Source organism: Kribbella polygonati (genome assembly GCF_050320105.1).
Taxonomy (GTDB): domain Bacteria; phylum Actinomycetota; class Actinomycetes; order Propionibacteriales; family Kribbellaceae; genus Kribbella.
Window position 1 is genome coordinate 5,299,304 of the sequence record NZ_CP190129.1, and the last position, 453,006, is coordinate 5,752,309.

Genomic DNA, 453,006 nt, shown 5'->3' on the forward strand with positions numbered 1-453,006 from the left:
GACGCCCGGTCCCTGCAACTCCTGGCGCATCAGGAGCTGCGGGGCGAAGTACCCGGTCTGCGGGCCGTAGACCGCGATCGGGTTTCCGGACTGCGTGTGTGCGCCGGAGACGAGGAGCGCGTTCGACATTCCCTTCTTTCCGAAGCCTTCCGGGAAGAGGCCTTTGTCGAAGATCCCCTTCAAGGCCTCGGACCCCGCGGGCGCGGGCTTCGCGGCCGCCGTCTTGTTCGCGGTCTGGTCGATCACCTCGGGTTCGGCGGTGACCGAGCCGCGGTCCGGCATCGCGCGACCGGGCGGGTTCGGCCCGGTGGTCCCGTACGGGAAGGTCGTCCCGTTGTGCACCGTCGTACTGGCCTCGGGGTCGTTCTGCGAACGGAACGACTCCCACACTTTGGTGCCCTCGGCAACGCCGTACTTCACCTGCGCGTCGAGCAGCGCCAGCGCCGACGTGACCTCGGAGCCGCCGCCGGTGCCGAAGATGCCCGCGACCACGGCCGCGGTGGCGACCACGTCGGTCACCTTCCAGTGCGGCGTCGGCCACTGCAGACCGAGCGCGACGTACTCACCGGGGTAGCCGATACCGACCGTGTCGATGTAGTGGTTGACGCCGTCGACCCAGGCCTGGATGTCCTGCTGCATCTTCACGCCGTCGGCGCCGTACAGCTTGGCGGCGTCGTCGAACTGGCGCTGCAGATCGGCCTCGGTGTACGGCGCGGTCCGCCAGAACTCCTGCTCGAACTCGCGGTTCGCCGCGGCACCGCCCGCGAACGGCGTCAGCTGCCCGCGGCCGAGGTGCCGGAAGACGTCCATCACGAACAGCCGGTCCTGGGCACCGGCGTACCCGGCTCCGAACATCGTCCCGAGCCGCGTGGTGCCGGTGATGTGCGGGATGCCGCGGGACTTGTCGCGGACGATCGTCACGTCGCTGCGCGGGTGGATCGTGCTTGCCACGTCGTCCGGCCGCACCCCGAACGACGAGTCGTCGTAGTACGGCGCGAGGCCGTCGTCGGTGATGCCCTGCGAGTTCCAGACCAGGTCCTGGTACGGCTTCAGGCTGTCGCTGAAGTGCGGCGGACGGACCCCCAACGCCTTGAAGGCAAGGAGATCCGTGAACGTCGCGCTGCCGTTCTGGCCCGGCGGCAGGATGTCACGACATTGCCCAAGGCAATAGTCCGTGGGGTCGGCGGCAACGGCCTGCGGCGCTGCCTGGGTCGGTGCGGGCAGGGCGGCGAGAACGGCGACGACAGCGGCAACGGCTGCCGAGGCACGAAGGCGGGTGCGGAGTGCGGGGCGGGGCACGGTCCCTCCTCAGGTCGGTAAAAGTGAGAATGACTCACGAGTAGCTTCAGGTCAATAACTTGCCACCGACAGACTCTCGCCAATTGCGGTCCGTGACCACTACGCTCAGCAACACCATGAGCATCCACGATCGCTATCGATTGAGTGTGGTGATCAACGCCAGGGGGACGTACACCCCGTTGGGGGTGTCCCGGAGCTCTGACGGTGTCGCGGCTGCCGTCGCCCAGGCGCTGCCCGAGTTCTTCGTGCTGGACGAACTGCGCGACCGGGCGAGCGAGGCGATCGCGCAGATCACCGGCGCACAAGCGGGGGCCGTCGTGCACTGCGCCGCGGCCGGGATCACGCTCGCGGTCGCCGCCACGATGACCGGCGGCGACCCACGCCGTACGGCGGCGCTGCCGGACACCACCGACATGCACAACCGCGTCGTACTGCCGGCCTGTCACGTGGTCGACTACGGCCACTCGAACCTGCAGGGCATCCGGCTGTCCGGCGCCCAGGTGGACCTGGCCGGCGACGAGGACAGCTGCACGCTCGCCGATCTGGAGACCGAGCTCGACGGGCCGGACGTCGCCTGCCTGATGCTGGTGTCGTCCCGGCTGACCCGGGGCGAGCCGATCGACCTGGCGGCGGCGATCAAGGCCGCGCACCGGCGCGGCGTACCGGCGATCATCGACGGCGCGGCGCAGTTCCCGCAGATCGCGGACCTGCTCGCCACCGGGGCAGACCTGGTGCTGGTCAGCGGGCAGAAGTACCTCGGCTCGCCGACCGCGGGGCTGGTCGCCGGGACCTGGCCGCTCGTGCAGGCCGTGCGGGCCCAGGACAACGGCATCGGGCGGGTGATGAAACCGACCAAGGAAGCGATCATCGGCGTACTCGCGGCCCTCGAGGAGTGGCAGGCGGTCGACCGGGTGAAATGGCAGGCGGACGAACGCGCCAAGGTCGACGCGTTCGTGGCCGCGGTGTCGCGGATCCCCGGGGTCGTGGTCACGGCCGAGCCGGACCCGACCGGCCTGCAGGTGTCCCGGGTGTTGCTGAAGGTGGAGGACGCCAAGCGCGTCGCCACCGAACTCGAGGCCGGGTCGCCACCGATCTACGTGATGACCGACCGGGTGGCCGACGACGAGCTGATGCTCGAGCTGGTCCCGCTGGACGCGGACGAGATCGCGGCCGTCCTGGCCCGGCTCTGGGCGGTCCTCACCTGACAACGCGAAGGCCCGGCACAGGATATTCTCTTGTGCCGGGCCTTCAGCGTGCTCAGTGCTGGTACGACTTCCCGTCGGTACGACGCGGGCCGCCGTTGCCGCGACGTGGGCCGTTGCCGCCACGGCTGTCGTGGCCGCGCCCCGGACGGTTGCCGCCGAACCGCTTGCCACCCTTGCTGAAGCGCTGCGGCTTCGGCGCCGGAAGCTTCACCGGGAAGCCGGACGGCCTGCTGCCGCCGGTCAGCTCGGTGACCAGCTCGTCGCCCGGACGGGCCCGGACGGGCTCCGCCTTGACCCCGGCGGTCTCGGCCATCCGGATCATCCCGCGCCGCTGGTGCGGCAGCAGGAGCGTGACGACGGCACCCTTGCCGCCGGCCCGCGCCGTACGGCCGGCGCGGTGCAGGTAGTCCTTGTGCTCGGCCGGCGGATCAGCCTGGACGACCAGGCCGACGTCGTCGACGTGGATACCGCGGGCCGCGACGTCCGTTGCCACCAGGACCGGGACCGAGCCGTCCTTGAACTGGTCGAGCGTCCGGTTCCGCATGCCCTGGGTGAGGCCGCCGTGCAGCGCCGCGGCCATCACGCCACGGTCGCGCAGCTGCGTCGCGATCCGGTCGGCGCCCAGCTTGGTGCGGACGAACACGATGGTCCGGCCGTCCCGGCTGGCCAGCTCGGCCGTCAGCGACTGCTTGTGCGCCGGCTCGATCACCAGCAGGTGGTGCTCCATCGTGCTGACCGAGGCCTGACCGGACTCGGTCGAGTGCTGCACCGGGTCCTTCAGGTACGTGCGGACGATCTTGTCGACGTCGTTGTCCAGGGTCGCGGAGAACAGCAGCCGCTGACCCTCGGGCGGGGTCATGTCGAGCAGCGTGGTGACCGCCGGCATGAAGCCCATGTCGCACATGTGGTCGGCCTCGTCGAGTACCGCGATCTCGACGGCGCCGAGGTCGGCCGCGCCCTGCTCGCACAGGTCGATCAACCGGCCGGGGGTGGCGATCAGCAGGTCGACACCGCGGCGGAGCGACTCGATCTGCTTCGGGTAGGGCAGGCCGCCGGCGATCAGCTTCAGCGACACGTTCATCACGTGCGCCAGCGGCTCGAGCGCGTCGTGCACCTGCATCGCGAGCTCACGGGTCGGGACCAGGATCATGCCGCGCGGACGGCGCGACTCGGTGTGGCCGCCGGCCAGCCGCATCAGCGTCGGCAGACCGAAGCCGAGCGTCTTGCCCGAACCGGTCTGGCCGCGGCCCAGCACGTCCTTGCCGGCCAGCGCGTCCGGGATCGTCGCGGCCTGGATCGGGAACGGCGAGGTGATGCCGTCCCGGGCCAGCCGCTGGACCAGCCGCGGGGCGAGCCCGAGGGTGGCGAACTGGTTGTCCTCGGCAACGGTGCCGAGGTCCTCCACCGGCTCCGCGGAACGGATCGGCTCCCCACGCCGAGCCTCCTGCGAAGCCCGCCGCACGAACGGCTTCTCCTCCCGCCGGTACGACGGCTTGTCGTCCCGGTTGAAGCGCGGGCGCTCGTCCCGGCCGTACGACGGCTTGTCGTCCCGGCTGTACGACGAACGGTCCTCGCGGTTGTACTGCGGCCGGCTGTCGCCACCACGGTCATCACGGCGGAACGGCTGCTTCTCACCACGGTTGTAGGACGAACGGTCGTCGCGGTTGAACCGCGGACGCTCGTCCCGGTTGTAGGACGGACGGTCGTCACGGTTGTACCGCGGCCGGCTGTCGCCGCCACGGTCGTCACGACGGAACGGCTTGTCGCCACCGTTGTAGGACGAACGGTTGTCGCGGTTGTACTGCGACCGGTCGTCGCGGTTGTACGACGGACGGTCGTCACGGCTGTACTGCGGACGGTCGTCGCGGTTGGGGCGCTGGCCGCGGTCGGCGCGGGGCTGCTCGGAGCGGTAGCCCTTCACGGGGCGGTCCTCCCGGGGTGCGTCGTACGTCGGCTCCGCGGCCATCCGCTCGCCGTACGACTGGTTCTGGTGCTTCTTGTGCCGGGGCTTCTTGTTCCGCCCGTCGGCGGATTCGGCGTCGAACTGGTGGTGCTGGGTCACGCAAACTCTCTCTCGTATTCACGGACGAGGGGCGCCGGATCGCAGCCGCACGTGAGCGCCGGTCACGAAAACATGACCGGACTACGTACTCAGCAGGAGACGGGCATCGACCTGCGGGTGCTATCGCGTTGCACCCATGTCGCCGGAGTCTTCAGCGGATGCTGAAACCGACGGGTCGGAGCGCCTGGGAACATCTCTGGTGACGCGACGCGCGCACCGACACCAGAAAAGTATAACCGATCGTGACGACCACTCCGACCAGCAGACCAGCCACCGCACTGGTCCCGTCCCACACTTCAAGCGTGCTTGAGTGTTTGGAGCACCGATCTAGGGTGGCGGTATGTCGGAGGAGAACGTTCCGAGCAAGGAGCACTGGCTCTCGATCGGGGAGATCGCGCAGCGGTCCGGAGTGGCGGCGTCGGCATTGCGGTTCTATGAGGACCAGGGCCTGATCGCGTCCCGCCGTACCGCCGGCAACCAGCGGCAGTACCAGCGCAGCACGTTGCGCCGGATCGCGTTCGTGCAGGCCGCGCAGCGCGTCGGGCTGGCGCTCGCCGAGATCAAGCACGCACTGGACTCGCTGCCCGAGGACCGGACGCCGACCCGGGCCGACTGGAGCAAGCTGTCGAAGTCGTGGCGCAGCCGTCTCGACGAGCGGATCGCCGAGCTCGAGCGCCTCCGCGACGACCTCGACACCTGTATCGGCTGCGGCTGCCTGAGCCTGCAACGCTGCAACCTCTACAACAAGGATGACCGCCTCTCCACCCGCGGCCCCGGCGCCCGCCTCCTCAACGTCGGCATCCCCGGCGAGAGCTAGGCCCTAGGACAGCAACCCGCGGTCGACCACCTCGACCAGCAGCTCGGCGGCGGCGATCGCGTCGTACGCCGGGTCCCGCAGCGACTCGGCCACGATCGCGTCGATGCCCCCGCCGATGACCAGCGCCGCGGACCGGGTATCCGTGGCCGCCGCGAGCCCGCGGGCGGCCCGGGCCGTGGCGACGAGCTGTGCGACGGCCGCCCAGCGCGCCTTCGCGTCAGCGACCGGCGCCGCCGACGTCACCGCCTCGACCAGCATCCGCACCTGCCGCGGCTGCTCGTGCAGATGCCGGACCATCGACCGGATGTACGCCGCCACGCCGTCCGCCGGCCCAGCAGCCTCGACCGCCGCACCGACGACCGCAACGACCGCGGACACCACGTGCTCGTACGCGGCGTCGACCAGCGCCTGCTTCGACCGGAAGTGATAGAGCACGCCCGCCTTCGTGATCCCGGCCTGCTCCGCGATCCGCCCGAGCGACGCCGCGGCGTACCCCTCCTCGGCCACCAGGTCGATCGTGACGTCGACCAACTGGGCCCGGCGCGCCTGCTCGGTGAAGGTCAGGTTCCGGCCGCGGGCTGAGGACATGCCCTCAACTTACCGTATGGTTGGATCACTCACCGATCGGTTAGGAGAGGTCATGCGACGGTTGGGCCACTGGAACAACTCGGCGGGCTTCGAGGACTACCGGCGCACGTACGACGCCGCGATGCGGGACCTGCCGGCGCCGGCGGAGACCCGCGACGTCGAGACGTCGTACGGAACCGTGCGGGTGTACCGCTTCGCCGGCGCCCCCGGACCTGCCCCACTCGTCCTGCTCCCCGGTACGTCGTCGGGCACGCCGGTCTGGGCGGACAACCTGAAGTCGCTGCGCGCGATCGCCGACGTCTACGCGCTCGACCTGCTCGGCGAACCCGGGATGAGCGTGCAGACCGCGCCGATCCGCTCCGGCGACGACAAGGCGGCCTGGCTCGACCAGACGCTCGCGGCGCTCCCCGAACCACGATTCAACCTGCTCGGGCTGTCGATCGGCGGCTGGACCGCGATGAACCTCGCCGTACGGCGACCGGACCGGATCGCGACCGTCACGACGCTGGACGCGGCCAACGTGTACGACGGGATCCCGCTCGCGATCGTGGTCCGTTCGCTCCCGGCGACGGTCAAGTGGTTGCCGCGGGCCTGGCGGAACAGCCTGAACTCGTACATCGCCGGCGGCAAACCGGTGCAGGACGTGCCGATCGCGGACATGATCGAGTCCGGCATGAAGAACTACACGATCCGCCAGCCGCCGCCGCAGCGGATCACCGAGGAGCAGTTGACCGGGCTGTCGATGCCCGTCCTCGCGATCATCGCCGGGCGCTCGGTGATCCACCGCCCGGCGACGGCCCGGCGGACCGCCGAGCGGGCGCTGCGGCACAAGACGGTCGCGTTCTACCCGGACGCGTCGCACGCGATCAACGGCGAGTACCCGGAGCGGATCTCGGCGGACCTGCGGGCGTTCCTCATAGCTCCGCCGCTATGACCGGCATAGAAGGGTCCGCGGGAATCGCGGGTTATCCCCAGGGTTTCGCGGGAAGCGATGCGCAACCGGCAGAGTTCTTGGCAGCATCCGAATGTGGCGATCGGTAATCCGCCCGTCGCTATCCGCCACCGATTTCGGAGTGAGGCCTCCATGTCGTATCGCCGTATCCTGTCCGGTCTCGCGGGGCTCGCCGCCGCCGCGCTGGCCGTGCCCGCGCTCGCAGCGTCCCCCTCGACTGCCGCGCCCACGAACGTGTCCACTGCCGCCTCCCGTGCGGCGTACGTCGGCTCGCCCCAGGACGAGGCCGCCAGCAAGGCGTTCTACGACGCCGTGATGAAGTCCGCCCGCGCCAAGATGGCCAAGCAGACCGCGAAGGGCCGGAAGGTCACCGCGGTGACCGTGACGTACGCCGTCGACGCGCCGACGTTCGCGTCCCAGATCGCCTCCAGCGCACAGATCTGGAACTCGTCGGTGAGCAACGTGAAACTCGCCGAGGGAAGCAACTACGACTTCTACTACACCGAAGGCAACGACTCCCGCGGCTCGTACGCGTCGACCGACGGCCACGGCAGTGGATACGTATTCATCGACTACGCCCAGGCCGAGCAGTACGACAAGACCCGGATCGTCGCCCACGAGACCGGCCACGTCCTCGGCCTCCCCGACCACTACTCCGGCCCCTGCTCCGAACTGATGTCCGGCGGCGGCCCCGGCCCGTCCTGCACCAACCCGTACCCGGACAGCACCGAACGCTCCAAGGTCAACCAACTCTGGGCCAACGGCTTCAACAACACCGCCACCCCCTTCCACCTCTCCAAGTAACCCACCAACCTCCGCCCCGGAGCCGCCCGGCAGGGGACGGCCCCGGGGCCGGAGCCCTACCCTGAACCATGCGCAGATGGGTGGGGGCCGCCGCAGTCGCCGGGCTGCTCGGTGTCACCGGTTGCGGCGTTCCCGCAGGCGGCGTGATCGGGCTGACGGTGGACAGCACCGGACAGCCGGTCGGCGTCGTCCAGCTGTGCGAGGGGCACATCGACGGTGCGACCGTCTAACTTCAGCGACCGGGAGCTGGCTGCTCTGCGGCCGGACACCGTGGTCGTACCGCCGACCACGGCGGGTTCGGAGACCAACGAGACCTGGTCGTTGGCGAGGTTCCAGGCGAAGGCCTGCGACGCCTGGTTCTAGCGGGCTGGGCCTGTCGAGCCGCGGACTACCAGTTCGGGGCGGAAGAGGAACTCGGTGTGGGGGGTGGTGTGGCCGCGGACCTCTTCGAGGAGGGACTGGACGGCGGCGAGGCCCATCGCCTGGACGGGTTGGCGGATGGTGGTCATGGGTGGGTCGGTGAACTCCATCATCGGGGCGTCGTCGTAGCCGACCACCGAGATGTCGCCAGGGACCGAGAGGCCGCGCTGGCGGGCGGCGCGGATGGCGCCGAGGGCCATCATGTCGGAGCCGCAGACGACCGCGGTGACACCGGCGTCGAGCAACTGCCGGGCGGCCGCCTCGCCGCCCTCGACGCCGAACATGCTGAGGGCAACCATCGGGTCCAGGTCCTCGTCGGACAACCCGAGCTGGGCCTTCATCGACGTACGGTAACCGGCCAGTTTCCGCTGGACGACGAGAAACCGCTCCGGCCCGGACGCGAACCCGATCCGGCGGTGGCCGAGGGCAACGAGATGGGAGACCGCGAGCTCCATCGCGGCGTACTCGTCGGACGACACGAACGGCGCCTCCACCGACGGCAGCCAGCCGTTCACGAACACCACCGGCAGCCGGCGTTCGACCAGCGCCTGGTACCGCTCGTGGTCGGCGCCGGTGTCGGCGTGCAGACCGGAGACGAAGATGATCCCGGAGACGCCGCGCTCGAGCAGCATCTCGACGTACTCCTCCTCGGTCGCGCCGGACGGGGACTGCGTGCACAGCACCGGGGTGTACCCGCGCTGCGACAGCGCCGACTCGATCACCTGCGCGAACGCCGGGAAGATCGGGTTCATCAGCTCCGGCATCACCAGCCCGATCAGCCCGGCCGACCGCCGCCGCAGCCGCGCCGGCCGCTCGAACCCGAGTACGTCGAGAGCGGTCAGCACGGACTGTTTCGTGTCCTCCGCGACGCCGGGCTTCCCGTTCAGCACCCGGGAGACCGTCGCCTCGCTGACCCCCGCCTTGGCCGCGATGTCCGCAAGCCGCGCTCTACTGCTCACGCGGGAACTGTACAGAGGCGAGGCTGACATTTCAGCAAGATCCTGCAAGAACTTGCAGACTGCGCGCCGGTGTCCACTCCGTGAACAGAATGGACACATCACACGCCACAAACCTTGTCAGGACGAGTGGCGCCGGGCGAGGATAGGCGGACTCCCCCGCCCGGAGGAGAACCTTTACTCGGATCGTCCGGCACGTTCCTGCCGGTGAAGGGAAGTACAGTCATGGCTACTGTGTCGTTCAAGGCGGCTACCCGGGTCTACCCCGGTTCCGACACCCCCGCCGTCGACAAGCTCAACCTCGAGATCGAGGACGGCGAGTTCATGGTGCTCGTCGGCCCGTCGGGTTGCGGCAAGTCCACCTCGCTCCGGATGCTCGCCGGCCTCGAAGAGGTCAACGAGGGTTCGATCTACATCGGCGACCGCGACGTCACGCACCGTCCGCCGAAGGAGCGGGACATCGCGATGGTGTTCCAGAACTACGCGCTCTACCCGCACATGTCGGTCGCCGACAACATGGGCTTCGCGCTGAAGATGCAGGGTGTCTCCAAGGAGGACCGGGCCAAGCGCGTCGGCGAGGCCGCCAAGCTGCTCGGCCTGGAGGAGTACCTCGACCGCAAGCCGAAGGCGCTCTCCGGTGGTCAGCGTCAGCGCGTCGCGATGGGCCGCGCGATCGTCCGTAACCCGCAGGTCTTCCTGATGGACGAGCCGCTGTCGAACCTCGACGCCAAGCTGCGGGTGCAGACCCGTACCCAGATCGCCGAGCTGCAGCAGCGCCTCGGGGTCACGACCGTGTACGTCACGCACGACCAGGTCGAGGCCATGACGATGGGTGACCGGGTCGCGGTCCTCAAGGACGGTCTGCTCCAGCAGGTCGACACCCCGCTGAACCTGTACGACAACCCGAAGAACAAGTTCGTCGCGGGCTTCATCGGCTCGCCGGCGATGAACTTGCTCACCGCCAACATCGCCGAGGGTGGCGCGCAGGTCGGTGACTACACGATCCCGGTCCCCCGCGACGTACTCGCCAAGGCCGGTAGCGACAAGACCCTGACCGTCGGCGTTCGCCCGGAGGCCTTCAAGGTCGCCGACGAGGGCCTGCCGGTGAAGGTCGCCGTCGTCGAGGAGCTCGGCGCCGACGCGTACCTCTACGGCACCTCCGAGCACGACGGCGAGAGCCAGCAGATCGTCGCCCGCATCGACGCCCGGATGGCCGTCGAGAAGGGTTCCACGGTCCGCCTGGCCGCGGTGCCGGAGAAGCTGCACCTGTTCTCCACCTCCACCGAGGAGCGGCTCACCGCCTGATCCTCGGCAGTACCTCTACCGGCCTCGGGTGGCTTGTCCACCCGGGGCCGGTGGCTTTTCCAGCCGATCCGCCGGGTCCATATTGGTCTGCTTGAGCAGGTAGTGCGGGCGCTTCTTGGTCTCGTAGTAGATCCGGCCGATGTACTCGCCGATCAGCCCGAGCATCACCATCTGCAGTCCGCCGAGGCCGGTGATCGCCGCGATCAGCGTGACGTACCCGGGCATGTCGACCCCGTGCAGGATCGCCGCGACGAGGACCCACACGGCGTACCCGGCGGCGACCGCGGTGAGCAGCAGGCCGATGTAGATCGCGGCCCGCAGCGGCTTGTTGTTGAACGAGAGCAGCCCATCCAGGCCGTACTCGAGCAGCCGCCGGAAGGTCCACCGGCTCTTCCGGTCCGCCGCCGCCTGCACGTTGTCGTACTCGAACAGGATCGACTCGAACCCGATCCAGGCGAACAGGCCCTTCGAGAACCGGTTGTACTCGTTCAGCTCCAGCAGCCCGTCGACCGCACGCCGGGACAGCAGCCGGAAGTCGCCGACGCCGTCCATCAGCTCGACGTCGGCCCACTTGTTGATCAGCCAGTAGTACGCCCGCGAGAACAGCGTCCGGGTGGCCGGGTCGCCGGTCCGGTTGCGGCGTGCGATCACCTGGTCGAACCCGCGCTCGTACTCCTCGAGCATCCGGCCGATCAGCTCCGGCGGGTGCTGCAGGTCGGCGTCCATGATCACCACGGCGTCACCGGTCGCGTACCGCAGGCCCGCGAGCATCGCGGCCTCCTTGCCGAAGTTCCGGCTGAACGAGAGGTATCTCACCGACTCGTCGGTCGCTGCCAACCCGACCAGGGCCTCGAGCGTCCCATCAGCACTACCGTCGTCGACATAGACGATCTCGTAGGGACGACCGGTCCCGGCGAGCTCCCGGCTCAGTGCCTGATGGAACCGGGAGATCACCTCGACCTCGTTGTAACACGGCACTACCAGACTCAAGCGCATCGTTGTCCCCGCCCGCCGCGTCCGTAGTCGATGGTGCGATTCTTGTCCAGACCAGTACAACCCGCTAGCTTTGGCGGCCGAACGATCGGAACGAAGGGGCGGCCAGTGGTTTCCGAGGACGCTGTCGAACAACAGGCCCCACGGGGGCGTTCGGCATTACTCCCTGCCGGCGTCGCCGCTGTCGGGGTGGCGGCGGTGTTCGTCGCCTCCGGAATCATCCGCGGTACCTATCCCTTCGGTTCGCTGTCCCGCAGTACCAACGATCTTGGCACGCAGTACGTCCCCTTCTTCGCCCACCTCTGGGACGTCCTGCACGGCCAGGCCCAGGGTGACCTGCTGTTCAACTGGCAGAGCGCGTTCGGTGTCGGCTTCTGGGCCGACCTCGGCGTCGACCTCGGCAGCCCGCTGTCCCTGCTGGTGGGCCTGTTCCCGCGCGACCGGGTCGACCTCGCTGTGTTCGTCATTACCACTCTCAAGCTCAGCCTCGCCGCCGCCGCGATGGCCTACGCGTTGCTCAGGATGCGTCCGGGCCCTCGGTGGGTCGCGGCGATGCTGGGCATCTCGTACGGCGTCTGCGGCTGGGCGCTCGACGACGGATCCTACGTGCCGATGTGGCTGGACGGCCTGATCGCCCTGCCGATGTTCTTCCTGGTCGCGGAATGGTCACTGCGCCGCACCAACCGGATCCTGAGCGTACTGGTGGTCGCCGTCTTCTGGCTGTCCAACTTCTACACCGCCTACATGGCAACGTTCGCGGGTGGGATCTACCTGATCGCCCGGTTGCTGAGCAGCGATCTCAGCTGGTCGCTGCGGCTCCGGTCGCTCGTCCGGCACGGCGTGTCGTTCGCGCTCGGGATGGGCCTGATCGCGCCCATCCTGCTACCGATCGTCCTCACCAACCGCGCCGCAACGCCGTCCCCGTCCGGGATCTTCCACCCGTCCGCGATCGACGTGTTCCTGTCCCGGCTGCTCCCGCTGACCGAAGGCGTCGGCAAGACGGCCAGCCTGTACGTCGGGACGCTCGCGCTGCTGCTCGCGCTGACGATGCCGTTCAACAGGTTCGTGCCATGGCGGTCGAAGATCGTCTGGGTGATCACGATCGTCGGCGTCGCGCTGACGATCCGGTGGGGGCCGACGCAGCAGTTCTGGCACGCGTTCGACACCCCGAACGGCAGCCAGTACCGGGAGGCGTTCGTACTCTGCGGTCTGCTCGTCGCGGTCGCGTGGATCTCCGTCGCGCACAAGCTGCCCGGACCGCTCGCGCTGCTCGGCGGCGGTGCGCTGCTCGCGGTCATCGCCTACGTGTCCGACGGCAGCCCGCTGCTGAAGGAACACTGGCTGACGGCGCTGGGCGTTTCCGGAGCGGTGGCTTTGGTTGCGTTCGGCACCATTTGGCTGCTGCGCCGCAAGCCCGGCCCGCGGCGGCTGCCGGTGGCGGCGGCGTTCGGCGTACTGCTGGCGGTCGTCGCGCTGGAGGCGACGTGGAGCGCGGTCGTCACCGACGAGTACCGCGGGAAGATGCTGAGCGTGTCGGCCGCGGCGTGGGGCGATCCGCAAACCGCGCAGTACAACGCGGTCCGGGCAGCCGGCGACTGGCCGACGTACCGGACCGAGCCCGGAACGGCGACCGTACCGAACGACCCGATGCTGCTGGGTGGGCAGGGCGCCGGGCTTTACAGCAGCCTGTTGCCGTACTCGGTGAACCAGATGATGACCAGCCTCGGGTTCGGCTGGTCCGGGTACGGGCGGGCCTCGCGGACCCTCGACAACCCGGTCACCGACGCGATCTTCTCGGTCGGCCGGCGGATGCGGCTGATCGGCGGCAACCCCGACGTCAGCAAGGCGACGGTGCCCCCACTGGTGACGGTACGCCGCCGGCTGGACCCGGCGGTGCCCGTCGACACGAACGCGCCGAACGCCTACCTGGCGCAGGAGCGGCTGCTCGGATCGACCGTTTACGAGGTGCCGGACTACAAGGGCACCCGCTTCGCGACCGGCGACGTGAAGCTGGTCGCGGCGTGCGCTCCGACGAGTACGGCGTACCTCTTCATGCCGCGCGTCGGCGGCCGGGCGCGGCTGTCCGGCGGCGACTGGCGCGAACTGAGCTCGACGCGCCGCCCCGGGATCAACACCAGCAGCGCGATGGTCAAGCTCGGCACGGTGCCGAAGTCCGGGACCGTGCTGATCGAGGTCAACTTCGGCGAGGACCCGCAAGGGATTCCGCCGCACAACGCGATCGGCTGCCTGAGCCCGCCGGCGCTGGAGAAGGCCGTGACGGCCTTGCGTACGACGGGAGCCACGGACGTGCAGGCCGGCGGGCACTCGCTGCGCGCGACCTTGCCCGCGGGAAGCAAGGGCTGGGCCGTCATCGGCGTACCCAAGATCGACGGCTGGTCCTGCAACGCCGGCGGCAAAGACCAAGCCCCCAACGACTTCGGCGGCCTGATGGCCGTCCCCCTCACCAACGGCACCACCCACCTAGCCTGCACCTACACCCCACCCGGCCTCCGCCGAGGCCTAGCCATAGCCGCCGCAGCCGCCGCACTAACCCTCGCCATCACCGGCCTAGGAGCCGCACGCCGCCGTCGCCGCACCAGCTGATGTGAGTTGCCCCCCGCGCGGGTGACTGCTTAGCGGGTGTGGTCCGTGAAGCTGGCCGTGGTGGGGTGGCGGATGTGGTCGACCCCCGCGTGCTCCGCAGGCGCTCCGGTCGCTCCGCTCCCTCCCGCACCCACTACGCGCGCTCCCACCCACCCACCGGCTCAGCGCCGGCATGCAGCCCGCTACCGCGGGCGAGTTGCGAGCTGCCGCTCGCGGGCGACTGCTTGGCGGGCGCACTACGTAAAGCCACTGGTGGTGGGTAGCGCGGGATGTGCGCTGCAGGCTGCGAGCGACGGCGCGCCGCCGCGCGGAGGTGGTGCCCGGCGCAGGCGGTGCCCGGCGCAGGTGGTGCCCGGCACGGGTGGTCGACCCACCGCGTGCTCCGCAGGCGCTCCGGTCGCTCCGCTCCCTCCCGCACCCACTACGCGCGCTCCCACCCACCCACCGGCTTAACGCCGGCATACTGCCCGCTACCGCGGGCGAGCTGCGAGCTACCGCTCGCGGGTGACTGCTTGGCGGGCGCACCATGTAAAGCCGCTGGTGGTGGGTGGCGCGGGACGGGAACTGCAGGCGGTGAGCGCTGGCGCCGCCGGGCGGAGGTGGTACCCCGGCGCAGGTGGTGCACGGCGGAGGTGGTGCACGGCGGAGGTGGTGCACGGCGGAGGTGGTGCACGGCGGAGGTGGTCGGCCCACCGCGTGCTCCGCAGCGCTTCCCACCCACCGGATTGGCGCCGGCCTTCGTGCCCACTACCGCAGGCGAGCTGCCGCTCGCGGGCGACTGCGTAACCACGTGAAGCCGCTGGTGGTGGGAGGCGCGAGACGTGAGCTGCAGGCGATGAGCGCCGGCGCGCCCGCCGGGCGTAGGTGATGCCCCGGCGGAGGTGGTGACCCACCGCGTGCTCCGCGGGCCGCTGGTGGTGGATGGCGCCGGGTTGTGAGCTGGAGCTCGTGAGCGCCGGGGCGGTGCGGGCGTAGGGCCTGCCCGGCGTACGTGGTGCCCGGCGTACGTGGTGCCCGGCGTACGTGGTGCCCGGCGTACGTGGTGCCTGGCGGTGGTGATGCCCGGGCGGAGGTGGTCGGTCCGGCGGAGGTGATGCCCGGCGTAGGTGGTCGGCTCGGCGCGGGTTACTGCATGGCGGGCGTGGTTTGCGAGACCGCGGGTGGTGAGTGGCGCGGGTGGCTCATGGATGGGTTCTGCCCGCGTGCGAGACGAACGGCTCGCGGCGGGATCATGCGACGAGTTGCGGGTTCTGTGGTCGAATCAAGGTCGTGTTCATCGACGGCCGGCTAATGGGTGCCACGGATGTCGTCAGTTACGCGTGACCCCCACCAATCTCATTGCTCCTGGGGCCGTGGTGGCTCTCGCGTTCGTTGCGTGGGTGGTGCTGAGGCTGCACCGTTTGGACCGGCAGGGTTTGGGCGGCCAAGCGGCGAGGTTGGCGCGGACCTGCCTCGTGCTCTGGTTCGGCGGTCTTCTACTGGTGACGCTCGGAGGCCGACCGCACGATCCTGCCGGGGGCAACTACTTCAACTGGGTGCCATTCGCAGCGCAGAGTGCCGCCCCGGCGACCGAGAACCTTGTGAACCTGCTGCTTTTCGTCCCGGCCGGTCTGTTGCTCGTGTGGGTGGCGAGGCACGCGTCGGGAAGCCGTCTGCTGCTGATGTCGTCGGTTGGCTCGCTTCTTCTGTCGTTCTTGATCGAATGCCTTCAGACCTTCACTCCGTTGGGCACCGCCGGAGACATCACAGATGTGCTCCTGAACGTCACAGGTTGCACACTCGCCACAGGAGTCAGCATCAGCGTCCGTCACGCTCCGGCTTGACGGTGGGCGGGACTGTGCATGGGCCGTGGTGTCTTGCGACAGGCTATGGCTTGTCGCCCGACCCCACAGCTTGTTCGCAGTCCCCAGCCCGCTCACCTGGTACCTCCACCTGCGGCGCCTCACTCACCACCCGCGGCTTCACGTAGCACCTGCGCTCACATGCGAGCGCAGGTGCTAAGCGGGTGGGTGGCGCGCGCAGCAGGTGCCGGAGGGAGCCGAGCGCCTGCGGAGCGCGCGGAGGGGGCTGAGCAGCTCCAGTCACTTGAGTACCCCCAGGTGGTATGTGTTCGGTACTTGCGTTCGATACCCAGAGGGGGTAACTTCGTCTGCGTGGAGATACCCCCGAGGGGTAGCTGGGCGAGAAGAGGGACGAGATGACCGGCGAACACGTGCACGGGTACACCGCCAAGAAGGACAGCCACCTCAAGCGGTTGCGGCGGATCGAGGGGCAGGTTCGTGGATTGCAGCGGATGGTCGAGGAGGACCAGTACTGCATCGACATCCTGACCCAGGTGTCGGCGGCGACCAAGGCGTTGCAGTCGTTCTCGTTGGAGTTGCTCGACGAGCATCTGTCGCACTGTGTGGTCGAGGCCGCGCAGAAGGGCGGGCCGGTGGCCGACGAGAAGGTTCGTGAGGCATCCGACGCCATCGCCCGGCTCGTTCGTAGCTGAGCGTCTCCACCCAACCCAACCCGTTTCGAGCAAGGAGCGTTGATATGAGCACCACTACCACCTACTCCGTGTCCGGCATGACCTGCGGTCACTGCACTTCCGCGGTGACCGAAGAGATCAGCAAGCTGGTGGGGGTCCAGGAGGTGCGGATCGATCTCGTCGCGGGTGGTACCTCCGCGGTGCACGTGACGAGTGCGGACGCGCTGGACGAGGCCGCCGTACGGGATGCCGTCGACGAGGCGGGCTACGAACTGGCGGGGTCGTGAACCGGGCCGCCGCGCTCCGGCTCGGCGCGTTCGCCGGTGCGCTCGCGCTCGCCTTCGGGGCGGCGTTCGGCATCGGGTCCGCGGTCGACCCGATCGCGGCGGCCGGCGACACCTCCGCGGCCCCCGCGCACGGAGAGGAGATGGGTGGAATGGAGCAAGGCTCACACGGCGGGCACGACGCCGGCGGGCAGGTGCCCGGGCTGGCGGTGTCCGACCAGGGGTACACGTTCGCGCCGGTGAAGACGTTCTTCACCGGGCAACAGAAGACGGAGTTGCGCTTCACGATCCAAGGACCGGACGGCAAGCCGGTCACGAAGTACACGAAGACCCACGAGAAGGACCTGCACCTGATCGTCGTACGGCGGGACCTGTCCGGGTTCCACCACGTGCATCCGGTGCTGGCGGCGGACGGGACGTGGAGCATCCCGTTCACGTTCACCGCGGGCGGGACCTGGCGGCTGTACGCCGACTTCCAGCCGGCCGGGCACGACGGCACGATCACGCTCGGTACGGACGTCAACGTCACCGGGATGTACGTCCCGGTCCCGGTCGCCGAACCGGCGAGCGTGTCCAGCTTCGACGGGTACGACGTGACGCTGGCGGGCACGCCCGTCGCGGGCAAGGAGTCCGAGCTGACGTTCAAGGTCAGCAAGGACGGCAAGCCGGTCACTGACCTGCAGCCCTACCTGGGCGCCTTCGGGCACCTGGTGTCGCTGCGCGGCGGCGACCTGGCCTACCTGCACAACCATCCGGCCGAGCACGCCGAGCCGGGCGCGAAGGGCGGTCCCGAGATCAGGTTCGCGACCACCTTCCCGACCGCGGGGACGTACAGCCTGTTCCTGGACTTCCAGCACGGCGGCACCGTCCACACCGCGGAGTTCACGGTGAAGGTGGACTCGACCGGTACGACGATCACGCCGCCGGCCGCCGTACCGACGCACACTGGAGCAGAGGAGGCACACGAGCATGAGCCAGTCCGTTGAGCTCATCATCGGCGGGATGACGTGCGCCTCCTGCGCCGCCCGCGTCGAGAAGAAGCTGAACCGGATGGACGGCGTCACCGCGACCGTCAACTACGCCACCGAGAAGGCGAAGGTGACGTTCGCGGAGGACATCTCCACCGAGGACCTGGTCGCGACGGTCGAGCAGACTGGGTACACGGCGGCGCTGCCGTCGCCGGCCGTCGAACCGTCCGCCGAGGCACCGGACGAGCTGAAGCCCCTGCGGCAGCGGCTGACCGCGAGCATCGTGCTCGCGGTCCCGGTAATCGCGTTCGGGATGATCCCGGCGCTGCAGTTCGACTCGTGGCAGTGGGCGTCGCTGACGCTGGCGTTCCCGGTGGTGACGTGGGCGGCCTGGCCGTTCCACAAGGCCGCCTGGACGAACCTGCGGCACGGCGCGGCGACGATGGACACGCTGATCTCGCTCGGGGTGGTGAGCGCGTTCCTGTGGTCGCTGTACGCGCTGTTCCTCGGCTCGGCCGGTGCGCCCGGGATGAAGATGCCGTTCACGCTGATCCCGTCCCGGGGCGGCGGCGCCGAGGAGATCTACCTCGAGGTCGCGGCCGGTGTCACGACGTTCATCCTGGCCGGACGGTACTTCGAGGCACGGGCGAAGCGCCGCTCGGGCGCCGCGCTCAAGGCACTGCTCGAGCTGGGCGCGAAGGATGTCGCCGTACTGCGGAACGGGACCGAGACCCGGATCCCGGCCGACCAGCTCGTCGTGGGTGACGAGTTCGTCGTCCGGCCCGGCGAGAAGGTCGCGACCGACGGCGTGATCGTCACCGGCAGCAGCGCGATCGACGCGTCGATGCTGACCGGCGAGTCGGTGCCGGTCGAGGTCGGCGCCGGGGACGCGGTCGTTGGTGCGACCGTCAATGCCGGCGGCCGGCTGGTGGTGCGGGCGACCCGGGTCGGCGCGGACACGCAGCTCGCGCAGATGGCGCGGCTGGTCGAGGACGCGCAGAACGGGAAGGCCGCCGTCCAGCGGCTGGCCGACAAGGTGTCCGGGATCTTCGTGCCGATCGTGATCGGGCTCGCGCTGGCGACCCTCGGGTTCTGGCTGGGCAACGGTTCGCCGGTGGGGGTCGCGTTCACGGCCGCGGTCGCCGTACTGATCATCGCCTGCCCGTGTGCGCTGGGCCTGGCCACGCCGACCGCGTTGATGGTCGGTACCGGCCGGGGCGCGCAGTTGGGCATCCTGATCAAGGGGCCGGAGGTGCTGGAGTCCACCCGCCGGGTCGACACCGTCGTACTCGACAAGACGGGCACGGTCACCACGGGCCGGATGGAGCTGGTCGACGTACTGCTGGCTCCCGGTCAGGAGCGGTCCGAGGTACTGCGGTTGGCCGGGGCGCTCGAGCACTCGAGCGAGCACCCGATCGCGCAGGCCGTGGCGCGGGCCGCGGCGGCCGAGGGCAAGCTGCCCGAGGTCGAGGACTTCGGGAACGTCGAAGGCCTCGGTGTGCAGGGCATTGTCGACGGGCACGCCGTACTGGTCGGGCGGACGCGGTTGCTGGAGGAGTGGAGCCAGCACCTGCCTTCCGACCTGGCGCACGCGAAGGAACATGCCGAGGCCGAGGGCAGTACGGCGGTCGCGGTCGGCTGGGACGGCGAGGCACGAGCCGTGCTGGTCGTCGCGGACACCGTGAAGCCGACGTCCGTGGAGGCGATCCGGCAGCTGCGCGAGCTGGGGTTGCGGCCGGTCCTGCTGACCGGCGACAACGAGGCCGTCGCGACGAAGGTGGCCAACGAGGTCGGCATCGACGACGTGATCGCCGAGGTACTGCCGGCCGGCAAGGTCGACGCGGTGAAGAAGCTGCAGGACGAGGGACGCGTGGTGGCGATGGTCGGTGACGGCGTGAACGACGCGGCCGCCCTCGCCCAGGCGGATCTCGGCCTGAGCATGGGCACCGGGACCGACGTCGCGATCGAGGCGAGCGACCTGACCCTGGTCCGCGGCGACCTGCGGGCGGCCGCGGACGCCATCCGGCTCTCCCGCAGCACGCTCCGCACGATCAAGGGCAACCTGTTCTGGGCGTTCGCCTACAACGTGGCCGCCCTGCCGCTCGCCGCGGCCGGCCTGCTGAACCCGATGCTGGCCGGCGCCGCGATGGCCTTCAGCTCGGTCTTCGTGGTGTCGAACAGCCTGCGGCTGCGACGCTTCAAGCCGCTCACCTGAGCCAGGCCGTCGCGTCACTCGGAAGCCTGCCGCCGTCGAGGGGGATGCTGGAGATCAGCACCTCCTCGTACGGCGGCAGGTCCACTGCGTTACCGCTCAAGTTGGTAACGCAGGTCAACCGCTCCCGTCGGAACACCAGCACATCGTCCGCAGACTCGACCCAGGACAGACTCCCGTCCCCGAGCAACTCCCGCCGCAACCGCAGTCCGGTGCGGTACAGGGCCATCATCGAGTTCTGGTCGTCGAGCTGGGATTCGATCGTCAGGTTCTTCCAGTCCCGCGGCTGCGGCAACCACGGCGTACCGTCGCCGAAGCCGAACGGAGGCTCCTGCCCCGACCACGGTAGGGGCACCCGGCAACCATCTCTCCCCCGGTCGGCGCCGTGCGACCGGCGGAAGATCGGATCCTGGAGTACGTCGTCAGGCAGGTCCTCGACCTCGGGCAGACCGAGCTCCTCGCCCTGGTAGACGTACAACCCGCCAGGCAGCGCCATCGCCAGCAGCGCGGCCGCTCGGGCGCGGCGTTCGCCCAGCACCAGATCCGTCGGTACGCCGTGTTTGCGGTCCTGGTGCGAGAACGACGTGTCGGATCGCCCGTACTTCGTCACCGGACGGGTGACGTCGTGGTTCGAGAGGACCCAGGTCGGCGGGGCGCCGATCGGGACGTGGGTCGACAGCGTGAGGTCGATCGAGGCGCGCAGTTCGGCCGCGTCCCACGGGCGGGACAGGAAGTCGAAGTTGAACGCGGTCTGCAACTCGTCCGGGCGCAGGTACAGCGCGAACCGCTCCTGGTCCGGCATCCACATCTCGCCGACGAAGAACCGGTCGTCGTACCGGTCGGAGATCCGCCGCCAGCCGCGGTACACCTCGTGGACGTCGTCGTGGTCCGTGTACGACTCCGCCGTACTGCCGAGGTCCTTGAAGAGTACGGCGGCGCTGTCGATGCGGATGCCGTCGACGCCGCGGTCCAGCCAGAACCGGAGGATGTCGTGGAACTCCTCGACGACCTCGGGGTTGCGCCAGTTGAAGTCGGGTTGCTCCGGGGCGAACAGGTGCAGGTACCACTCGCCGTCGGCGACCTGGGTCCAGGCGGGCCCGTTGAAGATGGACTGCCAGTCGTTGGGCGGACCACCGTTCTTGCCGGGGCGGAAGAGGAAGCGGTCGCGCTCGGGTGAGCCTGGTCCGGCGTGGAGCGCCTGTTGGAACCAGTCCTGCTGGTCCGATCCGTGGTTCGGGACGATGTCGACGATGGTCCGGATGTTCAGCGCATGCGCCTCGGCGATGTAGGCCTCTGCCTCGGCCAGGATCCCGAACGCTGGGTCGACGGCCCGGTAGTCCGCCACGTCATACCCACCGTCGGCCATCGGGGACGGGTACCACGGGTTCAGCCAGATCGCGTCGATGCCCAGGTCGGCGAGGTACGGCAACCGCGCCCGCAACCCGGCCAGGTCACCGATCCCGTCCCCGTTCCCGTCCGCGAAACTCCGCAGGTACACCTGATAAATAGCAGCCCCACGCCACCATTCGCCGGCCATAGAACTCCTTAACCCTTGAGGCTTCCGGCGGTGAGGCCGGACATGATGTTTTTCTGGAAGATGAAGAAGACGAGGATGGTGGGCAGGCTGGCGATGACCAGCGAGGCGATCAGGACGTTCTGGGGCATTTGGGCCGACAGGGACGCGATGCCTACGCTGATCGACATCTTCTCGGTCTCCGGCAGCACCAGGAGCGGCCAGACGAAGTCCTTCCAGACGGTGACCACCGACAGGATCGACACCACACCGATGATCGGCCGGGAGATCGGCAGCACGATCGACCACAGGATCCGGAACGCCGACGCACCGTCGATCTCGGCCGCCTCCAGCAGTTCCTTCGGGATCGAGTCGAAGAAGCGTTTCAGTAGGAACACGAAGAACCCGTTCGCTGCCGCCGGCAACCAAATCGCCCACGGGCTGTTCAGCAGGTCCAGGTGCAGCACCGGCACGTCCTTCGCCACCAGGTACATCGGCAGCAGCAACACCATCGGCGGGATCATCAACGTCGCCAGCATCGCCCCGAGCACCAGCTTCCCGAGCACCGGCCGCAGTTTCGACAGCGCGTACGCCGCCGTCACGTCAACGGCAAGCGTGAACAGCCAGGCGCCCCCGGCGTACAGCACGGTGTTCTTCAGGAACACCCCGAGCTGCAGCTGCTCCCACGCGTCGGCGTACACCTGGACGTCCAGCGTTTTCGGAAAGAAGCTCGGTGGGATCTGCGCGAGTTCGTCGGGTGATTTGAGGGCGCCGGTCACCATCCAGTAGAGCGGAAACACGAACGCCCCGGTGAATCCGGTGACAGTGAGCGTGAGGACCGTCCAGTAGACGATCCGGCCACGCGGGGTGCGGAGCGTGAGGGGTGATACCAGGGTTCTCATCGTTCGGCCTCCTCGCGGGACACCCTCAGGTAGATCGCGGAGAACACGAGCAGCACCACCATCAGCATCAGACCGAGAGCGGACCCGCCGCCGAAGTCGCCGAAGTTGAACGCGTACTGGTACATCAGGTACGCCACCGTGACGGTCGCGTTCTCCGGGCCGCCGCCGGTCAGCAGGTACGGCTCGATGAAGACCTGCATGGTGGCGACGATCTGCAGGAGCAGCATCACCAGCAGGATCAGCTTGGTCTGCGGGATCGTCACGTGCCGGACGCGCTTCAGCAGTCCGGCGCCGTCGAGCTCGGCGGACTCGTACAGCTCACCCGGGATGCTCTGCAGCGCGGCCAGGTAGATCAGCGTGCCGGTGCCGAGGTTCATCCAGGTCGACACGATCACCAGGCTGATCAGCGCGGTGTTCGTGGAGTCGAGCCAGCTCAGCGGCGGGATGTGCACGACGCCCAGCGCCTGGTTGAACAGGCCCGAGCCGGGGTCGTAGAACCACTTGAACAGCAGTACGGCGACCGCCGGCGGGAGCATCACCGGTAGGTAGACGACGAACCGCAGGTAGGCCTTCGCGTGCCTCAGCTCGTTGAGTACGACGGCCAGCACGAACGGCACGGCATACCCGATCACCAACGCCAGCCCGCTGAACACCGCCGTGTTCAACCACGCGGCCCCGAACGCCGGGTCCGCGAACACCGTCGTGAAGTTGTCGAACCCGACCCACTTCCCCGGATCCACGAAGTTGTTCTGCTGAAAGCTCAGCACAATCTCCCGCACCATCGGATACCAGGAGAACAACCCAAAACAAATCAACGCCCCACACAAGAACCCATAAGCCGTCAGATTCCGCCCAACCACCCTCCGCAGAGCACCTGCCCCGTCGTGGGCCGGAGGGTCGCCGAAGCCCACCCCTGTCCCCATCCCCGGCACCCCGGAACCCGCTGCCTCCGGCACCCCGGCACCCATCCCCTCCGGCACCCCGGCACCCATCCCCTCCGGCACCGCAGCACCCGCCGCTTCCGGCACCCCAGCACCCGCCGGTTCCGGCACCCCAGCGTCCGCCCCTTCCGGCGCCCTAGTAGCCGCCGCCGGCGGCCGTCCGCTTCCACCGCCCGCCGTCTCCGCGGAGCGGGGACGGCGGGCGGTTGTACTGGTGTCGTCGACCATCAGGTGTTCTTCGCCAGGATCTTGTTGGCCTTGGATTCGGCGTCGTTCAGGAGCTTGTTGATGTCGGCGTCCTTGCGGGTCAGCACCGCGGACATCGCGACGTCGAGTACGGCGTACAGCTCCTGCGCCTTCGGGGGCTCGAGTTTGTTGGTGATCTTGCTCTGGGCCTCGACGTACGGCGTGAAGTTGTCGACCGGCACCGTCGCGTACTGCTTCCGCAGTGCGTTGATCTGCTGCCCGGGCGCACTGTCGCCGTACAGATCCGGAATCGGCAGCCCCACCGGACGCCCTTGCTCCTTGGCACGCGCGTAGTCGAACTGCCCGTGCCCCGGCGTCAGCTCGTGGAACTCCAGCCACTGCAGCCCCGCCTTGATCTTCTCCGGCGACGCCTTCGGGTTGAACATGTACCCGTCGCCACCACTCAGCGACGACTGCCCACCCGACTCCGGTACGGCGGTCACCCCGTAGTCCTCGAACTTGCCCTTGAAGTCGTTGTTCACCGACTGCACGACGTCCGGCGCCCCGATCATCATGCCGAGCTTGCCGCCGCCCATCATGCGCATCAGGTCCGCCCACTGCAGCAGCTGCTTGCTGCCCATGGAGTTGTCGTCCCAGCGCATCCGCTTCAGGTTCTCCAGCACCGCCTTGCCCTGGTCGCTGTTGAACGCCGCGGTCTTCCCGTCGTCGCTGACCATCGACCCGCCGCGCGCATACAGCTCCGCGGCGAAGTGCCACCCGCCGGTGTTCCCGGCCGAGTACTCGCCGTACCCGACGTACCCCGGCCCGAGCGCCGCGATCTTCTTGGCGGCCGCCCGTACCTCGTCCCACGTCGTCGGCGGGTTCGCCGGGTCGAGTCCTGCCTGGGTGAAGAGCTTCCGGTTGTAGACCAGGCCCATGTTGTAGTTGTTCCGCGGCAGCCCGTACGTCTTGTCGCCGTCCTTGAACACGCCCATCACGTCCGGGCGCAGGTCCTTCACCGCGCCGACGCTGCCGACGTACTGGCTGATGTCAGCGGCCTGCTTCTTCTCGATGATCTTCCGTACGTCGGTGTAGTAGACGTAGAACACGTCCTCCTGCGTCCCGCCGGCCAGCTTGGCCTGGAACGTGTCGGGGTTGATGCAGGGGAACGCGTCCTTGCCCTGCACCGTGATGTTCGGGTGCGCCTTCTGGAACGCGGCGACGTCGGCCTCCCAGGCCTCGCGCTCCTTCGGGTTGCTCTTCGGCGGCTCGCAGCCGACCGTGATCGTCACGTGACCGCCGGCTGTGTCCCCCGCCGGCTTCTTGTCGGTCCCGCAGGACGCGGCCACCAGCCCGAGTCCCATCACCAGCAGCAGGCTGAGCCCGCGACGCGTTGTGGTCATGTCCACCCTCTCCCTTTCCGGTGCCGTCACCGTAGGGAACTGGATGCATGAGCGCAATACTTCGATTTGAAGTTGCAAAAAATTGACTGCCGAACGCCGCCTTACGTCCGAGCGCGGGCGGTGGAGGCGCGGACGACGAGCTCGGGCTCGAAGAGCAGCTCGTCGGCCGGTACGGTGGCGCGCTCGATCAGCGCGACCAGCATGTCGACGGCGGCCCGGCCCATCGCGTCGATCGGCTGCCGGACGGTGGTCAGCGGCGGGTCGGTGCAGTTCATCATCGCGGAGTCGTCGTACCCGATCACCGAGACCTCGTCCGGGACGGACAGCCCGGCCCGGCGGACGGCGCGGATCGCGCCGAGCGCGAGGATGTCGCTGGCGCAGACGATGCCGGTGACGCCGGCGTTGACCAGCTTGGTGGCCGCCGCGTGCCCGCCCTCGAGCGAGAACATGCTGTGCTCGACGAGCTCCGGATCGGTGTCTTCCGCGGCCAGGAAAGCGTCCAGTTTCCGGCGCGACGGGATGTGGTCGCGCGGCCCGAGGACCATGCCGATCCGCCGGTGGCCGAGCGCGCGCAGGTGGCCGATCGCCATCTCGGCCGCGACATGGTCGTCCGACGAGACCTGCGGGAAGCCGAGGTGGTCGACGGCGGCGTTGACCAGTACGGCGGGCAGCTTCCGCTCCTGGATCAGCTCGTAGTGCTGGTGCGGCGCGTCGGCCTGCGCGTAGAACCCGCCGGCGAACACCACGCCGGACACCTGCTGCTGGAGGAGCAGGTCCACGTAGTCCGCCTCGGACACGCCGCCGAGCGTCCGGGTACAGAGCAAGGACGTGAAACCTTGCTGCGCGAGGGCACCACCGACGACCTCGGCGAACGCCGGGAAGATCGGGTTCTGCAACTCCGGCAGCACCAGGCCGACCAGCCTCGCCCGGTCGCCGCGGAGCTGGGTGGGTCGCTCGTACCCGAGCACGTCCAGCGCGGTAAGCACCGCTTCCCGGGTGGCATCGGAGACGCCGGGCTTCCCGTTCAGGACCCGGCTGACGGTCGCCTCACTGACGCCGACCTTCTTGGCCACCTCTGCAAGTCGTCGAGTCATGGCGCAAACTCTACGCCAGATCACGCAAGTTCTTGCAAGAGCTTGCGCGCCCTCCCTGAACCCTCAAGATTCCTGACAGACTGGTGGGCGTGCCTCGATTCGTCGCCACCCGCCCGGACACCGGTCTGCTGTCGCTCCCGTGGGACATCCCGCTGGAGGACTGGCCCGAGGACCAACTGGTCGCGCTGCCGCGCGGTATCTCGCGGCACGTGGTCCGGTTCGTCCGCGTCAACGGCAGCGTGTATGCGATCAAGGAGGTCCTCGAGCACCTGGCGATGCACGAGTACCGGCTGCTCCGCGACCTCGAACGCCTGGAGGCCCCGTCGGTCGAACCCGTTGGTGTGATCACCGACCGGGTGGACCGCGACGGCGAGCCGATCGACTCGATCCTGATCACCCGGCACCTGCAGTTCTCGCTGCCGTACCGCGCGCTGTTCTCGAGCACGCTCCGCCCGGACACGGTCAACCGGCTGATCGACGCACTGGTCGCGCTGATCGTACGGCTGCACCTGCTCGGCTTCTTCTGGGGCGACTGCTCGCTGTCCAACACGCTGTTCCGCCGCGACGCCGGCGCGTTCGCGGCGTACCTCGTGGACGCCGAGACCGGTGAGCTGCACCAGGACATCTCCGACGGGCAGCGCGCGCACGACCTCTACACGGCCGAGATCAATCTCTTCGGCGAACTCCTCGACCTGCAGGAGGGCGGGCTGCTCGACGAGTCGATCGACCCGCAGGAGACGGTCGAGTCGATCCAGAAGCGGTACGAGGCGCTGTGGGCGGAGCTGACCGCCCCGGAAGAATTCGCGAACGACGAGATGCACCGGCTGGACTCGCGGATCCGGCGGCTGAACGAGCTCGGGTTCGACGTCGCCGAGATCGACATCATCACCGACTGGGACGGCAGCCAGGTCCGGATCCAGCCGAAGGTCGTGGACGCCGGGCACCACTCGCGGCGGCTGCTGCGGCTGACCGGGCTGGACGTCGAGGAGAACCAGGCCCGGCGGCTGCTCAACGACCTGGACTCGTTCGCGGCCGCCACCGACCAGCAGAACGAGGACGAGGAGATCGTCGCGCACCAGTGGCTGACCGAGGTGTTCGAGCCGGTCGTCCGGTCGGTGCCGCGGAACCTCAGCCGCAAGCTCGAGCCCGCGGAGATCTTCCACGAGGTGCTCGAACACCGCTGGTTCCTGTCCGAGCAGGCGGGGCACGAGGTCGACACGATGGAGGCGGCCCGCTCGTACGTGAACGACGTACTCGCGGCGAAGCCCGACGAGAAGTTGTCGCTGCCGACGCCGACGTTGCCGGAACCTGACTGACGCGTGCAACGTTCGGGTCCTCGCCGGCGTGATGTGGGTGTGGAGATACCCGACTTCGACGAGTGGGTCGCTGACCGCGGCGCGGCGTTGCTGCGGTTCGCGTACCTGGTCACACGCGACCACAGCCGCGCGGAGGAGGCGGTCCAGGACGCGTTGATCGCGGCGTACTCGCGGTGGTCGCGGATCTGCCGCGCGCAGGACCCGGAGGCCTACGTACGCCGGTCGATCGTCAACGCGGACATCTCCCGCTGGCGGCGCTTCTTCCGCCGCGAGACCCCGACGTCGGACACCGGTCCCGCCGGCGCGGCGCCAGATCCCGCCGACGCCCAGGCGGAACAGGACGCGGTGTGGGCGCTCTGCGCGACCTTGCCGGCGAAACAACGGGCAGCCGTCGTACTGCGGTACTACGAGGATCTCCCGGACGCGGAGATCGCCCTGATCCTGGACTGCTCGCCCGCCACGGTCCGCTCACAGATCCACCGTGCGCTGGCGTCGTTGCGCACCGCCATCGGGACCGAGGAGGTCACGCGCTGATGGAACGACTCATCGCCGACAGTCTCACGAAGCACGCCGCCGACGCCCCGACCGACGACCACCTCCTGGCGGGCATCCACGCCCGCCTGCACCGCCGCCGTACCCACCGCGCCATCGGTGCCGTCGTCGTCGCGGCCGCCGCCGTCGCTACCGCGATCACCGCGTCGCACGGCATCACGCAGCCCCCGCCCGCCCACGAAGCACCGGCTCCCGGGTGGCGCTGGGAGTCCTTCAAAACCGTGGAAGTCCAGGTCCCGTCGAGCTGGACGCAGTACATCTCTGGCCCCGCGCCGTGCACGTTCATGGCCAACTCGGCCGTTCCTTCCATCGGCCGGGTGAACGGGTGGTCGGCAAGCCGCGAGTACACCTGCCGCACGCCCGTCATCCCACTCGCCCAACGGCAGCCGTACCTCTGGTTCGACGACGTACAGAAGCCAGGCATCAAGCGGTACGACGGCGGTTGGACCGAAGAGACCCGCGCCATCGGTGGCGTGAAGCTCAGCGTCCTCACCAAGGACGACGCACTCCGCCAACGCGTCCTGAACTCCGCGCGAAGAATCACCGACACCGACTACTACGGCTGCAGCCCGACGAAACCCACCGCCGGCCCGACCGCCACGCCGACGTCGCGCGTCACCACGGCCTCGATCTGCGAGTACTGGCACGGCTCCCTGATCGCGAGCTCGAACGTCCCGTCCGCGACGGCACCCGCCCTCGGCACCGGGCTCCGCGCCCTGAACCAGCCCGTGGATCCGGGCCCGCTGCCAGGGTGCGTGGACCCCGAGCCCCGCGAGTACGTCGTCCTGCTGCACACCGGCGACCGGACCTGGCCGGTCCACCTCTCCTACTCGACCTGCGTCCGCGACCGACCTCCCGTCCTGAACCTCATCCAAACCGGCGCACACCACCAACTCCAGCCGGCCACCGGCTTCGACCCAGCCAAACCCATCACCTCGATCCCCCGCTGACTACTTGATCCCTGAGGTGGAGAAGCCGCTGACGAAGCGGCGTTGCATGAAGAGGAAGAGGACCAGGACGGGGAGCACGTACATGACGGCGCCGGCGGCTACCAGGTTGTTCATCGGGAGGCCCTTGTCGTTCACGTAGCCGGTGGCCATCGCGACGGCGAGCGTCGTACTGTCCTGGCTCAGGAACATCGCCGGGCCGACGAAGTCGCCCCACGCGTGGGTGAACGACAGGATCACGCTGGCCGCGATCACCGGCCAGGACTGTGGGAGGAAGATCCGCCAGAAGATCCCGACGTACCCGCAGCCGTCGATGATCGCCGCCTCCTCCATCTCCCGCGGGATCCCGGCGAAGAACTGCCGGAACAGGAAGATCAGGAACGCGCTGCCGCCGAGTCCCCACGCCACCCACGGCCAGTACGTGTTGACCATGTGCAGCTTGGCGAAGATCAGGTACGTCGGGACCAGCGTCACGATCCCGGGCAGCATCATCGTGGCGAGCAGTACGACGAACAGCTGCTTCTTCCCCGGCGCCGTCAGCCGCGCGAACCCGAACCCGACCCACGCCGAGCTCAGCGTTGTCAACGTGGTGCTGATGAACGCGATGGTCAGCGAGTTCTGCGTGGCACCGATGAAGTTCACCTGGCTGATCGCGTCGGTGTAGTTCGCGAACCGCGGCGTGGACGGCCACCAGCTCGGCGGGAACGACGCCATCTCGGCCGGCGACTTCAGCGAGGTCGACACCAGCCAGAGGATCGGGCTGAGCATCACCAGGACGACGGCGAGCAGCACGATGTAGAGGGCCCAGCGGTAGGTCCGCGTCATTTCTTCCCCTCCGGCTCGACGGTGTAGAACACGGTCCGGGCGCTGACCTTGATGATCACCAGCGTCACCACCAGGATCACCGCGAACAACATCCACAACATCGCCGACGCGTACCCGAACCGGGAGGCGCTGAAGTACTGCGCGAAGACGTGGATCATGTAGAGGTAGTTGCCCTGCGGCACGGTCCCCGCCCCGCTCAACGACCCGGACGACAGCAGCAGCGGCGCGAACGACTGCAGCGACCCGATCATCCCGGTGATGACCTGGAACAGGATCACCGGCGACAGCAGCGGCACCGTGATCCGCGTGAACGACTGCCAGTACGACGCACCGTCGACCTGCGCCGCCTCCAGCAACTCCCGCGGAATGTCCTGCAACCCGGCGAGCGAGATGATCATCGACCCGCCGCAGCCCCACAACACCAGCGCGTACAGCACGTAGCGCGCGTTCGGGTCGACAAGCCAGGTGATCGGATTGGCGCCGAGCTTGTCGAGGATGCCGTTCGCGGCACCGGCATCGCGGTCGAAGATCAGCCGGAACGTCAGCGCGGCCCCGACCGGCGGCACGACCGCAGGCAGATAGATCAGCCCACGCAGCAGCCCGCGGCCCCTGATCGGCTGGTTCAGCATGACGGCCAGCAGCAGCCCGGCGAGAATCGACAACGGGACGGTGACCAGCGCGAACAGCCCGGTTTTCCCGAGCGAGCTCAAGGTCAACGGGTCCTGGAAGATCTCCAGGTAGTTGTCGAAGCCGACGAAGTGCGTCCGCGGCGACAGCCCGTCGGAGTCGGTCAGACTCAGCCAGAACGCGTACCCCAACGGGAACACCGTCAGCGCCACGAACCCGAGGATCCAGGGCGCGACGAACAGGTAGAACGTGCGCGCCTTGCGGAGCTTCGGCGGCTTCTTCCGCCGGTCCGCCGCCGTCGCCGCGGGTGCAGCGCGACGGCGTACCTCGGTCAGCGCCGACGTCACCGCAACCGCTTCTTTCCGTCCGCGAGCTGCGCGTTGATCTCCGAGTTCAGCGTGTCCGCGAACTGCCCGATGCTCGTCGGCCCTTTGATTGCCTTCGGCAACTCGCGGGTGATGATCGCGTTGATCGCGTCCTGCCGCACGTACGGCGTGTACGAGGTGACCGAGAAGTGCTCCTTCTCGGCCATCTGGGTGTCGTACGCCTGCTTCTGGTACGGCAGCTTCTGCGGCATCAGCTTCTGCAGCGACTTCAGCGGCGGGATGCCCCAGCCGCCCGAGGCCCGGGCCTTGGCGGGATCGCCGGCCAGGTACCACTCCATCACCGCCCAGGCGGCGTCCTTGTTCTTCCCCGCCTTCGGCATCCACAGGCCGGTCGCGCCGAAGCACGGGCTGACCCGCCGGCTGGTGTCGAACTGCGGCGCGGGCGCGAACCCGGCCACCTTCGCGGACTTCGGGTCACCGGCGAACAACCCGCCCAGCCAGTAGCCGCTGAGCGTGGCCGCCATCCGGCCGGCCTGGAACGTCGGGCCGTCCCAGCCGTTCGGGTCGGGGTTCAGCACGGTCGGGCCGATGCCGGCCTTCGCGTAGTCGAGGTACCAGGTCAAGGCACGCTGCGCCTCGGAACTGCTGAAGTCGACGGACGCGAGATCGTCGGAGGTCAGTTTCCCGCCGGCGAGGTCGGTCAGCCAGGTGAGCTGGCCGAACAGGCCGAGCCCGTTCGGGTTCAGCCCGTAGACGCTGACCTTCGCGCCCTGACGCTTCACCAGTCGCTTGCCCTCGTCGAGCAGTTCGTCGAGGAGCAGCGGTGTCGTCGCGCTCGGCCGGGTCACCTTCGACGCGTCGAACAGCGCGCTGTTGTACCAGATCGTGCAGTCCTGCGAGTAGTCCTTGGCGAACCCGTACCGCGGGCCTGCGCCCTGCTTCTCGCCGTCGTACCGCCAGACGTCGTTCACCGGGTCGATGTCGTCGGCCTTGATCAGCGTGCTCTTCGCGAAGTACGGGTCCAGGTTCTCCGCGACCTGCCGGGCAACCAGGTACGGCGTCTCGGTCGCGCCCATGCCCCGGACCACGTCCGGCGGGTTGCCGCTAGCAAGCATCGCGGTCAGCTTGGTCAGGTCGTACTCGACGGTCTTCACCGTCAGGCCGAGCGCCTGCGACGCCGCCTTCGCCTCCTTCGGGCCGAACTCGCCTGACTGGGACATCACCGTCACCACACCCTTGGCGCCGGAACCGGTGCCGGTGGCGGCCGGCGTGTTCGTGGAGGAGGCGGGCGAGCAGCCCACCGCCAGTGCTCCGCCCGCGGCCGCGCCGCCGAGTGCCAGGAACCGGCGGCGGGACAGCCCCGGGGTCGTTGTCGTCATGGCAGAACCTTTCAATCGGAAGCGTCTGGATCGAAGAGCCGGCAGACCGGGCCGGAGGAGGGACCGGCCTGGTCCGCGAGCGTCTCGCTGTCGTCTTCGGGTCGGTAGCCCAGCTCGTGCCGGGCGGAGGTGATGTCCCAGTAGTTGCGGGCGTTCGCGGACACGCCGAAGTGCACGCCGAACCGCTCGCGGGACTGGAGCGCCGCGAGCATCAGCCGCCCCGCGTCGTCGTCGGACAGCCACTGCGCGAGATAGCGGCGTTCGTCCGGTGGCCAGCCGGTCAGGCCGAGCCGCAGGCAGGTGACCGAGGCACCGGTACGGTCCGCATGCATCCGGCCGAGCGCCTCCAGCACGACCTTGCCCAGCCCGTACGCGCAGCACGGACGCGGGTCGAGCTGTGGATCGACCGGCCGGTACCGCGGCCGGTTGTACTCCCCTGCGGCGTGCAGGGAACTCGCCAGCACGATCTTCGGTACGGCGTGCTTCTCGGCAGCCTCCAGCACGGCCTGGGTCGGCCGGACATTGGCGGCGTACACGCTGTCCCAGCTCTGAAAGGGACTGCTGTTTCCCGCGAGGTGCAGGAGAACATCCGCACCGGCCACGGCGTCGTCGGCCGACTCGGGATCGCCGATGTCGGCCTGGACCAGCTCGCCGTGCAGGCCGGCCCGCGACCGCGGAACAGCGCGGTCGACGAGCCGGACCCGGTAGTGCTTGCGCAGCCACGGCGAGACCACCGTGGCGACTCGCCCCAATCCACCCGTGACCACCACCAGCGGTGCACTGCTCGGCTCAGCGTCCATGTCGTTCGTCCGGTCGCCAGGTCCCGGGGCGATCCCCGGGGCTGTGGCCGAAATTGTTCGAGTAGTTCCCCATCTGTGTCAATAGTGTGAACACAGAATGTCAGTTTTGTTGACTCCGGCGTGCCGTACCACCGATACTCGACGTCGTGGCTGCGAAGGACACCGGATCTCTCCGGGCGCTACGGCGCACCAACTCCGAACGGATGCTGTCCGCGCTCATGGAGCACGGCGCACTGCACCGGGCGGAGCTGGCGCGGATCTGTGGCGTGTCCCGGACGACGGTGTCGACGATCACCGCCGACCTGATCCTCGGCGGCGTGGTGATCGAGGTGAACGGCGACCAGGCCGCGCGGGCCGGGATCGACGCGTCCGAGGTCGACGGCCGGGCCCGCGGCTTCCTGCGGGCGAACCCGGCGGCCGGCGCGGCCGCCGGTCTGGACTTCACCCTCGAGCGGGTCTGGTGCCACGTCACCGACCTGTCCGGCGCGACGCTCGCCAGCGACGGCGTCCGGGCGGCGCCGGACACACCCTGGCAGGAGCGGCTGACCGCCGGGCTGACGCTGCTCGACGCACTGCTCACGCAGGCAGGCCTGGAGCAGAGCAGCCTGGTCGGCGTCGCAATCGGCGTACCGGGTCCGCTCGACCTGCAGACCGGCGTGGTCGGTCCGTCGTTACCGGGGCAGGCCTGGGCCGGGGTGAACGTCGCGGCCGAGTTCGGCCGGCACCTGACCGTGCCGGTGCTGGTGGAGAACAACACCCGCCTGGAAGCGGTCGCGGAGTTCACCTGGGGCGCCGGCCGCGACCTGGCCGACGTGCTGTACGTCGGGCTCTCGACCGGGATCGGGTCCGGGATGCTCGTCGACGGCAACCTGCACCACGGCGGAGCGCGCGGTGGCGGGGGCGAGATCGGCCACCTGTCCGCGGACACCTCCGGCCCACCGTGCCCGTGCGGGAATCGCGGCTGCCTGGTCCAGTACGCGTCACTGCAGGCCGTGCTCGCAAAGCTCGAGCCGGCGCTCGGCGCGGACGCCGGCCTCGACGAGCTGCTCACCGCCGCGGCGGACGGACAGCCGGAAACCTTACAAGCGCTCCGTGAAGCCGGTGAGCTGACCGGCCGGGTGCTCGCGAACATCTGCAACCTGCTGAACCCGGCCCGGATCATCGTCGGCGGCGAGCTCGCCCGGGCCGGCGACCTGATCCTGGAGCCGATCCGCGGCACCCTCCGGCGGACCGCGATGTCGCTGACCCGGGACGCCGACGTGGTCGCCGCCGAGCTCGACCTCGGCGCCCGCGCCGGTGCCTCCGGTGCGGCCGCCCTGGTGCTCCGGCAGACCGACCAGCTCGTCGCGGCCCTGCTTGCCGCGCCCGACCGCCAACCGAATGAGGCCGTGTGAAGATCGTCGGATATGAAACGTTCCTGGTGGCGCCGCGGTGGCAGTTCCTGCGCGTCGACACCGACGAGGGGATCAGCGGGTGGGGTGAGCCGATCGTCGAGGGGCGTGCCGAGGCCGTGCAGGGTGCGGTCGCGGCGCTGATGGAGTATCTGGTCGGTGCGGATCCGCTGCGGATCGAGGAGCACTGGCAGGTGATGGCCAAGGGCGGCTTCTACCGCGGCGGCGCGGTGCTGTCGAGTGCGCTGGCCGGGATCGACCAGGCGCTGTGGGACATCAAGGGCCGGTTCCACGAGGTTCCGGTGCACGAGCTGCTCGGTGGGCCGGTCCGCGAGCGGGCGCGGGTCTACACCTGGGTCCACGGCCGCGACAACGCCCAGTTGGTGGACGAGGCGCAGGCCAAGGTGGCGAAGGGTTTCACCGCCCTCAAGCTCAACCTGTCCGAGGCGCTGCCGCCGATCCCGTCCGCCGCGCAGCTGCGGGCCTCGGTGAGCCGGGTCGAGGCGCTCCGGGACGCGCTCGGCGACGGCATCGACATCGCGCTGGACTTCCACGGCCGGTTCAGTACGGCGGCCACCCGGCAGATCCTGCCGCTGCTCGAGCCGCTGCTGCCGATGTTCGTCGAGGAGCCGGTCACGCCGGAGTACTCCCGCGACCTGCGCCGGATCGCCGAGTCGACCAGCATCCCGATCGCGATCGGCGAGCGGCTGTTCTCCCGCTGGGACTTCCGGGACGTCATACCGACCGGCATCGCGGTCGCCCAGCCGGACATCTCGCACGCCGGCGGCGTCTCCGAGGTCCGCCGGATCGCCGCGCTCGCCGAGACGTACGACGTGAGCGTCGCGCCGCACTGCCCGCTCGGGCCGATCACGCTGGCCGCCAGCCTGCAGATCGACTTCGCGATCCCGAACTTCCTGATCCAGGAGCAGAGCCTCGGCATCGAGTACGGCGGCGGCAACGCGCTGCTGGACTACCTGGTCGATCCGGAGGTGTTCGCGTTCACCGACGGGCATGTGCGGCGCCCGACCGGTCCCGGGCTGGGGATCGAGGTCAACGAGGAGGTCGTCCGGGCGGCGGCCGCGGAGCCGCACCGCTGGCGCTCCCCTGTCCTGCGGCACGACGACGGATCGTTCGCGGAATGGTGACCCCGCCGATGGGCTGGAACAGCTGGGACTGTTTCGGCACCACCGTGACCGAGGACGAAGTACTGGCCAACGCGCAGGTCATGCACGACCAACTGCTGGCCTTCGGCTGGGACACGATCGTCGTGGACATCGCCTGGTACGACCCGACGGCGCGGTCGCACGGCTACAACGAGAACGCGCCGGTCGTGCTGGACGATCACGGCCGCCAGTTGCCGGCGCCGTCGCGCTTCCCCTCGGCCGTCGACGGCGCCGGCTTCGGGCCGCTGGCGGCGAAGGTGCACGCGCTCGGGCTGAAGTTCGGGCTGCACATCATGCGCGGGATCCCGCGGCGGGCGGTCGAACTGGACCTGCCGGTGTACGGGACCGAGTGGACGGCGCGCGACGTCGCGGACCACGGCCACGTCTGCGCGTGGAACCCGGACAACCTCGGGCTCGACCACGACCACCCCGGCGCACAGGCGTACTACGACGCCCAGGTGGCGCAGTTCGCCGCGTGGGGTGTGGATTTCGTCAAGGCCGACGACATGCTGGCGCCGTATCACGACCGGGAGATCGCGGCGTACGCGCGGGCGATCGAGCGGAGCGAGCGGGACATCGTGCTGTCGCTGTCGCCGGGGACCCAGTTGTCCACCCATCACCTGGACCACCTGCGGACGAACGCGACGATGTGGCGGATCTCGGACGACCTGTGGGATCGCTGGGAGGACGTGCACGCGCAGTTCGCCCGGCTGGCGCGCTGGTCGCCGTTCCAGCAGGACGGCGGCTGGGCGGACGCGGACATGCTGCCGCTCGGCCACATCGGCATCCGCGCCGAGCGCGGTGACGACCGGATGAGCCGGCTCACCGTCGACGAGCAGAAGACGCTGCTGACGCTCTGGGTGATGGGTCGCTCGCCGTTGATGATGGGCGGCGACCTGCCGACGACTCCGCCGGAAACCCTTGCACTGTTGGCGAATCCGGCGCTCGCCGAGCTGCTCCGGTCGTCGTCCGACGGCCGGGAGATCATCCGCGAGCCGCTGGACGACGGCGAGCTGATCGTCTGGACCGCCCAGGGCAGCGACCGCTCGTATGCCGCGCTGTTCTGGACCGGCGCCGGACCTCGAGAGGTGACGCTGCCCGCCGAACTCCCCGCTCCCGCGCGCGACCTGTGGACCGGTACGCCGACCACCGAGCGCGCGGACACCGTGCCTGCACACGGCGTCCGCTGGCTCGAACTCAGCGCACCGCTCTGAGCGAGGGCCTACTTGTTGTAGACGACCCACAGCTCGTAGTCGTCACCCGGGAACGCCGAGCCGTTGATGCACTTGTACTTCGTCCACTTGGTGCCGGCGGCACCGGCGGCGTGGCAGTCGGACTGCCAGAAGAAGTCGCCGACGTACTCCCAGTTGTCGGAGGCAACGACCGTCGAAGTGGCCGGGGCGGCCGGTGCCGCCTGGGCCGCGGGAACCGCGAAGCTGCCCGCCGCGAGCGCGCCACCGGCCAGGACACCGTAGAAAACCCTGCGAATGCTCATGATCCGTACCTTTCGTGGTGGTTGGCGGAACACTTCGAGCATGTCGACCGGACCACGAGATCCGCACCTGCTTTCGGGCAACCCCGAAAGGACTATTCGATGAGGGCCGAAAGCAACCACTTCGACAGCGGCGCATCGCCCAGTTCCTGAAGGTCTTTCACCCAACGGGCCTCGGCGATCTCCGCGGAAAGGATGGTGGACTCCGAGGGGGCGAAGGCAGTCAGAATCGTGAGTGTGTCGTGTTTGCCTTCGAGGGTGGTGACGGTGCTGCTCAGGGTCGTGAAGTCGGCCGGACGGACGCTGAGGCCGAGTTCTTCGTGGACCTCGCGGGCGGCTGCTTCGGCCGGGGTTTCCCGGGTGGGTTTGTAGCCGCCGCCGGGGAGCGCCCAGCGGTGGACGTCGGCGTACAAGTGCCGGACGACCAGGAAACGGCCGTCCGGTAGTCGCAGCAGAGCTTTCACGCCGAAGGTGGTGGGCCTGCGCAGGCGCCACCACAGCTGGAGGAACGGCGATCCCGCGCGGAGCAGGATCGCCAGGGCGTGTCTCCCTATCCCGCGCCGTAGCGAGCAGGTGCTCGGCGGAGTGCCTCGGCGAGCGGGAGCGGAGGGGTCGATGTGGTTCATCGTTCCCTTCGCTCCCGCTCGGCGAGGTGCCCGCCGGGTGCCGCGCAGTAGGCGTGGGATCGGGAGACACGCCCACGGACGCGCATCAGCGCGGGGGCATGCGGAGGGCGCCGTCGAGGCGGATGACCTCGCCGTTCAGGAGCTGGTTGTCGAGGATGTGCCGGACGAGTGCGGCGTACTCCGACGGTTTGCCGAGGCGGGACGGGTGCGGGACCTGCTGTTCGAGGACCGTCCGGGTCTCCTCCGGGAGGCCGGCGAGCATCGGGGTCTCCATCGTGCCCGGGGCGATCGTCAGCACCCGGATGCCCTTGTCGGCGAGGTCGCGCGCGGCGGTCAGCGTCAGCGCGACGATGCCGCCCTTGCTGGCCGCGTACGCCGCCTGCCCGATCTGCCCGTCGTACGCCGCGATCGACGCGGTCATCACGATCACGCCGCGGTCGCCGTCCGCGGCCGGCTCGGACGCGATCATCCGCTCGGCCGCGAGCCGGAGGACGTTGAAGGTGCCGATCAGGTTGATCTCGATCACCTGCCGGAAGGTTGCCAGCGGCAACGGGCCCTTCCGGCCGACGACCCGGCCAGGCGTCGCGACCCCGGCGCAGTTCACCGCGACCCGCAACGTCCCGAGCGCTGCGGCGGCATCCAGGGCGGCCGTCACCGCGGCCTCGTCGGTGACGTCGGTCGGCGCGAACACCACCCGGTCGCCGAGCTCCTCCGCGATCGCCTTGCCCGCCGACGACGGCAGGTCGACGATCACCACGCCGAGCCCGTCCGCCGCCAGCCGCCGTACGGTCGCCTCCCCGAGCCCCGAACCTCCACCGGTGACCAGAGCGACGTCGGACGGACCAAACTTCATGAAGCGCTCCTCAACAGGTCACGGCTGATGACAAGCCGCTGGATCTGGTTCGTACCTTCGAAGATCTGGGTCACCTTGGCCTCACGCATGTACCGCTCGGCCGGGAACTCCCGGGTGTAACCGTACCCACCGAGCACCTGGACCGCGTCGGTGGTGACCTTCATCGCCGCGTCCGTGCAGACCAGCTTCGCGATCGCGGCCTCCCGGGTGAACGCCCGGCCCAGGTCGCGCCGCCGGGCCGCGTGCAGGTATGTCGCCCGCCCGGACTCGACCGCCGCGGCCATGTCCGCGAGCAGGAACTGGACGCCCTGGAAGTCCGCGATGGACTGCCCGAACTGCTGCCGCTCCTGCGCGTACGACGTCGCGAGGTCGAGCGCCGCCTGCCCCAGGCCGACCGCGCACGCGGCGATCCCGAGCCGGCCGGAATCGAGCGCGGACAGCGCGATCCGCATCCCGTCGCCCTCCGCGCCGATCAGGTTCGCCGCCGGGACCCGGACATCGTCGTAGTTGACGAGCGTCGTCGTCGACCCGGTCAGGCCCATCTTCCGCTCGGGCGCCCCGAAGCTCAGCCCGTCGACGCCGGCCGGGACGTGGAACGCGGAGATCCCGTGCTTCCGGTCGTCCGACGTACGGGCGAACGTGGTGAAGAAGTCGGCGTACGGACCGTGGCTGATCCAGGCCTTCGTGCCGTTCAGGACGTACGAATCCCCGTCGCGGACGGCGCGGGTGGTCATCGAACTGATGTCGGACCCGGCCTGCGGCTCGGACAGCGCGTACGCCCCGAGCAGCTCGCCGCCGACCATGTCGGGCAGCAGCCGCGCCTTCTGCTCGTCACTCCCGAACGTGGCCAGCCCGTACGACGTCATCGTGTGCACCGAGACGCCGACGCCGACCGACATCCACGCGGACGCGATCTCCTCGAGCATCTGCAGGTACACCTCGTACGGCTGCTCGGCGCCGCCGTACTGCTCCGGATAGGGCAGGCCGAGCAGGCCGGCCTTGCCGAGCGTGCGGAAGGCGTCCCGCGGGAACGCCTCGGTCTCCTCGGCGTGCGCGGCGTGCGGCGCCAGTTCGTGTTCGCACAGGTCCCGGACCAGGGCGAGCAGGTCAACGGATTCGTCAGTGGGCAGGAGCCGGTCGACGGCCATCAGGAACCCCTCTCAACAGCTGACGAAATGATACTCCAAACGATACTGACGCATCTAATCCAGTATCGTTCTATGCTGTCTCGATATGACAACAGTCGTTCCGGGCCGACGTACCCGCCGGCAGTCCGAGCTGCTGGACCGGCTCCTGTCCCTGTTCCTCGAGCAGGGGTTCAGCCGGTTCACCCTGGACGACCTGGCCGCCGAGCTGCGCTGCAGCAAGACGACCCTCTACGCGTTGGCGCCGAGCAAGGAACAGCTCGCCGTCGAGGTGGTCAAGCACTACTTCAAGAATGCCACCGCGCAGGTGGAGTCCGCGGTGGTCCGGCAGACCCGGCACGACCGGCGGATCGCGGCGTACCTCGGCGCGGTCGCGGACGCGCTCCGACCGGCCAGCCGGACCTTCCTGGACGACGTGGCGACGTTCGCGCCGGCCCGGTCGGTGTACGAGCGGAACACCCGGATCGCCGCCGAGCGGGTCCGGCAGCTGATCGAGGACGGCATCAACCACAAGACGTTCCGGCAGGTCGACATCGCGTTCGCGGCCGAGATGATCGCGCACACCATGCAGGCGATCCAGCGCGGCGACATCGCCCGCCGTACCGGCCTGAACGACGCCGAGGCCTACCGCGAACTCGCGTCCTTCGTTCTGCACTCCCTGCGGCTCGACTGAACCACCCTGCCCTCTAGGGTGGGAAGCCGTCCTCTTGCTGCCATCTCGTGCATCAGAGCCGTACGCCCCGGAAGGCTGATCACCATGAAATCTCTCCGACGAACCGCGGCCGTGGTGGCGGCCGCCGCTCTCGCCCTCACCGCCGCCGCACCGGCCGGGGCAGATCCGGTGAAGCCGCCCCGCCTGTCCGCCAAGGCGATCACCGCCACTCTGAACGACCAGATCCACACCGCGGGTACGGCGTGGATGACGAAGCCGGACGGCACCGTCGTGGTGTCGTACGACTCCACCGTGACCGGCACGAAGCTGACCAAGCTGACCGGCCTGACCAAGCAGCTCGGCACCAACATCAAGATGGAGAAGCTGCCCGGCAAGCTGCAGAAGTACATCAGCGGCGGTATGGCGACGTACGGCGGCAACTACAAGTGCTCCGTCGGCTTCAACGTGCAGCGCCGCGGGAAGTACTACTTCCTCACCGCCGGCCACTGCGGCAAGGACGCGGCCCGCTGGTACCAGGACCAGAACCACGCGGTCTACACCGGCGCTGTCTGGAACGCGACGTACCCGTACCACGACTACGCGCTGGTTGTGTACCGGACAGACATCAAGACGAAGCCCCCGGGCGGCAGCGTGTACCTGTACAACGGCCACTCGCAGGACATCACCAAGGCGATGAACCCGGGTCTCAACCAGCTGGTGTACCGCTCCGGCGCGACCAGTGGCCTGCACAGCGGCCGGGTGACCGGGCTCAACGCCACGGTGAACTACGGCGACGGCCGGGTGGTCGGCCTGATCCGGACGAGCGTCTGCGCCGAGCCGGGCGACTCGGGCGGCCCGCTGTTCTACCGGCAGTACGCGTTCGGGCTGACGTCCGGCGGTTCCGGTGACTGTACGCAGGGTGGCGTGACGTACTTCCAGCCGGTCGTGCAGGCGCTGAACGCGTACGGGGTCTACATCTACTGATCCAATCCCGGGCGCAGGTTTCCCCTACGCTCCGAGATTGCCTGAATACTCAGGGAGATACTGGGTAGGACTCGTCACGGTTGAAGTCAAGGACGCCCCGCCCCGAAGGCGTCCTCATCGTGAGGAGGCTGAAACCATGTTCCCACTCCGCCGTACCACCGCTCTCCTGGCCGCGGCCGGGCTTGCTGCCGCCGGACTCCTGGCAACGCAGGCCTCGGCCGCACCGGTCAACCCGGCCACACTGTCCGCGGCCGCGATCACGTCCACACTGGCCGAGAACGCGACGATCCCGGGCACCGCCTGGGAGACCGACCCGAACGGCCGGATCATCGTGTCGTACGACAGCACCGTCACCGGCGCGAAGCTGGCGCAGCTGACCGGTGTGACCAAGCAGTTCGGCAGCCGGATCAAGCTCGAGAAGATGTCCGGCAAGCTGACCAAGTACATCGCCGGCGGCGACGCCATCTACGGCGGGCAGTACCGCTGCTCGCTCGGCTTCAACGTCCGCAGCGGCAGCACGTACTACTTCCTGACGGCCGGTCACTGCGGCAACATCGCCTCCAGCTGGTACTCGAACTCCAGCAAGACCACGCTGCTCGGTACGACGTACGGGTCGAGCTTCCCGGGCAACGACTACGCGATCGTCAAGTACAGCACGTCGTACACGAACCACCCCGGGACCGTTGACCTGTACAACGGGTCCTCGCAGGACATCACGTCCGCCGGCAACGCGACGGTCGGCCAGTCGGTCAAGCGCAGCGGCAGCACCACCGGCGTGCACAGCGGCACCGTCACGGCGGTCAACGCGACCGTCAACTACGCCGAAGGCACCGTCACCGGCCTGATCAAGACCACCGTCTGCGCCGAGGGCGGCGACTCCGGCGGCGCCCTCTTCGCTGGCTCGGTAGCCCTCGGCCTCACCTCCGGCGGCTCCGGCAACTGCTCCTCCGGCGGCACCACCTACTTCCAGCCCGTCACCGAAGCCCTCTCCCGCTACGGCGTGAGCGTCTACTGATCCACACCCCTGCGCCCCGGCCCCACCCGGCCGGGGCGCAGCCAGGTAGTCAAGCCACAGGCACAGACCAGACCTCGACGGTCAGCTCCTGCGCCTCCTCCAAGCCTTCGTCATGCAGGTGGCTCCAGGAGATGTACCCGGCCGAGCGCAGGTATCCCTCGACGATGCTCCTCAGCGGAGTTGGTACGACGGGAACGTTGAACGGCAGCCGGTCCGCAGGAGCAGATGTCGTGTTGGGCCACAAACCAGGCATTTGACCGGTACTCGGCCAGGAAGTCCACCGGGTCGAAGTGAAGTGGCTCCTCGCCGACCTCGGCGATCTGTTCCAGCAGGCCGGGTGCGGTCACTGGTGCTCGATGGTGGCGAGGTCGCGGGTGGCGTAGTGGTGGTGTTCTAGTTCTTCGTCGAGGAGGACGTGGAGGCAGGTGAGGGTGGTCAGGGGTTCGTCTGCCCAGGGTGGGCCTTGGCGGGGTTCGGCGAGGACGGCTGGGGTGGCGTCGGCCAGGAAGGACTGGACGGCGGCGGCGCGGTCCTTGCGGAGGGTCAGGATTTCGGCGTACGTCGGGGTGGCGGCGGGGTCGAGGCCCAGCGGGGTGGGGTCGGTGAAGTCCGCGATGTCGGTGAAGGCCACGCCCCAGGGGTGGTACTTCGTCGACTGCTGGGCGGCGCCCAGCCAGGCGTCGGTGACGAAGACCAGGTGGCGGAGGGTCTGGGCGAAGGTCCATTCGCCGTCGACCGAGATGCCGGTGGCGCCCTCGGGGAGGGTCGCGACGTGGTCGTACGTCTGCTGCCAGGAGTCCTGGAGCAGCTGCCAGGCTCGGCGCAGGTCGACGACGTCGGTCGCGCGGCGGAGGGCGCGGGCCGGCTGGCGGCGGACCAGTTCCGCCTCGACGAGTGGGGCGATCTCGACGCCGTCGATCGTCAGGCCACTGAGGTCCGCGCCGTCGATCGAGGCGCCGGTGAGGCGAACCTCCCGGAGCACGGCCCCGGTCAGGTCGACCAGCCGGAACCGTGCGTCGTTGAGGTACACCTGACGGAAGCTCGCGCTGTTGAGGCGCACCTGGCTGAAGTGCGCCCCGCTCAGGTCGGCCTGTTCGAAGTTCTCCATGAACGCGACGGTAGAGCAGGTTCCGGACGGTTCGCGTCCGGAACGGGTCAGCCGCGGCGGCGGGAGATCTCGTACAGCGTGACGCCTGCCGCGATGCCCGCGTTCAGCGACTCGGTGGCGCTCGTCATCGGGATCGAGACGATCAGGTCGCAGTTCTCCCGGACCAGCCGGGCCAGACCCTTGCCCTCGGAGCCGATGACCAGCACGATCGGCTCGGTCGCGGCCTCGAACTCGGGCAGCTCGACCGCACCGTTCATGTCCAGGCCGATCACCAGCAGCCCGGCGTCCTTGTACGACTTCAGCGCCCGGTTCAGGTTGCCGGCCCGGGCGACCGGGATCCGGGCCGCGGCGCCGGCCGACGTCTTCCACGCCGACGCCGACATCGACGCCGTACGGCGCTCCGGTACGACGACGCCGTGCGCGCCGAACGCGGCCGCCGACCGGGTGATCGCGCCGAGGTTCCGCGGGTCGGTCACGCCGTCGAGCGCGACGATCAGCGGCACCTCGCCGGCGTCGTACGCCCGCTGTGGCAGGTCGTCGGGGTGTGCGTACTCGTACGGCGGGATCTGCAGCGCGACGCCCTGGTGCGCGCCGCCCGCGGTGACCCGGTCCAGCTCGGAGCGCGGCACCTCGAGCACCGAGACGCCGGTCTCGACCGCGACCAGCAAGGCCTCGCGCAGCCGGGCGTCCCGTTCGGTGCCTTCGGCAACGTGCAGCGCGGCCGCCGGCACACCGGCCCGGAGCGCTTCGACGACCGGGTTCCGCCCGTACACCCACTCGACCGTCGAGTCGGCGTCCTTGCGGGCCGGCCGGCGGCTGCGCCCCTCGCGTTCCTTGGCGCGCTCGGCCGCCTTCGCCCGCTTGTGCGCCGGGTGCTTGACCCGGTCCACTGCCTTCGGCGTCGGGCCCTTGCCCTCGAGACCGCGGCGAACCCGGCCACCGGAACCGGCCGTCGGGTTGCCCCGCGGCTTCTTCCGGATGGCTCCCTTGCGCTGACTACTGCCTGGCACGTCAGATTCCTTCGGTAGATACCAGTGACCAACGCGGTCCCTGGGGGGTGTCCTCGATGACGACGCCGAGCGCCTTCAACTGGTCGCGGACGGCGTCCGCGGCGGCGTAGTCCTTGCGGAGCCGGGCGGCCTGGCGCTGCTCGAGCAGCGCCTTCACCAGTCCGTCGACAACCTCGGTCAGCTCGTCGCTGCCGCCGGTGCGCGACACCCACGGCTCGGCCAGCGGATCCAGCCCGAGCACGCCGAGCATCCCGCGCACCGCCGCGAGCGCCTCGCGCAACGCCTCGGAGTCGCCGTCGGCAACCAGCTTGTTCCCGTCGCGGACGGTGTTGTGCAGCACGGCGATCGCCGCCGGCGTACCCAGGTCGTCGTCCATCGCGGCGACGAAGTCGGACGGCAGCTCGGCCGCCGGCCCGGCCCCGCCGGTCACCTCGGCGGCCCGGTCGACGAAACCTTCGAGCCGCTGGAAGCTCTTCGCCGCCTCGTCGAGCGCCTCGAACGAGAACTCCACCACCGACCGGTAGTGCGACTGCACGAGGTAGTAGCGCAGCTCGATCGGGCGGACCCGCTCGACCACGTTCCGTACGACGGCGCTGTTGCCCATCGACTTCGACATCTTCTCGCCGGCCGTGGTGACCAGCGCGTTGTGCATCCAGAACCGGGCGAACCGCTGCCCGACCGCGGTCGACTGGGCTAGCTCGTTCTCGTGGTGCGGGAACCGCAGGTCCAGCCCGCCGCCGTGGATGTCGAACTCCTCGCCCAGGTACTTCCCGGCCATCGCGGAGCACTCGATGTGCCAGCCCGGGCGACCGCGGCCCCACGGCGCCGGCCAGGACGCGGTCCGCGGCGTCGCCTCGGTCCAGCCCTTCCAGAGCGCGAAGTCGCGCGGGTCCCGCTTGCCGCGCGGATCCGCGTCCTCGGCGGGCTCCATGTCCGCGATCTTCTGGTGCGAGAGCTCGCCGTACGCCGGCCAGGACTTCACGTCGAAGTAGACGTCGCCGGACCCGTCGGGCGCGACGTACGCGTGGCCGCGCTCGATCAGCTGCTCGATCAGCTCGAGCATCTCCGGGATGTGCCCGGTGGCGCGCGGCTCGTACGTCGGCGGGCGGCAGCCGAGCACGTCGTACGCCCAGTGCAGCTCGCGCTCGAACTCGTACGCGTGCGCCCACCACGGGACGCCGCGCTCGGCCGACTTGGCGAGGATCTTGTCCTCGATGTCGGTCACGTTCGCGATCACGGTGACCTCGAACCCGGAGCGCTCCAGCCAGCGGCGCAGGACGTCGAACACCACTTCCTTGTAGATGTGCCCGACATGCGGGGCACCCTGCACCGTCAGCCCACAGTGGTAGATCCCGACCTTGCCCGGATGGACCGGTTCGAAATCCCTCACTGCTGCCGTTGCGGTGTCGTACAAGCGAAGTGTCACCGGTCAAGGGTAACGGGAAGTGGCACCCGTCCTTGACAAGATATCCACAGCACATCTCCGGGAGGACGGGTCAGTGTCGAACCAAGGGCCGTACGGGCCGCCACCAGGGCAGTACCCACCGCCACCGCAGCAGTACCCCTACCCCGGTCCGCCGCCGCAGCAGCAGCCGTACCCCGGACCGCAGCAGCCGTACGGCCCGCAGTACGGCCCGCCGCCCGGACCGCCGAACTGGGGTCCGCCTCCCGGCCCCGGGTTCGGCTTCTCTCCGCAGCCGCCTAAGAAGAAGCGGAGCAAGGCCCCGTTCATCGTCGTACCGCTCGTGCTGCTGTTCGGCGCCGTCGGTCTGTTCGTGGTGAGCTCGATCCTCAAGCACAACGGCGACGACACCTACACGCAGCCGGAGCCCACCACCTCCTCCGCCTACCCGACCGAGCCCGCGACGACCTCCGCGCCGGCGACCACCCACCCGACGCAGCCCGCTCGCACCACCACGACGACGACTCAGCCCAGCGCCACCCGGACCACCGTCGCCCCGCCGTCGGACAACGTGATGGTGACCAAGAACCGGGTCTACAAGTCCGGTGTGATGAAGTCGGTGAGCTGCCGCGAGCCCGGGTACCGCCCGACCAGCCTCACGAACGCGCGCAAGTACTACGCCGCGGTCCTGGTCTGCCTGAACCGCGCCTGGCCGCGGCAGGTGCAGTACGCCGGGGGGCGCTTCCGCCCGCCGAGCCTGATGATCTTCGCCGGCTCCGCGACCAGCCCGTGCGGCGGCGGCAGCGGCGCCGGGATCTCGTTCTACTGCCCGACGAACCAGACGATCTACATGGAAGCCGGCACGGACGTCACCTTCTGGGGGAAGAACGGCAACATCTCGTACCAGAGCGACTGGGTGCGGATGAAGATGGCCGACACGGTGGCACACGAGTTCGGGCACCACGTGCAGAACATGGTCGGCATCCTGACCGCGTCGTGGAACCTCCGGTACGCGTCGTCGAACACCAAGGCGCTCGAGATCAGCCGCCGTACCGAACTGCAGGCCAGCTGCTTCGGCAACGTGTTCCTGGGCGCCAACCGGTCCACCTTCGGGATCACCGGCGACAAGAAGTACCAGCTCCAGTGGCTGCACTCGCACCAGGGCGACGAGTACGGCGTACAGCCCGACCACGGCAGCCGTGCCGTGTACCCGCTGTGGACCAACGCCGGCTGGACCAGCCGGAGCCCGGCGTCCTGCAACACGTTCGTCGCGCCCGCGTCGTACGTTCGGTAAATGATGACCGAACGCAAGGTGTAAAGGGTTGATTTCCTCCGAAGTCGGGTAAGACCTCCGCTGAGCGCTTTGTCCGCCCCTCATCTCGCTCTGGAGGAAACCGTGAAGTCCGCCCTTTTCACGGGTGTCGCCGCGACCCTCGGCCTGCTCTTGGCCTCGGTCGGCTCCGCCCAAGCAAGCAACGCCCATCAGCCCACCGCGCAGGCTCGCCAGCACGGCGTCACCGTTGCCGGTGGCGGCTACATGGGCTGGACACAGAACAAGACCACGACCAGCACCGCGGCGTCGCCGATGAGCACCACCGCGGTTGTCGAAGGCATCGACGTCTCCGCCTACCAAGGCAACGTCGACTGGTCCTCCTGGTGGAACCAGGGCAAGCGGTTCGCCTACGTCAAGGCGACCGAGGGCACCTACTACACCAACGCCTACTTCGCCCAGCAGTACAACGGGTCGTACAACGTCGGCATGATCCGCGGCTCGTACCACTTCGCCAACCCGAGCGACTCCAGCGGTGCAACACAAGCCGCGTACTTCGTCGCGCACGGTGGCGGCTGGTCCAGGGACGGCAAGACCCTGCCGGGCACCCTCGACATCGAGTACAACCCGTACGGTGCGACGTGCTACGGGCTCAGCGCATCCGCGATGGTCAGCTGGATCCGCGACTTCACCAACACGTACAAGGCCAAGACCGGCCGCGACGCGGTGATCTACACCAACTACGACTGGTGGAGCCGTTGCACCGGTAACAGCACCGCGTTCAACACCACCAATCCGCTCTGGGTTGCGCGTTACTCGTCCACTGTGGGCACGCTGCCGGGAGGGTGGCCGTTCTACACCTTCTGGCAGTGGACCTCGTCGCCGCTCGACCAGGACCACTTCAACGGCGACTACAGCCGGCTGCAGGCGCTCGCCAACGGCTAAAAGGGTTGCGGCGGTCGCATAGTCTCGATCGGTGAGCTACTCGCTGCCGATCGAGACCGACCGCCTGACCCTTCGACGCTACGTCGAGAACGACTACGACGACCTGCTGAAGCTGCAGTCCAACCCGGACGTCACGCGTTTCCTGCTGTACGACGTACGGACGCCCGAGCAGGTCAAAGAGGCCCTCACCGGCAGGTTGGCCGATGTCCCCATGGACACCGACGGTCAAGCGCTCACCGTCGCAGTGATCCTGCGGGACACCGGCCGGCACCTGGGCGAGGTCACGCTGTTCCTGAACAGCACCGAGCAGCGCACCGGCGAGATCGGGTACGTCTTCCACCCCGAGTCGCACGGTCACGGGTACGCCGCGGAGGCCTCGGTGGAACTGTTGCGCCTCGGGTTCGAGGAGCTCGGCCTGCACCGGATCATCGCCCGGCTGGACGCCTGCAACACCGGCTCGGTGAAGCTGTTGCAGCGTCTCGGGCTGCGCCAGGAGGCGCACTTCGTGCGGAACGAGTACCTGAAGGGCGAGTGGACCGATGAACTGGTCTTCGCGATGCTCTACACCGAGTGGGACGACCGCTCGTAAAATTCTTTCCATTATGCTGGGGGTTGTGGTCCTCAGTACCGGCGCCGTGCCGAGCCAAGCTGTGAAGGTTGCTTCGGAGCGCGCGATCGCGTACCGGAGCTGGACGTCGACCGCGGACTTCCTGGCCGGCCAGCAGTCTGGCACAACGGTCGCCGACGGCACCCTCACGTTCGGTACGTCGACCGGCACCACGTCGTACGTCGACCCGTTCGGCGACGGCACCGCGAAGTCGTACGACCGGGCGAGCTGGGTGTCGCCGCCGGTCAGCACCGGCTTCGGGCTGACCGAGCTGGTCGCGTCCTGGAATGCCACCACCCCGCCCGGCACCTGGGTCGAGGTGTCGCTGGCCGGTACGACGAACCTCGGCACGGCCACCAAGTGGTACGTGCTCGGCCGCTGGTCGGGCGGCGACGACACTGCTGCCGGCGACATCCACCGCACCTCGGTCCCCAGCCAGGGCGACGCGGACGGATCCGTTGCCGTCGACACCTTCCAGGCCGCGACCGGCAAGTGGCTGGACCGCTGGCAGCTGAAGGTCACGCTGTACCGGCTGAGCGGGACCACCCAGGCCCCGGTGGTTCGGTCCGTCGGCGCGATGGCGTCGGCGCTGCCGTCCGACAAGAAGGTTGCCGCGAGCCCCCTCGGCGGCGCGGAGGGCGTCGTACTGAACGTTCCGACGTACTCGCAGGAGACACACGTCGGCCAGTACCCGCAGTGGGACGGTGGCGGTGAGGCCTGGTGCTCGGCGACCTCGACCGCGATGGTGCTGGACTACTGGGGCGCCGGTCCGACGGCGGCCGAGACCGCGTGGGTGGATCCGTCGTACACCGACCCGCAGGTGGACCACTCGGCGCGTTCGGTGTTCGACTACGCGTACGACGGGGCCGGCAACTGGCCGTTCAACACGGCGTACGCCGGGTCCCGCGGCGTGGACGCGTTCGTCACGCGGCTGCGGTCGCTGACCGAGGCGGAGCAGTTCATCAAGGCCGGGATCCCGTTGATCGCGTCGCTGTCGTTCAAGAAGGGCGACCTGCCCGGCGCCGGGTACGGCACGAACGGGCACCTGATGGTGATCGTCGGGTTCGACCAGGCCGGAAACGTGATCGTCAACGACCCCGCGTCGCATCTGATCGCCAGCAACGACCAGGTGCGCACGACGTACGACCGGACCGCGTTCGAGAACGCCTGGGTGCCACACTCGGGCGGACTGGTCTACGTGGTGCATCCGGAAGGCACTGCGCTGCCGGCGCCTTCTGATCCGCAACACAACTGGTGAGACGACAGAGCCCGCCACGCCGGGGCGGCGTGGCGGGCTCTGTTCTTCGAGAACTCAGCGGGCGAACAGTGCGCCGGTCAGGTTCGTGGTGAGATTGCGGAGCGAGTCCGGCAGGTACTGCAGGTGCCAGCCGCCCGGGCCGCGGTACCACGGGAAGCCCTCGTCCTCCACGCCCGGTGTGGTGTCGGTGGCAACGAGTGCGTCGATCCAGCGTTCCGAGCCGCCGAGCACGACGGCGTACGGCAGCGCCCGCGAGCACAGGTCGACCGCCTGGTCGGCCGGGAGCTCGCTGACGTCCATCTCCAGCAGCTCACCGCGGATCGCGGCGACCTGGCCGAGCACACGGCCGGCGGCCGGGGCCTTGGCCGGCATGTAGCGGCCGATCACCAGCAGCCCGACACCGACCAGCGTGATCGCGAGCCCGAGCAGACCCCAGGTCGACAGCAGCGCCAGCAGTACGGTCGCGATGACGCCGACGACGGTGGTGCCGATGCCGATCGTCGCCCACAGCGAACGGGTCCGGTCCGGGCGCTCGGTGAACCAGCCGCGCTTCACGACACCGTCGTACAGCGCGTCCTGGACCTGGTCGAGACCGGCGCGGACCTGCTTGCCGAGCTCGGAGACCAGCACCGAGTCGGCGTCGCCGAAGATCGCCCGGATCAGGACGTTCTCGTACCGGTGCAGCTCCTCGGCGGGCGCGTTCGCGACCCGGCGCAGCTCCCAGTCGCCGCGGGCGTACTCGCTGCGCTTGTCCAGCTCGATGATCGTGATGTGGCCGCGGACCGCGAGGTCGATGATCGTCGCGGTCACGTCGACCGGGTCGATCCGCTCGTCGATCAGCGTGCCGACCTCACCGGGCCGCAGGTCCGACGGCGGCGTGAAGTCGATCCGCGCGTCGGTGCCCAGGCTGAACAGCGACGCCGGTACGACGCGCCGCGGGTCCACCTGGTCGCGGCCGCGGAGCCGGTACAGCACGCCGAGCGCGATCGCGCCGAGCAGCAGCACCAGCAGCGCGGTGATCAGCTGCGCGGCGTCGGTGGAGAAGGCGCGCTTGAAGGTGTGCCGGTACTCGACGATCGTGTTCGCCGCGATCTGGTCCTTCGGGAAGCCGACGATCATCCGGACCGTGTTGCCCGGCGGCAGCGCGGTCTGCTTGAACGTCGGGCCCGAGGTCTCGCCGATCTGCGCCAGCGAACACGGGACGTTGCTGTTCACCGGGCCGGCGAAACAGGCCACGTGCGTCACGTCCGGGACGCTGAAGACCGTGTTCACCTCCTGGATCGGGATGCTGATCCCGGTCAGCGGCGCGAACTGCACCTCGGTGCCGTCCAGCGTCTTCGAGACCGCGCCCTTCACCGTGTACGTGAAGTCGAGCTCCGTCGTACTGCTGGTCACGTCCGGGACCGCGATCGAGGTGACGTCGCCGTCCGTCTTCACCTCGGTCTTCTTGTCCTGGCCGCCGGCCTTGACCTGCAGGTCGCCGATCTCCTGGACGTGGTCGATGTCGTTGTCCAGGTGGTCACGGGTCACCACGAACCGGGTGAAGGTCCCGTTCACGTTGCTCAGCTTCCAGGTCTCCGAGACCCGGAGCAGGCCGTCGCGCTCGACCCGGACCTGACTGTCGTAGTTGGTGACCACCGGGTCGGCGGTCGCGCTGCTTCCGGCCGCGGCACCGGTCCCGGCCGCGCCCGCGGGGACAGCGGACAGGCCGAGCAGGCCGAGGGCACACAGGGAGAGCCCGAGGAGACGTAGACGCATCGCCCAATCACACCGTAGAGAGAGGGTCAGGTTGACACCGGGCACCCTAGCGTCCGCCGGGTGTCAGGCACGCAACGGGGGACCCCAGCCGCGGGCAAAGTTGAGCCCGCACTCCGGTAGCGTCACGGGGGTGTCAGGCAACCAATGGGGACCACCGCCCGGTCAGCAGTACCCGCCGCAGCAGCCACAGCAACCGTGGCAGCAGGGGCCCGGGTACGGCGGAACACCGCCGCCTGGCCGTCCGCCGTACCAAGGGCCGCCGCAGGGACCGCCGTACCAGGGTCCTCCGCGGCAGGGGCCTCCTGGTTACCCAGGGCAACCATTTCCGGGGCAGCCGCAGCAGCAGTTCGGCTGGGGCGCCGCGCCTGGTGGACCACGGCCGCCGAAGAAGAAGGGCCGTGGCCCGCTGATCGCCGTACTGGTGGTTCTTGGTGTGCTCGTGATCGGCGGTACGGCGTTGAAGGCGCTGTCGTCGGCGTTGAAGCACAACAGCGACCCGGTGTCCGAGCCGAGCATCACGACGACGTACAGCCCGACGCGGCCGACGGAGCCGACCGAGGCGCCCTCCACGCAGGGCGAGCCGACCACCACGCAGTCCACCACCCAGCCGACCCGCCCGACGGCCAGCCGGCAGACGACGACCACGTCGAAGCCGACCAACCCTGGCCCTTCGGACAGCGATCTTGTTGTGAAGAACGCCCTGTACAAGGCCGGTGTGATGTCGTCTGTGCGCTGCAAGGAGGCCAGTGCACGGCCCAGCAGCGCAGCCGGAGCCAGGGCGAACTACAAGAACCTGCTGGGCTGTTTGAACAAGGCCTGGGCTCCGATGGTCGCCAAGTCCGGCGGACGGTTCCGTGCGCCACACGTGATCACGTTCAGCGGGTCTGTGTCGTCGCCTTGCGGTACCCACTCGGACGCCAACCCGCCGTTCTTCTGCGGTACGAACGACACCATCTACATGAACCTCACCGAGGACACCGGCAACTACAACCGGTACCCACAGAGCTATCAGAAGGTGTGGGCGCGGATGTGGATGCTGCACCAGATGGCCCACGAGTACGGGCACCACGTACAGAACAACATGGGCATCCTGCAGGCGTACGCGCGGATCCGGTACGAGCGGCCGAACTACGCGATGGAACTCCAGGACAGTCGGCGGCTCGAACTCCAGGCCTCCTGCTTCTCGGACATCTTCATCGGCGCCAACAAGAACAGCTACCCCGTCACCGGGCAGGCGCAGTTCCAGTGGCGCTGGCTGATCGGCCACGTCACCGACCTGAACAACGACCACGGCGACGCCAACAACCACCAGTACTGGGCCCTCCGCGGCTACAACGCCCGCGACCCACGCGTCTGCAACACCTGGTCCGCTTCGGCCGGCAAGGTCCAGTGAGAGCACGGTCCGATCACTCCTGCCGAACCAACTGCCGGGCGACCTGCCGAACTAGCTAGCCTGGTGGGTCCGGATCGCGCAGAGTATGTGCCGGGGGAGGCGGCTTCGGCGCCCCACCAACGAGCTACGCCAAGCAAGGTCGTGAGGAGCATCGATGTCGGACAACTGGAACCAGCCCCCGGGGAGCGACCCGGCTGAACCCCAGCCGGACCGCCCACAGGAGCCCGTTCCTGACCACCCCACCACCCCAGCCCCAGGCACACCCAGCCCCGCCGGCCCCGGCACAGGTGAACCTGGCACAGGCGGCCCTGGCGACCCCGGCACAGGCGGACCTGGCGGCCCCGGCGGCCCGGGGACGTCCGGCCCCGGTAACTACGGCCCCGGCCAGAACAACCCCGGCGCACCCACCCAGTACGGCCCCAACACCGGCAACCCCGGCGCGGGCACCTCTGGCGTAAACGGTCCCGGCAACCCAACCCCTGGCGGTCCAGGCGGGTCCGGGGTGGGGAAGCCTGGGTCTGGGGAAAGTTGGTTTTCTCGGCGGGGGCCTGAGGCTGGTGGTCAGGACGGGGCTGCTGCTTCCGGTGGGGCCGGGGGTGGGCAAGGTGCGTCCGGTGGGTGGTTCGGGGCGCGGGACAACGAGCGCGGTCCGCAGGCGCCTGCTTCCGGTGAGCAGCCGACTGGTGGGGACGGTCAGGGTTCCAGTTGGTGGAGTGGCGACAACCAGGCCAAGCGCGAGTTCCAGAACCCGGGTCAGCCCGACACCCAGCCCAACAACTGGTTCGACGGCGGCTGGGACCCCAACCGCCGCGAACATCCCGACCAGCCAGACAACCAGTCCTCCCCCAACCGCCCCACCCCGGGTCGCCCCGCAGGCGCGCCGGCCCCGGGCCAGTACGGTCCAGGTCAGTACGGTCCGGGCCAACCAGGCCCCGGCGCTCCGACCTCCGGCCCATACGCCCCCGGTCAGCCAGGCCCCGGCCAACCAGGCTCGGGTCAGGTTGGCCCTAGCTCCTTCGGCCCTGGCCAGGCAGGCCCTGGCCAGGCAGGTCCCGGTCAAGCGGGTCCCGGCCCCGGCTCGTCCGACCCTGGTCAGGCAGGTCCCGCTCAGGCGGGTGCCGGCTCATTCGGCTCCGGTCAAGCGGGTCCGGGCTCCGGGTCGTTCGGGCCTGGGCAGCCGGGTCCGGGTCAAGCGGGTCCCGGCGGGCCTGGGGCCAGCCCGTTCGGCACGGGTCAACCTGGTCCCGGCGGCTCTACCTCCGGCTCGTACAGCTCCGGCGTACCGGGTCCCGGCCAGCCGACCTCGGGTCGGCCCGGCGCAGGTCAGTCCGGCGCAGGTCAGCCCGGCGCGGGTCAGCCCGGTGGTGGACCGTTCGCGCCTGGTCAGTCCGGGCCGAGCCAGGCCGGGGGCGGGCAGTCCGGGCCTGGCCAGGCCGGTTCTGGGCTGGGGGGTGAGGAGGCTTGGCGGGCTAATCCGGATTGGGCTCCTTCCAAGCCGGCGTGGTCGCAGGGCGAGCCGGGTGAGACTGGTTCGGGTACGTCTGACTTGTGGCAGCCGAATCAGGGGCAGTCCGGGACGAACGGGCCGGACCCGTGGCAGCCGCGGCCTTCCTGGTCCGAGCCTGTGGAGACCGGCGCGGGTCAGCCGGACGGTTCGTCCGGCGCCGGTACGTCCCCCGGCAACAGCTCCGGCTCGTCGTCCGCCGGCACCTCCGGTAGGTCGGCTGACGGCAACTCCAGTACGTCGCCCCTCGGCGTCTCCGGTACGTCGCCCGTCGGCAACTCCGGTACGTCGGGTGACGGCAGCGCTCGTACGTCGGGTGACGGCAGCGCTCGTACATCGGGTGACGGCAGCGTCGGTACGTCGGCTGACGGCCCCGCGGGTGGTACCCGCGGCGGGTCGTCTGCGGGCGGGTCTGGGCAGGGCGCGTCGTGGGGGTCGCAGGCCGGTGAGGCGGGTGGCTCACAGGGCGGTGGCTCACAGGGCGGTGGTGATCAGGGCGGTGGTGATCAGGGCGGTGGTGATCAGGGTGGTGGGTCTTGGGGTAACCAGTCTTGGACGCTGCAGACCGGGGGGCGGACGCAGTCTGAGTCGAGTGCTTGGCAGGCGTCGCCTTCGCAGCAGGAGGGGCCGCGGCAGTCAGGGCCGCATTCTGAGGGGTCTTATCTGTGGGGCGCGCAGGGAAACCAGGAGCAGCCGGCTTCGCCTTGGAGTAATGCGTTGCCGCCTCAGGGACAGCAGGGCGGGCGGCACTCCTCGCAGGGCGGGCAGGGAGCTCAGGGCGGGCCTGGCGGTGGCCAGATCGGGCCGATGGGGCAGCCTGTGCAGCAGGCGCCTACGTGGCAGTATCCGCCCATTCCTATTCCGCAGCCGCCGGGCGGACGCCGTCGCAAGAAGAAGCGGCTGACGCGGCCGTTGCTGATCGGGATCGTCGCGTTGTCCGTCCTCGTGCTCGCGACCGGGATCACGTTGATCGTGCGGAGTGTCGGTGGTGGCGACGCGGAGGCGAAGCAGACCCCGACCGCCCCGGCGTCGACGACGCCTTCGGAGTCGCCGTCCCCGACGCCTTCGTCGCCGACGCCGACCGGTCCGCGGGGGCCGACGGTGGACGAGGTGGTGAAGGGGAGCCGGCTGTACACGATCGGCCCGGTGGCGGCGTCGAAGTGTGTGGAGCCGGCGTTCGCGCCGGTGACCGTGCCGGCCACGCAGCAGTACTACACCCGGCTGATGCTGTGCCTGAACCGGACCTGGTGGCTGGCGATGAAGAAGGCGAACCTGCCGTTCCGGAGCCCGAAGGCGGTCGTGTACGTCGGCAAGCTGTCGTCGCCGTGCGGGATGCAGCGCAGCGTCCGGGCGGCGTACTGCCTGGCGAACGAGACGATCTACCTGCCGTTCACGGTCGACAGCGTGAACTACGCGAAGAACCCGGTCTACGCGCGGGCGATCATTCTGAACACGTTCGCCCACGAGTACGGGCACCACGTGCAGAAGCTGAGCGGGATCCTCGCGTCGTCGCTGACCCGGCAGAAGAGCATGAACGCGACGCAGCAGCTGACCGAGAGCCGTCGGCGTGAGCTGCAGGCGACCTGCCTGGGCGCGGTCTACCTCGGTGCGAACGCCCAGTTCACCCCGATGTCCGGCCCGTTGCTCGCGAACTGGAGGCTGCTGATCGCGCACATGGGCGACGACTACGCCGTACCGCGTGGGCACGACCACGGCAACCGGGTGAGCAACTACCAGTGGTCGATCGCGGGCTACAACAGCAAGCAGCCCAACTCCTGCAACACCTTCACCGCCGCGCCCGTACGGGTCAACTGAGACAAAAAGAGCCGGCCCATCACGACGATGGGCCGGCTCTTGGCGCGTCTTAGCCGAACAGCCGCCGCGCGTTGCTCAGCGAGCCGCCGAACGACGTGACGAAGTTGCTCAGCGACTCCCCGATGTTCGACAGGTGCCAGTTCTCCGGGCCGGAGTACCAGCCGATGCCCTCGTCCGGGTCGTCGTCGTCATCGGTGGCCGCGATCTCCTGCGCCCACTTCTCGGTCAGCCCGAGTACGGCGGCGTACGGCAGGCACCGGGACGCGAACTCGAGCCGGCTGCCCTCCGGCAGGTCCGCGGAGGTCTCGTTGGCCAGGTAGTGCTGCAGACCGAACACCCTGCCCAGTACGGCGGCACCGCGCGCGGTACGGGCCGGTGCGGCCTGGCCGACCAGTGCGAGCACCAGCCCTGCCGCCATCACCGCGAACCCGACCAGGGCGAACTTGCTGACGATCGCGAGCACGATCGTCAGTACGACGCCCGCGCCGAGCAGCACCACGCCCGCCGTGGTCCAACGGTTCCGTACGGCGTCCGGGCGGTTGTTGAACCAGCCCTGCGTGACGACGTCGGCGTACAGCTGCTCCCGGACCAGGTTGAGCCGCGGCCGGAGCGAGTGCCCGAGGGCGGACACCAGTACGGCGTCACCGTCCGCGAACACCGCGTCCAGCAACGCCTTCTCGTACGCGAGCAGCTCCGGACCGCCCGGGTGCAGCCGCTTGAGCTCCCAGTCCAGCTTGCCGAAGTGCGAGTCCCGCGGCTGCTCGACGATCGTCAGGTAGTTGCGGACGGCAAGGTCCAGCAGGGTCGCGGTGATGTCGACGACGTCGGCCGACTCGTCCACCACGGTGCCGACCTGGCCGGGCCGGATACCGTCCGGCGCGGCGAACTGCGGCCCGTCGGCGCCGTCCAGCACCGGGCGCTCCGGCGCACCGTGGCCGACCTTGGCGGCGTCCCGGCCGCGGAAGAACCACAGGCCGACCGCGCCGAGCAGCCCGATGCCGAAGATCAGGATCGCGAGCCCGCCGGTGGTCGAGTCGACGGTGAACGCCCGGCCGAGCGACCACGGCGTCGTGTACTTCGCGTTCGGCTGCACCGTGGCCTGGTCGCTCAGCCCGGTCAGGAACGTCACCCGCCCGGCCGCCGGTACGCCGTTCTGCTGGATCTCGAGCTCGGCGGACTCCCCCAGCTGCGACGTCGTACACGGCATGCTCGACCCGGTGCGCCCGGCAAAGCAGGTCACCCAGGTCGCGAACGGGACGCTGATGTTCAGCTTGGCCTGGGGGATCGACACACCGAAGCCCTGCACGACCGGCCAGCTCACCTCGCGGCCGTCGACCGAGTCGGCGACCACGTTGCCGACGGTGTAGTTGTAGACGATCTGGGACTTCCCGGAGACGTTCAGCGTCAGCTTGCGGCCGTCGTCGACGCTCTGGTTCTGGAAGCCCTGCGCGGGCTGCCCGTTCACCGTCGCAGAGACGTCCTTGAGGTCGTACGTCCGGTCCCGGTCGGCGTCGGCCCGGACCCGCGTGGACAGCGTCCGGCTGAACGTCGTACCGCCGGGAGCCAGGTCCACGGTCTCCTTGACCTGCAGCTGGCCGTCCTTGGTCAGGGTCGCGTCCGCGGTGTACGCCGTGATCTGGTCGTCCGCGGTCACGGCGGCCTGGGCGGACACCGGGCTGAGGGCAACGAACAGGCCGGCGACCGGGGCGGTCAGGGACATCAGGAGGGCAGCCGGAAGGAGGCGGCGCTTCGGTGACATGGGTCGAGGGTAGTCTCGTGCCGGTTCGTGCAGCGAACCCGACAGACCGCGTGACCCGACCACAGGGAGGCCAAGAGCTGTGAGCAGCCCGTACGGCTACGGCGGCCAGCAGCAAGGCCAGTCACAGGGCCAGCAGCAGGGCCGCCCGCTCGGCCCGCCGCCCGGCGTCCTCCCGCCGCCGCAGTCCGCACCGTGGCCCCAGCAACAGGGTCAAGCGCCGTACCAGGGCCAGTTCCAGGGCCGGCCGTACGGCGGTCCCGGCCACTTCAACGGGTTCCAGCCGCCGCCCCGGCGGGACAGCTCGTTCCGCCTGGTACTGCTCGGCTTCTCGCTCCTCGTGGTCATCGGCATCGCGGCGGCGATCATGGCGATCGTGCTGTGGACCGGCGGCAGCACCTCCACCGCGTCCGGGCCCGTCGAGCCCAAGATCACCGGCCCGTCGATCGTGCCGACGCCGACCACCAACCCGGAGAAGGGCACCGCCGAGGACTTCCTGCTGAACGCGGACGTCTACCGGACCGGCCCGCTGCAGGAACAGAACTGCAAGTCGGCCGACCTCGGCAACGGGGGCCTGGCCGCGCAGAAGGTGTACTACCAGCGCCTCTTCAAGTGCCTGAACGACGCCTGGCGCCCGGTCTTCCACGAGCTCGGCCAGGACAAGCCGGACCCCGGGCTGGTCGTCTTCGACAAGCCGGTGCAGACCGCGTGCGGGAACTTCGAGCCGCTGTCCGGCCGGGTCCTGGCGTTCTACTGCTACGGCAACCAGATCATGTACGTCGACGTGAAGCAGATGGACAAGGCCTTCGGTCCCAAGGAGGACCTGGCCTACCTGATGACGATCGCGCACGAGTACGGGCACCACGTGCAGGGTGTGACCGGCCTGTTCTACGCGCGGGCAGCGTACCTGCAGGACCACCCGGACCAGAAGCTGGAGAGCTCGCGGCGGAACGAGTTGCAGGCGTCCTGCTTCGGTGGCGTGTTCAGCCGGGCCGTGGCGAAGACGTACCCGTTGACCAACCGGCTGGACGAGTTCAAGGAGCAGTCCAGCAACAGCTTCGGTGAGTCGCCGGACACGCCGGAGGACGAGCGTACGCACGGTCTGGCCACCAGCCAGGGGTTCTGGATCCAGAACGGGTTCAACGTCGGCGCGAACAAGGCCTGCGACACCTTTGCGGTATCGGCGGATCTGGTGAAGTGACTGGGCGCCTGGTCGGGGGCCGCTACCTGTTGGGGGAACCGCTCGGCGCGGGCGGCATGGGCTCGGTCTGGCGTGCCCACGATCAGCAACTGGACCGTACGGTCGCGCTCAAGCGGGCGCACGCCGGTGTCGACGACCAGGACGGGCGACGGCTGCGGCGCGAGGCCCGGACCGGTGCCCGGCTGCACGATCCGCATGTGGTGACGATCTTCGACGTGGTCTCCGACGGCGACGAGCACTGGCTGGTGCTGGAGTACCTGCCGTCGCGCAGCCTGGACGAGCTGGGGCGGTTGCCGGTCGACCAGGTGGCGCGGATCGGCGCCCAGATCGCGTCCGCGCTCCGGGCGGTGCATGCGGCCGGCATCCTGCACCGGGATCTGAAGCCGGCGAACGTCCTGGTCACGGCCGACGGTACGGCGAAACTCGCGGACTTCGGGATCTCGCAGCGGCTGTGGGCCGACGCGACGCTGACCGACAGCACCTCCGTCGGTACGCCGACCCACCTCGCCCCGGAAGTGGCTGACGGCAACGATCCGACGACGGCGTCCGACGTCTTCTCACTGGGCGCGGTGCTCTACAGCGCACTGGAAGGCCACTCCCCCTTCGGCACCGACCCGAACCCCTTGGCGGTACTGCGTCGTTCCGCGCGCGGTGAGCTCGACCCGCTCAAGCATGGCGGCGAGCTGACCCCGCTGATCACCCGCATGCTCGCGGTAGAGCCGTCAGAACGCCCCACCATCGACCAGGTCCTCCAAGAACTGGGCCACACGCCGCCGCCCCGTCCCCGCAAACGATGGGCGATCCCCGCAGCCGCTGCAGGCGTCGCTGTAGTAGCAGTCCTGGGCGTACTGATCGGGAAGGCTGTCCCGGATCCTTCGAAACCCTCCAGCGCACCAACAACCACAACCTCGTCAACACCAACAACCAGCCCCGTCGGCAACCCCCTGACCGTCGACCCTTGCGCGTTGATCGATGAGGCCTCCCTGAAGAGCTTCGGCGAGACCACCCTGGAGCCGGACTACGGCAACTTCGACCGCTGCGACGTGGTCGTGACCGGCAAGGGCGACCAGGAGGCCGACGTACGCGCGGAACTGAACCTGCCCGGCACGGAGACGGCGAGAGGCGACGTACAGAAGTTCACCGGCAACCTGCGGACCGTGACCCGGGAGAAGTCCGGTGGCGACAGCTGCGAGCGACTGCTGGTGCTGTCCGACCGTACGCAGATCCTGGTGGTCGCCAAGCACACGCACGGGTCCGGGATGAATGTCTGCGGGATGGCAGAGGCCGTTACGCAGAAGGCAATCGGCGTACTGCGGGCCGGCCCGATCCCCCGCCGTAAGACGCCGTTGCCGGCCAACTCGCTGGCGTACGTCGACGCGTGCACGTTGCTGGACAGCAAGGCGCTCAAGCTGATCCGGGGTGTCGACGCGTCCCAGCCGGACAGGTCGTTCGGCAACTGGAGGTGCGGCTGGGACAGTACGACGACCGACCTCGAGGTGGACCTGTACTTCGACCGGAACCAGCCGGGCTCGACGGACGGGCAGCCGCTGAAGATCAGCGGCCGGTCCGCGATCCTGTCGAACGAGAACGACGGCCCGGGCACGTGTGCGGTGGTGATCACGTTCCGGGAGTTCGTCGACGCGGACGGGCAGGACCAGGAGGAGCTGGTGACGATGTCCATCGCCGGTACGGCGAAACCCGTCACGCTGTGCGGATTGGCGACGAAGCTGGCCGAGGCAGCCGGCCCGAAGCTCCCGAAGGCGTGACGATGGACGCGATCCGCAGACTCCCCCAGAACCAGCGCAGCCTGGCAAGCGGCGTACCCGACGCACAGCCTGGCACCATCTTCGTGCTGAGTGTCGAGGGCGGCGTCAGCGCGGACCCAGGTGCGCACCGGACCATCCTGTTCGGGCGGAACCGGTCAGAGGTGCACGTGTCGGTCGGAGAGGACGACCAGCGCGTCAGCCGCATGCACGGGTCCATCAGCTACCGGGGCGGTCAGTGGTGGGTCGCGGTGACCGGACGGCTGCCGGTGCGATTCCCCCGCGAGCAGATGCTGTTCGGCGGCGAGGACCCGATGCCACTCGCTCCGGGTTACACGCCGCTGTTCGTCCAGGGCACCAGCGGTCGCGAGCACCTCTTGCAGGTGTACGTCGTCGGCGACAGCGGCAGCCGCCCCGTACTGCGGCCACGTGACCCAACGCAGCCCCCGCGCACCTGGCAGCTGTCCCCGCCGGAGAAGCTGGCACTGATCGTGGTCGGCCAGCGGTACCTCCTGCACGACCTGCACCCGTTGCCGATCTCCTGGCGACAGGCCGCGGACCAGCTCGCGGAGCTGCGGCCCGACGAGAACTGGACGGCCAAGCGGGTCGAGCACCTGGTGTCGAACGTACGCACCCGCCTGTCGCGGGACGGCGTACCCGGGCTGACCCGTGAGGAGGTCGGCGAGCCGGTCGGCAACGCCTTGAACGACAGCCTGTTCCGCGCGCTGCTGCTGACGACCACGCTGGTCCCGCGGGACCTCGACGTACTGGACGACTGAGCTCGGGAGGGGTCCCCGGCGACCGGCCTTACCTTCACCGCATGTTCAAGAGTCGTGACAACGCGGTCAACGTCCCGGTCTAGCTCAAGCGGTTGATGGACACACCCACGTGTTCGCTTCTGGTTATCGAACTGGTAACTGAGCGGCGTATTATCCGCCCGTGACGTTGCGACGCGGGGAGTTGGCGACGGCCGCGCGGACGTTGGTGGACGTGCTCGAGGAGACGGCCAGCAGATACGCCGACGAGCCGGCGCTGGACGACGGCAGCGTCAGCCTCAGCTATCGCGAGCTGCTGGCGCAGACCGGCAAGTTCGCGGGCCGGCTGACCGCGGCCGGGATCGGCCCGGGCGACCGGGTCGGGATCCGGATCTCGTCCGGCCACAACGACCTGTACGTGGCGATTCTCGGCACCCTGCAGGCCGGCGCGGCGTACGTCCCGGTCGACGCCGACGACCCGGAGGAACGCGCCGAGCTGGTGTTCGGCGAGGCGGACGTCGCGGCGACGGTCGGCGACGACCTGGCGCTCACGCTGACCCGCCCGCAGCCGGACCCGATCGACAACGACGCGGCCAACGGCGCCTTCGACTACCCGTACTCCGCACGGATGGATTCCTCGAGTACGACGGAGGCCAAGGGCAGCGGGCCGGAGCCGACCGACGACGCGTGGATCATCTTCACGTCGGGCTCGACCGGCGTACCGAAGGGGGTCGCGGTCACGCACCGCTCGGCTGCCGCGTTCGTGGACGCCGAGGCCCGGCTGTTTCTTCAGAACGAGCCGATCGGGCCGGACGACCGGGTGCTGGCCGGGCTGTCGGTGGCGTTCGACGCGTCCTGCGAGGAGATGTGGCTGGCCTGGCGGCACGGCGCCTGCCTGGTGCCCGCGCCGCGGTCGCTGGTCCGGACCGGGATGGACCTCGGACCATGGTTGGTTGCCCAAGGCATCACCATCGTGTCGACCGTGCCGACGCTCGCGGCGCTCTGGCCGGCCGACGCACTGGACCAGGTCCGGCTGCTGATCTTCGGCGGCGAGGCCTGCCCGCCCGAGCTGGCCGAGCGGCTCGCGGTCGACGGCCGCGAGGTCTGGAACACGTACGGCCCGACCGAGGCGACCGTGGTCGCCTGTGCCGCGCAGCTGACCGGCGAGGGGCCGGTCCGGATCGGGCTTCCGCTGGACGGCTGGGACCTCGCGGTAGTGGATGCCGCGGGCAACGAAGTCGCCGACGGCGAGATCGGTGAGCTGATCATCGGCGGCGTCGGCCTGGCCCGGTACCTCGACCCGGCCAAGGACGCGGAGAAGTTCGCGCCGATGCCGACGCTCGGCTGGGAACGCGCGTACCGCAGCGGCGACCTGGTCCGCTCGGACCCGCTCGGCCTGCTGTTCCAGGGCCGCGCCGACGAGCAGGTGAAGCTCGGCGGCCGGCGGATCGAGCTCGGCGAGGTCGACGCCGCCCTGCAGGCGCTGCCGGGGGTGACCGGCGCCGCGGCCGCCGTACGGAACAGCGCGGCGGGCAACCAGCTCCTCGTCGGGTACGTCGTACCGGAGGATCCGGACGCGTTCGACAACGCGAAGGCCACCGAGCGGCTGCGGGAGGCGCTGCCCGCGGCGCTCGTACCGCTGCTCGCGATCGTCGACACGCTGCCGACCCGGACGTCCGGCAAGGTCGACCGGAACGCCCTGCCCTGGCCGCTGCCCGGGATGGACAGCGACGGCCCCGCGGCCGAGCTCAGCGGTACGGCGGGCTGGCTGGCGGAGCGCTGGACGAAGGTCCTCGGCGCCAAGGTCACCGGGCCCGACAACGACTTCTTCCTGCACGGCGGCGGCAGCCTCGCGGCGGCGCAACTGGTGTCGGCGCTGCGCGAGCAGTACCCCGAGGTGACGGTCGGCGACATCTACGAGTACCCGCGGCTCGGGGCGCTCGCGGAGCGGCTCGACGACTTCCAGCCCGCGGCGCAGGAGCCCGTCGAGCTGCGCGAGATCCGGCCGACGCCGCGCGGCACCCAGCTCCTGCAGACCGCGCTGACCCTGATCCTGCAGACCGTCGTCGGCGTCCGCTGGCTGGTCTACCTGTTCACGCTGAACAACCTGCTCGCCACCCTGATCGACCCGCTGCCATGGGCGAGGACCGTGTCGTGGTGGTGGATCCTGGCCGGCTGGCTGCTCCTGATCAGCCCGGCGGGCCGGATGGGCATCGCAGTGATCGGCGCCCGGATCCTGCTCCGCAACCTCAGCCCCGGGACCTATCCGCGCGGCGGCAACGTGCACGTCCGGCTCTGGGCCGCGGAGAACCTGGCCGACGCCGCCGGTGCCGCGAACCTCGCCGGCGCCCCCTGGATCACCTACTACGCCCGCGCGCTCGGCGCGAAGATCGGCCGCGGCGTCGACCTACACACGCTGCCGCCGATCACCGGCATGCTCACGATGGGCCGCGGCGCCTCGATCGAACCGGAGGTCGACCTGGCCGGCTACTGGACCGAGGGCGACCAGCTGCACGTCGGCCCGGTGTCGGTCGGCGCCGACGCGGTGGTCGGGTCCCGCAGCACGCTGCTGCCCGGCGCCGAGATCGGCCGGAGCGCCGAGATCATGGCCGGCTCCGCGGTCTCCGGCAAGGTCCCCGCGAACGAGCGCTGGTCCGGCTCCCCCGCGGCCCGGATCGGCCGCGCCCGGCACCCGTGGCCGGACCACCGGCCGAACCGCGCGCCGTGGTGGGTGGCGGCGTACGGCGCCCAGTCCGCGCTGATGTCGCTGATCCCGGTCGCCGGTGCCGTGGCCGCGTTCGCCGTCCTCGGCCGTTCGGTCCGGGGTACGTCGACGCTGCAGCAGGCGGCGCTGCACGCGCTGGCCGCGGTCCCGCTGATGACGGTCGTCGGTTTCGCGACGATCGCCGTACTGACCCTGATCGGCGTCCGGCTGCTCGGGATCGGCATCAAGCCCGGGCACTACCCGGTCCGCAGCCGGATCGGCTGGCAGGTCTGGGCAACCGAACGGCTGCTGGACTCGGCCCGCACGCTGCTCTTCCCGCTGTACGCGAGCCTGCTGACGCCCTGGTGGCTGCGGGCGCTCGGGGCGAAGATCGGCCGCGACGTCGAGGCGTCGACGGTGCTGCTGCTGCCGAAGATGACCACGGTCGGTGAGGGCGCGTTCCTCGCCGACGACACGATGATCGCGTCGTACGAGCTGGGCGGCGGCTGGCTGCACGTGGCCGGCGCGAAGGTCGGCAAGCGCGCGTTCCTCGGCAACTCCGGGATGACCGCGCCAGGGCGCTCGGTCCCGAAGAACGGCCTGGTCGCGGTGCTGTCGGCGGCCCCGAAGAAGTCCAAGGCCGGTACGTCGTGGCTCGGCTCGCCGCCGGTGAAGCTCCGCCGGCAGGCCGTCTCGGGCGACCAGAGCCGCACGTACAACCCGCCGTACAAGCTGAAGGTCGCTCGCGCGCTGGTCGAGCTGTGCCGGTTCGTGCCGATGATGTGCACGGTGCTGATCGGGCTCGGCGTGCTGTTCGGGCTGCAGGCGCTGGACATCTGGCTCGGTCCGTGGCTCGCCGTGCTGCTGTCCGGCGCGGTGATCCTGGCCGCCGGCGCGGTCGCGGGCGGGATGGCGACGGTCGCGAAGTGGCTGATCGTCGGCCGCACCCGCGCCGTCGAGTACCCGCTGTGGAGCTCGTTCGTGTGGCGCAACGAGGTGGTCGACAGCTTCGTCGAACTCGTCGCCGCGCCCTGGTTCGCGAACGCCGCCGCCGGTACGCCGGTGCTCAACCTCTGGCTGCGGTCACTCGGAGCGAAGATCGGCAAGGGCGTCTGGTGCGAGACGTACTGGTTGCCGGAGGCGGATCTGATCACCCTGGGCGACGGCGCCACGGTGAATCGCGGTTGTGTGCTGCAGACGCACCTTTTTCATGATCGAGTTCTCTCCATGAACACAGTCACCTTCGGGCCCGGGGCAACTCTCGGCCCGCACGGCATCGTCCTCCCGGCCGCCGGGATCGGAGCAGGGGCTACCATCGGCCCGGTGTCTCTCGTGATGCGTGGTGAAGGTGTTCCAGCGGGTACACGCTGGGCTGGGAACCCGATCGCTCCCTGGCAGGGCTGATGGTTGACCGCTATGTGCCCAGCCATGGAAACCCCGGCTACAAGGTCGAGTCGTACGACCTGGAGCTGGACTATCGGGTCAGCAGCAACCGGCTGAGCGGCAAGGCGACCATCACCGCCTTCGCCACCGAGCCGCTGACCCGCTTCAGCCTCGACCTGTCCGGCCTCCGCGCGTCGAAGGTGGCGGTGAACGGCCGCCGCCCGCAGCGTTTCAGCCAGCGCGCCGGCAAGCTCTACGTGACCGCGCCGATCCCGGACGGCGCCGAGTTCTCGATCGACGTCCAGTACGGCGGGAACCCGAAGCCCGAGGACAGCCCGTGGGGCGAGCTCGGCTGGGAGGAACTCACCGAGGGTGTGATCGTGGCCAGCCAGCCGAGCGGCGCGGCCACCTGGTTCCCGTGCAACGACCACCCCGCCGACAAGGCGCACTACCGGATCTCGATCACCACGGACTCGCCGTACCAGGTGGTCGCGAACGGCCGGCTGGTGTCCCGGCGGGTGAAGGCCAGCCGGACGACCTGGGTGTTCGACCAGGCGGCCCCGATGGCGACGTACCTGGCGACCGTGCAAATCGGGCGGTACGACGAGGTCGACCTGGCCACGTCCCCGGTGACGATCCGCGGGGTGCTGCCGGGCGGGCAGATCCGCGAGTTCCGGCAGGACTTCGGGCGCCAGCAGGACATGATGAAGCTGTTCTGCCGGCTGTTCGGACCGTACCCGTTCGGCGGGTACACGGTCGTGGTGACCGACGACCCGCTGGAGATCCCGCTGGAGGCGCAGGGCATCTCGGTCTTCGGCAGCAACCACGTGGACGGGCGGCGCGGCTCCGAGCGGCTGGTCGCGCACGAACTGGCACACCAGTGGTTCGGCAACAGCCTCACCCCGTCGAACTGGCAGCACATCTGGCTGAACGAGGGCTTCGCCTGTTACGCCGAGTGGTTGTGGTCGGAGGAGTCGGGCGGGCTGACCGCGGACCAGCAGGTCGCGAAGGCCCACAGCCGGCTGAAGGGCCTGGAGCAGGATCTGCTGCTGTCCGACCCGGGGCCGGAGCTGATGTTCGACGACCGGCTCTACAAGCGCGGCGCGATCACCCTGCACGTACTGCGGAAACACCTGGGCGACGACGCGTTCTTCGAACTGCTCCGCACCTGGACGAAGACGCACCGGCACGGGTCCGTGAGTACGGCGGAGTTCGTCGCGCTGGCGACGACGTTCAGCCCGGACGAGGACGCCCTGCGGAAGCTGTTCGCCGCGTGGCTGGACTCGTACGACCTGCCGCCACTGCCCCGGAGGCGGTGAGCCGATGAGCGTCGGGTGGGAGTTCTACGGCGGTACGGCGCTGATCCTGCTGATCGTGATCGTGGCCGGTCGCCGGCTCCGCCGCCCGGGCTCGCCGAAGGGACCCACCTGGCGCAACATCGCGATCGGCGCGGTGCTGTTCGTGCTGGCCGGCGGCTTGTACGCGTTGCCGCCGCACAACGTCGTGTTCGCCGTACTGGCGACGGTGCTCGGCTGCGGGTTCTTCGTGATCGGCATCGCGACGCTCGGCGGCGGGTACTTCGGGTTCCTCGGGGCGGCGGCGGCCGGGATGGCGGCGGTGCCGTTCCTGATGACGCCGACGCCGTTGGTGCTGTCGCACGTCGGCCGGGTCGTGACGTGCAAGGTCCGCGGCTACGACGGCACCGGGGTGCAGTCGTTCACCGCGGACTGCCCCGACGGGCACAGCCACGACATGAGCAGCGGCGACTACAAGCATTTCCCGAACGGCCAGGTCCGGCTGATCGTCGACCCGCACAACGTGCTGCCCGCGCAGTTCGACGGGCCGCTGCACGTCACCGCCAAAGTCGTGTCGAGCATCCTTCTGCTGCTCGGTGCCGCGGGCATCGTCGTGGCCGCGGCGATCACCAACCGGCGGCGGCACGGCGAGGTCCCGCACGTCGTCAACCCACGCTTCAGCTCCGGCCCGTAGGGCGTCAGCCCCGCTTCCGCACGATCAGTACGTCGATACCGTCGAGGATCCGCTCCAGCCCGAAGGCCACGTCGTCGTCGTGGACCTCGTCGGTGTACTGGTCGCCGGCCATCAGCCCGGCCAGGATCGAGTACCCGAGTTCCTGCAGGCGGGGCTCCAGGAACCGGGCCACCGCGGCCGGCTCCACGGGGGTGGTGGTGCTGTCCTGTACGTCGCGCCGAGCAGCGGCGGTCCGCCGGGCGTACCCGTCCAGCAGGAGCCCGCACGACAGGCTCTCGGCGGGGCTCAGCCCGGCGCCGGTCAGCACTCTCAGGATCGCCTCCGCCCAGCCGAGCAGGTTCGGGGTCATCGGCGCGCCACGGATCGGGAGATCGCAGAGCCAGGGGTGTACGTCGCAGCGATCGACCATCGCCCGGGTCCAGCCGGTTGCGCCCGCGCGCCAGTCGGCGGCGTGCAGGTCGGGCGCCGGCCCCCAGGCGGCGTCCGCGAGCAGGACCAGCAACTCGTCGCGGGATCTGACGTACCGGTAGATCGCGTTCGCGGTCAGGCCGAGCTTCTGGGCGAGCTTGGGCATCGACAGCGCGGCGAACCCGTCGGCATCGGCCAGTTCGAGGGCGGCGTCGACGATCTGCTCGACGCTCTGGGTCGGCTTCCGGCCGAGCCGGTGCGACTTGGCCGGCCGGCCCCAGGCCAGTACGAGCCCCGGCGGCAGCTGCGATTCGTCGGACGGCATCAGGGCCGGCTCCTCCCGGATTGACTTCGTGTGTACCTTACACTTTATATTAGTGTGACCCACACACGAATACAGTCGAAGGAATGTGAGCGAGTTATGCGACAGCAGGATCAGCACCACCGGCAGCGCCGCCGACTCGGGGCGCTGGTGATCACAGCGTTGCTCACGAGTTCGGTGGCCGCCTGCGGCGGAGTGGCCGAGGCCGACGGTCGCCGTACGGCGGAGACCCCCACCGTGGTCTCCACCGACGAGGGCGCCGTCCGCGGCACGCTCACCGCACAAGCCCGGCTCTTCCAGGGAATCCCGTACGCCGCTCCGCCCGTCGGCAAGCTTCGCTGGGCATCGCCGCAGCGCGCCGCGTCCTGGCGCGGCGTCCGGGACGCCACCAAGCCCGGGAACCGATGTGCCCAGGCCGAGGGGCTGATCGACCCGGCGAGCACCACCGAGGACTGCCTCTACCTCAACGTCACCACCCCACTCGGCAGCGACGGCCGGAAGCTGCCGGTCATGGTGTGGATCCACGGCAACGGCTTCATCAGCGGAGCCGGCAGCCTGTACGACGCGCAGCAACTCGCGAACAGCGGTCAGGTCGTCGTGGTCAGCCCCAACTACCGGCTGGGTATCTTCGGCTTCCTCGCCCATCCGGCGCTGGACCACGCCCGAGCGCGTCAGCTCTCGGGCAACTTCGGCCTCGAAGATCAGCAGGCCGCGCTGCGGTGGGTGCAACGCAACGCGGCAGCGTTCGGCGGCGACCCGGGCAACGTCACGATCTTCGGCGAGTCGGCCGGCGGCACCAGCGTCTGTTCCCAGCTGGCCGCGCCCGGCTCAGCGGGCCTGTTCCAGAAGGCGATCGTGCAGAGTGCCGAGTGCACCGGAAGGAACTGGTCGCCCGGGCCGCCGACCTGGTTCCCGCTGCCGCGCTCCGAACGTGAGCAGCACGGCCTCGAGGTCGCATCCAAGCTCGGCTGCTCCCGCCCGGCGGCCGCCGCGGCCTGCCTGCGGTCCAAGTCCACCGAGGAGCTTGCCAAGTGGTCCGACGACGGGGTCGGATCGGGACCCACCGTCGGCGGCGGCATGCTGCCGATCAGCCCGGAACGCGCCTTCGCCACCGGCCGCTTCAACCACGTCCCGATCATCCAGGGCACCACCCGAGACGAACACAACCTGTTCACCGCGGCCATCGAAACCGCGACCGGTCAGGTCACGACCCCCACCAGCTACCGGGAGCAGATCCACACGCTCTTCGATCCGGCCGACGCGGCACGGGTCCTGGCCCGCTATCCCGTCGGCAAGTTCCGATCCGCCGGCGAGGCGTTGTCGGCCGTCGTCACCGACTGGGCGTGGGGCTGCCCGGTTCTCGCCCGGGATCGCGCACTCGCCGCACACACGCCGCTCTATGCGTACGAGTTCGCCGACACGACCGCGCCGTGGTTCACCACGCTCCCGAAGCCGAACTTCCCGACCGGCGCGTTCCACGGCGCCGAACTGCAGTACCTCTTCAACGACGAGCAGCTCCCAGGCCCGAGTACGCCCGCACAGAAGCAACTCGCCGCGACGATGATCAGCTACTGGACTCAGTTCGCACACACCGGAAACCCGAACGGCCCGAACCAGCCCCGCTGGCAGCCCTTCCAGGACAAGGACCACGTCCAGTCCCTCGACTCAACAGCCATCGCCCCGGCCGACCTAGCCCAAGAACACCAGTGCGCCTTCTGGACCTCCATCACCCCGTAGTGCCCCCGCGCACTCCGCGCGCTCGTCGAGTCGTGAGATTCGGCGGGCGCCGCGCCGCATTCGGCGACCTCGATCCACGACTCGGCGTAGCCCCGGGAGGGCGCTAGGTGGTGCGGGCGATCTCGGCGGCGGCCTTGACGAAACGCTCGGTGAGCGGGGTCCGGGTCGCCCACGCGGCCCCGGTCCACCAGGTGGCGGCGCGGCCCGGGAGCGGCACCAGCCGGACCTCGGGCGGCGCGATCCGTTCGGCGGTCTGCGGTACGACGGCCGGCCCCGCGCCCGCGGCGGTCAGCGCGAGCACGGTCTGCAGATCGCCGGCCTCCTGGAGTACTTGCGGGTGGCAACCGAGTTCGGCGTACAGGCTGTTGATCTGTGCGGTCAGGCCCGGTCCGCGGGCCGGCGTCAGGCGGACGAGCGGCCGCGCGTCGATCCAGCTGACCAGGTCCCGCGGGAGGTCCTGATCGGCCGGTACGGCGAGGGCCAGGCGGTCGCGGCGCAGCCGGAGATGCTCGAGGCCCGCGGGCACCGGCAGGCGGACGAACCCGATCTGCAGGCTGCCCGCGAGCAGGCGCTCGCACTGCACGGTCGACGGCAGGTCCTCGAGCGAGATCGTCACCCCCGGCCAGCGGCTCCGGAACAGCGCCACCGCCCGCGGCGCCAGCTCGATCCCGGACAGGCCGAAGCCGATCGCCAGCGATCCAACGACGCCGGACGCGACCTGCGCGGCCCGCCGCTCGAAGGCCTCCGAGCGGTCCAGCAACTCCAGAGCGTCAGCAAGCAGCAGCTCCCCCGCCGGGGTCAACCGGGCGCCGTGCCGGCCGCGACTGAACAGCACCGCGCCGACCCGGCGCTCCAAGACCTGGATCTGCTTGGTCAGCGCGGGCTGGCTGGTCGACAGCTCGGCGGCCGCAGCGCCGAAGTTCCGCAGGCGGGCGACCGTGACGAACGCCCGGAGCAGCCGCAGATCCATAACGTCAGGATATGGAATCCGCGCAAACAGTGATTGGACGTCATGGATGGACCGGCGTTTCGATAGCTGTATGACGACCTTCCGCGCAGCCGTGGTCCAGTTCGAGCCGACCCCCGACCAACCGGCCGCCAATCTCGGCACGGTCGAGCGGCTGGCGCGGGAGGCGGTGGACGGCGGTGCCCGGCTGGTGGCCTTCCCGGAGCTGTGCCTGCTCGGCTACTGGCACCTTCGCAACCACACGCGCAAGCGGCTGCACGAACTCGCGGAGCCGGCCGACGGTCCGCTGGTCACCCGGGTGCTTGCCCTGGCCAAGGAACTCGGCGCGGGGATCGGGGTCGGGTTCCTGGAGGAGTCGGACGGGGTGCTGTTCAACGCGTACGCCGTGTGCCTGCCGGACGGGCGGGTCCACGTGCACCGGAAGCTGCACGCGTTCGAGCACGAGGCGATCGCGAGCGGGTCGGCGTACACGGTCTTCGACACGCCGTGGGGGTTCCGGGCCGGGGTACTGATCTGCTGGGACAACAATCTGGTCGAGAACGTCCGGATCACCGCGTTGCTCGGCGCAACGGTCCTGCTCGCGCCGCATCAGACCGGCGGGACGAACTCCCGCAGCCCGTACGGCATGAAGCCGATCCCGCTGTCGGTCTGGGAGCACCGGCTGACCGACCCGGGTGCGGTCGAGGGCGCGTTCAACGGGCCGAGCGGGCGCGAGTGGCTGCTGCGCTGGCTCCCGTCGCGTGCCCACGACAACGGCCTGTTCGTTCTCTTCAGCAACGGAGTCGGCCGGGACGACAACGAGCTCCGCACCGGCAACAGCATGATCCTCGACCCGTACGGCCGGATCGTCGCGGAGACCCCCGTCCCCGCGGAGGCAGTCGTCACCGCCGACCTCGACCTGTCCCTCGTCCCACTCTCGACCGGCCGCCGCTGGCTCCGCGGCCGCCGCCCCGAGCTGTACGGCCTGCTCACCGAACACCTGGGCAACGAACTCAACCCCCGCGCCGCTCGCTTCTCGAACGCCCCGGTCGAACTCCACGCTCCGCTCCCCCAGCACCGTGCCGAGGAGGCGTGACCGCACAGTGCCCATCAACTGCCGCCGGCCGACACGGCGGGGGGTCAGTAGACCAGGGCGCTGGCCGACATCGCGGAATCAGTAGACCAGGGCGATGGCCGACACGGCGGGTCAGTAGATGAGGGCGGTGGCGTGGGCGAGGATGCCTTCGCCGCGGCCTGGGAAGCCTAGGCCGTCGGTGGTTGCGGCGCTGACCGATACCTCGGCGTCGCAGGCGGACGAGAGGACTTTCTCGGCCTCTTCGCGGCGGGTGCCGATCCGCGGGCGGTTGCAGACGACCTGCACGGTGACGTTGCCGATCTCGAACCCGGCGGCGCGTACCCGGCGGGCCGCTTCCGCCACCAGCGTGACGCCGGCGGCACCGGCCCATTCCGGCTCGGACGTGCCGAAGTTCGACCCGAGGTCACCCAGCTTGGCCGCCGTGAGCAACGCCGTACAGATCGCGTGCGCCGCCGCGTCGCCGTCCGAGTGCCCCGCCAGACCGGCCGGCTCGTCGGGCCAGTGCAGGCCGGCCAGCCACATCGGACGGCCGTCCTCCAACGGATGGACGTCGACACCGTTGCCGACGCGCGGGATCTTCACGACAGCCGCCTCTCCGCGAGCAGCGCCTCTGCCAGCAACAGGTCCTGTGGCCGGGTCACCTTGAAAGCGTCCGGCGACCCTTCGACCGTCCGCACGGTGACCCCCATCCGCTCGCACATCATCGCATCGTCGGTCACCCCGGCGTCCGCCCCGGCCGCATGCGCACGCCGCAGTACGTCGGGCGCGAACCCCTGCGGCGTCTGTACGGCGACCAGCGTCGACCGGTCAGGCGTGTCGACGACCTCGCCGCCCGGGCCGACCACCTTGATCGTGTCGGTCACCGGCACCACGGGTACGACGGCCTCGGCCCCGTCCCGCACCGCCGCGACCACCCGCTCGATCGCGTCCGCGGGAACGAACGCCCGGGCCGCGTCGTGCACCAGGATGCAGTCGATCCCGTCGACCGGCAGCACGTCCAGCGCCGCCCGCACCGAATCGGGCCGCTCGGCACCGCCGGCGACCACCAGCAGCCGGGCGTCACCGACGTACGGCGCCAGCTCCTTGCCGACCGTCTCCTCGGAACCGGGCGGCACCGCCACCACGAAGCAGACGAGGTCGGCGGCGGACGCTGCCTTCAGGCCACGCACCGCGTGGACCAGCAGCGAATCGCCACCGACCTCTCGAAATGCCTTCGGTGTCTCACCACCAAGCCGCAGCCCCAGCCCGGCCGCGGGAATCACGACCGCGCTACTCATGCAGGTTGCGACTTCAGGAAGCGAGGACCTCGTCGAGGATGGCCTCGGCCTTGTCCTCGTTCGTGTGCTCGGCCAGCGCCAGCTCGGAGACGAGGATCTGGCGAGCCTTCGCCAGCATCCGCTTCTCACCGGCGGACAGACCGCGGTCACGCTCGCGGCGCCACAGGTCGCGGACGACCTCTGCCACCTTCAGCACGTCACCGGAGTGCAGCTTCTCCAGGTTCGCCTTGTAGCGACGCGACCAGTTGGTCGGCTCCTCCGTGTGCGGTGCGCGCAGCACGTCGAAGACGCGCTCCAGGCCAGCCTGATCCACGACGTCACGCACGCCGACGAGATCGAGGTTGCACGCGGGGACCCGGACGACCAGGTCGTTCTGAGCGACGATCCTCAAGACCAGATAGGTCTTGTCCTCACCTTTGATCTGACGGGTCTCGATGTCCTCGATGACGGCCGCTCCGTGATTGGGGTAAACAACCGTCTCGCCGACTGTGAAAGTCATGTGTGAAGTGCCCCTTTCCAAGATCTATCCTACCACGCGGTCGCTGGTCCGGTTGGGGCGTTTGCGCTGGTCAGGGCCCACTTCCCGCCTTGACAAACGGTCTGGGGAATGCTTCGTGCGCGCGTGTGCCGTTGCCTCGGACATCGGTGATCAGGATCCCGGCGTCGGGACCGCGACGGCCGAGGGCTACGCTTTGGGGCGCCGGAGGCCGCTGCCTGACGGTGTCCGCAACAGCTCCAGAGTAGTCCGCAGTTGTCCGCACACAGTGCTGAATCAGCTTGCACGAGAGGGATTCCAGTGCCGATCACGTTGTCCTCGCGGTTCGCCCGGCGCGCCGCGCTGGCGGGTGCCGCCGTCACCCTCAGTCTCGCGCTGGGGGCGTGCAGCGCGAGCTTCGACGCCCCGACCCTGCAGCCGTACCAGGCCGCCGAGGGTACGAACGTCGAGAGCGGTCAGATCAAGGTCCGCAACCTGCTCGTGCTGGCCGACTCCGAAGGCAAGGGCGAGCTGCACGGCGTCATCGTGAACGACGGCGGCGAGGCCGACACCCTGGTCGGGTTCGCACAGGCGCCGGCCGGCACCCAGGACGGCCAGGACGGCAGCTGGCAGGCCGGACAGGTCACCTTCGCCGGGATCAAGGCCCCGGTCGACCTGGCGCCGAACTCCGCGCTCCTGCTGCCCGGCACCACCGCCGCCGAGGCCTCCGCCCCCGGTACTGCGACCCCGGCCACCCCCGGCGCATCGGCGACCCCCGGCGCGAAGACCACGCCCGGCGCGACGGCCACCCCGGCGGCCCCGACCGAGACCCCGACCGCTACCACCCCGGGCGCCGAGGACAGCGGTCCGGCGATCGTCGTCACCGGCGCGAAGCCGGGCCAGATGGTCAACGTGACGATCACCTTCGGCACGGCCGCACCGATCTCGGCGTACGTCCCGGTCCTCGCCGACGACCACTACTCGCCGACCCCGCCGCCGGCGCAGTAACCACCTGTACAGAAACGGGCCGCCCCGGCGCGGGACGGCCCGTTCTGCTGCGGTACGGCGAGCCGGTGGCCGAGGCGCGCCGTACCGGAGCTGTCAGTTCTTGCTTGCGGACGCCGCCTTCGACAGGCCCGGGATGACCTTGTCGAGCACCCACGGGACGCTCAGCACGCTGACCGCGCTCATCCCGGAGATCACCTGCTGGTCCTGCAGCGGGTACGCGCCGCCGTTCTTCACGGCCTTCAGCGACGAGTAGACCGGGTCGGCCAGGAACTTCTGCGTCCCGATCCCGTCCACGTACGCGATCAGCACGTCGGCGTCGACGTCCGCCACCTTCTCCTTGCTGATCGTCAGCGAGAACTCCTTCTTGGAGTTGGTCTTCTCCAGCGCCTCGACACCGGGCGCGTTCTTGAAGCCCATCTCGTTCAGGATCTGCACCCGCGGGTCGCCAGGCATGTAGATGTAGTTCTCGGCGCCGAACGAGCCGACCGTGATGGTCTTGTCCTTGAACTCGGGGTGCTCGGCCGCGACCTGCTTGATCTTGTCCTGGATACCGGTGATCAGCTTCTCCGCGTCGGCCTTCTTGCCGAGCGCCTCGCCGACCAGCAGCGTCTGGTCCTGCCAGGTCGTCTGCCACGGCGCCCCGGGGTACGCGACGGTCGGCGCGATGTCGCTCAGCGTCTTGTACGTCGCCGCGTCGAACCCCTCGTACGGCGCCAGGATCACGTCCGGCTTGAGCGCCGCGATCTTCTCGAACGGGTACTTGTCGCCGGTGTCCAGCAGCGTCGTCTTCGACTTGTCGAACTTCGCCGCGTCCCACGCGGTGACGCCGTCGGCGGTCTGCCCGTAGGTGACCTTCGGCATCCCGACCGGGGTCTCGCCGAGCGCGTAGACCACGTCCTGCGCGTTCCAGCCGAGCGTGACGATCCGCTCCGGCTTCTTCGTGATGGTCGTCTCGCCGAACGTGTTCTTCAGCGTGACCGGGAACCCGGCGGACGACGTACCGCCCGATCCGACGGCCGCCTTGTCGTCGCCGCTGCCGCACGCGGCCAGCGAGGTCGTGGCGAGCAGCACCGTCGTGACGGCACTGACGACCTTGGTTCGGGACCAGGACATGAGTGACTCTCCTTAGCTTGCCTCAACTAAGGAGAGCCTAAGCTAACCCGATAGGTCGTCGCGACCCGCGGGGGTGTGACTCAGGACTCGAACTTGTACCCCAGGCCACGCACGGTGACCAGGTGCTGCGGGTTCGACGGGTCCTTCTCGAGCTTGGAACGCAGCCGCTTCACGTGCACGTCCAGCGTCTTGGTGTCGCCCACGTAGTCGGCGCCCCAGATCCGGTCGATCAGCTGGCCGCGGGTCAGCACCCGCCCGGTGTTCCGGAGCAGCATCTCGAGCAACTCGAACTCCTTCAGCGGGAGCCGGATCTCGGTACCGCCGACCGTCACCACGTGCCGCTCGACGTCCATCCGCACCGGCCCCGCCTCCAGGGTGTCCGGCAGCAGCTCGACGTCCTGGCCACGCCGCAGTACGGCGCGCACCCGGGCCAGCAGCTCGCGCGGGCTGTACGGCTTGGTCACGTAGTCGTCCGCGCCCAGCTCGAGCCCGACGACCTTGTCGACCTCGGTGTCCTTGGCGCTCACGATGATCACCGGGACGTTGCCGCGGCTGCGCAGCGCCCGGCAGACCTCGGTGCCGGACAGGCCCGGCAGCATCAGGTCGAGCAGGACGATGTCCGCACCGGCGCGGTCGTACTCGTCCAGCGCGTCCGGCCCGGTCTCCGCGACGGCGACCTCGAACCCTTCCTTGCGCAGCACGTACGACAGCGCGTCGCTGTAGCTCTCTTCGTCTTCGACGACCAGCACTCGGGTCACGAAGCTGTCTCCTTTGCGATCTGACCTGACGGGGTAGGCGTCAGGTTTACGGCCGCCTCCTCCTGCACGGCGGAGTCGGTCTGGCCCGGTGCGGGTTCGAACCGCAACGGGAGTCTCACGGTGAAGGTGGAGCCCTGGCCCTCGACGCTCCAGACCCGGACGTCGCCGCCGTGGATCGAGGCGATGTGCTTCACGATCGAGAGGCCGAGCCCGGTACCGCCGGTCTCCCGGCTGCGGGCCCGGTCGACCCGGTAGAAGCGCTCGAAGATCCGTTCCAGGTCGCTGCTCGGGATCCCGACCCCCTGGTCGGACACCGTCACCTCGACCAGGTCGCCGATCGGGTGCGCGGCGACCGCGACCCGGGTGCCGTCCGGGCTGTAGTTGACGGCGTTCTCGACCAGGTTGCCGATCGCCATCGCCAGCTGGTCCTCGCTGCCCAGCACCTCGAGCTCGGGCTCGGTCTTCACGACAATCTTGATGTCGCGGTCCTCGGCGTCGATCCGGCATCGGTCCACCGCGGTCTCGATGATCGAGTTGACGTCCACCGGACCCGGGTTCTCCAGCGGGTCGTCGCCCTGCAGCCGGGACAGCTCGATGATCTCCTTCACCAGCCGGCTCAGCCGGGACGCCTCGATCCGCATCCGGTCCGAGAACCGCTGCACCGCCTCCGGGTCGTCGGACGCCTCGGACACCGCGTCGGCGAGCAGGATCAGCGCGCCGACCGGGGTCTTCAGCTCGTGGCTGACGTTCACGGTGAAGTCCCGCCGGATCGCCTCCAGGCGGCGCTCCCGGGTCCGGTCCTCGACCAGCACCAGGACCAGCTGGCTGCCCAGCGGCGCTACCCGGGCGCTGACGTACTGCGTGGCGCCGAGCCGGCCGCGGACGATCTCCAGGTCCTGCTGGCGGATCTCCCCGTCCCGGCGGACCATCCGGACCATGGTCAGGATGTCGTCCACGACCAGCCGCTCGCCGCGGACGATGCCGAGCACGTGGGCCGGGGCGCTGGCCTGCAGGACCTGGTCCTCCGGGCCCATCACGACCGCCGAGGACCGCAGTACCGACAGCACCGTGGCGACGCCGGCCGGGACGATCGGCTCCGGGGACTCCGGGATCTTGCGCTGGGCCCGCTCGGAAAGCATCATCGCTCCGAGCGAAAGCAGGGCCAGGGCCGCGCCGATGACGCCGCCCAGCACCGCAGCCAGCGTGGGGTCCACGGCAACGATGCTACGCGGGCAACCAGCAGGGAAAGACCGAATGAGCACCGGATGACCGGGACACGACTCAACTGTTCATCAGGCGTTCACCACTCGTCGCCGTCCGGCAACCTCGACGGCATACGGTCACCGATGGGCGGGTACCTTGCTGATGCCCCGCCGCGGCACCGGACACCACAGATCGGATTCGAACACCATGCGTGACAGCTACCACGAGCAGCTCGACGACATCCTCGCCGAGCTCGAGCGGATGACGAGGACGGTGTCCACCGCCGTACGCCGCTCGACGGCCGCCCTGCTGGAGGCCGACATCCGCAAGGCCGAGGAGGTCATCGCGGCCGACATCCAGCTCGATGCCGCCGGCGAGGGTGTGGAGGAGAAGGTCTTCGAGCTGATGGCGCGGCAGTCGCCGGTCGCCAACGAGCTCCGGATGCTGGTCGCCGCACTGCGGATGGTCGCCGACCTGGAGCGGATGGGCGACCTGGCCGCGCACGTGTCGAAGATCGCCAGGATGCGCTACCCGGCGCCCGCGATCCCGACCGAGCTGCACGACGTGATCGAGGACATGGGCTCGGTGGCCGGCAAGATGGTCGACGCCGCCGGCGACGTGATCGCCTCCCGCGACGTCGAGGCGGCCGGCAAGCTCGAGGCCAGCGACGACGAGATGGACAAGCTCCGCTCGAACCAGTTCCGGCTGATGATGGACGCCGACTGGCCGCACGGCGTCGAGGTCGCCGTCGACATGGCGCTGCTCAGCCGGTACTACGAGCGCATCTCCGACCACGCGGTCGCGATGGCCCGCCGGGTCGTGTACCTGGTCACCGGCGAGCTCCCGGTCGCCGTCGGCGGCACCGCGGCCGGCTCCGGCGCCGGCGCCTCGGCGCCGAACCCGAACGGCAACGACTGACCAACCGATCACGGCAGGCGCCCCCGGCTCGTTGCCGGGGGCGCCTGTTTGCGTTCAGCGGGCGATCGCGATGTCCGCCTGGAGTGGCCTGCTCGCGGTCAGCGACCAGGCCGAGCGGTTCTCGAAGCCCGGGTTGTGAATGTCGAGGTTGACGCCCTCGAGATGGTCGAAGTTCACGAACAGGCCCGGGCTGGTGACCGCCTGCCTGGTACAGATCCCGAACTGGATCGACACCGACGGCTTGCCCTTCACGAAGTCGGTCACGTCGATGCCGCCCTGGTGGTCGGAACCGTTCAGGTAGAACCACGGCCAGTAGTCGCCCGCATCCCGGCTCCAGATCAGCTGCCCGTCGATCCACAGCTGCTTGAAGATCTCACCGAACCGCGCCTGCTCCGGATCCGCGTGCCAGAACGAGATCTCGTAGCGCGGCTGCCCCGGCTTCACCCGGACCTGCTGGGTGGCGGTGGCGCAGGTGTTCGCCGGGATCGGCCCGTTCGGCACGGTGAACGTGAGCCAGCCGTTGCCGTACATCGCGCGGTTGTCCGGGCCGATCTTCACGGAGTTCCCGCGCGGCCCCTGGACCGGTACGTACGGCTGGCCCTGGTACCGGGCGTACGCCGTACCGATCGCGTTGAAGATCCGGGCAGGCCGGTCGATCGAGTAGATGTCGATGTACGGCTGCATCGTCGGGTAGTTGCGGGTCAGCTCCCAGTCCCGGTTCTGCTCGAAGCCGCCGTTGCGTACGACGACGCCGCGGCCGGTGACGTCGTCGATGCTCCAGTCCAGCGGCCACCAGCCGACCCCGCGCTGGTCGAACAGGCGGAACGTGACCTTGGCCGACGTCTTGCCCTGCAGCGCCGCGGTCAGGTCGACGGTCGTGGTGAGCCAGGTCTCCTTCGGATCCTCCTCGACATCGGCCTGCCAGACCACCTGATCGTCGACGAGCACCTGCTTGAACTGGTACCCGCGGAGACCGCCTACATCGGGATCCCTGTGTTTGAAAGTGATCGAGCGCGGCCCGTTGCCGGAGACAACCATCTGCTGGGACGCGGCGGCGTAGCTCCCGTCGACGGTCGAGGTGAAGTTGCCGACACTGAGGCTCAACCGGCCGTTTCCGCTGTGGCCCCAGTAGTCCCAGCTCGGCTGCTGCAGGTCGATCCGCACCGGGGCGCCGTACGCGATGACGCCGTCGAGACGGCCGTCCTGCAGGTACGGCGTAGCCCGGCGCATCACGTCCGCGACGTACCGCTCGTCGGGGTGGATCATGCCGTCGAGGAATCTGCCGGTGTAGACGAGGAGGACCAGGCTCAGGCCGGCGGGCCGCAGTACGTCGAGGGACGAGTCCAGGCGCGGTTCGAGCCAGGTGGGGTCGATCGAGTTGTTGACGTAGCCCGTGTACGGGAAGATCACGCCGTCCAGGGCGCCCTTGATCTTGTCGGCGGTGGCTGGGGTGATGTCCCACGAGTAGAGCGTCACGTACCACTTGAGGTGTGGGTTGACCGCGTTCATCGCGGCGCGGACCTGGCCGAGGTACTCCTTGGTGAACAGCGTGCTGTTGGCGCCGACCAGGAAGTCGTCGATGCCCCACGACTTGATGTTCGGATACGTCAGCGAGAGCTTGCCGAGCTCGGTCGCCCAGCGGATGTAGTCGGTGTTGAACGGCCGCGAACACCTGCCGTCGAGATGCCGCGCGGAGTTGAGGAAACACTCCGACGGCGGCACCAGGTACACCATGACGTCGATCCCGGCCCGAGCCGCGGCCGGCGCAAACTCCAGCCGCAAATCGTCCCAGTCGGTCGCCTTGTCCCAGATGCCGAACGTGTACATCGTCGCGTGCAGCTGCCGCAGCCGGCGAATAGTCGCCGGCGTATCGATATGCCGGAACCCGTCCGCCCGCGGCGCGGCCTCCCGGATCTTCGCCTCAACCGTGTTCCCACCCTCCATCGCGGACAGGAACGGCTTGGAAGTTCGGATCGCCTCCCGCGGCGGCCCGGCACTGGCCCGCGGCACAGCAACCGGAATCAACAACAACACAACCAGCAAAACCCAGACACGACGCATCATTCCGTCCTCCAGAGCGGTGGAATACGGATATCTACAGCATTCTGAAACTATATCCCGTAAATAAGAGATTAAGACCCAGCCCGCCCCACGGCAAGGCCTCACCCCCACCCAACCAACAGACGCACCTAACGGCCGGGGCCGTGAGTAGAACCCTCCGTTCCGCCGGGGTGCGCGGAAGCCCCGCGGGGTGGAGGCATCGGCGAACGGCCGTCGTGCACAGGACTACGGAGGCGCCTTCGGTGCGGAGGCGTAGTCGATCGCCTCAGTGATAGACTTGACCTGGAGTCAAGTTGGTCGCAGCGGAGCATGGGGAGTCAGTCCCAGCGGTTCATCGCCGGATGCTTCGACTGAGGTGGACGATCCGGGTTCGAGTCCCGGCGCCCTCGTTGGAGGGACGTAGCTCAAATGGCAGAGCCCCACTTTTTCGTGAGGGGCGGTCCGCACGGCGGTCCGCCCCTCGTCATGTGTCGGCCAGTACGACGCGCATCGCAGCGGTGAGCTCGGCGCTGGTCAGCCTGAGGGCGGCGTAGTGCCGTCGGGCCTTTCCCGCAGCTTTCCGCTCGAGCTGATGCCGGTTCAAGATGCCAGGTTCCTCGGCAAGGACGTCTTCGATGACGAGCTTCGCCCACAGGCTCCGGCTGAGAGAATCGCGCAGAATGACGTTCGCCTGCCGTCCGAGGGACTTGGTCACTGCCAACGTGAGGATCAGCTCGGGGTGGCCGAACTCCACTCGATCGCCCGCCGCGATCCCCGCGAGGGACTTCTTCGCGATCCTCACCCATCCGGCCTCCGCCGTTGGCGTCCAGAGCGCGACCTTGTCGACCAACGGCTGATGCGCTCGACCACCGCTGTGGATGGTTGCGTTGCGCATCAGCCGAATCGTGTCGATCTGGATGATGCTGTCCCCGTCGAAGGTTCTCCCGCTGGCCGCCTCGATCGCATCGTGCAACTGCGCGAGTACCGCGTTGCCTGCGCTGGACGGTGCTCTCCCATCACGAATCAGGAGTCCGACGCACGTCTTGAGGAAATCCTCATGCAACGCGAGGGCGTAGGGAACGCTCATCGCACCGAGATGCGTGTCGGCGGACTGCAGGATCGTCCGTGCAGCCTCAGTCCGGAGGTTGAAGCGGCGGATATGCGCCACCCGCGGGAACACATCCGGCAGCAGGGTGTCCGACCCCTCGGTCAACTGCAGCAGATGCGAAGCCAGTTGAGCACCGGCCAACAGTCCCATCATCGCGTTGCTGGCCTCTTGACGCTGAACCTCGAACGCCCGGTATTCAGCGAACTGCACGATTCCGCGTTCCACGTGTTCCCTTCCACCCCAGAAGGCAACATACTTAGCAGGTTCCGCCTACATTCTGTAATCGCATCGGAGGCCGGGAGCGGGCTGCTTGTGCTCGGTACAGCCGGCAACAGACAGCCACGCCGCAGGCGCGACCTTTCAACCTCACCACCTAGGTCTGCGCCAGTGCCTCGGCCCGGCGGCCACCCCACGCGCACCCGGCGAAGCCGGCAACAGACAGCCACGCCGCAGGCGCGACCTTCCAACCTCACCACCCGGGCCCGCGCCAGCACCCGGCGGCGGCCACCCCACGCGCACCCGGCGAAGCCGGCAACAGACAGCCACGCCGCAGGCGTGACCTTTCAACCTCACCACCCAGGCCCGCGCCAGTGCCCCGGCCCGGCAACCACCTCACGCGCACCCGGCGAAGCCGGCAACAGACAGCCGCGCCGCAGGCGCGACCTTTCAGCCTCACCACCCGGGCCCGCGCCAGCACCCCGGCCCGGCGGCCACCCCACGCGCACCCGGCGAAGCCGGCAACAGACGGCCGCGCCGCAGGCGTGACCTTTCGGCCTCACCGCCTGGGGCTGCGACGGTGCGTCGGACCAGCGGCCACCCCTTGCGCGCCCGGCGGAGCCGGGAAGAAGGCAGCCGCGCCGGAGGCGTGTTCTTGGTGGTCGGCGCGGCTGGGGGTTGGGGTTAGCGGCCCTGGTTTTTGACTGCTTCGATGGCTTCTTGGGCGGCGGTGGGGTCGAGGTATTCGCCGCCGGGGGTGACGGGCTTGAAGTTGTCGTCGAGTTCGTAGTAAAGGGGGATGCCGGTCGGGATGTTCAGCCCGACGACGGTTTTCTCGTCGAGGTTGTCGAGGTGTTTGACGAGGGCGCGGAGGCTGTTGCCGTGGGCCGTGACGAGGACGGTCTTGCCGGCCCGGAGGTCGGGGACGATGGCGTCGTACCAGTACGGGAGCATCCGCTCGACGACGTCCTTCAGGCACTCGGTGGCCGGGAGCAGTTCCGGCGGGAGGGCGGCGTACCGGGGGTCGCCGGCCTGGTCGTACTCGGAGCCGCGTTCGATGGCCGGCGGCGGGGTGTCGTAGGAGCGGCGGAACAGCATGAACTGCTCCTCGCCGAGCTCCTCGAGGGTCTGCTTCTTGTCCTTGCCCTGCAGGCCGCCGTAGTGCCGCTCGTTCAGCCGCCAGGAGCGACGTACGTCGATCCACTGGCGCTCGGCGACCTCGAGGGCGATGTTCGCGGTGCGGATCGCGCGGCGCAGGACCGAGGTGTGCAGTACGTCGGGCAGCAGGTCGCGGTCGCGGAGCAGTTCGCCGCCGCGCTGCGCTTCCTCGACGCCCTGGGCGTTGAGGTCGACGTCGACCCAGCCGGTGAAGAGGTTCTTGGCGTTCCAGTCGCTGTGGCCGTGGCGGAGCAGGATCAGGCGATAGGTCATACCCGCATGTTATCGAGGCTCCAGCCAGCCCTTGAAAGCGTCCAGGTTTCGGGTGGATTCGCCGCGCGACACCCGCCATTCGTACTCGCGCCGGATCGACGTCGCGAACCCGAGCTCGAGGATCGTGTTGAACGACGAATCGGCGTACTCCAGCACCGCCCCGAGCAGCCGGTCGACCTCACTCGGTGTGATCGCGTGCAGCGGCACCCGCCCGTCCAGGTGGATGTCCCCGAGGTGGTCGACGGCGAACGCGACGCCGTACATCTTCAGGTTCCGCTCCAGCAGCCACCGATAGACGGCGGCATGGTTCTCGTCCGGATGCCGGGCGACGAAAGCATGGACGTGGACCGCCTGCGGCCCGACCGACAGCGTCACGCCCGTCTTGAGCTTCCGTTCCCCGGGCAGCTCCGCGGCGAAGACTCCCGGCTCGCTCTCGGTGAACTCCAGCTCGTTCTCGGTCAGCACCTGCCGGATCACGTCCGCCGCCGACACCCTCACCCAGCCACCTCCGCCGCCATCGTGTGCGCTGAGGTCCGGTACGCCGCCAGCGTCCTGCGCGCGGTCAGTTCCCATCCGAACCCTTGTGCATGGGTGACCGCCGCGCGGCCCATGGTCTCGCGGACGGCCGGATCCGTCGCGATCCGCGCCAGCGCGTCGGCGAAGTCGTCGACGCCGTGCCCGTGTACGAGGTACCCGGTCCGCCCGTCGAGGACCGCCGTACTCAGGCCACCCACCGCCGCCGCGACCACCGGCGTACCGCAGGCCTGGGCCTCCAGCGCGACCAGCCCGAAGGACTCCGAGTACGACGGGACGCACACGACCGAGGCCGCCCGGTACCAGGAGGCCAACAGCGCCCGCTCCATCGGCTTCACGAACCGGACGACGTCGTCGATGCCCAGCGCCCGCGCCAGCTCCGCGTGCGACTCGGGGTGCTCCATTCCGTTCCCGGACGGCCCGCCGATGATCGCCACCACCAGCCGCGAGCGCAGCCCCGGGTCCCGCGACAGCATCCGCGCGGCCGCCCGGATCAGCAGGTCCGGCGCCTTCAACGGCTGGATCCGCCCGACGAACGCCAGTACGACGGCATCCTCCGGCAGCCCGACCTCACGCCGGGCCGAAGCCTGCGAACCGGGGTGGAACAGCGCCAGGTCGACGCCCGGGTTCACCACCCCGACCTTCGCCGGCTCAGCTCCGTACAACGAGATCAGCTCGCGCGCCTCGTCGTCGGTGTTCGCGAGCAGCCGGTCCGCGGACTCGACCACCTGTTCCTCGCCGATCAGCCGGGCCGGCGGCTCCGGTACGTCGTCCTCGGCCAGGCTGGCGTTCTTCACCTTCGCCATCGTGTGCATGGTGTGGACCAGTGGGACCGCCCAACGATCGCGGGCGAGCAGGCCGACCTGGCCGGACAACCAGTAGTGCGAGTGGATCACGTCGTACCAGCCGGGCTCGTGGATCGCCTCGGCGCGCAGCACCGCGCGGGCGAACGTGCACAGCTGGGCGGGCAGCTCGTTCTTGGTCAGGCCCTCGTACGGGCCGGCGGCAACGTTGCGGACCGTCACGCCGGGCAGCAGTTCCACCCGGGCGGGCAGCGCCGACGCGGTCGCGCGGGTGAAGACGTCGACCTCGATCCCCAGTCCGGCCAGCTGCTTGGACAGCTCCACGACGTACACGTTCATCCCGCCGGCGTCCCCGGTCCCGGGCTGGTCGAGCGGCGACGTGTGCAGGCTGATCATCGCGACCCGCCGGATCTGCGAGACGGGGGTTTCGGTCACCTGGTCAGGGTATCTCCGGGACTTCCGCGGCCAGACCGGTGTCCGCGGCCGTCCAGCTGGCGAGCAGCCGGAGGTTCTGCTCCGACGTCGAGCCGGGCTCCACCGTGTACGTCACCAGCAGCTGATCCGGGTCCCCGGGCAGCTGCAGCGTCTCGTAGGACACCGCGATCTCGCCGACCACCGGGTGGTGCAGCAGCTTGGCCCCGTACGTCTTGTCCTTCACGTCGTGCCGCGCCCAGTACTCGCGGAACTCCGGGCTGTGGATCGACAGCTCACCGACCAGCTCAGCCAGCTCCGGGTCGTCCGGGTGCCGCCCGGCGTACATCCGCAGGTAGTCGACGCTCTCCTCCGCCACCTCCTCCCACGCAGGGTAGAAGTCCCGCAGCGCCGGGTCGAGGAACACCATCCGCGGCACGTTCGGCTGCTTCTGGTCGAACCCGTTCAGCGCGGCGGCCAGCTCGTTCCACGCCAGCACGTCCATCCGGTAGCCGAGCACGAACGCCGGTACGTCGGTCATCGAGTCGAGCAGCCGTTGCAGTCCGGGCCGGACGCGTTGCGTCGTCGTACGGCGGCGCTTCCGGCGGACCGGTTTCGCCAGTACGGCAAGGTGCTTCCGCTCGTCGTCGGTCAGTTTCAGTACGTCGGCGACCGCGTCCAGGATCTCCTGCGAGACGTTGTCGGTGCGGCCCTGTTCGAGGCGTACGTAGTAGTCCGCGCTGACGCCGGCCGCCTGCGCGAGCTCCTCGCGGCGCAGGCCGGGCACCCGGCGTCGCCCGCTGTACACCTTGATGCCGAGCTCCTCCGGCCGCACGCGCGCCCGCCGGGTCTTGAGGAACTCGCTCAGCTCCGCACGACGATCCATGCCCTCCAGTATCCAGACCGGCCGGATCCCCAACCTGGTCCTGCCAGAACCAGGCTCAGCAGACACCTGGGTAAGCCGCGGCGACCGCCCCAGGATCGATGCCATGACCAACTTGAGCATTCGCAACGCGGTAGTCACCGGCGCGGCCAGCGGAATCGGCGCCGCGATCGCCACCCAGCTCGCCGAGGCCGGCGCCTCGGTCGCCCTGGTCGCCCGGCGGCAGGACCGCCTCGACGACCTGGCCGGCAAACTCGGCGACCGTACGTTCGGCGTCGGCATCGACGTCACCCGGCAGGACTCGGTGGACGCCGGCGCGGCGAAGATCCACGAGCGGCTCGGCACCGTCGACCTGGTGGTGAACGCGGCCGGCGTGATGCTGGCGGCCCCGATCGCGGACGGCCGGCTCGACGACTGGACCCGGATGATCGACACCAACGTCACCGGCGTACTCCGGCTGATCCACGCCTTCAGTCCCGACCTGATCAAGGCGGCGGGCGACGGCCGTACGGCGGACCTGGTGAACATCTCGTCGATCGGCGCGCACGCGATCTTCCCCGGGTACGCCGTCTACGGTGCGACGAAGGCCGCCCTGACCCAGCTGTCGGCGGCCCTCCGCGCGGACCTCTCGCCGTACGACGTCCGCGTCACGAACGTCGAACCGGGGCTCACCGACACCGAGCTCGCCACCCACCTCGACGACTCCGGGCAGGACCTGATCGCGTCGATGAACGAACAGATCGGGCCGCTGCACGCCGACGACATCGCCGACGTGGTGACGTTCGCGGTCAGCCGGCGGCGCGAGGTGAACCTCCGCCAGATCATCGCCCTGCCGACCCGCCAGGCCTGAGCGCTGGTGGACCTACCACCACCACGATGCAGGGACTCGGCCCACTGTGCTCACGGCCGTTCGCCGAAAGCATTGAGACATGCGTACAGCCCTTGCAGAAGTCAAGTCCTGGCATCGTCCGTTGATGCTGATGGTGCTCGCCATGGCCGGTCTGGTCCTGACGTCCGGGGTCGGGCTCGCGGTCGACCACCGGGAGATCCTCAACGAGTCCGTGTGGCTCAAGCCGTTCAAGTTCGGCATCTCGTTCGTCCTGTACGGCGCCACCCTGGCGTGGCTGCTCTCCAAGCTGCGCAAGGCGAAGCGCTTCGGCTGGTGGACCGGCACCGTGTTCGCGGTCACCGGAGTCGTCGACGTCGGCTTCATCGCCGTACAGGCCGCCCGCGGCACCTTCAGCCACTTCAACGCCACCGGCGACACCTTCAACCAGGTCGGCCAGCAGGTCTTCATGTCCGGCGTACTCGGCCTGTTCGGCGCCAGCCTGGTGGTGGCGATCATGCTGCTGTTCCAGCGCGTCGGCGACGCCCCGCTGAACCGGGCGATCCGGGTCGGTCTCGGACTCGCCGTCGCGGGCATGGCGCTCGCGTTCTACCTGGTCGGGGCGAACGGGCAGCGTACGGAGGTCAAGGACGCGTACGGCCACGAGGTGACGCTGGCCGGCAGCCACGGGATCGGCGTCGAGGCGGGCGGTCCGGGTATGCCGTTGACGCACTGGAGCACGGTCGGCGGCGACCTGCGGATCCCGCACTTCGTCGGGCTGCACGCGATCCACTTCCTGCTGATCGTCCTGCTCGCACTGCACTTCCTCGGCCGCCGGATCACCTGGCTGCGGCCGGAGCGGGTACGGGCGCGGCTCGTCGGCGTCGCTGCCTTCGCGTACGCCGGTGTGATGACGACCGTCGCGGTCCAGGCGTTCCGTGGCCAGTCGCTGATCCACCCCGACGGACAAACCCTCGGAATGTTCGGTGGCTTCATGGCGATCAGCCTGGTCGCGCTCGCGGCGGTCGTCGCGGCAGCCCGGCGGCCGGTGAGACAGCCCGTCGAGCCGGTGCAGGCGTTTGAGAAGCTTGGGGTATGACGACTCGTCCTCTTGCCGTGGTGACCGGTGCTAGCAGTGGGATCGGGGCCGCGTCGGCGCGGCACCTCGCCCGGGAGGGCTTCGAGGTGATCTGCGCCGCGCGGCGGCTGGACCGGATCGAGGCGCTGGCCAAGGAGATCGACGGCCGTGCGGTGCGGTGCGACGTGACGTCCGCCGAGGACGTCGCCGCGCTGGCCGCCGCGGTCGGGGACGAGCTGCAGGTGCTGGTGAACAACGCGGGCGGCGCGTTCGGGCTGGAGCCGGTGGCCGAGGCGGACCTGGACGCGTGGCGGCGGATGTTCGAGGTGAACGTGATCGCGGTCGCCGCGGTCACCAAGTCGTTGCTCCCGGCCCTCATCGCCGGCCGCGGCACGATCGTCGTGATGGGTTCGACGGCCGGTCAGGTCGCGTACGAGGGCGGTGGCGGGTACGTCGCCGCGAAGCACGGCGCGAAGGCGGTCGTCGACACGCTCCGCCTGGAGCTGTACGACCAGCCGGTCCGGGTCACCGAGATCGCGCCCGGCATGGTGCAGAGCGAGGGCTTCGCGCTGACCCGCTTCAACGGCGACCAGTCCAAGGCCGACGCCGTGTACGCCGGGGTCCGCGAGCCGCTGACCTCCGACGACGTCGCCGAGATCGTCGCCTGGATCGCCACCCGCCCCGCGCACGTGAACATCGACCGGATCACGGTCCGCCCCCGCGCCCAAGCCGCCCAGCACAAGGTCCACCGGGAGCAGTAGATCCAGCGTCAGAAGAACTGCCAGGTGCTGTGCCACCTCAGTCGGGAAGAGCTGACAAGTGCTGCACCACGTCAGATGAGAAAGCTCGCAAGTGCCGTGCCACCTCAGTCGAGAAGACCTGACAAGTGCTGCACCACATCAGATGAGAAGCTCGCAGGTGCTGCGCCACCTCAGTCGGGAAGAGCTGACAAGTGCTGCACCACATCAGATGAGAAGCTCGCAGGTGCTGCGCCACCTCAGTCGGGAAGAGCTGACAAGTGCTGCACCACATCAGATGAGAAAGCTCGCAGGTGCTGCGCCACCTCAGTCGGGAAGAGCTGACAAGTGCTGCACCACATCAGATGAGAAAGCTCGCAGGTGCTGCGCCACCTCAGTCGGGAAGAGCTGACAAGTGCTGCACCACATCAGATGAGAAAGCTCGCAGGTGCTGCGCCACCTCAGTCGGGACGTGCTGACGAATGCTGCGGCCCCATGAGGTGATGGCGGCTGCAGGTACTGCACCGCCTGCTCTGGCAGGCTCCGCTCCAGCAGTCGTTCGTTGCTGTCCGGCGGCACAACACCTGGCATTTCTTGCCGCTCCGCGTGAGAGATCACCTGGGCGGTTACTTTCCATCCACGCCCGCCACGGCCCCTCTGCCCAGGGCGCTACTGCTGCTCTTCAGGCGGATCAACACTTGTCGGCTCCTCCGACCTCAGTGCGTCGGCACCTGACAGCTCTGCACACTCGATGCTGACCGGCGCCTGCGAGCTCTTCAGCTTCAAGCAGCACAGCACCTGTTAGTTCTTCCCGGCGGAGTGCAGCACGTGTCAGCTCTTTACCCGATGCATCGCAGTAGCGGGCAGTTTTTCTCGTGAGCGGACTCACCACCGGCTTGCTTGCAATTGCAAGCACCTTGCTAGCACACTGGGTACATGGCCAAGTTGAGTGATCGGGCGGCTGGGGCGGTGGGCTCCCTCGGGGAGTACCTCGCCGAGCAGCGGCGGCACGCGCAGTTGTCGCTGCGGCAGTTGTCCGACCTGGCCGGAGTGTCGAACCCGTACCTCAGCCAGATCGAGCGCGGCCTGCGGAAACCGTCGGCCGATGTGCTGCAGCAGCTCGCGAAGGCGTTGCGGATCTCCGCGGAGACCCTGTACGTACGGGCCGGCATTCTCGATCCGGACGAGAGCCAGGAGGGCAAGCAGCCCTCCGGTGTGGTCGACGCCGTCCTGCTCGACCCGGCGTTGAACGAACGGCAGAAGCGAGTGCTGCTGGACGTGTACGCGTCGTTCGTCCGCGAGAACACCCCCACTGCTGACTGACAAGACACCCCGAGGAGCAGCCTGATGGCTACCCGTACGCCCGTTACCCCGTTCTACGCGATCGCCGGCGCCGGCGACCTGGCGGTCGAGAAGGTCCGCGCCGTCGGCGTCGACGTGACCGCCCGGTTCGCGAAGCTCGACCAGAAGACCCTGCAGGCCGAGCTGACCAAGGCGCAGACCGAGCTGGCCAAGCGCTTCGAGGCGATCGTCGCCGACGCCCGGACCGCCCCGGCGAAGCTCCGCGAGCTGCCGAAGACCGCGCAGACCGGTCTCACCGTCGTTCTCGGCCAGGCCGAGGAGACGTACGAGGACCTGGCCGGCCGCGGCAAGGACCTGGTCGAGCGGATCCGCCACCAGCAGGCCACCGAGGACCTCGAGGCCGCCGCCAAGACCACGGTGAGCAAGGCCAAGGCCACCCGCACCACCGCCAAGAAGACCGCGCAGACCGCGTCCCGCAACCTGAAGGCGACCGCGACCAGCGCCCGCAAGACCGCGAAGGCCGCCGCCAAGGCCGCCGAGTCCGCGGCCGACAAGGTCGGCGACTGATTCGCGACCGAGTGTGACGACTCCCCCACTTCGGGGTGAATCCTGTGACCGGGCGGTCCCCAGCTGCGCTCGAGCAGCGGTGGGCCGCCCGGCTGTCGGTTAGGCTCGTAGCATGAGCATCTGGCAAAGCCTGATCCCCGGATTCGCAGATCCGCTGTCGGTGATCTGGTGGGTCCTGATGGCGATCAAGCTGGTCGCCCTCGCCGACGCGGCCTTCCGGCCACGGGCGGTGTTCATCGCTGCCGACAAGCTCACGAAGCCCGGCTGGGTGCTGATCCTGGCCGTGTTCGCGCTCAGCCAGGTGTTCCAGGGCTGGCTGAGCTTCTTCGGCCTGATCGGCATCGTCGCCTCCGCCGTCTACCTCGTCGACGCCCGCCCCGCCCTCCGCGCCGCCACCGGCCGCGGCCGAGGCGGCTGGGGCGCCCTCCGCCGCCGCCGGGGGCCGCGCCCCCTCTGAGTACGACAAGAACTAACAGGTACTGCGCCGTCCCGGGCGACAGCTAACAGGTCCTGTCCCATCCCGGGGAACAGCTAACAAGTGCTGCACGCTCCAGAGTGGGAGCTGACAAGCGCTGCGCCTGCCGGAAGGCACAACAGCCCGCCGATCCGTAGGTAATCCTCTACACTAGGCATGTTGACGTAGAGGATTTCCTACGGAGGAGGTGTGCGGTGCCTACTAACGAAGAACTGCTCGACGAGTTGCCCGAAACCTTCCGCTATTCCGAAGCCATTGAACGGATCAGTGAACGCCAGCTCCGCAGCCTCATCACCCACGGCCAGATCACTGCGCTGGCTCGCGGGCTCTACCGCAAGAACGACTGGCTAGGTGACGACGACCTGATCGAGATCGCGTCCAGATCACCGCAGGCGACACTGTGCCTGCGCTCCGCCCTAGCCCGCCACGACCTGATCGACGACATCCCGGCAGAGATCGACATCGCGATCCCGCGCGGAGCCTGGACACCAGAAACGACCGCGCCGGTCAGATGGCGAAGCTTCGATCCCGCCACCTTCGCCATCGGCCGAGACTCCCTCGACATCGGGGCCGGCCGGAACATCGGGATCTACTCCGCCGAACGCAGCATCATCGATGCCTTCCGGCTACGCCACCTCGACGGCCCGGACCTGGCCAACGAAGCACTCAAACGCTGGCTGCGCGGGGGAGGACAGCCATCGGAACTCCTGCGGCTGGCGAAGATGTTCCCTCGCACCCTGACACCACTGCGCCACGCCATGGAGATCCTCCTTTGAACCGTATCTCGCGAGGCACACCGGCCGGCGACGCCTATCTCGATCTCAAGAATCAGGCCCAGCGAACCCGCCGCACCACCCAAGAACTACTCCAGCTCTACGTTCTCGAAGGCTTCCTCGCGCGCCTGGCCGCCAGCCCGGTCCGCGACAACTTCGTCCTCAAAGGCGGTGTCCTGCTCGCCGCGTTCGACACCCGCCGCGCGACCAAAGACGTTGACCTCGCAGGACGCAACCTGGCCAACTCCATCGACGCTGTGCTGAAGGTCGTGCGGTCCGTGCTCGGCGTCGCTCACGACGACGGCATCGAGTTCTTCCCCGACACCGCCTCCGCAGACGTGATCCGCGACGAGGACCAATATTCCGGTGTGCGCGTGCACGTTGATGCCCAGCTGGCCAGCGCCCGCCTGCCCTTCCATGTCGATGTCAACGTGGGCGACCCGATCTGGCCCGCTCCGACAACGGTCCAGGTGCCCCGCCTTCGCGGTGGCGACCCGATCCGGATCGCCGGCTACCCCCTCCACATGGTCCACGCCGAGAAAATCGTCACCGCCGTCCAGCGAGGCACCGCGAACACCCGCTGGCGCGACTTCGGCGACATCTACACTCTGGCCAGACGTCATCCGATCAGCGGCTCCGACCTGCAACGGGCCATCCAAGAAGTCGCCCACGGCCGCGGCGCGACCCTGGCCCCGTTGGCAGATGTCCTGGACGGATACGCGAGGATCGCCCAGACCAGGTGGGCAGCCTGGCGCCGTCGCAACACCTCACACCAGCTGCCCGAGCAGTTCGTGGACGTCCTCGACGACGTGCTCCGATTCGCCGAGCAGCCTCTACGTGCGAACGTCGACGGCCTCGTATGGGATCCACACCTGGCAGTCTGGCGGTAGCGCGAGCTCGTCATCGCGAACTGCGCTGACGACCACCAACCAGCGAGCAGTGCCGTTATCAGCTCGGCAGGCCGGCAGGTGGTCTCCCGCTGACCAGCAGCGCCTGGCAGTCCTGCCCATCACCCGCCACAGCGCCTGTCAGCTCTTCTGACCTGCGGCACAGCACCTGTCAGCTGTTCTCGTGGTTACGAGCGGTACACGATCACCTTGTCGCCGACGTTGACCTCGTCGAAGAGGATCTTGATCTTGGCCAGGTCACGTACGTTGACGCAGCCGTGGGAGGCGCCGTTGTAGCCGCGGGCCGCGAAGTCGGACGAGTAGTGCACCGCCTGCCCGCCGCTGAAGAACATCGCGTACGGCATCTTCGAGTCGTACAGCGTGGACACGTGGTTCCGGCTCTTCCAGCCGACCGTGAAGCTGCCTTCCCGGGTCGCGGTCTTCACCGCGCCGAACCGGACGTCCATCTGCATCTTCACGACGCCGTCGACGACGTACCGCAGTTTGCGGGTGGTCTTGTCGATGCACAGCGCCACCCCGGTCGCGCAGCGCGGGTCGAGCTTCTTGCCGTCCACCACCGGCGCCGGCGGGTACAGCTCGGCCTGGGTCGGCTCGTGGGTCGCCTTGACCAGCTGGTCCAGCGTGTTCTGGTCGAGGTACCCGAGCTGCGGAATGCCCTTGGACTTCTGGAACTTCTTCACCGCGGACCGGGTCATGGTCCCGAAGTCGTCGTCCTGGTAGCGCTTCTCGAGCAGCTTCAGCTGCACCAGCCGGGCCTCGACCTTGCGCACGTCCTTCCCGCTGGAGCCGTTCTTGTACACGGCCTTCGGGTAGATCGGCAGCTCGCCGCTGATCTCGAACGGCGTCGCGCGCACGTCCGCGGTGTTCGCGGTCGCGGTCATTCCGGCCCCCATGAGTGCCGCGATCGCCCCGCCGACGACCAACGAGGTGAGCAGCTTCCGAACGATCAGCCCGCGCATCAGGCCCCCTTTCCTACACTCGTAGGACGTCCCGACCACCGAAATTGTTGGTCCCTCAGGGTACCGGAGGAATCGCTCATGGAGATCGTGCTGAGCACCGCGGACATCACCACGGTGCCCGCGGACGCGATCGTGAACGCGGCCCATCACGCGCTCCGCGGCGGGGGCGGCGTGGACGGGGCGATCCATCGCGCGGGCGGCCCGGAGATCCTCGCGGAGCTCGTCGAGCGGTACCCGGACGGCACGCCGACCGGTACGGCGGTGTGGACCACCGCGGGCGCGCTCCCGGCGTCGTACGTCATCCACGTCGTCGGGCCGAACTACGTCGCGGGCCAACGGGATCCGGCGCTGCTCGAGTCCTGCTACCGCAACGCGCTGCTGGTCGCGGACGAGCTCGGCGTCGCGACGATGACGTTGCCGGCGGTCTCGGCCGGGATCTACGGCTGGCCGGCCCGCTCGGCCGCGGAGATCGCCGTACGCACGCTCCGGCGGACGTCGACAAAGGTGTCGACGGCAACGTTCTGCCTGGTGGAACCCCGGCTGTACAAGGCGTTCCAGAACGCGACAGCGGCCGAGGAGTAGCTCCCCGGCCGCTGTGGCGATCTGTCAGCTCACTTGCTGTAGACGACGACCTTGTCGCCGACGTGCACCCGGGCGAACACCCAGGCGATCTTGCTCTTGTCGCGCACGTTCACGCAGCCGTGCGAGGCGCCGTTGTAGCCGCGGGCGCGGAAGTCCGACGAGTAGTGCACCGCCTGGCCGCCGCTGAAGAACATCGCGTACGGCATCTTCGAGTGGTACAGCGTCGAGACGTGGTTCTTCGACTTGCGGTAGACCTTGAAGACGCCGTTCCGGGTCGGGGTCTTCATCGCGCCGAACCGGACGTCCATGATCTGCACCGGCTTGCCGTTCACCAGGTAGACCAGCTTGCGGGTCTTCTTGTTGATGCACAGCACCCGGCCCCGGGTCATGCACCGGCTGTCCAGCCGGTACTTGCGCATCACCGCGGCCTGGCTCACGGCGGTGCTTTTCGCGGCCGCCGGGGCGGCCGACGGCGGCAGGCCCACCGGCTTCGGCGCGGTCGTCGAGCTCTGCGCCGACCCCGCGAGACGCGGTGCGGCCTCGGCCGCGGTGGTCGCCGAGAGTGCTCCGGCGCCGACGAACGCGGCAGCCGTCAAGGTCGCGCCGAGCTTACGCAGAATGCCCATGATTCCCTTGTCCTTCCCCCAAAGAGTGCTTCCACAAGACAGACGTCGCTACTTCACGTCTGGTTGGTAACGAATCAAAACTTTCTTTCCCCCGGCCGGCCCCCACCGCCGGCCGAGGAATGGTGTATCACATCCGGATGTATCTCCACCGCATCCCGTGACCGACCGTTTCCGGTTCGTGTCCTGGGCGGCTCAGCTCTTGGTCTTGCGACCCAGCTTGGCGCGCTCGATCTGGGTCAGCGCGACCTTCCGCATCCGGATCGCGTCCGGCGTGACCTCGACGCACTCGTCCTCGCGGCAGAACTCCAGCGACTGCTCCAGCGACAGCTTCCGGGCCGGCACGAGCTTCTCGAACTCGTCCGCGTTCGAGCGGACGTTGGTCATCTTCTTTTCCTTGGTGATGTTGACGTCCATGTCGTCGGCGCGCGAGTTCTCGCCGACGATCATGCCCTCGTACACCTCGGTGGCGGGCTCCACGAACATGGTGCCGCGCTCCTGCAGGTTGATCATCGCGTACGACGTCGCCGCACCGGCGCGGTCGGAGACCAGCGAACCGGACGGGCGGGTACGCAGCTCGCCGAACCACGGCTCGTACCCCTCGAAGACGTGGTGCGCGATGCCGGTGCCGCGGGTGTCGGTGAGGAACTCGGTCCGGAACCCGATCAGGCCACGGGCCGGTACCAGGAACTCCATCCGCACCCAGCCGGTGCCGTGGTTGGTCATCTGCTCCATCCGGCCCTTGCGGACCGCGAGCAGCTGCGTGACCGTACCGAGGTACTCCTCCGGGCAGTCGATGGTGAGCCGCTCGACCGGCTCGTGCCGCTTGCCGTCGATCTCGCGGGTGACCACCTGCGGCTTGCCGACGGTCAGCTCGTAGCCTTCGCGGCGCATCTGCTCGACCAGGATGGCCAGCGCCAGCTCACCGCGGCCCTGCACCTCCCAGGCGTCCGGACGCTCGGTCGACAGCACCTTCAGCGACACGTTGCCGACCAGCTCACGGTCGAGCCGGTCCTTGACCAGGCGGGCGGTCACCTTGGTGCCCTTGACCCGGCCGGCCAGCGGCGAGGTGTTGGTACCGATCGTCATCGAGATGGCCGGCTCGTCCACGGTGATCAGCGGCAGCGGCTTGGGGTTGTCCGGGTCGGTCAGGGTGTCGCCGATCATGATCTCCGGGATGCCCGCGATCGCGACGATGTCACCCGGACCGGCCGAGTCGCCGGGGACCCGCTCGAGCGCCTCGGTGACCAGCAGTTCGGTGATCTTGACCTTCTGGATCGTGCCGTCGTGCCGGTACCAGGCGACCTGGGAGCCCTTCTTCAGCGTGCCTTCGTGCACCCGGACCAGCGCGAGCCGGCCGAGGAACGGCGAGGCGTCCAGGTTGGTCACGTGCGCCTGCAGCGGCGCGCCTTCGGTGTACTCCGGCGCCGGCACGTTGGCCAGGATCGTCTCGAACAGCGGCTCGAGGTCCTCCGAGTCCGGCAGGCCGCCGTCGGCCGGCTGGTTCAGCGAGGCGCGGCCGGCGCGGGCCGACGCGTACACCACGGGGAAGTCCAGCGCGCTCTGGTCGGCGTCGTGGTCGAGCAGGTCCAGGAACAGCTCGTACGTCTCGTCGACGACCTCGGAGATCCGGGCGTCCGGGCGGTCCACCTTGTTCACCACGAGGATCACCGGCATCTTCCGGGCCAGCGCCTTGCGGAGCACGAACCGGGTCTGCGGCAGCGGGCCCTCGGAGGCGTCCACCAGCAGCACGATCGCGTCCACCATCGACAGCCCGCGCTCCACCTCGCCGCCGAAGTCGGCGTGGCCGGGGGTGTCGATGATGTTGATCGTCATCTGCTCGCCGTTGGCCATCTTGTGCCGGACGGCGGTGTTCTTGGCGAGGATCGTGATGCCCTTCTCACGTTCCAGGTCACCGGAGTCCATCGCCCGCTCGTCGACGTGCTGATGGGCACCGAACGCGCCGGACTGCCACAGCATCGCGTCCACGAGGGTGGTCTTCCCGTGGTCGACGTGGGCCACGATCGCGACGTTGCGCAGGTCGTTACGGACAGGCATGAGGAAGCGCTCCAAGCAGTCAGAGGGTTCTGGCGGTGGCTACGGCTGGTTTCACGTGCCACTCGACACAGGGCGCAGCAACGACATCTTACCTGTTCACCGCTCGCGTCCAGAAAACGGGACAGCCTTTGACTTTTGTTGACTGGACGTCCAGTCTATAGACGGCGCCTGGGGAGGGGCCGTAACCACGGGGGGTCAGCCCCGAGGCGCCGGGCACACAGGGGTGTGGGGGTTGCCCGGCGCTTCAGGGCCCTGACCAGTGCGAGGAGACCGGTGCCGCGTTCGGCGAGCGTGAACCAGGAGGCGCGGGAGCGGTCCCGCGAACGGATCCTGGCCGCGGCCCTCGAGGTCTTCGCCGCGAAGGGCTACGAGGCCGCCTCGATCTCCGAGATCACCGCCGCAGCGGGCGTCTCCCGCGGCCTAGTGTCGTACTACTTCGCCACCAAGGAGCAGCTCGCCGCGGAGCTCCTGGACCGCTGGCTGGACGGCATCGCGGGCATCCTGTCCATCCAGGGAACTCCTGATGAACGTCTGGCCGGCATCATCGACGGCGCGCTGACGGCCGCGGCCGGCACACTGCCGATCCAGCGGCTCGCGATCAGCCTGATGATGCAGCCCGGCACACACGACGTGTTCGCCCGCGTCGAGGACGCCAAGTCCGAACGCCTGTCGCTGGTCGAGGACGCGATCCGGGACGTGTTCGCCGCCCGCGGCGCCGCCGACCCGGCCGTCGAGGAGATGTTGCTCAGAGCAACGTTGGAGGGCGTGACCGTGAAACTCGCGATCTACCGCGAGACCTTCCCACTGGAGGCCGTCCGCCGCCGCCTGTACGCCGGCTACTCGCTGCCCGCGCCGGCGGCACCGCTCCCCTTCGCGTCACCGGCGGTCGATCGCCTCCGCGCCAAATGAGCCGGGCGGAGTCCAGTCGAGGATCCGGGCCGCGTTCCGCAACGCCGCTCGCGGCGGGGTGAGACGGAGCATCGCGTTCCGCAGCCATTGACCGCGGCCGAGGTGCGATCCGGTCCGCCCCATCCACTGCGATCTGTTCACCAGCTTCTGCGTACGCCGATACCTGGCCTCCTCGTACTTCGCCAGGCCGGCCCGCAACTGTCCGGGCCGGACGAGCAGCCCGAGCGACACCGCGTCCTCGAGCGCCGAGTTCGCGCCCTGCCCCAGCGTCGGCAGCATCGGATGCGCGGCGTCGCCGATCAGGACGACCCGTCCGTCGGTGTACCTGGGCAGCGGGCGCTCCAGCACCCACACGTCGTGCCGGATCACCTCGCCGGTCGCCTCGATCATCCGCCGTACGTCGGGAGCCCAGTCGGCGAAGTACTCCCGCACGGCCCCCACCTCGTCGGCGATCACCTGCCCGCTCGGCATCGCGACGTACCCGTACCAGTAGACCTCGTCCGGGCTGATCCGCAACGCCCCGAACTCCGCCCGCGGACCCCACACCATCGCGTACCGATCGTCCAGCGTGCGGTCCGGCGCGGCGGCTCGCCAACAGCTGAAACCGCTGTATTTCAAGGCGTTCCCGAACAGGATGCTCCGGGTCACGCTCCGCAGGCCATCCGCCCCGACCACCAGATCGGCCTGCGCTTCGTGGACGCCGTCGGCCGACTCCCAGAAGACCCGTGCTCGCTCACCGCCCGGCGTACCCGCCTGGACCGCGGTGACCCGGGCTCCGGTCACCAGCTCCGCGTCCTGCACCCCGGTGACTGCGTCGTGCAAGCGCTGCCGGTGAATCCCCAGCATGAACGTGCCGCCGTCGTCCGGTGCCCTGAGCAGCCATTCGCCATCCCACCGCCGGGTCCCGACCGGCCGAAGGCGGTACCCGTTCCGCTCGATCGCTTCCCCCGCCCCGATTACCTGAGCCGCCCGGAGCCCGTTCGCAGTCACGGCAAGCCCCGCACCGACCTCCCGGAACTCCGGTGCACTCTCCACCACCCGCACCCGCCACCCCGCCAACCCCAGCGCGGCAGCCACCGCCATCCCCCCGATCCCACCACCGACCACGATCGCCTCATCCACACGACCACGATAGAAACGCCCGCCGCCGCACGCATACGACAACGGGCGTATCTCTAAGGCCTCCCTCGGGCGCACAACGCACTCGACCGGACCTCCCGGAGGAGAAGAAGGAGAGGAGAGGAACAAAGAGAAACAACAAATAATAAAAGAACAAAAAGAAGTTTACAATTGGTTTGGCGGTAGTCACCTTCGGTGCTCACCGAGAGTAAGTGGATGGAGTGGTCAGGTTCCTAGCGGCAACGAGCCGAACGGTTGGTTGGAGTCCATCAAGCGAACTGTCTGAGCAGTGGGTGTGACGTCAAGCCGGAACAAGTCGAGTGACGGCTCACCTGCGGCTTGCCAACGTGCATGCATCGCCTCCACCTGCCCCCAGAGGTCAACGGGACCTGCCGTTCGCACCCGCCAGCAGCCGTCGGCCTGGGGAATCAGGGCCGAAAACGCCCGCCTTCCCTCGTCAATGAGGTAGTTGACCATTGGACCGTCGCCCTCGCTGATACCAATGACCTGGGCATCGGGAACAGCCAACTGCGCGAGGTAGGCGCAGGTCCAGTTCACCACCTGATCGAGAACCTCGGGCCCGATCGGCGTCGCGCGCTCTTCAGGTGCCGACTCGCTCAGCCAATCGAAGAGATCATCGGACAGCGGCGGCCGGTCGTGCGGACGTGCGGGCATGAACGAATCCGTCGTACCGAGGAACCTGCCTTCCGCACGGCCCTTCCCGGTCACTTCGAGACGTACAAGACCCGCTGAAGCATCGAGCCAACCGGTCATGGTTGTGAGAATTGATCCACCTGGGCGTGTCTGCTCGAGCCAGGCGACAGGGATTCGCCGCACCGAGCAGGTCGCAATCACTCGGTCGTACGGCGCCGACGCCGCACAACCGTCGAGGCCATCGCCAACCACCAAGTCTGGCGCGTATCCGGCGGCCCGCAGGGCATTCGCAGCACGAGCAGCCACGACAGAGTCGTATTCGACTGACGTAACGAGGTCACCGCCGAGCCGCTCGCTCAACAGGGCTGTCGAGTAGCCCGTCCCGGTACCGATCTCCAGCACCTTGGCGGTGTCGTCAACCTGGAGTTCTTCGAGCATTCGCACAACCAAGCCCGGCATCGTCGAGGACGAAGTGGGAACACCCGCGACGGGTAACTGCGTCCGTTCAGGGGTGATCGCCCGGTCGAGCTGAGTAACCCAGGTTTCGTCCTGGTAGATCAGCGCCAGTGATTCCTGCTCTGCCGCTACCACCGGCTCCCAGAGGGTCCCTTCCGGCCCGTCGACGGGCCGGAAGAACGAAGGAAGGAAGGCCTCTCGTGGGACTGCCTCCACTGCGAGTCGCCAAGGCTGCGTCCGTAGATCGCCGGCGTGAACGAGGGTCTCGACGAGCCGGCGCCTCTGCTCGATCGATTGCACGAACGAATCACCGGCACTCATCGGACATCTCCCTGCAAGAGGTCTGCCATCGCGGCAACCATAGGTTCGCCGGTCTCGTCTTCCAGCCAGGCCCACTGCCCGTTGGGGTTGCACTCGAGGAACACCGGTTCGCCTTCCTTCGTCAGAGCGAAGTCGAAACACCCGAAGGCCAGCCCGAAGCGTTTCAGATAGGCCCGCATCGCCGCGATCAGATCAGGAGCAGGCCTGACGACGGTGTAGCTGAGCTGGCCATAGTCGTACCGCCAGTCGATCTGCATCGGATCAGCGGTCTCGATCCGCACGCAGAATGCCTCGTCGCCGATGACCGTGGCTCGCAGGTCGGCCCGCTTGTCGACGCAGCCTTGGAAGAGGTGCATCGTCGAACCGACAGAGTCGTCCAGCTCGTCAGCGATGACCTCACGGACCCAGATCGAAGCCGCCTGGCCGTCATCGGTCTCGTACTCACCGACATACAAGGGCTTGTAGATCGTTGGCTGCCGGGCAACGAACTCCCGCGCATCGGCCGGATCACTGGTGATCAGCGTCGGCGGGACGTCGAATCCCACCTCGACGGCGGCGGCGAGTTGCACCGGCTTGTACTCCGCATCGCCGATCGCGTTGGGATGGTTGACGTACCGGCAACCAGGGAGTGAGGCCAGGACGCCGCCCAAGCCGAACCGCGCCTGCGCCGCAGCGAACCGCGCCGCCTGGGGCTCCAGCTGTGCAAAGGAGAAGGTAGTCGGACGCCGATAGTACAAGGACCGGACTGTGTTGAGGGCAACTACTCGGCTCGGGGTCGTCAACCATCCGAGGAGTCCGCGGGCATCATCCTGGTCGCCGATGTACGCCGACATCGACAACCGATCGGGGAAGTCGCTGGGATCGAACCGAGCGACCGGTACGCCGCGCCTGCCAAGCTCCGCGATGACGAGATCGGCATGCGCGTCATCAATCTCGGTGACGACCACGACCGGCCGATCCGTGTCTGTCATCGGCCGCTCAGTCCAGCTTGGTGTCTTGCTCGTGGTCGGTGTCACCACCGGGCCGCGAACCGTCCTTGCGGTTGCCGGTCTTGGTGCCCCGCTCCGTACCGCGCCGTGACCTCGAATGCTTTCCCGGCGCCATCACGATCGTCCCGTCAGGTGTCGCATAGCAGCCGAGCTGCGTCTTCGGGTCCAGGCCGACAGCCATCTCGTCGACCTGGTCTATCGACAGGAAAGGCTCCAGACGGGACAGACCCCACGGTCGCGGACATGACACGACTCGTCGGTCAACGGCAGGTCCAAGCGGAATGCGATCTGCGTATCGATACATTTCAGCTTCCTTTCCTCATGATGTGCTTGTGTCCATCAGCGAGAGCCGAACTCAGGTCCGATGACAGCTGGGGCGACTGCTCAGGTATCGGCTCGCACCGCAGCCGGCGCCCACGCAGTCCCCGGATGCGCAGCTGGATCACGTTGGCGTACTGCGCCGCAAGCGCTGCCGGCGCAACGTGTTCCTCGATCAGGTGATCACCGAGCCAGAGCTGGACACGCCAATCCTGCTGATCGTCGGCCACTGCCTTCTCACCTGGCCGGCTTTCGGCTGCTGCGGTCAGCCGTTGGCTCCAACGCATAGACGCTGGCCCCCGTTTGATCCCGGACAGCTCGCACGCGAGCCTCCGGAGTCGGCCCAAGATGTTCGAAGCTCGGTACGACCACTCCGGCCGCCTCATGCCGCTTGATTGCCTGAATCAGTGACTCGAACGCGCCGTTCCCGGGCTGCTCCCGGTAGGTCACTCCGAGCACATACCCCTCTCGGTATGCCCAGCCCGCCATCCGTCCGGTCAGCTCGATCTCGGCAGCCGGCATGCCTTCAACTCGCAGGAAGCCGAGCATCAACGGGCGCATGACCATGACCACCCGAAGCCGTCCGTCAACACGTGCTCGTCAACCGTCACAGGATCCTCCACTCACTGAACGTCAGATTCGGAACGCTCAGTGCAACTGTGCACTCCCAGCGAGCTTGTGTCAACCAAGCAACCAAGATCTTTGGTTCACGCAAGAGGTATTGTCAGTTCGGTGAGAGTCAAGTCCCTTGACCTCAAGCACGTGGGAGGAATCGAGACGTGGCGCACGCCTATCAACAGGTGCTGGAGGACCTGACCCGCGCGATCTACGCCGGCACCTATCGCCCGGGCGACTTCCTGCCGACGGTGCGGGACCTCGCCGACGAGTACGGGATTTCGCCGTCGACCGGACGCCAAGCCGTGAACGAACTCCAGCGCATGGGCCTTGCCTACTCCGGCTACGTCAACGGCAAGCGCGGCGTGATTGTCAGATCTCGCGGTCGCACAGACTTCCACGCCACCGATGCGCTGCGGGCGGGGCGGCCCGGATCCGGAACCGACGCATTCACCGAGAACGCCCGCCGGGCGCGCCGAGTCCCTACCAAGCGATTCACAATGGTCATGCGCGTGCCGCCCGCACATGTCGCGCGGCGTTTGGGCCTACCTGCCGACACGATCGTTGTCGAACGAACGACGCTGCAGCTACTCGATGGGGAGCCATGGTCACGCGAACGAAGCTGGTACGCGCCAGATCTGGCAGCAAAGACCGGGCTCGACTCACCACACGACATCGAAGAAGGCACGATCCGGCGCCTGGCTGAACGGGGATTCCAGGAGACCGCGCACCGCGACGAAGTGACCGATGCGGCCGCCAACGAAGACGACTCGACGGATCTTGGCGTCATACTCGGCGCTCCACTGCTCGTGCAAACGCGAACCGCAGCGACTGACACGCGAGTCACGCGTGTGACGCAGACAGTACGGCTGGGCGGTCGAAACCGGCTGATCTGGGAGACAGGAAGCGACCGAGGAATCGACGCGATTCGTCGGCAACTCTCCGAAGGCTCTCAGCTGACAGACGGAGACGACGACGGGCCCAGCGACGGATACGGCGAGGCCTGAGTCATGATGTTTACCTTGGTCAGAGCGATGTCCGACGACGCAGAGCCCGTGGCGGAGTTGCTGACCGAACGTGCCGCATGGCTGGCCCAGCGCGGTATCGCGCAATGGTCGAAGAAGGATCCTGCACGCGATACTGCGGCGACGATCGCCGCCGGTGAGACCTGGCTGCTCCTCGACGGCGCCCGCCGTCCCGTCGGCACGATCACCCTCAGCACGCGCGCCGACCACGATTTCTGGAGCCGATCTGAACGCAGCGTTCCCGCGCTGTATGCGTCGAAGATCGCCACCCGGATCGACTGCGCCGGGCAGGGACTCGGACGACTTCTGCTCCACGCAGGCTTCATGTACGGACGTCGCCGCGGGCTGTCGATCCTGCGATGGGACGTCTGGCGCACCAATCGGCAGCTCCAGAAGTACTACCGCTCACTCGGAGCGAGCCTCCTTCGCGTCGTCGTAGTGCCCGGACGATCCAGCGGCGCATTGTTCGAGTGGAGGGCAATGGACCGGGCCGTCTGGGCGGCAGGCTCGCCGAACCTCATCACGATCCAGGCGCCGGAGGGCGAGCTACGTCAGATCGACGCGATCACCGAGCACAGCGCCGTACGTCTTGGGGCAGATGCTTGGGACCGCCTCCAGTCAGCTCGCCCGACTCATGTCCACCGGACGCTCGACCTGAAGTACGCGGCATCCGGCGAACCACTTGCCATTGGCCCGGTCGACGCCGCGCCATCGATCCTGCACCATGCAGGAGACACGTGGCGGGTCGGCCAGACAGCCATGACAGGATCGGTTCTCGACAGCCTCCGCCCGGGGCTGCTCTATCGAATCACGCACGCGGGCAGCGAACCTGACTGCCGCGTCGTACTGCGAGGCGACCTGATCCGGGCGGCCCAGATCGCCTCGACCTGAGGTTGGCTGCTAGCCGAACGCCACCTGGTTGGGGCGAACTTCGCCGACTCGGATGCCACCGCCGTACAGCGGGTAGGCCGCCTGCTTCTCGATGACCTCCTGGTCGAATCCGAGTCGACGGACCGCAGCTGCGATCACCACTGACGACGCCCTCGAAGCGCCGTCTTCCAGTTTGACCGCGATTCCGCGTCCGTCCGGCAGCCCAACGGCGTACACGCCCTCGGCGCCGATCTTGCAGAGTAGGCCGGGCACGGCACGCATCAGGGCGGCTTCGTCGCGCCTGCTCCCGCTGGCGTATTCGGGGTATTCGCGGAAGGCGTTCGCGATGCGACCCTCGTGGGTGTCGGCGGGCGACGCGGCGAAGAGGCCGAAGGAACGGGCGAGGCCGGCGAGGCTGATCGCCAGCAGTGGCGCTCCGCAGCCGTCGACGGCAACGTGCGCCACCTTTTCGCCCGCGGTGTCCTCGATCGCGGTGCGGATCGCCCGCTGGAGCGGGTGATCCGAGGACCGATAGTCGTCGTGTCCCCAGACGGCGTCCGGGCTCTGCTCGCGCGCCGGGTCGTGGATCGGCCAGCCGTTATGGACACAGGTCGCGATCATTGCGGCGTGCTTGCCCGAGCAGTTCATCGTGATGCGCTCTTGGGCGTGACCAGACCGAACCCATTCATCCCGGGCCTGGTCGTCGTACGGGTACGACGCCGGGGTACGCAACGCCGACTCGTCCAGGCCGACACTCGCGAGGATCTCCCGTACGCCGTCCAAGTGGAACTGCTCGCCGGAGTGGGACGCTCCGGCGAGGGCGAGGAGTTTGCCTTCGAGCGGGAGGCCGTTGCGGAGCATGCCCAGGGCCTGCATGGGTTTGTTGGAGGAGCGGGGGAACATCGGCTCGTCCACGATGCCGGCGGACCACTCGACGGAGCCGTCCGGGTTGGTCACCACGACGGAGCCGCGGTGGTGGCCTTCGACGAAGCCGCTGCGGACGACGTCGGCCAGGATCACAGGTTCGGTCACGGCTGAACTGTACAGGCGCAAAACACCCTGTTGCGAATGATCCAGCACACCTTTCGCCGCCCAGGAGCATCTCCCATTCGAACCGGGGTGTATTACCTCCTGCAGCCAGCCCAGGCGCCTGGCCCATCACCCCCTCCCCCCGGGGAAGCCTCGTACCATCCGCCGAGCCGACCGTGACAACCACGCTCCCGGGCGATCGCCCGGCGCCAGGACGGTGGGGGCCAAGTACCGGACGCGCACCCGCCGAAGGCGGCAGAGGACGGCCGCCGCGAAGCGGCGACCTTTCGCCGACCTCCGGTCACGGTTCGGGTTTTCGGGGGGTGAGGTCTTGTCAACGATTATTCCAATGGTTAGTTTAACCGCCACCCAAATCCTCAGGGTTGAACAGAAACCCTCAGGAGCCAACATGCTGGAGGGTCACGCGATGACGATGGACACACGGCTGGGACGGCGTGGATTTCTCGGACTGGGACTGGCGGCCGGCGTCGTCACGCTGACGGCCTGCGGAGCGGACAACAAGACCGCGACCGCCTCGGGCGACGCGGAGGCCGCCGACCTGGTGATGACGGTGTGGGGCGGCGAGAACGACAAGACGACGTACCAGAAGCGGATCGACCTGGTCACCCAGAAGTACCCGAAGCTGAAGATCACCCTGCAGCTGATCCCGAACGACGGGTACGCGCAGAAGGTGCAGACGATGATTGCCGGCGGCAAGGGTCCGGACATCATGCAGGTCGCCGAGAGCGTCAACGTGTACTCGAGCAAGAACCAGATCCAGCCGCTCGACGACCTGGCGGGCAAGGCCGGTCTCGACCTGGAGAAGCGGTTCGGCTCGATCGGCAACTTGTACTCGTACCAGGACAAGGTCTACGCGATCCCGGACCGCTCCGGCGCGATGATCGTCTTCTACAACAAGGCCCTGTTCGCGGCCAAGGGCATCAAGGCGCCGAGCGCCGACTGGACCTGGGACGACGCGCTGTCGGCGTTCAAGGAGTTGACCGTCCCGGGCAAGCAGTGGGGGTACGCCGGTTCCGGCTGGTGGGCGCAGTGGTGGAGCTTCGTGTACCAGAACGGCGGGAAGATCATCGATGACAGCGGCAAGCCCGCGGTCGCCTCCGACGAGGTGGTCGAGGCGCTGCAGTGGGCCGGCGACCTGGTCTTCAAGCACGGCGTGGTCCCGACCCAGAAGGACTACGCGAACATGGGCGCCGACGTCGGCGGCGACCAGGCGTTCGCGAACGGCAAGGTCGCGGTGAACACCACCGGCTTCTGGGGCATCGGCGGCCTGACCAAGTCGAAGATCGAGTGGGACATCGCGCCGCTGTGGAAGGGCAAGCAGCAGGCGGTGACCGCGTTCGGCAGTGGCCTGGCCATCTCCCGGACGGCGAAGAACCCGGCCGCTGCCTTCAAGGCGATCGACTTCCTCACCTCACCGGACGCGCAGCAGCAGATCATCGCGACCGGGCAGGACGTGCCGGCCAACCTCGACGTACAGAAGAGCGATGCGTTCCTGAAGCCGTCCTGGATGACCAAGCCGGTCGACATGAACGTGTTCGGCGAGTCCAGCGGCTTCGTCTACCGGGCGCCGTTCATCCCGCAGTGGAACGAGATGCAGAAGGCGTTCGACGACGGGCTGGCCGACTTCTGGCTCGGCAAGCAGGACGCCCGGACCGCGCTGACCGCGATCCAGAAGCAGCTCGAGTCCATCGTCAAGCCCGCCTGATGTCGAGGCTGCGCCGTCGCGAGGCGCTCTGGTTCTACCTGTTCGCGTCGCCGTGGATCATCGGCTTCGTGGTCTTCCTGCTCGGGCCGATGATCTCGTCGGTGTACATCTCGATGACCGACTGGGACTCGTTCACACCGCCGAAGTGGGTCGGGCTGCAGAACTACACCCGGCTGCTCACCGACGACCCGGTGTTCTGGAAGGCGTTGTGGAACACGTTCTACTACGCGGCGATCTCGGTCCCGCTCGGACTGGTGATCGGGCTGTGGCTGGCGAACCTGCTGCACAAGCAGGTTCGCGCCCGCAAGCTGTTCCGGACGCTGATCTACCTGCCGACGCTGGTCCCGCTGGTCGCCACCGCGATGATCTTCAAGATGGTGCTCGCACCGTCCGGCCCCTTGAACGACGTACTCGGCCTGTTCGGCATCCCGGGACCGTCGTGGCTGCTGGAGGCGGTGTGGGTGAAGCCCGCGCTGATCCTGCTGTCGGTGTGGGGCGCCGGCGGTGCGACCGTACTGTTGCTCGCGGCAATGAAAGGCATCCCGCGGGAGCTCTACGAGGCGGCCGAGGTGGACGGTGCGTCGCCGATCCGGCAGTTCTGGAGCATCACCGTCCCGCAGCTGACGCCGATCATCTTCTTCAACCTGATCATGGGGCTGATCGGCGCGTTCCAGGTGTTCTCGCAGGTGTACATCCTGACCAAGGGCGGCCCGAACAACGCCAGCCAGACGATGGTGCCGCTGCTGTTCGACCAGGCGTTCAACTTCTACCACCTGGGGTACGCCTCGGCGATCTCGTGGTTGTTGTTCGCGGTGATCCTGGTGTTCACCCTGCTGGCCTTCCGTACCGCCCGTCGCTGGGTGTTCTACGAGACCGAGGTGAGGTGATGCGGGCTTTCCGCGCGACGCCGTTCAGCTACGGGACGCTCGTCCTGGTGTCCGCCGTCCTCTGTGTACCGCTGGTGTTCGTGGTGTCGATCGCGTTGTCCAGCGACCAGACGGTGAACGCGAACACCTTCACGATCCTGCCGCGCGAGTTCCACTGGGAGAACTTCACCCGGGTGTTCGGCACCGAGCTGCCGATGCAGCGCTTCCTGCTGAACTCCGTGATCATCTCGGCCGGCGCCGTCCTCGGTCAGGTGCTGTCCAGCGGGCTGGTCGGCTACGCGTTCGCGCGGTTGCGGGCGCCGGGCAAGAACGCGCTGTTCATCGTGGTGATCGCGACCATGATGATCCCGTCCCAGATCACGATGATCCCGCAGTTCATCCTGTTCAAGGACCTCGGCTGGGTGAACACGTACCTGCCGCTGATCGTGCCGAACTTCTTCTCGAACGCGTTCAACGTGTTCCTGGTCCGGCAGTTCGTGTCCCGGCTGCCGAGCGAGATCGACGAGGCCGCGATGGTCGACGGCCTGGGCTTCTTCGGCATCTACCGGCGGATCATGCTGCCGATGCTCGCCCCGGTCCTGATCGCGATCGGGATCTTCACGCTGACCGCGACCTGGGGCGACTTCATGGGCCCGCTGATCTACCTGAACGACGAGTCGAAGATGCCGCTCGCACTGGGCGTGCAGTACATCACCAGTACGTCGCAGGCGCTGCAGTCGCCGCCCTGGAACCTGGTGATGGTCGGGTCCATCCTGCTCACGCTGCCGATGATCCTGGTGTACTACCTGGGGCAGCGGTACCTGTACGAGATGGACATCAGCGGCGGAAGCGCAGGGGTCAAGTGACAGTCTCATTGGATGCCCGCGGCATCACCATCGACGGTACGCCGCGGGTCGTGCTGTGCGCATCGTTGTTCTACTTCCGGCTGCCGCGGGAGCAATGGCAGGAACGGCTCGAGCAGGTACGGCGATCCGGGTACACCTGCGTCGACGTGTACCTGCCGTGGAACTTCCACGAGCTGTCCCCCGGCCGCTGGTCGTTCGACGGCCGCCGGGACGTCGCGGCCTTCCTCGACCTCGCGGCCGAGAGCGGGCTGTACGCCATCGCCCGGCCCGGTCCGTACATCTGCTCGGAGTGGGACGGCGGCGCGCTGCCCGCGTGGCTCGGGCTCGACCCGGCGCTGCGCGTGCGCCAGAACGAGCCGCGGTACCTCGCGCAGGTGATGGCCTGGTTCGACCAGGTGCTGCCGATCCTGGCGGCCCGTCAGTACGGCGCGGGCGGCTCGGTGATCATGGTGCAGCTCGAGAACGAGCTGGACTTCTTCGACTGTGCGGATCGGCCGGGGTACATCTCCGCGTTGCGGGACAAGACCGTTGCTCACGGCATCGACGTACCGCTGATCGCATGTTCCGGACAGGGCGATCTGTACGGCGCGACCGGCGACGTCGAGGGCGTCATACCGGCGTGCAACTTCTATCCGGACGACGATTCGCCGTTCGTGGAGGAGGAGGTACGGCGGTACGCGCGCCTGCTCGCCGCTCGTGATCTCCCTCTTCTCGTCACCGAGACGAACCGGCGACACCGGACGCTACGTCGGTTGCTGGCCAGTGGTGCTTCGCTGATCGCGCCGTACCTGCAGTCGTCGGGGTGGAACTTCGGGTACACGCCGTCGACGGGGAACTGGGGGCGGCCGGGGAACTTCATGAGCCACGGGTACGACTTCGGGGGTTACGTGTCGTCGACCGGCGTGGAGCGGCCGGAGTACGGCGAGGCGCAGGTGCTGGCACGGGTACTGCAGGCTCTCGGGCCGCGGTTGGGTTCGGCGACGGTTGGGGAGCCTCTCGAGGTGGTCGCCGACTTCCCGACGAGTTCGTCGCATTCGGTGCTGGAGCTGGACGGGGGCGGGCGGCTGGTCGCCGTACCCAACCTCGGTGCTGCGGACGGGTGCGCGACGGTCGCCGGGACGAGAGTCGCGGTGGGCGCGGATTCGTGTCCGTTGATGCTGCTCGACCTGCCGCTGGGCGAGACGACGCTGCGACTCGCGTCGGCGGATCTTGTGGACGCTCGGGACGGCCTGCTGTTCTGCTCGTCCGTGCCGGTGACCGTGATCGTTGGCGACACCAAGGAAGAAGTTCCGGTCGGCGCCACGCGGATCGTCGAAGGCACGACGGTGACCGTCGAACCGCCGCCCGAGATCGCTGAGCCATCGGTCCCCAGGCAACAGGGGGCGACTGTGCGGCGACGTGCCTCGGCCCCGCCTGCGATCCCAGCGGGGACGTATGAGGTGCCGCCGTCGCTGGAGGCGCTCGGGGTACACCGTGGGCGCGGGACGTACACGGCGACCACCGAGCTGACCGGCGAACTGCTGCTGGTCGGGGCCGCCGACATCGTCGATCTGTCGATCGGCGGCCGGGTGCACACGTTCGCGGGCTTCGGGGCGACCGAACGGATCGACGTCCGCGGACTCGCGGGCGAGCTCCGCGCGACCGTCGAGATCTGGGGCCACGCGAACTTCGACGACGTACGACTGCCGTCGATGCGGCTCGGAGCCCTGCGCGGCCTCGGCACGCTCTGGAACGTCGTCGAAACACGGGACATCTCCGCACTCTGGACCGTCGACGGCCACTGGGCGGGCGACCCGGCGCCGCTGCGAAATCTGGCCGGCTGGAGCAGCACCCGCATCGGTACGCCGATCAGCTACACGCGACGGATCGACACTGACGGACCGGCCGCGCTGCACCTGGACGGCGTCCGCGCCCCGGTCGGCGTGACCGTGGACGACGGCGTACCGCTGACCGTCCACCGCGAGGACCCGTGGGTGCTGCTGCCCGCGGGTACCAAGCAGATCTCGGTGACGCTCTCCCACGATCCGAGCGGCGGCGGACTTCACGCGGAGCTGCTCACGCTCAGTCCGATCGGTGACTGGACGTGCACGGCGCAGGACGACGAACTGCTCACCGAGTTCGCCGGGCAGCGCGAGGAAGGTGCCGAGGTCGACCTGCCGCTGACGCTCCGCCCAGGCGAGGAGGCGTGGCTCGACCTGGCGCTTCCAACGTTGGAGAATGGGGCGCTGATCCGGCCCGCGGGCACTCAGGTCCGGATCACCGGGTGGGCGTCCGGAGAATGCCTCGGCCGTGTCTGGCTCGGTGACCGGCCGGCGTTCTCCGGCGGCGATCCCGACGTACTGTGGATCCCGCCGGGATGGACCGGGCTGACGCTGCTGGTCCAGGGCACCGCCGGGCCCGCCGTACCGGAGCTTCGGAGAGTCGTGATCGAGAGCCACTAGAGGAGGACAGTTGCCGCGGCAGACGTCTCGGGACCTGCGCAACGAGAGCCGGTTCGAGGTGCTGCACGCGCTGTTCGCCCTGGGGCCGTCGACCCGGCAGGAGATCGCCCGGCACACCGGGCTGAGCACGGCGACGGTCGCCACGCTGGTCACCCAGTTCCTGTCCGAGGGCGTGCTGCGGATCGCGACGGTCGAGCAGAACACGGTGGGCCGCCCGTACGAGCGGCTCACCATCGACCCCGACCGCGGGCGGATCCTCGGCATCGACGTCGCCGAGACGTACGTCGACGCGACCGTGTACGACGTACTGCTGCAGCCGCTCGGGCAGAGCCAGGTCCCGCTCGACGAGCACCAGAACGGGCAGGCGTACGTCGTCGACGGCATCGTCCGCGCGATCGACGCGGCGGTTGCGAACGGCGGCATCCGGCGGGACCAGATCATCGGCGCCGGGGTGAGCATGCCCGGGCAGGTCCGCCCGGACGCCGGCGTCTCGGTGTTCGCGCCGAACTGGGACTGGCACGACGTCACCATCGAGGCGCTGCTCGCGGAACGACTCGGGCTGCCGGTGTACGTCGACAACCCGCTGAAGGCGGTCGCGCTGTCGGAGCTGTGGTTCGGCGTCGGGCGGACCGCGAAGAGCATGGCCGTGGTCAACCTGGGGACCGGGGTCGGCGCGGGGATCGTGATCGACCGGGCGCTACTGCGCGGCGAGGCGAACAACGCCGGTGAGTGGGGGCACACCCTGCTCCAGCTGGACGGGCGAGCCTGCCGGTGCGGCCGGCGAGGGTGCGTCGAGGCTTACCTGGGGGTGTGTGGGTTGCAGGCCACGCTGGCCGAGATCGCGCCGGATCACGCGGCGCTGCGGGAGGCGCAGCAGCGCGGATTCGTGGACGCGGTCGCGGACGGGCTGGCGCGGAACGACGAGGCGCTGGTGGAGCTCGCCCGGCGTACGTCGCACTACCTCGCTGCGTCGCTGGGTGACCTGGTGAACCTGCTGAACATCTCGCACATCACGCTCACCGGCTGGACCACCTCCGCCCTGAGCGCCTGGCTGATCCCCGCGGTCCGCCTGGAACTCCCGGACCACGTCCTACCGGGTTCCCTCCCCGATCTGACCGTCGAGGCCTCCCAAGTCCCCGGCAACCCCGTCGCCCTGGGCATGGCCGCCTTCACGTTGGAACAGTTCCTTCGCACCCTTGGCCTGGCCAGCAAGGCAAGCCTGCCCACCACCGGCCGCCGCCTGCGCGCGTAGGTCTTACAAACGCGAGCGGACGTGAAGACCGACCTCGGGGTCCACCAGGAGTTCTTGGGTGGCGGTGACAGTGGGCTGGTCCTCGGCGACGATCTGCAGCTCGGCCTCGGGGTCCACGTTGCGCTTGACCAGGGCGAGAGCGATCGGGCCCAGCTCGTGGTGACGGGCCGCCGAGCCGATCGAGCCGACCCGCTTCTCGCCGGCGCGGACGGCGTACCCGTGGGCCGGTAGGTGATCGACCGACCCGTCCAGGTGCAGCAGCGCCAGCCGCCGCGGCGGCCGCCCGAGGTTGTGGACCCGCGCGACAGTCTCCTGCCCGCGGTAACACCCCTTGTTCAGATGGACGCCGACCCCGAGCCACCCGAGCTCGTTCGGAATCGCCCGCTCGTCCGTGTCCAACCCGAACCGCGGCTGCCCGGCGGCGATCCGCAACGCCTCGTACGCCCAAACCCCCGCCGCCGGCCCCTCGAGCCCAGCCAGCTCCGCCCGCGGCAAGAACACCTCATGCCCACCGAGCGAATCCTCGCCACTCCGACTGAGGTGCTTCTCGTCCGCAGTCCCGGGCCGCCAGATGATCGCGTACTCATCGCTCACATCCGCAATCTCGACGCGCGACATGAACACCATCTTCTGCAGCCACTCCACCAACGCCTCGGCGGCACCCGGCTCGGTGTGCAGCCAGAACGTCTCCCCGTCGTCCACGCCGTACATCACATGCTCGACATGGCCCGTCGGCGACAGCAGCAACGCCGTCGTGGACGTCCCCGGCTTGAGCCCCTCGAAGTACTGCGTGGTCAGCGCGTGCAGCCAGGTCAACCGATCCGGCCCGGTGATCGTGACGACGTCACGGTGCGAGAGGTCCACGAACGCCGTACCCGCGACCAGCGCCCGTTGCTCGCGCAGATCCGAGCCGTAGTGCGCGGCGACACCGGCATCGAGTCCGTCCGCCTCGACGGCGCCGGGGCGGTCCAGCAGGGGGCTGCGGTTGCGTGACATGTCACCAGAGTACGTCCTTCGGCGTACACCGAAGGACTCCCGCCGTGGGATGTGGACAGACCCCCTCTACGTCCAGTGTGGAGACAACACACCATCGAGGGGAGCAAGGGCGATGAGCGACAGGCGATTCCGGTTCGGCGTGGTCGGCAGCCCGCGGACCGGTGCAGAGTGGACGACGACCGTACGCCGGGCCGCCGAGCTCGGGTACACGACCGTACTGATGCCGGACGGCCTGCAACTGCCGTCGCCGTTCCCGTCGCTGGCGATGGCCGCCGCGGTCGCGGACATCCGGGTCGGTACGTTCGTCGTCGCGGCCCCGTTGCGTACGCCGCGGGCGGCCGCGTGGGAGGCGCACACGCTGACCGTACTCACGGACGGCAGGTTCGAGTTCGGCATCGGTACCGGGCGCCCCGACGCGGAGCAGCAGACCGCGGACATCGGCCTGCCGTGGGGTTCGGCGAAGGAACGCCGCGACCAGGTACGCCGGACCCTCGACACGCTGCGGGAACTCGACGGTGACCGCCGTACGCCGATCATGCTGGCCGCGGGTGGACCGCGGGCGCTCGCACTGGCCGCCGCCCGCGCCGACATCGTCTCGCTGGCGAAGGACGCGATGACACCGCGCGCCGAGGTCGCCCAGCTGGTCAAGGACCTGCGCGAACTGGCCGGAGCGCGGGCGGACGACATCGAACTGGCGATGAACCTGTTCGCGGCCGGCACCCGCGAGCTGCCGCCGTGGACGAAACGCGCGGCCGGGGTGGACCCCGAGGTGCTCGAGGCCGGCGATTCGTTGATGCTGCTCCGCGGTACGCCGCAGGAGATGGCGGACGAACTGCAGCGCCGGCGGGACGAGTTCGGGGCGTCGTACATCACGGTCAACTCGACGTACCTCGAGGACCTCGCACCGGTCGTCGAGCTGCTGCACGGGACATAGCGGACGCCCAGGCCATCACAATGTGCGCCCGCGCGGAGTTCCCCGCCTGGAGCGGCGCCGGGGCGGCGATTGTGATGGCCTGGCGGTCCGCACGCAGCACTGCCCGCCGGGCTGTGGCTCCGGCGGGCAGTGCTTGAGGGGTGGGACAGATGGTCTACGCGTGGGCTTCCGCAACAGCAGGCGGGGCCGCCTCGCCGTGGGTGTCACCGGCGGCGAACGCGACCTCGTCGAACGGGTCGTTGCCGGCGAACACCCGCTTGGCCTGCTCCTTGTCGAACTCGCCGACCCAGTGGCCGACCAGCACGGTCGCGACCGCGTTCCCGGCGAAGTTCGTCAGCGCCCGCGCCTCGGACATGAACCGGTCGATGCCGACGATCAGACCGACCCCGTCGACCAGCTCCGGCCGGTGCGACTGCAACCCGCCGGCCAGCGTCGCCAGTCCCGCACCGGTCACACCGGCGGCGCCCTTCGAGGCCACGATCATGAACAGCAGCAGCGAGATCTGCTGCCCGATCGAGAACGGTGTGTTCATCGCCTCGGCAATGAACAGCGACGCCATCGTCAGGTAGATCGCGGTCCCGTCGAGGTTGAACGAGTACCCGGTCGGCACGGTGATGCCGACGACCGAGCGGTCCACGCCGAGATGCTCCATCTTGCCGATCAGCCGCGGCAGCGCGGTCTCCGACGACGAACTCGACACGATCAGCAGGAACTCCCGGCCGAGGTACCGCAGCAACTGGAAGATCGAGACACCGGTGACCGCTCGAAGAATCGCGCCCAGGACGACGATCACGAACAGCGCGCAGGTGATGTAGAACGCCACCATGATCTTCAGCAGGCTGACCAGTGCGGTCGAACCGGCCGCTCCGACGACGCCCGCCATGGCGCCGAATGCCCCGATCGGTGCGGTCCACATGATCATCGACAGGATCTTGAAGACCAGTCGCTGGATGTGACCGATACCGATCAGGATCGGCTGGCCCTTCGAGCCCATCGCCTGCAGCGCGAAGCCGACGAGCAGGGCGACCAGCACGGTCTGCAGGACCTGGCCCTCGGTCAGCGACGACAACAGCGACTTCGGAATGATCCCGAGGATGAAGTCGGTCGTCGTGGTGTGCGCGCCGGCAGCCTGCTTCTGGCCGGACTCGCGCAGCTTGTCGGTCAGGTTCAGCCCGGATCCGGGCTGGACGATGTTGCCGACCACCAGGCCGATGGCGAGTGCGACCGTCGACATCACCAGGAAGTAGACGAGCGCCAGGCCACCGACCTTGCCAACGCTGGCGGCCTTTCGCACCGAACCGATGCCGAGCACCAGCGTGCAGAAGATGATCGGGCTGATCAGCATCTTGATCAGGGCGACGAAGCCGGTCCCGAGGGACTTCAGTTCGACGCCGAAGTCGGGGAACAGCAGGCCGACACCGATGCCGAGCAGGACGGCGACGATGACGGCGATGTAGAGAAAATGGGTCCGGTCGTTGCGGACCGGCGTCGGGCGGGGTTCGGTCGGGCTCGACATGGTGGGACTCCTGTATCGGCCGGCGGGAGGGGTGTTGTCGGGTAACTGTGACGTGACGCACAGGAGAAGCGCGCATTTCGTTCATATCGTTCGCGGTGCACACTGTTCGCCATGAAGCACAGGCCGTGGGAGTTGCGTCGCCAGGTCTTCTGGCTGCAGACCGTCACGGTCACAGTACTCATTGCGATGTCCTGGATCGTGATGGTGAGCCGTTCCCGCGCCCAGGCCCTGCGGGACGCGGCGGTGAGCGGTCTCCCCGCGCCGGGCTGGTGGGAGCTGCTCCGGGTCGACCTGCGGTCGATGCTCGGGATCGCCAGCCTGATGCTCGGGATCGCGATCGCCGGCAACGCGCTCGTCACCTGGCGGGTACGCCGGGCCACCCGGGGCGTGGGGACGCAGTCGCTCGCGCGGATGCTCGACTTCTACGAGGGCGTGCTGCACGCCGCCCGCGAGGGGCTGATCCTGCTCGACACCGACGGCCGGGTCCAGCTCGCGAACGACGAGGCGCTGACGTTGCTCGGGCTCCGCACCGTCGTACCCGGCACGCCGTTGGAGGACCTGCACCTCGGCGCCGCACTGGCGGAACTCCTCGCGACCGGGCGGACGGCGTACGACGAGCTGCACCTCGGCGCGCGGGGCGTCGTGGTCGTGAACCAGCAGCCGTCCGGACGCGGACGGATCGTCACACTGCGGGACCACACCCAGTTGCAGCGGCTGCTCGGCGAACTGGACGCCGTACGGAGTTTGGCGGAATCGCTGCAGGCACAGAATCATGAGGCGTCGAACCGGCTGCACACCGTGGTCAGCCTGATCGAGATCGGCAAGCCGGAACGGGCCCGGGAGTTCGCGGTGTCGGAGTTGCAGTTCGCGCAGGCGATGACGGACCGCGTGGTCGGTACGGTCGGGGACCCGGTGCTCGCATCGTTGCTGTTGGCAAAGTTGTCGCAGGCGCAGGAGCGCGGCGTCGTACTCACCCTCGACCTCGGCCACGAGGCGCTGAACACCCGGCTGCCCGCGCAGGACGTGGTGACCGTGGTCGGAAACCTGCTGGACAACGCGATCGAGGCCGCGCGCGGCGGTCCGGCGCCGCGGAAGGTCGAGTTCCGGGCGGCGACGACCGCGGACGCGGTGGACCTGATCGTGACGAACACCGGCGCCGAGCTGGGGTCGGTGGAGCTGGCGCACATGTTCGAGCGCGGCTGGACGACGAAGGCCGAGCCGGGACACGGGCTCGGGCTCGTCCTGGTGCGCAGTACGGTCGAGCGGTGGCAGGGTTCGCTCATGGTCGATCCTGATTCCGAGCTGGACGAAGTACCCGCGTTGACCGTGCGGGTACGGCTGCCGCGGGCGGTGAGCGCGAGTGCCTGACCTACGCGTACTGGTCGTCGAGGACGACCCGGTCGCGGCGGAAGCCCATCGCACGTACGTCGACCGCCTGCCCGGCTTCACGTGCGTCGGCGTCGCCGGTACGGCGGGGCGCGCGCTGCAGGTGCTTGCCCGCGGGGGCCTCGACCTGGTGCTGCTGGACATGAACCTTCCGGACGGGCACGGGCTGGACATCGTCCGGCGAATGCGCGCCCTCGGCAACCAGACCGATGTGGTCGCGGTGACGTCCGCGCGGGAGGTCGCGGCGGTCCAGGCGGCAGCCCGGATCGGGGTTGTGCAGTACGTGCTGAAGCCGTTCGCGTTCGAGACCCTGCGGGACCGGTTGACGGCGTACGCACGCCAACGGCGGGCCGCCGCACTCGGTCAGGTCGTCGCGGACCAGGACGAGGTGGACCGGTTGTTGCACCCGGCAACCGTCTCGTCGGTGCCGAAAGGCCTGGCCGGCGGGGTGCTGGACCGCGTCGTACAACTGCTGGCCGACCGGGAAGGGTGGACCGCGGAGGAGGTGGCGACGTCGCTCGGTACGTCGCGGATCACCGCGCGGCGCTACCTCGAACACCTCGCCGACCAGGGCCAAGCCCTCCGAACCCAACGCTACGACGGCCGAAGCGGCCGCCCGAAGGTCGAGTACTCCTGGGTAGCAGAAAGCTAACCGACAAGACCAACTGCCGCGCGCGGCTGGGGTGCCTGTGCAGGACCAACCGCAGCACGCGGCTGGGGTGCCGGCGGAGGGCCAGGTGCCGCGCGAAGGTCAGGGGTGCGTGCGCCGCGTCGGCTGCCGCGCGGGTCAGGTGCCGGGCGGCTCAAGTTCCGCGCGCGGGGTCGCGAGAGAGAGGTGGTTATTGGTGTTGGTGCTGGCCCGCTGTCGTGCGTGGGTCAGCTGCGGACGAGGGTGGCCCAGAGGTGGGGCTGGAGCGCCTGACCTTCGGCCGCCATGTCGTACGCCCAGAGCAGCTCGCCGTTCACCAGACCGTACAGCCGGTGCCCGGCGGTGACCTCCTTGGCGGAGGTGGTGCGCGCCACCACGTCCGTCTGCAGCTCGATCTTGGCGCCGTCGATGTCGCCGTACCAGATCTCCGCGATCCCCGTCGGATGCGCCAGGATCACCTCGAGCTTGTTGTCCGGCTGCGGCCGCCAGAACCCGGTCTCCACCGCGAGCGGACGCTCCTTGGTCCCGTCCTCGCCGACCACGAACGTCTGGCTGACGTAATGCAGATACGGCTTCCCGTTGTGCGTGAAGTCGATCTGCTGCCCGAACTCGAACTTCTCGATCGTCGGATAGTCCCCGTGCCCGCGCCCTTCCCACCGCCCGACCAACCACGCCAGCGGCATCAGATCGGGATGCAGATCCTGCGGAATCTCAAACGCCATGGGACCCACTCAGCCCGCGTTACGGCCGCGATACAGCCGATAGACGACAAACGCCGAGAACCAGCCCATGAACACACAGACCAGAATCAGCAACGTGGTGAACACAACATGCAACACCCCCGCAGTCTAAAGCACCCCCCCACCCCACCCCCATTCCCCCACCACGTGACATCCCGCACGCCCCCACCTCAAGCACCAAGCCCCACGGCACAACCTCAAGCGTCATGTCCCACGCCACACCTCCCGCGCCCCACACCCCCACGCCCTGTCCCCGATACCCGTCCCCGACGCACGTCCCGCACGCACGTCCCGCATGCCCCGTCCCGCATGCCCCGTCCCGCATGCACGTCCGCATGCACCGTCCCGCATGTGCGCCCCCGGATGTACGGCCCTAGGTGCGAGATTCCCACCGCCCGACGCTCCCGGAGTACGGGCTCCCCTGATGCGGGTTCTGTCGCAGGCCCCGCGGTGCGGCACCCGTGGTGCGGTTTGTGGCATAGACCCCCGCGCGGCATCCCGGACGCGTACTCCCGCAGACACGGCCTCCCACCGCGCAGCACCCCGTCGTACGACAGCCCGGCATATGGCCCCCCGTGGTGCGCGTTCCGTCGCAGGCCCCCGCGATGCGCCACCCGTGGTCCGGTCCGTGGCGCAGACCCCCGCGGCATCCCGGACACACAATCCCGCAGACACGGCCCCGCACCGCGCAGCACCTCGTCGTACGGCCCCCCGTGGTGCGCATTCCGTCGCAGGCCTCGCGGTACGCCGCCCGCGGTGCAGTTCGTGGCGCAGGCCCCCGCGCGACATCCCGGACGCACACTCCCGCAGACACGACCTCCCACCGCGCAGCACCCCGGCCTACGGCCTCCCGTGCCGCGGTGTCCGTGGCTCGGGTTTCCGTGGTGGGCGGCGTCGGTGGGTGCATGTTTTGTACCGGCATGGCCAAGGTGCACCCGCAGTGCGGCGTCCCACGCTCGGGCCTCGAGGCGTGGCCTCCCCGGTGGTGGGGGTAGCCCCCGTCGTGCGGCATCCGGGTGCTGGCTCCCGCAGGTGCGGGCTCCCACCGCAGCACCCGTCGTACGGGTCTCGTCACCCGGCCCGTGGTGCGGCATCTCAGGTGCGGGCTCCCGCCGACGCGGGGCTCTCACAGCTGCACCCCCGTCGTACGGGTTCCGTGGCCGGCCATGGTACGGCGTCCGGGTGCGGGCTCCCGCCGACGCGGGCTCCCACCGCGACCCCCGGGTCGTACAGGACCCCGACGCACGGCCCCGTGGTACGGCGTCCGGGTGCAGGCTCCCGCAGATGCAGGCTTCCACCGCGACGCCCCCGTCGTACGGGACCCCGTGCGGGAACCGGGGTGTGGGACAGCCCCGTTCGCGCAGGGTCCTGTGGTACCGGGTCCCGCGGTGCCGGGTCCGTGCGCAGGCTCCCGCAGATGCGAGCTCCCACCGCGAAACCCCGTGGTACAGGATCCCGTGGCCGGCCCTGTCGTGCGGTGTCGCGGTTGCAAACTTCCGTAGACGGGGCTGCTACGGCGGCGCTCCCGCCGTATGGGTCCTGTGGTGCAAGGTCATGTCGTGCAGGCTCCGTGGCACCGCATCCCGGGTACGGGGTCCCCTGGTGCGGGTCCCGTGGTGCGGGTCCCGTGGTGCGGGTCTCGTGGTGCGAGGGCCGTGGCGTGAGTCCGGTGGTTTAGATCCTGTGGCGCCTGGGTCTTCTGGTGCGGGTCCTGTGGTGTGGAGAGGTGGTGCCGGGGTTCGGCTACGGTGGCGGGATGTCTCGTTCGTTGGTGGTCAAGTTGACTGCGGGGGCGGAGGAAGCGGAGCGGGCCAATCAGGCGTTTACCGTGGCCGCCTCCGCCGTGGCCGCTGGGGCGACGGTTTCGCTTTGGCTCACCGGCGAAGCAGTGTGGTTCGCCGTGCCTGGCCGTGCCGATTCCTTCGAACTCCCTCACGCGGCCCCGCTCGCCGATCTCCTCAGCGTGGTCCTCGAAGGCGGTCAGCTCACCGTCTGTACCCAGTGCGCCAAACGGCGCAACCTCACCGAAGCAGACGTCCTCCCCGGCACCCGTATCTCCGGCGCCCCCACCTTCACCGAAGAGATCCTCACCGAAAACACCCAAGCAATCGTCTATTGACGAGGTAGTGCGCTGGGGGCACAACAGTTCGTCGAGTCGCGGGATTCGGCGGGCGACACGCCGTGGCCGGCGACCTCGATCCACGACTCGCGGCCGCGCATTCCAGCCAAATGCCACGACTCGGCGATCGGACTCGCGTGTGGTTCGCTGGGTTCGCGGGACGCCTCGATCTGCTGTCCAGCCGGCACCGGTCGGTGAGCCTCTCGGCGGCGGCAGGTACTCGCGCATGGCATACGAGCGCCCACATGTGTCAGAGCCGGTCGACCGCTGAGATTGTCCGTTCGCCCTGGCGTGCAGCAGGCGAGCGGACGATTGAGAGATGGAGCATGCGAATGGGCCCGAGGTGGGCAGTCGCGTCGAGCCCCTAGGGGCGGACTTCCACGCGCTCGGGTTGAGTTACTGAAGCACAGGCCACCGTCTCGCCGGTCCGGCGCGTCTGTTCCCGATCAGGCCGGCCGGGCTGGCATCGCGCGACAGCCAGTCGCAGCATCCTCAGCGAACGGTGTTGCTGCTGACGCCCTCAGCCCGCACAGGCCAGCACCGCAGACAGGTGGTTGGCGTCTGCGGTGCTGGACGTGCTGGGCGGGTGCTGGGGGTGGTGGGTGGGCAGGTGTTGGGGGTCGCGGTGGGGGTTAGCGGCTGCGGCCGCCGTCGTCGCCTCGGCCTCGGTCGCCTCGGTCGGTGGTGCGGTCGCGGGCTTGCTGGCCGGCGGTGCCGGGGCGGTCGTTGGAGGTTACGCCGGCGTCGGCGCTGGTTGCTCCGGATGCGTGGGCGTGGCCCTTTGAGGTTTTGTCGGCCAGGTGGGCGACCTCTTGGGGGGAGATGTTCCGGCCGGGTGAGTGTTCCTCGCGGGTGCCGTCTAGGAGGGCGTCCTCGGCGTGGCCGTCGGGCTGGCGGCGTTGGGGGCCTTGCTGGTTGCCTTGGCCCTGGCCCTGAGAGGCACCTCCTTGGCCGGGTGCCTCTGCTTCGGCCTCGACGGCGCTTTGCGTGGCGGACGCGGCCTGCTGCATGTTCGGGCCGCTCCGGCCGGGCTGCTGGGGCTGTTGGCCGTCGGCGCCCTGCTGGGGTTGCTGGCCCTCTGGGCCTTGCTGCTGTTGGCCTTCGGTGCCCTGCTCGGGTGCTTGGGACTGCTGCGTGGGCTGCGCTGTCTGTACGTCGGCCTGCTGGGCGTCTACCTGAGGAGCCTGGTCGGATGTGGGCTGCGGGTCCTGGCCGAAGTCTGCCTCGTCTTGGGCCAGGTTGGTGTCGCGAGCGGTGCCGGTCGCCTGCGGGTCGGTGCCTTGCTGGGCTACGTCGGGGTTGTCCTGGCCGAGGTCGTTGTCGACCGCGGTGTCGGTGACGTAGGGGTTTGTGCCGTCCTGGCTGACGTCCGGGGCGTCCTGGTCGGCCGAGGTGTCGGTGGCCTGCGGGTCGGTGCCGTCGCGGTCCAGGCTGTTGTCCGCCGCGGTATCGGTGACGTACGGGTTCGCGCCGTCCTGGGTGAGGTCCTGGTCGGCGGAGGTGTCTGTGACGTACGGGTCGGTGGTGGATTCCGGGCCGTTGGTGTCCAGGTCGGTGTTGAGGTCCGCGTTCTGGTCCTGGGCGTCCGCGGCGGGGGTGTCCAGTTGCGGGTTGTCCGTCACGTACGGGTTCGACTGGTTGTTGGGGTCGAGGGACGGGTCGTTCGCGTCGAGGGCGGGGGCGTTGGCCCGGTCGGTCGTGTCCAGGGCCGGGTCGTTGCCGTCCACCCCGGGCTCGTTGCCGTCGACACCCGGTGGGTTGCCGTCGACGGCGGGTTCGTTCGCGTCGACCGCCGGGGCGTTGGTATCGACAGCCGGGGCAGCGTTGGCGTCGACCGCGGGGGCGTTGGCCGGGTTGTTGGTGTCCAGGGACGGGTCGTTCGCGTCGAGGGACGGGTTGTCGGCGCGGGCGTTCGACGGGTCGTTCGGGTCGAGGGCCGGGTCATTCGCGTCGAGGGCGGGAGCGTTGGCCGGGTCGTTGGTGTCGAGGGACGGGTTGCGGTCGGGGTCGGTGGCGTCGGCCGCGGCGGCGTTCGCCTGGTCGTTCGTGTCCAGAGCGGGGTCGCGGTTGGGGTCGGTGGTGTTGGGGGCGGTGTCCAGGTCGCTGTCGGGGGCGGCCTGTTGCTGGTCGTCCGCCTTGTCGGACTGGTCGCGCTCGTCCTGGTTCTCCTGGAGGTCGCGCAGTTCCTCGGCGGCGACGGCTGCGCCGGCGGCTGTTCCCGCGGCGGCGGCCGGGTCGACACCGCGGCGGGACTCGTCCTCGGTCGTGCGGTCCTGCTCCTCGCGCCGGTCCCGCTCGGCCCTCTCACGGTCCGCCTCGGCGCGCTGCTCTTCGCGGCGCTCGACGGCGTCGTCGACACCGTTGCCGTCGCGGTCGTTGGCGTTGTCGTTCTGCTGGTCGATGCGTTCGTCGCGGTCGACGTTGTCGTCGACATGGTTCCGGTCGCGGTCGGTCCGGTCCTCGACCCGGTCGTCGATGCCGTCGCGGTCGCGGTCGTTATTGAGGTCCTGGTCCAGGTCTCGCTGCAACGTGTCGATCCGCTGCTGTTGCTCCTGACGCTGGGCGTTCAGGTCGCTGATCCGGCGCTCGTTGTCGTTGACGGACGCCTGCAGCGACGACACCTCGGCGGCGCGGGCGCGCTGCTGCTGGTCGACGCTCTGCATCGCACGGTCGACCCGAGGGTCGAACCGCTGTGCGTTGCGGATCTGCTCGATGCCCGAGCGCTGCCGCTGCGATCGGTTCAGCCTGGACCAGAGGTTCTGCGACAGGCGGCGGCCGGAGCTGGCGATACGCCTCAGGTCCGCTCCGGCCTGCCGGAGCGCTCCGAGGATCTCGTCGAGGTGCTCGTCACCGGTGTGCGTCATCGACATGGTTACGACACCTCACTGGCATAGACGGAGTATGCGAAGCCGGCCGCGTCTTCGTCGGGGCCGGGCTGGGATGCGTACAGGTGGAACTCGGCGCCCGGTCGGAGCCAGACGGCCAGGTGCCGGCGGCGGCCGCGCCACTCCGGCGGGATGCGCACGTCGTCGCCGGGGCCGACATACACGGGCGGTCCCCAGAAGTGCCGGGCCAGTTGGAGCTGGGCGGGCCAGTGCAGGTCGAGGCTCTCCTCGGCGAGTGGGACCTCGGACGGGCCGATCTCGTACGCCGACCAGCCGCTGCGAGGGCTCTCCGGCAGCACGGCGTCGGGAAGCACGAGCATGACGGTCTCGCGCTGGGTGACCAGGCCCCAGGTGAAGCGGTCGGGATCGATGTCGCCCGGCGCCCACGGGCGCCAGCCGGTGGCAGCGGTGACGCGGTCGACCATCGCGCGGATCGCCTCCGCACCGGTGGCCGGTGGACCCCAGATCGATCGCCAGTCGCCGACCTCGGCCAGGTCCGCCATCGCGCGTTCGTCGTCGTCGGACGACCGCTCCTGCGTCTTCACGCCGCCACACTCCCTTCGTCAAGTTGACCCAGAGTATGCCCCGATCGGTACCACCGAGAGCCGCCGATCGCAGACCTGTGGACAACTGGTTCCGGGTACGCCGTTCGCGAGCAGTAACCGTCGTACGCCGTTCATCCGTCTCCGGCTGGGTTGTAGTGGAACCATGAAGCTCCCAGCACCACCGACGTTCTCGTCGCCGCTGCACCATCCGCGGGTGGCGACCGTCATCGGCCGCTGGCTCGGGACGACCGTGGTGGTCTGTTTTCTCACCGGTCTCTACAGCCACTTCCTCCAGGACACCCCGAGTTGGCTCCCGGTCCCGAGCCGCCCGGCGAACCTGTACCGCGTCACCCAGGGCGTCCACGTGATCAGCGGCACCGTCGCCGTACCGCTGCTGCTCGCCAAACTCTGGACCGTCTACCCGAAGCTCTTCGCGAAGCCGGACCTCAACCTGGCGAAGCTGATCGAGCGGCTGTCGATCCTCGTGCTCGTCTCCTCAATGGCGCTCGAACTCTTCATCGGGTTCGTGAACACGCTGCAGTGGTACCCGTGGCCGTTCCCGTTCCGCCAGACGCACTACGCGCTCGCGTGGATCATCGTCGGCGCGCTGCTCGTCCATCTGGCGGTCAAGCTCCCGCTGATCCGCGCCAACTGGCGGCGTACGCCGGAACGCCGGCCCGAGTCGCTCCCCGCCGAGACCACCGGGCTCACCCGCCGCGGGTTGTTCCGCACCGTCGCGGGCGCGGCCACGCTGGTCGGGATCACCACGGCCGGCCAGTCCGCGACGCCGCTCGGCTCGGTCGCCGTACTCGCACCGAGGAAGCCGAACATCGGCCCGCAAGGGCTGCCGGTGAACCGTACGGCGGAAGCGGCCGGGGTGACCGGGATCGGGGCGGACTGGCGCTTCACGGTCGTGGGACCGCGGCAACTGTCGTACAGCCTCGACGAGCTGCGGAACCTGACGCAGAGCCGGTCCGCACTGCCGATCGCCTGCGTCGAAGGGTGGAGCCAGGGCGCGAGGTGGGAAGGGGTCCGGGTGCGGGATCTGCTGGAGCTCTGCGGAGCGCCGGCCAGGTCGCGGGTCCGGGTTGTGTCGATGGAGAAGGGCGGGTTCTATGGGACGAGCGAGTTGCCGGAGGAGTTCGCGGCGGATCCGTTGACGTTGCTGGCGTTGCGGCTGAACGGTGTTGAGCTTGCCTTGGACCACGGGTTCCCGGCGCGGATCATCGCGCCTAATCGGCCGGGGGTTTTGCAGACGAAGTGGGTTCATCGGCTGGAGGTTGTCGCATGAAGGTGCGAATCGGTCTGGTGGCCGTCGGCGTTCTGATGGCCCTGTGGGGTGGTTGGGAGCTGCTGCAGAGCGTGGACGTGCGGGGGTTGGTGCGGTTGCCGTTGTGGCTGGGTGGGGCGGTAGTGGTGGATGACTTCGTGCTCGCTCCACTGACGGTTGTCGTCGGGTGGTTGGTGGTGCGGTGGTCGCACAGGCCAGGGGCGCATCGGACGGTCGGGGTGGTGCGGACGACCTTGTTGTACGTCGGGATCACCAGCCTGATTGCCCTGCCGCTCATCGTCAGGCAGGGCACCGGGGCGAACCCGACCGTTCTTCCCCGCGACTACCTCCGCGACTGGCTATTGCTGGAGGCAACGATCGTGGTGGTCGGCGCGGTCGCCTACTTCACGTTCAGCAGGGTGCGGGCCTCGTCGGGAGACATCGGCGGACGCTGAGCCAGGGTCGCCAGCGCCGCGGCGCGTTCGACCAGTTCGGCGTTGTGCGTGACCGGTACGCCCTTCGCGAGCGTGAGCGTGTCCTCCATGCCGACGCGGAGGTTGCCGCCCTTCGACAGGGCGGCCAGCGCGACCGTCAACGACGTACGGCCGATGCCCGTGGCGGACCAGGACGTGACGGCGTCGGGCAGGGCGTTGACCGCGGCGACGAGGGCGTCCGCCGTACCGGGCATGCCGCCCGGCACGCCCATCACCAGGTCGCAGTGCACGCGTCCGCCGTACGGCAGGCCGTACTTGTCCAGCAGCCGGTGCAGCGCGGCGACATGGCCGAGGTCGAACAGCTCGAACTCCGGGACGACCTCGCGCTCCTGCGTCAGCTGGAAGAGCTGGGTGACGAACGGCCACGGGTTCATGAACACGTCGTCGCCGAAGTTGACCGTTCCCATCGTCAGCGAGCAGGAGTCCGGCGCGGCGTCCAGCACGCGCAGCCGGTGCTCGTACGGATCGGCGACGGCGCCGCCGGTCGACAGCTGCACGACCAGCGCGGTGTTCTGCCGGATCGCGGCGACCGTCTCGGTCAGCAGGCCCAGATCGAGGGTCGGCCGGCCGGCGCTGTCGCGGATGTGGATGTGGATCATCGCGGCGCCCGCGGCCTCGCAGCGCTTCGCCGTCCCGACCAGCTCGTCGAGCGTGGTCGGCAACGCCGGGCAGTCCGCCTTCGCGGTCTCGGCACCGGTGGGGGCAACAGTGATCAGAGTCGACGCCATGGACGAATCCTGCCAGATCGGGTCTCGAAACGGATATTTGCCGGTCAATGGGTCCTGTGACCGGATGATCTCCTGCACGAGACAATACAGCCATGAGAGCCGTGGTACAGCGAGTCAGTCAGGCGTCGGTCAGCGTGGACGGCGAGACGGTCGGGGCGATCGACGGGCCCGGACTGGTGATCCTGCTCGGGGTCACGCACGACGACACCGTCGAGAAGGCGGCGGCGCTGGCCGCGAAGATCTGGACGCTGCGCATCCTCGAGGGCGAACGTTCGGCCGCCGACGAGCAGGCGCCGATCCTCGCCATCAGCCAGTTCACTCTGTACGCCGACACCCGCAAGGGCCGGCGCCCGTCCTGGAGCGCGGCCGCTCCGGGGCCGGTGTCCGAGCCGCTGTACGACGCCTTCTGCGCCGCACTGCGGGACCTGGGGGCCAAGGTCGAGCGCGGGATCTTCGGCGCCGACATGAAGGTTGCCCTGACCAACGACGGGCCGGTCACCCTGATTCTGGACGTATAAACGGAACCGGCCCCCGGATCCGTGCGGGATCCGGGGGCCGGTGCTCTGGGTCGGTGAGGTTCGACTCAGCCGTGTTTCAGAGGGTGTCTGCCGTGATCAGCTGACGACGCCGGCGGCCGAGTGGCCGACGACAACCTTGGTGTTCAGGCTGTAGACGTCGATGACCAGCGCGTTCACCGCGATGTAGCGCTTCTGCCGCAGGACCTGGTTGAAGGTCAGGCGGGCGATACCCGGGATGTCCAGGGTCTTGTTCTCGCCGGTCGGAACCGCGTAGGTCTTGTTGCCGACCTTGATCGAGGCGATCGTCGAGGACGAGCTCACGCCGGCCTTGTTGTCCTTGGTCTTCCACGCGGAGGCCGAGGACTCGATGGCGCCGATGGACAGGTTGCCAACCTTCACGCCCGCGACGTGCGAGGTGAAGTTGATGTACGACTTGTCCGCACCGATGGCGCCGTTCTTGGTGGTGTAGACACCGCCGACGTAGGCGACCTTCGGGATGTTCAGCTCGCCGACCGCGACCCGGACCGTCTTGCCCTCAGTGCCCTGGCAGGTGGTCTGGAGCGAGGTGGCGTCGGAGACGACCAGCTTGTCGGCCGTGGCCTTGGTGCCGTACGCGTCGCCGATCACCAGCGCGGTGGCCGGCTTCGAGATCTCCGCACGGGTCTTCAGCACCGCGACGTCGACGCCCTGCGGGATGAACTGGTTCTTCACCGTCGCGTGCAGCACGACAGCCTGCGCGTACGAGTAGATGCCGGACGCGGTCTTCACGCCGCCGACACGGTTCAGCACGATGTAACCGAGGCCCGGAACGGCGACCTTGGTGTTCGGGCCGGGGTTCAGCAGCGACGGCACCGAGATCGCGCCGATCTTCACGCCCGCGAAGGTGGTGCTGCCGGTGTAGGACAGCTGGCCCTTCGAGTACTTCGACGTGGTGGTGGTCTTCACGCCGGTCAGCGTGAGCAGGTTGCCGACCTTGACGTCGGCGGCGGTCGCGGTGCTCACGACGCCGGTACCGCTGGCGTTGTTGAACCCGTGCGTGTCGGTCTTGACCGTGCGCGCGATGGCCTGCCCGTTCACGTTCGCCGCGGCGATGTCGTTCTTGTCAGCCTTGTTGGCGTCCGTGGTGCAACCGAACTTGCTGATCACCTGCGGGCCACTGTTCGCCAGCCCGGATTCGACATCGGTCCCGTACGAGTAACCGCTGTAGCCGAAGACCGGCGAGGCGGACGCGGAACCAGACGTCAGCGCAATCGTAGAAGCCACGCCGACAACCGCGGCAGCACCGACGGCAGCGAGCTTCTTGTATCCGATGCGGGGTCGCATTGACCCCTCCTCCCTGAGTGATGACGTGACCCGAACTGCGGGTCAGGACACAGACACAACTCAGCCGATTGCGTTAGGTGACGAGCCGACCCCGCTCCGAGATCAAACCGTTACATTGCCGCCCGAATTCGCGGGTGACCCCGTAACCCGGATGCGATGCCGGTGAAATCCCTGCCCGGCAAGGAGTTCCGGGCATGCCGAAGGGCCCGGACGCGCAAGGTCCGGGCCCTTCGGTGCTTACTTCAGGGTGGGCCACCGTCTGGTGGGGGTGGCACCTTGTGTAACGAGCAACTGCTCAGACAGTGACGGCCACTTCCGCGACCTCGCCGTACTGGGCCACGACCTGACGGTCGACCGGCTGCGCCTTCGGTGCCAGCGTGCGCAGCGTCCAGCTGCCCGGCGCCGCGAAGAACCGGAAGTGCCCGGTGGCCGAGGTCGGGACCTCGGCGGTGAACTCACCCGTGCTGTCCAGCAGCCGTACGTACGCGCCGCCGACCGGCTCCTCGCCGCGCAGCACCTGGCCCTGGATCACGGCCTCCTTGTCGACGTCGACGCCCTTGAGGTCGAGGCCGCCCTGCTTCGCTCCGCACATGTGTCAGGCCTTTCCGGGTTCGTCGCCGAGGGCAACGGGTACGCCGACCAGCGAGCCCCACTCGGTCCAGGAGCCGTCGTAGTTCTTCACGTTCTGCTGGCCGAGGATCTCGTGCAGCACGAACCAGGTGTGCGCCGAGCGCTCGCCGATCCGGCAGTACGCGATGGTGTCCTTGCCGAAGTCCACGCCGGCGTCGGCGTACAGGGTCTTCAGCTCGTCGTCGGCGCGGAAGGTGCCGTCGTCGTTGGCCGCCTTGCTCCACGGGATGTTCGCCGCGGTCGGGATGTGGCCCGCGCGCTGCGCCTGCTCCTGCGGGAGGTGCGCCGGGGCGAGCAGCCGGCCGGCGTACTCGTCGGGGCTGCGGACGTCGACCAGGTTCTTCACGCCGATGGCCTCGCCGACCTCGTCGCGGAACGCCCGGATGCTCAGGTCCGGCTCCTTCGCCGCGTACTGGGTGGCCTCGCGCTTGACGACCTCGTCGGTCAGCTCGCGGCTGTCCAGCTCCCAGCGCTTGCGGCCGCCGTCGAGCAGCCGGACGTCGCCGTGTCCGTAGAGCTTGAAGTACCAGTACGCGTACGCCGCGAACCAGTTGTTGTTGCCGCCGTACAGCACCACGGTGTCGTCGTTCTTCACGCCACGCTCGGACAGCAGCGCGCTGAACTGCTCCTGGTTGACGAAGTCGCGGCGGACCGCGTCCTGCAGGTCGTCCTTCCAGTCCAGCTTGATCGCGCCGGCGATGTGGCCGGCGTCGTACGCCGAGACGTCTTCGTCGACCTCGATCAGGACAACGCCGTCGTCGTTCTTGTGCTCCTCGACCCAGTCGGCCGAGACGAGCGCGGATTCCCTGCTCATGTGGTGCTGCCTCTCAGTTGGTAGCGGTGGATGGCGTACGAATGCGGTGGATCAGCAGATAGGCCTCGCAGCCGAGGCAGAGCCCGACGGCCGCGTTCACGAACGCGGCGACCAGGGCGAATCCGGTGGCGACCACTCCCAGCACCGTGGCGCCGGTCAGGTACCCGACCAGGCCGACGACCGCGAAGACCAGGCCGACCAGCTGGGCGAACCGCGGCGGGGCCGCGTCCTCCAGCTCCTTCGGCTTGCCCAGCCGGGGCCGGACCAGCCGCTTGAACAGCCAGCCGTACGGCGATGCCTGGACGCCGAACGCGACCGAGACCGCGAACACGACGGCCTGGACCGCCAGCGGCCAGGGGTTGTTCAGGATCAGCGTCAGCGCCAGGACCACCGTGGTGATCGCGGCCGCGAACCGGAGACCGCGTGGATCGACCTGCTGTGCCGCCTGTTGTTCGGACATGACGACTCCCGGTGAAGGAGGATGTCGAGCCGGAACCCGCCCGAGTGTGCGGGAGACGACGTACGCGGAACCGTGCTCAGCGACCGGTTCCGCAGCGCTCGGGACGCCGCCTGGTCAGCGGCGTCGACACAGCGATGAGCGCACCCGGCAGTTGTCCACTGCCCTGCGCTTCGTCAGCCATGTCGTGTAAACCACGTGTCGAGAGTACGGAACCTGGGCGGGCCCGCTACCGTTGGTCCCATCTAGTGAGACAACTGATCACATTCTGGATCAGCGCCGGACGACGTTGGTCTCGGCCACCTTGTCGTGCAGGGCCTGCTTCTTGTCGTCCCACAGCGGCCACAGCTCGTTCAGCAGCGCTCCGAAACTGAACAGGGTGCCTACCAGCGGGATCGCGCTGAGCAGACCGATGCCCATGTACAGGCCGTACCGCTTGAGCACCGCGCTCCCCGGCGGGTTGCCTGGTACGTCGCGGAGCCGGACCGCGATGCCCAGCGCCATCTTGCCGGGCGTAGCGCCCTTCTTGGTGAGGAACAGGTACTCGTAGACGAACGACACCACGAGGCTGATCAGCGTGGCCGGGATCATCCACTTGTAGATCTCTGGCGGCAGGGTGGTGCTGGTTGTCGGCGTGCCGGCGGCTGCCCGGTCCAGGGTGTCCTGGAAGTAGGTCCAGAGCACCTTGGAGTACTGGTAGATGAAGTAGCCGGTCAGCGGGAGGCCGATGATGCCCGCGATGATCCCGTCGAGGATGCGGGCGAACACCCGGCGCCACCAGCCGGAAAGCAGCTGGCCGTCCGGGGTGGTGTGAACCCGCTGGCCCGGGTACCCGTAGCCGGCCGGCTGACCGTGGCCGTACGGCTGGTGCGGGGCGCCGTACTGAGGCTGGCCGTACTGCTGGCCGTACTGGGGTTGCCCGTACTGCGGTTGCCCGTACTGGGGCTGGCCGTACTGCGGTTGCCCGTACTGCGGCCGGGCCGGTGGTGGCTGGTAGCCCGGGATGCGCTGGCCGTACCGGGGCTGGTCCTGCTGCGGGGCCTGTTGCGGCTGCGGGCCTCCGTACACCTGGCCGTGCTGCGCGGGCTCGCCGTACTGCGGGAAGTCCCGCTGCTGGCCGAACTGGCTCTGGTACGCCGGTGGGCCCTGCTGCGGGCGACGCTGATCCGTCCAGGCTGTGCCGTCCCAGTACCGCTGCTGGGCCGGGTCCTCGGGGTCGTCGTACCAACCTGCTGCTTGAGAGCTCACCGGGAAAGTCTTGCCTACGTCCCGGGGCGTTGGCCATCCGGTGGCACGTAACGGACGATGTCAGCTCGGCTGGCGGTCGATCGCGGCGGCCAGGGCGGCGATCACGTCCGGCTTCCGGGGCGCTCCGCTGGCGCGCTTCACCACGGCTCCGGTCGCGTCCAGGATCAGCGTGGTCGGCGTACGGAGGATGTCCAGCCGGCGGACCAGCTCGAGGTGCGACTCGGCGTCCAGCTCGACGTGGCGCACACCGTCGACCATGCCCTCGACCTCGGCGAGCGTCCGCCGGGTCGCGCGGCAGGGCGCGCAGAACGCGGACGAGAACTGCAGCAGCGTCGCGCGCTCACCCAGCTCCGCACCGACCTCCGCGGCCGTCACCCGCTCCACGTCGTCCTCGCTCTTCCCCCGAAACCGCCCGTCCACCCACGCTTTGAGCACGCTGAGAACCACACCGGCGACTATTGCGCCGGCCAGCACCCACAGCCCGAGACTCACAGCTACCCACGGTACGACGCTCTGTTCACGTTTCAACCGCCCGTTTCACGTACTGAGAAGCTCCTGCACATCACCAGCGAGCCTGTACCCCGAACGGCCGGTCGGCCACGGCAGGCTGTCCTCCCCGTCCCCTGGGTACCGCGGTACGACGTGAAAGTGCAGGTGGTCGACGCTCCGACCGGAACCGGGCCCACTGGCGTTCAACAGACACACCCCTGTCGCACCCAGCCGCTCCACAATCCTCTGCGCAACCCGCTGCGCCAGGTCGATCACCTGTGCCAGGTCCTCCGCTTGCACGTCGAGTACGCCGGCCGCGGTGTGCCGACGCGGTACGACGAGGGTGTGCCCAGGAGCGATCTCCTCGCCCGGGAGCGGGAGGAACGCGACCGCGGCGCGCTCCCTGGCGATCCAGCGGGCCGAGTCCGCGGAAATGAGTCCGCAGAAGACGCAGGCATCCATCTGGTGATTGTGCTCCGGTCTAATGGGGGTGTGGAGAGTGGAGTGACGGTGCGTTCGGGGGTGGTGGTGCCGGAGGGGGAGTTGGCCTGGCGGTTCTCGCGGTCCAGTGGGCCCGGTGGGCAGTCCGTGAACACCACGGACAGCCGGGTGGAGCTGAGCTTCGACGTGGCCGGTACGTCGGCGTTGAGCGACGTACTGAAGACGCGGGCGCTGGAGCGGCTGCGGTCGCGGCTGGTGGACGGCGTACTGACGATCGCGGCGTCGGAGTACAAGTCGCAGTTCCGCAACCGGGAGGCTGCCCGCGAACGGCTGGCGGAGGTGCTGCGCGAGGCGATCGCCCCGCCGCCCCGCAAGCGCCGCCCGACCAAGCCGAGCAAGGCGTCCGTACGCCGTCGCCTGGACGACAAGAAGCGCCGCGGCGAGACCAAGCGCCTCCGTGGCCGGCCGAACGACTGATCGGCCCCTTCGGCTGGTTACGCTTGCGGGCGTGCAGGAAACGGGGAGCGGGGAAACCGGGGAGCCGGAGGAGCTCCCGGAGTTCCAGGATCTGAAGGTGCGCGGCCGTTCGGTCAAGACCTGGTCGATCGGCGCCGGCGCCGTACTGCTGGCGGTCGCCGCCGCGTTCGGCGGGCTGAAGAAGGCCGGCGACGAGACGCCGCAGGTGGCCGCCGGGACCGCGGTCGACGCCGGGCAGTACGAGGTGACGATCCAGCGCGCGGTCATCGTCAAGGACCTGAAGCCGCTGTTCACCCCGGACCCGGGCGGCGTCCTGCTGGCGGTCGTGACCAAGCTGAAGGTCACCGACCACACCGGTACGACGCCGTCGCTGGACATGATCCGGCTGATCGGCGTCCCCGGCGTGAAGGACACCGCCGGACCGCTCGGCTCGACCAACCTCCGCGACGCGACGATGAACCCGGTGCTCACCCCGGATGCCACCGAGGACGTCGCGTTCGTCTGGCAGCTCCCGAAGGGCACCAAGCTCCCGACCGAGGTCAACCTGACCGTGCAGGGCTACGAGCACGTGGACGAGTCGCTCCTCGACCACCACGAGAAGTGGATGCCGGACAAGATCGTCGCGGACAGCACGGTCAAGGTGAAGGACAACCGCAAGTGAAGGGCCGCACGCTCGCCAACCTCGGGCTGACGATCGCCGTGCTGGTCGCGATCGTCGCGCTCTACCGGTGGACGCCGGACCAGAAGGACATCCAGGACCCGACTCCGGTGAAGGGCATCGTCGGGCGCGCGGTGCAGACGCCGCGGTTCGACCTGACCGTGAACGACGTACGGGTCGGCAAGAAGCTCCGGATCCCGAACTCCTCGCCGGACCGGGACTCGCTGACCGACTTCGTGGTCGTCGACGCGACCGTCGTGGCCACCCGCGAACCGATGCACATCCTGGGGGTGAAGATCCGGTCCGCGGACGGCGTCACCTACCTGGGTTCGAACCGCAGCGGTCTCGACCAGGTCGACCTGACCGGGTCCGAGTTCTCCCCGGACATCCCGGTCCGCGGCTCGTTCGTGGTCGAGATGCCGGCCGACAAGGTGCCGGGGGCAATGTTCCTGGTGATGGAGAAGTCGATCCTGAACGACCTCGAGCCGCAGGTCACCGTCCCGCTCGGCAACGCCGCCCCGAAGGTCGAGGACGTCGTGGCCCTGACCGATGCGAGCGACCAGTGAGCGGCGCGCGCCGGGCCCGGCGCGGCTGGTTCCGGAAGAACTCGATCGCGCTCGGCGCCCTGGTCGTGGCGATTCCGCTGGCCGGCTGGTGGACCACGCACAGCGACTACAAGTCCTGGTACGACGGCGAGCCGCGCGATCCCGTCCAGGTCGCGGCGGGCGGTACGGCGTACAACGGCGCCACCTGGTACGCCGCCGGCGTCGAGCAGGACCCGCAGCCGCTACAGGGCGGGCACAGCTCCGAGGACAAGCTCCCGCCGGACACCACCCGGATCCGCGTGTACTTCCGGTTGCAGGTCGACAAGCTGTCCGCGCTCGACGGCCTCGGCGGTTGCTCGCTGCACCTCCGCGCACCGGACGGCCGCACGTGGGACGAGACCGTGGTCGCCGACGACTACCAGGACCGTCCGACCGGCTGCACGGGCGGTACGGACGACGAACCGGCGAGCTGGCGGGGTGCCTCCGCGCAGTACTACCTGAAGCCGACGGCGGGGAAGCCGTTCGAGACGGTCGCGATCTTCGTCGTACCGAAGTCGGTCGCCGGCAGCGTGCAGCCGACGATCACGTGGGCTACGAAACTCCCTCAGTACCTGGCATTCCCGAGGTAGCGGCGCCCAGGTCGGTGACGCCGTGGTCGCCCGCGGGCTGCTCGTGGACGGCACGGGTACGCGGCCCGAGGTACCCGGCCAGGCCGCCGATCATCCGGTCGTACGCCGCGGCGAGCAGGCTGACCTGCAGCATGATCTTCAGGCCGTCCGTGAGCAGGCTCAGCGGTTCGTCGACGACCTGCCAGAACTGCAGCGTGTGCGGCCCGAGGACCCAGAGCTTCAGCGCGATCCACACGCCACTGGCCGCGAACGTGACCGCCGCCCAGGCCAGGAAGTACCCGAGCATCGGCCGCAGCCCCGAACGCACGACCAGCCGGAACGCCTGCACCACCGGGATCCAGCGTTCCTTCCAGTCGGCCACCACCGAGTTGCCGGCCACCCGGACGATCCGCGGCGTCTGCTGCCAGCGATGCGTGATCCGGTCGAACCGCCAGCGCACCTTGTCGGGCTTCTGCACGACGCGGCCGTAGATGACCGCGGTCATCGTGATCCACATCAACGGCAGTACGGCGGCACTCCACAGGTCACCGATGCCCGCGGCGACAAAGCCGGTGACCGCGTCCCACACCTCGCGGACCTGGTTGACGTCGAGCACATGGTCGAGCACCCAGGTGTACCCGTCCTGCAGCCATTGCCAGACGACGCGCTGCTTCAGCCAGGTCATCGGCGGCGGGATCACCGAGGTCGCCTGGTACACGACAACGAAGATCCAGAGCGCTTCGAGATACGTGACGAACAGCTTGCGGACCGGGCCCTCTTTCTCCTTCTTCCACTTCTTGAACACGAAGCGGAGCAGGTACGCCGTGACGCCGAGGCCGATGAACAGCCAGGTCGACAAGGACTGCAGCCCCTCGGACTGCTGCGGGGCCACACCGCCGGTAAGAACGTTCGCGACGGTGTCGTTCACCTTCTTGACCGCAAGCTGGTACTCGTAGTTGAGCGCTTCGTTCTGCAGGAACTTGTAGGCCGCGTAGAACGCCAGGAACGGCAAGAGAGCGGCAGCCACCGCATCGAGGGGCTTGTGCTCGCTACCAGGCTCCATGCCGTCCGGCGCGAGCATGCCCTCGGCAACAGCACGCCTGTGGAACGGCAGGTCGCTCCGCAACACCAAGAACATCGTCACGTACATCGCCAGCGACACGACGACGAGCAACGCCAGTACGGCGATCCCGGCCGCCTCAGCCTTGGCCCCTGCCTGTACGGCGACCCACTGCAGGCCCCGGTGCACCAACTGCGCCACCAGGAAGACCGCCGCCAACCGCGGCCAGGCCTTCCCGAACAGGACCCCCGCCCGCCCCACCGTAGTGAGTAGCGTCCCCGACTCCATCGCCACGGCGACGAATGTACCTCGCGAGGAGTCCTGTCAGCCGACAGTCCGGTCAGCCGCCGGCGAAGGGCGGCAGGGCGTCGACGAGTGCGCCCGGCTTCAACCGTGTACTGGCGTCGGCCCGCTCGCCGTCCAGGAGGAACGTGCAGATCGACAGCACGCGCGCCAGCTCCGGCCGGTCGCTCGACACGGTGCTGACCAGATCGCCGATCGAACCCGCTTCTGCGGTCGCCGACGCGCTGCCGGCCGCCGAACGTGCGGCAGCGAAGTACCTGATGGTCACTTCCGGCATCTGATCCGCGCCTCACTCATCGGTTAGGTCTTCCGCTATTATGTCATCTTGCTGTTGCGAACCAGTGTGTCCCAGGCCCCCGGCAACGACGCCGTTGGGGCCTGACGTGCACTATCAGCACAAGGAGACGGCGTGAGCACGTTACTTCTGCTGACGAACGCGCTGCAGGCCTCCACCGAGGTGCTGCCGTCGCTCGCCCTGCTCCCCCACCAGATCCGCATCCTCCCGGCCGAGGTCGCCGCACTCGTCGACGCCCCGGACGCGGACGCCGTGCTGCTGGACGCCCGGCGCGACCTGGTCGCGGTCCGGAGCGCGTCGCGGCTGATCCGCACGACCGGCATCGACGTACCGCTGATCCTGGTCGTCACCGAGGGCGGCCTGACCGCGGTCAACGCCGACTGGGGCGCGGACGACGTGCTGCTCGACACCGCCGGCCCGGCCGAGATCGAGGCCCGGCTGCGGCTGGTGATCGGGCGGCTCGCGGCGACCCGGAACGACGAGCCCGAGTCCACGCTGATCCGCAGCGGCGACGTGGTCATCGACGAGGCGTCGTACACCGCGAAGCTGAACGGGCGGGCGCTCGATCTGACGTACAAGGAGTTCGAGCTGTTCAAGTTCCTCGCGCAGCACCCGGGCCGGGTGTTCACCCGCGAGCAGCTGCTGCAGGAGGTCTGGGGCTACGACTACTTCGGCGGCACCCGGACCGTCGACGTGCACGTACGGCGGTTGCGCGCGAAGCTCGGGCCGGAGCACGAGGCGCTGATCGGGACGGTCCGCAACGTCGGGTACCGGTTCGTCGTACCGCCCGCACCGACCACGCGGGAACCGGCGGACGCGCAGGTCTAGAGGAAGAACTTCAGCAGCGTGAAAGCGAGCCCGGCTGCGGGCAGAAGCGCCACGAGCCGAGAGCCGAAGCCCTGCTTGAAACCGGCGAACAACGTGCCGATCGTGATCGGCACCAGCATCACCAGCATCGTGATGCCGGCCGCGTGCACGCCGACGTGCGACTGGAACGTCAGGACCCACCCGACCACGAACGCGAACGCCAGACCGAGCCAACTGGTGATCTGCACCGGGCCGTCCGCGCTGCGATGACCCCGATGCGACGCGCGAGTGGCCCGCCGGTGCGAGGTCGGAGCAACGTGCGCCATCGCTCACCTTCCGTAAGTGCCTGAGTACGCAAGGTACCAGGGACTTACGGCGGATACGAAAAGGGCCGGTGCGTCGCCGCACCGGCCCTTCCGGTACGCCGGTCAGGAACCGAGCGAGATCCGGTCGGTGGCGACCGGGGTGTACGGGTCGTGCGCGCTCAGGTAGTTCGCGAACGCGTCGATGTCCAGCCCGCCGAACACCTTGTTGGCGGCGGTGGTGAAGGCCGGGAAGCCGTCGCCACCGTCGGAGAGGAAGTTGTTCGTGACGATCCGGTACGACGTACCGTCGACGAGCGGCTGCCCGCCGATCTTGATCGAACCGGCCACGACCTTCGAACCCGCCGCGGCGGCCGGGTTCCAGGTGTAGGTGATGCCCGCGACCTGGAGCACCTTGTACTTCGGGGCGTCCGGGCCGTTCACGCCGGAGAACTGCTGCTCCAGCAGGGCCTTGATCTGCGTCCCGGTCATGTCCATCGAGACCAGGAAGTTGTTGAACGGCTGCACGGTGAACGCCTGCCCGAAGGTGACCGCGCCGGCGTTCGACGCCAGGTCGGCACGGATCCCGCCCGGGTTCATGAACGCCGCCACCGGCGTCTTGCCGCCGGACACCACCGACGGGTCGGCGAGCTGCGCGTCCGCGATCAGGTTGCCGAGCGGCGACTCCAGCGAGTCGTCGTTCGTACGCACCACCGACGGGGTGCTGAGGTGGCCGATCACCTTGCTCTCGATCGGCGCGACCAACGCCTTGTACTTCGCGATCAGCTTGGCCGTCTTCGGGTCCTGGACGACGTCCTGGGTGACGATCTGGTTCTGCGCCAGGGTGTTCGTCCGGTCGACGTCACCGGTCGCGTTGTCGATGCTCAGCCGGACCTCGGTGACCAGCCGGCCGAACGACGAGGCGCTGGTGACCAGCCGCGGCTTGCCGGCCTTGTCCGGCAGCGAGCAGTTGTACGCCTGGTGGGTGTGGCCGGAGATGATCGCGTCGATCTCCGGGTCCAGCCCGGCGTTGATGTCGACGATCGGGCCGGAGATCCCCGGGCAGCTGTTGTACGCCTTCGGGTCGGCCGGGAACCCGCCCTCGTGCAGCAGCACGACGATCGACTTCACGCCCTTCTTCTTCAGCTCCGGGACCAGCGCGTTCGCGGTCGCGACCTCGTTCTTGAAGGTCAGGCCCTCGACACCGGACTTGGTCACGATGTTCGGCGTGTTCTCCAGCGTCATACCGATGAACGCGACCTTGTTGCCGTCCTTGAACGACTTGATCGTGTACGGCGCGAACAGCGTCTTCTGGGTGTTCGTGAAGAACACGTTGGCGCTCAGGTACTTGTACTTCGCCCCCTCGAACGGGTGCTTCGGGTCCGGGCAGGAGTTCTGGTTGTTCTGCCCGTCGCCGTCCGGCAGGCAGCCGCCGGTCTGCATCCGGAGCAGCTCGTGCCAGCCCTCGTCGAACTCGTGGTTGCCCACCGACGCAGCCTCGAGTCCCATCCCGCTCAGCGCTTCCACCGTCGGCTCGTCGTGGAACGCCGCCGACAGCAGCGGCGAGGCACCGATCAGGTCACCCGCGGCGACCGTCACCGAGTCCTGCCCCTTGGCCTTGGCCGCGGCCCGGAGCTCCTTCAGGTGCGTGGCGAGGTACGCCGCACCGCCGGCCGGGATGCCGTTGATGTTGCCGCCCGAACCGGTCGCCGGCTCCAGGTTGCCGTGGAAGTCGTTGATCGCCAGCAGCTGGATCTGCGAGTGCGTCGGCTTCTTCGCCTGTACGGCGGTCACCTCGGGCGTGGCGGCGGACTGGGTCGCAGCCCCTGCCTGGCTGAGGGATCCCCCCGCGGCAAAGGCAAGCGCCACGGCCGTCCCGGCGGCGAGCAGACCAGCAGCGCGCCGTCCCCCCAGCCGTGCTCTGTCTCGTGCCATGTCGTTCTCCGTGTTCGTGGTTGATGAGTCCGCTGAAGTTACCTGAGCAGCAAACCCTCTTTCCAGGACCTGAGAATGAACTCAGCTGAACCTTTTACTGTGTTCCGGTGACTCTTGAAGCCGTTCCCTCCCCGTTGCCCCCGGCCACCGCCGCCGCCGTCACGGAACTCGCCCGTACCGCAGCAGAAAGCGACGGCGTCCACCCGCTGTCCGAACGCACCCTGTTGCACCTCGACGGCGAGCATCCCGGCGACGTCCACGTCCTCGCGTACTCCGGCGAGCCCGGCACCATCGAGGTCAGCGGCCTGCAGAGCGCCCGCAACCTCACCGGGTACGCCTCCCTGTCCCCCGACGGCTCCGCCGAACTCGTCGTTGGTGTCCCCTACCGCCGCCAGGGCTTCGGTACGGCGCTCCTCCGGATGCTGCTCGACCACGGCGGCGCCCGTACCCGCGTCTGGGCCCACGGGCGGCTGCCTGGAGCGGACGAGCTCGCCCGGCGCCTCGACCTGGAGGTATCACGTGAGCTGTACTTCCTCCGCCGTACCAGGGCTGCTCTGCCGGCACCCGTGTGGCCGGACGGGATCGCCGTACGCACGTTCGTCCCCGGCCAGGACAACGCCGCCTGGCTGGAGGTCAACGCCGCTGCCTTCGCCGGCCACCCCGAACAGGGCAGCTGGACCGCCGCAGACCTGGCTGAACGCCTGCAGCAACCGTGGTTCGACCCAGAGGGCTTCTTCCTGGCCGTTTCGGCAACCGGCGAGGTAGCCGGCTTCCACTGGACGAAGGTCGAGGACGGCGTGGGCGAGGTCTACGTCGTCGGAGTCTCCCCGTCCTTCCAAGGCCAAGGCCTAGGCAAGTCCCTCACCCTCCAAGGCCTCCACCACCTCCAGAACGACCGAGGCCTCGACGAGATTGTCCTCTACGTAGACGGCACCAACACCCCCGCCCGCACCCTCTACACCACCCTCGGCTTCACCACAGCCGCCCTGGACGTCCAGTACGCCCCTCACCCACAGTGACCACCATCACAACCGATTCCGCCACCCCTCCGCGTCATAAACCCCCACCCCCACCCGTCCCCCCATCAACCAGGAGCCGCCCGAGCCTCTAACCCCCCAGCCGAGCGGCTCCTGGCCTTATCCACAGCTGCACCTTTTGACATGGCCCCCGCCCCGACACCCCGGTTACGATGCGTGTCAACTACGGAGGGCTGACACTCGTGACACACCGCAACAGGCCAACCCAAGCACTCCTGGCCTGCCTAGCCACCACCACACTCCTAACCGCCTGCACCACCCCCAGCCCCAAAGCCGCCCAACCCAACACAGCCCCACCACCGGCCTCGGGGACGCCGACAGGCTCAGCCAACGAGACGCCGTCGTCTCCTGGACCGACGGCCACGGGGAGCAGTCCTTCCACGAACGGCCCGACCGCTCCGCCGACTCGTCCGCCGTCAGCGACGGGCCCGAGCCTCGCAGCCGGCGAAGCCTTCATCGGGCACTACGTCGCCCTGCTCAACTATGCATACGCAACGGGCGACACCGGCCCGATGATGGCAGCAAGCGACAAGGGCTGCATCGGTTGCAAGGGAGTATCCGATTACACGAAGAAGTACAACGCAAGCCGCGGGACTCTCGCCGGCGACTACAACGACCGTCTGATCAGCGTCAAGGAGATCTACCGCGGTAAGTCAGGACGCCTCGGCGGCTCCGCGACACTCAAGACGGGTTCGTACACCGAACGAGACTCGCCCAGCGCATCCCCGGTCCCGCAGGGGAACCTCACCGGGACGATGGAGTTCACTCTCTCAGCGAGCGGTGGGAACTGGGTCATGTACGAGATGGAAATCAAGGAATGAAGTCGGCCTTCGTTCGCTGCGCGGGTGCCTCGCTCGCGACGTTGACGGTCGTGGCCGGTATCTCCGCGGCGGTACTCGCGTCGGTCGAAGCGAGCGACGCGAGCGCGAGTCCGGTCGCATCGGCATCCAAGACGAAGGCCAAGCCGCTGCCGACCGTGTCGGGACGGGGCCGGCGGTGGGGCTCATCGTTCGATGGCTCGACCACTCAGAACGGCAGGAACAACGTGCGTGACGACACAGAGACCCGGCACGCTCCGCGTCACAACTCTGACACGACTGCGGCGAGCAACAAGCATCATCCGAAACGGCTACCCGAACGGCCGGTGGACCCGCGCGAAGAGTTGCGGATCAACACCGGCATCTGTGGACGTATGCAGCCGGACGGGACCGTTCCCGGTCCCACTCGGTGCCAGCCGGGTGGCGACGACAAGCGTCTGACCAGGCAGAAGATCATCCCCACGGTCGTGATCCCGCGCCCGGAGGACATCACCTGGGAAGAGGTGCGATCGGAGACGAAGAACGTCGTATTTCCTGGGCTCTCGGTGAAGGTGCAGCCGAAGGGTAAGACGTTGGTGAATATGGCGACGATCGTCTACACCGACGACAGCAAGGTGTCGACGACGACCGTGACACTGCTCGGTTTCCCCGTTGTGGTCGAAGCCACGCCGGTCAGCTACACCTGGGACTTCGGCGACGGCTCCCCGGCAGTCACCACGAGCACCCCGGGCAGGCCGTACCCGTCGGCCGACATCACCCACAAGTACCGCAAGCGCCAAGGCGTAGGCATCACCGTCACCACCAACTACGCCGCCCGCTTCAACGTCGCCGACACCGGCTGGCAGTACATCGAAGGCACCGTCCCCATCACCGGCCCCACCACCCTCCTCCAGGTCCGCGAAGCCGTACCGGTGCTGGTCGACCCAGGGCGGTAGCGGCGAGCCGTGACGCAATTCCTCCGGTTGGCTTTGCACGCATCGTCGGCCGCGGCCCCATCACAGTACTGCCCTTCCGTGGGCGCGGACACGCGCCCACGTCCACGACTGCGCCCTGTTGACGTCAGAGGGACCAAATTTGTGACATATCGCAAGAGGCCACAATTCACGCTAGCGGTCTGTTTCGCCATCACTACATGCCTAACCGCCTGTGCTGGACACGGTCCCGCGGCCAGCGAATCAAGCGATGCTTCGCCCTCGACTTCCTCAACGGGACAGACGGCCTCCACGACGGGGTCTGCAACCCCGCCGGCCGCATCGGCGGTTTCGACTACCCCACCGCCACGACCGGCAGCCGCTGAGGGGCTCACGCTTGCAGCAGCCGAGCAGTTTGTCCGCTACTACAGCGACCTGCTGAACTACGCTTCCGCGACCGGCGATACGGCCCCCATGCTCGACGTCAGCGAAAAGGGCTGCGTGAACTGCAAGTCGTACGCGGATTTCGTCGCGAAAGCAAATGCAGCAAACGGGCTGCTTCAAGGTGACTACCTTGAGAAGATCACTGGTGTTCCCGAGGTCTTCCGCGACAAGAGCGGACGCATCGGCGGGTCGGCAACTCTCACCGTCGGCGCATATGTCAGTCGGAATTCAAAGAATGCATCGCCAATCAGGCTGAAATCCACGAAGTACACGCGAGAGTTCGCGCTTTCCCAGCAGGGTGGCAATTGGATCATGTACGAGATGGAACTCAAGCGGCAGTGAGGTCGGTTCTCACCTCGCTCGGGCCGCAGGTCGCTAGCTGAGCGCCGACCTCAGGTGGTTGGTGAGGTGGGTGTGGGCTTGGCGGGTGGTGCCGGGGAGGGTTAGGAGGTTGGTGTGGCCGTGGGGGAGGGTGGAGTGGTGGATGTGGGTCAGGGGGTTGCCGGCGGCGGCTAGGGCTTGGGCGTATTCGCGGCCTTCGTCGCGGAGGGGGTCGAAGCCGGCTGTGGTGAGGTAGGTCGGGGGGAGGCCGGTGAGGTCTTCGGCGCGGAGGGGGGAGACGATCGGGTCGGGGCGGAGGGTGGGGTCGGGGGTGTACATGTCGCGGTACCAGATGATGTCTTCTTCGGTGAGGATGAAGCCCTCGGAGAAGAGGTCTCGGCTGGGGCGGCGGGCTACCAGGTCGACGGCGGGGTAGAGGAGTACCTGTAGGGCTGGGTGGGGGAGGTCGCGGCGGACTGTTTGCTGGGCCACGACCGCGGCCAGGTTGCCGCCGGCGCTGTCGCCGCCGACGGCTATCAGGTTCGGGTCGACACCGAGGTCATCGGCGTGGTCGACGGCCCAGGTGAAGGCGGCGATCGCGTCCTCGGCGGCGGTCGGGGCGGGGGCCTCGGGGGCCAGGCGGTAGTCGACGGACAGGACCCGGATCCCGGCCTCGGCGGCGATCGAACGGCAGACCGCGTCGTGGGTGTCGAGGTCGCCCACCACCCACCCACCACCGTGGAAGAACACCAGCAGCCCACGGCCGATCCCGTCCCGGGATCCTCGGCCGGCCCGTGCACCAGAACCGGGTCCCGCCGCGGCCGGGGTGGACCGACCGGCGGGGCCTGCGGCTGCGGTCGAGCTACCGGCGGCTGTGGTGGGCGCGGGGCGGCCGTCGGCTCCGGGGGCTGTGGCGGGGTCGCTGGCGGCTGTGGCGGGGCCACCGGCTGTGGTGGGCGCGGGGCGGCCGTCGGCTCCGAGGGGTGGGGTGGCGGTACCTGCTGCGGTGGGTTCGGTGGCAGGTTGGGCTGCGGTGGGGGACGTGCCGGTGATGGTTGGTGAGGGGGTGGTGGGTGGGAGGGGGCGGGGGGTGTAGAGGCGGGCGCCTAGTTGGCCGGCGGTGCCTCGGACGGTTAGGTCGGTTACTCGTTGTAGTTCGGGGGGTGTGCCGGGGATGAGTTTGCAGAGTTGGCGGAAGTGGGCGCGGGCGGTGGCGGCGTCGGTCTTGGTTGTGTGGGGCAACAGGTTGTCGAGGCGCAGGAGGAGCTGGATGTCGGGGTCGAGGGTGTTGCCGTCGATCTGGATCGGTGCGCCGGCGAGGCGTCGGCGTCCGGCGGGGGGCAGCGCGTACAGCGGGGCCAGTGCGTTCGCCTGTACGGCGTTCAGCGCGGCCCGCAGTGCCGAGGCGTTCAGCGTGTCCCGCAGTACCGAGTCCAGTCGTAGGTTCACGAGGAGTGACGCTAGCAAGTGCGTCCGGCAGGCAACGAAAACGTCACATTCGGCAACGCGCGGACGGCTACCCGTTGTTCATGAAACGGTGCGATCCTTGTCGACGTGGCTGGAGACTTGCTGGCGTCCCACAACCGGGAGTACGACGTAGAACCGCCGTACGACATCAGTGCGGCCGGCGACCTCCCGTCGGACCGGTTCTCGGACCGGGAGCTGAGCTGGCTGACGTTCAACCAGCGGGTCCTGGAGCTCGCCGAGAACGACCAGATCCCGCTGCTCGAGCGGGCCAAGTTCCTCGCGATCTTCGCCAGCAACCTGGACGAGTTCTACATGGTCCGGATCGCCGGCCTGAAGCGCCGGATCGCGGCCGGGGTCGCGGTCCGTGCGGCCAGCGGACTGCTGCCGCGGGAGGTGCTGGACCGGAGCCTGGCGAAGAGCCGCGAGCTGATGGACCGGCACGCGGAGACCTGGCGGAAGTCGGTGCAGCCGGCGCTGACCGAGCAGGGCATCGACATCCTGCGCTGGGACGAGCTGGAGCACAACGAACGCGAGGACATGACCCGGTTCTTCCGGGACCGGATCTTCCCGGTGCTGACGCCGCTGGCGGTGGACCCGTCGCACCCGTTCCCGTACATCTCCGGCCTGAGCCTGAACCTGGCGGTCGTGGTCCGGAACCCCGACACCGGCGGCGAGCACTTCGCCCGGGTCAAGGTGCCGCCGCTGCTCCCCCGGTTCGTGAACGTCGCGGACGGCCGGTTCGTGCCGCTCGAGGACGTCATCGCCACCCATCTGGGGCAGCTGTTCCCGGGCATGGAGGTGATCCAGCAGCACACCTTCCGGGTGACCCGCAACGAGGACCTCGAGGTCGAGGAGGACGACGCGGAGAACCTGCTGGCCGCCCTGGAGAAGGAGCTGCTGCGCCGCAGGTTCGGCCCACCGGTCCGGCTCGAGGTGGAGGAGTCGATCGACCCGCAGGTGAAGGCGCTGCTGCTGTCGGAGCTGGGCGTCACCGAGGCGGAGGTGTTCGAGCTCCCGGGCCCGCTGGACCTGCGCGGCCTGTTCGCGATCGCCAGCCTGGACCGGGCGGAGCTGAAGTACCCGGCGTTCGTGCCGTCGACGCACCCGCACCTGTCCGAGGTGGAGACGTCGAACCCGGCGGACATGTTCCACGCGCTCAAGCAGCGCGACGTACTGGTCCACCACCCGTACGACTCGTTCTCGACGAGCGTGCAGCGCTTCATCGAGCAGGCCGCGGCGGATCCGCACGTGCTGGCGATCAAGCAGACGCTGTACCGGACCAGCGGCGACTCGCCGATCGTGGACGCGCTGATCGACGCGGCCGAGGCCGGCAAGCAGGTGCTGGTGCTGGTCGAGATCCAGGCGCGCTTCGACGAGCAGGCGAACATCAAATGGGCCCGTCAGCTCGAGCACGCCGGCTGCCATGTCGTGTACGGCGTGATCGGCCTGAAGACGCACTGCAAGCTGTCGATGGTCGTCCGCGACGAGCCGGACGGTCTCCGCCGGTACGCGCACATCGGCACGGGGAACTACCACCCGAAGACGGCCCGCCTCTACGAGGACCTGGGCCTGCTGACCAGCGACAAGGTCGTCACCGAGGACGTAGCGCTGCTCTTCAACCACCTGTCCGGCTTCGGCCGCAGCGCCGGCTACCGGCGGATCCTGGTCGCTCCCCAGTCGGTACGGCGGGGCCTGCTCGAGCGGATCGACCGGGAGATCCAGCACCACCACGCAGGCCGCCCGGCGCGGATCCGGATCAAGGTTAACAGCCTGGTCGACGAGGCGTTGTGCGACGCGCTGTACCGGGCGTCGCAGGCCGGCGTACCGGTGGACCTGTGGATCCGGGGCATCTGCACGCTCCGTCCCGGCGTTCCCGGGCTGTCGGAGAACATCCAGGTCCGCAGCATCCTCGGGCGGTTCCTCGAGCACAGCCGGGTGTTCCTGTTCGAGAACGGCGGCGAGCCGGAGGTGTGGATCGGTTCCGCCGACCTCATGCACCGGAACCTGGACCGCCGCGTCGAGGTGCTGGTGCAGCTGAAGGAGCCGGACCACGTGACGGAGCTGGGCGACATGTTCGACCTGGCGTTCGACGACGGCACCGGTTCCTGGTGGCTGCAGCCGGACGATAACTGGCTCCCCCGCTTAACCGCGCAGGACGGTACGCCGCTCCGGGACCTGCAGGAGCGGTTGATCCGGACCCGCGGCCGACGTCGCGCGATCGATCCGGTCAGCTGACCCCTAGGGTGTTCGTATGAGCAACCCGGCGACCGTTATCGCCGCGGGTGGTGTCGTCTGGCGGGAACGCGGCGACACCCGGCAGGTGCTGCTGGTGCACCGTCCCCGGTACGACGACTGGTCGCTGCCCAAGGGCAAGCTGACCGCGCACGAGCACGTCCTGCTCGGTGCGCGGCGGGAGATCGAGGAGGAGACCGGGCAGCGCGTGGTGTTCGGCCCGCCGCTCGGCACGCAGCGGTACGCGATCCGCAAGAACGGCGGTACGGCGGAGAAGCTCGTGCACTACTGGTCCGCCGTACCGGTCGACGACGGCGCGTTCGAGCCGAACGACGAAGTGGACGAGATCAGCTGGCTGTCCGTCGACAAGGCCCGCGGCAGGCTGAGCTACCCGCGGGACGTGGACATCCTGGACGCGCTCGAGCACGTGGTGCCGGTGGTCGCGACGGTGGTCGTCGTACGGCACGCGGACGCGGTGAAGCGGAAGGACTGGGACGGCAAGGACACGCTCCGTCCGCTCAGCGGCACGGGTACGGCGGTGGCGGAGCGGCTGACCGGAGTACTGCAGGCGCTCGGCGCGGACCGGATCATCAGCAGCGACGCGGAGCGCTGCGTCGCGACGGTGATGCCGTACGCCGCCTCGATCGACCGTCACATCCACCTGTGGCCGGAGCTGTCCGAGCGCGGGTACGACGCGGACCCGGACGGCCTGCGCGGTCTGGCGGACCGGGTGTGGCGCCCGGGCAAGGTGACGGTCATCTGCTCGCATCGGCCTGTCCTGCCCGCGCTCTCCCGGGAACTGGGTCTCAAAGTGGGCAAGTTCGCCACCGGCTCGTTCCTGGTGGCACATCGGCTGGCGGACGGCAAAACCGTCACCGAACGCTTCAGCGCTCCCTAGCGACACGGCTCGGTGACGATCCCGGTACGGCGGACGGGGCGTCCGGGGGACACTGGAGGTGACGGGTATGTTCCTACCCGAGGAACCGGCGCCCCACCGGGTGCCGGTCTGAGGAGAGGTTCGGGGCGCACCATGACGATGATGCGAGAACTGACACTGATCGGGATCCGGATGGAATCGCCCAACCGGGCCCCGGTGATGATGCTGCGCGAGACCGAGGGCTACCGCTACCTGCCGATCTCGATCGGCTCGGTCGAAGCGACGGCGATCGCGTACGAGGAGCAGGGCCTGCGTCCGTCGCGCCCGCTCACCCATGACCTGATGCGGGACCTGATCCAGGCGTTCGACGTGCACATCGAGGCGGTCGAGATCGTCGAGCTCCGGGACGCGGTGTTCTACGCCGAGCTCGTGCTCGCCAACGGCGCCCGGGTGTCGGCCCGGCCGAGCGACTCGGTCGCGCTCGCGGTCCGCCTGGGTACGCCGATCCGCTGCACCGAGGAGGTACTGCGGGAGGCCGGCGTCGCCACTCCCGAGGAGGAGCAGGCCGAGCTGGAGCGCTTCCGGGAGTTCCTGGACGGCGTGGCCCCGGAGGACTTCTCCAGCTGACACTGTCAATTGGTCCGACCAATGATGTGACCGGCAAGTTATCAACGAGGCGCCGACGGTGGCATGACGGCGTACTACCGTATGCCTGTCCGGGCAACTTGTGCCGCGGGCCGTGGGGGAATCGATCGTTCACGGGATCGATGCGCTGAGCGTTACCGAAACGTGAGAGAGAAGCCGTTTACATCTACCGAGAGTGACGGCTCTTAACTCAGTTCACCTATTAGCCGCCTGTCGGCACGCCAGCCGTCGCACACGCTACCGGAACCGTTCACCGCTCGTTCACCAGCGACGGACCGCCGCGTCACCTCGTCTCCCTACCGTCTGTGGAAGTTCAGAAGTCTGATTCCCGCAGAAGGGCAACACTCTCGTGTCCGTCAATCGCCTGTTCCGCGTCGGCTCCGTCGCCGTGGCTTCCATCGGCGTCCTGGCGCTCAGCGCCTGTGGCAGCGACCCCCAGTCGTCCGGCTCGTCCTCGCCGTCGGCAGGGTCGTCGTCGACCACCGCCGGGGCCGACTGCCCGAAGGGCACCCTGAATGCTGAGGGCTCCACGGCGCAGAAGAACGCCATCGAGGAAATCATCAGCAAGTACAACGAGAAGTGCGCCGACGTCACGGTGAACTACAACCCGACCGGTTCCGGCGCGGGTATCAAGCAGTTCAACGCGAACCAGGTGGACTTCGCCGGCTCCGACTCGGCGCTGAAGCCCGACGAGATGACCGCGGCGACCAAGCGCTGCGGCGGCAACCCGGCGATCGACCTGCCGATGGTGGTCGGCCCGATCGCGATCTCGTACAACGTCGACGGCGTGTCCAAGCTGGTCCTGGACGGCCCGACCGCGGCGAAGATCTTCGCGGGCACGATCAAGACCTGGAACGACCCGGCGATCGCCAAGCTGAACTCCGGCGTCACGCTGCCGTCGGCTCCGATCTCGGTGTTCTTCCGCTCCGACGAGTCCGGCACCACGGAGAACTTCACCAAGTACCTGAAGGCCGCCGGTGGTGGCGCCTGGACCAAGGACCCGGCCAAGAAATGGACCGGCACCGGCTCCGGCAAGGAGAAGTCCTCCGGTGTGGCCGAGGCCGTGAAGAGCACCAAGAACTCGATCACCTACGCCGAGTGGTCGTACGCGGTCGACAACAAGCTCGGTATCGCGCAGATCGACAACGGCTCCGGCGCCCCGGTCGAGCTGTCCGCCGAGTCCGCCGGCAAGGCGCTCGCCGCGGCCAAGCCGGCCGACCCGACCGGCAAGGACCTGGGGCTGAAGCTCGACTACACGACCAAGGCCGCGGGCACCTACCCGATCGTCCTGGTCACCTACGAGATCGCCTGCACCAAGGGTCTTCCGGCCGACAAGACCGCGATGGTGAAGAGCTTCCTGAGCTACTTCGTCAGCGCCGAGGGCCAGTCCTCGCTGACCGACCTGAACTACGGCCAGCTGCCGGCCGAGGTCCAGACGAAGGTCGTCGCCGCGATCCAGGCGATCAGCTGATCGCGAAGCAGTACTGATGCGAGCCCCGGCCGATCCGAGTCTTCGGAGGCGGCCGGGGCTCGTGCCACTGAAGAGACCCGACGGCACACGTCACGACCGAGGCGCTTGGAGCACCATCGATGAGTAGTCCAGACGGCACGGCACCGCCCGACCGGCCGGACGGCACGGCCGGCCCGGCCCCGCGATTCGGAGAGCTGGCGGCCGAACATGCCGAGCACGAGGAAACACAGCAGTCCACCGAGGTACTGACCGAGTCCGGCGTCGAGAGCACGGAAGGTACGCCGGCCACGCCCACCGCGAACGCCGACGACGACCGTGCCCTGGCCCTCGGCCCGGTCGGTCACCTGGGCGACCGGTTGTTCGGCGGGCTCGCCCGCGGCTCCGGCGGCCTGGTGGTGCTGATCGTCGCTTTCGTCGGCGTCTTCCTGCTGGCGCTGGCGATCCCGGCGCTGGCCGGGGACAAGAGCAACTTCCTGTTCTCCCGGGTCTGGAACCCGGGCGGCGACGACCCGCAGTTCGGCATCGCCGCGCTCTTCTACACCACGGTGGTCAGCTCGATCATCGCGATGCTGATCGCGGTACCGATCGCGGTCGGTGTCGCGCTGTTCGTCACGTACTACGCCCCGAAGCGGCTGGCGTCACCGGTCGCGCACGCGGTCGACCTGCTGGCCGCCGTACCGTCGATCATCTACGGCCTCTGGGGCATCCTGTTCTTCGCGCCGATCCTGCGCCCGGTGATCAACGGGATCTCCGACGCGCTCGGCTGGATCCCGCTGTTCAAGGCGCCGGCCGGCGGCGACGTCGGCGTCGTCTTCACGGCGTCGGTCGTCCTGGCGATCATGATCCTGCCGGTGGTCACCGCGATCAGCCGGGAGATCTTCGCGCAGACGCCGATCGCGCACCGCGAAGGCGCGCTCGCGCTCGGCGCCACCAAGTGGGAGATGATCCGGATGGCCGTGCTGCCGTACGGGCGCTCCGGTGTGGTCAGCGCCTCGATGCTCGGTCTCGGCCGGGCGCTCGGTGAGACCGTCGCCGTACTGATCATCCTGTCGGTGCCGAACGCGAACGACCCGTGGAACTCGTCGATCTTCGCCGGCGGCGAGACGTTCGCGTCGAAGATCGCCAACAACGCGGCGGAGTTCGACTCGCCGGAGAAGACCGGTGCGTACATCGCGGCCGGTCTGGTGCTGTTCGTGGTGACCTTCCTGGTCAACTCGCTCGCGCGGATCATCGTCGAGCGCAGCGCTCCGGGCGGGCGGCGGACCCGCCGCAACCGGCGCGCCGGTTCGTCCCCTGCTGCCGAAGGAGCCGGCTCATGACCACCGCGACAGCCGACAAGGCGGCGTACGACGGCCGGGCCCTGGACCTGACCGGCAAGTCCGGTGCGCGGGCCTTCAAGAACACGCTCGCGACCGTGCTGATGGTGCTGGCCTTCGTACTGGCGATGATCCCGCTGCTGTGGATCCTCTACACGGTCGTCACCAAGGGCTACCACCTGCTGCTGAACGCGGACTGGTGGAACCAGTCGCAGCGCGGCATCACCGTCCGGCGCGAGGGCGGCGGCGCGTACCACGCGATCATGGGCACGCTGATCATGGGCCTGATCACGGCCGTGATCGCGGTACCGATCGCGATCCTCGGCGCGGTCTACCTGGTCGAGTACGCGAAGGGCACCCGGGCCGCCCGGGTGGTCAGCTTCATGATCGACATCCTCACCGGTGTTCCGTCGATCGTCGCCGCGCTGTTCATCTACGCGGTCTGGATCACGGTGTTCGGCTTCAACCGGGTCGGTTTCGCGGTGTCGCTGTCGCTGGTGCTGCTGATGCTCCCGGTCGTCCTGCGGTCCACCGAGGAGATGCTGAAACTGGTACCGGACGAGCTGCGGGAGGCGTCGTACGCGCTCGGCGTCCCGAAGTGGAAGACGATCCTGAAGGTCGTCGTACCGACGGCGTTCGGCGGCATCGTCACCGGCGTGATGCTCGGTCTGGCCCGGGTGATGGGTGAGACCGCGCCGCTGCTGATCCTGGTCGGCTACTCGAAGAACATCAACCTGAACCCGTTCAGCGGCTTCATGGGCGCGCTGCCGACGATGATCAACCAGGACCGCAACGACATGGCCCTGCAGCCGGCCAACGACCGGGTCTGGGCGGCGGCACTCACGCTGATCCTGCTGGTCCTCGTCCTCAACCTGCTGGCCCGGGTGGTCGCCCGGTTCAGCGCCGTCAAGTCGAAATAGCGAGAGGTTCCCTTTCCGTTATGGCTAAGCGCATCGAGGTCAGCGGCCTCAACGTCTACTACGGCGACTTCAAGGCCGTCGAGGACGTGTCGATGACGATCGAGCCCCGCTCGGTCACCGCGTTCATCGGCCCGTCCGGCTGCGGCAAGTCCACCTTCCTGCGGACCCTGAACCGGATGCACGAGGTGATCCCCGGTGCCCGCGTCGAGGGCAAGGTGACGCTGGACCAGCAGGACCTGTACGGCAACGGGGTCGACCCGGTCGCGGTCCGCCGCGTCGTCGGCATGGTGTTCCAGCGGCCGAACCCGTTCCCGACGATGTCGATCTTCGACAACGTCGCGTCCGGGCTGAAGCTGAACGGCGTCAAGGACAAGAAGAAGCTCACCGAGGTGGTCGAGCAGTCCCTGCAGGGCGCCAACCTGTGGAACGAGGTCAAGGACCGGCTGGACAAGCCCGGCGCGGGCCTGTCCGGCGGTCAGCAGCAGCGGCTCTGCATCGCCCGGGCGATCGCGGTCGAGCCCGAGGTGATCCTGATGGACGAGCCCTGCTCGGCCCTGGACCCGATCTCCACGCTGGCGATCGAGGACCTGATCGAGAAGCTGAAGGACAAGTTCACGGTCGTCATCGTCACGCACAACATGCAGCAGGCGGCCCGGGTCTCCGACCAGACCGCGTTCTTCAACCTGGCCGCGACCGGCAAGCCGGGCCGGCTGATCGAGATGGCTCCGACCAAGCAGATCTTCTCCAACCCCACCGAGAAGGCGACCGAGGACTACATCACCGGCCGCTTCGGCTGATCCGTACCGTTACGGCCGCCGCGACGCCCTGTCGTGGCGGCCGTTGCCGTTTCCGGGCCCCGGAGTGGGGGCATGACTGCGAACCTGCGGAAAAGATAGGCTGCGCTGATTCCACGACGTTCTCAGAAGGGAACCGCGGTGAGCACACCGACGCCACCTCCCGGCGACGACCAGAACAACCCGACCGGACCGGAGGGCTACCCCGGCCAGCAGCCGGGTCAGTACGGCCAGCCTGGTCAGCCAGGTCAACCGGGCTACGGCCAGCAGCCAGGTTACGGTCAGCAGGAGCCTGGCGGCTACGGGCAGCAGCAGCCCGGTGGCTATGGGCAGCAGCAGCCTGGTGCGTACGGCCAGCAGCAGCCCGGCGGGTACGGGCAGCAGCCTGGCGGCTATGGCCAGCAGCCTGGCGGCTACGGTCAGTACCCCGGTGGCAACGGCTACGGCAACGTCACGCCGCCGAGCAACACGCCGAAGATCCTGTCGATCATCGGCATCGTCTGCTGGTTCTGCTGTTCCCCGGCCGCGATCGTCCTGGGCTTCGTCGCGCAGGGCAAGTTCCGCGAGCAGGGTCAGTCCGACACGCTGGCGCGGGTCGCGTGGATCGGCGGCATCGTCGCGCTGGTCATCGGCATCATCAGCACGATCGTCCGGCTGCAGAACCAGTAGCCGGTACGGCGGGCGGCAGGTGTCGCCCGCCGGTCAGACCAGGTTGCGCGCGACGCCGTACACGATGAACAGGGCGACAATGCCGTAGACAGTCCAGTCGGCGGCCCGGCGGCTCATCCGCAGCCGCGGCAGTTTGACCAGGTGGAGCGACTCGAGCGCCCAGACGAGCACCTGGTAGCCGACGGCGACGCCGATCAGCGGGCCGAGCACGAACACCACGGGGTTGAAGTGCCAGGCGCCGCCGAAGTCGCCGCGGAGCATGGCCGCGGCCATCCGCGTCGACCCGCAGAGCGGGCAGTTCAGGCCGGTGGTCGCGTGCAGCACGCACGGGATGCCGATCCGCTGCCCGGACAACTGGTACACCCCGGCCAGCAGGAACCCGCCGACGCCGACGGAGGTCAGGCCCCACACCCGGCGGTCCAGCGGCTGGACCGGACCGGTGGGCCGGAGGACGACGCTCTGCGAGACGCTCACGACCCAAAGGTATCTCTCGAACAGGTGGATCCGTCGGCGGATCTGATCCGTCCGACGACTAGCCTGCAACTCACTCCTCAACGCACCATCGCCAGAAGGGATCGTCGTGAGCACTCCGACGCCACCACCGGGTTACGGCCCGCAAGACCCCCAGCAGCCCGGTCAGCCGGGCCAGTACGGGCAGCAGCCCGGACAGGGTCAGTACGGTCAACAGCCCGGACAGCCGGGACAGTACGGCCAGCAGCCCGGGTACGGGCAGCAGCAGCCGGGCTATGGGCAGCAGCCGGGTTATGGCCAGCAGCCTGGGCAGTATGGGCAGCAGCCTGGGTACGGTCAGCAGCCGGGTTACGGGCAGCAGCCCGGGTACCCGCAGCAGCCGGGACAGTACGGGCAGCAGCCCGGCTTCCCCGGTCAGCCTGGTCAGTACGGGCAGGCCGGTTACGGGTACGGCGGTGCGCCGTCCGGTGAGCTGGCGAGCTGGCCGCTCCGTGTCGGCGGCTACCTGATCGACGGATTCATCGTCGGCATCCCGAGCGGTATCGGCAACGCGCTGAGCAACAACTCGAGCACCGGCGTGAGCATCATCAGCCTGATCCTGTCACTGATCAGCCTCGGCCTGTTCGTCTACAACCGCTGGATCCAGCAGGGCCAGACCGGCCAGACGTGGGGCAAGAAGATCGTCAACATCAAGCTGGTCGGCGCCGACACCGGTCAGCCGCTCGGCATCGGCAAGACGATCCTGCGCGACATCACCCACATCCTCGACGGCCTGCCCTGCTACCTGGGCTTCCTGTGGCCGCTGTGGGACGAGAAGAAGCAGACCTTCGCGGACAAGCTCAACCACTCGTACGTCGTCAAGGTCTGACCGCAACTCCTGGACGCCGCGGCCCGCAACTGGCCGCGGCGTCCTGCTTTCCCAGCAGAACGGACCTCTCGAATGAGCGCTTACGGACAGCCATACGGCCAACAGCCTTACGGGCAGCAGCCGTACGGACCTTACGGGCAGCCTGGTTACGGATACGGGCCGCCGATGCCGCCGATGGCGGACTGGTTGCCGCGGGTGGGCGCGTCGTTGATCGACGGGCTGGTCTCCGGGATCCCCATCCTGCTCGGGTACGGCGCGATGATCGGGACGGCCATCAGTCAGTCGGCCAACGATTCCGCGGACGACTCGATGCCGCCGCTCGTGGGGGTCGTCTGCCTGGTCGGCTTCGCGGCCAGTCTCGGGCTGGGCCTGTGGAACCGGGTCTTCCGCCAGGGCAAGACCGGCCAGAGCATCGGCAAGAGCATCCTGCACCTCCGCCTGGTCGACTCAGCAACCGGCCAGCCCATCGGAGCCGGCCGCGCCTTCCTCCGGGAGTTCCTCAGCGGCATCTTCAACAACGCCTGCTTCCTGGACTCGCTCTGGCCCCTCTGGGACGACAAGAAGCAGACCTGGCACGACAAGGTCGTCAACACCTACGTCGTGCAGTCAGTGTGACCGTAAGAGGCCCGCGCAGGTGACTGCCCACAGGACGCTGGTGAAAGTGCCGATGATGAAGCGTTCTGCGACGGCCTGCGGGGTGACGGAGGCCGGCTGGTCCGGGCTGCGCAGCTCTGGATACCTAGCGAGGCCCTTGATGGCCAGCACGATCGCAATGCCCTCCGGCCAGCCCGCCACCAGCGACGCGTAGACGGCCAGCCGTTCGAGCGCACCGATCAGAGCGCCGCCACGCAGCACCTCTCCAGCTTTCTGCGTGGATTGCGCGTGTGTACTGCGCCTGTCCGCCAAAGCCAGCACAGACGTCGTCAGCGGCCCTCCCCCGGCCACCGCGAGCCCTCCGGCGACCAGGAGCAGCACGTCCCACCAGTGCTCCGCCCAGCCGGCCACACCGTTGCTGACGAGCAGCAGTACGCCGACAGCCGCCAGGCAGGCGAGCATGACGCCGCTGATGACGATCTCGGGGTTGGACCCCGACTTGGGGATCCACGCCAGTACGGCGAGAACGAGCGCGACCGCGGTCAGCGAGAGGACCAGGGCCGTCACGCAGCGACCCCGTGGTGGAGGAGGTCCGCGGCGAGCACCCGGCCGCGCTGCTCCTCGGCATACCCGGCCGCTTGGGCCCGTTGGGTGACTGCCGACTGGCTGATGCCGAGTTTCACGCCGATCTCCCGCCTGGTGAGTCCTTCGGCCAACAGGTCGGCCACGGCCCACCCGCGCTCGCTACGGCGCCGCAGTACGGACGCCATCAACCACAGCACCGTTTCCACCTGCTCCGCGCTGTGTGGGTCCGCTCCGACCACGTTCACGTGGTGCGGGCTCGACTTGGCCCGCGTCACCGCCTCCCGGGCGAACACGAACGCGTCCCCGCTGCCGGCCCTGGTACTGCGCGGCAGCGGTTCGCTCACCTCGCCGACACCGAGGCCGACGTACCAGCTGTCCGACCGCAACAGCTCCACGATCACGTCGACGGTCGCCCGGGCCTCGTCCAGCACGCCCTGCACCTCGTCTCCGGCGGTCCGCTCGAACTTCCGCAACAACCCGGTCCGCCGCGGCCGGTGGTTCAGGGCGGTCAGTAGCTCGGGTACGAGATCACTCGTGCTTCGGCTGCCCCGCTGATCTACCGTGAGAACGAAGACCATCACCGCACCTCCTTCCGACGGGTTAAGGCTACAACCTTATTCACGCAGAGTGAAGGCCAAAACCTGAACCGATTCACCCCGATCACTCCCCGTATCCGGCCCGGGAGGCCGGGCCGGACCGGGGCCGCGGTCAGTCCGCGATCGGCAGGTAGAGCTTCTGGTCGGTGGAGCGGAAGGTATCGGACATCTCGGCGAAGCCGGCTTCGATGGCTTCGGCCGAGGTCAGGCCGCGTTCCTCGGCGTACTTGCGGATGTCGGCGGTGATCCGCATCGAGCAGAACTTCGGGCCGCACATCGAGCAGAAGTGTGCGGTCTTCGCGGGTTCGGCGGGCAGGGTCTCGTCATGGAAGGAGCGGGCGGTGTCCGGGTCCAGCGAGAGGTTGAACTGATCCTCCCAGCGGAACTCGAACCTTGCCTTGGACAACGTGTCGTCCCAGGCCTGCGCACCGGGGTGGCCCTTCGCCAGATCGGCCGCGTGGGCCGCGATCTTGTACGTGATCACGCCGGTCTTGACGTCGTCGCGGTCCGGCAGGCCGAGGTGTTCCTTGGGCGTGACGTAGCAGAGCATCGCCGTACCCAGCCAGCCGATCTGCGCCGCGCCGATCGCCGACGTGATGTGGTCGTAGGCCGGCGCCACATCAGTTGCCAACGGCCCCAATGTGTAGAACGGCGCCTCGCCGCACAGCTCCTCCTCGAGCCGTACGTTCTCCGCGATCTTGTGCATCGGCACGTGCCCCGGACCCTCGATCATCACCTGTACGTCGTGGTCCCAGGCGATCCGGGTCAGCTCCCCCAGCGTCCGCAGCTCGGCGAACTGCGCCTCGTCGTTCGCGTCCGCGATGCACCCGGGCCGCAGCCCGTCGCCGAGCGAGAACGTCACGTCGTACTCCCGCAGGATCTCGCACAGCTCCGCGAAATGCGTGTACAGGAAGGACTCCTGGTGATGCGCGAGGCACCACGCGGCCATGATCGACCCGCCCCGCGACACGATCCCGGTGATCCGCCGCGCGGTCAGCGGCACGTACCGCAGCAGGACGCCGGCGTGCACGGTCATGTAGTCCACGCCCTGCTCGCACTGCTCGATCACGGTCTCGCGGTACACCTCCCACGACAGCGCCGCCGGATCGCCCTTCACCTTCTCCAGCGCCTGGTAGAGCGGGACCGTACCGATCGGCACCGGCGAGTTCCGCAGGATCCACTCGCGGGTCTCGTGGATGTTCTTCCCGGTGGACAGGTCCATCACCGTGTCGGCGCCCCACCGGGTCGCCCAGACGAGCTTCTCGACCTCGTCCTCGATCGAGGAGGACACGGCCGAGTTGCCGATGTTCGCGTTCACCTTCACCAGGAACTTCTTCCCGATGATCATCGGTTCGCTCTCCGGGTGGCAGCGGTTCGCCGGGATCACGGCCCGGCCGCGGGCCACCTCCGCCCGGACGAACTCCGGCTCGAGCCCTTCCCGGACGGCGACGTACCGCATCTCCTCGGTGATCGTCCCGGCCCGCGCGTGCCCGAGCTGGGTCAGCCCGGTGCGACCGGCGATCCAGTCCCGCCGCAACGGCGGCAGACCGGCCTGTACGTCGATCCGCGCGGACGCGTCGGTGTACGGACCCGACGTGTCGTAGAGGTCGAAGTACTCGCCGTTGGTGAGGTTGACGCGCCGCGCCGGTACGCCGAGCTCGCCGCGATAGATCTTCTCCGACCCCGAGATGGGACCGGTGCTGACATTGACCATGCTGCTGCTCCCTACGCCGGAATTACCCGGACAGGTTCTGCGGTCGGCGGCGCCGGCCAGGTCAGATTCCTGGGTCCAGCCGCCCTCTCAGCCCACTACGGTGCGAGCTCCCGCGGTCTCTAGTTGTCAGCGCCCACCATAATCGGGTCATGCGAGACCTCGTCTACCCACCCGTCATCGGCTTCGCCAAGACCGCCTTCTTGGCCCTGGATCTGAAGATCCGCCGGACCGGGACCGAGCACGTCCCGCAGACCGGCGGCGCACTGATCGCGATCAACCACATCAGCTACGTCGACTTCATCCTCGGCGGGTACGGCGCGGTGCCGGCGAAGCGGCTGGTCCGCTTCATGGCCAAGGAGGTGCTGTTCCGGAACCGGTACTCCGGTCCGCTGATGCGCGGCATGCACCACATCCCGGTGGACCGCGAGGCCGGCGCCGCGTCGTACCGGACGGCCGTCGACTACCTGCGGGCCGGCGAGCTGGTCGGGGTGTTCCCGGAGGCCACGATCAGCCGCTCGTTCGAGCTGAAGGAGTTCAAGTCCGGCACGGTCCGGATGGCGGCGGAGGCCGGCGTACCGGTGCTGCCGATGATCCTGTGGGGCACCCAGCGGATGTTCACCAAGGACCACCCGCGGGACTTCACCCGGCACCGCCCGATCTCGATCAGCATCGGCGCGCCGCTCACCGTGACGCCGGACGACGACCCGGCGGAGGCGACCGCCCGGCTGCGCTCGACGATGGCCGGGATGCTCGACGAGAGCATCCGCGGGTACCCGGAGCAGCCGGAGGGCGCCTGGTGGCTGCCGGCCGCGTACGGCGGCGGCGCGCCCACCCCGGAGGAGGCGGAGCGGCTGGACCGGGAGGAGCTCGAGCGACGGGCCGAACGGCGGAGGAGCTCTTGACCCTCGGGGCGGATCGAGGGTACGAAGAGCATTCGTTGACGTGACAGGCACCTGGGGGGTACCTGGTCGGCGGGCTGCTGCCGCGGCCCGCGTACTCGAGCAGGCGGGGGCAGGGAAGTGTTCGATTCACCGGAAGAGCTGCATCTTTTCGAGCCCGGTGCGCTGACGCCTGCGCCGCACGTGGCCGAGCACATCCCGGACGCCGGCGCGTACTTCGTGGACTGGGCGACCCGGGACCTGACCGACGACCGCGCCCGCGAGATCGAGTCCGCGGTCAACGGCCGGCGCAACCAGAACGGCTGGTTCCCGCTGGAGACCCTGGACAGCATCGGCAGCAAGGGCTTCTGGCGCGGCCCGCTGACCTACCTGGCGCGGATGACGGCCGACGACCCGCAGATCGTCCAGGAGTGGGCCACGGACGGCCTGCCGGACGAGCAGAGCGCCAGTATCGAGGCCACCGTCGACCACCTGCTCCACCAGCAGGGGCACGCGGCCGCGGCCACCTGGGCGGTCGCCGTACGCCCGCGCACGTTCTTGGACGCAGAGGTGCTCGGCAGCCGCCTGCTGGCCGCATGGGAGTACAACCTCGGCTCCATCCGCGCTAGGGACGTCGCCAAGGCTGTACGCCGCTGGAACCGCTAGCTAGTGGAACTGCGGGATGATCAGGTACAGCCCGTAGAGCACAGCCGCGAGACAGGCCGCGAAACACAGCGCAGCAACGCCGGTGTCCACGAACGACGGCTGCCGCTTCTCGTCGATCGCTACCGCACGCCGCGACATCGCGGTGACCCCGAACGCGAACAGCACCGCCAGGCCGACACCGAAGATCAGGCTGACCAGTGCGACCTCACCGAGGGCGCTCCAGTTGATGTGCATCGCCGTACTCCTCTCAGGCCGCCGCGGGCGTGGTCGCGGCGGGGGTCGAGCTCGGGTACTCGTTGACGTTGTCCGAGGTCACCGGGCGGCGCCGGGAGGCCGCGTAGATCGCGCCACCGGCGGCGATCGCCAGTACCGCGATGATCGCGACGCCGAGGTTGCCGGAGTCGGCCACCTCGCCGGCCAGCGCGCCGACGATCGCGGCAGCCGGCAGGGTCAGCAGCCAGGCCACGGCCATCCGGCCGGCGACCGTCCAGCGCACCTCGGCGAGCCGCTTGCCGAGACCCGCGCCGAGGATGCTGCCCGAGCAGACCTGCGTGGTGGACAGCGGGAAGCCCAGGTGCGACGAGATCAGCAGCACCGACGTGGAGCTGGTCTCCGCGGAGAAGCCCTGCGGCGACTCGATCTCGGCCAGGCCCTTGCCCATCGTCCGGATGATCCGCCAGCCGCCGAGGTAGGTGCCGAGCGCGATCGCCGTACCGGCCGCCAGGATCACCCAGATCGGCGGCCGGGCGCCGGAGTGCAGGCTGCCCGACGTGATCAGCACCAGCGTGATGACACCCATCGTCTTCTGCGCGTCACCGGTGCCGTGCGCCAGCGACACCAGCGACGCGGACGCGATCTGGCCGGCGCGGAAGCCGTCCTCGACCGACTTCTTCCGGGCCCGGGCGGTGATCTTGTACGCCAGGAAGGTCCCGAGCAGCGCCACCACACCGGCCACGATCGGGGCCGCGACGGCCGGGATGATGATCTTCTGTACGACGGTGCCGAAATGTACGGCGCTGCTCCCGGACGCGATCCAGGTGGCGCCGATCAGCCCGCCGAAGAGCGCGTGCGACGAGGAGCTCGGCAGGCCGACGTACCAGGTCATCAGGTTCCAGAGGATGGCGCCGACCAGGCCGCCGAAGATCACCGGGACGGTCACCTTGGCGTCGTCGACGATGCCGCTGGAGATCGTCTTGGCCACCTCGGTGGAGATGAACGCGCCGACCAGGTTCAGCACCGCGGACACCGCGACCGCGACCTTGGGCTTCAGTGCGCCGGTGGCGATCGACGTCGCCATCGCATTTGCTGTGTCGTGGAACCCGTTGGTGAAGTCGAACACCAACGCGGTGACGATCACCACGACGACGAGGAACGACAGGTCCATACGCGATCACTTCCCCTGGGCGGACGATCAGCAGCCTTGATCGACGGTAGGCCTGGTGAGTGAATTTGAAATGAACCGGTCCAGGGAATTTACTCCAAGACCAGATGGACCAGGCCGTAGACGAGGGCGGCCACGATGCCGGCGGCAGGGATGGTCAGGACCCAGGCGGTGACGATGCCCTTGGCGACGCCCCAGCGGACCGCGGACAGCCGCTTGGTGGCGCCGGCACCCATCACCGCGGAGGTGATCGTGTGGGTGGTCGAAACCGGGGCGTGCAGAGCGATCGCCATCACGTACAGGACCAGGGCCGACACCGCCTCGGAGGCGAACCCGCGGGCCGGGTCCAGGTGGATGATCCGCCGCCCGAGGGTCCGCATGATCCGCCAGCCACCGGAGTACGTCCCGAGCGAGATCGCGGTCGCCGCGGCGAACTTGACCCACAGCGGAATACCGTCGCTGTGCTGCGCGTGGCCGGTGGTGACCAGCGCGAGGAAGATGACGCCCATCGTCTTCTGCGCGTCCTGCAGACCGTGCCCGAGCGCCATCGCGGCGGCCGACACCGACTGCGCCATCCGGAAGCCGCGTGTGGTCTTGCCCGGATTGCTGCGCCGGAAGAGCCAGAGGATCGCGACCATCAGCAGGAACGCACCGGTGAAGCCGACCGCGGGCGACAGCACCATCGGGATGACGACCTTGTCGACGATCCCGGACCACAGCACCGTGCTGGTCGAGGCCAGGCCGGCGCCGACCAGCCCACCGATCAGCGCGTGCGTCGAGGAGCTGGGCAGACCGAAGTACCAGGTGATCAGGTTCCAGGTGATGGCACCGATCAGGGCCGCGATCACGATCACCAGACCGTGCTTGCCGCTCGGCGCGGTGATGATGCCCTTGCCGATGGTGTCGGCCACCTCGGTACCGGCCAGCGCGCCGAGGAAGTTGCAGGCCGCCGCCATCGCCAGCGCCACCCGCGGGGTCAGCGCCCGGGTGGACACCGAGGTCGCGATCGCGTTCGCGGCGTCGTGGAAGCCGTTGGTGTAGTCGAAGGCCAACGCGATGACGACGACGGCGATGACGAGCGTGAGCTCCACGCTCAGCTCTCCTTGACGGCGATCTGCTCGACCGTGTTGGCGACATGCTCGAACGCGTCGATCGCCGCCTCCAGCAGGTCGACCACGGTCTTCAGCTTCATCACGGTCAGCGCCTCGTAGTCGCCGCTGAACAGCTTCGCGATCACCCGGCGGTGGACCGCGTCGCCGGTGTTCTCCAGCCGGTTGATCTCGATCCAGTACTCGGCCAGGTCCTTCATGGTGCGCAGCCGCGGCATCGTCTCGGCGGTCAGCTGGGCGGCCCGCTGGAGCACCTCGATCTGCTCGGCGACCTCCTCCGGCAGCTTCTCCAGGTTGAAGAGGTGGATGGTGTCGACCGCCTCCTCCATGAAGTCCATGACGTCGTCGAGGTCCGAGGCCAGCCGGTAGATGTCCTCCCGGTCGAACGGCGTCACGAACGTCGAGTTGACCCGCCGGATGATCGAGTGCGTGGTCTCGTCGGCCGCGTGTTCCGCGTCCTTCATCTGGGCGGCGATCTGGTGGCTGGCGGACAGCCCGGTGCCCGCCGTACTGCCGAGCAGCTCCGCCAGGATCCGGGATCCGTCCACGAGGTGGTTGGCGGACTCGGTGAAAAGGTCGTAGAACGTCGGGTCGTTCGGACGCAGACGTAACGGCACTTCAAGCTCCGGGTGAACGAGGGACAAACCGTGAACATGCTAGGGGGAACGGACCGCTGACGCGGCATCCGGCCGGGTCAACGTATCGCGTCGTTATGAACTGGCCTTTCACATCATTCACGATAGGTGACCGATCGGTTTCACCGGGTGAGTACGGCGTACAGGTCGAAGAGCCCGACGACGAGCACCAGACCGGCCGCGACCCGGAGCACCTGCTCGTGCCCGAGGTGGTGCACGGCACCGCCCTTGGACCGCCGGTAGACGGCGCTCACCGCGGTCCAGCAGCCCAGGGAGAGCACCAGAACGACGATTCCGAGACCGGTCCGGACCTCTGACGACCCGTGGCCGGAGGCGAGCAACAGCGTGCCGTTGGCAATCAGTCCGAGGGCGGTACGGCGCCACGCGAGCAACGTCCGCTCCGGCTGCCGTCCTGGATCCGGTGTGCTCATTCCCACACTCATCGCCAGAGCGAGAACAGCAGCCCGATCAGGCCGACCGTCGCGATCGTTGCCCCCAGCATCAGCGGCAGCCGGCTGGCCGGCAGCGCACCGCCGCGACGGATCGCGGTCAGGTTCAGCTGCCAGCGCCGGAACGCTCCGGCGGTGGTGACGATTCCGGTGAGGACCAGCACGATCCCGATGATCCGGGCCGGCCAGCGGTCCGGGCCGAGGTCGAGGAACTGCACCGCGGACAGGCCGCCGGCGTAGCAGGCGAGCGCGGTCCGCAGGTACGCCAGGTAGGTGCGCTCGTTCGCGAGGGTGAACCGGTAGTCGGGCTCTTCTTCCTCACTCATTCGCAGCTCACGAGGCCGTAGTCCTGTTTGAGGGTCAGCACACGCCGCACGCTACTCGTCAGCTGCGCGGCGAACAGCTTGTCCTGCTGGGCCTTGGCGACCAGCGCGTTCACCATCGTCGCGGTCAGCCCGGACTCGGCGTTGATCACGATGTCGCCGCCGGCCGCCACGAACCGGGTCGCCCGCTCGCCGGCCGGGACCGCCTTCACCTCCGCGGCCGAGCCGACGTCGTCGGTGATCACCACGCCCTGCCAGCCGAGATCGCCGCGGATCATGCCCTGGATCACGGTCGGCGAGAAGACGGCCCGGTTCTTCGGGTCGATCCTGCTGTACGTCACGGTCGACACCATCACCATCGACGTACCGGCCTTGATCCCGTCCGCGAACGGCTGCAGGTCCGCGTCACCGCGGACCGTGACGTTGTCGACCACGCCGGCCGCGAAGTCGGTGTTGCCGCGCACCCGGCCCAGGCCCGGGAAGTGCTTCACCGAGGTCGCGATCCCGGCCTTGCGCATGCCCTGGACGAACGCCGTGACGCCCTGACCCGCCTGCTGCGGCGTGTCGCCGTACTCGCGGTCCAGTTGGCCGACCGGCGCGTTCTGCGACTTGAGCGACGCGGGTACGACGTCGGCGACCGGCGCGAGGTCGACGTTGACGCCGGCCTGCTTCAGCTGACTGCCCCAGTCCTGGGCCTGCGCGGTGAGCTTCGAGCTCGACCAGGTGCCCTGGACCGTCGCGGCCGGGATGCGGTCGAACCCAGGGCCTTTGAGCCGCTGGATCTTGCCGCCCTCCTGATCGGCCGCGACGAACGGGCGGACGCCTTCGACGGTGGCCGCCGACCGCACCGCGGCCATCGCCGTACGGGTGCTTGCCAGGCTGCCACCGTTGCCGACCAGGAACACGCCGCCGGACTTCTGCTGCTGTACGACGGCGCGCTGGGCGGAGGTCATACCGGTGCCGTCGATGCCGGTCATGATCAACTGACCGGCCTGCTCGCGGAGGGTGAGCGCCGTGAGCTTCTGGTCGACACAGCTCGGCGCTTGGGTCGGCGTCGGTGTTTGGGTCGGGCTCGGTGTGTTCGCGGTGGGTGTGGTGGCCGGGCTGCCCGGTTCTTCGGTCACCGGGACCGTCGACGACGGGACGGTGCTCGGTCCTGCTGTCGGTTGGGAGCCTTTGCCGCCGCAACCGGCGACGACGAGTGCAGTCAGCGCGATCAGCGCGACCGGGCGTCTCATCTCAGCTTCGCTCCCACGCCGCGCGGTCCACGGTGTCACCCGAGTGCCGCGCCAGCGTCGCGCACACGTCGTACAGCTGCTCGACCTGCTCGGGGGTGAGCGCGTCGAAGATCGACGTCCGTACCTCCTCGACGTGCCCAGGAGCCGTGTCGACCAGCTTCTGCCGGCCGAGCTCGGTGAGGATCGCGACCTGCCCGCGGCGGTCGGACTCGATGCCCTCGCGCCGTACCCAGCCGTTCTGCTCGAGGCGGCTGACCGCGTGCGAGAGCCGGCTGCGGGAGCCGAGCGTCGCGACGGCCAGTTCACTCATCCGCAGGCGGTTGCCCGGCGCCTCGGACAGCCGGACGAGAATCTCGTAGTACGTGTGCGGAATGCCCGCGTCGCGCTGCAACTGCTGCTCGATCCGGCTGCTCACTACGCGCTGCGCCGCGATGTACGCACGCCACGCCTGCGCTTCCGTCTGGTTCAGCCACCGGGGTTCCGCCATCCCCGCAGCGTATCCGCAGTACGGCGGCAGCACAGATCAGCATGCCGACGACCGCGAGGACACCGATCGTCTCGCCGAAGATCAAGAACGCGAACAGCATCGTGGTCGGTGGAACGAGATAGAGCAGCGAGCTGATCCTCGTGGCACCGGAGAGCTTGAGGTTCACCAGGTACAGGCCCCAACCACCGCCCGTCGCCAGCAGAACCAGCCAGACGACAGCACCGTAGAAGCCGGGCTCGCTCGGCACCGTCAGCTTGTTGGTCGACGCGGCCAATGCGGTGAACAGGACCGCCGAGGTGAGGCTCTGGATAGCCAGAGCCTCGAGCGAGCTCGTACTGGGACGGCGTTTCCGCTCGAGGCACGTGCCTCCGACCAGACCGAGGAGGCCGCCGATCGGTACCAGGAACAGCATTGGCGAGCCGTGGCCGGCGCCGAGGTCGTCGGCGACGACGAGGCCGACGCCTACGAGACCGAGGACCAGGCCGAGCCACTGGCGACGGTTCACCTGTTCGCCGAGCAGCGGCCCCGCGACGGTCGCGATCAGGATCGGCTGCAGCGAGCCGATCAGCGCGGTCACCCCGGCGGTGATGCCGTGGTCGATCCCGGTGAAGATCAGGCCCAGGTAGACGAACTGGGTCAGGAACGCCATCCACACCTGGGTCGCCAGGTCCCGCCGGGAGATCCGCGGCCGGCGTACGGCGAGGATCACTACCGCGAGCGCGCCCGCGACCAGGAACCGCCAGGCGAGCAGGTCGAACGCGTTCGTGTACTCCGTTCCCCAGCGCGCGCCGATGAAGCCGCAGCTCCAGAACACGACGAAACCGGCGCCGGCGGCCAAGCTCAGTACCTTCATGTCCAGGACAGTAACCACACCGGTCGGTATACTGTCAGTATGCTGGACCGGCAGATGAGACTGCTCGTGGACCGACGCGTGCCCGCGGCGCCGCGGCTGACACCCGCGGGCGAGCGGATCCTGGCGGCCGCCTCGACCCTGTTCTACGAGCAGGGGATCCGGACCGTCGGCGTCGACGCGATCGCCGCGGCCGCGGACGTGACCAAGAAGACGCTGTACGACCGGTTCGGCTCGAAGGACCGGCTGATCGCGGCGTACCTGGAGGAACGGGACCGGACCTGGCACCGGTTCCTCGACGACCAACTGGCCGAGCGGAACCCGGCCACGCCCGAGGCGACGATCCTGGCGCTGTTCGCGGCCCTGACGGACTGGCTGGCCGGGTCACGGAACGGGTGCGGCTTCATCAACGCGAGCGTCGAACTGGCCGCGCCTGACCATCCGGCGATGCCGGTGATCGTCGGCCAGAAACAGTGGCTGCGCGCAGAGTTCGAGGCACAGGCACGGGCCGCCGGATTCGCGAATCCAGCTGAGCTGGCCGACCGCCTGCTACTGCTCCACGAGGGAGCGCTCGTCAGCTACCGGGTCGCAGCAATGACCACGGCACCAGAGGTAGCAGCCCGAGCAGCATCCGACCTCCTCACCAACTGGCCCCACCAACCACCCCCGCACTGAGTCCCACCCAACCGCCCAACTGCCGCCCACTCAGCCGTCGCCCGCCCAGTTGCCGGCCGCGAGGCGCCGAGTTGCCAGACGCCCGTTGCCGGCCACTCAGCCGTCGGCCGCCCAGTCGCCGGGACGCTCAACTGCCCGGTCGCTCAGCCGCCAGGCACTCAACCTCGGCCACCGCCCAGTTGCCGGCGCGTTCAGTTGTTGCCCTCGCGTGAGGCGATGATCGCGGCCCGGCGCGCGAGCCGGTGACTGCGGCGGATCTCCGCCTCCCGGAGCCGGCGCCGGTCCTCGTCGGTGACCGGCTGCACCTGCGGCACCGCGCGCGGCTGCCCGTTCTCGTCCACCGCCACGAACACCAGGTACGCCGACGCGACGTGCACCTGCGGTCCGACCGCGTCCCACCGGTCCGCGGTGATCCGCACACCGACCTCCATCGAACTGCGCCCGGTCCAGTTCACCTGCGCGCTGAAGTGCACGACGTCACCGACCCGGACCGGAACCAGGAACACCATCTCGTCCATCGACGCGGTCACCGCCGCACCACCGGAGTGCCGCGCGGCGACAACGCCCGCGGCCGAGTCGACCAGCGTCATGATCACCCCGCCGTGCACGGTACCGAGCAGGTTGGTCTCGTTCTGCGCGGTGATGTGCGACAGCGACAGCCGCGTCTCCGAGGTCGGCCGCGACGCCGGGCTGCTGGACATGCGCATTCTCCTTGGGACTTTCCTGCCGGGACATTCCTGCCGGACTCTCCGGTACGACTGCCGCAGCGTATCCGGCCGGTTGTCCACAGGTCCCGATCGGCGGTTCCAGGCGAGCCCGATCCTCGTACCTTCTCTGCCGACTTCCCCCGCAGCTCCGCCGATCTGGAGGCCAGCGATGCCCGTCGACACCACCGAACATGCCCACGGCAACGACTACTGCCACGACCGTCCGGGCCTCCCCGACCCGATGCTGCCACCGCTGACCCGGCGGCAGGCCGACCGGATGATCCAGCTCGCACTGACGGCGGCCGCCGAGCTCGGCGTGCCGCTCACCTATCGCGGCGACGCCGCGCTGGTGCCGGCGGCGAGATCCGCCGGCGAACCGGTGCTCGGGATCAGCAATCTGGCCCGCGTCGTCGCCCACTTCGAGGAGGACCGCTGGCCCGAGATCGTCGCGGACCACGTTGCCACGATCATCGGCCAGTTCCGTGCGGGCGCACCGGCGCCGCCGGACGATCCCGAGCGTCAACTGATCCAGCGGATCGTGGCTCGCGACGCGTTGCCGGCCGACTGGTCCGCAGACCGGCCGGACTTCCTGCCCGGGCTGGTCGCCGTGCCGTCCACGGTCGACGACGGCCTGATCACCATGTTCCTGGAGCCTGACGACCTGTCGGTGAGCCCGCCGGACGCCGACCGGTTCGGCCTCACCAATCTCCGCCGGCTCCAGGACCAGGTGACGTACCTCGACAACCATGACATCCGGATCGCGTTGGTCAGCGGGAACGGGTACGCCGCCTCCCGCGCGCTCGTCCTCGACACTGTGCTCCGCGAGAGCCTGCAGGTGCAGCACGCGCCGTACGGCGTGCTCGCCGCGCTTCCCGCCCGCGACGCGCTGATGCTGCACGTCATCGAGGACCTCAGCGTGCTCCCGGCGCTGGGCCTGATGCTGAATCTCGCGGCCCGCTGCTACGACCGCGATCCGGGTCCGCTGTCTCCGGAGGTCCATCTGGTGACGCCCGAGCTGGTCTGGCACCGCGCCACCACTCCACTGACCGATGGCTTGCGGGTGCGGCCGTCGGCCGAGCTCGAAGCGCTCGCGCGTCGGCTCGCGATCCGTGAAGAGACCCGCTGATCTCAACCAGTTGGAGGTGTGAAATGACCAGGCCAGTCGGCATAGCGGATCCGCGAGATCTCGCGGACCTCGCCAAGCGTGCTCCATTCGTCCTTGCCGAGCCGGGCGAGCGGACGGAGCCGATGGACGTCCGGATGGTTGCCGTCCAGCATGGCGGCGTCGATCGCGAGATGCCGGACCTGCCCGATGACCAGCGTGCAGTCGCCGATCGGCAGCGTGGTGTGGAGCGTGCACTCGAGCGCGACCGGCGACTCCGCGACCCGCGGTACGGCGATCGTCCGGGACGGCTCGGCGGTGACGCCGATCGCCTCGAACTCCGAGACTTCCGGCGGGAAGTTCGTCCCGGAGGCGTTCACCTGCTCGTAGAGCGGTTCGGCGGCGAAGTTGACCACGAACTCACCGGTCGCCTCGACGTTGTTCAGGCTGTCCTTGCGGCCGACCGAGGTGAACTGCACCATCGGCGGCTGCACGGACGCGACCGTGAAGAACGAGTGCGGCGCCAGGTTCAGCACTCCGGCGGCGGAGCGGCTCGACACCCACGCGATCGGCCGCGGGACGACCACGGAGTTCAGCAGTGCATAGAACTCCCGGCGCCCGGCGCTCTCCGGATCCATATCGACACGCACGCCCGCAGTACATCAAACTCGGTGGATGTCGCCGTACCCGCCTCTGCGGGCGGCGGTCCGGACGAGCGACGGAGCTGTGGATTGGGCGAGCAGGACGATTTCCTGGACCGGGTGGCCGCGGTGGCACGGCGGCACGGGGTCGACCCCGGCGCGGTGCGGGAGGTCGCCGGCGGGGTGGCCAACCGGGGCTTCGTGCTCGGCGAGGACCTGTTCCTGCGGGTCAGCCGGCCCGGGTACGAGGACGACCTACACAAGGAGACCCAGGTCGTGCCGGCCACCCGATCGGTCGGCGTACTGACCCCGGCAATCGTGGAGTACGACGCCGACCGGCAGGTGATCGACGCGCCGTACGCCGTGATGCAACGCGTCAACGGCACCGAGCCCACCGAGGTCCCCGCCGGACTCGCGGAACAACTCGCCCGACTCCACCAGATCAAGCAGTCCGGCCCTGCTGACCTGTCTGAGGTGGAAGAGGATGGTTGGGGTGATCCTTGGCGGACGATCGAGGATCTCGCCGACCGGGGGTACATCGATCCTGGAACGGCGACCTGGCTGACCGGGTGGTTCACGCGGTTGGCCGAGCGTGTGGACGCCGGCGGGCCGAAGGTCCTGATCCACGGAGACGTTGCCGCCCACAACCTTCTGGCCGGACCCGGCAACGAACTCCGCGCGCTGATCGACTGGGGCGACGCCGCCTGGGCCCCACCCGCCATGGACTTCGCCAAGCTTCCCCTCACCCAAGTAGCCGCGCTGCTCCCCTCATACCGGCACCACGCCCAATCCTCGGACTCGGAGCACGAGCTGGCTGCCGCGATCCTCTGGTTCCACCTCTCCTGGGCACTCGCGAAGCTCCCGGCCGCCCCCTGGCCCAACCAACGCCACTGGACCGCTCCCACGACCAGCCGCCTGCTCGGCCTCCTGCAGTTCTTCACCACCACGCCACCCGCCCCGTGGGCCGACCTCGTCTGACGATCAAGAAGGTGAGGTTCTTGATGTCAGAGATGGCGTTTCTGCTGAAAAACAAGGGGGTTTGAACTTGCTGACCGATGGGGCAGACTGAGGCTTCGTGACTGATTATGTGGCGGCTGCGGGCCGGTACGACGACCAGATGACCTACCGGCGGACGGGCCGGAGCGGGCTGCAGCTTCCGGCGATCTCGCTGGGGTTGTGGCACAACTTCGGCGACGACAAGCCGTTCACGACGCAGCGGGACATCCTGCGGCGGGCGTTCGACCTCGGCGTCACGCACTTTGACCTGGCGAACAACTACGGCCCGCCGTACGGCTCGGCCGAGACGAACTTCGGGACGCACTTCGCGCGGGACTTCAAGCAGTACCGGGACGAGCTGATCATCTCGACCAAGGCCGGGTACGACATGTGGCCGGGGCCGTACGGTCAGGGTGGCGGGTCGCGGAAGTACCTGCTCGCGTCGCTGGACCAGTCGCTGAGCCGGATGGGCCTCGACTACGTCGACATCTTCTACTCGCACCGGTTCGACCCGGACACGCCGCTCGAGGAGACGATGGGCGCGCTGGACGCGGCCGTCCGCTCCGGCAAGGCGCTGTACGCCGGCATCTCGTCGTACTCCGCCGACCGGACGCGCGAGGCAGCGCGGATCCTGGCGGAGCTCGGTACGCCGCTGCTGATCCACCAGCCGTCGTACTCGATGCTGAACCGGTGGATCGAGGAGGACCTGCTGGACGCGGTGGGTGAGCTCGGCGTCGGCGTGATCGCGTTCTCCCCGCTCGCGCAGGGCGTGCTCACGAACCGGTACCTGGACGGCATCCCCGCCGACTCGCGGGCGGCGCAGGGCAAGTCGCTGAACCCGGATTCGCTGACCGAGGACACGCTGAAGCACGTCCGCGCACTGGCCGAGATCGCAAAGGAGCGCGGCCAGTCCGTCGCCCAACTCGCCCTCGCCTGGACCCTGCGCGACGACCGCGTGACAAGCGCCCTCATCGGCGCCTCCAGCGTCCCCCAACTCGAGGACAACCTCGCCACCGTCCGCAACCTCAGCTTCTCCCCCGAAGAACTAGAAGCCATCGACGCCGACGCCGTAGAAGCCGGCATCAACCTCTGGAAGAAAAGCTCCGACGCCTAATCCCCACCCCCACCCCTCCCCCGAACGCCCGCCGCCCTCACGACGGGCGTTCGCCGTTCCACCACCCTCCACTCCCCACCCAACCCACCACACCCCCGACGCCGGGACCCCGCGCCCTGCACAACGCGTGTGACACCCACGAACACACAAGCGCGACACACGCGCCCTCCACCTCCGGGCGAGACACCCGAAGCACGAGCGTGGCGAGCCCCTTGCCGTACCCGGCTCCCGTGCGCAGGTCCCATGCGCGGACGCCGTGCGCGGGTCCTGCGCGCGAGCCTGTACCCGGGCCTACGCGCGGGTCCTGTGCGCGGACGCCGTACCCGCCGCCGTACCCGAGTCCCGTGCGCAGGCCCCATGCGCGAGTGCCGTATCCGGGTCCCGTACGCGGGCGCCATACGCGCGTCCTTTGCGCCGGTCCTGTGGCCCCGTACGCGCGTCCTATGCGCGGGGCCAATGTGCGGACGCCGTACCCGCCCGCCGTACCCGAGTCCCGTGCACGGGCCCCATGCGCGAGTGCCGTACGCGGGTCCTGTGCGCGCGCCCCATACGCGGGCGCCGCACCCGGGCGCATACCCGGGTCCCGTTCGCAGGCCCCATGCGCGGGCGCCGTACGCGCGTCCTGTGCGCGGATCCTGTGCCCGGGTTCCTATGCACGGGTCCTGTGCGCGGACCCCGTATCCGCCCGCCGTACCCGGGTCCCGTGCGCAGCCCTCATGCGCGGGGCGCCGTAGCCGCCCGCCGTACGCGAGGCCTATGCGCGGGTCCTGTGCGCGGACGCCGTACACAGGTCCTGTGCGCGGGCGCCGTACCGGGGCCCGCGCACGGGCCCCACGCGCGAGGGCCGTACGCGGGTCCTGCGCGGGCCCATGCGCGGGCGCCGTACCCGGGCGCCGTACACAGGTCCTGTGGGCGGGCGCAGTACCCGGGTCCCGTGCGCGGGTCCTGTGCGCGGGCCTCATGCGCGGGCGCGGTACGCGCGTCCTGTGCGCGCCGCCATACCCGGGTCCCGGGCGCGCACCGTACCCGGGTGCCGTACGTGACCCGCACGGTCCTCACCCATCGGCAGTCCGCGGCGCCGTGCGTGGGTGCGCTGCACGGCGAGCGAGAGCCAGGGGTGGTGAGCCGCCGGTGCGCGACCAGGGGTGGGCGGTGCCGGAGGCGACTGGCCGCGGAGGGGTGTCGGGTTGTGGTGGTGGGCAGGTGCACGGTGGGTGGGTGTGCGGTGGACGGGTGTGGCGTGGGCCGGTGCGCGGGGCGGGTATGGCGTGGGCGGGTGCGCGGCGGGGCGGGTATGGCGTGGGCCGGTGTGCGGTGGACGGGCGCGCGGTGGGGCGGGTATGGCGTGGGCCGGTGTGCGACGGGCGGGTGCGCGAGTGAGCGGTCGGCGAGTGGGGAGGGTGAGTGGGTGGGGTTACGGAGGGGTTAGGGGTGGTTGCGGTTTGGGGGGGATGGGCACAGGCTGGGAGGTGACATTGGAGGTGGTTGTCGTGACCGCTTCGACGCTCGAAATGGCCCTGACCTACGAACACGCGCGGATTCGGGAGTTGGCCGAGCCGGCTCATCATCCGGATGCGGCGCATCCGGAGCACCGGCATCAGACGGACTGGTTCTACGCGATCGCGGCGCAGCATCTGGCGGCGGCCGAGGACGTGCTGGTGCCGTACATCCGGCGGCTCCCGGACGGGGCGGGGCTGGTCGGCAAGTACGTCGGGAACGCGAAGGAACTGGAGCGCTCACTGCGCTACCTGAAGGGACGGCAGTACGGCGACAGCCGGTTCCTGCATCTCCAGCACGACGACCTGTGGCAGCACATCGACCGGCTGCTCGACGAGCACGAGGCGATGGAGGCGACGTACAGCCGGCAGATCACCGAGGAGCTCGCCGGGCCGGACGTGAACGCGCTGACCGAGAACCTGCTCGAGGCCGAGGAGGTCGCGCCGACGAGGGCGCACCCGGCCTCGCCGCACACCGGGATGGCCGGCCGGATCGCGCACCGGATGTGGCGGATGGCCGACAACGCCTGGGACAGCGCCGAAGGACGCGTCGTGCCGACGAAGTACCACGCCCACCCGAAGCGCGACTCCGCGCTCTCGCACTACCTGTACGGCACCCCGATGCCCCACCAGGAGGAGCAGCAGCAGTAGCTGGGGCCCACCCCAGCCGGGACCACGCCCCGCAATTCCCGGTGCCGACCGCCGGGACCACGCCCCTAGCAGGGCCTGTCCATCTCCCGGCGCCGCCAGGTTGGGACCACGCAGCAGTAGGAGGCCCGGCCCCCGCGGATGCCTCCGCCGGGACCGGGCCGGGTGTGCCGGCTCCCACTGCGCCTGGTTGTGGGAGCCGGCCCGGGACCCGGCACCGCTGCGCCTGAGCTGCGGTGCCGGGACCCTGCGCCCTCCCCCGCTGCGCCTGGTGTGCGGGGGAGGACGGTTCGTGGGGTTATCGCAGGCCGTCGATCGCCTTCTTCGCCCCCGGGTGCAGCGGCACCGGTTCGGTCTTGTCGGCGTTGTCGAGCGTGATGCCCTTCGCGGCGGCGTTCACCGTGACGAGGGCGTCCAGGTTGTCGTAGAGCGTCTTCGTGAGCTGCTCGGCGAGGTCGTCCTTCATGTCCTTGCGGACCAGCAGGACGTTCGGTACGACGATCGTCGCGACGTCGGCCGGCTGCTTGTACGTCGCCGCAGGGATCGGCGCCGCCGAGTACACCTCGCCGTACTTCTCCTGCATTTTGGGCAGCAGATCGGTGAGTGGCAAGAGTTTCACGCCGTTGCCCATGCTGGTGACCAGGTCGGTGATGCCGCCGGTCGGCAGTCCGCCGGACCAGACCAGTGCGTCGACCGACCCGGATTTCATCGCGTCGACCGACTCCGGCAGCCCGAGCCGCTGCGCGGTGACGTCCTTCGCCGGGTCCAGCCCCGCGGCCTGGAGCAGCCGACGCGCGATCACCTCGGTGCCGGAGTTCGGCGAGCCGGTCGAGACCCGCTTGCCCTTCAGGTCCGCGATCGAGTTGATGCCGGCCGAGGTCCGTACGGCGACCTGCGTGTAGTTGTTGTACAGCCGGGTGAGCGCGACCACGTCCTGCTTGCTCTTGAAGCTGTTCACGCCGTTGACCGCGTCCGCCGCGGAGTCGCCGAGCGAGAACGCGACGTCGTAGTTGCCGCTGACCAGGCCCTGGATGTTCTGTACCGAGGCGCCGGTCTCGCTCGCGGTGGCGCGGTAGCCGGACATCTTCTGCGAGATCACCGAGGCGTACGCACCGCCGAGCTGGTAGTAGACGCCGGTCGTGTTGCCGGTGGCAATCGTCAGCCGGCCGCCGCCGTCCGCGGAGCCGGCCGGTTGCCGCTGGCCACCACAGGCGGCCAGCGAGACGACAGCGAGAAGCGCCACAACGGGTCGAAATCTCATGCGGTTCCTTCCTCGGCGGTGGCCTGGCGCTGTCGCCGGACCAGGTTGATGCCCACGGCGACAAGTAGCAAACAGATTCCGGCCGTGATGGTTACGGGCGCCAGGTAGAGCAGCAGCGCGGCGGCCGGTACGCAGACTGCCCGCTCGAGCCAGGTCGCCCGGACGAACACCCAGCCGCCGGTGACCACGGCCAGCGCCGCGACGGCCAGCATCGACACCAGCGTGGTCCAGACCATGCCGACGAACGATCCCTGACCGAGCAGGTGCGAGCCGTTGTCGGTGAGCACGAACGCGAACGGCACCAGGAATGCGGGCAGCGTGTACTTCCAGGCCTGCCACATCGTCGGGATGACCCGGCCGCCGGTGATCGCGGCGGTCGCCACCGCGGCCAGCGCGGTCGGCGGCGACACCTCGGAGAGTACGGCGTAGTAGAAGATGAACATGTACGCCTCGGGCTGCGTCACCCCGAGGTTCACCAGGGCCGGCGAGATGATCACCGCCGCGATGATGAACGACGCGGTCACCGGTACGGCGAGCCCGAGGATCATCACGGCCAGCCCGGACAGCACCACGGTCAGGATCAGGACGACGGTGTGGTTCTCGGTCAGCCCGTGCGCGGCGTTCACGATGATCTCGGCGAGGTTCAGGCCGAGACCGGTCTGCGTGGTGACCGCGACGATCACGCCCGCGGTCGCACAGGTGGCCACCACCGGCAGCACCGAACGGGTGCCCTGGGCAAGCGCTTTGAACAACGGCCGCCCGGTCAACCGGTGCTCGCGGTCCAGGAACGACAGCCCGAACTGGATGATCACCGCGTAGACCACGGCCTTGAACGGCGGTACGTCGACCGCCATGAAGCCGATGATCACGAACAGCGAGAGGAAGTGGTACCCGAACCGCACCAGCAGCCGCCACGCCGACTGCCCCGAATTCCCCGCGGCCGAGGTCGTCCCGTGCTTGCGGGCGTCGATCTCGATCGCGAGCAGGATGCCCAGGTAGTACAGGATCGTCGGGATCACCGCGAACCCGAGCACCTTCAGGTACGACACCTGCAGGAACTCCGCGATGATGAACGCGGCCGCACCGAGCGTCGGCGGCGACAGGATCGCGCCGATCCCGGACGCGGCCAGCATTCCGCCCGCCGGTTCGGGCGGGTAGCCGGCCCGGCGGAGGATCGGCCACGAGACGGTGCCGAGCGACACCGCGGTCGCCGTACCGGAGCCGGACACCGTGCCGAGCAGGAAGCCCGCGAGCGTGACGGTCCGGCCGGGCGCCGTACGGCTGCGTTTGAACGCCGCGAACGACAGGTTGATGAAGAACTTGCCCGCGCCCGAGTAGTCGAGCACCGCGCCGTAGATGGTGAACAGCACGATGTACGACGCGGCCACGCTCAACGGGGTCCCGTAGAAACCCGCCGTACCCATCGTGAGCTGGGCGATGATCGCGTCGAAGTTGAAGCCCTGGTGTGCAAGCGCCCACGTGTACGGCAGGTACCCGCCGTAGTACGCGTACGCGATGAAGACGAGGCTAAACACCGGCAGCACCCAGCCGGTCGTACGACGACAGGCCTCGAGCAGGAGCACCAGCAGAACAGCCCCGGCGATCACGTCCATCGCAGTAGGCGCCTGCCGGCGTTCCAGGTACCCGTCGAAGTCCAAGAGCGGGTAAACGCAGACAACGAGAGCAAGCACGGCCAGAACCCAGTCCAGGATCCCCGGGTCGTCGTGCGTGCCCCTACGGCCCGGAAAGCCCCGGTAACACAGCAGAGTGATCGGCAGGACCGCTGCGAGAAAGATCACCAGGTAGAACTGTGTGCCTTGTGGTATTGGAAAGAAGACCTGAGCCAGTACCCCGACGCTGACGACCGCGCACCAGACCGAAAGCACCAGGTCCAGGCCGGGGCGCAGCCGCCGCGCCGGGCGTTCCTGCTCGTACTCCGCCAGCTCTTCGTCCGAGGGAGCGGCGGCCCCTTCCCCGTCATCAATACCGACAGTCATCGACCGGCTCCCTCCTGTGCCCGGAAGGCTAATGTTGCCGAACACTGCGTGGAGTCACGTGATTACGTCTTTACCAAGATCTGACACATGAGGCCGTGACCTGGCCTACGATCACCGCATGAGTGGCGCGGTCCGGATTCTGCTGGTCGAGGACGATCTCGATATCGCCAATGCCCTGATACCCGCCCTGCGGCGTTACGGCCTGATGGTGACGCACGTGCGGACGGCGGCCGACGCCTTGGCGGCGGACCCCGGTGACCTGGTCCTGCTGGACCTCGGGCTGCCGGACGGGGACGGCATCAACGTGTGCCGGCAGATCCGTACGGTCTCCGACGTGCCGGTGATCGCGGTGACCGCGCGTGGTGAGGCGGCCGACCGGGTCCGGGGGTTGCGCAGCGGCGCGGACGACTACGTGGTGAAACCGTTTGCCATTTCCGAGCTGCTGGCCCGCATTGATGCTGTACTTCGTCGTACCGGTCTCTTGCAGCCCCGCCCCCGGGTGACTGTCGGCGACCTGACCGTGGACATCGAGGCCCGCACGGTCCAGGTGGCGGACAAGCCCATCAGTCTGACCCGCAAGGAGTTCGACGTGCTCGCAGTACTGGCCGCGCACCACGGCCGGGTGGTCCCCCGGGAACAGGTCGCGCTGTACGCGTGGCAGTCCGTGTTCGAGGCGTCGTCGCGGACCATGGACGTGCACGTCGCCAGCCTGCGGGCCAAGCTCGGCCGGCCCGAACTGGTGCAGACCATCCGCGGCGTCGGCTACCGCCTGGGTTCGGACTGACCGTTGCGCCGTCGACTACTGCAGTCCCTCGTCCCGATGGTCGTCGCCCTGGCCATCGTCGCGGTGATCCCGCTGGCGAACTTCATCGCCACGAGTACCTCGCGCACCCTCTTCCTGTCCCGCAGCAACGACGCGGACTGGTTCGCCGCGATGGCCGAAGGCCCGCTGCAGACCGGCGACATCGCGAACCTGCGCGAGCTCGCGGTCCGCTACGAGGAGCTCTACAACACTCCCGTCTTCGTCGTCGACGTCGACTCCCGGGTGATCGCCACCTCCCGGTCCGGCGTGGACGTGAAGGAGGACGACATCGCGACCGCGCTGCACAGCACGCTCGCGGGCCGGCTGCCACCCGAGCCGCCGGCGATGTGGCCGTGGCGTACCGGCGAGATGATCGTCTCCCGCCCGGTCGTCAACAACGGCTCCGTGCTCGGTGCCGCCGTACTGCGGGTGCCGACCGCGAAGGCCCGTGACCAGGTGCAGAGCGGGCTGCTGCTGCTCCTCGGCGGGCTGCTGATCAGCATCGGCGCGATCATCGTCGGCATCGTCCGGCCGATCACCCGCTGGGTGCTGCGGCCGCTGCAGGACCTCGACAACGCGACCCACCAGATCACCCGCGGCGCGCTCGACACCCGGGTGTCGACCGACGGCCGCGCACCGGAGCTGAGACGGCTGGGCGACAGCTTCAACTCGATGGCGCTGAGCCTGCACCAGGCCCGGCAGCGTGAGCGCGAGTTCGTCGCGGACGCGTCGCACCAGCTGCGGACGCCGCTGACGTCGGCCCGGATCCACATCGAGGGCCTGTCCCGGCTGTCCCCGACCGCGCGGTTCGCGCTCAGCGACATCGACCGGCTCGGCCGGATCGTCCAGCGGCTGTCCCGGCTGGCCGGCTCGGACCGCCCGTCGGCCGATGCCGAGGGCAACGAAGAGCCGCTGGACCTGGCCCAGGCGGTCAAGGAGCGGCTGGTCGGCTGGAAGGCCGTGTACGCCGCGGACGACATGGAGCTGATCGTCGGCGAGATGGTCCCGGGCGGGGTCGCGCCGGAGCTCGAGGTCGACGACATCCTCGACGTACTGCTCGACAACGCCTCGAAGTACGGCGCCCCGCCGGTCGAGGTCTCGGTCACCCGGGACGGCACCGAGGTCGTGATGTCGGTCCGCGACCACGGTCTCGGCCTCGGCTCGCGGGACCTGAAGAAGGTCGGCGAGCGGTTCTGGCGGAGCGCACACCACCGGGAGATGCCGGGCACCGGCCTGGGCCTCGCGATCGTCCGCTCCGAGGCCGCCCGGGTCGGCGGCCGGGTGGTCGCCCGCCCACCGATCGGCGGCGGCCTGGTGATCGAGGTCCGCGTCCCGCTCCTCGAGGACTACGACGCCTGACCGCCTCTGGGCGGGGTCAGATGTGGTTCTGGCGGTACCAGCGTTCGGCGGCTGGGTGCAGCGGGACCGGCATGGTGGCGATCGCGGAGCGCGGGTCCAGCGCGCCGGCCTCCGGGTTGCCGGCGGGGGTGGGGCTGGCGCCTGGGGTCGCGGGGGTGTCGCTGGGTTGCGGGACGCCCTTGACCAGGTCGTTCTGCCGGCGGAACAGCGTGTTGACCGTCCACCAGGCCCACGAGTCCGACAGGTCGGTCCGGGCGATCAGGTAGTTCGGGATCGCGAGCGTCGGCACCGACTGGGCCAGCCCGTACTGCGACGGCGGGATCGGCGCGACCAGGAACCCCCCGAACTCCTTCAGCGCGATCGCCTGCGCGACACCGCCGATGTCCAGCAGCCGGAAACCGATGGTCTTCTGCAGGCGGGCGATCGGATCGGTCGGCACGCCGCCGCTCCAGAAGAACGCGTCGATCGAACCCCGGGTCTCGCGCTCCTTCGGCTGGATCGCGTCGGCCATCTCCTGGAGCGACAGGTTCCGCCGGGTCACCTGGATCTTGTCCGGGTCCAGCCGCTTGGCCGGTTCCAGCTTCGCGTTGGCCATGATCGCGTCGGCCCTGGCCCGGTCCAGGATCAGGTTCGCGACGATCTCGGTACCTGAGCCCTTCGGCCCGACGCCGACAACCGTGCGCCGCGTCGGGGCGTCGCTGTTCGGGAACAGGTCCGACAGGCTGGTCGCCTTCGACGCCATCGGTACGACGACGTGGACGTAGTTGTCGTACACCCGGGCCAGCGCACTGAACTTGAGCCGTCCGGAGGCGAACGCGCCGGTGCCCTCGTACGCGGCCAGCGCCGTGTCCGACGTACAGAACCCGAGGTCGGCCTTGCGGCTGGCGACCGCGATCAGGTTGGCCACCGACCCGTCGCTCACCACCGCCGTCAGCTCCACGCCCGTGACCTCGGTGACCAGCTTGCTGAGCGCCGCTCCGAACACGTTGTAGACGCCACCGGCGTTCCCGGTGGAGAAGACGGCCTTCTCCGACGGCGCGGGCTCGTCCGCGCGGCCGCGGGAGCAGCCCGGCAGCAGCAGCCCGGACGCGGCGGCGGCGCCGAAACCGAGCAGGCTGCGGCGGGTCAGGCCGGTCGGCCGGGCGGAGGCGGGCAGGCGGGGGCGATCCATGCAGACAACCTAGACAACAATCAGGCCGAGCGGGTAGCCGTGCCCGGCCCCGCAACCCAACCGCTACCCGGAGTTTCGTGGCGAAACTGCGTCTGGACGCGCCCGGGGTTGGTGTGACAGCGTTGTCATCCGTGCGGCCGTAGCGGCCGTGTGAGGATCCTTTCCCGGAGGCTGATTTCGTGCACGACGACCGTCAACTCATCGAGGAGCGGCTCAGGCGCGCCCTGCGGGAGCGGCTCCGCCCCGCGATCTACGGCGCGGCCGTCCCGTTGGACATCGAGGTGTGGCACGCACCCGGTGAGCCGGTGACCCCCGCCGAGGCGCTCGCCCAGACCTACGAGAAGGCCGAGATCGGCCTGCCGTGGGGACCCGCGTGGGGCACCGCCTGGTTCAAGTTCAGCGGCCAGGTGCCGGCCGAGTGGGCGGGCAGTGAGATCGAGGCGGTCATCGACCTCGGCTTCAGCGGCGGCCCCGGCTTCTCCGCGGAGGGCCTGGTGCACACCACCACCGGCAGGCCGCTCAAGGGCCTGCACCCGCGGCAGACGTACGCCCCGCTCTCGATCCTCGGCCCGGACGGTACGGCGGCCTCCGCCGGCGACACCGTCGAGTTCTACGTCGAGGCGGCCGCGAACCCGGAGATCCCGCTCGACAACGCGGACGCGAAGACCGACATCGGCGCCGGCCTCGGCGACCACCCGATCTACCAACTGACCCGCGCCGACCTGGCGGTGTTCAACGCCGAGGTGTGGGACCTGATCCTCGACCTCGAGGCGCTCGACAGCCTGCAGAAGGAGCTGTCGATTCAGGAGCCGCGGCGCAAGGAGATCCTGCGCGCGTTGAGCCGCGCGCTGGACGCGCTCGACTACGAGGACGTCGCCGGTACCGCCGCGGCCGCTCGCGCCCAGCTCACCGACGTACTGAGCCGGCCGGCGCATGCCAGCGCGCACCAGTTGTCCGCGGTCGGGCACGCGCACATCGACTCCGCGTGGCTGTGGCCGTTGCGGGAGACCCGCCGCAAGGTGGCCCGGACGGTGTCCAACGTTGCCACCCTCGCCGAGGAGTACCCGGAGCTGGTCTTCGCGTTCTCGCAGGCGCAGCAGCACGCCTGGGTGAAGGAGAACTACCCGGAGGTCTGGGAGCGGCTGAAGAAGGCCGTTGCCGAGGGCCACATCGTGCCGGTGGGCGGCATGTGGGTCGAGTCCGACACCAACCTGCCCGGCAGCGAGGCGCTGGCCCGGCAGTTCGTGCACGGCAAGCGGTTCTTCCTGGACGAGTACGGGATCGACACCCAGGAGGTGTGGCTGCCGGACTCGTTCGGCTACACCGCGGCGCTGCCGCAGCTGGTGAAGCTGTCCGGGTCGAAGTGGTTCCTGACCCAGAAGATCTCCTGGAACAAGGAGAACAAGTTCCCGCACCACACGTTCTGGTGGGAGGGCCTGGACGGGACCCGGGTGTTCACCCACTTCCCGCCGATCGACACGTACAACTCGGACCTGTCCGGGCGTGAGCTCGCGCACGCGCAGCGGAACTTCGCCGAGAACGGCGCGGCGACCCGGTCGCTGGTCCCGTTCGGGTACGGCGACGGCGGTGGTGGCCCCACCCGTGAGTTCGTCGCGACCGCGCGCCGGGTCAAGGACCTGGAGTCCTCGCCGAAGGTGACGATCGAGTCCCCGACGGAGTTCTTCAGCGCGGCCGAGGAGGAGTACTCCGAGCACGCGCCGGTGTGGTCCGGTGAGCTGTACCTGGAGATCCACCGGGCGACGTACACCTCGCAGGCCAAGACCAAGCAGGGCAACCGGCGGACCGAGCACCTGCTCCGCGAGGCCGAGCTGTGGAGCGCCGCGGCCGTTGTCGCGGGCAAGCTCGACGTCTACCCGTACGAGGACCTCGACCGGCTCTGGAAGATCGCGCTGCTGCACCAGTTCCACGACATCCTGCCGGGCTCGTCGATCTCGTGGGTGCACCGCGAGGCGGAGCGCACGTACGCCAAGATCGCCGACGAGCTGGACGCGATCATCTCCCGCGCACAGCAAGCACTCGCCGGCTCCGGCTCCTCGCCCATCACGTTCAACGCCGCACCGCACGGCCGCAACGGCATCGCCGGTCTCGGCGCGGGCGTCGCGACCACCGCGGGCCAGGCGGTCACCGTCGAGAACGGCGTGATCGACAACGGGCTGATCCGGGTCACGATCGACGAGCGCGGCCTGATCACCTCGCTGTACGACGTCGAGGCACAGCGCGAGGTCATCGCACCAGGTGCCGTGGGCAACCTTCTGCAGCTGCACGTGGACACCCCGAACCACTGGGACGCGTGGGACGTCGACTCGTTCTACAAGAACAACGTCCGCGACGTCACCGAGGTCGACAGCGTCGACTTCAGCACCGCTGACGGCGAGGCGGTCGTGGTGGTGAAGCGGTCCTTCGGGCGGTCGACCGTCACGCAGACGCTGCGGGTGCTTCCGGGCACCAAGCGGGTCGACATCGAGACCGAGATGGACTGGCACGAGACCGAGAAGTTCCTCAAGGCGGCGTACCCGGTCGACGTCCACGCGGACCGGTCCGCGTCCGAGACGCAGTTCGGGCACATCTTCCGGCCGACCCACCAGAACACCTCGTGGGACGCGGCGAAGTTCGAGATCGCGGCGCACCGCTGGGTGCACGTCGGCGAGCCGGGGTACGGCGTTGCCGTGGTCAACGACTCGACGTACGGCCACGACATCAACCGGACCGCGCGCGCGGACGGCGGTACGACGACCACGATCCGTACCTCGCTGATCCGGGCGCCGCGGTTCCCCGACCCGAAGACCGACCAGGGCGTGCACGTGGTCAACCACGCGCTGGTCGTCGGCGCCGGGATCCCCGAGGCGATCGAGGAGGGCTACCGGATCAACCTCCCGGAACGCGTCGTCGACGGCGCCGGCACGGTCGACCCGATCGTCGCGCTCGACAACCCGAACGTCATCGTCGAGGCCGTCAAGCTCGCCGACGACCAGTCCGGGGACGTCATCGTCCGCCTCTACGAATCCACCGGCGGCCGCTCCCGCGCGACCGTCACTCCGTCGTTCAACGCGTCGTCCGCCACCGAGGTCGACCTCCTCGAACGCCACCTCGCGGACCACGAGTTGACGGACAACGGAGTCGGCTTCGAACTCCGCCCGTTCCAGATCCTCACGCTCCGCTTCAAGCGCGCCTGACAGCGGAGGCTTGCACCCCACGCGGGGGCCTGGGACAGGGTATTTCCTGTCCCAGCCCCCCGCATCTTGTGCACGGCCCCCGCGCGTGGCTGGGTTTGAACTGCTCGATGCCCGGTGTTTACTCGGCTGACGTAGCGTGCGGGTATGGCTCCGACACCATTGCTCGGTTCCCGCACCCTCGATCGGCAGACGGCGCGGACGTTGCCGCCCGGGCCGAAGTTGCCGACGCTTGTGCAGACCGTGTTGTTCGCGAGTCACCGGAAGACGTTCTTCCCGCGGATGCGGGAGAAGTACGGCGACGTGTTCACGATCCGGCTGGTGCCGTCGAGCCGGGTGTGTGTCGTGCTGAGCCGGCCCGAGCACATCAAGGAGGTGTTCGGCAGCCCGCCCACGGTGATGCATGCCGGTGAGGGCAACACGGTGCTGGAGCCGATCATGGGCTCGCACTCGCTGCTGCTGCTCGACGACGAGGACCACGTCCGGATGCGCAAGCAGCTGATGCCCGCGTTCTCCGGCCCGGCGCTGCGCGGGTACGCCGGCATGGTGCACGAACTGGCCAAGGCCGAGGTCGCGAAATGGCCGACCGGTACGCCGTTCAAGGTCCACCAGCGGATGCGCAACCTGACCCTGGAGATCATCCTGCAGGTGATCTTCGGCGTCACCGATGTCGACCGGCTGAACACCCTCCGCCCGCTGCTCGACAAGATCGTCTCGGTCTCCCCGGTGATCATGCTCGGCGGCTTCTACCCGCCGCTGCTCAAGGTCCGCCCCTGGAAGACGTTCCTCGACACCCAGCGGCAGATCGACGAGATCCTGTCCGACGAGATCGCCGCCCGCCGCGAGACGTTTGCCGGCCGCAACGACGTACTGTCGCGCCTCCTTGCCGCAGGCAACTGGTCCGACGTGGAGCTGCGGGACCAGCTGGTCACGCTGCTGCTGGCCGGCCACGAGACGACCGCGACCGCGATGGCCTGGGCGTTCCACGAGCTGGCGCGGCGGCCGGCGGACCTGGAGTTCGGGCAGCGGGCGGCCGACGCCGGCGCGGACGACGAACTGGAGGCGATCGTCAAGGAGGCGCTGCGCCTGCACCCGGTCGTCTACCAGGTCGGCCGCCGGCTCACCGAGACCGCCGACATCGCCGGCTACCGGCTGCCCCGCGGCACGACGATCATGGCCGCGATCGGCCTGGTCCACCGCGACGGCGAGCACTTCCCGAACCCGAAGGAGTTCCGCCCGCGGCGGTTCCTCTCCGACGACCCGCCCGCGCCCGGCACGTGGATGCCGTTCGGCGGCGGCGCCCGGCGGTGTATCGGCGCCGGCTTCTCGCTGATGGAGGGCACCGAGATCCTCCGCGCCGCCCTCGCCGCGTTCAACTTCCAGGCTCCCGACCCGACCCCGGAGCCGGCCCAACCGAAGAACGTCACCCTGGTCCCCCGCCGCGGCGCCGAGGTCACCGTCACCCGCCGCTGACACCGCCGGCCGCTCGTGGGTGGTCCCACGAGCGGCCGGGGGAGAGTTCAGTCCTCGAGGTCGCCGACGTCGCCCAGGTCGACGTCGCGGTAGGTCTCGCGGTCGGACTCGTCGTCGTCGGAGAGTTCGAAGTCGTCCTCGTCGACGACGTGTACGGCGGCCTCCTCGGCGCCGGCGGCCGCGCCGTCGATGCCGACGTCGGAGGCGTACAGCTCGCTGTCGTCGTCCTCGCGGGTGCCCTCGTCGGACGCGACCAGCCGGCCGGAGCGGCTGTTGCCGACCTCGGGTCCGCCGACGTCCTCGCCGTCCTCGGCGTACGGGTCGACGTCCGGGACCTCCTGCGCGATCCGCTGGTCCAGGGTCTCGCCCTGCAGAGCCTCGTCGGCCGTCGTACCGAAGCCTTCGCCCGCGGACCACTTCTCCGGCGGCGAGTACCCCTCGTCCAGCAGGTCGTCCACGCCGCGGTCGTTGAGGGTGTCCCCCGGCTGCAGCTGATCCTCGTCGTCGACGGAGTAGCTGCCGTAGTCCTCACGGTTGTTGTCACTCATGTGCAAACCTTGGCGCGTCGTACACGAGGGAATCAAGCTCAACGGAGAATGGGGCCCGTGGATCCGGTCAGGCTGACGTTGGACCAGTTGCGGGAACTGCGGGACGACATCGCCCCGCAAGCCGCGCGGCGGTCGCGCGCGTCGATCCGGCGCCGGATCGACCGCTGGCGCAGCCGGGCCTTCTTCATCGCCCAGTGCGCGCTGGCCGCGGGTGTCGCGTGGACCATCGCCCGGTACGTCGTCGGCCACAAGCAGCCGTTCTTCGCGCCGGTCGCGGCGATGGTCTGCCTCGGGTTCAGCTTCGGCCAGCGGCTCCGCCGGGTGGCCGAGGTGATGGTCGGCGTCGCGGTCGGTGTCGGCGTGGGCGACCTGTTCGTGAAGGCGTTCGGGACCGGCGTCGCGCAGCTGATCTTCGTGATCGCGCTCGCGATGAGCGTCGCCGTACTGCTCGGAGCCGGCAACCTGATGACCACCCAGGCCGGTGTCCAGGCGGCGATCGTGACCACCTTGCTGCCGAACCCGAACGCCGGTTTCAGCCGCTGGCAGGACGCCGCGCTCGGCGGTCTGGTCGCGCTGGCGGCGGCGACGATCGCCCCGGCCGCGGCGATCCGGCGGCCGCGGCAGCAGGCCGCCGGGGTGCTGAGCGAGCTGGCCGAGATCCTCAACGAGACCGCGGACGGCCTGCGGTCCCGGGACGAGGAGGCGGTCACCGACGCGCTCCGCCGGGCCCGGGCCAGTGAGTCCCGGCTCGACGACCTGCGCAGCGCCGCCGAGGAAGGCGTCGCGGTGGTCCGGCTGTCCCCGTTCCGGCGGCGGCACCGCGGCCGGGTCCAGGAGATCGCGGACCTCGTCGTACCGCTGGACCGGGCGATCCGGAACACCCGGGTGCTGGTCCGCCGGTGCGCGGTGTCGGTATGGCGGGACGAGGGCATGCCGGCGGAGTACCCGATGCTGCTGGAGCGGCTCGCGGACGGCACCCGGCTGATCGGCGAGTCCCTGTTCGAACCGGCCGCCGACGTCGCGGCGCACCGGGTCCTCGGCGAGCTCGGCCGCCGTACGGCGGAACTCCCGCTGCCGGCCGGCCTGTCCGCGGTCGTCGTCCTCGGCCAGCTCCGCTCGACGATCATCGACCTGCTCGAACTCACCGGCACGTCGTACGACGACGCCCGCAAACTCGTCCCCCTCCGGCTCGACGGACTCGACGAGAAGTAGTGACTCAGGTCACAACTGGTTTCGACGTCATACCTCGTCACGCTCCGCGTCTCACCGGCATGACGATCCACCGACTGATGAGCACGATGGCCGCCGAGCAGGTTCGTGAACTCGAGGACCTGCTGGCCGTCGACAGCAACCAGACCACCGACGACCGGACCGACGCCGCCGCCGAGCAGTAAGGCGCCAGCCGGACGAACGGAACCGGGTGGCGCACCCGGACGGTCTTGCCCACCGAGCCAGACCGCACGGAAGTCGCACATCAAACGCAGAGGCGCCCCAGTGCGAGGCGCCCCCGGATCCGTTACCGGTGCACCGCCACAGAGGTGCACCGCGAAACCACCCGCCGACCGTCCTGACGCCGCTTGCGCGAGGCTCAGGCAGGTCGGCGGGTGGTTTTATGCCACGGTGATCTCGGTGGTCACCGAGTTCGCGATGAAGCATTCCTGGTGCGCCAGGTGGTGCAGTTTCTCGAGCGTCGCGGCGTCCGGCTCGGCGCCGCCCCAGACGATCTTCGGATGCAACGTCACCTGCGTGATCGCCAGCCGCCCGGCCGCGTTCTTGGCCATCACGCCGACCGCGTGGTCGTCGTACGAGTCCACCACCAGCCGCTTCCGGGCCGCGATCGCCAGGAACGTCAGCATGTGGCACGACGACAGCGCCGCCACGAACGCCTCCTCGGGGTCGACCGGACCCGGATTCCCCAGGTACGCCGGGTTCGCCGACGCCGGCACCGTGATCCCGCCGTCGAAGCGCCATTCGTGGTCGCGGTTGTAGGCGTCGTAGGTGAACTCGCGCTCACCACGGCTCCAGCTCACATCGACCACATGCTCCGACATCGACTCACCCTTCCGAGACGGCCGCCTTCGCGGCTGCGGTGACGGGATTGCATCGTACGGGAGTGTGTCCCGGCAGCTTGGCGACGTAATCGCTGTCGTACCGGGCCGCCATCCCGGCGACCGGGAAGTCCGTCGTCACCCACTGGGCACCGCTCGCGAGCGCGATCCCGAGCCGGGTGTAGTCCTTGTCCCGGATCGTCGCCATCGGCTCGTCGGAGCGGGTGCGGACCAGGTACCCCTTCCGCACCAGCCGCTGGATCTCCTCCTGGTTGGCGCCGCGCGGGTCGTTCACCTCGGTGACCGCGGCGTCCGGTGCGCCCTCCGGCCCGCGGGTGAAGACCGCGCGCCCTTCGAGGCTCGGCCGGCCCGCAGTGTAGGTGTCGCGGATCTCGCCCGGACCGCCGTTGTCGAAGTAGAACATCACCTGGCCGCGCACGCTGTTCAGCTTCGGCCAGCCCTTCGTCAGCACGGACTGCTCGAGCGTCAGACCCGGCGTGCGTACGTCGTCAGGCGTGAGCAGTTGCTGCTCGCTGAACACCGAGCGGATCTCGGTGTCGACGCTGTCCAGGTTGGCGGCGTCCCACGGCGGCGCCTTCACCCCACCGGCCGCGACGACGGCCGGATCGGACTGCTTGAGCTCGAGGTTGATCGCGATCGGCACGTGGTTCGGGTGTGCGTCGGACCAGGTCTTCACCTGCTGCAGGCAGAGCACGAACGTGTCGCAGTTCGTGTTGTAGTCGAAGTCCGGGATGTGCATGACCTTGATCCCGGGCTTCGCCATCGCGGGATCGGTCAGCGGGCCTTGCCCGGTCAGCTTGCGGATCAGCGGGTACGTGTACAGCCCGCCCTGCGGATCCGGGTACAGGTCGAGCTCGAGCGCCCGGACGTTCTGGTCCTCGAGCTGCTGGGTGATCGGTGCGTGCGAGTACCAGAGGTCGACCGAGCCGGCGTTCTGTTGCTGCTGCACCTTCTGCTCGGCCGGGCTGAGCTCGCGGTGGTACGAGTTGTGCGAACCGACCACCTGGATCTGGTTCAGCCGCAGGTCGTCGCCCTGCGACCCGTGCCGGGAGTACGCCGTACCGGCCACGCCGGACGCGGCGAGTGCGGCGGACGCGAGGCCCGCGACGACGGTTTTGTTGACGCGCATAAAAGTTTCCCCTCCGTCATGACCAACTGTCGGCAATCTGTCACAAAGAGGTGGCAACGCTGTCCCCGGTTCCGTGGACAATGAGTGAATGGTGACATCGGGCGCGTATCCGCTCCGCCGTACGCCCACCCAGGACCGGGCCAGCCGCCAGGTCGAACGGATCCTCGACGCGGCCTGCGCCGAGGTGGTCGAGCGCGGGTACGACGCGGCGTCGACGAGCGGTGTCGCGAAGCGGGCCGAGATCGCGGTCGGCAGCGTGTACCGGTACTTCCCGGACAAGCGCAGCCTGATCCAAGCGATCGAGCGCCGGAACCAGGCGCGCTACACCGAGGCGGTCGGGGAGCGGCTGGCCGAGGTGACCAGCTGGCGCGCGGCCGTGGACGTGACGCTGGAGACGTTCCGGGAGATGCACCGCACGGACCCGGGCTTCAAGGCGGTCGTGCTCAGCGGGCTCGGCGATCCGGAACTGGAGGCGAAGCCGGGCGAGTTCGACGACCAGCACGCCGGCGAGTTCGCGGAACTTCTGGCGGCGCGGTTCGGTGCCCGCGACACCCGCGACTTCCGGCTGGCCGTGACGCTCAGCATCACGATGGGCGAGGCGCTGGCCCACCTCGCGGACCGGCTGTCCGGGGACGAGGCGGAGTACGTCCTGGATCGGGGCCGGCCGGTGCTGTACGACCTGCTCGCCCCGCATCTGCCTGCTTGAGCCCGAGAGGGGACTCAAGCAGGGTGTTCCGTCAGGCCGCTGGGGCCGCGGAGTACGGCCCCATCGTCGGCCAGTGGCTGACCCGGCCTGCGAGCCGGGCCCGGCGCGGGTTGCGGACGTCGTACGCGACGATCACCCGGTCACCCTTCGCGTAAGTGATTCGGCTCCCGGCCGGGAACTTGCGGGCGACCTCGTACGGCCCCTCGCCCCGGCGGGTGTAGTACTCGACGATGACCTCGGTGTAAACCGCCGGGGCACCGTTCGCCAGCTGGCCGCGGACCGGGCCACGCACCCGGATCACTCGTCCCGCGGTCTTCTCCTCCGTGCCGGTGGGGAGTTCGTCCCGGCGCAGGCCGGCCAGAACCTCGGTCACGATGAAAGCCGCGACCACCAGCACCAGGCCGAACCCACCTAGTACAACGATCGTCAACATGGCACTCACCCCCGACGCGCCGCCCGCGAGCGACGCGGTCGTTTGTCGAAACTGCCTTGCACGGCCCTTGCCGTACACCGGTGGGACGCCACCGGACTCCACTTGGTTCCGTGTAACTTCACGAAACTTTTACAGGATCACTTTTTCGTCTACAGGACCATAGTAGAGTCCGGTGGAGCGGTGTTTCTAGAGGTAGAGTTGACCTGTAGTTGTCAGTTTTCGCCCATTCCGAACTGGTACTGCGGCGGTACTGGCCGCTGCGTGCCAAGCGCCTCCTCCGCGGCCAGCCAGTACTCGGTGAGCGGGTTCGCACCCTCCCGGACGGTGGCCAGCTGGATCCCGGCGGCCAGCAATTCATGGGCTTTCGCCGGATTTCCCGTCTCCAGCGCGTGCCGTACCCGGAGCAGCTGCACCCGCGGGTCGTCGGGGGCCGCCGCCAGCATCCGCTCCGCCCGCGGTACGTCGGAGTCGAGCGCGGCCGCGACCGCCTCCACCACCAACGGCACCAACTGGGGCTGTAGCTCGACAGCACGCTCGTAGTAATCCAACTCGCCCGTAACTACACCGAGGTTGCGTAGAGCCCAGGCGTTGTCCCCGGACCGGCGCCACGCCTCGACGGCCCTGTCCACATCACCGTCGTAGTGCCTCGCCACGCCCCGGTGGTACCAAACGAGCCAGTTGTCCTCGGCCGCCTCCAACAGGTCCCGCCACGCAACCAGGGTCCCGTCCGGTACGTCGTTGTCCGCCGGCAACTGCCCGTCCAGCAACGGCAGCCAGGCCGACTCCCTGGCCGTCAGGGTGTCCTCGCTGAACGGCGTACCCGCCGACACAGTCCAACCGGTCCGCTTCAACTCCAACGCACCCCACCCAGACCCCAACGCCAACCGCTCCACCGGCACTGCATCGACAACTCGCAGCCACTCCCGCTCCCGCCCTGCCAACTCCCCCAGCAACGGACCCAACGCAGCCGCCCCACCGTCCCGCGCTGTCTTCCAGTCCTGGGAGTGCGCAACGTCGCCGTCCATCGACAGACATCCGTACGCCTCAAGCCAGTGCCAAGAGGTGTGTGCAGGCAGCCGCAAATGCTCCATCTGCGTCCGAGCCAACCCAGCCTGAATCTCCGCGTACCCATCACCGCTCAGCCCAGGCGCGAGCCACTCCTGCCACCGCCGTCCACCGTCCCCCTGCCCCCACACAAACAGCTTCCGCCCCCGCAGCCGTTCGGTGGAGGCCTGCACCAGCCCGACACCCTGACCATCGACGGACGCGATCCACGACGCCTCCCCCGCCAGCGGCTCGAAGAAGTAGTCGATGGCCCGCGGATGCCGGATCGGGTACGTCAGGTCCGTCGTCACGTCCACCAGGTCCAGCCGGCTCCCGTACCCGAACTGCCACGCCTGCTCCGCCGGCACCAGCACCCGCCGGTCGGGCGACTGCGGTACGGCGATGTTCGACCACCAGTACGCCGGGACGTCGGCGTCGGACGGGTTCTGCAGGCGCACGCCGACGTACAGGAACTCCGAGTCCTCGGGCAGCCAGAAGTCGAGCTGGGTGACGAGGTTCCGGGTCCGTTCGAGCTCCCAGAGTCGGAGCACCGGCGTACCGTCCGGCCCGTCGACCCGGGCCGCGTGCATCGGCGCGCACGTCCCGGTCCAGTGCCCGGTGCTGCCGACGTTCCACTCCACCCCGCCGGCGAACCAGGCGTTGCGCAGCGCGAGGTTCGCGGGCTGGAACACCGGGTTGCGGTAGAGCAGTTCGGTCCCGTCGTGGACGAGCGAATACAGCCGGCCGCCGAGGCTCGGCAGGACGGTCGCGCGGACGTGGTCGTTCTCCAGCACGAGCGCGGGCAGCGGCGTCTCGACGAGCGTGCGGTCGTACGCGTCCTGGTTCAGGCACGGCAGCGGGCTGTGCAGGCCGCCGTACTCGATGTTGGCCCGCAGGTCGGCGGGGAGCTCGGCGATGTTCTCCACGTGGTGCACCTCGCGCTGCGTGCGCAGTGGCGCCAGCGGGTTCTCCGGACCGAGCGAAGCTGCAGGAATCACGAGGTTTTGCGCAGAAAGAGTCGTCACAGACGTATCTTCGCAAGTGCGCTATACATGGTCGACGTGACTCCGCCCACGACCGAAGCCGCAGGCTTCCTGTGTCAGCGGCTAGGCCACATCGCAGAGGGCCAGCCCGGCCCTGTTGAGGATGTTCAAAGCGCCGACATAGTCCGCGTTGGCCGCGTACCCGCAGGACGCGCAACGGAAGTCGGCTTGGGTGAGGCGGTTGTCTTTGGAGCAGTGCCCACATTCCGGGCACGTCCGAGACGTATTGGCCGCGTTCACTGGGACCACCTGGCGTCCGGCTCTCTCAGCCTTGTTCGCCAGGATGCTCAGGAACTGCGACCACGCCGCATCGAGAATGCTTTTGTTCAGTCCACCTTTCGCCGCTGCGCCGTTGGGAAGGAAACCTCCGGACTCGTCGGCCTTCGGTTTGGGGACCTTTGTCATCCCGGCGATGTTCAGCGACTCGTGAGCGATGACATCGTGTCCACGGACCAGCGCGAGCGCGGCCTTGTGGTGGAAGTCGAGCCGTTGTCGCTGGACCTTGCGGTGCAGCTTCGCCACCTTCCGCGCTGCGGCGCGGCGACGCTTGGAACGGGACCGTCGAGGAAACGTCGAGAGGTACCTGTGCGCCTCCATCAGGGCGGCCTCGGCGGCGTTTCCAGGACGCGGGTTTGGTTCGTGGTGGCCGCTGGAATCGGTGTAGAAGTGCACCACGCCAACATCAATACCGACGATGCTGCCGGTGACCGGCAACGGCTCAGCGGGCACCTGGTCGCAGACCACGACGACATACCATCGGCGACCCTCTCGTTTTACCGAGACGGTCTTGACCAGGCCCTTGACGGCGCGGTGCTGGTGGACACGGACATGACCGACACCCTGCAGCCGGACGCGAGTCTGTGGGCCTTCTGGGCTGGAATCCCAACGACACCCATCGCCATCCTTCGGGAACTCCACCGTGTCGAACCGGCCTACTCCACGGAATCGTGGATAGCCAGGCGCCTGTCCGGCCTTCACCCGTCGGAGGAACGCCTGGAAAGCCTTGTCGAGACGGCGCAGCGTGGCTTGCTGGGACGAGAACGACCACCGCGCTTGCTCGATGACCTCGGCGCGGATGTGCTTCAACTGAGCGGACTGATCTCCGTACCGGACCCGCGTCTTGGACACGTGCCGGTAGGCGTCGCGGCGCTCCTGGAGGGCGGCGTTGTACAGGGCGCAGTGGTCTCGCAGCATCTCTGTAAGGGCCTGCTCTTGACGGCTGGTGGGGCGGAGCAGGAACTTGTAGGCCCGGATCACTTCCTCCGCGGCCTCTCCCACAGCGCGATGTGCCGCCGCCCCGTGTCCTTCCGTCTCACAGTCACGTCACTGTTATACACACAGGACGTATCTAGTAGTGGAGAGGAGGTGGTGAGGATGATCAGCAGCGGAGCTGCGGCCACAATTCCCCGGCAGAAAGCAGCGGATCCCCTCACCGAAGTCCAATGGGCGCTGATGTGATCGTCGTCGGGGCGGGGCTGGCCGGGCTGGCGGCGACCGCGGAGCTGGCCGATGCGGGCCGGAAGGTGCTGCTGCTCGACCAGGAACCGGAGGCGTCGCTCGGGGGTCAGGCGTTCTGGTCGTTCGGCGGGCTGATGTTCGTGGACTCGCCCGAGCAGCGCCGGATGGGGATCAAGGACTCCCACGACCTCGCGCTGCAGGACTGGCTCGGGTCGGCCGGGTTCGACCGGCTGGACGACGAGGACAAGTGGGCCCGGCAGTGGGCCGAGGCGTACGTCGACTGGGCCGCCGGCGAGAAGCGTCCGTGGCTGCACGCGCAGGGCGTCCGGTTCTTCCCCGTGGTCGGCTGGGCCGAGCGCGGCGGGTACCACGCCGACGGCCACGGGAACTCCGTACCGCGGTTCCACATCACCTGGGGCACCGGGCCGGGGCTGGTCGCGCCGTTCGAGCGCCGGGTGCGCGAGGCGGTCGCCAACGGGCTGGTCGAGTTCCGGTTCCGGCACCGCGTCGACGAACTGACCGTGACGGGCGGGGTGGTCGACGGCGTGGCCGGCAAAGTGCTCGAGCCGAGCGACGTCGCCCGCGGGGTGTCGAGCTCGCGGGTCGAGGTCGAGGACTTCCAGTTGACCGCGCAGGCCGTGATCGTCACGTCCGGCGGGATCGGCGGCAACCACGACCTGGTCCGCGCGCAGTGGCCGAAACGGATGGGCGAACCGCCACGGCGGATGATCAGCGGCGTACCGGCGCACGTCGACGGCCGGATGCTGGCGATCACCGAGCGGGCCGGCGGCCGGTACGTGAACCGGGACCGGATGTGGCACTACACCGAGGGCATCCAGAACTGGGACCCGATCTGGCCGCTGCACGGGATCCGGATCCTGCCCGGCCCGTCGTCGCTCTGGTTCGATGCCACCGGCAAGCGGCTGCCGGTGCCGTTGTTCCCCGGGTTCGACACGCTCGGGACGCTCGAGCACATCATGCGGACCGGGTACGACTACACGTGGTTCGTACTGACCCAGAAGATCATCGAGAAGGAGTTCGCGCTCTCCGGCCAGGAGCAGAACCCGGACCTGACCAACAAGGACGTCAAGGGCGTGCTCGGCCGGGCCCGCGGTGGGGCGACGCCGCCGGTACGGGCGTTCATGGACAAGGGCGAGGACTTCGTTGTCCGCGGCAACCTTCCGGACCTGGTCCGGGGGATGAACGACCTGACCGGCGAGCACCTGATCGACCTCGACGACCTGGAGCGGCAGATCCTGGCCCGGGACCGGGAGCTGACCAACACGTTCACGAAGGACCTGCAGGTGACCGCGCTCCGCGGCGCCCGGAACTACCGCGGCGACAAGCTGATCCGGGTCGCGCCCCCGCACCGCATCCTCGACCCGAAGGCCGGCCCGCTGATCGCCGTACGGCTGAACATCCTCACCCGCAAGTCGCTCGGCGGCCTGCAGACCGACCTGGACTCCCGCGTACTACGCACCGACGGCACCCCGCTGCCCGGCCTCTACGCAGCCGGCGAGGTAGCCGGCTTCGGCGGCGGCGGCATCCACGGCTACCGCTCCCTCGAAGGCACCTTCGTCGGCGGCTGCCTCTTCACCGGCCGCACCGCAGGCCGCGCCGCCGCCGCAGCCCTTTCCTAGAACACCATCGTGAGGAGGTCGGCGAACAGTTCTTGTTCGTCGGTTTCTAGGCCTCGGTTGGTGAACCAGGTTGCCATGTTGTGGCAGTCGCGGAGCAGGAAGTCCATGCCTTTCGGGTTGCCGACGATGTCGACGACCTGGGGGAGGTCGATCATCACGATGCGGTCGGCCTGGGCGAGGACGTTGTACGGCGAGAGGTCGCCGTGTGCCAGGCCCGCGCGGGCCAGCTCGCGCATGCCGTTGCGGAGCTGCTCGAAGTAGACCTCGAGCAGGTCCTTCGGCGGCCGGACCTGGGCGAGCCGTGGGGCGGCGCCGCCCTGGCCGTCGTCGATGAACTCCATCAGGAGCTCGGTGCCGTCCACCTGTACGGGGTACGGCACCGGGACGCCGGCCGTCCACAGCCGGTTGAGGGCCTCCCACTCGGCGTACGCCCAGCCGCCGGCCGCGACGCTGCGCCCGTGCGCGGACTTCTTCGCCATCGCCCGGCTGTCGCGGCTGTTCCGCGTCCGCCGGCCTTCGACGTACGACGTACTGCGGTGGAAGGACCGGTGCTCCTCGGTGCGGTACCGCTTCGCGGCCAGCAACGAGGACTTCGCCGGGTTGTCGCCGATGGCTTCGACGGCCCGTTCAACGAGGAAGACGTCGGCTTCCTTACCGGTTTTGAGGACGCCGAGCTCGGTATCGATCGCGGCCTGTTCCGTCACGACCCAATCGGGTCGTGGTTCCGGGCCGCGAGAGCCGCGCTCGACGTCCAGCCAGGTGGACCACCGCTGGTCCGGCCCCAGGTTCTCGTCGATCGACTGGAACTGGAAGGTGAAGGAGTTATCGGTGAGTTCGTACTCGGGAAAAGACAACGGGGATGCTCCTGAACGAAGAAGAGATACTGACGCGGACATGCCGCAGCACAGTGATGGCCATCCGTCAGCCCTCCTCAGGTCCAGGCAGCGCTCGTCGCCGCTCGGCCAACCCAGGATGCCCGCCCGGCGCGGGCTCCGCAACGTATTTACCGGAACTGGGATCGCGCGGTCGGGCTCAGCCTGAGTTCCTGCATCGGTTTCGTGGACCGGCAGACCAGCTCGGGCAGCACCTGCTGCTGCCAGACCCGCGACGCGGCCAGTTGCCGGCGGTGTTCGTCGTACGCCGCGATCCCGGGGAACCGGGCGAACCACGCGAGCACCACCTCGTCCCGCAACGGCAACTGCGGAAAGTTGTTCTCGGCAACCAACGACTCGAACACCGCGACCGGCTCGGCCCCGGTCGCGGTCAGCACCGGTACGACGTGGTCCTCGAAGTACTCGACGAACCCGTCGTCCGCGGCGCCGCGATGGTGCACCGCACCGGCGATCACCGCGTCCGTGTCGCCGGACCGAGGGGCGTCGAGCGCCGGGTACGACGGGCCGAGCCGGACCGGTTTCAGCAGCAGGGCGTTGTCCGAGTCGACCATCGTCGCGTTCGCAGCCGCCGAGTGCGCGCGCCAGACCGGGCCGTAATAGAAGGCGTTCAGCGCGTCCGCCCGCGCGGGCAGATCCCGGAAGCCGCGGATCCAGACGAACCGGTCCGGGTCGTCGAGGTCACGGAACTGGCCGGCGATGTGCATCCCGGTCGCTTCCTGCCCGTCGACGAAGTACGTGTCGAACAGCTCGATCAAGGTGTCACGCTGCCCGGGATGCAGCGTGTACTGGCGTAGGTCGGCAACGGCGCAGCACTCGTTCATGGTGAGCACCCAACCACCGAAACCTGACAGTTACTGTCAGGCCACAGTCGTTTGAAACACCCGTAACAGCCCAGTACTTGAACTCGCACCGCGAGTTTGGTCTGGTGGAGTCAGGTGGTTGAGCCCCCTGCCACTGGGAAGTGCACGACGACACGACGAGGTATCTCCCGTGACGATCGCAGCAACCGAAGAGTCCAAGCAGACGATCGCCGACGCGACGCACGAGCTGTTGCTCGAGGCGGACAGCGTACCCGACCCGCGGCATCAGGCCTGTCTCGACCAAGTGGTGATGCTGAACGCGCCGGTGGCCCGTTCGATCGCCTCCCGCTACCGCAGCAAGGGCGTCGACGCCGACGACCTCGAACAGGTCGCGTACCTCGGCCTGGTGAAGGCCGCCAACGGGTACCGGCTGGCGGCGGAGACGGCGTTCCTCTCGTACGCCGTACCGACGATCCGCGGCGAGCTGAAGCGGTACTTCCGCGACTGTGCGTGGACGATCCGCCCGCCGCGGCGGGTGCAGGAGATGCAGGGCAGTATCGCGGCCGCCGAGCCGGAGCTGATCCAGCGGCTCGGTCATGTGCCGAGCGACCAGGAGACCGCGGAGGCGCTCGGCACCGATCCGGCCGAGGTCGCGGAGGCCGCGTCGGTGCGCGGGTGCTTCAGCACGCTGTCGCTCGACGCGCCCGGTTCGGCGGAGGGTGGGACGAGTCTGCTGGAGATGGTCGCGGACGCCGAGGCCGGGTACGACCTGGTCGAGGACGTGCACCGGCTGACGCCGGCGGTGGCGAATCTGGGCGACCGGGACAAGCGGATCCTGCAGTTGCGGTTCTGCAACGGGTTCACCCAGGAGGAGATCGGGCACGAGCTCGGTGTCAGCCAGATGCAGGTGTCCCGGCTGCTGCGCGGGATCTTGGAGACGCTTCGCTCCGATCTGGCGGAGGCCGTACCGAAGAACGGGTAGTGGTCGGGTTTTCCAGGCTGCTTCAGGCGGGGTGAGGAGCGCGCGAGGCGGGTACTACCCGTTCTTCGGTGCGGTAGCGTCGCGGGTGTGGACTTCGAGGAGGCGGCGGACGCGGTGTACGCGGCGCCGGCGGCCGACTTCATTGCTACTCGCAACGAGCTGGCCAAGCAGCTGAAGGCTGCCGGTGACCCGCTCGGGTCGACCCGGCTGATGGCGCTGCGCAAGCCGACGGTCGCGGCCTGGATCGCGAATCTGGTGGCGCGGGAGCTGCCGGACCAGCTCGACGATCTGCTGGCGCTCGGGGACGAGTTCCGGGAGGCGACGGCGGACCTCGACGGTGATCGGCTCCGCGAGCTCACTCCGAGGCGTCACCAGGTGCTCGACCAGCTCGCGAAGGAGGCGGCCCGGCTGGCGGGCGACCGGGGGCAGAAGCTCAGCCCCGACGTCGCCACGAAGCTGCGCGAGACGCTGGACGCCGCGTTGATCGACCCCGCGGCGGGTGACGCCGTTCGTGAGGGGCGGTTGAGCAGTGCGTTGCGGCACGTCGGGTTCGGGGTGGTGGACGAGAATGGGGAGCCGTCGAACGTCACGCCGTTGACGGACGAGCGCCGGCAGGCCGCACGGGAACGGCGGGCGGCTCGGCAGGCTGAGGAGGCCGAGGAGGTCTCGGTCGAGAAGCAGGAGGAGGAGCGGGCGCGGCGCGAGCAGGAGGAACGCGAGGCGGCCGCGAAGGCGGAGGCCAAGCGGGCGTTCGAGGAGGCAGTCACGGCGGCGCAGGAAGCCGAAGCAAAGGTGGAGGACCTCGACAAACAACTGGACGACGCCCGAGACGCCCTCTCCGAGGCGCAGGCGCTGGTCCACAAACTGGGCGCCGAACTGGACGAGGCCCGCCGCACAGCACGAGACGCCCAGAAACACAGCCGCGAAGCCCGCAAACACTACAACCGGCTGTAAGCGCGGAGGCGCCCGCCGGGCGCGGGGTGGTCCGCGCATGCGGCGCGGGGGCGCCCGCCAGGCGCAGGGTGGTCCGCACATGCGGCGCGGGGGCGCCCGCCAGGCGCAGGGTGGTCCGCACATGCTGCGCGGGGGCGCCCGCCAGGCGCAGGGTGGTCCGCACATGCTGCGCGGGGGCGCCCGCCAGGCGCAGGGTGGTCCGCACATGCTGCGCGGGGGCGCCCGCCGGGCGCGGGGTGGTCCGCGCATGCGGCGCGGGGGTGCGCCGTGGCGGGGCGGGGTGCGCCCGTGGTGGGGGGCGGGGTGCGCGTGGTGGGCGGGGCGCGGTCGTGGTGGGGCGGGGTTACTCGCCGGGGATGGGGAGGAGGTAGCGGCTGGGGTTGGCGGGGGCGCCGGCGTCGAGCCAGCGGTGGAAGCCGGTGGGGTTGCGGCGTTCGAACTCGTCGAGGCAGATGCGGCGGACTTCGGCGACCGCCTGGCGGTCGCGGGGGCCGGCGCCGTGGGCCAGTTGGGTCGCGGTCTCGGACCAGACGCCGCACAGCTCGGCGATCGACAGCGGGCACTGCAGCGACGCGATCAGCTTCTCGTCCTCGGCGAGCTGGGCGTCGGTCAACCGCTCCAGGTTCCGCCGCCGGCGCGCCTTCCGCGGCGACTGCCAGTGCACCTCACGATCCGGTACGACGAGATCGATCAGCACGAACACCACCGCGAGAATCAGCCCCGCCGTCACACCGAGTGCTCCCCACGCGAGCAGCCGCACCAACCCGGGCAGGCACAGCACCGCGCCCGCCGCCGTCGCCGCGACCAGCGCCGCCGAACCGTACGGCGCCTCCTCGGTCACGTGCCGCACCACCGCGGCCAACGGCCAGACCAGCACGAACACCACGACCAGCAGGATCGACGCGGCCAACGGCCCGAGCAGCAGCACGCCGGCCATCGCGCCGGCGGTCCCGACTCCGAGGCCGGCCGCGACTCCCACCCGCCGCACGACCCGCGAAAGGTGCATCACCACAGCTCACTCACCGTCACCACACCCCACAGAGTCCCCCTCGCCCGGTGAACGAACAACCCCTGGCCCCGGTTCCCCGCGTGACCTGTTCAACTGGTGGTCGCTGCTGTGATCGGACAGACCTTCCCGGATCATGGTTGAAATGAGGACCTTCGCCGACCGCGTCCGCGGCCTCGCCCCGGCCCCGTGGGAGCACGACGCGGAGCTGCTCCGCGGCCTGTACGACGCCCAGCTCGGCAGCCGGCACGCGGACCTGGCAGCCCGTTGGATGCAGTCCCAGGGCACCGGCTTCTACACGATCGGCTCGGCCGGCCACGAGGGGAACGCGGCCGTCGCCGCCGCCCTGCGACCGACCGACCCGGCGCTGCTGCACTATCGCTCCGGCGCGTTCTACCTGACCCGCGCGGCACAGTGCGGCTCGAAGGAGGGACTGCGGGACATCCTGCTCGGCGTCGCCGCGGCGACCAGCGAGCCGATCGCGGGCGGCCGGCACAAGGTGTTCGGCCGGCACGAGCTGTCGGTGATCCCGCAGACGTCGACGATCGCGTCGCACCTGCCGCGGGCGATGGGCGTTGCCTTCTCGCTGAACCGGTCGCACAAGCTCGGCGTACCGTCCCCGTGGCCCGACGACGCGATCGTGGTCACCAGCTTCGGCGACGCGTCCGCGAACCACTCGACCGCGACCGGCGCGATCAACGCCGCGCTGCACGCGTCGTACCAGGGCCTGCCGATGCCGTTGCTGCTGGTCTGCGAGGACAACGGGATCGGGATCAGCGTGCGCACCCCGGACGGCTGGATCCGGCAGGCGTACGGCTCCCGCCCGGGCCTGCGGTACTTCGACGCGGACGGCACCGACCTGGACGCGGCGCTCTCGATGGCGACCGAGGCGGCGACGTTCGTACGGCGGAACCGGCGCCCGGCGTTCCTCCGCCTGCGCACGGTCCGGCTGCTCGGCCACGCGGGCTCCGACGTGGAGACGGCGTACCGCTCCGCCGCGGAGCTGGCCGCGGACGAGGAGCTGGACCCGCTGCTCGGTACGGCGCGCTACCTGCTCGGCTCGGGCTACTCGGCCGACGAGATCATCGAGCTGTACGACGACAAGCAGGCGGAGGCGCTCCGGATCGCGGCCGAGGTCGCGGGCCTCCCCCAGCTGACCTCCGCCGAGGCCGTCGCCGCACCGCTGCGCTTCCCGCCCGCGGACGCGGTCGCCGAGGCCCTGCCCCGGCCCACCCCGACCGCCGAACGCCTGACCCTGAGCCAGTCGATCAACCGCGCGCTGAACGACGTACTCAGGTCCTACCCGGAGGCGATGGTCTTCGGCGAGGACGTCGGCCGCAAGGGCGGGGTGTACGGCGTGACGCGCGGGCTGCAGAAGGCGTACGGCCCGGCCCGCGTGTTCGACACGCTCCTCGACGAGCAGTCGATCCTCGGTCTCGCGCTGGGCGCGGGCGTGTCCGGGCTGCTGCCGATCCCGGAGATCCAGTACCTCGCGTACCTGCACAACGCCGAGGACCAGCTCCGCGGCGAGGCGGCGTCGCTGAAGTTCTTCTCGCAGGAGCAGTACGCGAACCCGATGCTGCTGCGGATCGCCGGGTACGGCTACCAGAAGGGCTTCGGCGGACACTTCCACAACGACGACGCGATCGGCGTACTGCGGGACATTCCCGGGATCGTGATCGCGTCGCCGTCCCGCCCGGACGACGCGGCCGGGATGCTGCACGCGTGCGCGGCCGCGGCCCGGGCGACCGGCGCGGTGAGCGTGTTCCTGGAGCCGATCGCGCTGTACCACCGGCGGGACCTGTACGCCGACGGCGACGAGCAGTGGCTGGCGCCGTACGCCGGTACGCCGGTCGAGATCGGGCGCGGCCGGACGTACGGCGACGGCACCGGGCTGACGATCGTGACGTTCGGGAACGGCGTACCGATGAGCCTCCGGGTGGCCGCGCGGGTGCCGGGGATCCGGGTGCTCGACCTGCGCTGGCTGGCGCCGCTGCCGGTCGAGGACCTGCTGCGCGAGGCGAACGCCACCGGGCAGGTGCTGGTCGCCGACGAGACCCGCCGGTCGGGCGGGGTGTCCGAGGGCGTCCTGGCCACCCTGATCGACCACGGGTACGCCGGCCGGCTGGCGCGGGTGACGAGCTACGACTCGTACGTCCCGCTGGGCGCGGCCGCGCACGACGTACTGCTCAGCGAGCAGACCATCGAGGCAGCCGCGCGGGAACTGCTCAGCTGAACAGGCGCTGCCAGAGCGACTTCTTCGCAGGCTTCGGCGGCGCCGGGCGCGGGGTGGCCGGCTCGCGGGTGGGGCGTTCCATCCGCCACTGGGCGATCACCGCGTCCTCGTTCACCGGGCCGGTCGGGACGACAGGGCCGCTGGTGTCGCGGATCGCGAGCCGGATCCGGTTGTTCAGATCCGTCAGGTACTCGCGGACCTCGGACTCGCGGCGCATCCCGCGGATCTTCTCCGGGAGCTGCTGCTTCTCCTTGCGGAGCTGCATCGCGGACGGCAGCAGCGCGTCGGTCTCGATGTTCTCCCGGCGGATGAAGTCCTTCACCCACCAGTCCGGGTCGTGCCCGTCGGCCAGTTCCAGCGGCTTCCCGGCCAGCGCCAGGTTGTCGAACTCGCCCGCCTGCTCAGCACGCTTGAGCTGAGCCTCGACCCAGTCCTGGGTCTTCATGCCGGGTGGTTTGCGCTCGGTCATGATCAGCACCTCACCTAGGAGTTGACCCCAGACTACTAGTTTGTGAATGCAATCACAAGGCATACTCGAGATGTGCAGCTGACCGACGAAGAGATCGCGGCGATGACGCCGGCGGAGCGGCGGGCGTTGATCCTGCGGCTCGTGCCGCGGCCGGGCGGGCTGCCGTCCCGGCGGACGATCGAGCGGATCCGCAAGTGGCGGACCGCGCTGATCATGGCCTGTGTCGCGGTACTGGTCCCGTGGACCGTGTACCTGGCGCTCACCCTGCCGGACCACTACGTCGCCCGGAACTGGGGCGCGACCTGGGTCGGGTTCGACATCCTGCTCCTGACCACCTTGCTGCTGACCGCGATCGGCGGCTGGAAGCGCAAGCAGTTCGTGTTCCCGACCGCGTTCGCGTCCGGCGTCCTGCTGATCTGCGACGCCTGGGTCGACGTGATGACCAGCCAGCGCGGCGACGACCTGACGCAGGCGCTGCTCAGCGCGTTCCTGGTCGAGCTCCCGCTGGCATTCGTACTGATCGCCGGCCCGCTCCGGCTGCTCCGCTACCTGGCTGTCCGGCACGGCGTGATCGAGTCCGGCACGCGCTTCTGGCGGATGCCGATCCCGATCCCCGACCTGTACGCCGACCACAAGGTGCCCCCTGCCTAATGACCGTACTGCTGACCCGGTCGGACATCCTGCGGGTGCTCGACGTACCCGCGGTGCTGGCCGCGCTGCGGCACGGATTCCGGCAGGCGAGCCCGATCGAGCCGCTGCGGGTCCGGACCGACCTGCCCGGACCCGGTACGGCGACCGCGCTGCTGCCGGGACTGATTCCGGGGATCCCGGCGTACACGGTGAAGGTCAACGCCAAGTTCCCCGGCGCGAGGCCCGCACTCCGTGGTGTCGTCTGCCTGCACGATCTGGCAGACGGAACGCTCCTCGCGGTGATGGACAGCTCCACGATCACGGCCTGGCGCACAGGTCTCGCCGCAGCACTCGCCACAGACCTGCTCGCGGAAACGCCCGGCACTGGCGGGGACGACCTCGGTGGGACGGTCGGGGTGGTCGGGGCGGGGGTCCAGGCTGAGCTGACCCTGGCCGGGCTCGACGCGCTTCGGCCGGTGCGGCGGCTGGTGGTGCAGGATCTGGATCCCGGGCGGGCGGCCGAGTTTCTTTCCGGGCAAGGGATTCCGGGGGTTGCGGTGGGCAGTCCGCAGGAGGTGGCCGCGGCTGCGGACGTCGTCATCCTTGCCACCTGGTCGCGGGAGCCGTTGCTCACCGCGGCCGATCTGAAGCCGGGCCGGCAGCTGACCACCTTGGGTGCCGACGAGCCGGGCAAGGTGGAGTTGTCGGCCGACCTACTGTCCGCCGCGCGGGTGATCGTCGACGACCGTACGCTCGCCGTCCAGATGGGGGCCTTGGGCAACGTTGGGCTCACCGCCGATGCGATCCACGCGACGCTGACCGAAGTCCTGACCGGAGCCGCGCAAGGGCGGCGGGCGGACGAGGTCACCGTCTACGCACCGGTCGGGCTGCCCTGGCAGGACCTCGCGATCGCCTGGCCCGTCTTCCAGGCGGCACAGCACGACGGACAGGCGATCGACTTCCTCAGTTGACGACGGCGCCCGCGGTCAGGTTGAGGGCGGTGCCGGTGAAGGCAGCGGCCTGGTCGGAGGCGGCGAAGGTGGCCGCGGCCGCCACGTCGGCGAGGGTTGCGGCGCGGTTCAGCATGGTCTGAGCGGCCGTGTGCGCGGCGACCTCGCGACGGAAGTCCTCGGGGTAGGTGTCCGGGTTGGACTCCGGAATGCCGTTCGTCTGCAGGGTGACGACGCGGACGCCGTGCGGGCCGAGCTCGCGCGCGAGGCTGCGACGGAGCGCCTCCACGGCACCGAACCCGACCTGGAATCCCCCCAGGTTCGCCGCGGGGTCGCCGTACCCGCCGAAGGTCAGGATCACGCCGGAGCGTTGCTCGATCATCCGCCGGGCGGCCGCGCGAGAGGTGAGGTAGAACGTGCGCAGCATGTTCCGCACCGGCTCCTCGACGTCGGCGAGGGACATGTCGACCAGCGGCGTACCGAAGTACTGCTTGTGGCCGATCAGGTTGAACGAGATGTCGATCCGGTCGAGTCCGGCGGCGTGCCGGTCGACGGCCTGCTCGTCGAGCACGTCGACGACCGCGACCTCGGCGGTGCCGCCCGCGGCGCGGATCTCGGCGGCCAGGCGGTCGAGGGGTTCGGCGGTACGGCCGGCCACGTGGACGGTGGCACCCTCCTTGGCGAACGCGCGCGCGACAGCGCCGCCGATCGGGCCGGCCGCGCCGTACACGATCGCGTGTTTTCCGTTCAGCATCATGGGTTTTGCTCCAGTTCGGTGACGAGGTCCGCGAGTTGCCGCATCGACGCGCGGATGCCGCGCTCCATGCCGCCGTCGACGTACAGGTCCCGGTCCTCGACCGCGAAGAACACGGTCCGTTGGGTGAGGGTGGTGACCCCGTCGGCCTCGTCGAAGGTGATCAGGTTCAGGTAGACGGTGCCGGGTGCCTGGTCGAACTCGTACGTCTGCACGATCCGTTCCGGGGTCGGCTCACCGTGGTACAGCCCGTGGAAGACATAGCCCTTGCCAGCAGCGTCGTAGTGCGTCCAGCGCCAGCGGCCGCCGTGGCGCGGGTCGAGCTGGTTGACGACAAGCTCGAGCCCGGCCGGTCCGAGCCAGCGCTTCACCAGGTCGGGCTCGGTGTACGCGCGGAACAGCAGCTCCCGTGGGGCGTTGAACTCGCGGATGACGACGATCTGCGGCGAGCCGGGCTCGGCGATGACCTTCACAGATCCTCCAGCAGGTCGTCGAGCCGGTCGAAGCTCTCGGTCCAGTAGGCGCGGTAGTCCATCAGCCAGCCGACCGCACTCCGGAGCGGCTCGGCCTCGAGGTGACTGAGCCGGGCGGTCGCCCGTTGCGAGCGGCTGATCAGCCCCGCCTGTTCGAGCACCTTCAGGTGTTTGGACACGGCCGGCTGCGACATGCTGAACGGCGCCGCGAGCTCGGCAACGGTGGCGTCACCGCTCTTCAGCCGGGTGAGAATCGCGCGCCGGGTCGGATCGGCGAGCGCCCCGAAGACACCGGTCAACCCATCTTCATAACCCGATGGTTCTGAAACCATGTGGTTAAGGATGGCCGTCCATCGGCATAGCTGTCAAGCGAGCATTCCCGGTGACGGTCGACCATCTGTTCGGCTCGACCACGATCAAGACCAGGCCGCAGCGGGTGGTGACGCTCGGCGGCGGCGACATGGAGGCCTCGATCGCGCTCGGTGTCGTACCGGTGGCGGGCGCCGACTGGTTCGGGAACCCGAACCTGCGCGGCTGGGTGAAGTCCGCGCTCGGCGACCGCCCGGCGCCGAAGCTGATCGCCGCGTCGGAGCCGAAGTACGAGGAGATCGCGGCGCTGAAGCCGGACCTGATCGTGTACGTGAACACGATCAACGACAAGTTGGAGTACGAGACCCTGAACGCGATCGCTCCGACGATCGCGGCGCCGGCCGGGACCGAGAACGTGTACGGCGTCCCGTGGCAGGACCAGGTCCGCGAGATCGCGAAGGCGACCGGTACGACGACGGCCGGCGAGCAGGTCGTGCGGGATACCGAGAAGCTCGTGACCGACGCCGCGAAGGCGAACCCGGAGTTCGCCGGCAAGGTCATCACCGCGGGCGTCTACTCGGCGAACAGCCTGAACGCGTGGCTGCCGTCCGACCCGCGGATACGGCTGCTGACGTCGCTCGGGTTCAAGACCAACCCGCAGATCGACGCGATGGAGAACGGCGACTTCTCCGTGAAGATCTCGCCCGAGCTGACCCCGAAGCTGAACGCCGACGTGATCTTCATGGCCGCACTGGACAGCTCCGGCAAACTCGATCCCGCCGTCGTCAACGACCCTCCCCCAACTGATCCCGATGCTCAAGAAGGCGCTGACCGCCAAGGGCTAGGACAACTCCACCCATCTGGACACGACCGGTGCCTGTCCGCCGAGTCGTGGACTACGGCTGGTTTCTGGCGCCTTTCCTCACGACTCGACAAAGGGGCGCGAGCCGTTCGCCACGACTCGGCGGCGTCGCGGACGGGTGGATAGCGGGTCGTGTCCGCCGGCGCGAACTAGCCCGTCAGCACGTTGGTGAGGATCGCGGTCAGGTCCTCGCCGAACGGGCGGTCGTTGTCGATCGGGGGTACGACGTCGTCGACGGCTCGGAAGAGTGGCCGGAGTCCCGGTGGGACGGGGCGTGCGGACAGTGCGAAGGCCTGGCGTACGGCGAGGAGTTCGCAGGCGGTGGTCTCGCGGGTGAGGCGGATCGCCTCGCCGAGGTTGCCGACCGCCTCCCACGAGAACGTCTGCACGTCCTCCTGGCCGTTGGACGTCTCCGCCGTACTGATTGCCGTGGGCAACGTCAGGCGGCGGAACCGGTGGGTGATCGCGACGGCGCGTTTGTGCACGGCCACCAGCCCGGCCTGCGGTCCCGGGTCGCGGGCGAGTTGGGCCGGGAGACCCGTCACGGTGGGGTCGAGGAGGCGGTGCAGGCGCGCGGTGGAGACCTCGGCGGCGTGGGCGAGGGCCGCGGTCAGGTGATCGCAGTACGCCGTGAGGTCGAGGCCGTGGAAGCCTGCCGTGCCGACGAACTCGCCGTCCAGGTACGCGGGCGAGTCCGTGACGCCGTTGAAGGCGCGCTCGACGGCGTCGTCGAGTTGCCGGAGGGTACGCCGTACGTGCGCGACCACCTGTCCGGCGACGCGGAACGAGACCGGTGCCTGCAGGCTGCGCGGGTCGGGCTCCGGGCCGGCGAGGTCCCGGAGGCGGGAGAGTTCGGCGGTCAGTATGTCGTCGCCGCGGCCGGCCGCGGGTTGATACGGATCGCGGTTGGCACCGACCACGGCGATCGCCGCCGCTCCCACAGCCGTCAGCCGGTCGGCCAGTTGATGCGCGCGGGCAGCGGCCAGCGCCGCGCGGCCGGTCGCGCCGGGAATGCCTGCCAGTAAGGCGATTCCTTCCTTCGGGCCGGGATCGAGGGACGCGAAGGCATGCGCCAGCGGGATGATCTCGCCGGCCGATCCAGCACCCTCGGCGGGGATGTTCGGTAGGTGGCCGCTGTTGATCAAGGCAACCAACTGGTGGATCAGCCCGACGGACACCGCCGCGTCACCGGTGAGGAACGTGCGCAGCCGGCCGATCAGAACAGCGCGGGCTTCGTCCGGCGGCAGCCAGGGTGGGCCGCCGACCGCACGGCCGCGGAGGAGGTTGCGTTGGTGGCGGCTCTGTTCCGCAGTAGTGAGACGGCGTTTGCTCAGGTTGCCCATGCCGGTGTTCACGCCGTACACCGGGTCGCCCGATTCGAGGGTGTTGAGGGCGTCGGTGCGGATGGTGGCCAGGCGGTCCAGGAGCGCGGGTGACAGCTCGACGGGGTCAGGACTGGCCGGGTCCAGGTCGCCCGGTTCGTCGATCATCAGTGGAACCGGAGCATCGTGCCGGCGTCGGCGGCCTCGGCGCGGCGGAGGATCAGGTGCGCGATCGCGACGTCCAGGAGGGACAGGCCGCGGTGCCAGAACAGCGTGCGTTCCGTGGCGTTCTCGCGGCCGGGTTTGCGGCCCGCGACGATCTCGCCGATCTCGGCGTACAGCGTGTCCGGGGACAACCGGCCGGTGTCGACGTGGCGGCGGAGTGATCCGAACCGGCCCGACTGCGCCTCCCGCCAGTCGTCGACGACCACCTTGTCCATCACGTCCAGCAGGTCCAGCTCGACGGCGGACACCGTGCCGTACGGTACGGTCAGCGTCCCCGGCCGCACCGCCGCCGTGCGGAGGAGTGGTTCGGGTTCGGTGAGGCGGGTGGCCTCGACCAGGACGTCGGCGCCGTCGAAGGCCTCCTCGGCGGTCGCGCAGACCCGGATCGGCGTCGACAGCTCGGCGGCGAGGTCGGCGGCGAACTTCTCCCGGGACTCCGGCCGCGCGGACGTCACCCGGATCTCGTCGAGGTCGAGCAGGTCGTCGAGCATCGTCACGTTCCACCACGCCGTACCGCGGGTGCCCGCGTGCGCGAGGATCTTGCTGTCCGGGCGGGCCAGGTGCCGCGCGCCGACGGTCGTCATCGCGCCGGTCCGGGCCGCGGTGATCATGGTCGCGTCGAGGACCGCGAGCGGTACGCCGGTGGCCGGGTCGAACAGCGTCGCCATCGCGAGCTCGCTGGGCAGGCCCTTGAGGTAGTTCGGGACGAAGTCGCCGACCACCTTCACGCCGCTGATCCCGTGCTCGCCGAGCCCGTCGAGGTGCCCGCGGAGGATGTTGAAATGGCCGATGCCGCCGTTGTCCGGGGTGAGGTGCACGCGCGGCTCGAACGCGGTCCGCCCGAGACCGTGTTCGCGGACCGCGTCCTCGACCGCGTCGACGATCTCCAGCCGGGTGAGGCCGAGTTCGTCGATGTCCGGTCCGCTGAGGAAGCGCAGCCAGATTCCGTCGGTCACTCGGGCTCCTTCGGTTGCCGTCGTTCGATACTTAAGTTTCGCGCGTGCACGTTACGTTCGGTGCATGGGGTCGACGACAGGTACGCCGGACAGCACCGTGATCGGTCACTCGACCGGTGACAAGGTGCTGCTGTACGGCGGGCTGCCGCTGGTCGGGCTGGTGCTCGGCTTCTTCCTGCCGCGGATCGCGCACTGGGCCGGCGGGCACGAGTGGGTGCCGTTCCAGGGACCGCTGCGGCTGATCGCCGCGTGGGACAGCTGGTGGGTCGTGGTGATCTGCGTCGTGGTCGGGCTGGTCGGCGGCGTCGTACTGGCCGGGATGGCGTTCGACGACACGCTGCGGGTGACGATCGACAACCGGTCGGTCGAGTTCCTGAAGCACCAGAAGACCGTGACGGTGCCGCGCGAGAAGGTGTCGGTGGCGTTCCTGGAGGGCAAGGAGATCGTGCTGCAGGACGCGGGCTCGCGGGAGCTGGCTCGTGAGAAGCATGACCAGTTCAAGTCCGAGACGCCGAAGATCGCGGCCGCGTTCCGTGCGCACGGGTATCCGTGGTCCGAGGCCGGGGATCCGCACCAGGCCGAGTTCCGGCGCTGGATCGAGGACGACCCGGACCTGCCGCCGGCCGTGCACGCGATCCTCAAGGTGCGCTCGAAGGCGTTCGACGACGGCGACAAGGGCAAGGCCGACCTGCGCGAACTCCGCGACGAGCTCACCAACCTCGGCTACACCGTGAAGGACAAGGACAAGAAGCAGTACTGGAGGGTTTAGCGGCACCCCCGCTGCGCGGGGGGTGGGGCGACGAGCCTCGCAGACGCCCGCTGCGCGGGCGGGGTGTGGGTCGGCGGGTTTAAGCGCCCAGCAGGTGGATGACCGCCTCCGCGTAGGCCTGTTCGGCGTCCGGGGCGGTGTGGGTGCTGTCGGTGAGGGTGATTCGGTAGCCGTCGGGGGTCGCTTCGAGGGAGCGGAAGTGTGGGCCGAGGAGGGCTCGCAGTTGTTCCTCGCGCGGCAGCCAGATCACCTCGCGCTGCTCGATGCTGTCCAGGGCCCACTCGGTCGTGCCGTTGAAGCCGATCACCTTGCTGCCCTGGTAGTCGTGCACCTCGACGGTCATGTCGCTCACCACGAACACGTCCTCGTCCATGTCCCGGTCCGGTACGACGAACCGGTCCCCGGCGCCGGGGCTCCACAGCACCCCGGCCTTACGCAGTCGTCCGGCCTGCTCGATCGTGATCACGCTTCCATCCTCCCCACGGCACGCAAATACCGCAGGTCCACGCGAGCCGCCACCACCGAGATGCGGCTCGCGTACGGACTGTGAGCGGGATCAGCGGTGCAGCGCGGTGCGGAGTTCGTCGGCGCGGTGGGCGATCCGGTCCCGGCACTCGGTGGTCAGCGGCAGGTCGACCAGCGTGCTCGCCTGCAGGTGGGTCAAGCCGAACTCGGCGCGCAGCCGGCCGACGGCGGCCGGGCGGTCGCCGGCGGAGCGCAGTACCGCTGCCACCTCGTCGCGGCGTTCGAACGCGGCCAGGATGCCGTCGTAGATCTCCAGCTGGGTGTATGCGGACCGGTCCGGCTCCGCCATCGTCGGCTCTGCCTTGTCGCTGGTCCGGATCACCTGCCGCCACAGGGCGGGTACGGCGAGCCGGGCGCGGGTGTAGCGCCGGGTCAAGGGCTGTGCGTAGGTCATGGTCATTTCCGGATCCCCCTAGTCGTCGTCTGCCTTGGCCAGCGCATGCGGCTCGCGCGGCGGGCATTTCGTCCCTGGCGTGGTGATCGCCTCGAAGTGCCAGGGTTCGTTGTCGTACCGGCGGCAGATGCCGTACCGCCAGCCGTTCTTGTCCAGCCACGTCATCGCGGCCGCCGGAGCGATGTCGACGGCCTTGCCGAGCACGTGGGCGGAGTACTTGGGCGGCAGCACCCAGCGGGTCGCCGCCGTGTACGAGCCGTACTTCTTGATCGCCTCGTTCAGCAGCCGCTGCTGCTTCGCGGCGCTGCGCTTGCCGGAGTTGATCCGGATCGGGACGCCGGCCGCCTCGGCCGCCGCGAACGCCTTCTTCAGCCGGGCCTCGAGCTTCGGGGACAGCGCGTCGATGTCCTCCTCGCGCGGCACCTGCGTCGGCTTCTTCGTCGCCTTCTTGGTGGGGCTCGTGGTCGTCCGCGACGGAGTCGTCGTCGTACGGCGGGCCGTGGGCGTCCGGGTCGGCGCCGTCGTCGCGGGCGGGGCGCTGTACGCGGGCGCGCTGTTCGTCGACACCACCGGCCGCTTGTCCGCGCCGAGCCCGAGGGCGTCCCCGACCTGCTGGTGCCAGAGCAGCAAGGACCCGGTGACCGCACCGACCATGACCACCCCGGTCACGGACAGCAACCGCGTACGCGCCGTCCTCGATCGGTCCGGCAACTGGTCGTCGGTCATGGGGTACAGCCTTTCGTGATCAGGGCGGTGGGCGCATCCGTCCCAGGGACCGTCCTGCGGCCCTAGCTGTAGCCCCTGAGTATCAGTTCGGACGCCGAGCCTCCTCCAAAAGTTGGAGAGAACGCCCCTCCGCTCAGATGAAGCTTCGGCAAACAGCGTTTGACTACGCTGGGCGACGTGATGGGACTCTGGCGACGGATGACGCAGGCGCAGCAGGATCTGCTGCTCGCCGCGGTCGTCGGCGTGGTCTGGTTCGTGGCGCTGAACCTGATCAACGGGACCTGGCTGCGGCCGCACAACCCGGCGGTGTCGGTGGTCACCGGGGTGTTCCTGGTCGCCACGGTCGCGTTCGCGCGCCGGATTCCGCGGACGATGCTGGTGATCGTCTCGGTGCTCTATCCCTTCCTGTACGCCGCGGTCGGCACCGGGCTGGCCGCTCAGCTCGGGCTGACGATCTTCGGGCAGCCGGAGATCAGCGACGCGGCGCTGCAGTCGGAGATCCACCTGGTCCCGCTGCTGGTGGTCGGGTACCTCGCGGCGTCGGCCGGCGTACGCCGGTTCACCTGTCTGTTCTTCACGATGGGCAGCCTGGCCGGGCTGATGATCGGGCTGCCGACCGTGGTCGCGATCGTCCTCAGCCACGTCAACCGGATGGTGCTCCTGGGCCCGCGGTACAAGGCCCTCCCCCGCGATGTCGGCAGCCTGTACACCTACATCGACGTGTCACTGTTCGTGTTCGCGGAGGCACTGATCTGCGGGATGGTGCTGCTCGGCGCGGACACCCGCCGGCGCCGGCGGTCGGTCGCGCTGCTCGAGCAGCGGAACGCCGAACTGGTCCGGCTGCGCGCCGTCGAGGCGGAGCGGGCCGCGGTCGCCGAGCGGACCCGGATCGCCCGCGACCTGCACGACGTGATCTCGCACCACGTCAGCGCGGTGGTGATCCGGGCGCAGGCCGCGGACCGGGTGGCCGACCAGCGTCCCGAAGTACTGCGGGAGGCGATCCGCTGGATCATTGCCAGCGGCAAGGAGGCGCTGACCGCGATGCGGGAGACCGTCCGGGTGCTGAACACCGCGTCGCCGCAGATCGCCGGCGACACCGGATCGGGCGGCGGGACCGCGCCGGTTCCGGACCTGGCCGACGTCGCGCGGATGGGGGAGCGGCTGAAGGCGGTCGGCATCGACGTCACGATGGTGCTCCCGCCCCGGCAGCGACAGCTCACCTCGGCGACCGACCTGACCGCCGTACGGATCATCCAGGAGGCCCTGACCAACGTGATGGTGCACGCGAAGGCCACCGCGGCGCGGGTGACCTGGCAGAGTGGACCGCAGGGCGAGCTGCTGACCATCGACGACAACGGGAACGGCGGCCCGCCGCCGGTGAACGTACTGGAGACGGCGCGCCGCAAGGAAAGCGGTCGCGGCAACGGACTGATCGGGATGCGGGAACGCGCCACAGCGGTCGGCGGGACCCTCGCCGTCGCGGCCGGCCCCCTGGGTGGATGGAGAGTGCAGGCATGGCTGCCGCCGCAGAAGTGAGCGAACCGATCCGGATCCTCGTCGCCGACGACCAGGGCGTGATCCGGATGGGGCTGGCGATGATCCTCGACCACGAGCCCGACCTGACCACGGTCGCACAGGCCGAGAACGGCGAGGAGGCGCTCCGGCTGATCGACCGGTACGACCCGGACGTGGTGCTGATGGACATCCGGATGCCTGTGATGGACGGGCTGGTCGCGACCGAGCGGATCACCTCGGCGAACCGCGAGGCCGGGCGCTCGCGTCCCGCCGTACTGGTGCTGACCACCTTCGACGACGAGGCCTACGTACTCGCGGCGGTCCGGGCCGGGGCGTCCGGGTTCCTCCTGAAGGACACGGACCCGGATCTGCTGGTGTCCGCCGTACGCGCGGTGCACCGGGGCGACTCGCTCGTCGACCCCGCCTCGACCCGGGTGCTGCTGGAACGCTGCATGGAGCTGGAACGCCAGTTCGACGGTGGTACGGCGAGCCCGCCGCCGGCGCAGCCCGACGCGCGCTGGTCCGGTCTGCTGTCGCAGCTCAGCGAACGCGAGCGCGAGATCCTGGTCTGGATGGCCCGCGGGCTGTCGAACCGCGACCTGGCGACCAAGCTGTTCGTCAGCGAGACCACGGTCAAGACCCACGTCAGCTCGGTGCTCTCCAAGCTCGGCCTGTCGAGCCGCGTCCAGGCGGTCGTCGTCGCCTACGAGGCCGGAGTGGTCCGGCCGGGCGAGGCCGACGTTCGCTGGGAGTCCTAGAGGAACAGCCAGAGTGTCACCGCGGCGGCGACGAGTATCAGTACGACGGCCACGATCTGGCTGAGCGCCGACGCCTTCTGGCGTTGCGGCAGGAAGTCCCCGGTCATACTTCAAGAGTGCGTCGCGGAGGCGGCGTACCCATCGGCCGTGAGGATGGTTCCGGTCTACTACCTGAGGATGACCGGCCGTGCCTTTCGTAGGCTGTCGCGATGACTACCCGAGTGCTCAGCCGGCGCGAGCTGAATCGTGCGTTCCTCCAGCGGCAGCAGTTGTTGCGCCGCGAGCCGGGTACGGCGGCCGAGCTGATCGAACGGCTGGTCGGTCTCCAGGCACAGGCGCCGCTGGCGGCGTACGTCGCGTTGTGGTCCCGGCTGGAGGACTTCGACCCGGCCGAGCTGTCCGGGCTGATGACGTCCCGGCAGGTCGTCCGGGCCTCGTTGCAGCGGGCCACCATCCATCTGGTCACCGCCGACGACTGCCTGATGCTGTGGCGGCTCGTGCATCCGGTCGCGGATCGCGGGCTCCGGGGATCGTTCGGCAAGCAACTGGCCGGGGCGGACGTCGACGCGGTCGTTGCCTACGGCGCCGAGCTGCTCAGCCAGGAGCCGTACAGCCGGGCGCGGCTCCGGGACCTGATCGGCGAACGCTGGCCGGACTGGGACGCGAACGCGCTCGCGTACGCCGTGAGCTATCTGACCGGCACGGTCCAGGTCACGCCGCGCGGGGTGTGGGGCAAGACCGGGCCCGCCGCGCTGCAGACGATCGAGAGCTGGCTGGGCCGCCCGCCGGTGCCGGATCCTTCGATCGACGACCTCGTCCTGCGGTACCTGGCGGTGTTCGGTCCGGCGAGCGTGGCCGACGTACAGACGTGGTCGGGGCTGACGAAGTTGCGTGAGGTGGTCGACCGGCTCGAGCTCCGGACGTACGCCGACGAGGACGGGCGGGAGCTGTACGACGTACCCGACGGCCCGCTGCCCGACCCGGAGACGCCCGCGCCGATCCGGTTCCTGCCGGAGTACGACAACCTCCTGCTCTCGCACGCCGACCGCCGCCGCGTGAACCCGGCCGAACGCCCCGTACCGCTCCCGCCCGGCAACGGCGCGGCGATGGGCACCGTCCTGATCGACGGCGACTACACCGCCGACTGGCGCCACCACCGCGGCAAGAGCCTCGACGTCACCCCGCACCGCCCACTGACCGCCGCCGAACGCACAGCAGTCGAAGCCGAAGCCACCGAACTCCTCGGCCTGCTCGGTGCCCCCGGCATCCCGGTGGTGGTCGGTCAGTCGCCGAAATAGGCAGCGCGGACCTTCTTCGGGACGCACAGCGACCACGCGTCGAGGATCAGTTCGCGGAGTTCGTCGTAGTCGACGGCCGCCAGGTTGAGCTCGATCCACTGGTAGCGCTCGTCGGACGGGCGCGGCGGGAGGAACTTGTCCGGCTCGGCGGCGAGGGCCGCGGCACGTTCCTCGCGAGGGAAGCCGAGGCCGATGGTCTGCTCGTCCGGCGCGACCGCGAGGTAGACGATCTGGCCCACGCGGAACTTGATCCGGTCCCGGACCAGGACCTCGTAGCTGCGCGGCAGGTCCGCGGTGATTGCGCGGATGTCGGTGAGATCGACCACGCCTCCCACCCTAGAACCGATCACTGACAGGTGTTGTCAGCGTTACCTTGGTTGGATGCCTGCTGTCGTGAGCGCGGTCGAAGGGGCCGAGGTGGTGTTCCGCCTCGGTGACGCTGCGCATGCGTTCACGGGCGTTCGATTGTGGCAGGAGCTGGGTCTGCCGGCGGAACTGCTCGAGTTCAAGCCGGTCGACTACGGCTGGGAGCTGCGGCTGCCGCGGCCGTCGGTGCACCGGATGGAGTACCTGTTCGACATCGCGGACCTCGGGATGCGGACCGATCCGACCAACCCGCGGGTGGTCGGCGGGGCGTTCGGGGACCACTCGTGGCTGCCGCTGCCCGGGTACGTCGAACCCGCGTGGATCGCCGTACCACCGATTGCCTCGACGTTGACGCCGTCGACCGTGGAGTCGCCGGTCGGGCCGGTCGACGTACAGGTGTGGGCGCCCGACGGGATCGCGCCCGCGTTCGAGCTGCCGTTGCTGCTGGCACACGACGGGCCCGAGTTCGCGTCGTACGCCGGGCTCACGCACTACGCCGGGGCGCTGGTCGGGTCGGGGGCCCTCCCGCCGTTCCGGCTTGCGCTGCTCCGTCCTACCGCGCGCAACCTCTGGTACGCCGCGAACCCGTCGTACGCGTCGGCGCTCGTGGAGTACGTCCTGCCCGCGGTGCGAGGGCAGTACCGGAGCTGGCGGCCCGTGCTGATGGGGGCGAGCCTCGGCGCGCTCGCGGCGCTGCACGCGGAGTGGCACTTTCCGGGGACGTTCGACGGGCTGTTCCTGCAGTCGGGGTCGTTCTTCACGCCGGAGACCGATCCGCAGGAGGCCAGGTTCGAGTACTACGCCCAGGTCACCGGGTTCGTCGAGCAGGTGCTGGCCGCGACCGCCGCGCCGAGTACGCCGCCGGTCGCGATGACGGCCGGGACGACCGAGGAGAACGTGCACAACAACCGGGTGATGGCGGCGAAGCTGGCTGCGCTCGGGCTGTCCGTCGTACTCGACGAAACTCCGGACATGCACAACTTCACAGCGTGGCGGGATGTGCTGGATCCTGAGCTGACGGAGCTACTGCGACAGACCTGGGGTGGGGCCGATGGAACGGGAGCAGGTCGAGTTGGAGGCGCCGGGGCTTGACCGCCGCGGCACCGTGATCCGGTACGGCCACTTCGGCCGGCCGGTGCTGGTCTTCCCGAGCGAGCAGGGACGTGCCTGGGACTACGAGAACAACGGCATGGTCGACGCGGTCGCACCGCTGATCGAGGCGGGGCGGGTGAAGCTGTACTGCGTGGACTCCTACGACCATGTCAGCTGGTCGGACCGGAGCATCCAGCTGGAGCTCCGTGCGCGGCGGCACGAGCTGTTCGAGTCCTGGATCGTGAACCAGGTGGTGCCGATCATCGGCACGGACTCGCCGGGCGCGTCCGACATCATCACCACCGGCTGCAGCCTCGGGGCGTTCCACGCACTCAACTTCGCGTTGAAGCGGGCCGACCTGTTCCCGGTGGCCATCTGCCAGTCCGGCAACTACGACGCCGCGAGCTGGCACGCGTGGGGCGAACGCGGCGACGCGGCGTACTTCAACAATCCCGCCGACTACCTGCCGAACCTCTCCGGCGACCACCTGGACTGGCTGCGATCGCGGCTGTTCATCCTGCTCACGGTCGGGCAGGGCGACTGGGAGACTCATCCGACCGGCTCACTGCCGTCGGCGCTCAAGACCGCCGCGCTTCTCGAGGACAGAGGCATCCCGCACGAGCTGGACCTCTGGGGGTACGACGTGGCGCACGACTGGCCGTGGTGGCGGCAGCAGATCGCGCATCACCTGCCGCGCTTCTGCTGACGTACGGGGAGCAGCCGACCGGGCGGGACGACCACCACGAGGTCGGTCGTCCCGACGCCGAGCAGACAGCCGTCCGTGTCCGGGAAGAACTGGTCCGCGGGCAGTGCCCTGGTGAGCCCGGCCCGGCGGATGCGCTCGCCCAGGTGGTCGCGTTCGAGGTCGGTGAGGCCTTCGAGGTGCCGGCGTACGGCGGTCAGCGGCTTGGCGAAGTCGGCGGGCTGGAGGTTCGCGGCGGCGATCAGCATCAGCGGCTCGCCGGTGCCTGGACCGTACCGCAGCCTTGACGGCGAGGCCTCGGCGTCCAGCAGGAAACCTGTCGGTGCCTGGACCGCGATCCAGCCGTCGCGGCGGTAAGCGGCGTACAGCCGGCGCCCGCGCAGCCGGTGGACGGCGATCGCGGCGCCGAGCAGCAGCACGCCGGCCCCGGCGAACGCGGGCAGGTCCGGCCGGCCCCGGACCAGCTCGACGACGCCGCCCAGCAGGCCGGTCAGGCCGAAGGCACCGAGGACGACCGTCAGCCCGGTCACCTTGCCGGTGTGCCGCCGGAATCCGCGCAGCGTGTTCAGCGACCGGACCGCGGTACTGCTGCGCTGCGCGAGCTCTCCGGCGTCCACGTCTGCTCGGACGTTCGGCGACCTGCCGGAGTTCCGGTCGACGGGACGGGTTCGGGTACATACCCTCGTAGCACGACGTACGGGAGGTTGACTGTGGCTGATCGCTCGCGGCACTTGATCGGGTTGCTGCTCGGGGCCGAGGAGGACTGGCCGCAGGCGTTCGAGGCGCTGCTGCAGCGGGTCGGGCCGGTGACGATCGACGGGCAGGAGCACGAGTTCGGGTCCCGCCGGCTGACCATCGAGCCGTTCGACCTGAACGACCCGGTCCGGGTCGGGCTGGTGATCGACCGGCTCGCGTACTGGTACTACCACCCGCGCGAGTGGCTGAAGAAGGCCGCGCTGATGAACGGGACGTACCTGCTGAACTCCCCGTTCACGTTCCAGTCGATGGAGAAGCACTCGGCGTACTGCGCGATGCTCCGGCTCGGGCTGAAGATCCCGCGGACCGTGCTGGTGCCGTACAAGAACCCGGTCGACAACGTGCGCTGGGCGTACACGTCGGCGAAGTACAACCAGCCGTTCGACCTGGACGCGCTGGCCGCGGACCTCGGGTACCCGCTGTACATGAAGCCGTTCGACGGCGGCGGCTGGCGCGGCGTGTCCCGGATCGAGAACGCCGACGACCTGCACCGCGCGTACGACGAGTCCGGCGAGATGCTGATGCACCTGCAGGCCACCATCGACTACGACAAGTTCGCCCGGGCGCTGTCGATCGGCGCCGAGACGATGGTGATGGACTTCCGCCCGGACCAGCCGATGCACAACCGGTACGCCGTCTCGCACGACTTCCTGTCGCCGTCGGCCGGGCACCAGGCGGTCGCGATCAGCCGGATCGTGAACGCGTTCTTCGGCTGGGAGTTCAACTCCTGCGAGATGCTGGTGAAGGGCGATTCGGTGCACCCGATCGACTACGCCAACGCCTGCCCGGACGTCGCGGTCACCTCGCTGCACTACTACTTCCCGTGGGCGCTGAGCGCGCTGGTGAAGTGGTCGGTGTTCTGCCTGGCGACCGGCCGGCGCTCCTCGGTCGACCTGCACACCGAGCGGTACTTCGAGATCGCGGACGACCCTTCGCTGGACTACGACGCCAAGCTCGACGGGTACCTGGCGCTCGCGGACCAGCACTTCGAGACGGCCAAGTACCAGGAGTGGTGCGCGTCGCACCTGGGCGACTTCGACCTGCGGGTCCGGGACTGGGTGGCCGGGCCGGATTTCGAGCGGGTGCTGCGCCAGACGGTCGCGGCGACCTACCCGGCGCACGAGCAGGAGAAGTTCTTCGCGCACTTCAAGGGGCTGACCGATCTGTGGGTCGCCGATGCGTGATTCCGGCGTACCCGCGTGGTGGCGGCGGCTCGGTCTCGACGGGTTGGTCGACGTCCATGTGCATTTCCTGCCGGACCGGGTGCTGAACGCGGTCTGGGCGTACTTCGACCAGGCGTCGACGCATTACGGGACCGAGTGGCCGATCACCTACCGGACCTCGGTGGAGGAACGGCTGAAAACGCTGGATTCCCTTGGCGTACGGGCGTTTCCGGCGTTGGTCTACCCGCACAAACCGGGGATGGCCGAGTCGCTGAACTCGTGGGCGCGGGACTTCGCCGCGGTGACACCCGGATGCGTGTCCAGCGGCACGTTCTTCCCCGAGCCGACGGCCGCGGCGTACGTGCGGGAGGCCCTCGACGCGGGGACGCGGATCTTCAAGGTGCATGTGCAGGTCGGCGACTATGACCCGCGGTCCGGTGAACTGGACGACGTGTGGGGGCAGTTGGCCGAGGCCGGCGTACCCGTCGTCGTGCATTGCGGGTCGGGGCCGATCCCCGGGCGGCACACCGGTCCCGGGCCGATCGGCGAGGTACTGCGGCGGCATCCCTCGTTGACAGCGGTGATCGCGCACCTGGGGATGCCGGAGTACGCCGAGCATCTCGCGTTGACGGCGTACCCGAACGTGCATCTGGACACGACGATGGCGCTGACGCCGTTCGTCGAGGCGATGATGCCGTTCCCGCGGGACCTGGTGCCGCGGCTGCGGGACGTGCAGGACCGGATCGTGCTCGGGTCGGACTTCCCGAACATCCCGTACGAGTACGCCGTACAGCTCACGGCGCTGGAGTCCCTGGACCTCGGCGACGACTGGCTGCGCGCGGTGTGCTGGGAGAACGGCGCCCGGCTGCTCGGCTCCGCGTGAGCACGTAGGCCGTCGGGGTGGCGCCGTTGTACCTGAAGAGGCGCTCGCGGACGACCTTGAACGGGCTCCGCTGGACGGCGTCGCGGAGCAGCCGCTTGTCCTCGGTGAGGAGGACGACGCGGCCGTCTGGGGTCAGTACGCGCGCGAGTTCTCGGAGTACTGCGGGATAGAGGCGGAGGTTGTCGCGGTGGCTGCCGACCTGTTTCCCGAACGGCAGGTTCGCCACCACCCGGTCGATGCAGCCGTCGGCCAGCGGGAGGGCCTCGGCCTTGGCCTTCATGACCTTGGGATGGTCGTGGTCAAGACCGACCAGCCGGATGGCCGGCTCGAGGCGGTGGGCGGCGCGGAGGATCGTGCCGGTCCCGCAGAACGGGTCGAGAAACCGCTGCCCGGAACGGAGCTTCGCCATCCGGACGAGAACTTCCGCGACAAGGTAGTTGGTTGACCAGGGCAACCGCTCGTGCCGGCCGAACCGGCTCGACCAGCCCGGCCCCGTACTTCCGTCGCCGAACTGGACGGCGGAGTAGAGCGGACAGGCCGCAAGTTCGTCCAACGGCCCGTCGAGGCCGCACTCGACCGTGACAGCAGATGTCTGCTTGATGAAACGCACGGACGACATCGCCCGAAGCTCCTCGACAAGGAGGTCGGCGGCGCCGTCGATCGTACGCAGAACCAGATGGCCGGTGATGCTGAGCAAGAACGCTCCCGAAGGCTCGCGATCGACAGAACAGTCGAAGCACGGCGCAGGCAAGCCACCCCAAGCCGACCCCACCCGGAGCCCGCCGAGACCCACCCACACCTTCAGAAACGCTGCATCACCAACCACCCTAGAACCCGCTGGCACAGGAGCACACTCCTTTACTGCCTGACTACCCCGTTGCCCGGGTTATTCCAACGTTGTAAAGTGCTGCTGCCCCTACCAGATCAGCACCACGGGAGAGTTCATGACGCAGCCTCGTGCGGAGTACCCGCGTCCGCAGTTCGTTCGGCCTGACTGGCTGAACCTGAACGGCGACTGGCAGTTCGAGATCGATCGGTCGGACTCCGGACTGGAGCGCGGCCTGCGGGAGCGTGAGCTGGAGCGGCGGATCGTCGTACCGTTCGCCCCGGAGACCGAGCTGTCCGGGATCGAGGACGTCGACTTCATGGAGGCGGTCTGGTACCGGACCACCGTGACGATCCCGGCCGGCTGGGACGGCAAGGACGCCGTACTGCACTTCCAGGCCGTCGACCACGACGCGACCGTCTGGGTGAACGGCGAGGAGGTCGTCCGGCACCGCGGCGGGTTCACGCCGTTCAGCGCGAACCTGCGCCACGTCGCCAAGCCCGGCGAGCAGGCGACCATCGTCGTCCGCGCCCGCGACACGCACCGCGGCCCGCAGGCCCGCGGCAAGCAGAGCCAGCTATACGCGAACCACAGCTGCCTGTACACCCGCACCACCGGCATCTGGCAGACCGTCTGGCTGGAAGCCGTACCCACGGTGCACCTGAAGCGGCCGCGGATCACCCCGGACGTCGCCGGCTCCAGCTTCCACCTCGAGGTACCGCTCTCCGCGAACAAGCCCGGCTGGAAGGTACGCGCGGTCCTGAAGGACGCCGACGGCGAGATCACCACCGCTGAGGTCCGCGCCGACCTGGACCTGGCCCCGCGGCTCACGCTCCAGGTGCCGGCCGACCGCGTCCGGCTCTGGGACACCACGGACCCGCACCTGTACGACGTACGCATCGAGCTGATCGATGCCGAGGGCAACGTCGTCGACGGCGCCGACTCGTACGCCGGCCTGCGCTCGGTCAGCATCAACGGCAAGGCGATCCTGATCAACGGCAAGCACGTCTTCCAGCGGCTCGTCCTGGACCAGGGGTACTGGCCGGAGAGCCTGATGACGGCGCCGTCCGAAGCGGCGATCGTGCGCGACATCGAGCTCAGCCTCGCGGCCGGGTTCAACGGCGCGCGCCTGCACCAGAAGGTGTTCGAGGAGCGGTTCCTGTACCACGCGGACCGGCTCGGGTACCTGGTCTGGGGCGAGTTCGGCGACTGGGGCTCCGGCGTCGGCGACACCGGCAACGACAACCAGCAGCCGACCGCGACGTACGTCGGCCAATGGCTGGAGGCCGTCGAGCGCGACTACTCCCACCCGAGCATCGTCGGCTGGTGCCCGCTGAACGAGACGCACCAGCTGCTGCACGACCGGATCACCCAGCTCGACGACGTCACCCGCGCGATGTTCCTGGCCACGAAGGCCGCGGACACCAGCCGCCCGGTCCTGGACGCCTCCGGCTACAGCCACCGCGTACCCGAGACCGACGTCTGGGACTCGCACAACTACGAGCAGGACCCGGCCGAGTTCGCGAAGCAGATGGCGGACCTGGTCAACGACAAGCCGTACGGCAACCTCGGCGGTCCGCAGGGCAAGCCGATCTCGCTGGCGTACGACGGTCAGCCGTACTTCTGCAGCGAGTTCGGCGGCATCTGGTGGAACGCCGAGAAGGCCGCCGCGGGCAAGAGCGGCAACTCCGCGGACTCGTGGGGCTACGGCCAGCGGGTCGCGAGCGAGGAGGACTTCTACGTCCGCTTCGCCGGCCTGATCGACGCGCTGCTCGACAACGAGCTGATGTTCGGCTACTGCTACACGCAGCTGACGGACGTGTTCCAGGAAGAGAACGGCATCTACAACTTCGACCGCAGCAACAAGCTCGACGTACCCCGGATCAAGGCGATCCAGGAACGCCAAGCGGCTTACGAGAAGGACTGAAGTACAAGGCTCCCGACGGCGACCAGGATCCAGAGGATCGCTCCCAGGAAGAGCGGCCTGGGTCCTGCGTCGCGGAGTTCGCGGGGGCGGAGCGACAGGCCGATCGCGGCCAGTGCGGCGGTGATCAGCGTGCTGCCGACGACGGTGAGCGCCGGCAGCCAGGACTCCGGTACGACGCCCGCCGAGCGGAGGCCCGCGGCGGCGATGAAGCCGATCAGGAACAGCGGGACGAGTTTGCGCCACGGCAACGGTTTGCGGATCGAGGCCGTGGCGCCTTCGTACGTACCCTCCGAGGTCCTGTCGAGCGCGCGGGCGGCGCGGTTCTCGCGGCGGATCTTCAGCGCGACCAGCGTCAGCACGATCGGGATCAGCGTCAGCGAACGGGTCAGTTTCACCACGATCGCCTGATCGCCGGCGGCCTGGCTGTACGCGTACCCGGCGGCGACCACCGACGACGTGTCGTTGACCGCCGTACCGGCCCAGAGGCCGAAGGCTTCCGAGCTCATCCCGAGCAGGTGGCCGATCGGCGGGAACGTCAGCACCGCGACGATGTTGAAGGTGAAGATCGTCGCCATCGCATAGGCGACCGAGGAGCGCTTGGCGCCGATCGCCGCGGTCGCGGCCGCGATCGCCGAGCCGCCGCAGATCGCCGTACCGACGCCGATCAGCGTCTGGGTGTCGCCGCGGACGCCGAGGATCCGGCCGAACAGCCAGGCGCCGCCGAGCGCGATCGCGAGCGTGCCGAGCATCACCGGCAGCGACGAGACGCCGACCCGCGCGACCTGCTGCAGCGACAGGCCGGTGCCGAGGACGACGATCGACAGCTGGAGCAGCGTCTTCGAGGCGAAGTCGTACCCCGGCCGCCAGGCGTCCGCGCGCAGCACCGGGATCACGCTGCCCGCGACCACGCCGAGCAGGATCCCGAACACCGGCCCGCCGACGATCGGGACCAGCCGGCCGAGCGGTACGGCGACGGCCGTCACCGCGAGCACGATCAGGAGACCCTTGCGGCGCGACAACGCCGTACCGAGGCGGCGTACGGCGGGAACGGCGGCGGCCAGGTAGTGAGGTGTCCTAACCTCGAGCTGCACCACTAGCCGCTCCTCTTCTGCCGGAAATGTACGTACATTCAAGGTAGGAGATGACCGGACATTTGGCAACTCGGGAAGGAACGCGTGTGCGCAAGCTGGAGCGAGGCGGCGGCGAGCCGCTCTGGAAGCAGCTGCAGTCGGACCTGGTCCGGCGGCTGCGGTCCGGGGAGTTCGACGACGCGTTCCCGGGTGAGCTCGCGCTCGTCGACGAGTACGCGGTCAGCCGGCACACCGTCCGGCAGGCCCTCGTCCAGCTCCGCACCGACGGCCTGATCGTCGCCGAGCGCGGCCGCCAGCCCCGGGTCGCCGCGACACCGGAGATCCGGCAGCCGATGGGCGCGCTGTACAGCCTGTTCTCCTCCGTCGAGGCAGCGGGCCTGCCGCAGCGCAGCGTCGTACGGGCGCTCGACGTCCGCGCCGACGGCGTGGTCGCGGCCCGCCTCGACCTGGAGGAGTCGATCCCCTTGCTCTACCTCGAACGCCTCCGGTACGCCGGCGACGAACCGCTCGCGCTCGACCGCGTCTGGCTCCCCGCGACCCTCGCGGAACCGTTGCTCGACGCGGACTTCACCCACACCAGCCTGTACAACGAACTCGCCAACCGTACGGGCGTCGTCCTCGATCACGGCCGCGAGGACATCCGCGCCGTCACCCCGACCGCGGCCGAACGCAAGATCCTGCACTGCCCCGCCGACGCCGCCGTCTTCTCGATCGTCCGCCAGGGCAGCGCCCAGAACCGCTCGGTCGAATGGCGGCACACCATCGTCCGCGGCGACCGCTTCGCTCTCTCGGCCGAGTTCTCGGCGCACGCCGGGTATCGGCTGACCCCGAGCAGTACGGCGCTCACCCAGGCCTGGTGATACTTGCCGTATGAGTGTGCGGGAGTTGCGGTTGGTGGTCACGGCGGACGACTACGACGAGGCGGTCGCGTTCTACCGCGACGTACTCGGGCTGCCGGAGCAGGCGTCGTACTCGTCGGAGGACGGGCGGGTGACGATCCTCTCCGTGGAGCGGGCGACGCTCGAGATCGCGGATCCGGCGCAGGCGTCGTTCATCGACCGGGTCGAGGTCGGGCGGCGGGTGGCCGGGAAGTACCGCGTCGCCCTCCAGGTGGATGATGCCGCGTCGACCACGGCGCGTTTGTCGGAGGCCGGCGCGACGGTGCTCGCCGAGCCGACCCGTACGCCGTGGAACTCACTGAACGCGCGGCTGGAGACGCCGGGTGGCGTTCAACTCACGTTGTTCACCGAGCTTGACCTCAAGTGAACTTGAGCTGGTGAGGTGATCGGCATGTGGGACATCGAGAAGCTGGACCTGGACGCCTACCTGACGAGGATCGACCATCCACGGGTCGCGCCGTCGGCCGAGGCGTTGCGCAGCCTGCACCGTGCACACGTACTGGCGATCCCGTTCGAGAACATCGACGTCATCCTCGGCACCCATCCCGGGGTCTCCCTCGACGCGATCCAGGCGAAGCTCGTCGGGCGCCAGCGAGGCGGGTACTGCTACGAGCACGCGTTGCTGTTCGGGGCCGCCCTCGAACAACTCGGGTACGCCGTCGACCGCCGAGTCGCCCGGGTACAACCCCACAAGTCCGGGCCGCGGACGCACGCCCTACTGAAGGTCGGGGTCGACGGCGAGGAATTCCTGGCCGACGTGGGCTTCGGCGCCGGCCAGCTGTACCCGACACCTCTGAAAGACGGCATCATCATCGACCAGGCCGGCTGGAACCACCGCCTCACCCAGGACGAGGAGGTGTGGACCCTCTCCAAGCAAACCCCCGAAGGCTGGATCCCCCAACACGCCTCCACCAACGAACCGGTCCGCCCCATCGACTACGAGGTCTACCACCACTACGTCTCCACCCACCCCAACTCCCCCTTCACCGGCCGCCCGGTCGTAATGCGCGTCTCAGACGGCGAAGTCCGCCGCCTAATAGGCGAAACCCTCTACACCGACCACCCCAACGGCGAGACAACCGCACGCCCCATCCACCCCACCGACCTCCCCGACGTACTCGCGTCCCTCGACGTCCTCCTAAGCGACGAAGAAGTAGACCGCCTCCGCCTGCTGTAGACGTGGTCATCCCCCGCGTGCTCCGCAGGCGCTCCGGTCGCTCCGCTCCCTCCCGCACCCACTCCGCGCGCTCCCACCCACCCACCGGCTCAGCGCCGGCGTGCAGCCCGCTACCGCGGGCGAGTTGCGAGCTACCGCCCACGGGTGACTGCTTAGCGAGCTTGGTCCGTGAAGCTGGCCGTAGTGGGTGCTGGATGTGGTCAACCCCCGTGTGGTGCGCAAGACGGCGCCTGGTGGGTGGCGCGGGCTTTCAGAAGGGGCGGGCGCCGTGGAGTGGCACGGGTGGTGAGTGGCGCCAACGGCGAGCCGCGCCCGACCCCGCGTTCGAGCAGGCGGCCCGCGCCGTCGCGGACTGCGACTCCGACGGCCACCGCTTGGTCATCCGACGAACCTCCGATAGCCCATGGTGACTGGCGACAGGTCATGCCCTATCGCCAGTCACCACGCGATGTGCACGGTCACACGGCTGGCTCCGTCAGCCGGCATCAGATCGGCCGATCACATCACCTTGTCGGGACACCAGTCAGCTGCGCACCAGATACTCGGCGCGCCAACTCCACCCGCGAAGGGACGAAGTCCGTCTCCTGCCACGAGGCCGCGGCGAACGATCTCAATGCGAACCAGCGCAGCATTGCGGCGGGCCCGATCAACGACTACTCGACGCGCCCAGCAAGCCGACGCCAGCACTTCCTCCTTGGTCGCCAGATCATCGACAGAGAGACCGGCCCGCATCCACAGCCACACGACCTCACCACTCTGTGCGGCGAAGCATCCGACAATCAATGGCAGCCGCCCCGACCAATTCAGTGTTCTCATCTCAGCCAAACAGACTCGGACCCGGTGCCGCGTGAAGACGCACAAGATCCGATCACGAACGAACCGCCGAAGCGGACGGACGATCACCACGACAGGCATCGGCGAGATCATGACCAGCAGCGCCGCGACCGGCTCGAGGCCCAGCCCCTCAGTCATAACGAGATGACGGTAGACGTCCACGAACGCCGCGACGCACGCGAGTTCCCAGCGCCAACGCCACAAGCACAACAGGACAAGGACAATCGGCGACCGTCGCCTCCGGTTGATCGTCTCAACCGCGCCGATCGCGGTGCCGCGCCTGGGGCGTACTCGATCCCGACCATAGGTAGATCCGGGCATGACAAGACCTCCCATGTGAGGGAGTCAGCAGAGCGAGGACGGCAGGATCTTCTGGACCCAGACGCGTCCTTGGGGAACGGCTGATCGAGTGCCGTTCTTGGTTGGCAGCTGCGGTTGATCGAATCGGCCAATAGCCGACGCGCGCAAAGAGGTCACCACCACGGCAACCGTCGCACTACCAGCAATAGTGTTCTAGTTCCGATACTAGAACACCTGGTACACCGTGACAAGCCGACAACCCGAGCGATTCGTCAACTTCACGGACGCTGAACACGGGTCGGGGAATCGCCGAGGCGCCCCCGATAGGTGACGCGCCCGTACGTGATGCTCTCGCCGTACTCCAGCACCTCGCCGGTGTCGTCGTAGATCCAGTTCCGCCCGAGCATGATCAGGTCCCCCTCGTCCAGCCCAAGCGTCTCCGCCTGCTCGGCAGTGGCAGCGGCTGACTCGAACTGGTCCTGCCACGCGTCGACCTCACGCTTGAGGATGTTCGCGATATAGGCGAACGTCCCCTCCTTGATCCGCTCCCGACTCAGCAACAGCGGCGCCTTCTCGGCCAGATGCCCGCGGTAGTACGACGTCGACGCGGAGGCCGGCTTGTCATCCGACCGATAGGTCGTCCGGACGCGACGAATCACCGGATCGCCAGGCTTCAGCCCCAAGGCGTCAGCCACCTGCTCCGACGCCTCAGCGATCCCGGCCTCAGTGATCTTCGCGTAGCTCCCCGTGGGATAGATCTTGCCGGTACGCCGGGAGTTGTCGACCCGGTCATTCGCAGCCCGACCGCGCTCTTCCTCGGTCGTCACGATGCTTCCCACGCCACGCTCAGGCTTGACGTATCCCTCAGCACGGAGCGTCGACAGCGCACGCTGCGCCGTAGCGATAGCCACGCCGTACTCACGCATCAGCGACCGCACAGACGGCACCAACTCGCCGGCCTGCAACTCGCCACTGGAGATCCGCGTACGAATCTCCGTAGCGATCTGCTGATACGGCGGAGCCGGGCGCTCCAACTTGGGGGGCATCGCCAGACCTCAGGTCCTCAGGTTGGTGTTCTAGAACACGGGTAGCATAGGCACAACGCCCTGCAGCGGTCTAGTAATCGTCCGGAGCGTTGACGCGGTCGACACCGCCATAACCGGTCGCGGCGACCGAACGCGCAATCTCAACGTCATGAGGATCGGGCTCAACGTCCTGCTCTTTCGCCGCAAGCAGGCGCTTGTGCACCTTCTGTAGATCCAGCACCTCACTCAGCCGTGCCTGCTGGATCTCGTCCCAGGTCGCCATCCTCAGTCCCACTTCAGGCCGGTGATGCGCTCGTACATCGCAACGTAACGAGCGCGGGTCTCCTCAACGACCTCCGGCGGAATCTCGGGACCAGGCGGGGTCTTGTCCCACGTACCCAGATCCCGAGCCCAGTCGCGCACGAATTGCTTGTCGTACGAGATCTGCCGCTGTCCAGGCTTCCAGTCCTCGTCACGCCAGTACCGCGAGGAGTCCGAAGTCAGAACCTCGTCCGCCAGAACCAGCGTTCCGTCCTTGGCAAGCCCGAACTCAAACTTCGTGTCCGCTAGGTGCACGCCGCGACCATCAGTGATCGCGGTAGCGCGTTTGAAGAGCTCGAGCGTCTTCTCCTGAAGAGTCTCCGCGAGCTCCGCTCCAACGGCATCCGACACCTCATCAAAGGTCATCGGCTCGTCGTGCCCATCCTCAGGCGCCGTCTTCGTCGTCGGCGTGAACACCGGCTCAGGCAGCTTGTCCCCTTCGAGCAGCCCGGGCTTGATCTCGACGCCCGAGATCTTCCCAGTCTCCCGATAGGCATCCCATCCAAGACCGGCCAGGTAGCCGCGGGCAATGCACTCGACCTGGACGATGTCGACCTGCCGGCACCGCACAGCACGCCCCTCGAACTCAGCAGGCACATCAGTAGCCGAGATGACATGGTTCGGCATCACATCCGCCAACTGCTCGAACCACCACAGCGACAGACTCGTCAGCAACTTCCCCTTGTCAGGAATCGCCGTCGGCAACACCACGTCGTAGACCGACACCCGATCAGTCGCAACCAGGATCACCTCCCCCGGCCGATCGCTGTAAACATCCCGAACCTTGCCCCGATGCAGCAGCTCCACACCCACTGTTCTAGCACACCCGAACGGGGGACTACTCGCCGACGCCCGAGCCCACTGTGCGTACCGTCAACGATCCCCTAGTTGCGTTACCTTCTGAATTACATCTTTCGGTGCGGCAGTTACTCCTGTTCCTAAGATGAGTACCGCAAGAGCCGTAACTCCGGAAAGAGTTTTAGCTCTCGTAGGAACCGACACCGCCATCAGCCTCTTTGACGAGGATCGATCCGAAGAGAACGTCCGCGAACGCCGCTGAGTGCCAAAGGGTGACCGAGGCCTTCTACTGTCCGATGAAGAACGCAATCAGTGCACACCGGCGAACAGCAGACCGTATCGACGTTCGCGCCGGGCGTCGCGCGTGCGGGCCGAGCCTGACCGAGGACTGATCTGATCGGCCACCTGACGAACCCTGTCTTTGTCGTCGTCTCCGGTGGAGTGCATGCTCTCTGAACTTAGAACAGCATCGAGCGCCAACTGAAGACCCTGCTCGAACGCAGCTTGTCCAGCATGTGTCCGCACGATGTGCCTAACTGGCTCCTCGCTCGCTGTCTCACCGCCCACGGACGCAGTCTCGTTGCAAGCGCCTGCTACCGCACCAAGCGAAGTCCGCCACGCGAAGTTCGCCGCGTGATCCGCCAACAGATCTGCGGCCATACATTTGCTCCTGGGCATCGCTCGACCATGAAGGCTGTTGAGCACGGCTCGGGAAGCCACCTAGCCGCCCCTATCGGTCGCTCGCCCATTGGTGATGCTCTCGCCGTACTCCAGGACCTCGCCAGCAGCCGGTTCGAACGGTCTTGCCATGCTTCGATGCCTCGGGGACCCCGACCTCGGTGATCTTGGTGTAGCTGTCACTCGGGTGGAGCTTGCCGGTACGTCGAGGGGTGTCGACACGGTTGTTGGCGGTACGGATTCGATTCCCGATGCGCTGGGCGAAGGCCTGGCGGCTTCCTGTGTTTGCGCAGATAATGTCGGCTCGTGGGAGAGATGAACATAGTCTTCGCGGCGCCGGACGACGAGACCGCGATCGCGGAGCTCGGGGATTGGCTGGGGAGGCCTCCTGTCCACAATGACGATGGACTCCGGCCCGAAGCACTGGCAGAGCTGGAAGCGCTCCTCACTGGACGGGACAGTCGGGAGATTGCGGCGGATCCCAGGCACTGCGTCCAGATCACCGAAATCCTCGACGAGGGCGCCGGCGTCGTGGAGGCCGGTCTGGTGACGGTCACCGACACGCTCACCCATGCGTTGGCGGTCGCGGATTCTGAGGCGCTGTCTGCGGCGGCGGCGTCGCACGGCGAGTACGCCGTCCAAGGGCTGGCGATCGTCGCACGCCACGCGGCAGTCCACGGCCACCACATGTACAACTTCTGGTACTTCTGACCCGATACAGTCCTTGTGGCTGCGGCGTTGCCGTTGAGGTCGACGGCGTTTTGGAGCTTCGCCGGTCGTCTCGGCACGATGACCTGTAGGTGGCGAGCGGTTGAGCCGCAAGCCGGGTGGTCCGCGGCCGGCTCACGAGCTCTCGGGTCGCGCGGCGTTCTCCCTCGCCGCGCCCACTTCGACAGGAACACCCTTCACATGACTGCTCGCGCCAGTCACCAGGTCCTGCTTCGCTGACCAGGTCCACAAAGTAGTCACCCGCGAGCGGCAGCTCGCAGACCGCCCGCGGCAGCGGGCAGAACGCCGGCGTTAAGCCGGTGGGGTGGGTGGGCGCGCGCGTAGCGGGTGCGGGAGGGAGCGGAGCGACCGGAGCACCTGCGCAGCACGCCGGGGGTCAACCAGATCCACCACCCACCACATCCGCTTCACGGACCACGTCCGCGAAGTAGTCACTCGCGAGCGGCAGCTCGCAACTCGCCCGCGGCAGCGGGCTGCATGCCGGCGCTAAGCCGGTGGGTGGGTGGGAGCGCGCGTAGCAGGGGCGGGAGGGAGCGCAGCGACCGGAGCACCTGCGGAGCACGCCGGGGGTCGACCACATCCACCACCCACCACGGCCAGCTTCACGGACCACGTCCGCTAAGCAGTCACCCGCGAGCGGCAGCTCGCAGACCGCCCGCGGCAGCGGGCAGAAGGCCGGCGCTAAGCCGGGGGTGGGCGGGAGCGCGCGTAGCAGGGGTGGGAGGGAGCGGAGCGACCGGAGCGCCTGCGGGGAACGCGGGGGCTGCCTACGTTCCTTGGTTTCTTGGGGTTTCGGTGCGGAAGGATTCGCCTAGTTCGGGGCCTAGGGGGTAGTAGTGGCGGAAGTTGTAGATGAGGGGGGACCACACCGCGGGGTCTATGTGGGAGGTGCCGGGGATGACCAGGTGGGGGGCGGCGTGGACTCGGAGGACTTGGGCTTGGGCTATGAGGAAGTTGCCTTTGGCATCGACCGCGGTGTGGACGACGGTGGCTTCGAATTGGAGGGGGCATTCGGCGACCAAGGGTGGGGCTACGAGGTCGGCGGGGGTCGGGGTGAGACCGGCGGTGGTGAACTTGGTGCGGTTGTGGTGGAAGCGGGCTTGTTTGTGGGGTGGGATCGGGTCGGCGGCGGTCAAGGGGGCCAGGCGTTCGACGGCGGTCCATTGGTCGGGGGACGGGTAGTTGATGACTACCTCGGGGCGGTCGCGGAGGTTGCTGGCGGTTTGGCCGCCGAGGCCTACTCCTAGGACGACCACGTCGCCGAGGGCCCAGGCGGAGGACATGGGGGCGAGGTTTGCGGTGCCGTCCTCGTTGAGGGTGGTGAGCAGGGCGACCGGGGTGCCGACGTACAGGATGGACGGTTCGATCGTCAGGTGGGTCACGTCGGTCGACGGTACGTACGGGACCGTTCGGCCGGGGCCTAACCAACGGAGCGGCATGATGGGCGGTATGACTGCCGAGGGTGAGGAGCTGGCCGGCTGGGCGCGGATGCTGGCGGACGGGACCCGGGCGACGGTGTGTATGGCGTTGCTCGACGGGCGGGCGTGGACCGCGAGTGAGCTGGCGCGGTTGGCGAAGGTGTCGCGGCCGACGATCAGCGAGCACCTGAATCTGCTGGTGAACGGCGGGCTGCTGACCGAGGTGCGGCAGGGGCGGCACCGGTACGTGCGGCTGGCCGGTCCGGATACCGCGGAGTTGATCGAAGGGCTCGCGGCGTTGGCGCCGCGGCGTACCGAGGTGGTCAGCAGTCTCAAGGCGGTGAGCAAGCGGGACGCGTTCGCGCGGGCGCGGACGTGCTACGACCACCTGGCGGGGAAGCTCGGGGTCGCGCTCGCGGATGCGATGACCGAGCGTGGGCTGATCGACTGGTCGGAGGGGATCGCGCTGACGCCGGAAGGCCAAGCCTGGTTGCGGAATCTCGGGATCGAGCTCGACGTACGGCGGGGCCGGCCGGCGGTGCGGTCCTGCCTGGACGTGACCGAGCGGCGGCCGCATCTGGCCGGTGCGGTCGGGTCCGCGTTGTGCGCGCACGCGCTCGAGAACGGCTGGGTGACCCGCATTCCGGGTGGTCGCGCGCTGCGGGTGCACGGCGCCGTACAAGCGTTTGGACTGGAGTCCGGAGTCTGAGAAACCGATGACGGAACACGCTTTCGAGAGGCGCCGCGACCGGATTGCACTTAGCCTTCGGCCATGACTGAGTTCGAGCCCGGCACCGAGTTGGTGTCCCGACTCCCTCTGCCCAGCCATGTCGTCGTCCGCGCGGACGGCAAGTGGCGTCGCGGCTGGCTGATCGGCCGCGACCACGAGGAATCGGGATGGACCGCTCTGGTGCAGTACGAGGGCGACGACGGGAACGAGCGGACGGAACGCCTGCCGGCGGACCGGATCGCGCTGCCGCCGTCGGAAGGCCCGACTGAGCAGGCGTCCTAGGGAGGGTACGCAGCGCGAAGGCCCCCGGCGATGATCGCCGGGGGCCTTCGCAGGTAACGCTGCGGGCGCCTCATACGCATCGAGGATCCCGGCCCAGGTCCTTCGGGCGGACGACCTGGGACGGGATGCTCAAGTGGCGTTACACACGGTGTATCGCCGGTGACATCCCGAGTGTTACAGGTCCACAGGAACTTTCTTTCAGAACGATGACGAGCGGCGACCCCGGTGCACGTCCCTGAACACCGGGGTCTGGATCGACGGCCTCTCGAGCGATCGCCGAACTTGTCCCCTAGGTTCCCCACTGCGCGGTTGTCATGCGCGCCGATCAGAACCGGACCGCCAGCAGCACCCGTCCGGTCTCGGAACTGCGGATGTCGAGCGCCTGGATCTCGTCCCGCTTCAGCTTGGTGGTGGCGGCCGGTTTGACCGTGGTGCCGGGCGCGGACGTCCAGCTGGCGATCAGCTGGACCTTCCCGGAGGTGTCGGTGACGAACAGCTCGTACCCGCGGGCGCGTTCGCTCGGCGTCGCGAGTTCGTCGTACTTGCAGCTGATCTCGATCGTCGTACCCCACGGCTCCGGCACCAGCCGGGCGTCGGCGGAGAGCTTGCTCGAGACGGTCTGGGACAGTACGACGTAGTCGCCCTTGGGGTCGTCCTTCGTGAACGGGACCGCGACCACCGCGCCGACGACCGCCGCGGCGACCGCGATCGCGGAGGCGAGTGCGCCGTACCGGATCCGCTGCCGCCGCCGGTCGCGCTGCACGCTCCGGGTCAACCCGGGCAGCAGGTTCGGCGGTTCGGTGCTGACGGTGGCCAGCGCCCGGTCGGCCGGCAGCGCGGCCAGCATTCCGGGTACGCCGGCCAGGGACGCGACGGCGGCCGAGCAGTCCGCACAGTCGTGCAGATGCTCCTCGTACACGTGCCGGTCCTTCGCCGACAGCGCGCCGAGCAGGTACGCCGCGTCCCAGTCGCGGTACGGGTCGCTCATTGACTCGTGACCCCCTTCTCCTGCAGTGCGAGCTTGAGGGCCCGCAGCCCGTAGTGCAGCCGTGACTTCACGGTGCCCGACGGGATGTCCAGCTCCTCGGCGATGTCGGTGACCGTCCGGCGGCCGTAGTACGCGCGGACGATCACCTGCCGATGTTCCTCCGACAACTGTGCCAGTGACTCGGCCACCAGCCAGGCGTCCAGTACGGCGTTGGCGTGGTCGGCGCTCGGGTTCTCCGGGAGGTCGTCGCTGGCGACCTCCCGGCTGACCCGGGCGCTGCGGCGGTCGTCGATGACCAGGTTGCGGGCCACCGTGAACAGCCAGGCGCGGGCGCCCGGCTCGTCCTCGCTGAGGATGTTCGGCCGCCGCCAGGCCCGCAGCAGGGTCTCCTGGACGACGTCCTCGGCCAGCCGGTCGTCGCCGGTCAGCCGGACGACGAACCGCCAGAGCGCGGGCGCGTGCACGTCGTGCAGCTCGCGCAGCAGCGTCGCCCGGTCGTCGGCCATCGGCGCTCCTGCCCTGTCGATCATCCCTAGTTGGCCGCGGTTGTCTGCACGGTCACCTTGGCCGGCCGCTCCACGGCCCAGGCACCGTTGCCCAGGAAAGCGATCAGCAGGAAGGCGAAGCAGAACAGCGCCGCCTTCTCGCCACCATTCTGCACAGGCAGCAAAGCGCCGGCCTGGTGCACGGTGAAGTACGCGTACGCCATCGACCCGGAGCAGAGCAGCGCGGCGTACCTCGTGCCGAGCCCGATCATCACCAGCGCGCCGGCCACGGTCTGGATCAGCGCGGCCCACCAGGACGGCCAGACCAGCAGCCCGGCCTGCTCGACGCCGAGTACGCCGAACAGCGCGGCGGCGCCGTGGGTGGCGAACAGGAATCCGACGACGATCCGGAAAACGCCGATCACTTCTTTCTGAAAACGTTCGAGCACGTGCACAGGGCCTCACTCCTCGGGGCGGTGGGGTTGGTGTCTGTGTCTGGTTCGAACGATTGAACGCTCTACTTGGTTCAACGCCGCGTCGCGAATTGGTAGCCGCGGGTCGCCACCACCAGCCCGGCACCCCAGAGCAGGTACGCCGGGACCGCGACCCAGAAGAAGCTGTCCGGCAGCCCGACGTCGCCGTACACCGCCTTCCCCTGGACCACGTTGGCGATCATCTGGATCAGCCCGACCCCGAAGTACGCCGACATGCCGCAGCCGATCGCGTACCCGGGCAGCAGCAGGAGCCAGCGCGGGAACCACCGTCCGAGCCGATGCACGAGCAGGAACGGCAGCAACGTCCCGGCCAGCACGAACCCGCCCTCGAAGAGCAGCAGCGACAGGTTGCCGCCGAACGGCGACTTCTCGAAGCCAACCACCGCCTGCGCGCCGAGCCGGGTGACGCAGGCCACAACCGCGACGCAAGCGCCCGCGACCGGAACCCACGACGGCCAGGGCTTCGCAACGGGCTGATGCGCCCGGGCCAGCCGAACGAGCAGTACGGCGCCGACCACCGCCCCGAGCCGGCTGAGCATCCCGAGCGCATCGAACGGGATGCCGAGCCCCCGGAACACGAAGGCGACCGCGTCGAGCAGGACGAACGCGGCCGCCGCGAGCCAGCCCGCCGCCAGCGCCCACAGCAATCGCGGGCGTATCCGGATCACGGCGAGCGCGGTCACCGCACACCCGGCCAGCGCGATCCACCCCGGGACCAGCAGGTCGTCGCCGGGCAGCTTCCACGCCGGCGCGTGGCCGGTCAGGTACCAGGTCCGCAGGGCGCCGTACGCCGCCGCCCACACCACCACCGCTCGTCGCATACCGCCAGTCTTCCGACGGCCCGCGGGCGCCGGATCACCCGCGCGGGTGAACGCCCTCCACCGTCAGCGGGAGGCGTGCAACCGCTGCAGCAGCTGGAGGAACGTCTTGCGGTCGGCCACCGGCAGTCCGTCGAGCACCCGCAGTTCCTCGGCCTGGATGTCCTTCCGCACCGCGCGCTGCCTCGCCCGGCCCCGCGGGGTGATCGACAGCAGCCGGACCCGCCGGTCGTCGGGGTCCGGGGTGCGCTCGATCAGCCCGGACCGCTGCAGTTCGTCGAGGGTGCCGATGATCCGGGACTTGTCCGCCCCGATCGCCTCCGCGAGCGCCGCCTGGGTCCGGACCGGGGTCTCGTCGAGCGCGTTCAGGACGACGTATCCCCACATCGAGACGTCGTGCGCGGCCAGGATCGGCAGCTCGATCGCGATCAGTTCCCGAACGATCGGCGCCAGCATCGCTGCCAGGTCGGAGCGTTCGGTGGCCATGCCCGAAAAGGTAGCACTGGCGCAATCATAAGCTGGCGCATATGATCAGCGCATGCCTACTGTTGACTACGTGGCGCTCGACGCCGAAGCCGTCCGGACCAGCATCGATCTGGTCGGCACGGCAACCCTTGACGATCTCTCCCGCCCGACGCCCTGCCGGGCCTGGACGCTCTACGGCCTGCTCGCCCACATGGCCACCCAGCACTACGGGTTCGCGGCCGCCTCCCGCGGCGAGGACGACCCGGAGATCTGGAAGCTCCGCGACCTCGGCGACGACCCGGTGAAGGCGTACGTCGCGTCCGCCGAGCACGTCCTGGACGCGTTCGCGCAGCCCGGCGTCGCGGAGCGGACCTTCCCGCTGGCCGAGTTCGGCGCCGCCTTCCCGGGCGCGCAGGCGATCAGCTTCCACTTCATCGACTACGTCGTCCACAGCTGGGACGTCGCGAAGTCCCTCGGTACGACGGTGTCGTTCGGCCCCGACGTACTCGCGGCCGCGCACAGCGTGGCGCACGTCGTACCGGCCGGGGACGTCCGGCTGACGCCCGGCGCGGCGTTCGCGCCGGACCTGGCCTGGGACGACGCGGAGAGCCTCGACGGCATCGTCGCCTACCTCGGCCGCAACCCCTCCTGGCCGCGCTGACGCCGGCGCTCGAGGATCGCCTCGTACTCGTGGCGGTACATCGTGAGGTTCGCCGTACCGGGCACGACCGCGGTGTCCGGGCGGCCGGTCCGGTTGGGGTGCACGCGGGTGTACGTGAGGTGGTACCTGACGTCGACCTGCACCGTCACGACCGGGCCGCGCTCGTACATCGAGGTCTCGTTCCGTCCACCGGTCTTGTCGGTGACCTTCTCGGTGGCCTGCTCGCCGCCGGTCAGGCCGACGCCGAAGACGGCGCCCGGGTTCGAGGTTCCGTACGAACCGGCGGCGGGCAGCAGGTGCGTGCTGCTCGTCGTCGTCTCGGTGCCGTGCTGTTCGCGGTCGATCTGGCCGAGCTGGGTCTCGTCCTCGGCGATCAACCGCATCCCGGACAGTTCGGCCCGGACGTGGACGGCGACCGTGCGCGACCGGTGGCCCGGGACCGGCAGCCGGACCGCCACGTAGCCGTCGGGTGAGGCGATCCGTTCGAAGGCTGCCATCCGGGTCGCGGCGGACAGCACGTTCTCCAGCGTCGTCCGATGCAGTTCCGCGCCTGCCTGGGTGAGCATGTCCGGCTTGCCCAACCGGTCGTGCACAGTCTCGAACAGCCCGTTCGCCGTCGTACCGCCGAGGACCGCGCCGCGGGGCAGCGCGATCGTCCGGGGGTCGGCCTGCGCCGGCTTGGCGTTGATGACCGAGGGCGGCACCAGCAACGTCAGCTCACCGGTCAGCGTGCGGGCCTTGGAGTCGTTGACCTCCACGGTCAGCTCGAAGTCGCGAGTGACCCGCATGGTCCGGTCCCACAGCACCCGGGTGATCCGGGTGTTCTGATCGGTACTCGACGCGGTGCTCGACGTACTCAGCTCGGTCCCGACGCCGAGCTTCTGCGGCGACAGCGCGCCGTCGATCTCACCACCGTGCGACAGGCTTCGGGTGACGCTGCGACTCAGCTCGAGGTAGTTGTAGATCTGCAGGATCGTCGTCGCGTTCGCGTTGTGCTCCTCGGCCGGCGGCCGGTCCATGGTGAACCCGCCCTTGTACCGCAGCCTGATCCGCACCTTCACCGGCCGCCCGAGCGCGGTCGGGTACTCGGTGACGAACCCGCTCGGGCTGAGCAGGTTGTCGATGTGCCCGTGCCACCGCAGCCCGGCCAGATCGCCGCGCAGGCCCGCGGAGAGGACCGGGTCCTCGAGTGCGTTCTCGTCGAGTACGGCGAGCACCTCGCGGTACAGGTCCGACTCGGTGCCGTCCGGCCCGCGCACCGACGAGCTGTCGATCATCGCCGCGCCCATCGTGTCGTCGAAGAGCACCGGCAACGTGATCTGCTCGCGCTGCTCCGCCAGCTCCCTGGCCCTGCGGAACACCTCGGCCAGTCGCGCGGGCTCCCCGTCGGTGAGCAGGCGGACAAGCGGCGCCACGTCCGCCGGGCGGGCCGTGACGACGTACCGGTGGAGCACCGACACCGCGATCCGCCGGTCGAGCTTGAGCTTGCCGTCGCGCAACCGATCGATGACCTCGGCAACCTTCTGCTCGGGCAGGTCGAGCCGGCCGCGGCCGTACAACCGCAGTACGTCGGCCTCCGGCATCGTCAGCATCAGCCCGCCGGCGCCCACGCCGACCCGTTGCGGCTTCGCCCCGGCCTCCTCCAGGTCGGCGAGGACCGCGACATCGGCCCAGAACTGGTACTGCTGCCCGTTGCGGATGATCAGCCGCTCGATGCCGCCGATCTGCGTCTCGGTCCGGCTCGCCGATCCGCTCACGGAGCGGCTGCCGCCGAGCGTTCCGCCGTACGACGATCCGTCCGCCTCGGCCATACCGTCGGTGAAGCCGCCCGACACGGAGCGCCCGTTCGAGGTACCGGTGGTCAGGGCGGTGCTGCCGAGGGTCAGGTTGATCTCGCCGTTCACCGGGCTGCCGTAGCCGACGTACCGGAGGTTCCACAGGGTCGTGCTGACCGTCAGCTTCGCGCGACCCGCGGTGATGCGGTTCTGCGCGACGACCTGTCCGGGCGTCGACGGCACCGGCGTGACCAGCAGGCCGGTGCGGTACGGCGCCAGCAGCAGCTCGGGCCGCGCCGCCAGGTTGCGTGGGTTCAGGAACGCGCTGAGGTGGTGCAACGCCGAGCTGTCCGTGCGGGCGAGCTGCGGCAGGCGTTCCAGCAGCCGGCCGACCGGGTCGCCGATGTCGACCGCCTGGAAGGTTGCCGAGCGCAACAGCAGCGGGTCGAGCTCACCCGGGATCGCCGGCGCCGGCGCGAGCTCACCGGGGCAGAACTCGCTGTCGATCGCGATCCGGGCCGAGCCGCTGTCGGCGGCGATCGGCGTGGACTCGTCGGCCAGGTCGGTGACGACGATCCGGTGCGGTACGTCGAAGACGGCGACCTTCGCGGTGCTCTCGGTCAGCGACACCCGGTTCACGGTGCTCCCGGTGGCCCAGCTGATGGACCGGCCGAGCACCGACCGCCCGCGGGTCAGACCGCCGTCGGGAGTGGTCCCTACCTTCGCCTTGTTGCTGAAGCCGCCCCGGAAGTTCCAGGGCAGGCTGTGCGACCAGCTGCCGGACTTGCCGGTGCTGTTGGAGCCGATGTCCAGGTTGACCACGGTCTCGCCGTCGGTCAGCCCGAGGAACTCGGCCTTGGCCGTGTCCGGGTAGATCTTGATCCGGTACGTGTGCTGCTCCGGAAGCATCCTCGGCCGGTGCACGTCGAGCTGGAAGAGGATGCCTTCCTGAGCCGCGATGTCGTACCCGGTCTCCAGACGATGCCGCGCGAGCTGCTCGCAGACCCGCTCGAGGTTCGCCAACTGGCTCGCGACGAGCTCCGGGTTCCTCCGGCCGTCCGGGATCAGCCCCTTCCCGGCCAGGTGGTCGAGGAAGTCCTTCAGTACCTTGTCGGCACCGGTGAGCTCCTGGACGAGCGCGGGTCCCGCGCCCCGGATCGCCTGCATCCAGACCGGGAGCTTGTACGCCGTCTGCTGCGGCACGGGATCGCTGCGCAACAGCAGCCGCTTGTCCTTGCCGTACCGCGGCCTGCCGTCCTCCCCGCGGACGATCGCCGCCGCCGGGACCGGGAGCCCGTAGCGGAACGCGTCGTTCTCGGGCATCCGCAGTACGGCGTCGCCTTCGGCCGTCAGCGTGAAGCTGTCGCGCTTGCGGACGACGTGGATCGTCAAGGTGTGGACCAGCCGGAGCTTCACGCCGACGGTCGGCTGGGCCCGTTGCACGCTGGGGTGGATCGCCATGTCGCCGGTGCTGACAGTGACGTCAGATCCAGTGCTGACTCCCACCTTGGCGCTCAGCCCGAAGTCCCAGGGCGTGTGGCCCACGTCTTCGGCCGCCGTACCGCCCACGGAGAACGCGTACGAGCCGCCGGCCGAGCTGGTCTGGCTGCCCGACGTACCCGAGAAGCCGACCCGGAGGCGCTCGATCTTGTGGTCCTTCGAGCTGTCGCCGAGCATCGTCGTCTGTTCCCGCACCACCTTGGTCTCGAGCTGGGCGTAGGCGACCACGCGGCCGCCGGTGGTGATCGGCCGGGTCAGGCCGCCCGGGCGGGTGGCCTGCGCGAGTCGGCCCGGGACATCCTCCAGGAGCATGCCGCGGAGCTGGTCGTGACCGATCCGGTCGAGCTTCCCCAGTCGTTGCCGAAGGCCCGCAATCGCCCGGTCCGCGAGGTTGCTGAGCCCGTCGACCCGGGCCGTGGCGTGCTCCGGCAACGCCGTACCGCGGGTGCCGCCGAGGCTCTCGATCGTGACGGTGTCCGCCGGCGCGCCGACCGTGTACGCGTGGCTGATCCCGAGGTCGAGCGTCTCCTGACCCGCTACCACGTGCCGCTCGGACCAGGCGCCGATCGCGGAGGTCCGGATCCGCCAGGTCCAGCGCGGCCGGGTCGCGCGGAACCTGAGGATCTCCCCCTGGATGACGTCGACCGCGCCGGGCAGTCCGTACTCGGTCGCGCCGCCGGTCACGCTCAGCCCGGTGTGCTTCCCGTACTCGACACTCGGCGCGACGGCCGTCGCGACCGCCTTCACGGGGTTGTGGTCCGGCAGCCCGGCCAGCGCGGCGTCGAAATGCACCGCGCCGTTCCCGCCGTACGTCGTGGTGGTCGTCGTACCGATGCTGGTGCCGCCCTGCACGATCTGGCCGAGCTGGCCCTCCTCGAAGGTGACCGGGTGGTTCAGGACCTCCTGCAGCTGGTTCGGGTCGAGGAACAGCTCGAACTGGACGAGTTCGCTGACGTCCGCCCGCGGGTCGTTGCCGACGGTCAGGATCAGGCCTTCGGGCGACAGCAGCCGTCGGGTTTCCGCTCGCAAGGTGCGGTGCAGCAGCTCGGGGGTGAAGCGGAACTCCTTTCCTGCTTGGGAAAGCGCGTGATTCAGCTCGTCGGTGAGCGCGGTCAGGTGCGGAAGGTCGCCGGAGACGATCGCGGTCGGCAACACGTCCTTCGACGGCAGACTTTCCGCGACGCGCTGCTCGTACAACTTCTCGGCCTGCTGGGCTGTCGCCAGCATCGCGGGTGTTTGGTTAGCGCGGAACGCTTGCCAGGCCTGACGTGCGTGCTCGCCCTGGACCACCGCCGTCGTGCAGGCTTCGGCGATCGCGGTGTGCCTTGCCGCCTTGGCCTTGTCCTTCGTGTCGGCCGCGCTCTGAGTGCGGGCATCGGCGCGGTCCATCAGGTCGTTGCGCTGTTGCCGGATCGCGCCGATCCGCATCCGCGCGTACGTCGGCCAGTCGAGCGGGATCTGTTGCTGCTGCAGGAGACGTGCCGGGACCGCCCGTGCCCGGTCCGCGGTCAGGCTGCGGAGGAAGTCCACCCGTGCCTGCAACGCGCGGGTGCCGGCGGACCGGGCCGGCCCGCGGCGGCGTTCCGCGGCGAAGATCACGTCCGCCGCGATGTCGATCAGCGGCTTGCCGGTCGCCGCCTGCGCCTGGATCTGGGCGAGCGAGAACGGCCCGTACCGGTCGTCGGTGGCGAGGTGGATCTTGGCCGCGATCAGCGCCGCGTCCGCCGGCTTCCCGGACCAGGGGCGGTCGGAGAGGATCCTCGGGTGCACCGGGTCGTGGTGCAGGACCGAGTCGCTCACCGGACGGTCCTGCGGGCCGGCGAGCCGCACGTGCGGGTCGACGCCGAGCTTGTGGAGCACGTCGGCGTACTGCGAGAGCGTGGTGGAGATCGCCACCAGTACGTCGCTGAGCTCGTGCAACTCGTCGTACCGCTGGAGAAGCCGGTGCCAGTCGGCGTCCAGCTTCTCGAGCTTGATCAGCAGGCGACTGAGTTCCGCGGAGCCCCGGTCCTCGCGGCGCGCGAACGCGACGAACGTGGTCAGCTCGCTGGTCGGCGCCGGACGCATCCGCGGCGTCCGTCCGGCGACCGCGTCCTCGATCCGGTCGACCTCGTGCGTGGTGTCGGCGACGGCGGCGCGTTCACGGTCGAGTTCGTCGGCGGCCCGCTTCTCGGCGCCGCGGTCCCGCTCGGCCATGTCCGCCTTGACCCGCATCCGGCGGCGCAGGTACTTCGCGTAGAAGCTGACCGGAAGCATGCTGCCCGCCGCCAGGGCCTGCCAGACGAACAGCGAATCCAGGTCGAAGCCGGCGACGATCGAGCTCGCCACCCCGACACCGGACGCCCCGATGGCGAAGGCACCGACGGCGTACCAGCGCCGTGCGGTGGTGGCCTCGCGGTCGGGATGCAGCACGGGCGACCAGGGCGGCAGGACCGGGACGGACACCATGTCCTCGGGTGCCTCTGCCACGAGGGCGTCCAGCCGCGCCAGCAATGGGTCGCCGATCTCGTCCGTACACGCCTGGACCGAGAGCCGGAGCAGGTCCAGCCAGTTGTGCATGCGGCGGTCGAACGCGTTCCGGTTCGCCTCGGCATGGAAGGCCTCGACGAGCCCGGACACGGCACCGATCGTGCCGAGCCGGGACAGCGCCTCGAGTACGGCGGTGGGCGCGGTGTCCAGCTGCTGCTGGAGGTAGACGCTGGTGAGGCGGTGCGCCATCGGGACCGCTCCGAGCGGCAGCTCGCGGCCGGCGAAGTACCGCTTGGCCGGGACCACGCCGCGACCGGTGTGATCCGTCGGCGCCTCGAAGTCGAAGTCCGGGACCGTTACACCCGGCTCCCCGAGTTGGTTGCCTAGGGCCCGCAACCGCATCAGGTGGTCGGCGGTACCACGGATCTCGTCGACCAGCTGCCGCCAGCTCCGCCACTCGTAGTCGCGGGTACGACGCTCGTCGTCGAGGGCCGCCTGATGCCGCGCGAACAGGTACTGCGTGGAGCCGACGACCGCGACCGCCAGGCCGACCGTGGCACCGACGACCACCGGCGGTAAGACGAACGCCATCGGGATCGCCGCGGCCGCGATCGGGATCGAACTGCGCAGCGGGAACGACCACCACGGCGTGGTCAGCGCCGGGGCATGCTGCTCCGGGACAGCCAGATCGGCGCGCGGTACCGGGCGTTGGGTGCTCGGTACGCTGGCCGCTGTCAGGACCTTCTGATAGGCGGTCCGGACCGCGTCCCCGAGGATGGCGCGTTGCGGTTCACGGGCCTGCTCGTCGAGGGTGCGGCGGTAGGTACGGCGGTCGGCCTTCACCTGCTCCTCGCGCGATTCGACGTACCGGTTGGCGAGGGTGCGGACCGGGGAGAGGACGACGGCGCCGGTCAGAACGGCGGCGGCCAGACCGACGCGGCCGTAGCCCGCGAGGACGGCGGCGGAGGCGATCCCGGCCGGGACGGTCTCCAGGAAGCCGAGGATCAGGTCGGCGCGCAGTCCCGGCATGGACTTGGCGCCGCCGTCGATCGATCGGTTGACCCGCTGGAGCAGACTGGGTTTCAGGTTGGCGACGGCGGCCGCGAGGTCGTGCGGCAAGGCGGAGCGGAGGTCGTCGTGGGTCGCCACGCCGAGCGCGTGGGCGAGTTCGGAGAACTGGCGGGCCGCGGTACGACGACGCAGTACGGTCGTTGCGGTCTCGCGTTGCTGGAGCAGGCTGCGAAGACGGGCGAACGCGGCGGCGACGGACTGGCGGTCGGAGGCGTTGATCTGGGCAACGAACTGGGTCGGATCCAGTTTGCCGAGCTCGGCGGCCTTGGCCGGGCCGTGCCAGTTGACGAACTGCCGCAGCATCGGCTGCTCGCGGAGAACGGTCAGGCGGCTGACCGACAGGCCGGGCTCGGGTGATACCTCGGGCTGCTTCGCGAAATGGCGGAAGAGCCCCTGCACAAAGCGATCCACGGCCGGGTCGGGCGCGAACGGCTGGCTGGTGTCGAGCGACGGCAGGTGCACCGGGCTGAACGCGGCCGGGTCGGTCCAGCCGTCTTCCACCTTGTCCAGCTTGGACTGGGCCTTCTGGCGCAGCACGGCCGCGACGCGCTTCTGGAGAGCAGGCGGAAGGTCGCCGCCGGTCTTGCCGAGGTGGTGCAGGAGGATCCGAAGCTCCTTGCGAGAGTGGTACCGCGACTCGCCACGCTCCACCCGCACGACCAGGTAACCGACCTCAGCATGCCTGGCCACCTCATCATGTGCGTCCGGTTTCGCCCCGCCGTGAGCGGCGATGATGCCGGCGATGGCATTGGTCAGAGCGCGGCCTACGATGGCGTCGCGCGTTCGCGGGGACAGGGTGATTCGGGCCCAGTGCATGGACTGGGCAGTGCGTTCCCAGCGGACCGGACCGGCGTTGGTGAAGTCGCCGGAAACGCTCAGCTCGACCGTGAGGTCCGGCGCCTGCCAGAACGAGATCGTGATCCGGTTCGCGTCGAGCGCGATCGCCCGGACGTCCGGATGCACCGTGCCGACCGCGGCGGCGATCTGCGGCAGCGCGTCCTCGGCGGCCGCCCACACCGCGGCCACCTTCTGCTTGCGCCGGCCGTCGCCACGGAAGTCGCTGCGGTGGATACTGCCCGCACCACCCCGCGGCTGATCCCGGTGCACCCGCCGGTCCCGGCCGATTTGGTTGCCAAAGGCCCGCTTCACGTTGTCGAACGCTGCCTGCAGCAACTGATCCGCGAACGGCGCGACCTCTGCCCGTCCCGGCACCGGCCGGATCCCGGTGGAGTCGATCGCATGAAAGGTGCCGTTCGCGTCGACCGCACCGTGCAGCTCGCCGGCCGGGTAGTAGCCGAGGGCCTGCAAACGACGTACGTACTCGTGCAACTGATAGACGGTGTCGAGCGTGACCGCCTCGGTGTGTACGGCGGGATCGACCGCCTCCACGGCGAATCCGACGTACGGCGACCCGTCCAGCTCGGTCGTGACCAGCCCGATCGGAACCGGGCCGTAGCCCGTGCGCGCGGCGACGTACGCACGCTCGAGCTCCGCGACCACGCGCTCGCGCGCCTCGGGTGTGTCCGGGTAGAGCTGGGCGGCGGGGTGATCGCCCGCGGTGTTCCAGTCGTACGACGGGGGTTCGAGATCTTCACGCGGTGCCGGGGACTGGCGGGGCCGGCCGTTCGGGGTGAACGGGTGCTTCGCGGCGGCCCAGGCGATCCAGGCGTCGACGACCTCGAGCGGGTTCCGCTTCACGAAGATGTCCAGGTTCGTGCCCAGCGGCAGGTCGTACCCGAGCGGCCGGACGCGGCCGACGTCGTACACCCAGAACCGGCCGTCGCCGTCGATGCCGAACTGCAGGTCGCCGATGGTCAGGTTGTTCGCGACGAAGAACTCGCGGATCGCGAGCAGGCTGTCGAGCGAGGCCTGCGTCGGACGGAGCGCGTCCGGCGCGGTGAAGTCCGGGACGCTGACCCACACGTCGCGGCTGATCCGCGGGAACCGGTCGGCCACGAACGCGTCCCGGCCGAACACGGTCGTCGGGTGCAGCGCGGCGATGACGTCCGCCGCACCGGGCTTCTCCAGCAGCCCCTCGAGCCGGCTGAGCTGGGTGTGGAACGACACCTCGACCGTGGGCAGCGCGATCAGCACCACCTTGTCGTAGAACGCGAATGCCGCCTTCGACCCGCCGATCCCGAGCAGCCTGCCGAGGTGCGGCTCGACGTCGTCGACCCGGAGGCCGTCGGGGTGCGCGGGGGTTCGTACCAGGTACGAGCCGTCGCGGAGTTCGACGGTGCCTTCGCGCGGCGGTTCGGCCTGCGGGTGCAGGACCTTCCAGCCCTCCGCCGTACGGATCGTGACCTCGACGCCGATGATGTTCGCGACCTGCTGGGCGAAGTCGCGCGGGGCGCCGTCGAGGACCACCGAGACGTTGCGGTACAGGTCGATCATCACCGCGAGGTGGTGCGGCGTCAGGCGAGCGCCTTCGATCTCGACCTGGTTGTCGTCGACCGCGGTGACGAGGAACCGCTTCACGGTGCCGGGGTGCAGCACCGCCGCGAGCGCCCGGTCGTCGAGGTCGTCGTACGACGACTCCACCAGCCCGGTCGTGAACGCGGGCAGGCCGCCACCGTCGTACTTGTTCATCCGCGCCGGCCGGATCCGCGCGATGCTCGGCCCGGGTTGCCCGGTGCGGGTGCGCGCGACCGCTGCCGCCGGGTCGTGCAGCGGCCGGTTCCGGCGTACGGCGCGATCGAGGAGGCGGGCGATCCGGTACAGCGGCTCGAGTTCGTGGCGCCGGCGGGCGCGGTCCAGCGTCGCGTCGGAGATCCAGCCCCGCCGGTGCAGGAACCGCCCGAACGGCCCGGCCATCACCGCGGTGACCAGCCTGCGTGGAAGCCCACCCTCGATCAGCCGCGCCAGGAACTCCTCGGGCTGATGATCGTCGTACAACGCCCTGATCTGGGCGTACCCCTCCGGAGCGAGGCTGCGGGCGAGGACGTCGACCTCGGCGAGCAACTGCGCCCGATCATCAGGATCGAAGAGCCGCCACCCGTAGTGCCCGATCACCTCGTGCGCGATCGTCGCCCGGACGTCCTCCGCCGACAGGTGATCCGCGGCCGAGACGTAGACGACGCCGACGCCACCTTCCATCCGGAAGTACCCGGGCCGCGAACCCACCGCCGGCTCGATCCCGTACTTCGCCACCAACTCGTGGTTGTCCGCACCGACCACGAACCGCACAGCGAGCTTCGCCGGCAACCGCAACCGCTTCCGGGCGTCCGCAACCGCCTGCTCCGCGACCGCGAGCGTCAACCCGCCACGGACGCCTTCGACCAGCCGGGCCCGTCCGGCCTCGCGGCGGGCGTTCTCGATCGCCAGGGTCAGCAGGTTGTCCCGGGTGCTGCGGGCGATGAACGGCCCGATCTCGCCGGGCGCCGGTACGACGGCGCCGGCGGACAGCGGTCGTACGGCCTCGAAGTCGATCGGATGCACGTTGCCCGCGTCGTCGACCAGGAACTGCAGCTCGTCCTGCACGTGGTACCCGTTGTCCGCCAGGCGTTGCAGATACTGGTCGAGCTGGCGAACGGTGGTGAAGTCGACCGCGGCGCTCCAGCGATCTGCCTCCGCCACCACCGCCGGGTCGAGACTGACGGTGCTGATGAATCCGCCCGGCACCGGCTCCATCGCGACACCGGCGTACTCCTGACCGTCGACGGTCGCCTTGACCAGGCCGTACAACTCCGGCGCGTACCCGGTCGGCTCGGCAGCCCGCTGGCCCGCGAACTCGCGCATGATCTGCCGCTCGTAGCCCTGCGCGGGCCACAACTTCAGCGCCCACTGCCGACCGTCGGGCCCGTCGATCCGGAACACGCCGGTGTACTCGCCGAGCGACGCGACCGAACCCGCCATGCCGACACTGCTCAAGCGCCGCAACGCCGCCGGCTCCAGCTCGAGACGGGTCGCCTCGTCCCAGCTCACCGGGTACGCCGACCTCCCGGCCGGCCGCGGCGCCCGGGCGACCTCGACGCCCAGTGCCGCCGCCCGGCCGAACACCTCGTGGTACTCGCGGCCCTCCCAGGTCTCGATCTCCGCCAGCAGTTCCTCCGGGCCGAGCAGGCTCTCGAGCAGCGGCCGGATCCCGTCCAGCAGCACCGGGTCGTTCGCGGTGACGCGTCCGACGATCGCGACGATCCGGTCCTGCTGCTCGACGGTGAGGCTCTCGTACGACAGAAGTTCGCGAACCGCCGGGTTGGGTACCGCCGGTCGCGCCGGAGCCGGTGTCTCCTCCGGGACGAGCCCGTTCGACACGGCCGCCTCCACCAGCAGCCGGCGGTGCTTCGCGAGGAACGCGAAGTGGTCGGCCATCCGGGACTCTCGGACGGCCGGATCCGCCGGCAGTTCCTCGACGCCGGCCAGATCGACCGGCCGGAAGGTCCCGGCGTCGTCGACGAAGTACTTCAGGTCCCGGCTGATCGAGTACCCGGAGACGATCAGCGACCGGCCGAAGACGTCGAGCTGCCGGGCCGTCCGGAACGTCACCCGCGACCGGCGCCGCGCGGCCTCCGCGATCGCGTCCGCCGGGGCGTCCGCCGCCGCCACGATCGGCCCGCCCGGCACCGGCGCCATGCCGACACCGACGTACTGCCGGTCGCCGACGGTGGCACGCACCAGCCCGTACGGCAGCGGGCCGAAGCCGGTGAGGTAGGCGCCGTACAGGCCGTCGAGTTCGGCCAGCGCGCTCTCGCTGTCCGGGGAGAACCTGATCGCCCAGTCGGCGCCGTCCGGGCCGGTCAGCTGCTCGGGCAGACTCTCGTGTACGCCGAGATCGACCGCGTCGGCGAAGTCCCGCGACGGACGGACGAGCGGGATCGGCGCCGGCGCGTCGGCCGTCCCGATGCCGAACAGGACGCCCTTGCCGAACACGTCCGGATAGCTTTGCCCCGTCCAGCTCCGGAGCTCCTCCATCAGCCGCTCCGGGCCGAGGGACCGCAGCCACGAGCTTTCGAGCAGCGGCCGGATCCCTTCGAGCCGGACCGGGTCGTGCTTGGTGAGGGTGTCGACGATCCCGCGGGCCTCTGCCTGCTCGGCCTGCGACAGCCGTTGGTACGCCACACCGTCGAGCGGATGGGACTGCGGATCGGGCTGCGGCTGGTCGGGCAGCCGGCGGCTGCGTGCGGTGTCGTCCTCGCGGGTCTCCTGGCGTTCGATGTCTCGGATCTTGTCGACCTGGGCGCGTTGCCCGGCGTGCTGGGCGGTTTCGACGGCCTGCTTGTAGGGGGCTGTGTCGAGGTTGGTTTCCGCGACCTTCAGGGCGGCGGCGGTTGCTTGGACGGTGCGGTCGGTCTGGGCGCCCTGGCCGAGGGCTGTTGCCCTCGCGTGGGCGATGGTTGCGGTCACGTAGTCGTCGAACGCCTGCTTGCGAGCGGCCGACGAGGGAGCGTCGTGGTAGGCGAAGGAGGCCTCCAGCGCCCCGGTGTTCTGGCGGAACAGCGTGTCCTCGTGGGAGGTGATCAGACCGGCTCGGCCGAGTGCGCCCTGACGGCCGGAGCGGCTCATGGCCTGCTCGGTGGTGCGTGGCGACTGGGGGTCGAAGTACGTGACGGTCGTTTGCAGGCCGCCCTCGGTGCGCGGCTTGATGTCGATGCCGCGGCTCATCACCTTGTTGCCGATGGTGATCGTGCCCGGCTCGCCGGCCCGCTTCAGGACGCGGTTCAGGCCCGCGGTGTCCTGCTGGTCCTTGGGGAGGTTCTGTACCTCCTGGCCGAGCTTGAACAGCTCGCGGGCGTCGACGATCTGGACCTCGACCTTGCCCGGGAGGTTCTCGAGCGCCGCGTTCATCAGGTCCCGGAGCATCGCGACCTCGTCGTTGTGCTCGACGAGGATCAGCTGCGGATCGCCCTTCGACAGGTCGCCGTCCTTGGCCAGGTCGGAGATCGTCCGGTCGATCACCGCCTGGTACTTGTCCTTCAGGGTCTGCACGGTCAGCGGTTCATGGGTCTCCAGCCGGGACGGCCTGGCCCGGTCGATCCCGGCAACCTCGCCGACCTTCTCGCCGTACAGGTCGTGCATCGCCTCCGCGGCCAGCGTCGCCGTACCCGACATTCCGCGCACGCTCTTGTACTTGCCGAGCAATTGCCGCGTCGTCACCCAGTTGGTGTGTGTCGGGTCCGCGCGTACCTCGAGTCCGTGGAGTTGTTCGAGGGCCTGGCCGACGTCGGTCCAGCGTTGCTCGAGCAGGGTCTCGCGGTCGATCAGCGGCTCGCCGGTGTGCTCGCTGATGATCACGATGGTCTCCCGGCCGCCGATCTCCTGCCGGAAGTAGTGGCGCTCCTCGGTCAGGAAGTACTTCGCCTGGGCGGCAGCCTCCAGCCGGCGGACCTGACGTCTGAGGCTCCGCGCGGACGACTCGGTGTCCGCGAGTCGCTGCCGAGCCTCGTCCTTCAGCCTGGCGCCCGCGGACGTCCGCTCGAAGTCGGACTCCTTGAAGGTGCCGTCCTCGATCGCCTCCTTCGCCCGGCGTACCTCGGCGAGCGTCCGGGCCGAGGCCTTCCGGCCGCTGCCGGCGCTGTGGGTGTAGCGCTGCGCGGCCAGGTCGACCGCGACCGCGTCGATCTCGTCGACCAGGACGTGGTCGCCGTACACCCGGTGGCCGCGGATCGTGCTCCAGCCGAACGCCGCGACGTCGCCGACGTAGACGGTCCGGCCGTGGGGCTTCGGATACCGTACGGCGGGGTCGACGTGGACGACGTCGTACCCGAGTGGTTCGAGGACCTTGCGGAACGACGCGTGGGCCTGCTCGGCGAGGCTTTTGCTCGAGGTCATGAAGTGGACCGGCTCACCGGCGGCGATCATGCCGAGGGTAACGACAGCCACCGCCGTCTTTCCTTCGCCGGTCTTCATCTCCACCAGGAGGCCGTCGCGGAGGGCGGCGTCGGCGTGCAGCTGGGTCCAGTTCAGGCCGAAGCCCCAGCCTTCGTCGCGGTCTGTGCGGTGGATCAGCTCGTGGATCGCCAGCAGGCGTGCGTCGGCTTCGGTGAGGTCGTCGGGGAGAGCTTCTTTGAGTACGTCGAGCTTGCCCTCGGAGAGTTGGCGGAGTTCGGCGGGGGTGAGGCGCGAGAGGACGTAGTCGAGCTTGGCGGCCAGGTGGGACAGGCGCTTGGCGCCGGCCGCCAGCTCGGCGACCCGGACGGCTGTGTCGGCGTCCTTGGCGGTCTTCAGGGCGTCAGTAGCGGTGTGGTGCTTCTCGTTGGCAGCCTCCAGGCGAGCTTTCAGTTCTTGTGCTTGTGGGCTCTCTGGGCCGTGCTTTCTGCTGGCGCGGTTGTAAGCCGCTTCTGCTCGGTCGCGTTCCTTCTCGGCGTCCTTGTACGTACGCTGGGCGTCCTCGGTCGACTGGTTGTGCACGCGGTCTTCTCGTGCTTGGTCGCGCTTGTGTGCTGCGTCCGCCGCGGCCTTCGCCCGGTCCTCCACCGCGGCCTGGTGCGCCGCTGTCTGAGTCCAGTCCTCGGGCTTCTTGCCGGTGGGGGTCTCGTGGCTTCCGTTCGGGGGCTGATGCGAGCCTGGTTCGACGGGCTTCGTCTCGTGCCCACCTACCTGAACAGCCTTGTCCGCACCAGCTGGCTTGTTCACAGGTGCGGGCTTGTCTGGGGCGGTTGGTTTAGCTGTGGGGTCTTCTGTGGCTTGGGGTTTGTCTGGGCCGGTTGCCTTGGTGGTCTTTTCGGGGGCTGGGGTCGCGGTGCGGTGTTCTGTGGGGGTGGTCTTCGAGGTGGGGGCTGTTCCGTCGACGGTGCCGGCGCGAGCGTCTGCGCGGGCCTGCACCTCCGGCCGGACGGCTCCGGTGGCAGACTGAGCCGGGCCCATGCCCATCACACCGCCGGTCTCCGATCGCGCCTCGGCGCCGGTGACATGCGCCGTACCGTTCGCGGTCTGCTCGACGGTATGCGCCACCGACCCGTCGCCCGTACCAGGCGTGGGCCGTACAGCCACCGATGGAGGGGTGTCGTCCGGCGGTCTCTGATCGGGAATCGTGGAGTGCTCCCGCACCTGCGCCACGTGCACCGGATCACCCGCGTGCACCACCGGCGCATGCGAGGTAGGCACCGGTACCGCCGTCCCCATGAACCCGGCCCGCCAAGCCTCCGTCCACGCCTCCCGGGCGGTCGGCACGTGACCCGTCCCGATCATGGTTGCCGTCGGCATCGTCACCGCCATCGTCAGGCCACCGGCCAACTGTCGCGAGACAACCGCCGGCACCTTCTGGGCCAGCGCCGGCATCCGCGCCACAATCGTCTTCCCCACCCCGGCCAGACCCAGTCCAGCCAGCGCCGCGATCGGTACGGCGGCCACGGTGACCGCAGCGTTGGTCCCGGTCTCGCTCCAGTTCCACCCGGTCTCGTGCACGTAGTTGCCCTGGGCATCTTGTCCGCCGTGCCGCGACTGGTCCGTGACGATCCCGGCCACCTGGGCAACCGTGTTCGGTCCGATCCCGTTCGCCGCGATCAGCGCGGTCGCCTGGAAGACCTTGACCGGCGCCAGCGCCAGTGCCTTCCCGGCACGCGCCCGCAGCGCGGCGACGCTCAGCCCGATGATCTGCTCGAACTTGCGCTTGAGGAAGTTCTTCAGCCCGTTCGCCAGCACCGACCGCATCCCGAGACTGATCAGCTTGCCCGCCGGTACGGCGTACATCGCCAGGCCGATCGCGACCTGCGCCCAGAACATCACCTTCGCCCGGAACACCGTGTCCGCCTGGTCGCGCAGGTAGTTCGCGACCTCCTCGGCGGCCAGCGCGATCGCCTCCACGCCACCGGACTGCGCGTCCGTCCCGTACTTGCTGATCTGCGCGCCCAGCGCCGTACCGGGCTCGCCCGACCAGATCTGCGGCAGCTTCTGCGCCGCGGTCTGGCAGGGGGCGCCCGCGCTGGTCCGCAGGCCCGCCGCGATCGCGTCGTACTGCCGGGCGTACTCGCGGAGCGCGTCCTCGTCGGCCGACGGGTAGTCGTCGGGGTCGACGCCGACGAACAGGCCGAGGAACTCGACGATCGGGTGCGGCAGGCCCATGTCGGCTACCTGGGCTCGGGGGCCGGGACGGCGGGAGTCTCCGGCAGCGGTGTGCCGTCGAGCTGCAGGCCGAGGTCGGCGGCCGTGACCCGCTCCGCGTTCTCCCCGTCGGTCTGTTCGAGCAGGCCCGCGGCACCGGACAGGCCGACGGCGATGTTCGTCAGGCTCTCCTGCAGCGCGGCGCCGGACCCGGACAGGCTCGCGATCCGGGTGCTGTACCCGTCGAAGGTCTCCTTGCCGAGTGGGTCGTGCCCGCACGCCGCCTGCACCGCCTCGACGCTGATCGCCTCCAGCGCCTGTGCCAGCGCCGGCCCGCACTGCATCCCGGTCCCGTACAGCCCTTCGCCCACCTCGTACACGGCGCTCGGGTCCACCCGCGTCATGACAGTCGCTCCGCGAGTTCGGCGTACCGGTCGGCGAGTTTGGTGGCGATCATGGTGCTCGCCTCGGCCAGCGTGGCCAGTACGGCGGCCGCGAGGCCGGCCGGGTCGTGGGCGCCGAAGATGTCCGGATCGAACTCGATCGCCCGGACGTCGCCGTGGGCGCCGATCGTCACCTTGATCAGCCGGTCCGGCGAGACCGCGGTGGCGGTCACGGACGCCAGCTCGGCATGTACTGCGTTCATCGCGGTCAGCGAACGTTCGAGCTCGTTCTGCAGACCGACCGCCCGCAGTTCCCGGCCGAGACCCATCTCCGACAGTTCCATGGGCACCAGGGTCGGGTCCGGATGGCGGTCGTGGTCAGCCCTTGGCCACAAGGGGTCAGAACCCGTGGCCCGATCGGGCCGGGACCTACGGTCGCGACCATGAGGACTGCCAGAACGGGCCGCTGGGCCGCGGCCGCCGCCGTGGTGTTGTCGGCCGGCCTGCCGGCGACCGCGGCCGCCGCACCCCCGGCAGGCATGTGCCAGAACGCCGAAGCCGGCGGTACGCCGGTGAACAAGTTGCCGTGGGCCCAGACCTGGCTGGCACCGGACCGGGTGCCGCCAGAGGTCACCGGCCGCGGCGTGACCGTCGCGGTGATCGACTCCGGTGTCGACGCCGACCATCCGCAGCTGCGGGGCGCCGTACTGCCCGGCCGCGACCTGCTGACGCCCGGCGACCTGCGCGCGAACTTCGACTGCGTGTCACACGGTACGGCGGTGGCGAGCATCATCGCCGCGCGGCCGGTGCGCGGGATCGGCTTCCGCGGCGTCGCCCCGGGCGCGCGGATCCTGCCGATCCGGGTCAGCGAACGGGACGCCAGCGAGCAGACCGGCGAGTCGGTCGACGCCACGGTGTTCGCCGGCGCGATCCGGTACGCCGCCGACGCCGGCGCCGCGGTGATCAACATCTCGCTGTCGATGTACTCCGACCTGAAACCGGTCCGCGACGCCGTCCGGTACGCCCAGCAGCACAACGCGCTGATCGTCGCGGCGGCCGGCAACGCGCACGCCGAGCAGGGACCGGACCCGGTCACGTACCCGGCGGCGTACCCCGGTGTCGTCGGCGTCGGCGCGATCACGATCGACGGCACCCGGCTGTCGAACTCGCAGGTCGGCCCGTACGTCGACATCTCCGCGCCCGGCGGCGGCGTACTGGCCGCGACCCGGGTCCGCGGCCACCGGTACTACGACGGCACCAGCTTCGCGACGGCCTTCGTCAGCGGTACGGCGGCCCTGGTCCGCTCGGCCGATCCGCAACTCACGGCGAGCGAGGTGGCGAACCGGCTGATCGCGACCGCCACGCCCGCGCCCGGTCCGGCGGACGAGTACGGCGCGGGCGTGGTGAACCCCGCCCGGGCCGTGCAGGACGTCCTCGCGTCCGCGAAACCCGCCGTACTGCCCCGGGTTCGTCCCGCCACGGCGGAACGACGTACCGCTGCCTGGGGCTCGGCGGAGCGCCGGATCGTCGTGTTCTCCGGCGCTTTGGCGGGGTTGGTACTGATCGCCGCGGCCGTCGTACCGCTCGGCCGGCGGCGGGGCTGGCGGGCAGGCTGAAGGCCCGGCCTCCTGCACGGAGGCCGGGCCTTTCGTTCGGGGTCAAACCTGGTCGAGGGCGGTCGCGGCGGCGTTGTCGGCGCGCTTCATCCCGATCCACGAGTCGTCCAGCGCGGTGCTGCGGCGACCGAGCACCAGGTTGATCTCCTCGTTGGCCTGGGTCCACAGCTGCTGCACCTGCTGCATCTGCGGCGAGCCCTCCTGGCTCTTCCAGGCGGCGAGCAGGTTGCGCATCGCGAGCTGGAACTGCTCCTGCAGGTCGGTCACCTGCTTGTTCGCGGAGGCCATGTCGATGGCACCCTGCGCCATCTGGTCGAACGGGTAGTTGATCATCCTGCGTCCCTTCTAGAGCACCGTGGTGTCGATGGACGCGCCGAGCCGGCCGAACGCCGTGTGGCTGGTGGCGTCCTCGGTCTCGTACGCGGTCTTCGAGGTGGTGATGCCGTCGGCCATCCGGTGCAGCTTCGCGCACAGCTGGTCGACCGCTTCGAGGTGGTTGTGGTGGCCCCGCCAGAAGACGTTCTTGATCTCGCCGTCCATCGGGGTCAGGCTGGTCATCGAGCTGTCGAGCATCGTCATCACGGACTTCAGCGCGTCGCCGATCCGGGCGGCCTCGCCGGCCGTCTGCACCATCCTGGTGGCTTCGGTCTCCACACCGGCCATGGTGGTTCCTCCTCTGTTGGGATTGCCGGTACGTGATCACCGGTCGGTGTCACGCTCGTTGCGGCGGTCTGGCTAGATCCGCCACAGGTCTTCGTCGAGTACGTCGCGTTCGACCGCGCGGGCGGGCGTCCGCTTGCGTTTCCGCTGCGGTACGCCGGCCGCGCGCGGCTCGCCGTTGCGTCCCTGGAGATCGGACTGCACGCCGTTGCGGCGCATCCGCTCGGTCTCGCTCTGCTCGGGCGAAACGTTGAACCCGGGTTTGCGGTTCCCCGCGGCACCGGGCTTGATGTCGCGCGCACCGTTGCCTCCGGCCCCCATTCCGCCGTTCTGCGGCGGGTACATCGGCGGCGTACTCTGCTGGGTGCCCGTCGCGGCAGTCGTCGATGTCTTGCCGGCCAGCGTGGGCTCGGAGCCCGCCGTACCGGCGACGGTCGTGGACTTCTGTACGGGCGTGCTTTCCTTGGTACCGGCCGGGTGCCCGAGCGAACTCCCGCCGATCGAACCCACCGGGAGGGCGCTGGATCCGCTGTTGCCGACCGGCGGGAGCGTCGCGTCCGGGTGGAACACCGGCGCGGTGGTGGTTCCCGTACTGCCGGCGAGCGACGGATGATCGCCCACCAACCCGTCCATCGGTGGGCCCGCAGGGGTGGTGGTTCCGGTCGTTCCGGTCGTCGTGGTGGGCGCCGGCGTACTCGGCGTGAGCAGGTCCTTGAGGTGCTGCAGCGCGGTGATGCCCTTGTCCGCGATCTCCGGCACCTTGGCGACCACGTCGAGGAACTTCCCGGCCTCCTCGATCGGGTCCTTGTCCGCGGGCTTGTCGTCGGGCTTCTTGTCGTCCGGCTTCTTGTCGTCCGGAGACACCTTGGTCGGCCCAGCGGCGTCGGCACCTCCGCCGGCCTTGGAGGTGTCGGTCCCGTCACCCTTGGGCTGCGTCTGCGGATCCCCGGGCAGGCCGATCTCCGGGCCGTCCCACTTGGCGAAGTCGGCGCTGACCTTGTCGAGTACCTGGATCAGTGCCTGGGAGACGGTGTTCATCTCGGCCTGTGCGGCAGCGACCGAGTTGTCCGAGACCTGTTGGCTCCAGCTCCTGACATTGGCGTCGCTCGAGGTCAGCTTCGACTGCGCATCGGTCCAGGAGGCGAACAGCTGCTCCATCCGGCCGCGCGCGTCGGTCAGCGTGTTGCCCATGGTGTTCAGGCGGTTCGCGATGTCGGTCGCCTTGACGCTCCAGTTGTGCAGGAAGTCCGCGCCCTTCACCGTCTCGTTCCGGAACGTCACCCAGGCTTGGGAGCCGGTGCTCTGCTGCCAGGTGCGGACGTCGTTCAAAGCTGTCGTGAGATTGCCGGAGGCGGTCTGCAGGTCGTTCGACGCGTTGGTCCAGCGCTGGGCGTGGGTGTGCCAGGGTTCGGGATTCTGCGTCTGCAGCTCGGCGTGCATCCGGCCGACGTCCGTCTCGGACGCATACGGCCCTTGTTGCTGATGGTGGTCGGTCATCGTTCGTACTCCTGGTCGGCTCAGGCGCGGTCTTCGGGGTACTCCGGCAGCTGCGGCGGCTTGTCCTGCTTGCCGTTGGCAATCATCGGCAGGTGCTCCGCGCTCCAGACCTTGTTGAGTTCTTCGGCGTTGACCTGGTCGCGCTGCCCGAAGTGTTCGGCGATGTCGCGGGAGAGCTTGGCGAACGCCGCGACACCGCGGCGGCCGCGTCCGAGGTGGTACTCGGCCAGCATCGCGAGCTTGGTGTACTCGTGCGCGGCCTGCGGGCCGCCGATCACGTCGCCCTGCAGGTCGTCGCCGGTGTCGTCCGCGAAGCCCGGCACCTTGAGGCCGTCGGCGGCGTTCGCGAACCCGGACAGTTCGGCGTACGAGAATTCGAGGTTGCTCATCAGGCTCCGTTCGGGTCGGGTTCGGCGAGCTGGATCAGTTGGGCGTCGCCGCGGCGGCCGACCAGGCGGCCACGGCCGGGCGGGAGGGTTTCGGGCCGGGCGGTGCCGAGCAGGGGGCCTTCGGCGCGGTCGCCGCTGAGCAGCAGGCCGGGGGTGCCGAGGTCGCGCAGGCGCGCGATCAGCGGTTCGAAGATCGCCCGGCCGGCGCCCCCGCTGCGGCGGGTGACGATCAGGTGCAGGCCGATGTCGCGGCCGTGCGCGAGGTAGTCGATCAGGCCCGCGAGCGGGTTGCCGGTCTGGCCGACGACCAGGTCGTAGTCGTCCACCAGGATGTGGATCTGCGGGCCCGTCCACTCCCCGGACTGCCGTCGTTCGAGCACCGGGACCAGGTCGGCGACCATCGCCTCGACGCCGCGCGGCTCCGAGAACGTACCCATCACGTGTTCACCGGTGATGCCGAGCGAGCGCCGGTAGTCGACCAGGATGATGCGTGCCTCGTCCGGGCGGTACCGCTCGGTCAGCGTCCGCCCGATCCGGCGCAGGAACCCGGTCTTCCCGGACTCGGTGTCGCCGAAGAGCAGGAAGTGCGGGTCGGCCTCCAGGTCGACCGACACCGGCCCGAGATCGCTTTCCGCCAGCCCGATCGGCAGCCCCGGCACGGGTTTCCTCCGCAGTACGGCGGTCAGCTCCTCGTCCGTCAGGTGCAGCGGCAGCAGCCGTACGCGCGGTGCTCCCGACACGGGCCAGGCGGCCGCGAGCTGCGGGCCGAGGCCGGCGTCCGGCGTGGCGATCACGAAGTGCTGCGCCTTGTCGGCGAGGCCCCGGCCGGGCTTGTCCGCCGGTACGCTCATCGCCGCGCGCCGGTCGATCACCGAGTCGGACGGGTCGCCCAGCCGCAGCTCGATCCGGGTCCCGAACAGATCGCGGACCGTGCCGCGCAGGTCGAACCAGCGCGAACAGCTCGCGACCACGTGGACGCCGTACGCGAGCCCGCGGCCGGCGATCTCGCTGAGCGTCGACTCGAGGTCCTCGAAGTCGGAACGCAGCACCGACCACCCGTCGATCACCAGGAACACGTCGCCCCACGGGTCGTCGAGGAACTCCCCCGCCGCCCGCCGCTGCCGGTACGACGTCATGCCCTCGATGCCGTGCTCCGCGAAGTACCGCTCCCGCTGGACGAGGAGCTGCTGTACCTCGGCAACCGTCCGGCGTACTGCGCCGACGTCGAGGCGCGAGGCGACACCCCCGACGTGCGGCAGCTCCCGGAGCCCCGCGAGCGAGCCGCCACCGAAGTCCAGGCAGTAGAACTGCACCTCGCGCGGCGTGTGCGTCAGCGCGAGCGCCGACACGAGCGCGCGGATCGCCGTACTCTTGCCGCTGCGCGGACCGCCGACCACGACCGCGTGCCCGGCGCCGGACGCGAGGTCCACTGTCAGCGGATCTCGCCGCTGCTCGAGCGGCTTGTCAACCAGGCCGATCGGCACCCGTAGCGTCCCTTGCGCAGCGGCTGCCGCAACTGTGAGCCCGCGGTCCGGGTCGACAGTCAACGCCGGCAGGAGCGCGGTGAGCGGCGGCGGGTCGTCCAATGGCGGCAGCCAGATCTGATGGGCCGGTTTTCCCTTGTTTTCCAGCCGATCCACCAGGATGTCGAGCAGCTTCTCGCCCACGCCGTCCTCTTCCGGCTGCTCGTGTACGACGGCAGCCGGCATCGACACGTACGCACTGGTGTACTCAGCCACGTCGTCCGCGAACTCACTGGACACCGTGTGCGCAGCCGCCCGATGCACACCGGACACGTACGCCGACCGGAAGCGCACCAGCGTCTCCGTACCGATCTGCAGGAACCCATGCCCCGGCGCCCGTGGCAGCTCGTACGCGTCCGGCATACCGAGCACCACCCGGCTGTCCATGGCAGAGAACGTCCGCAGACCGATCCGGTACGACAGGTGCGCGTCCAGCCCACGCAGCCGGCCCTCCTCCAGCTTCTGACTGGCCAGCAGCAGGTGTACGCCGAGAGCACGGCCCAGGCGACCGATCTGGTTGAACATGTCGATGAAGTCCGGCTTCGCGGACAGGAGCTCGGAGAACTCGTCACAGATCACCAGCAGCGTCGGGACCTCCGGCAGGTCGGCACCTGCTGCTCTGGCGAGCTCGTACTCGCGAACCGACTCGTAGTTGCCGGCCCGGCGCAGCAGCTCCTGCCGGCGGATCAGCTCACCACCGATCGCGTCGGACATCCGGTCGACGAGCGCCAACTCCTCGCTGAGGTTGGTGATCACCGCGCTGGTGTGCGGAAGCCTGTCCAGCTTGGTGAACGTGGCACCGCCCTTGAAGTCCACCAGTGCGAAGTTGAGGCTGTCGGACGAGTGGGTGGCCGCTAGTGCGAGTACCAGCGTCCGGAGCAGCTCGCTCTTGCCAGAACCGGTCGCACCGATCAGGAGACCGTGCGGGCCCATACCGTCCTGCGCGGACTCCTTCAGGTCGAGTTCTACCGGCGTACCGTCCGCCGTGACACCAAAGCGGACGCGTAGCCGGTCTCTGTTCGGCCTAGGACCCCAGTGGCGGGCAGGGTCGAAGTTGTAGGGGTCCCCGAGGCCCAGGAGGTCCGTGAGGCCGAAGACCGAGGCGAAGCTCTCCTCACCGTCTCCACCCGCCGACAGCCTCAGCGGCGCGAGCAGGCGCGCCAGAGCGTCAGCGTCCTCGATCGTGAAGCTGTCCGCCATGCCAACCTCAGACTCGCCGTCTGTCGTAACACTGGTCAGTGCGCCGTCGTCCCCGACATCCAGCAGCACACTCGATCGGTCGAGCAGCCTGGGCGGTTGGGTGGTCAGGTCGATGACACTGACGCCTTCTACGCCGTTGCCAGTCATCAGGTGGTCGGAACCGAGCACGTCCCCGCCGTCGATCAGTACGACGATGTGTGGCCCGTCGACGCGGCTTGTTGCCGCCGGGTCGAACCTGGGCCGCTGCGCGAGCAGGTCACCCAGCACGGACTCCAGGTCCGGAACACTCTTGCTGATCAGGCGAATGGGACCCAGGGCATCGGACTTGTCCGGGTGGTGCGCATGCGGCAGCCACTTCAGCCACTCCCAGTCCGCTCTGGTCTCCGGGCCGACGACAGCCGTGATCAGCAGGTCGTCCGGCGAGTGGAACGTGGCCAGCTGCGCCACGAGCGCACGAGCCAAGCTCTGCGCACCGTCACCGTCTACGTACACGCGGGCAAAGCCGCGCAATGCCATCGCCACCGGCAGCCCTGGCACGGACGAGTACGTCGTGATGAAGCGGCGCAGTGCACCGGCTGACAGCGGCTCCAGCTCCTCGAGCGGGACTGTGTCGGGCGGAGCGACCGGTGTGGCGAGCGGCTGCGCTCCGGTGCCGACCCGCACGATAGCGAAGTCCGGGTCGTTGCGACGGCGCTCCCAGAGCCGATAGCTCTCCACCAACGTCCACAGCTGCGTCGGGTCCGGGTGCAGATAAGACAGCGCAGTACGTTGCTGTACAACGGCCCGCCGAGCGCGGATGCGCTGCTGGGACAGGTGTCTGAGGTACCCGCGCCGCGCTCGCGCCATCTCCCGCCGCGGGGCGCCCTGGCCGGCGAACGCGACCGCTGCCATACCCAACGCCGACAGACCGAACAGTCCGCCGACGATGTAGCTCATCTTGCCGCCACCGCCGAGCGTCGAGTACATCAACGCCATCGCGCCGCCGCCGGCGAGCATCGGCACCATCATCACGTACTGCGAGAGCTGCTTGCCGGCCGGACGCGGCAGTGCCGGCGGCGGGTCGAGCGTGACGTCGCCACTCGGCAACGCCGGGCCCTCGCGCCGCGGCGGTCTGCTGACGATGACTGTGGACATGTTCCAGGACGCTAGGCGCCGTGACAGCGGTACAGGGGACGGCGGCCACTAGCGGACTGTCCACAAGCTGCAGCCGTCCGGTTTGATGGTTCGGCGCGTGCCACCGTGACGGACGTGAGCATTCGCGGACTGGTCAAGGTCACCATCGACGCACCCGAACGCCGCATCGACCTGGCCCTGCCGGAGCGGTCGACGGTGGCCGACGTGCTGCCCGGGATCCTCCGGCACGCCGGCGACGACCTCGCCGACTTCGGCGCACTGCAAGGCGGCTGGGTACTGCGCCGTCCCGACGGCGAGGCCCTGGAGACGCACCTGGACCTGTCCGGCCAGGGCGTCCGGGACGGCGAGATCCTGCACCTCGCCCCGGCCCACCAGCACTGGCCGGAGCTCGAGTACGACGACCTCGTGGACGCGATCGCCACCGACGCCCGGTCCGGTGGCCGCGCCTGGACACCAGGAGCGAGCCGCTGGTGTGGGTTGATCGCTGCTGCTGCCGCGTTACTGACCTGTCTGGTCCTCATGCACAGCCCGTACTTCGCTCTTGCGACCGCGGGCGTGCTGATGGCGATCGCGGTCCTGCTCTCACGTGCTGTCGGCGACGGTGCCGCCGCTGCGACGGCAGGCGCGGTCTCCTTGGTATTCGCGGTGACTGGTGGAGCGCTTGAGGGCGCACCACGGCTGACCGCGGGTGGCGCAGCACTCCTACTGTTCGGGTTGCTCGGCTACGTCGGGATTGCTCGCCATACCGCGGTCTTCGTGGCCGCTGTGAGCGCAGGTCTGCTCGCGCTAGTTGCCGGCGGGTTAGGTGGGGCGCTCGACGCTACGCGGTCAGCAGCTGTTGTTTGTGCAGTGGCCGTCGCCCTGATTCCAGTAGCTGCTCCACTGGCCATGCGGATCGGCCGGCTGCCCAAGCCCGTTCTTCCTACCAGTACTGCGGACCTGCTGGCTGACGCGCCGCAACCACCTCGCCGTTTGGTGCACGCCGCCGTACTGCGGTCTGCTGCGCTCTACACGGGCATCTTGGCTGGGCTGGCCGTTGGGCTCGCCTGTTGCCTGTATGTGCTCGCACGGTCGACGTCCACGCCCGGCCGGGTGCTGGTGGTGCTGGTTGTCGGCATTTGCCTGCTGCGATCGCGGCTGCTGCCTGTGGTGGCGCACCGCCTGAGCTTGGTTCTCGCTGGACTGGTAGGGCTCGGCTGCTTGCTGGTGCAGTCGCCGTACCTGCTGCTGGTGTTCGCTGTCGTGGCTGCGTTCCTAGGGCTCTGGTACGCGCGGCACCGGCCAGGGGCATACCTGGCGCGGTACGCCGAGCTGGCTGAGGTCGTACTGGTGCTGCTGGTGGTTCCTGTCGTGCTGTGGGTGCTCGGGCTGTACGCGTACGTCCGTGGGCTGGGTGGGTGACTTATGGCCTCCAAACGGGATCAGCTGCAGTCACACCAGTTCGTCAAGCAGCGGATGACGCATGCGTTGCTGCTGCGCGAGACGGACCCGGAGTACCCGCCGTTCCGCCGCGGCATCGTCGCCATGCTCGTCGGAATCGGGCTCGCCGCACTGGTGCTGGTCGGCACCGGCGTCTACGGGCAGCTCTCGCCCGGTGGGAAGACCTCTTGGAAGTCCGGCGACCACGTGATCGTCGAGAAGGAGACAGGTACTCGCTACGTGTACCGCGACGGCGTCCTTTACCCGGCTGCGAACTACGTGTCCGCCCTGCTGCTGGCCAACAAGTACAGCACTCCCTTGATGGTGTCGGCGAAGTCCTTGCTCGGCGTACCGCGCGGCCAGCGGGTAGGGATCGCCGACGCGCCGGACTCGCTGCCTGACAAGGGACGGCTGCTCGGCAGCGGCTGGTCGATGTGTGCCAAGCCAGGGACCGATTCCTCGGGCAGCCCGATCGTCCAGTCCGTTCTTCTCGTCGGAACCGAGCAGGGCGGTACAACAGCGGACTCCCTGCTCGTGGTCGGGCCTGGCGGCCGCCGGTACCTGATCTGGCACGGCTACCGGCACCTGATCCAGCAGCAGGCCACCGTCGCGGCAGCCCTCGCCTTGAACGACGAGGTGTGGATGCAGGTCTCGTTCGTCTGGCTGGACCTCATCCCGTCCGGCCCGCCGCTCGGCCCGATCTCCGTCCCCGGAGCGGGCACCCCGTCCGCTCTCCTACGACCAGGACGCGTCGGCACGCTGTACGTCGTACAGACGTCGACCGGCCAGGGACAGTACTACCTGCTGCAGCGGGACCGGCTGGTGGCGATCACCTCGCTGCAGTACGACGTACAGCGCACCGCTCCGGCAACCCGTGCGGCGTACCCAGGTGCTGTGCCCGAGGCGGTGTCGCTGGATCCAGCTGTGGTGGCGCAGGTCTCGGGCGGTGTGGGTACTACGACGTCCGATTCGGCCCTGCCGGCGACCAGGCCGACGTTTGCGCGGCCTGACTCGTCCGGGGTATCGGTGTGCGCGGTGTTCTCCGACGGGCAGTTCCGGCCGCGCTTCACGCTGGCAGGGTCACTGCCGTCAGCAGGTGACGCCGGTGCGACAGCAGGACGTGACCCCAACGGGCTGCCGCTGGCCGACGTGGTCGTCGTACCGCCAGGCCATGGCGCCGTTGTCGAGTCGATGGCTTCACCTGCACAGCCGGCCGGGTCAGGGGCCTTGTCGTTCGTGAGTGATCTCGGACGGCGGTACCAGCTGGCCGGCCGCGACGTGCTCGGTGTCCTCGGTTACACCCAGCCGCCGGTGGTGCGGCTGCCTGCCGAACTGATCAGCCGGATGCCCGCGGGCCATGCGCTCGACCCGTCCGCGGCGACGTACCCGATCGGCCCTTGATGAATCTAGGAGGAAGCATGGATATCGGCACACTGACCGTGGTGCCCGACGAGTTGCGGCAGTTCGCGGCGATGGCACCGCTGGCCACGGTCACCCCGGTCTCGACCACGGTCCAGGCCACGCCGCCGCTGGCCGGTCCGATGCCGGAGAGCGCGACCGTCGAGGCCCACGTCCGGTTCTGCGTCGAGCACACCGGCACCGTCACGCTGCAGGCGACCAACGGCATCGCGTCGCTGATCGACTCGGCGCTGTCGATCGCCGGCCGTTTCGAGACCGCCGACCAGGCCAACGCGACCGTGCACCGGGCGCTGGCCGACGAGCTCCCGAGCTGATCGGGGACCGCGATGGGTGCGTACTTCGGGATGGAACTCAACACGATGGCGGCGATGCTCTACGGGCAGCGCGCCGAACCCTGGCACGCGGGCGCCGACCTGTGGGGCTCGGCCTGTCAGCAGCTGCTCGCCACCCACGGCGACCTCGGTGCCGCGAACGCGGCGATCGCCACCTGGCCGCTCAGCATCGGGTCTGTGTCGCAGGTCGCGTTCAACGGCCAGGTGGTCGGCAGCCTCGCCTCGCTCGGCGAGTGGGCGGCCTACACCGGCGCGATGTCCGCGGCGCTGCGGCTCGGCGGTACGGCGCTGAACGCGGCGCAGGCGGTCATGCCGGCGTTGCAGAGCGGGTACGACACCGCCATCTCGCTGAGCGCCGTACCGATCATCGGGCCGTTCGCGGCACAGGTCGCGGTCGGGCTGCAGCAGGTCGGCGCCGGGATGATGGAGGCGGTCGGCGTGGTCATGCAGGCCCCGACTGCGGTACCGCCGCCGGCTCAGGGCTGGCAGGGGCCGGGTGCCGATGCGGCGCCGACGCCCGCGTCGCCGGTTCCCGCCATACCGGCGTCCGACGTGCTCGATGCGACGGAGAAGCTGTTCAACGCGATGGACAAGGGCGTCGGTCTTCTGACCACGGTCACCGGGCTGATGCAGTCGAGCGGTCTGGGGAGTACGACGGGGTCGACGACGAAGCTGCCGGACTTCAAGAAGCTGCCCGGGACGCTCATCCACTCGGACCTGCCGACGCTGGCGGGTGGGGCGACGACACCGCCGCCGACCACGCTGCCGGAACCGGTGTCCGCGATCACGTCGGCTGGTAGCAGCTTCCCCGGCGGGATGCCTGCGGCGGCGTTGGCTGGGTCGCTCGGGGCGCTCACCAGCTCGGCGGCCAGCGTCAAGTCGGGCGCCCTGGGCTCGGCTGGTGCGCGGATCGCGGCCGGGACGGAGCCCGGTCTGGCCGGCGGTACGGCGCGTGCTGCGGCGGCAGCTGCTGCCAAGGCGATGCCTACGATCGCCCCGCCGATGTCGGGCGGCGGCGGTGGCGGTGGGTCGAACGAGAGTCGCACTCGCAGCCGCAAGGAGACACTGCGTCGTACAGGTGTCCAGTCCGACCTCCAGGGCCGCACTGCGCAGGAACAGTTCACACTGCCGCCGGTACGCCGCCGTAGTGATGGCCCGGCGCTCGATGACGAGCTGTTCACGTGACGACCTCTCCGACCTCGGCCCCGCAGGTGGTGGCCGCCTCTGCGCAGGCGGTCGCTGCCGCGGTGACGAGTACGGTGGCGCCACCGCGGGTTGTACCGGCGCGGGTGGTGCCGCGGCCCGCCGTACGGCCGGCTCCTCCGGCGCCGGTGGCGCCTGTGGTTGCTCCGGCGGCTCCTGCCCCGGTCGCTGCGCCTCCAGCCGAAGTACGGCGTACGCCGCGCGTGCGGGTGGGTCAGGTGGTCAGCTCGCAGCTGGCGGTCGCTGTGGTCGCTGCTGCGATCGGCCGGGGCTGGGTGACTGCGGTTGTCGCCGCACTGGTCGGGCTGGTCGTCGTTGGTCTCACTGCGAGCTGGCGGCGCGGGCTGTGGTCCTACCAGTGGCTGTACCTCGCCGTTGCGTACCTGGTGCGCGGCACTCGGTTCCACGGGCTGGGCGGAGCACGGGGTGAGCTCGAGGACGGGGCGGGCACCATCGTTCGGTCGGACGGGCTCACGGTGCTGCTGGAGACCGACGTACCCCCGGAGCTGACGCCGGCGGAGCTGCTGGACGAGAACACCGGCGTACGGCTGAAGCTGCTGCGGCGGCCCGGTCGGGCCTGGATAGCGCTGACGGCGCTGCGGTCCGCTGACCGTCCGCAGGACTCGGAGCTGGAGCTGCTGCTGACCAACACGGTCCGTCGGCTGACCCGCCGGTTGCGCCGCCGCAACTTCCGGGCTGTACCACTCGGTCCTGCCGAGCTGACCGAGGTACTGGCAGCGCTGACGCCAGAACAGCTCACCGAGGAGTGGGACGCGTTGGCCGTCGGCCCGGCCCGTTTCCGGACGTACGCCGTACCCGCTGGGCTCGCCTTGCAGCAGCCGGGCGCGGTCGCTGTCAGCACGTCCAGCGACCTCGACCACGCGCTGGTACTGGCTCCGGCCGACGCCCCTGTCGCGCCGGAGGCCATAGCTCAGACCGGTCGGCACAAGGCTGCTTTTCTCGCCGCTCTCCCCTGATACGGCGGCCGCTGGACAGCCAATGTATCGGCTGTATCAGGCGTGGACAGCCGCAAGATTCCCGCTGGACGACGGCCCGGGACAGTTCTGGTGTTCGCCATCGAGTCCGTCCGACTCACCGAATCCCAGCGAGGTGTCCCGTGTCCCAGTCAGAGCCCGTCGAAGGCGCTTCGTACCCCCGTGCGGTCCGCTACCCGCGAGCCGTGCCCAACACTCCGCAGGTCCGCACCACCGGACTGCGGCTCGCCCATCTGGGCGTCGACGCGACCGCCGAGCGCACCTACCTGACGGTGCTCGAACGGCCGTCCTGGACCGCCGCCGAACTCGGCGAGCGGCTCGGCCTCGACGAGGAGTCCACCCACGAGGTCATCCGGCACCTGACCACGCTCGGCCTGCTGGCCCGGGACAGCTCGGGTGACGGCTCCAGCCGCACGGTCCGGCCACTCAACCCGCGGCTCAGCCTGACCGCCCTGCTCGCCGAACGCGAGGCCGACCTCGCCCGGGTCACCCGGGACCTCGAACGCAGCCGGGTGGCCGCCGCGGAGATCGCCGGCGAGTTCGCCCGCCGGCACCCTGCGCCCCTGGGCGACAGCAACGGCGCCCTGGACTGGGCAGGCAGCCCGGCCGCCGCCCAACGCACCATCGAGGGCCTGCTCAAGTCGGCCTCCGGTGAGGTCCTGGTGAGTACACCGGCCACGGCCGCGCTCGCCGACCCCATCGCGGGCCTCCGTGAACTCGGTACGGGCGTACTGGCGCCACCGGTCCGCTACCGCATCCTCGTACCGGACGCTGCCCGCACAGATCCCATGCTGGCGCGCAGGCTGCAACAGCTGACCCGGAACGGCGCCCAGGTCCGTACGGCGACCACGGTCCCGCTGTGCGCGATGATCGTCGACACTGCGACCGTAGCGCTCCCCGCCGACCGCACTGGTCGTGGAGCGGTCAGCATCCTCCGGCTGGCCAGTGCTGTCGGCGCGGTGACCGAGCTGTTCGAACGGGTCTGGCACGCGGCCACCCCGCTCCGCCAGCCGACCGGCCTGGGCGACGCGTCCGGCCTGACCGTCCGCGAGCGTGAGGTGCTGTCGCTGCTCAGCGACGGCGGCACCGACGCCTCGGCCGCCGCGCAGCTCGGTGTCTCCGTCCGGACCGTCCGCCGGATGGTGTCCGAGATGATGGCCCGCCTCGGCGCACAGAGCAGGTTCCAGGCCGGGCTGAAGGCGTCCGAGCGCGGCTGGCTGGGTACGCGATGAGCCGCACCCTGCTGGTGTCGCCGGACCGTCCCGGGGCGTACCCGAGCATCGGGGCCGCGGTACTGGACGCCCCCGACGACGCGGTCGTCTCGATCGCGCCCGGCGTCTACCGGGAGACCATCGACCTGGCCGACCGCTCCGTGACCCTGGCCGCGGACGACGACGTGGTCATCGACGCCACGGCCGCGCATGCGCCCGTACTGCGGACGTCCGGCGGTCGGCTGACCCTCCGGAACGTGACGATCCGCGCCGGCGACGCCCCGGCGATCCAGCTGGACGGCGGGACGCTACGCGCCGAACGGTGTGACCTGTCGGCCGGCTTCGGCCCGGTCGTCCAGGTCACCGGTCCGGCCGAGGTAGCGGTGTCGCACTGCCAGGTGAGTGGCGGCGAGCACGGGCTCGTGCTGGAGGACTGTACGGCGAAGGTCGAGCACACCAAGGTGACCGGGGTGTCCGCCGACGGCGTCATCGTCCGCCTCGGCGCAACCGTCGTACTGCACGACTGCGAGCTCGTCGACTGCGGCCGCCGCGGCGTCTACGCCTACCAGTACGGCCGCCCGACCATCGACGCCTGCGCGATCTCCGGTACGTCGGAAGCGGGCATCCTGATCGCGTACGACTCCACAGCGGTACTGCGGCACACCGTGGTCCGTGACGTAGCCGGACCGGCTGTCGCCTTTGGGAGACGTTGCCGTGGTGAGGTGGTGTCCTGCCGCTGGGAGAACACATCAGAGCCTGCGCTGGAGCTGGCCGAGCCCGAACTGGTCGCAGTGACAGGTGCTGAGCAAGCCCGGGTGACCACAGACGAGCCTGCTGGCGCAGACGTCGAGTCCTTGCTCGCGGAACTGGACACGATGGTCGGCCTGGCGAGTGTCAAGGACGAAGTACGGAGCCTGATCGACGAGATCCAGGTCAACGAATGGCGGCGGCGGGCAGGGCTACCGACCGGCAGCCTGAGCCACCACCTTGTGTTCGCGGGCGCTCCTGGCACCGGTAAAACCACCGTGGCGCGGATCTACGGCAAGCTGCTCGCTGCACTCTGCGTACTGCCGAAGGGCCAGTTCAACGAGGTGGCGCGGCGGGACCTAGTGGGTCAGTACCTCGGGCACACGGCCGAGAAGACCACCATGGTGTTCGAGGGTGCGACCGGTGGAGTGCTGTTCATCGACGAGGCCTACGCGCTGTCCAGGGCGGGTGCCGAGAACGACAGCTTCGGCCAGGAGGCGATCGACACCCTGGTGAAGCTGATGGAGGACCACCGCGACGAGGCGGCGGTGATCGTGGCCGGCTACAGCGACGAGATGCTCCGGTTCATGGACGCCAACCCGGGCCTGGCGTCCCGGTTCTCGAAGACCATCGACTTCGAGAACTACTCCCCCGACGAGCTCACCCTGATCGTGCAGCGAATGGTCGCGGCGCAAGAGTACGACCTGGACGACGGCGCCGAGCCCCTGCTGCACCGGCACTTCGCCGTCGCCTCACAGGCCGCCAACTTCGGCAACGCCCGCGATGCTCGGCGGTTGTTCGACCGGGTCCGCAAGGCACAGTCACAGCGACTGCGACGCCTGGGCGGCATGCCGGCCGTCAGCGACCTGCGTACGCTCCGCCTGGACGACGTGACCGCGGCCGTCTCATGACACCGGGTCGAGCACCGCGACGAAGTCCGCCAGCAACGCGGAGACCCCTTCGAGAACGCCATCGATGCTGCCTAGCACCCCAAGCGACGGTGCCACCCAACCCCACTGCCACAGCTCGTACGTCGTCGCCGGAACAACTGCCAGCGGCCCCAGGCCAGGCAGTCCGATCGCGAACTGCTCCGGGTCGTCCGGACGGTTCCCAAGCCCGATGTACAGCGGTAGCAGCCTGTACTGCTGCGCGAAGGTGTTGACGTCGTCAACCCGTACCAAGAGCCCTCGCCGCAGCAGTTCATCCACGCGTTCTTGGTCGGGGTAGTCCGACTGGTGCGCGCGTACCCAAGCGGCGAACTCTGACTCGCTCAGGACCTCCGCCGTACCGCCAACGCGGACGACGTACTCGTCAACAGATCGCGGACCGGCGCCACGGCCGACAGGGAAGATCACGGCTGCTCCTCCGTCGCTAGGTCGAGGCATGCAGCGCTGGGTGCGAGAAGCGCGTGCAGTGAGGTCAGGACGGCGGTCAGCTCCGCGTCGTGGGCCTTGCACGCCACCAGGAGATTGGGAGACAGGTGACCGGACAACCAGAGGTCGTAGAGCGTACGGGTCATGCCCGTGAGCGGGACCTCCGTCGTACCCGATCTGAACACGGCCGTGACCTCCGGAGTGTTCCCCAGGCCCACGTGCAGCGGGAGCAGCCGGTGCCGTGCTGCGAAGTCCGCCGGGCTGTCCAGGTCCACCTCTGCCAGCAGGTTCCTGGCCAGCAGCTGATCGAGGTTGTCCGGAAACCCGCTGCCGGCCAGCAACTCGAGGATCCGTCCGCGGTCCCAGCGGCTGCGGTCATCGGCCAGGCCGTGGGCCAGCGACCAGACCGCGAACTCGTCGTCGGTCAGCCCCACGATCTCGCCACCGAGCCGCACCTGCTGGACATGACTGTCCGTGGCGCTGGCGTAGTACGTCCCGAGGCAGTGGCCGATCGGGAACATCAACGTGGTCATACGACTCACCGTGGCAGCCGTGGTGGACAGGCGCGGACGGCTTGCAGCATGTGGCCAGAGTGTGGCCACAGCCGCCGGTGTCGCGGCGAACGACCTGTTCACAAGAGAAGATGGACAACGTGACAGACACAGGACCGGCCGTTCCAGGCTGTATGGACGTGGTGCTGGTCCGGTCCGGTATCCCGCAGGTGTACCGATGCCTACGGCAAGGGACCACGGTCAGCGCCCTTGTGTACCCCGTGCGCGTCGACGCGGGTACTGCTGCCGCCTTTGCGAAGCAGGCGAAGGCCCTGCAAGGCGTTGACCACCCGCAGGTGGCACGGGTGCTGGAACCGGGCATGACCGACGGCTACCCGTACCTGATCACCACTGTCGACACAGGCACGCTGGCGGACCAGCTACGCGACCAGCTCCGCTCTCCCGCGGACCTCGCCGTACTGGGTCAGCAGCTCGCAGAAGGGCTGGCCGCGATCCATGCGGCCGGACTGGTCCACGGTGGCCTCACACCGGGTGCTGTGGTGCTGCAGCAGGACGGGCGGCCCCAGCTGTCCGCTCTCACGCTAGGGCTCGGTCAACACACCGGCCACGCCGCCCTGAACTCACCGAGCCAGCTGTACATCGCACCAGAGACCCTGCGCGACGGCACCCTGACGGCCTCGTCCGACCTGTACGCACTCGGTGCCGTGCTGTACGCCGCCGGCAGCGGCAAGCCCCCGCTCGCAGCCCGGATGGGCGAGACCGCCGGCGAGCACATCCTGCGGGTGCTGAACGACCCGCCTGCGCGTCTCGACGTACTGCCGGACTCGTTCGCCGGGCTGATCGCGCGGCTGCTGGAGAAGGACCCGGCCAAGCGTCCCGGGTCAGCTGCAGAGGTCGCCGCCGCGCTGGGTGTACTCGCGGCGTCCGCAACGCCGATGCCTGCCGCGCGTTCGGTCGCTCCGACGACTGCTCCGGCGCCGGTCCCTCCGACCATCCGCCCGCGGCCAACAGTCCTGAAACGCAAGGACCTGCCGTCGTGGCCCCCGGCAACCAACCCGGCTCCTGCGCCGCAGCCTCAGCCCCAACAACAGCCAGAGCCACAGCCGCAACCGCCACGCCAGCCGGTGGCCGCTCCAGCGCCTGTCCCGGTTCAGCAAGTACAGACAGCACCACCGGAGCCGCCTGCTCCTGCAAAGCCGCGACGCAACCGCCTGCTGATAGCCGGTGGCGTAGTACTTGCCGCAGCGCTCATCACGGGCTTCGCCCTGGCCAACCGCAAGAGCCAGACCGACCAGCCACCGATCAGCGCACCCACACCGACGCAGTCGTCCACGCCGGCATTCGTCATCACGCTGAACCCGCCCGCGGACCACAGCACGTACGTCGACCTCAGCTGGAGCGGACCGTCGGACGTCAACTACGCGGTAGTGGTCGCACAGGCCGGCCAGCAGGCGAAGACGACGCTCGTCTACAAGGCGACGAAGTACCGGGTCAACGTGGTGCCCGGGGTGCAGTACTGCTTCGCGGTCCAGGCCACCGACGGGCTCAACCCGGGCCAGTCCCAGTCCCGCCCGATCCGTGACGCCCAGTGCCAAGGACGCTGATCAGCCGATCAGGCTGCGCGCACTGAGCGTCGTCCTGACCCGCTGCGACAGCCGACCCTCGGCCAGCCCGCGACGGGCCTTCCGTACGGCGGACCACGCGAACTCCCGGTCCGGGTCGGAGTCCTGCCCGGACCACAGCGCCCGGTCCAGACACCCGGCCAGCAAGGTCATCGCCTGCGACACGGCTCCGTCCGAGTCACGCGCCAGGTCCCGTGCGGTCGCGGCCGGCGTCACCCGCATGCCGTGGTCCCGCAGCAGGTCACGGGCCTCGGCCCACGCCCCGAGCGTCCCGTGCCGCCGTCGGCGTTGACGACGTACAGCCTTGGCCAGCGGGACACCGACGAGCCACAGCAGCAGTACGACGAGCAGTACGCCTCCCGCGATCAGCAACGCGGCCCAGCCCGGGAAGTGGTGCGTGGCCGGTGTCTTCGGGGCAGGGAGGTTCGGCTCGGACTGATGTTCGCGCTCGATCTCCTTCGTGGACGGCAAGTTCTTCCGCACACTCTCCGCCGCACCGGCCAGGCCGCCCTTGCTCGTCGTCGACGTCGCCGTACCCGTTGGATCGAGCGGTACCCAGCCGACACCGGCGACCGCGACCTCCGGCCAGGCGAGTACGTCGCGGTTGCGGATCACGTACGTACCGTCCGGGCTCGGTGTGTCCGGCTGTTTGAAGCCGACGACCAGGCGCGCGGGTAGCCCGAGCAGGCGGGCCATGACGACGTACGCCGCCGCGAACTGTTCCGACGTACCGCGCTTGCTGTGCAAGAGGAAGTAGTTGAGCTGGGCGTACCCGTGGCCGGTCGGGAGGTTCTCGCCGGTCGCGAGCTTGTAGTTGGTCCGCAGGTACTTCTCCAGGACCAGCGCGAGCTCGAACGACGGGCGGACGTCGCCGGCGATGGTGCGAGACAGCTCGTCGATACCCGTTGGCACCTCGCCCAGGTCGTCACCGCTGCGCAGGTCCGAGTCGACACCTGCCGACGCCAGTTCGTCCACGTCCACCGTCGGCTCGGCCCAGTTGACGCGGTACTGCGACGGCCGTGACTGCTCGGCCAGCAATGCCCCCGACGCCGGGTCGACCAGCAGCGGCTTGTCGTCAACCACGGACAGGGTGCGGCTCTGACTCGGCAGCCACGGCAAGGACCAGTCGGCCAGCGCGATGTCCGCGGACTGTCGCCGTACCGGGACCGTCACGTGTGAATCGAGCGGGAGCTCGCGGCCGAGGCGCTGGAACTTCGGGGCGGCCGTCCAGGTCACTCCGTCGAACGAGTCGAGTGCAATGACCGGCCAGCGGTCCACGGGCCCGTTGGCGCGTGCTGTGAACACCACGGTGTCCGGTGAGTGCAGTCGCTCGGCAATCTCGGTCAGGGGGTTGCTCAACACCGTTGGAGAATCAGGAGGGCTCGGCTTCGGCAGGTGCACCGCACTGGACGTCGGCAACGCCACACCAAGCGTGCTGGCGGCTACTGCCATGGCCGCGAGGGCCGCAACCAGCCGGACCCAGGAGCCGCGATCACCCGGCCACTGCAACAAGACGAGCGCACAGCAAGCTGTTAACGCCAAGCCGGCAACCACTGCGTCGAAACCGGTCACAGTGACGTAGGCCTGCGACAGCCCAGCCACTGCTACCGCAGGCAACAAAGCTAACAGCCGCGAGCGTTGCAGCACGCGTGCACCGATCAGACAGGCAAGAAGAACCAGTACTGGCACGAAGGCGACAAGATCAGGCACAGGACTCGCGGGCCACGTCGACTCGAGCGTACGGCGCCAGCCAGAGGTCACGGCCTCCCACAAGGACACCGGGCGTCGAGCAGCACCAGGAATGACCGCCAGCAACGCGACAACGCCACCGACCAGGGTCAACGGTACGCGCCACCGAGCGAGCCCTGGTCGGTGCAGGATCGATTCTTCAACCAGGTAAGCGACTACTGCGACCGACAACATCGGCCAGAGCACAGCCGACGTACCAAAGAGCGGCGCGAACAGCAGGCCGGCTACAACAGCAGCGGCAAGTACTCCGAGGATCGGTAGCCGTCGGCTCATGTCGGTATGACGTTCCAGGCGTCGACAGCGGTCTGCGCATTGTCCGCGTGAATGACGTATACGCCGACCGCCGTATGCAGCGCGGCCTCCGCGTGCGTCAGGTCGACGTACACGACGGGCCGGTAGTTCGCCCGTACCGTCGACAGGTCGGCTGCGTCGCCTGTGAGCACAACCAGCGCACCACCGTCACGTGCGACGGGCAACGCCTCCAGCAGGTTGGCCGTGGTCGTCGACTGCTCGATCCTCGCCAGCTCGTCGAGCAGATCGCTGACGGACTGCACGTCGTGGTCGGTACCGCACGGCGTGGTGAGGCGTAGACGCTGGCCGGACTGCGCAGCCACCACCAGGATCGAGGCCGCGACGGAGACGGCGGTGTCGAACTGGTCAGCGGTCAACACCGACGTACGCGTGTCCAGCAGCACCTGCAGCCGCGGCTGGTCCGGGTCGACGTACTCCCGCACCATCAGCCGCCCCGCGCGCGCAGACGCCTTCCAGTGCACGTGTCTGACCTCGTCACCCGGCACGTACTCCCGCAGCCGCCGCAGATCGATCGAGCCGCGCAACTGGGACACCGGGCCCTCGAAGTGATGCCGCTGCCGGATGCCGGCTGCCGTACGGGCGGCGTACCGCTTCGGGTGGACGAGAAGCGTTGCAGCGTTACCGATCGACACCCGGCAAGACACCAGCCCGAAGGGGTCGGACCGCCTGAGCATCAACGGGCCTACCGGCACCGGGCCTCTACGGGAGGTTGGGAGCTCGTAGTGGTACGTGGCAGCACCGTTGGGTGCCAGTGCGGCGACAGCTACCTCGGACTGATGCTGGCCGGCCGTATCAGCCGCTACGAACGCCGGCTGCCTCCGGGTGGCCTCGTTACGCACCACCAGCCGCGCCAGGGCCGGCTGACCACACTCGACGCGGTCCGGATACAGCACACGCTCCACTGTGACCTTCGGACGCCGTACGACGGTCAACACGCTCACCAGCACCGCAGCCAGCCCTGCTCCGGCGAGCACCTGCAGCATTGGATAGCCGAGCAGCTGTCCCGCTACCAACAGGGCGACAGAGCCGCCCAGTACTCCCCAGGCTCGCAGCGTGAGCCGCGTTGTCATGACACGACGCCAAGAGACCGCTTGAGATCACGTCGTACGGGGTTACCGGGTGCCGGGGTGTCTTCGAGTACGTCGTCCACCACGCTCTCCGCGGTACGCCGAGCCAGCGTCGCGTCCGCGGTCAGCACCAGACGATGCGCAAGAACGGGGTGGGCGATGTTCTTGACGTCGTCCGGCGTCACGAACGAGCGGCCGTCCGTGGCAGCGATGGCCCGGGCCGCCCGGACCAGGGCGATGCTGCCACGCGGGCTGGCGCCGTACCGGACCGCACTGTGCAGACGGGTGGCCGCGGCGAGCCGGACGGCGTACGCCATCACCGCCTCGTCGACGTACACCGACTTCACCGCGGCCACGACAGCGCGCAGGGTCTCCGGGTCGAGCACCGGCTCGAGGTCGTCAGGCGTCGGCCCGGCACCGTCCAGCGCGACCACCTCGACCTCGGCGTCGTGGTCCGGGTAGCCGATCTCGATCCGCAGCAGGAAGCGGTCCAGCTGCGCCTCGGGCAGCCGGTACGTGCCCTCCATCTCGATCGGGTTCTGCGTGGCCAGCACCATGAACGGGTCCGGCACGCGGTGGGTCTCCGCGTCCACGGTCACCTGCCGCTCGGCCATCACCTCGAGCAGCGCCGACTGGGTCTTCGGCGTACCGCGGTTCACCTCGTCGGCGAGCACGACGTTCGCGAACACGCCGCCCGGGTGGAACACGAACCGGCCCTGGCCCTGGTCGTACACCTCCACGCCGGTGATGTCACCCGGCAGCAGGTCGGGCGTGAACTGGATCCGGCTCCAGCGGCCGCCGATGCTGCGCGCGAGACACCTGGCCAGGCTGGTCTTGCCCAGGCCGGGCAGGTCCTCGATCAGCAGGTGCCCGCCGGCGAACAGCGTCGCGACCGCCAGCCGCACGACCTGCGGCTTGCCGCGGATCACCCGCTGCACGTTCGCCGCGATCAGCTCGTACGCCTGCTGCGGCTCCATGCTGCCGTCCCGCATCCTCACTACCTGTCCTTCCGTCGGCGTGCGGTACGTCGTACGGCACCAGCCGGCGCACTGGCCGGAGGCAGCGCTGGAGCACCGGCCGTCGGCGTCGCCATAGTGGAGCCCGCAGTACCTGTTGCTGTTGGGCTGCTGCTGTTGTTGCGCTCACGGGTGATCGCCTCGACGGTGATCGTCACTCCGACCGCGGCCAGACCGGTGTAGCGCGTGCTGGTCGTCGTAACCGTCCTGTCCGCCTGGCCGGTCACTGAGACCACGTAGTGCACCAACTGACCGCCGTTGAGGTTAGGCACGGTCCAGTTGACTGTGAGGGATCCCTTGCCGGGTTTGGCCGTCACCCTTGGCGCAACGGCCGGGCCGTACGGGTAGACGGTGCGGCTGGCGGCGGAGCGCACCGAGGTACCAGCACTGTTCGTGGCTGTCACCTGGTAGCTCACCCCCTTGCCCTTGGGCGGGTTGAACGTCGCTGTGGTCTGGTACGTCGGCACCTGGAGCTTCGTGCCGTCCGAGCCGAGCACGGTGTAGCCGCTCAGCGTGTAGTCCGCGGCGTTGGGTGTGCTCCAGGAGACAGCCACCGAGCCGTCCGGCTTCGCGGCCGCGGCGACCTTCGTCGGCGGGCCTGGCGGATCGGCCTGGCCGTTGATCGAGATCACCTTGGAGTCCACGGCAGGTCCGGACCCAACGCTGTTGATCGCCTGCACAGTGAAGATGTAGCCGCCGCCGTTGAGCAGCTGGCCGAAGCTGTGGCTCCGGGAGCTGCCTGAGACGGTGGCTGTGCCCGACGCCGGCAGGCCGACGACGTACGTGCCCGGTGCGACCCGGAAGCTCACCTTGTACGCGGAGATCGCGGCACCGTTGGCCCGCGCGGCGGTCCACGTAACCGTCGCCTTACCGCTGCCGGGCTTGGCGGTTACCGAGCCAGGCGCACCAGGCGCGGCTGGCGGCGGCACGGGCTTCCGGGTCGGCTTGGGGGTCGGCTTGGTAGTCGGTGGCGGTGTCGTCGGCCGGGTGGGCTCGGTCTTCTTCGGCTTGTGCTCGGTCGGATGCGGCGGCAGCACGGTCTCGGTGGTACGCGGCTTGCCGATCGTCACCGGGACCGGCGGCAAGATCGGCCGGTGCGTCGGCGTTGGGGTCGACGGGGTCGACGTCGGCGTACTGCTGGGAGTCGGTGGGGTCGGCGTTGGGGTCGGCTTGGTGGCGGACGGGGACACCGGCTTGTCGTCGCCGTTCACGTCCACCTCGCTGACCGAGCCGTCACCGTCGACCACGGTCACCACCTGGCCGGTCTCGTCGTCGATGTACAGCCGGCCGTCCTGACCTGCCGTAACCCGTGGCCCGCCCTTGCGGTCGCCCTTCTTCTTGCCAAGGTCGTGCGTGTGCAGCGCCTTGCCGTCCGGCGCGAACGTACGTACGACGCGCTTGTCGGTGTCCACCACGGCGACGGAGGCACCGGCCGCGGCGACAGCGTCGTACCGCCCCGGCGGCAGGTTGATGCTCTCGGCCGCCTTGGCACCTGCCGCGTCGACCAGCAGCAGCCGCTGGCCGGCCAGGATCGGGATGCGCCCGTTGACGTCCGACTGCGCCACGACAGAGGTGGTCGGTAGCGCACCAGAGACGTCCAAGGGCACCGCATGGCCGGCTTTTTCACCGCTCAGCGGAGTCAGGGTGCGTTTACTCAGGTTGGCGAACGCAGGCTTGCCGGCCACGCTCAGCAGCGCACCAGCGTCCTTGCCCTGCGCGGGCAACTCGCAGGCCAGCGTCGTCGCAGCGGGCGCCAGCTTGCAGAAGTGGTCCGAGTCGCGCAGCCACAGCGCACCGTCGGCCGTAGCGATCGCGCTGGACACCACACTGCCCACGGTGATCGTCTGCAGCTGGTCACCGAGCCGCACGATCTGCCCATGCTGCCGGTAGACCAGATAGGGGCCGCCCTGGGCCTCGATACCGATCGGTTCCTCCGGGATGCCGATCCGGACCGAGTTCTTCACGGTCAGGTTCGACTTGCCGAACACGATCACGCCGTCGGAGCGTACGACGTACCCGTTGGTGGCGCCCTGGACGACCTGGCTGCCGGTCTCCGCCTGAACACCGCGGACCTCGGCGTCGACGTTCTTGCCGCCGCCGTCGACCCGGAAGACCGCGCCGAGGGTGGCGTTGTAGACCCAGTGCCCTGCCTGCTGGAACGCGACCGCCGGGGCGCCGCGGCCGAGCGCCGAGTACCCGATGAACGTCCCGAGGACCAGGGCCGCGACCGTCCACCACGCGACGGGGCGGCGGATCGCACTGGCGAGGCGAGTCATGAGGCCTAACGTGCCCTTCTTCTGTCCAGCTGCGGTACAGCGGCGATACATCAGGTCGGAAGCTGACCTCAAGAGGCCACGGTGGAGCGGGCCGGGTCCTCAGGCTCACCCAAGTCGGCCAACGCCTGGCGGGCGTCCGCAGCGGTCGGGCCCTCCGGCAGCAGCCGCAGCGCGCGACGGAAGTACTCAGCAGCCTGCTGACGCGCACCACCACTCGCCTCGGCCATCGCCAGGTTCACCAGCACGGTCCCCTCGGCGTCCCGGTCGTCGTGCACCGAGGCGATACCCAGCGCGGCCGTGAACTCGGCCCGCGCTGCCGTGATCCGTCCGGCACGGGTCAGGGCGCTGCCGAGAATGTTGCGGCTGATGAGCTCGCCGTACCAGTCCTTGCTGTAGCTGGCCGCACCAGCGACAACAGCGACCAGCGGGGTCCAGTTGGGGACGTCACCACCGATCTCGACGTACTGGTGCAGCGCGCTGATCAACAGCCAGGCGTTGGTGACGTCCTCGTCCGCCAGCAGCTGGCGGACGGCTCCGGCGACCTCGCCGTGCCATGTGTCGAACCAGTGGCGAGCAGCCGCGGCGTGTGGCCCGTCCAGGGCACCAGCAGCATCCAGAACGGTCCGCACGTACGCATATGGCCCGGCTGGCTCCTTGGGCTGCTGCGGTACGTCGGTGAGCAGTTGCTGCTGCAGTGTCCGGAGCTCGTGGCCCGGCTCGGTCCCCAGCTCGTCCACCAGCGCGGTCCGAGCCTTCTGGTACGTCGCGAGCGCATCCGCCCGGCGTCCCGCGTCCCGGTACGCAACCACCAGCCGCGCCCAGTTCGTCTCCCGCAGCGGGTCCTCGGTCGTCAGGCTCTTACACAGCGCCACGGCGTCCGCGAACCGCGTCGTACCGATCAACGCGTCCGCCAGCCGCTCCCGCACCGACCAGTGCAGCTCAGCCAGCCGCGTCACCTCCGGCTGGTGCTGGTCAGTGACAAGGCCCTCGTACGGCGTACCCCGCCAGAGTGACCGGGCCGCCTCCAGGTGCTTCAACGCCGTTGGCGCATCCCCTGCCGTCAAAGCGTCCCCACCCGCGGCAAGCAAGGTCTGCATACGGTCCGAGTCGAGCTCACCGGCCTCCACCCGGATCCGGTACGCCTTGGAGCGACTCTCGATCCGCTGCCCGTCAACACCGAGCGGGGGCAGGGTCCTACGCAGCTGCCAGATGTACGTACCGATGTTGCGCTCAGCCGAGACAGGCGGCGTCCTACCGGACCAGACCGTATCCACGATCTCCCCAACGCCCACCCAGCTGTTCGCCTTCACCAACAACAGAGCAAGCAGCGCCCGGGGCTTGTCGGCCCGGATATAGCTGACCGCATCGGTGCCATCGATCTCCACAGGCCCCAGCACCCGGAACAACACCGCCGCACACCTCCACTGCGCTGGACTCAACGAACCTCTCCGACGCAGTGATCCGCACGCCGGTTCCACACCCACAGACCACAATCAGCTACAGAAGGTAATTACCCACACGGCTCCCATCAAACCGAACGGGTGGGTCAAACTGACCCCATGGAGTATGTCGTCCTGTACAGCCTCCGCGAAGGAGCCGACCGCGCGCGCCTCCTCGAGGTATATCCCCGGCACAAGGCGTACTACGAGCAGTTCCACGCCGACGGCGGCGGACTGATCGCCCTGGGCCCGTTCCAGCCCCCCGACCCGACAGCCGGCTCAATGGGCATCTTCACCACCCACGAAGCCGCCGAACGCTTCATCACCAGCGACCCGTTCGTCCTGGAGGGCCTGGCCACCCCCCGCATCCTCGAATGGAACTCAGTACACCTCACCTGACCGGGCACCGACAAAACTGAGCATCGCCGCGGCGAACTGCTCCCACCGCGCTGTGTGCCCGATGCCGTCACCGCTGTCACCGCCGGTCGCGACCAGCCGCATCGTGCCCGCGGCAAACTCCCCCGAACCGCCGCCACTACCGCCACAGCCGTCTTCCCCAGCGCACGGAACCCGCCGGCCTCAGCGAGCCCCGACCGGCACAACCCCGCCCCGCCGCCGAACCCACCTACCCGCGCGAACCCATCGAGTCGGCGCACTCCGCAACGAACCGCGTCTCCCGCCCAGCGAGCAGCAACTCCGGGATGCCCGCCGCCGCGAACACGCCGATGTGCCAGGCACCCGCCAGCAACTCGAACCCCAACCCGGGCAACGTCGTCTCGATCGCGGTGTAACCCACGACAAGCTCGGGCCGCGTCGCGACCACCCGGTACGTCGCCGTACCGCCAATGTCCCGCCCGCCCAGATGCACCGGCCCGGCGCACCTTCCCGGGCAGCCGAACTCGGCGTCTCCAAACAGGCCGCCGCCAAAACCATCGCAGCCCTCACCCAACCGGGCTACACCACCACAACCCCCGACCCCACCGACGCCCGCTCCTCCAGGTCACACCCCGAGGCCACGAGATGATCACCCTCTTCGACCAGACCCATGCTCGTTGGTCCCACCAACTAGGCATCCGAACCATGGCCGACCTGGAACCAACCCTGAAACAACTCACCCCCAACCGTGCCGGGCGGCACCCCACCTCCGAGCCGGGACGCCGCCCGCCACCTCACCTCAATCCCACCACTGGAACTGCCACCCGTACGCACAGCCCCACTCCGGCGCACAAGTCGTATCCGGGTCCCGATACCAGACATCAGACACCTGATACCCGTTGTGCCGCGTGATGTTCATCAACTTGATGCACGCATCCTCGGTCGCACAGGTAGTGGTGTGCTCAGCCTCCGTCTGCGCATGAGCCGCCGTCCCCCCACCCACAACCAAAGCCGCCGCAGCCGCCCCCATCACCATCACTCGCCCGATCGCCCTCATCCACAAGCTCCTCACGTCAATTTTCGTTGCCCTACGCAACACCAACCGACGCTAACCCCACCCCTCCCACCCCACAAACCATTCGACCCACCCCAAACCCACCACCACACCGCCCCCAAACCGCAACAAAACCTCCACACACCAACCCAAACAATCTGCTAGCTCGACCCGCATCCCTCCGTCAGCCGTCCCACGACAGCCGACGTTTGAGTTCGTCGTACGTCGGCGTCACCCCTCGTACAGCCCGGATGCGAACCTTCTTCAGGTTCGGCACCGACAGAAGCGGCGTGTAGTCCAGATCGTCGACGATCAAAGTGTGGAGGAGGAGAGACTCGAGTTGAGGCAGCCGAGCGAGAAAGGCGACCGGCCGAAGGTGTACGTTCCGCGGGCTGATCCAGTCTCCGCCAAGTTCCAGCTCCTTCAGTGCCGGCATGTCCCGACAGGATCCGCATCGACGACACCCACCAAGCCCTCCATCTGAAGCGTCTCCACGCATCGGAGGCGCACAACATGAGTCAGGTCTCGGGTCTGGAAGCCCCAGAGAGCCGCAGTGTGTGCACCTTGGACATTCCGCCCAGAACCGCAAGATCGTCGTAGCCACCTCACTTGACTTGGAGCGACACCAACTGGTGCCGCGTCGACAATGCCTCGAACAGCCGCTTGGGTGTCCGAGTCGTGAACTCGAGCGACCGGATCGCAGTTGGCCCGTCCCGAAGAACTCCACTCATTCGTCGACGATCTGCCGCTTCCGCCGCTCCGAGTACGCCGCACGAAGCTGAGTCGCCGCAATCACAACAGCAGACTCCCCGGAGTACTCGCCAACCTCGACAAGCACCCGCCCGCCGGCTGCCTGATCCCGTGCCATGCCGCCATCGTCGCAGAGCTAGGCGACCGCCTCCGCTCCAAGCAGCCGTTCGCATCTCCGCACCAACTCACCCGCACCCTGTGCGAACATCCTTCCGTGAGCGATCCGCCATTTCCGGATGCAATGAGCCAATGGGTCGATTGGGATGTCGCAGCGTGGCTCCTGGCCCGCGCCATCGGCGTGCCGCTACCTCCGACGTTCACGGCGAGCAAAGCAACGTTCTGGACAGACAACCCCGCCGGCAACAACCTCCACGACGCACTCCTGGCCCTCCACCGAGCAGGCATCCTGGACCGCCGCGACGACCCTGACGAACAGTTCCGCTGGAACCCACTCCCCAGCTAGCTGCCCTGACCTGCCGCTGGTAGGCCCCGTGGGACTCGAACCCACAACCCGCGGATTAAAAGTCCGCTGCTCTGCCAGTTGAGCTAGAGGCCCTCAGTTGGTGAGGGGAACAGTGTGTCAGGTTTGGTGGGGGAATGCTTGGTGGGGGGCGGGGCGACGGATTGCGGGGGGTGGAGAGGGTAGTGGTATAGATCAGAACTCGCTCGGGGTGGCCTAGTAGCGGGTGGCGGTTACGTCGAGGTCGATCAGCACCTCGGGGTGGACCAGTGCCGTGGTGAAGGTGTTCCAGTTCGCCTGCCAGGTGTGGCGGTTGAGTTTGGCGGTGGCGGTCAGGTGGGCCTCGTCGGCGGTCTGGGTCAGGACGAACGGGACCGTCAGCGGGTGGGTCGTCCCGCGCAGGGTCAGTTCGCCGGTGACGTCGTACCGGTCGGTGCCCTGCGGGGTGATCTCGGTCGTCACGAAGGTCATTTCCGGGTACGTCGCCGTACCGAAGAAGTCCTTGCGGAGCTGGTCGTCGCGGCGGGTGTTGCCGGTGTTGACGCTGTCCAGCTGGACGGTCACCCAGCCGGCGGCGGGGTCGAGGGCGCCTTCGAAGGTGTCGAAGCGACCGCGGACCCTGCTGCCGATCCGGTGCGCGGCGACGAACCCGATCCGGCTGCGGTTCTGGTCGAGAACGTATTCAGGCATGCAGGTACGACGAAGCAGCCCGCCGGACTGTCAGCCGATCACCCCCGTCGTGATGCGGCGCGGCGTGATGTCGAACATCGAGTCCTCGGGAGGATTCGCCAGGTACGCCGCCTGTGCCTCGGGCGGGAGGTACTTCGTGACCATCGCCTGCAGGAGCGCCGGGTCGAGCGGGAGGAACCGCGCGACGCCCTGCATGTTGACGTAGCGGGCGGTCGGCCCGTCGGCGGTCTGGATCGAGAGGGAGAGCTCGCCCGTGCCGGTGCGGTGCAGGCGGGTCTTCTTCGACTTGGCCGGCGTCATCACCTGGAAGCGGTTGCCCTCCGGCAGGTGATGGAACCAGACCGGTGTCACGTGCGGCGACCAGCCCGGGTCGTCGATCGCGAAGACCGCGACCAGCGGCTGCGCCAGGAACTCGGCCATTTCCTTGTCGTCCATCGTTCGGAACCCCATCCCCGAACCTTCGCACCGGCCGCCGACAGTTTGGCGTCATACTTCGGTCATGAGCGACATCGAGGAGCAGCCGATCAGCGCGGACGAGCCGGACCTCACCGAGGAAGAGGGCGAAGCGGGCTTCGACCTGGGGGTGGACGTGGCGCAGCCGCGGGTCGATCCCGGCCCGGAGAGCTTCGACATCGCGAACGACATCGGGTTCGGAAACGGACCGCAGCATTCCTGACGCGCCGTGCTGACGTACGTCCTGAATTCGCAGGACCTTGCCGACGTACGGTTCGCGGTCTCGCCGGTCGCGGAGATGGTGCTGTCGTTGCGGGCGCTGCGGGAGCCCGGGCGGTTCCCGTTGCAGCTCGGGTGGGTACGCGCGGTGCAGCCGCGGGTGACCGAGCTCGACTGGGACGTACTGCGGTGGCTGGTCAACGACACCATGGGCAGCCCGGACTTCCTCACGCCGCGCCCCTCGTCGCCGTTGACGCAGCTGGCCGACGAGCTGGATCTGATCGCAGCCGTAGACCAGGACACGTTCAAGAATCAGCTCATAGCCGTGAACGGCGAGCTCCCGGAGGCCCTGACCGTCGACAAGGTGGTCAACGCGCTCAGCGAGTACTGGCAGGCCATGATGGCGCCGTACTGGAACCGTATGCGGACCCTGCTCTCCGCTGACATCAGTTACCGCGGCCACGTCCTGACTCAGCACGGCACCGGCGTAATGCTCAACGGGCTGGGCCCTGCCATCAGCTACGCGGACGGTCTGCTCAAGGTCGACAAGGTCGCCGCGCTGACCCGTCAAGAAGACATCAACGGTCGCGGTCTCGTACTCCAGCCGACCCTCTTCGGCCCGCACGCGGTCATCCCGTTCGAACCGGGCGCCGATCCACTGCTCGGCTACCCGCCACGCGGTCAGGCGAACCTGTGGTCGGTCGCCGAACCACCGTCCCACCAAGACCTGGCCCAACTGATCGGTACGCCGCGAGCACGCATCCTCGACCTGCTCACACACCCCCGCACCACGACAGACCTGGCCGGCGAACTCCAGGTCACCCCGTCCGCGGTCAGCCAGCACCTGCAACTGCTCCGCCGTACCGGGCTGGTCGAGCCGCAACGCACCGGCAAGCAGGTCCTCTACCGCCCGACCGAACTCGCAGCGTTGCTGACCGGTAGCGAGCCGTTGACACCGCCGTAACATCCGGCAATAGTTTGCGAAAGCGATTTCGCACCACACGTCGTGGCAGCCGGCGTCCCACCCACCGCCCTGAAACAGGAGTCGGCATGAGACGTACTGTTGCGCTCGTTCTCGGAGTTCTCCTCCTCGGCATCGGCACCATCACCCCGGCCCACGCCGCGACCCTCGCCCTCACCCCGATCACCCTCGGCAACGTGTTCACCGACGGCCAGCAGGTCAAGGTCGGCCTCAGTACGGACGCCTCGTCCGTGACCTGGTCGGCCGCCGACGTCAACGGCACCGTCGTCGCCAGCGGAAGCCAGGCCGCCGCCAGTACCTTGCAGGTCGCGGTCACGACCCGCGGCTGGTACGAGCTCACCGTCCAGGCGGGTACGGCGACCGCCAAGACGACGTTCGCCATCCTCAGCCCGCTCAGTACGGCGCCAGTCGCCGGCCTCACCACCACCCGGGTCGGTGACTTCGAGAACGCGGCCGAAGGCTGGACGTTCTACCCGGGCAGCGAGTACCCCGGCGCTACCGGGAGCTTCGCGCTCGACACCACCGACAACCACTCCGGTACGAGTTCCGGCAAGCTGTCCGGCGACTTCAGCGCCGGCGGTGCGTACGTCAGCGTCAACCGCACCCTCCCCTCGGTGGCCGCGACCAGCCTGAGCTTCTGGGCAAAGACGTCGAACCTGTCGTTCCTCACGTTCCGCATCACCGATTCGACTGGCCAGGTGCACCAGCAGCGCCTGACGTTGTCAGGGGCAACCGATTGGCAGCCCCTCACCGTCACCCGCTTCGACGGCGGCAAGCAGTACAGCCACTTCGGCGGCGCCAACGACGGCGTGTGGCACGGGCCGGCCAAGCAGGTCGAGGTCATCCTCGACAAGGGCGCGATCAGCGGTGCCACGAGCAGCAGCGTCAACCTCGACGACTTGACGCTCAACGCGCCGGCCGCAGCGCCTACTACTCCGCTTGGCGACTACGAGAGCGCTGCGGAAGGCTGGACGTTCTACCCGGGCAGCGAGTTCCCGGGCGCGACCGGCAGCCTCAGCTACGACACCGTGTCGCCGCAGTCCGGCGCACAGTCGGCCAAGCTCAGCGGCGACTTCACCGGCGGCGGCAACTACGTCGCGCTTCAACGCACCTTCGTACCGATCGACCTCAAAGCCCTTGATCTGTGGGTGAAATCGAGCCAGGTCTCGTCGATCGGCCTGCGGCTCACGGACGCGACCGGCCAGGTCCACCAGCAGCGCCTCGCGGTGTCCGGGTCCGCGTGGCAGCACCTCAGCGTCACCCAGTTCGACCACGGCACCGGGTACCTGCACTTCGGCGGCGCCGACGACGGCATCTGGCACGGCCCGGCGAAGGCGATCATGCTGACGCTGGACGAGAGCGCGATCCTCAACAGCGGTACGTCGGCAGCGGTCAACGTCGACGCGGTCGCCGCGACCACGGCCCCGACGTACCAGGGCGCCGGCACCCACTTCGGAGCGACCTGGAACCAGGACGTGATGCCGCTGCTCGCACAGTCCGGGGCGCGGACCGCGCGCGACGAGGCGAAATGGGCGGACATCGAGACGACCGTCGGCAGCTACACGTTCCCGGCGAAGTTCACGTCGTACCAGCAGGCCTTCCAGTCCAGCGGTATCGACCCGCTGCTGATCGCGGACTACGGCAACGCCAAGTACGACGATGTCGCGGGCGACCTCTTCGACGCGCCGTTCACCGACGCGGGCCGAGCCGGGTTCGCGAACTACGCGGACGCGCTCGCGAGCCAGTACCCGCAGGTGAAGAACATGGCGATCTGGAACGAGTGGGACGTGAACGCCGCCGGACCGTCCAACTACACGCCGGACAGCTACCTCGCGTTGCTCAAGGCAACTTATCCGAAGCTGAAGGCGAACCACCCGGGCCTGACGATCGTCGGCGGCGGGGACACCGATGTGACACAGCAGGCGTGGTTCCAGCAGTTCTGCCAGCTCGGCGGGCTGAAGTACCTCGACGTGGTGTCGGTGCACCCGTACAACTACCTGAACGCCCCCGAGAGCCTCGGCTCCTTCCTCGACCAGGTGCGGGCGACGATCCGGCAGTACAACGGCGGTGTCGACAAACCGATCTGGATCACCGAGGCCGGCTGGTACACCGGTGCCGGCAGCGCCGCGCCGGTCAGCGAACCGACGCAGGCGATGTACGTCGCCCGCGCGATGCTCAACGTCCCCGGGCACGACGTCGACCGGTTCTACACGTACGACTTCAAGAACGACGGCATCAACCCGGCCGACCAGGAGAACAACTTCGGGTTGGTGCACAACGAGGCCGACGCGCTCGGCGCCTACACGCCGAAACCGTCGTACGTCGCCTACGCCACGGCCGCTCGACAGCTCCGCGGGGCGACGTTCCTCGGCAAGGAGTACCCGGGCAACGGCCTGATCGACCAGGTGTACGCGGCAGGAGACGGTACGCCGTTCCGCGCGATCTGGGCGGCCTCCGGCGCGAACACCACCGTGACCGTCAACGCGACCGGCCCGGTCCAGGTCACCAGCCTGTACGGCCTCCCGTACACCCTGACCCCGAACGCGAACGGTCAGGTAACCGTCACCGTCGGCACCTGGCCGACGTACATCTCCGGCTCAACCGTCACCGCGGTGACAACCCCGTAGCGTCCACGCCACCCTCCCGATCCGGAAACGATCGGGAGGGTGAGCTACAGTCGAGATGTCCGCGGGAGCTCGCAGGGAGTGGGCTGAGAGGGTGGCTGCCGTCACCGACCGCTGAACCTGAATCGGGTAATTCCGGCGTAGGGAGGAGCGGGATGGAATCCGTCTGGGTGAACGGTACGGCGGTCGACGGGCCGGCCGGGAAGTCGGTGGCCGAGCTGGTCGCGGAGTACTCCGACCGGAGCACCGGGATCGCGGTCGCGGTGAATCAGAACGTGCTGACCAAGGCCGAGTGGGCGCAGACCACGGTCCGCCCGGGTGACCGGGTCGAGATCGTCAGCGCGACGCAGGGAGGCTGAGATGGACGATCCCCTCGAGCTCGGCGGGCGGACGTACGCGTCCCGGCTGATCATGGGTACCGGCGGTGCCGCCAACCTGGAGGTGCTGGAGGAGGCGTTGGTTGCCTCTGGCACCCAACTCACCACGGTCGCGATGCGCCGCCTCGGCACCGGCCACGAGGGCTCGGTGCTCGACGTACTGAAGAAGCACGGCATCGACGTACTGCCGAACACGGCCGGCTGCCACACCGCCGCCGAGGCCGTCCTGACCGCGAAACTGGCCCGCGAGGCGCTGGAGACCGACCTGATCAAGGTCGAGGTCGTCGCCGACGACCATCTGCTGCTGCCGGAACCGATCGAGTTGCTGGATGCCGTCGACGCCTTGGTGGCGGACGGTTTCACGGTCCTGCCCTACACCAACGACGACCCGATCCTGGCCCGCCGGCTCGAGCAGGCGGGCTGCGCGGCGGTGATGCCGTTGGCCGCACCCATCGGTTCGGCGCTCGGCATCCGGAACCCGCACAACATCGCGCTGATCGCCGAGGCCGCGAACGTCCCGGTGGTGGTCGACGCCGGCATCGGTACGGCGAGCGACGCCGCGCTGGCGATGGAGCTCGGCTGCGACGCGGTGATGCTGGCGACCCCGGTGACCCGCGCCGAGAAGCCCGCGCTGATGGCCGCCGCGATGCGCGACGCCGTCTCCGCCGGCCGGAACGCCCGCCTGGCCGGACGCGTCCCGCGCCGCTGGCAATCCGGGCTGGCGTCGTCCCCTACAACTGGCCTGCCAGCCTTTTAGCGTCCGCCGCGTCCAGCGACCGATCCAGGAGTACGGCGGTCAACGACAACGTCAGCTCCTGGTTCGGTTGGAGCACCAACGGTTCGTCCCACGCCAGCGCCGGGCAGACGCCGACGTACTGCGCGACCCGCAGGAACCACCGCCGTACCTGCTCGGGCTGGACCAGCAACAGACTCACCTCGCCCTGTACGAAGGCGATCCACGGACTCGTCGATCCGAACGCCGCCTCCAGCCCTTCGCCGTCGGAGCTGAGGACAACAGTTTCCGAGAACGGCAGCCGCCAGAAGATCCCGCCGTACGCCGCCCCGTCGCGGCCGGTCGTCGCCGGGCTGTCGATCCGGACCGAGCCGTACCGGGCGGTGAGCACGCTCCGCCAGTCGAGACGCCAGCCGCCGAAGGCCAGGTCGCCCGTGAGGCTCCGGCGTTCCACCAACTGCGGACGGCCCTGTTCGTCGTACCAGGTGATGTCGTCGATCAGTTCGCGATCGTTGACCGTGACGCCACGGCTGCGTTGCTGGCCGTGGTTCCGCAGCAGGGTCGGCCCCTGGCCGCGGACGTACGTGCGCGCGCCCCAGTGCGACGTACCGTTCACCTGCGCGACCGCGAGCGAGACGCCGTAGTGGTGCCGGTGGTCGACCGGGCTGACCTCGGTCAACGGATGCCCGCCGAGCGTCCGGACGGGATGCAGGTACGGGCGCGGCGCGTGCACCTGCGGCATCCGCCGGCCGAACTCGTACCGCGCGAGCAGCCCCGCGGAACTCCCCAGCTCGAAGATGTCGCCCTGCTGCTGCCACCCGATCCGGTCGTCCGACGCCGCCGGCCGCGGCTCCCGCGGCACCGGGCCGGTACTCGCCCGCACCGCCAGCCGCACCGCCAGCCGCAACTCCGGTACGCCGTCCGCCGCGTCCGCCGACCCGCCGATCGAGGCGAGCAACCGCTGCCACGCCAGCTCCCCCAGGTCCTTCTGCGGGACCCGTACGGTCGTCAGCGACGGTACGGCGAACCGCGCCAGCCCGATGTCGTCCATCCCGGTCACGGACAGATCAGCCGGTACGGCGACCCCGACCTCGTTGAGCCGCGCCAGCAGCCCGAACGCGACCAGATCGTTGAACGCGACCACCGCCGTCGCCAGCGACTCGAGTACTCGTTCGACCGCGGCGTACCCGTCCTCGATCGACCAGCCGCACTCCAGCCGGACCAGGTCCAGCCCCGGGATCTCCCGCTCGGCGACCTCGAGTGCCCGCAGGCGCAACTGGTTCGAGGCGGACGCGGGCGGGCCGGACAGGAACGCGAGCCGGCGGTGCCCGAGGCCGACGAGGTGATCCACGACGATCCGGACGGCGCGGCCGTAGTCGACCACGACCGACGAGACCTCCGCCGGTCCCTGGCGGTTGACGAGGATGACCGGTTGCACCTGCGGCAGCAGCTCGACCAGCCGCTGCTGGTCCATCCGCGGCGAGACCATGATCAGCGCGTCGCAGCGCCGCCGGGCCTCGATCGCGATCGCCGCCTCGGCCTCCGGATCCTCGTCGGTCTCGGCGACCAGCACCTTGTACCCGGCCGCGGCCGAGGCGTTCGTGATGCCGCGGAGGATCTGCTGGAACAGCGGGTTGCCGAGATCCGGGACGACCAGCGCGACCATGTTCGTCCGGCCCAGCGACAGGCTCCGGGCCAGGTCGCTCGGGCGGTAGTTCAGCTGCTCCGCGGCGGCCCGGACCCGGGCGACGATCTCGGGTGCGACACTGAGCCGGCCGTTCATCACCCGGGACACGGTCGCCCGCGACACCTCGGCCACGCGTGCGACGTCGGTGATCGTGATGGTGTCCTTCGGTGTCCGGCCCACCTCCGTATCCTCTCCCGATGGAAACCGGTTTCTCAACCCCCGGTGTGATCGGATGGGGACCTACACCGAACGGAGGAACAGGTGACTGAACTGGAGTATCCGCAGGTCCAGGGCGTTGCCCCCGGCAACGGCTACAGCCACGTGGTGACCGGAACCGGCCAGTGGGTGGCGGTCTCCGGGCAGGTGGCGCTGGACCCGGACGGCGCGTTCGTCGGGGTCGGCGACCCCGGCGCGCAGGCCAAGCAGGTGTTCGCGAACCTCGAGCGCTGCCTGGCGACGGCCGGTGCGACGTTCGGCAACGTGGTCAAGATGACCTTCTTCGTCACCGACATGGCGTACATGCCGGCGATCCGGGCGGTCCGCGACAAGTACATCCCCGGCCCGAAGCCCGCGGCCTCGGCGGTGCAGGTGGCGGCCCTATTCAACCCGGACGTACTGCTCGAGATCGAGGCCTTCGCAATCGTCTAACGCAGTACGTCGACGGCGAGGCGGGCGGCCTCGCCGATGGCGGCGTCCACGCGGGGCTGGCGGATGTCGCCGCGGGCGGCGAGCGTGAAGACGGCGATCGCGTACGCCGACCCGCCGGGCAGGGTGACCACGCCGACCTCGTGGCGGAGCGCGCCGAACGTACCGGTCTTCCCCGCGACGCGGACGCCGTCGTGCGGGAAGCCGGACGCGAGGCGGTGCAGGAAGATCTGGCGGTGCATGGTCGCCTTCACGAACTCGGTCTGGGTCGGTGAGAGCAGTTCGCCGGCCCAGAGGCGGCGGAGGAGGAAGGTCATGTCTCGCGCGGTGCCGGCGGAGGCGTTCGCGGCTTCGTAGACGCCGGCCGGGTCGGTCTGGTCGTTGTCCGCGAGTACGGCGAGAGCGGCGTCCGGGTCGTTCGTTCCGGTACGGCGTTGGAGGTCGCGGAGGTTGGCCGCCGTGCCTCGGCGTACCCACGTTCGGCGCAGGCCGAGGTCGGTGAGGATCGCCGCCAGGCGGGGCAGGCCGACGAGGTCGAGGAGGGCGTCGGCGGAGGCGTTGTCGGAGAGGGTCATCATCGACAGCGCGAGGTCTCTGAGGGATGCGGTGACCGGGTCGGCGAACGTGGACAGGCCGGTGGGGCCGCTGGTCTTGATCGCCGGATCGAGGGTCAGTTGCCGGCGTGGGTCGAGCTCGCCGCGGTCGACAAGCCGGCAGAAGCCGGCGAGGAGCGGGAGTTTGTAGACCGAGGCCAGTGGCACGATTCCGTCGGCGTCGACCTCAACGGTGGCGTCCGGCTCGTCCAGTGCAACGGCATGCAGCCAGCCGCGGACACCGGCATCGTCGAACACACCACGGACCCGCGCGTTCACGAGGCGAGCGCTTCCGTGAGTTGGGCCATCACGTCGTCCGGGCGGAGGAACGGCGTGCGCGTGCGGGACCACACGAGCCGCAGGCGCAGCGGGAGCGGGTCGTCGGCCAGCCGATACCGCCGTACGCCGGGAGCGGTCAGCGTCGGGTCGGCCGTCACCACGATCGCCTGCCCCGCCGCCACCATCGCCAACCCGGCCCGCTCGTCCGTCACCACCACGGTCCCACCGTCCGGCCGATGCAACCCCAACGTATCCACAAACAGGTCCCGCGCCGCCGGCGCCTCCCCCCGAGGCCGCACCGCCACCGGCAACCCCCGCAACTCCCTCAACCCCACAACACCCTCGGCCGCGGAACGGCTGACCGGGACGAGGGCCCAGGTGGGGAGGAGGACTACTCGGCCGGCGTCGAGGCCGTCGAGGACGGTGGGGTGTTGTACGGCGGCCAGGGTGAGGCGGCCGGTGGTTACCTGGTTGACCAGGGTGGAGGTGGGGGACGTGACGACCGTGACGCGGCTGCCGGGGATGGCGGCGGCGCAGGCGGCGGCGAGGGCGGCGCCCGCGGCGGGTGGGACTTCGGGGGTGAGGCCCAGGCGGATCTCGGGGCCTTCGGGGTCGCGGGAGATAGCTGCTTGGTGGAGCTCTTCGAGCGAGGTGAGGGCACGGCGGGCGTACGGGAGGAGGGCGGCGCCGGCCGGGGTGAGTTCCACGCTGCCGGCGCCGCGTTCGAAGAGTTTGGCGCCGACGAGGGACTCGAGGCGGCGGAGGCCCTGGGAGAGCGGCGGCTGGGTGATGCCGACGACGCGCGCCGCGTCGCCGAAATGCTGCTCCTCGGCGAGCGCTACGAAGATCTGGAGATGACGTTCAGTCAGCATGAGGACCCAGCTGACCTGCGGTGATATCTCCAGACAATCGACGCATGCCCGAGAGCATATTCGACAGACTCGATCGTCCTCGCCTTGACTGCCATCCCAGGGACGACGAGAGGAGACAGCGTGAAGGTAAGTCGGAGGGGCATGCTGGCCGGTGCGGCGGCCGTCGGGGCGGTCGGTGTCATCGGCTTCGAAGATCAGGCAACGGCTGAGGTCACCCGAGAGCCCGTGGAGTTGACCTGGTTCGGGACGCATGCGTGGGAGATTCGGTGTGGGGAGGCCGTCGTGGTGACGGATCCGTGGTTGACGCGGTTCAGGACGGGGACGTTCACGCCGGCGGGCGCCGACCCGAAGACGAAGTTGGTGATCAAGCCTGAGGTGATCGACCAGCACCTGAGCACCGCCGACGCGATCCTCGTGCATCACGGGCACTACGACCACATGGCCGACGTCCCGTACGTCGCCAAGCGGACCCAGGCGACCGTCCTCTGCACCGAGACGCACGCGAACCTGCTCCGCGCGATGAAGACCCCGGACGACCTGCTCTCCGCCGTCCGCGGCGGCGAGTACCTACCGTTCGAAGGCTTCTCGATCGAGGTGTTCCCGTCGCTCCACTCGTGCAGCGGCAAGCGCCACACGTACGCGTACCCGGGCTACCGGTACGCCGTCCCGCCGCGCCCGCGGGTGATCGAGGACCTGGTCGAGGGCGGCACGCTGGCGTTCGTGATCACGATCGGCGGCCTCCGGATCCTCAGCCTGAGTACGGCGAACTTCGACCCGAACGCGCTCCGCGACCTCCAGGTCGACGTCGTACTCGCGGCCCCCGGCGGCGAACCGGGCATCACCGACCGGCTGTTCCAGACGATCAAGCCGGTCCGCAAGGTGATCGCGACGCACTGGGACGACTTCGACAAGCCGCTCGACGAACCCGGCGTACCGTGGACCGACCTGACTCCGCTGCGTACGTCGGTGCAGCGGGCGGGTGCCGAGTTCGTCGTCCTCGATCACCTGCAGAAGGTCACGCTTTGACGCGGTAGTGGTACCGCGACACGGCCTGGAAGCCGAGGCGGTCGTAGAGGGTGCGGGCGGCAGTGTTGGCTTCGAGGACGCTCAGCCAGACCCAGCTGGTTGTCGTTGCCGCCTGCAACAAGCCGTGGATGACCGCCTGGGCGAGCCCTTGCCGGCGGCGCGCCGGGTCGACGGCGAGGCAGTACAGCCCGGCCCAGTCGTCGACCAGCGCGAGCCGGCCGATCGCCTTCACCGGTTCTCCGGACGGGATCACGCCGTACAGCGCGCGCCCCCGGTTCAGGATCTGCCGGGCGGCGGCCTGGGCGGCGGATCCGCCGCGGCCGTCGACAGACCACCAGAAGTCCATCCAGGAGTCGTCGGGCACCGCGGATATATTCACTGATTCCGTCGGCTCGCCGAGGTTCGCGAGGACGTCGGCGACCTCGGCGCCCATCACCAGCGTCGGGTTCCGGACCTCGTACCCGCGGGCCGCGAGCCGGTCGTCGAGGTCGCCGGGCTGGGCGGCCGGGCCGACTTGGAAGGACGGCGCGATGTCGTGCGCGGCGTACAGGTTCTCGACGTACTCCAAGGCTTTGCCGAGGTCGAACGGGGCACCCTTGGGGAGGACGGAGTTCGCGCGCAGGGTGACGCCGGCGGTGCGGCGGACCACCCAGCCGTCGAGCTCGGTGTTGTCGGCGGCGGGCCAGCCCTGGTTCATCAAGGTGTCGATATGCGCTGCGGCGATCACTCCACCAAGCGTAGAACCGACCGGATCGAATTGCAATGAAGTGGATAGTTATTCATAGCGAGCGGATCGCGTCGGCGAGCAGGCCGACGCCCTCGACGACCTCACTCCGGTTCAGCGACCCGTACCCGAAGACCAGCCCGGCCGGTCCCTCACCCGCCAGCCAGTACGGCGCCAGCCCGTACACCCCGAGCCCCCGCTCCAACGCCGCGTCCTGCAACGCCGTCTCGCCGAGCCCCGGTGGCAACCACGTCAGCACATGCAACCCGGCCGACACCCCGACCGGCTCCAGCTCCGGCACCTGCGCCGCCAGCCGCTCGACCAACGTGTCCCGTAACTCCCGGTACCGCGGCCGCATCCGGCGCAGGTGCCGATCGAACTCGCCGCGCGCCACGAAGTCCGCGAACGCCAGCTGATCGAGTACGGGCGACCCGCGGTCGTCCATCAGCTTCGCCCGTGTCATCGGCTCCACCAACGACGACGGCAGGATCAGCCAGCCCAGCCGCAACCCCGGCGCCAGCGTCTTCGACGCGGTCCCGGCGTACGCGACCCGGTCCGGCGCGAGGCCCTGCAGCGCACCGATCGGTTCCCGGTCGTACCGGTACTCCGCGTCGTAGTCGTCCTCGATCACCAGCCCGCCCCAGGCGACCAGCGCGGCCCGCGTCTCCGCCGACGCCACCGCCCCGGTCGGGAACTGGTGCGCGGCCGTCACGAGGACGACGTCCGCCCCCGACCGCGCCAGCGCCGCCACGTCGATGCCGGTCTCCAGCATCGGTACGCCGACCACGTCGATCCCGGCCGCCAGCGCGACGTCGCGCAGGTCGTTGTCGGACGGGTCCTCGACCGCGAGCCGTTTGTAGCCTTGGGCAACCAGCACCTGCAGCAGCAGCCGTGAGCCCTGCGCGAACCCGTTGCAGATCATCATGTTCTCCGGGCGCGCCGCCGTACCGCGGACCCGGTTGAGGTAGTCGGACAGGGCCGTGCGGAGCTCGAGCGTGCCGCGGCCGTCGATGTAGGCGAGGCTGCGGTTCGGTGTCTCGTTCAGCACCCGGCGGACCGACCGGAGCCAGGCGGCGCGCGGGAACTGCGACACGTCCGGCCGGCTGTAGCGGAAGTCGATCCGCGGCGGACCGGTCCTGGTCTTCGGCGCGGCCGACGGCGACACCACGGCGATGTCCGCGACCAGCGTGTACCCGCCGCCGCGGCTGATCAGGTACCCCTCCGCGACCAGCTGCTGGTACGCCTCGACGACCACGCCGCGGGACAGGCCGAGGTCCTGCGCGAGCGCCCGGGTGGACGGCATCACGGTCTCGGCGCGCAGCAGCCCGGCGCGGATCCGGGTGCGGATCGCGCTCTCGAGCTGCTGGTGCAGCGGTACGCCGTTGTCCCGGTGCAGTTCGACCAGGAGTTCGCCGGCCCCGGAACTGGTCCTCATTCGGCTCACAGAACTGGACCTTATCGGCGTACCGCCGCGCTGTCAGGGTTGTGCACACCACCGATTCACCAGGGGAGATGAGAGCGATGACCGAGATGCTGCGCAGCGGGGACGCCGGGTACGACGAGGCGCGGACCGTGTGGAACGCGATGATCGACCGGCGGCCGGCGGTCGTCGCCCGCTGCTCGAGCACCGCCGAGGTGGCCGAAGCGGTCCGGTACGGCCGGGCGAACAACCTGGAGATCGCGGTCCGCTGCGGCGGGCACAACATCGCCGGTCTCGCGGTCCCGGACGGCGGGCTGATGATCGACCTGACGCCGATGGGCGCGGTCCGCGTGGACCCGGACGCCAAGCTGGCCTGGGTCCAGGGCGGTGCCCTGCTGGGCGAACTGGACCGGGCGGCGCAGGAGTACGGGCTGGCGACCACGGCCGGCAACGTCTCGCACACGGGAGTCGGCGGGCTGACGCTCGGCGGCGGGATGGGCTGGCTGGCGCGGCGGTTCGGGCTGGCCTGCGACAACGTGATCTCGTACGAGGTCGTCACCGCGGACGGTGACGTGGTGACCGCGAGCGCGGACGAGAACGCCGAGCTGTTCTGGGGCCTGCGGGGCGGCGGCGGGAACTTCGGGATCGTCACGTCGTTCGAGTTCCGGCTGCACGAGATCGGCACGCGGGCGCTGATCGTCGAGTTCACGTACCCGACGGCGGCCGGGTTCGACGTACTGCGGGGGTGGCGGGAGCTGAACGCCACGGCGCCGCGGGAGGCGACGTTCACGGCGAGCATCGCGGCGGACACCGTGACGGTCGGGTACGTGTGGGTCGGCGACGGTGGGGAGGAGCTGCTGCCGGCGTTCCGGGCGCTCGGGCCGGTCACGGACGAGCTGGTCGAGGAGACGACGTACCTGAAGCTGCAGACGCGGGACGACAACGTCCAGGGGCACCGGTTCCGCCGGTACTGGAAGGGGCACTACTTCAAGTCGCTGCCGGACGACGCGATCCGCGCGCTGGTGGCGAACCCGGGCGTCGGGGCGAGTCTGCAGGCGTACGGCGGGGCGATCGCCGAGGTGCCGGACGGGGACGCGGCGTTCAGCCACCGGGACACGCTGTTCGAGTTCGTCACCGCGACCCGCTGGGAGGACCCGGCCGAGGACGAGACCAAGATCGGGATGCTGCGGTCGTACGCCGCCAGTCTGGCACCGTATTCCGGCGGGCTGTACGTGAACACGCTCAACGAGGACCCGATCCAGCGGGCCTTCCCGCCCGCGAAGCTGGAGCGGCTGGTCGCACTGAAGACGGCGTACGACCCGGAGAACGTGTTCCACCTCAACCAGAACATCCGCCCGGCGCGCGGCATGATGGTGATGTGACCACTGATCTGACTCCCGAACTCGCCGCGACGATCCAGGAAGGGTTCGCGCGGCGGGACCGGGCGAACATGGGGCCGACGATCGCGTTCTTCGAGAAGCTGCTCGGCGAGCACCCGGACAACCCGTACGTGCTGTACGAGGTCGGCGGGTCGTACGACACCGCCGGGCAGGAGGAGGCCGCGGTCGGGTACTACGAGCGCGCGCTGCCCGGGCTGAGCGGGGAGACCCGGCGGAAGTGCCTGCTGCAGTACGGCAGCACGCTGCGGAACCTCGGCCGCTTCGACGAGTCGCTGGACCTGTTCAAGAAGGCGTGCGCGGAGTACCCGGAATCGGACTCGCTGCGGGTCTTCAAGGCGCTCACGCTGCACGCCGCCGGTCTCCAGGACAAGGCCCTCGCCACGCTGCTGCTGGTGATCGCCGACAAGGTCGACTCCGCCGAGATCAAACGCTACGAAGCCGCCATCCGCGGCAACGCGGACTACTTGGCCGGGCGTTAGGCCTTTTCCGCGACGCCGCCGTAGATGGCGTCGCGGACGCCGGGTTCGGGTTCTTCGTCGACGCGGCCGCCTGGGACGTGCCAGTCGACCAGCCGGACGACGCCGGGCTCGAGGATCTCCATGCCGCCGAACAGCGACGAGATCTGCTCCACCGAGCGGAACGCCAGCGTCGGGAACGCGTGCTTGATCTTCTCCTGCAGCTCGGTGACCAGTTCGTCGACCGCGCCGCCGTCACCCGGGTTGCACGCGTGCGTGATCGCCAGGAACGACCCGGGCGGCAGCGCCTCGACGTACTGCCGGGCGACCGCCAGGGTCTCGTCGTAGTCCGCGATGTGGTGCAGCATCAGCGCCATCACCAGCGCGACCGGCTCACCGGGGGCCAGCAGGTCCGCGATCGGCTGCTCGGCCAGCACCTCGGCCGGCTTGGTCAGATCCGCGGCGACGAACTGGATCCGGGCGTTGTCGAGCAGCAACGCCCGCCCGTGGGCGACCACCGACGGGTCGTTGTCGATGTACACCACCAGGGACTCCACGTTCACGCCCTGGGCGATCTGGTGGGTGTTCTCGGCGGTGGGCAGCCCGGAGCCGGCGTCGATGAAGCGCCGTACGCCGCGCTCCTCGGCGAGCCAGGTGATGACCTCTTTGAGCCAGCGCCGGTTCGCCCGCGCCCACTCGGGAGCCTCCGGCGCGACCTTCATGATCTGCCGGTACAACTCCCGGTCACACTCGTAGTTGTCCTTGCCGCCGAGGAAGTAGTCGTACACCCGGGCGACACTCGGGTTCGCCGTGTCGATGCCGAACGCGACCAGTCCGCCGTCGTACCTCGGCTGATCGGTCACGCTGTCTCCTCACGTCGGCTCTCGTCCGAGCGTAACGTACAGGGAGTCAGCGTTTCACCACGGCGTGTTCAAGGGTTGTAAAACCTCAACAGTCACAGGCGGTTCAGCACGCGCAGGCGACGCCGCGGGGTGCGGTGAGTGGGTCGGACTCGCGCCGTTCGACGCCGGCCGCGGTCTCGATCGGACCGCCTTCGCGCACCCAGTACTCGAACCCGCCGATCATCTCCTTCACCGGGTACCCGAGCCGCGCGAACGCCAGCGCCGCCTGCGTCGCCGCGTTGCATCCGGGACCCCAGCAGTACGTCACCACGGTGGCCCCCGCCGGTACGACATCGGCCGCCGTCCGCTCGGTGATCTCGCGGTGCGGCAGATGCACCGCGCCCGGTACGTGGCCCTGGTCCCAGCTCTCCCGGCTGCGGCTGTCGATCAGCACCCAGCCGGTCACGCCCGCGCCGATGTCCGCGGCGACATCGGCCGGGTCCGTCTCGTACGCCAGCCGCCCGGCGAAGTGCGCGACGGCGGCCTCATCGATCTGCTTGGTCATGACGCCCAGCGTCGGGGATTCCGCCGTACGGCGACAGTGGCAGAAATGCCCTAGTACATCAAGATTCAGCCACGGCGGATCTTCGACCGTGCCCGCGCCACCTTGATCGCCTGCTTGAGGGTGTCCACGTCGTACGCCCCGTAGTGGCGCTGCCCGTTCACGAAGAACGTCGGCGTACCGGAGACGCCGCTGGTGTCCGCGGACTCGACGTCCTGCGCCACCCGGGCGGCGGCCACGTGCCGCTTGACCTCGTCGTGCAACCGATCGGTGTCCAGACCGAGCTGTTCCGCGTACGCCATCAGGTCCTTCGGCTGCAGGTTCTCCTGGTTCGCGAGCAGCAGATCGTGCATCTCCCAGAACGAGCCCTGCGCCCCGGCGGCCTCCGCGAACTCCGCCGCGATCTGGGCCCGCGGATGGACGTCGGACAGCGGCAGGTGCCGCCAGACGAAGCGCAGGTCGTCGTCCTGCAGGATGTCGCGGACGATCGGCTCGGCGAGCCCGCAGTACGGGCACTCGAAGTCGCCGTACTCGACCAGCGTCACCGACGCGGTCGCCGGGCCGCGGATGTGGTCGCGCTCCGGATCGACCGGATCCGTCAGGTCGAGCAGCTGGTCCGCGTCGCCGAGCAGCGCGAGCGCCTTCTTCGGCGGCGACAGCAGCTTCGCGGCGCGGAACACCGCCCAGGTGAGCGCCGACGCCACGATCACCGCGGACAGCAGGCCGACCTTCGCCTCGGCCAGCTGTGTGCCGCCGAACGCGATGGTTGCGATCAGCAACGAGACGGTGAAGCCGATGCCGGCGATCGTGCCGCTGCCGAGCACCGACGCCCAGCCGACCCCCGGGCGGACCCGGCCGCCGCTGATCCGTTCGAGCAGCCAGGCGATCCCGGTCACCGCGAGCGGCTTGCCGACGACGTACCCGAGCAGGATGCCGAGCGTGATCGGCGACCTGAACGCGCGGCCGAGGAAGCCGGCGTCGATCGTGACGCCGGCGTTCGCGAGGCCGAACAGCGGGACGATCAGGTAGCTGGTCCACGGGTGGTAGAGGAACTGCAGGCGTTCGTTCGGCGAGATCGTGGTGGTCAGGCCGACGGTCGCGGAGCGCGCGAGCTCCGGGGTCGGCTGCTCGCGGAACAGCCGGAACAGGCCGGTCGCCTCCTCAAGTTCCTCACGACCGGGCGAGTACGCCGACGCGGTCAGGCCGATCGCCAGCCCGGCGACCACCGGGTCGACGCCGCTCTTCAGCAGGGCGGCCCACATCAGTACGCCGAGAACGACGTACACCCAGGGCTTGCGCACCTTCAGGAAGGCCAGCGTGAGGACCACGGCGAAGGCGGCGACGGCGAGTACGAGCGGCAGCAGCTTCACGTCCGCGCTGTAGACGACCGCGATCACCACCAGCGCGAGCAGGTCGTCGACCACGAACACCGTGAGCAGGAACACCCGCACGCGATCCGGTACGCCGCGGCCGACCAGCGCGAGCAGCCCGAGCGCCAGCGCGGTGTCGGTCGACATCGCGACGCCCCACCCGTGCGCGCCCGGCCCGCCGCCGTTGAAGGCCGTGTAGATCAGTACCGGCGCGACCATCCCCGCGACGCCGGCCAGCATCGGCAGCACGAACCGGCTGCGCTCCCGCAGGTCGCCGAGGTCGAACTCGCGCCGCGCCTCCAGGCCCACGACCAGGAAGAACAGCGTCATCAGCCCGCTGTTGATCCACTCGCGCAGGTCCAGCCCCAGCTCGCGATGCCCCAGCCCGATCGACAGGTCGGTCCGCCAGAAGTCGTCGTACGTCCCGGGTGCGACGTTCGCCCACACCAGCGCGGCGACGATCGCCGCGGCCAGCACCCCCGAGCTCCCCGCCTCGGTCCGCAGGAACGCCCGCAAGGGCGCCGCGAACTCCCGCCGCCAGTCGGTCCGCCCACCCAACAGACCAGCCACGTCCGCCATACGCACACTGTAAGCGGATGACCTTGTTTCTCGGGGCGGCTAACACTCTTCGGGCGTCGGGCTGCATGATGTGCGGTGCCCGACCGCAGTCCACGCCCTGGAGATTCCAGTGACTGAGCCCGATCTCGCCAACTCGGCGGACACGTTCGCCCGGCTGGCGATCGAGCTGCACGACGCGCCCGGTGTCGAGGAGACGATCGACGCGGTGGTGCAGTTCGCCCAGCAGGCCCTGAGTTGCACGTATGCCGGTGTCGCCCTGTACACCCGGGGTTCGCAGGCCGAGATCGCCGCCGTGACCGATCCGGTCGTGACCGCCTTCTACGAACGGCAGATCGCCACGGAGAGTGGCCCGCTGATCACGGCGCTGCGCGACCGTACGGCGGTCCTGATCCACGACACCGCCACCGACGACCGCTGGCCCGAGCTCCGCACGGAGGCGCCGGCGATCCGCAGCGTGCTCGACGTACCGTTGGCGACCGGTGACGCACCGCGACGTACGGTCGGCGTGCTCGGGCTGTACGCCGCCGAGCCGGACGCGTTCACCGCCGACGACGAGGCGATCGCGTACGTGCTCGCGCAGCACGCGTCGGTCGCGGTGGCGTCGGCGCGGCACGAGGAGACGATGGCGCAGGCCGTCGACGCGCGGAAGCTGGTCGGCCAGGCGATGGGGATCCTGATGGAACGCTTCGACGTGGACGGCGACCGGGCGTTCGCGATCCTCAAGCGGTACTCGCAGGACACCAACACCAAACTGCGCGACGTCGCCCAGCAACTCATCGATACGCGCAAACTCCCGCACTGACGACGATCTGACACCGTTGTCGACCCGCTGTACCAGGCAATCCGTTGCATACTGCGAGATGAGCTTGACGCCGGGACTTGTGCGGTCAGTACCGCGGACCGGGTCACGTCTCGGCGTCACAAGCCCGGTCCCCGCCGACGCCGCCACGTTACGCTGGCGCAATGGGTGAGTGGCGGCCGTTGGCGGGCCCATCGAGGCAGGTGGCGCTGGAGATCCTGCTGGACGGGCCGTTGTCGCGCGCCGAGCTGTCCCGGCGGGTGGGGCTCTCACCGGGCAGTCTGACCCGGCTGACGAAGCCGATGGTCGAATCCGGTCTGCTGGTCGAGGTCGACGGTGGCCCGACCGACGCACGGGTCGGCCGTCCGTCCCAGCCGCTCGACCTGGACGCGAACGCGCACCACTTCGTCGGCATCAAGCTCACCGGGGACTCCGCGATCGGCGTACTGACGACCTTGCGCGCCGACGTGCTGGCCAGCGTCGAGCGGCCGATCCTCGACCAGACGCCGTCGGCCGTGGCGGAACTGGTGCTCGAGATCACCGACGAACTGCAGCTCCAGGTTCCGGGCGGCCGGCCGCTCACCGGGCTGGGCGTCTCGATCGGTGGACGGGTGGCGAACCGGTTCGAGGTCCGGTGGGGCCCGTACCTGAACTGGGTCGACGTACCGTTCGGCGAGATCCTCGCCGCGCACACCGCCGTACCGATCGTGCTCGCGAACGACCTGACCTCGCTGACCGAGGCCACGCACTGGTTCGGTGCCGGGCGGAACTCGGACCGCTTCATCCTGGTCACGGTCGGCGCCGGGGTCGGGTACGGGCTGGTCGTCCACAACCAAGTGGTGGACAGCCCGGACGTCACGCTCGGGCTGATCGGGCATTACCCACTGCTCCCGGACGGCCCGCTCTGCGACCGCGGGCACCGCGGGTGTGCGCTCAGTCTGCTGACGGTCGGCGCGATCACCAGCCAGCTCGGTACGGCGCTGGGGAGGACGGTCGGGTACGACGAGGCGCTCGATCTCGCGGCGAAGGGGGAACCGGCGGCGCGCGAGCTGGTCGGGCGGGCTGGACGCGCCCTGGGGAAGCTGATCGCGGCCGCGGCGAACTTCACCATGCCGGAGCTGGTCGTGCTCGGTGGCGAGGGGATCCGGCTCGCCGAAGTCGCACGCGAGGACCTGCTGGCCGGGCTGCACGCCGATCGGCATCCGTCGGCGGCTGAGTTGCCGATGGTCCAGCAGCCGGCCGACTTCAGCGAGTGGGCTCGGGGGGCGGCGGTGGTCGCGATCCAGACCTTCGTTCTCGGGACCGAGTAACTGTCTATTTCTAGCTAGTCGGTTACACTCGTTGTCATGATGAGGCGATGGCTGGAAGGCTGGCGGCTGTGTCGCGGCCTGGAGCCGGTGATCGAGTACCCCGACGCGTACGTCGCCGTACTGCGGCTGCCCGGGCGGGAACGCGAACTGTTCACCCGCTCCGACGACGCACCAACCGTGGCCCGCCTGGCGTCCGCTCTCCCGGCGGACACCTGGCTGACGGTAACCACCCACACCGGCGCCCAGGTCGCGGCACAACTGCTAGCCGCAGGCACCCACCCCTTCCCCGAACACAAGACCCTCATGTCCATCCCCCTCCACCAACATCCACAGCCACAAGCCGCCGACGGATACCAGGTTGAGTTCACGGTGGACAGGACGCTCGAGTATGTGCGGGTGGTCGAGCGGGGTGGTGTGGTGGCGGCGCGGGGGATGGTGGTGGTGGTTGGGGTGGATGCTGTGGTGCACGATGTTCAGACCGATCCGGCGCATCGGCGGCGTGGGCTGGGGAGTGTGGTGATGGGGGCGCTGGCCGGGCGGGCGATCGAACGTGGGGCGCGGACCGGTCTGCTGATGGCGACCACCGACGGCTTCCACCTGTACCGGAAGCTCGGCTGGGCGACCGAGGCGACCATGGTGACGGCGTCAGGTGCTCGTCTTGGCCCGGTGCGCGGCGACCTTGGTCCGGTTCTGGCAGGCGGTTGAGCAGAACCGCTGCGTACGGCTCCGCGTCGAGTCCAGGAACAGGTCGTCACACCGCGCCGCCGCACACCGCCGTACCCGTTCCAGCTCCGCGCTCCCGAGCAACATCGCCACCGCGGTCGCGAACTCGGCGAGCCACCCGGCCGCCCCGTCCGGACTACCGAAGTGCAGATGCCACGGTTCCCCCACCTCCCGGGTGAGCTGCGGCGCCGCCTTCGTCTCCTGCAGCAGCCGATTCACCAGCGCCGCGGCCGCGTCGACATCCGGCAGCGCACTCAGCGCCTCGTACAGCGTCTTCGCACCGGCCGCGTAGTCGGCCGGATCGACGACCGGCGGCCGCTTGGTGGTCAACCGCAGTACGGCGTCCACGGCCGCGGCATCCACCGCCCGCGCCGGCCGCCCTTGCCGCATCGCCGAACCGAAGGCGTTCGCCAGCGCGATCCCGGCCGTCAGCGAGTCCTGCAGGTGATCCGTGGCTTCCACCGCTCCAGTATCGGCGAAAGTTCGCCCGACCGGACGATTTCATCCACCGGGATGAGCGGTGTCATACCACGGTCGTAGTCGGCACCGGCAGACATCCGTCCTGACTCCGATGATGCCGATCGTTGCCAGAAACAACAATGATCGGCATGTACCTCGTCCAGTCCCACCACCGCCCGGCAACGCGTGGGATCGCCGGACTGGCGGAAGCGGTCGTCGACCTCTCCGCCGTCCGGGACAACGTCCGGAGCTTCCGCGAACGTGTTCCGCGGCAGCTGATGGCGGTCGTCAAGGCCGACGCCTTCGGCCACGGCGCCGTACCGGTCGCCCGTGCCGCGATCGAGGCCGGCGCGACCTGGCTAGGCGTCGCGCACGCCGCCGAAGCGCTCCAGCTCCGCGCGGCAGGCATTCAGACACCCATCCTGACCTGGCTGTACGACGCGGCCGAACTGATGCTCCTCGCCGACGTCGACGTCAGTGTCTCCACCGTCGCCGAACTCCAGCGCGTTGTCTCCACACCATCCGTCCACTACGTGCACCTGAAGCTGGACACCGGGCTCCACCGGGCCGGCAGTGCACCCGGCCAGTGGATCGAGCTCACCCGAACGGCGGCGCACTACGAGGCGCTCGGCGCCGTCACGGTCCGCGGGATCTGGTCGCATCTCTCCCACGGCGCTTCCGCCGACGCCGTGGAGAGCAAGCGGCAGTTGCAATTCCTGCGGGCCGGGGTGGGTCTCGCGCGACGGTCCGGGCTGCGGCCGACCGTCGTACACCTGGCCAACTCGGCCGGGGCGCTCACGCTCGACGCACCGGACACCGACCTGATCCGGGTCGGCGCCGGGCTGTACGGGATCGACGAGCTCGGCATCGGACTGCGGCCGGCGATGCGGCTGGTGAGCAAGCTGGCCCAGGTACGCCGGATCCGCGCGGGTGAAGGGGTTTCGTACGGGCACGAGTTCGTCGCCGAGCGGGACACCACGATCGGCCTGGTCCCGATCGGGTACGCCGACGGGATCCCCCGGGTCGCCGGGCGGCGCGCGAGCGTGCTGTGTGCCGGCGTACGAACGCCGGTGATCGGGCGGATCGCGATGGACCAGTTCGTCGTCGACGCGGGCGACCTGCCCGTCGAACCCGGCGCCGCGGTCACCATCTTCGGCCCCGGCACCGCCGGCGAGCCGACGGCCGCGGACTGGGCCGACTGGGCGGGCACCATCCCGCACGAGATCTACTGCGGCATCGGCAGCCGGATCACCCGGCGTTACGAGGAAGGTGCGGGATGAGGGTCGCGATCGTGATGGGTGGTGCGAGTCCGGAGCACCAGGTGTCGCTGGCGAGCGGCAGGGGGATCGCGAAGGCGGTCGATCTCCTCGGCCATACGGCGATCCCGATGGTGATCGATGCCGAGGGCAACTGGCAGGACGGGCAGCACGAGGCGATCGAGATCCTGCAGGCGTGCGACGTCACGATCCCCGCGCTGCACGGCGCAGGCGGTGAGGACGGCCGCCTGCAAGGATTCTTCGACACCCTCGGGATCCCGTACGTCGGCAGCGGCGTCGCGGCCGGCGCAATTGGGCTCGACAAGCACCTGACCAAGGCGGTGCTGACGGCGACCGGCATTCCGGTCACGCCAGGGGTCGCGTTGCGCGGGAACGAGGTGACCGACACCGAAGCGATGATGCAGAAACTGAAGGCGGCCGGGCTGGACTACCCGCTGTTCGTGAAGCCCGCGAACGGCGGGTCGAGCTTCGGCGTCACCCGCGCGACGAACCTCTCGGCACTGCTCGCCGCGGTCGCCGACGCCGCGCCGGACGTCCTGGTGGAACGGGAGATGACCGGCCGGGAGATCGACCTCGCGGTGCTGGAGTTCCCCGACGGGCGGATCGAGACCGCGCCGGCGCTGGAGATCCACGCGGATCCGGAGCAGCCGTTCTTCAACGCGGCCGCGAAGTACGACAGCGGCGGCACCCGGTTCGTCGTACCGGCGCCGCTCGACGCCGCGCTCGCGGACCGGTTGCGCCGTACGGCGATCGAGGTCTTCGACGTACTCGGCTGCGCGGGGCTGGCCCGGGTCGACTTCTTCGTACCGGCCGACGGGGAGCCGGTGGTGAACGAGATCAACACATTCCCCGGGTTCACGCCGGCGTCGCAGTTCCCGCGGATGTGGGCGGCGGCGGGGCTGTCGTACGCCGAGGTCGTCGACACCCTGATCCGTACGGCGGTGGCGCGCGGATGACCGTGCTGCTGAGCGACGACCGGATCACCGCGATCCCGGCGATCGAGAACGGCGAGCGGCTCGTCGACCTGTCCACCAGAGGACTGTCAGCAGTCGGGCAGCAGTTCGCGCGAGAGGGCGTGGCGGATCGGCTCGCGCTGGCGGACACGTTCCTGCCGGCCGGGATCCGGCTGCAGGTGGTCGAGGGGCTGCGGCCGGCGGAGAGCCAGCGGGAGATCTACGACGGGTACTGCGCGGAGCTGGCGCGGCTACATCCCGGGATCGCGGAGGCCGACGTACGCGTGCTGGCCAGCCGGTTCGTGTCGCCGATCGAGGTGGCGCCGCATGTCGCGGGCGCGGCGGTGGACCTGACGCTGATCGGGGCGCACGGGCCGCTGGATCTCGGTACGCCGATCGACGCGACACCCGAGCAGAGCAACGGCGCGTGCTTCTTCGCGGCGGAGAACATCGGCCGCGAGGCGCGGACGAACCGGGCGCTGCTGGCCGACGTACTGACGGCGGCCGGGATGGTCAACTACCCGACGGAGTGGTGGCACTGGTCGTACGGCGACCGGTACTGGGCGTTCGTGGCGGATCGGCCGAGCGCCGTTTACGGCCCGACGCGGTGATAGCCGCTGCCTATCAGGTGATAGGCAGCGTTGCTTTGACTGCGAGCCCCAGGCGACGGAATGTTGTATACATGACGAGTGAGGTCGTGATCACCGCCCCCGTCCGGGCCCGGCGCGTACGCGAGATCGCCACGGAGCTGGCCGGGCTCCGCGGGCCGTTGCTGCCGATCCTGCATGCAGTGCAGGAGGAACTCGGGTACGTCGACCAGCCCGACGTGGCGGTGATCGCCGACGTACTGAATCTCGCGGTCGCCGAGGTGCACGGCGTCGTCACGTTCTACAAGGACTTCCGGCGTACTCCGGCCGGCCGCACCACGGTCTCCATCTGCCAGGCCGAGGCGTGCCGCTCGGTCGGTGCGGTTCCCCTCGCCGACCACGCCCGACGCTCCGTCGGCTGCTCCTTCGGCGAGACGACGACCGACGGCCGCATCACCCTCGAAGAGATCTACTGCTTCGGCAACTGCGCACTGGGCCCAGCTGTCCAAGTCGCCGGCAGGTTGTACGGCAGGGTGACGCCGGCCCGCCTGGACGCCCTCCTCGGGGAGGCGCGATGAAGGTGTATGTGCCGAGGGACTCGGCGGCGCGTTCGGTCGGGGCGGACGAGGTGGCTGAGCGGATCGGCTTGGTGGACGGGGTGGAGGTGGTCCGCACCGGGTCGCAGGGGATGTTGTGGCTGGAGCCGTTGGTCGAGGTGGAGACGGTGGCGGGGCGGGTCGGGTACGGGCCGGTCGCGGCTGAGGATGTGGACGGGCTGGTGGCCGGGGGGATGCTGGACGGGGCGGAGGTTGGGCCTTGTCTCGGGCTGGTGGAGGAGTTGCCGTGGATGCGGCGGCAGGAGCGGTTGACGTTCGCTCGGGTTGGGGTTGTGGATCCCTTGTCCAGCGTGGATTACGTGGCACACGGTGGCATGGCCGGGCTGCGGACCGCGCTCGCGATGTCACCGGCCGATGTGGTGGAGAGTGTGGTCGATTCGGGACTGCGCGGACGCGGCGGGGCTGGGTTTCCGACCGGGATCAAGTGGCGGACCGTCCTGAACGCCGAGGCCGACCTCAAGTTCGTGTGCTGCAATGCGGACGAGGGCGACTCCGGTACGTACGCGGACCGGATGCTGATCGAGGGCGACCCGTTCACGCTCGTCGAGGGGATGACGATCGCCGCGTACGCCGTCGGCGCCGCGGAAGGGTATGTCTACCTGCGCTCGGAGTACCCGGACGCGGTGGCGACGCTCAAGGCCGCGATCGAGCAGGCACGGGAGGTTGGCTGGTTGGGGCCGGACGTGCTCGGCTCAGGGTTCGGCTTCGACCTGCACGTCCGCGTCGGCGCCGGCGCGTACATCTGCGGCGAGGAAACCTCCATGCTGGAAAGCCTGGAAGGAAAGCGCGGCATGGTCCGCGCCAAACCTCCAATCCCCGCCTTGCAAGGGCTTTTCGGCCGGCCGACCGTCGTCAACAACGTGTTGTCGCTGGCAACGATCCCGGCGATTCTCGCCACCGGCGCGGCCGCGTACACGGCCCACGGAGTCGGCCGTTCCCGTGGTACCAGCGTGTTCCAGCTCGGCGGCAACGTCGCCCGCGGCGGAATCGTGGAGACCGCGTTCGGCATCACCCTCGGCGAGCTGGTGAACGACTTCGGTGGCGGTACGGCGACCGGCCGCCCGGTGCGGGCCGTCCAGGTCGGCGGGCCGCTCGGCGCGTACCTGCCGGTCGAGCAGTTCGATCTGCCGATGGACTACGAGGCGTTCGCGGCCGCCGGCGCGATGGTCGGGCACGGCGGGATCGTGGTGTTCGACGACACCGTGGACATGGCCGCGATGGCACGGTTCGCGTTCGAGTTCTGCGCGGCCGAGTCGTGCGGCAAGTGCACGCCGTGCCGGGTCGGCGCGGTCCGCGGCGCCGAGACGATCGACCGGATCGTGTCCGGCACCGACCGGCAACAGAACCTGGTCCTGCTCGAGGACCTGTGCGAGCTGATGACCGACGGCTCGCTCTGCGCGATGGGCGGCCTCACCCCGATGCCGGTCCGCAGCGCCGTCCGCCACTTCGGAGAGGACTTCACCGTATGACGCTCCTGAAGGAACCCGACTTCGGTACGCCGGCCCGTCCCGGCGAGGCCACGGTCGCGCTGACCGTCGACGGTGTCGCCGTCCAGGTCCCGCCCGGTACGTCGGTACTGCGCGCCGCGAAGCAGGCCGGGGTCGACGTACCGAAGCTGTGCGCGACCGACAACCTGGAGGCGTTCGGGTCGTGCCGGTTGTGCGTGGTCGAGATCGACGGGGTGAAAGGCACTCCGGCCTCCTGTACGACGCCGGTCGCCGACGGCATGGTGGTCCGTACGCAGAACGAGCGGCTCGGGAAACTCCGCCGCGGCGTCATGGAGCTGTACATCTCCGACCACCCGCTCGACTGCCTGACCTGCTCCGCGAACGGCGACTGCGAACTGCAGGATATGGCCGGCGTGACCGGCCTCCGCGAGGTCCGGTACGGCTCCGGCGTCGAGGCCGGCGCGAACCACCTCGATCTGCCGACCGATTCCTCCAACCCGTACTTCGACTTCGAGGCGTCGAAGTGCATCGCCTGCTCGCGGTGCGTCCGCGCGTGCGACGAAGTACAGGGGACGCTGGCGCTGACGATCGAGGGGCGCGGGTTCGACTCGAAGGTCGCGGCCGGTGCCGGCGTACCGTTCTTCGAGTCGGACTGTGTGTCCTGCGGCGCGTGCGTACAGGCGTGCCCGACCGCGACGTTGCAGGAGAAGTCCGTGGTCGAGCTCGGCATGCCGACGCGGACCGTGCTGACGACCTGTGCGTACTGCGGTGTCGGCTGCTCGTTCAAGGCCGAGCTGCGTAGTGACGAGCTGGTCCGGATGGTCCCGTACAAGAACGGCGGGGCGAACGAGGGACACTCGTGCGTGAAGGGCCGGTTCGCGTTCGGGTACGCGAGCCACCCGGACCGGGTCCTCGAACCGATGCTGCGCGAAACGATCGCGGACGAGTGGCGGACGGTGTCGTGGGACGAGGCGATCTCGTTCACGGCCCGGCGGCTGCGCGAGATCCAGGAGCGGAACGGGCAGGGCTCGATCGGCGCGATCACCTCGTCGCGGACCACGAACGAAGAGGTGTACGCCGTCCAGAAGCTGGTGCGTGCCGTGTTCGGGAACAACAACGTCGACACCTGCGCGCGGGTCTGCCACTCGCCCACCGGGTACGGACTGAAGCAGACCTTCGGGGAGTCCGCCGGAACCCAGGACTTCCGTTCCGTCGACGCGGCCGACGTGATCCTGGTGATCGGCTCGAACCCGACCGACGCGCACCCGGTGTTCGGGTCCCGGATGAAGCAGCGGCTCCGGCAGGGCGCCAAGCTGATCGTGATCGACCCGCGGCGGATCGACCTGGTCCGCTCGCCGCACGTCGAGGCGGCGTACCACCTCGAGCTCGCGCCCGGGACGAACGTCGCGATCGTCAACGCGCTCGCGCACGTGGTGGTGACCGAAGGCTTGGTGGACCGGGAGTTCGTGAACAGCCGGTGCGAGGACTTCGAGTCCTGGGAACGGTTCATCGCGCAGCCGGAACACAGTCCGGAGGCGGTTGCCGAGCTTTCCGGCGTACCGGCGGAGACGATTCGCGCGGCGGCCCGGCTGTACGCGACCGGCGGGAACGCGGCGATCTACTACGGCCTCGGCGTCACCGAGCACAGCCAAGGCTCCACGATGGTGATGGGCATGGCGAATCTCGCGATGGCGACCGGCAACATCGGCCGGCCCGGCGTCGGCGTGAACCCGATGCGCGGGCAGAACAACGTGCAGGGATCGTGTGACATGGGCTCGTTCCCGCACGAGCTGCCCGGCTACCGGCACGTGTCGGACGACGACGTACGGTCGGTCTACGAGCAGCTCTGGGGTACGCCGATCCTGAACGAGCCCGGGCTGCGGATCCCGAACATGTTCGACGCGGCGATCGACGGCTCGTTCAGGGCGCTGTTCGTGCAGGGCGAGGACATCGCGCAGTCGGATCCGAACACGCAGCACGTGTTCGCCGCACTCGGCGCGCTCGAACTGCTCGTCGTCCAGGACCTGTTCGTCAACGAGACGGCGAAGTTCGCGCACGTGTTGTTGCCGGGGACATCGTTCCTGGAGAAGGACGGCACGTTCACGAACGCCGAGCGGCGGATCAACCGGGTGCGGCCGATCATGGCGCCGCGGACCGGGAAGCAGGAGTGGGAGATCGTCTGCGAGATCGCGCAGGCGATGGGGTACCCGATGCACTACGACTCGTCCGCACGGATCATGGACGAGATCGCGCTCACCACGCCGACGTTCGCCGGCGTCTCGTTCGGGAAGCTCGACGAGGTCGGCTCGATCCAGTGGCCGTGCGACGCTACGCACCCGGACGGTACGCCGATCATGCACGAGGACGAGTTCACCCGCGGCAAGGGGCGGTTCATGGAGACCGTGTACGTGCCGACGTCGGAGCGGTCGACGCGGAAGTTCCCGTTGATCCTGACGACGGGGCGGATCCTGTCGCAGTACAACGTCGGCGCGCAGACTCGGCGGACGGCGAACGTGGCGTGGCATCCGGAGGACGTGCTGGAACTCCATCCGCACGACGCGGAGGTGCGCGGGGTGACGGACGGCGATCTGGTCGCGCTGTCGAGCCGGGTGGGGCGGACGGAACTTCGCGCCCGGATCTCGGACCGGATGCCGGTCGGGGTCTGTTACACGACGTTCCACCATCCGGTGAGCGGCGCGAACGTGGTCACCACCGAGAACTCCGACTGGGCCACCAACTGCCCCGAGTACAAGGTCACCGCGGTCCAGGTCGACCTGGTCCCACACCCGGTCGGATCCGCCCTTGAGCCGGCGGTTGCCGGCAGCAACCGATGAGCGAGGGCGTGCCGCCGTACGTGCGGCTGGCGAACGAGATCGCCGCCCAGTTCGCCCACCGCTCCCCCACCGAAGCCGCCACCGCCATCGCCAACCACATGAAGGCGGTCTGGGACCCCCGCATGAAACAAGCCCTCATCACCCACGCCAACTCCGGCGCCACCGACCTCACCCCCACCGCACGCCTCGCCGCTCAGAAACTCCAGTCTCTGTGACCGAGGTCGTGCCGGGCCGGTTCGACAACGGGGGGACGGTCGGGGAGGGTGGGGGTGTGGAGGACAGGCCCGGGGAGATGCGTGCGCGCCGGCGGCGGGATGCTGTGGAGTGGGATGTGGCTCGGCGGTTGGCGTTTGCGGTGGCTCGGCCTGGGCGGGTGGTTTCGCGGGAGTTGGCGGACGCCGACGGGTGTGTGTTGGGTACGCCGTTGGTGGCGCCGGTCGCGGTGCCGGCGGTGGATCGGTCGGCGATGGACGGGTACGCCGTCAACGGGGACGGGCCGTGGCGGATCGTCGGGCATGTCGAGGCCGGAGCCGCGGACCCCGGCGTACTGGCGGACGGCGAGGCGACCGGGATCGTCACGGGTGCGACCGTGCCGCGAGGGGCCACCTCCGTCGTCCGGTCCGAGGACGCGGTCGTCACCGGCGACCACCTGGAAGGACCGGCCAAGACCGGGCGGCACATCCGGCGGGCCGGCGAGGAGTGCAAGCCCGGCGACCAGCTCCTCCCGGCAGGCATCGTCGTCGACCCGGCCGTCCTCGGGCTCGCCGCGACCGTCGGCCTGAACCGCCTGACCGTCGTCCCACCACCCACCGTCGCGGCCGTGATCACCGGCGACGAACTCGTCCACCGTGGCCCGTCCTCGCCCGGCCGGATCCGCGACGCGATCGGCCCGATGCTCCCCGGCCTGATCACCCGCTCCGGCGCCAGGAACGGTCCGCTCACCCACCTACGGGACGACCGCGACGCCCTGGTCGCTGCCCTCGAGGAAACCGAGGCCGAGCTCGTCCTCGTCTCCGGCTCGTCGGCGGCAGGACCCGCCGACCACCTCCGCGCCGTACTCACGGACCTCGACGCCGAGCTGATCGTCGACGGCGTCGCCTGCCGCCCCGGCCACCCGCAAGCGCTCGCACAGCTCCCCGACGGCCGCCTCGTCCTCGGCCTGCCCGGCAACCCGCACGCCGCGCTGGTCGCGTTCCTGACCCTCGGCGTCGCCGCGATCACCCGCCTGCGCGGACTGAGCCTGCCCACGCTCGCGAACATCGCCGTACCGGGCGGCGTCACCTGCCACCCCACCAACACCCGCCTCGTCCCGATCCGCCTCACCCCGCAGGGCGCCGTACCGGTCGGCCACGACGGTGCCGCCATGCTCCGCGGCCCGGCCGTCGCCGACGCCCTCGCCGTCGTCGCCCCGGGCCCGTCCGAGGCGATCGCCGCCCGCCTGCTCCCGATCGACCCCGGAGCCCGCCCGTGGAACCTCTGACCCAAAATGTCGAGGCCTTGACGACGCGTCCGACGTACGGGGCATGAACGATTACGGAGTGACCGGTGCGACCACCGGTGTCGAGGTACTGATGCAGTTGCCGGCCAGCACGGTCTGGGCCGGTGTCACCGCGATCGAGCGGTACGGCGAGTGGAGCCCCGAGTGCTACTACGGCGCCTGGCTGGAACCGCGCACGCGCTTCGAGGCGCGGAACCGCTTCGCGAACGGGTTCGAAACGTACGTGACCTGCGAGATCACCGCGTACGACGAGCCGACGCGGTTCGGCTGGGACGTGTACGGCGGCGAGGAGATCCCGCTCGCGAACTGGACCTACGAGCTGGAGGACCGCGGTGACGCCACCCTCGTCCGGCAGACGTTCACGCACTGCGCGGGCGACAGCGGGCTACGGATGGGAGTGGTGAAGTACCCGGACCGCGCCGCGGAGATCATCCAGGGCCGCCTCGACGAGCTGGCCGCCAACATGCGCAAGACCCTCGCCGCCATGGAGTCGGCGCTCTGACCTCAGGAAGCTTCGCTCTTCTCGTCGCGCGCCGGGGGCGCCGTCCACAGGCAGTCCGCCTGGCCGGCGTCCAAGGCTTCCTGGTAGCACCCGACCTTCCAGGTGATCACGTTCAGGCATTCGTTGAGCTCGGCGATCTGCGCGCTGACGTAGTCCTGGTGGCTCTTCAGCAGCGCGAGCCGGTCCGCCTCGTTGCCGGGGCCCTGCCGGACCAGGTCCGTGTACTTGCGGATCGTGTCCAGCGGCATCCCGGACGAGCGGAACTTGATGCACATGTCCAGCCACTCGACGTCGTCCTCGGTGTAGACCCGCCGCCCGTTCGACTCCCGCCGTACCTGATCGGCGAGCAGGCCCTCACGCTCGTAGAACCGCAGCGCGTGCACGCTCAGCCCGGTCCGCTCCGCCACCTGCCCGATACTCAGTCCACCCATGTCGGCACCTTAACCCCGATCTAGACCACCAGTTTTGAGCGCCGACAACGCCTGATGTACGTCGGCGCGCGTCGTGTAGATGTGGAACGACGCGCGCAGCTTCCCGTCGCGGACCGCCGCGCGGATCCCGGCCGCCGCGAACGCCTCCTGTGCGCCGGCCAGCTCCGTACTGACGATCGCACTGTTCGACGGCTCCAGGCCGAGCCCGGCGCGGAACTCGTTCGCCAGCTCCAGGTTGTGCTTGTTGATCGCGTCCACGCCGATCTGCTCGACCAGTTCGAGCGCCGGCGCGGCGCCGACGAAGCTGAACCACGCGGGCGACTGGTCGAACCGGCGCGCCCCCGGATCGAGCTCCATCGCGGGACCGTAGTACGAGCCGTGGACGTCGCGGGCGGCGTACCATCCGGCGGCCGACGGGCGGCACAGCTCCTGCAGCCGCGGCGACAGGTACCCGAAGGTGGCGCCGCGCGGCGACATCAACCACTTGTAGCTGTGTGCGATCAGCGCGTCCACGCCGTCCACCGAGACCGGGTGCCAACCCACCGCCTGGGTCGCGTCGAGCACCACGAGCGCGCCGATCTGCTTGCTTGCGGCAACTACCGCGGGCAGGTCGAGTACGTCGCCGGTCGACGACTGGACCGCACTGACCGCGACGACGTCGACCCCGGGCGTGATGGACGAGACCAGCTCCGCGGACGGTACGGCGACCACCTGGACGCCGCGGTCGGCGTGTACCTGCCACGGGAACACGTTCGACGTGAACTCGACGTTGTCCGTCAGCACCTTCGCGCCGTCCGGCAACGCGTTCGCGATCGGCGCCACCGCGGCCGACACGGTGCTCCCGACGAACACGTCCGCCGCGTCCGCCCCGATCAGCCGCGCGAAGGACTCCCGCGCCCGCGTCGTCGACTCGTCCCACGGCTCCCAACTGGTCGCCCCGACCCGCCAGTCCGCCAACGCCGCCTGCAACGCCTCCCACGCCACCCGCGGCGGCAGTCCGTACGACGCGGTGTTCAACCAACCCGGCTGCGGATCCCACATGTCCATGCGGACCACCTTAGGCAGGACTTGACCTAGACAGCGCTCTAGCTCCTAGCGTCGGGGCACCGATACGAAGGAGCTACGGAGATGCGTTACCGCACGTTGGGTGGGACCGGGATCGAGGTCAGCACGCACTGTCTCGGCGCGATGATGTTCGGCGCGGTCGGCAACCCCGACCACGACGACTGTGTCCGGATCATCCACGCCGCCCTGGACCAGGGCATCAACTTCGTCGACACCGCGGACATGTACTCCGCCGGCGAGTCCGAGGTGATCGTCGGCAAGGCGCTCAAGGACCGCCGCGACGACGTCGTACTGGCGACCAAGGTGCACTTCCCGTTCACCGAGGGCCGGAACCGGAGCGGGAACTCGCGCCGCTGGATCACCCGCGCGGTCGAGGACAGCCTGCGCCGCCTCGGCACCGACTGGATCGACCTGTACCAGATCCACCGCCCGGACCACACCACGGACATCGAGGAAACCCTCTGGGTGCTGAGCGACCTGGTCAGCGCGGGCAAGATCCGCGCGTTCGGCTGCTCGGCGTTCCCGGCCGAGGACATCGTCGAGGCGTACCACGTGTCCGACCGCCGCGGCTACGGGCGGTTCCGGACGATGCAGCCGACGTACTCGATGATGGCCCGCGGGATCGAGCGGTCGGTCCTGCCGACGTGCCGGCGTCTGGGGATGGGCGTGCTGACCTACAGCCCACTGGCCTTCGGCTTCCTGTCCGGGAAGATCCGCAAGAACCAGCCGATCGACATGACGTCCGGTCGCGCCGCAATGGCCCCGGAGCGCTTCGACCCCACGCTGCCGGCGAACGCCGTGAAGTACGACGCCGTCGAGCAGTTCGTCGAGGTTGCCGACGGCATCGGTACGACGCTGCCCGAACTGGCGCTGGCCTTCGCCACCGCGCATCCGGCGGTCACGTCGGTGATCTCCGGCCCGCGCACGATGGAGCAACTGAACGGCCTGATCGCCGCCGCCGACCTGACCCTTGACGACAAGACCCTCGACCGCATCGACGAGATCGTGCCACCCGGCACCGACCTCTACCGCGCCGACATGGCCTGGGCACCCCAGTCCCTCACCGACGTCACCCAGCGCCGCCGCCCGCTGACCGACCGCTGACGAGCCCTATTGCCGGTCCAGGTCCGGGTTGTGCTTCCGGACCAGGCCCGGGTCGGCGACGCCGCGGCGGTAGGACTCGTGGGCGATCGGGTCCTTGACCGGTGACGGTGCGTTGGCCGGGTTCTTCGTCGCGGCGCGCACCAGTCCGCCGAACACCCGGTCCCGCGCGAGCGCGGCGTCGTCGGCGTTCAGCCCGAACTCGCGGCCGAGTGCGCCCTCGACCTCGTCGGCGGACGCTCCTCTGTCCACCAGACCGAGCACCAGGTCGACGACATCCGCCACGGTGCGGCCCGGCGGGAGCGGGACAGACAGGTCGTCGGTAACGACCAACTCTTCCCCGGTACCAGCTTCGGCCGGGGAGACGACGCTTCGCCACTGGGCCGCTTCCGGCTCGCTCACCGGCTCGACGTCCATCGTCGCCGTCATCAGCGGGTACACCCGGCCGGTGTTCCACGACCGCTCGTACGCCGGCGGGTCGAGCACCACCACCCGGGCGCCCCGCACCACCGGGATCTCGTCCGGGCGGCCCTCGTTCCAGATCCACGCTCCGTTCGCGTCGACCAGGTTGAACCGGCCGACGACGCCGCCGGGCGGCATCAGCTCGCCGGAGCCGTCCGCGGCCGCGATCATCGCCGCCGTCGGCGCCTCGCCGGGCAGGTACGCGGACGTCGACCGCCGGCGCGCGAACAGTCCCCGCCGAGGGCTGGGGCCGAGGAGCTTCGCCGCGAGCAGCGTGTGGAGCTGGAAGTTGTCGGCGACGCCGGTCATGGTCGCCCGGAACACCTGCCCGGACTCACGGTGCACGACGATCAGCGGCTCGTCGTCGAGCACGCGCAGCAGTCCGAGCAGCCACGGCGCGACGCCGGGGAAGAGGTCCTCGACCTGCTCCACCAGCGGGCGCAGACGCTCGCGCTGCGGCAGAGTTCGGCGTACGTCGGCGCGCTGGCAGAGGAACAGGACCGGCTGGACCCAGCTCTCGCCCAGCTCCCACGCGGCGGCGTACCGGTCGGGCCGCTCGATACCACGCTCGTCGGCAGCCTGCAGGTACCGTTCGACGACCGTCTCGTCGTCCCGGTCAGGCTCCGCGCCGAAGATCTCCCGGTACGACGCCACGAACGCGAGCGCCTGCTCCATCACCTCGCACGCGCGCTCCACCAGCGTCGGCACCACCTGCGGCGCCGACGTACCAGCGGTCCCGACCATCGACCCCACCAGTCGGGCGAGGCCGGCTCCTCTCGCCGGGTGGATGTCGGCGACCAGCGGCACGAGCCGCCCGACGGCGCGGTCCAGCACCTCGGGGCTCGTCTGCTGCGCAGCCTCCACCAACTGCTGGCCGGCCCGGGCGTAGGCCTCGGAGTCGTTCTCGTCGAACGCCGCGATCAGGGCATCGATCGACCTGCCGAGCTGCTCTGCGTGGGACACCGCCGAAGGATAATCGACAGTCGTATCGTGAGTCGTAGGCAACGTTTCGTCAGGGAGGGTGTCATGAGCTTCGACAGGCCCGGTCTGCCGCATCCCGGTCACGAGATGGATCCCGCGGTCGACGACACGCTCCGCGAGGAGGGGGTCGAGTTCACCCCGGACGACGAGCCGGACATCCCCGAGCACCCGGGCGGCCCGTCCGCCGGTCCGCAGCCGAATCCCCCGCGCCGCCCGGCACCTGAGGACTGACCCACTCGGCGGTCTGTGCACTACGGTGGCGCCCATGGTGACGCCGTGGCGGTGACGATGCGCGATGTCGCGCGCGCGGCCGGGGTGTCGCCGAAGACCGTGTCGAACGTGATGAACGGGTATCCGTACATCCGCGAGGAGACCCGGGCCAAGGTGCTCGCGGCGATCGACGCGCTCGACTACCGGATGAACATGTCCGCCCGGAACCTCAAGTCCGGGCGCACCGGCGTGATCGCGCTCGCCGTCCCCGAGCTCAGCAATCCGTACTTCGCCGAGCTCGCCGACGCCACCATCGAGGCCGCCGGGGAACACGGGCTGACCGTGATGATCGAGACCACCGGCGCCGACCGCGAACGTGAGCTGTCCGCGCTCGCCCGGCCGCGCGGCCACCTGGTCGACGGGCTGCTCTACAGCCCGCTCGGCCTCGGCCCGGAGGACGTCGACGAGCTGAGGACGTCGACGCCGATGGTGTTGCTCGGCGAGCGGATCTTCCACGGCCCGGTCGACCACGTGATGATCGACAACGTCGACGGGACGAAGGCGGTCATCCGGCACCTGCTCGACCAGGGCCGCCGGCGGATCGCGGTGATCGGCGTCCGCCCGGGCGAACAGGTCGGCACGGCGGCCATCCGGTACGGCGCCTACACCTCGACGCTGGCCGAGTACGGCGTGCCGGTGGTGGCGGAGCTGGCCGTGCCGGGTGGGGCGTGGCGGCGGTCGAGTGGTGCCGACGCGGTGCGGGAACTGCTGGATCGCGGGGTCGAGTTCGACGCGGTGTTCGCGTTGAACGACCTGCTCGCGCTGGGTGCGATGCGGGCGTTGATCGGGCGCGGAGTGCGGGTGCCCGACGACGTGGCGGTGGCCGGGTTCGACAACATCGACGAGTCGGCGTTCAGCAGTCCGGCGCTGACGACGGTCGACGCCGGGCGGATCCAGATCGCGCGGACCGCGGTCGACCTGCTGGTCCGCCGGCTGGGCGGCGACGACGCGGCGCCCGCGGAGATCGTCGCGCCGTACGAGCTGCACCTGCGGGAATCGACCCGCGGCTGACCACTTGACCTGGGCCGGTTGGTCACCGGATGATCTTCTACACCGATGTAGTACACCGATGTAGAAGGATGCGCCCGTGACCTCTGCCAGCCTCACCCTGGATCCCGCCTTCGTGGTCGCGCCGGTCAACCGGCGGACCTTCGGCACCTTCGTCGAGCACATGGGCCGGTGCGTCTACACCGGCATCTACGAGCCCGGCCACGCGACCGCCGACGAGGACGGCTTCCGCAAGGACGTCCTGGAACTGACCCGTGAGCTGGGCGTTTCGGTGGTCCGCTACCCGGGTGGCAACTTCGTGTCCGGCTATCGCTGGGAGGACGGCGTCGGCCCGCGGGACGAGCGGCCGCGGCGGCTCGACCTCGCCTGGCACAGCGTCGAGACCAACGAGTTCGGCCTGGACGAGTTCAGCAAGTGGTGCGCGAAGGCCGGCGTCGAGCCGATGATGGCGATCAACCTCGGTACCCGCGGTGTCCAGGAGGCGCTCGATCTACTCGAGTACACCAACCACCCCGGCGGTACGGCGCTGTCGGATCTACGCGTGTCACACGGCGCGACGCCGTACGGGATCAAGCTCTGGTGTCTCGGCAACGAGCTCGACGGGCCGTGGCAGGTCGGGCACAAGACGCCGACCGAGTACGGGCGGCTCGCGGCCGAGACCGCGCGGGCGATGCGGATGATCGAGCCGGACCTGCAACTGGTGGCCTGCGGTTCGTCCTCGTCGAAGATGCCGCTGTTCGGCACCTGGGAACGGGACGTCCTGCGCGAGACGTACGAGTTCGTCGACTACATCTCCTGCCACGCGTACTACGGCAACGACGACGGCGATACCGCGTCGTTCCTGGCGTCCGCGGTGGACATGGACCACTTCATCGACTCGGTCGTCGCGACCGCGGACCATGTCGGCGCGGAGCTCAAGAGCAGCAAGAAGATCGCGATCTCGTTCGACGAGTGGAACGTCTGGTACGGCGACCGCTCGCGCCGCACCGACGGGCCGGGCGAGGAGTGGGAGGTGGCGCCGCGGCGGATCGAGGACGAGTACAACGTCACCGACGCCGTGGTGGTCGGCAACCTGCTGATCTCGCTGCTGCGGCACAGCGACCGGGTCGGCGTCGCCTGCCTGGCACAGCTCGCGAACGTGATCGCGCCGATCATGACCGAGCCGGGCGGCGCGGCCTGGCGGCAGCCGACGTTCCACCCGTTCGCGATCACCTCCCGGCTGGCGGCCGGCCAGGTACTGCGGGTCGAGACCGACTCCCCCACGGTCGCCACCGCCCGGTACGGCGAGGTCGCGGCGGTCGACGCGGTCGCGACGTACGACGACGGCCGGCTGGCCGTGTTCGCCGTGAACCGCTCGGCCGAGGGTCCGGTCGACGTCACCATCGACCTCAGCCGCACCGGCGTCACGTCGCTCGCCGAGGCCGTCATCGTGCACGACGACGACCCGGACGCGGTCAACTCGGCGGCACGACCCGACCGCGTCACCGCGCAGCCGTTCGAGTCGGCGAAGCTCGTCGACGGAAAGCTCGTGGTTACGCTACCGGCGATCAGCTGGACGGCGTTTTCTCTGTCGACGGACTGACCCCCACTGGCCCAGACTGGGTGCCCGTGAGTACCCAGTCCGACCTTGCCGAGACGAATCGGCTGGAAGCCTTCAGCGACGGCGTTTTCGCGATCGCGATCACCCTCCTCGTGCTCGAGCTGCACGCTCCGAAGCTCGCGGAGGGTCAGCGGCTGTGGCCGGCGTTGCTGCGCGAGTGGCCGCAGTTCGCGGCGTACCTGGCCAGCTTCGCGATCCTCGGCATCATGTGGGTCAACCACCACTCGATGTTCCGCCAGATCCAGCGCGCCGACCGCGGGCTGATGTTCCTCAACCTGCTGCTGTTGCTGTGGGTGACGCTGCTGCCGTTCCCGACCAGCCTGTTCGCGGAACACCTCGAGGACAAGACGAGCAACGGGCACGTCGCGGCCGCCGTCTACAGCGCGACGCTGACGCTGGCGGCGATCGCGTTCAGCCTGATCTGGTGGTACGTGCTGCGCCACCACCTGGTCGAGCACACGATGTCCAAGGCCGAGATCCGCAAGTCGCTGCTGCGCTACTCGGTGGGCACGGTGATCTACGCGGCGACCATCGGGTTCTCGTTCGTGTCACCGCAACTGACGCTGGTGGTCGTGTTCCTGCTGGCGTTGTACTACGGGTTCGAGCAGGTCAGGACCCGCGACGGAACCGCGTGACGTAGATGCCGGGGGCAACTTCGACGCGGCCGGTCTCGGCGTACCCGCGGGACTTGTACAGGTTCACCGCCGGGAGGTTGGCGGATCCGGTGGAGACCTCGCTGACCGGCCGCGGCTCGAGCTCGTCCAGCCGGTCGAGCAGGGCCCGTCCGTGCCCGCGCCGCGCGTACGCCGGGTCCACGATCAGCCGGGAGATCTCCACGGTCCGCTCGTCCGGGTACTCGTACGCGACCGCGCCGACGAGCAGCGGGCCGTCGTACGCCCCGAGCCAGTGCTCCGCGGAGGCCATCAACTCGTGTAGACCCTCCTGCAGGGGCGGGATCCCGTCGAACCCGATCAGCTCGGCCTCGACGGCGTACGCCGCGTGCTGAACCGCCAGCAGCCGCTCGGCCAACGGACGGTCGGTAACGTCGAGCGTGGTGATCACAGCCGGCACCCTACTATTGTTGCCGCGGAAGTTAGCCGAGCCTAACCTCAAAGAGCAGGGGGATGTAGTGAACGCGAGGGTGTTCCGGGATTCGTACGGCGTACCGCACCTGCAGGCCGGGGATCCGCTCGCGTTGGTCTACCTGCAGGGCGTCAACGTCGCGCACGACCGGGCCTGGCAGCTCGAACTGGAGCGGCGGCGGTGCCTCGGGACGAGCGCCGCGTTCCTCGGGGTGGAGGCGGTCGGGTGGGACGTGTTCGCCCGGCAGGCACGGCTCGCGGACACGGCGCAGAAGTGCTTCGAGTCGCTCGACGGCGAGACGCGGGAGTGGGTCTCGGCGTACGTCGACGGCGTGAACCACGCACTGGCGGGCGCGGCGCGGCGGGCGCCGGAGTTCGCCGAGACCGGGCTGACTCCCCAGCAGTGGGAGCCGTGGGCGCCGCTCGGGATCTGGCTGACCGTGCACATCCTGTTCGCCGGCTTCCCGTCGAAGCTCTGGCGGACGCATGTCGCGTCGATCCTCGGCGACGAGGCGCTCGAACTGTTCTCGTCGGAAGGCCCGCACGGCTCCGGGAGCAACGGGTGGTTGATCCCCGGCACGCACACCGCGTCGGGCCGGCCGATCGTGGCGGGCGACCCGCACCGGTACATCGAGAACCCCGGCGTGTACCAGCAGGTCCGCCTCACCTGCCCCGAGTACGACGTGTTCGGCCTGGCCGTTCCGGGCGTTCCCGGACTCGCGCACTTCGGCCACACCGGCAAGGTCGCCTGGGCGATCACCAACGCGATGTCGGACTACCAGGACCTGTACGCCGAACAGCTCCGCCGGACGGCTACACGTGTAGAAGCGCTCGGCCCGGACGGGTGGAAGCCGGCCGCCGCACACACCGAGGTGGTCGAGGTGGCCGGCGGCGATCCCGTCGAACTGGAGGTGATCGAGACCGACCGCGGACCGGTGATCTCCGGCCCGTCGAACGCGCAGCCGTTCTCGCTCCGGTATCCCCCGCGAGTGACCGGCAAGCTCGGCTTCGAGGTGATGGCTCGGTTGCTCCGGGCAACCACCGTGGCCGACGTCGACGCCGCGTTCGAGGACTGGGTGGAGCCGGTGAACGTCGTACTCGCCGCCGACACCGAGGGCGGCCTGCTGCACCGGACGGCCGGTGTCGTACCGCGCCGGGCCCGGGACAACATGCTGCGCGTCGTACCGGCCTGGGAACCCGGGCACGAATGGGACGGGTGGCACGCGATGCCGCGCGCGGAGGTCGACGGGCCGGCGGTGATGGCCAACGCGCGGGAACTGGCGGCGGAGCTGGGGGTGGAGTTCGCGGCGCCGTACCGCGCCGATCGGATCCGGGAACTGCTTAACGCCCGCGCGGACTGGACGGCCGACGACATGCCGACGATCCACCGCGACACCTATCTGGGCTCGGCCGGCTCCGTCCTCGACCTGCTGACCGGCCTCGACGATCTCTCCTCGCAAGCAGTTGCCCTACGCAACGAGCTGCTCGCCTGGGACCGGCACATGGACGCCACGAGTACGACGGCGTCGTCGTACGCCGCGGTCCGCAAGGCGCTCGTCTCGCGGCTGACCGACCACTTCACGATGCTCGAGAACGCCGAGGTCGCGGACATCTTCACGCCGTGGATGGACCCGCTGGCGCACGTCTCGTACGCGCTCGAGAACCTGCTCGCCACGGACCTGATCCCCGAGATCAACGTCGGCTGGCTCGCGCGCGAGGCGCTGGAGGAGGTCGCCGCCAACAGCCCGCGGCCGCCGTGGGGCGAGACGCACCAGCTCGCGCCGCTGCACGCGCTGCGCGGCCCGGTGTTCGCGTCGTCCGAGCAGCCGTTCGACCTCGGCCTGTCCGGCGACCACCACTGCGTGCTGTCCACGTCGAGCCTTCCCGGCCTGACGGACGTGTCGATCCGCGCCTCGGCGGCCCGGTACGCGTGGGACCTCGCGGATCGCTCCGCCAGCCGGTGGATCGTCCCGCTCGGCGCGTCCGGCGTACTCGGCGATCCGCACCACCACGACCAGCTTCCGCTGTGGCTGAAGGGTTCTCTCGCACCCGTCGACGACCCCGGCGTGCTTGAGGACGGCAGCTACGAGCGGACCGTCGACGGGTTCGGCACGGTCCGGATCGAGGAGGCTGATCCGGAGCGGGACCTCGACCTGATCCACGCATGGGTCACGGCGGAGCGCGCGGTCTTCTGGGGCATGCAGTCGCTGTCGCGCGACGAGATCGCGGAGATCTACCGGTTCCTGGACTCGGTGCCGACGCATCACGTGTACGTCGTCCGCCTGGACGGGGCACCGGCGGCGTTGCTGCAGACGTACGACCCGCGGGCGGATCCGGTCGGCGCGGCGTACGACGTCGAGGCGGGCGATCTCGGCGTACACCTGCTGATCGCCCCCGGCGAGGCCCGCCCAGGCTTCACCGGAAGCTTGATCGAGGTGCTGCTCGCGTTCGTCTTCGAAGAGCTCGGCAACCCACGGATCGTCGTCGACCCGGACGCCCGCAACACACCGGCGATCACCCGCTTCCAACGGAGCGGCTTCACCCTAGGCCCCGAGGCAAAGATCATCCACCCGGACGGCACCACGAAGACGGCGCAGCTCGCCTTCCTCCAGCGGACTTAACACCGCCCCGACAGCTCCCCCGGTCGCGATCACCCACCGCGGAACAGGCGCACTGCGGAACAAAGTTGCCGCTATCCGGCCAAATGTTTCCGATGAGACCGACCACGGCCACGCCGACCCGGCGCCACGGCGGCCCCGGCCGGATCACCTCTCGAGATGCGGCTGGCTTCCTGAGTTAGGGACTGTCAGTTCTTGACGGCCAGGACCGCGGCGATCAGTTGCTGGTAGTCCGTCAGGTCGTCGGGCTCCTCGTCGTTGCGCCATTCGGCGGCGGCGACGAGGCCTGGCTCGAGGACGGTGAAGGTGTCGCCGAAGAGGGCGAGGATCTGGTCGTCGGTGCGCCAGCGGCCGCGGCCCAGGGAGCCCTGGAGAACCTGCTCGAGCTCCTGGCTGCGGGGGTCGTTCTGGCTGCGGAAGTGGCTGACGAAGACGTGGCTGCCGGACGCGATCCGGTCGCTCCAGAACGAGACGATGCCGGCCGGGTCCTCGTCGTCGTTGACGTGGTGCAGGACGGCACTGAAGATCACGCCGACCGGCTTCTCGAAGTCGATCAGGGACTGCACTGCCTGGTCCTTGAAGACGCTCTGCGGGTCGCGGAGGTCGGCCTGGATGACCTTGGTGTTGTCGTTCTCGGCGAGCAGGGCGCGGCCGTGGGCGAGCACGATCGGGTCGTTGTCGACGTACACGACCTTGGTCTCGGGCGCGAACCGCTGCGCGACCTGGTGCACGTTGTTCGCGGTCGGCAGGCCGCTGCCGAGGTCGATGAACTGCCGGATCGGCGTCGTCCGGACGATCTGGTCGACGGCCCGGACCAGCACCGCGCGGTTGTCGGTCGCGATCACCGGCGAGCCGGGCAGTTCGTTGATGAACCGGTCGCCGAAGGCGCGGTCGACGGCGAAGTTGTCCTTGCCCCCGATCAGGTAGTCGTACGTCCGGGCGATGCTCGGCGTGGTGATGTCGAAGCCCGGGTACGGCGCCTGCTCGTTCGCATCGGTCATCGTACGGAACCCTTCCAATCGAGAACGACGCTTACTCTATGCGACCCGCGGGCTACCCCGCTCCCGGCCCCGGCCTGTCTCCCGCCGAGGCCGCCGCCGGTCCGTCCCGTGTCATCAAAATGTCATCGCCGCCCGCGATCGTCGGTCGTATGCACAGTCCGCCCACGTTGCCCCCGGGGAGCTCGATCCGATGACTGTCACGATGCTCGACCGGCCGTCCGGATTCCGGCAGCTCCCCGCCCACGGCGGGATCGCCGAGCTGCTCGCGTCCGCCGAGCACGAGGTGATCGCGATGGACACCCTGACTGGTCCGACGTTCGGGCCGCAGGACCTCAAGCGCGGCGTGCGGTGCCGGGCGATCTTCCCGGACCACACCCGGACCATGCCGACCGTCGGCCGGCACGTCGGCGCGCTGTCCCAGGCAGGCGTAGCGGTCCGGACGATCCCGCACGTCGCGATGAACGCGATCGTGATCGACGGGTCGGTCGCCGTACTGCCCGCCGGTACCGCGACCGGCAGCGTCGCCGTACTGCGGCTGACCAGCGTGGTGGTGACGGCGATCGAGTTGTTCGAGCGGATCTGGCCGGACGCCGTGCCGCTGGCCGGCCGCGACCTGCCGGACGAGACCGGCCTGTCACCGCGGGAACAGGAGATGCTGCGGCTGCTGGCGCTCGGCGCGACCGACGAGGTGGCCGCCGCACAGTTGGACATCTCGGTCCGGACGGTCCGCCGGATGGTCGCGCAGCTCATGCACCGGCTCGGCGCGCGCAGCCGCTTCCAGGCCGGCATGAAGGCCGCCGACCGCGGCTGGCTGCTCGACCGCGCCTGCTGAACAGGCGCAGCGGTCGTCGCGGGGTTGTGGCGACGACCGCTGGTCGGTGCTGTGGTGACCTGGTCTGGCGGGCCCTGTCACCGGGGGATTCAGTTGAGCGTGTGCTTCGGTAGGTCGTGAGAGCGACCGGCGGCGTGGCGCTCGTGGGGCATTGGGTCCTGCACCGCGTGGTCCGGGGTGCGTGGGGCCGGGCAGACGGGGCCGTGGTGGATCGGGCCACCGCCCAGCTTCCGGCTCTTCCACTGTTTTTCTTCGTAGTCGTAGTAGGTGTCGACGCCTCCGACTGTCATCCGGAACCTCCCGTTGATCCCCCGTCCCCTGCTGGCAGATCCACAGTCCGTCACGACCACACCGCCAGACAAGCGATTCCGGAAATCACCACGGATCAACACGGTCGAACGCCAACTTCTGTTGGATTGGCCCACAAACGTGCACGGGTTCGGAAAGTCCTACACGGCGACGATCGCGACGCCGTGACCCGGCAACCAGACGCCGTCCGCGATCACCTCGGCCCCACCGAACGACATCACCAGGTACTCCGGCACCTGGTCGACCTGCACCACCGCGGCCTCCGCGGCCAGGTTCGCCACCACTCGCAGGCTGCCCCGGCTCACCACCAGCCACCCGCCGCCCGGATCGAACGCCACCGCGACCGACTCCAGCGAGTCGTCCCGCAACTCCGGCATGCGCGCCCGGAACGTCAGCAGATGCCGGTACCAGGTGAGGATGTCCCGGTGCGGCGCCTCGTCCAGTTCCGACCAGTCGAGCACCGAACTCCGCCACGTCTTCGGGTCCTGCGGATCCGGGATCTCGTCCGCGTCCCACCCGAACTCCGTGAACTCCCGCCGCCGCCCGGTCCGCACCGCGTCCGCCAGGGCCGGCTCCTGGAAGTCGGTGAAGAACCTCCACGGCGTCGAAGCGCCCCACTCCTCGCCCATGAACAGCATCGGCGTGTACGGCGACGTCAGTACCAGCGCGGCACCGATCGCCAACTGCCCCGGCGTCAGCGCCGGCCGGTCACCGAGTGCCCGGTTGCCGATCTGGTCGTGGTTCGACGTGTACGCGAGAAACTGCCCGCCCCGCTGCGTCCGCGGATCCACCGGCCGCCCCCACAGCTTGTGCCGGAACGTCGAGTACGTCCCGTCGTGCAGGAACACCTTTGTCTCGGTCTTCGCGAACACCGCCGGATCCCCGAAGTCCACGTAGTACCCGAACCGCTCCCCGGTCAGCAGGGAGTGCAGCGCGTGGTGGAAGTCGTCGCTCCACTGGGCCGTCATCCCCATCCCACCGACAGCCACCGCCTCGACCGTGCGCGGGTCGTTGAGGTCTGACTCAGCCACGAGCCCAAGAGGCCGCCCTAGCTCCCGGGAGAGCCCAGCGGTCTCAGTAGACAGCTGCTGGAGCAGGTGCTCCGGGCTGTCGTCAACCAGCGCGTGTACGGCGTCCAGCCGCAGCGCGTCGAGGTGGAACTCGCGGAACCAGCGCAGGGCGTTGTCGCAGATCCACCGGCGTACCTCGGTGCTGCCCGTGTCGTCCAGGTTGACGGCAGGGCCCCACGGGGTGTCGTGCCGGGTGGTGAAGTACGGGCCGAAGCTCCCTAGGTAGTTCCCGCTCGGCCCGAGGTGGTTGTAGACCACGTCCAGGCACACGGCGAGCCCTGCGTCGTGGCAGCGGTCCACGAACCGCTGCAGCGCTTCCGGTCCGCCGTACGGCGCGTGCACGGCGTACAGGTCGACGCCGTCGTACCCCCAACCGTGGACGCCGGGGAACGCGGCCACCGGCATCAGCGAGACCACCTCCACACCCAGGACTGCCAGGTAGTCCAGGTGCTCGGCGGCAGCGTCGAGCGTGCCCTCCAGCGTGAACGTCCCGATGTGCAGCTCGTAGAAGACAGCACCCCGTACGTCGCGGCCTGTCCAGCTGTCGTCAGTCCACTCGTACCGGTCCGCGTCGAACACCCTGCTGAACCCATGGACGCCGTCCGGCTGCCACGGGCTGCGCGGATCGGGCAGTGGGTCGCTGCCGTCGACGGCGTACGCGTAGTCGGTGCCGTGGTGCGCCTCGGCGACCCGGCGCTCCCACCAGCCCTCGTCGACGGACCGCATCGGCAGCACGCCGTCCCGCAGTACCAGGTCTACGGTGGTTGCCTCCGGCACCCAGACGCGGAACGTGTGCATGTCAGCTCCTGACCAGCAAGGCGACCGGCAGGTCCGTCAACAGGTCGTCGATGCGGGCAGCACCGGCGACCTCCCGACCTGTCAGCACATTCTTCCACCGCCCGCTGGGCAGGACCACTGTGCTGTCACCCCAGCCGCCCAGCCGCCGCAGGGCTGCCGGCAGCCGCGTGGCCACGGTGATGACCGCGTCTCCGCGTGCGAACGCGACCGCGTGACCGTTGGACGTCGGCAGCGGCGTATAGCTCCCGGCGAACGCGTCCGGGTACTGCCGGCGCAGCCGGAGCGCCCGGGACGTCACCAGCAGCTTCTCGTCGGACAGGTCCTGCGGCTTACCTCCTGCGTCCAGCCGTTGCAGCCGTTCGATGCGCTGCTGGTAGTCCACGGGCCGCCGGTTGTCGGGATCCACCAGCGACAGGTCGACCACCTCGGTCCCCTGGTACACATCGGGTACGCCGGGCATCGTCAGCTGCACCAGCTTCTGGCCGAGCGTGGCTGCTCTCACGTAGTCGCTCTGGTCGTCCGCAAAACGCCGTACCGCATCAAGAACGGTCTTGTCGTGGAGCACGGCCGTTGCGAAGGCTGCGACGGTCTGCTCGTACTCCTCGTCCGGTGAGGTCCAAGAAGTGAGCTTCTTGGCCTCTCGGATCGCCTTCAACAAGTAGGCCTGCATGCGGTCCTCAGCGAGCGGGCCGTCGTCCCACGTGCCGAAAAGGGTCTGCCAGAACAGGTACTCCGTACTGCCGTCCAGCAACGGGCTCCGGTGGTCCTCAGCCAACCGGCGCCAGTCGCGCACGGCCTCCGACCAGGCGGCCGGCCGCTCGGACAGCACCCCCAGCCGCGCCCGTACGTCCTCAGAGCGCTTGGTGTCGTGTGTGGACAGCGTGGTCATCGACTTCGGCCAGTGCTTGTTCAGCAGGGCCGCGTACGCGTGGAACTCCTCCGGTGAGACCCCGAAGTGCTCCGGGTCGCCGCCGACCTCGTTGAGCGACGTGAGCCGCAGCCACCGGTAGAACGCGGTGTCCTCGACCCCCTTGGCCATCACCGGCCCGCACGTCTGCTGGAACCGTACGATCAGCTCCGCGCGTGCCTGCTCGTCGATCGTGCTGGACTCCCGCCCGAGCAGCAGGTGCAGTACGACGTCCAGCGTGGCCTGCCGGTCCTCGTCGAGGTTCTCCCGCGCCTTCTCGGCGGCCCGCTCCATCGCTGCCACCGCGGCGGGCGGCGCCTCCTCACCAGGGACGACGTACGCGCGGTAGACGTCGAAGTGGACGAGCAGCTCGGCCACGACCTCGTGGAACGCCCTCCTCGTGTGGTCACGCAGCCGTACGTCGTCCTGGCAGATGCGGGCGAGTAGTTCGACCAGGCGATGCACCTCGGCGTACTGCCCGTTCCGGACGACCTCGCGCTTCGCTTCTTCCACGACGCGACCGAAATCAGCAGGGGCTCCGGTGAGCTCGGAGTGCAGTGCCGAGAGCGGTGCAGCGCCGGCGGGGTCGATGAACAGACCACCTACGCGCAGCAGAGCGTCGTACCCGGTGGTGCCGGCGCATGGCCAGTCGCTGGGTAGCTCTTCATCGCCTTCGAGGATCTTCTCCACCACGACCCACGCACCGCCGGTTCTTTCGGCCAGCCGGCGCAGGTACCCACGCGGGTCGGCCAGGCCGTCCGGGTGGTCGATCCGATAGCCGTTGAGCTTCCCCTCCTGCAGCAACGCCAGCAGCAGCTGGTGCGTGGCGTCGAAGACCTCCTGCACCTCCTGCCGTACCGCGGCCAGCGTGTCCACGTCGAAGAACCGCCGGTAGTTCAGTTCCTCGTCCGCGACCCGCCAGTGCGCCAGCCGGTACCACTGCTCCGTGACGAGCTGCTCCAGCGGCAGGGCCTCGGTCCCAGGACGCAACGGGTACTCGTGCTCGTAGTACCGCAGTACGTCGTCCTCGACCGCCAACTGGTTGTCCGCGAGCACCTTGCCGATCCGCTGGCCCAGCACGGCCATCAGCAACGGCTGGTTCCCCGCACCCCAGTCCACGTCGAACCAGTCCGCGTACTGCGAACCCGGCCCGAGCCGCAGCACCGACCACAGCGCCTTGTTCAGGCTCTCCGGCGTCGGCACGGCGACATGGTTCGGTACGACGTCCGCGATCGCGCCGAGCCGGTACTCGGCCAGCCGGGCCGCGAGCCGGTCGAACGCGGGCCGGCCGCCCATCGGCTCGGACAGCCGGCTGTGGTCGACCACGTCGTACCCGTGGGTGGAACCGGGTGCCGCCTGGAGGATCGGCGACAGGTAGGCGTGGGAGGCCCCGAGGCTCGCCAGGTACGGGACCGTCCCGGCCGCGTCGTCGAAACCGAACTCGGCGCGGAGCTGGAACCGGTAGGTGGCCTGCGGGACCTGCGTCATCCGACCTGCCTCGCGCGGGTGAGCACCAGCGTGCTCCGGGCCTCCAGCTGGACCGTCGAACCGGCCGCGTGCGCTTCGGTGTCGCCGATGCCGGTCGCGGTCGTGGTGTCCACCGCGACCGTCCAGGTCTCGCCGTACTCCTCCGGCGGGAGCAGGAAGTCGACCGGCTCGAAGTTGCCGTTCAGCAGCACCAGGAACGAGTCGTCGACGACCGGTTCGCCGCGCGGGTCCGGCTCGGAGATCGCGTCGCCGTTCAGGAACACCGCGATCGCGAGCGTGTCGTCACGCTGCCAGTCGCCGTTCTGCATCTCGGTGCCGTTCGGGTTGAACCAGACCAGGTCGCCGAGCCCGTCGATGCCGGTGTCGCCGTGGAAGAACCGGCGGCGGCGCAGCACCGGGTGGTTGTTGCGCAGCTTGACCAGCGACCGGGTGAACTCGAGCAGGTGCTTCTGCGGCTCCTGCAGGTTCCAGTCGATCCAGGAGATCTCGTTGTCCTGGCAGTAGACGTTGTTGTTGCCGCGCTGGGTGCGGCCGAGCTCGTCGCCGTGCGCGATCATCGGCACGCCCTGCGAGATCAGCAGCGTGGTGAGGAAGTTGCGCTCCTGCTTGTCCCGCAGCCGCAGTACGGCCGGGTCGTCGCTCGGGCCCTCGGCGCCGCAGTTCCAGGAGCGGTTGAAGCTCTCGCCGTCCTTGCCGCCCTCGCCGTTCGCCTCGTTGTGCTTCTCGTTGTACGAGACCAGGTCGCGCATCGTGAAGCCGTCGTGGGCGGTGATGAAGTTGATGCTCGCCAGCGGCCGGCGGCTGTCGTCCTGGTACAGGTCGGACGAGCCGGTCAACCGGGACGCGAACTCGGCCAGGGTGAACTTCTCGCCCCGCCAGTAGTCCCGGACCGTGTCGCGGTACTTGCCGTTCCACTCGGTCCACAACGGCGGGAAGTTGCCGACCTGGTAGCCGCCGTCGCCGACGTCCCACGGCTCGGCGATCAGCTTCACCTGGCTGACTACCGGGTCCTGCTGGACCAGGTCGAAGAACGCCGACAGCCGGTCGACCTCGTGGAACTGGCGGGCCAGCGTGGCCGCGAGGTCGAAGCGGAAGCCGTCGACGTGCATCTCGGTGACCCAGTAGCGCAGCGAGTCCATGATCAGCTGCAGGACGTGCGGGTGCCGCATCAGCAGGCTGTTGCCGGTGCCGGTGGTGTCGTAGTAGTGCGACTTGTCCTGGTCCACCAGCCGGTAGTACGCCGCGTTGTCGATGCCCTTGAACGACAGCGTCGGGCCGAACTCGTTCCCCTCGGCGGTGTGGTTGTAAACGACGTCGAGGATCACCTCGATGTCCGCCTCGTGCAGCGCCTTCACCATCGCCTTGAACTCGGTCACCTGCTGCCCGCGGGTGCCGGTGGAGGCGTAGGCGTTGTGCGGCGCGAAGAAGCCGATCGTGTTGTAGCCCCAGTAGTTCGACAGACCGATCTCCTGCAGGTGCCCGTCCTGCGCGAACTGGTGCACCGGCATCAGCTCGATCGCGGACACCCCGAGCTCCTTGAGGTGCTCGATGATCGCCGGGTGGCCGATCCCGGCGTACGTGCCGCGGATGTTCTCCGGCAGCCCCGGGTGCGTCTTGGTGAGGCCCTTGACGTGCGCCTCGTAGATGACCGTCTCGTGGTACGCGTGACCCGGCGGGCGGTCGTTGCCCCAGTCGAAGAACGGGTTGGTGACCACCGAGAGCATCGTGTGCTCGCGGTTGTCCATGGTGTTCAGCTCGTCCGGCTTCGCGAACCGGTAGCTGAACAGCGACTCGTCGCCGTCGATCTGCCCGTCGACCGCCTTCGCGTACGGGTCCAGCAGCAGCTTGGAGGGGTTGCACCGGTCGCCCGCGGACGGGTTGTACGGGCCGTGCACGCGGAACCCGTACCGCTGGCCGGGCTGGACGCCGGGCAGGTAGGCGTGGTGCACGAAGCCGTCCACCTCGGTCAGCTGCACCAGCTGCTCGGTCCCGTCGTCGCCCAGCAGCGACAGATCAACTCGTTCGGCAACCTCCGAGAACACCGCGAAGTTCGTCCCGGCGCCGTCGTACGTGGCGCCGAGAGGGTAGGGACGACCAGGCCATTTCTGCACCTGACGACAGTAGCGGCACCACCTGACAATCAAGTGCCTGCAGGAAGTTGCAAGACGGCGAACATCCCAAAATTCTTGCAGTTACGCTAAGCTCCAACGCTTGTGAAACCGCCTTCCCCCCGGCGGCCCGTTTTCCTTGACTCGACCGGGCGTCGTCGTCGCACCCTCCGAAGAACCGGCGCCTTCCTGGCCGTGCCTACTGTCGGTTACCTGGTGCTCATGACCAGTAGTCTGCTCGGCGGGCCGCGCATGGACACGCCGCTGATTCCGCTGCCCGAGCCCGCCAAGGCCAAGCATCAGAAGACGCCGGCCGTCGAGGCCGCGATCCAGACCCCGCTGCCGACGACCGGTTCGTCCACCCCCGGCAGCGGCCCGTCCCAGCAGTCGAGCAGCTCGTCGACACCCGCTCCGTCGACGAACAGCAGCACCGCACCCACCTCGGCACCGACGTCCGGCTCGACCACCGCGCCGACGACCGGTACGACGACGGTGCCGACGGTCGGTACGACGATCGTGCCGCCGACCGCCGTACCGCCGACCACGACCACCACCACCGCCCCGCCGGGTACCACGGCGCCGACGGCGACGCCGACCACGACGGCCCCGACGACGCCGGCGCCGACCGCCACAACGACCACGACGCACGGCAAGAAGCCGACCGCACCGCCCGGTAAGACCAAGACGCCCACCCCGTGAGCCGGCCGGTCGCGCGCCGAGCGAAGCAGGTTCCGCTCCGGACGCACTGGATCGTGCTGACCATGCTGCTGGTCTGCCTGTCGACCATGCTGCTGCTGAACGGCTACACGAACCACATGTTCGGCACAGCACCCGACGGAGCGGTCCAGCCGGTCGGCGGGTCCGGGACTGTGCCACCTCAGATCGTCAAGGGCGGTCCGGTGATCGACGCGGGCGACGGTACGCCGCGGTCGGTCGCGCCGCACGCCCGGACGATCGCGATCACGTTCGACGACGGCCCGGACCCGGTCTGGACGCCGAAGATCCTGGACGTGCTGCGCGCACAGGGCGTGCACGCGACGTTCTTCGTCGTCGGGACCGCGGTCGCCAAGCATCCGGACCTGGCCCGCCGGATAGTCGCCGAGGGTCACCAGATCGCCGTGCACACGTTCACGCACGCGAACCTGTCGACTGCGGCCCCGTGGCGGCGCTCGCTTGAGCTCAAGCAGAGCCAGCTGATCCTGGCCGGCGCCACAGGCGTCACCACGACGCTCATCCGGCCGCCGTACTCGTCTGAGCCGAGCGCACTGACCGACCTGGACTGGAAGGCGCTCCGGCAGGTGCGCGACGCCGGGTACCTCGCCGTACTGACCAGTCAGGACAGTGAGGACTGGCGGCGGCCCGGTACGGACCAGGTGATCGCCAACTCGATGCCCCGCAGCACAGCCGGGCAGGTGTTACTGATGCACGACGCCGGTGGTGACCGCAGCGAGACTGTGGAGGCTCTCAACAAGCTCCTGCCGCGACTGAAGGCACGTGGCTTCCGTTTCGCGACCGTGAGCGAAGCCGTCGGCCTGCCGGACCCGACGCACAAGGCCGGGCTGCTGGACCGCGGGCGCGGCCTTGCGGTCATCTGGGTGATGCGGATCAGCGACTGGGTCCTGAGCGTCATCGGCTGGCTGCTGTACGCCGCGGGCGCGCTCAGCGTGCTGCGGGCGATCGCCACGGTCGTCGCCGCCCGCCGGCACGCCCGGATGCGCGGCTGGATCTACGGGCCGCCGGTGACGGAGCCGGTCAGCGTAATCGTTCCGGCGTACAACGAGAGCGCCGGGATCGAGGCCGCGATCCGCTCGCTGGTCGCGTCCGACCATCCGCTGGAGGTGATCGTCGTCGACGACGGCTCGACCGACGGTACGGCGGACATCGTCGAGGCGCTGCGGATCCCCGGCGTACGGGTGATCCGGCAGGAGAACGCGGGCAAGCCCGTCGCGCTGAACACCGGGCTGAAGGCGGCCCGGTGCGAGCTGATCGTGATGGTCGACGGCGACACCGTGTTCGAGCCGGACGCGATCCGCAAGCTCATCCAGCCGTTCGGCCACCCTGCCGTCGGCGCGGTGTCCGGCAACGCGAAGGTCGGCAACCGCGGCGGGCTGATCGGCCGCTGGCAGCACATCGAGTACGTGATCGGCTTCAACCTGGACCGCCGGCTGTTCGACCTCGCCGAGTGCATGCCGACGGTGCCCGGCGCGGTCGGCGCGTTCCGGCGTACGGCGCTGGAACGCATCGGCGGGCTCAGCGACGTGACGCTGGCGGAGGACACCGACCTGACCATGGCGTTGTGCCGTGACGGGTGGCGGGTGGTCTACGAGGAGAGTGCGGTGGCCTGGACCGAGGCACCGGCCTCCATGGGCGCTCTTTGGCGGCAGCGGTACCGCTGGTGCTACGGGACGCTCCAGGCGATGTGGAAGCACCGCGGGGCGATGGTGCAGCGCGGGCGGGCCGGTAAGTTCGGCCGGCGCGGTCTGACCTACCTGATGCTGTTCCAGGTACTGCTGCCGTTGCTGGCGCCGGTGGTGGACGTGTTCGCGATCTACGGCCTGATCTTCCTCAACCCGGTGCGTGTGCTCGGCGTTTGGGCCGGCTTCGTGCTCCTGCAGCTGGTGATGGGGTTCTACGCGTTCCGGTTGGACGGGGAGCGGCCTGGGCCGCTGTGGACGCTGCCGTTGCAGCAGTTCGTCTACCGGCAGCTCATGTACCTCGTGGTGATCCAGTCCGTCTTCACCGCGCTGGCCGGTACCAGACTCCGCTGGCAACGCATGGAGAGGTACGGCAGCCTGCAGGCTCCAGTCGTTCGCTAACCTAAAGCGATGAGACTCTCACGGGGCGTACTCGTCGTTGCTGGACTGCTGACCCTCACGGCCGGCGCCAAGCCGTGCATCGTTGGTGGCACGGTGACGAGTGTCAGCGAGGCACCGTGGGCGATCGCGCTCAACACCACGCAGTCCGAGTCGTCCAGCGGCCGGTACTGCGGTGCGACGCTGATCAAGCCCGACAAGATCGTCACGGCCGCGCACTGCATGGACGAGGCGACCTCGACGTACTACGCCGTACAGGGTCGCGCCGACCTGGGTGACAGCTTGTCCGGACGGGTGTCCGCGATCAGCAAGGTGTGGATCCACCCGGGCTACAACACGAAGAACAACCGGTACGACGTCGCCGTACTGACCCTGGCCAAGCCGTTCACCGGCGTACCGGTACTGCCGCTCGAGACACGGGCCCGTGCGGACGCGGCAGGCGCCGTACCGACCGTTTACGGCTGGGGCGACACGCAGGACACCGGGCCGGACGAGACATTGCAGAAGGCCGCCGTACCGGACCTGGGCGACAAGACGTGCCTGGCGAACAAGAGCTACGTGGCCAACGGGTACGCCGCAGCCACCAACGTGTGCGCCGGTTATCTCAAGGGCGGTACGGACGCGTGCCAGGGCGACTCAGGCGGACCGCTTGTACTCAACGGGCGCCTGCTCGGGGTCGTGTCGTGGGGGCAGGGCTGCGCGCAGCCGGGCGACCCTGGCGTCTACGCCGAGATCGCACCCGTGGCCGAGGCATTGCTGCAACACTGAAGGCATGTCCGACCCCGTTCGCGTGATCAAGGCCGGTGACCTGGTCGCCGCCGACCCGACGTCCGGCATGCTCCGGATGCGGGCGTTCGAGCTCCCGATCCTGTGGGCCGGGCAGGTGATCACCCAGCCCGGTATCACCTCCGGCTGGCACCACCACGACAAGAACGAGAGCAGCCTGTACATCGTGTCCGGGGTGCTCCGGCTGGAGTTCGAAGGCTCCGACGAGTACCTGGACGCGGTGGCCGGCGACTTCGTGCACGTACCTGCGTTCACCGTGCACCGGGAGAGCAACCCCGGCGCCGAGCCCTCGCTGGCGATCATCGCGCGGGCCGGCGGCGGCATCCCGACCGTGAACGTCGACGCGCCCCGCTGACATGCCGACCCACGAACAGGTCACCGTCGGCGTCGTCGGCGCCGACCAGATCGTGCCCCGGATCGTCAACCTGGCCCGGGAGTTGGACAACCCGGCGCTGCGGCTGGTCACCGCGGTGTACGCCGACGAGCACGCCGCACACGAGCAGGCCGCGCGGATCGCTTCCCGGGTCGACGTCTTCCTGTTCGCGGGGCCGTTGCCGTACGACGTGGCAGTCGCGGGCGGGCTGCCGGTGCCGGCGACGTACGTCCCGAGCGGCGGGCCCGCACTGTTCTCGGCGTTGCTCCGCGGCGTACTGGAGAAGGTCTTCGACCCGGCCCGGATCAGCGTCGACACGATGGCTCGCCGGGACCTCAAGCACGTCTACGAGGAGATCGGGCTGAGCGTCGCCGGGGTCCGGCTGAAGGAGTACGCCGGGCCGGAGTCGGCCGAGGAGTTCCTCGACTTCCACCGCATGCTGCACGAGCGCGGCCGGACCACCGGGGCGGTGACCACGGTGCCGACCGTCGACGTCGCGCTCCGGAAGGCCGGCGTACCGACGCTGCGGATGACGCCGTCCTCGATGACGATCCGGCAGGCGCTGACCACCGCGATCCTGATGGGCGGGGGCGCCAAGCTGGAGGAGTCCCGGATCGTCACGATGATCGTCCGGGTGCCTGCGGCCTCGCTGCCGGCACACGCCAGCGCGAGCGCGTACTGGTACCAGGAGCTGCGGCTGTCGCTGCACCGCGAACTGCTCCGCGACGCCCGGCCGATGGACGCCGCGGTGGTGCCACGCGACGAGCACAGCTTCCTGATCGTCACCACGATGGGCTCGCTGCGGCTGGCCACCGACAACCTGTCGATGGCGCCGTTCCTGGACCGGATCTCCGAGGAGCTGGGGATCCGGCTCGAGGTCGGCATCGGCCTCGGTACGTCGACCCGCGAGGCCGAGGTGAACGCCCAGTCCGCGGTCGACAAGGCAGCCGGCGGCGGTACGGCGTTCGTGGTCGGGCCGCACGGGTTCGTGCTGCAGATCCCGGGCGAACGCACCCGGGCCGCGGAACGCCCGGTGCCGGGCGACTCGCGGGCGCTGCAGATCCTCGCCACACTGGCCGAACAGCTGGAGAAGGCGAACGACACCGAGCGAGTCGTGGATGCGGAGAAGGTCGCCGAACTGCTCGGTGTCACGCTGCGGACCGCCCGCCGGACGCTGACCACGCTCGTTGACGAAGGCCTCGCCTGGCCGATGCCGCCACCCCGCTCGAACAAGCTCGGCCGGCCGCCGCGGCCGTTCCAGCTGCTGGTCGAGAAACTCCCGCGCTGAGTTATTACGGACATCCATAACTGCTATTCGGGCCTTGCCGAAGCTCTGCTGCTGAGGCAGGGTGGTCGGCATGCCAGCAATCGCGGTGGTGGACAACCGGGTGGCAACCGAGCAGGCTCACCAGGCGGGTCAGGACGCCTGGTGGGTCTACCTGGACGAGATCCTCGGCCAACTCCGGCTGCCGTACGCGGTGGTCTCCCCTGACGACATTCCGGACGACGTCTCGGTACTGGTCGTCGCTGCCCCCGGTCCTACCGATCGGATCGAGGCCTGGGTTCGGGCCGGCGGCGCGCTGATCGTCGTCGGAGATCCGGGCTCGTTGTGCACACTCGCGGGCGTCTCGGCGTACGTCGCCGTACCCGATGGTCAGGTGACACGTGTAGATGAGTCGGTCTGGTCGTACGGGCCGCCGCGGGGGCTGCACGCGATCGGTGGACGACTGCTGGTCGCCGACGCCGAGGTGATTGCGCGATGGCAGGACGACACGGCCGCGGTCACGCTTCGGCGGTTGGGCGCGGGCCTCGTGCTGACGTACGGCGTCGACCTGTGGCAGACGATCGTCCGCATCCGGCAGGGGTACGCCGTGACCGCGGACGGCGCGCCCGCCGCGGACGGTACGGCACCGATCGACGACGGGATCCTCAAGTGCGAGGACGGGATGACGCTCAGCTTCGAGCACGACCGGGCGATGCCGCCGGGCGAGCCCGCTCTGGTTGACGGGTTCGTGCATACGTATCCACCGCCGAGCGCCGTACCGATGTTCGACCAGCCGCAGGCGGACTGGTGGTGCGCGCTGTTCGCGCAGAGCCTGTGGTGGAGTGCCGCGCAGACCGGGGCCGCGGTGCCGTGGCTCTGGTACTGGCCGTCCGGGGTGGACGCGGTCGCGCACATGTCACACGACTCGGACGGGAACGTCGAAGAGGAAGGGCAGGCCGCGCTCGACGCGTTCGCCGAGGCCGACGTGAAGGTGACGTGGTGCCACCTGTTCCCGGGCGGGTACTCCCCGGATCTACACGTGGAGATCACCGCCGCCGGGCACGAGAACGCCCTGCATTACAACGCGATGGGCGACGCGGACCTCGTGGTGTGGGGCTGGCCGCAACTGCGCGCGCAGTACGCGTGGGCGCAGGCCGTCACCGGGACCGAGCAGATCGTCTCGAACAAGAACCACTACACCCGCTGGGAAGGGTGGACCGAGTTCTACTCGTGGTGCGAGCGGGTTGGCATCCAGATCGACGAGTCCCGCGGGCCCAGTAAACAAGGGGATGTGGGATTCACCTTCGGCACCGCACATCTGACGTTCCCGATGGGACCGGTTGCTGAGGGCAACCGGCTGTACGACGTCCTCAACCTGCCGCTGCACACGCAGGATCTCGCCTGGGCCGGGCATGCCGCCGTCCGCGACGTGATCCTGGACGGCGCAGAGGCGGTGCACGGTGTCGCGCACTTCCTGTTCCACGGGCCGCACCTGCGCTGGCGCCCGCCGACCCGCGCCGCGTGCATCGACTTGGCCGCGGAGGCGCGACGGCGCGGGATGCCGTGGTGGACCGCGGGTCAACTCAACACCTGGGAGCGGAGCCGGCGCGGCGTCACGCTGTCGATCGATCCGCATCCGGACGGGTTCACGATCGCCGCGCAGGCGGCCGAGGCGATGCCGGGAGCGGCGGTGCTGCTCGCCGTACCGGATGCCAGTCGGGACCCGATCGTCAAGGAGGGCGAGGGATCGGCGCGGGCCGTGCAGCGGTACGGCCGCATCTTCGTCGAGCTGACCGCGGATATCGTTGCCGGAGACAACAGATGGGTGATCACGCCATGATGCCGGAGTGGCCGCGGTACGACGACGAGGAAGCCAAGGCGCTGCTCGAGGTGCTGAACTCGGGCAAGTGGGGCAGCACCAGCGGGGACACCGTCGCCACCTTCGAGCGGGAGTTCGCGGCGTACCAGCAGGCCGGACACGCGATCTGCCTGGCCAACGGGACGCTCGCGATCGCGGTGGCGCTCCGGGCGGCCGGGGTCGGGATCGGCGACGAGGTGATCGTGCCGCCGTACACGTTCATCGCGACCGCGTCGGCGGCGCTGTTCGTCGGGGCGGTGCCGGTGTTCGCGGACGTGGACCCGGACACGCACCTGCTCGACCCGGCGGCCGCGGAGGCGGCGATCACCGAACGGACGAAGGCGATCGTCGTCGTCCACCTCGCCGGACGGCCGGCGGACCTCGACGCGTTCACGGCGCTCGGGGAACGGCACGGGCTGACGATCGTCGAGGACGCGGCGCAGGCGCACGGGGCGGCGTACAAGGGCCGGCCGGTCGGGGCGATCGGGGACCTCGGCACGTTCAGCTTCCAGAGCAGCAAGAACATCACGGCCGGCGAGGGCGGCGTCGTACTCACCGACTCCGCGGAACTCGCCGGTGCCGTCTACTCACTGGTCAACGTGGGCCGGGTGCCGGGCGGCGGCTGGTACCAGCACGAGTCGGTCGGCTACAACCTCCGCCTGACCGAGTTCCAGGCCGCCGTACTCCGCGTCCAACTCCGCCGCCACCCCGAACTGCAAGCCCTCCGCGAACGCAACGCCCGCCACCTGACGGACGCCCTGTCGACCGTAGAGGGCGTCCACCTGGCTCCCGAAGACCCCGCGATCACCGCCCATGGCCGCCACCTCTTCATGCTCCGCATCCCCAACCACCGCGACGCCGTACTCAAGTCCCTCACAGCCTCCGGCTTCGACAAAGCCTCCCCCGGCTACGTCCCCCTCCACCGCAACACCGCAGTACTCCAAGAAGCCACCGCCATCACCAACCGCCTGGGCCAGCCCTACCCCCACCCCCCCTGCCCCAACGCCGACACCCTCTCCCAAGAAACCCTCTGGCTCCCCCAGCCCTACCTCCTAGCCACCCCCACCCAAACCCAATCCCTCGCCACCGCCATCACCAACGCCCTGCCCCGGTGAAGCTAGCTTGACCCAGTCGAGAACGTCGTCGACGGAGCCGACCACGTCGAGCTTCGCCAGCGGGAAGGCCGCGACGAGGTCGTCGACCTGCGTGGCTTGCTCGCAGGCTCTGACGAACTGCTCCGTGCGAGGTAGGTACAACCCACCGTCGCCTCTGACGAACTGTCCCCACAGCGCCAACTGCCCGACCTCGCCACGAGAGTCAGCCTCGCTCGCTCCCGCCAGGAAGTTCGGCGGGAAGAGCGCGCGATAGCCGGCGAGGTGATACAGCCACGAACCACCACGGAGGCGCTCGGCCTGGGGCGCGACCCTCCAAGCATCAGCCAACGCACTGGCCAGTTCCGCACGACGAACAGCTCGTCGACCCGGCTCCAGTGCACCCGGGCCTTCGCGGTTCGCGAAATGCAGCCGGATCTGCTGGCCTTCGTCTTCGACCTCGTACCAGAAGCAACCATGCTGCGACGTACCCAAAGCCGCTCGCAGAGCAAGCCATGACCGGTACGCCGCTTGGGCCGGATCACCGTTGTGGACCGCGCTGTCTATCGCGTGCCATCCATCGGAGTCCACCAACGCGGACATGCTGGTCCAGTCAAGCCATGCGGTCAGTCGATCGATGTGCGCCAGTTCGACGACACGCCCGACCCAGAAGGCCTGCAGCTCGAAGAACGCTCTCGTGAAGTGCAGGCCTCGCGTGGTCACCTGACGTAGCGTCCTGCGACTGCAGCTGCCAGCTTCTGGAGTTCGGTGAGGTGGGTGGGGAGGGATTGGAGGGTGGTGGTGATGGCTTTGTGGATGGTTGTGGGGTTGCCCATCCAGCGGGCTGGGGGACTTTCGCCGAGGGCTGCCTGGAGGTGGTCGCCGAGGACTTGGAGGTGGTTTCTGGTGACGCTGAGGAAGAGGTGTTCGCCGGGCCAGGTGAGGTCGCCGGTGTAGGTGGTGAGGACGGCGGCGGTGCGGTCGGGGTTGCCGGCGCCGAAGATGTAGGCGACGCGGGCTGCTTCGAGGGCGGCGCTGTCGGTGCGGACGCTGTCCCAGTCGACGAGGACCGGGCCCGACGGTGAGGTGACGATGTTGTGGGGCTTGAAGTCGCCGTGGGTCGTCACCAGGTCGGGGACCGAGTCGCACATGGTGGTGACGCGTTCGGCGGCGGACAGCAGGTGTGGGAGGGCCTCGGCGTACGACGCGGCCCAGGGCATGCCGTCGGACTTCGCCAGCCAGGTTTCCCAGGTTGAGGGTGAGCGGACCGAGTCGCGCCACCAGCGGGGTAGCGGGGCCTCGCCGAGCGGCTGCAACTGGTGGATCTGCAGCATCGTGCGACCGAGCCAGGCCGAGACGTCCACAGGCGCAGGATCATGCTCGACCCAGCGGTGGACGCGGAGCAACCGGTCCTCGATCCGCACCAGCCAGCCGAGGTACGGATCCACCGGCCGCACCGGCGTCGGCATGTCCACCTCGGCGTCGAGCGCGAGCTGCTCGAACGCCATCGCGACCGTCAGCTGATCGATCAGCCCGTCGCCGTTGAACTGGCCACCCGTCGACGGAAAGTACCCCTTCAGAAAGTACGAGCCCAACCGCCACGCATCGTTGTCCCCGCGCCGCACATGGACCAACTCGTCGGACGAGTCCAGGTCGAAGGCGAGCGAGATTTCCCGTGCAGTCGGCGTATACACACCAAGCAGTCTCTCAGCTCTCCTGGCGAATCGGGAGAACAGCGGCGAGAAGCTGTTGCGTATAAGGATCCCGAGGCTCCCGGAACAGCTCCTCCGTAGCGCTCTCCTCGACCAGCCGGCCCTTGTTCATCACCGCCACCCGATCAGCAAGCCGTTCCACCACCGCCAGGTTGTGCGAGATGAAGAGAAACGCGAGTCCCAACCGCTCCCGCAGATCGGTGAACAACTCCAGGATCTGCGCCTGGATCGACACATCCAACGACGACGTAGGCTCATCACACACCAGCAACTCGGGTTCGAGCGCCAACGCCCGCGCGATCGCGATCCGCTGCTGCTGTCCACCCGAGAACTGCCGCGGATACAGCTCCGCATGATGCGGGTTGATCCCCACCAGCTCCAGCAGTTCCAACGCCGACGTACGCCGAGACTCCTTGGAGCCACGGTCGTGCAGCCGCAACGGCTCCATCACGTTGCCAAGGGCACTGAAATGCGGCAGCAACGACCCGTACGGGTTCTGGAACACCATCTGCATCCGCGGCCGCAGCACCCGCAGCTCGCGCTCCGGCAACGTCCCGAGGTCGTGCCCGTCGAACGAGACGCGCCCCGAGGTCGGCGTCTGCAGCCCCATCATCAGCCGCGCCATCGTCGACTTCCCGCTGCCGCTCTCCCCGACCAGCCCGACTGTCTCGCCGCGGTTCACACTCAGCGACACGTCGTCGACGGCCCGCACCTCGCCGGCCCGGGTCTTGAACACCTTCGTCACTGATGTGGCGCGGATCAACGGCTCAGACATCGGCGGTCACCTTCCAGCAGGCGGCATCCCGGGCGGGCCCGATCGTCAGCGTTTCCTGTTCGGTCTCACACCGCGGCAGCTCGGCCCGCGGGCAGCGCGGATGGAACGGGCAGCCTTCCGGCCGCCGGGACAGATCGGGCGGGCTGCCCGGGATCGGCCGCAACGGCAGGTCGCGTCCGCCGACCTCGACGCCCGACCCGAGCAGGCCGACGCTGTACGGATGCCGCGGATCGTCGAGCAGCGCCCCCATCGGCGCGCGTTCGACGACGCGGCCGGCGTACATCACGACGGCGTCGTCGCAGAAGTACCGCGCGACGCCGAGGTCGTGGGTGATCATCACGATCCCGGTGCCGCGCTCCTTCAGCCCCGCCAGCAGGTCGAGGATCTGGCGTTGCACGGTTACGTCGACCGCGGTGGTCGGCTCGTCCGCGATCAGCAGCGCGGGTTCGGTCACCATCGCCATCGCGATCATCGCGCGTTGCCGCATCCCGCCGGACAGCTGGAACGGGTACGTGCGGATCCGCTTCTCGGGGTCCGGGATGCCGACGTCGCCGAGTGCCCGGATCGCGCGCTTGCGGGCTTCGGCCTTCGTGCACAGGCCGTGCCAGATCAGGTGTTCGGTGAGCTGCCGCTCCAGCGTCAGCGTCGGGTTCATCGCCTCCATCGCGCTCTGGAACACCATCGCGATGTCCCGGCCGCGGATCCGGCGCAGCTCCTTGTCCCCGAGCGCGAGCAGATCCCGGTCGCCGTACATCGCCTGACCTGAGGCCCGTGCGGTGCGCGGCAGAATGCCCAGCACGCTGCGCATCGTCACGCTCTTGCCGCTCCCGCTCTCTCCGACGACCGCCAGCGCCTGGCCCCGCTCGACGTCGAACGAGACGCCGTCGACGGCGGTCAGCGGTTCACCGTCGTCGCGGCGGAACGTCGTACGCAGCTCCCGGACCGACAACAGGCTCATCGCTGCTCCCCACTCGCGTCGAACGCGTCCCGTACGCCGTCGCCGATCCACGTGAATGCCAGCAGCGTCAGCGCGAACAGCACCGCCGGCGCGACCAGCAGATGCGGCGCGGCCAGCAGGTACCGGCTGCCGTCGCTGATCATCGCGCCCCACGACGGCGTCGGCGGCTGTACGCCGAGCCCGAGCAGCGCGAGCCCCGCCTCCGCGGCGATCGCGGCCGGGATCGCGAAGCTCGTCGTGACCAGGATCGGCCCGATCGCGTTCGGCAGGATGTACCGGATCGCGATCGTGGTGCCGTTCGCGCCCATCGACCGGGCCGCCTCGACGTACTCGCGCTGCTTCAGCGTCAGCACCTGCGCCCGCACCAGCCGGGCCTGCGTGACCCAGGAGGCGATCCCGATCGCGACCACCAGCGCGAAGATGCTGCGCCCGAGCACGGTCACCATCACGACCGCGAACAGATAGCTCGGGAACGCGTACATCACGTCGGTGAACGCCATCAGCACCTGCTCGACCCGCCCGCCGAGGTATCCCGCGAGCAGCCCGATCGCCAACGCGAACACGAGCGCCGTCAACTCGGCGCCGAACGCCACGGTCAACGCGGTCTGCAGCCCATAGATCAGCCGGCTGAGAATGTCGCGGCCGAGCAGGTCGGTCCCGAGCAGATGCCCCGCGGAGCCCGGCCCGGCCAGCTTGTGCTGGATGTCGGTCTCCTCATAGCCGTACGGCGCGATCAGCGGCGCGGCGATCGCGACCAGGATCAGGAACGCGCAGAACACGAGACTGCAGAACGCCAGCCGATGCTTGCGGAACCGCGACCAGGCCCGCGCCCACGGCCCGCGGGCAACCTCAGTCGCCGTCAACGGGACCACCTCCGGCAGCACGGATTCGGGGATCGAGGAGCCCGTACGCCAGGTCCACGACCAGGTTCGTCACCATCAGGATCAGCGCGAAGAACAACGCCGTACCCATCAGCAGCGGCATGTCCCGGCTGGCGGCGGCGTTGGCGAAGTACAGCCCGAGCCCCGGGATCCGCAGCAGAGCCTCGACGAACACGGTCCCGGTCATCAACGCCGCCAGCAGTGGGCCGGCCACCGTCACGAGGGGGATCAGCGAGTTCCGCAGCGCGTGCCGGACGATGACGGTACGCCGTGGTCCGCCCTTCGCGAGCGCCGCCGTGATGTACTCCTCGCGCAACGTCTCCAGCATGCTCGATCGCACGTACCGCGCGAGCACCGCCGCCGGGCCGAGGCTCAACGCGAGCACTGGAAGGACCAGGTCCTTCGGCCCGTTCCAGCCGCCGGACGGCAGCAGCTTCAGCGTGGCCGAGAACAGCAGGATCATGAACGCCGCGGTGAGATAGCTCGGCAACGCGTGCCCGAGCGTGACCACGAACATCGTCGAGTGGTCGGACTTGGAGTTCTGCCGCAGCGCCGCGAACACCCCGACCGGTACGGCGATCAGCAGCGCGAGCAGGACCGCCAGCACCGCGAGCGTGGCCGAGATCGGGAACGCCTCGGCGATGATGTCCTGCACGTTCCGGCTGGCGTACTTGTACGACGGCCCGAAGTCCCAGTGCACCGCGCCCTTCATGAAAATCAGGTACTGCTTCCAGGCCGGCACGTCCGCGCCGTACCGGGACTCGAGCTCGCCGACCATCGACTCGGTCCCGACGCCGCCGAGGTTGGTGGCGCCGCTGTTCACCCGCTGCAGGTCCGCGAAGTTGCCGGGTGCGAGCTGCAGCAGGGTGAACGTCAGGATCGAGACCGCGATCAGTGAGAGGACCAGCCGGACGAGGCGCTTGCCGATGTAGACGGCGAGCCGCACGGTCAGCTCACCACGCTGAGCGGCTTGAGGTAGAAGTAGTCCGGGTACGCCCGCAACTGCAGGCCGTGCACCTTCGGCTTGACCGCATGGAACAGGCTCTGCCAAAGCACAGGCAGGTACAGGTACTGCTCCTCACGCAGCTTGGCCGCCTGCTTGTACAAGGCCAGCCGCTTAGCGTCGTCGGCCTCAGCCGCGGCCTGGTCGACCAGCGTGCCGATCTCCAGCGCGGGCTTGGCCGCGAACCCGGTCCGGATCGCCTTCAGCTGTGCGGTTTTGGCAGCGGGCGTCAGGTTCTTGTCGTCCTGCACCGCCTGGTACTTCTGCCACTGGTCGCTCGGCAGGCTGATCTCCTGCACGTTCTGCGGCGACCACAGCGACCCGACCATCGTCGGCCACGTCGGCAGCCCGGCGAACGTGCCGTAGTAGAAGCCGATGTAGTCGCCCTTCTGCACCTGCCACCGCCGCTCGGTGTAGACGCCGGCCTCGACATGGTCGACGAGTGCCTTGATCCCGAGCTGCTTCGTCCAGCTGTCCACGATCGCGTCCGCGAGCGTCGTGTCCGGTACGCCGACCAGCAACCGGATCGGCGGCAGCCCCTGACCGTTCGGGTAGCCGGCCTGCGCGAGCAACTGCTTCGCCTCGCCGACATCCTCCTTGATCGCGATGCTGTCGTCCCAGCCGTTCGTCCGGCTGGTCACCAGCGAAACGCCCGGCTGCTGACCTGGCTGCACGCCGGCCAACGTCTTCCGGTCCAGCGCCAGCGACAGCGCCTTGCGGACGCGCACGTCGTCCATCGCCTTGTTCTGGCTGCGGAGCTTCGCGAGGTACAGGATGCTGTAGTTCTCGGTCTGCTTGAGTTCCTTCGACAACGTCGAGCTCTTCTGGAACCGTAGTACGTCGGGACCGGCGAGCTGCACGAGGTCGGTCTCGCCGTTCTCGTACGGCACGGTGGCGGTCGCGGCCGCGCTCGGCTCGACGAGGTTGACCTGGATCCGGCCGAGCTTCACGGTGCCGCGGTCCCAGTACTTCTCGTTCGGTGCCAGGATCAGCCGCGAGTTCGCGACCCATTCGGTCACCGTGTACGGCCCGTTGGACACGTAGTTCGGCGGGTTCTGCCAGTCCTTCGGCTTGCTCTCGACGAGGTCCATCGGCAGCGGCAGCATCGCCGGATGGGTGAGCGCGAGCAGGAAGTCCGGGTTCGGGTTCGCGAGCGTGAGGACAAGCTCGTGGTCCCCGTTCGCGTGCACGCCGACCTTGGTCCAGTCGGTCAGTACGCCGGACAGGAAGTCCTGCGCGCCCTTGATCCCGGTGGCGGTCTGGTAGCTGTTCGCGCCGAGCGTCGTACCGCCGGCCGAGCCGCCCGCCGGGGTGAACAGCCGCTTGTACGTCCGCTCGAAGTCCTGCGCGACAACCGGTTTGCCGTCCGACCACTGGGCGTTGTCGCGCAGCGTGAAGGTGTACGTGAGGTGGTCGTCGGAGATCTTCCACTCGCTCGCGACGCCGGGGACGACCGCGTCGCCCTTCTCGTTCTGGGTGACCAGGCCCTCGGAGATCCCGCGACTGAGGATCCACATGCCGTTGGTGATCACCTGCGGATCCAGCACTTCGACCGGAACGTAGTCGATCGTCAGCGTCGACTGCCCGTCGGGAGCCTTGCTGTCGTCACCGAACAGCCCGCAGCCGGTCAACGACCAGCTGCCGCCGATCGCGGCCATCGTCAGACCGGACAGCCGGAGGAAGTCACGGCGGGTCTGACCAACCGGGGGATGGGCGCGCATAGCCAAGGAAGTGCCGCCTTTCTGGCGTCCTGAACTCGACTTATGGCGCGACCGTAGGGCCGTAAAGCGTCGGAGTCAACGCTTTACGGCCATTACCGTAATTATTTCAGCTGAAGCGCTCGTACGCCGGCAGCGTCAGGAAGTCGACGTACTCGTCGGCCAGCGCCACCTCGAGGAACAGCGACCGGGCGGCGGCGTACCGGGCCGGGTCGCCGAGCTTCGCGATCTCCTCGTCGGCGATCCGCTCGACCAGCTCGGTACTGACCGTGTCGCCGGTGTCCAACGTGACCTGGTTGCGCCGCCACTGCCAGATCTGCGACCGGGAGATCTCCGCGGTCGCCGCGTCCTCCATCAGGTTGAAGATGCCGACCGCACCGGTTCCGTCGAGCCAGACCGCGAGGTACTGCAGCGCGACGCTGACGTTGTTGCGCAGGCCGGCCTCGGTCACCTCGCCCGGCGTGGCGGCGACGTCGAGCAGCTGCGCGGCCGTCACCGTGACGTCCTCGCGGAGCTTGTCGATCTGGTTCGGGCGGTCACCGAGGACCGAGTCGAACACGGCGCGGCAGGTGTCGACCATGCCCGGGTGCGCGACCCAGGAACCGTCGAAGCCGTCGCCGGCCTCGCGGGTCTTGTCCGCCTCCACCTTCGCGAACGCCTGCTCGTTCACCGCCGGGTCCTTGCTCGGGATGAACGCCGCCATACCACCGATCGCGTGCGCACCGCGCTTGTGGCAGGTCCGCACCAGCAGCTCGGTGTACGCGCGCATGAACGGCACGGTCATCGTCACACTGTTCCGGTCCGGCAGCTGGAACGCCTTGCCGCTGGTCCGGTGCGTCTTGATCACGCTGAACATGTAGTCCCAGCGGCCCGCGTTCAGGCCGGCCGAGTGCTCGCGGAGCTCGTAGAGGATCTCCTCCATCTCGAACGCCGCCGGGTAGGTCTCGATCAGTACGGTCGCCCGGATCGTGCCGCGCGGGATCCCGAGCGCCTCCTGCGCGGTGACGAACACGTCGTTCCACAGCCGCGCCTCGAGGTGCGACTCCATCTTCGGCAGGTAGAAGTACGGGCCTTGGCCGCGGTCGAGCTGCAACTGCGCGCAGGCCGCGAAGTACAGCGCGAAGTCCACCAGCGATCCCGAGGTGGGCGATCCGTCCACCAGGATGTGCTTCTCCGGCAGGTGCCAGCCGCGCGGCCGGACGACGATCGTCGCGAGCTCGTCGTCCGGCTTCAGGCTGTAGCTCTTGCCGCCGGTGCTGAAGTCGATCTTCCGGGTGATCGCGTCCAGCAGGTTCAGCTGGCCGCCGACGACGTTCTCCCAGGTCGGCGTGTTCGCGTCCTCCTGGTCGGCCAGCCAGACCTTGGCGCCGGAGTTCAGCGCGTTGATCGTCATCTTCCGGTCGGTCGGCCCGGTGATCTCGACCCGGCGGTCGACGATCCCCGGAGCGGGCGGCGCGACCCGCCACTCCGGGTCGTCGCGAATAGCTTTCGTGTCCGGCCGGAACCCCAGCTCCGTCCCGGCCGCGATGGCGGCGATCCGTTCCGCGCGCTTGCCGAGCAGCTCCCGCCGGCGGGCGTCGTACGCGCGGTGCAGCGTCTCGATCAGGCCGAGCGCCCGTTCGCTGAGGATCTCGTCGTACCGCTCGTGCAGCGGGCCGGTGACGTCGACTGACACTAGGGGCTCCTTAACTCAGAACTACGATTTCGTGATCCGTTATCCGGTATACCAACACGGTAATCCAGCCGTCGCGCTGCTGCACCTCCGCCTCCTGCTGTGAGACGAGCAGCCGGGCCCGGGAGGCGCTCACTCTGAGCGACACCGCGAACGGACCCGCAGGCGTCAGCTCCTGCAGACGCCCGCGCCAGGCGCCGCCCTGGTCGAGGTTGACCAGGTGCAGGATGTGCCGGTCACCCTGCCGGTAGAGCTGGCAATCCAGTACGCCGGGACCGTCGACGCGCAGCGGGATGCCGTCGTGGTGTACCAGGTTGGCCAGCAGCCGGCCGTGGTCCGGATGGTGGTGCTTCGCGTACAGCCGGTCGACGTCGGCCGCCAGGTACGCCGTCCGCTCGCCGAGCACCAGCGCCGGTACGCCGGTCCGCGGCTCCGCCATCCAGGACTTCTCCGGCGGGTAGATCGGGAACGGCGGAATCCAGGTGAGCGCTTTCCGCGCGTCGGTCTGCACCACCTCCAGCTGCCCGCCGAACGGCAGTACGTCGGTGTCGCCCGCGAACACCTCCCGGTCCTCGATGCGCAGGTAGCTGTGCGAGTCGTACGTCTCCCAGTCGCCCACCGATCCGTCACCCCAACGCTTGCCCTGGTGCCGGACCCCCAGCAGCTCACCCACTGTCCAACGGTCCCGCCGATCGCCCCACTCGTCGTAAAGCCCCGATTCCCCCGTCACGACGAGTCTTCCTCCAGCCGCGACGTACGCCTCCAGTTGGGCGCACTGCTCGTCGGTCAGCACGCCGACGTTGGGCACGATGAGCACCTCGAACCGCTCATCCACCACCTGCGTAGGCAAGTACGGGACCCGCGCCCTGATCAGCGCATCCGCCCACCCGCGGTACGGCAGCTGACTGACCTCGACCGGCTCGTCCTTCCCGTGGAAGTCCACGCTCAACTGGCTCCAGAACAACCCGACCGTGGCAACAGGCTCACGATCGACCAGGAACTCCTCGTGCGCCTCGTGCCAGGCGAACAACGGCTCCGCGGTCGCGTACTGCCGCCGGTCCTCGTGCACCGACCCGATGTGGTGCCACCACGGCTGGATCCCGCCGGCCCAGCCCTCGAGCGCCCACATCCGCGCCTCCGGCTCCGGCTTGCTCCCGAGCCGGAACGTCGGCGTCCCCGCGTCGTACATCGCCGTACTCTCCGGGATCAGCGTGTCCCACCCGAGCAGCCCGTGCAGCCGCTTGCCGGTGTCCGCGTTCGCCTGGAACCCGGACTCGTCGTGCCGCCACTGCGAGTCCAGCAGGAAGATCCGCGCCCGCTTGCAGATCTCCACGTCGTCCCGCAATCGCTTGCTCTGGGCAACGACGTCCCCACCGTTCATGCCGATCCACAGGCAGTCCGGGCCGCCCGCCTTCGTCGTCACGGAGTTGTTCAGGTCCCACACCGCGAGCCGCTGCTGGTAGCTCCACCGGATCCACTGCTTGTACGTCGGATCCGACCAGTCGACCGTTTCCGGCAGGTCCTGACCGAAGCTGTCCCGGCAGTTCGGGCAGTAGCAGATCGAGTCCCGCCCGAGGCCGCTCCAGCTGTTGTCGGTCAGCCCGTCCGGCGCGGTCCGCTCGATGATCTCCTCGAGGATCCCGGTCAGGAACTCCCGATAGTACGGCCCGGTCACACAGGCGACGTACAGGTCGCCGGCCCGGTACGGGTTGCCGTCGGCATCGATCGCGAACCAGTCCGGGTGCGCGTCGTACAGCGGTTGATGCGCCCGGTTCGAGTCCATCCGCGCCAGGACGGTCAGCCCGTCCGCGCGCGCCAGGCCGACGATCTCGCCGTACAGGTCGCGGTCGCCGAGGTACTCCGCGCGGTGCTGCAGCTCGAACTTGCTCGGGTAGTACGCGACGATCCCGCCGGCGTTGACGATCACGCCCTGCACCTTGGTCCGGCGCCACTGCGCGCGCCACCAGTCGGCGTCGTACCGCGCCGGGTCCTTCTCGGTGAGGTTCGTCTGGGCCCAGCGGAAAGTCCTTTGGTACCAGGGCTTCACGACAATCCCCGGACCGCGTCACCCGCGCCGGAGAGGTTCTCCAGCAGCATCTCCGAGTACTTGCGACTCAGTACGACGCCTTCCGCGCCGCCCGCGAACGCCGCCAGCGTCGCGTCCCGCACCGACTCGCGCGTACACCGGGTCAGCTCGCCCTCGTTGTCGTCCCAGTTGATCTTGCTGCCGAGGTCCCGCGGCGACTCCAGCCCGCGCTGCTTCGCGACCCCGACCGGGATGTCGATGTCGATGCCCGGGTAGATCCGGCTCTGCCCGCCGACCCCGGCGACGGCCCGCGCGGTCTCCCGCCGTACGTACTCCGCGGTGAAACCGGCCTGCGGCAGCTTCTCGTAGTCACCTTCGTCGAGCTGCAGCAGCTTCATCATCAACGGGTACACGTCCTCCGGGTCGGCGTCCGCGAACAGCGCGCCGCAGATGCTCTTCACCCAGGTGAAGAACCGCGGACCGGCGCAGTTGTTGTAGATCACGACCTTGATGAAGTCCGAGAACTTCGCCATCTCGGCGTAGTCCTGGTCGGCGCGATAGAACGGGCTGAACGAGATGTTGTGGTAGACGTGCCAGCCGACCTGCACCTCGGGGGAGATCGCCTTCGTCACGCCGTAGATGTCCCGGTACAGCTGCCGCTGGCTCTCCGTCCACAACGTCTGCCAGGCCAGTACTTCGGGGAAGTTCAGCAGGATCCGCCAGAACGTCACGAATGCGCCGTCCACCGGCCGCTCGCCGGCGCCGACCCGCTGGTTCCAGTCGACGAGCGCGCGGTAGCCCTGCATCGCCCGGTTCACGTCGATCCCGCGCTCCCGCGCGATCGCCCTGCAGTGCGAGCAGAAGCAGCCGACCTCGGCCACGTCCGGCGTACTCTGCATCAGCAGGTTGAGCGGACCGGGCCGCTCCGAGCACCAGGCGAGCCCGTCCAGCTCGTAGCTCTGCACGTAGTCCTCGACGAACCCGAGGTGCCAGTTGCGGTAGTCCGGGTTGTTGAAGCACGGCCGCCGCCCGGGCCGGCCCCAGGCGTCGACCTCGAGCACCTTCGCGAAGTTCGGGTACGTCCGCAACTGGCGGGCGCCGCCGCTCTCCTCCATCCACGCGAACGACTGCATGCCGCGCTCGCGAGCCTTCGGGATCACGTCGCCCAGCAGGTCGAACTCCGGGTTCTCCGGCGCGTCCCCGGCCGCGCCCAGCACGGTGTTCCCGTAGTACTGCGGATGCGGGGTCGCGTAGTTCCCGCCGACCCAGCCGAGGTCGTACTCCTGCCCGCCGTGGTCCGGCAGCGGGTGACCCGGGATCTGCCGGCCGCCGGTCCCCCGGGTCCAGGTCGGCGTGGCCAGGAACAGCGCGTTCACCGCGCCGCGTTCGGCCAGGATGTCGAGTGTCCGGTCGACGCCTTCGTCGACGAACGAGATGGCTCCGATCTGCATGGCAACGACCCGTTCGGGCACGATGCTCACCCCTTCATTCCTGTCATCGTGATGCCTTGGATGAAATAGCGCTGGGCAAAGAGGAAGACGACGATCACCGGTACGACGGAGACCGTCGCACCGCACATCAGCAGACTGATCTGGGTGAAGTACTCGCCCTGGAACTGGGCGAGCGCCACCGGCAGCGTCTGCAGGTTCTCGGACGTGATGTAGATCAGCGGCCCGAACAGGTCGTTCCACGACTCGAGGAACGTGAACACCCCGATCGCGGCCAGGGCCGGCTTGGTCTGCGGCAGCATGATCCGCCAGTAGATGCCGAACGTCGACGCACCGTCGATCTTGCCGGCGTCCTCGAGCTCTTGCGGGATCGTCATGAACGACTGCCGCATCAGGAACGTCGCGAACACCGGCGTCAGCACCTTCGGCACCCACAGCGGGTACTGCGTGTCCACCCAGCCGATGTGCTGGAACACGATGTACTGCGGGATCAGGTACGCGATGCCCGGGATGATCGACGTACCGAGCAGCACCATGAACGCGATGTCCCGGCCGGCGAACTTCAGCCGCGCGAACGCGAAGCCGGCCATCGACGCCACGATCAGGATGCCGACCACGTTCAGCCCGGCGAGCTTCACGCTGTTCCAGAGGAACACCGGGATCAGCTCGAACACCTGCCGGTAGTTGTCCCAGTGCGCGTCGGTCGGCAGGAACTTCGGCGGCACGCTGAGCACCTTCGCCTCGGGCCGCAGCGACGCGCTGATCATCCAGACCAGCGGGGCCAGGAACACGACCGCGAACAGCGCCATGACGACGTACTGCGAGGTCTTGGAGACGAGTCTCATGTGTAGAACACCCACCTCTTCTGCAGCTTCCACTGCAGGTAGGTGACGGCCGCGATCACCACGAACAGGACCCACGACATCGCCGAGGCGTAGCCGACCTTCCCGTAGCTGAACGCGTTCTGGTAGATGTTGTAGATGTAGACGCTGGTGGCGTGCCCCGGCCCGCCCTTGGTCATCACGTAGATCAGGCCGAAGACCTGGAACGTCGAGATGAACTGGGTGATCAGCAGGAACAGGAAGTGCGGGGTCAGCAGCGGCAGCGTGATGTACCGCAGCCGTTGCCAGGCGCCGGCGCCGTCGAGCTTCCCGGACTCGAACAGGTCGGCCGGCAGCCCCTGCAGGCCGGCGAGCAGGATGATCATCGGGTAGCCGATGCCCTGCCAGACGCTGACGACGATGACCGCGGGCATCGCCCAGGCCGAGCTCGACAGCCATTGCGGGCCGTCGATCCCGACCTGGTGCAGCAGTCCGTTGATCACGCCGTTGCCCGGCTGGAAGAACCAGAACCAGACGAAGCCGATCGCGACCACGTTCGTCACGTACGGCGCGAAGTACGCCGTCCGGAAGAAGGCCACGCCCTTGATCGGCCGGGCGCACAGCAGCGCCAGCACCAGGCCGATCCCGATCGTCAGCGGGATGCTCGCGACCGTGAAGTACACCGTGTTCTTGAACGTCTGCAGGAACAGCGGGTCGTCGGTGAACATCTCGGTGAAGTTCTTCAGCCCGACGAACTTCGGTGCCGCGATGCCGTTCCAGTCGGTCAGCGACGCGACCATCGAGACCAGGATCGGGAAGAACTGGAACGCCAGCACGCCGACCACGATCGGGCTGATGAACAGCCAGCCGGTGAGGTTCCGCTTCCGCCGCGCCCGCCGGATGTCGGCCTGCGCGACCGTGCGGGCGGGGTCGCGTGCCATCGTGATGGTTGCCATCGACATCAACCCTTCAAGGCGTTCTCCACCTGCGGCTTGATCTGCTGGAGCACGTCGGCGACCAGCTTCTCGCAGTTGTAGGCCGTGTCCAGCGCGGGCCGGTACAGCTCGCGCGCGCCGATCGTGTTCTTGGTCTGGTTGGTCGCGGTCAGGTGCTTCGCCGCCTCGGCGAACAGCCCGATGTGCTCGGGTGCCTTCCCGTTCGGCGCCAGCTCGGCCGCGGCCTTCAGGTTGATCGGCGTGAACGCGCCGCCCTGGAGCAGGATCTTCCCGCCGTCCTCACTGGCCAGGTATTTCAGCAGGTCCCAGGCCGCGTCCGGGTTCTTCGCCTTCTTCGGGACGCAGAACACGATCACGCTGGACTCGGTCTTCTGCTCCACGTCACCAGGCGGCGGAGCGACGTCCCAGGTGAAGTCCTTGATGGTCTGCCGCAGGTACGGCACGGTGCCGAAGGTCGCGAACATCATCGCGATCTTGCCCTGCGCGAACATCTGGTTCTGCACGTTGTCCTGCTGCAGCGCGGACCACGGGGGCTGCACCTTGTCCTTGCAGGTCAGGTCCGTCGCCCACTGCAGCGCCTCGGACTCCTTCTGGTCGGACAGCGTGAACTGGGTGCCGTCCTTGGAGAAGATGCCCGTCTGGCTGCCATGGTTCACCGTGAACGTCTGCTCGTAGCCGGTGTCCAGGTAGACGAGCGCGCCGTACTGCTGCTTGGCCGGGTCGGTGAGCTTCTTCGCCGCTGCCTCGAAGTCGGACCAGGTCCAGCCGTCCGACGACCAGGTGGTCGGTGGCAGCGGTACGCCGGCGGCCTTGAACAGGTCGGCGTTGTAGAAGATCAGCCGCGGCTCGTACCCGAGGACCCACGCCGTGTGCGAACCGTCGGGTTGCTTCGGGAAGTCGAACGTCTCCTTGGCGAACTGCGACGTGTCCAGCTTGTCCTTGTCGATGTACGGCTGCAGGTCGAGCAGCGCGCCCTGCTCGGAGAAGCCGCGGACGAAGTCGTCGTTGATGCGCATCACGTCCGGCGGACTGCCGCCGGCGATCAGGGTGCGCATCTTGGTGTCGTACTCCTGGGTGACCGCGGGCTGGATCGTCACCTGCGTTCCGGACTGCTTCTCGAACGCCTGGATCGCCTGCTCCAACGGGTTGCCCTTGACCTGCTCCCAGTTCAGGAAGGTCAGGCCTTTCTTGCCACCGCTGCTTGCGTTGCCGTTGCCACCACAGCCGGCCAGGAAGCCGGCAGCTGTGAGTCCCGTCAGTCCGGCGAGAAACCTGCGGCGGTTCAGGTCTGGGGATTGTGTCTGCACCGGAATCTCCCATCCACGAGGGGATGAATACGTATACACTCAGACATTGAATACGTATACACAGCGGTTTGGGCGTGGTCAACGGCTCGGGCGGAGACTCTTGAGTAGGGTTCACATCCTGGAACGAGGGGAGGCGCAGATGTCACGACCACCGACGAGCCGCGATCTCGCCCGCCTGGCGGGCGTCTCGCAGGCGACCGTCTCGCGGGTGCTGACCAACAACCCGAAGGTCAACGCGGAGACCCGCGCGCGGGTGCTGCAGGTGCTGAAGGACGCGAACTACAAGCCGAACGCACTGGCCCGGGCGATGAAGACCGGGCGCACCGACACCATCGGCGTCTTCATGACCCGGGTGACCAGCCCGTTCCACGCAGAGCTCCTGGACGAGATCGGCCGGGTGCTGAGCTCGATGGGTCAGCACATGATCCTCTGGAACATCGAGCACGACCCGGAGGAAGCTGTCGCCGAGGTCCTGCAGCAGCGGCTGGTCGACGGGTTCCTGCTGACGTCGGCGACGTACGACTCGACGTTGCACGCGATGGCGCTCGCGTCCGGGACGCCGACGGTGCTGCTGCACCGCGGGATCGACGGGCTGGACTGCGACCAGGTCGTCGGCGACAACTACCAGGGCGCCTACGACGCCGGCCGGTACCTGGTCGACCACGGGCACACCGACATCGGCCTGGTGACGCTGGCCCCCACCGGGAACACGTCCCGCGACCGCGACCTCGGCTTCCGGGCCGCGCTGGCCGACGCCGGCGTGAAAATCAAGCCGGGCAACGTGGTCTCGGTGGACGTCCCGCACTCCGCCGGCCACGCCGCCGCGGTGAAGCTGCTGTCCCGGAAGAAGCCGCCGACGGCGATCTACACCGTCACGGACCTGCTCGCGTTCGGCATCCTCGACGGCGCCCGGGCCGTGGGCGCTCGCGTCCCCGACGACGTCTGGGTGATCGGCTTCGACAACACCGAGATGGCCGCCTGGGAGGCGTTCGACCTGACGTCGGTCGAGCAGCCGGTGCACAGCATCGTCGAGACCGGCATCCAGCTGCTCCGCGACCGGATCGCCGACCCGGACCGCCCGACCGAGGTCATCACGCTGCCGTGCCCACTGGCCATCCGCGGCTCAACCGCGAACAGTCACTAGCTTCGGGAGCACCTCCCGCAGCACCTGGGCGTGCTCTTCCGGCCGGGACAGTCCCAGGTTCATCGTGTTCACGCACAGGTGGGTGGCGCCCAGGTCGCGCCAGCCGTCGGCGTACGCGCGCCACTCCTGCTCGGGGACGGCGCCGAGGCTCAACCGCGCCTCGATGCCGACCCGCCCCGGGTCGCGCCCGGCGTCCTCGGCCGCCTGCCGGATCACCGCGAGCTGCCGGCGCGCGGTCTCGTCCGGCGCGGACTGCGGCATCCACCCGTCGCCGATCCGCCCGGTACGCCGCAGTACGGCGTCCGCCCCGCCGCCGAACCAGATCGGGATCTCCCGCCCGGGCAGCGGATTCAGCCCGGCTTCGACGACGTGGTCGAACGCCCCGTCGTACGAGATGACCGGGTCCGCCCAGAGCTTGCGGAGCAGCTCGACCTGTGCGGTGAGCCGGGCGCCGCGTTTCTCGAACGGTACGCCGAGAGCGTCGTACTCGACCTGGTTCCAGCCGATCCCGACGCCGAGCCGCAGCCGGCCGCCGCTCAGTACGTCGACCTCGGCCGCCTGCTTCGCGACCAGCGCGGTCTGGCGCTGCGGCAGCACGAGCACACCGGTGACGAGTTCGAGCGTCGTGGTGATCGCGGCCAGATAGCCGAACAGCACGAATACCTCGTGGAACAAAGACTTGTCGGTGTATCCGGTCCAGCCCGGCCGGTTCGCCGGATCCGCGCCGAGCACGTGGTCGTACGCGAGCACATGGTGGTACCCGGCCGCCTCGACCGTCGTCGTCCACTCGCGGACGACCGCCGGATCCGCCCCGATCTCGAGCTGCGGGAACACCGCGCCGATCTTCATTTCGCCTCCAGCAGGTCGATCAGTCCCCTGACGGCCAGGTCGAACGGCTCGCGCGCATCGGCCGCGCGGGCGAGTACGTACCCACCCTGCAGTACGGCGGCGATCGTCGCGGCGGTCCGCTCCGGGTCGAGCGACTCCGGGTACTCACCGGTACGCTTGCCCTCGGCAACCACCTCCGCCAGCCGCTGCCGCAGCCACGCGAACGTCTCCGCGACCGGTTCCCGCAGTACCGGATCCGCCACCACCTCCGGGTCCGCCGCGAGCCGCCCGATCCGGCACCCCTTGAGGACGTCGCGCTCGCGGGTCAGATAGCCCTCGATCCGCGATCCCGCCGTACCGTCGCTCCCCAGCTGCTCCTCGGCGGCCTCCCGCAGTTCGGCGCCGGACCGCTCGATCGCCACCTTCGCCAGCTCGGCCTTGCCGGTGAAGTGGTGGTACATGCTCCCCTGCCCGGCGTCCGCCAGCCGCTGCACCGCCTTCGGCGAGGTCCCGACGTACCCGCGCTCCCACAACAGCTCCTGCGTACTGCGAATCAACCGCTCGACCGTCTCCACCCGGCCACTGTACTAAGAGGTACAGCAATCCGACCCAACGTTTCGGGCCGGCCGATCGTCCTGGGTGTGGAGGAAGGACGGTGACGATGACCGGCTGGGAGCATGACCTGCGGGAGTTGCTGACCGCCCGGGGCGGCGCGCTGCGCGCGTACGCGTACCTGCTGACCGGCGACACGAGTACGGCGAGCGACCTCGTGCAGGACGCGCTGGTCCGCGTGCTGGGCCGGTTGCGGCGCGGCGGCGATATCGACCAGCTCGAGGGGTACGTACGGCGCGCGATGCTCAACCAGTACGTCGACACCCGCCGCCGGCTGCTCCGGTGGAACGCGACCAGGCACCTGCTCGTCGACCCGCCGGTCCACGACGACGACCGGCTCGCGGACGCGGACGCCGTACGGCGAGCACTCGGAACGCTCGCACCGAAACAGCGGGCGTGCGTCGTCCTGCGGTACTACGAGGACCTCACCGTCCCCGAGATCGCCGACCAACTCGGGTGCGCGGAAGGAACCGTGAAGCGCCACCTGTCCGACGCGAAAGCGAAACTCGCCGGGCTGCTCGGCACGAATGAGGAGAGGGTCCGATGACGTCCAACAACCTGCACGACCTGCTGAACACCGCGGCCGCCGGCAGTGAGACGGTCGGCATCGCCGAGGAGGCCGTAGCGCACCGCATCCGCCGGCGGCGTCGGCGGACGACCGGGCTCGTCGCCGTCACCGCCGCCGTGACCACCGCGGCGGTGATGTCCGCGGTCTTCTGGGCCGCTCGCCCCGAGGCGCCTCAGGTGGCGGCGCCGGTGGCCGCTCCGGTGCCGTTTCCCCACGGCTGTGGTGCCGCCCTCACCGGTCAGCATCCGGCCGAGTCGCCGCTCCGCGTGACCATCGCCGAGCAGACGATCCAGCGCGCGGCTGGGTACGGCCGGGTGACCGGCGTACTGACCAACGACTCCCGCGCCACCGTCAACGGGTCGACCGCGAACGCGGTCCGCGTGGTCGTCGTCAAGAACGGCACCGTGGTCGCCACCATGGGCCCGATCGCTGCCAACGCCATCCAGCTCACGCTGGCGGCCGGCGCCAGCGAGACGCTCACCATCCCGGTGCCGCTGGACCACTGCGGCACCCGGTCCCCGCTGCTGCCCGGCACCTACCAGCTCTACACGGAGTACTCCGTGGCCCTCACGCCCACGGCGGACTGGTCCGTCCTTCGTAGCGGGCCGTGGACGGTCGAACTGAAATAGCCCCCACCGGTCAGGGTGGGGGCCATGTCAGTCGGTCAGCTGATCGTGACGATCTTGTTCACGGTGTACGCCGTGGCGTGGTCGGCGTCGGCCGGGAACCAGACCCGGTAGGCGACCTGACCGCGCACCGCGGGCCGGATACCGAACGCGTACTTGCCGGACGTGCTGAGCTTCACCGACGCGATCGACTTCCACACCTTGTTGCCGTACTGCTGCAGGTACACGACCTTCCCCGCGTGCGCCGGGGCGACGTACCCGCTGAACGCGGTCGTCTTCCCGAGCTTGATCGCCGCCGGCGACAGCGTGGCGGAGATCGTCGGCCGCACCTGCACGGTGACGTCCACGGTCCGGGTCCCCATCAGGTCGGCGTTCCCGGGGAACGTCAGCATGTACACCGACGAAACCAACGGCTTGTGCACCACCGACAACGTCCCGGTCGACGAGGTCTTCAACGCCGCGAGCAGCGTGAACTTCGACGACGTTTTCGGCCGAACGTAGACGTTCACCGGCAACCCGGCATACGCCTTGTTGTCGATCCGCAGCGTGCTCCCCTTGACCGTGATCGCCCCACCGTAGTTGACCAACGTCGACGTCACCGCGATCCCGGACTTCATCCCGAGCAGTTGCTTGACCGCGACCGGGCTGTAGTGCCCGGTCCGATCGAGCACCCAGGCGCCGTACGTGTACGTCGTGTTCTGCGCAAGCCCAGTGTTCTTCACCGAGGTCCCCGTCCCCGCGTACACCAACGTCCCGGTCGTCGGCGTCGGCGCCTTACTACCCACGTTCCGCCGCACGATCACCTGGTCGAGATCCGGCGTCGACGGAATCGTCCACGCCAGGCTGGCCGCCAGGTAGGCACCACTACCGCTGAACACAGTCAGCTTCTGCGGAGCCAGATCGGCAGTACTGAAGACCGTGTGGAGAGTCGGTACGACGGTCTGGTCCGCCTCCCGCAGCGAGGCACCCTCGATCTTGTACGCCCTGTTGTCCAGGAGCGGCTGCTGCGGAGTGATGGTGGCCTTGCGCGACGCCGCGTCGAAGGTCGTGGTCGCGGCGACACGCGCCCCGGTCTTCCCGTCCAGGAGGTACAAGGTGCTGCCGGTCACCGACGCCGCGTCCATGTCCCGCGCGAAGGTCACCGTCGGTACGGTCGACGCCGCCACACCGGAGGCGAGATCCGCCGGTACGACGTCCCGCAGCGGGTATGCCGTACCTGACGCCGTACCCGGGGTGGGCGAACCCACTACCTGCACCGTGTACGGGCGCGTGACCCTGGAGCCGTTGACGTTGCGAACCGCAACATACGCAGTTCCGGCCGGCAAGGAGACATTCTGCTCGGCCGACAGTACCGACGGGATCTCGTAGCCGTCGGAATCGACCGGCGGGAACGGCTTTTCGGCGTGCGCGAGCGGCTTGAGGTTCTCGTCGTACACGGTGAACGACGGGCCGACGTTCTGCGAGTACGTCGAGGAGTCGTACAGCGGCCCCTGCACAGACACTCGGACATCCTGCGCCGACGCGGACGGGAACGAGTACCAGTCGACGTCGCCTTCGATGCCGAGCGTCGAAGTCACCGGCGACGCGAGTGCCAGGCTCCGCGCCCGGCTGGGCTGGTCGTCACCGTCCGCGGCAGCGGTCGGGAAGTCGGTGGTGAACCGACCGCCCAGGGCCTGGTAGGCGTCGACGATGCCGTGGCCGTAGTACGGGTCGATGCCGCGCGGGCCGGCGTCCCGGGCGAGGCCCTCGACCCGCTGCGCGACCTGGGCGGGCGTGAACGTCGGCCACTTGTTCTTCACCAGCGCCGCGAGGCCGGCGACGATCGGCGCGGAGCAGGAGGTGCCGGTGCAGTACCAGTACGGTTCGTACCCCGGCGGCGTCAACGATCGCGAACCGGTGGACAGGATGTCCACGCCCGGCGCGGCGACGTCCACCCAGTCGCCGTACGAGCTGAAGTCGGTGAGCGTCCCGCCGGCGTCGGTCGCGGCGACGGCGATCACCTCCGGGTACGACGCCGGATACTGCAGGGCAGCGTCTCCGTCGTTGCCCGCGGCCACAACCACGGTGACACCCTTGTCGTACGCGCGCGTGACCGCGTCGTGCAGGACCGGGTTGTCGTCGGGGCCGCCGAGGGACATGTTGATGACCTTGGCGCCGTGGGCGACGGCCCAGTCGATGCCTTCGGCGATGTCGGCATCGTACCCGCCGCCGTCGGAGGCGAGGACCTTGACCGGCATCGCCTTCACGTTCCAGCCGACGCCGGCGACGCCGATGCCGTTGTTCGCGGCGGCGGCGATGATACCGAGCGTCATGGTGCCGTGGCCGTGGTCGTCGACCGGGTTCGGCCGGGTGCTGGAGACCGCGTTGTAGCCGGGGACCAGGTGGCCGACGAGGTCCGGGTGGCCGGCGTCCACGCCGGTGTCGAGGACCGCGACGATCTGGCTGCCGGTCGACTTGGACAGATCCCAGGCCTGCGGCACGCGGACCGTGTTCAGGTACGTCTTCTGGTCGGTCGCGTAGTACTCGTCGTTCGGGACGGCGGAGATGTACCGCTTGTAGTTCAGCGAGGCCAGCTCGACCGTCGGGTCGGCCTTGACCTTCTTCAGCAGGTCCGTCGCGGGCAGGTCACTGGTCAGCTTCACCGCGTTCGACGCCACCGGGTCCTCGGCGGTCGCGCCGTACCGCGACACCGCGGCCCGCCGGTTGGCGGCGGTTGCCTTCGGCTTGAACTTCACCATCACGGAGTGCGCGTCGTACTCCGCCTTGTGCTTCCCCGCCGCGAACGGCGGCCGGTACGGACGCGGCTCGGCCGCCGAACCGCTCGACCCGGTGACGACCACGACGCCACCCGCGATCATCGCCGCGGGCAACACCAGCCGCAGCAAACGCTTACTGAACACCACAAACCCCCAAAGGGCCTCGACAGGGCGGGAAAAGACCACATGCGGTCTGGTCCTAAATCGTCGGGAGGACCCTCGGCGTTACAGACTTCCGGACTTATGATCGCAGCGTGTCGATGGGGGTGATCGCCACGAAGCTGTTCGCGCCGGCTCGGCGGTCCGGGCTGGTGGCGCGGCCGTGGCTGGTCGAGCGGCTCGACGGCACGCTGGAGCGCGGTCACCGGCTCACGCTGGTCTCGGCGCCGGCCGGTTTCGGGAAGACGACCCTGATCGGCGACTGGGTCGGGCGGCAGGAACGGGCGGGCTGGTTGTCGCTCGACGCCGGCGACAACGCGCCGGCGCGGTTCCTGACGCATCTGTGGGCCGCGCTGCCGGGCATTCGTGTCGCCCAGCCGCAGGGCGACGTACCTGTGACGGCTGTGCTGACGGCAGTGGTCAACGACTACGCGGAGCAGCCGGACTGCAACGCGGTGCTCGTGCTGGACGACTATCACGTGATCGAGTCGCTCGACGTCCACGAGGCCGTGGCGTTCCTGCTGGACAATCTGCCGGATCAGTTGCACCTGATCGTTTCGACGCGGGCGGACCCGCCGTTCCCGCTGGCCCGGTTGCGTAGCCGCGGGCAACTGACGGAGCTCCGGGTGGACGATCTGCGGTTCGCCGCGGCCGAGGCGGGGGCGTTTCTCAACGATGTGATGGGGTTGCGGCTGGCTCCGGAGGACGTGCAGGCGTTGGAGGACCGGACCGAAGGGTGGGCGGCCGGGCTTCAGTTGGCGGCGTTGTCGCTGCGTGGTGTGTCCGACGTCGCGGGCTTCATCGCGGCGTTCACCGGCAGCCATCGGTTTGTCATCGACTACCTGGCGGATGAGGTACTGGCCCGGCTGTCCGCGGAGATGCGGGAGTTCTTGTTGCGTACGTCGGTGCTCGATCGGCTGACGGGTCCGCTCTGCGACGCGGTGACGGGTCAGACGGCGGGCGGGAAGGTGCTGGAGGAACTGGATCGCGCAAACGTGTTCCTGGTCGCGCTGGACGCCGGCCGGAACTGGTACCGGTACCACCACCTGTTCCGCGACGTCCTGCAGGCACGGCTGCAGGCTGAGTATCCGGAGGAGCTGCCGCGGCTGCATCGGGCGGCGAGCGAGTGGTACGCCGGGCAGGGTTCGACGGCCGAAGCGGTACGGCATGCGCTGGCCGCCGGCGATCACGCACGGGCCGGGCGGCTGGTCGAGGAGGCCCTGCCTGAGGTACGGCGTACGCGGCAGGACGCGCTGCTGCTCGAGTGGATCGGGGCGCTGCCGGACTCCGTCGTACGGTGGAATCCCGTGTTGAGCATCGTTGCCGGGTGGGCGGCGATGACGGCCGGGGACCTGGCCGGGATGGAGGGGCGGCTCGACGATGCCGATGCCGCGTTGAGCTCGGGTGAGATCGCCGGGACGTGGGCGGACACCGAGGACCTGCGGACGGCGCCGGCGATGATCCTGATCTACCGGGCCGCGTTGGCGCAGGCGCGGGGTGAGGTCGAGGCCACCGTGCGGTGTGCGGAGCGGGCGTTGGAATTGGCGGGTCCTGACGATCACTTCGTCCGGGGTGCCGGCGGTGGGTTCCTCGGACTGGCCGCGTGGGCGAAGGGTGATGTCGCGGACGCGTTGTCGACGTTCTCGACGGCCGTGCGCGAACTGCACGCGGCGGGCAACCTGGTCGACGAGCAGGACGCCGCGATCGTGCTGGGTGACCTCTGGACGGCGGCGGGACGGCCGTCGCGGGCCAGGAAGACCTATTCGGAGACGCTGGAGAACGCCGTTCGGAACGGGCCGCCGTACCCACGCGTGACGGCCGACCTGCACGTCGGACTGGCCGAGCTGGACCGTGAACTGGACGACCTGGAGAGCGCGGAGACCCATCTCGAGCTCGCGAAAACGCTGGCGGAACACGGATCGATCACCGAGAACCGGCATCGCTGGTACGTCGTGATGGCCCAGGTCCGGGCGGCCCGTGGGGATTTCGCGGACGCGATACGGCTGCTCGACGAGGCGGAACGCCGGTACCGCCCCGGCTCGTATCCCGACGTACGGCCGATCGCCGCGCTGCGGGCCCGTATACACCTTGCGGCCGGCGACCTGGTCGCGGCCGAGGCGTGGGCGCGCGACATTCCGAACACGCCTTCCTACCTGAACGAGTACGGCCGGCTCACCGTTGCGCGGCTGATGATCCGCCGCGGCGAGGACGTCCGCGAACTGCTCGACGGCCTGGAGGCGGACGCGGCTGGACGGGCCGGCAGCCTGCTGGAGATCGGCGTACTGCGGGCACTCGCTCAGCAGGTTCGCGGGGATCGGGCCGGAGCGGCCGAGACCTTGCGTCGCACGTTCTCCGAAACGCCGGAACCCGCGCAGTACAAGCGTCTACTGATCGACGAGGGGCTCGTGGCCCCGCAACCGGCCGCGATGGTCGAGCCACTGACCGATCGCGAGCTCGACGTACTGCGGCTCCTCGACACCGAGCTCACCGGACCCGAGATCGCCCGCCACCTCTTCGTGTCGCTCAACACGTTGCGCACCCACACCAAACGCATCTTCACCAAGCTCGGCGCCACCACCCGGTCGGGCGCCGTCCGCCGGGCCCGGGAACGCGGCCTGCTGTAGATGTCACCAGATGTGGTGACGCCGGCTCACCACCTCGCGACCTACGTTCCGAACATCCAGCAAACCAAGGGAGTTCGGACATGAACATCACGACCACCGACCTGACCCGGGCCGCGGGCATCGCCGCGGCCGCCGCCGGAGCGATCTTCATCGGCGTCCAGATCGGCCACCCGCACGTGGACATCCACTCGATCGTCACCACCGAGCTGTTCGTGCGCACCACGCTGAAGCTGGTGATGGCGTCGCTGGCCCTGGCCGGGATCGCCGGCCTGTACCTGAGCCAGCTCCGCCGGAACGGCCTCCTCGGCCTGATCGGGTACGTCGTCCTCAGCCTCGGCTACCTGTCGATCCTGGCGACGACCTTCGTCTCGGGCTACGTCCTGCCGTCGATCGCCGGCACGAACCCGGCGTACGTGAGCGACGTCCTCGCCGCCTCGACCGGCGGCCACCCGGCCGGGGACATCGGCCCGCTGCGGGTGGTGCTGCAACTGCAGGGTTTCGCCTACCTGGCCGGAGGGTTGCTGCTCGGGATCGCGCTGTTCCGTGCCCGCGTCGTGGCGCGCTGGGCCGCCGTACTGCTCGCGGTCGGCGGTCTGGTGTCGGCTGCGCTGGCAGTGATGCCGGACGCGTTCTACCGCCTTCTCGCGTACCCGAACGGCATCGCGATGATCGGGCTCGGCATCTCGCTCTGGCGGACCACCGTCGCTCTGCGGCAGCCCGTCGCGGTCGCACGATGAGGGCGGCGCGGTCGGACCTCTGGGTCCCGTTCGCGCTGGTACTGCTGACGATCGTCCCGTTGGCCTCCGGGACGCTCCGGCTGATCGAGGTCGCCGGCGGCCCGGCGCTGATGCCGGACAACCCGCGCATCGACGCTTCACCGGTGCCGGTCGTCGTACATGTCCTCGGCGCTGCGGCGTACGCGGTGGTCGGCCCGTTTCAGTTCTCCGCGCGGGTACGGCGTACGCATCGCGACTGGCATCGGCGAGCGGGGCGGGTACTCGTTGTTGCCGGCCTGCTCGTGGCCGGCTCGGGGTTGTGGATGACGCTGTTCTACTCCGGCGCTCCGGGCGGGCCGGTGCTGTGGGCGGTCCGGCTCACCGTCGCGAGTGCGATGGGCAGTTGCCTGGTCCTCGGCGTCGGCGCGATCCGGCGGGGCGCGATCGGAGTACATCGGGCCTGGATGATCCGCGCGTACGCGCTCGGTCTCGGCGCCGGGACACAGGTGCTGACACAAGGTGTGGGGCAGGGGCTGTTCGGGACAGGCGAGCTCAGTACGGCGCTCCCGATCAGCGCCGGCTGGGTCGTCAACGCCGCGATCGCCGAGTACGTCGTCCGGCGGCGGGCCTGATGTACGAACTGCGCGTCGCGGGCCGGATCGACCCGCACTGGTCCGGCTGGTTCGCCGACTTCACCGTCACCGCCCAGCCCGACGGCACCACCACACTCCGCGGCACGATCGCCGACCAGTCGGAGCTGCACGGCGTACTGGCCCGGATCCGCGACCTCGGGCTCACCTTGATCTCCGTCGTACCTGCCGGCTAGGACTCCTCCGCGGGTTCTCGCCGAGGCCGACCTGACGATCCTGAGGAAGGCGGTGCGGCGCGCCTCGCCGGGTGCGCGCTCGTCGCCTCGGACAATGTCGAGGGTGTCGAAACTCTCACGGTGGGTGCATGGTGGGATCGCGGCGGTGATCTTCGCGTCGCTGGTGATTCAGTTGGTGCTGATCTTCGCCGGAGGGGCTGACGCCAACTCGGGGGACACCGGGGGCGCGGTGGGGCTGGGGACGCGGTTGTATCGGTTGTTCAGTTTCTTCACGATCCAGAGCAACCTGATCGTCCTCGCGGCGGCCGTCTGTCTCGTACTGCGGCCGCTGCGGGACGGGGCGTTCTGGCGGGTGGTGCGCCTGGACTCGCTGCTCGGGATCGTGATCGCCGGGCTGGTGTTCGCCATCGTGCTCGCGCCGCAGGTCCACCTCACCGGCTGGGCGCTGGCGGCAACGATCGGTTTCCACTACATCTCACCGTGGACGACGCTCGCGGCTTGGCTGTACCTGGGGCCGCGGCCGCGGCTGACCTGGCGCGCCGTCGTACTCGCGTTCGTGTGGCCGCTCGCGTGGCTCGTGTACATCTTCACGCAGGGCGCGTTCACGCACTGGTATCCGTATCCGTTCCTGAACGTGACGGACCTCGGCCTCGCCACCGCCCTTCGCAATGCCGCCCTCGTCCTGGTCCTCGGCCTGCTCCTGGCCACCGGCCTGAAAGCCCTCGACAAGAAACTCCCCGCGCGCTCGTGATCGTCATCGTGTTCAAGCCGCACGACGAGGCATGGGCCCACCGAACTGGCTGGGAACCTGGAGCGTCCGACGCCTGACAGGCCGGGCCCGACGGATGCGGGAGTCCGGCATGTGAGCCGGTGTGGAGGGGTGGGGAAACCCACATGGGGGTGGCGGATACGGTTGGTGACTGGGTGGATGCTGGTGGGGACCGATAGTCTCGGGCGCCATGAGCACCTGCGTCGCCATTGCGGTGATTACCTTCAGGCGACCTGCTCTGTTGCGGGGGTTGCTGACGAGTTTGCAGGCGCAGGAGTTGCCGGCGGGCGGGGAGTACTCGATCCGGATCGTGGTGGTGGACAACGACGCGGACGGGTCGGCGGCGCGGGTGCTGGAGGAGTTCGGGGAGGGTACGCCGTACCCGATCGAGTCGGTGGTGGAAGCGGAGCCGGGGATCCCCTTCGCCCGGGAGCGGTCGGTCGAGCTGTGCTGGAACGACGATGCGCTGATCTTCGTGGACGACGACGAGGTCGCCCCGCCCGGCTGGCTGGCGACGCTCCTGACGGCGTGGGAGACCACCGGCGCCGACGTTGTCACCGGCCCGGTGAAAGGCAATCTCCCGCAAGGCGCCCCGCCCTGGAACCACTACAGCGACGTCCACGACTCGACCGGCCGGCACGCGACCGGCGAGGAGCTCAAGAAGGCGTACACGAACAACACGCTGGTCAGCCGCCGCGTCTACCACGCGGTCACGCCCGGGTTCCACCCCGCGTTCCGGTACACCGGCTCCAGCGACCTGCACTTCTTCCTCCGCGTGCACCGGGCCGGGTTCCGGATCGTGTGGTGCGAGGAGGCGTGTATCGCCGAGGACGTCCCGGTCGGCCGGACGACGCTGCGCTGGCTGGTACGGCGGGCGTTCCGGTCGGGCAGCGGCGACACGATCAGCCGGCTGCTGATCCGCCCGGGCGCGATCAGCTACGTACTCGTGCTGGCCTATGCTTCGGCCCGGGTGGTCTCCGCGTTCGGGCTCGCCCTCGCCGGGCTGCTGCTCGGCCGGAAGACGCACCTGCTGAAGGCAGTCCGCCGGTTCTTCTCGGGCGTCGGTAGTCTCGCCGGGATAGTTGGGATCAACCATGACGAGTACCGGGAACGGCACGGTTCGGCCGACGGTGGCGGAGCTGTGCCGGGCGATCTGGACGGTGGAGCAGGACCTGGAGCTGCTGACGTGGCAGATCAAGGGGATGCATCCCTGGCCGATCATCCGGATGCGCGTCTTCCATGAGCTGACCCGCCGCGGCGGGATCCACGGCGCTCCCCATCCGGTACGCCGGACCCCGTACGACAAGGCTGCCCTGGTCGCGCGGCACATCAGCGGGATCGTCACGCGCAGCCCGTTCCCCGGCCGGTACGACGCGCTGGTCGTCCCGCACCCGCGGAAACCGGACGGTGTCGAGATCTACACCGACGAGCTCCGCACGCTGCTCGGCAACCGTGCGCTGATCCTGGACTCCGGGATCAACGGCGTACCACTCGACGGCAGCAAGAACCTCGACTTCTTCACGTCGGCGGCCGGTGCGGTGCATCGCGGCACCGTCGACGACCGGGGTGCCTCGGGAGCGCTGGAGAAACTGACCGGTGTGCGGGTCCCGGTCGGGGCGCTGCTCGCGCGCGAGGTGCCGAAGCATCTGCGGCTGCGGGCGCTCTACCGCGCGCTGCTCAGGAAGCACCGGATCGAGACGGTGTACGTCGTGGTCGCGTACTTCCACCAGCACATCGTTGGTGCGGCCCGCGATCTGGGGATCCGGGTGGTGGAGCTGCAGCACGGCGCGATCAGCCCGTTCCACCTCGGGTACAGCTACCCGGGCCGGCCGGAGGTCGCGGATCAGCCGGACGAGCTGTGGTGCTTCGGGTCGTACTGGACCGACGTGGCGGACCTCCCGGCGGGGATGCGGACCAATGTCACCGGCGCTACGTTCCTTCCGACACCCGAGCCGAAGACGAACCGCGTGGTCGTCCTCTCGCAGGGCACGATCGGCGCCCAGCTCGTGCGTACGGCCGGGGCGATCGCCGAGCAGCACCCGGACCTGGAGGTGCTGTACCGCCTGCACCCGAGCGAGCGCCCCGCCGACTACACGATCCCGCCCGGCGTGCGGCTGTCCACGGGTGGGAGCACGCTCGACCTGCTCGCGGGCGCGACGTACCAGGTCGGTGTCTCGACGACGGCGCTGTTCGAGGGGATGGCGCTCGGCTGCCGTACGGCGGTCGCGGACCTGCCCGGTCACGAGTACCTGGAGCCCGCGATCGCGAAGGGCCACGCCCTGCTGATGCAGGATCCGGCGCAGCTCACGGACGCGCCGGTGTGCGACGACCCGGGCAGCTACTACGCCCCGAGCACCCTTCGGCTGTAGGTCCCGGATCCCCAGGCCATCACAATTTGCCCGCGGCCGTCGAGCCCAGGCGGGGAGGCGCGCGGAGCGGCCGATTGTGATGGCCTGGCGGTCCGGGCATTGTCGGTGGCGGCGGTTAGCGTCCGGCGTATGCGGACGGTGGAGCTCGGGCGGACGGGGTTGCGGGGCAGCGAACTGGGGCTCGGGCTCGCGTCCGTCGGGGGGATGTACGCGGCGGTTCCGCAGCAGCAGGCAGTGGCGACGATCGACCGGGCCTGGGAGCTGGGCGTGCGGTTGTTCGACACCGCGCCGGTGTACGGGTACGGGCTGTCCGAGCAGCGCGCCGGGCTCGCCTTGCGCGGGCGGCCGCGGGAGGAGTTCGTGCTGTGTACGAAGGTCGGCCGGCTGATCGAGCCCGGCGGTCCGGATCTGCAGCCGATCTGGGCGGAGCCGCCCGCGGGGGTCGGGCCGCGGCTGGACTACTCGTACGCCGGCACGATCCGCTCGTTCGAGGCGAGTCTGGAACGGATGGGGATCGACCGGATCGACGTCCTGCACGTCCACGACCCCGACCTGGACTTCCCGCGGGCGTCGACCGAGACCTTCCGGGCGCTGACCGAGCTGCGCGGGCGTGGCACGATCCGGGCGATCTCGCTCGGGGTGAACCACGCCGACGTCGCCGCGCGGTTCGTCCGCGAGACCGACGGCGGCCCGGACCTCGTGCTGCTCGCCGGACGGTACACGCTGCTCGACCGGACCGGGGCGGACGAGCTGCTGCCGTTGTGCCGCAAGTACGGCGTGGCGGTGCTGGCGGCCGGGGTGTTCCAGGGCGGGGTGCTCGCGGACACCGCGGCCGGTACGCCGCCGGGGTACGCGCGGGCGCCGCGGGACGTGCTGCGGCGGATCGACGTACTGCGGGAGGTCTGCCGGACGTACGACGTACCGCTGCTGGCGGCGGCGTTGCGGTTCCCGTTGCGGCACCCCGCCGTACCGGCCGTGGTGGTCGGGGCGCGGAGCCCGCGGGAGATCGCGGAGGCGGCGGCGTGGCTCGATCTGGAGATCCCGGAACGGTTCTGGCGAGCATTAAGGTCAGCGCTATGAGGTACATGCTGCTGCACAAGACCAACGACAGCCTGGAGGCCGGGAACCCGCCGGACCCGGAGATCCTCGAGCGCGCCGACGCCGTGCTGGAGGAGATGCGGCAGGCCGGGGTGCTGGTGCTCGGCGAGGGGCTGATGCCGAGCTCCCGCGGCGCCCGCGTGACGTTCCCGGTGCCGGGTCAGCCGCGGGTGATCGACGGGCCGTTCGCGGAGACGAAGGAACTCGTCGCCGGCGTCTCGATCATCCGCGTCGACTCGAAGGAGGAAGCCGTGCAGTGGGCTCTCCGTTTCGCCGAGGCGGACCCGCACACGCCCATCGACATCCTGGAGATCGCAGGCTAGCGTCTCGGGCCCAGCACCGCGGCAGTCTCGGCGCCGGGTTTGGGTTCCTTGAGCTCGACGAAGATCGAGTGCGTCCTGGTGTCGCCGATGTTCTCGCCCGCGTGCTGCTGTGCGTCCAGCCAGCGCGCCTGGCCCGCCGGCAGCTCGACGCGCACCTCCTGACCAGCGGCGGAGATGCGCCGGACAAAGGCGCTGAGCGTGATCATCACGCTGTCGGGATGGGAGTGCGGAGCAGTCCGGTCCCCCGGTTGGTCGAGGTACTCCAGCACGCGCACTCGGTCGTTCTCGAAGACCACCGAGTAGAACTCCGGGTTGGTGACCGCCGGATCGTCGCTCATAGCCCCCTCCGTTCGTGGTACGTGAGTACCATGATGGCATGACCGTCCCATATGAAGCCACTGGTCGGCACCGGCAGAAGCTGCGAACAAGGGACGCGTTGGTCGCCGCCGCCCGGGCCCTTCTCGCCCGGGGCGCGTCGCCGAGTGTCGCGGACGCGGCCGGCGAGGCAGGGATCTCCCGGACGACCGCCTACCGGTACTTCCCGAACCAGCGCGCGCTCCTGCTCGCGGCCCACCCCGAGATCCAGGCCAAGAGCCTGCTGGACGATGCCGCCCCGGCCGGCCCCGAGGAGCGGCTCGACGCCGTGATGGCCGAATTCACCCGGATCACGCTCGACTGGGAGCCACAACTCCGCACCCAGCTGCGGCTGTCCCTCGAACCGGACGCCGAGCAGCCGGTACTGCGCGGCGGCCGGGCGATCGGCTGGATCGAAGACGCGCTCACCCCGCTGCGCGACAGCCGTCCCGATCTCGACGTCCGTCGGCTGGCGGTCGCGATCCGGTCCGCGACCGGCATCGAGTCCTTCGTCTGGCTCACCGACATCGCCGGCCTGTCGCGTTCCGAGGCCGCGGCCCTGATGCGCGACTCGGCCCGCGCCCTCCTGCGTGACGCCCTCAGGTGATGTTGGTTGCTGCCCAGGTGGTGATGTCCTCGTGCCGGATCGCCGCCGCCATCAGGTCCGGGAACTGGTCCGGCGTACACGCGAACGCCGGTACGCCGAGGTCGGCCAGCGCCGCGGCGTTCTCGGCGTCGTACGACGGGGTGCCGGAGTCCGCGAGCGCCAGCAGCGCGATCACCTGTACGCCGGACTCCACCAGGGACCGCGCCCGCCGCAGCAGTTCCTCGCGTACGCCGCCCTCGTACAGGTCGGAGATCAGCACCAGCACCGTCTCCGCGGGCTTCGTGACCAGGTCCTCGCAGTACGCGAGCGCCCGGTTGATGTCCGTACCGCCGCCCAACTGCGTCCCGAACAGTACGTCGACCGGGTCCTCCACCTGATCGGTCAGATCCACGACCGCGGTGTCGAACACCACGAGCGACGTGCGCAGCGTCCGGATCGAGCCGAGCACCGCGCCGAACAGCGACGCGTAGACGACCGACTCCGCCATCGACCCGGACTGGTCGATTGCCAGCACGATGTCGCGCTGCACGCTGTGGTTGCGGCGCGCGTACCCGACGAGCCGGTCCGGCACGATCGTCCCGAGCGAGGGCGAGAAATGCTTGAGGTTCGCCCGGATCGTCCGGTCCCAGTCGATGTCCGAGTGCCGCGGCCGCGACGTCCGGCCGGCCCGGTCGAGCGCGCCCGTCACCGCCGCGCGGGTCCGCTCCGCGAGCCGCGCCTCCAGTTCGGCGACGACCCGCCCGACGACCTCGCGCGCGGTCTGCTTGGTCTCCTCCGGCATCACCTCGTTGAGCGCGAGCAGCGTGGACACCAGGTGTACGTCGGGCTCGACCGCGCCGAGCAGCTCCGGCTCCATCAGCATCCGGGTGATCCCGAGCCGCTCGACCGCGTCCCGCTGCATCACCTGTACGACGGTGCTCGGGAAGTACTGCCGGATGTCCCCGAGCCAGCGCGCCACCCGTGGCGCCGACGACCCTAGCCCGGCGGCCCGCTGCGTACCCGCGCCGCCCTCGGCCGCGTCGTACAGCGCGGCCAGCGCGGCATCGACGGACTGGTCGGCCTTCGACAGCGTCGTGCCCGTCTCCTCCTCCGCCTCCGCGCCCAGGACGAGCCGCCAGCGGCGTAGTCGCTCGTTCATGAGACTCCCAGCAGCTGCGCCACCACCGGCAGCGCGGTCGCGGCCAGTTCGGCGTCCAGCTCGTTGTCATCGGCAACGACCACCGTGGACGGATCGCTCAGCACCCGTGCGCGGGACCCGATCGTCCGCCGCTCCGGCGCCGCGAACGTCCCGAACGTACGCCGCAGCAACGGCAGCACCTCCAGGAACGCGTCGTCCGGGATCCCGCCCAGCCACGCGTCCACCAGCGCGAGCAGCCGCTCGTCGTGCACCAGCAGCAACCCGCCACCGGCCAGGAATCCCTCGACGTACCCGGCCGCGTCCGCCGTCGGCGTACCGGGCGACAACGACCGGCCGAGCCGCAGCGCGACCTCTCCGTCCGGCAACCGCGACGTGTCCAGCATCAGCCGCGTCAACCGCCCCCGGATCAACGGCGGCACCGAAGCCCGATCGCTCAGCCCCTGCAGGGTGTTCAGCCACTCGGCCCGGACGTCCTCTGCCAGCAATGCCGTCGCGTCCTGCACCCCGTCGATCAGCTCCTGTACGGCGGAAGCGGCCTCCGGATCGAGCCCGTGGACCGTCCGCGCCAGGCCCGCGCACACGCGCGACACCATCCGCCCCGCGACCGCCGCCAGCCCGGCCGTATCGGTCCCGCGGACGTCGCCGTACCGCGAAGCGCGTGCCAGCGACGGCAGCGCCGCCATCAGGTGGCCCACGTCGGCGTCGGCCGCGGCGCGGGTGTCGATGCCCCGCAGCAGCGGCGGCAGCGCATCCGCGAGGTCGGCGAGCAGCGACTTCTCCAGCGCGGCCGTGACGTCCGCCAGCGTGGTCGAGTCGGCCGCCTTCAGCATCACGGTCGTCGCCGCGTCGAGCACCGTCGTACCGTGCGCGCCCGCGGCGACGAGCTCCACCTCGAGCCCCGGGTCCCACGCGAGCCGCCACATCTCGCGGAACGTCCCCTGCGCGCGGCGCTCGTCCGTGGCCGGCACCCCCCAATGGACGCCGAGAATCCGCAACCGGTGCAGGAGCCTCGACTTCTCCAGGTCGTTCGGCTTCCGCAGGTCCAGCTCGATCACGCGCTCGGCCGCGTCCCGCTTCATCCGTAAGCGCCGTACCTGCGCCGCAAAGTCCGCCGCGACCGGCGCCTGCGGCGTCGCGCCCGGCACCGACCCGAGCAGTTCACCGACGACCGCTTCCCGCGTGACGAGATCCAGCAGTACGTCGTTCCCGCCGCAGAGCACGGCCCGCGTGGCCTCGGTGACTTCGCTGAGGCCCGCGAGCGGACGTTCGCGCAGGGCGGCCAGCGTGTCGGCGAGGCGGACGGCCTCGATCACGTGCGCGCTGGACACCGGCAGGTCCTCGTCACGCAGTACCTGGGCGACCTTCGACAGCCAGCGGGCGGTGATCTGGTCGGGCGCCGTGAACAGGTGGTGGTACCAGCCCGGTGACGTGATACCGGCGCCGTACCCGCTGGTCGCGGCCAGCCGGCCGTGCGTCCACGGCACCCACGTGCAGGCGATCTTGCGTTTCGGCAGGCCTTTCAGGATGCGCTGGTCGTGTGTTGCCGGGGGCAACGGAAGTTCGAGCGCGGGGACGTGCCAGGCGCCGCAGACGACCGCGATCCGCTCGAAGCCCTCCTTCTGGGCCTTCCGCAGCACGGTCCGCATGTACGCCTCGCGCTGCGCCTCCCGCCCCACCGCCTCCTCGCCGTGGCGCAGTTCGCGCATCGCGTCCGCGATCACCGTGAACGGCTCGGCGCCGTCCCGCCGCGACTCGATCACGTCGTCCCACCAGCGTTCCGGGTCGTCGTACCCACCGGCCGCGGCCAGCGTCGCCAGGGGATCCATCGCCGCCGCGGACCGCCCGCCCGACGAGGCGAACTGCTGCGCGGCCGGCAGATCGCAGAACCGCACCGGGACACCCGCCGCCAGCCCGTAGCGGATCGCCTGCCACTCCGGGCTGAACACGGCAAACGGCCAGAACGCCGCCCGGGTCGAATCGTCCACCGCATACGCGAGCAACGCGACCGGCGGCTCCATCTCCTCGGACGCCGCCAACTCGACGATCTTGTCCGCCTCGGGCGGCCCCTCGATCAGCACCACGTCCGGGCGCAGCTCCGCCAGCGCGCCCGCCACCGCCCGGGCCGACCCGGGTCCGTGGTGCCGGATCCCCAGTAGATGAACGGTCATCCGGAGATCTCTCGGCAGGCCCGGTAGAACGGCGCCCAGTCGTCGCGCTCACGGACGACGGTCTCCAGGTACTCCGACCACACCACCCGATCCGCCGACGGGTCCTTGACGACCGCGCCGAGGATGCCGCCCGCGACGTCGGTCGGCCGCAGTACGCCGTCACCGAAATGCGCGGCGAGGGCGAGACCGCCGGTGACCACGCTGATCGCCTCCGCGGTCGACAGCGTGCCCGACGGCGACTTGACCGCGGTCCGGCCGTCCTCGGTCCGCCCGGACCGGAGCTCGCGGAAGATCGTCACCACCCGGCGGATCTCCTCCAGCGCGTCGTCCGGCTGCGGAAGCTCGAGCGCGGACCCGAGTTGCGCGACCCGCCGGGACACGATCTCCACCTCGTCCTCGGCCGAGTCGGGCAGCGGCAGTACGACGGTGTTGAACCGGCGGCGGAGTGCGCTCGACAGCTCGTTGACGCCCTTGTCCCGGTCGTTGGCGGTGGCAATGACGTTGAACCCCTTGCGGGCCTGGACCTCGGTGGCCAGCTCCGCGATCGGCAGCGTCTTCTCGGACAGGATCGTGATCAGCGCGTCCTGCACGTCGGACGGCATCCGGGTCAGTTCCTCGATCCGGGCGATCTTCGCCTCGGTCATCGCGCGCTGCACCGGGCTCGGCACCAGCGCGGCCTCACTGGGGCCTTGGGCAATCAGCTGGGCGTAGTTCCAGCCGTACCGGATGGCTTCCTCGGCGGTGCCCGCCGTACCTTGGACGAGGAGCGTGGAGTCGCCGGAGACCGCTGCGGCCAGGTGTTCGCTGACCCAGGTCTTCGCGGTGCCCGGTACGCCGAGGAGCAGGAGAGCGCGGTCGGTCGCAAGGGTGGCGACGGCGACCTCGACGAGGCGGCGCGGGCCGACGTACTTCGGGGAGATCTCGGTGCTGCCCGCCTTGCCGCCGAGGAGGTAGGTGACGACCGCGCCGGGCGAGAGTTGCCAGGCCGGCGGGCGCGGCTTGTCGTCGGCGGCGCGCAGTGCCCGCAGTTCGTCGGCGTACTCGACTTCCGCGTGCGGGCGGAGAACCTCGGTCATGTCAGCTCCTCGTACATTTCACGGCGGAAGGTCAGGGTCTCGACGAGCCGGCGGCGCCAGGTGTCCTCGTCGCCGCTCGGGTCGCGGGTGATCGGATGGTCCAGTACGTCGGGCGGCACCGCCCGCGCCGCAATACTCGCAAGCCGCGCCCACGCCCGGTTCGTGCCCACCTTGCCGAGCTGATCCAGCACCATCCTCCCCAACTCCGCAGGCCACGGCACCGGCAACCCACCCACCAACTCAGCCACATCCACCGTGTTCCGCAGCGCATTCACCGACTGAGCCCACTCCTCAGCGGGCAACAAGCGCAGGAGCTCAGCCGGATTCCGGCTACCAGTGTGGGCATTCCCAAGCAACAACTCGCGCGCCCACCGACTCGCCAACTCCGCGCCGCCAACCTCCCCCACCCCGGCTGCGCCCCCCGTCCTGCCCACCCCGGCTTCGCCGGCTGCGTCGCTACCCCCGGCCCTGCCGGGCGCAGCACCCGATCCAGGCCCGCCCGCCGGCCCGGCGTCGCCGGCCACCCCGGTGGTGGTCCCGCGTGCGGTGATACCTCCGCGTGGCGGGACCATCCCACCGCCCGCGCCGGGCGCCTCGCCCGGGGCGGCGGGCGGGCGCGCAGCGCCCTCGCGGATTGCGGCCTCCGTCCAAGCTGACTGGAGGACTTCCGGGGCGCAGCCCTCGACGGGGAGCTTCAGCCAGGCGAGGTCCATGGTGCTGAGGGGTGTGTTGGCGACGATCTGGTGGAACCACCAGGCGCGCTTCCCGATCCCCTCCGGGTTGGCCGAGTCGAGCCCGTCGCGCTCCATCGACGCGGTCAGGCTCCGCGGCAGGTCGACCGCCAGCACCCCCTGCGACTCCACCAGCTGCGCATGCAACCGCTCACTCATCCGTACGCCGTACCGCGCCCCCGGCAACCGCGCCAACAGCCGCGCTGCCACCCGCCGTACCTCCCGCGACCGATCGTCCAGGCCCGTCTCCAGGAACTCCTCGTCCGCCAGCGACAACCCCTCGGCGAACAACCCGAGGAAGTCGGCCCGCGTAGCAGCCGACTCGTTCGGCCACACCTCCGCGAGGTCCTCCCGCGCCGCCGACGGATCCCGGCGCCGCAGCCCCAGCAACCACGCCCGCCGCTGGACCGCGTTCCCGTGCGTCCACAGCCCCGGATCGTTGCCCTCAGCATCGACCGCCTGCAGGAACCGCCACTCGGGGTTGAGCTCCGCGAGCCATCGCGCCCGCCGCCCGGCCGCCGTGATCACCAACGGCCGGTACTCGGCCCGGTTCCGCGCAAAGTCGGCCAACGCCGGCAGCTGCTCCGGCGGCACACCCCACCCGTTCGCGTCCGCCGTACGCAGCCACTCGCCCAACACCACCGTCTGGAACCCGCCCAGCATCGCCGCCAACCGCCGTACCGCCGCCGCCCGCGGCAACGGCCGATCCTCACCGCCGGCCGGCTCCACCGGCGTCAACTCCCGCAACGGCTTCCGCCCGGCCCGCTTGTACACAGTCGCCAGCGCAGCCGCATCCAGCAGCCCGCCGTCGCCCAGCCGCTCCCGCACGTACTCAGGCAGTTCGTCGAAGTTCGCCGGCCGCCGATCGGTCCCCAGCAGCACCGAGCTGACCAGCCCGTCCCACCCCTTCACAGCGTCACCGGCCGATCGTCGCGCCAGCACGTCATCGGGCGCAGACCGGCCCGGTTCCACTCGGCGGCGACCGTGATCGGATCCCCGGCCGAGACCGCGAGCACCTTCAGCGGGTCCCAGCCCGGCAGGACCTCCAGCCCGTCGCCGGCTTCGTCCACGAGCGCCCACCCGTCGCCGTTCCGGGCCGGGCGTACGTCGTGCAGCACCAGCGGCCAGCGTTCGTTCCACGGGTCAGCGGCGAGCGATTCGACGTACGACGTCAACGCCTGCTGGACCGTGTGCCCGTGCGGGCGTGGTGCCTGCTGGCGTTGGTCGGTCTGGGTGAGGATCGCGCGCATCGGGAGGGCGCCCGGGTAGAACGCGAGCGTGCCCGGGACGTACTCGCCCGGACGCGCCGGCAGCGGGTCGAGCGGGCGGCCCGCGGCGGCGTACGTGAGGATCAGCCCGATCCGGCCGGTCGTTGCCCCGCGCAACCACACGCGGCGGACGGTGAGCCGGTCGTCGGGTTCGATCACGCGGCCGAGCAGCAGCCAGTCGTCCTGGACCTGCTCGCCCTCCAGCCGTACGCGGGCGGTCTCGGTCGGCCAGCCGATCCGCGACTGGACGGTGTCGGCGAGCGACGGCGGGAGGTCGGCGAGGCGGGCGTGGGCGGCGACGATCAGGTGGATCAGCGAGAGCTCCTCGAGGAGTTCGCCCGGCCAGCCGTGGCCGCGTCCGACGACGCCGGCGGCTCGGCGTACTGCCCCGGCGACTCCCGGGGCCTGGGCGTCGACCATGCGGGCGGCGAGGCGGTTGAGTTCGCCGTACGCGCGCTGGTCGAAACCGCCGAGGCCCTGCCGTACCTGGTCGTCCAGCCAGCCGGCCAGCTCCGCGAGGCCGGCAGACACCCGCTCCGCACGCCGGGCGGCACGCTCCTGGGCGGCGATGGGGTCCGCGACCTCGCCCGGCTTCCGCTCCACCCGCTCGGCACGCTCGGCCCGCTGGTCGAGCCAGCTCGTCACCCAGTCGGGCTCATCCGCCGGGGACAGCTCACCCTTGGCCAGCAGCAGCATTAGCCCGAGCGCGTGCTTGCACGGAAACTTCCGGGACGGACAGGAGCACTTGTACGCCGGACCCGCAAGCTCGACGGCTGTCTGGTACGGCTGCTTCCCGCTCCCCTGACACAACCCCCAGACCGCCCGCTCCGACGCTCCGGCCCCCGTCCACTTCTCCCGCCGGCCAAGCCCCTGCCCAGCCTTAGCAGACGCAGCATCAGACGCCAGCCCCAGCACCTGCTCCACGTCCCACAACCCCACACCACTCCTCACCAGAACCCGTCCCCCAAATCCTCCCACCGACCCCCGACACCTGCGGGGTGGGTGGAGCAGACGGCCCGTCAGTCCCCAGCCCGACACCCGCGGGGTGGGCGCAGCAGACGGCCCGGTCAGTCCCCAGCCCGACACACGCAGGGTGGGTGGAAGACGGGCCCCTCCCCACCCCCGACACCTGCAGGCTGGGATGGAAGACAGGCCGGTCAGCCCACCCGACCACCCGGCTGGACGGCGTTCGCGGTGGTGGTCACGTCGCCCGACAACCGCTACGCGGGCGGAAGGACCGGCCGGTCAGCCCACGCCACCCCCGACACGCCGGGTGGGTGGAAAGGCGGGCCGGTCCGTCCACCTGACCAACCCCGGCAACCGGCCCCAGGTGGCGGATCGCCAGGCCATCACAATCGACCCGGCGAGCGGCCGGCCCGCCTCACGGGCCGGTCGGGGGACGGATTGTGATGGCCCTCAGGTCCGCACCTCGTCTCAGCCGAACGGTTGGCGGTGCTGGTGTTCCTCCGGGTAGCCGTTGCCGGTGGTGTGGGTGGGAGCGTGGGTCTGGTGGGTGCCGGGGGCCGCGTAGGTGGGGTGCTCATCCGGGTGAGTCGGCTGCGGCGCGGGAGCCGCGTGGGTGGGGTGCTCATCCGGGTGAGTCGGTTCCGGCGCCAGACGCGCGGGTGGTGCGGTAGCCGCCGGTGCGGCGGACGGGCTGGTGGCCGCCGGTGCGGCGGACGGGCTGGTGGCCGCCGGCGCGGCGGTGGGCGCGGGCGCGGCGGGTCCCGCGGGTACCGGCTGTGCGGCGGGCGCGGTGGTAGCAGGCGGCGCCGCGGGTGCGAGGGGTGCGGTGGTAGCCATAGATGCAGCGCGAGCGGTGGTGGTGGGTTGGGTGGGGGATGGGGATGGGGTGGGGGTGTTGGAGAGGCCGTCGCGGATGGTGGTCAGGAGGCGGCGTTCGACGGCCTCGAGGTCGGTGATGCGGGTGCGGATCTCCTGTTCTTCGGCTCGGGCCTCGGTGAGGAGGTTGTTGGCCTCGGTGCGGGCCGTGGTGCGGAGGTTGTCGGCTTCGGCCTGGGCCGTTGCGCGGAGGCTTTCGGCGTCGGTCTGCGCGGTGGTGCGGACCGATTCGGCGTCGGTGCGGGCCGTTTCGCGGAGGTGGTCTGCTGTTCGCTGGCTGGCGCTGAGGACGCTCAGTTCGTAGCGGCGGAGTTCGTCGACGAGTTCGCCGGCGGGCCGTTGGGAGTCGAGGATGGCGGCCGCGGCCGGCGGGACCTCCGCGTCGGGGAGGGTGTTCTCGAGGGCCGCGATCTGCTGGTCGACGCGGGTGAACAGGTCCGCGACATCGGTCCGCATCTGCCGGATCGTGGTCGCCGCCGCCTGGACCCGTTCGCTGGCCTCGCGTTCGCGTTCCCGCGCCGTACGTTCCGCCGACGTGATCACGTCCAGCGCCACCACGGCGGCCCGCTCGGCAGGATCATCCGGAACGGTCTCCCGCACAGCACCCTCCTCCGACGGAGCAGCGGCAGAACCCATCGCGACGGTACGCCGAAGCGGCACCTCCCGGATGAACAGCACCGCCAGCAAACTCACCACGGCAGCCCCCGCAGCGATCACGAAGATCCGCCCGGTGGCATCGCCGTACGCGTGCCGCACGATCGCCTGCACCGGTGCCGGCAGCGAGTTCACGTCCAGCACGCTTCCCGATCCACCCTGCGCCGCCGCGGCCGCGCCCGGGCCGAGCTCGCGCAGGTGCTCGGTGATCAGCTTCGTCACCCGCGTCGCCAGCACCGCCCCGAGCACCGACACCCCGACCGCACCGCCGAGGCTCCGGAAGAACGTCACGGTCGCCGAGGCAGCCCCGACCTCGCTGACGTCGACGGTGTTCTGCACCGCGAGTACCAGGTTCTGCATGGTCATCCCCATGCCGATGCCCATCGCGAGCATGCCGATGCCGACGTACCAGTACGGCGACTCGTGGTCGATCGTCCCGAGTACGCCGAGCCCGGCCGTCAGGCACAGTCCGCCGATCACCAGGTACCGCTTCCACTTGCCGAACCGGGTGATCAGCTGCCCGGACCCGACCGACCCGAGGAACGACCCGAACATCATCGGGATCGTCAGCAGTCCCGCCTCGGTGGCGCTGTACCCGCGGGCGACCTGGAAGTACTGCCCGAGGAACACCGCGCTGCCGAACATCGCGATCCCCACCGAGAGGCTCGCCAGGATCGCCAGCGCCGTGGTCCGCTCGCGGACGACCCGGACCGGCACCAGCGGTTCGGCAGCGCGGGTCTCGACCACCACGGCAAGGATCGCGAGCACCGCCGTACCGCCGAGGTAGGCACCGGTCTGCCACGACCACCACGGGAAGTGTTCGCCCGCGAACGACACCCAGATCAGCGGCAGGCTGGCGGCGCCCGCGATCAGGACGGCTCCGAGGTAGTCCATCCGGACGCGACGTTTCACCAGCGGCAGGTGCAGGAACTTCTGCAGCACGATCAGCGACACCACGGCAAGCGGCACGCAGACGTAGAAGCACCAGCGCCAGCCCAGCCACGAGGTGTCGACGATGACGCCGCCGACGAGCGGGCCGGACACGGTCGCGAGCGCCATCACGGCACCCATGTACCCGGAGTACCGGCCGCGGTTGCGGGGCGGGATCGCGGCGCCGATGATCGCCTGCGCGAGCGCCATCAACCCGCCCATCCCGAGCCCCTGGAGGACCCGCGCGCCGATCAGGAACGGCACGGTCTGGGAGGCGCCGGCGAGCATCGAGCCGACCACGAACATGACGATGGCGAGCTGCACCAGCAGCTTCTTGCTGACCAGGTCGGACAGCTTGCCCCAGACCGGTGTGGCCACGGTCATCGCGAGCAGGCTGGCGGTGACCACCCAGGTGTACTGCGTCTGGGTCCCTTCGAGGTCCGCGATGATCGTCGGCAGCGCGTTGCTGACGATCGTCGAGCTGAGCACCGCGGTGAACAGCGCCGCGAGCAACCCGGCGAGGATCTCGAGGATCTCCCGGTGCGTGAGCTCGGGATCACCGGCCGACGGCGGTGGTGGCGGTGCGGCGGCCGGTGCGCGCTGGGGCTCGGCGTACCGCGAGCGATAGGTGGGGTGACCGGCGGTGGCCGGCTCGGTCTGGGTGGCAGACATCAGCTTCCGTTTCGTACGGCGGGAACGCGACGACCGGGGCAGTGGGGTGCACTGCTCCGAGGCGGAAACGGCCGGCGTTGCCCTCACCCAGCCCGATATTTGGTTGCAACTACCAACTTTAATCCCGCGCCGTCAGCAACTGTTCACCGGGAGCCATCAAACGGTTGTCGGATGAATTATGAGACGGGCCCTCCTCGAAACCCGGAATGCCCCGTACGATCCGGTGCTTGTTGAGTACTCAACACACCGGTCTCCGGCGGAGCTGTCAGGGCCCGCCGGAGACCTTCTCAACCGAACGCCGCGACCAACCGCGCCAAGCACTCGCCCGACCGGCCGGCCAAGGTCAGCAGGTTCCCCGGGGCAGTCCTGGGCGGGCTGAACGGTCCCATCCACAAAGCACCTTCGGCAGCTTCACACGCCGTTCCGTACACCACCGTCCACGCCGGCGCGCCGGTCGACATCTCCACGACCGCCGCCTCGAAGTCCTCGATCGGCCGCCCGAGCACCGGCTCGAATCCAGCCTCCCGGCACGCGGCCGGCAGGTGGTCGCGCAGCCACAGGTCGTCGGCCGGCAGGCGGAGCGGGAGGTCCGCCAGGTCGATCAGCTTCACCCCGTCGTCCGCACGGTAGGCGGTTGGTACCAGCACCGAGAGCGGGTCGCGCCACAGTTCGGTCACCTGTACGTCGGCGGCCGCGACCTCTCCGCGGACGAACGCGATGTCCAGCTCCCCCGAACGCAGCGCGGTCAGGTACTCAGCCGTAGTCCCGGAACTGAGTTGGACGGCGAGATCCGGCGTTCGCGCGCGGAGGGTGGCGAGGCCTCGTTCGAGGCGGTGGCGGAGGCCGGGGGCGGTGCCGATGCGGAGGGTGCCTGACATGCCCGCGGCGAGGGAGGCGGCGACCTCGGTGGCCTGGTCGGCGGCGGCGAGGACGGCGCGGGCCTCGCGGAGCATGCGTTCGCCGTCGCCGGTGAGGCGGACGTGGCGGGAGGAGCGGTCGAGGAGTCGCAGGCCGAGTTCGCGTTCGAGGCGGGCGACCTGCTGGCTGACCGCGGGCTGGACGATGTTCAGCCGCTCGGCGGCGCGGCCGAAGTGCAGTTCCTCGGCGACCGTGACGAAGTACCGCAGCTGCCGCAGCTCCATCGGCGATCACGACTCCTTATCGCTGTACAGCGTAACTGCGTCTGGGTCGGCGGCCTCGCCACCCGTTGACTACAGACATGAGGATCGGACTGTGGATCGACGAAGAGGGCAGGACGGTCGCCGAGCTCGGCGCCGCCGCGAAGGCCGCCGAGGACGCCGGCATCGACCGGATCTGGTTCAGCCAGCGGCTCGGCTGGGACGCGCTGACGCTGATCGCGGGCGTCGCGCCGTACACGAGCACCGTCGGGTACGCCGTCGGCGTGGTGCCGGTGTATCCGCGGCATCCGCTCGCGCTCGCGGCGCAGGCGCTCAGCGTGCAGGCGCTGATCGGCAACCGGCTCACGCTCGGCGTCGGCTCGAGCCACCCGCACATGGTCGAGGGCATGCTCGGCCTCTCGATGGACCGCCCCGCGGCGTACGTGCGCGAGTACGTCGAGGCCCTCGGCCCGCTGCTCACCGGCGCGCCGACCGACTACGCGGGTGAACGGCTGACCGCCCGCGGCCAGGTCACCGTCCCCGGCACCGCGGCGCCCGAGCTCATCCTGGCCGCCCTCGGCCCGCGGATGCTGCGGACCGCCGGCGAACTGACCGCCGGTACGACGACCAGCTGGGCGACGCCGAACGTGATCGAGGACTTCATCCGCCCCACGATCGACCGGGCCGCGGCCGCCGCGGGCCGGCCCGCACCGCAGGTCGTCGCGGGCGCCTGTGTCGCGGTCACCGACGACCCGGACGCGACCCGCGCCTGGATCCGCGACCACTACGGCGCCGCCGGTTCGATGCCGGCGTACCGCGCGGTGCTCGACCGCGGCGGCAACGCCGGGCCGGAGGACACCGCGGTCGTCGGCGACGAGGCCTCGGTGGCGAAGCAGCTGCAGCAGTACAAGGACGCCGGTACGACGGAGTTCCTGTTCTGCCCGGTGGGTACCGACGTGGAGATCGAGCGCACGGTCAGGTTCGCCCTCGACTACGTGTAAAGCGAGCGGTCCGTGCTACGACGTACCTGTATGGACCTTCAGAGTGCAGTGCAGCAGCGGATCGACGAGCTGGTGGAGACGGACCTCGGGATCCAGGTGGCGGCGTACCGGCACGGCGAGCTGGTCGTGGACGCGGTGGCCGGCGACGGCGTACGCCCGGACTCGTTGTTCTACGCCGCGTCCACCGGCAAGGGCGCGTCCGCGACGGTCGCGAACGTGCTGGTGGACCGGGGCGTCCTCGACTACGACCGGCCGATCGTGGAGCTCTGGCCCGAGTTCGGCGCGCACGGGAAGGAGAAGGCGACGCTGCGGCACGTGCTGACGCACACCGTCGGCCTGCCCGCGCTGCCGCCGGACACCACCCGCGAGACGCTGCTGAGCAAGACGGAGTACCTGGCGGCCGCCGAGCCGTGGTGGGAGCCGGGGACGAAGCTGACGTACCACGCGGAGACGTTCGGCCTGCTGGTCGGCGAGATCGTCCGGCGCGCGACCGGCCGGACGATCACCGAGGTACTGCGAGAGATCGCCGAGCCGCTCGGGATCGCCGGGGACGTGTTCTTCGGGCTGCCCGCCGCGCACCGGGACCGCCTCGTGACGCTGGTGGAGCCCGCGGGCGCGGACCCGATGTTCGCGATGCTGGGCGAGCTGTTCGCCAAGGTGATGCCGCCGTCGGCGATGCCGCGGGCGGCGTACCTCAACCAGCCGGAGAACCTCGCGGTCGAGGACCCGTCCAGCGGAGTCCTGAACGCCCGCGGGATCGCCAAGCTGTACGCCGGCCTGATCGGCGAGGTCGACGGTGTCCGGCTGGTCCGGCCCGAGTCGGTACCGGTGATCACCGGACCCTCCGTGACGATGCCGGACGAGCTGCTGGGCAACCCCGCGACGATGGCGCTCGGCTACGCGATCGGGCGGCTCGGATCGACGGCGGAGGAGAGTCCCGCGTCGTTCGGCTGGCCCGGCATGGGTGGGAGCGTCGCCTGGGCGGACACCCGCACAGGCGTCACGTTCGCGCTGACCAGGGTCCTGTTCGACCCGACGGGCTCGCCGTCGGCGGTCGAGATCGGCAACCTGGTTGCGAAAACTCTTTGCTGAAAACCCTTTAAGGTAAGGGAAATCAGCTTTCGCGGACGGAGCTGGAGTCGACCCAGACGAGATGGCCGTGGTGACTGACGAGGATCTCGTCGGTCCCGGCCGTCCCGGTCCGGCGACCCAGCTCCTGGCCGGCGATCCAGCGGCCGCCGATCAGGATCTGAACGGCGATCGGCCGCGCCGGTGAGGGGGCTACGGGCATGGCACCTGCTTCTGGACAGGGGCGGATGATGGAGGAGGTTTGGGGGCTGGTTTCCCAACCAGACGCAAGCCTACAACCGCAGGATGACAGACCGTTAGCGGTAACTCGAAATCGTACGGAGCCTCATGTCTGGATCGCCCCGGCCCATCTTCGTAGTGCAACTGCACGACGCCAGGCGGCTGCATTACGACGTACGGCTGGAGGTGGACGGGGTGCTGAAGTCATGGGCCGTGCCGCGCGGGCCGTCGTTGGATCCGATCGTGAAGCGGCTCGCGGTCTTCACGTCGGACCACGACCTCGAGTACGCGTCGTACGAGGGCGTGCACCGGGAGGCGCAGTACGGCAGCGGTGCGGTGATCGTCTGGGACGCCGGCGTCTACACGAACCTGACCCGCGACGACCGGCACCAACTCGTCGATCCGGCCGAGGCGATCGAGCGCGGGCACTTGAAAGTGCAACTGCACGGCGTGAAGCTGAACGGCGCCTGGGCGTTCACCCGGACCGGCGGCGACTGGCTGCTGGTCAAGGTGAAGGACGCCGACGCCGACCCCGCCGTCGACCTCACCGTCACCGAACCGCGCTCGGTGCTGAGTGGTCTGACCATAGAGGAAATGGCCGCCTCCTGAGACACTCGTGCGTAAATCCTCACCGCCCCGGAGGACACCGATGCGCACGCCTGCCGCCCTACTGTCCGGCGTACTGCTGGCCGCCCTGCTCCCACTCCCGGCCCGCGCCGAGCCGCCCACGGTCTGGACCCACAACGCGTCCGACCGCCTCTTCCCGTACGACGCCCGCCCCAACAACGCGCCGACGACGATCGACCTGTACGCCGCCCGCAACGAGACCGAGGCCGCCCAGGTCGCGATCCGCCCCACGGCCGCCGTCCAGAACGTGTCGATCGCGACCACCCCGCTCACCGGCCCGGGTGGCGCGACGCTGACCGACATCACGGTCCGCCGCGAGTACCTGCACCCGAACGTCGTCCCGATCGGCGCCGGCGTCGAGATCCAGGGCACCGGTTCGGCGTACTACGACGCGCTCGTCGAGAACACGCCCCGGACCCTGACCGCGAACGTCACCCAGCCGTACCACTACAGCGTCCACGTCCCGGCCGGCGCGGCCCCCGGCGTCTACACCGGGTCCGCGACCGTCCAGAGCAGCGCCGGGAACACCGTCGTACCGGTCCGGGTCACGGTCTACCCGTCGACGATCCCGCCGACCGACCGGTCGACGTTCCGGATGAACAACTGGACAACGTCAGCGGGCTGGGACTACACCGGCACGATCAAGGCGATCCCACTGCAGTACGGCGTGCGGATGTACGACGAGAACTGGTGGCGGGTGATCACCGCGATGGCGCGCGACCACGCCAAGCACCGGAACAACGTGGTGTTCGCCGACTTCCAGGCACTGCTGATCCCGAACACCACGATCGATGCCGCAGGCAACTACAGCTTCGGGTGGCAGTCGTTCGATCGTTTCGTCAAGATCTACCAGGACGCCGGCGCCCTGCAGTGGATCCACACACCGCACCTGCTGAACGCGAGCGGTTCGGGTCACGGCCCGCAACTTGAGATGCTGCAGCGCGCCGCCGACGGGTCCACCCAGATGGTCCCGGTACCGACCGGGACGCCCGAGGCCACGGCGTACCTGGACAAGCTCTTCGCCGCGCTCAAGCAACATCTGGACCAACTCGGGCTGACCGACATCTTCTACATGAGCGCGAACGACGAGACCACCATCGGCGCCGACCGGGACGCGGCGAACTGGATGTACGCCATCTACCGCAAGCACTTCCCGAACCCTCGGCTGAACGAGGCCCAGCTCTCGATCATGAACCCGCCCGCGACCGTCACCGCGAACACCCCGCTGATGGACCTGTACGAGAAGAACGCGGGCTACTTCCAGACCGACAAGCTCAACGGCAAGGAGCTCTGGCTCTACAACTGCACGGTCCCGCGCGGCACGTACCTGAACCGCTTCCTGATGTCGTACCTCGACAGCACCCGGCTGACCCCGCTGCTGGCCTGGAAGACCGGCGCGGTCGGCTACCTGCACTGGGGCTGGAACTACTGGTACGGCGGCAACGACACCCCGATCGACACCTTCGACGGCGCCCAGACCGGCGACGCGTACCTGGTCCGGCCGAACAAGGCGGCGTACGACCTGTACGACAGCATCCGCAGCGAGGCCCAGCTCGACGGGATCGAGGACTACGAGCTGTTCACCCAGCTCGCGGCGACCAAGCCCGTCCTGGCGAAGGCCCTCGCGAACTCGCTGATCACCAACTCCTTCACCGCCGACAAGTCCGGCGTCGCCTCGGACACCGTCCACCGCCAGGTCCTCGACGCACTCGCGGCCGGCGGCCCGGACCAGGTCTATCCGTACGCCGACGACTTCGCGAACGGCTCGCAGTCCTGGCAACCGAAGGGCGGGACCTGGTCCGTCTCCGGCGGCGCACTCACCCAGACCGACACGTCCCAGTGGGACTACGTGGCGGGCCTCGAGGCACGCGCGTACGGCGATGTCGCGGCCTCCGTCGACCTGCAGATCCGCGGCGTCAACGCGACCGGCGGCGACACGAACTGGGCCGGGATGGTGATCCGCAACCTGAACCCGACCGACTTCGACACCGGGTACCTGGTCGCCCAGCGGAACAACGGCGAGGTCTTCGTCTACCGCGGCGGCAAGACCCTCGCCGCCGCCGCGGCACCCTACGTCAAGGGCCAGTGGAACCGGCTCCGCGTGATCGCGCGCGGGTCCCGAATCACGGTGTACGTCGGCACCACGCAGGTGCTGTCCGTGACCGACCCGTCCTTCACCGCGGGCGGGTTCGGCCTTGCCAGCGGCGGCGTGAACGTTGCCTTCGACAACGTCCGGGTCAACCCGGACGTGAACCCGGCCGAAGGCGCCGCGGTGACCGTCTCCTCGACGTACGACCGGGACGGCTGGAGCCCGGCCGCCGCGGTGGACGGCCGGCGTACGTCGGACGCGTCGTCGATGGGGTGGACGAGCGACGTGGGTCCGAGCGCCGTGTTCAACCTGGACCTGGGCGCCGTCCGGTCGATCGGCCGGGTCGACCTGTATCCGCGGACGGACGGCGGCAACCTCGGCGCCGGGTTCCCGGTCGACTACACGGTCGAGGTGTCGGCGGACGGGTCCACCTGGACCACGGTCGCGGACCGGAAGGACCAGGCGCGGCCGAGCGGCGTACAGACCGTGCCCTTCACGGCGCGGGATGTGCGGTACGTGCGGGTGACCGGGTCGCGGCTGAGCCCGGATCCGTTCGGGGCGACCCGGATGCAGTTCGCCGAGGTGGAGGTCGCGGGCGGGAACCTCGCGGCCGGGCGGGCGGTGAGCTCGTCGACGTCCTCGGAGTACCCGAACGAGGGCTGGCTGCGGGCCAACCTGACCGACGGCGCGCGGCAGTCGCGGCTGTGGAACACGATGGGCTGGACGAGCGAGTCGGTCCCGGCCGGGTCGGCGCAGTCGGTCCGGGTCGACCTCGGCGGGCCGAGCCTGATCAGCCGGGTCGACCTGTACGGGCGGTCGGACGGGGCGAGCACGGGTCAGGGGTTCCCGATCGACTACACCGTGGAGACGTCGCTGGACGGTGTGACCTGGACGGCCGCCGCCACGGTCAGCGGTGCGGTACAGCCGGGCTCGGCTCCGGTGGTCCACACCTTCCCGGTTCGGACGGCGCGGTACGTGCAGGTCCGCGGGACCCAGCTGCGGCCGGACGGCGAGGGCGGTTACCGGATGCAGCTGGCGGAGCTGGAGGTGCGGTGACTCACCAGCCGTCGATGTGCAGTACGTCGTCCAGCGGCTGACGTGGTGCGGGCTTGAAGCTGGTCCCGATCGAGTACGCGGTCGGGATCAGCACGGTCTGCCGGATGTCCTCCGGCAGCCCGAGCAGCTCCTGCACCTCCTGCTCGTACGTGAGGTGCAGCGTCGTCCACGCCGTACCCAGACCGCGAGCGCGGGCGGCGAGCATGAAGCTCCACGCAGACGGCAGGATCGAGCCCCACAGTCCTGACTGGTTTCCCGCCGGCAGGTTCTTCGCCTGCAGACACGGCATGACCAGCACGGGAACCTGCCCCATCCGCTCCCCCAGGTAGGCCACGCTGTCCCCCACCCGCCGCTGCACGGGACCCCGCTCCGGATCCTCCGCATGCAGCTTCCCGGCCGCCCCCGGACCCGCCAGGTACTGCTCGACGGCCCGCCGGTAGTACTCACCTACCGCGGCCCGCTTCTCCGCATCCGTGATCACCACCCAGTGCCACGTCTGCCGATTACTCCCCGACGGTGCCTGCAGCGCGATCTCCAGACACTCCCGGATCACCTCCATCGGCACCGCCCGCCCGAGATCGAGCCGCTTCCGCACCGTCCGCGTCGTGGTGAGCAGCTCGTCGGGACTGAGATCGAGTGTGTAAGCCACCCGGACAGTCTACAGTAGTTCCAAAACAGACTATCTATTAAAGGATGGTTTACCGATGGCCCTGAACCTATCCGCCGACGAGGTGCTGTCCACCACCCGCGCCGTGCGGAAACGGCTCGACCTCAACCGGCCGGTTCCGCGCAAGCTCATCGAGGAGTGCGTCGACCTCGCCACCCAGGCACCGACCGGGCGGAACCGGCAGCGCTGGCACTTCCTGGTCGTCACCGAGGACGCCCAGCGCCGGGCCGTCGCGGACATCTTCCGGCGGGCCGTCGCGCAGGCGCCGGGGCAGCCGTTGAGCGCGGACGACGTACGGCGGATGAACCATCACGCCCGGTCGACGGAGCGGGTGTTCGACAGCCTGCGGTACCTGGTCGACAACATCCACCGGGTGCCGGCGTTCGTGATCCCGGCCGTGGAGGGGCGGACCGACCGCGCGCCGGCGACCGTTCAAGCGGGGACCTGGGGTTCGATCCTTCCGGCCGTCTGGAGCTTCATGCTCGCCGCCCGCGAGCGCGGCCTGGGCACTGTCTGGACCACCGCCCAGGGACCGCTCGAACGCGAACTCGCCGGCATCCTCCGCGTCCCGTACGACGAGGTCATGCTGGCCGCGTTCATCCCGCTGGCCTTCACGATCGGCACCGACTTCCGCCCGGCCAAGCGAGTCCCGCGCGACCAGGTCCTGCACTGGGACCGCTGGTAAGTACTACTCGAACGGCGTCGGGTCGCCGGCGCCGATCCGGACGACCTCGGGGACGTCGTCGGAGAAGTCGACGACGGTGGTCGGTTCGGTGCCGGCCTCGCCCTCGATGACCGCGTCGATCTGGTTGTCGAGTTCTTCCTTGATCTCCCAGCCCTGCGTCATCGGCTCCTCGTGGCCGGGCAGCAGCAGCGTGCTGGAGACCAGTGGCTCGCCGAGTTCGGCGACCAGTGCCTGGGTGACGACGTGGTCCGGGATCCGCACGCCGACGGTCTTCTTCTTCGGGTGCAGCAGCCGGCGTGGGACCTCCTTGGTGGCCGGCAGGATGAACGTGTAGCTGCCCGGCGTGGCCGCCTTGATCGAGCGGAACACCGCGTTGCTGATGTGCACGAACTGCCCGAGCTGCGCGAAGTTCTCACAGACCAGCGTGAAGTGGTGCCGGTCGTCCAGGTGCCGGATCGTACGGATCCGGTCGATGCCGTCCCGGTTGCCGAGCTGGCAGCCGAGCGCGTAACAGGAGTCGGTCGGGTACGCGATCAGCCCGTCCTCGCGCAGCAGGTCCACCACCTGCCCGATCGACCGCCGCTGAGGGTTCTCGGGATGGATGTCGAAATACCTGGCCATGGCCGTCGAGCCTACTGCGCCGGGCCGGTGGGTACGGCGGTCACCACCAGATTGTCCTGGTATCCGCCGCGGGACGCGTCGTACGCCCCCGTGCAGGTGATCAGCACCAGCCGGTGGTCCACCGTCTGGTCGAACGCCCCGCTCGTCGTCGCCAGCGCGTCCTTCCGGACCGCCGCGACCGACACCACCCGGTACGCCGCCGTGTGCCCGGAGCCCCGCAGTACGACGACCTCGCCCGGCCGTACGTCGCGCAGCCGGGCGAAGTACCCGAGGCCCTCGGTCTTCGTGTCGACGTGCCCGGCGAGCACCACCGAGCCGTACGGGTCGCCGGCCTCGGCGCCGCCGTCCCACCACCCGACGTTCTGCGCCTTCGCCGGCACCTGGAGCAGCCCGTCGACGGTCGTTGCCGTGAGCACCGATGCGTGACTGCCGCCGGGCAGGACCACCAACTGCGGCACGAACCGCACGCGCTGGCTCGGTGCCGGCGTACCGATCTGTCCGGGCGGTACGGACGTCGCGGTCGCCGGCGGCGTACCTGTGGTGTGGAAGGTGAAGGTCGCCGTCGGTATCGGCGCAGCGCTGCTCGCCCCGACCGAACAGCCGGCCAAGGCGAGACAGCACACCGCGATGCCGAGGCGTTTCAGCGACGGACCGCTTTCCGGCCGGCACCGACGGCGAACGCGAGCGCGGCGAGGAACACCACGATCCACAGCCCCGACTGGCCGGCAGAGCTCTGCGCCTGGTCGAGCGCTGCCGCCTGTCCACCGGTGCCGGTGTTCACCACCGTGGGCTTGTCCGACCCGGTGGCCGGCACCTTGATCGTGCCGAGCGCGACGGTCATCGTCTTCTGGCTCGGCGCACCGATCGCGAACACCCGGGTCAGGTACCCGGCCTTGACCGGCAGCGCCAGCGGACCGAGGACGACCGGCGAGGTCGCGCCGGTCGGCACGATCTCCACCTGGTACGTCGCGGCCGGCACGACCACGTCGAGTGATTCCCCGTTCGCGACGTTCTGGAAAAGTACCTTTCCGTTCACCCGGATGTCGGCCGGACCGACCGCCGCGTCGTGCGCGACCCGTAATCCGGCTTTGTCCTTCGGGACCCCGGTCAACTTGTTCACGTACGTCGTGATCAAAGGCGCGCCGCCCGGCGACACCGGCTGATGAATGACCACGTCCAGACTCGCCCCGGACGCCGCCGTGACCGCACGCTGAATCACTGTCTTACCGCCCTGTTTCGCGGTGATCGTCCGCTGCCCGGCCGCCACCCCGAACGGCCCGATCAGCTTCCCACCGGCCACACCGGTGGCCACCTGACGCCCGTCCACGCTGATGTCCAGGGTCTGCCCGGGCAGACCCTGGACGAAGTACAGGTTGGCGCCGACCGCCGCGTCGGCCGGCCGCGCCACCACTACCGAGAGCAGTATCAGAATTACCGGACCCAGAATTCTCGATACCCTTTTGTGCACTGTCCGAGATTGCCCGGACACGTCCCGTCCATGCATTTTCTCCCCCTCCTGGAATTGCCCGCCCCCACGAATTCGGGCGTATCCTAAATCCACTTCGACCCGGCCACCAGGGGACGCACGGGTCTGATATCCGGGGGGTGCCGGTCCAGATGCGGACAGCGGTCCGGAGTCTGACGGCGGTCGCGCTGTTGCTGGGGTACGGCGCGGCCGCCGCCTGTTCGGGCGGTTCCGCCGTACCGACGGCGCCGAGTCCCGGACTGGACAGCGCACGCCCGGCCGCATCGCCGACGGCGACCGGATCCACCACGCCGGGGGTCGGGCTCACCGTCGTACCGCGCTCGGACGGCTCGTTCGACATGACCGAGGATCTGCGGCTGTCCGCGGCCACGGACGTGCTGCAGTTGCAGCTGCCCGCGTCCGGCGCCCAGCTGCCCGGCCTGATGTCGCCGACGAATCCGCAGGTGACGAATCTGAACGTGATCGCCGACGACCAGTCGGTACCACTCACGGAGACCACGCTCGACGGGCCCGACTACATCCCGCTGATCGCCGCCGCGACCCGGATCCGGTTGACGTACCGGCTGTCCGGGTCGGCCGTACTGGCCACCCCGTCCCGGTCGCCCCGGGCGGGCGCGGTGGTCCGACCGCTGACCGCGAGCGCCGACGGGTCGCTGCCGACCGACGTCACGGTGACGAGCGGGCTGCTGAACGCCGTCTGCCCGCTGCTCCCCGAGCCGCGCTGCGCCGTCGGCGATCCACCGCACCTCGCGATCGAACCAGGCATCCCGGCAGGAAAGGCTCTCGTGGTCCTGCAGCTCGATCTGCCACGCTGAGGTGCATGAGTACTGAAGGGCAGATCGCGCTCGGCACGGCCCGCGGTCGCTGGGTGCTGGCCGCGACGGCGCTCGGGTCGGGGATGGCGTTCCTGGACGGGACGGTCGTGAACGTCGCACTGCCCGCGATGGGCAAGGACCTGAACGCCGACATGGCGGGCCTGCAGTGGATCGTGAACGGGTACATGCTGATGCTCGCCTCGCTGGTGCTGCTCAGCGGTTCGCTCGGTGACCGGCTCGGCCGGCGGCGGACGTTCGTCGTCGGCGTGATCTGGTTCGCGGCGGCCTCGGTGCTGTGTGCGTTCGCGCCGAACCTCCAGGTGATGATCGCCGGCCGGGTCCTGCAGGGCATCGGCGGCGCGCTGCTGACGCCGGGCAGCCTGGCGATCCTGCAGACCACGTTCCGGCACTCCGACCGCGGCAAGGCGGTCGGCACCTGGTCCGGCCTGACGTCGGTCGCCGCGGCCGTCGGCCCGTTCGTCGGCGGCACGCTGGTCGACAGCGGGTACTGGCAGCTGATCTTCCTGATCAACGCGCCGCTCGCGCTGGTCACCGTCCTGGTGACGCTGCGGCATGTGCCGGAGACCCGCGACGAGGAGGCCGGCGGCAAGCTCGACTTCACCGGCGCGATCCTCGCGACCGTCGGGCTGGCCGGACTCACGTACGGCCTGATCAGCGCCGGCGACCACGGCTTCGGCGACCCGGTGATCCTGGTCAGCCTGGCGATCGGCCTGCTCGCGTTCGCCGGGTTCGTCGAGGCCGAGCGCCGCGGCTCGCATCCGATGCTGCCGCTCGGCATCTTCGCCAACCGCCGCTTCACCGGCGCGAACCTGGTCACGGTCGTCGTGTACGGCGCCCTCGGTACGGCGACGTTCCTGGTCGTGGTGTACCTGCAGACGGCGCTGCACTACTCGGCGCTCTGGGCCGGCGCGTCGCTGCTGCCGATGACCGCGCTGATGCTCGGCCTGTCCGGGTACGCCGGCGGACTGTCGGACCGGATCGGCGCCCGCATCCCGATGACCGTCGGGCCGCTGCTGATGGCGGGCGGGTTCCTGCTGATGCTGCGGATCGACACCAACTCCGGCTACGTGACCGCCGTACTGCCGGCCGTCGTACTGCTCGGGCTCGGGCTCGTGTCGACCGTGGCGCCGCTGACCGCGACCGTGCTGTCGTCGGTCGCGGACCACCACGCGGGGATCGCGTCCGGGGTGAACAACGCGGTCGCCCGGTCGGCGCAGCTGATGGCGGTCGCCGCGATCCCGATGGCGGCCGGCATCACCGGTGACGCGTACCGCGATCCGGTTGCCTTCCACAACGGCTTCGGCAACGCGCTGGTGATCTCCGCCGTACTGGCCGCGGCCGGCGGCGCGATCGCCTGGTTCACGCTCGGCGAACGCGTCCGGCCCGGTCTCGTGCACCACCACCCGCACTGCGCGCTGGAGGCCCCGCCGTACGCGGACAGCAAGAACTGATTTGTCGACTTGTTCCCCCCGGTTTAAGATACGATCGTGTCAAAACCGGTGCGGGTCTGGGGCAGGGCGGCGTTCGGGGCGATCGCGATGGGGGTCGCGCTCGGCGCCGCGGGAGCGGTCTCGGAACGGATCGGCAACCGCTACGTACCGGCGGCGGTCTGCGCGCTGGTCGCCGTCCTGCTGATCCGGCCGCTCCGCCGGCGGACCGAACTCGGGCTGGTGCAGGGGCTGCGCGGCTTCGGCACCGGGGTGGCCGTCACCGGCGGCAGCGCGATCGCCGTTCTCGGGCTCGGCACCCTTGCCGGGTGGATCTCCTGGGGCCGCTTCCACCTCGGCGACGTGCTCGTCTTCGTGATCACGAACGCGGTGATCGCCACGCTGCTCGAGGCGTTCCCGGAGGAGATCTGTCTCCGCGGGCACACCTGGACGGCGCTGCGTTCGCGCTACCGCGGGGCGATCGCGGCCGTCGGTACGACGTTCCTGTTCCTGCTCGTGCCGGGGCTTTCGACCGTCGTACAGGCGATCCTGACCGCGTCACCGGACACGATCCGCCTCGTCCCCGCGGGTCAGGATCCGGTGTCGTACCCGATCCTGCTGACGATCTTCGGGTTCACACTGATCGCGGCCCGGCAGGCGACCGGGTCGTTGTGGACGAGCATCGGCACGCACCTCACGTTCCTCACCGTCAACCGGATCAGCCTCGACGGGGCGGCCCGGGAGGCGGGCTGGTCGGCCGACCTGGCGAGTCCCGACGTACTACTGCTGATCCCCGGCTATTTGTTGCTCGCGGCAATTACCTACCGGATTCTCGGTACGTCGAGGTACCGCCGCCGGCTGGCCGGGTCGAGCCGCTCGATGGCGTAGCGGAGCATGGTCCTCGGCATCCGGCCGGCGTACCGGTCGAGGAACGCCCGTAGCTCGGTCTCGTCGACGCGCTTCCCGGCCTCGCGGAGCATCCACCCGGACGCCTTGTGGATGAGGTCCTCCCGGTCGTCCAGCACCTGGGCGGACAGCTTGTAGGTGTCGGCGGTCTGGCCCTGGTTAATCAGGTACTGCGTGGCGACCAGCGCGACCCGCCGTTCCCAGAGGGACGTCGAGCGGACGAGTTCGTACAGCGGGTCGCGCGGCTTGTCGAGCAGGTACCCGCCGACGACCTGCGGGGCACTGCAGTCCACCAGGTCCCAGTTGTTGATGTACGCCGTGTTGCGCAGGTAGATCTCGTACAGCGCCCGCAGCTCGTCCGGGTCCGCCGTACGCGGCTTGAGTGCCTGGGTAGCGCGGTCGGCCAGCAGGCAGAGGATCGTCAGGCGGTGCTCGTGGACCGGGCTGGTCAGGGCCTGCTCGAGGTCGTCGAGCGGGAGGCCCGCCCGCAGGTACGGCTTGAGGATGCCGCGGATCGTGGACAGCTTGACGCCGATCATCCGGTCGCCGTACCCGTACTCCCCGGGGCCGAGCTTGAAGTAGCGCGCGAGCAGCTCCGCGGCTGCCGGGTCGGCGGCCGCGTCGACGTCGGCGAGCAGTTGCGTCGTACTCAGACCGGCATCCCTCCGACCCTGTCGAGAACGCCCATACCGCCTTGTTTACCACCACTCTCAGGTCCGCCAGGTCACGCTCCGGGTTCCATCGTCGTGAGACCCGTTGTGACGCCTGCGCGATCAGGCATACGGTGTGGGGGCAGGGCAGTTCCGTTCCGCCAGGACCCGCGTTCGTGGCGCTACCCCGGGGGAGACACCCGCGTGACAAGCCAGCCAGAGCCGCGGGGCGGCGACATGATCAAGACCACGTTCGACGCTGTCACGGTCGAACTGGAACCGGGCGTCCTGCTGGTCCGGATGTCCGGGGAGATCGACATCGCCAGCACCGAGTTCGCCGCCGAGGCGATCCGCGCCGCGGTCGCGCCGCCGGTCCGGCGGGTGCTGATCGACCTGTCCGCGGTCACGTTCTGCAGCTCCGCCGGCCTCGGCAACCTGGTCGAGGCCCGCAACCTCGCCGGGCAGCACGACATCACGCTCGCGCTGGTCGGCGTCGGCCGCCCGGTCGACCGTCCACTCAGCGTCACCGGGCTCGGCGGACAGTTCCGGATCTACGGCACCGCCGCCGAGGCACTTGCGGACTTCTGAGGTCGTTGAACCTTCGAGGCCACCGGGTGCGGTAGCCTCCGGTGTCTCCGACGAAGGAAAGTCATGGGTGAGCTAGCCAAGATCGTGGTCGTCGTACCGACCTACAACGAGCGGGACAACCTGCCTGTGCTGGCCGGACTGCTGTCCGACCTCAACCTGCCCGGCCTGGAGCTTCTGGTCGTCGACGACAACTCGCCCGACGGTACGGGCGACGTCGCCGACGAGCTGGCGAAGAAGTCGCCGGAGAAGGTCGGCGTACTGCACCGGACGGTGAAGGACGGCCTCGGCCGCGCGTACGTCGCCGGGATCACCCGCGCGCTCGACGAGGGTGCCGACATCGTCATCCAGATGGACGCCGACCTGTCGCACCCCGCCTCGGTCGTCCCGACCATGGTCGAGCTGCTGCGGACCACCGACGCCGGCGTCGTGATCGGCTCCCGCTACGTCCCCGGCGGCTCCGCCGCGGCCGAGTGGGGCTGGCACCGCCGGGCGCTGTCCGCCTGGGCGAACTTCTACGTGAACGCGATCCTGCGCCTGCACGTGAAGGACGCCACCGCCGGCTTCAAGGCCTGGAAGGCTGACACCCTCCGCTGGATCGACGTGGCGTCGATCGCCAGCAACGGGTACTCGTTCCAGGTCGAGATGAACTACCGGACGGTCAAACGCGGCCTCAAGATCGCCGAAACGCCGATCCGGTTCGAGGAGCGCACCGAGGGCGTCTCGAAGATGTCGCTCAAGGTGCAGCTCGAGTCGGCCCTGATGCCGTGGAAGCTGCTGTTCGGCCGCTCCTAGATCGACCGAGCCACCGACGCGATCATCCGCTGGGCCTCGGGACGCACCGTCCCGAGGTCCTGCACGTACGCCGACCAGCAGATGCTCACGCTGACGTCGTTGGTGTCCGCGGCGCCCCGCAACCGGACGCATTCGCCACTCAGCGAGTACGTCACGTCGTCCAGCTTGCGCAGCCCCGTGAAACTGATCGCCGCGGCCTCGACGATGTTCCGGTTCGGCGCCGGCAGCGGGTGGACCCGGCCGATCCGGACGCCGTACAGCTCCATCGTCTGCGCGAACCCCTCGGCGTCGGGGCGCAACAGCGGGACCGACGTCACCGGGCGGGTCGACCCGGTGAGCACGAACGCGGCGCCACGCTCCCACGAGACCAGCGCGAGCGTGAAGGGGCCGCTGCTCACCCGCTTCCAGCCGTCCGCAACCTCGATGAAGACCCCGTCACTGATCGGCCGGCCCCGGTCCACGTCCGGCTCCCGCCGCGGGTTGCGTGACGGCGTCACCTGCGCCGGCCTCGGGTCGTTGAACCGCGCCCTGCTCTCCGGCACGGGCTCAGCCCTGGGCGTCAGCTGACCGGCCGCCGCGAACAGGCCGACCAGCAGGACAGCCAGTCCACCGGAGAGCACCACGGCCCGGACCCGCATCAGATCGACCGCGCCACGGACGCGAGCATCCGGTCGGCGTCGCGGAACGCCGTACCCGTGAGATCCGTGCGAGCCTCGACACAGACGGAGACGGTCACGTTGTGCACCGACTCCACGCCGGTCATGGTCGTACACCTGGCAGTCAGCGAGACTGAAGCGCCGTTCTGCCGCAGCCGCCCGGAATACGACATCTGAGCCTGGCTCTGAATGTTCGAATTGGCCGGCGGAAGCGTCTTGACCGGCCCCTTCACGACTCCGGTCAGCTTGTCCAGACCGATGACGTCGCGGACGATGATCGGCACGGTCTTGGCGGCCGGATAGCCGACAGGGTTGACGACGACGAGCATGATCGCCCCCTTGCTCGCAGGCCCGAGCGTCATCGTGGACTTCGTCGCGTAGAGCTTTCGCCAGCCCTTGACCGGCTGCACGTAGACGTCGTCGTACACCAGGAGCCCGGTGTCGATGTCCTTCAGCGTCCTCCGCCGCTCCGGGGCCGGCGTCGGCTCCGGTGCCGGCGTGGCGGACTGGGTGTACGCCGGGGTCGGGGGCTCGGTGGCCGGGTCGGCGCTCGGGGTGGTCACGGCGTCGGAGTACGTCGCGGTCGGGAGGCCGGCGCCGGCGGTGTCGTCCCCACCACGGGTTGCGACGAACGCGACGACCCCGGCCACCAGGACGAGCACCACCGCACCGGCACCGATCGGGAGCCAGGGGCGCTTGGGCTTGCGCGGCGGCGGTTGGCTCCCGGGGTACTGCGGTTGCACGCCGTACTGGGGAGGGGCGCCGTACGGCTGGTTCCCGTACTGCTGATTGCCGTAGTGCTGGTAGCCGTACTGCGGGTGGCCCTGCGGCTGGTTGCCGTACTGCGGGTGGCCCTGCTGCGACGGCGGCCGGCCGTACTGCGACAACGGCGCGGTGTGCGGCGGGCCGTCGTACGGCTGGGACGGGCGGTCCTGCGGGTTCCAGGCGGGCGGTTGGGGATCGCTCATGGCGAAGCCTCGCTAGATCGTTCAAATAGTGAGCTGTACCGGACCCCGACCCGGCCGCGCCGAGGCTACCCCACTCCGGCCGCCCGGCCTACCCGTAGCCGAGCTCGTGCAGCCGGGCGTCGTCGATACCGAAGTGGTGGGCGATCTCGTGGACGACTGTGATGTGCACCTCTTCCACCACGTCGTCGACGGTCTCGCAGATCTTCAGCGTCGGGTTCCGGTAGATCGTGATCCGGTCCGGCAGGACCCCGCCGTAGTAGTGCCCGCGCTCGGTCAGCGGGATCCCCTCGTAGATCCCGAGCAGCTCCGGATCTCCCGCCGGCGGCTCGTCCTCCACGAACACCGCCACGTTGTCGATCAGCCCCGCCAGCTCCTCCGGAACCTCGTCCAGCGCCTGCGCGACCAGCCCCTCGAACGCGGCCCGGCTCATCTCGATCACCCCACCAGTATCTCGTTTTGGAAGCTGGCGCGGTCTCCTCTATGCTTACGGCTGTCCCTGGAGCTTCGGCTCCCGCGGGTCCGAGTCCCCATCGTCTAGTGGCCTAGGACGCTGCCCTTTCAAGGCGGTAACGCGGGTTCGAATCCCGTTGGGGATACGGCCGAAGGCCGATGCAAAACCTAGCTCGAAGATGCTGTACGATCATCGAGTCGCAAGGCCCAGTGGCGCAGTTGGTTAGCGTGCCGCCCTGTCACGGCGGAGGTCGCGGGTTCGAGTCCCGTCTGGGTCGCCAGGAGAAGGCGGCGGTGTCCACAACACCGCCGCCAAACTTTCTCCCCGGTCAGGTAGCTCAGCTGGTAGAGCGTCCGCCTGAAAAGCGGAAGGTCGGCGGTTCGAGACCGCCCCTGACCACCACAAACCCTCTCCATTCACGGGGAGGGATTTTCTTTGTCCGCAGGCGGCAGACTCGTGAGCACGAGGATCTGGAGATTGCTACTCCCTGGGGGACTTCGGTCTGATTCGCGAGCGGTTGTCTGCGTACGAATTCTTCGTGGCGGGTCGCGAGGGGTTCTGGCCTGTGGATAGCGCTGGTGCGGCGTACTTCGAGTATCAGCAGACGATGGCGCGCGATCCTTCGACGGGGCTGTGGTGTGTTGACGTGATGCGCGTGCCTGACGACGGGGCGAACTGGATCTGTTCGCTCGATCGCAAGATCCATCGGCCGTACGACGACGCGATCGCCCACACCGCCGATGGGATCCCGTACCTGCGGCCGGAGCTCGTGTTGCTGTTCAAGGGGCTGCAGACTCGGCCGAAGGATCAGGCGGACTTCGAGGCGACGGTGCCGCACCTGACTGCTGAAGCTCGTGGGTGGTTGGCGCGGGTGCTTGCGGAGACGAAGGGCGACAGCCATCCGTGGATCGGCCTGCTAGAGCTGGGCTTTTAGTACGTCGACAGCACCGCCGGGGGTGGATGGGTTGTAGCCGTGGTCGAGTAGCCAGTGGACTGCCAGCAGGGTGCGCAGGGACCACCAGGCGTGGATCACGTCGAGGTCGACGGGTGTGCCGTAGCCGGTGAGTACGTCGTGGAGGTGGTCCTGGTGGGCGACTGTCAGGCTGGCCAGATCGTAGAGGGGATCGCCGCCGCCGGCTTCGGACCAGTCGAGGACGCCGGTGAGTTGGTTGCCCTCGGCGAAGACGTGGGCGATGTGGAGGTCGCCGTGGGTGAAGGCTGGGGTCCAGGGGCGGAGGGCGGACTCGGCTAGGTCGTGGTTGCGGGTGACGAGGGCGGCGGGGAGTACGCCGTTGGTGATCAGCCACTCGCATTCGCGGTCGAGGTCAGTCGTCAGTTCGTCGGCAGAGCGGCCGGCGCGGCCTGGCCAGGGTGGCGCGGGTACGTCGTGGAGGCGGCGGAGGGCGGCGCCTGCTGCGGCCCAGGCTTCGGGGGACGCGGTCGACGGCTGACCAATGCGGCCGAGCACCGATCCGGACAAAGCCGACAGTGCAAGGACGGGTGGCTTGCGCCACAGGATGGTCGGAGTCGGCACCGGCGCCAGCGTCATGGCCTCGACCTCGCGGTCGATCCGCGCCTGGTCGGGGTCGACCTTCAGGAACATGTCGTCGACGCGCAAGGTCGCGCGCTCGGCATGGGCGACGACGACTCGGACCTCGCTCACGGATCACCACTATGACGGGGGACCGTCCGGAATGCGAAGGAATTCAAGGGTTCTGGCTGAACGGCTTGTCACAGGCAGTTCGCGCCGGCATCCGATTATCGGGGTCGTACGACGGTCCGTGGTGCGCTGAGCGGAACGAGGCCGTCAACCTCATCACGCTGCGCCGGAGGTCCCGTCGTGCGGCCGCGGCCGTCGGCGGGCCGGACAGCTGCCGTGATTTTCGATCTGTCCGCGCGTCGCCATGACTTCAGTTGGCTTCAGGTCGACTTCGGTACTACGGTAGAGCTACGGTGTAACCAGGGTCGATCGCCAGTTTGTCAGGAACAAGGGGTGAGCGATCTCCGGCCGAATGCCCGCCGGTCCACGAACGGCACGACGTACGAGCGACCCTCGGACGCCGCACTACAGTGGGGCTCGGTGAAGTCGGGTAGAGCCGGGTGTACGATCAGCCGATCCGCCGCCTCCGCTGTTTGGTCGACCATTTCGGGAGTGAGAGTGGCCCCCTCTCCAGAGGCCGTACGACTCGCCAGGCGACTCCGGGACCTTCGGGAATCCGAGCGACTGACCCAGAAGGACCTGTCGAACGCGTTGAGCGCCGGCGAGGTCCGCGTCGCCGTCGCGACGATCAGTTCCTGGGAGTCGCAGTCCAACCCGAAGCTGCCCCCGGAAGAGCGGCTGCGCTCGTACGCGCTGCTGTTCGCGATGACGGTCGTCCCCGACCGCGTCCCCCGCGAACAGGAACTGAACACCGCCGAACGCGAACGCTTCGGCGCCCTGCACCGCGAACTCGTCGGCCTCCGCGACGACATCCGGCACCACCAGACCGGCACCCCCACCTCCAGCGGCTCCTACACCTTCGACTTCGAATCCGGCCGCATCACCCTGATCTGCCCGGAGATCCCGGAGGACGGCCGGTCGTCGCTCGCCGACCCGGACAACCCGAACTTCACCAAGCTCTACCGGTACGCCGACCTCGACGCGCTGATCGAGATGTGGGGCCACGTGCGCGCCTCCAACCCGGAGCTCCGGGTCCGGCACCGGCTGCCGTCCGAGGTGAGCGCGGACCACCTGTCCGGCCACATGATCCTGGTCGGCGGCATCGCCTGGAACCGGGTGACGAGCCGGCTGCTGCGGGTGCTCGACAACCTGCCGATCCGGCAGCTGTCGGTGCCGGATCTGGTCGACGGCGAGATCTTCCGGTCCCGCGACGGCCAGGAGTACCGGCCGGTGTGGGAGGAGCGTAAGGACTTCGACCCCGAGGAGGACGGCGCGCCGTCGACGGCCGACCTCGAGGCGGACCAGACGCAGGACGTGTGGCGGGGCGACAAGCCGCGTGAACTCGTCGAGGACGTGGCGTTGTTCGCCCGGCTGCCCAACCCGTTCAACCACAGCCGGACCATCACGATCTGCAACGGCGTCTACAGCCGCGGTGTCCTGGGCGCGGTCCGGATGCTCACCGACGACGCGGTCCGCGAGCGCAACGAGACGTACCTGGCCAACCGGTTCCCGGGCGGCGTCTTCGGTCTGCTGATGCGCGTCCCGGTGGTGAACGGCGAGGCCGTCACGCCGGACCTCGAGATCGAGGAGAACCGACTGTACGAATGGTCACCGGAGGACGACACCGAATGAGCCGCAGATCCCGACAAATCCAGTCGTCCCACGCGGGCCTGCTCTGCGACGGTTCCGCTCCGGCGGCTCCGGCCGCGAGCAGCAAGCTCGACGCGATCGTCGTACCGGCCGCGCGCCGGGCATCCGAGCTGCAGCCCGTGATCACGCTGGCGGCCGACCTGCGCGTGCCGCTCGTCGTCCTCTGCAGCCGTGAGGCGCTGCAGGACAAGGTCGTCGAACGAGTGAAGAGCACGCTGTACGCCGAGGCGCTGGTCATTCAGGTGCCGGAGGGCTACCGCCCACCGTGCCCCGTCCCGAAGACCTCGGCGCCCAAGTTCCGGGAAGCCTCGGCCAACCGGTCCAGCGACCTCAGCGCGAAACGCAACCTCGGCCTGCTGTACGGCCGGTTGCGCGGCTGGAACAAGATCCTGTTCGTCGACGACGACATCCGCAGCCTGAAGTCCGGGGACGTCAGGCGGCTGACCGGTTACCTCGACCGGTACCCGGTCGCGTCGATGGCCAGCCGCGAGTTCCCCGACAACTCGGTGGTCTGCCATGCGCGCGGCAAGGTCGGGCCTCAGGACGTGTTCGTCAGCGGCGCTGTCCTCGGTGTCGATCTGCAGAGCCCGGAGCTGTCTTTCTTCGCCGACATCTACAACGAGGACTGGTTCTTCTTCGCGCGGTACGCCGCCCGGCGGGCGATCCCGAAGATCGGCGAGGTCCGGCAGCTCGCGTACGAACCGTTCGCCGATCCGCAGCGCGCCGCCCGCGAGGAGTTCGGCGACCTGCTCGCCGAGGGGCTCTACGCGGCGTTCGAGAGCCAGCCCGGCCTGCCGTTCGAGGAGCAGCTCCGGCTGGCGATGGAACCGTCGTACTGGGACCGCTTCCGCGGCATCCGGCTGAAGACGATCGAGGACACCCTCGCCGCCGTGCGGCGCGCGAAGGCGTCGATCGACGAGAAGGACTTCCCGCGCATCGTCCGGTCGCTGGAGACCGCCGAGACGTGGGCGCACCGCAGCTCGTCGAGCCTGTGCGTGGAGTTCATCAAGGCCTGGCAGGAGGACGAGGAGCTCTGGCAGAAGATGCTCGCCAACCTCCCGTCGGGGCAGCGCAAGGAAGACGCGTTGAGCCAGCTGCGGCTGACGAACTGGGTCTCCTGCGGGTACGGGCTACGCACCGAATCGCAGGCGGATCTCGCGGCGGCCGGAGCCGTCTGAGAGGAGTTGGCGTTCGCCGGTGGGGGTGAAGCCGAGGTGGTCGTAGACGTGGCGGGCGACGGTGTTGGTGTCCAGGACCCAGACTCGCCATTCGGTGACCGCGGGTTCGGCGGTGGCGAGTTGGGCGAGGATGGCCCGCAGTACGCCGTTGCGGCGGTACCGCGGGTCCACCCAGACCGCCTCGATGTGGCGTTCGTACGGCGGGCGGCCCGGGACGCGGACGGAGCTTGCCATGCCGACGACGCGGGCGGTGTCGCGGGCGACGACCCAGTGCATCCGGGTGAAGCGTTCCCGCCAGCCGTCCTCACCGACGGTCACCTCGTCCTCGTAGTCGGCGAGGTACGCCGACGGTGAGTCCTTGAGGGCCCGGAGGCGTACCTCTCGGGCGATCGGCCAGTCGTCGGCACCGAGCATGGCGAGTTCCAAGGTCCCGGACCCCTTCGGGAGATGGCAGCACAGCATCCATACCAGTGTCGCCGTTTCGCCCGATCACCAAACCGTCCCGCCGGCAATGTCACACGGGGTGACCAGTGTCAGCGGCAGATCGCCCGGTCCACGAACGCGTCGACGGAGGCGTCCGGGTTGGTCCTGAAGTCGGGTGTGACGGCAACGGTGACCTGCCGCCGGGTGTCCTCGGTGGCGTACGAGTACGCCTGGTACGCGAGCGCGTCGCCGTCGTTGCCGTACACCCGCACCTTGCAGGAGGTGTCGTGCCACGACAGCCCGAGCCCGTACGTGCCGCCCTCCGTCCCGGGCGTCTTCATCTCGGCGAGCAGCAGCGCCGGGAGCAGTCGGCCGCCGAGCAACGCGGCGAAGAACCGGTTCAGGTCGCGCGTGGTCGAGATCAGCTCGCCGCCGGCGCCGAACAGCGACGGGTTCATCTCGGTGAAGTCGACCAGCCCGCCGTCCTTCGGGACGTACCCGTGCAGGTGCGCTCCCCGGATGTACGTCGACGTGCCCGGCATCGTCGTACCGTGCAGGCCGAGCGGCCGGATCAGGCGGCGCTCGACCTGCTCGCCGTACGTCTGCCCGGTGACCTTCTCGATGATCTCGCCGAGCAGCAGGTAGTTCGTGTTCGAGTAGTTGAACTGCGACCCGGGCTTGTCGAACACCGGCGGATGCGCAAGCGCCCGCTGGATCTGCTCGGCCGCGGTCCAGGTGCGGAACTGGTACGTGTAGAACTCGGCGTTCGGCGGCATCGCGAGCGTGTTCTTGTAGTCGTACAGCCCGCTCGTGTGGTTGAGCAGCTGGCGGACGGTGATGTTCTCGCCGTTCGGTACGACGCCGGGCAGCCAGCGCTCGACCGGGTCGTCCAGCCGCATCCGTCCTTCACCGACGAGTTGCAGTACGACGGTGGCGACGAACGTCTTGGTGATACTCCCGGCCCGGAACCGCCCCGCCACCGGAACCGGGCGGGACGTCCCCAGCTCCGCCACCCCGCTGCTCCCCCGCCACACGTGCCCGCCGTCCCGTACTTCAGCCACCGCCCCGATCGCCTTCACGTCCGGCAGACCTCCGGACGGAACCGCGGCCAAGACTCCAGCAGTTACCAACGCCACCAGCATCGCCATCTCCTCACAAGGTCCGTTGCCTCAACCCAACCGGCTCCGGACCCCGTGAGCATCAGGGATCACCCCGTAAAGCGACTACGCGTTCCACCCAGTCGTCCAGGATGGTTGCCGTGCGCAACGTCAGGCGGCGGCGGTGGCCTCGGTGAGTTGTTCGGAGGTGGGCTGCAGCTGCGGGGTCGCGAGGGTCAGCAGGACGTTGGCGATCGCGAAGACGGCGGCCGCGAGCAGACCACGTTCGTACCCGGCCTGCAGCGCCTGCAGCTGGGTCGCGCCGTGGGTGAGCTCGTTGGTGGTGTGCGTGATCGACAGCGTGGTGACGATCGCGAGCCCGAGCGCGCCGCCGACCTGGTACATCGCGTTGACGACGCCCGACGCGGCGCCGGCCTCGACCGGACGTACTTCGGAGACCGCGTTGATCTGACCCGGTACGCCGACCCCGATGATGCCGAAGCCGAAGACGATCAGGCCCGGAAGCAACTGGCTCGCGTAGCTGCCGGTCGCGTCGGCCTGGGAGAGCAGGAGCAGACCGACGAGGCTCAGCACCGCACCGGCCAGCTGCACCGTACGGGTCCCGAGCCGCTGCACCAGCTGCGACGCGAGCACCGCACCGACGATCGCCGCGCCACCCATCGGCAGGAAGTGGATGCCCGCCTCGAGCGCGCTGTCGCCGCGCACCTGCTGCAGGTAGATCGCGGTCAGGAAGAACATCGACAGGAACCCGGCCCCGTTCAACGCCAGCGAAGCACTGGAAACACTCAACGCCCGCGACCGGAACAACCGCAGCGGGACCAGCGGCGAAGCCGACCGCGATTCGACAAAGACAAACGCACCCAACAGCACGACACCGGCCGTCAGTACGCCGATAACCTCGAACGAACCCCACCCGGAAGGCTCCGAGCGTACGACGCCGTAAACAACAGCCATCAGCCCAGCCGTGCCGAGAACAGCGCCGAGAGTGTCGAAAGTACGCCGGCCCGTCGAGTGCCGTACGTCGCGCACGAAGACCGGGATCAGCGCGACCAGGGCGAGCACGATCGGGACGTTCACGAAGAACACCCACTGCCAGCTCAAGGAATCCACCAGTACGCCGCCGGCGACGACGCCGAGCGTTCCACCGAGGCCGGCGAGGCCGCCCCAGACGCCCATCGCGATGTTGCGTTCGCGGCCGTGGGCGAAGGTCATCGTCAGGATCGCCAGCGCCGACGGCGAGAGCAGCGCGCCGCCGAGCCCCTGGACCGCCCGCGCCCCGATCAGGAACTCCGGCGAGTTGGACAGCCCCGCGATCAGCGAGGTGGCACCGAAGAGCAGCAGGCCCGCGGTGAACACCCGGCGCGGCCCGAGCAGGTCGGCCATCCGCCCGCCGAGCAGCAGGAAGCCGCCGAAGAGCAGCGTGTACGCGTTGATCACCCACTGCAGGGAGTCGGCGGAGAACTTCAGGTCCGCCTGGATGTGGGGCAGCGCGACGTTCACGATCGTCACGTCGAGCACCACGATGAACTGCGCGAGGGCCAGCACCGCCAGGGTGGCCCAAGGACTGCGTCGCATCGCCGTACCTCATTACTCGGAGTGATGTCTACGCCGTATGTATACGGCGTAAGCTTACGGAGTAGACAGTAGGTCTACGGTGTAGACTTGTCAACGTGATCACCAAGGAGACCGCCCGCCGGCTCGATCCGGTGCGGGTCGTCGACACCGCACTGGCCATCGCCGACGACGAAGGCCCGGCCGCTGTCTCGTTCCGGAAGCTCGCCGCGCAGCACGACGTCACGCCGATGGCGCTGTACCGGCACTTCAAGGACAAGGACGATCTCCTGGCCGCATTGGGCGACCGGCTGCTCGCGGACGTCGTACTGCCGGAGCCGACCGACGCGCCGTGGGACCAGCAGTTGCACGCGCTGCTGACCGCGTTCGTCACGGCGCTCCGCGCCCACCCGCGGCTGGCGGACCTCACGCTGGCGCGGATCCTGGTCGCCGAGCCCGGTCTGGAGCTGGCCGAGCGGGCGCTGGGCCTACTCATCGAGGGCGGCTTCTCGGTCGACGACGCGGCGGAGATCGGCCGGCAGTCGATCTGCTCGCTGATCGCACTCGTCACCACGGACCCGGTCGCCCGCGAGGTGAGCGACCCGGAGGCGCGCGAAGCGTCGCTGCGGCGCAAGCGGGCGTCGCTCGGCGCGCTGTCGCCGACGCAGTACCCGCTGGTGACGTCGGCCGCGGGCGCGCTGGTCTGCCCGTCGTCGCAGGACCGGTACTACGCGGTCGGCGTCGACCTGGTGGTCGCCGGAATCCGCGGCGTACGCGCTTGAGCGGTACCTGAGAAGGAGTGTCTGAGCGGCACGAACCGCCCGGGGAGGACTACGCTCCGAAGCGGAGCGATTCCACTCTCTATGGAGGTACACCGATGGCGGGGAAGTTCGAGCTGTACAAGGACAAGTCCGGGGAGTTCCGGTTCCGCTTGAAGGCTGGGAACGGCGAGGTCATCGCCACCAGCAGCGAGAGCTACAAGACCAAGGCCTCCGCACTCAACGGGATCGACTCGATCAAGCGGAACGCCGCCGAGGCGAACGTCGACGACCAGACTGACTGATACCTCAATAAAACAAGGGGGTTCTCCGCCGCCGCGCGGAGAACCCCCTCGGTCTTTTCAGAGCCCTTCCGAGAACACCACGCCGCGGATCTCCACGCCCAGGCCCTCGATGCCGGCGTCCGGGATCATCGCGGCCAGCTCGGCCGCCCGCTCGCGGGACGCCACGTCGATCAGGTAGAACCCGCCGAGGAACTCCTTCGACTCGATGAACGGCCCGTCGGTGACCGCCGGTACGCCGGCGCGCACCTTCACCACCGCGGACTCGGCCGGCTGCGTCAGCGCCAACGTGGCGACGAACTCCCCGGACGCCTTGATGGTGTCCATGAACTTCTGGTGCCCGGCGCCGATGGCCTGCTGCTCCGCCTCCGGCAGCGCCTCGAGGATCTCGGTGTTGATGTTCAGGACCAGTAGGTACTTCACGGTGCTCTCCTTCGGGACCGGCCCCCGCCGATCGGGCGCCTTCATCCATCAGTACGGAGCGGGCCGGCGCTCCTTGACATGCCCTAACTTCTTCTCATGACCGGGCTGAGTCTCACAGATGTCCAGGCCGCCGCCGACCGGCTCGCCGGGGTGGCGCACCGTACGCCGGTGCTCACCTCGCGGACGCTCGACGAACGGGTCGGGGCGCGGGTGTTCCTGAAGGCGGAGAACTTCCAGCGGATCGGTGCCTTCAAGTTCCGCGGCGCGTACAACGCGATCAGCCGGCTCGGCCCGGAGCAGCTCGCCGCCGGCGTCGCGGCGTACTCGTCGGGGAACCACGCACAGGCCGTCGCGCTGGCGGCCGCGATGGCCGGTACGTCGGCGGTGATCCTGATGCCGGCGGACGCCCCGCCGACGAAGGTGGCCGCGACCCGCGGGTACGGCGCCGAGGTGGTGACGTACGACCGGTACACGCAGGACCGGACCGCCCTGGCCGCGGAACTGGCGGCGGAGCGCGGGCGGACGCTGATCCCGCCGTACGACCACTACGACGTGATGGCCGGCCAGGGCACGGTCGCGCTGGAGCTGATCGAGGACGTCGGACACCTCGGCGCGCTGCTGGTCCCGGTCGGGGGCGGCGGGCTGATGGCCGGTTGCGCGACGGCGGCGACGCTGCTGTCGCCGGGGATCCGGATGATCGGCGTCGAGCCGGCGGCCGGCGACGACCACGCCCGTTCGCTGGCGGCCGGCCGGCGGGTGCGGATCGACGTACCGCGGACGATCGCGGACGGGCAGGCGATCGAGACGCCGGGCGAACTGACGTTCGCGGTGAACCGGCGGCTGGTGGAGTCGTTCGAGCTGGTCAGCGACGAGGAGATCGTGGCCGCGATGGCGTTCGCGTTCGAGCGGCTGAAGATCGTCCTGGAGCCGAGCGGGGCGAGCGCGCTGGCGGCCTTGCTGGCCGGCCGGATCCACGGGCTGCCGGAGCGCGTCGGAGTGGTGCTGTCCGGCGGGAACGTGGGCCTGGAGCGCTTCCGCGAATTGCTGAATGCTCAAGAACTTTAGGGTGGCCTGACCACGTTCTGTGCCCGTTGTCACAGAAAGCCACCGGCAACTGTGACGGAGACCACACGGAAGCCCTCAGAAGCCGCCTGCGCCCCGCTCAGACGCGCTCAGGACACCTGGTGTTCATCCACACTTGCTGACCCGTCAGAGGACCATCCAGGCCCTTTCTGGAGCGGCTTTGTGGATTGAAGGGTTTGCGTCGTGATCGTTCTGTTATACAGTCGTCGGCGGTTCGGTAACCAACACGAACCGCACACGAGTCAACGCCGAGCTCCGCCAGGCTCGTGTGCTCCCCTCGAATACCAATGGCGGAGGTGGGGGACCCAGGAAGTTGGGTCTCGACCGTGAGTGGTCGAAACCCTGGGGTGAAGTCCGCGGGAGCGGACCGGGCTATGAATCCCAGCCCGAACCCGACAGCTAACTTCACAGGCGTCGGGAGACAACCATGCCCGTCACTGCCCGACGGACGTCGCTTTCGCGCGCCGTCACGCCTGCTGATTCCAGTACCGACCGGCCCACCGGCCGGACACTGGCGAAGCACCGCAGGACCAGCAAGTCCGGTGCACCCCGTGCCGCGGCCGCCGTCCTCACGGTCGGTCTCGCTGTCGGTGGTGGAGCCGCACTGAGCATCAGCACCACCCCGGCGACCGCGTCCGCGGCCACCATGACCGCCGCTCAGCAGCGCGGTCACATGAGCATCCCGAGCCGGCCGTTGCTCCGGAAGGGCGATTCCGGCCCGACCGTGAAGTACGTCCAGAAGGCCCTGCACCTGGGTCCCGACGGCTACTTCGGCAACAGCACCGTCGCCGTGCTCAAGAAGTTCCAGACGTCCTGGGGCCTGCGGGCCACCGGCTACACGGACAAGAACACCTGGGGCCGGCTGACCTGGGCCGCGAAGCACAAGGTGCTCTACGGCAACCACGGCTCCGGCTCCGGCTCGGCCGCGGTCGGCACGTTCCGGACCAAGGTGCTCCAGGAGGCAGCCAAGCTCAAGGGCACGCCGTACCGCTACGGCGGCACGAGCACCAGCGGCTTCGACTGCTCCGGCTACACCGGCTACGTGTACAAGTACGCCGGTCACAAGCTGCCCCGCACGTCGCGTCAGCAGTACGCCGCGACCAAGCACATCAGCCGCAGCGCCGCGAAGCCGGGAGATTTGGTGTTCTTCCACAACGGTGGCGGCGGCGTGTACCACGTCGGCATCTACGCGGGCGGGAACATGCTGTGGCAGGCCTCGAAGCCGGGACGTCCGGTGGCCAAGTCGAAGATCTGGAGCAGCAGCGTCTCCTTCGGACGCGTCTGAGTCCTGACCGGCGGGCGCCCTTCCCCCAAAGCGGGCGCCGCCGGTCGTCAGCGTCCTCTCCCCCAGGAACGCTGACTTCCGAAACCGGCCCGGGCCGTCGCCCCCCACCCCTCCGACGGCGCGGGCCGGTTTCCTTTTGTTCACCCCGGGCTCCTACGCTGACCGCTCTTCAACAGCGGAGGCGTGCGTGAAGCGACTGGTCGTAACGCTCTGGGTCGTCTCGATCGGCGCCAGCACCTACGCCTACACGCGGGCACTCGTGGAGCGGTCACACGCCACCGGCAAGTCCCAGCTGCACATCTTCCTCACGTCCGGGGAGGAGCTGTTCATCTGGCACCAGGCCCCAGGGTGGTTCTACCCCGTACTCTGGCCGCTCTCGATCCTCACGTTCGCGCTCACGATCGTGTACGCGCGCAGGCGCTAGCCGTCCAGGAGTCCGGCCTCGTAGGCGAGGATCGCCACCTGCACGCGGTTGCTCGCGTCCAGCTTCACGAGGGCCCGGGAGACGTGCGCCTTCACGGTGGCCTCGCTCATGAACAGCTTCCGGCCGATGTCGGCGTTCTGCAGACCGCGGCCGACCTCGACCAGGACCTCCCGCTCGCGCTCGGTGAGCCTGCTGATCCGTTCCTGCGCCGTCCGGCGCCGGTCGGCGCGCGGGTCGCCGGCGAAGTGCCCGATCAGCCGCCGGGTGACCGCGGGCGACAGCATCGCGTCGCCGGCCGCCACCACCTTGATCGCCTGCACCAGCTCGCGCGGCGGCGTGTCCTTCAGCAGGAACCCGCTCGCCCCGGCCTGCAGCGCGCGGAACACGTAGTCGTCCAGGTCGAAGGTCGTCAGTACGACGATCTTCGGCGGATCCGGCAGCGCCTGCACCTCACGGGTCGCGGCCAGCCCGTCCAGCCGCGGCATCCGGATGTCCATCAGCACGACGTCCGGCCGGTGCTCCTTGACCATCGCGGCGGCGTCCGCGCCGTCCTCGGCCTCGGCGACCACCTCGAGCTCCTCGTCGGACTCGAGGATCATCTTCAGCCCGGCCCGCACCAGCGCCTCGTCGTCCACGATCAGCAGCCGCGTCATCGTTCTCCCTCGTCCACGAGCACCGGCTCGCTGTCCTGCCGATGGTCGTCCCACGGTATCCAGGCCTCGACCCGCCAGCCGCCGTCGGTGGTCGGCCCGGTGGACAACCGGCCGCCGGCCAGTTCCACCCGCTCGCGCAGGCCGACCAGCCCGGCGCCGGCTCCGGGCAGCAGCGACCCGGCCGCCACCGGCCGCACGTTCGTCACCCGGACGGTCACGCCCGTCCCGCGGGCACCGTGCACCTGTACGTCGGTCGCCGCGCCGCGGGCGTGCTTGTGGACGTTGGTCAGCGACTCCTGGACGACCCGGTAGACCGTCCGGCCGACGGCCACCGGTACGTCGTCCGGCAGCGCCCCGTCATACCCGACGGTCACGCCGGCGTCCCGGGACGCGGCGACCAGCCGCTCCAGGTCGGAGGCCTTCGGCACCGGGGCGAGGTCGGCGCCCGCGACGCTCACGTCGGACCGCAGTACGCCGAGGACCTCGCGGAGGTCCTCCATCGCCTGCCGGGCGGTCTCGCGGATCAGCCGCGCGGAGCCCTCGACCTTGTCCGCGCCGACCGTCGGGTTCACCTCCAGGCCGCCGGCGTGCAGCGCGATCAGCGAGACCTTGTGCGCCAGTACGTCGTGCATCTCCTGGGCGATCCGGGACCGCTCGCCGAGCCGGGCCTGCTCGCTGCGCAGCTCGCGCTCGGCCTCGGCCCGCTCGGCGCGGTCCCGCAGCGACGCCATCAGGTCGCGGCGGGCACCGACGTACGCACCGATCGCGATCCACGTACCGACCAGGAACGGCCCGGTGAAGACCGAGACCCAGATCTGGCTCCTGTTGCCCAGGCCGTTCAGGACATAGGCCGCGTACGCCGCCACCCCCAGGATGGCCAGTGCGTAGTCGCGGCGGCGGATCGACAACGTCAGCAGGGCCAGGCCCATCGGGACGAAGATTCCCCCGGTGAGCATCGCGAGAACGGCGATCACGGTGACCGTCACGGGGAAGCGGCGGCGCCAGAACAGGGCGACCGAGGCAACGATCCCCGCACCCAGGACATACCAGTCCTTGGGGCTCCAGCCGCCTCCGCCGGACGCGGCCTGGGCCACGATGGTGAGCAGGCTGAAGCCGACGTACAGGATGTCGCGCAGCCGCGGGGCATGCCTGACCCACCAGGCGTACCACCGGCGCAACCGTCGCATTCAGTCACTGTAGTTCGACCGACGACGCGATCACGTCCCCCTTCCGGGTGGGTTCCGGGGGCTCGGTGGGCGACTTTCGTAGGGGGTCGGAGCAACCGGTCGTCCGATGTGCCGAGGGGGTCCCGGACGGTTGACTCGTTGTCATGATCACCGTCGAGAACCTGACCAAGCGCTACGGCAGCACCACGGCTGTCCAGGACGTCTCGTTCGCCGTCCAGCCGGGCAGCATCACCGGCTTCCTCGGGCCGAACGGGGCCGGCAAGTCCACCACGCTGCGGATGCTGACCGGGCTGACGCCGCCGACCTCCGGCACCGCCACCATCAGCGGCAAGCGGTACGTCGACCTGCCGAACCCGGGCCGGGTCGTCGGGGTCATGCTCGACGCCGCCGCGCAGCACCCCGGCCGCACCGGCCGCGAGACGCTGCTGCTGAGCGCCAGCCTGCTCGGGGTGCCGAAGGCCCGCGTCGACGAGATGCTCGAGGCGGTCGGCCTCAGCCACGCCGCGAAGCGCCGGGTCGGGCAGTACTCGCTCGGCATGCGGCAGCGGCTCGGCATCGCGGGCGCGCTGCTCGGCGACCCCGCCGTACTGATCCTCGACGAGCCCGCGAACGGCATGGACCCGGAGGGCATCCGCTGGATGCGCGGGCTGCTGCAGGACTTCGCCGCCCGCGGCGGCACCGTGATCCTGTCCAGCCACCTGCTCGGCGAGGTCCAGGCGACCGTCGACCGGCTGGTCGTGATCGGCGGCGGCCGGATCGTCGCCAACGGCTCGCTCGACGAGCTGCTCGCCGGCACCGGCACGCTGGTCCGCGGACTCGACCCGGCCGGGCTGCGTACGGCGCTCACCGCCGCCGGCCTGCAGGTCGACGCCGCACCGGACGGCGCGCTGCGCGCCGACGCCACCGCCGAGCAGGTCGGGCGGGCCGCCGCCGCTGCCGGTCAGATCCTGCTCGAGCTCCGGCAGAGCGACGGCGCCGGCCTGGAGGACCTGTTCTTCCAGCTCACCGCGACGCCCGCGGCCGCCTGATCACCCCACCTTTTGGAGACTGTGAAATGACCACCGTGACCGACGTCGCGCCGGCGACCAACGCCAAGCACCGCAGCGAGGTGGCGACCAGCCTGCCGCCCGCCCGCGGGCAGTCCTTCCTGAAGCTCGTCACGATCGAGCTCCGCAAGTCCGTGAACACCCGCAGCGGCCGGGTACTGATCGCCGGCATCCTGCTGATCGCGCTCGCCGCGCTCACCTGGCAGGCCACCCACCTGCCGGCCAAGGGCGCCGGGTTCGACGGCTTCCTCGGCGCCGCCTCCACCGGCGTGATGCTGTTGCTGCCGGTGATCGGTGTGATGGCGATGACCTCGGAGTGGACCCAACGGACCGCGCTGACCACCTTCACGCTGTCGCCGCGCCGGGTCCGGGTCCAGCTGGCCAAGTTCGTGTCAGCGGTCGTGCTGAGCGCCGTCGTGATGACCGGGGTGATCGCGCTGGCGCTCGCCACCACGGCACTGACCGGGGCGCTCACCGACCGCTCGATGTCGTACGCGGGCCTGGGCGGCCAGTTCCTCGGTGCGTACCTGACCGTGGCGCTGAACGTCGTGATGGGCGCCGCCTTCGGTGCCGTGGTGCCGCAGACCGCGGTCGCGATCCTGATCTACTTCATCGCGCCGACCGCGTGGTCGCTGGCCGGGCCGGCGCTGTTCAAGGACAACGCGAAGTGGCTCGACGTGTTCGGGGCGCTGGGCCGGATCGCGGAGCGGGACCTGCACGGACTGGCCGCCGAGACGCTCACCGCGGTCGGGGTCTGGATCGTCCTGCCGACCATCGTCGGACTGTGGGCAAGCTCACGTCGCGAGGTCAAGTAGCGGGGGCCGGACGCGGCGGGGTGGGCCGGTTTGAGGGGATCGGCCCACCCCGCCGATGCTGTGATCGGACCTCTGAAGGGCCCGACGAGGGGGCGGTGCGTGTGTCGATCCGCCGCTCCGGGTATCCTTGAACCACGATTACTGACGACTGATCCGTGGGCGCCACGCAGCGTACCCGGTTGACTTGTGCGAGGGGGTCGACGCTATGGGGCGCGGCCGTGCAAAGGCCAAGCAGACGAAGGTCGCACGCGACCTGAAGTACCGCACCTGGGACACCGACTTGGACCAGCTCAAGCGAGAGCTGTCCGGCGGAGAGCAGGGTGGCACCGCTTCTGCGAACGGCGACAACGACGGCGACGACTACGACGCCGACGACTACCACCCCCGTCGGTAAGCATTAGCCCGGCTGAGCTGCTCAGGCGCCCCTCGCGGGGTGGCTGAGCAGTTCACCGTGCGCCCGACGTGTTCCAACACACCAGCACCACCTGTGGCGGATCAGCAGAACGGGCAGCCCGAGGCGTCGGACTGCCCGATCAGGACCCCACCCGCAGGTGGTCTGGTGGATTACTTGGCGTAGGTGCCTTCGAGGGTGACGGTGCCGCCCGCGGTCGCGGTGACGTCACCGCACACCCAGGCGGGGATGTCGCGGGCCGCCAGCGCCTGGATCGCGGCATCCGCCGACGACGGGTCCAGGACGGCGACCATGCCGGCACCCATGTTCAGCGTCTTCTCGAGCTCCGGCAGCGGTACGTCGCCGAGCAGCCCGACGAGCCCGAAGATCGGGTCCGGCGTCCAGGTCGACCGGTCGATCCGGACCGACAGGTCGTCCGGGATGACCCGCGCCAGGTTCGCCGCGAAGCCGCCGCCGGTGATGTGCGACATCGCGTGCAGCGGCGTGCTGTCGCCGTCGTTCAGCTCCTGGATCAGCTCCAGGCAGTGCTTCGCGTACACCCGGGTCGGCGTCAGCAGCACCTCACCGAGGCTGGTCCCGAGCTCCGGGACGATCCGGTCGAGCGTCCACTTCGCACGGTCGAAGAACACATGCCGGACCAGGCTGTACCCGTTCGAGTGCAGCCCCGACGACGCCATCGCCAGTACGACGTCCCCCGCGCGCACCCGCTCCGCGCCGAGCACCTCGTCCGCCTCGACGACCCCGGTCGCCGCGCCGGCGACGTCGTACTCGTCCGCCTCCAGCAGGCCCGGGTGTTCGGCCGTCTCGCCGCCGACCAGCGCCGTACCGGCCTCGACACACGCCTCCGCGATCCCCTTCACGATCTGCGCGATCGTCTCCGGGACCACCTTGCCGGTACAGATGTAGTCGGTCATGAACAGCGGCTCCGCGCCGCACACGACCAGGTCGTCGACGACCATCCCGACCAGGTCGAACCCGATCGTGTCGTGCTTGTCCAGCTTCTGCGCGATCGCGACCTTGGTCCCGATCCCGTCCGTCGACGTCGCCAGCAGCGGCCGCCGGTACGACGTCAGCGCGGTCGCGTCGAACAGCCCGGCGAACCCGCCGAGCCCGCCGACCACCTCCGGGCGGGTCGCCTTCGCCACCCACTCCTTCATCAGCTCGACGGCCCGGTCACCGGCCTCGATGTCGACCCCGGCGGCGGCGTAGCTCGCCCCTTCGCTCACTGTTCTTCTCTTCCTGTCGCGGGTGCTACGGGCTGTCGCCGGCTGCGGCCGACGGTCGCGGGCGCTACGGGCGGCTGAGGGCGTCGGCGGCGCCGGCCCCACCGGCCACCGTCGCGAGTCCGTCCGCGTCCGTCCGCAGCGGGTCCTCCAGCAGGTGCTTGCCGAGCTGCTCGGGATCCGGCAGCGCGACCGGGTACACGCCGTCGAAGCAGGCGCGGCACAGCCGGTCCATGGGCACGGTGGTCGCCTCGACCAGGCCGTCCAGGCTGATGTACCCGAGCGAGTCGGCGCCGAGCGAACGGCAGATCTCCTCGGTGTTCAGCCCGTTCGCGATCAGCTCGGCGCGGCTGGCGAAGTCGATGCCGTAGAAGCACGGCCACTTCACCGGCGGCGCGGTGATCCGGACGTGGATCTCCTTCGCGCCGGCCTCGCGCAGCATCCGGATCACGGCGCGCTGGGTGTTGCCGCGGACGATCGTGTCGTCGACGACCACCAGCCGCTTGCCCTCGATCACCTCGCGCAGCGGGTTCAGCTTCAGCCGGATGCCGAGCTGGCGGATCGTCTGGCTCGGCTGGATGAACGTGCGGCCGACGTACGCGTTCTTGACCAGGCCGGAGCCGTACGGGATGCCGGACTCCTCGGCGTACCCGATCGCGCCCGGCGTACCGGACTCCGGGGTAGCGATCACCAGGTCCGCCTCGGCCGGGTGCTCCTTGGCCAGCTTGCGGCCGATCTCGACCCGGGTCGAGTAGATCCGCTGCCCGGAGATCTGGGTGTCCGGGCGGGCCAGGTACACGAACTCGAACAGGCAGCCCTTCGGGTCCGGCTCGGCGAACTTCGTCGACCGCAGCCCCTCGGCGTCGATCGCGACGATCTCCCCCGGCTCCACCTCGCGGATGAAGCTCGCGCCGACGATGTCCAGGGCGGCCGTCTCGCTGGCGATCACCCAACCGCGCTCCAGCCGGCCCAGCACCAGCGGGCGGATGCCCTGCGGGTCGCGGGCGGCGTACAGGGTGTTCTCGTCCATGAAGATCAGGCTGAACGCACCCTTGACCTTCGGCAGGATCCGCGCCGCGGCCTGCTCGATCGTCAGATCCGGGTAGCCGGCCAGCATCGAGGTCAGGATGTCGGTGTCGCTCGACGCGTTGTGCTTGGCGTTCGCCTTCGCGTGGTCCACGTCGGCGTCCAGACCGAGATCCAGATCACCCTCACCGGCGAGACTGGCGGCCAGCTCGCTGGTGTTCGTCAGGTTCCCGTTGTGCCCGAGCGCGATCGACCCGGTCGCCGTACTGCGGAACGTCGGCTGGGCGTTCGCCCACACGCTCGACCCGGTCGTCGAGTACCGGCAGTGCCCGATCGCGATATGCCCCCGCAGCGACGCCAACGTCGCCTCGTCGAAGGCCTGACTGACCAGCCCCATGTCCTTGTACACGAGAATCTGGCTCCCGTTACTGACCGCGATCCCCGCCGACTCCTGCCCCCGATGCTGCAAGGCATAGAGCCCGAAGTACGTCAGTTTGGCAACCTCTTCACCCGGCGCCCAGACCCCAAAGACGCCACAAGCGTCCTGCGGACCCAGATCCTGCGGGTCGAGTTCATGAGTAAGCCGACCATCGCCACGAGCCACACGAGCAGTCTACGGGACGGTTCGGGGTACCCGGTCCAGCTACCAGCAGGCGACGCAGGGCTTCTCGTCACTGCCGGTCGCCGAAGCCGATGTCGGGGGACCGACTACAAGAAGCATCGCGACGCCGACCACAGCCAGCAACTTCTTGATCACGTATCGTCCCTTCAGAAATAATCCGAACCACCATTAGGTGCTCAATGTCGACGCACTCTGTATATGGTCGGTTCCGACAAGTTCTGGAGGAGAAGGATCGTGCTCGAGCCGCTGGGGGTGGACGAAGCCACTTTCGCGGTCTATCACGCCCTTCTCAACCACCCAGACAGTACGCCCGAGCAGATTGCCTCGCTACTGCAGAAGCCGCTGGCGGATGTTCAGGCGTTGATGGACAAGCTCCGCATGCTCGAACTTCTGGTTCCAACCTGGACGAACCCCGACGGAGAGCATGCTGTCCACCCGCGCGTCGGTCTGACCGGGCTCGCGGAGCGGCGTCGCACCGAGCTGAACAAGATGCTCGGCGAGCTCAAAGAAGCCGAAGCCTCGGCAGAGGTGGTCGCCGAGCAGTACAACGAATTGCTGACGTCCCGCAGCAGCGGCGATGTCGAGGTCCTCAAGGGCCGCGCGAACGCCTCCCGGCGGATCGAAGAGCTCGCTTTGAAGACGAGAGAGACCTTCTGGGGCCTGGTGCCCGCGCACTTCGACGAATCGATGCCACCGTCAGACAGGTCCCCGGACACCGAGGTTCTGAGGCGCGGCATCAAGATGCGGACCGTCTACCTGCAGAGCATGACCGAATCCAAGCAAGCGCGTGGATACGCCGCGACCATCCATCGGCTGGGCGGCGAGGTCCGAGTCACGCCGACGCTGCCCATGCGCCTCCTGCTGTTCGACGAGGAGGTCGCGGTCATGCCGATGGACCCGGAGAACCCGACCGCCGGCGCTGTCATCCACCGCACCCCGGCCGTGGTCTCGGTTGCCCTCGCGCTGTTCGACGCCTACTGGTCGCGCGCCTCGGAGATGTTCGACCCGGACGACCGCGACGACGAGACGCCACTCACGCCGCACGAGTCCGAAGTACTACGCCTCCTCGCCGGCGGCGCCAAGGACGAGCAGGTCGCCCGTCTCCTAGGCATCTCCCTCCGCACCGCCCGCCGCATCACCGCCAACCTCTCCGAACGCCTCGACGCCGCCAGCCGCTTCGAACTCGGCGTGGCAGCAGCGAAGCGCGGCTGGGTCTAGGGCTTGTTCGAGTCACTTGGCGTGAGCGGGGACACCCTTGCGGTCTATCGCGTGCTGCTGCAGGAACCCTCACTTGCCCTGCGTTCACGTCTGGCGGATCTCTGCGCACACCTGAAGCTGCCGGAGCAAGCAGTCGCTGTAGCGCTTGGACTCCTCCGTGACTTCGGACTTCTCGTTCCCCGCTGGAATATGCCGGACGAGGAATACCCCTTGCATCCATCGGTCGGGCTGGAGCGCCTCGCTACTCAACGGCAGAAGCAGCTCGACGCATTCACTGCGGAGCTGCGGCACGACAAGTTGGCTGCTGGGCAATTTATCGCTGACTACGCCGAGTTTTTGGCTGGGCGAACTGCGCGCGACGTCGAGGTGCTGGAGGGATCTGAGCGCGCCTACGAACGGATGCAGCAATTCCGTCCGCTCAAGTCCGCCTGGGCGATGCTTCCCTATGTCGGAGGAGAGGTCCCGGACCGACACCCCAACGAGCGCCCGGACCAGCCGCACCTCGAGCGGGGAGTCGAGACCCGCTATCTCATCGTCGAAGCCCAAATGAAGCGTCGCATATTCAGGGACGGCTACTTCTTTTACTTCAGCGAGTACGGAGCGAAGGTACGAACCACACCCTCGTTGCCGATGAAATTGCTCATCTTCGACAGTGAATCGGCCGTGATGGGAATCGACCCGGACGACACCTCGGTCGGCGCAGTCGTGCACCACAGCCGCGCTGTGGTGCGGCTCGCGGAAGAGATGTTCTTGCAGTACTGGGAGAACGCAGACGACGCATTCGGCGAAGCGACACCACGCAGAACTCGCGGGATCACAGCTCAGGAAGGCGAACTACTGAAGCTCCTTGTTCAGGGTGCGACCGACGAGCAGGTCGCTCGCAAGCTCGCGATCTCGATGCGAACAGTTCGACGGATTGTCGCGAAGTTGAGTGAGCAGGTGGGGGCTTCGGGGCGGTTTGAGTTGGGGGTTCGGGCGGCGCAGCGGGGGTGGGTGGATTAGCCCCAGTCCCAGGCTTGGGAAAGGGTTTGGGGGTGGTGGGGCAAAGGGGGCTCCTTGGAATGAGGGTGGGGTGAGAGGAATGGGTGCGCCGCCCGTGGTCTCTCGGGATGGAAGTCAAACAGAGGGGGCGGGGTGGGGCAACGCGCGACACTGGCCGGGGGAGGTCGTTGGCCGGGGGCGGCCACGGGTGTGGGCTGCGCGGGGCGGGACGGATGCCTCCGCTGCTCGGTCTCGGCACGCTGAAGTGGCGGCTCATTTGCCCGGTGAAGGTGCACATCTGCGGGGCGGCCAGGCGGTTTGCGGAGCTTTTTTGGCGCCTGGCGCCGAATAGTTTCCGAGGAACGGCTCGGGCGGTCGATGAGTCGGCCGCATTCCAGGAGGCTGCCCGGCGGAATGCGAGCGCCCGTACGTCGTCCGCGTGCCGGTCGAGCAACTCCCCGAGGGCGGCCGGCTCATCGACCAGCCGAGCCGATCGAGCCGAGCGAGCCGGCCGAGCCGAGCCAGCCGAGCCAGCCGAGCCGAGGCGGCCAAGCCGGTCGAGCCGGGCGAGCAGGCCGAGCCGGGCGAGCCAGCCGAGCCGGGCGAGCGGGTCGAGGCGGGCGAGGGTGGAGGCGGGCGAGGGTGGAGGCGGCTAGATCGTTTTTAGGGCGGCTAGGAGTTTGGTGAGGGTGTCTCGGGCGTCGCCGAAGAGGAGGGTGGTTTTGGGGTCGTAGAGGAGTTCGTTCTCGATGCCGGCGAAGCCGGGGCGCATGGAGCGTTTGAGGAAGATGACGCGTTGGGCCTCGTCGGCGTTCAGGATCGGCATGCCGTAGATGGGGGCGGACGGGGTGGTGCGGGCGGCGGGGTTGACGACGTCGTTGGCGCCGACGACCAGGACGACGTCGGTGGTCTTGAAGTCGCCGTTGATGTCGTCCATCTCGCGGAGTTGCTCGTACGGGACCTGGGCCTCGGCGAGCAGTACGTTCATGTGGCCCGGCATCCGGCCCGCGACCGGGTGGATCGCGTAGTCGACCTTCACGCCGCGGCCGTGCAGTTCCTCGACGAGGTCGCGCAGCGTGTGCTGCGCCTGGGCGACGGCCAGCCCGTATCCGGGCACGATGATGACCTTGTTGGCGTACCCGAGCAGGATCGCGACGTCCTCCGGGCCGGCCGAGATCACCGGCCGGTCGGACGCCGTACCGGCGCCGAGCGTCGATCCGCCGCGGATGGCCCCGAACAGGATGTTGAAGACGGAGCGTCCCATCGCGTCCGCCATCAGCTTGGTCAGCAACGTACCGGCGGCGCCGACGAGCGTGCCGGCCACCAGCAGCAGCGTGTTGCCGAGCACGTAACCGCCCGCGGCCACCGTCAGACCGGTGAAGGCGTTCAGCAGCGAGATGACGATCGGTACGTCGGCACCGCCGACCGGCAGCACCAGCATGACCCCGATCGCGAGACCGACGAGGCAGAGCAGTACGCCGACCCACACGCGCGGGTCCGACACCAGCCAGACGCCGAGCGCGATGCCGCCCAGCAGCGAGGCCACGAACAGCACCGGCAGACCGGGGAACGTCACCGGCCGGGTCGTCATCAGCTCCTGCAGCTTCGCGAACGTCACCACCGAGCCGGCGAAGCTGATCGCTCCGACCAGGATCGTGAACGCGGTGGCGATCGCCGCGACGGTCGCGTCCGCGGTCACCTCACCGAGCTCGAGCAGCGCCACCAGCGCGGCCGCGCCGCCGCCGACACCGTTGAACAAGGCAACGAGCTGCGGCATCTGGGTCATCTGCACGCGCCGCGAGCCGATCACCCCGCCGATGGTGCCGATGATCAGCGCGATCAGGATCGGCGCCAGGTGGTGCGGCTTGTACGCCGCGAACGTGATCAGCACCGCGAGCACCGCACCGGCGGCGCCGATCAGGTTGCCGGTGCGCGCGCTGCGCGGCGACGACAGTGCCTTCAGCGCGACGATGAAGCAGACCGCGGAGACCAGATAGCCGATCTGGGCCCAGGTGGGGATCACTTGTGCAGCTCCTTCTTGCGAGCCCCCGGACCTTTGAACATCTCGAGCATCCGGTCGGTGACCACGAAGCCGCCGACCATGTTGACGGTCGCCAGTACGACGGCCAGCAGCCCGACGATCATCACGATCACCGAGTCGGTGGCGCCGGTGACGATGATGGCGCCGACCAGGATGACGCCGTGGATGGCGTTCGCCCCGGACATCAACGGGGTGTGCAGCGTCGAGGAGACCTTGCTGATCACCTCCACGCCGACGAAGGCCGCGAGGACGAAGATCGTCAGCAGCGCAATCGATTCACTCATGCCTGGGGTCCTTCCAGCAGGGCACGGGTCGGCTCGTGCAGCACGCTGCCGTCGTGGGTCACGCAGCAGCCGCGGACGATCTCGTCCTCGAAGTCCGGGTCGAACGCGGCGTTCCGCGTCATCAGCCGGATCAGGTTCGCGATGTTCTGGCCGTACAGCCGCGATGCCGGGCCGGCCATCTGCGACGGTACGTTCGCGCCGCCCCAGACGAGCGCGTCGCCGATCGTCAGCTCGGTGCCGGCGACCGATCCCTCGACGTTGCCGCCCTGCTCGGACGCGAGGTCGACGACGACCGAGCCGGGCTTCATCTGCTCGACCATGGAGCGGGTGACCAGCATCGGCGCGGTCCGGCCCGGTACGGCGGCGGTGGTGATCAGCGCGTCGGCGGCGGCGACGTACGGCGTGAGCAGTTCGCGCTGGAGCTGCGCCCGTTCGGGGGTCATCTCGCGGGCGTACCCGCCGGGGCCGTCGAGGGTGCCGAGCTCGAGCTCGATCGGTACGGCGCCCATCGAGGCGATCTCCTCGGCGGCGGCGGTCCGTACGTCGTACGCCTTGACGACCGCGCCGAGGCGTTTCGCGGTGGCGATCGCCTGCAGGCCGGCGACGCCCGCGCCGAGGACCAGGACCTGGGCCGGCGGGACGGTGCCGGCGGCGGTCATGTTCAGCGGGAAGAACCGCGGCAGCCGTTCGGCGGCGACGATCGCGGCCCGGTACCCGGCGACGAGCGCCTGCGAGGACAGCGCGTCCATCGACTGGGCCCGGGAGATCCGCGGGATGAGTTCCATCGCGAACGCCGTCAGCTTGGCCCGCGTTGCGGTGCGGACCACATCCGGCGGGTTCGTCGGCAGGAACGACATCAGCGCCGTACCGGCGTGCAGCCGCTGCAGGCGTTCGCGTTCCAGCGGCTGTACGGAGGCCACCACGGTGGCGGCGTGATCGGCGCCCCAGGCAACCTCGGCGCCCGCCTCCCGGTACTGGTCGTCGGAGAACAGCGCGCGTTCACCGGCGGCCGGCTCGACCGCGACCTGGTAGCCGAGCTCGATCAGTTTCGCGACATGTTCCGGCACCAGTGCGACCCGGCGCTCGGCCGGCCTGGTCTCCCGTACGACTGCGATCTTCACTCGCCGAAACCTATGCCAAACACTGGGTCGCCGGAAAGCCTGGTCAGGCCTGGTTGGCGAGGTTCTGAAGAAGGAGGGCCTCCGCGAGGCAGACCTTGCGGAACTCGGCGAGGTGCAGGCCCTCGTCGATGCCGTGCGCGCGGGTGTCCGGATCCTCGACGCCGGTGACCAGGATGGTCGCCGCCGGGAAGGCCTGCTGGAACTCCGCGATGAACGGGATCGAGCCGCCCATCCCCATGTCGATCGGCTCCACGCCCCAGGCTTCCTGGAACGCCGAGCGGGCCGCCTCGTACCCGGCACCGCGGGCGTTCACGCTGCACGGCTGGCCGGTCTGGCCCTCGGTCACGGTGACCTGCGCGCCCCACGGCGCATTGTTCTCCAGGTGGTCACGCAGCGCCGCGCTCGCCTTCACGGCGTCGTCACCGGGGGCGACCCGCAGGCTCACCTTGGCCCGCGCGACCGGCACCAGCGTGTTGCTGGCCTCGGCCACCGACGGCGCGTCGATGCCGACGACGGCGACCGCGGGCCGCGTCCACAGCCGGTCGACGAGCGAACCCGAGCCGGTCAGCCGGACCGAGTCGAGGACCGAGGACTCGGCGCGCAGCCGGTCCTCCGGGTACACGACATCCGCGGCGCGGGACGCGTGCAGCCCGTCGACCGCGACGTCGCCCTTGTCGTCGTGCAGGGTCGCGAGCAGTCGGCAGAGCGCGGACAGCGCGTCCGGGACCGGTCCGCCGAAGAGCCCGGAATGTACGGCGTGATCAAGCGTTCGAACCTCGACGTACGACTCGACCAGGCCGCGCAGCGACACCGTCAGCGCCGGCCGCCCGACCTCCCAGTTGCCGGAGTCGGCGATCACGATCGCGTCCGCGGCGAGCTCCTCGGCGTACTCGTCGAGCAGTTGCAGCAGGGTCGGCGAGCCGATCTCCTCCTCGCCCTCGACGAACACCGTGACGCCCACCGGCAGATCGTTGCCGAAGGCCCGTACGGCGGCCAGGTGCGCGGCGATCCCGGCCTTGTCGTCGGCGGCGCCGCGCCCGTACAGCCGGTCGTCACGCTCGGTGGGCACGAACGGCTCGGACGTCCACTGCTCGACCGGCCCGGTCGGCTGCACGTCGTGGTGGGCGTAGAGCAGTACGGTCGGCTTCCCGGTAGGTGCCGGCTTCTTCGCGATCACGGCCGGCGCACCGTCGCCGGCGCGGACGATCTTGACCGTGAAGCCCTCGGCCTCGAACAACGTCGCGGTCGCCTCGGCGGACCGCTGGACGTCGGCCGCACGGGCCGGTTCGTAGCTGACCGACGGGATCCGGATGAGGTCCTCGAGGTCGGCACGGACACTGGGCAGAACGCGGTCGATCGCCGCGGACAGATCGGTCATGGGCCTACGGTACGGCGTCGCCCTGCTGGGGATCCTAGGGAGCCGTGTAGTGCACCGAGTTCAGTACGTCGGTCCTGGTGTTCGCGTCCTTGGCCCGCACCTGGATGTGCACCTGTACGCCGTTCTCCTGGCGGTACTGCTCGACGACCGCGGGACCACGGCCGCAGGTCAGCTGGAAGGTCACCGTGTTGTCACGTGTGTCGGGCCCGCCCGCGGTGCAGCCGTCGGGCGGTGTGACGGCCCGTGGCAGCGTGCTCGCCTGGACCAGGCCGACGTAGACCCCCTCGACGCTCGCGCTCGACTGCCACGCGCGGGTGTTCGAGCTGACGAGAAGCGAGGTCTGATCGTTGACCGCCTTCTGCCCCCACGACCGCGGAACCTCCACGGTGAAAGGCGGATCGGTCACCGTCACCGGCCGGGTCAGCACGTACTCGTACCCGCCGTACCCACCGCCCGCGGCCAGCACGACGGCGGCGAGCGCGGTGATCACGCCCGCGCGCCGGCGCCTCGGCTTGGACGCGACCGTCGGCTCGTTGGCGTTCGACAACGCGGTCGCCTGGTCGACCGGGGCGGTCGTCCCGGTCGGCGCGGGCATCTCGGCGGCCGGCACCAGCCGCGCCGGGACCTTACCGGTGGTGTGCGCCTCGCGCAGCGCGTCGAGGAAGCTGTCGAGGTCCGGCCAGCGCTGATCCCGGTCCGGCTCGAGAGCACGCCGTACGACGACGTCGATCGCGTCCGGGATGTCCGCGCGCAGGGTGGTCATCGAGGGCGGCGGCTTCTCGATCTGCATCACGGCGCCGAGCGTGGCGACCCCGTGCGGCGCCTGGCCGGTGAACGCGGCGTACGCGACGGCGCCGAGCGAGTACAGGTCGGCGCGGTGGTCGAGGCGCTCGCCCATCACCTGTTCCGGAGCGACGTACGCCGGGGTGCCGCCGGGCATGGTGATCCGGGAGACCTCGGCGAGCGACTTGCCCAGGCCGAGGTCGGACAGCATCGCGCGGTCGCCGTTCGGGTCGGAGCGGAACAGTACGTTGGCCGGCTTCACGTCGCGGTGCAGCACGCCGCGGGCGTGCAGGTGCTTGAGGCCGCGGCCGACCTGGGTGATGATCCGGACCGCCTCGCCGAACTCGAGCGGGCCGGCCTTGATCCGGTCCGCGAGCGTGCCGCCGTCGGCGTAGGTGAGCACCATGAACGGGCGGCCGTCGTCGGCCTCGCCGATGTCGTGCACGCCGACGACGTAGAGCGAGTCGACCTTGCGCAGGAACCGGCCCTCGGCCAGGAACCGGCGGCGGACGTCCTCGTCCTCGACCCAGTTCTCGGACAGGATCTTGACCGCGACCTCGGCGTCGAGCTGCTCGTCCCGGGCCAGCCAGACGGTCGCGAAGCCTCCGGCACCCACCCGGCGGACCAGGGAGTACCGGCCGATCCGGTCAGGCTGGTCCATGGCGCAATTATGCTCGATCTGACCTGCGACCCGTTCGCGGGAGTGAACAAAGCGGCATTTCCGGGCGTCACAGTCCCCGACAGCGGGGCCGGCCGCCCGCTCCGACCGTGGTCCGCCGCACGGTCCGTACCGACCGTGACCTGACCATGACTGTGCAAGGAGTTCGCCGATGCGCGTGCAGAACGGCGGCCTGGCCGCCCTCGTCGCGGCGGTCGCTGTGGCCGCTGTGACCGGTGGCGGAGCGCTCGCGTACCGCCAGGGCCCGCAGCCCTCCACCGACGCCGCGGCCGTCCCGCTCTCGACGTCGCCCTCAGCGACACCGCCGGCCACGCCCATCAGCACCCCCGTCAGCAGGCCCGTCAGTACGCCGTCGGCGACCACCAGCACGCCCGCGAGCCTGCCGAAGACCAAGATCGACCTGAAGAAGCTCACCCCGGGCCGGGCACCGCAGGTCGCGTACCTGACCGGCCGCACGATCCGCGGCGGCGCCGGCAACGACGTCACGATCCCCGGCACCATGGACATCCAGCAGGTCGCCCGCCTCGGCATCACCTCACTCGCCGTGGTCACCAAGGGCTTCGGCAACGAGATGCTCACGTTCAGCGACGACGGCAAGCTGATCCGCCACACCCCGGACGTCACCCAGATCTTCACCACCGCCGACGGCACCGCTGCGGCGTACCTGGGCTCCAAACTGAAGTCCACCGGCGAGCAGACGGCCGGCGTCACGGTGTACTCCGAGGACGCCAAGACCCAGAACGTCCAGAAGGTCCAGGTCCCCGGCGTCTGGAACGCCATGCTCCGCGGCTACACGAACGGCAAGGTGTACTTCGACGCGTCGACCACGATCGACGGCACCACCACGCTCTTCGAGTGGACGCCCGGCGACTCGAAGGCCACTCAGCTGAAGGCGATCCCGTCGGCGATGGCCGTCTCGAGCGTCGACACCGCGGGCTCGATCACCACCCAGGCGAACCAGAACAGCTGCAGCAGTCTGCTGACTGTACCGACGGGCACACGCCTCTGGCGTACGTGCGACTACATCATCGCGGGCTTCACCCCGAACGCGGCCACGGTCATCGCCGGCCCGAAGTACGAGGACGGCTACGGCCAGGGCATCGCAGCCGCGCTGGACGCCAAGAACGGCAACCTGATCCACGAGTGGAGCGGTGTCTTCCGGCAGGCGGTTCCGGAGGACGACCAGCACCTCCTGCTGCTGGCCGACAACGGCGAAGGTACCCCGGCCGCCATCGTGCGCTGCACGATCGCTAGCGGAGCGTGTGAGCTCGCAACACCTCTCGCCAAGGGTGAGCTGCAGATCGGCGCTTGATCTGCCCTGAGCAGACCGGACGGGCGCTGCAGGGCGTTCGGCAGCAGACTGACTCGTATGGAGCGGATTGCTGTGCTTGCGGATGTCCATGGGGTGCTGCCTGCGCTTGAGGGTGTGCTGGCCGAGCCTGAGGTGCAGGACGCCGATCTTGTTGTGCTGGCCGGGGACATAGCCAGTGGGCCGATGCCTGTGGAGACGTTGGACGTACTGACGGCCCTGGGCGACCGCGTGGTGTGGGTACGGGGCAACGCGGACCGGGAGCTGGTGGAGATGGTCCGCGGGACGTACGACGAGGAGCCGCCGGACCCTGTGTCTCCGTGGGCGGCCGAGCAGTTGCGGCCCGATCAAGTGGAGCTGCTGGCGGGCCTGCCGTTGACCGTGACGATCGGAGACGTGTTGTTCTGCCACGCCACGCCTCGTGACGACATAGAGATGGTGCTGGTGGACAGCCCGATCTCCCGCTGGGCACAGGTGTTCTCAACACTCCCGAACGACGTCAGGACTGTCGTCTGCGGCCACACGCACATGCCGTACGCCCGGCAGGTCGACAGGCGGCAAGTGGTGAACGCGGGCAGCGTGGGGATGCCGTACGGCGCTCCTGGTCCCACCTGGGCGCTCTTGTCCGAGAACGGCGTACAGCTGCGCCACACGCCGATCGACGCGGTGAAGGCGGCGGAGCGGATCGTCAGCGAGTCGACGTACCCAGGCCGCACCGGTTGGGTCGAGGAGTACCTGCTGCACACGTACTCCGACACGGAGGCGCTGGAGGCGTTCAGGCCGCGCACTTGAGGGCTTAGTGGGCTGAGCGGTTACCGTCAGGGGGTGTTCACGCGCCGGCGGAAGCATTTCGGGACTCCGGCCGACAAGGCGACGTACGCGACCCTGCATACCGCCTCGTTGGCCAGCCCGCACCTGCGCGAAGGCCTGACCCCGGCCGCGGCCGGCAAGGCGAGCCGCCATCTCCGGGACCTCCTGGGTACGGCGGCCATCGCGATCTGCGACGCGTCCGGCGTCCTGGCCTGGGACGGCGTCGGCGGTCCGTACGAGAGCAACCACCGCCGCGACGCGAAGGACCTGTCCGCGCCGACGCTGCGCTCAGGCCGTACCGCCGTACTGGGTGCGCACGACGTGGCCTGTGGGGACCCGCAGTGCCCGATCCGTACGGCGGTGGTCGCGCCGATCGTCACCGAGGAACGGGTCGTCGCGGTGCTGGTCGCGTACAGCAACAGCACGTCGGCCGCGCTGGTCAGAGCAACCGACGAGGTCGCCCGCTGGGTCTCGGGCCAGGTGGAGCTGGCAGAGCTCAACAAGGAACGGACGCGCGCGATGGAGGCCGAGCTACGGGCCCTGCGCGCTCAGATCAGCCCGCACTTCATCTACAACGCTCTCGCCGCCATAGCGTCGTTCGTCCGCACAGATCCGGAACGGGCGCGTGAGCTGCTTCTGGAGTTCGCTGACTTCTCCAGATACGCGTTGAGGCGTGGAGGCGAGTTCACCACGCTGGCGGACGAGCTGCGCAACGTAGAGCGCTACCTGGTGCTGGAACAGGCCCGCTTCGGCGAAAGGCTCAAGGTGTCGCTGCAGATCGCTCCGGAGGTGCTGCCGGTGGTCATCCCGTTCCTGGTGGTGCAGCCGCTGGTGGAGAACGCCGTACGGCACGGCCTCGAGGCAGGGGCCGGCTCGATCACGATCCGCGCCCGGGACCGGATCAACGAGGCGGAGATCAGCGTCGAGGACGACGGCGCGGGCAGCGACCCGGAGGTGATCCGGGCGGCCCTGTCCGGCGTCTCCAGCAGCGACTCGGTCGGCCTCGGCAACGTCGACGCCCGGCTCCGCCAGGTGTACGGCGACACGTACGGCCTGATCGTGGAGACCGCCCTGGACGCCGGCACCAAGGTGACCTTCCGGATCCCCAAATACTCCTCAGGAGTGCATGCGTCCACCTAAGGTGTGGCCATGACTCCCCTGCGCGCGCTGGTTGCGGACGACGAGGAGCCTGCGCTGGCCGAGCTCGTGTACCTGCTGGGCCAGGACCCGCGGATCGGGGAGATCCGGACCGCCTCGAACGGGCCCGACGCGTTGAAGATCCTGCAGGCGACGGACCTGGACGTGGTGTTCTGCGACATCAAGATGCCCGGCCTGGACGGCATCGACCTGGCGCGGGTGCTGTCCAAGTTCGCCAGCCGGCCCCAGATCGTGTTCGTGACGGCGTACGACGAGCACGCGGTCGCGGCGTTCGACCTGGAGGCGACCGACTACGTGATGAAGCCGGTCCGCCAGGAACGCCTGGCGGAGGCGGTACGCCGGGTCGTCACGCAGGGCGCTCCGGCCGCTCTGCAGACAGCTGACGAGACCGACGACGAGGTGATCCCCGTCGAGCTGGCCGGTATCACCCGGTTCGTCCAGCGCTCCACGGTGCGGTACGTCGAGGCCCAGGGCGACTACGCGCGCCTGCACACCGGCCAGAACTCCCACCTGGTAAGAATCCCGCTGAGCACGCTGGAGGAGCGCTGGCGCGACGCGGGCTTCACCCGGATCCACCGGAGCACCCTGGTCGCTCTGCAGCACGTCGACGAGATGCGGGTGGACGGCGGCCGCTGTTCGGTCCGGGTCGGCGACGACTGGCTCCCGGTCAGCCGACGGCACACCCGCGAGCTCCGCGACCTCCTGGTCCGCTCCCGATGAGTACGCCGGAAGGACCTAAGCGCGTACGCGTCACCAGCCCACGTGCGAGCGCAGCACGCCGGCCAGGGACTCCTACCGGCACCAGGGAGATCGACGAGCAGACAAGACTCGGCCAGGTCTACATGCAGTCGTTGGTGCAGTCCCAGTTGCGGCTGACGCTGGCTGTCATCGGCAGCGTGCTGCTCGTCCTTGGCAGCATTCCGTTGCTGTTCTGGCTGGTCCCTCCCACGCGCACGCTGTCCGTGCTTGGCCTCCCACTGCCCTGGGTGATCCTGGGCATCCTCGTGTACCCCGTGGTGTACATAGCGGCCCGCATCTACGTCCGTAACGCCGAGCGGATCGAAGCGGAGTTCACAGAGTTCGTAGGACGGCAGTAGATGTCTCCCGCGATCAGCGTGACCGCGATCGGGCTGGTGGTCGTGGCCACGATCGGAATCGGTCTCTTCGGCCTTCGGATCTCCCGGACCACCAGCGACTTCTACGTGGCTAGCCGTGCGGTCTCGCCGCGCTGGAACGCGTCCGCGATCAGCGGCGAGTACCTGTCCGCCGCATCCTTCCTAGGCGTCGCAGGCCTCGTCCTGGTGAACGGCGCCGACATGCTGTGGTTCTCCGTCGGCTACACGGTCGGCTACCTGATGCTGCTCGTGCTGGTGGCCGCTCCGCTGCGCAGGTCAGGCGCGTACACGTTGCCCGACTTCGCCGAGACCCGCTTCGAGTCGGCCGCCGTACGACGGATCTGCGCCGGGCTGGTCGTCGGCATCGGGACGCTCTACCTCCTGCCGCAGTTGCAAGGCGCGGGCCTGGCCGTCCAGACAGTGACCGGCGCGCCGCCGCAGGTCGGGGCCGCGGTCGTGACGGTGATCGTCGTGATCAACGTCGCCGCCGGCGGGATGCGCTCGATCACGTTCGTGCAGGCGTTCCAGTACTGGCTCAAGCTGACCGCGCTCGCCGCGCCGATCTTCGTCATCCTGCTCGTCTGGCATCAGCCGACCGGCGTCCTCGATTCACTGCACGGCGCCGCGGCCGCGTGGGCCGAGCCGCTGTCCCGCGCGGGCGGGCGCGACCACCCGCTGTACGCGACGTACTCGTTGCTGCTGGCCCTTTGTTTCGGGACGATGGGCCTCCCGCACGTCCTGGTCCGCTTCTACACCAACCCCGACGGCCGGGCGGCCCGTCGTACGACGGTGGTCGTGCTGGCGTTGCTCGGCCTGTTCTACCTCTTCCCGCCGATGTACGCCGTACTCGGGCGGACGTTCGCGCCGGACCTGGTGAGCACCGGCGGGGACACCGTCGTACTCGAGCTGCCCGGACGGGTTTTCCCTGGTACAGCAGGGGATCTGCTCGGAGCACTCGTCGCGGCGGGGGCGTTCGCGGCGTTCCTGTCGACGTCGTCGGGGTTGACCGTCGCGATCGCCGGGGTGATCGACCAGGACCTGTTGCGGAGCCGGCTGCACCGGTGGACCAGCGGGGACTACGTCGCGGTGAACAGCTTCCGGATCGCGGCACTGATCGCGATGATCGTGCCGTACCTGGCGTTCACGGTCACCGGTGCGCTGAGTCTCGCCGACACCGTCGGGCTGGCGTTCGCGCTCGCCTCGTCGACGTTCTGCCCGTTGCTGGTGCTCGGGATCTGGTGGCGGCGGATGTCGACGACCGGTGCCGCGGCCGGGCTCGTCGTCGGTGGGATCGCGGCCAGCGCCGCCGCCCTGGTGAACGTGTCCGGCGGGCCGCAGGGCGGGTGGCCACGGGCGCTCGTCGGTCAGCCGGCCGCGTGGACGATGCCGCTCGCGTTCCTGACCGTCATCGTGGTCTCGAAGCTGACGCCCGACAAGATCCCGGCCGGCACCGCCCGCAGCATGGTCCGGCTGCACACGCCGGAAGCCGTCGATGTGGACCGCGGACCTGCACCACTCAGCAACCGCTCGTCCAGCCCCGCCCGCGCGTCGCGCCCCACCTGACCGCCGCCGCCGTCGGCGGGTTGGTGAGTGGTGGGCGTCCGCCGTTCGTCGCGTGATTCCTACCGTTCACCGCAGTTGAATGATCCACCGAACGACTGGTGTGCTCCGCTGAGCGACCGGTGCGCGCCGGTGCTGTCGGGACGGCAGTGAGCCACGACACAGTACGGGGCAGCCGGCTCCCTACCGCCCGGCGTGATCCCCGTTGGAGGTCCCGCATGAGTGAATCCACTCGCGAACCGGAACTCACGACGTACCGGGATGTCCAGATCTCACCGGACTTCTCCGAGCTGCGTCGCCGGTTCCGGCGCTTCGTGTTCCCGATGACCGCGCTGTTCCTGGTCTGGTACTTCGTCTACGTCCTGCTCGCCGACTACGCGCACGGCTTCATGTCGCACCGGATCGGCGGCGGCAACATCACCGTCGCACTGCTGTTCGGCCTCGGCCAGTTCGTGTCGACGTTCGCGATCACGATGATCTACGTCCGCTGGGCCGACCGCCGGGTCGACCCGGACGCCGAGAAGCTCCGCCACCAGATCGAGGGAGCACCGCAGTGACCGCCCAGTTGATGTTGCCGCTGGCAATAGTCGGCAACCCGACCGTCAACATCCTGATCTTCGCGCTGTTCGTGCTGGCCACGCTGGCGATCGTGTTCCGGGCCTCCCGGAACAACAAGACCGCCGCGGACTTCTACGCCGGTGGCCGGAACTTCACCGGCCCGCAGAACGGCATCGCGATCTCCGGCGACTACCTGTCCGCCGCGTCGTTCCTCGGCATCGCCGGCGCGATCGCGCTGAACGGGTACGACGGCTTCCTGTACTCGATCGGCTTCCTGGTCGCGTGGCTGGTCGCGCTGCTGCTGGTCGCCGAACTGATCCGGAACACCGGCCGGTTCACGATGGCCGACGTACTGTCGTTCCGCCTCAAGCAGCGGCCGATCCGGATGGCCGCCGCGATCTCGACCCTCGGCGTCTGCTTCTTCTACCTGCTGGCGCAGATGGCAGGCGCCGGGGGTCTTGTAGCCCTGCTGCTCGGCGTCGACGGCAAGACCGGGCAGAGCCTCGTGATCGCCGTCGTCGGCATCCTGATGATCGTGTACGTGCTGGTCGGCGGCATGAAGGGCACCACCTGGGTGCAGATCGTCAAGGCCGTACTCCTGGTCATCGGCGCCGGGATCATGACGCTCTGGGTGCTGGCGAAGTACACCTTCAACCTGTCCGGCCTGCTCGGCGCGGCCGTCGACAAGAGCCCGGCGGCCGGCGAGAAGCTGCTCAGCCCCGGCCTGCAGTACGGCCTGACCGGTGTCACCAAACTGGACTTCATCTCGCTCGCGCTCGCCCTCGTCCTCGGTACCGCGGGCCTGCCGCACGTGCTGATGCGGTTCTACACCGTGCCCGACTCGAAGGAGGCCCGGCGCAGTGTCAGCTGGGCGATCTGGATCATCGGCATCTTCTACCTGTTCACGCTGGTGCTCGGGTACGGCGCGGCCGCGATCGTCGGACCGGACCGGATCAAGGCGGCCCCCGGCAAGGCGAACTCGGCCGCCCCGCTGCTCGCCTACGAACTCGGCGGCGAGGTCCTGCTCGGCGTCATCTCCGCGGTCGCCTTCGCCACGATCCTCGCCGTGGTAGCCGGGCTGACGATCACCGCGAGTACGTCGTTCGCGCACGACATCTACGGCCAGATCATCAAGAAGGGCCAGATCAGCGGCGACGGCGAGGTCCGGGTGGCGCGGCTGACCGCGGTCGTCATCGGCCTGGTCGCGATCATCGGCGGGATCTTCGCGAACGGGCAGAACATCGCGTTCCTGGTCGCGCTCGCGTTCGCGGTCGCGGCGAGTGCGAACCTGCCGACGATCCTGTACTCGCTGTTCTGGCGCCGGTTCAACACCCGCGGCGCACTGTGGAGCATCTACGGCGGCCTGGCCACGACGATCATCCTGATCGTGTTCAGTCCGGTCGTCTCCGGCAAGGTCGACGCCAAGACCGGCAAGAGCCTGTCGATGATCACCGACACCGGTGTCGACTTCCACTGGTTCCCGCTGGACAACCCGGGCATCATCTCGATCCCGCTGGCGTTCCTGCTCGGCTGGCTCGGCACGATCACCAGCAAGGAGCCGGTCGACGTCGACAAGTTCGCCGAAATGGAGGTCCGCTCCCTCACCGGCGCAGGCGCCGAAAAGGCGGTGTCGCACTAGAAGACCTGTCAGGCAGGCCCTGCTGAGTCGACGCGAACCTGCCTGACAGCCCCACCCCCGCCCCAAGAAGCGGACCCGGCACCCTCCCGCTGGGTCCGTTTCCTGTTGTCAGCCGAGCTCCCACCGTTCGCCCGGCGGCAGGGCCGCCACCGCCAGGTCGGGACCGGCCAGCCGTACGACGTCGGCCGCCGTACCTCCGGGGTGGAAGAGGCGCGAGAACGGATCGTGGCCGTGCGCGTCGTGAACCGGGAACAGGACCCGTGCGCCGAGCGCGGCCGAACCGGCGATCGCCTCGGCCGGGCCCATCACCAGGCGCTGCCCGAGCGGTGAACGCAGGCCGTTGACCGGCAGGAGCGCGAGGTCGACCGGCTTGTGCTGCTCCAACCCGGCGGCGTCGGCGATCTCACCGCCGAAGAACACGCGACCTGCGGCGGTGTCGAAAACGTAAGCATTGTTGGGAAACACCGCGGTCCGGCCGGCCGGAACACCAGCAGGTCGAGGCCCGGAGCAAGTTCGCGGGAGTCACCCCAGCGCAGGCGTTCCGCACGGGCGAACCCGAGTGCGCGCGCACGACGGGCCATCCCGGCGGTCGACACGAACAACGGCGTACCGGCCTTCGCCGGCAGTGCACGCAGGGCGCGCAGGTCCCAGTGGTTCGTGGCGATGTTGGTGACCACGACAGCGGTCAGCGGCGGGAGTTCCTCGACCCGCAGCCCGAGCCGCTCACCGCGGCGCAACCACCACCGCTCGGTGAACCAGGGGTCGGTGAGAACGGCATGGCCGTCCATTTCGAGCAGTACGCACGAGTTGTTCACGCGGGTCACGGCGACCGATTGCTTGTCCATACCAGCCAGCGTGGCGATTAATGTACACATGAAGGCAAGCGACGAATTCACCATCGGCGAACTGGCCGAACGCTTCAGCCTCGCCACCCACGTCCTCCGCCACTGGGAGTCGATGGGCCTCCTGCACCCCACCCGCAACCCCAACGACGCCCGCACCTACCACCACGCCGACCTGGAACGCGTAGCCCTGATCCTGATGGGCAAAGACGCCGGCTTCACCCTCCCCGAACTCCGCGCCCTCCTCACCACCACCAACCCCATGGACCACCGCGACGCCCTCCGCCAACACGTCACCGACCTCGAGGAACGCATCACCCGAGCCCAAGCAGCCAAGTCCCTCATAGAACACGCCCTAGCCTGCCCCAGGCCATTCGAATCCTGCCCCCACGCCCGCGAACAAATAGCCGCCCGCATCCCACCCGCTCGTACGTGACGTCGGCCAGAGGCGCCGGTCGTCGAGTTCACGCAATCGCTTGTAGGTGTCTCGCAGCGCGCCCTTGTCAGGTAGATACGATCCGCCGGCCGCACGATCCAGCACAGTAACCGTGCTGATCAGGCTCATGGATCCAGCCGTTCCATCAGTGGCGCGCAGCCGTCGCATACGTCGCATCTCCGCAGAGGCCGGCCGGGCTCCTTGGCCGTCATCCATGAGGACGGTTACTGCATCGCCGCCCTCGGCTGCGACGACAGCGCGAGCGATGACCATGATCTCTCCCAGGTCCGTCGAACGCAGCTTCCCCCAGACGACCGATGCAGCGCGAAATCGTCTGTCCTCACGGGACTTTCGGAGAATCTCGTCGCGAACCGTCTCCGGTGCGCTGAGTTGTCCGAGGGTTCCGAACAGCAGCCGTTCCTTGTGGATGGAGAAGAAGTTCAAACCAGGCCCAGCATCGATGATCGGCCGGTGGTTCATCTGGCCTCGTCCTGTGCGGGTGCTGACTCGTCCGCCGTGCCGTCGAGGTCGGTCAGCGCGGACAGGTCGACGTCCACAGGCGGAAGATCGCCAGCATCAGCCCATCCGACCGGCGGCTCGTCGGCAACAAGGCCGGCCTCTCGCAACTCCGCTTCAACCTCGGCGAGCGAGACCCCGCGCAGTGTCGCGATCGCCTGTGCGGAGAGCACGCCCTCGACGTATCCACGGATCGCCCGGGCGAGCAATCGCTGCGGGGCTCTGCGCTGATCGGAGTCCGCCTGCATGACGCTGTACTGGTCCCGCCACCCGAAGCGCACGGCCAGCTGAGGCGTCGACCATCCCATCCATCGCTCTTTCATCGCAGCATCGATGTACCCCGCCTGATGCAGGGCGATCGATGCGATCGACGGTGAAACCACGAACCGCTGAACGATCGCGGAAAGGCTCGCCGGAGTGACCGTCGACTGACCATCGAGGAACTGCGCAAGCCCTTCGAGCGGCACGATCAGGTGCCGGGCAAATGCATCCGCGCGGCTTTCCTGGGGCTTATACATCTTCCACTCGCTCGCCCCGGCGTTCATCCAGTCCTCGAAGAGGACGTGCGCCAACTCGTGCGCGAGCGAGCTCCGCTGGCGCATCGGGTGCCTGGTCCGGGCGACACCGATGAACACAGCTCGACGCTCCGGATCGCGCATCGTCAGGCCGTGTTCGTCCGGCCCTACGTCGAGCACCGCCACGTCGATGCCCGTCGTCTGCTCGATGATCGCGACGAGATCGCCCAGCGGCTGCACACCGAGACGATGCTCGGAGCGGAACTCCTCGGCGGCAGCCCGGCCTTCGGCTTCGGCATTCATGATGGTTCGCCTCGCGCCTCAGACCGTGCCGGGAATCGCTTGATCGTCGAGGTAGCTGTCCAGCTCCAGGTACTGCATCAACGCTTCCCGCATTCCGTCCATGTCGGAGTCGTTCGTGCCGCGGGCCGCGCACTGAACCCGGCCGGCCAGGTCAGAAGCGCCCGTCAGCTGCCTGACCGTCCACCCGGTCGCCTGCCCGATCAGCACGATCTCGGGCATCTTCGCCGTCCGCGCTCCGGAGATGATCCGGGACAACGTGGCCTGTGAGATTCCGGTTGCTTCTGCAAGCCCGCGTTGGCTCAGGCTTGCTGCCTTTCGTGCCCTCTCGATCAGAGCCCCGATCTCGGTGGTCTGCACGGTCAACCTCCCTCACTGAATCACAATGCCTTGATGTGATTCAGTGTAGCGCCTGCACCGGACAACCAGCGCCCGTGGGGGCGAGGTCTTGTGCGGAGTGCGGTGCGTGCGCACAGCCACGGGTGGGTGGGAGCGGTGTAGAGCCCGGCGACGGAGGAGCCGGGGTCTACACCGCGGGGCACATCACAGTCGGAATTCCAGGGTGGGCCAGAGTTTGTAGAAGGCCTCTCGGGAGGTGTTGCCGCGGTACTCCTCGGCGGCGTGGAGGCGGCCGTAGGTGAAGGGGTTGCCGCCTTCGGCGTGGACCTGGAGGGCGAGGGTGTGGAGGAGGTCGCGGGAGACGACCGAGTCCTGGTGTTCGCCGAGGATCTCCTGGACCTGTTCGGCGCGGGCGGCCAGGTCGGTGGCCTCGGCGTTCAGGACGGGTACGGCGGACTCGGCGGCGTAGCGCAGGCGCTTGGCGGACTTTCGTAACTCGTGGAGCTCGTGGTCCTGTTCCGCGGTCGTCTCCGCTTGCTGGGAACGGAGTACGGCCTTGCGCATCCGGTCGTAGTCGTGGGCCAGCAGCTCGCGGATCTGCTTCGCGGCCTTGCGGTCGTCGCCGGTCAGGGGCGGCTTCGCGATCAGCTCGTCGAGGGCGTCGAGGAGCTCGAAGTACCGCGGGCTCTCCAGTGCGGCCAGCGCGCCGGCGCGGCCTTCGCGGTAGACGCGGCGGAGATGGTCGTCGATGCGGCCCGCGACGCGGCCCATCACCAGTTCGGCGGGCTGCTCCGCGACCTCGGCCGCGAAGTGTTCGCGCTGGACCTCGGCGTCCCGGGCGACGCCGAGCTCGCCGGCGAGCCACTTCAGCTCGGCGCGCAGTACGTCGCCGGCCGCGCGGTCGATCACCGGACGGTACGTCGCCAGCGCCGACCGGAGCCGCCGCGTCGCGACCCGGAACTTGTGGATCGAGTCCGGCACGTCCCGCCGTACCTCGGGGTCCCGCTCCCGGATCGCCCGCACCTGCGCGCCGGCGTACGCGCGGAACAGGTCCGACGTCCGCGGCTTCGCCGGCAGGGCCCCTTCGTCGTACGCCGGGACGCGGTCGCCGAGCGCCCTCGCCAGCTTGCTCGGGCCGCCCGCCGGACGCGCACCCGCCGAGCGGAGCAACTCGCCCGCGTCCTCGAGCAGCACGGCGTCGCCGCCGGCGAGCTCGACCTCCCACTCGCGCCAGCTCTCCGGCTCGGCGCCCGCGACCGTCGCGGTCACGTGGTCGTCGGCCAGCTCCGCGAGCACTGCGCCGTCCGCGTCGAGGAGGCGATGCACCACCCGCCGGGTCGACAGCGTGACCACCGGTTCGAGCTTGCGGTCGCGGACGTGGACCCGGACCGTACGGACGACCGCGATCGGCACGCTGCGCACCGAACGCCCGAGCGGGTACCGGACCTCGAGCCGCCCGGCCGTCCCGGGGAACTTCACGTGCCAGCCGTCGTCCTCGCCGCCGGTCCGCCGCCGCAGCGTGACCCTGTGCGCGGCCAGGTCGAAGTCGGCGGTGTCGTAGTACACCGCCTCCAGGTCGAGCTCGACCGGCTGCGCGACGCTCGCGACACCGGGGAGTTCGTGCAGCGCCGGCACGATCGCGTCCTCGCCGACGTCGTACTTCGTCTCGATCTCGAGCTGCTCGGTCCGCGCCATCCTCCTTGTTTACCAGGCGTTCATGAACTGGCCCTGAGATCGTCCACCAATCGTTGTAGATCCCGATCGGTGACGCCGCCGACGGTCGGGCGGAGCTGGCGGCGCTGGTTGCGGTTCAGGGCCCGGCAGACCGCTGCGATCAGGATCAGGAAGCCGATCATGTCCGCCCCACTCCCTTGAAGAACGCGTAGTGGAAGGTGCCGCCGGGTGCGGCGGACTTCTCCAGGTCGGCGATGCCGGCGGCCCACTCAGCGGCCGTCAGCAGGCCGGCGGCGATCGCGCGTTCGCGGACCGACTCGACCATCGCGATGAAGGTTTTGCGGGTGAACCCGTCGACGAGGTGCGGGAGGTTCTGGTCGGCGTACACAGTGCGGGGCTCGACCTGTACGTCGTCGTACCCGGCCTGCTCGAGCAGCGGTTGGAGGCGGCGGCCGATCAGCGAGTCGCCGCCCACCGCGGCCTGGAGGTCGACGAGGCAGTCGACGACGGCCTGGGCGCGGGGGCTGGGCGGATGGAAGAACGCTGAGCCGTGGTCGCCCTCGATGACGGTGATGGTCCCGCCGGGCTTGAGCAGGCGGCGGAGACGGGTGAGGGCGTCGACCGGGTCGGCGAGGTGTTCGAGGACGAAGCAGACGAAGACGTGGTCGAACTTCTCGTCCGGCAGTTCGTGCAGGTCCGCGTGCCGCCAGTCGACCACGGCGTACGGCGCGTGCTCGGCGACCCGGGCCTTCGCCTGGGCGAGCGAGGCCTCGGAGATGTCGATCGCGACCAGGTCGATGCCCGGGCTGCGGGTGACGAGCTGGACGGTCTGCGCGCCGACGCCGCAGCCCGCCTCGAGGACGCGGCTGCCGGCCGGGTACGTCGTACCGCCGTGCAGGAGGTCGGCAAGCGTGCCGGCCTGGTCGGTGAGCCGGCGGGTCTCCGCCGGGGTGTAGCCGTGGACGTAGTCGGTTCCCATACCTCCACGGTCGCGCGACAATGGTCCAGTGAACAGGTCCAATCCGGCACCAAGTGGCCGGTCCAAAGGCGGCGCCGACTTCCTCCAGCTCGACCCGTCCGAGGCACCGGCCGGCGGACTCGCCGACTGGCTCACCGAGCGGTTGCGCGCCGCCATCTCCAGCGGGCAACTCGCCACCGGCACCCGCCTGCCCGCAACCCGCACGCTCGCCGCCGACCTGGGCATCTCCCGAGGCGTCGTCACCGAGTCCTACCAACGCCTCACCGAAGACGGCCAAGTAGTCGGCCGCGGCCGCTCCGGCACCATCGTCGTCGCCGCACCCCTCGCCAACCGCTCGATCGGGTTCGGCCGCCTGGGCCTACGGCGAGCTGACACCACCACGGCCCACCCGCCCGGCACCCCGCGCGAAGCGGGTGGAACACGCGAAGCGAGTGGAACCGCCGAGGCAGGTCGATCAGGTCTAGCGCGCGGAGCCGGCGGTGCGGGCGGCCAGGGCCAAGCCGTCGGTGCGGGTGCGCTGGGTGGAGCAGGCGGTGGGGGTGCGCTGGGTGGAGCAGGCCGAGCCGGTGTGCCGGGCGGGCCCGGTCAGTTGCGCGGGGCGGGTGCGCTGGGCGGAGCGGGCGCGCTTGGTCGAGCGCGCGGAGCAGGCGGAGCCGGTGCGCCCGGCGGCGCGAGCGGAGCAGGTCGGCCCGGCGAAGCCGGCGTGCCGGGCGGCGCGGGTGCGCTGGGTCGAGCACGCGGGGCCGGCGTGCCTAGCGGAGCAGATGTGCCCGACGGAACAGGCGCACTGGGCGAGGCCGTCGTGCCGGGCGAGGCTGGCCGACTGGGCGGTGCGGGTGCGCTGGGCGGAGCGGGCGGAGCCGGTGTGCCGGGCGGGGTCGGTCAGTTGCGCGGGGCGGGTGCGCTGGGCGGAGCGAGCGGAGCCGGTGCGGTGGGTGGACCAGGCGCGCTGGGTGGAGCCGGTGCGGTGGGTGGAGCCGGTGGGTCGGGCGGAGTGGTTGCGGTGGGGGGAGACGGTGGGTCGGGTGGAGTGGGGGCGGTGGGTGGAGCGGGGGCGCGGGGTGGGGTGGATGGTGGGGGTTGGGCTGGGGATGATGTTGGGATTTTTGACAAGTTGCGGGGGGCTTGGGCTCGGGTGGATTTGACGCCGGGGGTGCCGGATTTGGCGGCGTTTCCGCGGGGGGCTTGGTTGCGGGCTGAGCGGGCGGTGTTGGGTGGGCTGGGGGCGGCTGAGTTCGGGTACGGCGATCCCGCGGGGACGCCGGTGCTCCGGCGGGCGGTGGCAGGGTGGTTGGCGCGGTACCGGGGGATCGCGGCCGACCCGGAGGACGTGATCGTGGTCGCGGGGGTCGCACAGGCGATCGCGATCGTGGCGCAACTGCTCGGCCGGCACGGCGTCCACGAGATCGCCGTCGAGGACCCGGGCTCGCTCGGCTCCCGGCAGCACCTGCAGAACTGGGGCATGCGCACCCCACCCGTCCCGGTCGACGACCGCGGCCTCCAGGTCGACGTACTGCGGAAATCCGAGGCCGCCGTGGTGATGGCGACCCCGGCGCACCACTTCCCGACCGGCGTGGTTCTCGACGGCGAACGCCGCCGTGAACTCGTCCGATGGGCCACCGACGGCGGCCTGATCCTCGAGGACGACTACGACGCCGAACACCGCTACGACCGCCCGCCGGTCCCGGCACTCCGCGCGATGCTCCCGGACCAGGTGTTCTACGTCGGCAGCGTCTCCAAGCTGCTCGCCCCCGCGCTCCGGATCGGCTGGATGCTCGCGCCCCCGCAGTACAAGGAGGAAGTGATCGCCCGCAAACGCCTCGCGGACCTCGGCAACGCGGCCCTCCCGCAACTGACGCTCGCGCACCTGATGGAGTCCGGCGAACTCGAACGCCAGCTCCGTCTGCTGCGCCGCCGCCACCGCACCCGCCGCGACGCGATGGTCGCCGCGATCCGCACCCACTTGCCCACAGCAACAATCCACGGCGCCGCCGCCGGCCTGCACCTGACGATCACCTTCGACGAGGCCGACGACGTCGCGCTGGCCGCGGCCGCCCTGGACGCAGGCGTGAAGTGCCACCCACTGTCGTGGCACTGCCAACTCCCGCACGCCCCCGGTCTCGTCCTCGGGTACGCCGCCCGCACCCCGACCGAGATCGCCGACGCGATCGCCACCATCGCGAAGGTCACCTAGAACGAGTCAACAGATACAGCAGGTACGGCGCCCCGAGAAACGCGGTCACCACCCCCACCGGCAGCACCGTCGGCGCGACCACCGTCCGCGCCAGCAGGTCCGACGCGACCACCAGCAACGCCCCGATCGCCCCCGGCACCACCAGCCCGGGCCGGCGAACCAGCCGCCGAGCCAACTGCGGCGCCACCAACGCCACGAACCCCACCGGCCCGGCCGCCGCCGTCGCGAACGCGGCAAGCCCGACCCCGAGCGCGATCAACGCCCCACGCGCCAGCTCGACCCGCCCACCGAGCGCCCGCGCCACGTCGTCGCCGAGCTCCAGCACCCGCAACTGCCGTGTCAGCACCACCGCCGCAGGCACCCCCACCACCAACGTGGTCCCGATCAGTACGACGTGCGTCCACGACCTCCCCGCGAGACTCCCGGCCAGCCACATCGACGCGCTCTTCGCCGTGTAGATGTCCGCGAGCGTCAGCAGGTACGCCGTCAACGACCCGACGATCGCCGTCACCCCGACGCCGACCAGCACGAGCCGATTCCCCGACATCCCGTTCCGGTACGCCAGCAGGTACACACTGATTGCCGCCAGCAACGATCCGGTCAGCGCCCCGAGCGGAACCCAGCCGCTGCCGATCATAGTGATGACCAGTACGGCGGCCAACGCGGCCCCGGCGTTCACACCGATCAAGTCCGGGCTGACCAGCGGATTCCGGGCGAGCCGCTGGAAGATCGCGCCAGAGATCGCGAATGCCGCCCCGACCCCGATCCCGGTCAGCACCCGGGGCAGCCGATTGTCGACGACCACGTCGTACGTGATCAGGGTCCCGTGCCCGGACAAGGTCCGCAGTACCTCGGCGATCGACAGCGTGTAGTCGCCGTGGGTCAGGGCATAGGCCCCGACGAGGACAGTCAGCACCGATGCGACCACGCCGACCTTCATGACGCGGCCGTTCGGCGGACGAGGGCGATGAACAGCGGCGCACCGATCAGCGCGGTGAAGATCCCGACCTGTAACTCGGCCGGGCGTACGACAACCCGCCCGACGATGTCGGCGAGCAGCAGTACGACGGGCGCGAGCAGCATCGAGCACGGCAGGATCCGGCGCTGGTCCGGCCCCACGACGAGCCGCGCGACATGCGGTACGGCGAGCCCGAGGAAGCCGATCGGCCCCGCGATGGCGGTCGCCGTACCGGCCAGCACAACCACCGCGAGACCGGCCAGTACCCGCACCAGCAACACCCGGGTGCCGAGCGCCTGCGCGAGGTCGTCGCCGAGCGCGAGCTGGTTCAGCGACCGCCCGAGCACCAACGCCAGAATGATGCCGACAGCAACGAACGGCGCCGCCTGGGCGACAATCCGGACGTCCGCCAGCGACAACGACCCGACTACCCAGAAGCGGTACTCATTCAGCGTCGACAGGTCCGTCAGCGTCGCCGCCGACGTGATCGAACCGAGCAGCGCGGAGATCGCCGCACCGGCCAGCGCGAGCTTCAGGGGCGTCGTACCGCCGACCGCGCCGACCAGGTAGACGGCCACTGTCGTCACCAGCGCCCCGCCCATCGCGAACCAGACGTACCCGGTCAGGCTGTGGATGCCGAACAGCCCGATCGCCGCGACCACCGCGACCGCGGCGCCGGCGTTCACGCCGAGGATGCCGGGGTCGGCCAACGGGTTCCGGGTGACGCCCTGCATCAGCGCCCCGGACAGCCCGAGCGCGGCGCCGACCAGCACCCCCGCGACGGTCCGCGGCAGCCGCAGGTACCGGACCACGCGGTCGGTGTCGCTGCCGCTGAAGTCCACCAGCGCCCGGTACACCTCGCCCGGCCCGATCCAGCGGTCGCCGACGCACAAGGACAGCACGACGACGACTGCCAGCACCGCGACCAGACCGGCCGCGCGCTTCACTTGACCAGGTCGGGATGCAGGATGTGGCCGAGGTTCTCGGTGCTGTACGCGCCGCGGACGCCGGCCGAGTGGTTCGCGAACAGCCACGGTACGACGTGCTTGGAGCGGACCGCCTTCAGATTCGCGAACGCCGGATTGTCCAGGATCTTCCGCACGTCCGGCTGCGAGGCCGCGGGCGTCAGCGAGGCGTCGCAGCACCCGCTGATCAGCACGTAGTCGGGGTCCCGCTTGATGAACTCCTCGACGCTGATCTGCACGTTCCGCTTCGAGGTCAGGTCGGCGAACGCGTTCACGCCGCCCGCCTGCCGGATCAGCACCGTGCCGAAGTCCGGTCCGCCGGACACGGTCATCCCGCCGCCCTCCAGCCCCGGCCGGACGATCGCCACGGTCGGCCGCGGCGCATCCTTCACCGCGGCAGCGACCGTGGCGATCCGCTTCCGCTGATCGGCGATCACCTGCTCCGCGCGGTCCGAGACGCCGAACAGCCGACCGAGGTCGCGCAGGTCGGCGTACACGTTGTCCATCGAGACCGTCGCCGGGTCGATCGCCTCGTCGCCCTTGCCGTCCGCGGTCGGGCAGAGCGGGCTGAAGATCCAGGTCTGTACGCCGAGGTCGGCCAGGCTCTTGCGGCTGCCGAAGCTCGCGTCGCTCCCGGCGGCGCTGAACACGTCGTTGAACCCGGACAGCACGAAGTCCGGGTGCAGGCTGAGCAGTTCCTCGCGGCTCGGCAGGTTCTTGAAGTACTTCGCCTTCGACTGCGCGGCGGCGTACTCCGGCAGCACCTGCGAGTCGAGGTACGCCGTACCGACCAAGCGGTCCGAGATACCCAGCGCGTGGGCCATTTCGATCGCCGGCTGGTACGCCGCGAACACCCGCTTGGGCGGGCCGTCGACGGACACGTCGATCCCGCAGTTCTTCACCGTGGTGGCCCCGGGACTCTCCGCGGCGGACGGCGCGCAGCCGGCCAGCAGGGTCAACGACAGGGCGACAGCAAGCACACGTACGACGGCCATGAACGGACCGCTCCTCCAGCACCTCGTGGACGGGTCAGCGCCGTGGCCGGTCTCCTGGCTGACGGGTACCGCGTCCACCGGCCTGACCTTCCCAGCCGCACGCGGCCAGTGGTCCCCTCACGGGTACGACAGGTGCACATCCCGATCACAGTGGCGAGGGCCGCGCCGGTACTTCACCGGCTTCCCGAACACCACGGCGCGGTCACCATAGCACCCGGCTCAGTGCGTGTAGAGCGACGACAACGCGAGCGCGAACTGGGTCATCAGGTCCGGGTTGATCGCGCGCGCCGGCAGCGGGACCAGGTCGACGAGCTTGTCGTCGCCGACCCGGATCGTGGTCCGGCCGGTCGCGGTGTCGATGTACCCCTCGTCGCCGAGCGGGATCGACTGCGAGGTCGAGGCGTTCCGGAGCGGGGCCATCAACGCCTTCGCGTCCGGCTCCCGGCGGACCGTCGAGTACAGCACGCTCGTCGCGGTGATCCAGCCGCAGACCGGGTCGCCGACGAGGGTCTCGCCGTCGCGGCGGGCCGTCGCGGGCACACCCATCACCTGCGCGGCCGCGTCCGACCCGCGATCGCACTCCGGCCGGGTGATCTCCAGCGCGGGCGCGGGCAGGTTCGGCGCCTGCCGGGCGACCTCCTGCCCGAGTACGACGTACTTCGCGAGCGTGGCCTGCGGACCGGAGAGCTTGTACAGCCGGCCGTCGAGCAGGAACACCAGGAACTGGCTCGTCCCGTACCCGCCCTGGCCGACGTGCGCGGTCACGGCCGGCTCGCGCCCGTGCGCGGCGTACGCCTTCCGCGCCGCCGCGAGCGTCGCGGCGGTTGCCTGCAGCACCGAGACCCCGATCCGCAGCACCGGCCCGTTCGCCGCCGTACTCAGGGTCAGTTGGCAGACGTCGTACGACGGTATGTCGATCTCGGCCGGCGGGTTCTGGCGTTCGATCTTCACCACCGGTACGGCGAGCGTGGTCCGGACCAACGTCTCGTCGATCGTGGTGCACAGCGTCTCGACGGGCGTCGCCGACGCGGTCGGCGACGGCGTGTCCGACGGCGTCGCGGACGGGGTGTCGAACCCGCTCACCGACACCAGCGGCGCCACACTCGGCGCGGTCTCCTGCCCGTGACCACCACACCCCGCGAGCAGTACGACGGCCAGCCCGGCGGCGATCAGAGTACGCATGGTGACTGAGACTCTATCCGGCGCCGCGGAGTTGCCTTTCGCGGACGGCGTGTTCGTCGGTGCGGGCGTCGTACCGCCAGAACTCGCGCAGCCAGACCGAGGTCGCGATCACGCCGGCGACGCACATGATGCCGCCGCTGACGATCGCGGTGCGGACCGTGGTCAGGTCGGCGACCAGGCCGGAGCGGGCCTGACCGCCGAGCGGGCCGAGCGAGTACCCGAGCATCTCGATCCCGGCCAGCCGGCCGCGCATCTCGTCCGGGATGGTCTGGTTCCAGATCACCGAGCGGAACAGCACCGACACCATGTCGCAAGCACCGGCCAGCGCGAAGAACCCGATCGCGAACCAGATATTCGGCGCCAACCCGGCGATCCCGACCGCGGCGCCCCAGCCCATCGTCGCGAGTACGACCGCCCGCCCCTGGTGGTGGACGTGTTTCGCCCAGCCGCTGGTGAGCGAGGCGCACATCGCCCCGATCGCCTCCGCGCTGTACAGCAGCCCGAGCAGCCGCGGCTCCTTCAGTACGGCGGTCGCGAACGCCGGGAACAGCACGATCGGCATCGCCAGGAACATCCCGACCATGTCCACCAGGTACGTCGCCAGCAGGTCCTTGCGGCGGAACGCGTACACGACCCCGCCGCCGATCGCCCGCAGACTCGGCGCCGTGGTGTACTCCTTCGACCGGTAGGACCCGAGCCGGGCGTACAGCAGCGTCGCGAACACGATCCCGGCCAGCTCGACCGAGAACGCCCAGGTCACGCCCACGGACCCGACCAGTACGCCGCCCAGCGCCGGGCCGGCGAGTTGCCCGATCTGCGAGGTCAGCGAGCTGAGCGCGACCGCGGCCGGGATCTCCGCGTGCTTCACCACCCGCGGCAGCAGGGCCTCCCGCGACGGGCGCTGCAGCGAGGACGCGACCGCGTTCAGCGCGCCGCAGACGTAGATCAGCCAGACCTGCGGGTGCGCGAGCAGCGTGTTCGCCACCATCAGCGCGGAGATCACGACCTGCGCGATCCCGGTGCCGACCAGCAGTTTCCGGCGTTCCACGTGGTCCGCGAGCGCGCCGCCGTACAGGCCGAACACGACCAGCGGGGCGATCGTCACCAGGCCCATCGCGCCGACCGCGAAGTTCGAGCCGGTGAGTTGGTACAGCTGGTACGGCAGCGCGACGTACCCGACCATGCCGCCGAGGAAGAAGACCGAGCCGGCGACCAGCAGGATGCGGAAGTCGCGGGAACCACGCCACGGGGTCAGATCGACACGCAACCGGGCCAGCCGCGTACGAAGACTTGCTGCCACCGGAACATGGTGACAGGTCCGACCGCCCTGGACGAACCTGATTAACCGCCAGCCTTTCCACCACCGTCGAAAGGATCCGGGCGCGACCCGGCAGCGTCCTAGCGTGACAACCGATTGGTTGCCCAAGGCGTCAATCTCGGCGGCCGGGAAAGGTCCCGGCCATCCTCGGGAATCGGAGAACAACCGCATGATCTCGATCAAGTCGGTCGGCACCCGCCTGCTCGCCGGCCTCGCCGTGGGAGCGGCGGCCGGTGCCACCCTGCTTGTTCCGTCGGCCGCGCACGCCGCCCCGGCGTCGCAGACGGCTGTCACCACCACCACCGCCGCCCCCTCGGGCGGGCTGCTCCGGCCGGGCCAGTACCTGAAGCCCGGCCAGTACCTCCGCTCGCTGAACAAGGTCTACACGCTGGTCATGCAGACCGACGGCAACGCCGTACTGGTCAAGGGCCGGACCCCGATCTGGGCGACCATGACCAACCGGAAGGCCTCCTCGCTGATCATGCGCCCCGACGGCAACCTGGTCGTCGTCTCCGGCCGTACGGTCGTCTGGGCCAGCGGCACCGCCGGCAGCACCGGCGCGATCCTGAACGTCCAGGACGACTCGAACCTGGTGCTCTACAACGTCCGCCGCAAGGCGGTCTGGTCCCGCTACATGGTGATGGTCAACCTGTACCCGGGCCGCGTCCTGAGCTCCCCGGTCGCGCTGTACTCGCAGAACCGGGTGTACCGCGCGCAGATGCAGGCCGACGGCAACCTGGTGGTCGTGAGATACGGCAAGACGCCGATCTGGAGCACCAAGACGGTCAGCAAGGGCGCGTTCGCGACCATGCAGACCGACGGCAACTTCGTCGTGTACAGCGCCGCCAAGAAGCCGCTCTGGGCCTCCAAGACCACTCGTAAGGGTTCCGTGCTGCAGATGCGCGGCGACGGCAAGCTCGCGATCATCTTCGGTCGCACCACGGTCTGGGTCAGCTGAGAATCCCCTCAGTTCCGAGCCGCGGCGTTCCTATCGGGGGCCGCGGCTCGGTTGTTCACGGGGTGTTCGTCAACTGTTCGTGAGCGGCAGCAGCGCGGTCAGATCGGTCCGTTCGCCGCTCGCCCGGAGCTTCCCCGACATCCGCGCGTCCGCCCAGCTCGTCCGGCCGAGCGCGACCTCGATCCACAGCTCCGGCGGCATCTCGATCACCGCTCCCGGCGTACCTCGCGTGTGCCGCGGGCCCTCGATGCACTGCACCGCGCCGTACGGCGGGACCCGTACCTCCACCGCGTGCCCCGGCGCCTTCGCGACCAGGCGGTTCAGCAACACCTTGGTGAGCAGCTTCAGTTCGGCGCGTTCGGCCGTACCGTCGTCGTAATGCTGCAAGGCCTGCTGGAAAGCGGTGTCTGACGTCTCCACGACGTGCCAGCGTACGCGGCGGTTTGCGGTGACGCCCCTCTCGTCGGCGATAATCGGGCGGGAGAGAGGGAAGCGAGGTCGGGATGCTCACGCCCAGGCACCAGGCGCTGCTGATGACGCTGGCGGGAATGACCGTCGGTGTGGTCGCGTTCGGCACGGTCGTCGTCGTCAAGGGCGGCAACCCGTTCACAGCGCACGACGAGCCGGTGGGCATCGTCAGCCCGGCCCCTTCGAGTACGCCGAGCCACGGCAACGGGTTGCAGGCCGACGGGCTGCAGTACGTCGTACAGAACTTCGGCACCGACAACGACCCGGTGTCCGCGGAGGTGCCGACCGGCTGGAAGAGCGCGCAGAGCGGCACCCGGCCGAAGTTCCTCGACCCGACCGGCGTCTGGCAGCTCCGGTTCGACACCCGCGGCAGCAAGCAGACCCCGGACGAGCTCGTGCGCAACCGCGAGCGCAGCATCGACGAGAAGGACCTGAAGGTGCTGAGCCGCGACAACGGCCTGCTCGTCTACACGTACGTCGACAAGATCCGCGGGCCGCGGATGGGCCTGTCGCGCTGGATCTCGCTGGACGACGGCAAGACGTCCGCCGTCGAGGTCACCGTCGGCGGCCGCCCCCAGGACGAGGCCGGCCTGCGCGCCGTCCTCCAGCACGCGATCGACACCCTCAAGATGCCGGTCTCCCCCGGCGACAACCGGCCCAACTGATCAGCACTTGATGTCGGCGGCGGGCGTGTTGCCCTGCACGAGGTAGCTCTCGACGACGTTCTTCACGCAGGCGTTCCCGGACAGGTACGCCGTGTGCCCGTCGCCGTCCCGGGTGACCAGGACACCGCTTTCCAGCTCGTGCGCCAGCCCGACCGCCCACTCGTACGGCGTCGCCGGGTCGCGCGTCGTACCGAGCACCATGATCGGCTTCGCACCGGCCGCCTTGATCGGGTGCGGCGTGTTCGTCGGCTTCACCGGCCAGTTCACGCAGGCCACCGACGACCACGCCATGAACTCGCCGAACCGCGGCGACGCCGCCTTGAACTTCGGCAGGTCCGCCTGGATCTGCGCGATCGAGGTGGCGTCCGGGCGGTCGCTGCAGTTCACCGCGATCTGCACCTCGTTCGAGTTGTCGGCGTACCCGGTCGGCTTGCGGTCGGTGTACTCGTCGGCCAGCGCGAGCAGCCGGCTGCCGTCACCCGACAGCCCCGCCGCCACGGCGTCCTCGAGCCGCGGCCAGAATTCCTTCAGGTACAGCGGGTAGACCAGGCCGAGCATCGCCAGCGCCTGCGTGACCTTGCGCTGCCCGTCGCCCGGCAGCGGGTTCTCGTCGGTGTCCTTGAGCAGCTGGTCGACCTTGGCGAGCACCTCGTCCTTGCTGCTGCCGAGCTTGCAGGAACGCTGCGCACAGTCCTCCG

425 protein-coding genes, 4 tRNA genes, 1 pseudogene and 3 riboswitches (2 of these 433 only partly in view) are annotated in these 453,006 nt (G+C 69.4%); of the genes and pseudogenes, 215 read left to right on the forward strand and 215 right to left on the reverse strand.

What is annotated here, in order from left to right; translation table 11 throughout:
• Positions 1 to 1,299: the 5' portion of a penicillin acylase family protein gene (locus ACQHIV_RS25050; RefSeq protein ID WP_427885641.1), read on the reverse strand. 1,122 nt of this gene lie to the left of the window's left edge; only the first 1,299 of its 2,421 coding nucleotides appear in the window; its start codon is at positions 1,297 to 1,299; the stop codon falls past the left edge of the window.
• 116 nt (positions 1,300 to 1,415) lie between these two features.
• Between ACQHIV_RS25050 and ACQHIV_RS25055 the strand changes: the two genes are divergently transcribed.
• Entirely contained in the window at positions 1,416 to 2,504 is a 1,089-nt protein-coding gene (locus ACQHIV_RS25055; RefSeq protein WP_427885643.1) for an aminotransferase class V-fold PLP-dependent enzyme, read from the forward strand.
• A 52-nt stretch (positions 2,505 to 2,556) separates the two neighbouring features.
• On the opposite strand, the gene ACQHIV_RS25060 is transcribed toward ACQHIV_RS25055, so the two are convergent.
• A complete protein-coding gene (locus ACQHIV_RS25060; RefSeq protein WP_427885644.1) occupies positions 2,557 to 4,566 on the reverse strand; it encodes a DEAD/DEAH box helicase in 2,010 nt (669 codons plus the stop codon).
• Positions 4,567 to 4,906: 340 nt separating this feature from the next.
• On the opposite strand from ACQHIV_RS25060, the gene soxR reads away from it, so the two are divergent.
• On the forward strand, positions 4,907 to 5,383 hold the full coding sequence (soxR, locus tag ACQHIV_RS25065; protein WP_427885646.1) for a redox-sensitive transcriptional activator SoxR: 477 nt from the start codon (positions 4,907 to 4,909) through the stop codon (positions 5,381 to 5,383).
• A gap of 3 nt (positions 5,384 to 5,386) precedes the next feature.
• Here soxR and ACQHIV_RS25070 read toward each other — a convergent pair whose 3' ends face one another.
• Positions 5,387 to 5,971, reverse strand: coding sequence for a TetR/AcrR family transcriptional regulator (locus ACQHIV_RS25070; protein WP_427885647.1), 585 nt, complete (start codon positions 5,969 to 5,971; stop codon positions 5,387 to 5,389).
• A 52-nt stretch (positions 5,972 to 6,023) separates the two neighbouring features.
• Here ACQHIV_RS25070 and ACQHIV_RS25075 point away from each other — a divergent pair, with 52 nt between their 5' ends.
• The 4 genes from ACQHIV_RS25075 to ACQHIV_RS25090 all read left to right on the forward strand — a co-directional run bounded on the left by ACQHIV_RS25075 (position 6,024) and on the right by ACQHIV_RS25090 (position 8,090).
• Positions 6,024 to 6,905: an alpha/beta fold hydrolase gene (locus ACQHIV_RS25075; RefSeq protein WP_427885649.1), complete on the forward strand. Its 882-nt coding sequence runs from the start codon at positions 6,024 to 6,026 to the stop codon at positions 6,903 to 6,905.
• Positions 6,906 to 7,055: 150 nt separating this feature from the next.
• Positions 7,056 to 7,727: a snapalysin gene (gene snpA / locus ACQHIV_RS25080; RefSeq protein WP_427885651.1), complete on the forward strand. Its 672-nt coding sequence runs from the start codon at positions 7,056 to 7,058 to the stop codon at positions 7,725 to 7,727.
• 68 nt (positions 7,728 to 7,795) lie between these two features.
• Positions 7,796 to 7,957: a hypothetical protein gene (locus ACQHIV_RS25085; RefSeq protein WP_427885653.1), complete on the forward strand. Its 162-nt coding sequence runs from the start codon at positions 7,796 to 7,798 to the stop codon at positions 7,955 to 7,957.
• Positions 7,944 to 8,090, forward strand: coding sequence for a hypothetical protein (locus ACQHIV_RS25090; RefSeq protein ID WP_427885655.1), 147 nt, complete (start codon positions 7,944 to 7,946; stop codon positions 8,088 to 8,090). The genes ACQHIV_RS25085 and ACQHIV_RS25090 overlap by 14 nt, the downstream gene beginning before the upstream one ends.
• Here ACQHIV_RS25090 and ACQHIV_RS25095 read toward each other — a convergent pair.
• Positions 8,087 to 9,106 (reverse strand): LacI family DNA-binding transcriptional regulator, encoded by a 1,020-nt coding sequence (locus ACQHIV_RS25095; protein WP_427885657.1) that lies wholly within the window; start codon positions 9,104 to 9,106, stop codon positions 8,087 to 8,089. The two genes, ACQHIV_RS25090 and ACQHIV_RS25095, sit on opposite strands and share 4 nt — an antisense overlap.
• Positions 9,107 to 9,328: 222 nt before the next feature.
• Here ACQHIV_RS25095 and ACQHIV_RS25100 point away from each other — a divergent pair, with 222 nt between their 5' ends.
• Positions 9,329 to 10,408, forward strand: coding sequence for an ABC transporter ATP-binding protein (locus tag ACQHIV_RS25100; protein WP_427885659.1), 1,080 nt, complete (start codon positions 9,329 to 9,331; stop codon positions 10,406 to 10,408).
• A 15-nt stretch (positions 10,409 to 10,423) separates the two neighbouring features.
• Here the strand turns inward: ACQHIV_RS25100 and ACQHIV_RS25105 are convergent, their stop codons facing one another.
• A complete protein-coding gene (locus tag ACQHIV_RS25105; protein WP_427885661.1) occupies positions 10,424 to 11,404 on the reverse strand; it encodes a glycosyltransferase family 2 protein in 981 nt (326 codons plus the stop codon).
• Between the two features lie 195 nt (positions 11,405 to 11,599).
• On the opposite strand from ACQHIV_RS25105, the gene ACQHIV_RS25110 reads away from it, so the two are divergent.
• The 6 genes from ACQHIV_RS25110 (at position 11,600) to ACQHIV_RS25135 (ending at position 19,945) form a co-directional block, all read left to right on the forward strand.
• Positions 11,600 to 14,005: a YfhO family protein gene (locus ACQHIV_RS25110; protein WP_427885663.1), complete on the forward strand. Its 2,406-nt coding sequence runs from the start codon at positions 11,600 to 11,602 to the stop codon at positions 14,003 to 14,005.
• A gap of 1,379 nt (positions 14,006 to 15,384) precedes the next feature.
• Entirely contained in the window at positions 15,385 to 15,828 is a 444-nt protein-coding gene (locus ACQHIV_RS25115) for a VanZ family protein (protein ID WP_427885665.1), read from the forward strand.
• A gap of 374 nt (positions 15,829 to 16,202) precedes the next feature.
• The gene (locus ACQHIV_RS25120; RefSeq protein WP_427885667.1) at positions 16,203 to 16,499 is read left to right on the forward strand and encodes a metal-sensitive transcriptional regulator; all 297 of its coding nucleotides are present in this window, start codon (positions 16,203 to 16,205) and stop codon (positions 16,497 to 16,499) included.
• Between the two features lie 44 nt (positions 16,500 to 16,543).
• Positions 16,544 to 16,765, forward strand: a complete 222-nt coding sequence (locus tag ACQHIV_RS25125) for a heavy-metal-associated domain-containing protein (RefSeq protein WP_427885669.1) — start codon at positions 16,544 to 16,546, stop codon at positions 16,763 to 16,765.
• On the forward strand, positions 16,762 to 17,748 hold the full coding sequence (locus ACQHIV_RS25130; protein ID WP_427885671.1) for a hypothetical protein: 987 nt from the start codon (positions 16,762 to 16,764) through the stop codon (positions 17,746 to 17,748). The genes ACQHIV_RS25125 and ACQHIV_RS25130 overlap by 4 nt, the downstream gene beginning before the upstream one ends.
• Positions 17,732 to 19,945 (forward strand): heavy metal translocating P-type ATPase, encoded by a 2,214-nt coding sequence (locus ACQHIV_RS25135; RefSeq protein ID WP_427885672.1) that lies wholly within the window; start codon positions 17,732 to 17,734, stop codon positions 19,943 to 19,945. The genes ACQHIV_RS25130 and ACQHIV_RS25135 overlap by 17 nt, the downstream gene beginning before the upstream one ends.
• Here the strand turns inward: ACQHIV_RS25135 and ACQHIV_RS25140 are convergent.
• The 5 genes from ACQHIV_RS25140 to ACQHIV_RS25160 form a co-directional block, all read right to left on the reverse strand.
• Positions 19,938 to 21,479, reverse strand: a complete 1,542-nt coding sequence (locus tag ACQHIV_RS25140; protein ID WP_427885673.1) for a glycoside hydrolase family 13 protein — start codon at positions 21,477 to 21,479, stop codon at positions 19,938 to 19,940. The two genes, ACQHIV_RS25135 and ACQHIV_RS25140, sit on opposite strands and share 8 nt — an antisense overlap.
• Before the next feature lie 8 nt (positions 21,480 to 21,487).
• Positions 21,488 to 22,357: a carbohydrate ABC transporter permease gene (locus ACQHIV_RS25145; RefSeq protein ID WP_427885674.1), complete on the reverse strand. Its 870-nt coding sequence runs from the start codon at positions 22,355 to 22,357 to the stop codon at positions 21,488 to 21,490.
• Entirely contained in the window at positions 22,354 to 23,139 is a 786-nt protein-coding gene (locus ACQHIV_RS25150) for a carbohydrate ABC transporter permease (RefSeq protein WP_427885676.1), read from the reverse strand. Before ACQHIV_RS25150 ends, ACQHIV_RS25145 begins: the two co-directional genes overlap by 4 nt.
• A gap of 386 nt (positions 23,140 to 23,525) precedes the next feature.
• Positions 23,526 to 24,887 (reverse strand): ABC transporter substrate-binding protein, encoded by a 1,362-nt coding sequence (locus ACQHIV_RS25155; protein ID WP_427885678.1) that lies wholly within the window; start codon positions 24,885 to 24,887, stop codon positions 23,526 to 23,528.
• Between the two features lie 101 nt (positions 24,888 to 24,988).
• Positions 24,989 to 25,981 carry a LacI family DNA-binding transcriptional regulator gene (locus ACQHIV_RS25160; RefSeq protein WP_427885680.1) on the reverse strand — a complete coding sequence of 331 codons (993 nt, stop codon included), beginning with the start codon at positions 25,979 to 25,981 and terminating at the stop codon, positions 24,989 to 24,991.
• 68 nt (positions 25,982 to 26,049) lie between these two features.
• On the opposite strand from ACQHIV_RS25160, the gene ACQHIV_RS25165 reads away from it, so the two are divergent.
• The 3 genes from ACQHIV_RS25165 to ACQHIV_RS25175 are packed head-to-tail and all read left to right on the forward strand — an operon-like array spanning position 26,050 to position 28,799.
• Complete coding sequence (locus tag ACQHIV_RS25165) at positions 26,050 to 27,297, forward strand: DUF4032 domain-containing protein (protein ID WP_427896548.1); 1,248 nt, start codon at positions 26,050 to 26,052, stop codon at positions 27,295 to 27,297.
• Between the two features lie 39 nt (positions 27,298 to 27,336).
• Positions 27,337 to 27,831 (forward strand): SigE family RNA polymerase sigma factor, encoded by a 495-nt coding sequence (locus ACQHIV_RS25170; protein WP_427885681.1) that lies wholly within the window; start codon positions 27,337 to 27,339, stop codon positions 27,829 to 27,831.
• Entirely contained in the window at positions 27,831 to 28,799 is a 969-nt protein-coding gene (locus ACQHIV_RS25175) for a hypothetical protein (protein ID WP_427885683.1), read from the forward strand. The genes ACQHIV_RS25170 and ACQHIV_RS25175 overlap by 1 nt, the downstream gene beginning before the upstream one ends.
• On the opposite strand, the gene ACQHIV_RS25180 is transcribed toward ACQHIV_RS25175, so the two are convergent.
• From ACQHIV_RS25180 to ACQHIV_RS25195, 4 genes are read right to left on the reverse strand one after another with little or no spacing between them, the layout of a single operon-like run.
• Positions 28,800 to 29,621, reverse strand: a complete 822-nt coding sequence (locus ACQHIV_RS25180; protein ID WP_427885684.1) for a carbohydrate ABC transporter permease — start codon at positions 29,619 to 29,621, stop codon at positions 28,800 to 28,802.
• Positions 29,618 to 30,595: a carbohydrate ABC transporter permease gene (locus ACQHIV_RS25185; RefSeq protein WP_427885686.1), complete on the reverse strand. Its 978-nt coding sequence runs from the start codon at positions 30,593 to 30,595 to the stop codon at positions 29,618 to 29,620. Before ACQHIV_RS25185 ends, ACQHIV_RS25180 begins: the two co-directional genes overlap by 4 nt.
• Entirely contained in the window at positions 30,592 to 31,953 is a 1,362-nt protein-coding gene (locus tag ACQHIV_RS25190; RefSeq protein ID WP_427885688.1) for an extracellular solute-binding protein, read from the reverse strand. The genes ACQHIV_RS25185 and ACQHIV_RS25190 overlap by 4 nt, the downstream gene beginning before the upstream one ends.
• Before the next feature lie 11 nt (positions 31,954 to 31,964).
• The gene (locus ACQHIV_RS25195) at positions 31,965 to 32,753 is read right to left on the reverse strand and encodes an NAD-dependent epimerase/dehydratase family protein (protein ID WP_427885690.1); all 789 of its coding nucleotides are present in this window, start codon (positions 32,751 to 32,753) and stop codon (positions 31,965 to 31,967) included.
• Positions 32,754 to 32,899: 146 nt separating this feature from the next.
• On the opposite strand from ACQHIV_RS25195, the gene ACQHIV_RS25200 reads away from it, so the two are divergent.
• Genes ACQHIV_RS25200 through ACQHIV_RS25210 form a run of 3 tightly spaced genes read left to right on the forward strand, consistent with a single transcriptional unit; the run spans position 32,900 to position 36,521 of the window.
• A complete protein-coding gene (locus ACQHIV_RS25200) occupies positions 32,900 to 34,147 on the forward strand; it encodes an ROK family protein (protein WP_427885692.1) in 1,248 nt (415 codons plus the stop codon).
• Positions 34,144 to 35,289 carry a galactonate dehydratase gene (gene dgoD / locus ACQHIV_RS25205; RefSeq protein ID WP_427885694.1) on the forward strand — a complete coding sequence of 382 codons (1,146 nt, stop codon included), beginning with the start codon at positions 34,144 to 34,146 and terminating at the stop codon, positions 35,287 to 35,289. The genes ACQHIV_RS25200 and dgoD overlap by 4 nt, the downstream gene beginning before the upstream one ends.
• Positions 35,283 to 36,521: a glycoside hydrolase family 27 protein gene (locus tag ACQHIV_RS25210; RefSeq protein WP_427885695.1), complete on the forward strand. Its 1,239-nt coding sequence runs from the start codon at positions 35,283 to 35,285 to the stop codon at positions 36,519 to 36,521. Before dgoD ends, ACQHIV_RS25210 begins: the two co-directional genes overlap by 7 nt.
• An 8-nt stretch (positions 36,522 to 36,529) precedes the next feature.
• Here the strand turns inward: ACQHIV_RS25210 and ACQHIV_RS25215 are convergent, their stop codons facing one another.
• The 4 genes from ACQHIV_RS25215 to ACQHIV_RS25230 form a co-directional block, all read right to left on the reverse strand.
• Positions 36,530 to 36,802 carry a hypothetical protein gene (locus ACQHIV_RS25215; RefSeq protein ID WP_427885697.1) on the reverse strand — a complete coding sequence of 91 codons (273 nt, stop codon included), beginning with the start codon at positions 36,800 to 36,802 and terminating at the stop codon, positions 36,530 to 36,532.
• A gap of 92 nt (positions 36,803 to 36,894) precedes the next feature.
• On the reverse strand, positions 36,895 to 37,425 hold the full coding sequence (locus ACQHIV_RS25220) for an NUDIX domain-containing protein (protein ID WP_427885699.1): 531 nt from the start codon (positions 37,423 to 37,425) through the stop codon (positions 36,895 to 36,897).
• An 85-nt stretch (positions 37,426 to 37,510) separates the two neighbouring features.
• Positions 37,511 to 38,278 (reverse strand): SDR family NAD(P)-dependent oxidoreductase, encoded by a 768-nt coding sequence (locus ACQHIV_RS25225; RefSeq protein WP_427885700.1) that lies wholly within the window; start codon positions 38,276 to 38,278, stop codon positions 37,511 to 37,513.
• Positions 38,275 to 39,426 carry an acyl-CoA dehydrogenase family protein gene (locus ACQHIV_RS25230; RefSeq protein ID WP_427885702.1) on the reverse strand — a complete coding sequence of 384 codons (1,152 nt, stop codon included), beginning with the start codon at positions 39,424 to 39,426 and terminating at the stop codon, positions 38,275 to 38,277. Before ACQHIV_RS25230 ends, ACQHIV_RS25225 begins: the two co-directional genes overlap by 4 nt.
• A gap of 85 nt (positions 39,427 to 39,511) precedes the next feature.
• Between ACQHIV_RS25230 and ACQHIV_RS25235 the strand changes: the two genes are divergently transcribed.
• The 3 genes from ACQHIV_RS25235 (at position 39,512) to ACQHIV_RS25245 (ending at position 42,074) form a co-directional block, all read left to right on the forward strand.
• Complete coding sequence (locus ACQHIV_RS25235) at positions 39,512 to 40,096, forward strand: TetR/AcrR family transcriptional regulator (RefSeq protein ID WP_209697595.1); 585 nt, start codon at positions 39,512 to 39,514, stop codon at positions 40,094 to 40,096.
• An 84-nt stretch (positions 40,097 to 40,180) separates the two neighbouring features.
• Complete coding sequence (locus ACQHIV_RS25240) at positions 40,181 to 41,059, forward strand: S1 family peptidase (protein WP_427885704.1); 879 nt, start codon at positions 40,181 to 40,183, stop codon at positions 41,057 to 41,059.
• A 136-nt stretch (positions 41,060 to 41,195) separates the two neighbouring features.
• Complete coding sequence (locus ACQHIV_RS25245) at positions 41,196 to 42,074, forward strand: S1 family peptidase (RefSeq protein ID WP_427885706.1); 879 nt, start codon at positions 41,196 to 41,198, stop codon at positions 42,072 to 42,074.
• Between the two features lie 49 nt (positions 42,075 to 42,123).
• Here the strand turns inward: ACQHIV_RS25245 and ACQHIV_RS25250 are convergent, their stop codons facing one another.
• From ACQHIV_RS25250 to cysS, 4 genes are all read right to left on the reverse strand, one after another.
• Complete coding sequence (locus tag ACQHIV_RS25250; RefSeq protein ID WP_427885708.1) at positions 42,124 to 42,327, reverse strand: hypothetical protein; 204 nt, start codon at positions 42,325 to 42,327, stop codon at positions 42,124 to 42,126.
• Between the two features lie 90 nt (positions 42,328 to 42,417).
• Entirely contained in the window at positions 42,418 to 43,182 is a 765-nt protein-coding gene (locus ACQHIV_RS25255) for a DinB family protein (RefSeq protein ID WP_427885710.1), read from the reverse strand.
• A gap of 47 nt (positions 43,183 to 43,229) precedes the next feature.
• Positions 43,230 to 44,192: a 23S rRNA (guanosine(2251)-2'-O)-methyltransferase RlmB gene (gene rlmB / locus ACQHIV_RS25260; protein WP_380201362.1), complete on the reverse strand. Its 963-nt coding sequence runs from the start codon at positions 44,190 to 44,192 to the stop codon at positions 43,230 to 43,232.
• 1 nt (position 44,193) lies between these two features.
• Positions 44,194 to 45,618, reverse strand: a complete 1,425-nt coding sequence (gene cysS / locus ACQHIV_RS25265) for a cysteine--tRNA ligase (RefSeq protein ID WP_427885713.1) — start codon at positions 45,616 to 45,618, stop codon at positions 44,194 to 44,196.
• Positions 45,619 to 45,691: 73 nt separating this feature from the next.
• Here cysS and ACQHIV_RS25270 point away from each other — a divergent pair, with 73 nt between their 5' ends.
• The 4 genes from ACQHIV_RS25270 to ACQHIV_RS25285 all read left to right on the forward strand — a co-directional run bounded on the left by ACQHIV_RS25270 (position 45,692) and on the right by ACQHIV_RS25285 (position 49,674).
• On the forward strand, positions 45,692 to 46,888 hold the full coding sequence (locus ACQHIV_RS25270) for a neutral zinc metallopeptidase (RefSeq protein ID WP_427885715.1): 1,197 nt from the start codon (positions 45,692 to 45,694) through the stop codon (positions 46,886 to 46,888).
• A gap of 102 nt (positions 46,889 to 46,990) precedes the next feature.
• Positions 46,991 to 47,809, forward strand: coding sequence for a lysozyme (locus tag ACQHIV_RS25275; protein ID WP_427885717.1), 819 nt, complete (start codon positions 46,991 to 46,993; stop codon positions 47,807 to 47,809).
• A gap of 31 nt (positions 47,810 to 47,840) precedes the next feature.
• Positions 47,841 to 48,398 carry a GNAT family N-acetyltransferase gene (locus ACQHIV_RS25280; protein ID WP_427885718.1) on the forward strand — a complete coding sequence of 186 codons (558 nt, stop codon included), beginning with the start codon at positions 47,841 to 47,843 and terminating at the stop codon, positions 48,396 to 48,398.
• A 25-nt stretch (positions 48,399 to 48,423) separates the two neighbouring features.
• On the forward strand, positions 48,424 to 49,674 hold the full coding sequence (locus ACQHIV_RS25285) for a peptidase C39 family protein (protein ID WP_427885720.1): 1,251 nt from the start codon (positions 48,424 to 48,426) through the stop codon (positions 49,672 to 49,674).
• A gap of 54 nt (positions 49,675 to 49,728) precedes the next feature.
• On the opposite strand, the gene ACQHIV_RS25290 is transcribed toward ACQHIV_RS25285, so the two are convergent.
• Positions 49,729 to 51,432: a DUF2207 domain-containing protein gene (locus tag ACQHIV_RS25290; RefSeq protein WP_427885722.1), complete on the reverse strand. Its 1,704-nt coding sequence runs from the start codon at positions 51,430 to 51,432 to the stop codon at positions 49,729 to 49,731.
• A 130-nt stretch (positions 51,433 to 51,562) separates the two neighbouring features.
• Here ACQHIV_RS25290 and ACQHIV_RS25295 point away from each other — a divergent pair, with 130 nt between their 5' ends.
• Positions 51,563 to 52,825, forward strand: a complete 1,263-nt coding sequence (locus tag ACQHIV_RS25295; RefSeq protein WP_427885724.1) for a neutral zinc metallopeptidase — start codon at positions 51,563 to 51,565, stop codon at positions 52,823 to 52,825.
• A 1,641-nt stretch (positions 52,826 to 54,466) separates the two neighbouring features.
• Here the strand turns inward: ACQHIV_RS25295 and ACQHIV_RS25300 are convergent.
• Entirely contained in the window at positions 54,467 to 54,607 is a 141-nt protein-coding gene (locus ACQHIV_RS25300) for a hypothetical protein (protein WP_427885726.1), read from the reverse strand.
• Positions 54,608 to 55,136: 529 nt separating this feature from the next.
• Here ACQHIV_RS25300 and ACQHIV_RS25305 point away from each other — a divergent pair.
• Positions 55,137 to 56,144 (forward strand): neutral zinc metallopeptidase, encoded by a 1,008-nt coding sequence (locus ACQHIV_RS25305; RefSeq protein WP_427885728.1) that lies wholly within the window; start codon positions 55,137 to 55,139, stop codon positions 56,142 to 56,144.
• A 49-nt stretch (positions 56,145 to 56,193) separates the two neighbouring features.
• Here ACQHIV_RS25305 and ACQHIV_RS25310 read toward each other — a convergent pair whose 3' ends face one another.
• Entirely contained in the window at positions 56,194 to 57,903 is a 1,710-nt protein-coding gene (locus ACQHIV_RS25310; protein ID WP_427885729.1) for a DUF2207 domain-containing protein, read from the reverse strand.
• A gap of 79 nt (positions 57,904 to 57,982) precedes the next feature.
• Between ACQHIV_RS25310 and ACQHIV_RS25315 the strand changes: the two genes are divergently transcribed.
• The 6 genes from ACQHIV_RS25315 (at position 57,983) to ACQHIV_RS25340 (ending at position 67,695) form a co-directional block, all read left to right on the forward strand.
• On the forward strand, positions 57,983 to 59,101 hold the full coding sequence (locus ACQHIV_RS25315; RefSeq protein WP_427885731.1) for a neutral zinc metallopeptidase: 1,119 nt from the start codon (positions 57,983 to 57,985) through the stop codon (positions 59,099 to 59,101).
• Complete coding sequence (locus ACQHIV_RS25320) at positions 59,098 to 60,867, forward strand: protein kinase domain-containing protein (RefSeq protein ID WP_427885733.1); 1,770 nt, start codon at positions 59,098 to 59,100, stop codon at positions 60,865 to 60,867. Before ACQHIV_RS25315 ends, ACQHIV_RS25320 begins: the two co-directional genes overlap by 4 nt.
• A gap of 2 nt (positions 60,868 to 60,869) precedes the next feature.
• Positions 60,870 to 61,643, forward strand: a complete 774-nt coding sequence (locus ACQHIV_RS25325; RefSeq protein ID WP_427885735.1) for a hypothetical protein — start codon at positions 60,870 to 60,872, stop codon at positions 61,641 to 61,643.
• Positions 61,644 to 61,803: 160 nt separating this feature from the next.
• Complete coding sequence (locus ACQHIV_RS25330) at positions 61,804 to 65,727, forward strand: Pls/PosA family non-ribosomal peptide synthetase (protein ID WP_427885736.1); 3,924 nt, start codon at positions 61,804 to 61,806, stop codon at positions 65,725 to 65,727.
• Positions 65,727 to 67,025, forward strand: a complete 1,299-nt coding sequence (locus ACQHIV_RS25335) for a M1 family metallopeptidase (protein ID WP_427885738.1) — start codon at positions 65,727 to 65,729, stop codon at positions 67,023 to 67,025. Before ACQHIV_RS25330 ends, ACQHIV_RS25335 begins: the two co-directional genes overlap by 1 nt.
• 4 nt (positions 67,026 to 67,029) lie before the next feature.
• Positions 67,030 to 67,695, forward strand: a complete 666-nt coding sequence (locus tag ACQHIV_RS25340) for a hypothetical protein (protein WP_427885740.1) — start codon at positions 67,030 to 67,032, stop codon at positions 67,693 to 67,695.
• Between the two features lie 4 nt (positions 67,696 to 67,699).
• Here ACQHIV_RS25340 and ACQHIV_RS25345 read toward each other — a convergent pair whose 3' ends face one another.
• Complete coding sequence (locus ACQHIV_RS25345; RefSeq protein WP_427885741.1) at positions 67,700 to 68,428, reverse strand: TetR/AcrR family transcriptional regulator; 729 nt, start codon at positions 68,426 to 68,428, stop codon at positions 67,700 to 67,702.
• Positions 68,429 to 68,524: 96 nt separating this feature from the next.
• Here ACQHIV_RS25345 and ACQHIV_RS25350 point away from each other — a divergent pair, with 96 nt between their 5' ends.
• The gene (locus ACQHIV_RS25350; RefSeq protein WP_427885743.1) at positions 68,525 to 70,162 is read left to right on the forward strand and encodes a carboxylesterase/lipase family protein; all 1,638 of its coding nucleotides are present in this window, start codon (positions 68,525 to 68,527) and stop codon (positions 70,160 to 70,162) included.
• A 103-nt stretch (positions 70,163 to 70,265) separates the two neighbouring features.
• On the opposite strand, the gene ACQHIV_RS25355 is transcribed toward ACQHIV_RS25350, so the two are convergent.
• Positions 70,266 to 71,132, reverse strand: coding sequence for a LysR family transcriptional regulator (locus ACQHIV_RS25355; protein ID WP_427885745.1), 867 nt, complete (start codon positions 71,130 to 71,132; stop codon positions 70,266 to 70,268).
• Between the two features lie 70 nt (positions 71,133 to 71,202).
• Between ACQHIV_RS25355 and ACQHIV_RS25360 the strand changes: the two genes are divergently transcribed.
• Positions 71,203 to 72,204 carry a nitrilase family protein gene (locus ACQHIV_RS25360; protein ID WP_427885747.1) on the forward strand — a complete coding sequence of 334 codons (1,002 nt, stop codon included), beginning with the start codon at positions 71,203 to 71,205 and terminating at the stop codon, positions 72,202 to 72,204.
• A gap of 111 nt (positions 72,205 to 72,315) precedes the next feature.
• Here the strand turns inward: ACQHIV_RS25360 and ispF are convergent, their stop codons facing one another.
• From ispF to ACQHIV_RS25375, 3 genes are read right to left on the reverse strand one after another with little or no spacing between them, the layout of a single operon-like run.
• Positions 72,316 to 72,786, reverse strand: a complete 471-nt coding sequence (gene ispF, locus ACQHIV_RS25365; protein ID WP_427885748.1) for a 2-C-methyl-D-erythritol 2,4-cyclodiphosphate synthase — start codon at positions 72,784 to 72,786, stop codon at positions 72,316 to 72,318.
• Positions 72,783 to 73,481, reverse strand: coding sequence for a 2-C-methyl-D-erythritol 4-phosphate cytidylyltransferase (gene ispD, locus ACQHIV_RS25370; protein WP_380201409.1), 699 nt, complete (start codon positions 73,479 to 73,481; stop codon positions 72,783 to 72,785). Before ispD ends, ispF begins: the two co-directional genes overlap by 4 nt.
• Before the next feature lie 13 nt (positions 73,482 to 73,494).
• Positions 73,495 to 73,980: a CarD family transcriptional regulator gene (locus ACQHIV_RS25375; protein WP_130446326.1), complete on the reverse strand. Its 486-nt coding sequence runs from the start codon at positions 73,978 to 73,980 to the stop codon at positions 73,495 to 73,497.
• A 297-nt stretch (positions 73,981 to 74,277) separates the two neighbouring features.
• Between ACQHIV_RS25375 and ACQHIV_RS25380 the strand changes: the two genes are divergently transcribed.
• The gene (locus tag ACQHIV_RS25380) at positions 74,278 to 74,964 is read left to right on the forward strand and encodes a hypothetical protein (protein WP_427885751.1); all 687 of its coding nucleotides are present in this window, start codon (positions 74,278 to 74,280) and stop codon (positions 74,962 to 74,964) included.
• Positions 74,965 to 75,057: 93 nt separating this feature from the next.
• Here ACQHIV_RS25380 and ACQHIV_RS25385 read toward each other — a convergent pair whose 3' ends face one another.
• The 3 genes from ACQHIV_RS25385 to ACQHIV_RS25395 form a co-directional block, all read right to left on the reverse strand.
• Positions 75,058 to 76,077: an iron-siderophore ABC transporter substrate-binding protein gene (locus tag ACQHIV_RS25385; RefSeq protein ID WP_427885753.1), complete on the reverse strand. Its 1,020-nt coding sequence runs from the start codon at positions 76,075 to 76,077 to the stop codon at positions 75,058 to 75,060.
• 80 nt (positions 76,078 to 76,157) lie between these two features.
• Complete coding sequence (locus ACQHIV_RS25390) at positions 76,158 to 76,835, reverse strand: response regulator transcription factor (RefSeq protein WP_141858161.1); 678 nt, start codon at positions 76,833 to 76,835, stop codon at positions 76,158 to 76,160.
• A complete protein-coding gene (locus tag ACQHIV_RS25395) occupies positions 76,832 to 78,049 on the reverse strand; it encodes a sensor histidine kinase (protein WP_427885756.1) in 1,218 nt (405 codons plus the stop codon). The genes ACQHIV_RS25390 and ACQHIV_RS25395 overlap by 4 nt, the downstream gene beginning before the upstream one ends.
• 196 nt (positions 78,050 to 78,245) lie before the next feature.
• Here ACQHIV_RS25395 and phoU point away from each other — a divergent pair, with 196 nt between their 5' ends.
• Positions 78,246 to 78,956, forward strand: coding sequence for a phosphate signaling complex protein PhoU (gene phoU / locus ACQHIV_RS25400; RefSeq protein ID WP_427885757.1), 711 nt, complete (start codon positions 78,246 to 78,248; stop codon positions 78,954 to 78,956).
• Between the two features lie 54 nt (positions 78,957 to 79,010).
• On the opposite strand, the gene ACQHIV_RS25405 is transcribed toward phoU, so the two are convergent.
• From ACQHIV_RS25405 to ACQHIV_RS25430, 6 genes are all read right to left on the reverse strand, one after another.
• The gene (locus ACQHIV_RS25405; RefSeq protein ID WP_427885758.1) at positions 79,011 to 81,017 is read right to left on the reverse strand and encodes a hypothetical protein; all 2,007 of its coding nucleotides are present in this window, start codon (positions 81,015 to 81,017) and stop codon (positions 79,011 to 79,013) included.
• A gap of 463 nt (positions 81,018 to 81,480) precedes the next feature.
• Entirely contained in the window at positions 81,481 to 82,329 is an 849-nt protein-coding gene (locus ACQHIV_RS25410) for a hypothetical protein (RefSeq protein ID WP_427885760.1), read from the reverse strand.
• 675 nt (positions 82,330 to 83,004) lie between these two features.
• On the reverse strand, positions 83,005 to 83,751 hold the full coding sequence (locus ACQHIV_RS25415; protein WP_427885762.1) for a phosphoglyceromutase: 747 nt from the start codon (positions 83,749 to 83,751) through the stop codon (positions 83,005 to 83,007).
• A gap of 9 nt (positions 83,752 to 83,760) precedes the next feature.
• Positions 83,761 to 84,249 carry a YbjN domain-containing protein gene (locus ACQHIV_RS25420; RefSeq protein ID WP_427885764.1) on the reverse strand — a complete coding sequence of 163 codons (489 nt, stop codon included), beginning with the start codon at positions 84,247 to 84,249 and terminating at the stop codon, positions 83,761 to 83,763.
• Complete coding sequence (gene mshA, locus ACQHIV_RS25425; protein ID WP_427885766.1) at positions 84,246 to 85,523, reverse strand: D-inositol-3-phosphate glycosyltransferase; 1,278 nt, start codon at positions 85,521 to 85,523, stop codon at positions 84,246 to 84,248. The genes ACQHIV_RS25420 and mshA overlap by 4 nt, the downstream gene beginning before the upstream one ends.
• Positions 85,524 to 85,527: 4 nt before the next feature.
• Positions 85,528 to 86,385, reverse strand: coding sequence for a helix-turn-helix transcriptional regulator (locus ACQHIV_RS25430; protein ID WP_427885768.1), 858 nt, complete (start codon positions 86,383 to 86,385; stop codon positions 85,528 to 85,530).
• Positions 86,386 to 86,488: 103 nt separating this feature from the next.
• Between ACQHIV_RS25430 and ACQHIV_RS25435 the strand changes: the two genes are divergently transcribed.
• The 8 genes from ACQHIV_RS25435 to ACQHIV_RS25470 all read left to right on the forward strand — a co-directional run bounded on the left by ACQHIV_RS25435 (position 86,489) and on the right by ACQHIV_RS25470 (position 93,030).
• Complete coding sequence (locus tag ACQHIV_RS25435) at positions 86,489 to 87,232, forward strand: SDR family oxidoreductase (protein WP_427885770.1); 744 nt, start codon at positions 86,489 to 86,491, stop codon at positions 87,230 to 87,232.
• Between the two features lie 79 nt (positions 87,233 to 87,311).
• Positions 87,312 to 88,307 (forward strand): hypothetical protein, encoded by a 996-nt coding sequence (locus tag ACQHIV_RS25440; RefSeq protein WP_427885771.1) that lies wholly within the window; start codon positions 87,312 to 87,314, stop codon positions 88,305 to 88,307.
• Positions 88,304 to 89,047 (forward strand): SDR family NAD(P)-dependent oxidoreductase, encoded by a 744-nt coding sequence (locus tag ACQHIV_RS25445; protein ID WP_427885772.1) that lies wholly within the window; start codon positions 88,304 to 88,306, stop codon positions 89,045 to 89,047. The genes ACQHIV_RS25440 and ACQHIV_RS25445 overlap by 4 nt, the downstream gene beginning before the upstream one ends.
• A gap of 912 nt (positions 89,048 to 89,959) precedes the next feature.
• The gene (locus ACQHIV_RS25450; protein WP_344200184.1) at positions 89,960 to 90,346 is read left to right on the forward strand and encodes a helix-turn-helix domain-containing protein; all 387 of its coding nucleotides are present in this window, start codon (positions 89,960 to 89,962) and stop codon (positions 90,344 to 90,346) included.
• A 24-nt stretch (positions 90,347 to 90,370) separates the two neighbouring features.
• Positions 90,371 to 90,892, forward strand: coding sequence for a hypothetical protein (locus ACQHIV_RS25455; RefSeq protein WP_427885775.1), 522 nt, complete (start codon positions 90,371 to 90,373; stop codon positions 90,890 to 90,892).
• Between the two features lie 112 nt (positions 90,893 to 91,004).
• Positions 91,005 to 91,349 (forward strand): DUF2516 family protein, encoded by a 345-nt coding sequence (locus tag ACQHIV_RS25460; protein ID WP_427885777.1) that lies wholly within the window; start codon positions 91,005 to 91,007, stop codon positions 91,347 to 91,349.
• 212 nt (positions 91,350 to 91,561) lie between these two features.
• Complete coding sequence (locus ACQHIV_RS25465) at positions 91,562 to 92,143, forward strand: type IV toxin-antitoxin system AbiEi family antitoxin domain-containing protein (RefSeq protein WP_427885778.1); 582 nt, start codon at positions 91,562 to 91,564, stop codon at positions 92,141 to 92,143.
• Positions 92,140 to 93,030, forward strand: coding sequence for a nucleotidyl transferase AbiEii/AbiGii toxin family protein (locus ACQHIV_RS25470; RefSeq protein WP_427885780.1), 891 nt, complete (start codon positions 92,140 to 92,142; stop codon positions 93,028 to 93,030). Before ACQHIV_RS25465 ends, ACQHIV_RS25470 begins: the two co-directional genes overlap by 4 nt.
• Positions 93,031 to 93,215: 185 nt before the next feature.
• On the opposite strand, the gene ACQHIV_RS25475 is transcribed toward ACQHIV_RS25470, so the two are convergent.
• Positions 93,216 to 94,007, reverse strand: a complete 792-nt coding sequence (locus tag ACQHIV_RS25475; protein WP_427885782.1) for a L,D-transpeptidase family protein — start codon at positions 94,005 to 94,007, stop codon at positions 93,216 to 93,218.
• 78 nt (positions 94,008 to 94,085) lie between these two features.
• Between ACQHIV_RS25475 and ACQHIV_RS25480 the strand changes: the two genes are divergently transcribed.
• Positions 94,086 to 94,589: a macro domain-containing protein gene (locus ACQHIV_RS25480; protein WP_427885784.1), complete on the forward strand. Its 504-nt coding sequence runs from the start codon at positions 94,086 to 94,088 to the stop codon at positions 94,587 to 94,589.
• Positions 94,590 to 94,618: 29 nt separating this feature from the next.
• Here the strand turns inward: ACQHIV_RS25480 and ACQHIV_RS25485 are convergent, their stop codons facing one another.
• Both ACQHIV_RS25485 and typA read right to left on the reverse strand, forming a co-directional pair.
• The gene (locus ACQHIV_RS25485; protein WP_427885786.1) at positions 94,619 to 95,215 is read right to left on the reverse strand and encodes a L,D-transpeptidase; all 597 of its coding nucleotides are present in this window, start codon (positions 95,213 to 95,215) and stop codon (positions 94,619 to 94,621) included.
• Between the two features lie 192 nt (positions 95,216 to 95,407).
• Positions 95,408 to 97,270: a translational GTPase TypA gene (gene typA, locus ACQHIV_RS25490; protein WP_427885788.1), complete on the reverse strand. Its 1,863-nt coding sequence runs from the start codon at positions 97,268 to 97,270 to the stop codon at positions 95,408 to 95,410.
• A 273-nt stretch (positions 97,271 to 97,543) separates the two neighbouring features.
• Here typA and ACQHIV_RS25495 point away from each other — a divergent pair, with 273 nt between their 5' ends.
• Positions 97,544 to 98,179, forward strand: a complete 636-nt coding sequence (locus ACQHIV_RS25495) for a TetR/AcrR family transcriptional regulator (RefSeq protein ID WP_427885790.1) — start codon at positions 97,544 to 97,546, stop codon at positions 98,177 to 98,179.
• Here the strand turns inward: ACQHIV_RS25495 and ACQHIV_RS25500 are convergent.
• The 5 genes from ACQHIV_RS25500 to ACQHIV_RS25520 form a co-directional block, all read right to left on the reverse strand.
• Positions 98,147 to 99,301: an FAD-dependent monooxygenase gene (locus ACQHIV_RS25500; RefSeq protein WP_427885792.1), complete on the reverse strand. Its 1,155-nt coding sequence runs from the start codon at positions 99,299 to 99,301 to the stop codon at positions 98,147 to 98,149. The two genes, ACQHIV_RS25495 and ACQHIV_RS25500, sit on opposite strands and share 33 nt — an antisense overlap.
• 222 nt (positions 99,302 to 99,523) lie before the next feature.
• Entirely contained in the window at positions 99,524 to 100,729 is a 1,206-nt protein-coding gene (gene tgmC / locus ACQHIV_RS25505) for an ATP-grasp peptide maturase system methyltransferase (RefSeq protein ID WP_427885794.1), read from the reverse strand.
• Complete coding sequence (gene tgmB, locus ACQHIV_RS25510) at positions 100,726 to 101,676, reverse strand: ATP-grasp ribosomal peptide maturase (RefSeq protein WP_427885796.1); 951 nt, start codon at positions 101,674 to 101,676, stop codon at positions 100,726 to 100,728. The genes tgmC and tgmB overlap by 4 nt, the downstream gene beginning before the upstream one ends.
• Positions 101,677 to 101,707: 31 nt before the next feature.
• Positions 101,708 to 102,022: a putative ATP-grasp-modified RiPP gene (tgmA, locus tag ACQHIV_RS25515; protein WP_427885797.1), complete on the reverse strand. Its 315-nt coding sequence runs from the start codon at positions 102,020 to 102,022 to the stop codon at positions 101,708 to 101,710.
• A gap of 1 nt (position 102,023) precedes the next feature.
• Positions 102,024 to 102,266, reverse strand: coding sequence for a hypothetical protein (locus ACQHIV_RS25520; protein WP_427885798.1), 243 nt, complete (start codon positions 102,264 to 102,266; stop codon positions 102,024 to 102,026).
• Positions 102,267 to 102,815: 549 nt separating this feature from the next.
• On the opposite strand from ACQHIV_RS25520, the gene ACQHIV_RS25525 reads away from it, so the two are divergent.
• A complete protein-coding gene (locus ACQHIV_RS25525) occupies positions 102,816 to 103,658 on the forward strand; it encodes a GntR family transcriptional regulator (RefSeq protein ID WP_427885801.1) in 843 nt (280 codons plus the stop codon).
• A gap of 27 nt (positions 103,659 to 103,685) precedes the next feature.
• On the forward strand, positions 103,686 to 104,567 hold the full coding sequence (locus ACQHIV_RS25530) for a GNAT family N-acetyltransferase (protein WP_427885803.1): 882 nt from the start codon (positions 103,686 to 103,688) through the stop codon (positions 104,565 to 104,567).
• A gap of 9 nt (positions 104,568 to 104,576) precedes the next feature.
• On the opposite strand, the gene ACQHIV_RS25535 is transcribed toward ACQHIV_RS25530, so the two are convergent.
• Complete coding sequence (locus ACQHIV_RS25535) at positions 104,577 to 105,578, reverse strand: asparaginase (RefSeq protein WP_427885804.1); 1,002 nt, start codon at positions 105,576 to 105,578, stop codon at positions 104,577 to 104,579.
• Between the two features lie 424 nt (positions 105,579 to 106,002).
• Between ACQHIV_RS25535 and ACQHIV_RS25540 the strand changes: the two genes are divergently transcribed.
• Genes ACQHIV_RS25540 through ACQHIV_RS25560 form a run of 5 tightly spaced genes read left to right on the forward strand, consistent with a single transcriptional unit; the run spans position 106,003 to position 112,726 of the window.
• Positions 106,003 to 107,301 (forward strand): ABC transporter substrate-binding protein, encoded by a 1,299-nt coding sequence (locus tag ACQHIV_RS25540; protein WP_427885805.1) that lies wholly within the window; start codon positions 106,003 to 106,005, stop codon positions 107,299 to 107,301.
• Positions 107,301 to 108,188 (forward strand): carbohydrate ABC transporter permease, encoded by an 888-nt coding sequence (locus ACQHIV_RS25545; RefSeq protein ID WP_427885807.1) that lies wholly within the window; start codon positions 107,301 to 107,303, stop codon positions 108,186 to 108,188. Before ACQHIV_RS25540 ends, ACQHIV_RS25545 begins: the two co-directional genes overlap by 1 nt.
• A complete protein-coding gene (locus tag ACQHIV_RS25550) occupies positions 108,188 to 109,033 on the forward strand; it encodes a carbohydrate ABC transporter permease (protein WP_427885809.1) in 846 nt (281 codons plus the stop codon). Before ACQHIV_RS25545 ends, ACQHIV_RS25550 begins: the two co-directional genes overlap by 1 nt.
• Positions 109,030 to 111,474 (forward strand): beta-galactosidase, encoded by a 2,445-nt coding sequence (locus ACQHIV_RS25555; protein ID WP_427885811.1) that lies wholly within the window; start codon positions 109,030 to 109,032, stop codon positions 111,472 to 111,474. Before ACQHIV_RS25550 ends, ACQHIV_RS25555 begins: the two co-directional genes overlap by 4 nt.
• Before the next feature lie 10 nt (positions 111,475 to 111,484).
• Positions 111,485 to 112,726 (forward strand): ROK family protein, encoded by a 1,242-nt coding sequence (locus tag ACQHIV_RS25560; RefSeq protein ID WP_427885813.1) that lies wholly within the window; start codon positions 111,485 to 111,487, stop codon positions 112,724 to 112,726.
• Positions 112,727 to 112,729: 3 nt separating this feature from the next.
• Here the strand turns inward: ACQHIV_RS25560 and ACQHIV_RS25565 are convergent, their stop codons facing one another.
• Complete coding sequence (locus ACQHIV_RS25565; RefSeq protein WP_427885815.1) at positions 112,730 to 113,722, reverse strand: YgfZ/GcvT domain-containing protein; 993 nt, start codon at positions 113,720 to 113,722, stop codon at positions 112,730 to 112,732.
• A gap of 112 nt (positions 113,723 to 113,834) precedes the next feature.
• Here ACQHIV_RS25565 and ACQHIV_RS25570 point away from each other — a divergent pair, with 112 nt between their 5' ends.
• On the forward strand, positions 113,835 to 114,656 hold the full coding sequence (locus ACQHIV_RS25570) for an LLM class flavin-dependent oxidoreductase (protein ID WP_427885817.1): 822 nt from the start codon (positions 113,835 to 113,837) through the stop codon (positions 114,654 to 114,656).
• 154 nt (positions 114,657 to 114,810) lie between these two features.
• Here the strand turns inward: ACQHIV_RS25570 and ACQHIV_RS25575 are convergent, their stop codons facing one another.
• The gene (locus ACQHIV_RS25575) at positions 114,811 to 116,172 is read right to left on the reverse strand and encodes a cation:dicarboxylate symporter family transporter (protein WP_427885819.1); all 1,362 of its coding nucleotides are present in this window, start codon (positions 116,170 to 116,172) and stop codon (positions 114,811 to 114,813) included.
• Positions 116,173 to 116,283: 111 nt separating this feature from the next.
• Between ACQHIV_RS25575 and ACQHIV_RS25580 the strand changes: the two genes are divergently transcribed.
• A complete protein-coding gene (locus ACQHIV_RS25580) occupies positions 116,284 to 117,540 on the forward strand; it encodes a sensor histidine kinase (protein ID WP_427885821.1) in 1,257 nt (418 codons plus the stop codon).
• Complete coding sequence (locus ACQHIV_RS25585; protein ID WP_427885823.1) at positions 117,533 to 118,210, forward strand: response regulator; 678 nt, start codon at positions 117,533 to 117,535, stop codon at positions 118,208 to 118,210. Before ACQHIV_RS25580 ends, ACQHIV_RS25585 begins: the two co-directional genes overlap by 8 nt.
• Positions 118,211 to 118,434: 224 nt before the next feature.
• Here ACQHIV_RS25585 and ACQHIV_RS25590 read toward each other — a convergent pair whose 3' ends face one another.
• Positions 118,435 to 118,929 carry an FABP family protein gene (locus ACQHIV_RS25590; protein WP_427885824.1) on the reverse strand — a complete coding sequence of 165 codons (495 nt, stop codon included), beginning with the start codon at positions 118,927 to 118,929 and terminating at the stop codon, positions 118,435 to 118,437.
• A 1,774-nt stretch (positions 118,930 to 120,703) separates the two neighbouring features.
• On the opposite strand from ACQHIV_RS25590, the gene ACQHIV_RS25595 reads away from it, so the two are divergent.
• The gene (locus ACQHIV_RS25595; RefSeq protein WP_427885825.1) at positions 120,704 to 121,066 is read left to right on the forward strand and encodes a DsrE family protein; all 363 of its coding nucleotides are present in this window, start codon (positions 120,704 to 120,706) and stop codon (positions 121,064 to 121,066) included.
• A gap of 632 nt (positions 121,067 to 121,698) precedes the next feature.
• On the opposite strand, the gene ACQHIV_RS25600 is transcribed toward ACQHIV_RS25595, so the two are convergent.
• Together ACQHIV_RS25600 and ACQHIV_RS25605 are read right to left on the reverse strand one after the other, a co-directional pair.
• Positions 121,699 to 123,936 carry a hypothetical protein gene (locus ACQHIV_RS25600; protein ID WP_427885827.1) on the reverse strand — a complete coding sequence of 746 codons (2,238 nt, stop codon included), beginning with the start codon at positions 123,934 to 123,936 and terminating at the stop codon, positions 121,699 to 121,701.
• A gap of 2 nt (positions 123,937 to 123,938) precedes the next feature.
• On the reverse strand, positions 123,939 to 124,496 hold the full coding sequence (locus tag ACQHIV_RS25605) for a hypothetical protein (protein WP_427885828.1): 558 nt from the start codon (positions 124,494 to 124,496) through the stop codon (positions 123,939 to 123,941).
• 163 nt (positions 124,497 to 124,659) lie between these two features.
• Here ACQHIV_RS25605 and ACQHIV_RS25610 point away from each other — a divergent pair, with 163 nt between their 5' ends.
• Both ACQHIV_RS25610 and ACQHIV_RS25615 read left to right on the forward strand, forming a co-directional pair.
• Complete coding sequence (locus tag ACQHIV_RS25610) at positions 124,660 to 125,787, forward strand: molybdopterin-dependent oxidoreductase (RefSeq protein ID WP_427885829.1); 1,128 nt, start codon at positions 124,660 to 124,662, stop codon at positions 125,785 to 125,787.
• Entirely contained in the window at positions 125,784 to 126,221 is a 438-nt protein-coding gene (locus ACQHIV_RS25615; RefSeq protein WP_427885831.1) for a hypothetical protein, read from the forward strand. Before ACQHIV_RS25610 ends, ACQHIV_RS25615 begins: the two co-directional genes overlap by 4 nt.
• Here ACQHIV_RS25615 and ACQHIV_RS25620 read toward each other — a convergent pair.
• Positions 126,167 to 126,988, reverse strand: a complete 822-nt coding sequence (locus ACQHIV_RS25620) for a 3-keto-5-aminohexanoate cleavage protein (protein ID WP_427885832.1) — start codon at positions 126,986 to 126,988, stop codon at positions 126,167 to 126,169. The two genes, ACQHIV_RS25615 and ACQHIV_RS25620, sit on opposite strands and share 55 nt — an antisense overlap.
• A gap of 92 nt (positions 126,989 to 127,080) precedes the next feature.
• On the opposite strand from ACQHIV_RS25620, the gene dtd reads away from it, so the two are divergent.
• Positions 127,081 to 127,506: a D-aminoacyl-tRNA deacylase gene (dtd, locus tag ACQHIV_RS25625; protein ID WP_427885834.1), complete on the forward strand. Its 426-nt coding sequence runs from the start codon at positions 127,081 to 127,083 to the stop codon at positions 127,504 to 127,506.
• A gap of 96 nt (positions 127,507 to 127,602) precedes the next feature.
• Here the strand turns inward: dtd and ACQHIV_RS25630 are convergent, their stop codons facing one another.
• From ACQHIV_RS25630 to ACQHIV_RS25660, 7 genes are all read right to left on the reverse strand, one after another.
• Entirely contained in the window at positions 127,603 to 128,829 is a 1,227-nt protein-coding gene (locus ACQHIV_RS25630) for a choice-of-anchor P family protein (RefSeq protein ID WP_427885836.1), read from the reverse strand.
• Between the two features lie 295 nt (positions 128,830 to 129,124).
• Positions 129,125 to 129,421, reverse strand: coding sequence for a DUF1416 domain-containing protein (locus ACQHIV_RS25635; protein WP_209697529.1), 297 nt, complete (start codon positions 129,419 to 129,421; stop codon positions 129,125 to 129,127).
• Positions 129,422 to 129,424: 3 nt separating this feature from the next.
• Positions 129,425 to 130,273 (reverse strand): sulfurtransferase, encoded by an 849-nt coding sequence (locus tag ACQHIV_RS25640; protein WP_427885838.1) that lies wholly within the window; start codon positions 130,271 to 130,273, stop codon positions 129,425 to 129,427.
• 13 nt (positions 130,274 to 130,286) lie between these two features.
• Entirely contained in the window at positions 130,287 to 130,733 is a 447-nt protein-coding gene (locus ACQHIV_RS25645) for a DUF4395 domain-containing protein (protein WP_427885839.1), read from the reverse strand.
• 270 nt (positions 130,734 to 131,003) lie between these two features.
• The gene (locus tag ACQHIV_RS25650) at positions 131,004 to 131,978 is read right to left on the reverse strand and encodes an RDD family protein (RefSeq protein WP_427885841.1); all 975 of its coding nucleotides are present in this window, start codon (positions 131,976 to 131,978) and stop codon (positions 131,004 to 131,006) included.
• A 60-nt stretch (positions 131,979 to 132,038) separates the two neighbouring features.
• Positions 132,039 to 132,470: a TlpA family protein disulfide reductase gene (locus ACQHIV_RS25655; protein ID WP_427885843.1), complete on the reverse strand. Its 432-nt coding sequence runs from the start codon at positions 132,468 to 132,470 to the stop codon at positions 132,039 to 132,041.
• 45 nt (positions 132,471 to 132,515) lie between these two features.
• Entirely contained in the window at positions 132,516 to 132,929 is a 414-nt protein-coding gene (locus ACQHIV_RS25660) for an HIT family protein (RefSeq protein WP_427885844.1), read from the reverse strand.
• Between the two features lie 42 nt (positions 132,930 to 132,971).
• Between ACQHIV_RS25660 and arfB the strand changes: the two genes are divergently transcribed.
• Genes arfB through ACQHIV_RS25680 form a run of 4 tightly spaced genes read left to right on the forward strand, consistent with a single transcriptional unit; the run spans position 132,972 to position 135,217 of the window.
• A complete protein-coding gene (gene arfB, locus ACQHIV_RS25665; protein WP_427885846.1) occupies positions 132,972 to 133,385 on the forward strand; it encodes an alternative ribosome rescue aminoacyl-tRNA hydrolase ArfB in 414 nt (137 codons plus the stop codon).
• Between the two features lie 31 nt (positions 133,386 to 133,416).
• Positions 133,417 to 134,046 (forward strand): hypothetical protein, encoded by a 630-nt coding sequence (locus tag ACQHIV_RS25670; RefSeq protein ID WP_427885848.1) that lies wholly within the window; start codon positions 133,417 to 133,419, stop codon positions 134,044 to 134,046.
• A complete protein-coding gene (locus ACQHIV_RS25675; RefSeq protein ID WP_427885850.1) occupies positions 134,043 to 134,609 on the forward strand; it encodes a hypothetical protein in 567 nt (188 codons plus the stop codon). The genes ACQHIV_RS25670 and ACQHIV_RS25675 overlap by 4 nt, the downstream gene beginning before the upstream one ends.
• Positions 134,606 to 135,217 carry a hypothetical protein gene (locus tag ACQHIV_RS25680; protein ID WP_427885851.1) on the forward strand — a complete coding sequence of 204 codons (612 nt, stop codon included), beginning with the start codon at positions 134,606 to 134,608 and terminating at the stop codon, positions 135,215 to 135,217. The genes ACQHIV_RS25675 and ACQHIV_RS25680 overlap by 4 nt, the downstream gene beginning before the upstream one ends.
• Here ACQHIV_RS25680 and ACQHIV_RS25685 read toward each other — a convergent pair.
• Positions 135,180 to 136,544, reverse strand: coding sequence for a hypothetical protein (locus tag ACQHIV_RS25685; protein ID WP_427896549.1), 1,365 nt, complete (start codon positions 136,542 to 136,544; stop codon positions 135,180 to 135,182). The genes ACQHIV_RS25680 and ACQHIV_RS25685 overlap by 38 nt on opposite strands.
• A gap of 52 nt (positions 136,545 to 136,596) precedes the next feature.
• Positions 136,597 to 136,836 carry a MoaD/ThiS family protein gene (locus ACQHIV_RS25690; RefSeq protein WP_427885853.1) on the reverse strand — a complete coding sequence of 80 codons (240 nt, stop codon included), beginning with the start codon at positions 136,834 to 136,836 and terminating at the stop codon, positions 136,597 to 136,599.
• A gap of 132 nt (positions 136,837 to 136,968) precedes the next feature.
• Here ACQHIV_RS25690 and ACQHIV_RS25695 point away from each other — a divergent pair, with 132 nt between their 5' ends.
• On the forward strand, positions 136,969 to 137,682 hold the full coding sequence (locus ACQHIV_RS25695; RefSeq protein WP_427885855.1) for a winged helix-turn-helix domain-containing protein: 714 nt from the start codon (positions 136,969 to 136,971) through the stop codon (positions 137,680 to 137,682).
• Here the strand turns inward: ACQHIV_RS25695 and ACQHIV_RS25700 are convergent.
• Both ACQHIV_RS25700 and ACQHIV_RS25705 read right to left on the reverse strand, forming a co-directional pair.
• The gene (locus ACQHIV_RS25700; protein ID WP_427885857.1) at positions 137,679 to 137,987 is read right to left on the reverse strand and encodes a hypothetical protein; all 309 of its coding nucleotides are present in this window, start codon (positions 137,985 to 137,987) and stop codon (positions 137,679 to 137,681) included. The two genes, ACQHIV_RS25695 and ACQHIV_RS25700, sit on opposite strands and share 4 nt — an antisense overlap.
• Before the next feature lie 102 nt (positions 137,988 to 138,089).
• Positions 138,090 to 139,898 carry a bifunctional metallophosphatase/5'-nucleotidase gene (locus ACQHIV_RS25705; protein WP_427885858.1) on the reverse strand — a complete coding sequence of 603 codons (1,809 nt, stop codon included), beginning with the start codon at positions 139,896 to 139,898 and terminating at the stop codon, positions 138,090 to 138,092.
• Positions 139,899 to 140,005: 107 nt separating this feature from the next.
• On the opposite strand from ACQHIV_RS25705, the gene mshD reads away from it, so the two are divergent.
• The 4 genes from mshD to ACQHIV_RS25725 all read left to right on the forward strand — a co-directional run bounded on the left by mshD (position 140,006) and on the right by ACQHIV_RS25725 (position 143,450).
• Positions 140,006 to 140,917: a mycothiol synthase gene (mshD, locus tag ACQHIV_RS25710; protein WP_427885860.1), complete on the forward strand. Its 912-nt coding sequence runs from the start codon at positions 140,006 to 140,008 to the stop codon at positions 140,915 to 140,917.
• A 170-nt stretch (positions 140,918 to 141,087) separates the two neighbouring features.
• Positions 141,088 to 141,756, forward strand: a complete 669-nt coding sequence (locus tag ACQHIV_RS25715; protein ID WP_427885862.1) for a DUF6318 family protein — start codon at positions 141,088 to 141,090, stop codon at positions 141,754 to 141,756.
• Positions 141,757 to 142,079: 323 nt separating this feature from the next.
• On the forward strand, positions 142,080 to 142,688 hold the full coding sequence (locus ACQHIV_RS25720) for a PKD domain-containing protein (protein ID WP_427885864.1): 609 nt from the start codon (positions 142,080 to 142,082) through the stop codon (positions 142,686 to 142,688).
• A gap of 141 nt (positions 142,689 to 142,829) precedes the next feature.
• Entirely contained in the window at positions 142,830 to 143,450 is a 621-nt protein-coding gene (locus ACQHIV_RS25725) for a DUF6318 family protein (protein WP_427885866.1), read from the forward strand.
• Between the two features lie 33 nt (positions 143,451 to 143,483).
• Here the strand turns inward: ACQHIV_RS25725 and ACQHIV_RS25730 are convergent, their stop codons facing one another.
• Complete coding sequence (locus tag ACQHIV_RS25730; RefSeq protein ID WP_427885868.1) at positions 143,484 to 144,878, reverse strand: alpha/beta hydrolase fold domain-containing protein; 1,395 nt, start codon at positions 144,876 to 144,878, stop codon at positions 143,484 to 143,486.
• A gap of 93 nt (positions 144,879 to 144,971) precedes the next feature.
• Here ACQHIV_RS25730 and ACQHIV_RS25735 point away from each other — a divergent pair, with 93 nt between their 5' ends.
• The 8 genes from ACQHIV_RS25735 (at position 144,972) to ACQHIV_RS25770 (ending at position 153,820) form a co-directional block, all read left to right on the forward strand.
• Positions 144,972 to 147,131: an RNA degradosome polyphosphate kinase gene (locus tag ACQHIV_RS25735; protein ID WP_427896551.1), complete on the forward strand. Its 2,160-nt coding sequence runs from the start codon at positions 144,972 to 144,974 to the stop codon at positions 147,129 to 147,131.
• Between the two features lie 16 nt (positions 147,132 to 147,147).
• Positions 147,148 to 148,026 (forward strand): NUDIX hydrolase, encoded by an 879-nt coding sequence (locus ACQHIV_RS25740; protein ID WP_427885870.1) that lies wholly within the window; start codon positions 147,148 to 147,150, stop codon positions 148,024 to 148,026.
• Between the two features lie 132 nt (positions 148,027 to 148,158).
• Positions 148,159 to 148,632 (forward strand): bifunctional nuclease family protein, encoded by a 474-nt coding sequence (locus ACQHIV_RS25745; RefSeq protein ID WP_427885871.1) that lies wholly within the window; start codon positions 148,159 to 148,161, stop codon positions 148,630 to 148,632.
• 367 nt (positions 148,633 to 148,999) lie between these two features.
• Positions 149,000 to 150,121, forward strand: coding sequence for a phosphate ABC transporter substrate-binding protein PstS (gene pstS / locus ACQHIV_RS25750; RefSeq protein WP_427885873.1), 1,122 nt, complete (start codon positions 149,000 to 149,002; stop codon positions 150,119 to 150,121).
• A gap of 119 nt (positions 150,122 to 150,240) precedes the next feature.
• Positions 150,241 to 151,440 carry a phosphate ABC transporter permease subunit PstC gene (pstC, locus tag ACQHIV_RS25755; protein WP_427885875.1) on the forward strand — a complete coding sequence of 400 codons (1,200 nt, stop codon included), beginning with the start codon at positions 150,241 to 150,243 and terminating at the stop codon, positions 151,438 to 151,440.
• Complete coding sequence (gene pstA / locus ACQHIV_RS25760; protein WP_427885877.1) at positions 151,437 to 152,357, forward strand: phosphate ABC transporter permease PstA; 921 nt, start codon at positions 151,437 to 151,439, stop codon at positions 152,355 to 152,357. Before pstC ends, pstA begins: the two co-directional genes overlap by 4 nt.
• Positions 152,358 to 152,377: 20 nt before the next feature.
• The gene (pstB, locus tag ACQHIV_RS25765) at positions 152,378 to 153,154 is read left to right on the forward strand and encodes a phosphate ABC transporter ATP-binding protein PstB (RefSeq protein ID WP_427885879.1); all 777 of its coding nucleotides are present in this window, start codon (positions 152,378 to 152,380) and stop codon (positions 153,152 to 153,154) included.
• A 138-nt stretch (positions 153,155 to 153,292) separates the two neighbouring features.
• A complete protein-coding gene (locus tag ACQHIV_RS25770; RefSeq protein ID WP_427885881.1) occupies positions 153,293 to 153,820 on the forward strand; it encodes a DUF4190 domain-containing protein in 528 nt (175 codons plus the stop codon).
• 33 nt (positions 153,821 to 153,853) lie between these two features.
• On the opposite strand, the gene ACQHIV_RS25775 is transcribed toward ACQHIV_RS25770, so the two are convergent.
• Entirely contained in the window at positions 153,854 to 154,294 is a 441-nt protein-coding gene (locus ACQHIV_RS25775; RefSeq protein WP_427885883.1) for a DUF2752 domain-containing protein, read from the reverse strand.
• Positions 154,295 to 154,400: 106 nt separating this feature from the next.
• Here ACQHIV_RS25775 and ACQHIV_RS25780 point away from each other — a divergent pair, with 106 nt between their 5' ends.
• Together ACQHIV_RS25780 and ACQHIV_RS25785 are read left to right on the forward strand one after the other, a co-directional pair.
• On the forward strand, positions 154,401 to 155,159 hold the full coding sequence (locus tag ACQHIV_RS25780) for an RDD family protein (RefSeq protein WP_427885885.1): 759 nt from the start codon (positions 154,401 to 154,403) through the stop codon (positions 155,157 to 155,159).
• A gap of 174 nt (positions 155,160 to 155,333) precedes the next feature.
• Positions 155,334 to 155,774 (forward strand): RDD family protein, encoded by a 441-nt coding sequence (locus ACQHIV_RS25785; RefSeq protein WP_427885887.1) that lies wholly within the window; start codon positions 155,334 to 155,336, stop codon positions 155,772 to 155,774.
• On the opposite strand, the gene ACQHIV_RS25790 is transcribed toward ACQHIV_RS25785, so the two are convergent.
• The 3 genes from ACQHIV_RS25790 to thiC form a co-directional block, all read right to left on the reverse strand.
• Positions 155,766 to 156,320, reverse strand: a complete 555-nt coding sequence (locus ACQHIV_RS25790; protein WP_427885889.1) for a hypothetical protein — start codon at positions 156,318 to 156,320, stop codon at positions 155,766 to 155,768. The two genes, ACQHIV_RS25785 and ACQHIV_RS25790, sit on opposite strands and share 9 nt — an antisense overlap.
• Positions 156,317 to 156,916, reverse strand: coding sequence for a transposase (locus tag ACQHIV_RS25795; RefSeq protein WP_427896553.1), 600 nt, complete (start codon positions 156,914 to 156,916; stop codon positions 156,317 to 156,319). The genes ACQHIV_RS25790 and ACQHIV_RS25795 overlap by 4 nt, the downstream gene beginning before the upstream one ends.
• 130 nt (positions 156,917 to 157,046) lie before the next feature.
• Positions 157,047 to 158,648: a phosphomethylpyrimidine synthase ThiC gene (gene thiC / locus ACQHIV_RS25800; protein WP_427885891.1), complete on the reverse strand. Its 1,602-nt coding sequence runs from the start codon at positions 158,646 to 158,648 to the stop codon at positions 157,047 to 157,049.
• 149 nt (positions 158,649 to 158,797) lie between these two features.
• On the opposite strand from thiC, the gene ACQHIV_RS25805 reads away from it, so the two are divergent.
• Together ACQHIV_RS25805 and ACQHIV_RS25810 are read left to right on the forward strand one after the other, a co-directional pair.
• On the forward strand, positions 158,798 to 159,550 hold the full coding sequence (locus ACQHIV_RS25805; protein ID WP_427885893.1) for a lysophospholipid acyltransferase family protein: 753 nt from the start codon (positions 158,798 to 158,800) through the stop codon (positions 159,548 to 159,550).
• Between the two features lie 117 nt (positions 159,551 to 159,667).
• A complete protein-coding gene (locus ACQHIV_RS25810; RefSeq protein WP_427885894.1) occupies positions 159,668 to 160,192 on the forward strand; it encodes a hypothetical protein in 525 nt (174 codons plus the stop codon).
• On the opposite strand, the gene ACQHIV_RS25815 is transcribed toward ACQHIV_RS25810, so the two are convergent.
• The 9 genes from ACQHIV_RS25815 to ACQHIV_RS25855 form a co-directional block, all read right to left on the reverse strand.
• A complete protein-coding gene (locus ACQHIV_RS25815) occupies positions 160,193 to 160,426 on the reverse strand; it encodes a hypothetical protein (RefSeq protein ID WP_325041535.1) in 234 nt (77 codons plus the stop codon). It lies immediately after the preceding gene.
• A gap of 13 nt (positions 160,427 to 160,439) precedes the next feature.
• Positions 160,440 to 161,576 carry an inorganic phosphate transporter gene (locus tag ACQHIV_RS25820; protein ID WP_427885896.1) on the reverse strand — a complete coding sequence of 379 codons (1,137 nt, stop codon included), beginning with the start codon at positions 161,574 to 161,576 and terminating at the stop codon, positions 160,440 to 160,442.
• Between the two features lie 89 nt (positions 161,577 to 161,665).
• Complete coding sequence (locus ACQHIV_RS25825) at positions 161,666 to 162,664, reverse strand: inorganic phosphate transporter (protein WP_427885898.1); 999 nt, start codon at positions 162,662 to 162,664, stop codon at positions 161,666 to 161,668.
• 2 nt (positions 162,665 to 162,666) lie between these two features.
• Entirely contained in the window at positions 162,667 to 163,299 is a 633-nt protein-coding gene (locus tag ACQHIV_RS25830; RefSeq protein WP_427885900.1) for a DUF47 domain-containing protein, read from the reverse strand.
• Positions 163,300 to 163,439: 140 nt separating this feature from the next.
• On the reverse strand, positions 163,440 to 163,748 hold the full coding sequence (locus ACQHIV_RS25835) for a DUF202 domain-containing protein (protein WP_427885902.1): 309 nt from the start codon (positions 163,746 to 163,748) through the stop codon (positions 163,440 to 163,442).
• 8 nt (positions 163,749 to 163,756) lie between these two features.
• Entirely contained in the window at positions 163,757 to 164,092 is a 336-nt protein-coding gene (locus tag ACQHIV_RS25840; protein WP_427885904.1) for a YidH family protein, read from the reverse strand.
• Positions 164,089 to 165,327, reverse strand: coding sequence for a glycoside hydrolase family 3 N-terminal domain-containing protein (locus tag ACQHIV_RS25845; protein WP_427885906.1), 1,239 nt, complete (start codon positions 165,325 to 165,327; stop codon positions 164,089 to 164,091). Before ACQHIV_RS25845 ends, ACQHIV_RS25840 begins: the two co-directional genes overlap by 4 nt.
• 1 nt (position 165,328) lies before the next feature.
• Positions 165,329 to 165,742, reverse strand: a complete 414-nt coding sequence (locus ACQHIV_RS25850) for a MarR family winged helix-turn-helix transcriptional regulator (RefSeq protein WP_427885907.1) — start codon at positions 165,740 to 165,742, stop codon at positions 165,329 to 165,331.
• The gene (locus ACQHIV_RS25855) at positions 165,630 to 166,667 is read right to left on the reverse strand and encodes a DMT family transporter (RefSeq protein ID WP_427885909.1); all 1,038 of its coding nucleotides are present in this window, start codon (positions 166,665 to 166,667) and stop codon (positions 165,630 to 165,632) included. The genes ACQHIV_RS25850 and ACQHIV_RS25855 overlap by 113 nt, the downstream gene beginning before the upstream one ends.
• A 54-nt stretch (positions 166,668 to 166,721) precedes the next feature.
• On the opposite strand from ACQHIV_RS25855, the gene ACQHIV_RS25860 reads away from it, so the two are divergent.
• Positions 166,722 to 167,339 (forward strand): TetR/AcrR family transcriptional regulator, encoded by a 618-nt coding sequence (locus tag ACQHIV_RS25860; RefSeq protein WP_427885911.1) that lies wholly within the window; start codon positions 166,722 to 166,724, stop codon positions 167,337 to 167,339.
• Positions 167,340 to 167,530: 191 nt separating this feature from the next.
• Here the strand turns inward: ACQHIV_RS25860 and ACQHIV_RS25865 are convergent, their stop codons facing one another.
• A complete protein-coding gene (locus tag ACQHIV_RS25865) occupies positions 167,531 to 168,040 on the reverse strand; it encodes an acyl-CoA thioesterase (RefSeq protein ID WP_427885912.1) in 510 nt (169 codons plus the stop codon).
• Between the two features lie 175 nt (positions 168,041 to 168,215).
• Here ACQHIV_RS25865 and ACQHIV_RS25870 point away from each other — a divergent pair, with 175 nt between their 5' ends.
• Positions 168,216 to 169,172: a hypothetical protein gene (locus ACQHIV_RS25870; RefSeq protein WP_427885914.1), complete on the forward strand. Its 957-nt coding sequence runs from the start codon at positions 168,216 to 168,218 to the stop codon at positions 169,170 to 169,172.
• Positions 169,173 to 169,174: 2 nt separating this feature from the next.
• On the opposite strand, the gene ACQHIV_RS25875 is transcribed toward ACQHIV_RS25870, so the two are convergent.
• Positions 169,175 to 169,786 carry a flavin reductase family protein gene (locus tag ACQHIV_RS25875; RefSeq protein WP_427885916.1) on the reverse strand — a complete coding sequence of 204 codons (612 nt, stop codon included), beginning with the start codon at positions 169,784 to 169,786 and terminating at the stop codon, positions 169,175 to 169,177.
• A 93-nt stretch (positions 169,787 to 169,879) separates the two neighbouring features.
• Between ACQHIV_RS25875 and ACQHIV_RS25880 the strand changes: the two genes are divergently transcribed.
• The 3 genes from ACQHIV_RS25880 (at position 169,880) to ACQHIV_RS25890 (ending at position 174,046) form a co-directional block, all read left to right on the forward strand.
• A complete protein-coding gene (locus tag ACQHIV_RS25880; RefSeq protein ID WP_427885918.1) occupies positions 169,880 to 170,767 on the forward strand; it encodes a phosphotransferase family protein in 888 nt (295 codons plus the stop codon).
• A gap of 97 nt (positions 170,768 to 170,864) precedes the next feature.
• Positions 170,865 to 171,899: an L-glyceraldehyde 3-phosphate reductase gene (gene mgrA / locus ACQHIV_RS25885; protein WP_427885920.1), complete on the forward strand. Its 1,035-nt coding sequence runs from the start codon at positions 170,865 to 170,867 to the stop codon at positions 171,897 to 171,899.
• Positions 171,900 to 173,389: 1,490 nt separating this feature from the next.
• Complete coding sequence (locus tag ACQHIV_RS25890; protein ID WP_427885922.1) at positions 173,390 to 174,046, forward strand: hypothetical protein; 657 nt, start codon at positions 173,390 to 173,392, stop codon at positions 174,044 to 174,046.
• A 295-nt stretch (positions 174,047 to 174,341) separates the two neighbouring features.
• Here ACQHIV_RS25890 and ACQHIV_RS25895 read toward each other — a convergent pair whose 3' ends face one another.
• Together ACQHIV_RS25895 and ACQHIV_RS25900 are read right to left on the reverse strand one after the other, a co-directional pair.
• Positions 174,342 to 175,304 (reverse strand): TAXI family TRAP transporter solute-binding subunit, encoded by a 963-nt coding sequence (locus ACQHIV_RS25895; protein ID WP_427885924.1) that lies wholly within the window; start codon positions 175,302 to 175,304, stop codon positions 174,342 to 174,344.
• On the reverse strand, positions 175,301 to 177,301 hold the full coding sequence (locus tag ACQHIV_RS25900) for a TRAP transporter permease (protein ID WP_427885926.1): 2,001 nt from the start codon (positions 177,299 to 177,301) through the stop codon (positions 175,301 to 175,303). The genes ACQHIV_RS25895 and ACQHIV_RS25900 overlap by 4 nt, the downstream gene beginning before the upstream one ends.
• Positions 177,302 to 177,419: 118 nt before the next feature.
• Between ACQHIV_RS25900 and ACQHIV_RS25905 the strand changes: the two genes are divergently transcribed.
• A complete protein-coding gene (locus ACQHIV_RS25905; protein WP_012918592.1) occupies positions 177,420 to 178,085 on the forward strand; it encodes a response regulator transcription factor in 666 nt (221 codons plus the stop codon).
• Positions 178,086 to 178,121: 36 nt separating this feature from the next.
• Positions 178,122 to 179,462 carry a sensor histidine kinase gene (locus ACQHIV_RS25910; RefSeq protein ID WP_427885929.1) on the forward strand — a complete coding sequence of 447 codons (1,341 nt, stop codon included), beginning with the start codon at positions 178,122 to 178,124 and terminating at the stop codon, positions 179,460 to 179,462.
• 16 nt (positions 179,463 to 179,478) lie between these two features.
• Here the strand turns inward: ACQHIV_RS25910 and ACQHIV_RS25915 are convergent, their stop codons facing one another.
• A complete protein-coding gene (locus ACQHIV_RS25915) occupies positions 179,479 to 180,633 on the reverse strand; it encodes a TAXI family TRAP transporter solute-binding subunit (RefSeq protein WP_427885931.1) in 1,155 nt (384 codons plus the stop codon).
• Positions 180,634 to 180,812: 179 nt separating this feature from the next.
• On the opposite strand from ACQHIV_RS25915, the gene ACQHIV_RS25920 reads away from it, so the two are divergent.
• Complete coding sequence (locus ACQHIV_RS25920) at positions 180,813 to 183,827, forward strand: alpha-mannosidase (RefSeq protein WP_427885932.1); 3,015 nt, start codon at positions 180,813 to 180,815, stop codon at positions 183,825 to 183,827.
• A gap of 144 nt (positions 183,828 to 183,971) precedes the next feature.
• The gene (locus tag ACQHIV_RS25925) at positions 183,972 to 185,297 is read left to right on the forward strand and encodes a cytochrome P450 (RefSeq protein ID WP_427885934.1); all 1,326 of its coding nucleotides are present in this window, start codon (positions 183,972 to 183,974) and stop codon (positions 185,295 to 185,297) included.
• Positions 185,298 to 185,344: 47 nt separating this feature from the next.
• On the opposite strand, the gene ACQHIV_RS25930 is transcribed toward ACQHIV_RS25925, so the two are convergent.
• Positions 185,345 to 185,845 (reverse strand): DUF5709 domain-containing protein, encoded by a 501-nt coding sequence (locus ACQHIV_RS25930; RefSeq protein ID WP_427885936.1) that lies wholly within the window; start codon positions 185,843 to 185,845, stop codon positions 185,345 to 185,347.
• Between the two features lie 48 nt (positions 185,846 to 185,893).
• On the opposite strand from ACQHIV_RS25930, the gene ACQHIV_RS25935 reads away from it, so the two are divergent.
• Positions 185,894 to 187,057, forward strand: coding sequence for an FUSC family protein (locus ACQHIV_RS25935; protein ID WP_427885937.1), 1,164 nt, complete (start codon positions 185,894 to 185,896; stop codon positions 187,055 to 187,057).
• 59 nt (positions 187,058 to 187,116) lie between these two features.
• Positions 187,117 to 187,239, forward strand: a complete 123-nt coding sequence (locus tag ACQHIV_RS25940) for a hypothetical protein (RefSeq protein ID WP_427885939.1) — start codon at positions 187,117 to 187,119, stop codon at positions 187,237 to 187,239.
• Between the two features lie 216 nt (positions 187,240 to 187,455).
• On the opposite strand, the gene ACQHIV_RS25945 is transcribed toward ACQHIV_RS25940, so the two are convergent.
• Entirely contained in the window at positions 187,456 to 187,896 is a 441-nt protein-coding gene (locus ACQHIV_RS25945) for an OsmC family protein (RefSeq protein ID WP_427885941.1), read from the reverse strand.
• A 4-nt stretch (positions 187,897 to 187,900) separates the two neighbouring features.
• A complete protein-coding gene (locus ACQHIV_RS25950; protein ID WP_427885942.1) occupies positions 187,901 to 189,043 on the reverse strand; it encodes a phosphatidylinositol-specific phospholipase C1-like protein in 1,143 nt (380 codons plus the stop codon).
• Between the two features lie 88 nt (positions 189,044 to 189,131).
• On the opposite strand from ACQHIV_RS25950, the gene ACQHIV_RS25955 reads away from it, so the two are divergent.
• A complete protein-coding gene (locus tag ACQHIV_RS25955) occupies positions 189,132 to 189,749 on the forward strand; it encodes a TetR/AcrR family transcriptional regulator (RefSeq protein WP_427885944.1) in 618 nt (205 codons plus the stop codon).
• A gap of 31 nt (positions 189,750 to 189,780) precedes the next feature.
• Here ACQHIV_RS25955 and ACQHIV_RS25960 read toward each other — a convergent pair whose 3' ends face one another.
• The 3 genes from ACQHIV_RS25960 to ACQHIV_RS25970 form a co-directional block, all read right to left on the reverse strand.
• Positions 189,781 to 190,182: a hypothetical protein gene (locus tag ACQHIV_RS25960; protein ID WP_427885946.1), complete on the reverse strand. Its 402-nt coding sequence runs from the start codon at positions 190,180 to 190,182 to the stop codon at positions 189,781 to 189,783.
• 212 nt (positions 190,183 to 190,394) lie between these two features.
• The gene (locus ACQHIV_RS25965; RefSeq protein WP_427885948.1) at positions 190,395 to 192,251 is read right to left on the reverse strand and encodes a DUF5107 domain-containing protein; all 1,857 of its coding nucleotides are present in this window, start codon (positions 192,249 to 192,251) and stop codon (positions 190,395 to 190,397) included.
• Positions 192,252 to 192,332: 81 nt separating this feature from the next.
• A complete protein-coding gene (locus tag ACQHIV_RS25970; protein WP_427885950.1) occupies positions 192,333 to 193,547 on the reverse strand; it encodes an RNA-guided endonuclease InsQ/TnpB family protein in 1,215 nt (404 codons plus the stop codon).
• Positions 193,548 to 193,711: 164 nt separating this feature from the next.
• On the opposite strand from ACQHIV_RS25970, the gene ACQHIV_RS25975 reads away from it, so the two are divergent.
• Positions 193,712 to 195,367, forward strand: coding sequence for an FAD-binding dehydrogenase (locus ACQHIV_RS25975; RefSeq protein ID WP_427885952.1), 1,656 nt, complete (start codon positions 193,712 to 193,714; stop codon positions 195,365 to 195,367).
• Here the strand turns inward: ACQHIV_RS25975 and ACQHIV_RS25980 are convergent.
• Positions 195,364 to 196,221 (reverse strand): serine protein kinase RIO, encoded by an 858-nt coding sequence (locus ACQHIV_RS25980; RefSeq protein ID WP_427885954.1) that lies wholly within the window; start codon positions 196,219 to 196,221, stop codon positions 195,364 to 195,366. The genes ACQHIV_RS25975 and ACQHIV_RS25980 overlap by 4 nt on opposite strands.
• 149 nt (positions 196,222 to 196,370) lie before the next feature.
• On the reverse strand, positions 196,371 to 197,081 hold the full coding sequence (locus ACQHIV_RS25985) for an NIPSNAP family protein (RefSeq protein WP_427885956.1): 711 nt from the start codon (positions 197,079 to 197,081) through the stop codon (positions 196,371 to 196,373).
• Positions 197,082 to 197,250: 169 nt separating this feature from the next.
• Between ACQHIV_RS25985 and ACQHIV_RS25990 the strand changes: the two genes are divergently transcribed.
• Both ACQHIV_RS25990 and ACQHIV_RS25995 read left to right on the forward strand, forming a co-directional pair.
• A complete protein-coding gene (locus tag ACQHIV_RS25990) occupies positions 197,251 to 198,042 on the forward strand; it encodes a sigma-70 family RNA polymerase sigma factor (RefSeq protein WP_427885957.1) in 792 nt (263 codons plus the stop codon).
• 87 nt (positions 198,043 to 198,129) lie between these two features.
• Positions 198,130 to 198,996, forward strand: a complete 867-nt coding sequence (locus ACQHIV_RS25995) for a hypothetical protein (protein ID WP_427885958.1) — start codon at positions 198,130 to 198,132, stop codon at positions 198,994 to 198,996.
• 343 nt (positions 198,997 to 199,339) lie between these two features.
• On the opposite strand, the gene ACQHIV_RS26000 is transcribed toward ACQHIV_RS25995, so the two are convergent.
• Positions 199,340 to 200,002 carry a hypothetical protein gene (locus ACQHIV_RS26000; RefSeq protein WP_427885960.1) on the reverse strand — a complete coding sequence of 221 codons (663 nt, stop codon included), beginning with the start codon at positions 200,000 to 200,002 and terminating at the stop codon, positions 199,340 to 199,342.
• Between the two features lie 145 nt (positions 200,003 to 200,147).
• Here ACQHIV_RS26000 and ACQHIV_RS26005 point away from each other — a divergent pair, with 145 nt between their 5' ends.
• Positions 200,148 to 202,238, forward strand: a complete 2,091-nt coding sequence (locus ACQHIV_RS26005) for a thiamine pyrophosphate-dependent enzyme (RefSeq protein WP_427885962.1) — start codon at positions 200,148 to 200,150, stop codon at positions 202,236 to 202,238.
• On the opposite strand, the gene ACQHIV_RS26010 is transcribed toward ACQHIV_RS26005, so the two are convergent.
• Positions 202,231 to 202,707, reverse strand: coding sequence for a DUF1992 domain-containing protein (locus ACQHIV_RS26010; RefSeq protein ID WP_427885963.1), 477 nt, complete (start codon positions 202,705 to 202,707; stop codon positions 202,231 to 202,233). The genes ACQHIV_RS26005 and ACQHIV_RS26010 overlap by 8 nt on opposite strands.
• A 72-nt stretch (positions 202,708 to 202,779) precedes the next feature.
• Between ACQHIV_RS26010 and ACQHIV_RS26015 the strand changes: the two genes are divergently transcribed.
• Both ACQHIV_RS26015 and ACQHIV_RS26020 read left to right on the forward strand, forming a co-directional pair.
• Positions 202,780 to 203,358, forward strand: coding sequence for a hypothetical protein (locus tag ACQHIV_RS26015; RefSeq protein WP_427885965.1), 579 nt, complete (start codon positions 202,780 to 202,782; stop codon positions 203,356 to 203,358).
• Positions 203,358 to 204,308 carry an ornithine cyclodeaminase family protein gene (locus ACQHIV_RS26020; RefSeq protein WP_427885966.1) on the forward strand — a complete coding sequence of 317 codons (951 nt, stop codon included), beginning with the start codon at positions 203,358 to 203,360 and terminating at the stop codon, positions 204,306 to 204,308. Before ACQHIV_RS26015 ends, ACQHIV_RS26020 begins: the two co-directional genes overlap by 1 nt.
• Here ACQHIV_RS26020 and ACQHIV_RS26025 read toward each other — a convergent pair.
• The 3 genes from ACQHIV_RS26025 to ACQHIV_RS26035 are packed head-to-tail and all read right to left on the reverse strand — an operon-like array spanning position 204,301 to position 205,813.
• The gene (locus ACQHIV_RS26025; RefSeq protein ID WP_427885967.1) at positions 204,301 to 205,044 is read right to left on the reverse strand and encodes an SDR family NAD(P)-dependent oxidoreductase; all 744 of its coding nucleotides are present in this window, start codon (positions 205,042 to 205,044) and stop codon (positions 204,301 to 204,303) included. The genes ACQHIV_RS26020 and ACQHIV_RS26025 overlap by 8 nt on opposite strands.
• The gene (locus ACQHIV_RS26030; RefSeq protein ID WP_427885969.1) at positions 205,041 to 205,514 is read right to left on the reverse strand and encodes an SRPBCC family protein; all 474 of its coding nucleotides are present in this window, start codon (positions 205,512 to 205,514) and stop codon (positions 205,041 to 205,043) included. The genes ACQHIV_RS26025 and ACQHIV_RS26030 overlap by 4 nt, the downstream gene beginning before the upstream one ends.
• Positions 205,511 to 205,813 (reverse strand): ArsR/SmtB family transcription factor, encoded by a 303-nt coding sequence (locus tag ACQHIV_RS26035; RefSeq protein WP_427885971.1) that lies wholly within the window; start codon positions 205,811 to 205,813, stop codon positions 205,511 to 205,513. The genes ACQHIV_RS26030 and ACQHIV_RS26035 overlap by 4 nt, the downstream gene beginning before the upstream one ends.
• 83 nt (positions 205,814 to 205,896) lie before the next feature.
• On the opposite strand from ACQHIV_RS26035, the gene ACQHIV_RS26040 reads away from it, so the two are divergent.
• Entirely contained in the window at positions 205,897 to 206,811 is a 915-nt protein-coding gene (locus ACQHIV_RS26040; protein WP_427885973.1) for an ABC transporter substrate-binding protein, read from the forward strand.
• A 23-nt stretch (positions 206,812 to 206,834) separates the two neighbouring features.
• On the opposite strand, the gene ACQHIV_RS26045 is transcribed toward ACQHIV_RS26040, so the two are convergent.
• Positions 206,835 to 208,175, reverse strand: coding sequence for an aromatic amino acid lyase (locus ACQHIV_RS26045; RefSeq protein WP_427885975.1), 1,341 nt, complete (start codon positions 208,173 to 208,175; stop codon positions 206,835 to 206,837).
• Positions 208,175 to 209,188, reverse strand: coding sequence for an ornithine cyclodeaminase family protein (locus ACQHIV_RS26050; protein WP_427885977.1), 1,014 nt, complete (start codon positions 209,186 to 209,188; stop codon positions 208,175 to 208,177). Before ACQHIV_RS26050 ends, ACQHIV_RS26045 begins: the two co-directional genes overlap by 1 nt.
• A 64-nt stretch (positions 209,189 to 209,252) precedes the next feature.
• Here ACQHIV_RS26050 and ACQHIV_RS26055 point away from each other — a divergent pair, with 64 nt between their 5' ends.
• Complete coding sequence (locus ACQHIV_RS26055; protein ID WP_427885979.1) at positions 209,253 to 209,957, forward strand: YqeB family protein; 705 nt, start codon at positions 209,253 to 209,255, stop codon at positions 209,955 to 209,957.
• A 79-nt stretch (positions 209,958 to 210,036) separates the two neighbouring features.
• Here ACQHIV_RS26055 and ACQHIV_RS26060 read toward each other — a convergent pair whose 3' ends face one another.
• The 3 genes from ACQHIV_RS26060 to ACQHIV_RS26070 all read right to left on the reverse strand — a co-directional run bounded on the left by ACQHIV_RS26060 (position 210,037) and on the right by ACQHIV_RS26070 (position 211,602).
• Entirely contained in the window at positions 210,037 to 210,423 is a 387-nt protein-coding gene (locus tag ACQHIV_RS26060; RefSeq protein WP_427885980.1) for a pilus assembly protein CpaE, read from the reverse strand.
• 90 nt (positions 210,424 to 210,513) lie between these two features.
• Positions 210,514 to 210,882 carry a hypothetical protein gene (locus ACQHIV_RS26065; protein ID WP_427885982.1) on the reverse strand — a complete coding sequence of 123 codons (369 nt, stop codon included), beginning with the start codon at positions 210,880 to 210,882 and terminating at the stop codon, positions 210,514 to 210,516.
• Positions 210,883 to 210,894: 12 nt separating this feature from the next.
• On the reverse strand, positions 210,895 to 211,602 hold the full coding sequence (locus ACQHIV_RS26070; protein ID WP_427885983.1) for a M15 family metallopeptidase: 708 nt from the start codon (positions 211,600 to 211,602) through the stop codon (positions 210,895 to 210,897).
• Positions 211,603 to 211,782: 180 nt separating this feature from the next.
• Here ACQHIV_RS26070 and ACQHIV_RS26075 point away from each other — a divergent pair, with 180 nt between their 5' ends.
• The 3 genes from ACQHIV_RS26075 to ACQHIV_RS26085 all read left to right on the forward strand — a co-directional run bounded on the left by ACQHIV_RS26075 (position 211,783) and on the right by ACQHIV_RS26085 (position 215,173).
• Positions 211,783 to 213,138 (forward strand): sensor histidine kinase, encoded by a 1,356-nt coding sequence (locus tag ACQHIV_RS26075; RefSeq protein WP_427885985.1) that lies wholly within the window; start codon positions 211,783 to 211,785, stop codon positions 213,136 to 213,138.
• Entirely contained in the window at positions 213,135 to 213,875 is a 741-nt protein-coding gene (locus tag ACQHIV_RS26080; protein WP_427896555.1) for a response regulator, read from the forward strand. Before ACQHIV_RS26075 ends, ACQHIV_RS26080 begins: the two co-directional genes overlap by 4 nt.
• Before the next feature lie 209 nt (positions 213,876 to 214,084).
• Complete coding sequence (locus ACQHIV_RS26085; RefSeq protein WP_427885987.1) at positions 214,085 to 215,173, forward strand: winged helix DNA-binding domain-containing protein; 1,089 nt, start codon at positions 214,085 to 214,087, stop codon at positions 215,171 to 215,173.
• Here ACQHIV_RS26085 and ACQHIV_RS26090 read toward each other — a convergent pair.
• Positions 215,158 to 215,499, reverse strand: coding sequence for an MmcQ/YjbR family DNA-binding protein (locus ACQHIV_RS26090; protein WP_427885989.1), 342 nt, complete (start codon positions 215,497 to 215,499; stop codon positions 215,158 to 215,160). The genes ACQHIV_RS26085 and ACQHIV_RS26090 overlap by 16 nt on opposite strands.
• 55 nt (positions 215,500 to 215,554) lie before the next feature.
• On the opposite strand from ACQHIV_RS26090, the gene ACQHIV_RS26095 reads away from it, so the two are divergent.
• Both ACQHIV_RS26095 and ACQHIV_RS26100 read left to right on the forward strand, forming a co-directional pair.
• The gene (locus ACQHIV_RS26095) at positions 215,555 to 216,631 is read left to right on the forward strand and encodes an alpha/beta hydrolase (protein WP_427885991.1); all 1,077 of its coding nucleotides are present in this window, start codon (positions 215,555 to 215,557) and stop codon (positions 216,629 to 216,631) included.
• Complete coding sequence (locus ACQHIV_RS26100) at positions 216,591 to 217,337, forward strand: esterase family protein (protein WP_427885993.1); 747 nt, start codon at positions 216,591 to 216,593, stop codon at positions 217,335 to 217,337. Before ACQHIV_RS26095 ends, ACQHIV_RS26100 begins: the two co-directional genes overlap by 41 nt.
• On the opposite strand, the gene ACQHIV_RS26105 is transcribed toward ACQHIV_RS26100, so the two are convergent.
• On the reverse strand, positions 217,316 to 217,951 hold the full coding sequence (locus ACQHIV_RS26105; protein ID WP_427885995.1) for a hypothetical protein: 636 nt from the start codon (positions 217,949 to 217,951) through the stop codon (positions 217,316 to 217,318). The genes ACQHIV_RS26100 and ACQHIV_RS26105 overlap by 22 nt on opposite strands.
• A 93-nt stretch (positions 217,952 to 218,044) precedes the next feature.
• On the opposite strand from ACQHIV_RS26105, the gene ACQHIV_RS26110 reads away from it, so the two are divergent.
• Positions 218,045 to 219,274 carry an ATP-grasp domain-containing protein gene (locus tag ACQHIV_RS26110; RefSeq protein ID WP_427885996.1) on the forward strand — a complete coding sequence of 410 codons (1,230 nt, stop codon included), beginning with the start codon at positions 218,045 to 218,047 and terminating at the stop codon, positions 219,272 to 219,274.
• The gene (locus tag ACQHIV_RS26115; protein ID WP_427885998.1) at positions 219,267 to 220,136 is read left to right on the forward strand and encodes an amidohydrolase family protein; all 870 of its coding nucleotides are present in this window, start codon (positions 219,267 to 219,269) and stop codon (positions 220,134 to 220,136) included. Before ACQHIV_RS26110 ends, ACQHIV_RS26115 begins: the two co-directional genes overlap by 8 nt.
• Here ACQHIV_RS26115 and ACQHIV_RS26120 read toward each other — a convergent pair.
• A complete protein-coding gene (locus ACQHIV_RS26120) occupies positions 220,048 to 220,833 on the reverse strand; it encodes a TRM11 family SAM-dependent methyltransferase (RefSeq protein WP_427886000.1) in 786 nt (261 codons plus the stop codon). The two genes, ACQHIV_RS26115 and ACQHIV_RS26120, sit on opposite strands and share 89 nt — an antisense overlap.
• Positions 220,834 to 221,080: 247 nt before the next feature.
• Between ACQHIV_RS26120 and ACQHIV_RS26125 the strand changes: the two genes are divergently transcribed.
• The gene (locus ACQHIV_RS26125; RefSeq protein ID WP_427886002.1) at positions 221,081 to 222,889 is read left to right on the forward strand and encodes a glycoside hydrolase family 2 protein; all 1,809 of its coding nucleotides are present in this window, start codon (positions 221,081 to 221,083) and stop codon (positions 222,887 to 222,889) included.
• On the opposite strand, the gene ACQHIV_RS26130 is transcribed toward ACQHIV_RS26125, so the two are convergent.
• A complete protein-coding gene (locus ACQHIV_RS26130) occupies positions 222,874 to 223,980 on the reverse strand; it encodes a YeiH family protein (protein ID WP_427886004.1) in 1,107 nt (368 codons plus the stop codon). The two genes, ACQHIV_RS26125 and ACQHIV_RS26130, sit on opposite strands and share 16 nt — an antisense overlap.
• An 86-nt stretch (positions 223,981 to 224,066) precedes the next feature.
• Between ACQHIV_RS26130 and ACQHIV_RS26135 the strand changes: the two genes are divergently transcribed.
• Genes ACQHIV_RS26135 through ACQHIV_RS26145 form a run of 3 tightly spaced genes read left to right on the forward strand, consistent with a single transcriptional unit; the run spans position 224,067 to position 226,056 of the window.
• Positions 224,067 to 224,840 (forward strand): GntR family transcriptional regulator, encoded by a 774-nt coding sequence (locus ACQHIV_RS26135; protein WP_427886006.1) that lies wholly within the window; start codon positions 224,067 to 224,069, stop codon positions 224,838 to 224,840.
• 10 nt (positions 224,841 to 224,850) lie between these two features.
• Positions 224,851 to 225,246, forward strand: a complete 396-nt coding sequence (locus ACQHIV_RS26140; RefSeq protein ID WP_427886008.1) for a VOC family protein — start codon at positions 224,851 to 224,853, stop codon at positions 225,244 to 225,246.
• A 24-nt stretch (positions 225,247 to 225,270) separates the two neighbouring features.
• Positions 225,271 to 226,056: an arylamine N-acetyltransferase family protein gene (locus tag ACQHIV_RS26145; protein WP_427886010.1), complete on the forward strand. Its 786-nt coding sequence runs from the start codon at positions 225,271 to 225,273 to the stop codon at positions 226,054 to 226,056.
• 498 nt (positions 226,057 to 226,554) lie between these two features.
• Here ACQHIV_RS26145 and ACQHIV_RS26150 read toward each other — a convergent pair whose 3' ends face one another.
• The 4 genes from ACQHIV_RS26150 to ACQHIV_RS26165 form a co-directional block, all read right to left on the reverse strand.
• Entirely contained in the window at positions 226,555 to 227,028 is a 474-nt protein-coding gene (locus ACQHIV_RS26150; RefSeq protein WP_427886012.1) for a hypothetical protein, read from the reverse strand.
• A 440-nt stretch (positions 227,029 to 227,468) separates the two neighbouring features.
• On the reverse strand, positions 227,469 to 228,236 hold the full coding sequence (locus ACQHIV_RS26155) for a GntR family transcriptional regulator (protein WP_427886014.1): 768 nt from the start codon (positions 228,234 to 228,236) through the stop codon (positions 227,469 to 227,471).
• Positions 228,237 to 228,306: 70 nt separating this feature from the next.
• Positions 228,307 to 228,498 (reverse strand): hypothetical protein, encoded by a 192-nt coding sequence (locus ACQHIV_RS26160; protein ID WP_427886016.1) that lies wholly within the window; start codon positions 228,496 to 228,498, stop codon positions 228,307 to 228,309.
• A 2-nt stretch (positions 228,499 to 228,500) separates the two neighbouring features.
• Positions 228,501 to 229,343, reverse strand: a complete 843-nt coding sequence (locus ACQHIV_RS26165) for a phosphoribosylaminoimidazolesuccinocarboxamide synthase (RefSeq protein ID WP_427886018.1) — start codon at positions 229,341 to 229,343, stop codon at positions 228,501 to 228,503.
• Between the two features lie 975 nt (positions 229,344 to 230,318).
• Here ACQHIV_RS26165 and ACQHIV_RS26170 point away from each other — a divergent pair.
• Positions 230,319 to 230,723: a hypothetical protein gene (locus ACQHIV_RS26170; RefSeq protein ID WP_427886019.1), complete on the forward strand. Its 405-nt coding sequence runs from the start codon at positions 230,319 to 230,321 to the stop codon at positions 230,721 to 230,723.
• A gap of 785 nt (positions 230,724 to 231,508) precedes the next feature.
• Here the strand turns inward: ACQHIV_RS26170 and ACQHIV_RS26175 are convergent.
• Positions 231,509 to 232,123 (reverse strand): flavin reductase family protein, encoded by a 615-nt coding sequence (locus ACQHIV_RS26175; RefSeq protein ID WP_427886021.1) that lies wholly within the window; start codon positions 232,121 to 232,123, stop codon positions 231,509 to 231,511.
• 67 nt (positions 232,124 to 232,190) lie between these two features.
• On the opposite strand from ACQHIV_RS26175, the gene ACQHIV_RS26180 reads away from it, so the two are divergent.
• Positions 232,191 to 232,868 carry an ArsR/SmtB family transcription factor gene (locus ACQHIV_RS26180; RefSeq protein ID WP_427886023.1) on the forward strand — a complete coding sequence of 226 codons (678 nt, stop codon included), beginning with the start codon at positions 232,191 to 232,193 and terminating at the stop codon, positions 232,866 to 232,868.
• A gap of 63 nt (positions 232,869 to 232,931) precedes the next feature.
• A complete protein-coding gene (locus ACQHIV_RS26185; protein ID WP_325037355.1) occupies positions 232,932 to 233,171 on the forward strand; it encodes a hypothetical protein in 240 nt (79 codons plus the stop codon).
• 325 nt (positions 233,172 to 233,496) lie between these two features.
• Here ACQHIV_RS26185 and ACQHIV_RS26190 read toward each other — a convergent pair whose 3' ends face one another.
• From ACQHIV_RS26190 to ACQHIV_RS26210, 5 genes are all read right to left on the reverse strand, one after another.
• Positions 233,497 to 234,159, reverse strand: coding sequence for an anti-sigma factor family protein (locus ACQHIV_RS26190; protein ID WP_427886025.1), 663 nt, complete (start codon positions 234,157 to 234,159; stop codon positions 233,497 to 233,499).
• Positions 234,156 to 234,665 (reverse strand): sigma-70 family RNA polymerase sigma factor, encoded by a 510-nt coding sequence (locus ACQHIV_RS26195; protein WP_427886027.1) that lies wholly within the window; start codon positions 234,663 to 234,665, stop codon positions 234,156 to 234,158. Before ACQHIV_RS26195 ends, ACQHIV_RS26190 begins: the two co-directional genes overlap by 4 nt.
• 26 nt (positions 234,666 to 234,691) lie before the next feature.
• Complete coding sequence (locus ACQHIV_RS26200; RefSeq protein WP_427886028.1) at positions 234,692 to 235,099, reverse strand: DoxX family protein; 408 nt, start codon at positions 235,097 to 235,099, stop codon at positions 234,692 to 234,694.
• Positions 235,100 to 235,170: 71 nt separating this feature from the next.
• Entirely contained in the window at positions 235,171 to 235,959 is a 789-nt protein-coding gene (locus ACQHIV_RS26205; RefSeq protein WP_427886029.1) for a hypothetical protein, read from the reverse strand.
• A gap of 63 nt (positions 235,960 to 236,022) precedes the next feature.
• Positions 236,023 to 236,442, reverse strand: a complete 420-nt coding sequence (locus ACQHIV_RS26210) for a MarR family winged helix-turn-helix transcriptional regulator (protein ID WP_427886030.1) — start codon at positions 236,440 to 236,442, stop codon at positions 236,023 to 236,025.
• Between the two features lie 52 nt (positions 236,443 to 236,494).
• Between ACQHIV_RS26210 and ACQHIV_RS26215 the strand changes: the two genes are divergently transcribed.
• The gene (locus ACQHIV_RS26215) at positions 236,495 to 237,082 is read left to right on the forward strand and encodes a TIGR03086 family metal-binding protein (protein WP_427886032.1); all 588 of its coding nucleotides are present in this window, start codon (positions 236,495 to 236,497) and stop codon (positions 237,080 to 237,082) included.
• On the opposite strand, the gene ACQHIV_RS26220 is transcribed toward ACQHIV_RS26215, so the two are convergent.
• From ACQHIV_RS26220 to ACQHIV_RS26230, 3 genes are read right to left on the reverse strand one after another with little or no spacing between them, the layout of a single operon-like run.
• Positions 237,049 to 252,897 carry a hypothetical protein gene (locus ACQHIV_RS26220; protein ID WP_427886034.1) on the reverse strand — a complete coding sequence of 5,283 codons (15,849 nt, stop codon included), beginning with the start codon at positions 252,895 to 252,897 and terminating at the stop codon, positions 237,049 to 237,051. The genes ACQHIV_RS26215 and ACQHIV_RS26220 overlap by 34 nt on opposite strands.
• 5 nt (positions 252,898 to 252,902) lie before the next feature.
• Complete coding sequence (locus ACQHIV_RS26225; protein ID WP_427886036.1) at positions 252,903 to 253,280, reverse strand: hypothetical protein; 378 nt, start codon at positions 253,278 to 253,280, stop codon at positions 252,903 to 252,905.
• A complete protein-coding gene (locus ACQHIV_RS26230) occupies positions 253,277 to 253,603 on the reverse strand; it encodes a YbaB/EbfC family nucleoid-associated protein (RefSeq protein WP_427886038.1) in 327 nt (108 codons plus the stop codon). Before ACQHIV_RS26230 ends, ACQHIV_RS26225 begins: the two co-directional genes overlap by 4 nt.
• 99 nt (positions 253,604 to 253,702) lie before the next feature.
• Here ACQHIV_RS26230 and mycP point away from each other — a divergent pair, with 99 nt between their 5' ends.
• Positions 253,703 to 254,875, forward strand: coding sequence for a type VII secretion-associated serine protease mycosin (gene mycP, locus ACQHIV_RS26235; protein WP_427886039.1), 1,173 nt, complete (start codon positions 253,703 to 253,705; stop codon positions 254,873 to 254,875).
• A gap of 42 nt (positions 254,876 to 254,917) precedes the next feature.
• Here the strand turns inward: mycP and ACQHIV_RS26240 are convergent, their stop codons facing one another.
• The 5 genes from ACQHIV_RS26240 to eccCa form a co-directional block, all read right to left on the reverse strand.
• Complete coding sequence (locus tag ACQHIV_RS26240) at positions 254,918 to 255,208, reverse strand: hypothetical protein (RefSeq protein WP_427886041.1); 291 nt, start codon at positions 255,206 to 255,208, stop codon at positions 254,918 to 254,920.
• 12 nt (positions 255,209 to 255,220) lie between these two features.
• Positions 255,221 to 255,538: a hypothetical protein gene (locus tag ACQHIV_RS26245; RefSeq protein ID WP_427886043.1), complete on the reverse strand. Its 318-nt coding sequence runs from the start codon at positions 255,536 to 255,538 to the stop codon at positions 255,221 to 255,223.
• Positions 255,539 to 255,610: 72 nt separating this feature from the next.
• Positions 255,611 to 257,032, reverse strand: coding sequence for a hypothetical protein (locus tag ACQHIV_RS26250; protein ID WP_427886045.1), 1,422 nt, complete (start codon positions 257,030 to 257,032; stop codon positions 255,611 to 255,613).
• Between the two features lie 20 nt (positions 257,033 to 257,052).
• Positions 257,053 to 257,421, reverse strand: coding sequence for a hypothetical protein (locus tag ACQHIV_RS26255; protein ID WP_427886047.1), 369 nt, complete (start codon positions 257,419 to 257,421; stop codon positions 257,053 to 257,055).
• Positions 257,421 to 261,278 (reverse strand): type VII secretion protein EccCa, encoded by a 3,858-nt coding sequence (gene eccCa / locus ACQHIV_RS26260; RefSeq protein WP_427886049.1) that lies wholly within the window; start codon positions 261,276 to 261,278, stop codon positions 257,421 to 257,423. Before eccCa ends, ACQHIV_RS26255 begins: the two co-directional genes overlap by 1 nt.
• A gap of 114 nt (positions 261,279 to 261,392) precedes the next feature.
• Between eccCa and eccD the strand changes: the two genes are divergently transcribed.
• The 7 genes from eccD to ACQHIV_RS26295 all read left to right on the forward strand — a co-directional run bounded on the left by eccD (position 261,393) and on the right by ACQHIV_RS26295 (position 269,515).
• On the forward strand, positions 261,393 to 262,679 hold the full coding sequence (eccD, locus tag ACQHIV_RS26265) for a type VII secretion integral membrane protein EccD (RefSeq protein WP_427886050.1): 1,287 nt from the start codon (positions 261,393 to 261,395) through the stop codon (positions 262,677 to 262,679).
• A gap of 3 nt (positions 262,680 to 262,682) precedes the next feature.
• Positions 262,683 to 264,098, forward strand: a complete 1,416-nt coding sequence (gene eccB, locus ACQHIV_RS26270) for a type VII secretion protein EccB (protein ID WP_427886052.1) — start codon at positions 262,683 to 262,685, stop codon at positions 264,096 to 264,098.
• A gap of 17 nt (positions 264,099 to 264,115) precedes the next feature.
• Entirely contained in the window at positions 264,116 to 264,430 is a 315-nt protein-coding gene (locus ACQHIV_RS26275) for a hypothetical protein (RefSeq protein WP_427886054.1), read from the forward strand.
• 12 nt (positions 264,431 to 264,442) lie between these two features.
• Positions 264,443 to 265,633: a hypothetical protein gene (locus ACQHIV_RS26280; RefSeq protein ID WP_427886056.1), complete on the forward strand. Its 1,191-nt coding sequence runs from the start codon at positions 264,443 to 264,445 to the stop codon at positions 265,631 to 265,633.
• Entirely contained in the window at positions 265,630 to 266,628 is a 999-nt protein-coding gene (locus ACQHIV_RS26285; protein WP_427886057.1) for a type VII secretion protein EccE, read from the forward strand. Before ACQHIV_RS26280 ends, ACQHIV_RS26285 begins: the two co-directional genes overlap by 4 nt.
• Positions 266,629 to 266,831: 203 nt before the next feature.
• Entirely contained in the window at positions 266,832 to 267,878 is a 1,047-nt protein-coding gene (locus tag ACQHIV_RS26290; RefSeq protein ID WP_427886060.1) for a helix-turn-helix transcriptional regulator, read from the forward strand.
• Positions 267,875 to 269,515, forward strand: coding sequence for an AAA family ATPase (locus tag ACQHIV_RS26295; protein WP_427886062.1), 1,641 nt, complete (start codon positions 267,875 to 267,877; stop codon positions 269,513 to 269,515). The genes ACQHIV_RS26290 and ACQHIV_RS26295 overlap by 4 nt, the downstream gene beginning before the upstream one ends.
• On the opposite strand, the gene ACQHIV_RS26300 is transcribed toward ACQHIV_RS26295, so the two are convergent.
• Positions 269,510 to 269,959, reverse strand: coding sequence for a hypothetical protein (locus ACQHIV_RS26300; protein WP_427886064.1), 450 nt, complete (start codon positions 269,957 to 269,959; stop codon positions 269,510 to 269,512). The two genes, ACQHIV_RS26295 and ACQHIV_RS26300, sit on opposite strands and share 6 nt — an antisense overlap.
• Positions 269,956 to 270,510, reverse strand: coding sequence for a hypothetical protein (locus tag ACQHIV_RS26305; RefSeq protein ID WP_427886065.1), 555 nt, complete (start codon positions 270,508 to 270,510; stop codon positions 269,956 to 269,958). The genes ACQHIV_RS26300 and ACQHIV_RS26305 overlap by 4 nt, the downstream gene beginning before the upstream one ends.
• A 239-nt stretch (positions 270,511 to 270,749) precedes the next feature.
• Here ACQHIV_RS26305 and ACQHIV_RS26310 point away from each other — a divergent pair, with 239 nt between their 5' ends.
• Positions 270,750 to 272,093, forward strand: a complete 1,344-nt coding sequence (locus ACQHIV_RS26310; protein ID WP_427886067.1) for a protein kinase domain-containing protein — start codon at positions 270,750 to 270,752, stop codon at positions 272,091 to 272,093.
• Here the strand turns inward: ACQHIV_RS26310 and ACQHIV_RS26315 are convergent, their stop codons facing one another.
• From ACQHIV_RS26315 to ACQHIV_RS26335, 5 genes are all read right to left on the reverse strand, one after another.
• Positions 272,094 to 274,133 (reverse strand): transglutaminaseTgpA domain-containing protein, encoded by a 2,040-nt coding sequence (locus ACQHIV_RS26315; protein ID WP_427886069.1) that lies wholly within the window; start codon positions 274,131 to 274,133, stop codon positions 272,094 to 272,096. It lies immediately after the preceding gene.
• Positions 274,130 to 275,242, reverse strand: a complete 1,113-nt coding sequence (locus tag ACQHIV_RS26320) for a DUF58 domain-containing protein (RefSeq protein ID WP_427886071.1) — start codon at positions 275,240 to 275,242, stop codon at positions 274,130 to 274,132. The genes ACQHIV_RS26315 and ACQHIV_RS26320 overlap by 4 nt, the downstream gene beginning before the upstream one ends.
• The gene (locus ACQHIV_RS26325; protein ID WP_427896557.1) at positions 275,239 to 276,231 is read right to left on the reverse strand and encodes an AAA family ATPase; all 993 of its coding nucleotides are present in this window, start codon (positions 276,229 to 276,231) and stop codon (positions 275,239 to 275,241) included. Before ACQHIV_RS26325 ends, ACQHIV_RS26320 begins: the two co-directional genes overlap by 4 nt.
• 5 nt (positions 276,232 to 276,236) lie before the next feature.
• The gene (locus ACQHIV_RS26330) at positions 276,237 to 278,531 is read right to left on the reverse strand and encodes a fibronectin type III domain-containing protein (protein ID WP_427886073.1); all 2,295 of its coding nucleotides are present in this window, start codon (positions 278,529 to 278,531) and stop codon (positions 276,237 to 276,239) included.
• A gap of 68 nt (positions 278,532 to 278,599) precedes the next feature.
• Positions 278,600 to 279,940 (reverse strand): BTAD domain-containing putative transcriptional regulator, encoded by a 1,341-nt coding sequence (locus tag ACQHIV_RS26335; protein WP_427886075.1) that lies wholly within the window; start codon positions 279,938 to 279,940, stop codon positions 278,600 to 278,602.
• Positions 279,941 to 280,090: 150 nt separating this feature from the next.
• Between ACQHIV_RS26335 and ACQHIV_RS26340 the strand changes: the two genes are divergently transcribed.
• Positions 280,091 to 280,369 carry a YciI family protein gene (locus tag ACQHIV_RS26340; RefSeq protein WP_427886076.1) on the forward strand — a complete coding sequence of 93 codons (279 nt, stop codon included), beginning with the start codon at positions 280,091 to 280,093 and terminating at the stop codon, positions 280,367 to 280,369.
• Positions 280,370 to 280,595: 226 nt separating this feature from the next.
• Here ACQHIV_RS26340 and ACQHIV_RS26345 read toward each other — a convergent pair whose 3' ends face one another.
• The 3 genes from ACQHIV_RS26345 to ACQHIV_RS26355 form a co-directional block, all read right to left on the reverse strand.
• On the reverse strand, positions 280,596 to 280,838 hold the full coding sequence (locus ACQHIV_RS26345; protein WP_427886078.1) for a hypothetical protein: 243 nt from the start codon (positions 280,836 to 280,838) through the stop codon (positions 280,596 to 280,598).
• 745 nt (positions 280,839 to 281,583) lie between these two features.
• Positions 281,584 to 281,835, reverse strand: coding sequence for a hypothetical protein (locus ACQHIV_RS26350; RefSeq protein WP_427886080.1), 252 nt, complete (start codon positions 281,833 to 281,835; stop codon positions 281,584 to 281,586).
• A gap of 291 nt (positions 281,836 to 282,126) precedes the next feature.
• Complete coding sequence (locus tag ACQHIV_RS26355) at positions 282,127 to 282,267, reverse strand: hypothetical protein (protein WP_427886082.1); 141 nt, start codon at positions 282,265 to 282,267, stop codon at positions 282,127 to 282,129.
• A gap of 96 nt (positions 282,268 to 282,363) precedes the next feature.
• On the opposite strand from ACQHIV_RS26355, the gene ACQHIV_RS26360 reads away from it, so the two are divergent.
• Positions 282,364 to 282,612: a hypothetical protein gene (locus ACQHIV_RS26360; protein ID WP_427886083.1), complete on the forward strand. Its 249-nt coding sequence runs from the start codon at positions 282,364 to 282,366 to the stop codon at positions 282,610 to 282,612.
• Between the two features lie 17 nt (positions 282,613 to 282,629).
• On the opposite strand, the gene ACQHIV_RS26365 is transcribed toward ACQHIV_RS26360, so the two are convergent.
• From ACQHIV_RS26365 to ACQHIV_RS26375, 3 genes are all read right to left on the reverse strand, one after another.
• Positions 282,630 to 282,705 (reverse strand) — tRNA-Lys (locus ACQHIV_RS26365).
• Positions 282,706 to 282,825: 120 nt separating this feature from the next.
• Complete coding sequence (locus ACQHIV_RS26370) at positions 282,826 to 283,299, reverse strand: YceI family protein (RefSeq protein WP_427886084.1); 474 nt, start codon at positions 283,297 to 283,299, stop codon at positions 282,826 to 282,828.
• A gap of 30 nt (positions 283,300 to 283,329) precedes the next feature.
• Complete coding sequence (locus tag ACQHIV_RS26375; protein ID WP_427886086.1) at positions 283,330 to 283,749, reverse strand: pyridoxamine 5'-phosphate oxidase family protein; 420 nt, start codon at positions 283,747 to 283,749, stop codon at positions 283,330 to 283,332.
• A 49-nt stretch (positions 283,750 to 283,798) separates the two neighbouring features.
• Here ACQHIV_RS26375 and ACQHIV_RS26380 point away from each other — a divergent pair, with 49 nt between their 5' ends.
• The 5 genes from ACQHIV_RS26380 (at position 283,799) to ACQHIV_RS26400 (ending at position 288,711) form a co-directional block, all read left to right on the forward strand.
• Positions 283,799 to 283,975: a hypothetical protein gene (locus ACQHIV_RS26380; RefSeq protein WP_427886087.1), complete on the forward strand. Its 177-nt coding sequence runs from the start codon at positions 283,799 to 283,801 to the stop codon at positions 283,973 to 283,975.
• Positions 283,976 to 283,981: 6 nt separating this feature from the next.
• A complete protein-coding gene (locus ACQHIV_RS26385; RefSeq protein WP_427886089.1) occupies positions 283,982 to 284,935 on the forward strand; it encodes a DUF5937 family protein in 954 nt (317 codons plus the stop codon).
• 86 nt (positions 284,936 to 285,021) lie between these two features.
• Complete coding sequence (locus tag ACQHIV_RS26390; protein ID WP_427886091.1) at positions 285,022 to 287,580, forward strand: glycosyl hydrolase; 2,559 nt, start codon at positions 285,022 to 285,024, stop codon at positions 287,578 to 287,580.
• 51 nt (positions 287,581 to 287,631) lie between these two features.
• Positions 287,632 to 287,741: riboswitch (TPP riboswitch) on the forward strand.
• Positions 287,733 to 287,936: a sulfur carrier protein ThiS gene (thiS, locus tag ACQHIV_RS26395; RefSeq protein WP_344188488.1), complete on the forward strand. Its 204-nt coding sequence runs from the start codon at positions 287,733 to 287,735 to the stop codon at positions 287,934 to 287,936. Its footprint overlaps the riboswitch before it by 9 nt.
• Before the next feature lies 1 nt (position 287,937).
• Positions 287,938 to 288,711, forward strand: coding sequence for a thiazole synthase (locus ACQHIV_RS26400; protein ID WP_427886093.1), 774 nt, complete (start codon positions 287,938 to 287,940; stop codon positions 288,709 to 288,711).
• Here ACQHIV_RS26400 and ACQHIV_RS26405 read toward each other — a convergent pair.
• Entirely contained in the window at positions 288,686 to 290,554 is a 1,869-nt protein-coding gene (locus ACQHIV_RS26405) for a DUF6807 family protein (protein ID WP_427886095.1), read from the reverse strand. The genes ACQHIV_RS26400 and ACQHIV_RS26405 overlap by 26 nt on opposite strands.
• An 81-nt stretch (positions 290,555 to 290,635) precedes the next feature.
• Between ACQHIV_RS26405 and ACQHIV_RS26410 the strand changes: the two genes are divergently transcribed.
• On the forward strand, positions 290,636 to 291,022 hold the full coding sequence (locus ACQHIV_RS26410; RefSeq protein WP_427886096.1) for a RidA family protein: 387 nt from the start codon (positions 290,636 to 290,638) through the stop codon (positions 291,020 to 291,022).
• On the opposite strand, the gene ACQHIV_RS26415 is transcribed toward ACQHIV_RS26410, so the two are convergent.
• Positions 291,019 to 291,870: a serine hydrolase gene (locus ACQHIV_RS26415; RefSeq protein ID WP_427886098.1), complete on the reverse strand. Its 852-nt coding sequence runs from the start codon at positions 291,868 to 291,870 to the stop codon at positions 291,019 to 291,021. The genes ACQHIV_RS26410 and ACQHIV_RS26415 overlap by 4 nt on opposite strands.
• A 17-nt stretch (positions 291,871 to 291,887) precedes the next feature.
• Positions 291,888 to 292,763: a LysR family transcriptional regulator gene (locus tag ACQHIV_RS26420; RefSeq protein ID WP_427886100.1), complete on the reverse strand. Its 876-nt coding sequence runs from the start codon at positions 292,761 to 292,763 to the stop codon at positions 291,888 to 291,890.
• 120 nt (positions 292,764 to 292,883) lie between these two features.
• Between ACQHIV_RS26420 and ACQHIV_RS26425 the strand changes: the two genes are divergently transcribed.
• Entirely contained in the window at positions 292,884 to 293,789 is a 906-nt protein-coding gene (locus tag ACQHIV_RS26425; RefSeq protein WP_427886102.1) for an MBL fold metallo-hydrolase, read from the forward strand.
• Here ACQHIV_RS26425 and ACQHIV_RS26430 read toward each other — a convergent pair.
• Together ACQHIV_RS26430 and ACQHIV_RS26435 are read right to left on the reverse strand one after the other, a co-directional pair.
• A complete protein-coding gene (locus ACQHIV_RS26430) occupies positions 293,779 to 294,516 on the reverse strand; it encodes a GNAT family N-acetyltransferase (RefSeq protein ID WP_427886103.1) in 738 nt (245 codons plus the stop codon). The genes ACQHIV_RS26425 and ACQHIV_RS26430 overlap by 11 nt on opposite strands.
• 52 nt (positions 294,517 to 294,568) lie before the next feature.
• Positions 294,569 to 295,948 carry a PLP-dependent aminotransferase family protein gene (locus tag ACQHIV_RS26435; protein ID WP_427886105.1) on the reverse strand — a complete coding sequence of 460 codons (1,380 nt, stop codon included), beginning with the start codon at positions 295,946 to 295,948 and terminating at the stop codon, positions 294,569 to 294,571.
• An 86-nt stretch (positions 295,949 to 296,034) separates the two neighbouring features.
• Here ACQHIV_RS26435 and ACQHIV_RS26440 point away from each other — a divergent pair, with 86 nt between their 5' ends.
• Together ACQHIV_RS26440 and ACQHIV_RS26445 are read left to right on the forward strand one after the other, a co-directional pair.
• On the forward strand, positions 296,035 to 297,315 hold the full coding sequence (locus ACQHIV_RS26440) for an FAD-binding oxidoreductase (RefSeq protein WP_427886107.1): 1,281 nt from the start codon (positions 296,035 to 296,037) through the stop codon (positions 297,313 to 297,315).
• Entirely contained in the window at positions 297,312 to 297,812 is a 501-nt protein-coding gene (locus ACQHIV_RS26445; RefSeq protein ID WP_427886109.1) for a tetratricopeptide repeat protein, read from the forward strand. Before ACQHIV_RS26440 ends, ACQHIV_RS26445 begins: the two co-directional genes overlap by 4 nt.
• On the opposite strand, the gene ACQHIV_RS26450 is transcribed toward ACQHIV_RS26445, so the two are convergent.
• From ACQHIV_RS26450 to nhaA, 3 genes are all read right to left on the reverse strand, one after another.
• Positions 297,809 to 298,651, reverse strand: a complete 843-nt coding sequence (locus ACQHIV_RS26450) for an SAM-dependent methyltransferase (protein ID WP_427886111.1) — start codon at positions 298,649 to 298,651, stop codon at positions 297,809 to 297,811. The genes ACQHIV_RS26445 and ACQHIV_RS26450 overlap by 4 nt on opposite strands.
• 103 nt (positions 298,652 to 298,754) lie before the next feature.
• Positions 298,755 to 299,195 (reverse strand): rhodanese-like domain-containing protein, encoded by a 441-nt coding sequence (locus tag ACQHIV_RS26455; RefSeq protein WP_427886113.1) that lies wholly within the window; start codon positions 299,193 to 299,195, stop codon positions 298,755 to 298,757.
• A 65-nt stretch (positions 299,196 to 299,260) separates the two neighbouring features.
• On the reverse strand, positions 299,261 to 301,141 hold the full coding sequence (nhaA, locus tag ACQHIV_RS26460) for a Na+/H+ antiporter NhaA (RefSeq protein ID WP_427886114.1): 1,881 nt from the start codon (positions 301,139 to 301,141) through the stop codon (positions 299,261 to 299,263).
• A gap of 109 nt (positions 301,142 to 301,250) precedes the next feature.
• Between nhaA and ACQHIV_RS26465 the strand changes: the two genes are divergently transcribed.
• The 3 genes from ACQHIV_RS26465 (at position 301,251) to ACQHIV_RS26475 (ending at position 303,955) form a co-directional block, all read left to right on the forward strand.
• The gene (locus ACQHIV_RS26465) at positions 301,251 to 301,943 is read left to right on the forward strand and encodes a GAF and ANTAR domain-containing protein (protein ID WP_427886115.1); all 693 of its coding nucleotides are present in this window, start codon (positions 301,251 to 301,253) and stop codon (positions 301,941 to 301,943) included.
• A 161-nt stretch (positions 301,944 to 302,104) separates the two neighbouring features.
• Complete coding sequence (locus ACQHIV_RS26470; RefSeq protein WP_427886117.1) at positions 302,105 to 303,250, forward strand: ROK family transcriptional regulator; 1,146 nt, start codon at positions 302,105 to 302,107, stop codon at positions 303,248 to 303,250.
• Between the two features lie 36 nt (positions 303,251 to 303,286).
• Positions 303,287 to 303,955 (forward strand): GNAT family N-acetyltransferase, encoded by a 669-nt coding sequence (locus ACQHIV_RS26475; protein WP_427886119.1) that lies wholly within the window; start codon positions 303,287 to 303,289, stop codon positions 303,953 to 303,955.
• On the opposite strand, the gene ACQHIV_RS26480 is transcribed toward ACQHIV_RS26475, so the two are convergent.
• The gene (locus ACQHIV_RS26480) at positions 303,896 to 304,435 is read right to left on the reverse strand and encodes a CGNR zinc finger domain-containing protein (protein WP_427886120.1); all 540 of its coding nucleotides are present in this window, start codon (positions 304,433 to 304,435) and stop codon (positions 303,896 to 303,898) included. The genes ACQHIV_RS26475 and ACQHIV_RS26480 overlap by 60 nt on opposite strands.
• A gap of 146 nt (positions 304,436 to 304,581) precedes the next feature.
• Between ACQHIV_RS26480 and alr the strand changes: the two genes are divergently transcribed.
• The 9 genes from alr to ACQHIV_RS26525 all read left to right on the forward strand — a co-directional run bounded on the left by alr (position 304,582) and on the right by ACQHIV_RS26525 (position 314,148).
• Positions 304,582 to 305,712 carry an alanine racemase gene (alr, locus tag ACQHIV_RS26485; protein ID WP_427886122.1) on the forward strand — a complete coding sequence of 377 codons (1,131 nt, stop codon included), beginning with the start codon at positions 304,582 to 304,584 and terminating at the stop codon, positions 305,710 to 305,712.
• Positions 305,709 to 306,665 (forward strand): D-alanine--D-alanine ligase family protein, encoded by a 957-nt coding sequence (locus tag ACQHIV_RS26490; RefSeq protein ID WP_427886124.1) that lies wholly within the window; start codon positions 305,709 to 305,711, stop codon positions 306,663 to 306,665. Before alr ends, ACQHIV_RS26490 begins: the two co-directional genes overlap by 4 nt.
• Positions 306,662 to 307,273 (forward strand): M15 family metallopeptidase, encoded by a 612-nt coding sequence (locus tag ACQHIV_RS26495; RefSeq protein WP_427886126.1) that lies wholly within the window; start codon positions 306,662 to 306,664, stop codon positions 307,271 to 307,273. The genes ACQHIV_RS26490 and ACQHIV_RS26495 overlap by 4 nt, the downstream gene beginning before the upstream one ends.
• Positions 307,274 to 307,344: 71 nt before the next feature.
• Positions 307,345 to 307,827, forward strand: coding sequence for an NAD(P)H-dependent oxidoreductase subunit E (locus tag ACQHIV_RS26500; protein WP_427886128.1), 483 nt, complete (start codon positions 307,345 to 307,347; stop codon positions 307,825 to 307,827).
• Positions 307,824 to 309,335: a formate dehydrogenase beta subunit gene (locus ACQHIV_RS26505; protein WP_427886130.1), complete on the forward strand. Its 1,512-nt coding sequence runs from the start codon at positions 307,824 to 307,826 to the stop codon at positions 309,333 to 309,335. Before ACQHIV_RS26500 ends, ACQHIV_RS26505 begins: the two co-directional genes overlap by 4 nt.
• Positions 309,332 to 312,148: a formate dehydrogenase subunit alpha gene (gene fdhF, locus ACQHIV_RS26510; protein WP_427886132.1), complete on the forward strand. Its 2,817-nt coding sequence runs from the start codon at positions 309,332 to 309,334 to the stop codon at positions 312,146 to 312,148. Before ACQHIV_RS26505 ends, fdhF begins: the two co-directional genes overlap by 4 nt.
• Complete coding sequence (locus ACQHIV_RS26515; RefSeq protein ID WP_427886133.1) at positions 312,145 to 312,363, forward strand: formate dehydrogenase subunit delta; 219 nt, start codon at positions 312,145 to 312,147, stop codon at positions 312,361 to 312,363. The genes fdhF and ACQHIV_RS26515 overlap by 4 nt, the downstream gene beginning before the upstream one ends.
• A gap of 56 nt (positions 312,364 to 312,419) precedes the next feature.
• Positions 312,420 to 313,628, forward strand: a complete 1,209-nt coding sequence (locus ACQHIV_RS26520) for a molybdopterin molybdotransferase MoeA (protein ID WP_427886135.1) — start codon at positions 312,420 to 312,422, stop codon at positions 313,626 to 313,628.
• A gap of 43 nt (positions 313,629 to 313,671) precedes the next feature.
• Positions 313,672 to 314,148: an SRPBCC family protein gene (locus ACQHIV_RS26525; protein WP_427886137.1), complete on the forward strand. Its 477-nt coding sequence runs from the start codon at positions 313,672 to 313,674 to the stop codon at positions 314,146 to 314,148.
• A gap of 2 nt (positions 314,149 to 314,150) precedes the next feature.
• Here ACQHIV_RS26525 and ACQHIV_RS26530 read toward each other — a convergent pair whose 3' ends face one another.
• Both ACQHIV_RS26530 and ACQHIV_RS26535 read right to left on the reverse strand, forming a co-directional pair.
• The gene (locus ACQHIV_RS26530; RefSeq protein ID WP_427886139.1) at positions 314,151 to 314,579 is read right to left on the reverse strand and encodes a MerR family transcriptional regulator; all 429 of its coding nucleotides are present in this window, start codon (positions 314,577 to 314,579) and stop codon (positions 314,151 to 314,153) included.
• A gap of 9 nt (positions 314,580 to 314,588) precedes the next feature.
• Positions 314,589 to 315,626: an aminotransferase class V-fold PLP-dependent enzyme gene (locus ACQHIV_RS26535; RefSeq protein ID WP_427886141.1), complete on the reverse strand. Its 1,038-nt coding sequence runs from the start codon at positions 315,624 to 315,626 to the stop codon at positions 314,589 to 314,591.
• Positions 315,627 to 315,707: 81 nt separating this feature from the next.
• Between ACQHIV_RS26535 and ACQHIV_RS26540 the strand changes: the two genes are divergently transcribed.
• Positions 315,708 to 316,748 (forward strand): aldo/keto reductase, encoded by a 1,041-nt coding sequence (locus tag ACQHIV_RS26540; protein ID WP_427886143.1) that lies wholly within the window; start codon positions 315,708 to 315,710, stop codon positions 316,746 to 316,748.
• Positions 316,749 to 316,754: 6 nt separating this feature from the next.
• Here ACQHIV_RS26540 and ACQHIV_RS26545 read toward each other — a convergent pair whose 3' ends face one another.
• The gene (locus ACQHIV_RS26545) at positions 316,755 to 318,170 is read right to left on the reverse strand and encodes a hypothetical protein (RefSeq protein ID WP_427886145.1); all 1,416 of its coding nucleotides are present in this window, start codon (positions 318,168 to 318,170) and stop codon (positions 316,755 to 316,757) included.
• Positions 318,171 to 318,233: 63 nt separating this feature from the next.
• Here ACQHIV_RS26545 and ACQHIV_RS26550 point away from each other — a divergent pair, with 63 nt between their 5' ends.
• The 4 genes from ACQHIV_RS26550 to ACQHIV_RS26565 all read left to right on the forward strand — a co-directional run bounded on the left by ACQHIV_RS26550 (position 318,234) and on the right by ACQHIV_RS26565 (position 321,701).
• On the forward strand, positions 318,234 to 318,419 hold the full coding sequence (locus tag ACQHIV_RS26550; RefSeq protein ID WP_427886147.1) for a hypothetical protein: 186 nt from the start codon (positions 318,234 to 318,236) through the stop codon (positions 318,417 to 318,419).
• Between the two features lie 45 nt (positions 318,420 to 318,464).
• The gene (locus tag ACQHIV_RS26555) at positions 318,465 to 319,469 is read left to right on the forward strand and encodes a LacI family DNA-binding transcriptional regulator (protein WP_427886148.1); all 1,005 of its coding nucleotides are present in this window, start codon (positions 318,465 to 318,467) and stop codon (positions 319,467 to 319,469) included.
• Positions 319,470 to 319,545: 76 nt separating this feature from the next.
• Positions 319,546 to 321,048 carry an alpha-N-arabinofuranosidase gene (locus tag ACQHIV_RS26560; protein WP_427886150.1) on the forward strand — a complete coding sequence of 501 codons (1,503 nt, stop codon included), beginning with the start codon at positions 319,546 to 319,548 and terminating at the stop codon, positions 321,046 to 321,048.
• A 26-nt stretch (positions 321,049 to 321,074) separates the two neighbouring features.
• On the forward strand, positions 321,075 to 321,701 hold the full coding sequence (locus ACQHIV_RS26565; RefSeq protein ID WP_427886151.1) for a TMEM175 family protein: 627 nt from the start codon (positions 321,075 to 321,077) through the stop codon (positions 321,699 to 321,701).
• Here ACQHIV_RS26565 and ACQHIV_RS26570 read toward each other — a convergent pair.
• The gene (locus ACQHIV_RS26570) at positions 321,676 to 322,137 is read right to left on the reverse strand and encodes a GNAT family N-acetyltransferase (protein WP_427886153.1); all 462 of its coding nucleotides are present in this window, start codon (positions 322,135 to 322,137) and stop codon (positions 321,676 to 321,678) included. The genes ACQHIV_RS26565 and ACQHIV_RS26570 overlap by 26 nt on opposite strands.
• 58 nt (positions 322,138 to 322,195) lie before the next feature.
• Between ACQHIV_RS26570 and ACQHIV_RS26575 the strand changes: the two genes are divergently transcribed.
• Positions 322,196 to 324,769 (forward strand): GNAT family N-acetyltransferase, encoded by a 2,574-nt coding sequence (locus tag ACQHIV_RS26575; RefSeq protein ID WP_427886155.1) that lies wholly within the window; start codon positions 322,196 to 322,198, stop codon positions 324,767 to 324,769.
• Positions 324,770 to 324,954: 185 nt separating this feature from the next.
• Here ACQHIV_RS26575 and ACQHIV_RS26580 read toward each other — a convergent pair whose 3' ends face one another.
• Complete coding sequence (locus ACQHIV_RS26580) at positions 324,955 to 325,767, reverse strand: SAM-dependent methyltransferase (RefSeq protein ID WP_427886157.1); 813 nt, start codon at positions 325,765 to 325,767, stop codon at positions 324,955 to 324,957.
• 190 nt (positions 325,768 to 325,957) lie between these two features.
• Between ACQHIV_RS26580 and ACQHIV_RS26585 the strand changes: the two genes are divergently transcribed.
• Positions 325,958 to 326,599 (forward strand): LuxR C-terminal-related transcriptional regulator, encoded by a 642-nt coding sequence (locus ACQHIV_RS26585; protein ID WP_427886159.1) that lies wholly within the window; start codon positions 325,958 to 325,960, stop codon positions 326,597 to 326,599.
• Between the two features lie 449 nt (positions 326,600 to 327,048).
• Here the strand turns inward: ACQHIV_RS26585 and treZ are convergent, their stop codons facing one another.
• The 4 genes from treZ to ACQHIV_RS26605 form a co-directional block, all read right to left on the reverse strand.
• Positions 327,049 to 328,776: a malto-oligosyltrehalose trehalohydrolase gene (treZ, locus tag ACQHIV_RS26590; protein WP_427886161.1), complete on the reverse strand. Its 1,728-nt coding sequence runs from the start codon at positions 328,774 to 328,776 to the stop codon at positions 327,049 to 327,051.
• A gap of 1 nt (position 328,777) precedes the next feature.
• Positions 328,778 to 331,171, reverse strand: coding sequence for a malto-oligosyltrehalose synthase (treY, locus tag ACQHIV_RS26595; protein ID WP_427886163.1), 2,394 nt, complete (start codon positions 331,169 to 331,171; stop codon positions 328,778 to 328,780).
• Positions 331,168 to 333,282, reverse strand: coding sequence for a glycogen debranching protein GlgX (gene glgX, locus ACQHIV_RS26600; protein WP_427886164.1), 2,115 nt, complete (start codon positions 333,280 to 333,282; stop codon positions 331,168 to 331,170). The genes treY and glgX overlap by 4 nt, the downstream gene beginning before the upstream one ends.
• A gap of 296 nt (positions 333,283 to 333,578) precedes the next feature.
• The gene (locus tag ACQHIV_RS26605) at positions 333,579 to 333,962 is read right to left on the reverse strand and encodes a hypothetical protein (protein ID WP_427886166.1); all 384 of its coding nucleotides are present in this window, start codon (positions 333,960 to 333,962) and stop codon (positions 333,579 to 333,581) included.
• A gap of 12 nt (positions 333,963 to 333,974) precedes the next feature.
• Here ACQHIV_RS26605 and ACQHIV_RS26610 point away from each other — a divergent pair, with 12 nt between their 5' ends.
• From ACQHIV_RS26610 to ACQHIV_RS26635, 6 genes are all read left to right on the forward strand, one after another.
• Positions 333,975 to 336,095, forward strand: coding sequence for a bifunctional polysaccharide deacetylase/glycosyltransferase family 2 protein (locus ACQHIV_RS26610; RefSeq protein ID WP_427886167.1), 2,121 nt, complete (start codon positions 333,975 to 333,977; stop codon positions 336,093 to 336,095).
• Between the two features lie 9 nt (positions 336,096 to 336,104).
• Entirely contained in the window at positions 336,105 to 336,860 is a 756-nt protein-coding gene (locus tag ACQHIV_RS26615) for a S1 family peptidase (protein WP_427886169.1), read from the forward strand.
• A 4-nt stretch (positions 336,861 to 336,864) separates the two neighbouring features.
• Positions 336,865 to 337,233, forward strand: coding sequence for a cupin domain-containing protein (locus tag ACQHIV_RS26620; RefSeq protein ID WP_427886170.1), 369 nt, complete (start codon positions 336,865 to 336,867; stop codon positions 337,231 to 337,233).
• 1 nt (position 337,234) lies between these two features.
• A complete protein-coding gene (locus ACQHIV_RS26625) occupies positions 337,235 to 338,539 on the forward strand; it encodes a hypothetical protein (protein ID WP_427886172.1) in 1,305 nt (434 codons plus the stop codon).
• 70 nt (positions 338,540 to 338,609) lie between these two features.
• Positions 338,610 to 340,355, forward strand: a complete 1,746-nt coding sequence (locus ACQHIV_RS26630) for a hypothetical protein (RefSeq protein ID WP_427886173.1) — start codon at positions 338,610 to 338,612, stop codon at positions 340,353 to 340,355.
• Positions 340,337 to 341,488: a DegT/DnrJ/EryC1/StrS family aminotransferase gene (locus ACQHIV_RS26635; RefSeq protein WP_427886175.1), complete on the forward strand. Its 1,152-nt coding sequence runs from the start codon at positions 340,337 to 340,339 to the stop codon at positions 341,486 to 341,488. Before ACQHIV_RS26630 ends, ACQHIV_RS26635 begins: the two co-directional genes overlap by 19 nt.
• Here ACQHIV_RS26635 and ACQHIV_RS26640 read toward each other — a convergent pair.
• The 13 genes from ACQHIV_RS26640 to ACQHIV_RS26700 form a co-directional block, all read right to left on the reverse strand.
• A complete protein-coding gene (locus ACQHIV_RS26640; protein WP_427886177.1) occupies positions 341,426 to 342,187 on the reverse strand; it encodes a hypothetical protein in 762 nt (253 codons plus the stop codon). The genes ACQHIV_RS26635 and ACQHIV_RS26640 overlap by 63 nt on opposite strands.
• Positions 342,184 to 343,158 carry a phosphotransferase gene (locus ACQHIV_RS26645; protein ID WP_427886179.1) on the reverse strand — a complete coding sequence of 325 codons (975 nt, stop codon included), beginning with the start codon at positions 343,156 to 343,158 and terminating at the stop codon, positions 342,184 to 342,186. Before ACQHIV_RS26645 ends, ACQHIV_RS26640 begins: the two co-directional genes overlap by 4 nt.
• Before the next feature lie 13 nt (positions 343,159 to 343,171).
• On the reverse strand, positions 343,172 to 343,951 hold the full coding sequence (locus tag ACQHIV_RS26650; RefSeq protein ID WP_427886180.1) for an ATP-binding cassette domain-containing protein: 780 nt from the start codon (positions 343,949 to 343,951) through the stop codon (positions 343,172 to 343,174).
• On the reverse strand, positions 343,944 to 344,909 hold the full coding sequence (locus tag ACQHIV_RS26655) for an ABC transporter ATP-binding protein (RefSeq protein ID WP_427886182.1): 966 nt from the start codon (positions 344,907 to 344,909) through the stop codon (positions 343,944 to 343,946). Before ACQHIV_RS26655 ends, ACQHIV_RS26650 begins: the two co-directional genes overlap by 8 nt.
• Positions 344,906 to 345,772, reverse strand: coding sequence for an ABC transporter permease (locus ACQHIV_RS26660; protein ID WP_427886184.1), 867 nt, complete (start codon positions 345,770 to 345,772; stop codon positions 344,906 to 344,908). Before ACQHIV_RS26660 ends, ACQHIV_RS26655 begins: the two co-directional genes overlap by 4 nt.
• Complete coding sequence (locus ACQHIV_RS26665) at positions 345,759 to 346,736, reverse strand: ABC transporter permease (RefSeq protein ID WP_427886186.1); 978 nt, start codon at positions 346,734 to 346,736, stop codon at positions 345,759 to 345,761. Before ACQHIV_RS26665 ends, ACQHIV_RS26660 begins: the two co-directional genes overlap by 14 nt.
• Before the next feature lie 2 nt (positions 346,737 to 346,738).
• Positions 346,739 to 348,514 (reverse strand): peptide ABC transporter substrate-binding protein, encoded by a 1,776-nt coding sequence (locus ACQHIV_RS26670; RefSeq protein WP_427886188.1) that lies wholly within the window; start codon positions 348,512 to 348,514, stop codon positions 346,739 to 346,741.
• A 106-nt stretch (positions 348,515 to 348,620) separates the two neighbouring features.
• Complete coding sequence (gene aceB / locus ACQHIV_RS26675) at positions 348,621 to 350,186, reverse strand: malate synthase A (protein ID WP_427886190.1); 1,566 nt, start codon at positions 350,184 to 350,186, stop codon at positions 348,621 to 348,623.
• 10 nt (positions 350,187 to 350,196) lie between these two features.
• The gene (locus ACQHIV_RS26680) at positions 350,197 to 352,230 is read right to left on the reverse strand and encodes an alpha-amylase family protein (RefSeq protein WP_427886192.1); all 2,034 of its coding nucleotides are present in this window, start codon (positions 352,228 to 352,230) and stop codon (positions 350,197 to 350,199) included.
• Positions 352,227 to 353,690, reverse strand: coding sequence for a hypothetical protein (locus ACQHIV_RS26685; protein WP_427886194.1), 1,464 nt, complete (start codon positions 353,688 to 353,690; stop codon positions 352,227 to 352,229). Before ACQHIV_RS26685 ends, ACQHIV_RS26680 begins: the two co-directional genes overlap by 4 nt.
• Positions 353,687 to 354,502, reverse strand: coding sequence for a carbohydrate ABC transporter permease (locus ACQHIV_RS26690; RefSeq protein WP_427886196.1), 816 nt, complete (start codon positions 354,500 to 354,502; stop codon positions 353,687 to 353,689). The genes ACQHIV_RS26685 and ACQHIV_RS26690 overlap by 4 nt, the downstream gene beginning before the upstream one ends.
• Positions 354,499 to 355,434: a carbohydrate ABC transporter permease gene (locus tag ACQHIV_RS26695; RefSeq protein WP_427886197.1), complete on the reverse strand. Its 936-nt coding sequence runs from the start codon at positions 355,432 to 355,434 to the stop codon at positions 354,499 to 354,501. The genes ACQHIV_RS26690 and ACQHIV_RS26695 overlap by 4 nt, the downstream gene beginning before the upstream one ends.
• 5 nt (positions 355,435 to 355,439) lie before the next feature.
• A complete protein-coding gene (locus ACQHIV_RS26700; RefSeq protein WP_427886199.1) occupies positions 355,440 to 356,741 on the reverse strand; it encodes an extracellular solute-binding protein in 1,302 nt (433 codons plus the stop codon).
• 139 nt (positions 356,742 to 356,880) lie between these two features.
• Here ACQHIV_RS26700 and ACQHIV_RS26705 point away from each other — a divergent pair, with 139 nt between their 5' ends.
• Positions 356,881 to 357,885 (forward strand): LacI family DNA-binding transcriptional regulator, encoded by a 1,005-nt coding sequence (locus ACQHIV_RS26705; RefSeq protein ID WP_427886201.1) that lies wholly within the window; start codon positions 356,881 to 356,883, stop codon positions 357,883 to 357,885.
• Here ACQHIV_RS26705 and ACQHIV_RS26710 read toward each other — a convergent pair.
• Both ACQHIV_RS26710 and ACQHIV_RS26715 read right to left on the reverse strand, forming a co-directional pair.
• A complete protein-coding gene (locus ACQHIV_RS26710) occupies positions 357,865 to 358,734 on the reverse strand; it encodes an LLM class F420-dependent oxidoreductase (protein ID WP_427886203.1) in 870 nt (289 codons plus the stop codon). The genes ACQHIV_RS26705 and ACQHIV_RS26710 overlap by 21 nt on opposite strands.
• Positions 358,731 to 359,288 carry a TetR/AcrR family transcriptional regulator gene (locus tag ACQHIV_RS26715; protein WP_427886205.1) on the reverse strand — a complete coding sequence of 186 codons (558 nt, stop codon included), beginning with the start codon at positions 359,286 to 359,288 and terminating at the stop codon, positions 358,731 to 358,733. The genes ACQHIV_RS26710 and ACQHIV_RS26715 overlap by 4 nt, the downstream gene beginning before the upstream one ends.
• Positions 359,289 to 359,374: 86 nt before the next feature.
• Between ACQHIV_RS26715 and ACQHIV_RS26720 the strand changes: the two genes are divergently transcribed.
• Positions 359,375 to 359,872: a SigE family RNA polymerase sigma factor gene (locus tag ACQHIV_RS26720; protein ID WP_427886207.1), complete on the forward strand. Its 498-nt coding sequence runs from the start codon at positions 359,375 to 359,377 to the stop codon at positions 359,870 to 359,872.
• Positions 359,869 to 360,522: a hypothetical protein gene (locus ACQHIV_RS26725; RefSeq protein WP_427886209.1), complete on the forward strand. Its 654-nt coding sequence runs from the start codon at positions 359,869 to 359,871 to the stop codon at positions 360,520 to 360,522. The genes ACQHIV_RS26720 and ACQHIV_RS26725 overlap by 4 nt, the downstream gene beginning before the upstream one ends.
• 35 nt (positions 360,523 to 360,557) lie before the next feature.
• On the opposite strand, the gene ACQHIV_RS26730 is transcribed toward ACQHIV_RS26725, so the two are convergent.
• A complete protein-coding gene (locus tag ACQHIV_RS26730) occupies positions 360,558 to 363,419 on the reverse strand; it encodes a S8 family serine peptidase (RefSeq protein WP_427886210.1) in 2,862 nt (953 codons plus the stop codon).
• A 116-nt stretch (positions 363,420 to 363,535) separates the two neighbouring features.
• On the opposite strand from ACQHIV_RS26730, the gene ACQHIV_RS26735 reads away from it, so the two are divergent.
• From ACQHIV_RS26735 to ACQHIV_RS26775, 9 genes are all read left to right on the forward strand, one after another.
• Positions 363,536 to 366,058 (forward strand): LuxR C-terminal-related transcriptional regulator, encoded by a 2,523-nt coding sequence (locus tag ACQHIV_RS26735; RefSeq protein ID WP_427896559.1) that lies wholly within the window; start codon positions 363,536 to 363,538, stop codon positions 366,056 to 366,058.
• Between the two features lie 80 nt (positions 366,059 to 366,138).
• Positions 366,139 to 366,795, forward strand: coding sequence for a hypothetical protein (locus ACQHIV_RS26740; protein WP_427886212.1), 657 nt, complete (start codon positions 366,139 to 366,141; stop codon positions 366,793 to 366,795).
• The gene (locus ACQHIV_RS26745) at positions 366,792 to 367,406 is read left to right on the forward strand and encodes a DUF2306 domain-containing protein (RefSeq protein WP_427886214.1); all 615 of its coding nucleotides are present in this window, start codon (positions 366,792 to 366,794) and stop codon (positions 367,404 to 367,406) included. Before ACQHIV_RS26740 ends, ACQHIV_RS26745 begins: the two co-directional genes overlap by 4 nt.
• Complete coding sequence (locus tag ACQHIV_RS26750) at positions 367,406 to 367,600, forward strand: hypothetical protein (RefSeq protein WP_427886216.1); 195 nt, start codon at positions 367,406 to 367,408, stop codon at positions 367,598 to 367,600. The genes ACQHIV_RS26745 and ACQHIV_RS26750 overlap by 1 nt, the downstream gene beginning before the upstream one ends.
• A gap of 103 nt (positions 367,601 to 367,703) precedes the next feature.
• Positions 367,704 to 368,351, forward strand: coding sequence for a Pr6Pr family membrane protein (locus ACQHIV_RS26755; RefSeq protein WP_427886217.1), 648 nt, complete (start codon positions 367,704 to 367,706; stop codon positions 368,349 to 368,351).
• Between the two features lie 208 nt (positions 368,352 to 368,559).
• Positions 368,560 to 369,612 (forward strand): glycosyltransferase family 2 protein, encoded by a 1,053-nt coding sequence (locus tag ACQHIV_RS26760; RefSeq protein WP_427886218.1) that lies wholly within the window; start codon positions 368,560 to 368,562, stop codon positions 369,610 to 369,612.
• Positions 369,596 to 370,738 (forward strand): hypothetical protein, encoded by a 1,143-nt coding sequence (locus ACQHIV_RS26765; protein ID WP_427896561.1) that lies wholly within the window; start codon positions 369,596 to 369,598, stop codon positions 370,736 to 370,738. The genes ACQHIV_RS26760 and ACQHIV_RS26765 overlap by 17 nt, the downstream gene beginning before the upstream one ends.
• Before the next feature lie 129 nt (positions 370,739 to 370,867).
• Positions 370,868 to 371,818, forward strand: a complete 951-nt coding sequence (locus ACQHIV_RS26770; RefSeq protein WP_427886220.1) for an aldo/keto reductase — start codon at positions 370,868 to 370,870, stop codon at positions 371,816 to 371,818.
• Positions 371,815 to 372,159: a YciI family protein gene (locus ACQHIV_RS26775; RefSeq protein WP_427886222.1), complete on the forward strand. Its 345-nt coding sequence runs from the start codon at positions 371,815 to 371,817 to the stop codon at positions 372,157 to 372,159. The genes ACQHIV_RS26770 and ACQHIV_RS26775 overlap by 4 nt, the downstream gene beginning before the upstream one ends.
• On the opposite strand, the gene ACQHIV_RS26780 is transcribed toward ACQHIV_RS26775, so the two are convergent.
• Positions 372,156 to 372,497, reverse strand: a complete 342-nt coding sequence (locus tag ACQHIV_RS26780) for a cupin domain-containing protein (RefSeq protein ID WP_427886223.1) — start codon at positions 372,495 to 372,497, stop codon at positions 372,156 to 372,158. The two genes, ACQHIV_RS26775 and ACQHIV_RS26780, sit on opposite strands and share 4 nt — an antisense overlap.
• 38 nt (positions 372,498 to 372,535) lie before the next feature.
• Here ACQHIV_RS26780 and ACQHIV_RS26785 point away from each other — a divergent pair, with 38 nt between their 5' ends.
• On the forward strand, positions 372,536 to 373,120 hold the full coding sequence (locus ACQHIV_RS26785; RefSeq protein ID WP_427886224.1) for a TetR/AcrR family transcriptional regulator: 585 nt from the start codon (positions 372,536 to 372,538) through the stop codon (positions 373,118 to 373,120).
• Here ACQHIV_RS26785 and ACQHIV_RS26790 read toward each other — a convergent pair.
• From ACQHIV_RS26790 to ACQHIV_RS26820, 7 genes are all read right to left on the reverse strand, one after another.
• The gene (locus ACQHIV_RS26790; protein ID WP_427886225.1) at positions 373,113 to 374,258 is read right to left on the reverse strand and encodes a VWA domain-containing protein; all 1,146 of its coding nucleotides are present in this window, start codon (positions 374,256 to 374,258) and stop codon (positions 373,113 to 373,115) included. The two genes, ACQHIV_RS26785 and ACQHIV_RS26790, sit on opposite strands and share 8 nt — an antisense overlap.
• Positions 374,255 to 376,426, reverse strand: a complete 2,172-nt coding sequence (locus ACQHIV_RS26795; RefSeq protein WP_427886227.1) for a DUF5682 family protein — start codon at positions 376,424 to 376,426, stop codon at positions 374,255 to 374,257. Before ACQHIV_RS26795 ends, ACQHIV_RS26790 begins: the two co-directional genes overlap by 4 nt.
• Positions 376,423 to 377,502, reverse strand: a complete 1,080-nt coding sequence (locus ACQHIV_RS26800; protein WP_427886229.1) for an ATP-binding protein — start codon at positions 377,500 to 377,502, stop codon at positions 376,423 to 376,425. The genes ACQHIV_RS26795 and ACQHIV_RS26800 overlap by 4 nt, the downstream gene beginning before the upstream one ends.
• A complete protein-coding gene (locus ACQHIV_RS26805) occupies positions 377,499 to 379,145 on the reverse strand; it encodes a DUF5691 domain-containing protein (protein ID WP_427886231.1) in 1,647 nt (548 codons plus the stop codon). The genes ACQHIV_RS26800 and ACQHIV_RS26805 overlap by 4 nt, the downstream gene beginning before the upstream one ends.
• Positions 379,142 to 380,452 carry an SWIM zinc finger family protein gene (locus ACQHIV_RS26810; RefSeq protein WP_427886233.1) on the reverse strand — a complete coding sequence of 437 codons (1,311 nt, stop codon included), beginning with the start codon at positions 380,450 to 380,452 and terminating at the stop codon, positions 379,142 to 379,144. Before ACQHIV_RS26810 ends, ACQHIV_RS26805 begins: the two co-directional genes overlap by 4 nt.
• 483 nt (positions 380,453 to 380,935) lie before the next feature.
• Entirely contained in the window at positions 380,936 to 383,599 is a 2,664-nt protein-coding gene (locus ACQHIV_RS26815; RefSeq protein WP_427886234.1) for an MFS transporter, read from the reverse strand.
• Between the two features lie 287 nt (positions 383,600 to 383,886).
• Entirely contained in the window at positions 383,887 to 384,741 is an 855-nt protein-coding gene (locus ACQHIV_RS26820) for a LysR family transcriptional regulator (RefSeq protein ID WP_427886236.1), read from the reverse strand.
• Positions 384,742 to 384,818: 77 nt separating this feature from the next.
• Between ACQHIV_RS26820 and ACQHIV_RS26825 the strand changes: the two genes are divergently transcribed.
• Both ACQHIV_RS26825 and ACQHIV_RS26830 read left to right on the forward strand, forming a co-directional pair.
• On the forward strand, positions 384,819 to 385,718 hold the full coding sequence (locus tag ACQHIV_RS26825; protein WP_427886237.1) for a TIGR03564 family F420-dependent LLM class oxidoreductase: 900 nt from the start codon (positions 384,819 to 384,821) through the stop codon (positions 385,716 to 385,718).
• Between the two features lie 30 nt (positions 385,719 to 385,748).
• Complete coding sequence (locus ACQHIV_RS26830) at positions 385,749 to 386,810, forward strand: serine hydrolase domain-containing protein (protein WP_427886239.1); 1,062 nt, start codon at positions 385,749 to 385,751, stop codon at positions 386,808 to 386,810.
• Between the two features lie 22 nt (positions 386,811 to 386,832).
• Here ACQHIV_RS26830 and ACQHIV_RS26835 read toward each other — a convergent pair whose 3' ends face one another.
• Complete coding sequence (locus ACQHIV_RS26835; protein WP_427886241.1) at positions 386,833 to 387,009, reverse strand: hypothetical protein; 177 nt, start codon at positions 387,007 to 387,009, stop codon at positions 386,833 to 386,835.
• A 125-nt stretch (positions 387,010 to 387,134) separates the two neighbouring features.
• On the opposite strand from ACQHIV_RS26835, the gene ACQHIV_RS26840 reads away from it, so the two are divergent.
• Both ACQHIV_RS26840 and ACQHIV_RS26845 read left to right on the forward strand, forming a co-directional pair.
• A complete protein-coding gene (locus ACQHIV_RS26840; RefSeq protein ID WP_427886242.1) occupies positions 387,135 to 387,635 on the forward strand; it encodes a DNA polymerase ligase N-terminal domain-containing protein in 501 nt (166 codons plus the stop codon).
• A 40-nt stretch (positions 387,636 to 387,675) separates the two neighbouring features.
• Positions 387,676 to 390,798 carry a discoidin domain-containing protein gene (locus ACQHIV_RS26845; RefSeq protein ID WP_427886243.1) on the forward strand — a complete coding sequence of 1,041 codons (3,123 nt, stop codon included), beginning with the start codon at positions 387,676 to 387,678 and terminating at the stop codon, positions 390,796 to 390,798.
• Between the two features lies 1 nt (position 390,799).
• Here ACQHIV_RS26845 and ACQHIV_RS26850 read toward each other — a convergent pair whose 3' ends face one another.
• Positions 390,800 to 391,447 carry a nitroreductase family protein gene (locus ACQHIV_RS26850; RefSeq protein WP_427886245.1) on the reverse strand — a complete coding sequence of 216 codons (648 nt, stop codon included), beginning with the start codon at positions 391,445 to 391,447 and terminating at the stop codon, positions 390,800 to 390,802.
• A gap of 55 nt (positions 391,448 to 391,502) precedes the next feature.
• Between ACQHIV_RS26850 and ACQHIV_RS26855 the strand changes: the two genes are divergently transcribed.
• A complete protein-coding gene (locus ACQHIV_RS26855; RefSeq protein ID WP_427886247.1) occupies positions 391,503 to 392,150 on the forward strand; it encodes a nitroreductase family protein in 648 nt (215 codons plus the stop codon).
• Between the two features lie 3 nt (positions 392,151 to 392,153).
• On the opposite strand, the gene ACQHIV_RS26860 is transcribed toward ACQHIV_RS26855, so the two are convergent.
• Genes ACQHIV_RS26860 through ACQHIV_RS26870 form a run of 3 tightly spaced genes read right to left on the reverse strand, consistent with a single transcriptional unit; the run spans position 392,154 to position 394,182 of the window.
• The gene (locus ACQHIV_RS26860; protein ID WP_427886248.1) at positions 392,154 to 392,771 is read right to left on the reverse strand and encodes an L-threonylcarbamoyladenylate synthase; all 618 of its coding nucleotides are present in this window, start codon (positions 392,769 to 392,771) and stop codon (positions 392,154 to 392,156) included.
• An 11-nt stretch (positions 392,772 to 392,782) separates the two neighbouring features.
• Entirely contained in the window at positions 392,783 to 393,379 is a 597-nt protein-coding gene (locus ACQHIV_RS26865; RefSeq protein ID WP_427886249.1) for a class F sortase, read from the reverse strand.
• A 32-nt stretch (positions 393,380 to 393,411) separates the two neighbouring features.
• On the reverse strand, positions 393,412 to 394,182 hold the full coding sequence (locus ACQHIV_RS26870) for a DUF4397 domain-containing protein (RefSeq protein WP_427886251.1): 771 nt from the start codon (positions 394,180 to 394,182) through the stop codon (positions 393,412 to 393,414).
• Positions 394,183 to 394,388: 206 nt separating this feature from the next.
• On the opposite strand from ACQHIV_RS26870, the gene ACQHIV_RS26875 reads away from it, so the two are divergent.
• From ACQHIV_RS26875 to ACQHIV_RS26885, 3 genes are read left to right on the forward strand one after another with little or no spacing between them, the layout of a single operon-like run.
• Complete coding sequence (locus ACQHIV_RS26875; RefSeq protein WP_427886252.1) at positions 394,389 to 395,072, forward strand: hypothetical protein; 684 nt, start codon at positions 394,389 to 394,391, stop codon at positions 395,070 to 395,072.
• A gap of 5 nt (positions 395,073 to 395,077) precedes the next feature.
• Complete coding sequence (locus tag ACQHIV_RS26880) at positions 395,078 to 396,544, forward strand: MFS transporter (RefSeq protein WP_427886254.1); 1,467 nt, start codon at positions 395,078 to 395,080, stop codon at positions 396,542 to 396,544.
• Between the two features lie 36 nt (positions 396,545 to 396,580).
• Complete coding sequence (locus ACQHIV_RS26885; protein WP_427886256.1) at positions 396,581 to 397,408, forward strand: CPBP family glutamic-type intramembrane protease; 828 nt, start codon at positions 396,581 to 396,583, stop codon at positions 397,406 to 397,408.
• Here ACQHIV_RS26885 and ACQHIV_RS26890 read toward each other — a convergent pair.
• Entirely contained in the window at positions 397,342 to 398,079 is a 738-nt protein-coding gene (locus tag ACQHIV_RS26890) for a DNA alkylation repair protein (protein ID WP_427896563.1), read from the reverse strand. The two genes, ACQHIV_RS26885 and ACQHIV_RS26890, sit on opposite strands and share 67 nt — an antisense overlap.
• A gap of 201 nt (positions 398,080 to 398,280) precedes the next feature.
• On the opposite strand from ACQHIV_RS26890, the gene ACQHIV_RS26895 reads away from it, so the two are divergent.
• Together ACQHIV_RS26895 and ACQHIV_RS26900 are read left to right on the forward strand one after the other, a co-directional pair.
• Complete coding sequence (locus ACQHIV_RS26895; protein ID WP_427886258.1) at positions 398,281 to 398,664, forward strand: STAS domain-containing protein; 384 nt, start codon at positions 398,281 to 398,283, stop codon at positions 398,662 to 398,664.
• A 63-nt stretch (positions 398,665 to 398,727) separates the two neighbouring features.
• On the forward strand, positions 398,728 to 399,456 hold the full coding sequence (locus ACQHIV_RS26900; RefSeq protein WP_427886260.1) for a polyprenol monophosphomannose synthase: 729 nt from the start codon (positions 398,728 to 398,730) through the stop codon (positions 399,454 to 399,456).
• On the opposite strand, the gene ACQHIV_RS26905 is transcribed toward ACQHIV_RS26900, so the two are convergent.
• From ACQHIV_RS26905 to ACQHIV_RS26915, 3 genes are all read right to left on the reverse strand, one after another.
• A complete protein-coding gene (locus ACQHIV_RS26905; RefSeq protein WP_427886262.1) occupies positions 399,453 to 400,094 on the reverse strand; it encodes a hypothetical protein in 642 nt (213 codons plus the stop codon). The genes ACQHIV_RS26900 and ACQHIV_RS26905 overlap by 4 nt on opposite strands.
• Positions 400,094 to 401,080 carry a hypothetical protein gene (locus tag ACQHIV_RS26910; RefSeq protein ID WP_427886264.1) on the reverse strand — a complete coding sequence of 329 codons (987 nt, stop codon included), beginning with the start codon at positions 401,078 to 401,080 and terminating at the stop codon, positions 400,094 to 400,096. The genes ACQHIV_RS26905 and ACQHIV_RS26910 overlap by 1 nt, the downstream gene beginning before the upstream one ends.
• An 88-nt stretch (positions 401,081 to 401,168) precedes the next feature.
• A complete protein-coding gene (locus tag ACQHIV_RS26915) occupies positions 401,169 to 401,519 on the reverse strand; it encodes a metallopeptidase family protein (protein ID WP_344188598.1) in 351 nt (116 codons plus the stop codon).
• An 84-nt stretch (positions 401,520 to 401,603) separates the two neighbouring features.
• Here ACQHIV_RS26915 and ACQHIV_RS26920 point away from each other — a divergent pair.
• From ACQHIV_RS26920 to ACQHIV_RS26935, 4 genes are all read left to right on the forward strand, one after another.
• Positions 401,604 to 401,676 (forward strand) — tRNA-Glu (locus ACQHIV_RS26920).
• Between the two features lie 58 nt (positions 401,677 to 401,734).
• Positions 401,735 to 401,811: transfer RNA gene (locus ACQHIV_RS26925), tRNA-Asp, on the forward strand.
• 46 nt (positions 401,812 to 401,857) lie between these two features.
• Positions 401,858 to 401,933: transfer RNA gene (locus ACQHIV_RS26930), tRNA-Phe, on the forward strand.
• A 163-nt stretch (positions 401,934 to 402,096) separates the two neighbouring features.
• Positions 402,097 to 402,465: a hypothetical protein gene (locus tag ACQHIV_RS26935; protein ID WP_427886266.1), complete on the forward strand. Its 369-nt coding sequence runs from the start codon at positions 402,097 to 402,099 to the stop codon at positions 402,463 to 402,465.
• On the opposite strand, the gene ACQHIV_RS26940 is transcribed toward ACQHIV_RS26935, so the two are convergent.
• Positions 402,448 to 403,194 (reverse strand): phosphotransferase family protein, encoded by a 747-nt coding sequence (locus ACQHIV_RS26940; RefSeq protein ID WP_427886268.1) that lies wholly within the window; start codon positions 403,192 to 403,194, stop codon positions 402,448 to 402,450. The two genes, ACQHIV_RS26935 and ACQHIV_RS26940, sit on opposite strands and share 18 nt — an antisense overlap.
• 495 nt (positions 403,195 to 403,689) lie before the next feature.
• On the opposite strand from ACQHIV_RS26940, the gene ACQHIV_RS26945 reads away from it, so the two are divergent.
• Both ACQHIV_RS26945 and ACQHIV_RS26950 read left to right on the forward strand, forming a co-directional pair.
• Positions 403,690 to 404,823, forward strand: a complete 1,134-nt coding sequence (locus ACQHIV_RS26945) for a hypothetical protein (RefSeq protein WP_427886270.1) — start codon at positions 403,690 to 403,692, stop codon at positions 404,821 to 404,823.
• Positions 404,820 to 406,019, forward strand: coding sequence for a hypothetical protein (locus tag ACQHIV_RS26950; RefSeq protein WP_427886271.1), 1,200 nt, complete (start codon positions 404,820 to 404,822; stop codon positions 406,017 to 406,019). Before ACQHIV_RS26945 ends, ACQHIV_RS26950 begins: the two co-directional genes overlap by 4 nt.
• On the opposite strand, the gene ACQHIV_RS26955 is transcribed toward ACQHIV_RS26950, so the two are convergent.
• The 3 genes from ACQHIV_RS26955 to ACQHIV_RS26965 form a co-directional block, all read right to left on the reverse strand.
• The gene (locus ACQHIV_RS26955) at positions 405,972 to 406,445 is read right to left on the reverse strand and encodes an N-acetyltransferase family protein (RefSeq protein ID WP_427886272.1); all 474 of its coding nucleotides are present in this window, start codon (positions 406,443 to 406,445) and stop codon (positions 405,972 to 405,974) included. The genes ACQHIV_RS26950 and ACQHIV_RS26955 overlap by 48 nt on opposite strands.
• A gap of 107 nt (positions 406,446 to 406,552) precedes the next feature.
• On the reverse strand, positions 406,553 to 407,584 hold the full coding sequence (locus ACQHIV_RS26960) for a serine hydrolase domain-containing protein (protein WP_427886274.1): 1,032 nt from the start codon (positions 407,582 to 407,584) through the stop codon (positions 406,553 to 406,555).
• Between the two features lie 126 nt (positions 407,585 to 407,710).
• Positions 407,711 to 409,135: an MFS transporter gene (locus ACQHIV_RS26965; protein ID WP_427886276.1), complete on the reverse strand. Its 1,425-nt coding sequence runs from the start codon at positions 409,133 to 409,135 to the stop codon at positions 407,711 to 407,713.
• A gap of 95 nt (positions 409,136 to 409,230) precedes the next feature.
• On the opposite strand from ACQHIV_RS26965, the gene ACQHIV_RS26970 reads away from it, so the two are divergent.
• Together ACQHIV_RS26970 and ACQHIV_RS26975 are read left to right on the forward strand one after the other, a co-directional pair.
• Positions 409,231 to 409,893 carry a TetR/AcrR family transcriptional regulator gene (locus ACQHIV_RS26970; RefSeq protein ID WP_427886277.1) on the forward strand — a complete coding sequence of 221 codons (663 nt, stop codon included), beginning with the start codon at positions 409,231 to 409,233 and terminating at the stop codon, positions 409,891 to 409,893.
• A 95-nt stretch (positions 409,894 to 409,988) separates the two neighbouring features.
• Entirely contained in the window at positions 409,989 to 410,174 is a 186-nt protein-coding gene (locus ACQHIV_RS26975) for a YegP family protein (RefSeq protein WP_427886279.1), read from the forward strand.
• A gap of 57 nt (positions 410,175 to 410,231) precedes the next feature.
• On the opposite strand, the gene ACQHIV_RS26980 is transcribed toward ACQHIV_RS26975, so the two are convergent.
• Complete coding sequence (locus tag ACQHIV_RS26980) at positions 410,232 to 410,594, reverse strand: YciI family protein (RefSeq protein ID WP_427886281.1); 363 nt, start codon at positions 410,592 to 410,594, stop codon at positions 410,232 to 410,234.
• Positions 410,595 to 410,690: 96 nt separating this feature from the next.
• On the opposite strand from ACQHIV_RS26980, the gene ACQHIV_RS26985 reads away from it, so the two are divergent.
• From ACQHIV_RS26985 to ACQHIV_RS26995, 3 genes are all read left to right on the forward strand, one after another.
• Positions 410,691 to 411,659: a pyridoxal-phosphate dependent enzyme gene (locus ACQHIV_RS26985; protein WP_427886283.1), complete on the forward strand. Its 969-nt coding sequence runs from the start codon at positions 410,691 to 410,693 to the stop codon at positions 411,657 to 411,659.
• Positions 411,660 to 411,936: 277 nt separating this feature from the next.
• A riboswitch (cyclic di-AMP (ydaO/yuaA leader) is annotated at positions 411,937 to 412,105 on the forward strand.
• Positions 412,105 to 412,962: an NlpC/P60 family protein gene (locus ACQHIV_RS26990; RefSeq protein WP_427886284.1), complete on the forward strand. Its 858-nt coding sequence runs from the start codon at positions 412,105 to 412,107 to the stop codon at positions 412,960 to 412,962. It overlaps the preceding riboswitch by 1 nt.
• A gap of 187 nt (positions 412,963 to 413,149) precedes the next feature.
• Positions 413,150 to 413,386 carry a hypothetical protein gene (locus ACQHIV_RS26995; RefSeq protein WP_427886286.1) on the forward strand — a complete coding sequence of 79 codons (237 nt, stop codon included), beginning with the start codon at positions 413,150 to 413,152 and terminating at the stop codon, positions 413,384 to 413,386.
• Here ACQHIV_RS26995 and ACQHIV_RS27000 read toward each other — a convergent pair.
• On the reverse strand, positions 413,383 to 414,039 hold the full coding sequence (locus tag ACQHIV_RS27000) for a response regulator (protein WP_427886287.1): 657 nt from the start codon (positions 414,037 to 414,039) through the stop codon (positions 413,383 to 413,385). The two genes, ACQHIV_RS26995 and ACQHIV_RS27000, sit on opposite strands and share 4 nt — an antisense overlap.
• Positions 414,036 to 415,226, reverse strand: coding sequence for a sensor histidine kinase (locus ACQHIV_RS27005; RefSeq protein ID WP_427886289.1), 1,191 nt, complete (start codon positions 415,224 to 415,226; stop codon positions 414,036 to 414,038). Before ACQHIV_RS27005 ends, ACQHIV_RS27000 begins: the two co-directional genes overlap by 4 nt.
• Positions 415,227 to 415,369: 143 nt before the next feature.
• Between ACQHIV_RS27005 and ACQHIV_RS27010 the strand changes: the two genes are divergently transcribed.
• From ACQHIV_RS27010 to ACQHIV_RS27020, 3 genes are all read left to right on the forward strand, one after another.
• The gene (locus ACQHIV_RS27010) at positions 415,370 to 416,254 is read left to right on the forward strand and encodes an ABC transporter ATP-binding protein (protein WP_427886291.1); all 885 of its coding nucleotides are present in this window, start codon (positions 415,370 to 415,372) and stop codon (positions 416,252 to 416,254) included.
• Positions 416,255 to 416,280: 26 nt separating this feature from the next.
• Positions 416,281 to 417,087, forward strand: coding sequence for an ABC transporter permease (locus tag ACQHIV_RS27015; protein ID WP_427886293.1), 807 nt, complete (start codon positions 416,281 to 416,283; stop codon positions 417,085 to 417,087).
• 205 nt (positions 417,088 to 417,292) lie between these two features.
• A complete protein-coding gene (locus ACQHIV_RS27020; protein ID WP_427886295.1) occupies positions 417,293 to 417,481 on the forward strand; it encodes a DUF3073 domain-containing protein in 189 nt (62 codons plus the stop codon).
• A 170-nt stretch (positions 417,482 to 417,651) separates the two neighbouring features.
• Here ACQHIV_RS27020 and purM read toward each other — a convergent pair whose 3' ends face one another.
• Positions 417,652 to 418,725, reverse strand: a complete 1,074-nt coding sequence (purM, locus tag ACQHIV_RS27025) for a phosphoribosylformylglycinamidine cyclo-ligase (protein WP_427886296.1) — start codon at positions 418,723 to 418,725, stop codon at positions 417,652 to 417,654.
• A 64-nt stretch (positions 418,726 to 418,789) separates the two neighbouring features.
• A complete protein-coding gene (gene purF, locus ACQHIV_RS27030) occupies positions 418,790 to 420,352 on the reverse strand; it encodes an amidophosphoribosyltransferase (protein WP_427886298.1) in 1,563 nt (520 codons plus the stop codon).
• Between the two features lie 252 nt (positions 420,353 to 420,604).
• Here purF and ACQHIV_RS27035 point away from each other — a divergent pair, with 252 nt between their 5' ends.
• Together ACQHIV_RS27035 and ACQHIV_RS27040 are read left to right on the forward strand one after the other, a co-directional pair.
• The gene (locus ACQHIV_RS27035; RefSeq protein WP_427886300.1) at positions 420,605 to 421,588 is read left to right on the forward strand and encodes a helix-turn-helix transcriptional regulator; all 984 of its coding nucleotides are present in this window, start codon (positions 420,605 to 420,607) and stop codon (positions 421,586 to 421,588) included.
• A gap of 21 nt (positions 421,589 to 421,609) precedes the next feature.
• Positions 421,610 to 422,590 (forward strand): helix-turn-helix transcriptional regulator, encoded by a 981-nt coding sequence (locus ACQHIV_RS27040; protein WP_427886302.1) that lies wholly within the window; start codon positions 421,610 to 421,612, stop codon positions 422,588 to 422,590.
• 631 nt (positions 422,591 to 423,221) lie between these two features.
• Here ACQHIV_RS27040 and ACQHIV_RS27045 read toward each other — a convergent pair.
• Genes ACQHIV_RS27045 through ACQHIV_RS27065 form a run of 5 tightly spaced genes read right to left on the reverse strand, consistent with a single transcriptional unit; the run spans position 423,222 to position 428,837 of the window.
• Positions 423,222 to 424,592 carry an NAD(P)(+) transhydrogenase (Re/Si-specific) subunit beta gene (locus tag ACQHIV_RS27045; RefSeq protein WP_427886304.1) on the reverse strand — a complete coding sequence of 457 codons (1,371 nt, stop codon included), beginning with the start codon at positions 424,590 to 424,592 and terminating at the stop codon, positions 423,222 to 423,224.
• On the reverse strand, positions 424,589 to 424,894 hold the full coding sequence (locus ACQHIV_RS27050) for an NAD(P) transhydrogenase subunit alpha (protein ID WP_344188631.1): 306 nt from the start codon (positions 424,892 to 424,894) through the stop codon (positions 424,589 to 424,591). The genes ACQHIV_RS27045 and ACQHIV_RS27050 overlap by 4 nt, the downstream gene beginning before the upstream one ends.
• The gene (locus ACQHIV_RS27055) at positions 424,891 to 426,015 is read right to left on the reverse strand and encodes an NAD(P) transhydrogenase subunit alpha (RefSeq protein ID WP_427886306.1); all 1,125 of its coding nucleotides are present in this window, start codon (positions 426,013 to 426,015) and stop codon (positions 424,891 to 424,893) included. Before ACQHIV_RS27055 ends, ACQHIV_RS27050 begins: the two co-directional genes overlap by 4 nt.
• Positions 426,016 to 426,058: 43 nt before the next feature.
• A complete protein-coding gene (locus ACQHIV_RS27060) occupies positions 426,059 to 427,393 on the reverse strand; it encodes a dipeptidase (protein ID WP_427886308.1) in 1,335 nt (444 codons plus the stop codon).
• A gap of 34 nt (positions 427,394 to 427,427) precedes the next feature.
• Positions 427,428 to 428,837, reverse strand: coding sequence for a serine/threonine-protein kinase (locus ACQHIV_RS27065; RefSeq protein WP_427886310.1), 1,410 nt, complete (start codon positions 428,835 to 428,837; stop codon positions 427,428 to 427,430).
• A 169-nt stretch (positions 428,838 to 429,006) separates the two neighbouring features.
• Here ACQHIV_RS27065 and ACQHIV_RS27070 point away from each other — a divergent pair, with 169 nt between their 5' ends.
• The 8 genes from ACQHIV_RS27070 to ACQHIV_RS27105 all read left to right on the forward strand — a co-directional run bounded on the left by ACQHIV_RS27070 (position 429,007) and on the right by ACQHIV_RS27105 (position 437,004).
• Complete coding sequence (locus ACQHIV_RS27070) at positions 429,007 to 430,167, forward strand: hypothetical protein (protein WP_427886312.1); 1,161 nt, start codon at positions 429,007 to 429,009, stop codon at positions 430,165 to 430,167.
• 57 nt (positions 430,168 to 430,224) lie between these two features.
• On the forward strand, positions 430,225 to 430,956 hold the full coding sequence (locus ACQHIV_RS27075; protein WP_427886314.1) for a metallophosphoesterase family protein: 732 nt from the start codon (positions 430,225 to 430,227) through the stop codon (positions 430,954 to 430,956).
• A 33-nt stretch (positions 430,957 to 430,989) separates the two neighbouring features.
• Positions 430,990 to 432,114 carry a sensor histidine kinase gene (locus tag ACQHIV_RS27080; RefSeq protein ID WP_427886316.1) on the forward strand — a complete coding sequence of 375 codons (1,125 nt, stop codon included), beginning with the start codon at positions 430,990 to 430,992 and terminating at the stop codon, positions 432,112 to 432,114.
• Between the two features lie 9 nt (positions 432,115 to 432,123).
• Entirely contained in the window at positions 432,124 to 432,852 is a 729-nt protein-coding gene (locus ACQHIV_RS27085; protein ID WP_427886318.1) for a LytR/AlgR family response regulator transcription factor, read from the forward strand.
• Between the two features lie 134 nt (positions 432,853 to 432,986).
• Complete coding sequence (locus ACQHIV_RS27090; protein WP_427886320.1) at positions 432,987 to 433,229, forward strand: hypothetical protein; 243 nt, start codon at positions 432,987 to 432,989, stop codon at positions 433,227 to 433,229.
• The gene (locus ACQHIV_RS27095; protein WP_427886322.1) at positions 433,230 to 434,810 is read left to right on the forward strand and encodes a cation acetate symporter; all 1,581 of its coding nucleotides are present in this window, start codon (positions 433,230 to 433,232) and stop codon (positions 434,808 to 434,810) included.
• 215 nt (positions 434,811 to 435,025) lie between these two features.
• On the forward strand, positions 435,026 to 435,364 hold the full coding sequence (locus ACQHIV_RS27100; protein WP_380190753.1) for a DUF485 domain-containing protein: 339 nt from the start codon (positions 435,026 to 435,028) through the stop codon (positions 435,362 to 435,364).
• 11 nt (positions 435,365 to 435,375) lie between these two features.
• A complete protein-coding gene (locus ACQHIV_RS27105) occupies positions 435,376 to 437,004 on the forward strand; it encodes a solute symporter family protein (RefSeq protein ID WP_427896564.1) in 1,629 nt (542 codons plus the stop codon).
• 108 nt (positions 437,005 to 437,112) lie between these two features.
• On the opposite strand, the gene ACQHIV_RS27110 is transcribed toward ACQHIV_RS27105, so the two are convergent.
• On the reverse strand, positions 437,113 to 437,469 hold the full coding sequence (locus tag ACQHIV_RS27110; RefSeq protein WP_427886324.1) for an MBL fold metallo-hydrolase: 357 nt from the start codon (positions 437,467 to 437,469) through the stop codon (positions 437,113 to 437,115).
• 408 nt (positions 437,470 to 437,877) lie between these two features.
• Between ACQHIV_RS27110 and ACQHIV_RS27115 the strand changes: the two genes are divergently transcribed.
• Positions 437,878 to 438,282 carry a MerR family transcriptional regulator gene (locus tag ACQHIV_RS27115; RefSeq protein WP_427886325.1) on the forward strand — a complete coding sequence of 135 codons (405 nt, stop codon included), beginning with the start codon at positions 437,878 to 437,880 and terminating at the stop codon, positions 438,280 to 438,282.
• Positions 438,283 to 438,758: 476 nt separating this feature from the next.
• Here ACQHIV_RS27115 and ACQHIV_RS27120 read toward each other — a convergent pair whose 3' ends face one another.
• The 5 genes from ACQHIV_RS27120 to ACQHIV_RS27140 form a co-directional block, all read right to left on the reverse strand.
• Entirely contained in the window at positions 438,759 to 439,616 is an 858-nt protein-coding gene (locus ACQHIV_RS27120) for an ImmA/IrrE family metallo-endopeptidase (RefSeq protein ID WP_427886327.1), read from the reverse strand.
• Between the two features lie 18 nt (positions 439,617 to 439,634).
• On the reverse strand, positions 439,635 to 439,973 hold the full coding sequence (locus ACQHIV_RS27125; protein ID WP_427886329.1) for a helix-turn-helix domain-containing protein: 339 nt from the start codon (positions 439,971 to 439,973) through the stop codon (positions 439,635 to 439,637).
• A gap of 183 nt (positions 439,974 to 440,156) precedes the next feature.
• On the reverse strand, positions 440,157 to 441,647 hold the full coding sequence (locus ACQHIV_RS27130; protein WP_427886331.1) for a CHAD domain-containing protein: 1,491 nt from the start codon (positions 441,645 to 441,647) through the stop codon (positions 440,157 to 440,159).
• A 20-nt stretch (positions 441,648 to 441,667) separates the two neighbouring features.
• Positions 441,668 to 441,808: a hypothetical protein gene (locus tag ACQHIV_RS27135; protein ID WP_427886332.1), complete on the reverse strand. Its 141-nt coding sequence runs from the start codon at positions 441,806 to 441,808 to the stop codon at positions 441,668 to 441,670.
• Positions 441,805 to 442,605, reverse strand: a complete 801-nt coding sequence (locus tag ACQHIV_RS27140) for a methyltransferase (protein ID WP_427886334.1) — start codon at positions 442,603 to 442,605, stop codon at positions 441,805 to 441,807. Before ACQHIV_RS27140 ends, ACQHIV_RS27135 begins: the two co-directional genes overlap by 4 nt.
• 28 nt (positions 442,606 to 442,633) lie before the next feature.
• On the opposite strand from ACQHIV_RS27140, the pseudogene ACQHIV_RS27145 reads away from it, so the two are divergent.
• Both ACQHIV_RS27145 and ACQHIV_RS27150 read left to right on the forward strand, forming a co-directional pair.
• Positions 442,634 to 442,903: pseudogene (locus tag ACQHIV_RS27145) on the forward strand (GntR family transcriptional regulator); the annotation flags it as partial.
• Positions 442,904 to 443,794: 891 nt separating this feature from the next.
• Positions 443,795 to 444,799 carry a PLP-dependent aminotransferase family protein gene (locus tag ACQHIV_RS27150; RefSeq protein WP_427896566.1) on the forward strand — a complete coding sequence of 335 codons (1,005 nt, stop codon included), beginning with the start codon at positions 443,795 to 443,797 and terminating at the stop codon, positions 444,797 to 444,799.
• Here the strand turns inward: ACQHIV_RS27150 and ACQHIV_RS27155 are convergent.
• The 5 genes from ACQHIV_RS27155 to ACQHIV_RS27175 form a co-directional block, all read right to left on the reverse strand.
• Positions 444,792 to 445,739: a FecCD family ABC transporter permease gene (locus ACQHIV_RS27155; protein ID WP_427886336.1), complete on the reverse strand. Its 948-nt coding sequence runs from the start codon at positions 445,737 to 445,739 to the stop codon at positions 444,792 to 444,794. The two genes, ACQHIV_RS27150 and ACQHIV_RS27155, sit on opposite strands and share 8 nt — an antisense overlap.
• Positions 445,736 to 446,704 (reverse strand): FecCD family ABC transporter permease, encoded by a 969-nt coding sequence (locus tag ACQHIV_RS27160; protein ID WP_427886338.1) that lies wholly within the window; start codon positions 446,702 to 446,704, stop codon positions 445,736 to 445,738. Before ACQHIV_RS27160 ends, ACQHIV_RS27155 begins: the two co-directional genes overlap by 4 nt.
• The gene (locus ACQHIV_RS27165) at positions 446,701 to 447,717 is read right to left on the reverse strand and encodes an ABC transporter substrate-binding protein (protein WP_427886340.1); all 1,017 of its coding nucleotides are present in this window, start codon (positions 447,715 to 447,717) and stop codon (positions 446,701 to 446,703) included. The genes ACQHIV_RS27160 and ACQHIV_RS27165 overlap by 4 nt, the downstream gene beginning before the upstream one ends.
• Positions 447,718 to 447,744: 27 nt before the next feature.
• A riboswitch (cobalamin riboswitch) is annotated at positions 447,745 to 447,928 on the reverse strand.
• Positions 447,929 to 447,936: 8 nt separating this feature from the next.
• Positions 447,937 to 448,899 (reverse strand): hypothetical protein, encoded by a 963-nt coding sequence (locus ACQHIV_RS27170; RefSeq protein WP_427886342.1) that lies wholly within the window; start codon positions 448,897 to 448,899, stop codon positions 447,937 to 447,939.
• A gap of 13 nt (positions 448,900 to 448,912) precedes the next feature.
• A complete protein-coding gene (locus ACQHIV_RS27175; RefSeq protein WP_427886344.1) occupies positions 448,913 to 450,199 on the reverse strand; it encodes an MFS transporter in 1,287 nt (428 codons plus the stop codon).
• A 187-nt stretch (positions 450,200 to 450,386) separates the two neighbouring features.
• Between ACQHIV_RS27175 and ACQHIV_RS27180 the strand changes: the two genes are divergently transcribed.
• Positions 450,387 to 451,175 (forward strand): hypothetical protein, encoded by a 789-nt coding sequence (locus ACQHIV_RS27180; protein WP_427886346.1) that lies wholly within the window; start codon positions 450,387 to 450,389, stop codon positions 451,173 to 451,175.
• 69 nt (positions 451,176 to 451,244) lie between these two features.
• On the opposite strand, the gene ACQHIV_RS27185 is transcribed toward ACQHIV_RS27180, so the two are convergent.
• Positions 451,245 to 451,595: a sterol carrier family protein gene (locus tag ACQHIV_RS27185; RefSeq protein ID WP_427886348.1), complete on the reverse strand. Its 351-nt coding sequence runs from the start codon at positions 451,593 to 451,595 to the stop codon at positions 451,245 to 451,247.
• Between the two features lie 83 nt (positions 451,596 to 451,678).
• Here ACQHIV_RS27185 and ACQHIV_RS27190 point away from each other — a divergent pair, with 83 nt between their 5' ends.
• Complete coding sequence (locus ACQHIV_RS27190) at positions 451,679 to 452,308, forward strand: hypothetical protein (RefSeq protein WP_427886349.1); 630 nt, start codon at positions 451,679 to 451,681, stop codon at positions 452,306 to 452,308.
• Here the strand turns inward: ACQHIV_RS27190 and ACQHIV_RS27195 are convergent, their stop codons facing one another.
• A protein-coding gene (locus ACQHIV_RS27195) for an alpha/beta hydrolase (protein WP_427886351.1) crosses the window boundary here: on the reverse strand, positions 452,309 to 453,006 show its end. Its footprint extends 841 nt past the window's final position; only the last 698 of its 1,539 coding nucleotides appear in the window; the start codon falls outside the window, past its right edge; the stop codon is at positions 452,309 to 452,311.

Bases quoted from the DNA above. Each gene is read 5' to 3' on its own strand.
- ACQHIV_RS25855 (WP_427885909.1), bottom strand. From the start codon at position 166,667: ATGAAGGTACTGAGCTTGGCCGCCGGCGCCGGTTTCGTCGTGTTCTGG.
- ACQHIV_RS26340 (WP_427886076.1), top strand. From the start codon at position 280,091: ATGGAGTATGTCGTCCTGTACAGCCTCCGCGAAGGAGCCGACCGCGCG.
- ACQHIV_RS25435 (WP_427885770.1), top strand. From the start codon at position 86,489: ATGACCAACTTGAGCATTCGCAACGCGGTAGTCACCGGCGCGGCCAGC.
- pstB (WP_427885879.1), top strand. From the start codon at position 152,378: ATGGCTAAGCGCATCGAGGTCAGCGGCCTCAACGTCTACTACGGCGAC.
- ACQHIV_RS27135 (WP_427886332.1), bottom strand. From the start codon at position 441,808: ATGATCGGCTTCCTGATCCTGATCGCAGCGGTCTGCCGGGCCCTGAAC.
- ACQHIV_RS26315 (WP_427886069.1), bottom strand. From the start codon at position 274,133: ATGAGCCGACGGCTACCGATCCTCGGAGTACTTGCCGCTGCTGTTGTA.
- ACQHIV_RS26690 (WP_427886196.1), bottom strand. From the start codon at position 354,502: ATGAGACTCGTCTCCAAGACCTCGCAGTACGTCGTCATGGCGCTGTTC.
- ACQHIV_RS27000 (WP_427886287.1), bottom strand. From the start codon at position 414,039: ATGACGCGGCTGCTGATCGTGGACGACGAGGCGCTGGTGCGGGCCGGG.
- ACQHIV_RS26825 (WP_427886237.1), top strand. From the start codon at position 384,819: ATGAGGATCGGACTGTGGATCGACGAAGAGGGCAGGACGGTCGCCGAG.
- ACQHIV_RS25620 (WP_427885832.1), bottom strand. From the start codon at position 126,988: ATGGCGTCGACTCTGATCACTGTTGCCCCCACCGGTGCCGAGACCGCG.
- ACQHIV_RS25140 (WP_427885673.1), bottom strand. From the start codon at position 21,479: ATGGCCGGCGAATGGTGGCGTGGGGCTGCTATTTATCAGGTGTACCTG.
- ACQHIV_RS25355 (WP_427885745.1), bottom strand. From the start codon at position 71,132: ATGGATCTGCGGCTGCTCCGGGCGTTCGTCACGGTCGCCCGCCTGCGG.
- ACQHIV_RS27130 (WP_427886331.1), bottom strand. From the start codon at position 441,647: ATGGCGCGGACCGAGCAGCTCGAGATCGAGACGAAGTACGACGTCGGC.
- ACQHIV_RS26505 (WP_427886130.1), top strand. From the start codon at position 307,824: ATGAAGGTGTATGTGCCGAGGGACTCGGCGGCGCGTTCGGTCGGGGCG.
- ACQHIV_RS25580 (WP_427885821.1), top strand. From the start codon at position 116,284: ATGAAGCACAGGCCGTGGGAGTTGCGTCGCCAGGTCTTCTGGCTGCAG.
- ACQHIV_RS25690 (WP_427885853.1), bottom strand. From the start codon at position 136,836: ATGCCGGAAGTGACCATCAGGTACTTCGCTGCCGCACGTTCGGCGGCC.
- ACQHIV_RS26740 (WP_427886212.1), top strand. From the start codon at position 366,139: ATGAACATCACGACCACCGACCTGACCCGGGCCGCGGGCATCGCCGCG.
- ACQHIV_RS25940 (WP_427885939.1), top strand. From the start codon at position 187,117: ATGACGATCCACCGACTGATGAGCACGATGGCCGCCGAGCAGGTTCGT.
- ACQHIV_RS26635 (WP_427886175.1), top strand. From the start codon at position 340,337: ATGGGTGATCACGCCATGATGCCGGAGTGGCCGCGGTACGACGACGAG.
- ACQHIV_RS26070 (WP_427885983.1), bottom strand. From the start codon at position 211,602: ATGACCGACGACCAGTTGCCGGACCGATCGAGGACGGCGCGTACGCGG.
- ACQHIV_RS25335 (WP_427885738.1), top strand. From the start codon at position 65,727: ATGGTTGACCGCTATGTGCCCAGCCATGGAAACCCCGGCTACAAGGTC.
- eccB (WP_427886052.1), top strand. From the start codon at position 262,683: ATGGCCTCCAAACGGGATCAGCTGCAGTCACACCAGTTCGTCAAGCAG.
- ACQHIV_RS26185 (WP_325037355.1), top strand. From the start codon at position 232,932: ATGACTGAGTTCGAGCCCGGCACCGAGTTGGTGTCCCGACTCCCTCTG.
- ACQHIV_RS25865 (WP_427885912.1), bottom strand. From the start codon at position 168,040: ATGTCCAGCAGCCCGGCGTCGCGGCCGACCTCGGAGACGCGGCTGTCG.
- ACQHIV_RS25375 (WP_130446326.1), bottom strand. From the start codon at position 73,980: ATGACTTTCACAGTCGGCGAGACGGTTGTTTACCCCAATCACGGAGCG.
- ACQHIV_RS26910 (WP_427886264.1), bottom strand. From the start codon at position 401,080: ATGAGCGATCCCCAACCGCCCGCCTGGAACCCGCAGGACCGCCCGTCC.
- ACQHIV_RS27060 (WP_427886308.1), bottom strand. From the start codon at position 427,393: ATGACCGATCTGTCCGCGGCGATCGACCGCGTTCTGCCCAGTGTCCGT.
- ACQHIV_RS25195 (WP_427885690.1), bottom strand. From the start codon at position 32,753: ATGGACGCTGAGCCGAGCAGTGCACCGCTGGTGGTGGTCACGGGTGGA.
- ACQHIV_RS26280 (WP_427886056.1), top strand. From the start codon at position 264,443: ATGGGTGCGTACTTCGGGATGGAACTCAACACGATGGCGGCGATGCTC.
- ACQHIV_RS25935 (WP_427885937.1), top strand. From the start codon at position 185,894: ATGGGGCCCGTGGATCCGGTCAGGCTGACGTTGGACCAGTTGCGGGAA.
- ACQHIV_RS26025 (WP_427885967.1), bottom strand. From the start codon at position 205,044: ATGATGCTGAACGGAAAACACGCGATCGTGTACGGCGCGGCCGGCCCG.
- ACQHIV_RS26725 (WP_427886209.1), top strand. From the start codon at position 359,869: ATGACGTCCAACAACCTGCACGACCTGCTGAACACCGCGGCCGCCGGC.
- ACQHIV_RS25345 (WP_427885741.1), bottom strand. From the start codon at position 68,428: ATGCCGTCCGACGAATCGCAGCTGCCGCCGGGGCTCGTACTGGCCTGG.
- ACQHIV_RS25925 (WP_427885934.1), top strand. From the start codon at position 183,972: ATGGCTCCGACACCATTGCTCGGTTCCCGCACCCTCGATCGGCAGACG.
- ACQHIV_RS25210 (WP_427885695.1), top strand. From the start codon at position 35,283: ATGGTGACCCCGCCGATGGGCTGGAACAGCTGGGACTGTTTCGGCACC.
- ACQHIV_RS26400 (WP_427886093.1), top strand. From the start codon at position 287,938: ATGGACGATCCCCTCGAGCTCGGCGGGCGGACGTACGCGTCCCGGCTG.
- ACQHIV_RS25685 (WP_427896549.1), bottom strand. From the start codon at position 136,544: ATGGAGTCGGGGACGCTACTCACTACGGTGGGGCGGGCGGGGGTCCTG.
- ACQHIV_RS27100 (WP_380190753.1), top strand. From the start codon at position 435,026: ATGAGTGAATCCACTCGCGAACCGGAACTCACGACGTACCGGGATGTC.
- ACQHIV_RS25180 (WP_427885684.1), bottom strand. From the start codon at position 29,621: ATGACGCGGACCTACCGCTGGGCCCTCTACATCGTGCTGCTCGCCGTC.
- ACQHIV_RS27170 (WP_427886342.1), bottom strand. From the start codon at position 448,899: ATGCGTACTCTGATCGCCGCCGGGCTGGCCGTCGTACTGCTCGCGGGG.
- ACQHIV_RS26835 (WP_427886241.1), bottom strand. From the start codon at position 387,009: ATGCCCGTAGCCCCCTCACCGGCGCGGCCGATCGCCGTTCAGATCCTG.
- ACQHIV_RS26420 (WP_427886100.1), bottom strand. From the start codon at position 292,763: ATGCTGACTGAACGTCATCTCCAGATCTTCGTAGCGCTCGCCGAGGAG.
- ACQHIV_RS26780 (WP_427886223.1), bottom strand. From the start codon at position 372,497: ATGAGCGACGATCCGGCGGTCACCAACCCGGAGTTCTACTCGGTGGTC.
- pstA (WP_427885877.1), top strand. From the start codon at position 151,437: ATGACCACCGCGACAGCCGACAAGGCGGCGTACGACGGCCGGGCCCTG.
- ACQHIV_RS26800 (WP_427886229.1), bottom strand. From the start codon at position 377,502: ATGACCGAGGTTCTCCGCCCGCACGCGGAAGTCGAGTACGCCGACGAA.
- ACQHIV_RS25870 (WP_427885914.1), top strand. From the start codon at position 168,216: ATGCCCGTCGACACCACCGAACATGCCCACGGCAACGACTACTGCCAC.
- ACQHIV_RS26770 (WP_427886220.1), top strand. From the start codon at position 370,868: ATGCGGACGGTGGAGCTCGGGCGGACGGGGTTGCGGGGCAGCGAACTG.
- ACQHIV_RS26750 (WP_427886216.1), top strand. From the start codon at position 367,406: ATGTACGAACTGCGCGTCGCGGGCCGGATCGACCCGCACTGGTCCGGC.
- ACQHIV_RS27180 (WP_427886346.1), top strand. From the start codon at position 450,387: ATGATCTCGATCAAGTCGGTCGGCACCCGCCTGCTCGCCGGCCTCGCC.
- ACQHIV_RS25785 (WP_427885887.1), top strand. From the start codon at position 155,334: ATGGCGGACTGGTTGCCGCGGGTGGGCGCGTCGTTGATCGACGGGCTG.
- ACQHIV_RS26620 (WP_427886170.1), top strand. From the start codon at position 336,865: ATGTCCGACCCCGTTCGCGTGATCAAGGCCGGTGACCTGGTCGCCGCC.
- ACQHIV_RS26855 (WP_427886247.1), top strand. From the start codon at position 391,503: ATGGCCCTGAACCTATCCGCCGACGAGGTGCTGTCCACCACCCGCGCC.
- ACQHIV_RS26240 (WP_427886041.1), bottom strand. From the start codon at position 255,208: ATGATCAACTACCCGTTCGACCAGATGGCGCAGGGTGCCATCGACATG.
- ACQHIV_RS27165 (WP_427886340.1), bottom strand. From the start codon at position 447,717: ATGGCCGTCGTACGTGTGCTTGCTGTCGCCCTGTCGTTGACCCTGCTG.
- ACQHIV_RS26225 (WP_427886036.1), bottom strand. From the start codon at position 253,280: ATGACGCGGGTGGACCCGAGCGCCGTGTACGAGGTGGGCGAAGGGCTG.
- ACQHIV_RS26735 (WP_427896559.1), top strand. From the start codon at position 363,536: ATGGGGGTGATCGCCACGAAGCTGTTCGCGCCGGCTCGGCGGTCCGGG.
- ACQHIV_RS26295 (WP_427886062.1), top strand. From the start codon at position 267,875: ATGAGCCGCACCCTGCTGGTGTCGCCGGACCGTCCCGGGGCGTACCCG.
- dtd (WP_427885834.1), top strand. From the start codon at position 127,081: ATGAGAGCCGTGGTACAGCGAGTCAGTCAGGCGTCGGTCAGCGTGGAC.
- ACQHIV_RS26205 (WP_427886029.1), bottom strand. From the start codon at position 235,959: ATGCGACGAGCGGTGGTGGTGTGGGCGGCGGCGTACGGCGCCCTGCGG.
- ACQHIV_RS26830 (WP_427886239.1), top strand. From the start codon at position 385,749: ATGGACCTTCAGAGTGCAGTGCAGCAGCGGATCGACGAGCTGGTGGAG.
- ACQHIV_RS25360 (WP_427885747.1), top strand. From the start codon at position 71,203: ATGACGACCTTCCGCGCAGCCGTGGTCCAGTTCGAGCCGACCCCCGAC.
- ACQHIV_RS25915 (WP_427885931.1), bottom strand. From the start codon at position 180,633: ATGGATCGCCCCCGCCTGCCCGCCTCCGCCCGGCCGACCGGCCTGACC.
- ACQHIV_RS25340 (WP_427885740.1), top strand. From the start codon at position 67,030: ATGAGCGTCGGGTGGGAGTTCTACGGCGGTACGGCGCTGATCCTGCTG.
- ACQHIV_RS26190 (WP_427886025.1), bottom strand. From the start codon at position 234,159: ATGAGCGACCCGTACCGCGACTGGGACGCGGCGTACCTGCTCGGCGCG.
- ACQHIV_RS27105 (WP_427896564.1), top strand. From the start codon at position 435,376: ATGTTGCCGCTGGCAATAGTCGGCAACCCGACCGTCAACATCCTGATC.
- ACQHIV_RS25240 (WP_427885704.1), top strand. From the start codon at position 40,181: ATGAAATCTCTCCGACGAACCGCGGCCGTGGTGGCGGCCGCCGCTCTC.
- ACQHIV_RS26630 (WP_427886173.1), top strand. From the start codon at position 338,610: ATGCCAGCAATCGCGGTGGTGGACAACCGGGTGGCAACCGAGCAGGCT.
- ACQHIV_RS27140 (WP_427886334.1), bottom strand. From the start codon at position 442,605: ATGGGAACCGACTACGTCCACGGCTACACCCCGGCGGAGACCCGCCGG.
- ACQHIV_RS26230 (WP_427886038.1), bottom strand. From the start codon at position 253,603: ATGGAACTGTCGGAGATGGGTCTCGGCCGGGAACTGCGGGCGGTCGGT.
- ACQHIV_RS26390 (WP_427886091.1), top strand. From the start codon at position 285,022: ATGAGACGTACTGTTGCGCTCGTTCTCGGAGTTCTCCTCCTCGGCATC.
- ACQHIV_RS25600 (WP_427885827.1), bottom strand. From the start codon at position 123,936: ATGTCGATGACGCACACCGGTGACGAGCACCTCGACGAGATCCTCGGA.
- ACQHIV_RS25230 (WP_427885702.1), bottom strand. From the start codon at position 39,426: ATGGCCGTCGACCGGCTCCTGCCCACTGACGAATCCGTTGACCTGCTC.
- ACQHIV_RS26180 (WP_427886023.1), top strand. From the start codon at position 232,191: ATGACTGCCGAGGGTGAGGAGCTGGCCGGCTGGGCGCGGATGCTGGCG.
- ACQHIV_RS25550 (WP_427885809.1), top strand. From the start codon at position 108,188: ATGCGGGCTTTCCGCGCGACGCCGTTCAGCTACGGGACGCTCGTCCTG.
- ACQHIV_RS25385 (WP_427885753.1), bottom strand. From the start codon at position 76,077: ATGTCCTGGTCCCGAACCAAGGTCGTCAGTGCCGTCACGACGGTGCTG.
- ACQHIV_RS25595 (WP_427885825.1), top strand. From the start codon at position 120,704: ATGTCTCGTTCGTTGGTGGTCAAGTTGACTGCGGGGGCGGAGGAAGCG.
- ACQHIV_RS26305 (WP_427886065.1), bottom strand. From the start codon at position 270,510: ATGACCACGTTGATGTTCCCGATCGGCCACTGCCTCGGGACGTACTAC.
- ACQHIV_RS25875 (WP_427885916.1), bottom strand. From the start codon at position 169,786: ATGGATCCGGAGAGCGCCGGGCGCCGGGAGTTCTATGCACTGCTGAAC.
- ACQHIV_RS25635 (WP_209697529.1), bottom strand. From the start codon at position 129,421: ATGTGCGGAGCGAAGCAGGGCGGCCTCGACCTCAAGGGCGTCGACGTC.
- ACQHIV_RS25715 (WP_427885862.1), top strand. From the start codon at position 141,088: ATGCGTGTCAACTACGGAGGGCTGACACTCGTGACACACCGCAACAGG.
- ACQHIV_RS26140 (WP_427886008.1), top strand. From the start codon at position 224,851: ATGAGTGTGCGGGAGTTGCGGTTGGTGGTCACGGCGGACGACTACGAC.
- ACQHIV_RS26380 (WP_427886087.1), top strand. From the start codon at position 283,799: ATGAGCGACATCGAGGAGCAGCCGATCAGCGCGGACGAGCCGGACCTC.
- ACQHIV_RS26210 (WP_427886030.1), bottom strand. From the start codon at position 236,442: ATGGCCACCGAACGCTCCGACCTGGCAGCGATGCTGGCGCCGATCGTT.
- ACQHIV_RS25745 (WP_427885871.1), top strand. From the start codon at position 148,159: ATGACGATGATGCGAGAACTGACACTGATCGGGATCCGGATGGAATCG.
- ACQHIV_RS26860 (WP_427886248.1), bottom strand. From the start codon at position 392,771: ATGGCCAGGTATTTCGACATCCATCCCGAGAACCCTCAGCGGCGGTCG.
- ACQHIV_RS25305 (WP_427885728.1), top strand. From the start codon at position 55,137: ATGGGGCAGCCTGTGCAGCAGGCGCCTACGTGGCAGTATCCGCCCATT.
- ACQHIV_RS26950 (WP_427886271.1), top strand. From the start codon at position 404,820: ATGAGCCGCAGATCCCGACAAATCCAGTCGTCCCACGCGGGCCTGCTC.
- ACQHIV_RS25630 (WP_427885836.1), bottom strand. From the start codon at position 128,829: ATGCGACCCCGCATCGGATACAAGAAGCTCGCTGCCGTCGGTGCTGCC.
- ACQHIV_RS27010 (WP_427886291.1), top strand. From the start codon at position 415,370: ATGATCACCGTCGAGAACCTGACCAAGCGCTACGGCAGCACCACGGCT.
- ACQHIV_RS27085 (WP_427886318.1), top strand. From the start codon at position 432,124: ATGACTCCCCTGCGCGCGCTGGTTGCGGACGACGAGGAGCCTGCGCTG.
- ACQHIV_RS27020 (WP_427886295.1), top strand. From the start codon at position 417,293: ATGGGGCGCGGCCGTGCAAAGGCCAAGCAGACGAAGGTCGCACGCGAC.
- ACQHIV_RS26375 (WP_427886086.1), bottom strand. From the start codon at position 283,749: ATGGGGTTCCGAACGATGGACGACAAGGAAATGGCCGAGTTCCTGGCG.
- treZ (WP_427886161.1), bottom strand. From the start codon at position 328,776: ATGCACACGTTCCGCGTCTGGGTGCCGGAGGCAACCACCGTAGACCTG.
- ACQHIV_RS26005 (WP_427885962.1), top strand. From the start codon at position 200,148: ATGAGGACCTTCGCCGACCGCGTCCGCGGCCTCGCCCCGGCCCCGTGG.
- ACQHIV_RS25460 (WP_427885777.1), top strand. From the start codon at position 91,005: ATGAGCATCTGGCAAAGCCTGATCCCCGGATTCGCAGATCCGCTGTCG.
- ACQHIV_RS26820 (WP_427886236.1), bottom strand. From the start codon at position 384,741: ATGGAGCTGCGGCAGCTGCGGTACTTCGTCACGGTCGCCGAGGAACTG.
- ACQHIV_RS26325 (WP_427896557.1), bottom strand. From the start codon at position 276,231: ATGCGGGACGGCAGCATGGAGCCGCAGCAGGCGTACGAGCTGATCGCG.
- ACQHIV_RS25815 (WP_325041535.1), bottom strand. From the start codon at position 160,426: ATGCACATCAACTGGAGCGCCCTCGGTGAGGTCGCACTGGTCAGCCTG.
- ACQHIV_RS26495 (WP_427886126.1), top strand. From the start codon at position 306,662: ATGACCGTGCTGCTGAGCGACGACCGGATCACCGCGATCCCGGCGATC.
- ACQHIV_RS25950 (WP_427885942.1), bottom strand. From the start codon at position 189,043: ATGCGCGTCAACAAAACCGTCGTCGCGGGCCTCGCGTCCGCCGCACTC.
- ACQHIV_RS26535 (WP_427886141.1), bottom strand. From the start codon at position 315,626: ATGGACATGTGGGATCCGCAGCCGGGTTGGTTGAACACCGCGTCGTAC.
- thiS (WP_344188488.1), top strand. From the start codon at position 287,733: ATGGAATCCGTCTGGGTGAACGGTACGGCGGTCGACGGGCCGGCCGGG.
- ACQHIV_RS25235 (WP_209697595.1), top strand. From the start codon at position 39,512: ATGACAACAGTCGTTCCGGGCCGACGTACCCGCCGGCAGTCCGAGCTG.
- ACQHIV_RS27015 (WP_427886293.1), top strand. From the start codon at position 416,281: ATGACCACCGTGACCGACGTCGCGCCGGCGACCAACGCCAAGCACCGC.
- alr (WP_427886122.1), top strand. From the start codon at position 304,582: ATGTACCTCGTCCAGTCCCACCACCGCCCGGCAACGCGTGGGATCGCC.
- ACQHIV_RS25125 (WP_427885669.1), top strand. From the start codon at position 16,544: ATGAGCACCACTACCACCTACTCCGTGTCCGGCATGACCTGCGGTCAC.
- ACQHIV_RS26250 (WP_427886045.1), bottom strand. From the start codon at position 257,032: ATGACCGACCACCATCAGCAACAAGGGCCGTATGCGTCCGAGACGGAC.
- ACQHIV_RS26320 (WP_427886071.1), bottom strand. From the start codon at position 275,242: ATGACAACGCGGCTCACGCTGCGAGCCTGGGGAGTACTGGGCGGCTCT.
- ACQHIV_RS26055 (WP_427885979.1), top strand. From the start codon at position 209,253: ATGGGGTCGACGACAGGTACGCCGGACAGCACCGTGATCGGTCACTCG.
- ACQHIV_RS26435 (WP_427886105.1), bottom strand. From the start codon at position 295,948: ATGAGGACCAGTTCCGGGGCCGGCGAACTCCTGGTCGAACTGCACCGG.
- ACQHIV_RS26045 (WP_427885975.1), bottom strand. From the start codon at position 208,175: ATGATCGACGAACCGGGCGACCTGGACCCGGCCAGTCCTGACCCCGTC.
- ACQHIV_RS27065 (WP_427886310.1), bottom strand. From the start codon at position 428,837: ATGGACCAGCCTGACCGGATCGGCCGGTACTCCCTGGTCCGCCGGGTG.
- ACQHIV_RS26155 (WP_427886014.1), bottom strand. From the start codon at position 228,236: ATGCCCCCCAAGTTGGAGCGCCCGGCTCCGCCGTATCAGCAGATCGCT.
- ACQHIV_RS25155 (WP_427885678.1), bottom strand. From the start codon at position 24,887: ATGACCACAACGCGTCGCGGGCTCAGCCTGCTGCTGGTGATGGGACTC.
- ACQHIV_RS25215 (WP_427885697.1), bottom strand. From the start codon at position 36,802: ATGAGCATTCGCAGGGTTTTCTACGGTGTCCTGGCCGGTGGCGCGCTC.
- ACQHIV_RS26585 (WP_427886159.1), top strand. From the start codon at position 325,958: ATGACTGTCACGATGCTCGACCGGCCGTCCGGATTCCGGCAGCTCCCC.
- ACQHIV_RS26255 (WP_427886047.1), bottom strand. From the start codon at position 257,421: ATGAGCAACCTCGAATTCTCGTACGCCGAACTGTCCGGGTTCGCGAAC.
- thiC (WP_427885891.1), bottom strand. From the start codon at position 158,648: ATGGTCAATGTCAGCACCGGTCCCATCTCGGGGTCGGAGAAGATCTAT.
- ACQHIV_RS25805 (WP_427885893.1), top strand. From the start codon at position 158,798: ATGCGAGACCTCGTCTACCCACCCGTCATCGGCTTCGCCAAGACCGCC.
- ACQHIV_RS25575 (WP_427885819.1), bottom strand. From the start codon at position 116,172: ATGTCGAGCCCGACCGAACCCCGCCCGACGCCGGTCCGCAACGACCGG.
- nhaA (WP_427886114.1), bottom strand. From the start codon at position 301,141: ATGGCGGACGTGGCTGGTCTGTTGGGTGGGCGGACCGACTGGCGGCGG.
- ACQHIV_RS26100 (WP_427885993.1), top strand. From the start codon at position 216,591: ATGGAACGGGAGCAGGTCGAGTTGGAGGCGCCGGGGCTTGACCGCCGC.
- ACQHIV_RS25350 (WP_427885743.1), top strand. From the start codon at position 68,525: ATGCGACAGCAGGATCAGCACCACCGGCAGCGCCGCCGACTCGGGGCG.
- ACQHIV_RS26355 (WP_427886082.1), bottom strand. From the start codon at position 282,267: ATGGCACGGGATCAGGCAGCCGGCGGGCGGGTGCTTGTCGAGGTTGGC.
- ispD (WP_380201409.1), bottom strand. From the start codon at position 73,481: ATGAGTAGCGCGGTCGTGATTCCCGCGGCCGGGCTGGGGCTGCGGCTT.
- ACQHIV_RS26220 (WP_427886034.1), bottom strand. From the start codon at position 252,897: ATGGGCCTGCCGCACCCGATCGTCGAGTTCCTCGGCCTGTTCGTCGGC.
- ACQHIV_RS25910 (WP_427885929.1), top strand. From the start codon at position 178,122: ATGGTCGTCGCCCTGGCCATCGTCGCGGTGATCCCGCTGGCGAACTTC.
- ACQHIV_RS26245 (WP_427886043.1), bottom strand. From the start codon at position 255,538: ATGGCCGGTGTGGAGACCGAAGCCACCAGGATGGTGCAGACGGCCGGC.
- ACQHIV_RS26880 (WP_427886254.1), top strand. From the start codon at position 395,078: ATGAGTACTGAAGGGCAGATCGCGCTCGGCACGGCCCGCGGTCGCTGG.
- ACQHIV_RS25540 (WP_427885805.1), top strand. From the start codon at position 106,003: ATGACGATGGACACACGGCTGGGACGGCGTGGATTTCTCGGACTGGGA.
- ACQHIV_RS25245 (WP_427885706.1), top strand. From the start codon at position 41,196: ATGTTCCCACTCCGCCGTACCACCGCTCTCCTGGCCGCGGCCGGGCTT.
- ACQHIV_RS25740 (WP_427885870.1), top strand. From the start codon at position 147,148: ATGAGCAACCCGGCGACCGTTATCGCCGCGGGTGGTGTCGTCTGGCGG.
- ACQHIV_RS26475 (WP_427886119.1), top strand. From the start codon at position 303,287: ATGATGAGGCGATGGCTGGAAGGCTGGCGGCTGTGTCGCGGCCTGGAG.
- ACQHIV_RS25485 (WP_427885786.1), bottom strand. From the start codon at position 95,215: ATGGGCATTCTGCGTAAGCTCGGCGCGACCTTGACGGCTGCCGCGTTC.
- ACQHIV_RS26815 (WP_427886234.1), bottom strand. From the start codon at position 383,599: ATGTCTGCCACCCAGACCGAGCCGGCCACCGCCGGTCACCCCACCTAT.
- ACQHIV_RS25590 (WP_427885824.1), bottom strand. From the start codon at position 118,929: ATGGCGTTTGAGATTCCGCAGGATCTGCATCCCGATCTGATGCCGCTG.
- ACQHIV_RS25250 (WP_427885708.1), bottom strand. From the start codon at position 42,327: ATGCCTGGTTTGTGGCCCAACACGACATCTGCTCCTGCGGACCGGCTG.
- ACQHIV_RS25070 (WP_427885647.1), bottom strand. From the start codon at position 5,971: ATGTCCTCAGCCCGCGGCCGGAACCTGACCTTCACCGAGCAGGCGCGC.
- treY (WP_427886163.1), bottom strand. From the start codon at position 331,171: ATGACGCAGGTCCCGCAGGCCACCTACCGGTTCCAGCTCCGCGCCGAG.
- ACQHIV_RS25700 (WP_427885857.1), bottom strand. From the start codon at position 137,987: ATGGCGCACGTTGCTCCGACCTCGCACCGGCGGGCCACTCGCGCGTCG.
- ACQHIV_RS26985 (WP_427886283.1), top strand. From the start codon at position 410,691: ATGACCGGGCTGAGTCTCACAGATGTCCAGGCCGCCGCCGACCGGCTC.
- ACQHIV_RS25900 (WP_427885926.1), bottom strand. From the start codon at position 177,301: ATGACTGTCGGTATTGATGACGGGGAAGGGGCCGCCGCTCCCTCGGAC.
- ACQHIV_RS26655 (WP_427886182.1), bottom strand. From the start codon at position 344,909: ATGAGCCTGTTGTCGGTCCGGGAGCTGCGTACGACGTTCCGCCGCGAC.
- ACQHIV_RS26010 (WP_427885963.1), bottom strand. From the start codon at position 202,707: ATGACCGAGCGCAAACCACCCGGCATGAAGACCCAGGACTGGGTCGAG.
- ACQHIV_RS26960 (WP_427886274.1), bottom strand. From the start codon at position 407,584: ATGCTGGTGGCGTTGGTAACTGCTGGAGTCTTGGCCGCGGTTCCGTCC.
- ACQHIV_RS26760 (WP_427886218.1), top strand. From the start codon at position 368,560: ATGAGCACCTGCGTCGCCATTGCGGTGATTACCTTCAGGCGACCTGCT.
- ACQHIV_RS25405 (WP_427885758.1), bottom strand. From the start codon at position 81,017: ATGCGTCGTGTCTGGGTTTTGCTGGTTGTGTTGTTGTTGATTCCGGTT.
- ACQHIV_RS26515 (WP_427886133.1), top strand. From the start codon at position 312,145: ATGAGCGAGGGCGTGCCGCCGTACGTGCGGCTGGCGAACGAGATCGCC.
- ACQHIV_RS26975 (WP_427886279.1), top strand. From the start codon at position 409,989: ATGGCGGGGAAGTTCGAGCTGTACAAGGACAAGTCCGGGGAGTTCCGG.
- ACQHIV_RS25945 (WP_427885941.1), bottom strand. From the start codon at position 187,896: ATGTCGGAGCATGTGGTCGATGTGAGCTGGAGCCGTGGTGAGCGCGAG.
- ACQHIV_RS26625 (WP_427886172.1), top strand. From the start codon at position 337,235: ATGCCGACCCACGAACAGGTCACCGTCGGCGTCGTCGGCGCCGACCAG.
- ACQHIV_RS25085 (WP_427885653.1), top strand. From the start codon at position 7,796: ATGCGCAGATGGGTGGGGGCCGCCGCAGTCGCCGGGCTGCTCGGTGTC.
- ACQHIV_RS26710 (WP_427886203.1), bottom strand. From the start codon at position 358,734: ATGAAGATCGGCGCGGTGTTCCCGCAGCTCGAGATCGGGGCGGATCCG.
- ACQHIV_RS25160 (WP_427885680.1), bottom strand. From the start codon at position 25,981: ATGACTCGACGACTTGCAGAGGTGGCCAAGAAGGTCGGCGTCAGTGAG.
- ACQHIV_RS26500 (WP_427886128.1), top strand. From the start codon at position 307,345: ATGACGAGTGAGGTCGTGATCACCGCCCCCGTCCGGGCCCGGCGCGTA.
- ACQHIV_RS25610 (WP_427885829.1), top strand. From the start codon at position 124,660: ATGAAGCTCCCAGCACCACCGACGTTCTCGTCGCCGCTGCACCATCCG.
- tgmA (WP_427885797.1), bottom strand. From the start codon at position 102,022: ATGTATCGATACGCAGATCGCATTCCGCTTGGACCTGCCGTTGACCGA.
- ACQHIV_RS26875 (WP_427886252.1), top strand. From the start codon at position 394,389: ATGCGGACAGCGGTCCGGAGTCTGACGGCGGTCGCGCTGTTGCTGGGG.
- ACQHIV_RS25475 (WP_427885782.1), bottom strand. From the start codon at position 94,007: ATGCGCGGGCTGATCGTTCGGAAGCTGCTCACCTCGTTGGTCGTCGGC.
- ACQHIV_RS25930 (WP_427885936.1), bottom strand. From the start codon at position 185,845: ATGAGTGACAACAACCGTGAGGACTACGGCAGCTACTCCGTCGACGAC.
- ACQHIV_RS26790 (WP_427886225.1), bottom strand. From the start codon at position 374,258: ATGAACGAGCGACTACGCCGCTGGCGGCTCGTCCTGGGCGCGGAGGCG.
- ACQHIV_RS25820 (WP_427885896.1), bottom strand. From the start codon at position 161,576: ATGGACCTGTCGTTCCTCGTCGTCGTGGTGATCGTCACCGCGTTGGTG.
- ACQHIV_RS27115 (WP_427886325.1), top strand. From the start codon at position 437,878: ATGAAGGCAAGCGACGAATTCACCATCGGCGAACTGGCCGAACGCTTC.
- ACQHIV_RS26350 (WP_427886080.1), bottom strand. From the start codon at position 281,835: ATGCCGGCACTGAAGGAGCTGGAACTTGGCGGAGACTGGATCAGCCCG.
- ACQHIV_RS25705 (WP_427885858.1), bottom strand. From the start codon at position 139,898: ATGGCACGAGACAGAGCACGGCTGGGGGGACGGCGCGCTGCTGGTCTG.
- ACQHIV_RS26275 (WP_427886054.1), top strand. From the start codon at position 264,116: ATGGATATCGGCACACTGACCGTGGTGCCCGACGAGTTGCGGCAGTTC.
- ACQHIV_RS26075 (WP_427885985.1), top strand. From the start codon at position 211,783: ATGGGACTCTGGCGACGGATGACGCAGGCGCAGCAGGATCTGCTGCTC.
- ACQHIV_RS26795 (WP_427886227.1), bottom strand. From the start codon at position 376,426: ATGACCGTTCATCTACTGGGGATCCGGCACCACGGACCCGGGTCGGCC.
- ACQHIV_RS25190 (WP_427885688.1), bottom strand. From the start codon at position 31,953: ATGACGACAACGACCCCGGGGCTGTCCCGCCGCCGGTTCCTGGCACTC.
- ACQHIV_RS25795 (WP_427896553.1), bottom strand. From the start codon at position 156,916: ATGGTCTTCGTTCTCACGGTAGATCAGCGGGGCAGCCGAAGCACGAGT.
- ACQHIV_RS26370 (WP_427886084.1), bottom strand. From the start codon at position 283,299: ATGCCTGAATACGTTCTCGACCAGAACCGCAGCCGGATCGGGTTCGTC.
- ACQHIV_RS26905 (WP_427886262.1), bottom strand. From the start codon at position 400,094: ATGCGGGTCCGGGCCGTGGTGCTCTCCGGTGGACTGGCTGTCCTGCTG.
- ACQHIV_RS25325 (WP_427885735.1), top strand. From the start codon at position 60,870: ATGGACGCGATCCGCAGACTCCCCCAGAACCAGCGCAGCCTGGCAAGC.
- ACQHIV_RS25310 (WP_427885729.1), bottom strand. From the start codon at position 57,903: ATGTCACCGAAGCGCCGCCTCCTTCCGGCTGCCCTCCTGATGTCCCTG.
- ACQHIV_RS25895 (WP_427885924.1), bottom strand. From the start codon at position 175,304: ATGAGATTTCGACCCGTTGTGGCGCTTCTCGCTGTCGTCTCGCTGGCC.
- ACQHIV_RS26695 (WP_427886197.1), bottom strand. From the start codon at position 355,434: ATGGCAACCATCACGATGGCACGCGACCCCGCCCGCACGGTCGCGCAG.
- soxR (WP_427885646.1), top strand. From the start codon at position 4,907: ATGTCGGAGGAGAACGTTCCGAGCAAGGAGCACTGGCTCTCGATCGGG.
- ACQHIV_RS25960 (WP_427885946.1), bottom strand. From the start codon at position 190,182: ATGTTGACGATCGTTGTACTAGGTGGGTTCGGCCTGGTGCTGGTGGTC.
- ACQHIV_RS25615 (WP_427885831.1), top strand. From the start codon at position 125,784: ATGAAGGTGCGAATCGGTCTGGTGGCCGTCGGCGTTCTGATGGCCCTG.
- ACQHIV_RS26580 (WP_427886157.1), bottom strand. From the start codon at position 325,767: ATGACCGATGCGAACGAGCAGGCGCCGTACCCGGGCTTCGACATCACC.
- ACQHIV_RS25450 (WP_344200184.1), top strand. From the start codon at position 89,960: ATGGCCAAGTTGAGTGATCGGGCGGCTGGGGCGGTGGGCTCCCTCGGG.
- ACQHIV_RS25220 (WP_427885699.1), bottom strand. From the start codon at position 37,425: ATGAACCACATCGACCCCTCCGCTCCCGCTCGCCGAGGCACTCCGCCG.
- ACQHIV_RS25105 (WP_427885661.1), bottom strand. From the start codon at position 11,404: ATGCGCTTGAGTCTGGTAGTGCCGTGTTACAACGAGGTCGAGGTGATC.
- ACQHIV_RS25145 (WP_427885674.1), bottom strand. From the start codon at position 22,357: ATGAGAACCCTGGTATCACCCCTCACGCTCCGCACCCCGCGTGGCCGG.
- ACQHIV_RS25985 (WP_427885956.1), bottom strand. From the start codon at position 197,081: ATGAACGAGTGCTGCGCCGTTGCCGACCTACGCCAGTACACGCTGCAT.
- eccCa (WP_427886049.1), bottom strand. From the start codon at position 261,278: ATGTCCACAGTCATCGTCAGCAGACCGCCGCGGCGCGAGGGCCCGGCG.
- ACQHIV_RS26845 (WP_427886243.1), top strand. From the start codon at position 387,676: ATGCGCACGCCTGCCGCCCTACTGTCCGGCGTACTGCTGGCCGCCCTG.
- ACQHIV_RS25480 (WP_427885784.1), top strand. From the start codon at position 94,086: ATGGAGATCGTGCTGAGCACCGCGGACATCACCACGGTGCCCGCGGAC.
- ACQHIV_RS26065 (WP_427885982.1), bottom strand. From the start codon at position 210,882: ATGACCATGACCTACGCACAGCCCTTGACCCGGCGCTACACCCGCGCC.
- ACQHIV_RS25840 (WP_427885904.1), bottom strand. From the start codon at position 164,092: ATGAGTGAGGAAGAAGAGCCCGACTACCGGTTCACCCTCGCGAACGAG.
- ACQHIV_RS26085 (WP_427885987.1), top strand. From the start codon at position 214,085: ATGACTACCCGAGTGCTCAGCCGGCGCGAGCTGAATCGTGCGTTCCTC.
- pstC (WP_427885875.1), top strand. From the start codon at position 150,241: ATGAGTAGTCCAGACGGCACGGCACCGCCCGACCGGCCGGACGGCACG.
- ACQHIV_RS26455 (WP_427886113.1), bottom strand. From the start codon at position 299,195: ATGACCAAGCAGATCGATGAGGCCGCCGTCGCGCACTTCGCCGGGCGG.
- ACQHIV_RS25835 (WP_427885902.1), bottom strand. From the start codon at position 163,748: ATGAGCACACCGGATCCAGGACGGCAGCCGGAGCGGACGTTGCTCGCG.
- ACQHIV_RS27005 (WP_427886289.1), bottom strand. From the start codon at position 415,226: ATGCGACGGTTGCGCCGGTGGTACGCCTGGTGGGTCAGGCATGCCCCG.
- ACQHIV_RS27155 (WP_427886336.1), bottom strand. From the start codon at position 445,739: ATGAAGGTCGGCGTGGTCGCATCGGTGCTGACTGTCCTCGTCGGGGCC.
- ACQHIV_RS26490 (WP_427886124.1), top strand. From the start codon at position 305,709: ATGAGGGTCGCGATCGTGATGGGTGGTGCGAGTCCGGAGCACCAGGTG.
- ACQHIV_RS25225 (WP_427885700.1), bottom strand. From the start codon at position 38,278: ATGAAGTTTGGTCCGTCCGACGTCGCTCTGGTCACCGGTGGAGGTTCG.
- ACQHIV_RS26990 (WP_427886284.1), top strand. From the start codon at position 412,105: ATGCCCGTCACTGCCCGACGGACGTCGCTTTCGCGCGCCGTCACGCCT.
- ACQHIV_RS26215 (WP_427886032.1), top strand. From the start codon at position 236,495: ATGCCTACTGTTGACTACGTGGCGCTCGACGCCGAAGCCGTCCGGACC.
- ACQHIV_RS25645 (WP_427885839.1), bottom strand. From the start codon at position 130,733: ATGTCCGAACAACAGGCGGCACAGCAGGTCGATCCACGCGGTCTCCGG.
- ACQHIV_RS25845 (WP_427885906.1), bottom strand. From the start codon at position 165,327: ATGAGACGCCCGGTCGCGCTGATCGCGCTGACTGCACTCGTCGTCGCC.
- snpA (WP_427885651.1), top strand. From the start codon at position 7,056: ATGTCGTATCGCCGTATCCTGTCCGGTCTCGCGGGGCTCGCCGCCGCC.
- ACQHIV_RS26540 (WP_427886143.1), top strand. From the start codon at position 315,708: ATGCGTTACCGCACGTTGGGTGGGACCGGGATCGAGGTCAGCACGCAC.
- ACQHIV_RS26670 (WP_427886188.1), bottom strand. From the start codon at position 348,514: ATGCGCGCCCATCCCCCGGTTGGTCAGACCCGCCGTGACTTCCTCCGG.
- ACQHIV_RS25955 (WP_427885944.1), top strand. From the start codon at position 189,132: ATGGTGACATCGGGCGCGTATCCGCTCCGCCGTACGCCCACCCAGGAC.
- ACQHIV_RS26550 (WP_427886147.1), top strand. From the start codon at position 318,234: ATGAGCTTCGACAGGCCCGGTCTGCCGCATCCCGGTCACGAGATGGAT.
- ACQHIV_RS26745 (WP_427886214.1), top strand. From the start codon at position 366,792: ATGAGGGCGGCGCGGTCGGACCTCTGGGTCCCGTTCGCGCTGGTACTG.
- ACQHIV_RS26330 (WP_427886073.1), bottom strand. From the start codon at position 278,531: ATGACTCGCCTCGCCAGTGCGATCCGCCGCCCCGTCGCGTGGTGGACG.
- ACQHIV_RS25055 (WP_427885643.1), top strand. From the start codon at position 1,416: ATGAGCATCCACGATCGCTATCGATTGAGTGTGGTGATCAACGCCAGG.
- typA (WP_427885788.1), bottom strand. From the start codon at position 97,270: ATGCCTGTCCGTAACGACCTGCGCAACGTCGCGATCGTGGCCCACGTC.
- ACQHIV_RS25120 (WP_427885667.1), top strand. From the start codon at position 16,203: ATGACCGGCGAACACGTGCACGGGTACACCGCCAAGAAGGACAGCCAC.
- ACQHIV_RS26530 (WP_427886139.1), bottom strand. From the start codon at position 314,579: ATGGGTGGACTGAGTATCGGGCAGGTGGCGGAGCGGACCGGGCTGAGC.
- ACQHIV_RS26785 (WP_427886224.1), top strand. From the start codon at position 372,536: ATGACCGTCCCATATGAAGCCACTGGTCGGCACCGGCAGAAGCTGCGA.
- ACQHIV_RS26440 (WP_427886107.1), top strand. From the start codon at position 296,035: ATGACCGAGATGCTGCGCAGCGGGGACGCCGGGTACGACGAGGCGCGG.
- ACQHIV_RS25100 (WP_427885659.1), top strand. From the start codon at position 9,329: ATGGCTACTGTGTCGTTCAAGGCGGCTACCCGGGTCTACCCCGGTTCC.
- ACQHIV_RS26900 (WP_427886260.1), top strand. From the start codon at position 398,728: ATGGGTGAGCTAGCCAAGATCGTGGTCGTCGTACCGACCTACAACGAG.
- ACQHIV_RS26470 (WP_427886117.1), top strand. From the start codon at position 302,105: ATGGGTGAGTGGCGGCCGTTGGCGGGCCCATCGAGGCAGGTGGCGCTG.
- ACQHIV_RS26720 (WP_427886207.1), top strand. From the start codon at position 359,375: ATGACCGGCTGGGAGCATGACCTGCGGGAGTTGCTGACCGCCCGGGGC.
- ACQHIV_RS25135 (WP_427885672.1), top strand. From the start codon at position 17,732: ATGAGCCAGTCCGTTGAGCTCATCATCGGCGGGATGACGTGCGCCTCC.
- ACQHIV_RS25565 (WP_427885815.1), bottom strand. From the start codon at position 113,722: ATGTCACGCAACCGCAGCCCCCTGCTGGACCGCCCCGGCGCCGTCGAG.
- ACQHIV_RS25530 (WP_427885803.1), top strand. From the start codon at position 103,686: ATGTCCGACGACGCAGAGCCCGTGGCGGAGTTGCTGACCGAACGTGCC.
- ACQHIV_RS26765 (WP_427896561.1), top strand. From the start codon at position 369,596: ATGCGCGTCTTCCATGAGCTGACCCGCCGCGGCGGGATCCACGGCGCT.
- ACQHIV_RS25440 (WP_427885771.1), top strand. From the start codon at position 87,312: ATGCGTACAGCCCTTGCAGAAGTCAAGTCCTGGCATCGTCCGTTGATG.
- ACQHIV_RS25415 (WP_427885762.1), bottom strand. From the start codon at position 83,751: ATGACCTATCGCCTGATCCTGCTCCGCCACGGCCACAGCGACTGGAAC.
- ACQHIV_RS25430 (WP_427885768.1), bottom strand. From the start codon at position 86,385: ATGGATCGTCGTGCGGAGCTGAGCGAGTTCCTCAAGACCCGGCGGGCG.
- fdhF (WP_427886132.1), top strand. From the start codon at position 309,332: ATGACGCTCCTGAAGGAACCCGACTTCGGTACGCCGGCCCGTCCCGGC.
- mycP (WP_427886039.1), top strand. From the start codon at position 253,703: ATGAGGACTGCCAGAACGGGCCGCTGGGCCGCGGCCGCCGCCGTGGTG.
- ACQHIV_RS25455 (WP_427885775.1), top strand. From the start codon at position 90,371: ATGGCTACCCGTACGCCCGTTACCCCGTTCTACGCGATCGCCGGCGCC.
- ACQHIV_RS25660 (WP_427885844.1), bottom strand. From the start codon at position 132,929: ATGGATGCCTGCGTCTTCTGCGGACTCATTTCCGCGGACTCGGCCCGC.
- ACQHIV_RS26650 (WP_427886180.1), bottom strand. From the start codon at position 343,951: ATGTCTGAGCCGTTGATCCGCGCCACATCAGTGACGAAGGTGTTCAAG.
- ACQHIV_RS26125 (WP_427886002.1), top strand. From the start codon at position 221,081: ATGACGCAGCCTCGTGCGGAGTACCCGCGTCCGCAGTTCGTTCGGCCT.
- ACQHIV_RS26840 (WP_427886242.1), top strand. From the start codon at position 387,135: ATGTCTGGATCGCCCCGGCCCATCTTCGTAGTGCAACTGCACGACGCC.
- ACQHIV_RS25570 (WP_427885817.1), top strand. From the start codon at position 113,835: ATGAGCGACAGGCGATTCCGGTTCGGCGTGGTCGGCAGCCCGCGGACC.
- ACQHIV_RS26705 (WP_427886201.1), top strand. From the start codon at position 356,881: ATGTCACGACCACCGACGAGCCGCGATCTCGCCCGCCTGGCGGGCGTC.
- ACQHIV_RS27075 (WP_427886314.1), top strand. From the start codon at position 430,225: ATGGAGCGGATTGCTGTGCTTGCGGATGTCCATGGGGTGCTGCCTGCG.
- ACQHIV_RS26160 (WP_427886016.1), bottom strand. From the start codon at position 228,498: ATGGCGACCTGGGACGAGATCCAGCAGGCACGGCTGAGTGAGGTGCTG.
- ACQHIV_RS26145 (WP_427886010.1), top strand. From the start codon at position 225,271: ATGTGGGACATCGAGAAGCTGGACCTGGACGCCTACCTGACGAGGATC.
- ACQHIV_RS26020 (WP_427885966.1), top strand. From the start codon at position 203,358: ATGACCGTACTGCTGACCCGGTCGGACATCCTGCGGGTGCTCGACGTA.
- ACQHIV_RS26115 (WP_427885998.1), top strand. From the start codon at position 219,267: ATGCGTGATTCCGGCGTACCCGCGTGGTGGCGGCGGCTCGGTCTCGAC.
- ACQHIV_RS27095 (WP_427886322.1), top strand. From the start codon at position 433,230: ATGTCTCCCGCGATCAGCGTGACCGCGATCGGGCTGGTGGTCGTGGCC.
- ACQHIV_RS26615 (WP_427886169.1), top strand. From the start codon at position 336,105: ATGAGACTCTCACGGGGCGTACTCGTCGTTGCTGGACTGCTGACCCTC.
- ACQHIV_RS25175 (WP_427885683.1), top strand. From the start codon at position 27,831: ATGGAACGACTCATCGCCGACAGTCTCACGAAGCACGCCGCCGACGCC.
- ACQHIV_RS25860 (WP_427885911.1), top strand. From the start codon at position 166,722: ATGAGACTGCTCGTGGACCGACGCGTGCCCGCGGCGCCGCGGCTGACA.
- ACQHIV_RS25545 (WP_427885807.1), top strand. From the start codon at position 107,301: ATGTCGAGGCTGCGCCGTCGCGAGGCGCTCTGGTTCTACCTGTTCGCG.
- phoU (WP_427885757.1), top strand. From the start codon at position 78,246: ATGCGTGACAGCTACCACGAGCAGCTCGACGACATCCTCGCCGAGCTC.
- ACQHIV_RS27190 (WP_427886349.1), top strand. From the start codon at position 451,679: ATGCTCACGCCCAGGCACCAGGCGCTGCTGATGACGCTGGCGGGAATG.
- ACQHIV_RS26775 (WP_427886222.1), top strand. From the start codon at position 371,815: ATGAGGTACATGCTGCTGCACAAGACCAACGACAGCCTGGAGGCCGGG.
- ACQHIV_RS25255 (WP_427885710.1), bottom strand. From the start codon at position 43,182: ATGGAGAACTTCGAACAGGCCGACCTGAGCGGGGCGCACTTCAGCCAG.
- ACQHIV_RS25150 (WP_427885676.1), bottom strand. From the start codon at position 23,139: ATGGTGCGGGAGATTGTGCTGAGCTTTCAGCAGAACAACTTCGTGGAT.
- ACQHIV_RS25975 (WP_427885952.1), top strand. From the start codon at position 193,712: ATGGGCGCTGATGTGATCGTCGTCGGGGCGGGGCTGGCCGGGCTGGCG.
- ACQHIV_RS27050 (WP_344188631.1), bottom strand. From the start codon at position 424,894: ATGAGTGAATCGATTGCGCTGCTGACGATCTTCGTCCTCGCGGCCTTC.
- ACQHIV_RS27120 (WP_427886327.1), bottom strand. From the start codon at position 439,616: ATGAATGCCGAAGCCGAAGGCCGGGCTGCCGCCGAGGAGTTCCGCTCC.
- ACQHIV_RS25905 (WP_012918592.1), top strand. From the start codon at position 177,420: ATGAGTGGCGCGGTCCGGATTCTGCTGGTCGAGGACGATCTCGATATC.
- ACQHIV_RS26965 (WP_427886276.1), bottom strand. From the start codon at position 409,135: ATGCGACGCAGTCCTTGGGCCACCCTGGCGGTGCTGGCCCTCGCGCAG.
- ACQHIV_RS26525 (WP_427886137.1), top strand. From the start codon at position 313,672: ATGAACGATTACGGAGTGACCGGTGCGACCACCGGTGTCGAGGTACTG.
- ACQHIV_RS25640 (WP_427885838.1), bottom strand. From the start codon at position 130,273: ATGAGCAGGGAATCCGCGCTCGTCTCGGCCGACTGGGTCGAGGAGCAC.
- ACQHIV_RS25075 (WP_427885649.1), top strand. From the start codon at position 6,024: ATGCGACGGTTGGGCCACTGGAACAACTCGGCGGGCTTCGAGGACTAC.
- ACQHIV_RS26195 (WP_427886027.1), bottom strand. From the start codon at position 234,665: ATGGCCGACGACCGGGCGACGCTGCTGCGCGAGCTGCACGACGTGCAC.
- ACQHIV_RS27070 (WP_427886312.1), top strand. From the start codon at position 429,007: ATGCGCGTGCAGAACGGCGGCCTGGCCGCCCTCGTCGCGGCGGTCGCT.
- ACQHIV_RS26095 (WP_427885991.1), top strand. From the start codon at position 215,555: ATGCCTGCTGTCGTGAGCGCGGTCGAAGGGGCCGAGGTGGTGTTCCGC.
- ACQHIV_RS26150 (WP_427886012.1), bottom strand. From the start codon at position 227,028: ATGACTGAGGGGCTGGGCCTCGAGCCGGTCGCGGCGCTGCTGGTCATG.
- tgmC (WP_427885794.1), bottom strand. From the start codon at position 100,729: ATGAGTGCCGGTGATTCGTTCGTGCAATCGATCGAGCAGAGGCGCCGG.
- ACQHIV_RS25290 (WP_427885722.1), bottom strand. From the start codon at position 51,432: ATGCGTCTACGTCTCCTCGGGCTCTCCCTGTGTGCCCTCGGCCTGCTC.
- ACQHIV_RS25445 (WP_427885772.1), top strand. From the start codon at position 88,304: ATGACGACTCGTCCTCTTGCCGTGGTGACCGGTGCTAGCAGTGGGATC.
- ACQHIV_RS26000 (WP_427885960.1), bottom strand. From the start codon at position 200,002: ATGCACCTTTCGCGGGTCGTGCGGCGGGTGGGAGTCGCGGCCGGCCTC.